The organism is Brevundimonas sp. AVps7, from assembly GCF_058681545.1.
The window spans coordinates 272,671-719,524 of record NZ_CM178742.1 but is presented as its reverse complement, the minus strand read 5'-3'; the positions used below and the strand labels follow the sequence as shown (position 1 = coordinate 719,524).

Sequence of the window (446,854 nt, the reverse complement as noted above, 5' to 3'; positions counted from 1 at the left end):
TCGTCCCCGCCGGTCTCCTCGATGCGGTAGGTCGAGAAGTTGCGGCTGGTCCACAGCTTGTTGTCGAACCAGACGCCCAGCCCGCCGGCGCCGCGACCACGGCCGACGTCGTAGTAGTCCAGCCCCTCACCCCGGTCGGTGTGATAGTTCGGGAAGCGCATCTGGCGATCCATGAACGGGTAGCGGACGCGCTTGGCCCAGACGTCGATACCCGATCCGGACGGCGGCTCGCGGGCCTCGAGGGCCGGGCCGTAGATGCGGTGGGCGACGCGGTCGTTCTCCCACAAAAGGTCGTCGAAACGCTCAGGAGCGAACCGGACGACGGCGCGCGGGACCCGTTCCGCCTCGGTCGGCGGGGCCAGGACCGCCGCCGCGTCAGACGGCGAGGTCTGGGCGCGGGCGGTCGGACCGATCGCGGTCGCCAGAAGGGTGGACGCGAGCAGGACTATGGCGAAGCAGGTCGGGCGGGGCATCGAGGGGGGTCCGGAACGGTTCCTGTGAACTCCACCCTACCCGGCGATCGCGAGCCGAAAAACACAATTGGTAAGGCCAATATGCCTCAGGACGGAACGCCCCCGACATAGCGCGCATGCAGGATCGGCTTTCCGAGCCAGTAGCAGAGCTCGGCCGGGCGGGTGATGTCCCAGACGGCGAGGTCGGCGGCCTTGCCGATTTCCAGCGTGCCGATCTTGTCGCCGAGACCGAGCGCCTGAGCGGCGTGGCGGGTTGCGCCGGCCAGGGCCTCCTCGGGCGTCAGGCGGAACTGGACGCAGGCCAGGGTCAGGGCGGCCGTCATCGAGGCGACCGGCGAGGTGCCGGGGTTGCAGTCGGTCGCCACGGCCATCGCCACGCCGTGACGACGCAGGGCCTCCATCGGCGGCGGGGTCGTCTCGCGCAGCATCAGATAGGCGCCCGGCAGGAGCACGGCGACGACCCCGGCCTCGCCCATCGCCTGGATCCCCGCCTCGCTGGAGTGTTCGATGTGGTCGGCGGACAGGGCGCCGTAGCGGGCCGCGAGCGCCGCGCCGCCGCCATCGGACAGCTGGTCGGCGTGCAGCTTGACCGGCAGGCCGAGCGCCTTCGCCTTCTCGAACAGGCGCGACACCTCGGCGTCGGAGAAGGCGATGGGTTCGCAATAGGCGTCGACCGCATCGACCAGACCCTCGGCATGGGCTGCGGGCAGGATGTCGTCGATGGCGAGATCGACATAGGCCGAACGGTTAGTCCGATGCTCGGGCGGCACGGCGTGCAGGCCCAGATACGATGTTCGGACACGGACCCCGGCCTCGCGCCCGATGCGGCGGCCGACGCGCAGCATCTTCAGTTCGGCGTCGCGGTCGAGGCCGTAGCCGGACTTGATCTCGACGGTGGTGACGCCGGTCGCCTTCAGCCCTGCCAGCCGGGTCATGGCGGACGCATAGAGGCCCTCCTCCGACGCCGCCCGGGTCGCGGTCATGGACGAGACGATTCCGCCGCCGGCGCGGGCGATCTCTTCGTAGGTGGCGCCGTTCAGCCGCTGTTCGAACTCGCCCGAACGATCGCCGCCGAAGACCAGATGGGTGTGGCAGTCGATCAGGCCCGGGGTAATCCAGCGACCGTCGAGCCGGCGGGTTTCGGCGGCGTGATGGGCGGGCAACTCGGCGCGCGGCCCCACCCAGGCGATGCAGCCATCCTTGATCAGGATCGCAGCGTCACGGATGGCGCCGTAAGGCTCTCCACCCGGCGCCATGGTGGCGACATGGCAATCGGTGATGAGGGTCGTCATCGCGTCTCGAACCCGGCCAGCAGTTCGCAGAACCATCGACCCGCGGTCAGGGAGCCGAGGTCGCCGATCTCCAGCGACGGATCGTATTCGGTCAGGTCCACGGCGCGGACCTTGGGGTGGGCGCCGATGATCCGCGCGGCGTCGAAGAAGTCGTGCACCGACACCCCGCCGGGGCGGGCGCCGGGACTGGCCGGCCACTGGCTTCGGTCGATCACATCGATGTCGAAATCGACGTAGAGGACGTCGCAGAGGGCGGACAGCCGATCCAGTTCCTCGGCCACCACGACGGCCAGACCCCGGTCTCGGCACTCACGCGCCATGCGGACACTGATGCCCGCCGCCCTGGCCTTCTCATGGGCGCGGTGAGTGTTGGCGAAGGGGGCGAGGCCGATCTGGCTGATCCGCGTTCCGGCCAGACCGTCGTCGAGCAGGGCCTGGATCGGATTGCCGTTGGTGAGGCCCTGATCCGTGTCGCGCAGGTCGAAATGGGCGTCGAGCGTCAGGACGCCTACGCGATCCAGACCCAGGGCGTGGACGCCCGGCCGGGTGATTGCGTTGTTGCCGCCGACGAGGACGGTCAGGCCCCGGTGCGTCTGGGCCTTCACCGCGTCGCGGACGGGCTCAAAGGCTTCGGCGGGCGACATCGCCTTCAACGGCACGTCGCCCGCGTCGTGCACCCGCAGGTCCAGCTCCCTGCCGATCTCGACGTCATAGGTCGACAGGCGCGGCAGGACGGCGCGGAAGGTCTTGGGGCCGAGGTCGCAGCGCCCGGGCGTCAGGGACCGTTCGTTCAGCGGCGCCCCGATCAGGGCCACGGGCGCGTCGGGATGGTCGCCGACCAGGTCGGCGACGGAGCGCCAGCCGAGAGCTTCTGACGTATGGCTCATGATCATCCCTTGGTCGGAGAAAAGCGCGCCACCAGATCATAGGCGGCGCCGGGGAAGGTTTGGAAAGCCCAGGTCACGCCGAGACCGTCGCGCCAGGTGCGACGCTCAAGCCTCAGACAGGGGGCGCCGTCGGCGAGGCCCAGCCGCGCGGCCGCGTCGCCCTCGGCCCCCACGGCGGCGATGCGGTGCTCGGCCTCGGTCCAGGGCATATGGGCCAGGAGCCATCCGCCGGGCGGCTCGGTCGAGAAGTCCGCCGTCTCGGCCTCGGGCGCCGTCTCCAGCGCGATCAATCGCCGCTCGAAGGCGAACGGCAGGCGGTCGGCCAGATGCAGGGTCTCCAGCTCAATCACCCGGGCGCCGAGCCCCGTCTCGTCGGGCCGCGCCGGACGCACGACGCGGGTGAGCAGACGGTGCTCGTAAGCCATGCCACGGCCCTCGACCTCGGACCGGATGTCGGGAATGGCCAGCAGGGCCGAGGAATGGACGGGCGGCGGGGCGACGACGGTGCCGGCCCGCTTGCGGCGCATCAACAGACCGCGCGCAGCCAGGTCCGAAAGCGCGCGCGACACCGTCATCCGGGCGCAGCCGTACTCGGCCATCAGGGCCGTCTCGGTCGGGACGCGGAAGCCTGGCCGCCATTCGCCCGAGGCCACGCGACGTTCGATGTCGCCGGCGATCCGGCGGTGAAGCGGTTCAGGCGTTTGCGGTTCAGGGTTCTGCGGCGCGTGATCCATGCGCCGAACGTGCCGCTTGCCTCGATTAATGTCTAGACATAACACTGGGGGCCGCGACAGAAGGCCTGCTGCAGGCCGCATGGAGGATTCGATGAGCACCACGCCCAACACCCGTATCATCCGCGCGCCTCGCGGGACCGAGATGACGGCCCGGACCTGGGCCGCCGAGGCCGCCCTGCGCATGCTGATGAATAACCTCGATCCCGAGGTCGCCGAGCGGCCGGAGGACCTCGTGGTCTATGGCGGCATCGGCAAGGCGGCGCGCGACTGGGCCAGTTTCGACCGGATCGTCGAGAGCCTGCGCGCCCTCGCGCCCGACGAGACCCTGCTGGTCCAGTCGGGCAAGCCGGTCGGTGTCTTCCGCACCCATGAGGACGCGCCGCGCGTGCTGATCGCCAACTCCAACCTGGTGCCGAAGTGGGCGACGTGGGAGCATTTCAACGAACTCGATCGCAAGGGCCTGATGATGTACGGCCAGATGACGGCCGGGTCGTGGATCTACATCGGCACCCAGGGCATCGTTCAGGGCACCTACGAGACCTTCATGGAGGCCGGCCGCCAGCACTGGGGCGGCGAGACTGCCGGCAAGTGGATCCTGACTGCTGGGCTGGGCGGCATGGGCGGAGCCCAGACCCTCGCGGCGACCATGGCGGGCGCGTCCTGCCTCGCCATCGAATGCCAGCGCAGCCGGATCGAGATGCGGCTGCGCACCCGCTACCTCGACGTCATGGCCGAAACGCTCGATGAGGCCCTGGCCCTGATCGCGGAGGCCGGACGCACCGGCAAGCCCATCTCCGTCGGCCTGCTCGGCAACGCGGCCGAAATCCTGCCCGAGATGGTCCGGCGCGGCGTGCGGCCGGACCTCGTCACCGACCAGACCAGCGCTCACGACCTGATCAACGGCTACCTGCCGATGGGCTGGACCGTCGCGGAATGGGAGGACAAACGCGTCTCCGACCCCGCCGCCGTCGAGGCTGCGGCGAAGGCGTCCTGCGCCGTGCACGTCCAGGCGATGCTCGACTTCCAGGCGGCCGGCATCCCGGTCACCGACTACGGCAACAACATCCGTCAGGTCGCCTTCGACCAGGGCGTGGCGAACGCCTTCGACTTCCCCGGTTTCGTGCCGGCCTACATCCGTCCGCTGTTCTGTCGCGGGATCGGTCCGTTCCGCTGGGCCGCCCTGACCGGCGATCCGGAGGATATCCGCAAGACCGATGCGGCGATGAAAAAGCTGTTCCCCGACAACGCCGGCCTGCACCGCTGGCTCGACATGGCGGGCGAGCGGATCGCCTTCCAGGGTCTGCCGGCGCGCATCTGCTGGATCGGTCTGGGCGACCGGCATCGGGCCGGGTTGATGTTCAACGAGATGGTGGCGGACGGGGAACTGAGCGGGCCCATCGTGATCGGCCGAGACCACCTCGACAGTGGCTCGGTCGCCAGTCCGAACCGCGAGACCGAGGCCATGATGGACGGGTCGGACGCCGTGTCCGACTGGCCGTTGCTCAACGCCCTGCTGAACACGGCCTCGGGCGCGAGCTGGGTGTCGTTGCATCACGGCGGCGGTGTGGGGATGGGCTATTCCCAGCACTCCGGCGTGGTCATCGTCGCCGACGGCACGCCGGAGGCGGCGAAGCGTCTGGAGCGGGTCCTGTGGAACGACCCGGCGACCGGCGTCATGCGCCATGCCGACGCCGGCTACGAAATCGCCCGCGAGGCTTCTCGCGAGCATGGCCTGAACCTGCCCAGCCTGAAGGCCTGACCATGACGAAGATCATCCTCGGCGCCGAACCGCTGACCCTCAACCAATTGCGCGCTGTGATCGACGGACCGGTCACCGTGGAGGTTGCTCCCTCAGCCTGGGCCGATGTCGAGAAGAGCGCCGCAACCGTCGCGGCCATCATCGCCGAGGGTCGGACGGTCTACGGCATCAACACGGGCTTCGGCCTGCTGGCCAACACCTCGATCGCGCCCGGCGATCTGGAGACGCTGCAGAAGAACCTGGTGCTGAGCCATGCCTGCGGGGTCGGGCCATTGCTGGATGACGCCGTCGTGCGGCTGATCCTCGTCCTGAAGATCGCGAGCCTGGCGAAGGGGGCCTCGGGCATCCGCCGCGAGACGCTGGAGGCGTTGGTCGGGCTGGTGAACGCCGACGTCCTGCCCTGTATTCCTTCCAAGGGATCGGTCGGCGCCTCGGGGGATCTGGCGCCGCTGGCCCACATGTCGTGCGTCCTGATCGGCGTCGGCGAGGCGCGGCACAACGGCGAGACGCTGGACGCGGAGACCGCTCTGGCACGCGCCGGTCTGTCGGTGCTTACGCTGGGGCCGAAGGAAGGCCTCGCCCTGCTCAACGGCACCCAGTGCTCGACCGCGCTGGCGCTGGCGGGCCTGTTCGCGACCGAGGCCGCCTTCGCCGCCGGAATCGCGGCCGGAGCCCTGTCGGTCGATGCGCTGAAGGGATCCGACGCGCCGTTCGATCCGCGCATCCACGCCCTGCGCAACCAGCCCGGCCAGATCGATGTCGCCGCCGCCCTGCGCACCCTGATGGCCGACAGCGCCATTCGCGACAGCCATCGCGAGGGCGATGCCAAGGTTCAGGACCCCTACTCCCTGCGCTGCCAGCCCCAGGTCATGGGGGCAGTGCTCGACATCATCCGCAACGCCGCCGCGACGCTGGAGCGCGAGGCCAATGCGGTGACCGACAATCCGCTGGTCTTCATCGAGGACGGCGACGTCATCTCGGGCGGAAACTTCCATGCCGAGCCGGTGGCCTTCGCCGCTGACCAGCTGGCCATGGTCCTGTGCGAGATCGGAAATATCTCGGAGCGCCGCACGTCCATTCTGGTCGACCCCAAGATGAGCGAACTGCCCGCCTTCCTCGTGCGCGAGAGCGGGCTGAACTCCGGCTTCATGATCGCCCAGGTGACCGCCGCAGCCCTCGTCGCGGAGAACCGGATGCTGAGCCACCCATGCAGCGTCGACACCGTCCCGACCTCGGCCAATCAGGAGGATCATGTCTCCATGGCCACCCACGGCGCGCGGCGGCTGCTGGAGATGGCCGAGAACACGGCGACCGTCGTCGGGATCGAGCTGCTGGCGGCCGCGCAGGGGATCGAATTCCACCGGCCGCTGAAGAGCTCTCCGGCGCTGGAGCAGGTCTGGTCGATCGTGCGGGAGGCGGTCGCCGCCTATGACAGCGACCACTATTTCGCCCCCGACATCGCCCGTGCGACCGATGGGGTGCGGGCCGGTCGGTACCGTCAGTTCGCGACGGACCTGCTGCCGTCGGCCTAGCGGTTCTGGGTGATCGAGCGCAGGCCGGCCAGCAGGGCGTCGCTGGTGCGGCCCGTTCGACATCCACCGGCGAGGATCAGCCGCAGCGCCTGGGCGTGAACCTGAACCGACGGCCAGTGCCAGGCCTCGGCCTGGATCATCCGGTCCGAGATCTCGCACAGGCTGTAGGCTGCCTCGAACAGCGGCCCGGTGTCGAAATAGCCGGCCAGATCGACCATCGAGGAGGCCAGGGCGTAGACCTGCGGACCCGCTCCGTCAGGAGCCTCGGCGCACAGGGCTTCCAGCGTCGTCAGCGTCTCGCCCACGGTGGCCATGGCGTCGTCGCGATGGGTTTCCAGCTGCGCGACCGCCTGCCGTTCGAGGTCGCGGACCTGGCGGCCGCCGGGATCCTGCATCTGGCGGGCCAGCGTGCTCTTGACCTTGAACGTCCGGGCTTTGCTCACAACGAGACCTTCATCGGCTTCATCAACATATCGATATCGGACTGATCCATGTTCGCCTCGGTGGCGGCGCCGACGTGTTCTGACAGATCGCCGCTGCGGCGCCCCTTCATCCCCATCGGTGCGCCGAAGTTTCGGACCCGGCGGTCGGGTCCGACATAGGTGTCGCACTCCACGAAGCTGCGCTCGTCGGCGCCCAGCCACAGGATGCGTTGCAGCAGGACGGTCGGGGTCAGGGGCTTGGTGACGAGGAAGCTGGCGCCGCAGTCGCGGCCCTTGTGCACCTTCGACTGGGCGGCGTGTCCGGTCAGCAGGATCACCGGGGTGTAGCGCACCGGCGCCGGCGCCTCGCGCCGCAGCCAGCTGGTGAAGTCATAGCCGTCCATCTCCGGCATCGAACAGTCGATCAGGACCAGGTCGACGTCGCGCTTCTCCATGATCGCTACCGCCTCGACCGTGGAGCCGCACTTGATCTGCTGCTTGACCCCGAAGCCCTGAAAGATCGAGCTCAGCATGTCGAGCGACTTCTGATTGTGGTCGACCAGCAGCACCGTGGAGCGCGCGAGGTTGACCCGATCCGGGGTGGGAGGACGCGCCATGGCTCAGTCGAACAGGGTCAATTCGCCGGAGGCGGAGGGGGCGGACATCGAGGGGTGGCTGCCGACTTCACCCGAGAGGCGATCGTAGAGGTCCGACAGGGTCAGGGCATGCAGGGCCGTGTCCATGGGCGCACCGGCGCCCAGGGCGGCGGCCAGACCGCCAAGCCCGTCGAGACGCTGGATCAGAAGGTCGAAATCCTGAACGCTGCACATCGCCTCGGCGTGGCGCTCCGCCGGACAGTCCGCCATCAGCCCGGACGTCAGGTCGGCGAGATCCTCGAGACGTTCGCGGATCTCGGCCAGCTCGTTCGAGACAGCGACCAGCAGGGCGCGGGATTGCGACTTCGACATCAGAACAACTCCACGGCGCCCGAGGCGACCGGCTGGATACGGGGCGGCGCCTGGACCGGCACATGGCCGTCAGTCACCGCACGCTGGAGGGCTCGCCCGGTGGCGGGCCAGTAGTGAAGGCGTCGACCGCCCGGACCGCGCAGGCTGCCGCCGACGAGGGCGATACCTTCGTCACGCAGGAAGCGTTCGGCGAAGTCGGCGTTGGCCGTCCCCACGTCGCGCAGGCTGTCGAACATCCGGCCGCCGCCGAACAGCTTGGCCTCAAGCCGGTCGCGACGCGCGCCGGCCTTCATCACGTCGTTGATCAGAAGCTCCATCGCATAGGCGCCGTAGCGGCGGCCCGCGTCGGTTCCGGCCCCCGCGCCTTCCGGCAGCAGGAAATGGTTCATGCCGCCGACACCCGTGTCCGGGTCGCGCAGGCACATGGCGACGCAGCTGCCCAGGATGGTGGTCAGCATCACATTGCGATCGGACGTCACGTGGTGCTCGCCCTGGCCCACGTGGATCCGCCGTTCCGTCGCCAGGGCGTCAGCCGACATCATGTCAGGGGCCCGAAGACGCTTTCCAGCTTGTCCTTCAGCTGGGCGACGGTGAACGGCTTGACCAGGTAGTTGTTGACCCCGAACTGGACCGCACGCTGGACCAGCTCCTTGTCGGCCCGGCCGGTCAGCATGATGAAGGCCGCCCCCTGGGTCGGCGGGTGCGAGCGCACGGCGCGGAGCAGGCCGAGGCCGTCGAGCTTGGGCATGTTGAAATCGGAAATGACCAGGTGCGCGGGCTTGGTGATCATCTCGCGCAGGCCCGCCTCGCCGTCGGCGGCCTCGCGAAACTCGCGGAAGCCGATCTGCTGCAGGCTGGTGCGAATGAGGCTGCGCATCGACATCTGGTCATCGACGATCAGCACGTGAATGGAGGAAGCGGCGGGCATCTGGAATCCTCAGGCGGCTGTCTGGGCGCCGGGGAAGGCGCACAGATCGAGAATGGCGGACGAGAGACGGTTGAGCGGCAGCTGGCGTTCGACGGCCCCGATATCGTGGGCGACGCGCGGCATGCCGTAGACGACGCAGCTGGCCTCATCCTGGCCCAGGGTGTGGCCGCCGGCGTTGCGCATCTCGAGCAAACCCTGCGCCCCGTCGCGGCCCATGCCGGTCAGGATCACGCCGGTCATCGGACGACGCAGGCGCGAGACCGAGCGGAACAGGACATCGACCGACGGCCGGTGACCGCTGACGGTGTCGCCCTGGCTCAGGCGGCAACGCGGGGTCGCGCCCGAGACCTCGAGATGGGTCAGTCCGCCGGGGGCCAGATAAACGTGGCCTGGCATCAGGAGCGCGCCATCGACGGCCTCGCTGACCGTGGCGGCAGACATCTTGTCCAGACGCGCCGCGAAACTGGCCGTGAAGGTCGCCGGCATGTGCTGGGTGATCACGGTCGCCGGGCAGTTGGCCGGGAAGGCCGACAGGATGGTAATCAGGGCTTCCACGCCGCCGGTCGAGGCGCCGATGGCCAGGATGTGGTCGGCGCCGGGGCGATAGTCGGTGCGCGGGCGCGGCGCCTCGACGGTCTCGCGGCGACGGACTCGCGACCGGGCGGCGGTCTTCACCTTCAGGGTCAGTTCGCCGAAGGCCTCTGCGGCGGTGACGCCCGCGCCGGGTTTCCCGACCGCGTCGACTGCGCCCATCTCCAGCGCCTGAAGGGTCACCTCGGCGCCGGCCTGGGTCAGGGTCGAGACCATCACCACGGGCATGGGCCGCAGCCGCATGATCTTCTCGAGGAACTCCAGCCCGTTCATGTTGGGCATCTCGACGTCGAGGGTGATGACGTCGGGGTTCAGTTCCTTGATCAGGGTGCGCGCTTCCAGCGGGTCGGCGGCCGAGCCGACGACGTCGATCTCCGGATCGCGGCGCAGGGCGGCCGTGATCAGCCCGCGCATCGTCGGCGAGTCGTCCACCACCAGAACACGGATGGGCGCACTCATGCGGCCAGCCTGTAGGTGGTCAGGCCGCTGGTGTTCAGCTGTTTCACGGCCGGGCCGCTGACCCGCTCGGAGTGGCCGATGTAGAGGGTCGCTCCGGGGGTCATCAGCGGGGTGAACCGCTTCCACACCCGCTCCTGGGTCGCGTCGTCGAAATAGATCACGACGTTGCGGCAGAAGATGACGTCGAACTTCCCGCGCATCGGCCAGTCGCCGATCAGGTTCAGCTCGCGGAACGACACGAGGTCGCGCAGCGTCGAATTGGCCGACAGCATGTCGCGACCCTGCGAGGGCGCCTTCTCGAAGAAGCGGTTGCGCAGCATCGGCGGCGCCGCGTCCAGATGTTCGGTCGAATAGACGCCGGCGATACCCTCGGCGACCATGTTCGGATCGATGTCCGTGGCCAGAATGCGGAAGTCGAGCTCGGCCGCCTCGGGCAGGACCGACAGAACGGTCATCGCCATCGAATAGGGCTCCTGACCGTTCGAGCAGGCGGCCGACCACAGACGGACCCGCTCGCCGCGACGGGCGCGCTCGGCCAGACCCGGCATGACCTGGTCGCGCAGGTGTTCGAAGTGGTGCGGCTCACGGAAGAAGCGGGTGACGTTGGTCGTCAGGGCGGCCGTCATCATCTGACGCTCGTCGACGCCATCCACGCCCTGGACCAGGGCGCAGTAGTCGCGGAAACTGCGCAGACCCAGGGTCCGCAGCCGCTTGGCCAGCCGCGAGTAGACCAGCGCGGCCTTGCCCTCGTTGAGGGCGATACCGGCGTGGCTGTGCAGGATTTCGGCGATGTGGCGGAAGTCCTCGGCGGTGAAGGCGAACTCGCCCTCGACCAGGGACTCGCGCCCGGCGGCCCTTCTTGACCCGGAATCCGAACTCATGCGGCTTCGGCTTCCGTGGCATCCGGAATGATCCGGTCCAGCTCGATCAGGCTGATCAGGCGGCCGTCCAGGGCGAACAGACCCTTGACGAAGGACTTCACCTGTTCGCTGGCCACGTCGGGGGTCGGCTGCATGGCTTCGTCGGTCAACTGGATGATGTCGGACACGGCGTCGACCAGAAGGCCCACCATCCGGCCGCCGACATGGGCGACCATGATGACGTGGCGCGCCGTGGGATCCGAGGTGCGCAGGCCGAAGCGGGCGCCCAGATCGATGATCGGCAGGACGGCCCCGCGAAGGTTGATGACCCCCTTCATGAAGCCCGGAGCGCGCGGAAGCGGCGTGGCGGGGGTCCAGCCGCGGATTTCCCGCACGGCCATGATGTCCACGCAGAACTCCTGCTCCCCGATACGGAAGGCGATCAGTTCACGGGCGGCGACGTTGTTGGCTTCGGTCATGGTCAGCTCGCGATTTTCAGTTCGGAACGCACCGCTTCGTGCCGCACGAACCGGCGGCGCGAACTGGCTACGATGGTGTCGACGTCCAGGATGAGGGCGACGCGGCCGTCGCCGAGGATGGTCGCGGCGGCGACGCCGTCGACCTGCTGGTAGTTGGTCTCCAGGCTCTTGATGACGACCTGACGCTGGCCCTGGATGGCGTCGAACAGCAGGGCGGCGCGGGTGCCGGCCTCGGTCTCGACGACCACGGCGACGCCGGTCTCGGCGGCCATGGGTTGATCCCGGAAGCCCATGCCAAGGGCGACGTCGATCAGGGGCACAAACTGGTCGCGGAAGCGGATGACCGGGTCGTGGCCGCCGACGTAGTGAATGTCTTCCAGACGCGGCGTAAGGCTTTCGACGATGGCGGTCAGGGGGGCGACCAGGGTCTGTTCGGCGCCGGTGACGACCATGCCGTCCAGCACCGCGAGCGTCAGCGGCAGGCTGAGGGTGAAGGTCGAGCCCTTGCCCGGGGTGGACGAGATCGAGATGCGACCGCCCAGGGCCTGGATCGAGCGACGGACCACGTCCATGCCGACACCACGCCCCGAGACATCGGTGATCGTCTCGGCGGTGGAGAAGCCCGGCAGGAAGATCAGGTTGTCGATCTCGTCGTCGGTCAGGGCGGCGTCCTCGGCGATCAGGCCGCGCGAGACGGCGATGCCCTTGACCCGTTCACGGTTGATGCCGCGCCCGTCGTCGGAGATCTCGATGACGATCCGGCCCGAGCGGTGCAGGGCGGCGAGGCGCACGGTGCCCTCGGCGGGCTTGCCTGCAGCAAGGCGATCCTCGGGTCCTTCCAGACCGTGGTCGATGGCGTTGCGCAGCATGTGGGTGATCGGCTCGGCCAGGCGTTCGACCACGGTCTTGTCGACCTCGGTGTCCTCGCCGGCGGTGACCAGACGGACGCGCTTGCCGGTCATCTCGCCGACTTCGCGGACGAGGCGCGGCATGCGCTGGAACACCGACTTCACCGGCTGGGCGCGGATGGCCATGACGCTGTCCTGGATCTCGCGGGTCAACAGCTCGAGATCTTCCAGACCCACAGAGATGCCGGACGAGCGGGCCAGACCGCTTTCGATCACGCGCTGGGCCAGCATGGCCTGCTGGATGACCAGTTCGCCGACGACGTTGATCAGGCGATCGACGCGGTCGAGATCGACGCGGATGGTGACGGCGGCCTGGGCGGCGGGCGCCGCTGCCGGGGCATTGGCGGCGGCCGGGGCAGGTTCCGGCGTCGGCGCGGACGCGGGGGTCACGGCGACGACGGGCGGGGCGACCGATGCGATCGGCGCGGGCGCGGGGACGGGTTCAGCGACTGGCGCGGGCGCGGGTTCGGCGGCCACGGCGACCTCGGCCTGGGCGCGAGCCAGCAGGGCGGAGATGTCGAAGTCGGCGGCCGGTGCGGGGGCTTCATCGACGACTTCCGGCGCGGCCGAGGCCGGACGGATCGACAGGTCGCAATCGCTTTCAACGAAGTCGAAGACGTCGCGGATCGCGGCCTCGCCGGCTTCGGTGGTCAGGTTGATCGTCCAGGACAGATAGGATTCCTCGGCGTCCAGCGCGTCCAGATCCGGCACGGCCGAGACGTCGAGATCGACCGTCATCTCGCCGAGGTGGGACAGTTCGCGCAGCAGCAGACCGGTCTCGTTGGCGTTGACGTACATCCGGCCGTGCGGACGGAAGACGATGCGCCAGGCGTCTGCGGCGGGCGCAGCCGGCTCGGCCGGGGCGCCCAGATCGGCGAGGTTGAAGGCGACCGGGCGGAAGCCGAAATCGTCTTCGTCGGCTTCGCTCGGCGCAGCGGCAACCGGGGCGAAGGCAGGTTCGGATTCAGCGGCGGCCGGGATGGACTCCCCATGCGTCAGGGCTTCCAGTTCTGCGACCAGACCGGCGGAGCGGGCCTCGTCGACCGGGGCGCCCTGGCCGCGAGCGGCGGCGATGTGGTCGGCCAGGACGTCCGAGGCGCGCAGCAGGGTCTTGACCGTGACGTCGTCGCACGGCTTCCGCTCCGAACGGATCTCGTCCAGCAGGGTCTCGAAGACGTGGGCGAACCGGACCAGGGCGTCGAGGCCGAAGGCCCCTGCCCCGCCCTTGACCGAATGGACGGCGCGGAAGACGGCGTTGACCGTCTCCATGTCCGCACTGCCCTGCTCGATGGCGAGCAGACCCGTCTCCAGGTCGCCCAGGAGTTCATCGCACTCCTGGAAGAATACGACCTTGATCGCTTCGAAGGGATCGACCGCGTCGCTCATGGGTCAGGCCGCCACGCGACGGACGGCGTCGACCAGCTTGGCCGGGTCGAACGGTTTGACGATCCAGCCGGTGGCGCCGGCGTCGCGGGCGCGCTGCTTCTTGGCGGCGTCGCTCTCGGTGGTCAGGACCAGCACGGGGGTCGCCCGGTGGTTCGGATCCGCGCGGACCCCTTCGATCACGCCGAAGCCGTCCATGCGGGGCATGTTGATGTCGGTGATGATGACATCGGCGCCCTCGGCGGCGAGCGTCTCCAGCCCGTCCACGCCGTCCACGGCCTGGATCACGCGGTAGCCCGCGTCGACCAGGGCCATCATCAGCATGTCGCGCATGGTGCGGCTGTCGTCGATGGTCAGAACTGTCTTGGTCACGAGAGGGCTCCCTGCGGGCGATCGGCCGAGGCCGCCCCGAATGCGTTCCATTGATCGGCAAATTCACGCGACACATCGTCGATCTTCAGCACATGACCATCGCTGATCCAGGTCTGCTGGGCCGAGATCAGGACCTGCAGGCACAGGCCGCCGAGGCGCTCGACGCGCGAGGCGTCGATGACGACGGACTGGCCGCGCATCGGCAGCAGGGCCGCCTTCAGCGCTTCAGCCTGGGCCAGGTCGAGGACGGCCGGGAGGGACAGGGAGGCGCTCATCAGAATTCCTCCCAGCCATCTTCCGACGCGACCGGCTGCGGCTTGCGGGCGGCGCCGCCGGAACCGAGGGTGCGCATCTGGGCGACCGGGCGGTTGGCCGGACGGGGCTGGGGTCGGGGTGCGCTACGAGCCGCCGGGGCCTGGGCCACCGCCCCGATCTGGAAGCGCGACACCGAACCGGCCAGGGTCTCGGCCTCTTGCGACAGCGAGTGGCTGGCGGCGGTCGATTCCTCGACCATCGCGGCGTTCTGCTGGGTCACCTGGTCCATCTGGTTGACGGCGGTGTTGACCTGCTGAAGGCCGGTGGCCTGTTCCTGGGCCGAGGCGGCGATCTCGGAGACGAGGCCATCGATCTCGGCGACGCGGCTGACGATGCGTTGCAGGGCCTCGCCGGTCTGGCCGACGAGAGTGACCCCGGCGTTGACCTGGGAGGTCGAGGCCGAGATCAGGACCTTGATCTCCTTGGCCGCTTCCGCCGAGCGCTGGGCCAGGGCCCGGACCTCGGAGGCGACGACCGCGAAGCCCCGTCCGGCGTCGCCGGCGCGGGCGGCCTCGACCCCGGCGTTCAGGGCCAGCAGGTTGGTCTGGAAGGCGATCTCGTCGATCACGCCGATGATCTGGCTGATCTCCTGGGCCGACTTCTCGATCGCCCCCATGGCGCTGACGGCGTCCCGGACGACGATGCCCGAGGTCTCGGCGTCGCCCTTGGCGGCCTGGACAGTCTCGGAAGCCTGACGGGCGCCCGAGGCCGTGCGGTTCACCGTGGCTGTAATCTCGTCGAGTGCGGCGGCGGTCTCTTCCAGCGAAGCGGCCTGTTGCTCCGTGCGACGCGAGAGGTCGTCAGAGGCCTGGGCGATCTCGCCGGCGCCGGAGCGGATGGCCGAAACGTTGCCGGCCACAACCGACATGGCGTCCTTCAGCTGCATGATCGCGGCGTTGAAGTCCTCCTTCAGCTTCACATAGTCCTCGGGGAAGGACTGGGTCAGGGTGAAGGTCAGATCACCGCGCGTCAGGTGATCCAGGCCCTCGCCCAGGGCGGCGACGACGGCGGCCTGCTCACGAGCGGCGGCGTCGGCCGCGCGCTGATTGCGGGCGCGTTCCTCATCCGACTGGCCGCGCAGGGCGGCGCCCTCGGCTTCCAGACGGGTCTTCTCGATCGCGGCGTCGCGGAAGGCCAGAACGGCGCGGCCCATCTCGCCGAACTCATCCTTGCGGGTGCTTTCTGCGACGTCGAAGCCGGTCTCGCCGCCGATCAGACGACGCATGTGGCCCACCAGGATGTTCGTCGGACCGACGATCCCGCGCGTCAACGTCCAGGCGGCGAGGATGGAGATCAGCAGAGCTGCGGCCAGACCGATCAGCAGGGCGATCTGGGCCGTACTGGCGGCAGCGGCCTGGGCGTCTCGCGTGACCTCCAGGGCGGCGATATTGCGGGTGTTCAGAGCCTCAATGCCCTCTTCGACGACATTGGTGTAGTTGTCCGCCGCGCCGTCGCGGCCGACCATGGCGACCGCTTGCGGCTTGGTCACGGGATTGGCGGCCAGGGCCACACCGGCTGTCACGACGTTTTCGAACCAGGCGTCGGCGCCCTCCTCCATCGAGTCGGCGAGACGCGCGGTCTCCGCGTCGCCTTGCTGACGAAGCTCCTCAAGACCTTCCTTGAAGGACGCGCGGTGGGCGTCGAGCCGTTCGAGATAGTAGCGGTCCCCCGAGACCAGGAAGCCGCGATAGGAGTTCTCCTGACGCGCCATCTTGAACTCGACCTTCGCCGTCGTGCGCACCACGGCGTTGGCGATGCTGCGCGCCTCGCCGGCCCTGGACATGGCCTGGAGGTTGACGAAGATCGTCGCGCCCATGGCCCCGATGGCCAGGAGCACCACGGCGAATGCGATCGCCAGCTTTTTGCCGATGGGGATATTGGAGAGGGACACTGGCGAGATTCCTTGAGGTACTAACTGGGGAGGAAGGCTTGAAATCAGAGCGCCAGGCTGATCGACGCGACCAGGCGGCCTTCGTAGGCCTCGCCCAGGCTGTGGCCGTCGGTGTCGTACCAGCGGAGATCAAGCGAGACGCTGTCGGTCAGCTTGCGCTTCACGCCGGCGTTCCATGCGACGTACTCGGCGCCGCCGTCGGCGGAGCGGTCGGCGATGGCGATGCTGGCCTTGGTCTTAGAGTCCAGTGCGGTCGAACCCTGCAGCTCGATCCACCAGGCTTCGCGCGTCGCGGCGAAACCGTCAGGCGTATAGTTGACGCGCAGGCGGGTGGAGATGCGACCGAAGGCGCGGGAGGCGTCCGCCTGGTACTCGAAATAGTTCCCGTCGACGCCGGCGCGGGTGCCGGGCAGGTCGCGGTTCAGGACGGCGAGATCGAACTTGACGTCGCCGACGGTCGGCCGCCAGCCGATGGTGGAAATGATCTCGGCGTCGCCGCCCGAGGAGATCTCCGCCGTCGAGGCGAAGACGCTCGCGTAAACCTGGCCGGTGCTGACCTCGACCGAGCCATACGGCGCGATCTCACCGTTGCTCTTGCCGGCGCCCTTGCCCATGTACTCGCTCGCGACGCCGACGGTCCAGTTGATGTCCTGGGCCTGAACGGCGGCGGGAACAGCCATGGCGAACAGGCCGCCAACGGTCACAGCGGCCGTGGCGAAATCGGTCCGACGCAGGCGGCTCCGAACGAAAGAGAACATGAAAAAGGCTCCTTGGATGAGAACCCAAGGATGGCCAGCGCCACCGTATTATTGGTGAATCCTGGCCTAGGTAGGAATACTTACCCGCCGGAAACGAACCGATCCGGGGCCGGAAACTCCGGCGGGGACGCAGGCCAGTTATTCATTCTGGGATGAAATTTAACTTCCTATGTTTACGCCGATAACTGCGGATCACCACCTCGAATCGACACAAAAGAATCTGATCGGGCTTTACTTCGCCCGAAGCTGATTTGAGGCGGCGTCATGTCGCAAAAGGACGCGGTTGCGTTCATCCGGACAAAGGCGGCGCAGCTGTCTCAAGCGCCGTGGGTCGGCTATCCCCTGGCGATCGTCGCCGTGCTGGCCGCCCTTGGCATCCGCGCGGCGCTGGAGGGGTTCGGCAGCTTCTACTACCTGCCTATGCTGCCCGCCGTCATGGCCGTGTCCCTTCTGGCCGGGCGCCGCGAAACGGCCTTCGCGATCATCCTGGCCATCGCGGCGAATGTCGCCCTGGTCAACCGGGACAGCCCTATCGACACGATCGCCAACGCCCTGTTGTTTGCGGCAGTGGCCTGGTTGATCTCCGAGGGATTCAGGCGGCTGCGCGCCTCCCTCCTGCATGCCAGCGAACTGTCACGGCGGCTGGCCCGGCGTGACCACATGCTCCAGACCATCCTCGTCTCCGTCCCGGTCGTAATGCTGGACCGGCAGGGCGTCGTCCGCTCGCTGACCCCGTCCGCCTCCACCCTTCTCGCCGCGCCGGAAGCGCTCGCGGTCGGCGAGCCGTTCAGCCTGTTTGTGGAGGATTTCGATCTGGAGACTTTCGCGCCCCGCGGCACGGGCCCGGCGGCGTCAGGGTCATGGGTCGCGCGCCGAGGCGACGGCAAGAAGCTTCACGTCAATATCCAGCTCGGTATCAACGAGGATGAGGGCGACCCCGACCATGCCATCCTGACCCTGACCGACCTGACGGCGTCCCACACCGCAGACACCCAGGCCCGGGAACTCCACACCCAGTTGAACCGCGTCTGGCGCCTGAATTCTTTGGGGGAGATGGCGGCGTCGCTGTCGCACGAACTGAACCAGCCGCTCAGCGCCGCCGTCACCTATCTGCACGCCGCCCAGACCGACATGAAGCGCGCAGGACCGGTGGCGGACAGCGCGGGCCGGACCGTCGACATGGCCAAGGCCCAGTTGCTGCGCGCCGGCGAGATCATCCGGCGGATGCGCGAGCTTCTGGCGCACGAGACCCGGGGGCTGAATTTTGAGCGCGCCAGCTCGATGATCGAAGACCTTCAGAGCGTGTTCGGAATGATCGGGCGGACCGGCGGCGCCACGATCGAGTTCCTGATCGATGACGAGAACGACGGCGTCTGGGCCGAGCGCATCCAGTTTCAGCAGGCCATGGTCAACCTGGTGCGCAACGCCGTCGAGGCCCTCGCGGGCCGGCCTGACCCGCGCGTCGTCGTTTCCGGCCGGGCGATCTCGCCGGAAGCCTATGAGGTCCGCGTCGAGGACAATGGCGCAGGCATTGCGACCGCCGATATGGAAACTATCTTCCGCCCCCTGATGAGCACAAAATCGGGCGGCATGGGTCTGGGGCTTTCGGTGACCCGGACCATCATCGAAAGTCATGGTGGCGTACTGACGGTCGAGGCCAGTCCGCTGGGCGGGGCCGCCTTCTCATTCTGTCTGATGCGCGAACGGGAACTTGTCGACGCATGAATACGATCACGGTCCTGATCGCCGAGGATGACGACGCCGTTCGCGACGCGTTGCTCGTCCTTCTTCGCAGCGAGGGGATCCGCGCCCGGGCCTTCGCCAGCGGCGCCGAACTGATCGCCAACCTGCCGGAGGTGGATTCGGCCTGCGTGATCACCGATGTGCGCATGCCCGACATGGATGGCGCCGAGGTGGTTCGCCGCCTCAGGGCACTGAAGGGCGACGCCTGGCCGATCATCGTCATCACCGGCCATGCCGACGTGCCGATGGCCGTGCAGATGATGAAGTCCGGCGTCGTCGACTTCATCGAGAAGCCGTTCGATCCCTATCGCCTGCTCGAAGCGGTGCGCGGCTGTCTGGGGCACCTGTCGAAACAGGAGGGGGAGCGCCAGAGCCGGCAGGAAGCCGCCGAGCGCATCGCCCAGCTGAGCCATCGGGAGAACCAGGTGTTCCGGGCCCTGGTCGAGGGACGCTCCAACAAGGAGATCGCCGCAGACCTGGCCATCAGCCCGCGCACCGTCGAGATTTTCCGCGCCAAGGTGATGAGCAAGATGCAGGCGAACAGCCTGTCGGCCCTCGTCCGGATGGGACTGGCGTCTCCCGCCGAATAGGCTTCAGGGCGCGAAGCCGATACGCCACGACAGGCTGGCGCGGTCCTCGATCTCTGCACGACAGCGGATCAGGGTCCGGAAGGCGCCGACCGGGCTGGCGTAGGTCGCCGCATCGAAATCCTCGGTCGGGGCGCAGGTCATGCCGGTCGCCTCAAAGGACGCGACCTCGCCCTGGGCGAAGCGGATGACGGCGCCGTTCGTCGTGGCGCCGCGTGAGAAGACGGGGAACTCCAGATCGAGCACGGCGTCGCCGTCGACGACGATCTCGTCGCTGCGGGTGATCGCGCCGGGTTCGAGGACGTAGCGGGTCCGGATCCGGGCGCGCGTGTCCGGGCGTGGAGCCTCCTCCCCCATCCGGTCCAGTTCGTCCTGGTGATAGCTGACAGTGGTGCGGGCGCCGTCCTCGGCGACCGAGACGTCCTTGAAGTACGACAGCGGCATCAGCATCGACCCGTCCGCCAGGGTCAGCCTGGGAACCAGCTGGGGGAAGGTCTCGTCCGCCGCGCCGGCGAGCACGCCGGGCGAGAAGGGGATCGGGAAGTAGGGGGTGTTCATATGCTGGGTCGGACCGCCGTTGATCAGCGGCAGGCCGATGACCCGGTCGCCGTCGCGATACGTCACCAGCACCCGGTCATGGTCGCCGCGCGCGAACCAGGTCGTCATCGAGGTTGGACGGCGGTCCAGCCACGCCACGAACCCGGCGTCAGGAACCCCGTCGGTCAGGCCCAGCCGGTTCCAGATCGCATTGGTGTAGATCAGCTGGTGCGCGAGGCTGAGGTTCTCGCCGAGAATGCGGTGCTTGCCACGGTAGGCGTCGGTCTTGCGCCCGTGATCCCACAGGTTGACCGAGCCGGTCCCGCTGTCCTGCCAGAAGTCGACGTAGCGGGCCGCGACCCGCGACGAGAAGGCATAGGCCATGGCCTGTTCCTGGTCGGTGAGGACGTCGAGCGCGGCGGCGGCGGTCAGGACTTCGAGGAAGGCCGTCTCGCCATAGACGCCGATGCTGCGCCCGTATTCGAACCCTTCGCCGCGCAGGTTCAGGCGCGGCAGCATCAGGTCGACCGACTTGCGCAGCCAGGTCCGGACCTCCGGCGGCGGCTCCACGCCCGTCTCGATGAAGCGCTGGGCGATCTCGCCGATCAGCAGGACGGAATAGCGGTCGAACCGACCCTCGCCCGAGGTCTCGTCGGCGAAGCCGTATTCGCCGGAATAGTCGCGGAAATGCTGGAGCGTCTTCGCCAGCAGGGCTTCGGAGGCGGAGGCGTCCTCCCACCCCAGCAGGAAGCGCAGCCGGGCGATGCTGAAGGCCACGCCGTAGTAGTTGTTGGGCAGGTTGAGCAGGGTCAGGTCGGGCTCGCGAACAAAGGCGCGCCAGTCCAGCCGCTCACGCAGACGGGTCAGGGCTTCGGGGCTGACCGCCTCGTCCAGCAGTCCTGCGCCCTCAAGCTCGTGCAATGCCGAGATGTAGTAGTAGATGCCCCAGCTGTCGTTCGTGTCCTCCAGCGTCAGTTCGGACAGGCGACGGAAGCCGGCCAGCCGCTCGGCGAAGGCCGGATCGTCGCGCGATGTGGCGACCAGAACGTGCGACATGCCGCTGGCGATCTTGCCGGGCAGGAACTTGTCCTGGGCCTCGAACACCTCGACGCCGTCGAGCGTGTAATCGCGTCCCTCGGCGGCCAGGGCTTCCAGCAGGGCCTCGACCTGTGGCCGGACCCGGCCCTGAACCGACTGGTTCATCGGCGGCGGGGTCAGATAGATCGCGCCCCGCTCCTGGGCCTGGGGGGTTCCGGGAAGCGCCGCGACGCCGAGGATGAGCGCGGCCAGGACGGGGACAGGACGCATGCGGAACTCTTGAAAGAAAAAGGGGGACGGCCATCGGGCCGCCCCCCGAGAGGCGTCTGCCTTAGGAGAGCAGACGATGACGATATGTTGGCCTGACCGGAAGGTCAACTGGCCTTACCAATCTTGGCGAAGCGAGACTTCGGACGCGGCCATCAGCAGGGCCCCGACGCCGTACAACTGGGTATCCGTCGCCGCGACCTGATCCGGGGCATAGCCGACCTGCTGCACCCAGCCGAGGTGGCCGTCTGGCTGCACGGCGCGGTCGAGGGCGGCCCAGCCGGTGCGGATCGCAGGGCCGTATGTCGCCTTGTCGAGCACGCCGTGGTTCACGCCCCAGGCCATGCCATAGACGAAGAAGGCCGTGCCGCTGGTCTCCGGCGGACCGCCCGGATCGAGCAACGAGACCGGCCAGTAGCCTTCGCCCCCCTGCAGGCCGCGGATGCGTTCGGACATCTGGCGGAACAGTTCGACATAGCGGGCGCGCGACGGGTCGTCGACCGGCAGGACCTCGAGCGTCTTGGCGAGGCCGGCGTAGGACCAGCCGTTGCCCCGGCTCCAGAACACCTTGCGGCCCGCCGGTCCTTCGCGGCCGATGAAGCGGCTGTCGCGATAGAACAGGTGTTCCTCGGGGTCGTAGAGGGCGGCGATCGTCGCCTGAAGCTCGCGGTCGGCGTGGCGCCAGTAGGCGGGCTCTCCAGTGGCCGCCGACAGGGCCGCCCAGACCGGAGGGGCCATGAAGATGGCGTCGCTCCAGCACCAGCGGACCTGACATGGCCGTTCGCCCCGGCCTTCGTCGAAGATCATGGAGACGTCGCTGGGCGTCGCCAGCACGGCGTCGAACCGGGCGCGAACCGGAGCCAGTCGACGCGCGCGCTCTTCACCCCCGGCCTTCGTCGCGGCCCAGATCCAGGCGTGGCCGATGGCGTCGGCGTCGGCATGGCGCGGCCGGCTTCCGAAGCCCCAGTTGGCGGCCTGCCCCTGAGCCACCACGGCATCGGCGTAGCGGGCGTCGCCCGTGACATCGGCCAGATCGGTCAGCCCGACCCACAGGGTCGCCTGAATCCAGTCGATCGGATCGGCGGTCGGCTCGCGGAAGGTGGTGACATACTCAAACTGTTCCATGTGGGCGAGCTGCCAGTCCGCGACCCGGCGAGCCTGCTGGATCACGGCCGGATCGGGCGCCTGGGCGATCGCCGGCGCGCAGGCCAGAAGCATCGTCGCCTGAATGGCCGCCAGCGCCTGTTTCAGTCCGAACATTTTCATCTCCCTTTCGGCCCCATCCCGGTTGATCCCGGAAATTTTGGCCAGACCAATATTGCCACCGGTGTCATTTCTGGTCTAGCCTGTTTGCAAGGTCACCCGACCAACGGGTGCGCGACGAAACGTCCTAGAGGGGAAACCACCATGACCACAGTATCGCTCCGCGTGGGCCGCGTCCTGCTTATGGCGTCCGTCGCAGCGATGGCGATGTCGACGGCCGCCTTCGCTCAGAGCACGTCAGGGGCCGCATCGGAAGCGCCCGCGCCGCAAGACCCGGAGTCCTCGGTCGACGAGATCGTCGTCACCGGCATCCGCGCGACGCAGCGCAACTCCATCGCCGTGAAGCGCGAGACGGCCACGATCGTCGACGCCATCGTCAACGACGAGATCGGCTCCCTGCCCGACAACTCCGTCGGCGACACGCTGGAGCGGATCACGGGCGTGACCGCCGACCGGTTCAAGGGCAACGCCAACGAACTGTCGGTCCGGGGTCTGGGCCCCACCCTCTCCTTCTCGACCTTCAACGGCCGCGAGGTCTCGACCGCCGGGCCCGACCGTTCGGTGGCCTTCCAGCAGTTCCCGTCAGAGCTCGTGAACGGCGTCCTGGTCTACAAGTCGCAGCAGGCGAACTTCCTCGACGGCGGCATCGCCGGCGTCATCGACCTGCGCTCCATCCGTCCGCTCGAAGCTACGCCCCGCCTCCAGGCCGAATACCGCGCCGTCTATCAGCCCAAGGACGCCGCCATCCTCGGCCGCAACGGCATGGGCTATCGCGCCAACATCTCGTGGACCGACCGCTGGCTGGACACCGCGATCGGCGACCTGGGCCTGAGCATCGGCTACCAGCATCAGGACCAGGCGGTTCCCGAGGACTACTACACCACCAACTCCGCCTTCATTCCCTGCAACACGGTGGCCAACAACCCCAACTTTATCGGGGGAACGGCGGCCCAGCAGACGGCCGCGGGAACCAGCTTCAACTGCGCCCTGCGCCCGACGCTGAGCGCCGCCAACCAGGCCGGCACGACGGCCGGACCGCTCTATTTCGGGACCACCTCGCGGACCTTCCGCCAGATCAACACCTCGGAGACCCGCGACGGTCTGCTGGGCGCCCTCCAGTGGCGTCCCACGGATCGTCTGGATTTCACCCTGGACGCCCAGTACTCGAACCGGTCCAGCCTGGAAAACCGTAACCAGCTGGCGATCACCGAGGCCGCGCGCGGCATCCAGCCGACCCTGATCGGCACGGGCGACAACGGCTACAGCGAAGGCGCCCTGATCAGCTACACCGGCAACTCCAACCTGGAGGTCCAGTTCGAGGATCGCCTGCGCGAAGAGGAATATATCGGCGGCGGCCTGTTCACCCGCTGGCAGGGCGACCGTCTCCAGGTCACCGGCGATCTGTCCTATTCGCAATCCCACCGCACCGAGCTGCAGAAGGCCACCAACATGCGGTCGAGCCGCCGTGTGGTGTACTCGCTCGACGGCACACAAGACGTCGTTCCGAACGTCGACTTCGTCGGCTTCGACGTGAATGACCCGGCGAACTTCCTGATCGCCGTCCCGGCCGCCAACACCAACTACGCCCGCTATCGTCTGGTCACCGACCGGGAAGACGCGATCGCTGCGGCCCGGGTCGATGCGACCTATGATCTGGGCGACGAGGGCTTCTTCCGTTCAATCGGCTTCGGCGCCCGGGTGTCGGAACACACCCGCGAGACGGACCTCAACAACAACGCGGACGTGGCCACGCCTATCGCCCGCGACGGCCTGACGGTCGCCCAGATCACGGCCCAGGCGAACGCCCAGTGCCGCGTGCCCTTCGCCACGACGGATTTCATGAGCGAGTCCTCGACCAACATCCGGTCCTGGGCCCAGTTCAGCAACGACTGCCTGTTCCGCGCCTACACCGGCCGGGACACAAACCCCCTGCTCGCCGACTCGCGCGGACCGGAGGACATCGACGTCATCGAGACGATCAGCGCCCTCTATGCGATGACCAGCTTCGGGACCGACTGGAACAACATCCCGGTCAGCGGCAACGTCGGCCTCCGCTATGTCTCGACCCAGGTCGAGGCGCGCGGCTTCCGCTCGGCCGTCACGGTCACGCCGTCGGTCGCCGGTTCGGCCGCGACCCTCGTCGTCGTGCCGGGCACGCTCAGCCAGATCACGGGCGAGGGCGACTACGACTACTGGCTGCCCAGCGCCAACCTGAACTTCGACCTGAACGACCAGACCCGGCTGCGCTTCGGCGTGTCGCGCTCGATCGCCCGCGTCGGCATCGAGGAATTCAATGTCGGCATCAGCCCGATCGTCGACGCGACGGCCACCACCGTCGCCGGCGTCCTGGCCAACTCCCAGACCGGCAACCCGAACCTGAAGCCGCTGGAAGCCTGGAATTTCGACACTTCGCTGGAGTTCTATCTGAGCGCCGACACCAGCTTCTCGATCGCGCCCTACTACAAGCTGATCAAGGGCGCGGCCTTCGATGCGGTCCAGCCGTTCACCACCTCGATCATCGCCAACGGGGCGGAGGTCACCTTCAACGCCGTGGCCCCGGCCAATGACACCGAAGAGCGCCATCTGTACGGCGTCGAGTTCAGCGGCAGCCACGTCTTTACCAATCTACCGGGTCTGTGGAGCGGGCTGGGCGTGTCGGGCGGGTACAACTATGCCGAGGCCGATTTCGAGTTCCCCGATCCCTCGACCGTCGCCCCCTATGTCGATCCGGCCAACCTGCGCGGCCTGTCGCGTCACAGCGCCAACGCCTCGCTCTTCTGGGAAGGCATGGGCCTGCAACTGCGCGCCGCCTGGCGCTACCGGTCGGAGTACTCCAAGCCGAACAGCTCGACGAACCGTGGCGTCCAGGGCGCCGGCTATCTGAACCTGTCGGCCAACTACCGGATCAACGAGCATATCCAGCTCAAGGCCCAGGCCCTGAACGTGCTGAACGAGCGGGACATCCTGTACAAGGCCGGCGAGGACTCGATCACCGAGGTCAGCGAGAGCACGCCGCAGTTCTATGCAGGCGTCGTGTTCCGCTACTGATGCTCTCCCCGAAGCCCGTGGCGGCCGACGGTCGCCACGGGCCTGCTTCCTTCCGGAATGCCCGATGATCCGTTCCCCCATCCTGTCCGTGGTCATGGCCGTCATGGCGACCGCAACGCCTGCCTTGGCCCAGACGACCGCGCCTGCCTGCGAAGGATCGATGGGTTACGCCTCGGCCTTCGACGGTCGGCGCACCTTCCTGTGGCGGCCCGACTGGCTGGAGACGGTCAAGGCGAGGCTCGCGACCGATGCGACGCTGCAGCCCGCGCGCGCCGCGATGATGCAACGCGCCGACGCCGCCCTGACGCGCGGCCCCTACACCGTCGTCGACAAGACCCAGACGCCCGCCAGCGGCGACAGGCACGACTATATGAGCATGGGGCCCTACTGGTGGCCGGACCCGGCCCGGCCGGACGGCCTGCCCTATGTCCGGCGCGACGGTCAGTTCAATCCGGAGCGCGCCACCAACGCCTTCGACCTGACCGATCTGGAGGACATGAGCCAGGACGTCCAGGCCCTGTCTCTGGCGTACTATTTCACCGGCGACGAACGCTATGCGACCCGGGCGGCGGCCTTCATCAAGACCTGGTTCCTGGCCCCCGAAACCCGGATGAACCCCAACTTCAACCACGGCCAGGCCGTGCCGGGCCGGGTGTCCGGCCGCGCCGAGGGCGTGATCGACGCCACCCGCCTGGTCCGCGTGGTCGAGTCCCTCGGCCTGCTGGATACGTCGTCCGCCCTGACCGACGAGGAGCGCGCCGCGTTGCGCGACTGGTTCGCCGCCCTTGTCGAATGGATGGCGACCAGCGAGATCGGGCGCGAAGAGAAGGCCGCGACCAACAACCACGGCGTCTACTACGACATGCTGATCTCGGAGTTCGCCCTCTACGCCGGCATGGACGAGGTCGCCCGGACGGTCGCCGAACGCTTCAAGCAGGCGCGGATCGTTCCCCAGTTCGCCCCGGACGGCAGCCTGCCGCAGGAGCTGACCCGGACCCGGTCGCTGCACTATTCGACCTGGACCCTGACAGCGGCGTTCGACCTGGCCCAGATCGGCCAATGCGTCGGCGTCGACCTCTGGAACTGGCAGGGCGCCGACGGCCGGTCGTTGCGGAGCGCGACGAACTTCATGGCGGGCTGGGCCGGGCGTGAGGCCGAATGGCCCTGGCCTGAACTCGACAAGACCGAGACGACGGGCCTCTACGAGGTCTTCCAGCGCGGTTCCTGGGCCTGGAACGACGCGGAACTGGCGGCCGATGCGGCCCTCTATCGCGAGCGCAACGCCGGGCTCGACCTGAACCTGCGTCTGCCGCCCTATGCGCCCTGATCGATCAGATCGCCGAGCGGCGGGCCATCTCCTGGCGTCGCGCCTCGACGTCCGAGCGGGTGCGCGCGAGGGCGTCCATCTCGGTCGCCGTCAGCAGGCCCTCGATCACGCGGCCCAGATGGCTGTGCATCGCCGCACGCGCCGCCTTCGGGTCGCGCCGGGTCAGGGCGTCCAGGATCTCGCGGTGATCCTCAATCAGGGGGCGCACCCCGACCTGACGCGCCTTGGCCAGCATGGCGGCGCACAGGGGCGAGCGGTAGCGCAGGTCCCACAGGTTCTCGACCACCATGACGATGGCGGAGTTGCGGGTCGCCTGGGCGATCAGGGTGTGGAACCGCCGGTCGGCCTGCTCCCCGATGGGCGTGGCCAGGGTGTTCTCGCCGACCATCTGGGCCAGGGTGATTTCGAGTTCGGCCAGTTCCTCGTCGGTGATGGCGCTGGCGGCGAGCGCGCAGGCCTCGCCCTCGAACAGGCGTCGAGCCTCGGTCAGCTCGAAGGCGCCGATGTCCAGCTCCGGCGCCGGCCCCGTGGCCTGCACCTCCGTCACATAGATGCCCGAGCCGGGACGCGCCTCGACCAGACCGCGGATCTCCAGCGCGATCATGGCCTCGCGCACCGTCGGGCGGCTGACGCCGAACTCCTCGGCCAGGTCCCGTTCGGACGGCAATCGCGCGCCCACGGTGTAGCGCCCGGAAGCGATCCCGGCCGCGACCGAGCTCGCGACCTGTTGATAGAGTTTGCGGGTGTCTGCGGTCGATGTGGTCATGCCGCTTTCGTTGTAATGTCGTTGTCCGGGTCAGACCAGTGCGTCCGGACTGATCCCTGCCTGTTGGGTCCCAGATGATCGACCGTTCCCTCGCCGCTGTTCCCTCCATTCCGTCGCGCCCCGCCCGCGCGACGGCGACGATCACCGAGGCGCGGGTGATCGTGACCTGTCCGGGGCGCAACTTCGTCACCCTGAAGATCACCACCGCCGACGGGACATACGGGCTCGGCGACGCGACCCTGAACGGCCGCGAGATGGCCGTCGTGGCCTATCTGGAAGAACACATCGTCCCCCTGCTGATCGGCAAGGACGCCCACCGGATCGAGGACATGTGGCAGTTTCTCTATCGCGGGGCCTACTGGCGTGGCGGGCCGGTCGGGATGACGGCGATCGCCGCCGTCGACGTCGCCCTGTGGGACATCAAGGCGAAGATCGCCGGCCTGCCCCTTTATCAACTGCTGGGCGGCGCCTGTCGCGACGGGGTCACTGTCTACGGTCACGCCAACGGCTCGAACATCGAGGAGACGGTGGCCGAGGCCCTGCGCTATCGCGATCTCGGCTATCGCGCGATCCGGCTGCAGTCGGGCGTGCCCGGTCTGAAGAGCACCTACGGCGTGTCGCGCGACAAGATGTTCTACGAACCCGCCGACGCCGACCTGCCGACCGAGACCGTCTGGTCGACCGAACGCTATATGAAGTCGGTGCCCGCTCTGTTCGCCGCCGCGCGCGAGGCCCTGGGCTGGGACGTGCATCTGCTGCACGACGTCCATCACCGGCTGACGCCGATCGAGGCGGGTCGTCTGGGCAAGGATCTGGAGCCCTTCCGGCCTTTCTGGCTGGAGGACGCCGTCCCGGCCGAGAACCAGGCCGCCTTCCGCACCATCCGCCAGCACACGACGACGCCCCTGGCCGTCGGCGAGATCTTCTCCTCCATCTGGGACTGCAAGACCCTGATCGAGGAGGGGCTGATCGACTTCGTGCGGGCGACCGTCGTCCATGCGGGAGGCATCACCCATCTGAGGCGGATCGCGGCCTTCGCCGACCTGCACCACGTGCGGACCGGGTGTCACGGCGCCACCGACCTGTCGCCGGTGACGATGGCGGCGGCCCTGCATTTCGGCCTGTCGGTTCCGAACTTCGGCCTGCAGGAATACATGCGGCACACGCCGGAGACCGACGCCGTCTTCCCGCACGCCTACGGCTTCCAGGACGGCATGCTGCACCCGGGCGACGCGCCGGGCTTGGGCGTCGATCTCGACGAAGCTCTGGCCGCCAGCCACCCCTATCGCCGCGCCTATCTGCCGGTGAACCGCCTCGAAGACGGGACGATGTTCAATTGGTAGGCCGGGCCGCACTCGCGTCTGGGGTCGCCGCCCTCGCCCTGCTCGCCGCGCCGTCCTGGGCTCAGGATGCGACGGCCCATCCTGAGCTTTGGCCGACGTCGCATAGCCCCGCCGCCCTGACCGGCCCGGCGACCGAGGCCAGCGTCCGCGACCTGCTCGCCGTCATGACCATCGAGGAGAAGGTCGGTCAGCTGATCCAGGCGGACATCGGCGCGATCAAGCCGGAGGACCTCGCCACCTGGCCTATCGGCTCGATACTGGCCGGCGGCAGTTCCTCGCCCAACGGCGACGAGCGGTCGGGACCCCAGGCCTGGCTCGACCTGTCGCGCGCCTTCCGCGCGGCCGCCGCCGAACGCCCCGGCGCACGCGTGCCCCTGCTGTTCGGCGTCGACGCTGTGCACGGCCACGCCAACATCGTCGGGGCGACCATCTTTCCGCACAACATCGGCCTCGGCGCCGCGCGCGACCCGGCCCTGGTCGAGGCCATCGCCCGCGCCACGGCCAAGGAAGTCGCAGCGACCGGCGTCGACTGGACCTTCGCCCCGACCCTGGCCGTGCCCCGCGACGACCGCTGGGGCCGGACCTATGAAGGGTTCTCCGAAGAGCCGGGTGTCGCCCGAGCCTATTCCGCCGCCCTCGTGCGCGGATTGCAGGGCGAACTGCGCGACGGCGTCGGTCTGGCGTCCGGCTATGTCATGGGATCGGCCAAGCATTTCCTCGCCGACGGCGGAACCACCGACGGTCGCGACCGGGGCGATGCAGCGATGTCCGAACAGGAACTGATCGACGTCCACCTGTCCGGCTACCGCGAGGCCATCGACGCCGGCGTCCTGTCGGTCATGGTGTCCTTCTCGAGCTGGAATGGAGCCAAGCACACCGGCAACCGGTCGCTGCTGACCGACGTCCTGCGGGGACCGCTGGGCTTCGAGGGCCTGCTGATCGGCGACTGGGACGCCCACGCCGCCCTGCCCGGCTGCCGTTCGGACTCCTGCCCCGACGCGATCAACGCCGGGCTCGACATGTTCATGGCCCCGAACGCCTGGAAGGCCCTTTACGATAACACCCTGGCCCAGGCCCGGTCGGGCGAGATCTCCGCCGCGCGGCTGGACGAGGCCGTCGCCCGTATCCTCCGCACCAAGATCGCGGCGGGCGTCTTTGACTCCGCCGACCCGATCGAGGGCCGGTTCGAGATCATCGGTTCGGCCGAGCATCGCGCCCTGGCGCGTCAGGCCGTCCGCCAGTCGCTGGTCCTGCTGAAGAACGAAAGCTCCGCCCTGCCCATCCGTCCCGGCGCGCGGGTGCTCGTCGTGGGCGAGGCCGCCGACGACATCGGCATGGCGGCCGGCGGCTGGACCATCGGGTGGCAGGGTGTCGGCAATACGAATGCAGACTTCCCCGGCGGGACCTCGATCTGGGCGGGCCTGCGCGACGCTGTGGCCGAGACCGGCGGGAGCGCGACCCTGTCACCCGACGGCGTCTATGAGACCAAACCCGACGTCGCCATCGTCGTCTTCGGCGAGACGCCCTATGCCGAGTTCTACGGCGATCAGGACACGCTCGACTTCGCCCCGACCGGGCCGCTGGAGACCTTGCGGCGGCTGAAAGCCGCTGGCATCCCAACCGTCGCCGTCTTCTTGTCGGGCCGCCCGCTCTGGACCAACCCCGAGATCAACGCCGCCGACGCCTTCGTCGCCGCCTGGCTGCCGGGGGCGGAGGGCGCGGGCGTCGCTGATGTGCTGGTCGCCGGCCCCACTGGCCAGCCCCGCCACGACTTCACGGGGACCCTGAGCTTCTCCTGGCCTCGCAGCGCCGCCCAGCCCCCACAGAACATCGGCGCGCCCGGCTACGACCCGGAGTTCGCCTTCGGCTACGGCCTGACCTATGCGCGGCCCGGCTCGACGCCGACGCTGAGCGAGGACGACGGCCTGCCCGACGACGCCACGGCCCTGCCCCGGTTCTTCGCCTCGGGCCGTTTCGTCGCGCCCTGGTCGGTCACCCTGCGAGACGCCTCCGGCAACCACCGCGTCGAAAGCCCGGGCGCGGCCGCCAGCCCCTCGGGAGGCGTCGCCATGGCGCCCATCGACGGCGCCGCCCAAGAGTCCGCCCGCCGCTTCCGCTTCATGGCCGACGGCGCCCTCGTCGTCATCGGCGGTCCGCCGACCCCGAGCGATCCGGCGCTGGCCGTGTCGATCCGATACCAGGCCGACGCCCCGGTCCGGGTCGCCATCGGTCAAGGCGCCGTCGCCCTGCCCGCCGCCCCGGACTGGACCACGACCGCCGTTCCCCTGCGCTGCTTCGAAGGCGCCGAACCGGCTCGCCTGGCCCAATTCCAGATCACCGCCCCGACCGGTTCGGAAGTGTCGATAGAGGACCTGCGACTGGTCGCCCCGACTACCGAAGCCTGCCCGACGCCGTAACGCCAACATAAGAATTTATTCTTTTTGGCGACTTGCCTCTCGCGCAAGGCGACGCCATCTGCCGTCCGGGTCTTTGACAAGTCCGCTGTCATCAGACGCCACGAGCCCGTGGGACTCAGTGGACTATGTAGACTCGAATTTTGGAGTCCCACGAAGCGTCCCGGGACTTGGCGTCCCGCCCGCATGTGTCATGGTCGCTGGATGGCCAACACGATCACCCTGCCCTGCCGACCCGAGCCGCTGGAGATCGACCCGACGAAGACCGCCGTCATCGTCATCGACATGCAGAACGCCTACGCCTCGCCCGGCGGCTATCTGGATTTGGCCGGGTTCGACATCTCCGGCGCCGCAAGAGTCATCGAGAACACCAGGGGGGTGCTCGACGTCGCGCGGCGCGCGGGCGTCCAGGTCATCTATTTCCAGAACGGCTGGGATCCCGACTATGTCGAGGCGGGCGGTCCGGGCAGCCCCAACTTCCACAAGTCCAACGCGCTCAAGACCATGCGCGCCCGGCCCGAGCTGGCGGGGACGCTGCTGGCCCGCGGAACCTGGGACTACGAACTGGTCGATGAACTGAAGCCCCAGCCGGGCGACATCTGCCTGCACAAGTCGCGCTACTCCGCCTTCTTCAACTCCCAGCTCGACAGCGTCCTGCGCTCGCGCGGCATCCGCAATCTGGTCTTCGTCGGCATCGCCACAAACGTCTGCGTCGAGTCCACGCTGCGGGACGGCTTCTTCCTCGAATATTTCGGCATCGTGCTGGAAGACGCCACCCATCAGGCGGGGCCCGAGTTCGTCCAGAAGGCGGCCATCTACAACATCGAGACATTCTTCGGCTGGGTCTCCAGCGTCGCCGACTTCAAGGGCGTCGTCGGTCAGATCGCGCCCAACACTGAGGAGACCTGAATGCCCAAGACCGTCATCACCCCGCCCGGAACCCAGACCCCGATCGCCCCCTTCTCGCCCGGCACGCTGGCCGACGGCGTGGTCTATGTCTCGGGCACCCTGGCCTTCGACAAGGACAACAACGTCGCCTGCGTCGGCGACGCCGAGGGCCAGACCCGCATCGTTCTGGAGACCATCAAGTCGGTGATCGAGACCGCCGGCGGGACCATGGACGACGTGACCATGAACCACATCTTCCTCAAGGACTGGGCCGACTACGCCGCCCTGAACAAGGTCTATGCGGAGTTCTTCCCGGGCGACAAGCCGGCCCGGTTCTGCATCCAGTGCGGCCTGGTCCGCCCCGACTTCCTCGTCGAGATCGCCACCATCGCCCACATCGGCAAACGGTGACGACAGGCGTCGCCGATGGCCTCTGGTACGAGGTTCACGAGGGTCCCGTGGGCGCCGACAGCGTCCTGATGTCCGCCGGCCTCGGCGGTTCGGCCGCCTTCTGGTCGCCGCAGATGGAGGCTCTGACGGAGCGCTTCCGCGTCATCCTCTATGATCATCGCGGCACCGGCCGCAGCGACCGCAGCCTGAAGCCGGACCACTCCGTCGCCTCCATGGCCGAGGACATGATCGCGGTCCTCGACGCCACCGGCACGGCCAGGGCCCACATCGTCGGCCACGCGGCGGGCGGCAACGCCGGGCTGCAACTCGCCCTCGACCATCCGGATCGGCTGGACCGACTGGTCGTCGTCAACGGCTGGTCGCGGCCGGACCCGCACGTCGCCCGTTGTTTCGCCGCCCGCACCCGCCTGCTCGAAGCCTTTGGTCCCACCGCCTATGTCGAGGCCCAGGCGCTGTTCCTGTTTCCGCCAGACTGGATCAGCGAGAACGACGCCCTGCTGAAGACGCAGGAGCACCATCACATCCAGGCCTTCCCTCGCACCGACGTCATGCTGGCCCGGATCGGCGCGCTGCTGGCCTTCGATATCGACGACAGGCTCGGCGAGATTCCACACCCGGTCCTCGTCGCCGCCTCCGCCGACGACATGCTGGTGCCGCCGCTCCTGTCACGGCGTCTGGCCGACGGCCTGCCGAACGCGACCCTCGATGTCGTCCCCTGGGGCGGACACGCCTTTACGGCGACGGCTTCCGGTGCGTTCAATGCGCGTCTGGTCGCCTTTCTTTCCGGCGACGACTGAGGGCGATCATCATGGAAGTCGGCGTCTTCGTACCGATCAACAACAACGGCTGGCTGATTTCCGAGACCGCGCCGCAGTACATGCCCTCGTTCGACCTGAACAAGCGCATCGCCCAGCGGGCCGAGCACTATGGCCTCGATTTCCTGCTCTCGATGATCAAGCTGCGCGGGTTCGGCGGCAAGACCGAGTTCTGGGAATACGGACTGGAGAGCTTCACCCTGATGGCCGGGCTCGCGGCGGTCACCGAGAAGATCAAGATCTATGCGACCTGCCCGACCCTGGTCATCCCGCCCGCCTTCGCCGCGCGGATGTGCAACACGATCGACTCGATCAGCCACGGCCGGTTCGGCCTGAACCTGATCACCGGCTGGCAGAAGCCGGAATACTCCCAGATGGGCCTGTGGCCGGGCGAGGAGCATTTCCGCAACCGCTACCAGATGCTCGACGAATACGCCCGCATCCTGCGCGAGCTGTGGGAGACGGGTCGCTCGGACTTCAAGGGCGACTATTATACGATGGACGACTGTCTGGTCCGGCCGACGCCGTCCACCGACATGAAGATCATCTGCGCCGGATCGTCCGACGAAGGCCTCGCCTTCTCGGCCCAGTGGGCGGACTACGCCTTCTGCCTCGGCAAGGGAGTCAACACGCCCAAGGCCTTCGCCTTCAACAACGAGCGCCTCGCCGTGGCAACCGAGAAGACCGGCCGCGACGTGAAGATGTTCGTCCTCGTCATGGTCATCGCCGCCGACACCGACGAAGAGGCGATGGCGAAGTGGAAACTCTACAACGACGGCGTCGATGTGGACGCGATCAGCTGGCTCAAGGATCAGGGCGCAGCCGACAAGGTCAACGCCACGACCAACGTCCGCCAGCTCGCCGCGCCCGAAGGGGCGGTGAACATCAACATGGGCACCCTTGTGGGCTCCTACGCGAGCGTCGCGCGGATGCTGGATGAAATGTCCGAAGTGCCCGGCACCGGCGGGGTCCTGCTGACCTTCGACGACTTCGAGAAGGGCATCGAGGACTTCGGACAGAAGATCCAGCCGCTGATGACATGCCGCGCCAATGTGAAAGCCGCCTGACCCTTGCCCAGTTTCGAGATCACCCGCGAGGGCCCGGTCGCCCATCTGCGTCTGACCCGGCCCGAGGCGTCCAACGCGCTCGACATGGACTTCTGGCGCCGCTTCGGTCCGGAGCTGAAGGCGCTGGATGCGACTGGGGAAGTCCGCGTCCTCGTCCTGTCCGGTGAAGGAAAGAACTTCTGCGCCGGCATGGACATCTCCGTATTCTCCGGCGGGGCGATCCTGAGCGCCGACACTGCGGCTGACCGCCAGGCCTTTCACCAGACCGCGCGTGAACTGCAGGAGACCCTGACGACGCTGGAGAAGGTGCGGTTCCCGGTCATCGCCGCGATCCAGGGCGCCTGCGTCGGCGGCGGCCTCGACCTGATCGCCGCCTGCGACATCCGGCTGGCCAGCGCCGACGCCTATTTCCGCATCGAGGAAATCAACATCGGGATGATGGCCGACATCGGCAGCCTGCAGCGCCTGCCCAAGCTGATGCCCGAGGGCGTAGTGCGGGAGCTGGCCTATACGGGCTCAACCCTGACCTCCGAACGCGCCGAGCGGCTGGGCGTGGTCAACGCCGTCCTGCCCGACGCCGGGGCCGTCCTCGCCGCTGCGTTCGATATGGCGAAGAGGATCGCGACCAAGGCGCCGCTGGCCGTCTCCGGCTCCAAGGCCGCCCTCAACCACGCCCGCGATCACACGGTCGCCGAGGGACTGGAATGGATCGCGGTAATGCAGGGCTCGCTGTGGAGCCCGGCCGATGTCATGGCCGCGATTCAGGCGCGCATGACTCGCACCGAAGGCGAATTCGCCCCTCTGGCGCCATTGAGGCCCTTCGACCCGGCCGTCTGAAAAGCCCGCCAACGCTGGGGCCGGCGTTAAGAGTTCGTAATGATCGGCCAGAAGCGCTCCGATCGTTTGACCTCTGTCATCCGCCTGTCAAAGATGCCGCCCGCGTGACGAGGGGGCTCTGTGCGATGCCCGCTCAACACCGCCTGTTCGCCCCCGCGGCAGGCCATTCGGGTGGAGAGAAGCCTTGGATAGACGTTCATTCCTCGCCGCTTGCGGCATCGGCGCGGGGGGGCTTCTGCTGCCCGGGTTCGCCGGCCGCGCCATTGCGGAATCCCAGCTGGGCGAGACCATCGAGATCGCGGTGAAGAAGCGCCTGGCCGATGCCGGCCTCAGCGCCGCCTCCGCCGCCGGAGCCAGCTACTGCGACGTGCGCGTCGGGCGCTACCTGCGCCAGTTCGTCATCACCCGCGAAGCCAACGTCCAGAACATCGTCAACACCGAGTCGATCGGCACGGGCGTGCGCGTCATCGCTGACGGCGCCTGGGGCTTCGCCGCCACCAACGACATGACGCCCGAGGCCGTGGCCGAAGCCGCCCGTCTGGCCACCGCCATCGCCAAGGCCAATGCGAAGAACCAGACCCAGCCGGTCCAGCTCGCGCCCACGCCCGGCGTCGGCGAGGTGACCTGGAAGACCCCGATCCGCCGCAACGCGATGGAAGTGCCGATCGCCGAGAAGGTCGAACTGCTGCTGGGCGTCAACGCCGCGGCGATGGAAGCCGGCGCAAACTTCGTGAACTCGCAGCTGTTCCTGGTGAACGAACAGAAGTATTTCGCCAGCTCGGACGGGTCCTACATCGATCAGGACGTGCACCGCATCTGGGCCCCGATGTCGGTCACGGTCATCGACCAGACGACCGGCAAGTTCCGCTCGCGTCAGGGCCTCTCGGCCCCGATGGGCCTCGGCTATGAGTACATGGACGGCCGCGCCGAGGACAAGCTGGAGTCGGCCAACGGCGCCGTCATCAGCTACGGCATGTCCTACGACATGCGCGAGGACGCGGTCGCAGCCGCCCGTCAGGCGCGCGAGAAACTGACCGCCAAGTCGGTCGAGCCGGGCCAGTACGATCTGGTTCTGGACCCCGATCACCTGGGCCTGACCATCCACGAGTCCGTCGGTCACCCGCTCGAGCTCGACCGCGTGCTGGGCTACGAGGCCAACTACGCCGGCACCAGCTTCGCCACGCTCGACAAGCGCGAGAGCCGCTTCCAGTACGGCTCCGAGATCGTCAACCTGTTCGCCGACAAGACCCAGCCGGGCAGCCTCGGCGCGGTCGAATATGACGACGAGGGCGTCAAGACCAAGTCGTGGGATCTGGTCAAGGACGGCAAGCTGGTCGACTACCAGGCGACCCGCGACCAGGTGCACATTCTGGGCAAGACTGCCTCGGACGGCTGCTCCTACGCCGACAGCTGGTCCACGGTTCAGTTCCAGCGCATGGCCAATGTCTCGCTCAAGCCGGGCACGACGCCGATGACCCGCAACGACATGATCTCCAATGTCGAAAACGGCATCTACATCCTGGGCCGGGGATCGTTCTCGATCGACCAGCAGCGTTACAACGCCCAGTTCGGCGGCACCCTGTTCTACGAGATCAAGAACGGCGAGATCACCCAGCCGCTCGAGGACGTCGCCTATCAGATGCGCACGCCCGAGTTCTGGAACGCCTGCTCGGCCATCTGCGACCAGAGCGACTACCGCATGTTCGGTTCGTTCTTCGACGGCAAGGGCCAGCCCAGCCAGGTGTCGGCGGTGAGCCACGGCTCTTCCTCGACCCGCTTCGACAAGATCAACGTCATCAACACCGCGCGTTCGCTCGGTTGATCGGACCCAAGGGAAAAATCACATGAGCATCATGACGGAAGCCGAGGCCAGGACGATCCTCGACAAGGTGATCGCGCTGTCGACCGCCGACGAATGCACCGCCCAGCTGGCCGGGACGATCGATGGAAACATTCGCTTCGCCCTGAACAATGTCTCCACCAGCGGGGTCATCACCAACACCGATCTGGCCGTGCAGGTCGCGTTCGGAAAACGGGTCGGGACCGCCTCGATCAACGAGTTCTCCGACGCCGCCCTCGCCCGCGTCGTCAAGCGCGCCGAGGACCTCGCCAAACTGGCGCCGGAGAACCCCGAGTTCATGCCGGCCGTGCAGCGGCAGACCTATCGCGCGTCCAACACCTTCAGCGCGGCGACGGCGGCCATCACGCCGGAGAACCGCGCCGAGATCGCTCGCGCCTCCATCGACCCCTGCAAGAGCCAGAACCTGATCGCCGCCGGCTTCCTGAACGACAATCAGAGCTTCACGGCCTTCGCCAACTCCAATGGCAACTTCGGCTATCAGCGCTCCACCGGCATGGATTACACCTGCACGGTGCGGACCGAGGACGGAACGGGTTCGGGCTGGGTCGCCCGCAATCTTCAGGACGCCAGCACCTTCAACGTGGACACCGACATCCAGATCGCGATGCGCAAGGCCAGCGCCTCGCGCGACGCCCAGGCGCTGGAGCCCGGCAAGTATACGGTGATCCTGGAGCCGGCGGCGGCGGCCGGCCTGATCTCCTTCATGTTCAACTTCTTCGACGCCCGTTCGGCGGACGAGGGCCGCAGCTTCCTGTCCAAGGCCGGCGGCGGCAACAAGATCGGCGAGCAGGTCTTCGACCCGCGCGTCAACGTCTACTCCGATCCCTGGCATGCCGAAGCGCCCGCCCTGCCCTGGGACGGCGACGGCCTGCCTCGCGAAAGGGTCAACATCATCGAGAACGGCATCGTCCGTAACCTCGGCTATTCGCGCTTCTGGGCAGACAAACAGGGCAAGCCCGCCCAGGCCCAGCCCGGCAACATCATCATGGAGGGCGGCACCAAATCGACGTCCGACCTGGTGCGCGAGACCGAGCGCGGCATCCTGGTGACCCGCACCTGGTACATCCGCATGGTGGATCCGCAGACGGTGCTGCTGACCGGCCTGACGCGGGACGGGACCTTCTACATCGAGAACGGCGAGCTGAAGTACCCGCTGAAGAACTTCCGCTTCAACGAGTCGCCCGTGATCATGCTGAACAACATCGACGAACTGGGCCGTTCGGTCCGGGTCGGCGATGACGGTCCGACCATGATGATCCCGCCGATGCGTCTGCGCGACTTCACCTTCACCTCCCTGTCCGACGCCGTCTGACCGGAGGGGGTGCGTGTCGGGTTCGAGTATGACACGCGCCGATGCCTTGCGACTGCTGACCGGCGGCGCGCTGGGGGCCCTGCTTGCAGGCTTCCCGCGCGCCGCCGACGCGCAGGCCACCTACGATTTCTGGTTCACCCGGCTGCGCTACGATTCCGGCGACTGGGATGTGGACCAGAGGATGCCGGCCAACATTCTGACGTCCTTGGTCGACTACACCAACCTGCGGGTCGATCCGGACGAGCGGGTCGTGGCCCTGGCCGATCCGGCCATGTTGACCGCCCCCTTCTGCTACCTCGCCGGCCACAAACTTGTGGAGTTCAACGCGGCCGAGGCGCGCAATTTCGAACGCTATGTCCGTAACGGCGGCTTCGTCTTCGTCGACGACTGCAACCATGACATCGACGGCCTGTTCGCCACGACGTTCGAGCGCCAGATGGCCTCGATCTTCGGCGCCGAGGCCCTGAAGAAACTGCCCAACGACCATGCGATCTACCGCAGCTTCTTCGAGTTCGAGGACGGTCCGCCGGCGACCAGTTTCGAACTGAACGGATGGGGCGACGACCTCATCCACGACTACCTGAAGGGCATCGAGATCGATGGCCGGCTGGGCGTGCTTTATTCCAACAAGGACTATGGCTGCGAGTGGGACTACGACTGGCGCAACAAGCGCTTCCTCGCCGAGGACAATACGAAGTTCGCGGTCAACATCATCCTCTACGCCCTGACGGCCTGATTTCGGCCGCCTGACCTTTTCGCCTCCCTCCTCCCCGGAGTTTCGATGACCACGCCCACCCAATCCGAGATCGACGCCAGGCTTGCCCAGCTGGGTAAGCTGAAGGCCGCGATCGGCCAGGCCATCGTCGGCCAGAACGAGGTCGTCGAACAGCTGCTGATCGGCCTGCTGGCCGGCGGCCACTGCCTGATCGAGGGCGTGCCGGGCCTGGGCAAGACCCTGCTGGTCCGCACCCTCGGCCAAGCCCTCCATCTGGAGTTCCGCCGGGTCCAGTTCACCCCGGACCTGATGCCCTCCGACATCCTCGGCACCGAGGTTCTGGAGGAGGATCACGGCACCGGCCATCGCAGCTTCCGCTTCCAGCCCGGCCCGGTCTTTACCAACCTGTTCCTCGCCGACGAGTTGAACCGCACCCCGCCCAAGACCCAGGCCGCCCTGCTGGAGGCCATGCAGGAGCACACGGTCAGCTACGCCGGCGTAACCCACAAGCTGAACGAGCCCTTCTTCGTCCTGGCGACCCAGAACCCGCTCGAACAGGCCGGCACCTACCCCCTGCCCGAGGCCCAGCTCGACCGCTTCCTGCTCAACATCCGCGTCGGCTATCCGACGGCCGAAGAAGAACGCGCCATCCTCGTCGCGACCACGGGCGCAGGCGTCGGCGCCGTGCCCCAGGTCATGGTCGGCGAGGACATCGTCGCCCTGCAGAAATGGGTGCGCGACGTCTATGTCGGCGAGGCCCTGCTGACCTGGATCACGTCCCTCGTCCGCGCGACCCGCCCGTCGCCGGAGGCGCCGAAAGCCATTCAGGACTACGTCCGCTGGGGCGCCGGTCCGCGCGCCGGTCAGGCCCTCGTGCTCGCCGCCAAGGCCCGCGCCCTGCTGCATGGTCGCCTCGCCGCGACGCGCGAGGACGTCATCGCCCTCGCCGCGCCGGTATTGCGCCACCGCATCCTGCTGTCCTTCGCCGCCGAAGCCGAACGCAAGACCGCCGACGATGTCGTCGCCGCCCTGGTCGCCGCCCTGCCCGCGCCGGCGCCCGACTGATCAAGAGCATGTCTCCGCTCGACCTGCCCCCGGAGTTGCGCAGTCGCCTTCGTCGCCTGTCCATCGTCCCGCGTCGCGCGGCGGTGCTGGCGAGCGCAGGCATGCACGACAGCCGCAACAAGGGCGGCGGGCTCGAGTTCGCCCAGTACCGGGCCTATGAGCGCGGCGACGACCTTCGCGCCATCGACTGGAAGCTCTACGCCCGGTCGGACAAGTTCTTCGTCCGCGACGCCGAACGCGAGAGCCCCGTCGCCATCTGGATCATCCTCGACGCCAGCGCCTCCATGGCCCAGGCCGATCTCGCCCGCCCCGACTGGTCCCGTTTCGACGCCGCGCGACGCGTCGCCGCCAGCCTGATCGAGATCGCCCTGTATCAGGGCGACCGGTTCGGCGTCGTGGTGGAGCGCGCCGAAGGCCCCATGGTCCTGACGCCGCATGCCGGCGGCCGCCACCGCGACCGTGTCCTGCTGACCCTCGCGCCGCTGAAGGCCTCGGGCGCCGCCGACTGGACCCGCGACGTCGGCGTCTTCGGCGAACAGATCGGCGCGCGCGACATCATCGTCATCCTGACCGACGGCTTCGACGAGGGCTGTATCGCCACCGCCGAACGGCTCGCCGCCTCGGGCCGCGACATCTGTATCGTCCAGATCCTGACCGGCGATGAACGCGACTTCCCGTTCGACCAGGGCTACCGCTTCCATGATGCGGAGACAGGCGCCGACCTGATCGGCGACGGCCGGTCGCTGCGCGAAACCTTCCTCGCCCGCTTCGCCGCTGCGCGCGCGGCGCTCGCCGCCCGGCTTGAAACGCGCGGCATCCGCCACGTCGAACACTTCATCGACGAGAGCGCGGACATCCCGATCCGCAGCCTGTTCCGCGCAGCGGACCGGCGATGAACCCGGCCCTGCTCCTCCCCGTCGGCCTCGCCGCCCTGCTGGCCCTGGCGATCCCGGTCGTCATCCATATCGCGCGCCGGACCGAGAGCCGCACGATCGACTTCGCCGCCCTGCGCTGGCTCGATCCCCAGCCCAAGCCACGCCGCAGCCTGACAATCGACGAACGCCTCCTGCTCGCCGCCCGCCTCCTGCTGCTGGCCCTGATCGTCCTGTGGCTGGCTGCGCCGGTGCTGTGGGACGCCGCCGACGATCGCTCCGTCGTCGCCGTCGCTCCGGGCGTCGACGCCGCGACCGTCGCCGCCGCCACGGAGAAGGGAGACCGGGTCGTCTGGCTCGCTCCCGGCTTCCCGGAGCACGGAGCCCTGGCCCCGACTGTCCCCGACGATGTCGTCAGCCTGATCCGCCAGCTCGACGCCGAACTGCCGCCCGGCACCCCGGTCGAACTGGTGGTCCCCGCCACGCTCGACGGCGTCGATGCCGAACGCCCTCGCCTGTCCCGTCGCGTCGAATGGACCGTCGGCGCCGAGGCGCCCGCACACCGCATCGCCACTCCCGCGCCGCCCTCCCTGACCGTCCGTTATGCCCCCGAGGCCGAGAGCGCCGTCGTCTATTTCCGCGCCGCCGCCACGGCATGGACCCCGGCTGACGCCGAGCCGAGCTTCGACGCCGCCGCCATCGATCGCGGCGTCCCGAGCAGCGCCCGCCACCTGGTCTGGCTCGCCTCCGGCCCTGTCCCCGCGCCCGTCGAAACCTGGGTCCGCAACGGCGGCGTCATCCTGACCGCGCTCGAGGCCCGCATCCCCGTCGAGGGCGAGACCGTCGCCGTCTGGCGCGGCACGGCGGGCGAGCCGCTCGCCGTTGCCGGGCGTCTCGGTCGTGGGCGCGTCATCCGAATGACCCGCCCGCTCGAGCCCGGCGCCATCCCGCAACTGGTCGAGCCCGGCTTCCCCGACGCCCTCCTGACCATGCTCGATCCGCGCCCGGCGCCCGCCCGCGTCGCCGCCGTCGACCATGCGCCCCTGACCGGCGCCGCCCCCTACGACCAGCCGCCGCTAGACCTGCGGCCCTGGCTGGCCCTGCTGATCGCCCTGATCTTCGCCGGAGAGCGCTGGCTGGCCACCCGCCGCGCAAGAGCGGTCGCGCCATGACCGCCGTGCCCGTCCTTCTGAACCACCAGAGCGCCGCCCGCACCCGCTCCGGTCTCGACACGGTCGCCGTCGGCCTGCCTGCCGTTCTCATTGTCGCTGCCCTCGGCTGGAGACTGTTCGGAGTGACCGGCGCCGTCATCGCCGCCGTCCTGGGCCTCGCCGTTCTCGCCGCCGTCGCCGTCTGGCGCTCGCGTCGGTTCGATCTGAGCTGGCTGATCGGCGAACTGGACGCCCGCATGCCGCGCTTCGAGGACAGCACCACCCTGTTGTTCCGCGACCGCTCGGCCCTCGCCGGCCTCGCCGCCCTCCAGCGCGACCGTCTCGAAAGCCGCGTCCACGAGGCCGCCGCCGTCGACCTCCGCCCCGGCTGGTCGCAGCGACCCATCCTGATCGCCTGGGGCGCCGCCGTCGTCCTGATCGCCGCCGTCCTGTTCTGGCCCGCCCCCAACGACGCCGAGACCAAAGCCGCCGCCCCCGCCCGTGCGGCGTCCGGGGCGACGGCGCCTGTCCTGACCGCCGCCCGCCTGCGCATAACCCCGCCCGCCTACACCGGCCTGCCCGTCCGCGAGCAGACCACCCTCGACGCCCGCGTGCCCGAGGGCTCGCGCGTCGAATGGCTGATCGACTTCGCGCCCCAGCCGTCCACCGCCGGTCTGGAGTTCCCGGAAAGCACCCCGGTCTCCCTGATCCGGGACGGCCAGCGCTGGACTGGCGCCCGTATCATCGACCGCCCTCTCCTCTATCGCATCGAGGCCGCGGGACTGGCCCAGCAGCGGCTCAATCGCCTTGACGCCGTCGCCGACGCCGAGCCCGTCGTCCGACTGGTCGAACCCGAGAGCCAACTGGTCCAGCTGACCCCCGGCCAGACGACCTGGACGCCGGTGTTCGAGGCCAGCGACGACTACGGCGTCATAGAGACCGCAACCCTGCGCATCACCGTCACCAAGGGCGACGGCGAGAACATCACCTTCGAACAACGCACCATGCCCCTGCGCGGGCAGGGCGCGGCGAAACAGCTGCGCTTCTCGACCACCCTGGACCTGGCCCGCGAAGGCATGGCGGCGGGCAGCGACCTGATCGTCCAGCTGGTCGTCACCGACAATCGCAGTCCCGAGCGGCACGAGGTCGAGGGCCCCAGCGTCATCCTGCGCTGGCCCGCCAACCTGGCGATGGCCGACGGGCTGGACGGCATGGCCATGCGCGTCATGCCCGCCTATTTCGCCAGCCAGCGCCAGATCATCATCAATGCCGAGGCCCTGATCGCCGAGCGTCGCCGACTGGAGCCCCGCGCCGTCATGGACCGGTCCAACGTCATCGGCGAGGAACAGGCCGCCCTGCGTCTGCGCTACGGCCAGTTCATGGGCGAGGAGGCCGAGGGCGGCGGAGGCAGCGGCATCATCCTGCCCACCAGCGACGCCGTGCCCGCCCGCCCGCCGCTGCCGACGAGCGACACGCCGGCGCCGGTCCCCGCACCCGCTCACGCCGATCATGACGAACACGACGACCATGGCGATGAGGCCGCTGGCGGCGCCATGGGGTCCGAGGTCGACGTGCTGCACGAGTTCGGCCATGCCCATGACTCCGGCGAGGCCGCGACCCTGTTCGCGCCCCGGACCCGCTCGGCCCTCGCACGGGCCCTGGACGCCATGTGGAGTTCGGAGCGCGAACTGCGTCAGGGGCGGCCGGAACAGGCCCTGCCCTTCGCCAACGAGGCGCTGGAACTTCTGAAAGAGGCCCAGCGCGCGACGCGAGTCTTCCTCCCCAGACTCGGGAATGACCTGCCGCCCGTCGACTTCGCCCGCCGCCTGACCGGCAAGCGCGAGGACATCGTCGCCGAGAACCCCGAGCGCCCGGAACGCAGCCCCGCCGACGCCGTCGCCGCCGACGCCTGGCGCGCACTGGAAGAACGGCCCGGTTCGACCTCGGCGCCGCTGGCTCTGGGCGCGCTCGACCGCTGGGCGCGCGAGAACGGCGGACGGCTGGCCGATCCGCTGGCGTTGCGCGCCGCCATTGACACGGTCAGGAACGAGCCCGCCTGCCTCGACTGCCGCCGCCGCCTGCGCGCCCTGTTGTGGACCGCCCTGCAGCGGCCGGCACCGGCACCGGGCCGTCGCGAGGCCCCCGGCCAGCGCGGGCAACGCTATCTGGACGCCCTGCGATGAGTGTCTCCAGTCCGACATTCTGGACCGCAATTGTCATCATCGCGGCCGTCGTCCTCGGCGTCGTCCGCCTGGTCCTCTGGCACAGGAAGGCCGAGACGCAGGGACCCCGCTGGCGCGTCGCGACCTTGATGGGTCTGCAGGTCGTGGCGGGCCTCTTGCTGTGGCTGACCCTGAATCCACCCGCGTCAGTGATCCGCACGGGGACGCTGATCGTCGCGACGGCAGGCTCCCCGGCTGCCGTCCAGCTTGCCCCCGGCGACATCCTCGTCGCCCTGCCCGAGGCCGGCCCGGTCACCGAGGCGACCCGCGTCCCCGACCTCGCCACGGCCCTGCGTCGCTATCCGACGCCCGCCCGTGTCCGCGTGCTCGGGCAGGGCCTGACCCCACGCGACCAGTCGCCCCTGCCCGTCCCCGTCGAGTTTGCGGCCCCGCCCCTGCCGCGCGGCCTGACCGATCTCGCCCTGCCCGAGCCTACGGCGCCCGGCGCGACCTTCGTCGTCGGCGGACAGGTCGGGACCATGGCCGCCGGGACCGTCGAACTGGTCGATCCGGCCGATGAGGTCGTCGACACGGCCCGCATCGCGCCCGGCGAGCGGTTCGCCCTGATGGCCTCCGCCCGCGCGCCCGGCCTCGCCCTGTTCGACCTCAGGCTCCGCGACCCCGCCGGCGAGGTGGTCGAGCGGATCGCCATCCCGGTCGAGACCCTCGCCACGACGCCGCCGCGCGTTCTGGTGCTCGCCGGAGCGCCCACGGCCGAGACCAAATACCTGAAGCGCTGGGCCGAGGATTCCGGCGTCGCACTGACCCTCGACATCGACATCGGCGCGGGCGTCCGGCTCGGCGATCCGCCCGTTGCGCTCAATGCCGCGACGCTGAACGAACTGGACCTCGTGGTCCTCGACGACCGGCGCTGGGACAGTCTGAGCGGCGGCCAGCGTGGGGCGCTGACGGCGGCGATGAACAACGGCCTCGGTGTTCTGCTTCGCCCTGCCGGCCCTCTGTCGGCCGCCACCCGCCGCGACTGGGCCGGACTGGGTCTGAGCCTCAGCGGCGGCGACGAGGCCGTGCCCCTGCGCCTCGACCCGCCCGCCGAGGACGCAGCGGCCGAAGCCGAAGCCCCCACTGAACAGGCCGAGGACGTCGAGGCCCTGCCCGAACTGGCCCGCCGCGACCTGATCGTCGAGGGGTCCGGCGCCGTCACCCTGTTGCGCGATGCGGATGGCGTCGCCCTGGCCAGCTGGCGCGGCAGGGGGCGAGGCCGCGTCGGCGTCTGGACGGTGACCGACAGCTATGCCCTGGTCCTGACCGGCCGTCCGGATCGCTACGGCGAGATGTGGAGTACGCTCTTCTCGCAGATCGGGCGCGCCGGCGACGACAGCCGCGCCGAGATCGACGGGATCGCCCGGGTCGGCGCCCGCATCGCCCCGTGCCGCATTGTCGGGCAGACCACGGTCCTTGGTCAGGACGGCCGCGCACATGCCCTGCGCGTTGATCCCGCCGCCGGAGACCGCGCCTGCGCCGCCTTCTGGCCTGAACAGCCGGGCTGGCATGTCATCCGCGACGGCGAGAACCGCCAGACGGCCTTCTATGTTCAGCCGGCCGACGCCGCTCCTTCGCTGGTCATCGCCGCCAACCGGTCCGCGACGCTGGCCCTCGCGGGCACGGCACCGACCCGCGCTGCGCCGGCCTCAACGTCACACGCGCCCGGCTCGCCCTGGCCCTGGTTTGTCGGGCTGCTGGTCGTGCTGTCCGCCCTGTGGTGGTTCGAGCGGAACCGGGAGGTCGGCGGGCTCGTCGCGTCGCTGCGAGCCCGCCTCCGCCGCTAGTTTGCGCCCGCCGCCGGAGCGGGCGGGGTCTTGATCGTCTGGTCCAGCCAGCGGGTCATCTCCCACAGGGTATGACCCACCGATTCCCGCGCCCGATAGCCGTGCGCCTCGAGCGGCAGGACCACATAGCGAACCGTCGCCCCGTTGCCCTTGAGCGCCGCATAGAAGCGCTCCGACTGGATCGGGAAGGTGCCCTGGTTGTCGTCGGCCTCGCCGTGGATCAGCAGGATCGGCTCATTGACCTTGTCGGCATAGGCGAAGGGCGACATCTCGTTATAGGTCTCCGGCGCCTGCCAGTAGGTCCGCTGCTCGGCCTGGAATCCGAACGGCGTCAGGGTCCGGTTGTAGGCGCCCGATCGCGCGATGCCGGTGGCGAACAGGTCGGTGTGGGCCAGCAGGTTCGCGGTCATGAATGCGCCGTAGCTGTGGCCGCCGACGGCGATCCGCCCACGCTCGGCCACACCCATTCCGACGACCGCATCGACGGCCGCCTTCGCCGAGGCGCTCAGCTGTTCGATATAGGTGTCATTCGGCTCGACCCCGTCCTGTCCCACGATCGGCATCGAGGGATTGTCCAGGATGGCGTAGCCCTGGGTCAGCAGGAACAGATGGCTGGACCCGCCCGGCCGCACGAAGCGGTTGGCCGTATCCACGACCTGACCGGCCACGGCCGCGTCGGTGAATTCCGCGGGATAGGCCCACATCAACAGCGGCAGCGGACCGTCGCGATCCTTGTCGTAGCCGGCCGGCAGATAGAGCGTCCCCGACAGCTGCACTCCGTCGTCGCGGGTGTAGGTGATCAGCTGCTGCGTCACCCCCGCCAGCTGCGGCGCAGGATCAGGGAAGTTCGTCAACGGCGTCACGCCGCCGTCCAGATCGCGGATGCGCAGGTTGGAGGGTTCGGTGCGGCTCTCGCGCACGGTCACCAGACGACGGCCGTCTTCGTCCAGCAGGCCGATGACGCTCTCGTACTCGCCGCTCGCCGACTGCCAGATGCGTTCGGTCTGGCCGGTCGCGAGGTCGAGCGTGCCGAGGAAGGGATACTCCCCCTCCCGCGTCGCGCCGTCACCCTCGACAAAGACGCGCGATCCGTCCGGGGTGAACTGGATCACCTGACGACCGGCGGCGTTGGCCTCCGTCGCGATCGAGCCCGGATCGTTGTAGCGGTCCTGGTAGTTGCGATCGACGATGACGCGACCGGCGCCCGGGTTCGACGGATCGACGACCGAACGCGTCTCGTGGCGGGTGTTGAACCACTGGGTGTTGACCACGGCCACGTCCGACCGGCCCCAGGTGACCCCGGCATAGCGTTCCGGCAGATCGATCAGGGTCGTCGCCTGACCGTTGAAGGGTGCATCCAGCATGAAGACGCGATCGCGCACCGTGGCAGGCGTGCGCGGATCGCCGCCATCCTGGGCCTCGACCCAGACCAGGGTCGACGGCGTATCGGCCCGCCACTGGGCCTGGCGCGGCCCCGTCTCCACCGCGTCGAACGGCGGCGGGATGTTGTCGCGCAGAGGCAGGTCGGCGACGCTGTGAACGACGCGCCCCTCCCAGTCCGTCACCTCGACCGTCCCCGGGAACAGACCCGCAGGCACGACGTAGGAATAGGGCCGCTTCACGCGCGTCTGCAGCAGGTAGCGACCGTCCGGCGACACCGAGGCGCTCAGCACGACGCCTGCCCCGCCGCCGACCGCGCGAGCCTCTCCAGCCAGCGGAACCACCATCAGCTGGGAGGTGAAATAGTGGGCGAACAGGGCCTCGTCGCCCGGTCCTTTCAGCAGGTCCTGATAGGTTCGAACCGCCGCGGCGCGTCCGCCGCTTTCGGCCACCGTAGGCCCGGACGGTGCGGCCGTAACGTCCGGCGCCGCGCCGCGCCCGTCCGGCACTGCCCGGACCAGAAGCCCCGAACTGTCCGGCAGCCAGGACAGGCCGGCGCCCGTCGCGGCATTGACCCGCGCGCCGAAGATCTCGCGCGCCGTGGCCGTCTGAACGTCCGCAACCCACAGGGCCATACCTTCGGGCCGGTCCATCAGGAAGGCGACCGACTTGCCGTCCGGCGACCAGCTGGCGCCGGTGAAGCGGGATCCTTCCGGCAGGGCGACCGGGCGTTCGGCGCCGCCCTCGACCGACTGGAAGCTCAAGCCAGTGACCCAGGCGATGCGGCTGTTGGCCGGTCCGTTGTTGCGCGGGTTGATCCGGTAGCCGGCCAGGCGGAGCATCGGCTCGGCCAGTTCGGCGATCGTCGGCAGGTTGGACCGCTGGAACAGGACCAGGGTCTTCTGATCGGGGCTGACGCTGGTGCCTGGTGTCGGGCGGGCGTCCAGGATGTCGGCGATCGGCGCGGGCGGCTGCTGATAGGTCAGGGCTCCCGGCGTCTGGGCCAGAGCCGGCGTGGCGAACAGCATCAGCACAGCCGGCGCCACATGGCGCATCAGTCGCATCTTCATCGGAAACTCCAGCCAGACAGGACAAGGCGGGCCCCTTCGGCGCGCGCCGGTCCGGACAGTAAACGCGCATTTCGCCCCGGTCACCAAGGCAAAGCTCCCTTTCCGTTCGGCGAAAGGGATTCTAAAAGCGGCCTCGTCCCAGATGGAGCACCTCCCCGTGCCGATCGCGTCCGATGTCCTGTCCCTGATCGGCTCCACGCCGATGATCCGCCTGCGCGCCGCGTCGGAGGCGACCGGCTGCGAGATCCTCGGCAAGGCAGAGTTTCTCAATCCGGGCGCGTCGGTAAAGGACCGTACCGCGCGCGGCCTCATCCTCGACGCGAAGGCCTCCGGCGCCCTGCGACCCGGGGGCACGATCGTGGAGGGGACGGCAGGCAACACCGGCATCGGACTGGCTCTGGTCGGCGCGGCGCTCGGCCATCCTGTCGTCATCGTCATGCCGCGCAGCCAGACCGAGGAGAAGAAGAAGGCGGTCCGTCTGCACGGCGCCCGCCTCGTTGAAGTCGATCCGGCGCCCTTCTCCAGCCCCAACCATTTCGTCCATTTCTCGCGCCGCCTCGCCGCCGAGCTGAATGAGAGCGAACCGAACGGGGCCTTCTATACCGACCAGTTCGACAACACCGCCAACCGCCGCGCCCATTTTGAGACCACGGGCCCGGAGATCTGGGACCAGACAGACGGCCGCATCGAGGGCTTCGTCTGCGCCGCCGGCACGGGTGGGACGCTCGCCGGAGTGTCCCACTTCCTGAAGTCGAAAAGCCCGGCGATCCGCATCGCCCTCGCCGATCCGCCCGGCGCCGCCCTGCACGCCTGGTTCACCGACGGGGAGCTGAAGGCCGAGGGCTCGTCCGTGACCGAGGGCATCGGCGTCAATCGCATCACCGGCAACCTGGAAGGCGTCACGGTCGACCACTCCTTCCGCATCGAGGACGCCGAGGCGCTGTCGATCATCTTCGATCTGGCAAAGCACGAGGGCCTGACGCTTGGCCCGTCCAGCGGCGTCAATGTCGCCGGCGCCATCCGCCTGGCCCGCGAACTCGGCCCCGGCCACACCATCGCGACCATCCTGTGCGACCCCGGCCAGCGCTACGCCGGAAAGATCTACAACCCCGCCTTCCTCCGTTCGAAGGGCTTCGACGTCCCCGCCTGGCTGGAGGGCGCATGAGCGCGGCCGACGACAACGGGCGCAGGCTCCCGCCCCTCAACTCCCTGAAGGCGTTCGAGGCGGCCGGGCGGCGGCTCAGCATCTCGCTCGCCGCCCGCGAGCTGGGCGTCACGCCGGGCGCCGTCAGCCAGCAGATCAAGGTGCTCGAGGATCACGCCGGCGGCCCCCTGTTCCGTCGTGACGGCGGGGCGGTGGCTCTGACCGAGCTCGGCGCCCGCCTCCAGCCCGTGCTGCGCGACGCCTTCGAGCAGCTGAAACGCGCCGCCGACATCGTCTACGGCCCGGTCGGTCGCCGCTCGCTCGCCGTCAGCGTGCCGCCGTCCTTCGCCGCCCGCTGGCTGGCGCCCCGGATGGTCCGATTCTCGGCCGAGCATCCGGAGATCGAGGTCTGGGTCTCCGCCGACATGCAGCTGGCCGATGTCGCCGGCGGCCGGGTTGATGTCGCCGTCCGCTACGGCGTCGGCGGCTATCCCGGGGTGCGCTCGGAAATCCTGCTTGAGGCCGGGGTCGTGCCGGTCTGCAGCCCCGCCCTCCTGACCGGCCGTTGGCCACTGCAGAAGCCCGCCGACCTCGCCCGCCACACCCTGATCCACGTCGTCAACGGCCAGGTCGAGGAGCCGCGTCCTGACTGGGCCGCATGGCTGAAGGCGCGCGGCGTCACTGGCGTCGACGCCTCTGCCGGCTCCCGCTACGATCAGACCGCCTTCGCCATCGAGGACGCCGCCAACGGTCGCGGCGTGGCCCTCGCCCCCCGCGCCTTCGTCGCCGCCGACCTGGCCTCGGGCCGGCTGGTGACGCCCTTCGCCGACGGCTACCTGCCGACTGACATGGGCTATCATGTGCTGACCCGGCGAAACGGCGGCCGCGAAGAGGCCCGCACCTTCGTCGCCTGGCTGCGGCGCGAAGCCGATGCCGACGACGGCACGGTCGATGAGCTGTAAGAGACCCGCATGACTGTTCCGGATCGAGGCGTCGTCATCGTCGGCGCGGGCCACGCAGGGGGCACGGCCGCCGCCCTGTTGCGCCAGTATGGCTATGACAAACCCATCGTCCTGATCGGCGAGGAACCGCTGATCCCCTATCAGCGCCCGCCCCTGTCCAAGGCCTGGCTGAAGGGCGAGGCGGACGGCGAAAGTCTGGCCCTGCGCCCGCTGGAGTTCTACGCTGAGCACGGCATCGACCTCCGCCTCGGCGTCGAGGCGACGGCCATCGACCGCACCGACCAGATCGTGAGCCTGTCGGACGGATCGACGGTCGCTTACAACCATCTGATACTGGCCACCGGCGCGCGCGCGCGGATGCTCGATGTGCTCGGCGCGAACTTCGTCGGCGTCCACGTCCTGCGCACGGCCGCCGACGCCGAGGCGATCAAGGCCCAGCTCGGCGAGGGCCGCACCCTGGCCGTCGTCGGCGGCGGCTATGTCGGGCTGGAGGTCGCCGCCTCCGCCCGCGCCCTGGGGGCTGAGGTCGTGGTTCTGGAGCGCGAGCCGCGCCTGCTCGCCCGCGTTGCCTGCGATGTCCTGTCGACATTCTTCCAGTCGTATCATGAGGATCGCGGCGTCCGCTTCGACCTGGCCGCCGACGTGACCGGCTTCGTCGGCGACGGAACGCGCGTCACCGGCGTGACCCTGGCCGACGGCCGCATCATCGCCTGCGACAGCAGCGTCGTCGGCGTCGGCGCCCTCCCCAACGATGAACTGGCGGTCGCGGCGGGACTGAAGGTCGAGGGCGGCATCCTGGTCGATCTGGAGGCCCGCACCTCCGACCCCGCCATCTTCGCCATCGGCGACGTCACCCGCCGCCCCATGCCGATCTACGACCGGCTGTTCCGCATGGAGAGCGTCCCCAACGCCCTCGAACAGGCCAAACAGGCTGCCAGCGCCATCACCGGCCGCCCCGCCCCCGCCGGCGAGACTCCCTGGCAGTGGTCGGACCAGTACGACCTCAAGCTCCAGATCGCCGGCTACCCCTTCGACAGCGACCGCATCGTCGTCCGCGGCGATCCCTCCACCGCCAGCTTCGCGGTCTTCCACCTGAAGGGCGACAAAGTGCAGGCCGTCGAGGCCATCAACGCCCCGCCCGAGTTCATGATGGGCAGGAAGTTGATCGGGGAGCGGCGGGCTGTGGATGTTGAAAAATTGGCCGACAAGGGCGTGTCGATGAAGGAGGTGGGGGTCTAAGCGCTTTTTGCGACACAACCGATCCGTGTTATGCGGACAGCATGCCCACCATCTCATGGTTTTACGGGATCGCGATCCGGATGTACGTCAGCGATCATCCGCCGCCGCACTTCCATGCCTATTACGAATCAAGCGTTGCCCTCGTCTTGATCGAGACGGGCGAGATCACCGTGGGCCGATTGCCGCCCCGGATCGCGCGATTGGTCGAAGAATGGAGACTGAAGTATATTGCCGAACTGAGGAGCGTCTGGGCGATCGCCGAACGCGGCGAAACCAACGCCTTGGGTCGAATTCCGGGTCTGGGTGAAAAGAAATGAGAGAAGTCGTTCACGTCCGCCGATACCGCATCATCGGTCCCTATCGGCTGTGGCTCCAGTTCACCGACGGCCTTGCGGGCGAGTGGGACTTCTCGCATCTGGCCGCCAGCGAAAAGCCCGTTACCCTGCCTTTCCGCGACCCTGCCTTCTTCAACGAGGTCTTCCTCGACTTCGGTGCCCTGACCTGGCCCAATGGCTACGACTGGAGCCCCGAGGCGTTGCATGCCGACATGCAGGCGGCCGGAGTTCTAAAATTTGAGAGCGCGGCGGCTTGATTGGCGATGATGCCACAGCACTCGCGGCTTGGGCAGCGGTAGCATCCGCAGCAGCCGGGCTCTTCGCAGCCTATGCCGCATGGTGTGCTAGCGAAACGAGCAAACGACAGGTCGAAACATCGCTCACCGAGCAACGAGCTCGCCTTGCCTCAGAGCTTTACGAGATCATCGGTGTGATCGTTGACGGAACAGAAGCGGTGCCGAAAGGGACTATGGATCGGCTAAACGCAGTCGCGTTCGAATGCCGCCTCTATTTTCCGGCCAAGCCAACCAGTTACATCGAGTCACTGGTCAGCGCCGCATATGCCTACGCCGCCCATGAAAGCCGCTCGACCGTGAGCGACGAGTACAAGGCGCTCGATTATCGAGCCGCGATGATCAAAGAAAATCTGGTTCCGTGGATCAACCCCTACGGCCGTAGACCTTCAGCGATAGACACGCTGGCGCTTCAACTACGGCGGTGGCGATGGGCGCTGGCAGCGCGTCACCAAAAGTCTGGCTTCGAACCCTAGAGCCCCTTCACGATCCCCTCGACCATCTTCTTGGCGTCGGCGAACAGCATCATCGTGTTGTCGCGGAAGAACAGCTCGTTCTCGACCCCGGCGTAGCCCGCCGCCATGCCGCGCTTGATGAACAGCACGGTGCCCGCCTTCTCCACGTCCAGGATCGGCATGCCGTAGATGGCGGAAGTCGGGTCGGTCTTGGCGGCCGGGTTGGTCACGTCGTTGGCGCCGATGACGAAGGCGACGTCGGCGGTGGCGAACTCGGCGTTGATGTCCTCCAGCTCGAACACCTCGTCATAGGGGACGTTAGCCTCGGCCAGCAGGACGTTCATATGGCCCGGCATCCGGCCGGCGACGGGGTGGATGGCGTATTTCACCTCGACGCCCTCTTCCTTCAGCTTGTCGGCCATCTCGCGCAGCGCGTGCTGGGCCTGGGCCACGGCCATGCCGTAGCCGGGGACGATGATGACCTTGGAGGCGTTCTTGAGGATGAAGGCGGCGTCGTCGGCCGAACCCTGTTTGACCGGCCGCGTCTCGACCCGGGCCTCGCCAGCCGGTCCGGCATCGCCGCCGAACCCGCCCAGGATGACGGAGATGAAGCTGCGGTTCATGCCCTTGCACATGATGTAGCTGAGGATGGCGCCCGACGACCCGACCAGGGCGCCGGTGATGATCAGGGCGATGTTCTCCAGCGTGAAGCCCAGGGCCGCCGCGGCCCAGCCGGAATAGGAGTTCAGCATCGACACCACGACGGGCATGTCGGCCCCGCCGATGGGGATGATCAGGGTCGCGCCGAGGATCAGGGCGATGGCGAACACGCCCCAGAAGGCCCAGACCGCCGTGCCGCCGGTCCCGATCAGGATACCGATGAGGAAGACCAGTCCCAGGGCCAGACCGATGTTGATCAGGTGCCGCGCCGGCAGGATGATCGGCGCGCCCGACATGTTGCCGTTGAGCTTGGCGAAGGCGATGACCGAGCCGGTAAAGGTGATCGCCCCGATGGCGACGCCGAGGCTCAGTTCGATAATCGAGATTGTCTTGATGCCCACGCCGTCCGCATTGAGGATGCCGAAGGCCTCGGGCGCATAGATGGCGCCGATGGCGACCAGACAGGCGGCCATGCCGACGAGGCTGTGGAAGGCCGCGACCAGTTGCGGCATGTCGGTCATGGCGACGCGTTTGGCGATCAATGCCCCGCCGCCGCCGCCCACGATCACGCCGCCGGCCAGCAGGGCCAGGGTCACCGGATCGAGCGCGCCGGAGGTCCCCAGCGTCAGCAGGGTGATCCCGACGGCCAGCGCCATGCCGATCATGCCGAAGGTATTGCCCTGACGGCTGGTCTCCGGGCTCGACAGGCCGCGCAGCGACAGGATGAACAGGACGCCCGACGCCAGATAGGCCAGCGCCGCGATGGATGCGTTCATGTCGTTTCCCCCGAAGAAGTCTTGGTCGCTCGTGTCATCACAGGAAGCCCACCGCCGCAGGATGGGCCGTATCGTTGGTGGCGTCGGACAGGACCTCGCCGTCCTTGACCATGGCGATCGCGACCGGTCCCGACCCACCGGTCTTGGTCACGGTGCAGCGTCCGTCCTGATCGGGCAGACGCCCTCGGGCGGCGCCCGTTCCGGTTGTGGCGATCTTGTTGGTCCAGTGACGCGTGTCCCACTGGCTGGCCTCATAGGTCACCGGCGCGAACCGGCAGACGAGCGACCAGCTGGCCCCCTGCGGCGCCGCGACCGACCAGGGCAGGCCGCCCTCGACGTTGCGGCCGACATGGACCTGGGCCGAGGCGACGGGCGCGACCGCCGTGACGGCGAGCACGAGAAGACCCGCGAACCCGCGCATCACTGAGGCTCCGTCCCGGCGCCCGCCGCCGTCCGCGCCAGCCGCCACAGGGCGGCGGCGATGAACAGGGGGCCGAGGAAGACCATGGCCCAGTCCACGGCCATCATCGGCCGGTCCTGCACCACGATCCGCGCCAGTATTCCCGAGAACAGCAGCACCACGCCGCAGTCGCGCAGGCGCAGCTTCTGGATCGGGTTCTTTTCGCCGAACCAGCTCCACACCCACATGCCCAGACCGATGCCCGTGGCGATCCACGAGCCGGTCCAGGCGAGGCTGTCGGGTGCGAGGTTCAGCGCGTCCATCAGGTCCGCGTCCCGTCAGCATGGACTTGTTTGCGCACCATGACCACGCCCTGCCAAACCATCAGGCAAACCATAGCAACGCTCAACGCGACACTGATCCAGTCCTCCGCTTCCAGAATCAGTTGGACGGTGCGCCAGGCGAAATAGAGCGCCATTCCCGGGTAGAAGACGCCGATCATCCCCCACTCGAGCCGACGCCTGAGCTGAGGACGTATGGGCCCGGCAAGCAGCACGAACGCTATGACGCCCATGATCCCGATAGGGATCGCCAGCATGAAGATGACGTTCTCCGTCGTCATCATAATCAGGCCTTGGCCGCCTCAGCGGACTTCGCGGGCCGTTCCTTCTTCTTGTACATGGCCAGCATCCGTCGGGTGACCATGAAGCCGCCGAAGATGTTGACGGATGCGAGCGTCACAGCCGCGACGCCGGCGCCCTTGGCGATCCAGGCGTTGGGGCCCGTCGCCTCGCCCGACACGGCCGCCGCTGCGATCAGGCCGCCGACGACGATGACGCTGGAGATGGCGTTGGTCACGGCCATCAGCGGCGTGTGCAGGGCCGGCGTCACCGACCAGACGACATAGTAGCCGACGAAGATCGCCAGCACGAAGATGGCCAGGCGAAAGACGGTGGGATCAACATGTTCCATCAGTGGTTCTCCGGTCCGGTCTTTGTTGTGACGCCAAACAACCAGCGCAGGGCCAGGCCGGTGAGGACCAGCCCACCGGCGCTCTGCCACATCCTGATCGAGGGCTCGACGTCAGCGACGCCGGCGGCAGTCAGACCCCATGCGACGAGGCAGGCCGCCAGCAGCGCGACGCCAAGCGCGGCAGTCGCCATGGCGAACCCGGTGAAAAAGCGATCCTTGCCCATCAGCGAACCCCTTCCAGTCGTTCCAGCCGGTCATCGATGCTGAGGAGCAGCCGCAGCACGCCCCCGATCAACAGGCTCCAGAACAGCAGATAGAGCGCCATGCCGACGCCGATCCCCGCCTGCGCCAACACACCGAATTTGCCGAATGAGCCGATCGCGGCGGCCAGGACCATCAGCAGTGCGAGCACGGGGCCTGCGATCAGAGCCAGGTTTGAAACCAGCTTGAGAAAACCCTTCAGGAAGCCGTTCACCCCCGCACCCCCTCATGAACCACGGCGCCGCCGTTGGTGACCACCGACGCCTTGAGGATTTCGTCCTCGAGATCGACCGCCAGCGCCCCGTCCTTGATCAGCAGTCCCGCGAAGGCGACGAGGTTCTTGGCGTACAGGCTCGACGCATCCGACGGGATGCGTCCCGGCAGGTTGGTGTAGCCGACGATCGAGACGCCGTTCGCCGTCGTCACGACCTCACCCGGCTTCGAGCCCGCGACATTGCCTCCCGCCTCGACGGCCAGGTCGATCAGCACGCTGCCCGGCTTCATCGAGGCCACCTGTTCGGCGCTGACCAGAACCGGCGCCGCGCGGCCGGGGATCAGGGCGGTGGTGATGACGATGTCCTGCTTCTTGATGTGCTCGCCGGTCAGGGCCGCCTGTTTGGCCTGATACTCGGGCGACATCGGCTTGGCGTAGCCGCCGGCGGTCTGGGCGTTTTTGAACTCCTCGTCCTCGACGGCGAGGAACTTGGCGCCGAGCGATTCGACCTGTTCCTTGGTCGCCGGGCGCACATCGGTGGCCGTGACCACGGCGCCCAGGCGCCGGGCCGTCGCGATGGCCTGCAGGCCGGCGACGCCGACGCCCATGATGAAGACCTTGGCTGGCGCGACCGTGCCGGCCGCCGTCATCATCATCGGGAAGCCCTTGCCATAGGCATAGGCGCCCTCGATCACGGCGCGATAGCCGGCCAGGTTCGCCTGGGACGACAGGGCGTCCATGACCTGGGCCCGGGTGATCCGGGGCACGAACTCCATGGCGAAGCTGGTGACATTGGCCCCGGCCATGGCCGCGACCGTATCCTTCTCGCGATACGCATCCAGCAGGGCGACGACGACCGCGCCCGGCTTCATGGCGCTGATCTCCTGCGCCGTCGGACCGCGCACCTTGAGCACCAGATCGGCGCCGTCGAGCGTGGCGCGAGTGTCGGATTTCACCGAGGCGCCCGCATCGACGTATTCGCTGTCGGGAATGGACGAGCCGAGTCCGGTGCCCGCCTCGACCGTCACGGTCGCGCCGAGAGCGACGAATTTCTTCACGGTCTCGGGGGTGACGGCGCAGCGGGTCTCGCCCTCACGGCGTTCCCGGGTCACGGCGATGGCGACGGCCAAGCGAATCTCCCCATCCAGCTCTGGATCGGAGAACGTTAGGCGCTGGGAGACTGTGGCGTCAAAGGTGCAGACACCCGTTTCGCCATCAATTACGGCGACATCCGCGCAATATCTCGCCTTTCATAGCCCGCTGGGCGCAAGCAGCGACCACAGAGAGGCGAGCGAGAGCAGCCTGCTTAGTGGTTTTTGCCGCTCTTCAGGAAGACGAACCCGGCAACGGCCAGAACGCCGCCGCCGATCGCCCCGGCGATGAAGCTCCCGCCCGGCTGGAACCAAAGCGTCAGGAACAGCAGCAGGGCGGCGATGACCAGCGAGCCCCACTTGGCCAGGTTCATGAACAGGCTGTAGGTCGCCGACTGTTCCTCGACCGTCATCGTGCCGTGGACGTAGGCGTCCGCGTCGTGATCGGCGTGTTCGGTCGGGGAGTGATGGTCGGCCATGGGTCTGCGTCCGTCGGAGAGGCGTTTGGGCGGTCTTATAGCGATGCGGGGGTTTGGCTCAAGCGGGATCAAGCCGACTTGGCGTGCGACAGCATATACTCGCGCAGCACACGGTTGACGGCGGTCTGGTATTTCGGCTCCGCGCCCTTGAACCAGGCGACCACATCCGCATCCAGGCGGATGGTCACCGTCTGCTTTTCAGGGCGATAGAATTTGCCCCTTACAGCTCCCGTCCAGTCCGTGATTTCAGGTGCGTCGCTGAAATCGATATCCTCGTCGGACATCGCCTCCAGCACTGCGATCTCAGCGGAAAAATCCTTCGTCGCCTCGCTCATACGCGTTTCTCTCTTGCCTTGACGCTCTGCGGGCCATGATCAGCCGAACAAAAATCTCGCCTTCATCATCCAGATAGGTGTGCGCCACGAACAGAATGGTGACGCCGCCAGCGGCCCGGGCGACCGTGCGCCATCTCTCCTCTCCATCGACCACTCGATCATGAATGCTGACGGCATTCGCGTCTTCGAAAGCCGTGCTCGCGAACTCGAAGCTGACGTTGTGCTTCGCAAGATTGCTCCGCGCTTTCTCCGGATCCCAATCGAACCTCATCCCGCCCCATTGTATTTACATTTTTGTATTTACAATTTCAACCCAGCGCCTCGAACTGATCGATCAGTCTCTCCAGCCGTTTCGTGCCGATGGTCCAGAAGGCCGGGTCGCGCGGATTGAGCCCGAACGGCTCCAGAGCCTCGACGTAGGTCTTCGTCCCGCCGGCCGCGAGCAGCTCCCGATACAGGGGCGCGAACCCGTCCGGATCGGCCCGCCGCGTCTCCATCAAGGCCGCCACCAGAAGGTCGCCGAAGGAATAGGCGTACACATAGAAGGGCGAATGGACGAAGTGGCTGACATAGCTCCACCACGCCTCGTAGCCGGGATTCAGCGTCACCGCCGGACCCAGCGACGCCCCCATCTCCTCAAGGAACAGTTCGCCCAGCCGGTCGGCGGACACCTCGCCGGTCGCCCGTTCGTCGTGGAACCGCGTCTCGAAACGGTGGAAGGCGATCTGGCGCACCACGGTGTTCAGACCGTCCTCGATCCGCCCGGCCAGCAGGCCGCGCTGCTCGGCCTTCGGCGCCGTCGCCAGCAGCCGGTCGAACGTCAGCCCCTCGGCGAAGATCGACGCCGTCTCGGCCAGCGTCAGCGGCGTATCGGCCAGCAGCGTCCCCTTCTCGGCCGCCAGGGTCTGGTGCACCCCGTGCCCCAGTTCGTGCGCCAGCGTGAGCACGTCGCGCCGCTCGCCCATCCAGTTCAGGAAGACGTAGGGGTGGCGATCCGCCGTCACCGGGTGGGCGTAGGCGCCCGACTGTTTCCCGGCCCGCGCGCGCCCGTCGATCCACGGCCTGTCGAAGAACCGCCCGGCCCGCTCGGCGAACTCCCCGCCCAGATCGCCGAAGCTCTCCAGCACCAGCTCCCGCCCCTGATTCCAGTCGAACCCGCGCGGCGCCGTCGTCTCCAGCGGCGCGTTGCGATCCCACTGGTCCAGCCTGGCCTTGCCGAGCGCCCTGGCCTTCAGCGCATAGTAGCGGTGCGACAGTTTCGGATAGGCGGCGGCGACGGCGTCGGCCATCGCGTCCACGGACTCGCCGTCGACCTCATTGGCCAGGTGACGACTGTCGGCGGGGCGTTTGAACCCGCGCCAGCGATCCTCCATCGCCTTCTCGGCCGCGACGGTGTTCAGCGTCAGCGCCAGGGTCGAGACCCGCGCCGCCAGCGCAGTGTTCAGCCCCTCGGCCGCCGAACGACGCCTGGCCTCCTTGGGGTCGGACAGCTGGTTCAGCGCCTCGGCGAGCGTCAGGCTTTCCTTGCCGCTCTCGACCCGCAGCGCCGCGAGTGTCTCGTCGAACAGCCGGGGCCACTGGGCCGCGATGGGCATCCGCTCGGCGATGAAGGTCTCCAGCTCGCCCGACAATTCGTGCGGCTTCATCGCCCGCACCCGCCGCAGCCACGGCTTCCAGACCGCCGCCCCCGCATCGGCGGTCAGCGCCGCCTCGATCTCGGCCTCCTCCAACTGGTTGATCTCCAGCGTCAGCCAGACGGTCGGGGTGGCGATGGCCGTAATCTTCTCGCGCAGATCGGCCTCGAACCCCTGAGCCCCCGCATCGGCCCGGTTGGTCGAGGCCGCGAGGAAGGCGTAGGCGCCCAGAGCGCCGAGCTTCTCCGACGCCTGTTCATAGAGCGTGATGGCCCGACCCAGCGTTGCGCCCAGCACCCTGGCGTCGGCGCGTTCGGCGACGAACCGGCCCTGCAGCCCGTTCAGTTCGGCGACGGCCGTCCGAGCCGTCTCCAGATCGGCGGCGATCCGCGCGTCTTCACGCGACGCATAGAGATCGGACAGGTCCCAAAGAGGGGGCTCGATGGCGGGGGTCTTGAAGGGCGCGTTCATGCCCTTCGTTGTGGGGTCGCGGAGGCCGGGGCGCAACGGCCGAAACCCGCCAGACGCGCCGCGCGGTTCGTCGCATCTCTCCTGGCGAACAAGGAGAGACACCCATGACCTACCGCATCGAAGCCCTGCCGATCGAACCCTTCACCGCCTATTTCGCCATGTCCGACGCCGAACTGGTCGAGGTCGGCGCCCGCCGCTGGGTCGCCGACGCGCCCGGCCGCGCGCCCTGCCGCGTCAGCCTGCAGGACGCCGACGCGGGCGAGGCCCTGGTCCTCGTCAACCACGCCCACCTGACCGACGAGACCTCCCCCTACCGCGCCGCCGGCCCGATCTTCGTGCGCGAGGCCGCCGTCCGCTCGGACCCCCTCGCCGAGGCCCCCGAGATGCTGCGAAAACGCCCCCTGTCCCTGCGAATCTACGACCGCCGCAACATGATGATCGAGGGACAGGTCATCGACGGCGCCGAGCTCGACGCGCGTCTGGCCCAATGGTTCGAGAACCCGGCGGTGGAACAGTGCCACATCCATTTCGCGCCGCGCGGCTGCTACCTGGCCCGCGCCGTTCGTCAGGAAACATAACTTCCCCGAAGCCGCGGCCCGGTTCATGGTCACGCCGGGGGAGAACCGCGCCATGACCACGACCACCGATTCCGCCGGCCGCAGCGACCTGGGCCAGAACGACCGCCTGGTCGGTCTGGTCAGGCTGGTGATCGGTCTGGCGCAGGGGATCGCCCTCTATCTGCTGGTCCGCGCCTCCGAGGGCGAGGGCGCCACCTGGTCCTCGCGCTTCCCCGAGACCTTCGGCCCGCTCGTCCTGGTCGCCCTCTTCCTGCCGCCGCCCCTTCTGGCCGGAGTCGGGCGGTTGCGCTGGCCGACCCTGGCGATCTGGGGCGCCGTCGCGGCGGCGGCCCTGGCCTTCCTCGCCTGGCATGATGTTGCGCGTCAGGCGGGCGACGCCGGCCGCCAGATGACCTTCCCCCTATTCGCCTTCTCGGCGGCGGCCCTGTTCATCGCCCACCATCTGATCGTCCCGGCCGATCGCGAGCGGAAGCCGATCGCTACCTTCCCCGCCTATTTCGACGCCGCCTGGATGGCGGGAGTGCAGCTGGTGCTGTCCATCGCCTTCGCGGGCGCCTTCTGGCTCCTGCTGTTCCTCGGCGCCGCCCTGTTCAACATCATCGGCCTCAGCTTCCTCGGCGACCTGATCGAGGAAGGCTGGTTCTCCCTGCCCCTGACCGGCCTCGCCTTCGCCACCGCCGTGCATCTGACCGACGTTCGCGACGGCCTGATCCGGGGCGTGCGCACCGTCGCCCTGATGCTGCTGTCCTGGCTGCTGCTGGTCCTGACGGTCCTGGTCGGAGGCTTCCTCGCCGCCCTGCCCTTCACGGGCCTCGACGGCCTGTGGGAGACCGGCAGCGCCACCGCCCTGGTCCTGTCGGCGGCGGGCGGCCTTATCATCCTCATCAACGCGGCGTATCAGGACGGCCGCGCCGACAACCTGCCGCCCGCCGTTCTGCGCATTGCCGTCCGCGTCGCCTCGGTTCTGCTGACGCCGCTGGTGCTGATCGCCTTCTGGGGTCTGTCGCTGCGTATCGGCCAGCACGGCCTGACGCCCGACCGGATCATCGCCGTCGCCTGCGCCCTGATCGGCGCCGCCTATGCGATCGGCTACGGCCTCGGCGCCCTGGTCCCCTTCGTCCGCAAGGGCTCGCCCTGGATGAAGGCGCTGGAGATGACCAATATCGTCACCGCCGTCCTCGAGGTCGCCGTCATCCTCGCCCTGTTCACCCCGCTGGCCGACCCCGCCCGACTGTCTGTCGGCGATCAGGTCGCCCGCCTGAACAGCGGCAAGGTCGCGCCGGACAAGTTCGACTACGCCTTCCTCCAGAACGGCAGCGGCAAGGCCGGACGCGCCGCCCTCGACCGTCTCGCCGACTCGGATGACGCCGACGTCGCCGCCCGCGCAAAGGAGGCCCAGGCCAACATCTTCACCGCCGACACCCCGGCCGACGAGGAATTCAAGCCGACGATCGCCACCCTCCCCGGCGCCCCCGCCCTGCCCGAGGTCTTCTTCCAGCCTGTTACGGACGACGACGCCCGTCGTGAATGCCGAGCGGAAGGCGACTGCCTGGCCACCGTCGGCGAAGCGATCGGCTTCGAACCGAACACCGTCCTTCTGGTCCAGTCCTACCGCGTCACCATCTATGGCGAGGACGCCGAGTTCGGGACCTACATCCCGCTCGGGACCTACGTCCCGGTCCGGTGCGGAGACGAGACGGCGGCTACGGACGCTCGCGACCTGCTGCGTCAGGGCAAGCTCAAGGCCGGCTACAACGACAACCTGCCCGACCTCGACACCGGCGGACAACGTCAGTCGCCCCTGTCGCCTGCCGCGCCGTTCGCCTGCCCGCCCGCCCGTTAACCCTGCGGACACCACGCCCTCTCACCCGATCTTCACCGCATCGGGGCTAAAACCGTCCCGAAACGAGCCAGTCCCGCTGTCACGAGGACCGGCCGATCGGTGATGAACAAGGGTGTCCGCAACCATGGCCAAGACCGTTCTGGTGGTCGATGACGATCCGACCCAGCGCCGCCTCGTCCAGGCGGTTCTGGATCGCGAAGGCTATATCGTCGCCCACGCCGAGAGCGGCGGCGAGGCCATCGACCGCCTGACCAAGGGCGGCGGCGCCGACGTCGTTCTGCTGGACCTCGTCATGCCGGGCATGAGCGGCATGGAGGCCCTGGCCGAGATCCGCACCGCCGGCGTCACCACCCCCGTCATCGTGCTGACCGCCAACGGCGGCATCGAGACCGTGGTCAAGGCCATGCAGGCCGGGGCCCAGGACTTCTTCATCAAGCCCGCCAGCCCGGAGCGTATCCTGGTCGGCATCCGCAATGCGCTCCAGCTGACCCAGCTGACCGCCGAGGTCGGCCGGCTGAAGAAGCACGTCGCCGGTCGAGTCACCTTCGCCGATCTGGTCGGCGACAGCCGCCCGATGCAGATGGTCAAACAGCTCGGCGCCCGCGCCGCCAAATCCTCCATCCCGGTCCTGATCACCGGCGAGAGCGGGGTGGGTAAAGAAGTCATCGCCCGCGCCCTGCACGGCGCCAGCGACCGCGCCGGCAAGCCGTTCGTGGCCGTCAACTGCGGCGCCCTGCCCGCCAACCTGGTCGAGTCGATCCTGTTCGGCCATGAGAAGGGCAGCTTCACCGGCGCTTCGGACAAGCATCTCGGCAAGTTCATGGAGGCCAACGGCGGCACCCTGTTCCTGGACGAGATCGGCGAACTGCCGCTGGACATGCAGGTCAAGCTGCTGCGCGCCCTGCAGGAGGGCGAGATCGACCCGGTGGGCTCGAAGCGCGCCGTCAAGGTCGACGTCCGCATCGTCTCGGCCACCAACCGCGACCTGTCGAGCGCCGTCGCCGAAGGCCGGTTCCGCGAGGACCTGTTCTATCGCCTGAACGTCTTCCCGATCGAGGCCCCGGCCCTGCGCGAACGCCGCGAGGACGTCCCGGCCCTGATCGACCACTTCATCGGCCGCTTCAACGTCGAGGAGGGCAAGCGGATCGCCGGCGCCTCGCCCGAGACCCTGGCCCTGCTCACCGCCTTCGACTGGCCCGGCAATGTACGCCAGCTGGAGAACACCATCTATCGCGCCATCGTCCTGGCCGACGCGCCCTTCCTTCAGCCGCACGACTTCCCGGCCATCTCGGGCGTCGCCATGCCGCTGGAGGCCGAGCCTTCGCAGCCCTCGGCGGCTGTGATGAACTACGCCGACCTGCCGCCCCTGCCCGATCAGCCGATCAGGATCCTCGACGAGCGCGGCCATCTGCGCACGCTCGAGGACATCGAGCGCGACCTGATCCAGCACGCGATCGAGGTCTACGCCGGCCATATGTCCGAGATCGCACGCCGCCTCGGCATCGGCCGCTCGACCCTGTACCGCAAGGTCCGCGAACAGGGTCTGGAAGGCATTCTCAAAGAGGCAGGGTGACCTTACGGCCACACCTTTCCATCTCGACGTAAGGTTGCAACAAAGCGCCACAATGGCGCCGCGACGGATCGTGATGACTTCGCCGTATAAGAAGGCCGTCGGATCGTTCGCGTCATTGCGCGTTTGAGTACCGGCGGGCGTCTCTCCCCACGCCTCGTTCGGATTGTTGCATGACCATCGCCGCCGCCCTGCTCTACGCCCTCGCCTCGGGCGCCATCCAGACTGCGCCGGTGGTCCAGACGGGAGGGCAACCGGCCGCGCAAGCGACGCTCCCCAACACTTCCCAGCCGACTCAGGACGACGATCAGGACCTCCCGACCGGCGCTCCCTCCGGTGACGAGGACATCGTCGAGGATGTCGTGGTCGATGGAACCCGCCTGCGCGGCGCTGTCGAGGGCGACATTCCGCCCGACCTGAGCCTGGACGCCGACCAGCTGCGCGCCTACGGCGCCTCCAACATCGCGGAATTGCTGACCGCACTGGAGCCCCTGACCCGCAGCTCGCGCAGCTCCTCGGGTCCTGTCGTCCTGCTGAACGGCCGGCGGACCTCGGGCTTCCAGGAGATCCGCAACATCCCGTTCGAGGCCATCGAACGCACCGACATCCTGCCCGAACAGGTCGCCCTGACCTATGGCTACACCGCCGATCAGCGGGTCGTGAACATCGTCCTGAAGGCCCAGTTCCGCCAGGCGACGGCCGAGGTCTCCAACCGCGCCCCCACCCAGGGCGGCCGCAACTCCACCGAGGTCGAGACCGGCTATTTCAGCATCGTCGACGGCACCCGCGTCAACGTCAGCCTGGAACACCTGCACGACACCGCCCTGTTCGAGTCAGAGCGCGACATCACCCGCGATCCGGGCTCCCAGCCGTTCGACCTGATCGGCAATGTCGCCGGCATTCCCTACGGGACACAGATCGATCCGGCCCTGGCGGCCGTGGTCGCGGCCAACCCCGGCGTCGCCAATCCGACGCTCGCCCAGTTCGCCGCCGGAGCCAACGCCCCGCGCACCGGAAACCTCAGCGACTACCGCACCCTTCTGCCGCGCGGCGACACGACGACGCTGAACGCCTCTATCGCGCGCGACCTGAACTCGACGACCAAGGGCACGGTCAGCCTGAACCTCGTCGACGCCTCCAGCTTCTCGATGGGCGGCCTGCCCGGCGTGACCCTGATCGCACCGGCCGGCCGCAATGGTTCGCCCTTCAGCCGCGACGTCGCCGTCTACCGCTATCTCGACGACGCCGGCGCCCTGACCCGCGATACCGACACCTCGACCGCCAATCTAGGCGTGCTTCTGGACGGCTTCATCGGCGACAACTGGCGCTGGACCCTGTCGGGAGCCTACGACCGGGTCGAGACCGACACCACGACCGGCCGCGGCCTCAGCGCGACGGCGGCCCAGGCGGCCGTCACCGCCGGGACCCTGAACCCTTTCGGCGCCCTGTCGCCCTCCAGCTTTACTCGCCTGGCCGACACGGCCAACTCGGTCGCCAGCGGCGGCAATGTCGAAGCGGTCTTCATGGGCGACCTGTTCGATGCGCCTGCCGGCGGTCTGAACTCGACCTTCAAGGTCGGCTTCGACACCCGCGACCTGACTTCTCAGAGCACCCTCTCGGGCATCTTCTCGGAGCGCGCCATCGGTCGTGACCGCGCCTATGGCACGGTCAACTTCTCCCTGCCGATCGCCAGCCGCCGCCAGGACGTACTGAGCCGTTTCGGCGATCTCTCGGTCACCGCCAACGCCGGTTATGACGAAGCCTCCGATATCGGCGGTCTGGTCACCCTCGGCGCCGCGGCCAACTGGTCGCCGATCGAGCCCCTGTCCTTCAGTGTCAGCTACAAGGACGAAGAGGGCGCCCCGACGATCCAGCAGCTGAACGACCCGACGATCTCGACGCCCAACAGTTCCGTATTCGACTTCCGCACCGGCCGGACGGTCCAGATCACCCGCGTCAGCGGCGGCAATCCGAACCTGAACCCCGAGGACCGTCAGGTCCTGGCTCTCGGCTTCAACCTCCGCCCGTGGTCGGAACGCGATTTCTCCGTCAGCTCCAACTACACCCGCACCATCGTCAACGACGCGATCATCGCCTTCCCGACGATCACCGCCGACCTCGAGGCCGCCCTGCCTGAACGGTTCACGCGCGACGCGGCCGGCAACCTGCTGGGCCTCGACGCCCGGCCGCTGAACTTCGCCCGCACCGAGCGGGCGGAGCTGCGCACCGGCTTCAACTTCTCGCGCGCCTTTGGCACGCCCACCCCGGCCGCGGCGATGGGCGCCGGCGGTCGCGGCGGCATGCCGGGCGGCGGCATGATGATGATGGGCGGCGGCCGTCCCGGTGGCGGCGCCGGGGGTCCGCCCCCGGGCGGCGGCCAGCAGTTCCGCATGGGCGGCGGCCCCGGCGGCGGCGGACGGGGCGGCGGCATGCAGCCGGGCCAGGGCCGTTTCAACCTCTCGATCTATCATACGGTCCGGTTCACCGACACGGTCAGCATCCGCGACAGCCTGCCGGAGCTGGACCTGCTGGATGGCGACGCCACCGGCGCGCGTGGCGGCACGTCCCGCAACGAGATCCAGGTCCAGGCCGGGGTCTTCCGCAACGGCTTCGGCTCGTTCCTGAACGCCAACTGGCGTCAATCGACCCGCGTCGACGGCGGCGCGGGCGGCTCGGACCTGGCCTTCAGCGACCAGACCACCGTCAACCTGAACGTCTTCGCCGACCTGTCCCAGCGCACCGCCTGGGTCGAGAAGTTCCCGATCCTGAAGGGCACGCGCCTCAACTTCGGCATCCAGAACCTGTTCGACACCCGCACCGAGGTGACATCCTCGACCGGCACGGTCCCGCTGAACTACCAGCCCGACTTCCTCGACCCCCAGGGCCGCGTCTTCTCGATCAGCCTTCGCAAGATCCTGTTCTAGGACGATCACCGCGCACCCCGGCGAAGGCCGGAGTGCGCGGTTTAGACCGGTCCGGTCGCATGTGGCGACTCCGGCCGGCCAACGACGCTCATCAGTTCAGCAAGAACCACGCGCGACGCCGAGCCGGGAGATTGACGCGGGGCATTACTACAATCTATTGCGCAATATATTGTAGTAATGAGGATCGAAAATGACGTTGCGCGTTTTTCTCTCGCTGATTGCGGTCGCTCTCCTGGCCCCCGGAACGGTCGCCGCGCAGACCCTTGATCGGGAGGCGCAGCGGGAAGTCGTCACCCACCTCACGACGGCGCTGCGGGAGAACTATGTCTTCCCCGACCGCATCCCGACGATAGCCGCCGAGCTGGACCGGCGGGTTCAGGCCGAGCCGATCGGCGGCGAACAATTCGCGGCCAGTCTCGCCCAGGGCCTGGTCAGGGCGAGCGACGATCTGCATTTCTCGGTGGCGTTCGATCCGGCCGAGGTGGTCGCCGATCGCCAGGCGAAAGCCGACGGCGAGGCAACCACCCAGGCCCAGCGCGACAGCGAGCGGGCCGCCAATTTCGGCTTTCGCGACGCTCGACGGCTCGACGGAGGCCTTGCCTACATCCGGTTCGACTTCTTCGCCGACCCGCAGGACGCCCAGGAAACGGCGGCTGGAGCCATGCGGTTCGCGGAAGGCGCCAAGGGGCTCATTTTCGACCTCCGCTACAACAACGGCGGCGTCCTGGAGATGGCGCAGTTCCTGATGAGCTACCTCTACCCCGCTGGCAAAGATCAGAAATTCTTCGATTATTTCTACGGCGAGAATGGGGTCCGCGTGGAGCGGAGCCAGTGGAGTCTGCCCGCCGTGCCCGGGCAAAGGTCGGCGGATATCCCGGTGGTGGTGCTGACTGGATCGACCTCCTTCTCCGCCGCCGAATGGATGGCGTTTTCCCTGCAGAAGCTCGGCCGTGCGACCGTGATCGGGGAGCAGACCTCCGGGGGCGCGCATCCGGTGACCCGCGTCCCGATCGACGACCGGTTCATGCTGCAGGTGCCGTTCGGTCAGATCCGGGATCCGGTCGACGGCCAGGATTTCGAGGGCGTCGGCGTGACCCCCGATCTCGTCGTCCCGGCCTCGGACGCCCTGTTTGCGGCGCAGAAATTCCTGCTGCAGAGCCGGGCGGACGCGGGCGACCCGGATGCGAAGTGGGCCTTGGTTCCTGTCGATTTCGCCGTCTCGGGTCAGACCGCGACAGGGACGGATCTGGATGACGCGGCTGGGGTTTACGAAGGGCGAAGCCTTGTTCGGACGCCGGCCGGTCTGGCCTACCATTGGCGCGATCGGTTCGTTCTGGCGCTTGAGCCGATCGGCAAGGATCTGTTTGCGGTCCAGGGAACGGATGACTACCGGTTCCGTCTGGTTCGGGAAGATGGTCGCGTGACCGGCCTGGAGCGCGTGTGGAAGTCTGGCGAGACCGCCACCTATCGTCGTCTGGATTGAGGGGCCCTTGGACATATGATCGAGTTGAACCGCACCTTTCTGGGGCGCCTCAGCGAGCAGTTGAGCGAACTGATCGAGCAACAGTCTGCCGAGGTGTTCCAGCGCGCCGGCATTGTCATTCCGGTCAAGTCCTCGTCCTTGCTGGGCGCCATCGCGACGCTCGGTCCTGTCTCTGTCGCCGGGCTCGTGCGGGCGCTGGACCGTTCACACCAGCTCATTCAACAGAAGATGCCGAAGTTGGTGACGCTGGGGCTGGTCAGCCGCCGGCCCGATCCCGACGACCAGCGCGTCATCCTGATCGAGCTGACGGACAGGGGGCGCGAACAACTGGCGTTGCTCGATAGTCTGGATGGGGAATTCGAACGCGCCTACGCCGAAATGGAAGAGCACGCCGGTCCCGTATTCGACGGAATCAGTCGTGCGATCACCGCCCTCAAAGCCCGCCCACTGATCGACCGCATGGTCGTCTGAGCGTCCGTGGCGAGTCGCAAACAGTCATCACCGAGCGGCGGGCCGGGATCCAGAAAGAGAATTTATTCTTATCTCCTCCTTGCGGCGGGTTGATCGCTTCCCCACCTGTCCGTCGGGTCTTTGACAATCAGTACCCCCGCGAGAGGGCGAAACGCCCGGCTCCCTGTCGAACGGACGAACAGGCGTAGCGTCAGCTTATTAAATCGAAACGACTTTTTCTTCGTTTCGTCCGTTTCGTCCGTTTCGTCCGCCAGTTTTCGTCCGGACGATCCGGACGTTCGGGTCATGATCCATCGGCCGGCGGCATCTTGCGTCCCCAGCGCCGCTTCGGCACCTCGCCGTTGGCCTTGGCCGTGATCTCCTTGAGCTTGCGCCCCTGCATCGACGACAGGGCCTGGCCCGGCGCGCCCTTTTCCGGATCGCCGAAGGCGCGGCCATAGGTCTTGATCCGCTCGGCGACGCCCTCGATGAACTCACCCTCCCATTCGGAAAGGGCGATGCCCGCCTTGTCGGCGGCGCGCTTGGCGCGTTTGAGGGCGTTCAGCGCCTTGCGACGCGCGGCCTCGCGCTCGGCCTCGAACGGGCTGGGCGGAGGCTTGTCCCTGGCCTGGAAACCTGACCCGGGCTTGAACCCGGTCGAGCGCTTGAGCGACCCCCCGGAACGGTCTTGAGAGGGGCCTTTCGGACCGCCCGAAAGGGGCGTCCGCTTCAGGATCAGATCTCGCCGAGCGCCGACAGATACAGGTCCAGGATCGCGTCCTCTTCCTGGCGCTTGGCCTTGTCCTGCTTCCTGATGCGGATGACCTTGCGGAGGATCTTGACGTCGTAGCCCTCGCCCTTGGCTTCGAGGAAGACCTCCTTCTGGTCGGCCATGATCGCGGCCTTGTCCTCTTCGAGGCGCTCGATCCGCTCGATGATGGTCCGCAGACGGCCCTGGGCCGTGGCGTTCAGGACGTCCGGCGAGGCGTCGAAAGTGGCGTCGTCGGCCATGGGAAGTCTCCGTGAATCAGACTGGCCGCCCTCAACGAGCCCAAGGGGCGGCAGGGCGACAAAGAAGAGCGGGACGCTAACCATGCGGGGGCGAAACGCTCAACCGCACGCACGAAAAAGGTCGCGGACAAAGTCCGCGACCTGTGGGTAGTTCTGGGCTCAGGCAGTTCGCGACGGCGTCGCGAGCGAGCGTCAGAAATCCTTTAGCCCTGCTTCGCCTTGAAGCGCGGGTCCGTCTTGTTGATCACGAAGACGACGCCCTTGCGGCGCACGACCTTGCAGTCGCGGTGGCGGGTCTTGAGCGACTTGAGCGAGCTGCGGACCTTCATGGTCTGAAATCCTTGGTGGCGCTGACGCTTGCCGCTCGGCGGCTCGCTGCTCAGCGCAGGCTAGGGGCAAATAGAAATAGAAAAGCCGCGCGGAAGCCCGGCGGCGGAGGCGTGCGTATAGCCAGACACCCCCCGGACGTCAACCCGAGTCGGCACTCCGGGTCAGTCCCCGATGAAGTCCTGGGCGAACTCGGGCTGATCGCCCTCATCGATCGGGTCTTCCTCCTCGGGTCCCGACCGCGACGGGTCCGGAACCTCGAAGCCGACCGGCAGCGACAGGTCCAGCAGGCCGGCGGCCTTCATCTCCGCCGCGCCCGGCAGATCATAAAGGCTGGCCAGTCCGAAATGCTCGAGGAACCGGTCCGCCGTCGCATAGGTCACCGGCCGTCCGGGCGTCCGTCGACGACCCCTCAGCCGCACGAACCCCATCTCCAGCAACAGGTCCAGGGTGCCCCGGGAGATCGAAACCCCCCGCACGCTCTCGATCTCGGCCCGGGTCACGGGCTGGTGGTAGGCGATGATGGCCAGGGTCTCCAGCGCCGCCTTGGACAGCCGGCGGGGCTCCTCCCGCTCCTCGGTCATCAGGAAGCCGAGGTCGCCCGCCGTGCGGAAGCTCCAGCGGTCGGCGACGCAGACCAGTTCCACCCCCCGCCCCTCATAACGCGCCCGCAGCCCCGCAATAGCCCGCCCCACCTCGGCGCCTTCGGGCAGCCTGCGGGCGATGTCGGAGGCCGACAGCGGCCCCGCCGCCGCGAACAACAGGGCCTCGACCCGCCGCTCGATCTCGCCCTCGTCGGGTGCGAACTGGATCCCGCTCATGGCGTCAGCTCCAGAGCCTGACCCTGCCCGCGCCGCTTCAGCCAGACCTCGTCAAAGGCCTTCTCCTGACGCACGTCCATCGCCCCTTCCTTGACCAGCTCCAGGCTGGCCGAAAGGGTCGAGGCGGTCAGGCTGGCCTGGCTCGGGCCCTCCCCGTCCCGCTGAGGCGCGACCCGCTCCAGCGGCGTCCAGTCGGACATGCGCGGCAGGATTTCCCTCAGCCAGTCCCGCGCCGCCTCCAGCGCATAGGCCTCGACCCGCTGGCCCGGATTATAGTGCCGCGCCTGCTCCCGCCGACGCTGCCCGACATAGGCCGCCATCAGTTCGTACAGGCTGGCGTCGATCCGGTCGGAGGGCACGATCACGGTCGCCTGCGGATCGCCCCGGGTGAACACGTCCCGCTTCAGTTGCGGCCGGGCCAGCAGGGCGTCCGAGGCCTTCCGCATCGCTTCCAGCTTCTGCAGGCGGAAGGCCAGGGCCGCGGCCATCTCCTCCGCCGGCGGTTCGTCGCCCTTGCCCTTCTCGGTCCGCGGCAGCAGCAGCCGCGACTTCAGATAGGCCAGCCACGACGCCATCACGAGGTAGTCGGCCGCCAGCGAGAAGTTCCGCCGCCGGGCCTCATGGACGAAGGCCAGATACTGTTCCGCCAGCTTCGTGATCGACAGCTTCAGCAGATCGACCTTCTGCGTCCGCGCCAAGGCCAGCAGAACATGCAGCGGCCCCTCATAACCGTCCAGATCGACCACGAGCACGTCGCGAGCATCGACCTCCTGCGCCGCCGTGAAATCCAGGTTTGGCTGGAAGGCGTCCGACATGATCTAGGCCTGCGCCTCGCCCACGTCCGGCCCCTTCGACGCGTCGAGCCTTCCCGCCAGCAGGGCGTCGAACCGGTCGCGCGCCTCCCGGACGTCCAGCGGTTCGGGCGTATGGACGATCCGGTCGAGCGCCGCCTGCGCCCGCCTTGCCGCCCCGCCCTTGAGCCGGTGCACGCCCTCGGCCACCTGACGCATCTCGGCCATGTCGCCGGTCCAGTGGATGACAAGGTCGCAGCCGGCCCTGAGGGATCTCTCAGCCCGCTCGGTCAGGCTCCCCGACAAGGCGTTCATGCAGAGGTCGTCGGACAGCAGCAGACCACCGAAGCCCAGATGCTCGCGGATCAGCTTGATCGCCTTCTTCGACTGGGTCGCCGGCCGCTTCCGGTCGATGGCCGTGAAGACAATGTGGGCCGTCATCCCGATGGGCATGTCGGACAGAGCTTTGAACGGGGCGAAATCCCAGGCGTCCAGGGCGTCGATGTCGGCATGAACGGTCGGAAGCTCCTTGTGGCTGTCGGCGAAGGCGCGGCCGTGGCCGGGCATATGCTTGATCACGGGAAGGACCCCTCCGGCCAGCAGGCCCTCCGCAACCGCCCTGCCCAGTTGGGCGACGGTCGCTGGATCCTTGGCATAGGCCCGGTCGCCGATGATGTCGTGGGCGCCCGGCGTCGGGACATCCAGCACCGGTGCGCAGTCGATGTTGATGCCGACGGCCTTCAGGTCATGCGCCATCAGCCGCCCGGCCAGTCGGGCCAGTTCGCGCGCCGCGAGCGGATCGTTCGTCGCTTTCAGATAGGCGTCGCCCGGCGGATATTTGCACCAGTGCGGCGGGCCAAGGCGCTGGACCCGGCCGCCCTCCTGATCGACCAGCACCGGCGCGTCCCAACCGACGCTGTCGCGCAGGTCGGAGGTCAGACGCAGGACCTGCTCCGGACTCTCCACGTTCCGGCGGAACAGGATGAAACCCCACGGCCGGACTTCGGCGAAGAAGGCGCGCTCCTCCGCGGTCAGGACGGGCCCCGAGCAGCCGTAGATGGCGGCGCTGTTCAACCCCCTATCGCACCAGGCAGTCGCCGCCGCCCGATTCGATGGCGGAGCAGAAAGCGCGGGCGTCTTCGCGGCTGAGGCCCGTGAAGGTGGTGCGATAGACGGTAGAGCCGTTCGACGCGGTGACTTCCTGCACCCGCTTGGTGGCGTTCCGGGCGAACTGGGGGAAGCGGGCGGCCACGGCGGCGTATTCCCGGTCGGCGATGGCCGTGGACGAGAAGGCGCCGATCTGGACCGCAGCGGCTCCGCCGGCGCCGTTGGCGACAGGCGCGGGAGTCGTGGCGGCGGGGGTTGTCGGACGAGCGGGCGCGGGCGTCGCGGGACGCACCGAAGGCGTGGCCTCGGCGGTCTCGATCGGACGCGGCGCGGGCCGGGGCAGCGGGGTCTCCGGTGGCGCAGTGAACTCGGGCGCGGCCGCCGTGTCCTCCGCCTGGTCGTAGAGACCGACCCCGGCTTCCGGATCGACGGGCTGAGCCTCGACCGGGGCCTCGACCTTCATTTGGGCGATGGGCGTGCCAACGGCGGGCGGCGCGTCGGTCGAGGAGCGCAAACCTGAGCGGTAGAACAGGACGACGGCGATGATCAGGACCAGCAGCACGCCGGCGCTCACGATCAGGGTGACGGGCGGTGCCTTGGCCGGCGGGCCACGTCGCGCATCGAAGCCGCCGCGGTTGAACGGCAGGTCGTCGTCCGTCGGCGGCGTATAGGCGCCGCGGTCGCGGGGGCGGTTGTCGTCGTCATAGGACATGGTCGTCGCCTTCTCGGGGACCGGTGCGCGAATCGACGCCCCGGGCTGACAGTCTAACCCCCGCAGCGCCTCTTTCGAATCACAGATCGAGAGCGAGGTCGAGGTTGAACAGCTTCCTGTGTTCCTCGATCGCATAGCGGTCGGTCATGCCGGCGATATAGTCGCACACGGCACGGGCTCGCTTGTGTTGATCCGAAGTCGCGGCGAGCACGCCCCATTCGGTCGGCATGACCTCCGGCTCGGCCATGAACAGCTGGAACATGTCGGCCAGGATACGCCGCGCCTGGCTGCGGGTGCGGTTGACCCGGTAGTGGCGGTACATCCGCTCGAACAGGAACTTGCGCAGGAGCCCCAGGTCGGCCTGCATAGCGTCGGAGAACTGGATCAGGGTCCGGCGAGCGGTGCGGACGTCTTCGACCGAGCCGATGCCGTCGTCGGCCAGCCGGCGCCCGGTCTCGGCCAGCACGTCTTCGACCATGACGCCGATCATGCGCCGCACGGCTTCCAGCCGGGTCATCCGCTCGTTCAGGTCGGGCCAGTCGCGACGCGTCTGATGCAGGACCGGGCCGATCAGGGGCACGTCGGCGAGGTCGGCGAGGGTGAAGAGGCCAGCCTGCACCCCGTCATCGACGTCGTGGTTGTTGTAGGCGATGTCGTCGGCGATGGCGGCGGACTGGGCCTCCAGCGAGGCGAAGCTGTCGAGCCGCAGATCCCAGCCCGGCGCGAAGTCGGCGATGGCGCGCCATGCGGGCTGATCCAGCATGTGCGCGACCGGGCCGTTGTGCTTGACCACCCCCTCAATGGTTTCCCAGGTCAGGTTCAGGCCGTCGAAGGCCGGATAGCGAGTCTCAAGCCGGGTCACGACACGGAAGGTCTGAACGTTGTGGTCGAAGCCGCCCCAAGGCTCCATCCGGCTCTGCAGTTCGTCCTCGCCGGCATGGCCGAAGGGCGGGTGGCCCAGGTCGTGGGCCAGGGCGACCGTCTCGGCCAGTTCGCCGTCCAGCCGCAGGGCGTGGGCCAGGGATCGGGCGATCTGGCTGACCTCCAGCGAATGGGTCAGGCGGGTGCGATAGTGGTCGCCCTCATGGGCCACGAAGACCTGGGTCTTGCCCTTCAGGCGGCGGAAGGCGGTGGTGTGGATGATCCGGTCGCGGTCGCGGGCGAAGGCGTTGCGGGTACGGCTCGGCGCCTCGGGAACCAGGCGTCCACGCGAGTTGGCGGCCAGTTCGGCATAGGGGGCGCGGGCGTCGGTCTGGCTCAAACGCGAGGACTTCTCATGGGCGGCCTTTGCGAACGGGCCCTTGCAGCCTCATATAGACAGGCATGACCACCGTCCAACCGGCCCCGCTTGAACTGAAGATCGCCCGGCGCTCGCCCGAGGGCATCGTGCTGGCCGAGAGCGCGGCCCGGCGACTGGCCCGGCTGGCGGAGGCCGAGGGCCACCCCGTCCTGTTGCGGGTAGCGGTCGACGGCGGCGGCTGTTCCGGCTTCCAGTACCGGATGGATCTGGTCGAGACGGGCGAGGCAGACGACCTGCGCATCGAGACCGACGGCCAGGCGGCGCTGGTGGACCCCATTTCCGTGCCGTTCCTGAAGGGCTCGGAGATCGTCTGGATCGATGAACTGGCGGGCGCCCAGTTCGTGATTCGCAACCCGAACGCGGCGACCAGCTGCGGCTGCGGCGTCAGCTTCTCGATCCTCTAGATCTGCAGCGTCTCCTGGAAGCGGACCGGGCGGCCGTGGGCCGCGCCGATCAGTTCGCCGTCGGACATGACGACCCGGCCGCGGACGATGGTCGCCATGGGCCAGCCCCTTGCCTCGAACCCGTCGAAAGGGGTCCAGCCGCAGCGGCTGGCCTGATCCTCGTGACGGATGGTTCGCGTCGCCTTCAGGTCGATCAGGGTCAGGTCGGCGTCCCAGCCTTCGGCCATCCGGCCCTTGTTCGCGATATTGAAGATACGCTGGGCGCCGGCCGAGGTCAGGTCGATGAACCGCTCCAGCGAAAGGCGGCCCTCGGCGACATGGGTCAGCATGACGGCCGCCAGGGTCTGGACGCCCGGCATGCCCGAGGGCGAGGCCGGATAGGGTTTGGCCTTCTCCTCCTTCGTATGGGGTGCGTGGTCTGAGCCGAGGACATCGACGACCCCCTGCTGGATGCCGCGCCACAGGCCCTCGATGTGGGGACGGTTGCGGATCGGCGGGTTCATCTGGGCGTAGCCCTTGAGCCGCGCATAGGCCTCGTCGCCGTCCAGGGTCAGGTGCTGGGGCGTGGTCTCGACCGAGGCGATGTCGCGGTGGTCGGCGAGGAATTCGATCTCCTCGGCCGTTGAGACGTGCAGGACGTGGATCCGCTTGCCGACCTCGCGCGCCAGCCGGACCAGCCGGCGGGTGGACATGATGGCGCTCTCGGCGTCGCGGACGTCGGTGTGGCTGGTCCAGTCGCCGGTGCGGGCCAGTTCGCGACGCTCGGCCAGACGGTACTCGTCCTCGGAGTGGAAGGTGGCGCGGCGGGAGACGTTGGAAAGGACCTCGCGCACCCCGTCGTCATCGGCGATCAGCAGGTCGCCGGTCGAGGCGCCCATGAAGACCTTGACCCCGCAGCAGCCGGGCAGGCGCTCCAGCTCGCCGAGGTGGGCCGCATTGCCGTGGGTGCCGCCGATGTAGAAGGCGTGATCGGTCCACATCCGGTCGCGGGCGCGGTTGAGCTTGTCCTCCAGCGTCGCCGGGTCGGTGGTGTTCGGATTGGTGTTCGGCATCTCGAACACGGCGACGACGCCGCCAAGGGCTGCGGCGCGGGAGCCGGTTTCCAGATCTTCCTTCCACTCCAGGCCCGGCTCGCGGAAGTGGACCTGTGTGTCGATGATGCCGGGAATGACCGTCAGGCCGGAGGCATCCACCACTTCGCCGGCCGAGGCCTGACCCAGGTCGCCGATGAAGGCGATCCTGCCGTCACGGACGCCGACATCGGCCATGCCGCGGCCGGAGTGGTTCGCGACCTCGCCGCCACGGACGATCAGGTCAAAGGTCTGGGTCATCGAGGCCGTCCGAAATTGGAGTCTGGATAGTCCACTGAGTCCCGTTCACCCGCCTTTCCGGACCCCGGAAAAACGGAGTCCAGATAGTCCACAGAGTCCGGTCCGGAGCGAACGCGTTCTCTATTATAGGTCAGGAATTTGGGGCGCCTCATTCGCAGGCGTCACTTTTTTCGCCAGCAGGCCGCGTGCGGCGCGCAGGACCCGGTCGGCGGGCAGGCCGAGCATGTGGTGGATGGCCTGGTTCAGACGCGGATCGACAGCCTTGAACTCCTCCAGCGAGCGCTCGCCGCGGATGGAGACTCCCTGCCAGGGGCCGACCAGACTGTCATCTGAAGGGCCGAAGACGCCGACTGTCGGGACACCTGCCGCCACCGCCAGTTGGGTCCAGAGCGAGTCGTTGCCGACATACAGAGAGGCGCGCGAAATCGCGGCGGCGGTCTGGATCCGGGTCAGCTTGCCCTGGAGTTCAATGACGCGGTTGCGCGGCACGGCAAGGCGGATGGTGTGGGCGGCGTCGCGGTCGGCGTCCTCGCCGAGGATCATCAGTCGGCCGCCCGCAAGCGGACCGCCTTCGGCCAGAAGCGGGCCCGCTACCTTGGCGAACCGTTCGGCGGGCCAGCGCTTGCCGATCCAGTCGGCGCCGGGACCGACCGCCAGCAGCGGGCCTGTGTCCGCGCCAATCAGGGCGTCGGCGGCGGCCAGTGTCTCCTCGCTGAAGAACAGGCGGGGCGCAGGGACGACGTCGAGTTGCAGGATGCGTGCCGCCTGTTCGACGGCATGCAGGCCGGGCAGGTCCGTACCGCGCACGGCCCGCCTCTGGCGACGCAGACGCTCGGAGAATTTTGTGCCGCGCATATCAACGACAAGACCCCATTTGGTCTCGCGCACCTGGTTCCACAGGGCGATCCAGTCCCAGCGGCCGGTCTTGTCCAGAACGATCAGGCGACGCAGACGCGGGGTGTCGGCGAACAGGGGGGCGGAGGCGGCGGAGCCGACGATGGTGAAGTCGGCGTGAGGCACGGCCTCGACGAGGTGCGCGAGCGCGCCGGAGGACAGAACTGCGGCTTCGGCGTCAGCCTCGGCGATGTAGAGAATGGGAAAGCGGGCAGTCATTGGCGCACCGTATACGGATTCTCTCGTGGCGGGTGTGAGGCGTTCCCCTCCCCTTTCTGGCCTTCGCGCCCTATCTGATGCGTATGACCGAACGCACCACCCGCCTCGACAGTCGCTCCTTGGTGAAGGTGAGCGGACCGGACGCGAAACCGTTCCTGCACAACCTGCTGACCCAGGACGTGGAGACGCTGGCGTCGGGCGCGCTGCGGTTCGGCGCCCTGCTGTCGCCGCCGGGGCGGTTGTTGTTCGACCTGTTCCTGTGGGGCGAGGAAGACGGCGTGGTGCTGGACGTCGCGGCGGAGAAGCGCGACGGCCTGATCCAGCGGCTGTCGATGTACAAACTCCGGGCCAGGGTCGAAGTCGCTGCGGACGACCGGCCTGTATCCGTCAGCTGGCCCGGCGTCGCCGAGGGCTTCATCGCCGACCCGCGCACGGAAGAGCTCGGCGGAAGGTCGATCGGCGAGCAGAAAGCGACCGCGACAGAGGACGACTGGAACGCGCACCGACTGGCGGTCGGAGTTCCCGATCCGACGCGAGATGTCGATGACGGCACCTATCCGATCGAGGCCAACTTCGACCTGCTCAACGGCATCGACTTCGCCAAGGGCTGTTTTGTTGGTCAGGAGACGACATCGCGCATGAAGCGGCGGGGCGAGATCAAGAAGCGGATGCTGCCGCTGACCTTCGACGGTCCGGCGCCGACGGTCGGGACGGAGGTGCTGAACGGCGAATTGCGTGCGGGAGAGATCCTGACCGGTCGCGACGGCGCGGCGATGGCCTTGGTGCGGCTGGATCGGCTGGACGGAAATCTGACGGTCGACGGCCGGCCGGCCACGATCAACCGTCCAGCTTACTGTCCAGCGTGACGTTCGTATTCAGCCTCGGCTGAAACAGTTAGCAGGCGCTAAATAGCGGAAAATTCTGGGCAAAAGTCCGGCGTCTCGCGCAACCGTGCAGGTGGTTCGGGAGTATCTCCCTGCGGAACGGGCTCATCGACGCAGGATTTTCGGATGTCAAAAACAGACCTCATTATCGACGCCCTCGACCAGCGGGTGGAGCGGCGCAACGAGCGGCGCAACTTCTTCAAATGGGGCGGCGGCTTCGCTGTCGGCGCCGTGGGCGGCGCGGTCCTGGGCGCCTGCTCCAGCTCCAGCGACACTGCTGTGGCTCAGAACCCGCCCGCCGGCGCGCCCAATCTGGATGTCGAGATCCTGAATTTCGCGCTCCAGCTCGAGTATCTTGAGGCCCAATTCTACTCCTTCGCCGCCTTCGGGACCGGCCTGCCGCAGAGCTCTCTGAGCGGCACGGGGACGCAAGGCGCGGTCATCGGCGGACGTCAGGTCGCCTTCTCCGACCCCCTCGTTCGCCGTTACGCCAACGAGATCGCGGCCGATGAAGTGGCGCACGTTAACTTCCTGCGCACCGCGCTCGGCAATGCGGCCGTGGCCCAGCCAGCAATCGACGTCGGCGGAACCGATCCCAACGGCGCCTTCTCCAGCGCCGCGCGCGCCGCAGGCCTGGTCGGGCCGGGTCAGGCCTTCGACCCGTACCTGAACGACAACAACTTCCTGCTTGGCGCCTTCATTTTCGAGGACGTCGGCGTGACCCTGTACAAGGGCGCTTCGCCGCTGGTCACCTCGAAGGTGTTCCTGGAGGCCGCAGCCGGCCTGCTGGCCGCCGAGGCCTACCATGCCGGGCTGGTTCGCACGGTGCTGACCGCCAAGGGGCTTGAGACGCCGGTTCTGGCGATCTCCAACGCTCGCGACAGCCTCGACGGCGCGACCGACCTGGATCAGGGCATCACCGCGACAGGAGCAGGCAATGCGCAGGCGTCGAACATCTTCCCGGGCGATGCCAACGCCCTGGCCTTCAGCCGCACCGTGCAACAGGGCCTGAACATCGTTTATCTCAAGCCGGGCTCAGGCCAGACCAGCGGCGGCTTCTTCCCCGCCGGCCTGAACGGTCCGGCCGGTTTCCGCACCACCTGATTACTGGCACGATCAAGGGAGCCCCGCCTGCGGAAACGCAGGCGGGGTTTCGCTTGTCCGGGGCGCAGAGTTAGGCTGAAGCGAATCGCGGACGGAGCGGAAATGACACGATTGATGCTGCTGTTTCTGGCGTGCGTCTTGGTCACGGCATGCGGGCGAGATCAGACCGACACCTCCGCTTCCGACATGCACAGGGCGGCGGTCGATAAGGCGCGCATGGAGGCGGCCGAGGCGCAGGCGGCATTTGCGACCGCCGAGCGCACCGGAACCCGCCGTGACTTCGAGACGGCGAAGACGGAGGCGGATCAGGCGGACGGAGCGATCGCGGTGGTCGAGGCCGTCGCGGCCGAGCATCAATGAACGACCCGGTCGGACGTTGCGCCTGGTGCGGGACCGACCCGCTCTATGTCGAGTATCACGACACCGAATGGGGCGTGCCTGAGTATGACGCCCGCGCCCTGTGGGAGAAGCTGGTGCTGGACGGGTTCCAGGCCGGGCTGGCGTGGATCACCATCCTGAGAAAGCGCGACAGCCTGAGGGCCGCCTTCGCCGGGTTCGATCCCGATATGGTGGCGAAGTTCGACGACGCGGACCGGGCGAGGCTGATGGCCGATCCCGGCATCATCCGCTCGCGGGCCAAGATCGAGGCGGCGATCCGGGGCGCGCAGATCTTCGTCGAGATGCGCGACAACGGCGAGGATTTCTCCGCCTGGCTGTGGTCGTTCGTGGACGGAAAGCCGGTGCAGGGCGAGCGGGTCGGCGGCGACATTCCGACCCAGACCGAGGCCTCCGTCGCCATGGCCAAAGCGCTGAAGAAGCGGGGCTTCAACTTCTGCGGCCCGGTGATCGTCTATGCCTTCATGCAGGCGACCGGAATGGTCAACGACCATGTCGCCGGATGCTTCCGCTGCGAGGACGTCCGGGCTATGGGCGCGTCGTGACACTTCCCGATCCGCATAGGCTTACCTCCCACCGTGCACCCCGGCGAAGGCCGGGGTCCAGATCACGGTCACCGTCAGCAGGGATCGAGCGATGGTCCGTGCTGCTCGGAGGTCTGCATTCGCCATCTGGACCCCGGCCTTCGCCGGGGTGCACGGTGAAAAAGTGAAGACAGCCAGGAAAAACCCGAAAGCCTTCCCGACACTGGCGCTCGAGACCCTGCTGGCCCAGCGGGTCGGCGGGCTGGTGTGCGGTGTGGACGAGGCGGGGCGCGGGCCATGGGCGGGGCCGGTGTCGGCGGGCGCGGTTATCCTGAGCGCCGACAACATTCCCGAAGGCATCGACGACTCCAAGGCCCTGACGGCCGCCCGGCGCGACGCCCTGGCGATAGAGATCAAACGCTGCGCCGTGGCATGGGGCGTCGGGTTCGCTTCGCCTGAGGAGATCGAGGACCTGAACATCCTGCAGGCGACGGGTCTTGCCATGTGCCGGGCGATCGAGGCGATGAGCGTGCAGCCGAAGGCGGCGCTGGTGGATGGCAACTACCGGTTCAAACTGCCCTGTGATGTGGAGACGGCGGTGGGGGGCGACGCCCTGTCGCTGTCGATCGCGGCGGCATCGATCCTGGCCAAGACGGCGCGGGACAGGATCATGATCGAGATGGACGCCGAATACCCCGGCTACGGCTTCGCCTCGCACAAGGGCTACAATGCCCCGATCCATCAGGCGGCGCTGAAGGCGATGGGACCCTGCGCCATCCACCGGCGCAGCTGGTCGCCGATCAAGGCGCTGCTGGAAGCCTAGACGCTCATCATCCCGCCCAGCAGGGCGCCGAGCAGGGCCGCGACGACGCAGCCGATAGCGATGACGATCCAGCGCGGCAACTCTTCCGTTTCGCCCGGTCGGACGTCGTAGGTGCGGGGCGCGATGGCGTCAGCGCGGGACAGGAAGTCGTTGGCCGGACGGCTGTCGAACCGGGTGGCGGAGGGCGCGCGCCAGGCGGCGGTCTGCCAAGCGGTCACGGCGTCGCGAACGGCGCCCGGACGCGTGCGATAGCCTTGGCCTTGGGTCACGATCATCTCTTCCATGCCGCCTTAACGACGCAGTGAGACCCTCGTTCCCCGAATGGTCAAGCTGCGAGCGCGAAGGGCCGTTCGGTGACCACGAACAGATATTCGACGTTGCGCAGACGCCCCACCGCCCCGACCTTTTCGCCCTTGGGATTATGGATGCCGATCCGGGCGCCGACGTAGCGGGGGCGCGGGATTTCAACCACCTGCACATGGCCGCGCGCGGACAGCATTTCGACCAGCTGATCGCGGCTCAGATAGCCCTCGTCGTTGAACGAGACGATCAGGTTGGGGGCGCGGATCGCCTCGATCACCGCCTGCAGCGCCGGGCCGATGCCGGGGCGGGAGTTGAAGGCGCTCTTGCGGGTCTTCACATCGATCCGCTTGTTGGCGATCCCGTAGGTCTCGGGCCGGTCCCACAGGATCAGGCTTTCCCAGACATGGTAGTTCCCGAGGTAGGAGTGCTGGTTGTAGGGCGGGTCGAGATAGACGAGGTCGCCGTCGAAGGCTGCGGCCGTCTCCAGCGCATCGGCCCGGGTGGCGCGGCAGGGGCCGGAGGCGACAGCGGGATGCAACGACGGCATCCGCAGTTCGAGCGGCTTCAGCGCCCGCGCGGCCCAGGACTTCATATAGGCCATCTGTAGCCCTGCCGTGGAATCGACCCGGTCGGCGGCCTCCATCAGGCTGACGAGGGCGATAGCCTTGAGTTCGGGCTCAAGCCCCATGACCTCGATCCGGTCGCGCATGGCGTCGATGCGGGCGCCGTTCTCCGGCGTGAAATAGCGGGCGTCCTCGCAGAAGGCCCGCGTGAACCAGCCGGGTGATGCGGGCGTAGCGGAGAGGTCGGCGAGGACGGCGGCGGCCTTGTCAGCCCAGACGTCGCGGTCGGCCTGGACATAGGCGGTCGCGAGGGCGTGGGCGTAGGCGTTGTGGTCGTTGGACCAGACGCGAAACCCCTCCCCCTTCAGCGCATGACCGACGCGGGCGGTGCCGGAGAACAGGTCGCAGACATAGCCGCCCTCCGGCAGCAGGCTGCGGACGGCGGCGGCGATCGGATCCAGCAGGGCCCGTTTCGAGCCGAGGTATTTGATCATGGACGCTCGAGCCGCCTCTGCGACATCCTGACGGCGATAACGTCGCTTTCCGACTCGCTGCCTCGTCAAATTTGATGATGATTTGCGGGAGCTGTCGAGTGGAACATGACGGGTCGAAGAAGAGGGTCATGAACCAGTTGCGCCTCCGAACAACCACCTTCCTCCTTGGAGTGCTCAGTGCTCTGTTCGCCACGGCCGGGCCGGTCACGGCGCAGGCCGTGGACTCGGCATCCGATCCCGCTGCGATCGCTGAAACGCAGCGCGTCGAACGCGAGTGCCGTAACGGCCGCGGCGAGCCGGAGGCATGCGGTGTTTACGGCTACCGCCTGCTCAACGGTTTCGGCGTCGACAAGAATGACGTCGAGTCGCTGAGGATATCTCGCAATGCCTGCGATCGGGGGGCCTTTTTCGCCTGCAACAATGTGGCGGTGATCCTTCGGTTCTCGGAGGCCGTTCCGCACGATGTGCCGATGGCGGTTCAATATCTGGAGCGGGGTTGCGATGGCGACCATGCCGTCTCCTGCCTGACGCTGGGATACATGCGGCGCGACGGGCTCGGGATTGCTGTCGATGTCGAACGGGCGCGTGGCCATTTCAACTTCGCCTGCATCCACGGGGCCGGGGAAGGCTGCCGGATGGAAGGGCGGATCTGGGCCGACGGCGTGGGCGGCACCCAACAGAATGAGGGCAACGCCGTCACCAGCTTCCGCATAGGTTGCGGGCGGGGAGACATGGAATCGTGCGCTCTTGAAGGATACATGGCCCTTATGGGCCGAGGGATCCCGCAAGACGGCGGTCTGGCCGTCCGTCAGTATCTGACCGCCTGCGAGGGTGGGGTCGCATTCGCTTGTGAGAACATCGAAAGCATCCGCAATGCGGGGACCGGCTTCCTCGGCTATGCCGAGCTGATGGCGAGAGAGGCGCAGAGCATAGCCTTTCCGCCCAGCCTTCCCGCCGAGCAACGCTACATTCTGGCGTCCGCCGCACTGGCGAACGGGCAAACCTCCCTGGCGGTCGGTGCGTTCGAGACCCTCGCCGAAGAAGGCCTGGCAGACGCCAACTTCATCCTCGCCCAGATGTTCTACACCGGCCAGGGCGTGGCCATGGATCGACCGAGAGCCCTGCGTTACTTCCAGCGGGCCGCGAACAGGCAGCATCCTCACGCCATGTATGTGCTGGGTCAGTTCAACTGGTACGCCATAGACATGGACTGGAACCCGGACTGGGGCATCGCGATGATGCGGGGCGCCGAGGAGGCGGGATTGGCAGAGGCCGGACCCATCTGGCGGCAGTGGCAGGCAGAGCGGAACGCCTATTTCGATGGCCGTGACGCCGCCAATCGTCAGATGGCGATCGAGAGCGAACGCTCACAGGCCGCCGCCGACGCGGCCAACATGGCGCGGATCTGGGGTCTCTATTCCAGTAGCCAGAACCAGCAGGGGAACGGTCAGGTCTGCGGCACCATCTACCGCAACAACCAGGCGAACCATGAGTGCATGGCTCGCGAGACGTTCGATAACTACTACAACCCCAACCGCTAGGGTTTAGCGCTTCTTGCCCTTGGCCGGAGCGTGGGCGAGGCGGAGAAGGTTGGCGGCGCCGGGCGCCCCGAACGGGGTTCCGGCGAGGATCAGGATGCGCTGGCCCGGTTCGGCGAGGCCGTATTCCATGGCGGAGTTGACCGCGTCGTCGGTGACGTCTTCCAGACTGGTCGGCTCCTTGCCGAGGCGCGGCTCGAGGCCCCAGACGAGGGCGAGCCTGCGGGCGGTCTCAGGCTTGGGCGTCAGGGCAAGCACGGGCTGGAGCGGCCGTTCGCGCGACATGCGGCGAGCGGTGCCGCCCAGCGTCGTGAAGACGACGATGCAGGCGGTCGACTGGGCCTCGCCGGCCTTGCGGGCGGCGGCGACCAGGGCGTCGGCGTCGAAATCGTCCATGCCCGCGTGTTCGGCGTCCATCAGGCTGGGCCACAGGGGGTCGGCTTCAACACGTTCCATGATCCGGTTCATGATGCCGACGGACTCCAGCGGATAGTCGCCGGACGCCGTCTCGGCCGACAGCATCAGGGCGTCGGCGCCCTCATAGACCGCATTGGCGACGTCGGAGGCCTCGGCGCGTGTGGGCGCGGGTGAGGAGGTCATCGATTCCAGCATCTGGGTCGCCACGATGACCGGGATGCCGCGCTGGCGGGCGGCGCGGACGATGCGCTTCTGGGCGACAGGGACTTCTTCGGCCGGCATTTCCACGCCGAGATCGCCGCGCGCGACCATCACGCCGTCGCAGTAGTCGAGAATGCTTTCGAGGGCGTCGAGGGCCTGGGGCTTTTCGATCTTGGCCAGACAGGCGGCGCGGCCCTTCACGATCTGCTTCAGCTCGGCCATGTCCTCCGCTTTCTGAACGAAAGACAGGGCGACCCAGTCGACGCCGATCCGCAGGGCGAAGTTCAGGTCCTCGCGGTCCTTGGGGGTCAGGGCCGAGACCGGGATGATGGCCTCGGGCACGGCGACGCCCTTGCGGTCCGACAGTTTGGAGCCGCTCTCGACCGTCACGTCGCACCATTCGTCGGTGCGCTTGCCGACGCGCAGACGGACCCGGCCGTCGTCGAGCAGCAGCAGCATGCCTTCGCGCAGGGCCTTGAAGATTTCCGGATGCGGCATCTGAACCCGCGTCGCGTCGCCGGGCGTCGGGTCCAGGTCGAAGCGCATCCTGTGCCCCGGCTTCACCGAGATCTCGACATCGGCGAAGCGGCCAAGGCGCAGCTTGGGTCCCTGCAGGTCGGCGAGGACGCCCAGTGGACGCTTCAGCGCCAGTTCGGCGCCGCGCACGGCCTTCAGGTTGGCGGCATGGTCTTCATGCGAGCCGTGGGAGAAGTTCAGGCGGAAGACATCCACCCCGGCCTGGGCCAGAGCCTTGACCATGCCGGGAGCCCGGCTTGCGGGTCCCAGCGTCGCGACGATGCGCGCGCGGCGTGCTCTGTTCATGGTTGTCCCGTTGGCCGGTCGCGTTTCCCTGACGCTGTTGTGCCACGAAACGCGCCGGGGGGAAGGATGCCGCTGTCCGGGGAAACCAGAAGTGAGTCTCTGTTACGGGACGCCTTGGCTCAGAAGCCGAGCCGGCGTGCGAGGCGGGAGAAGAAGTTCGGGCGCGGCGGGGTCGTCGCGGCGACCTCGGCGGCCGGCGCCGGGGCGGGCGCGGACGCCGGCTCGGCCGGACAGTCGCCTGCGCCATAGACACGCAGGTCGAGGCAGCGACCGTCGATCGTGTCGGCGGGCTTGAGGCCCATCAGGTTGGCCAGGGACGGGGCGATGTCGACCGTGCGGATCTGCCAGAACCGCTCCTGACCAGGCCCATTCGGACGCCAGAACAGGATCGGCACGCGGCGGTCGTAGTCCCAGACGGAGCCGTGGCTGGCGATCGCGCCGCCCGGTCGGGTGTGGCCGGTCAGATAGGGGCCGTAGGCGAGCATGATGTCGGCGCCGGAGTCGGCCACGACGCTGAGTCGCAGGCGATCCCGGACGGTCAGGACCTCGGGTTCGGCATCGCGGGCCGGCAGGGGATCGGCCAGAAGCTCGTCGGTGGCGACGGCGAGGCTGACCGTCGGTTCCTGATTCAGGAGAGCCACCGCGCGGGCGATGATGGGGTCCCGCCGGGACCGGGGCAGCAGCACATGGCTCGCGTCGGCGACGATCAGGCCGGTAAGGCCGTTCTGCAGGGGCGCGTACATCAGGCCGAACTCGGCCTGCAGACGCTCGTTGATACGCGGCAACAGGGTGCGGTCGTTGCGACCCGCCGGTGCGCCGCGTTCGGCCATCCGCTCCGGAGAATCCGACCCGCCGTGGTCGGCGGTCAGCACGACGACGGCGCCGCCCGGGACGGCCGCGACCTTGTCGAGGAAAACGCCGAGCGCCGCGTCCATGCGCAGCATCTGCTCGCACATCTCGGGGCCTTGTGTGCCGTAGGCGTGGCCGATCTTGTCGGTGCCCGAAAGGCTGACGCCCAGCATGTCGGTCACGCCGCGACGGCCCAGTTGCTGGCGTTCCAGCAGGTCGGTCGCCGCCGCCAACGTGGTCTCGTCCAGGGCGGGCGAGTCTTCGAGATTGTAGTGTTCGGGCGGCAGGTCGACGCGCAGAACCGTGTCGTAGAGTGTGCTTTGACCAGCCAGTGGACGGCAGACGTCGTGCTGGTAGGTCCAGCTTCCGACCGGGTCAGCGGCGTAGCGGGCGCGGTAGGCGGCGTTGAACTCGGCCACCGGCGCGAGGCGGGCCTCCGCCGTCTGACCCGGTTCGACATAGGTCGTCAGGCCGAATCCTTCCTGGACCCAGTAGGCGCCGTCGGGATGGTGGCCGGCCAGGGTGATGGCGCCGCGGTCCTTGCCGGACACGGCATAGACCCGGCTCTGCGGGCTGACTGCCTTGAGCCAGTCGGGCAGCAGGGTGACGCGGATGTTGTCCGGGCCCACGCGACCATTCTCGCCCTCCCCGCCGTCGGCCAGGGTGTTCTGCGGCGCGGCCAGACAATAGACTTCCAGCCCCGTCGTGGGATCGATCCATTCGTTGGACGGGATGCCGACCGTCGTCGGGAAGGCGCCGCTGAGCACCGTGGCGTGGCCCGGGCAGGTCTTGGTGATGCCCTGGGCCTGAAAACCGTTGGCGTACACCAGACCGTCGTCGATCAGGGTGCGCAGGCCGCCGGTGAAACGGCCGCGATACTGGTTGAACAGGTTGGCGCTGAACTGGTCGATGACGATGGTCACGACGAGGGCCGGGGGCTGGACCGCGTCCCGCGCGGCGGATGCCGGGGCCTGAGCCTGCGCCGCCAGCGGCGACAGCAGGGACGCGGCAAGGGACAGGGCGAGCGGAGCGGACAGTCGGGACATCGGGACACCGTAGAGGTTGCGATCGCCCCGCTTAGACCGCCTTGGTTACGTCTCCAAGACGGGCGTCGCGTCGCGTTGACAGGGGCGCTGGCCAAAGCCTAGGTCGCGAACGAAACGAGGGCCTCCATGACCATGCTGAAAGTCCTGATCCCGCTGGGCGCGAGCCTGCTGGCGGCCTGTTCCGGGGAGCCCCCGAGGCCGGACAAGGCCGAGGCGCCCGTGGTCCAGGTCGCCGACGTGACCCAGTTGACGGGCGATGCCGAGGCGGGACGGATGGGCTTCGGCCAGTGCCGCAGTTGCCATACTGTCGAGGCCGGGGTGAACCGGGTTGGGCCGAGCCTGCACGCCATCGTCGGCCGACCGGTCGGGACGGTGGCGGACTATCGCTACAGCACCGCCATGGCGGCGGCGGGCGGCGTCTGGGACGAACAGCGGCTGTATGACTTCCTGGAAAAACCGCGCGAGCACATCGTCGGCACCAAGATGACCTTCCCGGGCATCAAGGATGGCCAGCGCCGGGCCGACATCATCGCGTACCTGAAGACGCAGGCCGACTGAAACCTACATCGTCGCGCCGAGGCGCCAGGGCTGGATCTCGTCTTCGCCGAAGCCGAGCGCTTCGGAGGCTGTGACCTTGCCGGAGGCGGTGGCGAGGACGGTCTCGAAGATCTCGGCGCCGAGGGCGTCCAGTGACATCCCCTCGTCCAGCACCCGGCCGCAGTCGATGTCGATGTCGTCGGGCATGCGGCGGGCGAGCGCCGAGTTGGTCGCCAGCTTCAGACTGGGGGCCGGCTTGGCCCCGAAGACGGAGCCGCGACCCGTGGTGAAGCAGATCATCGTCGCCCCGCCCGCGATCTGGCCGGTGGCCGAAACGGGGTCGTAGCCGGGCGTGTCCATGAAGACGAGGCCGTGGGCCGTCACCGGCTCGGCGTATTCGTAGACGGCAGACAGGGGCGCGGAGCCGGCCTTGGCCACGGCGCCGAGCGACTTCTCCAGAATGGTCGTCAGGCCGCCGGCCTTGTTGCCGGCCGAAGGGTTGTTGTCGAGCGAGCCGCCGGTGGTCTCGACGTGACGCTCCCACCAGGCGATGCGGCTCATGAGCTTGGCCGAAACCTCGGGCGAGGCGCGGCCGGTCAGCAAGTGTTCGGCGCCGTAGATCTCGGGCGTCTCCGACAGGATAGCCGTGCCGCCCTGGGCGACGATCAGGTCGACGGCTCGGCCGAGCGCCGGGTTGGCCGTCATACCGGAATAGCCGTCCGATCCACCGCACTGGAGACCCACGACCAGTTTCGACACCGGCTGGGGCGTGCGGGTCAGGGATCCGGCGCGATCGGCCATCTCCATCAGGCGGTCGACGCCGCGCTGGATGGTGGAGACGGCGCCGCCCTCGTCCTGGATCGCCATGACGCCGAGATCGGCCGAGCCGGTCATCCCTTCGGCCTCCATCAGGCCGGAGATCTGGTTGGTCTCGCAGCCGAGGCCCAGCATCAGGACGCCCGCGACATTGGGATGGCGCGCATAGCCCGACAGGGTCCGGCGCAGCATGTCCATCGCCTCGCCCTCCGACGCCATGCCGCAGCCCGAGCCATGGGTGATGGCGACGACGCCGTCGATATGCGGATGGCTTTCGCCGAGCCGCGCCTCGACCTCGCGGGCTATGCGGCGCGCGACCATGGCCGAACAGTTCACCGAGGTGACCACCGCGAGATAGTTGCGCGTCCCCACCCGGCCGTCGGCGCGGAGGTAGCCGTCGAAGGTGCGGGGCTCTGCCGGCGCGGCAGACACGCCCGCGACGACACCGGTGTCAGCGCGGGCCGAAATATCGCCGATGCCGAGGTTGTGGACGTGGACCCAGTCGCCGGGCGCGATGGCGGCAGTCGCCGCGCCGATGACCTGGCCGTACTTGCGGACCTGCCCGCCGACGGCGACGGGCTTGAGCGCGATCTTGTGGCCGGCGGGGACGTCAGTCGTGGCGGTGACGCCATCGACGGTCTCTCCAGCGGTCAGGAGACGGACGGCGACGGCGACATCGTCGTCAGGATGAAGGCGAAGAATGGACGGGGAGGACATGGTCCTCCCCGCCTAGCATGCCCCCAACCAAACGTCAGGAGGGGGACACGTCAGGGGTTGGAAACGTCAGGCCGCAGGTGCGGCTGCGGCTTCCGCCGCCAGTTTCTTCTTCGAACGGCCGCGGCCGAACCGGTAGACGGCGAAGGCGATGGCGCCGCCGATGGCCAGGATGATGATCGTGGTGATCGGGCGGAAGGCCAGCCAGGCCAGGGCGATGGTCACCGTGCCGACGATCAGACCCAGGACGAAGCCGATCAGGCCCGTGCCCATCCGGACGATCGTTCCGGCCAGCGGCAGGACATCGGCCAGCACCCCGAACGGCGCGAGGATCAGACCAAAGCCGACCATCAGAAGGATCATGCCGACGACGCGGATGATCCAGGCGATCATGTTGTTGGCGTCCTGGGCCGACTGGAACATGTCGCCGGCGGGCACGTCGCCGTCCGCGACCAGGAGAAACTCCGAGCCATTGCGGGCCCGGTAGTCGAGGAAGTTGTCGCCGTTCTGTCGGGCGACGACGCTGATCTCCGACGCCGGGGTGACCTCGTAGGAGACGCGGGTGTCGCCGATGACGGGCGTCTGTGCGTTCTCACCGAAGAAGATCGTACCTTGCGACACCGTATGGCTGGACGCCTCGCCGGCGGCTGCGTCGATGGCGTCGGTCTGTTCCGTCAAATTCAGGGCCTGGGCGCCGCCCACCTGGCTGAGGACATTCTCTTCCAGCCGGTAGTCGCCCAGCGTCGCGTCGGTCGCATAGATATCCGCGCTCTCGATCGGCATTTCCGGGTTTTCGTGACCGGCCGGGGTGTTGAAGGCGCTGGAATCGATCGCGGCCGAGGACCAGACCTTGCTGTAGGTATAGGTGGTGACGGTCTCTTCGCCGCCGCCCAGCTTGGTGCGGCTCTCCGATTTCGACTCCTCCTGCCACTGGTACATTTCGGCTGTGCGCGACAGCCTCACGCCGGTCGCGGAGACGCCGAACTCATTGTCCTCCAGCGGCGCGGTCACCGCGACCTGGCCCGAGACGTGGACCAGCGCCTGGTCGTTGGCGGGATCGATCGGCGAGACGGGCGCCTCGATCACCGCGCCGGCGCCCTCGGTCAGGCCGCGCGCGACCTTGACGGCGTTGCCCTCGTTCCAGGCCAGGCCCCAGATGCAGGCGAAGATCAGGACGATGCCGACCAGAACGCCGGCGAAGGCTCCGCCGATACGGCTGAACCAGCCCTTGTTGGTGGTGACTGTGACTTGATCCGGCATGTGCGCCCCCCACGAGCAATGCGGTCGAATCCCGACCGTAAGGCGCGCAGATATAGCACCGCTTCGTCAGCGCGATAGCGAGGGTCGGCATACGGAAGCTGACGGCCTCCGCCTGTTCGAAAACTCAGACCCCGCGCCAGTCCCGCCACCAGGCGACGAACCGGCCCAGCCCCTCGGCGAGGGCGACCCTGGGCGCATAGCCGGTCAGGGCGTTCAGCTTGGAGACGTCGGCATAGGTCGCCGTGACGTCGCCGGCCTGCATCGGCCGCATGATCCTGACCGCCTCGCGACCCAGCGCCGCCTCAAGCGTGGAGATCATGTCCATCAGGCCGACCGGGCTGGAATCGCCGATGTTGTAGACCTCGTGCCCGCCCCGGACCGGCGGGTTGTCGAGCACGCCCACCACCCCGTCGACGATGTCGTCGACGAAGGTGAAGTCGCGCGCCATCTTTCCCTCGCCATAGACCTCGATCGGGTCGCCCCGCATGATCTTCTCGGTGAAGCTGAAATAGGCCATGTCCGGTCGCCCCATCGGTCCATAGACGGTGAAGAACCGCAGGCCCGACTGGGGGAAGCCATAGAGAGAGGCGTAGCTCTGGCTCAGCAGTTCGCAGGAGCGTTTGGTGGCCGCGTAGAGCGAGACGGGGCTGACCGTCGGATCGTCCTCGCGGAACCCCCCGGAACCTTCGGCGCCCGACAGAGGCCGGTCGCCGTAGACCGAGCTGGATGAGGCGTAGACCAGATGCTCGACGCCGTTGTGGCGGCAGGCTTCGAGGATCGACAGGTGTCCCTGCAGGTTGGAGCGTTGGTAGGCGAAGGGGTTCTCGATCGAATAGCGGACCCCGGCCTGGGCGGCGAGGTGGACGACGCGCCTCGCGCCCGAGGACCGGACCAGTTCGGCCATCGCCTCGGCCTCGGCGATGTCGGCGCGGACCATGCGGAAGGCGGGATACGCGGCCAGCCGTTCTGCCCGCAGGTCCTTCAGGGCCACGTCGTAGTAGGCGTTGAAGTCGTCGACGCCGATCACCGTCTCTCCGCGCTGGAGCAGGCGTTCCGCGACATGCATGCCGACGAAGCCGGCGGCGCCGGTGACGATGACCGTCACGGCGTTCAGCCCCGGCCGATGCTGGTGTAGGCGAAGCCGCGGGCGCGCATCTCGGCGGGGCGATAGACGTTCCTCAGATCGACGATGACCGGCGCGCGGGCCAGGAGCTTGATGCGGTCCAGATCGAGTGCGCGGAACTGGTCCCACTCGGTCAGGATGAGGATGGCGTCGGCGTCCTCGATCGCGCTGTAGGCGTTCTCGCGATAATCGACGTCGGGCAGAAGCTTCTTCGCCTCGTGCATGCTCTCGGGATCGTAGGCCTGAACCTTCACGCCGGCGGCGATCAGGGCCGGGACGATGTCGAGGCTCGGCGCATCGCGCATGTCGTCGGTGTTCGGCTTGAAGGCCAGGCCGAGGATACCGACGGTCTTGCCCGCGCCGGAACCACCCAGGGCCGCGATGACCCGGTCGGCCATGGCCTTCTTGCGGGCGTCGTTGACCTCGACGGTCGTCTCTACCAGCCGGACCGGCGTGCCGTACTGCTGGGCCGTCCGGACGAGAGCGACCGTGTCCTTGGGGAAGCAGGAGCCGCCGTAGCCCGGACCGGCGTTCAGGAATTTCGAACCGATCCGGCCGTCCAGACCGATGCCTTTGGCCACCTGCTGCACGTCGGCGCCGACCTGTTCGCACAGGTCCGCGATCTCGTTGATGAAGGTGATCTTCAAAGCGAGGAAGGCGTTGCCGGCGTATTTGATCAGTTCCGAGGTCCGGCGCGACGTGTAGATGACGGGGAAGTCGTTGAGGCTGAGCGGGCGATAGACCTCGGCCATCACGGCCTTGGCGCGGTCATCTTCCGTACCGACCACGACGCGGTCCGGGCGTTTGAAGTCCTCGATCGCGGCGCCTTCGCGCAGGAACTCCGGGTTGGAGACGACGGCGAAGTCGGCGTCTGGATTCACGCGGCGGATGATGGCCTCGACCTCGTCGCCGGTGCCGACAGGAACCGTCGACTTGTTGACGATGACGGTGAAGCCCTCGACCAGTCCGGCGATCTCTTCGGCGGCCGAATAGACGTAGGACAGGTCGGCGTGGCCGTCGCCACGACGTGTCGGGGTGCCGACGGCGATGAAGATCACGTCCGCCGAACGGATGGCCTCCGCGCCGTCGAGGGTGAACGACAGCCGCCCCGCCTTGACGTTGTCGGCTACCAGCTGATCCAGCCCGGGCTCGAAGATCGGGATCTCGCCCCGGTGCAGCCGCTCGATCTTGGACGGGTCCTTGTCGACGCAGACGACCGTATGGCCGAAATCGGCGAAACAGGCCCCGGACACCAGGCCGACATAACCGGTGCCAATCATCGTGACGCGCATCAAAATATTCCCAGCGAGAGCGCGGGCAGCCTTAGCCCAGTCGCCCCGGCGGCGCAAAAGGCGGGCGCTACCTCCTGTTAAGCGTGTCCACTTACGCGATCTTGAGCCGGAAAGATCAGTGTAGGCGCATGACCGACGCCTCTCGCATCTCCCTGCCCGAAGCCGTTGCGACCGACCGCCGCCAGCAGGCGCGCACGCCCTTCCGCAAGGCGCGGCGCGAGCGCGAACGCGTTCGCCTGCTCGGCCAGACCGTGGATCTGGTGCGCCCCGAAGAAGTGCTGCACCACGTCGAGACCTGGGTCGACGCGCGCCGCAAGGTCCTCATCGCCAACCACAATCTGAACAGCCTCGCCCTGTTGCAGAAGGAGCCGAGGCTTCAACGCTTCTACGACAGGGCCGATCTGGTCGAGGTCGATTCCACCCCCCTGATCCATTTCGCCAGGCTGCTGGGCCTGCACGGCAAGGCCTTCCATCGCTGCACCTATCTGGACTGGCGCGACCATTTCTGGAGCCTCGTCAACCGCAAGGGCTGGCGGGTCATGTACGTCGGCGGCGCACGGCATGTGGTCGAGCGGGCGCGCGGACGACTGGCCGCCGAATATCCAGACGCCGACATTCGAGCGCGCGACGGCTATTTCATCGCCACCCCGGGCTCACGGGACAACACGGTCGTCGTCAACGAGATCAAGGCGTTCGACCCGCACATCCTGTTCGTCGGCATGGGCATGCCGCGCCAGGAGCTGTGGATCCTCGACAATCTGGACGCCCTGCCCAACTGCGCCGTCTTCTCGGTCGGGGCCGCCTTCGACTACGAGGCCGGAGAGCAGAAGGCCGCGCCGCGCTGGATGGGGCGGATGGGGCTCGAATGGCTGTTCCGCCTGGTCCACGATCCGAAGCGGCTGGCGCGCCGCTATCTGATCGAGCCGTGGAGCCTGAGTCACCTGATCCTGGCGGATATCTGGACGGCGTTTCGCGCGAAGCGGCCTGGCCGCGTGGTCTAACTCGCCAGGGCCGAAGTCGTGATCGTCACGCGACCGGCGCGACCCGTCGCCTGAAGCAGGGTCCGCGTCTCGCCCTCGAGCCGGACCGCCGACAGCACATTGGTCAGGTAGGCGCCGGTGTCCACGCCGATGCGGCGGGCGTCGGAGTAGACCGCCTCGACAGGGGTGTGGCCGTGGACGACGACCTGCTCGAACAGGCCGGCGTGATCCAGGAAGGGCTGGCGAATCCACATCAGATCCTCGGGCGACTGGACCGCCAGGGCGATGCCCGGCCGGGCGCCCGCGTGGGCGAAGAAATAGTCGCCGATGGAGACCGAGTTCTCCAGATCGGCCAGCAGATCACGATGCGAAGCCGGCAAGGCCTCGGCAAGGGCGCGCGAGGCGTCGGCCCAGGCCCGGGCGTCGCCCCGCATCGGCGGGGGGCTGACGCCGTAGGAGGCCAGGGTGTCGCGACCGCCAAAGTCGCACCACGACGGGCCAGACTCCGGTTCGTGGAGGAAGGCCACCATCCGCTCCTCGTGATTGCCGCGGATGAGATGGACTTCCAGCGCCGGATCGGCGGCCAGATTGACCAGCTGGTTCAGCACGCCTTTGGAATCCAGTCCGCGATCAACGTAGTCACCGAGGAAGACGACGACCTTTCGCTTCGCCGCCGCCGCATACAGGTCGGCGCGGATGGCCTGGATCAGGCGGTCGGCCAGATCGGAGCGTCCGTGGATGTCGCCCACCGCCCAGATGACGCAGTCGGACGGCGTGCGAGACGCCGCCCGGGCGGGCCGATTGGGGAACAGGCGGGACAGCATGCCGATCACATGCCCCCTCGCCTGACCGCGTTCAAGCCGAACCCGGGGGACGACAACCTTAACGCCGGAGGTTCAGTCGCGGATGAAGTGGGGGACGAAGCGCGAGACGTTGCGCGTGATGCGGCCCTCATCCTCGCGCACCGACATGCCGGCCGGTTCCTCACCCACGACCCATGAGCCGATGATGGCATGGCGGCCGTCGAAGACGGGCGGCGCATGCACGGCCTGGAGGATGGCGCGACCGTCGTAGCCGCCGTCCTTGCCCGCTTCGGTCCCGCTCGGCTCCACGATCGAGATATTGTCGCCCTCGCGAGAGAAAAGCGGCTTGCGGACGTGGGCGGACGACAGGGCCGAGGCCCCGGGGTCGTCCTCGAACCAGCTCTCAAGCAGATTGGGGTGGCCGGCATGGCGCTCCCACAGCAGCGGCAGGATGCCCTTGTTGGAGAGGATCGATTTCCACGCCGGCTCCAGCACCGTGACCTCGGCCGTCGGCAGGGGTTCGGCGTAGTCGTCGCGCAGCATCTGTTCCCACGGATAGAGTTTGAACATGGCCTGGATCAGCCAGTGCTCCTCGTCCACGAAGCGACCGTCGGCGTTCAGGCCAATGTCGCCGATGGCCACGAATTTGGGATCGAGCCCGGCCTGTTTGGCCAGATCCTCGAGGAAGCGGACGGTCTGGCGATCCTCGACGAAGTCGGGGTCCGACGAGAAATGTACGAAGCCGCCGTTCGGGAAGATGGCGTGGAAACGGGCGACAAGCTTCTCGTGCAGGCTGTTGAATTGGTCGGCGCCGGCCGGAATCGAACCGTCGGCGATCCGGTCCTCCAGCCACAGCCACTGGAACACTGCGCTCTCGTAGATCGAGGTCGGGGTGTCGGCATTGTACTCATAGAGTTTCGCCGGGCCCTTGCCGTCGTAGGCGAAGTCGAACCGGCCATAGAGGGACGGGTCGCCCCGCTTCCAGCTGTCGGCGACGTAGTCCCGGAGCTTCTCCGGGATGTCGAGCTGAGCCATCAGCCGCTCGGACTTCACCGCCTCGTCGACGAGGTCGAGGCACATCTGGTGCAGTTCGGCGGTCGGCGCCTCGATCCCCTCCTCCACCTCCTGAAGGGTCAGGGCGTAGGCGACATTATCCGACCAGTAGGGATCGCCCGACGTGTGGTGCCAGGTGAAGCCGAGGCTGTCGGCCTTCGCCTGCCAGTCGGGACGTTCGGGGAGGATGAGGCGTTGCATGGTGCTTCCTGTCTCCTCCCCGTTCGCCGCTTGGCGAATGGGGAGGTGGCGCGACGCGGCTTCGCGTCGTGACGGAGGGGGCGAGGGAACGGCTGAAGTAAGGCTGGTCGTGCTCACTCGCTGAGTCGGTGTCGCCCCCTCCGTCTCCTTCGCTTCGCTACGGATCCACCTCCCCATCGCTGCGCGACAGGGAGGAGATTCAGTGTCAGCCCGGGTCCTTGTCAGCAGCCGGCGTCGCCTGACCGATGCGTGGCGTGACCACCGTCACGTCCTGTTGCGTCAGTCGCGCCAGGACATCGTCGGCCGACGAATGGCCCGGCAGGATGCCGGCTTCCTTCAGCTTGGCGTCGAGGTCGGCGCCCGTGCGCTTGTCCTCGAACTCCTGACCCACGCGCAGACGCTCTTCCTGGACCGCCTGACGCTGCTTGATGCGCTGAAGGCTGTCGGCGGCCGAGCCGATGCGCGAGTGGGCGCCGGCCGATTGCAGGGCGACGGAGGTCTGGGCGCGCTGGACACTCTCGTTGACCTTCACGATGTCGATCTCGCGACGCAGGGTCTCGATCTTCTGGTCGGTCGAGGCGATGGCGGTGCGCAGGCGGGCCTCGGCGGCCTTCATGTTCTCGATCAGCGGGCCGCGCGTGCCGATCTCGGATTCCAGCTCGGCGATCCGGCCGGCGACTTCGCGGGCGAGATCGGTCTTGCCCTGGCCGAGGGCGGCGCGGGTCGAGCTCTCGTACTTGGCGATCTGGTCGCGGAACGAGGTCATCTCGTTTTCGGCCATGCGGCGGCGGGCGACGAGGCCGGCGAGGTCGTCGCGGGCCTTCCCTTGCGCCGTATCGGCGTCGCGGATTTCCTGATCGAGGATCTTCAGGGCGTTCTGGTCGACGACGCCTTGCGCCGCATCATGGGCGGTGCCGCGGAACAGGGCGGAGAGTTTGGCGAGCATGGACATGTCTGTGATCTCCGAAGGGTCAGGCGGCGCCGAAGGTGTCGCGAAGGCTGGTCGCGTCGATGGCGTTCTCGGCCAGGGTCCGCAGTTCGATGAGGATAGTCTGAAGCGTCGTCTTCGAAGACAGCTCGCCCATCAGTTCATAGACGTCCTGATCCCCGACCGTGGTGATGGCGAAGTTCGACAGTGGCACGACGCGCTGGGCCTTGAGCAGGAACTCGTTGAAGCGGGCGGTGTCCGCCTGTTCCGACACGGGCCACAGCAGGACCGAGACCACGATCTGGGCGCCGCCGACCGACAGATAGATCGGCAGGTCGCCGTACTCATGCATGGTCGCCAGCAGCACGGGGTCGGCCCCCTCCAGCACGCGCAGGGTCATTTCCCCCTCGCGAACCAGCGACGAGTCTTCCAGCGCCGCCTTGACGGCGGGAACGGTCCAGGCGGTTTCGATGACGGCGTCCATGTGAGGATCGGCTCCGGTTGATGGTAGTGAGGTGGGGCGTGGGCGGCGGGGCGCAAGCGCGGGACCCCGGGTCGAGTCGGTGACGATGGCGTGGACAGCGGCCCGGACATCGTCGCGGCAGTCACGGGGGACCCAGAACTCCAGCTTGACCTGACCGGCGTCGCGACGCGCCTTCCGCCAGGCGCGGATGCGATCCGTGCCGGGCGATGCAGTGATGTTCGTCGCGTCCGCCATGTTGCATGTAACGCGTAACATGAACGCTTGACGTTCGACAAGCGGGATGCGAATTTCATTCGTGGCCGCGACCGATGCGGCGTAAAGACCGGACCATGTTCAAGCGTCTCTTCGGCGGACAACCTGCTGCGGAACCCGTCAATCGACTGGCGGTCGTGCGCAATATCACCCTGGGCCGGACCGTGTCTCTGGACCCGCTGGCGTGGCGACGGCTGCAGCCCGAGACGGTCTTCAACCTGGATCGCGACGCGCTGGAGATCACAGCCCAGGGCACGATCGCCCTGGACAGCGGCCAGCATGTGCACCGCTTCTATACCGACGACCATGTGATGCTTCAGGCCATGAGCGACGACGCTTCAGGCGCCGAGGCCTATGACTTCTCCCTGTTCATCCCCTGGACCAGCGCCTATCCGCCCGGGCCGCGCGAGCGCCGCCTCTGGACCGATCGGCTCAGCGAGCCGGTGTTCGACGGGGCGGCCGAGGAACTGCCGTCCTATCCCCGATACTGGTTCGCCGAGAGCGATGCGCGCCAGCCGCCGGTGACCCTGTGGGAATCGATCTGGGACGACCGCACGGCGACTGTCCCCTATGGCCGGATCTTCCAGACCTGCATGCTGTATGCGCGCGACCTGTCGGGCGGGCGCGAACTGATGCTGGCGCTGGAGATGGAGCCCGAGAAGGCGCCCGGAAAATCGGCCGACATCAGCCACGAGATCATGGTCGGCATCCCCCTGGAAGTCGGCGAGTTCACGGCGTGAGCCGCTCTGCAACGAAGGAATAGAGACACGATGGACTGGTTCGCATTCCAGACGGGGGCCACCGCCTTCGTCATCGCCTTCGCCGCGGCGGGCGTCTTCACCGTGGCGTTCAAGCTGATCTACCAGTGGGTCACGCCCTATCATGAGCGGACCCTGATCCGGGATGGCAACCCGGCGGCGGCGATCGCCCTGGGCGGCGCCCTGATCGGCTATGTCCTGCCGCTGGCCTCGGCCCTGTCGCACACCGTCAGCCTGATGGAGTTCGCGGCCTGGGCGACGCTCGCGGGCGTGATCCAGATCGGGGTCTTCGTGGTCATCAGCCGCCTGGCGTTCCGCAATCTGGCGACGCGGATCGAGGCGGGCGAGATCGCGGCCTCCATCTATCTGGCGTCCATTTCCATCTGCGTCGGCTTGCTGAACGCCGCCTGCATGACGACCTGAGGGCAAGATGAGCGACACCCCCTCCCCCGCCGAGACCACGACCATGCGCCGCATGAAGCGGTCCCGGACGCTGCAGGTCACCAGCCTGATGGCCACGGCCTCCTTCTCGCTCGCCGCCTGCGGCGCGCCGCAGGTCGCTGTGCCGGAGCCCGTACCGGCTTTGGCCTACACCTCGCTCGACGAGTGCAAGGCCGCCAACGACATATCGGACACCGAGTGCGACGCGGCTGAGGCCAACGCCCGCACCCAGGCCGAGACCACCGCACCCCGCTACGCGACCCAGTCGGAATGCGAAGGCCAGTGGGGACCGGACCAGTGCCGTCCGAACAGCTCCGGCGGGTCGTTCTTCACGCCCCTGCTGACCGGGTTTGTGATCGGCCAGATGCTGAACGGCGGCGGCTATCGCGGCGGCGGGGGCCTGTATCGCGACCGCGACGGCAACTACCAGAACGGCTACGGCGGCGGCTATCTGAGCCGCGACTACCGCACGGGTCGTCAGGTCGCCAACGGCCGCGACTACGGGACCGACGTCGCGCGTCAGGCCCCGAGCCGGGTGCAGAGCCGCACCACCGTCGTCTCGCGCGGCGGCTTCGGCGGCGGCGGACGGGGCTACGGGGGCTAAAACCCTCTCCCTTCGGGAGAGGGTCTTTTTGTCAGTGCCCGCCGGTGCTCGGCGCGGCGCCGATGGCGTGGACCTTGGCGCGCGAGGCGGCGACCGCGAAGATCACCAACAGCACATAACCGGCCAGCGGCACGAAGAAGGCTGGATTGATGACCCCGGCGGCGTCCGCCACACGACCGGCGACCAGCGGCAGGATCGCTCCGCCGATGATGCCGAACACCAGCAGCCCCGAGGTGGCCGAGGCCGGGGCGGTGCTGCGCTCCAGCGTCAGGGTGAAGATGGCCGGGAACATGATGGAGTTGAACAGCCCCACCGCCAGCGCCGCGAAGGCGGCGGTCGCGCCGCCCGTCTGGGTCACGACGGCGCACAGGATCGCCGCCAGGGTGGTGAACACGATCAGCAGGGTCGCCGCCGGGATCCGGGTCAGCAGCGCACTGCCCGCGAACCGGCCCATCAGGGCGCCGGCCCAGTAGAGGGCGACCAGACGGCCCGCGTCGCTGACCGACAGGCTGAGGATGTTGGGCGCCTCCAGGAAGTTGGTCATCAGGCTGCCGATGGCGACCTCCGACCCGACGTAGATGAAGATGCCGATCGCGCCGAACACCGCCCAGCGCGACTTCAGCGCCTCGAACGGCGACGCGCCCCGCTCGGTCGAGACCGTGGCGGCCGCAAGCTTGGCCCGGATCATCCAGATGAAGCCGGCCAGCAGGGCGAAGAAGACGGCCAGACCGATGAAGACGGCGTCGATATTGGCGAGGGTCTGGGCGCGGAGCGCGGGGTCCAGGACGGTGGGCGCCGCTTCGACCGGAGCCGCGGGCGCGACCGAGGGCGCGAGGCCGCCGATGTAGTTGTGCAGGAAGACCAGCCAGCCGACGGCCAGGCCGATGGCGGCGCCCAGCGGGATCCAGCCCTTGAGGTCGCGGCGAAGACCGCCCAGCAGGGCGCCGGCCACGAGGCCGAAGACCACGCCAAGGCCGAGCAGGATCAGGGCGCTGAACGAGCCGAGGGCCGTCACGCCGCCGGCGACGAAGATGCCGCCCGACAGCATGACCGTCGCACCCAGCAATGGCCCGACCACGGTGCCGAGGGAGTTGAACGCCTGGGACAGGACGAGGCGGAAGTGCGATCCGCGCTCCGACCCGAGGGCGGCGGCCAGAGGGTTGGCGGCGACCTGCAACAGGGTAACCCCGCCGCCGATCACGAACAGGGCGGCCAGAACGCCGGGGTAGAAGTCCAGGAGGGTCGACAGCGGCACGATCAGGGCGCCCAGCACCATGACGCCGAGCGCGCCCACGATCGAGCGCGCATAGCCCAGACGCGCCAGAACAAAGGCCGCCGGAAGGGCGAAGACGCCATAGGCCGTGAACCAGGCGAACTGGGTCAGCAGGGCCTCGGTGAAGTTCAGCGAGAAGACCCCGCGCACCGCTGCGACCAGGGGGTCGATCAGCGAGGTCGCGAACCCCCAGGCGAAGAACAGGGTCGTGACATAGGCGAAGGCGAGGCCCGTGCCTTTTGCCGGCGTGGTGGTCGTCTCGGTCATCCTGGCCTCGTTTCCTGTCGGGCGTGGGTCGCCCGTAACCGCTTACGCCCCATGCCTCACGCGGATCGGCCGCGCCGTCCAGCCCGATCTTGATGCGCGTAACGAAAAGTGGCCACACCGCTTCCGGCGGTGGACGGCGGGCCAAGGGGGTGATCTGGTCCGTTCATGAACCTTTCCGCCGCGGCTTCCGACCCTCAGAACCCTGCCCCGTCCAGCCGTGAATGGTGGCGCGGCGCCGTCATCTATCAGGTCTATCCGCGCTCCTTTGCCGACACGAACGGCGACGGAGTCGGCGACCTGCCCGGGATCACGGCGCATCTGGACCACATCGCCTCGCTGGGGGTGGATGCGATCTGGCTTTCGCCCTTCTTCACCTCGCCGATGAGGGACTTCGGCTACGACGTCGCGGACTATGTCGGGGTCGATCCGATCTTCGGCACGATCGAGGACTTCGACCGGCTGATCGCCCGAGCGCACGCGCTGGGCCTGAAGATCATCATCGACCAGGTCTATGCCCACACCTCCGACGAACACGCCTGGTTCCAGGAAAGCCGGCGGGACCGGACCAATCCCAGGGCCGACTGGTATGTCTGGGCCGAAGCGAAGCCGGAGGGCTCGCCGCCCTCGAACTGGCAGTCGGTGTTCGGCGGCCCGGCCTGGACCTGGGATGCGCGCCGGGGCCAGTACTACATGCACAACTTCCTCAGCTCGCAGCCGCAGCTGAATACGCGCAGGCCTGAAGTTCAGGATGCGCTTCTGGACGCCGCGCGCTTCTGGCTGGATCGCGGCGTGGACGGCTTCCGCTGCGACGCCCTGAACTTCTCGATGCACGACCCGGCCCTGACCGACAACCCGCCGGTCGAAACGCCCGGCAAGCGGACGCGGTCGTTCGATTTCCAACAGCACATTCACAACCAGTCCCAGCCCGAGATCCTCGATTTCCTGACGCGGCTGCGGGCCCTGACCGACAGCTATGACGGCGACCGGTTCATGGTGGCCGAGGTCGTGGGCGACCGGTCCGATGAGGAGATGAAGCTCTATACGGAGGGCTCGACGCGGCTGCAGTCGGCCTATGGCTTCCTCTATCTGTACGCCGACCGGCTGACGCCCGATCTGGTCCGGCAGGGTCCGGCGCAGTGGCCGGGCGCGCCGGGCGAGGGCTGGCCGTCGTGGGCCTTCTCGAACCACGACGCGCCGCGCGCCATGTCCCGCTGGGCCGAGGGGCGGGACCCCGGGGCCTTCGCCGAGATGGCCCTGCTGCTGCTGATCTGCCTGCGCGGCAACGTGTTCATCTACCAGGGTGAGGAACTGGGACTGCCCCAAGCCGAGGTGCCGTTCGAGCGGCTGGTCGATCCCGAGGCCATCGCCAACTGGCCCGAGACCCTGGGTCGCGACGGCGCCCGCACGCCGATGCCGTGGAGAAAGGACGCGCCCTTCGCGGGCTTCTCGACCGTCGAGCCATGGCTGCCGGTCGATCCGCGGCACGCGGCATTGGCGGTCGAAATCCAGGACGCAGACCCGGCTTCGACCCTGCATCTGGCGCGGCGCCTGATCGCCCTCCGTCGCGCCCACCCGGCGTTGAGGCTCGGGTCGATGACCGTGCTGGAGGCGAAAGACGACCTTCTCCTGTTCAGGCGCGAAACCGACAACAATGTCCTCCTGTGCGCCTTCAACCTCGGGCACGCGCCTGTCGCCTGGTCGATCCCCGCCGGCTGGCGGGTGCTGGACGGGGTCAATCCGGGCGACCTTCAGGCGCAGCTGCCGCCGATGGCGGGCGTGATCCTGGCGCGCGGCTGATCCCCATCGCGAAACGAAAAAGGCGCGCCCGGGGGCGCGCCTTCTCCTACGTGTGGCCGACCGCGTGGCTCCTAGAACAGCACTTTCAACGTGCCGACAATGCGATCATCTGACAGGGGGCCGTCGACGTCCGTGTCGTGGTAGCGCACATCCGCGACCAGGTTTTCAGTGAAGGCCCAGGCCACGCCCGCGTTCCACGTCGTGTAGTCCGCGTTGATGTCCAGTACCTGCTTGCCGACGGCGCCTGACACCGTCCAGCCCGGGGCCGGCGAGAAGGCGGCATTCGCCTCGGTGTAGAAGGCTTCTCCATCCGCGCCGAAGAAGTCGGGCGAATAGTAGAAGGCGACACCCGCGGTGACCGGACCGATCGCGCGCGACGCGGCCGCTTTCAGTTCGACATAGTTGTAGTCGGCCGCCGAGGGCTCGTTCACATAGCCGTAGCCGACCACGCCGAAGTCCAGGGCGAAGCCGCCGGCCTCGGTGCGGATGCCGCCGTACAAATCGATCTCGGCGTCGGTGTCGTCGCCGAAGTCGACGTTCGAGGCCCAGGCGCCCGCGTACCAGCTGCCGAAGGTCAGATCGACGCCGGCCTGCAGGGCGGGATCCTCGTCCGTCTGGCTGTAGCCGCGGAAGACATAGTCGCTGGTAACGGCCGCGTTGAAGGCGATGTCCACGTCCTGAGCGGAAGCGGAGCCGGCGGCGAAGGTGGCGAGCGCGGCGGCGAGCGCGGCGCAGGAAACTTGCAGTCTCATTACTCTTATCCCCGTATGATTTTGATTGATCGTCCAGTTGCCGCCGGACGCGAGGAGAGTCGCGCCCGGCGTCGTCTTGGTCAGTGTTCCAGGGCTTCGCCGTGGAGGGTGGTGTCGAGGCCTTCGGCTTCCTGGGCATCGGTGACGCGAAGTCCGGTCGTGAACTTGCAGATGATCAGGATGATGAAGGTGCCGACAGCCGAGTAGGCGATGGTCCAGGCCAGGCCAAGGGCCTGGGTCGGGATATTGGCGCCTTCGCCGAGGCTGTTGATCGCGGTCGTGGCGAACACGCCGGTCAGAAGCGCGCCGATCAGACCACCGGCGCCGTGGATGCCGAAGGCGTCCAGCGAGTCGTCGTAGCGGAGCAGTTTCTTGATCCACACCGACGAGATGTAGCAGACCGGTCCGGCGATCAGGCCGATGAGGACCGCGCCCTTGGGATCGACAAAGCCGGCGGCCGGGGTGATGGCGACCAGACCGGCGACAACGCCGGACAGCATGCCGATCAGCGACACCTTCTTCTTCTCGATGACCTCGACGATCTTCCAGGTCAGGGCGGCGGCGGCGGCGGCCAGGATGGTGTTCAGCAGAGCTACACCCATCAGGTCGTTGGCGGCGCCCGCCGAACCGGCGTTGAAGCCGATCCAGCCGACCAGCAGCAGCGAGGCGCCGATCATGGTCAGGACGGGGTTGTGCGGGTTGATCACTTCAGTGCCGTAGCCTTTGCGACGACCCAGGAAAATGGCGCAGACCAGACCGGCCACACCCGAGTTGACGTGAACGACCGCGCCGCCGGCAAAGTCCAGCACGCCGGCCGAACCGAGGAAGCCGCCGCCCCAGACCCAGTGGCAGATCGGTGCGTAGATCAGCAGCGACCAGAGGGCGGTGAACAGCAGCAGAGCCGAGTACTTGAAACGCTCGGCGAAGGCGCCGGTGATCAGGGCCGGCGTGATGATGGCGAAGGTCATCTGGAAGGAGATGAACAGGAACTCAGGGATTCCGGGCAGCAGGGCGTTGGCCGTCTGCAGGGAAATGCCGTTCAGGAACAGGGCGTCAAAGCCCCCGATATAGGGCTGGAGCGCCGGGTCGGAGTTGGCGCTGAAGGCGATCGAATAGCCGGCGATGAACCACACCAGGGTCACCACGGCGAACACGCCGACCGACTGGGTGATGGTCGCCACCACGTTCTTGCGACGGACCATGCCGCCATAGAACAGGGCCAGACCGGGGAGGGTCATGAGCAGGACCAGGGCGGTCGAGGTGCCCAGCCAGCTGGTGCCGGCGGCGTCGAGTTCGAGGGCGGCCTGGTGGGCCAGAAGGGTGGGAGCGGCCGCTTCCTCATCAGGAACAACGGCCTCCGCCACCTCGGCAGCGGCGGTTTCGACGGCGGCGGCAGCGTCCGCGACGGGCGTTGACGGAGCGGCGGCCTCGGTGGTCGGAGCCGGCGCGGCGGCTTCCTGGGCGAAGGCGCCGCCCGCGTAGAAGAGTCCGATTGTCAGAAGACAAAGGGCAAGGATGCCCGGTAGCCGATTGAAGAACTGCGACATGAATGCATCCCCTGTGTGATCTCGCAGTTGCGAACTGTTTACCGCAAAGGCGAGAGACGCAAGGGGTTCGGCCGTATTCGGCGCAATTTTAGTGTGCGTGTCGCAGGTTACACACCCACAATGGGCAAGATATAACCTTCACCGTAGCTGCAGCGCACAAATTTTTCGCGCGCCGCAGGTGTGACGAAAAGGTTAACCCCAGTGCATCTGGACGCGGTGTGCGGCGGCCCAGTGGATCGCCCGGATCGCGTCGATGATCGCCTCAGCCGCCGCCCGTGTGCCCAGTTCGCCACCCAGGTCCGCCGTCGTGGCGCCGGCCGCCAGGACGGCCGCGACCGCCGCCTCGATCGACGAAGCCTCGTCGTCGAGGTTCAGGCTGTGACGCAGCATCATCGCCGCCGACAGAATCGTCCCGACCGGGTTGGCCAGGTCCTGACCCGCGATGTCCGGCGCCGAGCCGTGGATCGGCTCGAACAGGCCCGGTCCCGACTCGCCCAGCGACGCCGACGGCAACAGGCCGATCGATCCGCCCAGCACCGAGATCTCGTCCGACAGGATGTCGCCGAACATATTCTCGGTCAGGATGACGTCGTACTCACGGGGTTTGCGGATCAGGTGCATGGCCATGGAGTCGACCAGGGCGTGCTCCAGCTGGACCTGCGGGAACTCCTCGGCGTGGATGCGGGTGACGACTTCACGCCACAGCCTCGAGGTCTCCATGACATTGGCCTTGTCGACCGAGGTCACCTTGCCGCGTCTTTGCAGGGCGGTCTTGAAGGCAGCCCGCGCGACGCGTTCGATCTCCGGCACCGTATAGATGCACAGGTCGGACGCCATGGTGTCGGTGCGGGTCTTTTCGCCGAAATAGACGCCGCCGGTCAGTTCGCGGAAGACGATCAGATCGACGCCCTCGACGATCTCCTTCTTCAGCGGCGAACGGTGCGCCAGCACAGGCGAGACCTGCAGCGGACGCAGGTTGGCGAACAGGCCCATAGCCTTGCGGATGCCCAGCAGACCTTCTTCCGGACGACGCTTGCCGCCGTCCCACTTCGGCCCGCCGACCGCGCCCAGCAGAACGCCGTCGGCGGCCAGACAGGCGGCGGTCGTCTCGGGCGGCAGGGGGTCGCCGGTCGCATCAATGCCGGCGCCGCCGATCAGATGCTCGGCGAAGTCGAACCTGTGGCCGTAGAAGTCGGCGATGACGCGCAGCACATCCTTGGCCGCCGAGATAACCTCCGGCCCCACGCCGTCACCGGGCAACAGGACGATGTTGTAGGTCTGGGTATTCGGCATCACGCGGGCTCCGGGTAGTGGGTACGTTCGTAGGCTTCGATGTCAGGCATGTGCTTCTGGAGCCAGCCCAGGGTGTCGACGCCGTCCAGCAGACACTGGCGCGCAAACGGCTCGACCGCAAAGGCGACCGGCGCATGGTTGCCCCGGCGGACCTCTCCGGCCTCCAGATCGACGGTCACGACCTGTTCCGGGTTGGCGACCAGATCCTCCCAGGTCGCCTGATCGACGACGACCGGCAGGAAGCCGTTCTTGAGGGCGTTGGAGGTGAAGATGTCGGCGATGGACGTCGAGATCACCGCGCGGAAGCCGTAGTCGTACAGAGCCCAGGGCGCATGCTCGCGCGACGAGCCGCAGCCGAAATTGTCGCCGGCCACCAGGATGCGATGCTCGGCCGGATCGATCCGGTTCAGCACCGCCTCCGGCCGGGCCGAGCCGTCGGCCTCATAGCGCCAGTCGTAGAAGGCCTTCTCGCCCAGACCCGTCGTCTCGGTCGTGGTCAGGAAGCGCGCAGGGATGATCTGGTCGGTGTCGATATTGGCCTGGGTCAGGACCAGGGTGCGTGACGTCAGGACTTTCAACGGTTCAGGCATCGACCGCCTCCGACAGATAGACACGAGGATCGGTCAGGACCCCTGCGATGGCCGAGGCCGCCGCCGTCGCCGGACTGGCCAGGATGGTGCGCGCCCCCTTGCCCTGACGGCCTTCGAAATTGCGGTTGGAGGTCGAGACGGCCAGTTGGCCCGGTGCGACGAAGTCCCCGTTCATGGCGATGCACATGGAGCAGCCCGGGATGCGCCATTCGGCGCCGGCCTCGATGAAGACGTGATGCAGGCCCTCGGCCTCAGCGTCGCGTCGCACCGCCTCGGAGCCCGGCACGACCAGCATGCGCAGGCCGGCCTTGACCTTGCGACCGCGCAGTACATCGGCGGCAGCCCGCAGGTCGGGCAAGCGACCATTGGTGCACGACCCGATGAAGACCACGTCCACGGCCTGGGTCGTCGTCGTCTCCCCGGCCTCGAAACCCATATAGGCCAGGGCCTTGCGATCGCTGTCCGACTTCGGCTCCGGAACCTTGGATCCAATGGGCGAACCCGCATCCGGCGTGGTGCCCCAGGTCGCCATGGGACGGATCGCGGCGCCGTCGATCACGACCTCGGCGTCGAACACCGCGCCCGGATCCGTCGCCAGCGTCAGCCACCCGGCCGCCCTCGCCTCATAGGCGTCGCCCTGCGGCACGTGCTTGCGGCCGCGCAGCCAGTCGATGGCTGTCGCGTCCGGCGCGATCATGCCCGCGCGCGCGCCGGCCTCGATAGACATGTTGCAGAGGGTCATCCGCCCTTCCATGTCGAGCGACCGCACGGCCTCGCCTGCATATTCGATGACGAAGCCCGTGCCGCCGCCGAAGCCCAGTTCGGCGATGACGGCCAGGGCCACGTCCTTGCCCGACACCCCCGGCGTCAGGGCGCCGGTGACCGTCACCCGCATCGCCTTCGATTTGCGCTGCAACAGGCACTGGGTCGCCAGAACATGGCCGACTTCCGAGGTGCCGATGCCGAAGGCCAGGGCCCCGAAGGCGCCGTGCGTCGCCGTATGGCTATCGCCGCAGACGACGGTCATGCCCGGCTGGGTCAGGCCCAGCTCCGGTCCCATGACATGGACCACGCCGCGATCCGCAGAGTCCCATCCGGCCAGATCAATCCCGTGCCGCTCGCAGTTGGCCTCCAGCCGATGCACCTGGGCCTCGGCTTCGGCGGTGACATAGGGCTTCAGGCCGTTCAGTCCGGCCGGCAGGGTCGGGGTCGAATGATCCAGGGTCGCGAAGGTGCGATCGGGGCGGCGGACCTTCAGCCCCCTCGCCTCGATCTCGGTGAAGGCCTGGGGGCTGGTGACCTCGTGGACCAGATGCAGGTCGATATAGAGGACGCCCGGCGTGTCGGCCGTCTCCGGCGTGACGACGTGGGCGTCCCAGACCTTGTCGAACAAAGTCCTAGGCGGCGACATGTGCGTCCCTTTGCGTCGCCGTGCAGATGGCGATCAGTTCGGCGTCGTCGATCTCACCGATCTCGTCGGCCCGCGTCTTGAAGGCGGCGAAGGCGTCGGTCAGGTGATCGCCAATCAGCGGATAGCCCAGAACCTCGGCCCGCTTCTGCACCGCCGTCCGGCCCGAATGCTTGCCCAGGACGAAGAAGCTGCCCGAGAAGCCTACGTCCTCGGGACGCATGATCTCATAGGTGCGGGCATCGGCGTACATGCCGTGCTGGTGAATTCCGGCCTCGTGGGCGAAGGCATTGATACCGACGATCGCCTTGTTGCGGACGATCGGCGAGTGGGTGACCTCGCTCAGCATGCGGCTGGTCTCCAGCAGCTTGGTCGTGTCGATGCCGGTGGTCACGCCATAGCGTTCGGCCCGGACCCGCAGGGCCATGACGACCTCTTCCAGAGCGGCGTTGCCGGCGCGTTCGCCGATGCCGTTGATGGTCGATTCGACCTGGCGCACGCCTGCCTCGATCGCCGACAGGCTGTTGGCGACGGCCAGGCCGAGGTCGTTGTGGCAGTGTGTCGAGAAGATCACGTTCGGGAAGTTCGGGCGGATCCTGGCGATCAGGAACCGGTACAGGCTCGCGATCTCGGCCGGGGTCGCATAGCCGACGGTGTCCGGCACATTCAGGGTCGAGGCCCCTGCTCCCGCCGCTGCCTCCAGCACCTCGGCCAGGAACTGGGGCTCGGTGCGGATCGCGTCCTCAGCGGAGAATTCGACGTCGTGGAAATGGGTGCGGGCGTATTCGATCGAGCGCACGGCCTGGGCCAGCACCTGATCCGGCGTCATCTTCAGCTTGGCGGCGCGGTGGATGGGGCTGGTGCCGATGAAGACGTGGCAACGCCGACGTTTCGTCCCGCGCAGGGCGCGCCAGGACGCGTCGATGTCGCTCTCGTTCGAGCGCGACAGGGAACAGAAGACCGGGCCGGAGTCGTCCTCGGCCATCTCGCCGACGACGGCGCGGATGCAGTCCTCGTCGCCCGGCGACGCAGCGGCGAAGCCGGCCTCCATGACGTCGACGCCCAGAGCCTTCAGGGTGCGACCCATGCGAACCTTGTCGTCGGGCGACATGGAGAAGCCCGGCGCCTGTTCACCGTCGCGCATGGTCGTATCGAAGACGATGACCCGGTTCGGGTCGGTGGCTACTCGGTCGATGATTGAGGCGGTCATGCTGCGGCTACGCTCTGATAGCCGTAGGCGGAGGCGGCGAAGCCGACGCGGGTGGCGCCGATCAGCTTGTCGATCTGGCGGCCCAGATTCTCGGTGCAGCGGCCCTCGTCGCGGCCGCGGACCTGCAGCTGAACGCGGCGCATGGCGCCCTCGTCCGACAGGCTCATGGCGTCGATGTGGAAGCCGCGACGCTCCACGAGACCGATGAGGCGCTGAAGCGAGCCGTCGGCCCGGTCGATCTGGATCTGGATGGTGTCCGTCATCACATGTCTCCTTCAAAGCGCGTGTCGTGAAGCATTTCAGCGTTGTTCTTGCCCGGCGGAACCAGAGGCCAGACGTTCTCTTTGGGGTCGATCAGGACGTGCATCAGGCACGGACCGGGCGCGGCCAGCAGACGGGCGATGCCGTCCGTGACCTGACCCCGCTGGTCGATCATGAAGGCCTCGACGCCGAAGGCCTGGGCCACGGCGACGAAGTCGGGATTGTCCGACAGGTCGACCTCTGAATAGTTCTCGGCGAAGAACAGCTCCTGCCACTGGCGCACCAGGCCCAGCGAGGCGTTGTCCAGCAGGACGATCTTCAGGGCGACGCCGTAGCGGCGCAGGGTCGCCAGTTCCTGGATGTTCATCATGAAGCTGCCGTCACCCGAGATGGTCACGACGTGGGCGTCCGGCTTGGCCAGCTTGGCGCCCAGACCGGCGGGCAGGCCGTAGCCCATCGCGCCCAGGCCGCCCGAGGTCAGGTGGGATTCGGGACGCGAAAACTCGCAGTGCTGGGCGACCCACATCTGGTGCTGGCCGACGTCGCAGGCGGCGATGAAGCTGTCGCCCGCGGTCCTGGACAGTTCGTTCAGCAGGGCGGGCGCATAGACCCCCTCGCCCGGCGCGTCGTAGCGGAAGGCGTTCCGCCTGGCGTTCGAGGTCGAGCGGATGATCCACGGATCGATGGCCAGCGAGGCGGAGGCCACGCGCGCGGTCAGTTCCTCGATGCCCGCCTTCAGGTCGCCGATGACAGGGACGTGGGCGGCGCGCAGCTTGCCGATCTCCGCCGGGTCGATGTCGAAATGGACGACCTTCGCATGGGGGGCGAACTCGTTCAGCTTGCCGGTCGCGCGGTCGTCGAACCGGGCGCCGAAGACGATCAGCAGATCGCTTTCCTGCACCGCCTCGTTGGCGGCCCGCGTGCCGTGCATCCCCAGCATCCCCAGGAAACCCGGCGCATCCGTGCGGATCGAACCCAGGGCGTTCAGCGTCGACACTGAGGGGATGCCCGTCCGCTCGGCGAAGTCGCGCAGGGCCTCGACGGCGCCGGCGATCTTCACCCCGCCGCCGATGTAGATCAGCGGACGTTCGGCGGCGCGGATCAGGGTCTCGGCCTCGGCGATCGCGGCGCGATCCAGCGGCGTGACGTCGTTCGGATAGTGGAAGCCGAAGTCGTCCGAGGTCATGCCGACCTGCACGTCCTTGGGCAGATCGACCAGCACCGGACCGGGGCGACCCGAGCGGGCGACGTGGAAGGCCTCCTCGATCACGGCGGGGACGTCCGCCGGATCGCGGACGACCCACGAGTGTTTCACCAGCGGCAGGGTGACGCCCAGAATGTCGATCTCCTGGAAGGCGTCGGTGCCCATCAGATGGGTTGCGACATTGCCGGTAATGCAGACCATCGGCACCGAATCCATCATCGCATTGGCGATGCCGGTGATCAGGTTGGTCGCCCCCGGGCCCGAGGTCGCCATACAGACCCCGACCTTCCCGGTCGCCCGGGCATAGGCGTCGGCCGCGAAGGCTGCGCCCTGCTCGTGACGCACCAGGATGTGCTTCACACCTGCGCCGGTCAGGGCGTCATAGACCGGCATGATCGCGCCGCCCGGATAGCCGAACACCACCTCGACGCCCAACCGATCCAGGGTGGAGACGAGCAGCTGCGCACCGCTCCGGGGAGCGGCTGCGGCTTTGGCGCTGATGGCGGTGGCGACGGCGGTCATTGCGGTTCTGACGCTGATTTATTTGCAGTTGGACTATGCGGCTTCGGCGGTCTTGGGCGCGTGCAGCCAGGCCATCCGCTCGCGCAGACCCTTGCCGACCGACTCGATCAGGTGCTCGCCGTCGGCCTTGACCAAGGCGTCATAGGCACCCTTTCCGGCCTCGTTCTCGGCGATCCATTCACGAGCGAAGGTGCCGTCCTGGATCTCGGTCAGTATCTCCTTCATGCGCGCACGGGTCTCGGCATTGATCACGCGCGGGCCCGAGACGACCGAACCCCATTTGGCCGTCTCCGAGATGAACTCGTTCATCTTGGTGATGCCGCCTTCGTAGAACAGGTCCACGATCAGCTTCAGCTCGTGCATGCATTCGAAATAGGCGATCTCGGGCTGGTAGCCGGCCTCGACCAGGGTGGTGAAACCACCCATGACCAGTTCCTTGGCGCCGCCGCACAGGACGGCCTGTTCGCCGAACAGATCGGTCTCGGTTTCTTCCTTGAAGGAAGTTTCCAGCAGGCCGCCGGTCGCGCCGCCGATGCCCTTCGCATAGCCCATGGCCCGGTCGCGAGCCTTGCCGGTCGCGTCCTGCTCGACCGCGAACAGGGCGGGGACGCCGCGTCCGCGCGCGTACTCCCGACGGACCAGATCGCCAGGCCCCTTGGGCGCGACCAGGATCACGTCCATGTCCTTACGTGGGGTGACGCGGCCGTACAGGATCGAGAAGCCGTGGGCGAACAGGATGGCCGCGCCCTTCTTCGCATTGGGCTCGATGACCGTCTTGTAGATCTCGGCCTGGGCCATGTCGGGGGTCAGGATGGCGATGATGTCCGCCCCCTTCACCGCTTCGCCCGGCTCCGCGGTCGGAACGCCGTCGGCCTGGGCGTTTTTCCAGCCCTTGCCGCCGTGACGGACGCCGACGACCACGTCGTGGCCCGAGTCCTTCAGGTTCTGCGCGTGGGCGCGGCCCTGCGAGCCATAGCCGATGACGGCGATGCGCTGGCCGGCGATGACGCCGGGACGGATGTCGTCGTTGGTGTAGATTTCCATGGCCTAGGCTTCCTGCGTCTGACGGGTTTCCGCGCGGACCTGGGAGTGTCTGGTCTGAGCGGGGGGCGGGTTGGGAATGGTGACGGCGCCCTGGGCGGCCGAGGCCACCGAAGCGCGGTATTTGGCGAAGACGCCGGTCGCGGCGTTCAGCGGCGGAGCGACGTGGCTGGTCCGACGCGCGGCCAGGTCGGCGGCGACATCGATGCGGCGCGCGGTGACGTCGATGGTGATGCGGTCGCCGTCGCGGATCAGGGCGATGGGGCCGCCCGCCGCCGCTTCCGGCGACACGTGGCCGGCGACGAAGCCGTAGCTGGCGCCCGAGAACCGGCCGTCGGTGATCAGGGCCACGTTGTGGATGCCGCGGCCCTTCAGGGCGGCGGTGACCTGCAGCATCTCGCGCATGCCCGGGCCGCCTTGCGGACCTTCGTAGCGGATGACGATGACGTCGCCCTCGCCGACCGAACCGTCCTGGACGGCGTGGAAGGCGTCTTCCTCCGAATCGAACACACAGGCCGGGCCTTCGAACCGGTCGACCTTGTGGCCGGTCAGCTTGATGACCGCGCCGTCCGGAGCGATGTCGCCGTAGATCACGGCATAGGAGCCGCGCGGGCTGAAGGGCTCGGCGACGGTCGACACGACCTGCTGGCCCGGGGTCTCCTCCGCCTCGGCGGCCTCGGCGAACAGGCTGCGGCCCGAGACGGTCGGCGCGTTGACGATCTTGCCGGCCTCGGCCAGCCGCTGGGTCACCAGCCGGGTGCCGCCCGAGGCGTACAGGTGCGAGGCCAGGAACCGGCCGCCCGGCTTCAGGTCGCAGATGACCGGCGTCTCCTCGCAGGCGGTGTTGCATTCCTCGACGCCGAACTCGATCCCCGCCTCGATGGCGATGGCGGTCAGGTGCAGCACCGCATTGGTCGATCCGCCGGAAGCCGAGACGGCGGCCGCCGCGTTCTTCAGCGACGCGCGGGTGATGTATTTGCGGGCCGTGTCGCCGGCGAAGACCCGCTCGACGATCAGCTCGCCGCAGCGGTGGCCTTGCGCGCCCTTCATCGGATCGACGGCGGGCACGTCGTTCGCGCCCATCGGCGACAGGCCCATGACCGACAGGGCCATGGCCATGGTGTTGGCCGTGAACTGACCGCCGCAGGCGCCGGCGCCGGGGCAGGCCGCGCTCTCGACCATCTTCAGCTGGTCGTCGTCGATCGTCCCGGCGCCGCGCGCGCCGATGGCCTCGAACACCTCCTGGATGGAGATCTCCTTGCCGCCGATGACGCCCGGCATGATCGTCCCGCCGTAGTAGACCAGACCCGGGATATCCATCCGGGCCAGGGCCATGGCCGCCGCCGGGATCGTCTTGTCGCAACCGACGATGCAGACGACGCCGTCCAGCTGATGCCCCTGAACCGCCAGCTCGATCGAGTCTGCGACAACCTCGCGGGAGATCAGCGAGGCCTTCATGCCGGGCGTGCCCATCGAGATGCCGTCGGTGACGACGATGGTGTTGAAGTCGATCGGGAAGCCGCCGGCCGCGGTGATCCCGGCGCGGACGTCCCTGGCCAGCCGGTCCAGATGCATGTTGCACGGCGTCACCGACGACCAGGTGTTGACCACCGCGATCATCGGCTTCTCGAAGTCAGCGTCCTGCATGCCGGCGGCGCGCAGATAGCTGCGCGCCGCCGCACGGTTGGCTCCAGCAGTCACGACGGCGCTTCTTCGCTGAGGCGAAGGAGCCGTGTCGTCCGGGGTGAAATCTTGCGTCATGGTCTTGAGGCGTTCCGAGAGAGGTCCCGGACCGGCGCAACAAAAAACCCGCTTCCTTTCGGGAGCGGGTGGCTGCGGTCGATCCTGATTTTGCTTGGGTTCAGGTCAGTTGCATCCACGCCGCTCCGGAGAGCAGGCCAAGGAGTACGGTGAGAATAAGGGTGGTCAGGGCGGCAGGCGACGTCGTCGGACGCGCGACAGCGACGGCGCGAGCCGTGCGGCGGGTCGGGGTGTGACGGGTCTCGTGGCTCACGGCCAACTCCTGTTTACCAGGACATAAGGCCAGAGATCGCTGCGCTGCACAACCTGTTTTTGGAAGAAACTTCCAATATCTGCCCCTTTGGATACCCAGGAGGCAATTCTAACCAGCGGCCAGCGCGGGTCAGGTGATATCCGCCGCATGCGCGGCGGTTGCGGGTCTAACTCCGCGCGCCCTGCTCCTCGGGCGGTCGGCCGGCACGGGCCGGACGGACCACCGCGTTAGCCGTCGACGAGTTCCTGCAGCATGGGGGCGAGGCGCGCTTTCATCCGTTCGCACTCCTCGGCGGACAGTTTCATACCCCCGGACAGATCGCGCCCCACGGCCACGCCCATGAGGATCCCGGCCAGGATCCGCGCGCGAATCGGCGCGTCGTCGCCGCCCAGCCACTCGGTAAACGGCTGATAGAAGCACTCGGTCGACAACTGCTGAACGATCTCCGCCGCCTTGGGCGAACCGGCTGACTTCAGCATGATCAGCAGCCAGGCCAGATCGTCATCCTTGGCCGGACCATAGACCAGGTCGTCGGCCATCCGCTCGCCAAAGGTCGCCCGGTCGCCTTCCATGAGGTCCTTGCCGTCGCAGTCGTCGAGCACGGCCCGGAACAGTTCTTCCTTGGAGCCGAAATAGCGGGAGATCAGTGCGGGATCGACGCCGACATCCCTTGCGATGTCTCGCATCCCCACCTGGTCATAGCTCTCGGCCGCGAACCGTTTGCTGGCCGCGTCGAGAATCGCACTGCGGGTGGCCGCGGCATTCCGGGGTCGATGGCAAACGGCGAAACTCAATGTGATCTCCAGTAACCGTAGGAAAGGTATGGCCATGTCATCGGCTGTTGACAAGGGCGGCCGATGGACACAAGTAAGTCATCAGGCGATGACCGGGACCTCCTCCCCCGTGATGCTGGTCGCGCCCGACAGGGAATTTGCCCCACCAGGGAGATTGCGCGCATGCGCAGGCTGAAGATCATCGCCGTGTCCGTCCTCGTGACGGGCGCGCTTTATGGCTGTTCGCAACGTTCGGAGGCCCAGGGCCCGCCGCCCGCCGCGCCGGTCACCGTGGCCGTGCCGCTGGCCGAACGCGTCGTCGACTGGGACGATTTCACCGGTCGATTCGAGGCCACCTCTTCCGTCGAGGTCCGGGCCCGCGTCGGCGGCTTCATCCAGTCCGTCCACTTCCGCGACGGCGACTATGTGCAACGCGGCCAGCTGCTGTTCACGCTCGATCAGCGTCCGGCCCAGGCCCAGCTGGCCTCTGCCCGCGCGGCACTCAACCAGGCCCAGGCCCAGCTGACGCTCGCCCGCACCAACCTGACCCGCTCGGAAGGCCTGCTGGCCAGCCAGGCCGTCAGCCAGGCCGAGGTCGACACCAACAAGGGCGCGGTCCAGACCGCCGAGGCCAGCGTCGCCTCCGCCCACGCCGCCGTCCGCGCCCGTCAGCTGGAACTCGAGTTCACCCGTGTCACCGCCCCGGCCTCCGGCCGCGTGTCGGACCGTCGCGTCGATCCGGGCAATGTCGTCGCCGGCGGGTCTTCCGCCGCCGACGTGCTGACGACGATCGTCTCGTCCTCGCCGATCTATTTCGTGTTCGAGGGCTCGGAAGCCCTGCTGCTCAAGTATCAGCGCGACGCCCGCGCCGGCCGCTCGGCGCCGGTCCGCATCCGCCTGCAGGACGAGAGCGACTTTGTCCGCTCAGGTACGCTCGACTTCACCGACAACGCGGTCGACGCCAGCTCCGGCACAATCCGCCTGCGCGCGGTCATCCCGAACGGCGACGGCTTCCTGAAGCCGGGCATGTTCGCCCAGGCCCGCGTCGCCGGCGCCGGCGCCTATGACGCCCTGCTGGTGCCGGATTCGGCCATCGGCACGGATCAGGCCCGCCGCGTCGTCTCGGTCGTCAACGCCGATGGCACCGTCACCCCGACGCCGGTCCAGCTCGGACCGCTCGTCGACGGGCTGCGCGTCGTCCGCTCGGGCCTCCGCCCGACCGACCGGATCATCATCGACGGCCTGCAACGCGCCATGCCGGGCATGAAGGTCGCCCCCACCAACGGCCGCATCGCGCGCCAGCCACGCCCGGAATCCGTCCCGACCACCTACGCCCCGCCAGCCGCGACCGGCACCTCCGCCGGCGCCCTGACGCAATCCGTCACCGTCGGCGACTGAGGCTAGGCGCATGAACATCTCACGCTTCTTCATCGACAGGCCGATCTTCGCGGCCGTCCTGTCGGTGTTCATCACCCTGGTCGGCATCTTCGCCTATCCGCTGCTGCCGCTCGCGCAGTATCCGGAGATCGCGCCCCCCACGATCACCATCAACACCGCCTACGCCGGCGCCTCGGCCGAGACCCTGGCCGAGACCGTCGCCGCCCCGATCGAGCAGGAGGTGAACGGCGTCGAGGGGATGCTCTACCTCTCCTCGTCCTCCACCTCGGACGGCGCGGTGGCGATCACCGTCACCTTCCAGCCGGGCACGGATCTGGATAGCGCCCAGGTGCTGGTCCAGAACCGGGTCGCCCTGGCCGAACCCCGCCTGCCCGAAGCCGTCCGTCAGGTCGGCGTGATCGTGAACAAGCAGGAATCCGGCTTCCTGATGATCCTGGGCCTGACATCGCCCGGGAATGTCCTGAACAACGACTATGTCGGCAACTACGCCAACTCGACCCTGCGCGACCGGCTCCTGCGCATCGAGGGTGTCGGCAACGTCACCGTCTTCGGCGGCGGCAACTATTCGATGCGCGTCTGGATCGACCCGGCCAAGGCGGCCGCGCGCGGCCTGAACGCCACCGATATCGTCGGAGCCCTGCGCGGTCAGAACATCCAGGCCGCCGCCGGCTCGATCGGCCAGCCTCCGTTCGCCACCAACGCTTCCGCCTTCCAGCAGCCGATCCAGGTCCAGGGCCGCCTGTCCAATCCGGACGAGTTCGCCGAGATCGTCATCAAGACCGACGCCGAGGGCCGGGTCACCCGCGTCCGCGACGTCGCCCGTGTCGAACTGGGCGCCCAGGACTACGGCATCCAGGGCTATTTCGACGGCCAGCGCGGCGTCGGCATCGCCATTGTTCAGCAGCCGGGCGCCAACGCCCTGGGCACTGCTGAACGCGTGATGGCCGAGATCGAAGCCATCAAGGCGGACGCGCCCCAGGGTCTCGAAATCGGCATCCCCTACAACCCGACGGAATTCGTCGCCGCCTCGGTCGAGTCGGTGCAGCACACCCTGATCGAGGCGATCATTCTGGTCGTGCTCGTGGTGCTGATCTTCCTGCAGTCGTGGCGTGCGGCCATCATCCCGATCGTCGCCATCCCGATCGCCCTGGTCGCCACCTTCGCTGTGCAACTGGCGCTCGGCTATTCGATCAACTCCCTGTCCTTGCTAGCCCTGGTGCTCGCGGTCGGGATCGTGGTCGATGACGCCATCGTCGTGGTCGAGAACGTGGAACGCTACATCCGCGAAGGCCTTTCGCCCAAGGATGCCGCCTACAAGTCCATGCAGGAGGTCTCGGGCGCCCTGATCGCCATCGGTCTGGTGCTGGTCGCGGTGTTCATTCCGACCATGTTCGTGCCGGGCATCCCGGGCATTTTCTATCGGCAGTTCGCCGTGACGATCGCGGCCGCCTCGGTGGTTTCGCTGTTCGTCTCCCTGACCCTGTCGCCGGCCATGGCCGCCCTTCTGCTGAAGCCGCACGACGAGCATGACGAGCACGCCGCACGTCCGACGACCATCCTGGGCAAGGCCCGCTACTACGGCGGCTGGGCGGGTCGGAAGTTCAACGAGGGCTTCGACTGGCTGTCGCAAAAGTATGGCCGCCTGACCGCCCGCCTGGTGCGCACGGTCGCCGTGGTTCTGGTCGTCTACGCCGGCCTGCTCGGCCTCACGGCCTGGCGCCTGATCGACACGCCGTCGGGCTTCATCCCGGACCAGGATCAGGGCTTCCTGATCGGCGTGATCCAGCTGCCGGCCGGCGCCTCGCTGGAACGCACCAATGCGGTGATGACCAGCGCGCGCGAGATCATCGAGAACACCGAGGGCGTCGACGGCACCGTGGCTTTCTCGGGCCTCGACGGGACCAGCTTCTCGTTCGGCTCGAACGCCGCGACCATCTTCGTGCGCCTGAACGACTTCCACGACCGGACCACGCGCGAGACGACGGCTGCGGCTCTGGCCGGCGCCATCACCGGCGCAGCCCAGGGCATCCAGAACGCCAACATCTTTGTCATCGCCCCGCCGTCCATCCAGGGTCTGGGCACCGGCAACGGTTTTGCGATGATGATCCAGGACAGGACCGGCGCCGGCTACGGCGCGCTGGAAGGCGCGACCTTCGCCATGATGGGCGCCGCGGCCCAGGCGCCGACCGAGGTGCAGCAGGTCTTCTCGACCTACAACACCGCCTCGCCGCGTGTCGAAGCCGACGTCGACCGTGATCGCGCCCTTATGATGGGGGTCCAGCCCTCGGACGTGTTCAACACGATGGGGATCTATCTGGGCTCATCCTACGTCAACGACTTCAACATGCTGGGGCGCACCTTCCGGGTGACGGCCCAGGCGGAGCCGGCCTATCGCGACGACATGGCCGACATCGCCAATCTAAAGGTCCGTTCGGCCTCGGGCGCCATGGTGCCCCTGGGATCGGTCGCCACCTTCCGCGAGAGCGCGGGTCCGTCCCGGATCGTGCGCTACAACCTGTTCCCCGCGGCCGAGCTGCAGGGTCAGGGCGCGCCGGGCGTCTCGTCGGGGACGGCGATCGGCATCATGGAGACTATGGCGGCGACCAGCCTGCCGCCGGGCTTCTCCTACGAATGGACCGGCCTGGCCTTCCAGGAGAAACAGGCCTCCGGCGGCGCGACGATCATCTTCGTGGTCGCGGTGCTTCTGGTCTTCCTGGTGCTCGCCGCCCAGTACGAAGCCTTCACGCTTCCGCTGGCGGTCATCCTGATCGTGCCGATGTGTCTGCTGGCGGCCATGCTGGGGGTGAACGCCCTGGGGCTGGACAACAACATCCTGGTCCAGGTCGGACTGGTGGTGCTGATCGCGCTGGCGGCCAAGAACGCCATTCTGATCGTGGAGTTCGCCAAGCAGAACGAGGACGAGCACGGTCTGGACCGCTGGGAAGCCGCCGTCGCGGCTGCCCGGACGCGTCTTCGCCCGATCCTGATGACCTCCTTCGCCTTCATCCTTGGGGTTCTGCCCCTGGTGCTGGCCGAGGGCGCGGGCGCCGAGATGCGTCGCTCCCTCGGGGCGGCGGTGTTCTTCGGCATGATCGGGGTGACCGTCTTCGGTCTGCTGTTCACGCCGGTCTTCTATGTGATCTGCCGGGGCCTGGCCTCGCGCATCCCGCAGCGTCCCTCGGCTCCGAGCGTCACTCCGACGACCGGCGCGCCTTCGGACGACGCCATCCACTCCACGCCGGCGCTCGCAGCGCCGCGCTCGGGAGACTCCGTATGACTTCTCGCCTCACCCCCCTCCTGACCGCATGTGCCGCCTCCGCCCTGTTGGCGGCCTGCGCGGTCGGGCCGAAGGCGCCCGACGCCCCTCTCCCCCCCCTCGCGTCGGGCGCCTTCGTAAGTTCGCCACTGGGGTCAGCCAACGGCGCGACCTCGACGGCGGAGGCGCGCAGCGACTGGTGGCGGCTCTATGCCGACCCGACGCTGGACGGCCTGATCGACCAGGCCTTCGCGCAGAACAACGAGCTGGAAGCCGCCGTCGCCAACCTGCGCGCCGTCCGGGCCAGCCTGTCGGAAGCGCGCTCGGGCCTGTTCCCGACGACCGGCGCCTCGGCCTCCGCGACGCGCAGCCGCGCCTCGGCCGCGACCACGCCGGGCCTCCCCGCCGGCCAGAACGCGCCGGAGGTCGATGTCTATTCGGTCGGCCTCGACGCCTCCTATGAGGTCGATCTGTTCGGCAGGGTCGCCTCGACCATCCGCGCCGCGAACGCAGACGCGGACGCCCAGGCCGCCGCCCTCGACGTGATCCGCGTCACGGTCGCCGCCGAGACCGCCCGCGCCTATGCCGATGCCTGTTCCGCCAACGCCCAGATCGCGGTCGCCGAACGGACCATCGGTCTGCAGCAGAACACCGCCGACCTGACCCAACGCCTGCTGGAAGGGGGCGCCGGCACGGGCCTCGATACCGCCCGCGCCCGGTCGCTGCTGGCCTCGACCCGCGCCCAGTTGCCGAGCCTGCGGGCCCAGCGCGACGGCGCGCTCTATCGTCTCGCCACCCTGACCGGCGTCACCCCGGCCGAGGCCTCCCAGGCCGCCCGGTCGTGCCAGCGCCCGCCGCAACTCCGCCAGCCGATCCCGGTCGGCGACGGCGCGGCCCTGCTGGCCCGGCGTCCCGACATCCGTCAGGCTGAGCGCGCCCTGGCCGGCGCCGCCGCACGGGTCAACGTCGCCACCGCGTCGCTCTTCCCGACCATCTCTCTGGGCGGTTCGATCGGGTCGACGGCGCTGGAGGCCGGCGATCTCAGCGACGACACGTCCTACCGGTTCTCATTCGGCCCGCTGATCAGCTGGAGCTTCCCGAACATCCTGGCCGCCCGCGCCTGGATCGAGGCCGCCGACGCCCGCACCGACGCGGCTCTGGCGACCTTCGACCAGACGGTGCTGCTGGCCCTTCAGGAAACCGAGACGGCCCTGACCAACTACGCCAACGAACTGGACCGCCGCGCGGCCCTGACCGAGGCGCGCGATCAGGCCGCCAACGCCGCCCGTCTGGCCCGCCTGCGTTTCGACGCCGGCGCCGACAGCTTCCTGACCGTACTGGACGCCGAACGCACCCTCGCGGGCGCCGACGCGACCCTGGCCCAATCGGATGCGCTGGTGACCACCTACCAGATCGCCCTGTTCAAGGCGCTGGCCGGCGGCTGGGATCAGGGCTGAGGCGAACAAAACCGCGAGCGGCGCCCCCATCGGGGTCATTTCATGCGCATGACACATGATTTGGTCCCGGATCGGGGAAATCATTTGCGCTGACGGCCGGGCGGCGCTTTATATGTTGCTATGCAACAGAAAGGCCCATCCGGACCCCAGGGGTTCGTCGTTCAACCGCGCCGCCTGCCCAAGGCGGAGGCGTCCGTGCGCGTGCAGGATTTCGGCGAGATCATCGTCAAACCGACCACGGAGACCGTCGAGGTCCAGGCCGGACGCTGCACGGACTGCGGCGTGCCCTTCTGCCAGACCGCCTGTCCGCTCCAGAACAACATCCCCGACTGGCTGGGCCTGTCGGCGGAGGACGAGATGCGCGAGGCGTGGAAGATCGCCTCGGCCACCTCGACCATGCCCGAGATCTGCGGCCGCATCTGTCCGCAGGATCGTCTGTGCGAAGGTTCCTGCACCCTCAACCAGTCCGGCTGGGAAGCCGTGACCATCGGCTCGGTCGAGGCCTTCATCGGCGACACCGCCTTCGACAACGGCTGGGTCGAGCCGATTCGTCCTCTGCATGAGCGCGGCCAGTCCGTCGGCGTCGTCGGCGCCGGTCCCGCTGGCATGGCCGCCGCCGACCGCCTGCGCGAACAGGGCTATCAGGTCACCGTCTACGACCGCCACGACCGTCCCGGCGGCCTGCTGACCTACGGCATCCCCGGCTTCAAGCTGGAGAAGCGCGTCGTCCAGCGCCGCATCGACCGCCTGATCGACGGCGGCGTGGAGTTCGTCATCAACTGCGACGTCGGAACCGATGTGACCCTCGCCGAACTGCGCGAGAAGCATGACGCGGTCCTGCTCGCCATGGGCGTCTATCAGGCCCGCGCGCTCCAGGCGCCGGGCGTCGGCCCCGGCTCGACCATCCCCGCGCTGGAGTTCCTGATCCACCAGAACCGCCGCGATCTCGGCGAGACCGACAACGACACCTGGCACCACGCGAAAGGTCGCAACGTCGTCGTCATCGGCGGCGGCGATACGGCCATGGACTGCGTCCGAACGGCAATCCGTCAGGGCGCGACCAGCGTCACCTGCCTCTACCGCCGCGACCGCGAGAACATGCCGGGCTCGGCCCGCGAGGTCTCCAACGCCGAGGAGGAAGGCGTCGTCTTCGAATGGCTGGGATCGCCCAAGGCTCTGATGAGCCGCGATGGTTCGACCTCCGCCGTCCGCGCCGCCCGCATGACCCTGTCTGAGCCGGAGTTCGGCAAGCGCCGCGACATCGTCGCCATCCCCGGCGCCGACTTCGACCTGCCCGCCGACATGGTCATCGAGGCCCTCGGTTTCGAACCCGAGGAGTTCGCCGGCCACCACGGTGAACTGTCGCTGACCCAATGGAATACCGTGGCCACGGCTCGCTCGGGCTTCGCCACCTCACTGCCCGGCGTCTATGCCGCCGGAGACGCCGTGCGCGGCGCCTCCCTCGTCGTCTGGGCCGTCCGCGACGGCCAGGACGCCGCCGCCGAGATCGACCGCTACCTGCGTACCCAGACCGAAGAAGCCGCCGCATGACCTGGCTCGCCCAATACGAACGTGATCGACAGCGCCTGATCGACGCCCACGCCTACGAACCCTCGTCGGAGAAGGATGCCTGCGGCGTCGGCCTCGTCGCCGCCATCGACGGCAAGCCGCGCCGGGAAGTGGTCGAGCTGGCCATCAAGTCGCTGAAGAACGTCGCCCACCGCGGCGCGGTCGATCCCGACGGCCTGTCTGGCGACGGCGCCGGCTTGATGGTCGAGGCGCCCCAGGCCTTCTTCGCCGAACAGGTCCGGGTCATCGGCCAGACGCTGAAGCCCGGCCCTATCGCCATTGGCCAGATCTTCCTGCCGCGCACCGATCTGGGCGCCCAGGACCGCGCCCGCGCCATTGTCGAAACGGAAGTCCTGCGCGCCGGTTTCACGATCTACGGCTGGCGTCAGACCCCGATCGATCTCGCCGTCGTCGGCTCCAAGGCCGATGCGACCCGGCCCGAGATCGAGCAGATCATGCTGGCCGTCCCCGCCGATCTTGCCGACGACGGCGAGGCGCTGGAGCGCGAACTTTATCTGGTCCGTCGCCGCATCGAGAGCGCCGTCGCGGCCGAGAGCGTGCCCGGCTTCTACATCTGCTCCCTGTCGGCGCGGTCGCTGATCTACAAGGGCATGGTTCGCGCCGAGATGCTGGACCAGCTCTATCCCGACCTGCTGGATCCGACCTTCCAGGCCGCCTACGCCATCTTCCACCAGCGCTATTCGACCAACACCTTCCCCGAATGGCGGCTGGCCCAGCCGTTCCGGATGCTGGCCCACAACGGCGAGATCAACACGCTGAAGGGCAACCTGAACTGGATGCGGTCGCACGAGATCCGCATGACGGCCCAGGCCTTCGGCGATCACGACGGCGACGTGAAGCCGGTTGTCCAGCCGGGCGGCTCGGACTCGGCCGCGCTCGACAACGTCTTCGAGGTCCTGGTCCGCGCCGGTCGCCCCGCGCCCATGGCCAAGGCCCTGCTGATCCCCGAGGCCTGGGCCCGCGACGAGGGCCTGATGAAGGCCGAGCACCGCGCCCTCTACGCCTATTGCAACGCCGTGATGGAGCCGTGGGACGGCCCCGCCGCCATCTGCGCCACGGACGGCCGCTGGATCGTCTGCGGCAAGGACCGCAACGGCCTGCGTCCGCTGCGCGCCATGGAGACCCACGACGGCCTGCTGCTGGCGGGTTCGGAGGCCGGTCTCGCCGGTCTGCCGGAAAGCCGCATCAAGCGCCGCCTGCCGATCGGTCCCGGCCGCATGATCGTCGCCGATCTCCAGAACGGCGTCCTGCTCGACGAGATCGAGACCATCGACGCCCTTGCCGCCGACCACCCCTACACGGAGTGGCTGGAGAACATGGTCGATCTGGAGCCGATCATCGGCCCCGGACCCGAGCCGCGCGCCGCCACGGGCGAAGCCCTGACCCGTCGGCAGATCGCCGCCGGCTACAGCCGTGAAGACCTCGACATGCTGCTCGATCCGATGATCAAGGACGGCAAGGAGGCGGTCGGCTCCATGGGCGACGACACGCCCCCGGCTGTGCTGTCCGACCTGCCGCGTCCTCTGGCCCACTACTTCCGCCAGAACTTTTCCCAGGTCACCAACCCGCCGATCGACCCCCTGCGTGAAGCGGGCGCCATGAGCCTGAAGACCCGGTTCAAGAACCTCGGCAACATCCTGGCCGAGGAGGAAGCCCAGACCAACGTCTTCGTCCTCGACAGCCCCGTCCTGACCACCGGCATGTACGAGCGGATGCTCGACGTCGTCGGCGCAGGCTCGACCGTGACCATCGACTGTTCCTACCCGCTCCCCGAGCCGAACGCCCGGCAGGGCGCAGGCCTGCGCATCGCGCTGGATCGCATCCGCGACGAGGTCGAGGCGGCGGTTCGAGGCGGCTCCAGCCTCGTCGTCCTGACCGACGAACGCGCGTCTGAATCGCGCCTGTCCGTGCCGATGATCCTGGCCACGGCCGGGGCGCACGGCCGTCTGACCGACAAGGGCCTGCGCAGCTTTGTCTCCATCGTGGTGCGCTCGTCCGAGGTGCTGGACCCTCACGGGTTCGCCGTCCTCGTCGGCGTCGGCGCCACGGCCATCAACCCGTGGCTGGCGCAGGAAATATTTCAGGAGCGTCTGGATCGCGGCGCCTATGCGGGCCTCAGCCTTCGCGACGCCTGCCTGAACTACAAGGCCGCGCTCGAGGCCGGGCTGATGAAGACGCTTGCCCGCAAAGGCATCAGCATCATCTCCGCCTATCGCGGCGGCTGTGAGTTCGAGGTCCTGGGCCTCAGCCGCGCCGTCACGGCCGAGTTCTTCCCGGGCGCCCCGTCGCGCATCTCCGGCATCGGTCTGGCCGGTCTGGAGCGGGCGGCCCTGCAACGCCATGCCCAGGCCTGGACCGAGGCGACGCCCTCCCCGGCCGTCGGCGGCTTCTTCCGTATCCGCGCAGGACAGGAGAGCCACGCCCACGACGCGAAGACGATCCACCTGCTTCAGGATGCCTGCAATCGCGGCGACTACAAGCGCTTCAAGCAGTATTCAGAAGCCGTCGCGGCCCAGCCGGACAATGCGCCGCGCGACCTGCTCGACTGGCGCGAAGGCCTGAAGCCGGTCCCGGTGTCCGAGGTCGAATCCGTCTCGGATATCCGCAAACGCTTCCTGACCCCCGGGATGTCGCTCGGCGCCCTGTCGCCCGAGGCGCACGGCGTCCTCAACGTCGCTATGAACCGCATCGGCGCCCGCTCGGTCTCGGGCGAGGGCGGCGAGGATCCGGACCGCTACGCCACCCGTCCGGACGGCGACAACATGAACTCGGCGGTCAAGCAGATCGCATCGGGCCGGTTCGGCGTCACTGCCGAATATCTGAACCAGTGCCGCGAGATCGAGATCAAGATCGCCCAGGGCGCCAAGCCGGGCGAGGGCGGCCAGCTGCCCGGCTTCAAGGTCACCGAGTTCATCGCCCGGATGCGTCACTCCACGCCCGGCACGACCCTGATCTCGCCGCCGCCGCACCACGACATCTATTCGATCGAGGACCTGGCCCAGCTCATCTACGACCTGAAGTCGATCAACCCCGACTGCCGCGTCACGGTTAAACTGGTCAGCGCCTCGGGCATCGGCGCCATCGCCTCGGGGGTCGCAAAAGCAAAAGCCGACGCCATCCTGATCGCCGGCCACAACGGCGGCACGGGGGCCTCGCCCCAGTCGTCGATCAAGCACGCCGGCCTCCCGTGGGAAATCGGCCTGGCCGAGACCCATCAGGTGCTCAGCCTCAACAACCTGCGCAGCCACGTCGTCGTCCGCGCGGACGGCGGCATGCGCACCGGACGCGACATCGTCATCGCCGCCATCCTGGGCGCCGAGGAATTCAACATCGGCACGGCGTCCCTGATCGCGATGGGCTGTCTGATGGTGCGCCAGTGCCATTCCAACACCTGCCCCGTCGGCGTCTGCTCACAGGATCCGCGCCTGCGCGAAAAGTTCACCGGCACGGCCGACAAGGTCGTCAACCTGTTCAGCTTCATCGCCGAGGAAGTCCGCGAATACCTCGCCATGCTGGGCGCCCGGACGCTCGACGAGGTCGTCGGCCGCACCGACCTGCTGCGTCAGGTGCGACGCGGCGGCTCGCACCTCGACGACCTCGACCTCAACCCCCTGCTGGTCCGCGTTGAGGCGGCCGAGAAGAAGCTGTGGGCCGAGAAGGGTCGCGCCGAGGTTCCGCCGACGCTCGACGCCCGCGTGCTCAACGACGCCTGGGCCTTCCTGGATCGGGGCCAGACCTCGGAGCTGACCTATCCGATCTCCAACGTCATGCGCACCATCGGCGCCGGCGTGTCGTCGGCCATCGTCCGCCGCTGGGGCCCGACCGGACCGACCGGCGTCCTGACGCTGAAGCTGCAGGGCTCGGCCGGCCAGTCCTTCGGCGCCTTCGCGGCCAGGGGGCTGAAGCTGGAACTCACCGGCGAGGGCAACGACTATGTCGGCAAGGGCCTGTCCGGCGCCGACATTGTGGTCAAGCCGATCGAGTGGCGCGAGAACCAGCCCGCCATCGGCAACACGACGCTGTACGGGGCCACCTCCGGCCGCCTGTTCGTCGCCGGTTCAGCGGGCGAGCGGTTCGCGGTCCGCAACTCCGGCGCCGAGGCCGTGGTCGAGGGGGCCGGCGCCCACGCCTGCGAATACATGACCGGCGGTCGGGTCGCGATCCTGGGCCCGGTCGGCTGGAACCTGGCCGCGGGTATGAGTGGCGGCGAACTCTTCGTGCTGGACGAGGCGGGCCGCACGGGTCTGGCGCTGAACGGCGACCTCGCCGCCTTCGCCCCGGTCACCGAGGCGGCCGGCGCGCGATTGAAGACCCTGATTGAGGCGCATTCGGCCGCAACCGGATCCCCTCTGGCGCGGCGCCTGCTCTCGGCCTGGTCGGACAGCCTCAAGCGGTTTGTGCGCATCGTTCCGATCCCGGTCGCCGAGGCCGAGCGCAAGCTTGACCATGGCGAAGCGGTCCCAGCATGATCCGTCTTCCCTGACGCTCCGGAGGCCTCCCCGCCGATGACCCTCGCCGCAGCGCCCGCCCTCCTCGCCCATCAGGCGCCGCTCGTCATCGACGGCGCGGCGACGGCGTGGATTCTGGTTTCGACGGCCTTTGTGCTGATGATGACCCTGCCCGGGCTGGCGCTCTTCTACGGCGGCATGGTGCGCAAGAAGAACATCATCGCCACCATCGCCGCCTCGACGGCGTCCCTGATGGTGGTGACGATCCTGTGGTTCATCGCCGGCTACAGCCTGTCGTTCGGCACGTCAGGTCCGGCGACCAACGGCTTCATCGGCGGCTTGCAGGCGGTCTTCCTCGACGGGGTGCGGATCAACACGGCCCACAGCCTCGCGCCCGCCCTGCCCGAGTATCTCTGGATCGCCTATCAGCTGACCTTCGCCATCATCACCCCCGCCCTGATCGCCGGGGCCTTCGCCGAGCGGATGAAGTTCTCGGCGTCCCTGCTCTTCTTCGGCCTGTGGCACCTGATCGTCTATGCGCCGATCTGCCATCAGGTCTGGGGCGGCGGCTATCTCGGCTCCTGGGGCGTGCTCGACTTCGCGGGCGGCGCCGTGGTGCACGTCAACGCGGGCGTCGCCGGCCTCGTCTGCGCCCTCGTTCTCGGCCCCCGCTATGGATTCGGACGAGACAATATGGCGCCGGCCAATCTCGCCTACACTGCCATCGGCACGGGCCTGCTGTTTGTCGGCTGGCTGGGCTTCAACGCCGGCTCCGCCTGGGCGGCCGACGGCATCGCCGCCGTGGCCGCCCTCAACACGCTCATCGCCCCGGCCGCCGCGGCGCTCGGCTGGATGGTCATCGAATGGATCGACAAGAAGCGCCCCACGCTTCTGGGCCTTCTGTCGGGCATCGTCGGCGGCCTCGTCGCCATCACCCCGGCGGCGGGCTTCGTCGATCCCAAAGGCGCCTTCCTGATCGGCCTGATCGGCGGCCCGGCCTGCTACGCCGGCGCGGTCTGGCTGAAGCACGCCCTGAAGTACGACGACAGCCTCGACGCCTTCGGCATCCACGGCGTCGGCGGCATCGTCGGCGCCATCCTGACGGGCGTCTTCGCCACCACGGCCATCAATGGCGTGGCCGAGGGCGCCGACGTGGTGAAACAGATCGTGGGCCTCGCCGCCGTCATCGCCTGGAGCGCGGTCGGGACGTTCGTCGTGCTGATGGTCTGCAAGTTCACCACCGGCCTGCGCGCCACCAGGGACGGTGAGGTCGAGGGCCTCGACTACTCCGAACACGGCGAGAGCATTCACTAGAGGCTCGCCCCTCTCCCCTTGCGGGAGAGGGAGCCCGCGCACGGCGGCGCAGCCGTCGTCCTGGCGCGGTCGGGTGAGGGGTGAAACGCGGCTTTGCCGATGAGCACCTCTAGGACTCACCGGATCCGCTGACGCTTACCCCTCATCCGTCAGCCTTCGGCTGCCACCTTCTCCCGCAAGGGGAGAAGGAAAACAGTCAGTCCACCTTCCGCACGTTGTCGTCGGAGTTCCGGTCGATCCACTTGTTGTACGGATCCGCTCCCGCGAAGGTCGGCTTCGTCGCCGTCGTGAAGCGGAACGTCTGCACGCCCGATCGCAGCGGCCGGCGCTCGAACAGCAGGACGTTGCTCGCGTCGAACGCGCCCTTGCCCGGCTCGGCCGAGAACAGGCCGATGTCGAAGGTCTCGTTCAGCGGCGATTCCGTCTCCACGCCCTTGCCATCGGCGTAGAGCTTGCGCGCCTCAACCGTGAGGGTGACGTCCCAGCGGCCGTCGCTGCGTTGGGTCGCCGTCGCCGCCGTGGTCTTCACGTCGTACAGGGTGATCTTCTCGAACAGGTCTGTGATCAGGGCCTGTTTGTCGGCCGGAGCGTTGGCCCGGAACAGGTTGATCAGGTCAACCGAGCGCGGATAGGGCGCCGACTTGAAGGCATGCGCCTGAAGGAACTGGGCCAGCGCCCGGTTCACGTTCGCCTCGCCGATCTGGTCGGCCAGCAGGTACAGGACCACCGCGCCCTTGCGGTAGTGGATGTACTGCTGGTTCTCCATCCGGTTCAGCGGCAGTTCCTCGATCAGTTCGGTCCCCCGCGAACGCAGATAGTTGTCGAGCTCGAACTTCAGGAACCGCCGGATCTTGTCCGGCCCATACATCTCCCGCATCACCATCAGGGCCGAATACTGGGCCAGGGTTTCGGACATCAGGGTCGCGCCCTGCATGTTCGCGCCCACGACCTGGTGCGCCCACCATTGGTGCGCGAACTCGTGCGCCCCGATGTAGGTGACATAGTCGATCTTGGTCTCGTCCCTCAGATCGGCGATGAAACCCAGGTTCTCGGACCAGGCGAAGGTGTTCGGCATCGACTGGGCATAGGAGCCGTAGGGGAACTCGCTGATCCGCGCCTGGCGGAACTGATACGGCGAGAAGTTGGCCTGGAAATAATCCAGCGAGTTTTCCAGCGCCGTCATCATCCGGGGCACGTTCCGGCCGTGCTGCGCGTCATGGAAGACGACCATCTCCACGCCGTTGTGCATCTGGCGCGCGATCTCGTAGCGAGCCGATTGCACCGACAGGAAATAGAGCACGGGCGACTCAGTGACGAACCGCATGGTGCGGCGGCCGTTGGCGGTCGTGTCGCTGCGAACCTGCCCCGGCGCCAGGGGCGTCTGGTCGGCATCCGTGGTGACGGTCACGTCGGCCGTGACCCAGTCGGCGCCGATATAGTTCCGGCCCGTCGCCGTCATGTCCTCCAGCTTGGCCGGACGCAACTCGGCCGGCAGGCCGTGCTTGCGGCGCTTGGAGCGGTCCTGAAGCACCCCGGAGCGGTCCATGCCGATGCGGGGCGCGAACTCCCCGTTGGAGACGAAGGTGCCGTTGTCGACGATCCGGGTGGTGTTGCCGCTGTTCTTGAAGCCGCGCTGTTCCAGCACGGTGTCGAAGCTGACCGTGCGTCGCTCGCCCGGAGCCATCGGCGTGTCGAAGCGATAGATGCGATAGTCGAACTCCGGCCACTCGCGCACCATCCGCGCGCCCTGGACCGTCAGGGTCTTCATCTCCAGTTCGTCGTTCCAGCGCATGTGCATTTCCGACAGCGGCGCCCCGGTGCGGTTCTCGATCACATAGGTCCCTGTCGTCTCGAGACGCGGCGTGCGGGGATACAGGTCGAGGTTCAGCTTCACATCAACCAGGGTCGGCTGGGGCGTGGTCTCGAAGCGCAGCAGGGTCTTCTCGTACTCGGCCTGCCGCTTCTCCTGATCGCCCTGGCTGACGTACTCGTTCCAGACGTTGGTGTTGACGTAGATAAAGGCGCCCAGGCCGATGAAGGCGACCAGGGCCAGCCCGCCGACGACGCCTGCCGGGCCCATCAGCCGGTGCGGCAGACGCCTCAGACGCGGCATAAACCGGGTCTCTGTTCCCCGTCGCCACAGGGCATATCCGAGGGTCAGCAGGATGATCGCCGCCATCGTCCAGTAGGCGTCGGTCCAGGCCGAGAAGCCGACAAAATCACCCCGCCCGTTGATGTCCGACAGAGGCCCGCCGATGCCGCCGCCGTAGCGGTACAGGACGTGGTCGAAGCCGATGTTCCGGGCCACGATCGTGGAGATCATATAGACCACCATGATCGCCCAGCCGACGAACTTGTTGGGCGACAGCGACTGAACGAAGATCGCCAGCACGGCCAGGATGGCGAAGTTGATCGTCTGCGGTACGACGTACCACATCAGGTATTTGTCGAACTCGAAGTCGGTGTAGCCCTTGAAGGTCTGAACCGCGACGCCGGCCACGACGCCCGCGATCGAGATCGAGGCCAGCACCAGGATCAGGGCCAGGGTCTTGGGCAGCAGGAAGGTCCAGTCGGGCGTCGACGAGGCGTCGATGATCTCGTGGACCTTGCGCTCGCGATCCCGCCAGACCAGCTCGCCGGAATAGTAGATGGCCACGATCATCGCGATCAGGCCGAACGGCAGGCCGTCGATGACCACGCGCGTCACCAGCAGTACGGGCGCGCCGTAGATCTCGCCGATGAACAACAGGGTCGTGACCGCAAAGGCGAAGCCGAGCAGGATCAGAACGACATAAGCGGGGCTCTTGAAGACCAGCGACATCTCGAACGCGGTCCGCGAGGCCAGCCGCGTCCATCCCGCGGCGAAGCCTTCGGTCGGGGCGGGCAGCGGACGGTTCGGCGTCACGACGGGCGCGGCGGCCTCGGCCATCTTGCGCAGCTTGTCGGTCTTGCCTTCCTTGGCTCCACGAATGGCCGGACGATAAAGGGCGTAGGCGGCCGCGAGAATGGCGACGCTGATGCCCAGCCACAGCAACCGGTTCCACAGGAAGACGCCTTCGAGCGGCGCGTTCAACGTGTTCCGCTCCGCCGCCGTCCAGTATTTGGTCACGAGACCATAGGCGGCGGCGCCGAAGGGCTCGCCCCAGGCCATGGCGGTCTCGAACTCGGGCTTGGAGCCCAGCACGCCAGACGCCGCCAGATAGGCGATGAAGACCGCGACGACGCCGACATAGGTGGCCATCATCGACCGGGTCACGGTGGCGAGGGCGAAGAACAGGGACGAAGTCAGGAAGACCCCGGGCAGGCCCAGCACCAGGTAGGCGTAGAGATAGTCCCACGGCCGGAAGGCCCCGATCGTCTCCTTGTCCACCCAGGGCGCGACTGTGCCTGCGATGACGCCCAGCGAGATGACGAGGAAACACAGGGCCGTCGCCAGGAAGGCGCCGGCGAAGCGGCCGTACAGGTAGTCGAACTTCGTCATGCGGGTGGACTGGACCATCGGCCCGAAGCCCGTCTGGACGTCACGCACGACGACGTTGGCGACGATCGCCGTGGTCGCCAGCATGAAGAACATCGACATGATCGCGTTGATGCTGGCCAGGGCATAGGGCGCGTTCTTGTGGACGTTGCCGCCCGCGCCGATGGAGATGTTGTCCGACGCGGCGACCAGGCCGAAGCCCATCAGGCCGAAGATGATGGCAATGACCCAGAAGGCCGGCTGGCGCAGCTGGTAGCGGAATTCGAAGGCGGCGATTTTCCCGAACATGGTCTTACGCCGCGACTTTGCGCGAAGCCGACAGGGTCGAGAAATAGACGTCCTCCAGCCCGCCCGCCACCGGCTCGAAGCCTTCGCCCGGACGACGGTCGCTGAGGACGTGGATCACGGTCTTGCCCGCGAACAGACGCGTCGAGATGACCTCGTACTTGGCGCGGTGATCCTCCAGCGCCTCCTTGTCGATGGTCTTCTTCCACACCCGGCCGTTCAACTGGTCCATCAGGTGGGCGGGGGCGCCTTCCAGCTGGATCTTGCCGCCGGCCAGCACCGCCATGCGCGGGCACAGGTCGGCCACGTCTTCGACGATGTGGGTCGACAGGATGATGACGACATTGTCGGCGATCTCGGCCAGCAGGTTCAGGAAGCGGTTGCGCTCTTCCGGGTCCAGACCCGCCGTGGGCTCATCGACGATAATCAGTTTCGGATTGCCGATCAGGGCCTGGGCGATGCCGAACCGCTGGCGCATCCCGCCCGAGAAGCCGGCGATGGCCTTGTTCCGCACCGACCACAGGTTGGTCTGCTGCAGCAGTGTTTCGACCGTCTGTTTGCGGTCCTTGCCGGACGCGATGCCCTTCAGCACCGCCATGTGATCCAGCATGTCCCAGGCCGAGACGCGCGGATAGACGCCGAAGTCCTGGGGCAGATAGCCGAGGGTGCGGCGCAGCTTCTCCGGATCCTTGATCACGTCGATGCCGTCGAAGTCGATCGAGCCGGATGTCGGGGTCTGCAACGTAGCGATCGAGCGCATCAGCGTCGACTTGCCCGCCCCGTTGGGGCCCAGCAGGCCGAACATGCCGTTCGGCACACTCAGAGAGACATCGTCCAGCGCCCGCGTCCCGTTGCCGTAAACGTGGACGAGATTCTTGATCGTAAGCATGAGCGGCCCCTCTGACAGTCAAGCGACCTTGTCACGCCGCTTGCGGGGCCGCAAGTTACGATCGTGTCAGGAAAGCGGCGCGCGGCTCAGGGTGAAGCCGCCGGAGGTCGCCTCGAACGCATCCTCGCCGGTGCGACGGAAGGCCATCAGGACGGCCCCGTCAGCCGCCAGCATCTCGAAGCCGTTTGCTGTCGCGCGCCAGCTCTTCGCCTTCGTGGCATCGGGGATGCCGCAGTTCTCGGCCAGAACCGGACGGACGCCATCAATCACCAGGTTTGCCAGCGACACGTTGCACCGCGCCCCGTCCGGCCCGCGCAGAGCCCAGTAGCCGGCGACCTGATCGACGGCCAGCACCCTCCCCTGAGGCTCGGACGACGCCGGTGGCGCGGCGCACCCGGTCAAGAGGATCGCTCCGGCGACGGCGGCGCAGATATGGGCTGGGTCACGGTGCATGCGGTCCTCTTGTGACGGTCAGCTTCCGCCGGGATCAGGGCGGAGGCAAGGCCGCTTCCTCCGTCGCACGGCCTTGTCATCCCGGACGAAGCGCAGCTCTAGGTCGCCTTTACCCTCAGCCGGTACGCATGCAGCAGAGGCTCGGTATAGCCGTTCGGCTGCTCCACCCCCTCGAACACCAGTGCCCGCGCCGCCTGATACGCCAGCGACCCTTCCGGATCGCCCGCCATCGGCTTGTAGAGCGGATCACCCGCGTTCTGCGCATCCACCTTGGCCGCCATGCGCAGGAAGGCCGCATCGACCTGGGCCGCCGTGCACACGCCGTGGAGCAGCCAGTTGGCGATATGCTGGGACGAAATCCGCAGTGTCGCGCGGTCCTCCATCAGCCCGACGTCATGGATGTCCGGCACCTTGGAACAGCCCACCCCCTGGTCGATCCAGCGCACGACATAGCCGAGGATGCCCTGGGCGTTGTTGTCCAGCTCGTCCCGGACCTCCTGCTCCGACCAGTTGGCGCCGTTCGCCAGCGGCGGCGTCAGCAGATCCTCGAGACCCGGCGTCGGCCGCCCGGCCACATCCTTCTGGACCGCGAAGACATCGACCGCATGATAGTGGAGCGCATGCAGGGTCGCCGCCGTCGGCGAGGGCGTCCAGGCGGTGTTCGCCCCGGTCCTCGGATGGCCGATCTTCTGCTCGAGCATGTCGGCCATCCGGTCGGGCGCCGCCCACATGCCCTTGCCGATCTGGGCCCGGCCCGAGAGGCCGCAAGACAGGCCAATGGCGACGTTGCGCGCCTCATAGGCGGCGATCCATTTCGAGCTCTTGATGTCGGCCTTGCGCACCACCGGCCCGGCCTGCATGGCCGTGTGGATCTCGTCGCCTGTGCGGTCCAGGAAGCCGGTGTTGATGAAGACGATCCGGTCCTTCACCGCGTGGATACAGGCCGCCAGATTAGCCGAGGTCCGCCGCTCCTCGTCCATCACCCCGACCTTGATCGTGTGGCGCGCGAGGCCCAGCAGGTCCTCGACGGCGTCGAACAGAGTGTTGGTGAAGGCCGCCTCGTTCGGCCCGTGCATCTTCGGCTTGACGATATAGACCGACCCCGCGCCGGAGTTGGTGAAGGCGCCGATGCCCTTCAGGTCATACATCGCGATCAGCGAGGTGACGATGGCGTCGAGGATGCCCTCCGGCGCCTCGGTCCCGTCCGCCAGCCGGATCGCCGGATTGGTCATCAGGTGGCCGACGTTGCGGACGAACAGCAGCGACCGTCCCTTCAACGTCACAGCTCCGCCGCCGGGCGCCGTGAACGTCCGGTCCGGCTCCAGCGTCCGGTTCAGCGTCTGGCCGCCCTTCTGGAAGCTGGCGGAGAGATCGCCCTTCATCAGCCCGAGCCAGTTGCGGTAGGCCGCGACCTTGTCCTCGGCATCCACGGCCGCGACCGAATCCTCCAGGTCGCAGATGGTCGACAGCGCGCTCTCCAGCACCACGTCCGACAGGCCGGCAGGGTCGCTGGAGCCGATCGCGCTCGACCGGTCGATAACCAGTTCGATGTGCAAGCCGTTGTTGACCAGCAGGACCGAGGTCGGCGCGGACGGCTCCCCCTTATAGCCGACGAACTGCGCCGGATCCTTCAGGCCCGGCGTCAGCTTGCCGGCCTCCACCGACCAGCCCGTCACCTGCGAGTACGACCCGGTTTCCAGCGGCGCCGCCTCGTCGAGGAAGGCCCTGGCCCGCGACACCACCCGAGCACCGCGTGCGGTGTCATAAGGCCCCTTCGGCGGCAGATCGCCCAAGGCGTCGGTGCCATAGAGCGCGTCATACAGGCTGCCCCATCGCGCGTTGGCCGCGTTCAGCAGGAAGCGCGCATTCAGGATCGGCACCACCAGCTGCGGCCCCGCCAGCCGCGCCAGTTCGGCGTCAACCTTCTCCGTCGTGACCGAGAACGGCGCCGGTTCGTCGACCAGATAGCCGATGTCGCGCAGGAAGCTCTCGGTCCCCGCCGGATCGTGCGGCTGGCCCTTTCGCTCGCGATACCAGCCGTCGATCCGCGCCTGCAGATCGTCGCGCCGCTTCAGCAGTTTGCGGTTCTCCGGCGTGAACCGCGCGAATACCCCGGCTACGCCGGTCCAGAACCCGTCCGCTCCGATGGCGAGGCCGGGCAAAACCTCGTCCTCGATGAAGCTCGCCAGTTCGGCGGCCACGGACAGGCCGGCGCGGTCATGGTGGGTCATGCGTATCTCCAGCGCAGACCGGCTGGGGAGGCGGCCTGTAACAATGCGTGATCGCACTAGAGCCGACCGCCATCGGGGCCGCAAGAGCGGATCAGAATGACACCGGTGACAGTCACCCCTTCCGCGCCCTACCCTCCCCTCCGTGCACCCCGGCGAAGGCCGGGGTCCAGATGGAAGACACCGTCATATGATCAGCAAGACCGACGCCCGATCCGAACCTTCGACATCCGTGATCTGGACCCCGGCCTTCGCCGGGGTGCACGGTGAAGGGATGAACCGTCGTTCCCTTCTGGCCGCCGGTCTGATCCTGCCGACGCTCGCCCTCCCGGTCCGGGCCGAGACCCATCCCGTCGTCGCCACCACGAACGGCCCGGTGCGCGGCCAGACGGACGGCGGCGTCGCTGTGTTCAAGGGCCTGCGCTACGGCGCCGACACCGGCCCGCGCCGCTTCCAGCCGCCCGTCCGCCCCGCCGCCTGGACCGCTCCCGCAGAGGCCTTCGCCTACGGCCCCGCCAGCCCGCAGGGAGGGAATGAAGCCAGTCAGTCCGAGGACTGCCTGTTCCTCAACGTCTGGTCGCCCGGCCTCGATCGCGAGCGACGGCCGGTGATGGTCTATATCCACGGCGGGGCCTATTCGAACGGTTCCGGCTCCAGTCCGCTCTATGACGGGACCCGTCTGGCGAAGCGCAACGATGTGGTCGTGGTCACCCTGAACCACCGGCTGAACCTGTTCGGCTATGCCTTCCTTCAACGCATCGCCGGCGCCCCCTTCCTCGACAGTGGAAACGCCGGACAGCTGGACCTGCACCTCGCCCTGGAATGGGTGCGCGACAACATCGCCAGCTTCGGCGGCGATCCCGGCCGCGTCATGGTCTTCGGCCAGTCGGGCGGCGGGGCCAAGATCGCGACCATGATGGCGACGCCGGCCGCCGCCGGCCTGTTCCACCGCGCCGCAACCATGAGCGGCCAGCAGGTCACCGCTTCCGGCCCCTGGAACGCGACCCGCAGGGCAGAGGCCTGGCTCGATGCCCTGGGCCTGCCGAAAGAGCGCGCCGCCGAGGCCGCGACCCTGCCGGTCGAGGACTTGCTGAAGGCCTCCGAAGCGACCGACCCTGTCCTCGGTTTCGGCGGCCTCTACTGGGGTCCGGTGCTCGACAACCGCAGCCTGATGCGCCACCCCTTCTATCCGGACGCGCCCTCCCAATCGGCGCACATCCCGATGATCATCGGCAACACCCACGACGAGACCCGCGCCTTCCTCGGCAACGACCCGGCCAACTTCGCCCTGACCTGGGACGACCTGCCCGGCAAGTTGACGGGCCGCGAGTTCCGTATCGACGTCGCACCCGAGCCCGTCATCGCCGCCTATCGTCAGATGTATCCCGACTACTCTCCCTCCGACGTCTTCTTCGCGGCTACGACGGCCGCCCGCTCATGGCGCGGCGCGGTGATCGAGGCCGAGGCCCGCGCCGCAGCGGGAACCCCGGCCTGGGTCTATCAACTGGACTGGACCTCTCCGATTGATGGCGGCCGACGCGGCGCCATGCACACCGACGACATCCCGCTGGCCCTCGACAACGTCATGGCGACCGGCAGCCGCGCACAGGGACCCGAATCCCAGCCCATGGCCGACCGACTGTCGAAGGCCTTCGTCGCCCTGGCCCGCGACGGCGACCCCAACCACTCCGGCCTGCCGACCTGGACGCCCTATGATCTGACCCGCCGCCAGACGATGATCATGGACGCGCCGGCCCGGATGGAGGACGATCCGCGCGGCGCCGAACGCCGCCTGTTCGCCGCCATCCCCTACGTCCAGCCCGGAACCTGATGGCCACACCGCCCGCACCGCCCGCAGCCCGCCCGCCGTTCCGGGTTCTGAGGCTGCATGGCGTGCTGCTGGCCGGTATGGCGGGGGCGACCATGATCGCCTTGGCCGCCCCGACCGAGTGGCGCTGGAGCGTGCGGCTGGCGGCGGGATGGGATGCGGGCGTGGCCCTGTTCCTGATGCTGACCTTCATCAAGCTGGCCCGCACGCAATCCGTCGACGCCATCCGCGCCCGCGCCGCCGATCTGGACGAGGCGGGGGTCGCCGTCCTGCCGCTCAGCCTGCTGGCCGCCGCCGCCAGTATCGCGGTCGTGATTTCAGAAGCCGCCTCGGGGTCCGCAGGCATCGGCAAGGGCGTCGAGGCCCTGCTGACCCTCGGCACGGTCGCCGCCTCCTGGCTGTTCGTGCACGTCATCTTCGGCCTGCACTACGCACACCGCTTCTACGCGCCCGCGGGAAAGGGCGACCGTGGCGGCCTGCTGTTTCCCGGCGAGACCGATCCCGACTACTGGGACTTTCTGCACTTCTCCCTGATCATCGGCGTCGCCTCCCAGACCGCCGACGTGCAGATCGCCGACCGCGGAATCAGGCGTCTCTCGACGGTCCACAGTGTCACGGCCTTCGTGTTCAACACCGTGCTGGTGGCGCTGGCGGTGAACCTGGCGGTCAGTCTGATCTGAGCGCGTCCCCTATCTCGCGGGATCGCCTACTGCGCCGCCGGCCGTCCGCCCTCGGCCCACTCCGGCGTGAAGTCGCCGTCAGCCATCGCCTTCAACGGTTCGACCAGGGACTGGATCGCATTGGTCATGAAGGGGATGTCGAGGTTCTCGATCGTATCCTCGGCCGTATGATAGGTCGGGATGGTGGCCCAGCCGGAGATGGTGTGGGCGACGATGCCCTGAAGCGCGAGGGCGTAGTTGTCCGAACGCTGGAAGAAATTCTGTTCCGGATAGGGGTCCGGACCGATCAGGGCCCCGCGTTCCTTCAGAGCCGCGCCGAAGTTCGAACGCTCGAAGCCGGTCATCATCATCACCCCGGCCGGAAGCTGCGGATCCTGGTCGCCGATCATCTCGATCTCGAGGTTGGCGGCGATGTCGGTCAGGGGGATCGGCGGGTGCTGAACGAAGTAGCGCGAACCCAGCAGGCCGGCCTCTTCCGATCCATAGGCGACGAACATGATGCTGCGCTCATGCGGGCCGTTGACGGCCAGGGCGTTGGCCAGTTCGATCACCGCCACCGTGCCCGAGCCGTCGTCGTTGGCGCCGTACATGACGACCCCGTCCGAGCGCACGCCGATGTGGTCGAGGTGGGCCGAGATCATCAGGACGCCGGCCGAGGGTTCGGTCCCCTGCAGCCAGCCGATCGCGTTGGAGGTGAAGCCCTGTTCGACGGTGGACTGGCCGGGATCGTAGGCGGCCGTTCCGCCGGCGGCCGCGAGACGGTCATAAGCCTCCGGCGCCAGCACCAGAACGACAGGTCCGACGCGCGGCGTGGCGTCGGCCAGGCGGATGACCGGCTCGCGCGAACCACCGTTGCCGGTGGCGGCGGCCAGGGCCTCAGTCCGGCGCAGCAGGATCAGTTTCGCGCCGCTGCGCATGGCCGCGCCGAACAGGGCGCGCACGCCGGGCCCCTCGGCCGGGGCGATCATCAGGGTCTCGCTGCCGGACGGGAGGGCGGCCGGATCGGTCGCCACCGTCACGGCGCCGGAGGCCGCGTTCAGCCCGCCCGTCAGAATGCCGAAATCGGGGCCCTGGGTCAGGGTGGTTCCGCCGAGGGTCACGGTCGCGGCGCCCGACGGCGTGGTCTTCACGACCGGAGCGCGCTGGACGTAGCCGGTCATGCCCGGAGCCGGGGTCAGGCCCGCGAGACGGAACTGGGCGGTGACATAGGCGGCGGCGATGGCTTCGTCGCGCGTGGCGCTGCCCCGGCCCTGCAGTTCCTCCCCGGCCAGGAAGCCGATATGGGCGGCGACCGAGTTCTGGTCGATCACCGGCGCCTGCTGCGCGAGTGCGGGCGCGGCAAGGAGCGCGAACAGGGAGACGGCGGCGAGGGACATTCCCTTGAAAGGCAGGCGCTTCATGATCGGCTCCGACAGGACAGGAAAGTAGGGGTAGGGGCCAACGGGAGGGATCGTCAATGATGTGGAGTGGATCGAAGCTCTGCCTTATGATCGTATCCATGAAAGATCATCCCGCGACCCCGCTGGCCGGCTATGGGCCTATCGACGACGAAGAGAGCCTGTCGGGCGTGACGGCCTTTCTGGCCCGGATGGCCGGGCGGCGCACAGTCCGGGAGTTCTCCGACCGGCCGGTGGCGAGGGCCGTCGTCGAGCAGGCGCTGCTGGCCGCCGGCTCGGCGCCGTCCGGAGCCAATCACCAGCCCTGGTTCTTCTCGGTGATCGAGAGCCCCGGGGTCCGGACCCGGATCAGAGCCGCCGCCGAGGCGGAGGAGTTGGAGTTCTATACGAACAAGGCCCCACAGGAATGGCTGGACGCCCTGGCTCCGCTGGGAACCGATCCCGACAAGTCTTTCCTGGAGGTCGCGCCGGTCCTGATCGCCGTCTTCGGCCAGAAGCGCGGCGGCCCCCGGCAAGGCGACCAGAAGAAGAACTACTACGTCCCCGAGAGTGTCGGCATCGCCACCGGCCTGCTGATCGCGGCCCTGCATCACGCGGGTCTGGCGACCCTGACCCACACCCCGGCGCCGATGAGCTTCCTCAGCGAAATCTGCGGCCGGCCGGGTGAGGAGAAGCCCTTCCTTCTGCTCGTGGCCGGCCATCCGGCGGAAGACGCGACCGTGCCGCTCGCGGCGCTGGAGAAGAAGCCGCTGGACGCCATCGCGGCGTGGATCTAACGGCGGACGGTCCACACGGGCCTGAAAGCAGAGACGTCATGAAGCGCATCGCCCTCGTCGCCGTCGCGGCCCTGATCGTCGGAACGGGGGGCGCGATCACAGCCACCCGGGTCGACGCTTGGGGCGCAACCGGCCACCGCACCATCGGCGTCGCCGCCATGCGCGGCCTGTCCGACGAACTGCCGGCCTTCCTGCGCAACCCGGGCGCCGTCGCCGAGGTCGGCGAACTCTCGCGCGAGCCCGACCGCACCAAGGGCGCCGGCCAGCCGCACGACCGCGAGCGCGACACGGCTCACTTCGTCGACCTGGACGACAACGGCCACGTCATGAATGAGCGCGGCCCGACCCTGTCGGAACTGCCCCAGTTGAAGAGCGAATACGACGCCCAGCTTCTGACGGCTGGAATCGAGGTCAACGACGCGGGCTACCTGCCCTACGCCATCATGGACGGCTACCAGCAGCTGGCCCGTGACTTCGCCACCTGGCGCGTCCTGAACGCGGCCGAGGCCCGCGAGCTCGATCCCGGCAAGCGCGCCTGGTACCGCGAGGACCGGCAGCGTCGCGAGGCCCTGATCCTGCGCGATATCGGCTATCTGTCCCATTACGTCGGCGACGGCTCCCAGCCGCACCATATGTCGATCCACTACAACGGCTGGGGCGACTATCCGAACCCGGAGGGCTTCACCAACGCGCGCAGCACCCACGGCGCGTTCGAGGGCGGCTTCATCCGTCGCAACACGCGGCTGGACGCGGTCGAGGCGGTCATGCCGGCGCCGAACCTCGACGGCTTCGACCTGCGCACCCGTATGGCGACCTATCTGAACGCGACCCTGGCCGAGGTCATTCCCTTCTACCGGCTTGAGAAGACCGGCGCCTTCGCGGCCGACGCCGAAGCGCCCGTGCTGACGCCCGGCGCAGAGTTCGCCACGGCGCGGCTGGCGGCGGGCGCGGCCGAGCTGCGCGACCTGATCACCCTGGCCTGGCGCGATGCAGGGACCCAGTCGATCGGCTGGCCGGCGGTCAAGGTGGCCGAGGTCGAGGCCGGAACAGCCGACCCGTGGCTGGCCATGATCGGCGAGGACTAGGCATCCAGAACCCTTCTCCCCTTGCGGGAGAAGGGATACTCAGGCGCGATGAGCGTCTTCACTCCCCCCGTTGTCATCCTGGATCGGTCGCAGATGGCCGAGAACATCGGCGCCGTGGCGCGGGTGATGGCGAACTTCGGACTGGACCGGTTGCGGCTGGTCAGCCCCCGCGACGGCTGGCCCCAGGAGCGAGCCTGGGCGATGGCCTCGGGCGCCGACTGGGTGCTGGACGGGGTCGAGGTGTTCGACAGCGTCGCCGCCGCCATCGCCGACCTGAACACCGTCTTCGCCACCACGGCCCGCCCGCGCGAGACCCGCCAGCCGGTGCGCACCCCGCGCGAGTCCGCCCGCGTCCTTTATGACGACACCGCCTCGGGCCTGAAGACCGGCCTGTTGTTCGGCGCCGAACGGGCCGGTCTGGAGACGACCGACATCGCCCTGTGCCAGGGAATCACGACAATCCCCATCGACCCCCGCCACCAGAGCCTGAACCTGGCCCAGGCTGTGGCGATCAACGCCTATGAGTGGCGCACCCTCGTCCTCGACGCCCCGCCGCCCAACTTCCGCGAGGCCGAGCCGCCCGCGTCCGGCGAACTCCAGCTCGGCATGTACGAGCATCTGGAGCGCGAGCTGGACGCCGCCGGCTTCTTCCATCCGCCGGAGAAGTTCCGCTCCATGAGCCAGAACCTGCGCGTCATGCTGGGCCGCAGTGGCTTCACCGAGCAGGAAGTCGCCACCTTCCGCGGCGTGATCACCGCCCTGTCGAAGGGCCGCGGCCGGGTGCTCGAACGGCTGGCGCGAGAGCAATCCTCCCCCACCGGGGGAGGGGGACCGCGAAGCGGTGGAGGGGGCTAACCCCGGACGCCGAGTTCGCGGCTGACCCCCTCCGTCACGTCGCGAAGGCGCGCCGCGCCACCTCCCCCGATGGGGGAGGACTTATTGAAGCGCGTTGAAGAACCCCGGCACGGTCTCCGTCGCGGGTCCGTATACGCCTTCGTCGAACAGGCCCGCCCCAAGGCTGGGCTCAAGGTTGATCTCCACCGTCCGCGCCCCGGCCCTGCGCGCCAGATCCACGAACCCCGCCGCCGGGTAGACCGCGCCCGAGGTGCCGATGGAGACGAACAGGTCGCAGGCCGACAGCGCCCTTTCGATCCGGTCCATGTGCAAGGGCATCTCGCCGAACCAGACGATGTGCGGCCGCATCCGTCCTTCGGGGTGATCGGGCGAGGGCTCGTCCACGGCCATGTCGCCGGGCCAGTCCGAGACGACGCCGGACCGGGTGCAGCGTCCCTTCAGCAGTTCGCCATGCATATGGATCAGCTCGAACCCCAACCCCGGCATTAACTCCGCCAGCGCCCGGTCGTGCAGGTCATCGACGTTCTGGGTCACCAGCAGGAAGTCGCCCTCCCACCGCGCGGCGAGCTCGGCCAGAGCGCGATGCGCCCCGTTCGGCTGGACCGTCGAAAGGGCCGCTCGACGCAGGTTGTAGAACCGCTGGACCAGTTCGGGGTCGCGCGCGAAGGCCCCGGGCGTCGCCACGTCCTCGAACCGATGGCCTTCCCACAGGCCGTCTGCGCCGCGAAACGTCGGCACGCCGCTCTCGGCCGAGACGCCGGCGCCGGTCAGAACGACGAGGTTGCGATGGGTCATGCGGTCGTCATCGCCGCAAATGGTGACGGTTTCCAGCGCAGGCTGTCTTCTTTCCTTCTCCCCCTGCGGGAGAAGGCGGCCAAGCGGAGAGAGGGCGGACGAGGGGTCGCGCAGACCTTTGAGTTCGGGTCTTGAATCCGTTCGTCGCCGGTGTAACCCCTCATCCGTCAGGCTTCGCCTGCCACCTTCTCCCACAAGGGGAGAAGGAAGACGCGAGACAAGGACCTCCCCCATGAAAACCCGCGCCGCCGTCGCCTTCGAGGCCAAACGTCCGCTGGAGATCGTCGAGGTCGATCTGGAGGGTCCGCGCGCCGGAGAGGTGCTGATCGAGATCAAGGCGACCGGCATCTGCCACACCGACGCCTACACGCTGGACGGTCTGGACTCCGAGGGCATCTTCCCGAGCATCCTCGGCCACGAGGGCGCGGGCGTTGTGGTCGAGGTCGGGCCCGGTGTGACCTCGGTCGCCGTCGGCGACCACGTCATCCCGCTCTACACGCCCGAATGCCGCCAGTGTAAGTCGTGCCTGTCGCGCAAGACCAACCTGTGCACGGCCATCCGCTCGACCCAGGGCAAGGGCGTCATGCCCGACGGCACCTCGCGCTTCAGCTACAAGGGCCAGGCCATCGCCCACTATATGGGCTGTTCGACCTTCTCGAACTACACGGTCCTGCCCGAGATCGCGGTGGCGAAGATCCGCAAGGACGCCCCCTTCGACAAGGCCTGCTACGTCGGCTGCGGCGTGACGACGGGCGTCGGTGCCGTCGTGAACACAGCCAAGGTCGAGCCGGGCGCCAACGCCGTGGTCTTCGGCCTGGGCGGCATCGGGCTGAACGTCATCCAGGGCCTGAAGATGGTCGGCGCCGACATGATCATCGGCGTGGACATCAACGACACCAAGGAAGAATGGGGCCGCCGCTTCGGCATGACCCATTTCGTGAACCCGAAAAACGTCTCCGACGTCGTCGCCCATCTGGTCGAGCTGACCGGCGGCGGGGCCGACTATACGTTCGACTGCACCGGCAACACCGTGGTCATGCGACAGGCGCTCGAGGCCTGCCATCGCGGCTGGGGCGAGAGCATCGTCATCGGCGTGGCCGAGGCCGGCAAGGAGATCTCCACCCGCCCGTTCCAGCTTGTCACCGGCCGCGTCTGGCGCGGCTCGGCCTTCGGCGGCGCGCGGGGCCGGACCGACACGCCCCAGATCGTCGAATGGTACATGGACGGCAAGATCGAGATCGACCCGATGATCACGCATACGCTGCCGCTGGAGCGGATCAACGAGGCCTTTGACCTGATGCATGCGGGCGAGAGCATCCGTTCGGTGGTGGTGTTCTAGAGCTTGCGTCATCGAGATAGTTGTTAAAAAAACTATCCCTAACTGAGGGAGGGAATCAATGTTCACCCACATGACCGTCGGCGCGAACGACATCGAGGCGTCGCGGAAATTCTATGATGCGGCGCTCGGCGCGCTCGGCATTCCGGCATCCAGCGGCCCGGATCCGAAGGGTCGCTACTGGTGGCGCACGGATCGGGGCGCCTTCGCCATCGGCAAGCCGATCGACGGCGAGCCCGCCTGTCATGCCAACGGCGGCACCATCGGCTTCGCCGCCCGGGACGCGGACGCGGTGAAGGCCTTCCACGACGCCGGGGTCGCCGCGGGCGGCACGTCGATCGAAGACCCGCCCGGTGAGCGCGTCGGCGCGTTCGGCACCCTGAACCTGGCCTATCTGCGCGATCCGTCAGGCAACAAGATCTGCGCCCTGCACCGCGTGGGGTGATCGGCTTGAAGCGAATGCTAGCTTTGTGCTAGCATTCGCCATGGCTCAGGTTCTCGTCCGCGATCTTGATGATCATGTTGTGCAGCGTCTGAAGGCTATGGCGCGCCGCGAAAACATCTCGCTGGAGCAGAAATTCCGCGATTTGGCCGCGCGTGAGGTTCGACTGGCCGAGGAACGTTTCGAAGCTGCGGTTGCGCGGATCGGTGAACAGACCCGCGGCGCCGGACTGGATATCAACGCGATGATCCGCGAAGACCGCGATCGGTGACCCTTGCCGTCGTCGATGCCAGCATTGTAGTGCGCTGGTACGTCACTGACGACCCGCTTCACGCCAAGGCGCTCGAGGTCAAACGCCTGTACGAAGCCATCGCGCCGACCCTGCTTCTGGCCGAGGTCGCGAACGCGATGTGGAAGTACGTCAGGATCGGCCGGATGCAGATCGAAGACGCTTGCGAGAGCGTGGCGGTGCTTCCCGACCTTCTGACGCTGACCGATGACCGACTGCTCGTCGGCGCGGCTCAGCGTCTCAGCGCCGAGATCAATCATCCGGTCTATGACTGCCTGTATATGGCACTGGCGCGCCGAGAGGCCTCGATGCTGGTCACCGCCGACAAGCGTTTGGCGGACAAGGCCCGCGCGCTGGGCTTGCCGGTTCAGAGTATTGAGAACAGCGCATGACCTTCACCACCACCAAGACCCACGCCGTCCACGGCGGGACGCTGAGCTACCTCCGGCACGACAGCAGTTCGACCGGCACCCCGATGACCCTGTCGGTGTTCGTTCCGCCGGGCGAGGGACCGTTCCCTGTGCTGATCTGGCTTTCGGGCCTGACCTGCACCGAGGACAATTTCACCACCAAGGCCGGCGCCTACGCCGCAGCGGCGGAGCATGGCGTCATCATCGTCGCCCCCGACACTTCGCCGCGCGGCGACGGCGTGGCCGACGATCCCGCCTATGATCTCGGTCAGGGCGCGGGCTTCTATGTCGATGCGACTGAGGCGCCCTGGGCGCCCCATTTCCGCATGGAGACCTATGTCGCCGCCGAGCTGATCGCCCTGATCGACGCGGAGTTTCCGACGACGAAGACCCGCTCGGTCAGCGGCCATTCGATGGGCGGCCACGGCGCCTTGACCCTGGCGCTGCGTCACCCGGCGCTGTTCCGCTCGGTCTCGGCCTTTGCGCCGATCGCCTCGCCGACGCGCTGCCCCTGGGGCGAGAAGGCCTTCGCCGCCTATCTGGGCGACGACCGCGCCGGGTGGGCGAAACACGATGCGGCCCTGCTGATCGAGGCCGGCGCCGCCCGCGGCCATTTCGATGACATCCTGATCGATCAGGGTGATGCGGATTCGTTCCTCGCCGAGCAACTGAAGCCCGAACTGCTGGTCGCTGCGGGCGAGGCGACGGGACAGACGATCACCCTGCGGATGCAGCCCGGCTACGACCACTCCTATTTCTTCATGGCCAGCTTCATCGCCGACCATGTCGCCTTCCATGCGGAAAGACTGAAGGAACTGACGTGACCCGAAACGCCGAGGCGGCCGAAGCACCTGACCTAGTCGATGTGCCCGTGGTCGTCGCCGATCCCCTGCGCTTCAAACGGCAACTGAGAATGGGGGAAGACACCTATAAACTGATGCGCGCGCGAAAGCGCCTTCAGGAGATGTGGGATGTCGGCGGGATGGTGAGCACGGGCGCCGGGATCGCTGCCTCCAAGGTCGTCGCCACCACATTCTTTGCTTCGACGGGCGGCGCTCTGTCGTTCCTTGGTATCGGTGCCGCTGCGGCCACGCCAATCGGTTGGGTAGTAGCGGCGGGGGCAGCTTCCGGCGGGCTCTACTACGGCCTGACCCGCTGGGTGGCGCAGAAGTCGCGAGTTGATGTGATCCCGCATTTCATCAATACGCCACTGGATCTTCTGGCTATGGGTCTGCTTGACCTGATCGGAGCCTTGGCTCTGGCCGTGGCGAAGATCGATGGTCGCGTGACCCAGAAAGAGCGCTGGCTCATTTCGCAGCATCTGGTCGATGACTGGGGGTATCATCCAACCTATGTGGGTCATGCCCTTACTGCCTTGGAGCCGCTGGCCGGTCAGTCGGCGATCAAGGAGATTGCGCGGTCTCTGGCTCAGTTTCAGGCGACGAATCCCGACTGCAACGCGGAACTGATGCAGCGGGAGATCCTGGTGTTCCTCGAAGCGGTCATTGCTGTGGACGGCAAGCTCGACGAACGGGAGCGGCTAGCGGTCGATGCCATTGCTGCGACGTTCAATGATGAACGGCGGTTGACCTTGGAGAAGCTGGGAAAGTCCGTGAGTGAGGCGGCAGGCGGTGCCCAGAAGGCCATGCGGGACGCGGTCGGGGCCGCCATTGCGCGTGTACGCCCTGCCAAGAATGCTAATGAAGATGCGAACGGCGCCTGACATGCTGTTTCGACAAGCCCCCGGGAACGAAATGAACGCCAACACCTACGATGACCTGTTCGCCGCCCTGTGCAACGAACTCGGGCATTGCCTGCACGACAAGGGGCAGAAGAAGGTCATCGCCGCCCTCCCCTCGGGCCTTGATGCGGCGGTGAAGGTGGTGCTGGAGGCCGACGGCGTCGACTTCCTGAATGCGCCGGGAAGTCTGAAGCGGGCGGTGCGGGACTGTCTGAAGGCGAACCTGCCCGCCGACACGGTCTAGGCGCTCGCCAACGGGCCAACGGTCATGGTGAATTGGCGGTTCGGGTAGAGGCGAAGGGCCAGCCGTTCCGCAGGCTGCGTCGGACGGTCTGCGTCTGTTGCGGACTGAATTTCAGTATCTGCTGCCGGATCGCGGGGCTTCTTGTCGAAAACTGCAAGAACGGCCGCAGCGCGGGTGATGAATTTGACGCCTCTGGTGGACATCGGGGCGAGTTTTCGTTCCTCGTTCTCTTTCGAGATAGAATGAAAGATGGGATTTCCTTCCCGGTATATTTCCCGTTCAGAAGTACAACGGACCGGAAATACCGATGTTCCATCTTTTGTTTCCGGCTGCGTACATTGCCGCGCGGATTTCGATCCCTGAAGCCATTGGCTGCGGACACAGGGCGCCTACATGCGCGTTACCGATTCATCGACCACAAGGAGCCTCCCCATGGCCTTCACCCTTCCGCCCCTGCCCTACGCCTATGACGCGCTGGAGCCCGCCATCGACTCCGAGACGATGACCTTCCACCACGACAAGCATCACCAGGCCTATGTCGACAATCTGAACAAGGCCGTCGACGCCGATGCGAGCCTGCAGGGCAAGTCGCTGGAAGATCTGTTCGCCTCGATCTCGATCGCGCCCAAGGCCGTGCGCAACAACGGCGGCGGTCACTGGAACCACGCCCTGTTCTGGGAACTTCTGGCCCCCGTCGGTCAGGGCGGCGAACCCTCGGCCGAGCTGGCCGCCGCAATCGATCGCGACCTCGGCGGGCTCGACAAGTTCAAGGAAGACTTCAACGCCGCCGGCGCCGGCCAGTTCGGCTCGGGCTGGGCCTGGCTGATCGTCCAGGATGGTAAACTCAAGGTCACGTCCACGCCGAACCAGGACAACCCCCTGATGGACGTCGCCGAACAGAAGGGCGCCGTCGTCCTGGGCGCCGACGTCTGGGAACACGCCTACTATCTGAAGTACCAGAACCGCCGTCCCGAATACCTCAAGGCCTTCTGGACAGTGGTGAACTGGAACAAGGCGAACGAACTCTTCGCGGCCGCCACGGCCTGATCGAGGCCGATCTGCAACAGGCGGCGGATCGTGAACGAGCTTCACGGTTCGCCGTCTGGCGTCCTGTCCTCTTCGACCTATCTGAACAGGGCCGTTCGTTCTCCCCAAGGGATGCCATGACCACCCAGTTCAAGCTCGCCGCCGCCCTGATCCTGTCCGGCCTGATCGTGGCCGGATGCCAGAAGCCAGCCGAAAAGACCGATGCGCCCGCCGCTCCGGCCGCCCGGCCGGTGGCCAGCACGGACGTCTATCCCTTCACGATCGGCGAACTTCAGGCGGTCGCGCTGAAGGACGGCGATCTGGCCCTGGACAACGCGACCGGCTCCAGCCCCTGGGCGGACACAGCCGGGGTCGCCGAAGCATTGCGACCCTCGGGCGATGCGAAAATCCATCTGTCCATCCAGCCCCTGCTGGTCCGGGGCGACGACAAGGTGGTGCTGATCGACACCGGAGCGGGCGGCCAGATGGGCACCGCCAACCGCCTGCCCGCTTCGCTGGCCGCCGCCGGAGTCCAGCCGGCGCAGGTGACCGACATCCTGATCTCACACGGCCACGGCGATCACGTCGGCGGCCTGGTTTCGAACGGGGTCCTGACCTTCCCCAATGCCACGATCCGAATGAGCGCCGCTGAATGGACCGCGTTGCAAGCCGACGCCGAACTGGCCGCCCTGATCCCCATCATCACGCCCAGGGTCGAGGCCTTCGAACCCGGCGCCCAGGTGACGCCGTCGATCACGGCCGTCGCCCTGCAGGGCCATACGCCGGGCCATACAGGCTATGAGATCGTCTCCGGTCAGGACCGGCTGCTCTATCTCGGCGACGCCCTCCACAGTTCGATCATCTCGGTCGAGCGTCCGGAGTATGTGAACCAGTGGGACTTCGATTCCGACGCGGCCATCGCGACGCGGCTGGCCGTTCTGGGGCGCGGGGCCACTCAATCCTTGCGGACCTATGGCGTCCACTTCCCCTTCCCGGGCCTGGGCACCTTCCGTCGTCAGGCGGATGGCTTCGTCTGGGTCCCGGAAACGCCCGCCCAGCCCTAGTTCGTCCCGTATTCCCATTCGTAAGGCACGCCAGTTTCGCCCAGCACGACACGGACCAGCGCGGCGAAGCCCGGTTCTGACCGGACGTCATTGGACAGGATCACCACGCAACGCTGGCCGCGCTCGATGCAGACCATGGTGTTGCCGGTCGAGTCGTTGTGGCCGCCTTTGAAGAAGCCCGGTCCCTGAGGGCCAGAGAAGGTCACGACGCTCAACCCCGCCTGAAGGTCGGGACGGCGCGCCTCGGACGGCAGGTCGGGAAGGAGGGTCGGGAACTGCTGCCGGGTGGTGATCGGTAACTGGGGACGCAGCATCTCGGCGCGTGCGGCAGGACTGAGGCCGTCGCCGCGCATCAGGGCGGCGGCGAACAGGGCCATGTCGCGAATGGTGGTGTCCATCGAGCCGGCGGCGCGCACCGTGCCTCGCTCGTCGTGCGGCTCGACGGAGCCGTCGATCATCCAGCCATCGGCCAGGTTGGCGGCGAAGTCGGGCCGCCACATCATGCTGGTGTTCGTCATGCCCAGGGGCGTGAAGACGCCGTCCTGTATGTCCCGGCCGAGATCCCGACCGAGGCCCTGTTCCAACAGGAACTGCAGCAAGATCAGGCCGTCGCCGGAGTAGGCGTAGCGAGAGCCGGGGTCGAAGTGGATGCGGAGCTTCTGGTCGGGTTCCAACCAGCCGAAGTTCGCGAAGCCGGTTGAATGGGTCAGGGCGATCCGGGGCGTGATGATCCGCCAGCGCGCGTCTTCGGCGAGGCCGCGCCAGTCCGAGTACCGATCCGCCAGATCCTCGTCATACATCGACGGCAGGTCGGGCAGGGTCGCGGCCAGCGGTCGGTCCAGATCGACGACGCCCTCATCCACCCTCTGCATCACCGACCAGGCGAACACCGTCTTGGTCAGGGAGGCCCCGTACATGATGGTGTCTGTGGTGAGAGGGTCGCCGGCCTCGTTCCTCTGGCCATAGGCCTTCACATACGCGACCTGTCCGCTGTCGATTACCGCCAGCGCCAGGCCGCGCGAGCCGGTCCGGGACATCAGCTGGGCGACGGCGGCGTCGATCTCGGGTCCGGCGGTCGTCTGGGCGACAGCGGGGGCGGCACACAGGCCGAGGGCGGCAGCGAGGACGGCGAACAGTCTGGACGTCATTTGTCGGGCTCCCGTTGGAAGACCGGCGTAACACGAGGCCTCGCGGACGTTGACTTAAGCTTTGTCCATGGGCATAAGCCGCCCCTTCACGCGCCTGACCCCGGTCCGGCGCGCGAATTGACTACGGACGATGCGTGGACCGCCGTTGAGATCGTCCCTCCATTCGCGGAGGGGCCGGGCCGCATCATTTAAAAGAGAACAGAATGTCGAAGCGCCATAGCGCCAAGTATAAAATCGATCGGGCCATGGGTGAGAACCTGTGGGGCCGCGCCAAGTCGCCGGTCAACAAGCGTTCCTACGGTCCCGGCCAGCACGGCCAGCGCCGCAAGTCCAAGGTTTCCGACTTCGGCCTGCAACTGAAGGCCAAGCAGAAGCTCAAGGGCTACTACGCCAACCTGACCGAGAAGCAGTTCCGCAAGACCTATGACGAGGCTGCGCGCCGTAAGGGCAACACCTCGGAAATCCTGATCGGCCTGCTGGAAGCCCGTCTGGACGCCACGGTCTATCGCGCCAAGTTCGTGCCGACCCCCTGGGCCGCCCGTCAGTTCGTCAACCACGGCCACGTCACCGTCAACGGCAAGAAGGTGAACATCGCTTCGTATCGCCTGCGCGTCGGCGACGTCGTCGAGGTCAAGGAAAAGTCCCGCAACATGGCTCTGGTGCTCGAAGCCCAGCAGTCCGGCGAGCGCGACATCCCCGACTACCTGGAACTGGGCGACCGTGGTTTCTCGGTCCGCTTCGTCCGCTTCCCCGAACTGGCCGACGTGCCGTTCGCGGTGAAGATGGAGCCGAACCTGGTCGTCGAATACTACTCGTCCTGATCGTTTTCCGATCCGGACTGGAAAGGCCCCGGAGCAATCCGGGGCCTTTTCTGTTTCATGATCGCGCCGTCCGCGAAATCACGTGCGAAAAAGCCCGAATTGAGCGATCATGACTCTGTTGAACAGGATTACAGGGACATGGGGTCCATCCGCACGCTCGTTCTGATCGCGGCCGCCGCGCTGGCGACGTCCGGCTGCGCCCTGTTTCAGCGGGGCGAGACCACGCGCACAGCCGCCATGCCGGGCCAGCTGGAGCCCATCCACGCCGCCGCCATCACCCGTGACCTGGCCGTGTTCTGGGTCAGCTCAAACGGCTGCACCGACAAGTCGGACCTGCGGCCGATCGTGGACCACATGGGCGCCGACTCCACCATCACCCTGCGCCGGATCGAACAGGACGAGTGCGAGACCCCGATCGCCGACGGCGTCGAGCTCATATGGTCGTTCGAGGAACTGGGCCTGACGCCCGGCTCGCGGGTGTCGATCAACAACCCCTACCAGCTGCCGTCGACCATCCCGACGACCTAATTCGCGCTGCCGCTCGCGCTGAGGGAGGGGTTTTCGACGGCCGCGAGCTGGCTGTGGATCACCGAGATGACGACGCCGTGACCCGGGCTTTCCACCTGGATGCGGGCTTGAAGCTGCTTGGCCAGGGCCTCGACAATGCTGGTGCCCAGGCCCGGCGTCGCGCTCGCCGCATCCTTGGGCATGCCCACGCCATCGTCCCGAACCGTCAGGGTCCAGTTGAGACCATGGCTTGCGTACCCCACCACGATCTTGCCGGAGCGGCCGCCGGGGAAGGCGTGCTTCAGGGCGTTGATCACCAGTTCGGTGACGATCAGACCCAGGCTGACCGAAACATCTGCACTGGTTGAGCTGTCATCGACCTCGACCTCAGCGACAGGCGCGTGGGATCTTGGATCATCGACGCGCCGATGCTCTTGCACAGCTGGGTGAAATAGGGGGCCAGTTCGACTTCGCCGAGGCGGGATGTGGCCAGCTGTTGCTGCAGGGCGGCGACCGACATGACGCGGCTGTGCGCGTCTTTCAGATGGACGCGGGTCTCGTCGGAGTTCGTCTTCTTGGCGCTCTGAAGGATGACGCTGGCGATGATCTGCAGACTGTTGGCGACCCGGTGCTGCAGTTCCTGCAGCAGGATGGCCTTCTCGCGCAGCAGGTCATCCTTCTGCTTTTCGCCTTCACGCGCGGCCGTCACATCTTCGACGGTCAGAAGAAGTCGGACGGGCTCTTCGGACGACAGGACCAGCCGTTGGGCGTTGATGACCAGCTTGCGCACGCCCTGGCGCGGGCCCTTCATGTCCATTTCATAGGCGTCGATGGCGGCGTCGCCGGCGGCGGTGGCTTCCAGCAGAACGCGCAGTTGGGGCTTGTTCCACTCGCCGGTTCCGATCTCGCCGAGGAACCGACCCACGACCCGGTCCTGATCGACATCGAACACGCGACAGAATGAAGTGCTGGCCGCGATGACCTTCAGCGTCTGATCCAGAAGAAGAAGCGGCGCCGTGGAGGATCCCACCACGGCAAGCGCGAGGCTGAGCGGACCGTCGGGATGCAGAGGCGGGTGGGCAGCCATGGCTGACCTTCAGGTGATCCGGAGGCTCGCGATGCGAAAGCCATACCCGGCCGAGTTTTCCGGAGAGCGCGAGGGGCCGATTTTCTGAAGCCGTCTCAACGTATTACGGAACTTCTACACGGAAGACCCGTTTCGCGCGACCCAAAAGCCGGGTTCCCGGAACTTGCCCCTCATCCCGAGCAAACTTCGGGCGGTACTGCACGGCGTCAGCGTCGCTCGAAGGTCGGCAGCATGTCCGCCGGGATCCGCGTCGGCCGCATCGTGACCGCATCGACGAGGCACCATTCCGAAACGCCCTGGGCGCACAGCCGGCCCTGGCCGTCCTCGATGCGGACATAGCGGGCGAAGCGCGGGCCCTGCGGATCCCCGACCCAGGTGCGGGCCACGGCCGTGTCGTCGGGCATCAGGGCGCGCAGGTAGTCGATCTCGTGACGCAGGGCGACCCAGGACCATTTCGCGCGCGTCGCCTCGTCGAAGCGGGCGTTCCAGTGGGACGTGCCGGCGTCCTGCAGCCAGCCGACATAGACGACGTTGTTGACGTGGCCGTTGGCGTCGATGTGCTCGGGGCGGATCTCCAGCGGCACCTCGAAGACCTCGCGGTCCTCGCGCGGCGTCAGGGCCTGGCGGGCCAAGACCTATGCCTCGCCGAGGGGCACGCCTTTTTCGACCATCAGGGCGGTCAGTTCGCCGGCCTGGAACATTTCGCGCACGATGTCCGAGCCGCCGACGAACTCGCCCTTCACATAGAGCTGCGGGATGGTCGGCCAGTCGGTGAAGCTCTTGATGCCGTCGCGCAGGCCGTCGTCCTGCAATACGTCGACGCCGACGAAGGGCGCGCCGACGTGGTCGAGGATCTGGACGGCCAGCGAGGAGAAGCCGCAGCGCGGGCTGTCGGGCGTGCCCTTCATGAACAGGACCACGTCATGCTGCCCCACCGTCTGGGCGATGAAGGCGTGGACCGGATCGGCGGCGGTATCGAGAGCTTGGTCGGACACGGGGAGACGCCTTTCGTTGCAGGCGTCAGCTAGGGACGGCGGGGGCGCCGGTCAAGGGACGCGACCCTCAAGCCTGCGTGTCCGGGCAGAGACTTAAGCCGCGACCCGGGCCATTTCGATCTGGGCGGCGAGGCCCGGCGGCATGTCGCGCTCGGGCACGCTGGAGAGGGCATTGAGCCGCTCGGCGTCGCGCGCCGTGATCAGGACGCTCGAAATCGCCGGATCGGTCATGGCGTGGGCGAGACAGATTTCCTCGGCCGTCCAGTAGGGCGTGCGGTGCAGGAAGGCGAAGGTGCCCGCGTGAGCCAGCGGGGCATTCTTCGGTTTCGAACCGCCGAAGCCGAACAGACCCTTCTTCGGCTGATGGACGGTCGCGGCCTTCTTCTCGGTGTCGAGTTCGGACGGGAAATAGTCATAGGCCAGGATGGCCATGTCCTGGTCGCGCGCGGCGCGGACCCGCGAGCGGATCTTCCAGTCGACGTTGACGTGGAACGGTGTGCCGAGAACGTCGAACGCGCCGGTCGAGACATAGGCGTCCATCACGTCGCCGGTGCCGGAAACGCCGAGATAGCGGACGCGCTCGGTTGCGCGCAGGGCCTTGAGGGCGTTCAGCGAGCTCTGGGGCAGTTCATCCTCGCCGGGTTCCTCCAGCAGGGCGACGTCGATCCAGCCGAGGCCGGAGACATGCAGGCAGCGGTCGATGGCGCCCGTCATCCCCTCGGCGGAGAAGTCGCGCTGCGAACCCCGACGGCCGTCGCCTGCGCCCAGTTCGAGGCTGACGTTCAGCAGCTTGCGGTCAACACTGGCCAGGGCCTGACCGACCACCTCGGCGAGAACCGGATCCGCGGTCTCCAGCCGGTAGGAGTTGATGCCCGCCTCCAGGGCCGAGAAGATCAGGTCGTTGGCGGCGTTGATGCCGCGCGACAGGCTGTCGACGCCGAGATTGAGCGTCAGGGTCGAGATGGCGGCGCCGGAGACGCCGAAGGGGCGATAGCGCATGGCGGATCAGCCTGTCGTGGAGGGAGCGGAGGTTTCGAGTGCGAGGGCGTGCAGTGCGCCGCCCATGTGGCCCTTGAGCGCGGCATAGACGAGCTGGTGCTGTTTCACGCGCGGCAGACCGGCGAAGGCGGTCGAGACGATGCGCGCCTTGTAGTGGTCGCCGTCGCCCGCGAGGTCATCGATCGCGATCTCGGCGCCGGGAAACGCCTCGGTCAGATAGGCATGCAGGGTTTCGACGGGCATCGGCATGGGGCGCAGAATGGCCCGTAAACCTTAATGCTGCGCTACGGGCCGAAAGACAGTCATGCCGGGGCCACGGCGGGACGTTCGAACAGGATCACCGGGACCGTCTTGTAGGTCGTGCGCGCATACTCCCGGAAGCCCGTCCGCGCCGCCAGCATGAGGGAGGGCGTATTGCTCGGGTCGATCATGCAAACCGTGCGCTGCGCCCTCAGCACGGTGTCGCACCAGCCCAGTGCGGCCTTCAGCGCCTCGAACGCCAGTCCCTCTCCGTGAAAACGCGGCGCGATGCCCCAGCCCATTTCGGGCGCATCGAATGCAGGCTCCAGCACCCGTTTGAAATCGAGCGCACCCACGCTGCCGACATAGTCGCCGGTCTCGGCGAGCCTGACCGTCCAGTTGCCGTAGCCGCGGACCGACCACTGGCCCACGTCGCGCAACAGCCTCATCCAGACCTCTTCGAAGTTCCGGCCGCCCGGCGCGATGAACCGGGTGAAGGCCTCATCACTCCACAGGGCGACGAGGTCGTCGTAGTCGTCCGGCGAAGTGGGCGTCAGGGTCAGGCGGGCAGTGGTCAGACTGGTCATCACGGCATCCTAGCCTCAAACGCAGTCGTCGCGCCAAGCCGGGTCCTCCTGACTACATCAGCCCCAGTTGCTTGAAGCTGGTCACGCCCTCGCGGCCGACGATCAGGTGGTCGTGGACCTCGAGGCTGAGGGACTGGGCGGCCCGGATGATCTGTTGGGTCATGTCGATGTCGGCGCGGCTCGGCGTCGGGTCGCCCGACGGGTGGTTGTGGACCAGGATCATGGCGGCGGCGCTGACCTCCAGACCCCGACGCACGACCTCGCGCGGATAGACCGGGGCATGGTCGACGGTGCCGCGATTCTGGATTTCGTCGAGGATGAGCTGGTTCTTCTTGTCGAGATAGAGGACGCGGAACTGTTCGCGCGGCTCGTGCTGCAGGGCCACCCGGACATAGGCCAGCAGGGCCGTCCAGGAGGAGATGACGGGGCGTTTGACCGCCGGCTCCCGGGCCACCCGCCGGGCGACCTCGTGCAGGGCGGCGAGGTCGAGCGCGGTCTCCATGCCGACACCCTTTACGCGGCCCCGGGTGTCTTCGGTCCGGACGGTCATCAGGTCCTCGACCGACGCGGCCAGAACGGCGGCGAACGAACCGAACCGCGACAGCAGGGCCTTGGCGATCGGCTTCACGTCGCCCTGCGGCTGGCTGCGGAACAGGAACAGCTCGAGCAGTTCGTAGTCGGGCAGATGATGCAGGCCGGCGGTGCGCGCACGGTCTCGCAGCCGTTCGCGGTGGCCCGCGTGATGGGGGACGACCCTGGCGGCGGCCGTCGTCGGTTGATCGTCCTGATCGGCCACGCCGCCCCCTGCAGACATGGGGTCAGGCTAGCGGGTGTCGGGCAGGGTTTCTAGTTCGGGTTGAACAGGCCGGCCGGGCTGGCGGTGAAGATCTCGACGCCGTCCTCCGTGACACCAACTGTGTGCTCGCACTGGGCGGAGAGGGACTTGTCACGGGTCACGGCGGTCCAGCCGTCGCTGAGCACCTTCACGTGCGGCTTGCCCAAGTTCACCATCGGCTCGATCGTGAAGAACATGCCGGGCTTCAGGACCGCGCCCTCGCCCTTGCGGCCATAGTGCAGGACATTGGGGCTGTCGTGGAACAGACGGCCGATTCCGTGGCCGCAGAAGTCGCGCACGACGCTCATCCGGTTCGCCTCGACGTGACGCTGGATGACGAAGCCGATGTCGCCGAACGTATTGCCGGGCTTCACCTGCTCCAGCCCGAGGGCCAGGGATTCATAGGTGACGTCGACCAGCTTCTTCACACGGGCGTTGACGGTGCCGACCGAATACATGCGGCTGGAATCACCGTGCCACCCGTCGACGATGACGGTGTGGTCGATGTTGACGATGTCGCCGTCCTTCAGCACCCGGTCGCCGGGGATGCCGTGGCACACCACGTGATTGATCGAGGTGCAGACCGTCTTCATGTAGCCCTTGTAGCCGAGGCAGGCCGGCAGGCCGCCGCGGTCCAGGGTGAACTGGCGAATGCGGTCGTCGATCTCCTGCGTCGTCACGCCGGGCACGACGAAGGGGGTGATCATGTCGAGCGCCTCGGCGACCAGACGGCCGGCGACCCGCATGCCCTCGAAATCCTCGGGCTCGTAAAGGCGGATGGCGCTGGTCCGTGTCCAGGTCTCGGCGTCCAGCTCAGGCGTTTCGTACATTCGGCGGTCTCAAGGTCGCGCTGTGCAGCGCCTTCGGGGCTCAGATGGGCAGTGTAGCACGGTTCCTCAAGGCTTTTCAGCGGCAGCGACAGCCAGGCCCTTGTGGCCCGGCCACGGCGGCGTAGGTGTGGCGCATGACCCACGCATCTCCGACCGCCGCCGTACTCATCATCGGCGATGAAATCCTGTCCGGGCGGACGGCCGACACCAATCTGAACACCATCGCTCGCTTCCTCGCCGCGCTGGGCGTCGACCTGATGGAAGCGCGGACGGTCGGCGATCGACCGGGCCAGATCGTCGAGGCGCTGAACGCGTTGAGGGCCGGGCACGACTATGTGTTCACCACCGGCGGGATCGGCCCGACGCATGACGACATCACGGCCGACTGCGTAGCGGAGGCGTTCGGCGTCGGGATCGCCGAGCGGGCGGAGGCTCTGGTGATCCTTGAGCGGCGCTACGGCGATGAGTTGAATGAGGCGCGACGGCGGATGGCGCGGATTCCCGACGGCGGCCTCCTGATCTCCAATCCCGTGACGGACGCGCCGGGGTTTCAGATGGGCAATGTCTTCGTCATGGCGGGGGTGCCCAGGATCATGACCGCGATGCTCGAAGACGTGGCGCCGAGGTTGCGCACCGGGGCGGTGGTGCATGCGCGGACACTGAGGGTCATCGGGGTCGGCGAAGGCGCGATCGCGGCGCCCCTGGCCGAGGCTGCGAAGGCGGAGCGCGATCTGTCGTTCGGCAGCTACCCGTTCGGCGCCGGGTCGGACGGCGAGATCGGCACGAACCTGGTGGTGCGTGGCCGGGATGCGGCCAGGGTCGAGGCGGCGGTCGCGGCCCTCGCCGAGGTGCTGGCCGCTGCGGGCGTCGTGACCGCGCTCCAGACATGAAAACGGCGGGCCCCTCGCGGGGCCCGCCGTCGTCTGTTCATTTCAGAGCCTCAGCCCTTGGCCGCGTAGCCCTTGCCGCCGTTCGACGGGCGACGGCCGCGCGGTCGACGACGGATCTCGCCGTCGGGCTTGGCCTCGGCCTGCGGGCGGTTGGCGATCGCGGCCGAACGGGCGCGGTCGGCCGCCAGCGGGTCGAACGGCTGGGTCGAGGCCAGCGGCCGATCTCCCCGATCGGCGTGGTTGGTCCGGTCGCCCTGGCCGCCACGGGGAGCGCCCTTGCCGCGAACGCGGTGCGGCTGGCCGCCGTGCTCCTTCTTCACGCCGTCGCGACGCGGGTTGCGCGGGCCGTTGCGCTCGCCGCGCGGACGGTCCTCGCGGTCGGGCATCGTCGCCTTGGTGCCGACGCCGGCGGCCATGATCGACTGGTCCAGCAGACCCAGCGACTTGTCGTTGCGACGGTCGGTGGCAGGGATCTTCTGGCGGGTGACCTTCTCGATGTCCTTGAGCAGCTTCATCTCGTCGCCGGCGACGAAGCTGATGGCCGAGCCGTCGGCGCCCGCGCGGGCCGTCCGGCCGATGCGGTGCACATAGGCTTCCGGCACGAAGGGCAGTTCAAAGTTCACGACGTGCGAGACGCCGTCGACGTCGATGCCGCGCGCGGCGATGTCGGTGGCGACCAGGACGCGCAGCTTGCCGGCCTTGAAGGCGGCCAGGGTGCGCTCACGCTGGGGCTGGGACTTGTTGCCGTGGATCGCGCCGGCCTGGACGCCGCCGGCTTCCAGATAGGCCGCGACCTTGTCGGCGCCATGCTTGGTCTTGGTGAAGACCAGGCAGCGGGTGAAGTTGTCGTCGGCGAACATCTCGGTCAGCAGGGCGCGTTTGCGGCCTTGCTCGACGTGGATGACCGACTGGTTGATGCGCTCGACGGTGGTCGACTGCGGCGTGACCTGGACCTTGACGGGCTCTTTCAGAAGCTCGCCGGCCAGTTTCCCGATTTCGGTCGGCATGGTGGCCGAGAAGAACAGGTTCTGGCGCTTGGCCGGGATGCGCGAGACGATCTGGCGGATCGGCTTGACGAAACCGAGGTCCAGCATCTGGTCGGCCTCGTCGAGGACGAAGATCTCGGTCGAGGACAGGTCCAGGGTCTTCTGCTGCATGTGATCGAGCAGACGGCCGGGGGTGGCGACCAGGACGTCGAGGCCGGCCTGGATGGCGCGTTCCTGCGGGCCGTATTTCACGCCGCCGAAGACGACCGCGACCTTGAAGCCGAGGTGACGGCCATAGGCCTTGAAGCTGTCGGCGATCTGGCTGGCCAGTTCGCGCGTCGGCGACAGGATCAGGCAGCGCGTGGTGCGCGGCAGGGGGGCGACGCGGTTCTCGGCCAGGCGATGCAGGATCGGCAGGGCGAAGGCCGCGGTCTTGCCGGTGCCGGTCTGGGCGATGCCCAGCAGGTCCTTGCCGAGCATGACCGAGGGAATGGCCTGGGCCTGGATCGGCGTGGGGATGGTGTAGCCCTCGGTGGTGAGGGCCTGCAGCAGGGCCTTGTTGAGGCCGAAGGATTCAAAGGTAATGTTGCTCATGGAGCTGAGTTCTTTCGCGTATGCGGCGACGCGCATCAGCCATGGCTCAACGCCGATAAGGCCGCGCACCGCCAGTCCCGACGGAGCACCAGAGTGGCGCTCGCGGGGTGGATCGGGCGCCGCCCCGCGTGTCCGGGCAGCGAATGAATCTTGAGGGTCCGGCGGCTGCTACAGTCAGGTCTTCGCTTGGGAGGAAGACCCACACGCGCTGGAGACGCCGGGGATCGCAATTGTGCGACGCAGCGCAAATGGGCGCACAGTGCGGCGAAGTCAAGGCGGAGGCCCTGGAAGCGTCCTTCTCCCCTTGCGGGAGAAGGATCATTTGATGCCGAACGCCGTTTCAGTTCGCCAAATCCAGCCCTGCACGTTCGGATAGGTTCCCAGATCAAACCCGCCTTCATCCGCGACGCGCGTGTAGGCGACCAGGGCCAGGTCGGCGAGGGTCGCCCCCTGCCCGCCGGCCAGCCAGTCTGCATCAGCCAGCCCCGCCTCCATCCGCGCCAGCGCCGCATGCCCCCGCTCGATCAGGCGCGGCTCGACCTCGTCCGCCGACTTGCCGGCATAGACGCGCTGGAACCGGGCCACGGCGACATAGGGTTCGTGGCTGTATTGCTCCCAGAACAACCACTCCATCATCTTCGCCCGCTCCCAGGCGTCGGCGGGGATCCAGTCCGTCCCCTCGCCCAGATGCAGGATGATCGCATTCGACTGGGCCAGGGCCCGGCCGTCCTCCAGCACCAGGGTCGGGACCTGACCGAACGGATTCAACAGGAGAAATTCCGGCGTCCGGCTTTGGCCCGACATGATATCAACCTCGACCCATTGATAATCACGCCCGAGCATGTCGAGCATCCACTTGACCTTCAAGCAGTTGCCCGAGCGAATATCTCCATGAACAGTAAGCATCGCGCCCCAGCAAAGGATTTCTGATCCGTCTATACTGCTATCGCGATTTGAAGCGTTGCCCAACCCCGGTTCCGCTTATCTCAGGCAACGGTTGACTGATCCATCCACACATGGGGACGAACGGTCGCAGCAGGACCGTTGGACACATTCTCGCCACAGGCCGCAACGACACAGCCCCCGCCGGTACAGCTCTCGGGACCGGCGTCACTATGAGTACGATCTGTGTTCGACACCCTCGCGGCGTTCGCCATGCTTTGGGCTGCAGCCTTCTCGGCTGGAGATCCGGTACCCTACGAGACGGTCGTCGCGGCCGATCCCGTGGTAGCGGTAAGCCCTGAAGTCGCGGACGGTTCCAGCGAGGATGCAACCGATCTGACCCCCGAACAGGCCGCCCTGATGGCCGAAGAACCCGACTGGAACGCGCGCGCCAGCCTCTATCATGCAGGCGGCGGCGGAGCGACGGGCAACGATTCCCTGGGCTGCCGTCCGATCCCGATGCGCACCCTGGCCACCGACCCGCGCGTCATCCCCCGCCGTACCAGGCTCTTCATCCGCGAGACGGTCGGGATGCGCCTGGCCGACGGCACGATCCACGACGGCTACTGGTATGCCTCGGACACCGGCGGCGCGATCCGCGGCCAGCGCGTCGACCTCTACACCGGCAACGGCCGCGGCTCGATGCAGCCGGTCATGCGGTTCAACCAGCAGCGCCTGACCATCACCAACGCCGGCCGATTCGACGGCTGCCCGCCCGCCTGGAATACCGCCTCGAACTAACGGTCGACGCAGACTAGTCTGGCCTCGTGGACGGGGTTGAACTGTATATCGGCTGGCGCGTCGCGCTTCTGGGTCTGGCCAGCGTCCAGCTTCTGACGCTCGCCGTCGCCGTAGGCCGACAGGACGCGAACCGGACGGCGAACCGCGTGCTCGCCGCCGTCCTCGTCGTCCTGACCGGCGTCATCACACCCTATTCGATCGGTTTCGCGGGCGCCTATGACGCCTGGCGCTGGCTGACCTTCGCGCCGTTCGCCCTGACCCTCGCCCTGCCGCCGCTCCTGTTCGGATACACCCACGCCCTGGTGCGAGGCCGCCTGCCTGACCGGTTCGGGCTGCACCTCGTCCCCGTCGCGCTGCAACTCGCCTACTTCCTGGTGTGTTTCGCCCTGCCCCTCGACGCCAAATGGGACTGGTACACCGGCGGCCACGCGCGCTTCGTCAATCCGCTGTTCGAGGTCGCGCTGCTGGCTTCGTTGAGCGTCTACGCCGCCCTGTCCCTGCGCCGTCTGAGCGACTACCGCCGCGATCTGGCAGAGGCCCGAAGCGACGACGACCGGTTCGCCGCCGCCTGGCTCAGCCGGGTGATCGTCGCGCTCGTCGGTGTCCTGGCCATCTACGCCGCCTTCACCGTCTGGGACTGGATCAGCGGCGGTATCGACTATTTCCAGGAGACCGGCCTCTATCTCTCCCTGGCCGGGATCGGCCTCTATCTGGGCGTCGAGGGCTGGCGACACGCCACCCTGCGCTTCCCCGTCCCTGCCCCGGCGCCCGCCGCCGACGCCACGGCGGGACCCGACTGGCCCGCCGTCGCCGCCGACTTCGACGCCCGGGTGCGAGAAGCCGGCTGGGCGCGCGAGCCCGACCTCAGCCTGGCCGTGCTCGCCCGTCGCCTGGCCACCAATACCGGCCGTCTGTCGCGCACGATCAACCAGGGTCTGGGCGTGAACTTCTCCGCCTGGATCAACGGCCTGCGCGCCGAGGCCGTAGCGGCCGCCCTCGATTCGGGGTCCGGCGAAGATCTTCTCACACTCGCCTTCGACGCCGGGTTCAGCTCCAAGGCCAGCTTCAACCGCGCCTTCCATGCCCGCTACGGCGTCGCCCCTTCCCGCTATCGCCGCCGCGTCTCAGATCATGATTTTCCTGCATCCGGCGTGGAACTGAGGCGCGCCCGGGGCTGAGGAGGGGCAGGGTGGCGTCGAAACCCGGAGCCGCCCGCCCATGACCCTTCTCTCCCGTCGTCGCCTGCTGCAGATCACCGGCGGCCTCGCCCTGTCCGCCGCCGCGCCCGCCCGCGCCTGCGAGGCGATCGGCGATGACTGGTCCTCAGACGTAGGCATCCTGCTTCAGGCTTGGGAGACGATGCATCCCGGCCTCTATCGCTATTCCACCCCCGCCGGGATCACGGAACGGCTGGACCGGCTCGCGACAGAGTGGGCGGCGCCGGGATCGTTCAGGTATCGCTTCAAGGCCCTGACGCGGGTCACGGCCTCGATCCGCTGCGGTCACACCTATCCCAACCCCTACAATGCCGGCGATGCAGTGGTGGCCGGGCTGTATCCAGACCGGTCGCTGGTGCCCTTCCGCTTCGTCTGGATCGATGGACGGATGGTCGTCACCCGCGACGACACCGCCGGGTCGCTGCTGCCGCGCGGCAGCCGGATCACGGCCATCGACGGGGTGGCCACCTCGGAGATTCTCGCCCGGCTTCTGCCCCTGGCCCGCGCCGACGGATCGAGCGACGCCAAGCGCGTCAGCCTCATGGCGGTAGAGGGCGACGATCGCTACGAGACCTTCGACATCCACCTGCCGCTGGTCCTGCCAATCCGCGACGTCGCCGCCTTCACCCTGTCGGACGGCGAGGTCATTCGCGCCGGTCTGCTGACCCTGGCCGAGCGCAGGGCCGGCGCCGCGGGAGCGCTCCAGCCAGACCGTGACGCCAATCCCTGGACGTTGGCAAAGGGCGCTGACGGCGTCGTCCGCCTGACCATGCCCGGATGGGCGCTCTACAACTCCGCCTTCGCCTGGGAGACCTGGCTGGGCGGGGTCATGGACGACCTGACCGGCGACGGCGTGCGCGGCCTGATTGTCGATCTGCGCGGCAACGAGGGCGGCGAGGACTGCGGCAACGTCATCCTCAGCCGCCTGATCGACCGCGACCTGCCCCTTTCGCGGAGTCGGCGGTTCGTCCGTTATCGCCACGCGCCCGAAGATCTCCGTCCCCATCTCGACACCTGGGACCGGTCCTTCCTCGACTGGGGCGATCAGGCGATCGGGCCCGACGAGCGCGGCCTCTATCGCCTGACCCGCTACGACGACGGCTCCGAGACGACGATGATCCAGCCAAAAGGCCGCCGGTTCGCGGGCCCGGTCGTGGTGCTGTGCGACGCGTCGAACTCGTCCGCGACCTTCCAGTTCGCCCAGGCGGTCAAGGACAACGGGCTGGCCACGCTGCTGGGTTCGACCACCGGCGGCAATCGTCGCGGCATAAACGGCGGCGCCTTCGTCTTCCTGCGCCTGCCGACCTCGGGGATGGAGGTCGACCTGCCGCTGATCGCCAGCTTCCCGGAAACGGCCCAGCCCGACGCCGCGATCGATCCGGACGTGTTCGTACCGACCACCGCCGAAGACATCGTCGCGGGCCGCGACTCCCAGATGGCGGCCGCGACCGCCCTCATCCTCAACGCCTGATCCGGAGACCACCATGATCCGTCGACTGTTGCTGACCGCATTCGCCCTGACCCTCCTCCTGCCTGTCGTGGCCGAGGCGCAGGACGCCCCCTCCGCGACCGGTTTGCGCCTCGGCCTGACGGGTCAATGGAGCGGCGCCCTCGGCTATCGCGACTACCAGACCGACCAGCTGTTCGAGATTCCCGTCGTGACCGCGATCAGGACCCCCGGCGACGGCGCCACCCTGATCCGGCAAAGCCTGTTCGATGACGGTCCCGACAAGCCGGTCTGGATCACGACGGTCAGCCTCGACGATCCTGCCGCCGGGACCTCGACCTCGGCCAGTTTCCGGGCCGGCAGGCCCGCCGAGCTTTCGACGGAGACAGTCGAGGTTTCGGCCTTCACGGACGCTACCCACTGGACCCTGACCTATCGCCAGACGGGCGAGGACGACGACGCGCCGGCGGACATCCGGATCACCGGGACGCGCGACGGCGACTCTCTCCTGGAGGTCAAGGAGGTTCGCCCGGTCGGCGCGGGCGATGAAGCCTGGCGCTTCCGCAACCAGACCCGCCTGACCCGCGTGGGCGACTAGGCGACGGTCGCCGGCTCCGGGCCGAGCAGCCGGCGCAGGATCGGCCAGATGTTCGAGAGGGCCGAGATGAAGCCCACGATGCTGGCCACACCCTGGAACAGGGCCCAGACGCTGCCGAAGACCGCGCCCGACCGCACCAGTTCCTCAAGCGGGAACAGCAGTTCGCTGACCCCGATCTGGAAGGCGGCGTAGACCTGCGAATACTCGATCGACCGGTCGGCGAAGAAGGCGATGACCACCGCCGCCGCCATCGGCGCCCACATCAGCGGCAGAACGAGCAGCAGAGCGAGTGCGGCGACAGCCAGCTTGGTCCCCAGGGTCTCTTTCGAGATCAGGCTGGCGATCAGGCCGACGCCCAGCGCCAGAACCGTCGCCGCCAGCATGACGGGCAGGACGATGTCGGCGACCAGGATCAGGTCGTCGAACAGCCATCCGATCAGGATCGCCGCCCCCGTCGCCAGGAAGGCCGAGACCCAGGCCGCGCCATAGTGCCCCAGTCGTCTCTTGATATGTCCGATCATCGCGATCCGTCCCGACGCCCCCGCCGGAACCATGCGCTCGCTCGCCGCGCGAGTCGATTGACGGAACAGTGATCGTTCGTCGTCAGAATTTCCGCTTGCCGCTGACGGTCTCGAAGAACATCCGCCAGTCGCCCATCAGGCTCCACAGCGGGTATTTGAACGTGGCGGGCCGGTTCTTCTCGAAGAAGAAATGCCCGACCCAGGCGAAGCCGTAGCCGATCAGCGGCATGGCCGCGAACCACCACGCGTTCACGAACAATCCCAGCAGCGCGGCCACGATGACCAGCCCCGATCCGACGATGTGGATGCGCCGGCAGACCTGATTGGAATGCTCGTGGATGTAGTACGGATAGAAGGCTTCGAAGGAGGCGAAGCGTTCGCCGTCAGCGGGCTGGGTGCTCATGGCCTCAGCTTGCGCCCGACGAACGCGGGCTGACAAGCCTCAGCCCCGGGATCAGGCGATGACGCCCGAATACAGCAGGCCCAGTCCGATCACGCCCACCACGATCCGCCACCAGGCGAAGGGGGTGAAGCCGTGCTTCGCCACGAAATCCAGCATGGTCCGGACCACGAACAGGCCGCTGATGAAGGACACCACGAAGCCGATGGCGATCAGGGTGACCGTGTCCCCGACGAGGAAGTCCCGGCTCTCCCAGAAGTCCAGAGCGAAGGCCCCGACCATGGTCGGGATGGCGAGAAAGAAGGAGAACTCCGCCGCCGCCCGCTTGTCGACGCCGAGCAGCAGCCCGCCCACGATGGTGGCGCCCGAGCGGGACACGCCCGGGATGATCGACAGGCACTGGAACAGGCCGACGCCGAACGCCGTCTTCAGCGAGAAGCTCATGGCGTCATGCTCCTTCGGCTGCGGCGCCCAGCGCTCGAGCGCGATCAGGGCGAAGCCGCCGACGATCAGGCTGACGCAGACGATGGTCGGATTGAACAGCACGGCCTTGATGAAGTCGTGGGCCAGCAGGCCGATCAGCGCGGACGGGAAGAAGGCCAGCAGGACCGAATACGCGAACCGGCGCGCCGCCGGATCCTTGCCCGGCAGGCCGATCAGCACCTTCCATAGCCGGGCGAAATACAGGGCGACGACCGCCAGGATGGCGCCCAGCTGGATCATGACGATGAAGGTGTCCCACGGCTCGTTGGGCAGGCCCAGCAGGCTCTTGGTCAGCAACAGATGGCCCGTGGACGAGACCGGAATGAACTCCGTCAGCCCCTCGACCAGCCCCAGGATGATCGCCGCGATCCAGTCCGCCATGGTGTCCCCGTTCAGAATGCCGGGTCAGTCACTCGCCGGTCTCGGACCCACATAGCGCAGCCGCGCCCGGATAGGCGAGCCGTCGATGATCTGATCCAGCGCATGGGCCATCAATCCGGTCAGCCGGCCGATCAGCAGCACGTCCGACGCGCCGTCGCGCGGCAGGTCCAGACGGCGCGCCATAACCGCCAGAGCCCCGGCGAACCCGGTCCTCTGGCCGCTCGCGGCCTCCGCTTCGCGGATCACCGCCGTCAGGTCGTTGGGCAGGTCCGCCAGCGCCAGCAGGGCCTCGACGCGCGGATCGCCGTGCGGGAAGCTTTCGCTGCCGAAGCCCGGAATGGCCCCCTCGTCCGCCATCCGCCGCTGGGCCGCGCCCGCCGGATCACGTCGCGCCTCGGCGACATAGGCGATGGCCCGCGTCAGGGTCCGCCCCCTCGGCGACCCGGCCGCCGTGGCCAGCCCCGCGAAGGCCGCTCCCGCCGGGGACGCCCCGCCAGAAGCCGCCGCCCGCGTCGCCAGCACCGCGGGGTCAAGATCGAGGTCGGCCGCCAGCACCAGGGCGCGTCTCAGGTGCACGCTGTCGCGTTCCAGCATCTTCCAGCCGCGTGCGAGCCGCTGGTGGAAGAACAGCCGGGGTCCGGGCCCCGCCACCGCATCGATGACCTCGTTCATCGCCACGGCCGCGTCGACCATCAGCGCCTCGGGTGACCGGCCGATCGAGGACGGCTCCTCCTCGGCCCGTCGGGCGAGGGCCGCAAACAGGCGCGCGCGGTGCGACGCGCCCCCGGCGCTGTCGACACGCACGCCCAGACCGGCGAACGGGTTCGTCTCCCCGGCGCCCCACAGTAGCCGGGCGGTCTCTTCCAGCGTCGCATTCTGGGCCCACTGCGCCACGTCCCGCCCGCGATAGTAGAGCCGCCCGTCCGAGATCAGGCTGACCTTCGACTGGATCAGGGCCTCGCCCTTCACCGCCGGCGGCTCGAACGGCACGACCACGCCGGACGCCTCGCCCGAACTCGCGCCCTTCAGCCGCGCCACGTCGGCGGCGGCGTACAGGCTGCGGCGGGGATCTGTGGGGTCTGGCCGGGCGGTGATCCGTCCCCGGCTGACATAGGCGTACAGGGTCTGGGTCTTGACCCCGAGCAGCGACAGGACCTCGGCGCGGGGGATCCATCGATCCGCCGTCTCCCCGTCCCGCTCGCTAACGCCTGGCGTCATTGCTGCAAGTCCCCGTCCCGTCAGGGTTAATCCGCGCGCACCATGGGGCGCTTTCATGACCGCAAGCCTAACAACGGTTCCTGATGCGTCCTCCATTGGCAACTCACGGGCGATCAGCGAAAAGGGCGTCGATGACCTCCCCCGTCACGCCTTCGTCTGCGCCTGATCCAAAATCCGGCCCCGCTCCCGGTCCGTGGGGCGCCGTCGCTCCCCTTTCGACGCGTCAGATCACCGGCCTGTCCGTCGCCGTCGCAGTCCTGTTGATCGCGATGAAGGCCTTTGCCCTCGGCGCCTCCGGGTCGGTTTCGATCCTTGCGTCGCTGGCCGATTCCTCGCTCGACCTGATCGCCTCCCTGACCACCTTCTTCGCCGTGCGCTGGGCGGCCGCCCCCGCCGACGCCGACCACCGCTTCGGCCACGGCAAGGGCGAGGCCGTGGCCGCCCTGGTCCAGGCCGGTCTCGTCTTCGCCTCGGCCGTCTTCATCGGCTGGGAGGCGTTGCATCGCATGTTCGATCCCCGGCCGGTCGTCGGCGGCTCGTGGGCCGTCGGCGTCGTGCTCGTCTCCATCCTGCTGACCGGCCTGCTGGTCTGGCTCCAGACCCGGTCGCTGAAGGCCACCGGCTCGATGGCCGTGTCCGCCGACCGGGCTCACTACGCCGCCGACCTGGCGTCGGGCGTCGTGGTCCTGATCGGCGTCGCCTCCGGCGCCTGGCTGGCCGCGCCCGGCCTCGACGCCGCCGCCGGTCTGGTGGTCGCCGTCTGGCTGTTCTGGGGCGCGTTCGGCGTGCTCAAGGGCGCGGGCGACCAACTTCTCGACAGGGAGGCGTCGGACGCCGACCGCATCGCCCTGACGAACGCCGTCCTTTCCGATGGCAGTATCGGCGGCGTGCACCAGCTGCGCACCCGGATGTCGGGCGACCGGCTGATGGTCCAGATGCACATCGACCTCGACCGCACCCTGTCTTTCGAGGCCGCCCACGACATCGTCGTCGCCGCCGAGGACCGTGTGACGGCCGCCTTCCCCGGCGCCGACGTCCTGATCCATGCCGATCCGCGCGGTCCGGCTGCGCCTGCCGTCCCCGTTTCGCCTCAGGCGTGATCCGGAAAAGTGTTCAGCGGTTTTCCGGTCGGATCACGCCCGAGAGAGGCTGCGACCTTGATTCACGGCATCAGTGGGATCGCAGCGCGATCCCTCCTCAGCCGATCAAGGTCGTAACGTAAACGAGCCTTTAACGGCCGACGGTGCAGGACAGGCCGATGTCGGCGAACGTCCTGTTCCATTTCCCCTTCGATCCAGGCAGCCGCGCCGCGCGTCTGGCCCTGGGCGAAGCGCGCATCGAATGGACCGAGGTGCTGGTGCGCCCGTGGGAGGCCGACTGCCCCGTCGGCGACCTGAACCCGTCGGGCATGCCCCCGGTCCTTCAGGTCGAAGGCCTGACCCTGTGCGAGGCCCCTGCCATCCTCGGCTGGATCGAGGACACCCGGACGACGCCGCTCCTGATGCCCGCCGACGCCGCCGAACGCGCCGAGACGCGTCGCCTGACCGCCTGGTTCGACCGCCGCTTCACCGACGAGGTCAACGCCGTCCTGCTGCACGAGCGGATGGAAAAGCCTCTCCTCCGCCTCGGCCCGCCCGAGGCCCGGATGCTGCGCGAGGGCCGCGAGGCGCTGAAACACCACCTCGCCATCTTCGACGCCCTTCTGGCCCGCCGCGACTGGTTCGCCGGCCGCCGCCTGTCCCAGGCCGACATCGTCGCCGCCGCCCACCTGTCGACGCTGGACTATTTCGGCGAGGTCGCCTGGGCCAACTGGCCGGCGCTCAAGACCTGGTACATGAAGATCAAGTCCCGCCCCTGCTTCCGCCCCCTGCTGGCGGACCGGTTCCAGGGCCTGGCCCCTGCGGCGCACTACGCGGATCTGGATTTCTAACAATCCTTCCCTTCTCCCCTTGTGGGAGAAGGTGGCCGAGCGGAGCGAGGTCGGATGAGGGGTCATGCTGACGTCGAAAGTCAGCGCTCGCGATCCCCACTTCATTCGGCGGTGTGACCCCTCATCCGTCAGCCTTCGGCTGCCACCTTCTCCCGCAAGGGGAGAAGGGATGCCATAAGCAGCCCATGTCCGACCTCCGCGACACCCTCCGCACAAAGGCCGCCGAGCTCGGGTTCGACGTCTGCCGGTTCGCGTCGGCGTCGGAGCCCTGGTCCGCCGGCGAACGTCTCCAGCATTTCGTCGAGGCCGGGCGCCACGGCGAGATGGGCTGGATGGAGACCACCCTCGAACGCCGCGCCCACCCCACCGCCATGTGGGACGGTGCGAAGACCGCCATCGTCCTCGGCATGAACTACGGCCCCGAGCACGACCCCCTGCCGGAGATGGCCGACCGTTCGGCGGGCTACATCTCCGTCTACGCCCGCGGCGACGACTATCACGAGGTCATCAAGGGCCGGCTCAAGACCCTCGCCGGCCAGCTCGCCTCGCGCCTGAATGCCGAGGTGAAGGTCTTCGTCGACACCGCCCCCCTGATGGAGAAGCCCCTCGCCCAGCGCGCCGGCCTCGGTTGGCAGGGGAAACACACCAACCTTCTCAGCCGCGAGCACGGAAACTGGCTGTTCCTCGGCGTCATTCTGACCGCCGCCGAGCTGGAGCCGGACGCGGCCGAGACCGAACACTGCGGCTCCTGCACCGCCTGTCTCGACGCCTGCCCGACCAAGGCCTTCCCGGCGCCGTTCCAGCTCGATGCGCGCCGCTGTCTGTCCTACCTGACCATCGAGCACGCCGGACCCTGGCCGGTCGAGTTCCGCGCCCTGACCGGGTCGCGCATCTACGGCTGCGACGACTGCCTCGCCGTCTGTCCGTGGAACAAGTTCGCACAGGCGTCGCGCGAAACTCGGCTGGCCGCGCGCGAGATATCGGTCAGCCCCCGCCTCGCCGACCTCGCCGCGCTCGACGACCCGACCTTCCGCATCCTGTTTTCGAAGAGCCCGATCAAACGCATCGGCCGCGACCGCTTCGTGCGCAACGTCCTCTATGCGATCGGCAACAGCGGTGAGTCAGGCCTGGTCGAGAGCGCGGAACGTCTGCTGGACGACGCCTCCCCGCAGGTGAGGGGCGCGGCCGTGTGGGCGCTGTCGCGGCTGGTGGACGTCGAGGCGTTCGTCGCCGCACGCGGCGTCCGCATGCCCGACGAAGAAGATGAGAGCGTTCAAGCCGAGTGGGCCCTTCTCCCCTTGCGGGAGAAGGTGGCCGAGCGAAGCGAGGTCGGATGAGGGGTCACGCTGACGTCGAACGTCGGCGATGGTTCAGCCCTCACTCGAGCAGCCGGTGCGGCTCCTCATCCGTCAGCCTCCGGCTGCCACCTTCTCCCGCAAGGGGTGAAGGAAACTTCAGCCCGTCGCCAGCCCGACACCCCGTCCGCCGCCCGGCACCGGGGCCACGTCCAGCAGCTTGATGCGGAACACCAGCACCGAGTTCGGCGGGATGTCCGCCCCCTGGCCGCTCTCGCCATAGCCGAGCGCCGGCGGCACATAGAGCATCCACTCGTCGCCGACCTTCATCCGCTGCAGGGCCTCGGTCCAGCCGGGCACGACCTGTTCGGCCGTGGTCACATAGGGCTGGCCCCGCGAGAACGAGCTGTCGAAGACCGACCCGTCGGTCAGGGCGCCTTCATAGTCGACGCGCACCAGATCGTTCCGGTCCGGCGTCGCCGCCCCCGACGGTCCCGACTGCACGACCTTGTATTGCAGGCCGCTGGGCAGGGTCTCGATCCCGTCCGCCTTGCCGTTGGATTCCATGAAGAAGGCCGCCGCCCGGGCGTTGGCTTCCAGATCGGCGTCGCCCGCCGCATCGCGGTTGCAGGCGGCCAGGCCAAAGACCGAAATCACGGCGGCGGCCGTCGCCGCACTAGCCCATCCGAAGCGCATATCCCTGGTCCTTCAAAGCCTGTCCGATCGCGTCGGAATGGGCGCTATCGCGCGTTTCGACCATGATGTCGAACTCCGCCCCCTTGGCCGGGACGTCGAGCGCCAGACGGTTGTGGACGACGTCGATGATGTTGCCGCCGAGGCCCCCGATCACCGCCGCCATGGCCGACAACATGCCCGGCCGGTCGTCGCCGAGGATCCGGTAGACGATCAGTCTCCGTTCACGGACCATCTCGCGGTTCAGCACAACGGCCAGCATGCGCGCGTCGATGTTTCCGCCGCACAGGACCAGGCCGACCTTCATTCCCCTGAACTTGTCGGGGTAGCGCAAAAGGGCCGCCAGCCCGCCCGCGCCGGCGCCCTCGGCCACCGTCTTCTCCAGCGTGGCGAACAGGGCGACGGCCTTTTCGAAATCCTCCTCGTCGACGACCAGGACGTCCTCGACCAGAGGATCCGCGAGCGCGAACGGAATGTCGCCGACCGCCTTGATCGCGATGCCCTCGGCGATCGTCGCCCCGCCGCATTTCGGCGTCTCGCCCTTCCTCCGTGCGCTGAACGACGGGTACATCGCCGCCTCGACGCCGAAGATGCGGATGTCCGGCTTCATCGCCCTGGCCGCGATCGAACAGCCGGCGATCAGCCCGCCGCCTCCGATGGGAATGATCAGGGCTTCGAGATCCGGCGCGTCCTCCAGAAACTCGATGGCGCAGACGCCCTGACCGGTGACGATACCCTCGTCGTCGAAGGCGGAGATGAAGACGAACCCCTCCTCGTCCCTCAGACGATGGGCCTCTTCGGTCGAACCCGTGAAGTCCGCGCCCTTGATGACGACATTCGCGCCGTGGCCGCGCGTGCCGTCGATCTTGGTGAAGGGCGTCCCCTCGGGCATGACGATGGTCACCGGCACGCCGAGCCTTCCGCCGTGATAGGCCAGGGCCTGGGCGTGGTTGCCGGCCGAGGCCGCCACAACGCCGCGTTTCCGCTCTTCCGGCGTCAGCGACAGCAGCCGGTTCAGCGCCCCGCGCTCCTTGAAGCTGCCGGTGAAATGCAGGTTGTCGTACTTGATCCAGACCTCGGCGCCCGTCAGCTGTGACAGGCGGCGGGAATAGCGGACGGGGGTGCGGTCCACCTGTCCGGCGATGCGGCCCTGCGCCGCCTGGATGTCTGCGAATACGACTGTCATGGGGTCCCCGTAGACTAGGTTCGGCGACAGGTCCGAACCGGCCGGCCGCTCTGTTATCCGGGTCTTGTGGCGCCCGCCGTCAGGTCCCGCAACCTTGACCTTACGCCTGCGTTAGGCGTCATGTGGCCTCGCCCCTCAGGCGATCCTACGTGCCTCTTCGAGAGAACTCCGATGTCGATGCGCCTCGCTTCCGCCCTCGTCGCCACCGCCGCCATCACGGCCGTACTGGCCGCCTGCGCGCCCGTCCCCGGGCCGGGCGCCTATGTGCCTGCTCCCCCCGCCGCCTTCAGCGCCGCCGACTTCGGCTGGTCGGTCCGCACCGGCACGGCGGGCATTGAAGGCCGCGTCGCCTTCGGCCGCGACGGCCAGAGTTTCGCCTGCACCGGCTCGGTCGCCCTGACGCCGGACACCCCCTACACCCGCGCCCGGGTCCAGACCCTGTACGGGTCGACTGATCAGGCTGCGGTCCCCGAGGCTGTGGTGCGCGCCCGCACGGTCGCCGATCCCAATGCCGACTACCGGTCCTATGTCCGCTCGGCGACCTGTCAGGACGGGCGCTTCCGCTTCGACGGCCTGCCTGACGGCGGCTGGTTCCTGATCACTCCAGTCAGCGCCGGCGGCGACCGCATCGTCCTGATGCGCCACGTCGTCACCCGCGCCGGCACGACGGCCAACGTCACCCTGTAAAAGGCTTACCCCCCGATCCACCGGCGGGCCGGTCCCGCACCAGCCGAGGCGTTTTCCATGAAGGCTCCCGCGTTCGCCGCCGTCACCCTGCTGGCCCTGTCTGCCGCCATGCCGGCCGCAGCCCAGAGTTGGGGCTATCCGGATCAGGCCCGGTCGTATTCGAGCTATGGCCGCTACGGCAACGACTACAACGGTCAGCAGGATCGGCCCGGCGACTATCGTTGCGACGCCTATTGGGACCGGGCGCGCGACGACTGTGACGCCCGCTGGCGCGACCAGCGTCCGGTCCGCTCATACAGCTCGTATGGCTCCAACCATCGCCACAGAAGCTATGGCCGGGAGCCCGACGGCGGCGGCTACACCTACCAGCCCTACAATCAGGGGACCCAGTACTACGGCGCCTACGGCCGCCCGGATCAGGTCTATCCCGGCTCCGGCTACGGCGGTCAGGTCGGTGCATACTATGGCGGCGGCTATGCCAACGGCCGCGACCCGGGCCGGTCGTCATACTGCGCCTCGCGCTACCGCTCCTACGATCCGAACAGCGGCTACTACCGGGCCTGGTCCGGACGGCTCATTTTCTGCGGATAACCGCGGTCATCCGATCACAGGTTCGCGCCTGAACGCCGTTCGCCATCTTTCAGACGCACCAGACCCGCCTTCGTCGGACCCAATCAGTTCGGGGAGCGTCTCCATGTCCCAGCATAATATCGTCGGTTCGGAAGCCTTCGACCGGTCGCCATTCGTCATCATCCGCTCGGTCCGCACCGGCGGCATGCGCCGCCGCCAGACCCGCACGGCCTTCGCCTTCGTGGCCGGCGCCTGCGCCGCCGTCATCGGCGGGGTCGTGGCGGCTGTCGTCGCCTTCGGGCCCAGCCTGGCGGGCTAATCCTCCCCCATCGGGGGAGGGGGACCGCGAAGCGGGGGAGGGGGCCAACCCCGGATACTGCGCCCGGGGCGGGCCCCTCCGTCACGTCGCAAAGACGCGCCGTGCCACCTCCCCCATCGGGGGAGGATCTGGATCACGCCAGCCAGACCATCATCCGCGTGTCGATGTCCGCCTTCCGCGCCCGGCTGAAGGCCCGGCGCGTCTCGCCGGTGTAGAGGAACCCCGCCTTCTCCAGCACCCGCCCCGACGCCGGGTTGTCAGCGAAATGCCCCGCCACGAGGGCCCGCCGCTTCCAGCGCTTCGACGCCCAGACCAGGGCGCCTTCCAGCGCCTCGGTCGCCAGACCCCGGCCCCAGAACTCGCGTCCGATCCAGTAGCCGGTCTCCGGCACACGATCCTCGTCCTCGAACAGGCCGAGGACGCCGACAGGCCCCAGATCCTCGTGCTCGATCAGGAAGGTCATGGCCTTGGCCGGATTCTGGGCCGCGACGGCGATGACGAAGTCCTCCGCATCGCCCTGTCCGAAAGGATGCGGCATCCGCTTGGTCATGCGGGCGATGTCGTGATCGTTGGCCATGCGGGCGATCGCGGGGACGTCCTGCGGCGCGGGCGCGCGCAGCACAAGACGCCGGGTCTCAACGACCGGAGAGGTTTCGATGACGCACATGTTTCCAGCCTCGGTATGCGGTCCGCCTCCTTGGAGGGCTCGGGCGGACTTCAAGGCGGGGAACGCAAACGGGGAGCCTGGTGATCCAGACTCCCCGCGGAATATTTCCCTTGGTCCGGATCGGCTGCTTTTTGAGGAGCAACGCGATCCGAAATCCGGTGTCGCGTTACTCGGCGGCGAGGGCCATCTGGTCGTCATTCGCCGGAATGATCGACACGTAACAACGGCCGTTGGCTTTCTTGGTGAATTTCACGGCGCCGTGCTCGGTTGCGAACAGGGTGTGGTCGCGGCCCAGGCCGACGTTGTCGCCCGGGTGGAAGGTGGTGCCGCGTTGGCGCACGAGGATGTTGCCGGCCAGAACGTTCTCGCCGCCGAACTTCTTCACGCCGAGGCGCTTGGAGTGAGAGTCGCGACCGTTACGCGACGAACCACCGGATTTCTTGTGAGCCATCTGAAGTCTCTCTTCGTTGCGCTAACGGCCGTCTGGCCTGGTTGAGCGCGGCATCATCGGGTCGCGCCTCGCGGCGCGGTTAAATCTTACGCTTCGTCGGTCTTGGCGGCGGCCTTCTTGGCCGGAGCCTTCTTGGCGGGAGCCGAAGCTTCCACCACGCCGGCTTCGACCTTGGCCGAGGACTTGGAGCCCTTGGCGACGACCGTCTCGGTCGAACCCAGGTCCGACGTCGCGTCGCGCTTGGCCAGGCCGCGGGCGCGCAGGTTGATCTCGGCCTTGGTCATCAGGTCGATCTTGCCGTCCCACTTGGCGGTCTCGCCGGCGCCGTCGATGCCGGTGATGCGCAGGACCGATTCCATCTGGCGGTGGCCGTTGGTGCGGCGATAGCCCTGACGGCGGGTTTTCTTGAAGATCTTGACCTTCTCGCCCTTGCGGGTCTCGATCAGGGTCGCGCCGACGAAGGCGCCGTCGATCAGCGGGGCGCCCAGGGTCACGCCCTTGTCGCCGCCCAGCATCAGGACGCTGTCGAACTTCAGTTCCTGGCCGGCATCGCCATCGAGCTTCTCGACGACGATCGTGTCGCCCGGTTGAACCCGGTACTGCTTGCCGCCGGTCTTGATCACCGCGTACATGTTGGAGCCTCAGCGTAACGCAAAAAAGGATGCGCCCGCCGGGTAGACCCCGCGGGCGAAGAGCGGCGACATATACGGACCGGCCCCTCGGAGTCAACGCGAAAGGCGGCGAAAACGCCCGGCGTCGCTCATTTCGACGGCTGATCTAGCCCCGTTCTCACCCGCCGTGCAAAGACGAAGCCGCGTTACGAGGGACCCACGCCATGACCCAGACGATCGACCGCCGGGTCACCGCCGCCCGCCGCATTGCATTACATATAGCCGAACACCTGCAGGCCGACCTGTCGCTCCAGCTGTGGACGGGCGAGGTCATTCCCCTGGGCCAGAACGCCCGCGACGACATCCGCATCGTCCTGTCCGACCCGTCCGCCGTGCGCCGCCTGATCCTCAAGCCCGGCCTGATGACCCTGTTCGAGCTCTACGCCACCGGCGACGTGCGCATCGAGGGCGGCTCGCCGCTGGAGGCCGCCGACCGCTGGGACCACGGCCGCGCCGTCCACCTGCCGAAGCGCGTGAACAAGGGACTGATCGCACGCGAGCTGATTCCCTTCCTGCTGGCGGGCTCGACCCGCACCGTCGGCGACGCCGCCTATGACCCGACAGGCGAGGCTGGCCAACGTCAGGACAAGTCCGCCCGCAAGGACAAGGACTTCATCTCCTTCCACTATGATGTCGGCAACGACTTCTACGGCCTCTTCCTGGATCCGGAGATGGTCTATTCCAGCGCGTACTATGCGGACGCGGCCCAGTCGCTGGAGGAGGCCCAGACCCGCAAGCTGGACTTCATCTGCCGCAAGCTCCGCCTCAAGCCGGGCCAGAAACTGCTCGACGTCGGCTGTGGCTGGGGCGGCCTCAGTTGCTGGGCCGCGCAACACTATGGAGTCACCGTCCACGGCGTGACCCTGTCGGAGGAACAGCTCGCCTTCGCCAACGCCAAGATCGCCCGCCTCGGCCTGCAGGACAGGATCACCCTGGAGCTCAAGGACTACCGCGACCTCGAAATGACCGAACAGTTCGACGCCATCTCCCAGGTCGAGATGTTCGAACACGTCGGCTTCGCCAACCACGACCGCCACTTCCTGGAGATGCATCGCCTCCTGAAGCCCGGCGGCCTCTATTTCCACCAGGCCTCGACCCGGCGCGGCGGCCGCGACGCCGGCAACATCACGCCCCAGACCAACGCCACCCGCACCATCGGCCGCTTCATCTTCCCCGGCGGAGAGCTGGACACCATCGGCATGACGGTGACCAACCTCGGCCGTCTGGGCTTCGAGGTTCTGGACGTCGAGGACCTGCGCGAACATTTCCAGGCCACCACCGCCGAATGGTCCCGCCGCCTGATGGCCCATCGCGACGAGGCCGTCGCCATGGTCGGCGAGGAACGCACCCGCCTGTGGCTCATCTTCTTCGCCATGTGCGCCAAGGGCTTCGAGCGCGGATCCATCCTCGTCTACCAGACGGTCGCCCAGCGCCGCCGCGCCGGCCCGAGCGGCGTGCCGCTGGATCGGGGATCGCTTTATCGGTGATATCTTTCGTCATCCTCCGGCAAGCCGCCTCTTGGCGGCGCAGACCGGGGGACCCAGCGGCGCGCGAGAGCGCGAAACTGCCGCACACGCCGACGCTCCAACATCCTGCCTGAACAGATCGCCTTCGGCGCCTCCCCCCGGTCCGATCTTCGATCGGCCGGAAGATGACGAGCGTCCCCCGGTCTCGCTGCGCTCGCCGGAGGATGACGAAAGGAAAATCTCGCACGGACACTCGACCGTTATAAAGTAACACGCTATATCGGGATCAATGTCGCCGCCCGATCTCGAACAGCCGGTCCTGTGGTCCCTTCTGGGGGGCGGGTTCGCGGCGGCCTTCCTGCATGCGGCCCTGCCCACCCACTGGCTGCCGTTCGTGCTGGTCGGCCGCGCCCAGCGCTGGAGCCTGCCGCGCAGCCTGATGGCCGTTTCCGCCGCCGGTCTGGCCCACATCGCAACCACGGCCCTGGTCGGCTCGCTGATCGTCGCCGCCGGTCTGGCGCTGGACGGGATCGTCGCCGGCCTCCTGCCCCACCTCTCCGCCGTCCTGCTGTTCGGCTTCGGCGCCTTCTATCTGGTCAGGTCGGTCATTCGCCGCCCCGTGATGGCGGGCGGCCCGGCCCTCGATCTGGCCGAGCCCACGGTCGGCCATGCGACCGCCTTCTGGGGCCTCGTCGCCGTCATGGCCCTGTCCCCCGGCGAGGTGCTGCTGCCCATCTATATGTCCTCGGCCCAGGAGGGCGTCGGCGCCCTGGCTCTGCTGACCCTGACCTTCGCCGTCGGGACCATTCTCGGCATGGCCACCTTCACCACCCTCGCCCGCGCCGGAGCCTCCGTGCTGAAGCTCGAGCGCTGGGCGCGCTACGAGGGCGCCATCCTCGGCCTCGCCCTGATCGCGATCGGGCTTCTTATCGTGACGCACCAGCACTAGACCTTGATCGGCTGAGGAGAGATCGCTTCGCGATCTCGCTGATGCCGTGAATCAAGGTCCAGCATAATTCTGGGACCTGATCCGATCGGAAAACCGCTTCACACTTTTCCGGATCAGGTCCTAGGCTGGGCCATGGCCCACGACCACGCCCATCACGACCATGATCACAGTGTCCATTACCACCACGGTCACGACCATTCGCATGGACATGCCCACGGCCATCACGGTCACGCCCACGGCCCGGTCGACACCGGCGACTGGCGCTACCTCGTCGGCCTGATCGTCAACCTCGCCTTCGTCGTCTGCGAGTTCGGGGCCGGCCTCTATTCAGGCTCCACCGCTCTTCTCGCCGACGCGGGTCACAACCTGTCCGACGTTCTCGGCCTGGCCATGGCGGGCGGCGCGGCCGTCCTCGCCCGTCGCGCGGCGGGATCGCAGCTAACTTACGGCTTCGGCAAGGCGACCATCCTCGCCGCCCTCGCCAACGCATTGCTGCTGATCTTCGCCTGCGGCGCCATCGCCTTCGAGGCGGTTCAGCGCCTGGCCGAGCCCGCCCCGGTCCAGTCCGGCGTCATCATGATCGTCGCCGGCATCGGCTTCGTCATCAACCTGGGCACCGCCCTGATGTTCATGCGCGACCACCATTCGGACCTGAACGCCCGCGGCGCCTATCTGCACATGATGGCCGATGCGGGCGTCTCCATCGGCGTCGTCATCTCCGGCGCGATCATCATGTTCAGCGGCTGGTCGATCCTCGATCCGATCGTCTCCATCGTCATCGTCGCCGTGATCCTGTGGGGCACCTGGGGCCTGCTGAAGGATTCCGTCGGCCTCGCCATGGACGCCGCCCCCGGCTCGGTCGATGTCGCGGCAGTGCGCGAGGCCCTGACCGCCCTGCCCGGTGTCCGCGCCGTCCACGACCTGCACGTCTGGAACCTGTCGACGACGACGACCGCCCTGACCGCCCACCTCGTCCACGACCGCAGCGACCCCCGCGCCCTGCTGATCGAGGCCCAGGCCCTGGCGAAGTCTAAGTTCGCCATCGCCCACACGACGCTCCAGCTCGAGACGGACGTGATGCCGGACTGTCCGACCTGCTGATGGCCGGGTCACGCTGGTCAGCCATGAAATGGGTGTGGTTCGCCGCCACCCTCGTCGTCGTAGCCGCTGGCCTCGTCTGTGTCTGTGGTTGGGCTTTCGACCTCACGTCGCTGCCCAAATTCGTCTGGATCGGTGGAGTCTTCGTGGCGCTCGCAATCAGCAAGTACACGGCTGATCGCTGGCGAAGTCTCTAGCCTCTAGTTTCGTCATCCTCCGGCGCAGCGAAGCGGAGACCGGGGGACGCAGCGGCGCGCGAGAGCGCGAACCTGTCGCGCACACCGCTCGCTGATACATCGTGCCTGAACAGATCGCCTTCGGCGCCGCTGCGTCCCCCGGTCTGCGGCGCGAAGAGCGCCTTGCCGGAGGATGACGAAAGGGAGGGTGAGCGCCTTTCCGACAGCCCCTCGTCTCCCTAGATGGACCCCATGACCGACACCGCCTCCACCAAGATCCCCGTCACCGTCCTCACCGGCTATCTCGGAGCGGGCAAGACCACCCTGCTCAACCGCATCCTGACCGAGGACCACGGCAAGCGTTACGCCGTCATCGTCAATGAGTTCGGCGAGATCGGCATCGACAACGACCTGGTCGTCGGCGCCGACGAGGACGTGTTCGAGATGAACAACGGCTGCGTCTGCTGCACCGTGCGCGGCGACCTGATCCGCGTCGTCGCCGGCCTGATGAAGCGCCAGAAACCCGGCGCCCCCGCCTTTGACGCCATCATCGTCGAGACCACCGGCCTCGCCGACCCCGGCCCGGTGGCCCAGACTTTCTTCGTCGACGAGGACGTCAAGGCCAAGACCACCCTCGACAGCGTCACCGCCCTGGTCGACGCCAAACACGTCATGGCGCGCCTGGACGACTCGAAAGAGGCGCGCGAACAGGTCGCCTTCGCCGACCGCATCATCCTCAACAAGACCGACCTGGCCTCCGAGGCCGAGCTGGTCGCCGTCGAACAGCGGCTGCGCAAGCTGAACCCGCTGGCCCCCATCACCCGCGCCGAACGCGCCAACGTGCCGCTCGATCAGGTGCTCGGCCTGCACGGCTTCGACCTTGAGCGTATCCTCGACATCAATCCGGAGTTCGCCAACCCCGCCCACGGCGAGGCCGGCCACGTCCACGACGAACACTGCGGCCACGACCATCACGACCACCATCACCACGCGCACGATCACGATCACGATCACGACCATGGCCCGCGCGGCCACGACCACGGCGACGACATCAAGGGCATCTCCCTGTCGCTCGACCGCCCGATGAATGGCGTGAAGTTCACCGCCTGGCTCGACAAGCTTCTGGGCGAAAAGGGTCAGGACATCCTGCGCGCCAAGGGCATCATCAATGTCGAGGGCGAGGACAAACGCCTCGTCTTCCAGGCCGTCCACATGATCCTGGAGGGCGATCTCCAGCGTGAGTGGGGTGCCACGGAACGCCGCTGGTCCCGCGCCGTCTTCATCGGCCGCGACCTCGACGAGGCCGCCATCAGGGCCGGCTTCGAAGGTTGCGCGGCTTGAGGCAAGCAATGCTGGGAGGTAGACTGGCCGGATGACGATGGTCGTTGTCGACGCGAATGGCGAAGTCACGCTCCGGAAGGCGCTTCTTGAGAGTGCGGGCGCGCGAGCCGGCGACACCCTCGAAGTCGAGGTGCGGGTGGTCTCGCCGTCGCACAGCGATCGAAAGCCCATCGACTGGGACGCGATCAGCGGTCGCCTGAAAGTTCCGCCGGGAACGCCACCTCTCTCCATCGACGATATGAACGAGATCATCGCCAAGGGATGGGCAGGCGAGCTTGACGATCGCGATTGACACCAATGTTCTGGTTTGCCTTTTCATAGACGATACGCCACAGCAGACTGCGCAGGCCCGCCAGGAAGTCGAGCAGGCCGACGAGGTCATCCTCAGCCTTCCGGCGCTTTGCGAACTGGTTTGGGTGCTCCGGACCCATTACCGGGTCGATCGAGAGAGCATCGCCTATTTCATCGAGGGTCTTCTGGACCAGGCTCCCTTCTCGATGGACCGGGCTTGTGTGCGAACAGGCCTGTCGCTTTTAAGAGCCGGAGCGGACTTCGCTGATGGCGTGATCGCTGAACAGGGTCGCCAGCTCGGCGCCGAAATCTTCGTATCGTTCGACCGCCGCGCCATAACTCGATTGAAAAAGCTCGGTCTGAACGCCCGCGCGCCAGCAGACTGAATTTCCATGACCACCTTCACCTTCGACGCCCAGGTCACCTCGGCCCATTTCGAATCTTCCGGCGCAGTCTTCGCCCTCGGCGACGGCTCCGTGCGGTTCGAGGACCGGACCTTCGACGCCGTCCATGACGGCGCGATCCTGTGCGCCGTGGTCCATCCGTCCGGCGACGGCCTGGTCACCGGCGGTGACGATGGCCGGGTCATCTGGAGCCGCAAGGGCGAGGCCGGCGTCCTCGCCACCGCAAAGGGGCAATGGATCGACTCCATTGACGCCTCGTCAGAGACGAACCTGATCGCCTTCTCCGCCGGCAAGACCCTGTCGGTCATCGACGCCACCGACGCCGGATTCCGCCGCGACTTCACCCACGAACGCACCGTCTCCGGCGTCGCCTTCGATCCCAAGGGCCGACGCATCGCCGCCTCGACCTATGGCGGGGCCTGGCTCTGGTACGCGCGGATCGCCGAACAGAAGCCGACCAAACTGGCCTGGGCCGGGTCGCACACGGGCGTCGCCTTCTCGCCCGACGGCGGCTTCTTGGTCACCATGATGCAGGACGCCCAGCTTCACGGCTGGCGGCTGAAGGACGCGAAGAACATGCGGATGGGCGGCTACCCATCCAAGATCCGCTCGGTCGCCTTCATGGCGAAGGGCCGGCTGCTGGCCACCTCGGGGGCCCAGGGCGCCGTGCTGTGGCCCTTCGACAGCTCCAACGGCCCGATGGGGCGCGAGGCGTCCGAGATCGGCTTCGATGACACCACCCTGGTCAGCCTCGTCGCCGCCTCCAATCCGCACGGCCGGCTGGCCGCGGGGCTGGCCGACGGCCGCGTCTGGGTCGCCGATCCGGCCGGACAGGGCCTGAACTTCATCAAGGCGGACAAGGGCGCCCCGATCGTCGCCCTGGCCATGAGCCCCGACGCGACCCGCGTCGCCTGGGCGGACGAGGACGGCAACGCCGGCGTCTCCGGCCTCTAGGCCTCGACAGGCCCCAACTCGACACGCCCAACTCGACAGGCTTGGCCGACACACCCTAGCCTTGTCGCGAACGGGGGTTGCTGATGCACGGTCGACCGGGAGGCGAGACGCCGCGAATGGCCTTCGGCTGCATGGCCGTCGGCATTCTGGCCCTGGTCGTCATCGGCGCCTTCGCTGTCGTCTTTCTGTGGGACGTGAACGCGAGATAGCTTCGCCCTTGCACCGCCACGCTTCCCGGCCAAAACTCCCCGCCGGGAGGGATCATGACTGACGCACCGCCGCGGCTGAAGAAGAACCGCCGCCCGATCCTGACCGCCCTCGTGGTCCTCGCCGCCCTGCCGATCGGCGGCGTCCTGATCCACGCCATCGCCCCGCCGCCCATCACCCTGTTGATGGCGCGCGAGTTCATCGCCGGGAACGGACTGGACTACCGCTGGCGTTCGCTGGACCAGATCTCGCCCAACCTCGTCGCCTCGGCCATCGCCGCCGAGGACGCCCGCTTCTGCAGCCACGGCGGCTTCGACATGAAGGCGATCGAGACGGCTCTTCGCGACAACGAGCGCGGCCGAAAGGTGCGTGGCGGCTCCACCATCTCGCAGCAGACCGCCAAGAACGTCTTCCTCTGGCCCGGACGCGACTGGATCCGCAAAGGGCTCGAGGCCGGCTACACCCTGATGATCGAGACCGTCTGGTCCAAGCGCCGGATCATGGAGGTCTATCTGAACGTCGCCGAGATGGGACCCGGCGTCTATGGCGCGGAGGCCGCCGCCCGACACTGGTTCGGCAAGTCCGCCGCCGACCTGACCCCGCGCGAGGCCGCCCGCATCGCCGCCATCCTGCCCTCGCCGCGTCGCTACAACGCCGGTTCGCCCGGTCCCTACGTCCGCCGCCGGGCCTCCCGCGTCCAGGCCAGCGCCCGCGTCGTCCGCAACGAGGGTCTGGCGTCCTGCGTCCTCGACTGACGGACGGACGTTAACCGCCCTTCTTCGACTAAGCCTTAACCGTCACGCGCTAGACGAGGTCGATTGCGGTCCTCCGTCCGGGGCCGCCGCGAGCACGGGTGGGCCATGACGATCGTGAACCGGGAGAGCCGTCGACTGCAGGACGTCGCGCGCCGTTTCGCCTCCGACACGCGCGGCAACATCGCCATGATCTCGGCCTTCGTGATCCCGGTCCTGCTGCTGATCACCTTCGGCGGCATCGACATCCACCGCGCCTCGACCGTCAAGGCAAACCTTCAGGACGCCCTGGACGCCGCCACCCTGGCCGCCGCCCGCTCTCCCTATACGGCTGACGCCGACATCACCCGCGTGGGTCTGGCCTCGCTCCGCGCCAACCTCGCGCCTTACAATGACATCAGCCTGCTGACGGCCCAGACCACCTTCGTCCTGGACAGCACCGGCGCCGTGGTGGGCGACGCCAAGGTCAATGTCACGGCCCTGGTCGCCAACATCATCCTGCCCATGGTGGGGCGCGGCACAGGCGACCAGATCCCTGTCGGCGCCCACTCCGAGGTCCTGCGCTCGAACAACCGCGTCGAGGTCGCCCTCGTCCTCGACAACACCGGGTCCATGTCCGGGGCCAAGCTGACCAACACCAAGGCCGCCGCCATCGACCTGATCGACCGCCTGGAGGCGGCCGACAGCCGTTCGATCGAGCCGGACGCCATCAAGATCTCCCTGGTGCCCTTCTCCCAGACGGTGCGCATCTCGCAGGGCGGGTCGAACACCGTGCCCAGCTATATGTCGAACGCCAACAATCACACGGGATCGGAACTGTTCACCAGCAACCGGGGCCGCTTCACCCTGTTCGGCAGTCTGGGCACAACCTGGGGCGGCTGTGTTGAGGCGCGCGCGGCGCCCTACGACATCCGCGACACGGCGCCCTTGGCAGGTACGGAAGCCCGGATGTTCGTGCCCTATTTCTCGCCGGATACGCCGGATCGCGCCGCCTATCCGAACGACTCGACCTGGCAAAATTGGGACTACGAGAACGACTACGTCCTTGACGGGATCAGTAACAACAGAGCCAACGTCGGCAACAGCACGGCCCGGAACACGCAGTGGAACAACCGGCAAAGGCGCTGGCAAAAATATACCAACAGCCCGTTCTTCAGCCTCAACAGCTCGCGGGGACCGAACAAGGGCTGCAGTCTGGTGCCGCTGATCCGGCTCACCGACAACTACCAGGCGCTGCGCGACGCGGTCGACGACATGGTCGCCACGGGCAACACCAACGTGCCGCTGGGCACGATGTGGGGCTGGCACACCCTGTCTCCCAACGCTCCCTTCGGCGATGGCCGGGCCTATGGCACGACCCGGCTGACCAAGATCATCATCATCATGACCGACGGCGAAAACGTCATGGGTGGCGCGAACAATCCCAACGACAGCAGCTACAGTGGGCTGGGTTACATCTGGCAGAACCGTCTGGGCATTACCTCCGGCTCGGACTCCCAGCGCCGCACCGCCATGGACAACCGCTTCGACCACCCGACCGCCGGCGTCGAGGACATGTGCGGCAACATGAAGGACCAGGACATCGAGGTGTACACGGTCGCCGTCCAGGTCGACGGCACGGCCCAGACCCTGCTGCGCCGCTGCGCCACCGACGACGAACACTATTTCCCGGTCGACAGCGCGTCCGGCATCGGCGCCGCCTTCGACCGCATCGCCGGCGCCATCGAGAACCTCAGGATCTCGCGATGATCGCCTCCTCCATCGCCGCCGGGGGCCTCGCCTCCGCCATGGCCCGGTTCGAACAGAGCGCCGTGCGCACGGCCCAGGCCCCGCTCGACAACCTCGAGGCCGAGATGGTCGAACGCATCGAGGCGAAAGCCTCCGTCTCGGCCAATATCGCCGTGCTCAGGACCGCCGACGACATGGCCGGCGCCCTGCTGGACATGCTCGCCTAGGCTTTCTCAGGCAGGCCGAAGAAGGTCTGGAACCGCTCGGCCAGCGCCCGGTCGCCCGTGACCGTCAGCCGCCCCTCGGCCTCCATCCCTGCCAGAGGCCGCTTGCCGTAGACATATTCGATGATCGCCGACGGCTCGCCCTCGAACACCACGTCGCAGTCCTCGATCTCGGTGCGCTCGCTGGTCAGGTCGTCGTTGGCGATCGTCGCCACGAAGCTCCGGTCCCCGAACACGAAGCCGATCCGCGCCTTGAACCCGTTCGCCGCCTCGGCGTCGAACATGGTCCGCAGCGACATCATCGTCGACACCGCGCTGATCGGCAGGGTCGGATCATGCCGGGGCGACCGCGCCGCCCACCGACCCAGCACCTCGAACACCGGCTGGGCTTCGTAGCCCCAGTCGGTCAGTTCGTAGACCTGCACCGAGGCCGGCGGCGGCAGTTTCCGCTTCCGCACGATGCCCGCCTCCTCCAGCCCCTCCAGCCGCTGCGTCAGCACATTGGCCGACAGTCCGCACAGATCGGCCTTAAGGTCTCCGAACCGTCGCGGACCGAACATAAGCTCGCGCATGACCAGCAGGGCCCAGCGCTCGCCCACCAGATCCAGCCCATGCGCCGCTCCGCAGGCGTCATGATACCGGCGTCCCGACGCCTTGGTGAATTCATCAGTTATTTTTTCTAACTTCATCGTTGACTAAGATAATCTGATTGACCTAGGTTCGCAACGTGGACAGAGGAGCCGACGAACGGCTTCCGGCGTTTCCATCGAACACAGGAGGATTGACCGTGCCCGACAAGATCACCCCGTGCATCTGGTACGACCTCGGCCAGGCCCGCGCCGCCGCCGAGTTCTATGTCGCCCTCGGCCTGCCCGACAGCCACATCGACGCACGCCACGACAGCCCCACCGACAACCCGTCCTCGAAGGCGGGCGAGGAGCTGATGGTCGAGTTCACACTGGCCGGCCGCACCTTCCTCGGCCTCAACGGTGGCCCGCAGTTCCCGCAGTCCGAGGCCGTCTCCTTCATGATCTACACCGACGACCAGGCCGAGACCGACCGTCTCTGGAACGCCATCGTCGGCAATGGCGGCCAGGAGAGCCAGTGCGGCTGGTGCAAGGACCGCTGGGGCGTCAGCTGGCAGATCACCCCCAGACGGCTGATGGCGTTCCACACCGACCCCGACCCCGCCCGCGCCAAGGCCGCCTTCGCCGCCATGATGACGATGAAGAAGATCGACATCGCCGCCCTGGAAGCCGCCGCCGACGCAGCATCCTGACGCCTGACGCCTGACGCCTTCGTACAAGACGCCTGACTGTCTCATCATCCACCAACCGGGGCTCAAGCAGCGAGCGACCGCGTCGCGACGCGGTAGCCCCCTCCGAAGGAGAACCAGAATGTCCTACGTTTCCGGCTTCCTCAGCCCCGTAAAGGCTGAAAACAAGGATCGCTACATCCAGTCGGCCGAGAAGAGCTGGCCCATCTTCAAGAAGTACGGATGCCTCGAACAGGTCGAGACCTGGGGCGTCGACGTTCCGCCCGGCAAGCTCACCGGCTTCGATCTGGCGGTAAAGCTCGAAGAGGGCGAGGTCGTCGTCTTCTCCTGGCTCAAATGGCCCGACAAAGCGACCGCCGACGCCTGTTTCGCCACCATGGAGACCGATCCCGCCTGGCAGGACATGGACATGCCCTTCGACGGCAAGCGCATGATGTGGGGCGGCTTCGAGGAAATCTTCCGGGGCTGATCCGCCCTCCCCTCTCTTCCCGACCCGCGCCGCCGCGATCCTCAAGGGTCGCGGCGGTTCGCGTCCCGGCTCACCCCGCGCGCAGAATCTTCTCCATCTTCCGGCCCTTCGCCAGTTCATCGATGAGCTTGTCCAGATAGCGGATCTCCCGCATCAGCGGCTCCTCGATGGTCTCGACCCGGATGCCGCAGATCGTCCCCGTGATCGTCTCTCGCGCCGGATTCAGCCGTGGCGCCCGGTCGAAGAAGGTCCGGAAGTCCGTGCCCGCCGCGATCTCGGCCTCCAGCCCCGCCGGGTCGAACCCGGTCAGCCAGAGGATCACCTCATCCACCTCCGCCCTCGTCCGCCCCTTCCGCTCCGCCTTGGCGATGTAGAGCGGATACACTCTGGCGAAGCTCATGGCGTAGATGCGGTGTTCGGTCATGGGGGCTGGTCCGTGCGGCCTGCGTTCGGTGCATGCTATCCGCAAGACGCCCCCTCTGTGTCTAGGTCCTTCCCGGAACGCTGGACAGCCGAACCCAACCAGGTCTCGGCGCCCATGTTTCCGCCGTCGACTGGACCTGGCCAGACAGGGTCACGCGCGACATGTCGCGAGACGATCTTCGAAGGTGAGGTCGGACCCCGGTCGTCAGCAGGGTCCGCTGCCGGTGCGGCATCGTTCCTGCTGGCGCCGAATCTCGCTTTCCGACTGAACCTGGACCGGTGCGCTCGTCGCCGGCGACGACACGCCGGTTGCCATGCCCTGGCTCGCAGCCACATCGCGGCTGTACTGGCCGGACTGGTAATAGCCGCTGTTCACCGGTTCTGATGCCGCCCGCGCCAGCCGATCTTCCTCGGCCATCCGGGCGTTGCGGGCGTCCAAGGCTTCCATCGCCTGATTGTAGGAACCGTGAAACTGGCCGTTGGCCCGCCTGCAAACCGGGCTTTCCCAGTCGCGGTTGCAGATCCGCGCCACGATCGTGTCGTCATAGTTGTTCAGGTTGAAGCGGCTGAAATAGACGCGGGCGTCTGCGTGGTTGTCGAGAGCCAAAGACCGGAACCGTGTCACGTCGGCGTCGGTGAAGCTTTCCATCGCGCCAAAACGCATGGCCTCGGCGCTGGGAGCGGGCGGTTGCGTCCCTCGCAGCAGATCGGCGAAGGCTGCCGTGAAGGGCGGCATGTAAGCCCGCTCATCCAGCTTGGCCAGACAGTGTCCTGGCCCCGCCTCACCCACGACCGTTGTCGGAAATAGGCCCTCGTCCGCGATAGCCAGAACCCGCTCGCCCAGGATGCATTCGGTCACCGGAACGCCCGTCCGGTCGTTCGCCACCCAGAACGACTGCATCGCCATCAGCAGCCCAGCGAGCACGAGCATCCCAGCCTCCATTCGAAGAGCACTGCAATATGCTGGCGCTCGACACCCGGATGCAAGCACCTGCGACGCATCGTACCGCCACGGCGCTCAAGCACCTGCACGACCAGATCAACCGGGCGACGATGCAGGCCTGCGGCTGGGACGACCTGATCCCGCTTCTTTCTCTTTCGTCATCCTCCGGCGAAGCGCAGCGGAGACCGGGGGACGTAGCGGCGCGCGAGAGCGCGAACCTGTCGCACACGCCGGATTCTGACACCTCACGTGAACAGATCGCCTTCGGCGCCGCTGCGTCCCCCGGTCCGGGCTTCGCCCGGCCGGAGGATGACGAAAGCAAAAAGTTGGACGAAATCATCCTTGAACGCCTCGTCGCCCTGAACGCCGAGCGCGCGGCGGAGGAGGCCGCCGGCCACGTCCGCTGGCTGCGTCCGGACGATCAGATCCCCCGCTTCGCCAAGGCCGCCGCTGCCGCCAGGTCCGCTACGCCGAGATCACCCCCCTGCCAAACGGGACCTTCACCGCGAAGCGGGCGGCCTGATCCCCCTCTCCCGCCCGGAGAGGGGGCTCGTGTGTGTGGCGGAGGCAAGGACTGACGCCGCCTAGAGCCGCCGCACGCGGGGTCCGCGCTCGACCTCGGGCGGCTCGACGGGCTGTCGCGTCTCTTCCTCTTGCCCGTCGCTCGCCCAGGCCGGCGGCCATTCGATCCCGCCCATGTCGATCTCGCCGCCGAAGCCGCCGCGCGTCAGACCGACATGCTGGCGCATCATCCGGTCCGGGGGCGCCGGCGGCGGTTCCGCCGGTCTCAACCGGCCGTGCTCGTCCCAGTAGCGGCTGGCCCAGCCGCCGGAGACGCCCCGGGCGAAGTCGGCGAGGGCCTGCTCGGGGCCCAGGGTCCCGGCGCGCCAGCGCAGGGCCGAAGCCGCCCAGCCGTCGGCGATGTCATAGCCCCGGTCGCTGAGCATGGCGTGGGCCATCGTCAGGGCGCGCCGACCCCACGCCTCCTCCAGTCGCGCGGTCTCGGCCTCTCTCCAGGCCGCCTTCTCTTCGGCCCAGGCGGCGCGAAGGGCCTCCTGTTCGGCCTCCCACTCCTCGACCGTCGGCAGGTGTTCGGGCGGGCTCGCCTCACGCAGCCGCACAAGCGTCTCGGCGGCCTTCAGCAGGCCGGCGGCCTCCGCCCCCCGTCCGGCGGCGATGGCGACGCCCGCGCGCGCCAGCGCCGCCTCGAAGGCGTCGGCGGGATCGATCTCGACGGGCGGTTCGGCCGGCGCCGCAGACATCGGGTCGGCGCGACCCGCGACGCGGATCTCCTCCGCCTGCGTCTCTGCATCCGCCTCGGCCATCATCGCCTTGCGGGTCCAGCCCTCGGCATTGGCCCGGAATCTGAGATTGCCGAGGCCGACGTCGAACCGCCGCGCGACCGAGGCCGCCGTCTCGCCGGCCAGATAGGCCTGCCTGACCCTGGCCCACACCGCCGGGGACCGCTGTTTGATTTCGCGCCGCTCTGTCATCCGCGCATCATGGACCGCCGGTACGCCAGAATCGGTCGGAGCCGCTGACAAGGTTGGTCAGGTTGGCGTTCGGGACTGGTGGGTTTGGTCAGCGACGGGGGCGGAGCGCTGTACTTGCGCTCTACTTCCTTTCGTCTTCTTCCTTCTCCCCTTGTGGGTGGAGAAGACGCGCATCGCGCGGCGACGACGGGTGGCTCGCGAAGCGAGACGGATGAGGGGTATGGCGGACCAGACACGACGTCTGCGGGCAGGAATGACCGTCGCGGAAACGGCGATGTGGAGGCTGCTGCGCGATCGGCGGTTCGAAGGCGTGAAATTTCGCCGACAGACCCGGATCGGGCCGTGGATCGCGGACTTCTGCTGTTACGAGCTCAAGCTGGTGATCGAACTGGATGGCGGCATTCACCGGCTGCGCGAGGAGCGTGACCGGCTGCGGGACGCCATCTGAACCGCCGGGGCTTCGTGGTTCTGAGGTTCGGAAACGAGGCTGTCCTGACCAACCCCAACATCGTGTTCGACGCCATCCGCCGGCATGCGGACCGACCACCCCCTCATCCGTCAGGCTCCGCCTGACACCTTCTCCCACGAGGGGAGAAGGACGATGCAAAAAGGGCCGCCCCCTTCCGGACGCGGCCCTGATCCCTCGACCTCAGCTGTCCAGGAAGCTCCGCAGCTTCCGCGACCGGCTCGGGTGCTTCAGCTTCCTCAGCGCCTTGGCCTCGATCTGACGGATCCGCTCGCGGGTGACCGAGAACTGCTGGCCGACCTCTTCAAGCGTGTGGTCGGTGTTCATGCCGATGCCGAAGCGCATGCGCAGGACGCGCTCCTCGCGCGGCGTCAGCGACGCCAGCACGCGGGTGGTGGTCTCGCGAAGGTTGCTCTGGATCGCAGCGTCGATGGGCAGGATCGCGTTCTTGTCCTCGATGAAGTCGCCCAGGTGCGAGTCTTCCTCGTCGCCGATCGGCGTTTCGAGCGAGATGGGCTCCTTGGCGATCTTCAGGACCTTGCGGACCTTCTCCAGCGGCATGGCCAGCTTTTCGGCCAGTTCTTCCGGGGTCGGCTCGCGGCCGATCTCGTGCAGCATCTGGCGGCTGGTGCGGACGATCTTGTTGATCGTCTCGATCATATGGACCGGGATGCGGATGGTCCGCGCCTGGTCGGCGATCGAGCGGGTGATCGCCTGACGGATCCACCAGGTGGCGTAGGTCGAGAACTTGTAGCCGCGGCGGTACTCGAACTTGTCGACCGCCTTCATCAGGCCGATGTTGCCCTCCTGGATCAGGTCCAGGAACTGCAGGCCGCGGTTGGTGTATTTCTTGGCGATGGAGATCACGAGGCGCAGGTTGGCCTCGACCATTTCCTTCTTGGCCTGACGGGCCTCGCGCTCGCCCTTCTGGACGGTCTGGACGATGCGGCGATAGTCGTCGATCGGCAGGCCGGCCTCGGTCGCCACGGCGGCGACGTCGCCCCGGATGGTGGCGATCTGGGTCGACTGGTCGTCACTGAACTTGGTCCAGCGGACGCCCATTTCCTTGACCGTTTCCGACCAGTTGGGGTCGAGTTCGCGGGTGAAATAGGCCTTCAGGAACTCGGGGCGCGAGATGCCGTAGCTGTCGGCGAGACGCAGCAGACGACCTTCCAGGCCGATCAGCCGCTTGTTGATCGCGTACAGCTGCTCGACCAGGGCCTCGATGCGGTTGTTGTTCAGCTTCAGCGTCTTCAGCCGGCCCGAGATCGCCGCCGACAGGGTGTCATAGGCCTTGCGGTCCTTGGCGCTCAGGTCCTCGCCCTTCAGGCGCGTATCGACCAGCTTCTCCTGCAGCTTTCTGAAGGCGTCGAAGTCCGAGGCGATGGCGTCCAGGGTCTCCATGACCCCGTCGCGCAGCTCGGCTTCCAGCGCCGAGATCGACATCCCGCCGCCGTCGTCGAAGTCTTCGTCTTCCTCGTCCTGTTCCGGCTTGTCGGCCTCGGCCTCGGCGCCTTCTTCCGGCTCCGGCTTGGGCGGAATCGGCTGGCCGGGAATCGGCGGCTGGGGCTGGTTGTGCGGCAGGGACGAGGGGTTCAGCACGCCGTAGGTGGCGTCCAGGTCGATGACCTCGCGCAGCAGGATGCGGTTGTTGGCCAGTTCGTCGCGCCACACCATGATGGCCTCGAACGTCAGGGCGCTCTCGCACAGACCCGAGATCATGGCGTCGCGACCGGCCTCGATCCGCTTGGCGATGGCGATCTCGCCCTCGCGCGACAGCAGCTCGACACTCCCCATCTCGCGCAAATACATGCGCACAGGATCGTCAGTCCGGTCATAGGTCGGCTTGGCATCGCCCTCGGTGACCGAAGTCTCCGCGCGCTCGGCGACTTCGCCGCCCGTCGTCTCCGCCGCGTCTTCCTCGGCCTCGACAACATTGACGCCCATCTCGCTGAGCATCGCCAGCGTGTCTTCGATGGCGTCAGGCGTGACTTCTTCCGAAGGCAGAACCTTGTTCAGCTCCTCCATCGTCACATAGCCACGCGCCTTGGCCTGCTTGATGAACTTCTTGACGCCCGCATCCGTCAGATCAAGCAAAGGCCCATCCGTGGACGTGGACTCGGGCGGTTCCTGCGTATCGGTCATTCAGTCAAATTCTCCGTGCCGTCAGGACCCCGCCGGCCCCTCGGCAAAAATGCAACATTCGTTCGGAAATAGAACGTATACGGGCCGCGTTCGTTACGAACCCGCCTCATCGTCCCAAATCGTCCCGGTCTTGATGGCTCGCCGCAATGCGTCGCGCTCCGCCTTCAGACGACTGAAGGCGGATGCGTCGAAGGCGTGATCCGCCCCCGACTTCGCTGACGCCAGCGCCGCGTCCAGTCCCGCAACGCGGGTCAGGGCGTCGAAGCCTTGCGACCACCGGACCCTTGCTTCGGCGAGGGGCGCACTTGCGGCCAGGAAAGGCGCGCCGGACTTTGCCGCCGCCTTCTCGACCTCGCGCACTAAAGCATCGTGTCCGGAGGTCGCGAGATGGCGACGCAAGGCCGCGCTGTCAAGCGTTTGGCCCCCGAAACGCAGCCGAACCAGCTCCTGCGCCAGCCCGTCCAGCGACGGATCGCCGAAGCCGTGCGAGGCGATGGCCTCCAGATGATCGTCCATCCGCTCGGGGTCTTCGATGGCTCCATGGGCCAGCGCCGCCGCGATCGGTTCAATCGACCGGCTCAGCGCCTGCATGGCCGATGCGCCCTCTGCGGTCTGGCCCAGCTTCGGCGGCAGCCCGGGCTTCCAGCGTCCGCCGGTCTGCGGAGCCCGCTGCTGTGGCGCCGACCGGCTGGGAAACAGGGCATCGAAGCGGTCGAACAACTCGCGCCGGTACTGCTCGGCCAGGTCCTTGTCCTGGATCGCCGCCGCCGCTGAGCGCAGACGCCCCTTCAGCCCGGCGCGACGCTCCGGCGTATCCAGCGGTTCGGCCTCTGCCTCGCGGCGGAACAGGACCTCGGCGAAGGTCCGCGTCTCGGTCATCGCCTGACGCAAAGCCGGCGCGCCCTTGTCGCGAAGGATGTCGTCGGGGTCCTGCCCGCCTTCCAGCAAGGCGAAGCGGAACGACCGGCCGGGCTTCAGCAGTGGCAATGCGCGTTCGATGGCGCGATAGGCCGCGCGCTGCCCGGCTCCATCGCCGTCGAAACACAGCACCGGCTCTGATGACACCCGCCACAACAGGGCCATCTGATCCTCTGTCAGGGCCGTGCCCATCGGCGCCACGGCCGGCAGGCCCGCGCGCTGGCAGGCGATGACGTCCATGTATCCCTCGACCACGATCACGGCCTGGGTCGATTTGGACTCGGCCCCGAGGATGCGTCGCGCCTCAGGCAGGCCGTAGAGGGTCGCACCCTTGTGGAAGAGCGGGCTCTCCGGCCCGTTCAGGTATTTGGCCCGGTCGTCGGGGTTCATGGCCCGGCCGCCGAAGCTGACCAGCCGCCCGCGCGCGTCCAGGATCGGGAACATCAGCCGGTCGCGGAAGCGGTCGTAGGGCGCGCCGCCTCCTTCCGGCGAGATCAGCATCCCCATCTCGACCAGGTCGCCCGGCTTGGCGCCGCGCTGGACCAGGGCCTGCTTCAGCCCCTCGCGGTCGTTTGGCGCATAACCGAGACCGAACCGCTCCCACTGATCCTCTGGCAAGCCGCGCCGTTCCAGATATTCGCGCGCCGATTTCCCGGTCGACCGGCGCAGGTTCGCCGCGAACCATTTCTGGGCGAGATCCATCCAGTCCGACAGGCCCTGCTTCTTCGCCTCGCGTTCGGCCGCCTGCGGATCCTCGGCCGGCATCTGCATCCCGGCCTCGGCGGCCAGACGTTCGACTGCCTCAGGGAAGCTCAGTCGCTCGGTCTCCTGCAGAAAGGAGATGACGTCGCCATGCTTGCCGGAAGAGAAATCGTGGAAGAAACCCTTGTCGTCATTGACGAAGAACGACGGCGACTTCTCCTTCGAGAACGGGCTCAGCCCGACCCACTCGCGCCCCTGACGCTTGAGTTTCACCGACCGGCCGATCACGTCGGACGGGCGAAGGCGGGCCTTCAGTTCTTCCAGGAAGCGGTCATCGAAACGCACCCGCTCTCTATAGCGTGCGACGGGCGGGCATGGCGGTTAACCTCTCATTAACTAAAAAGGCGAAACCGCGACCATAAGATCATGTTTTATCAGGACATTTTTTGGACCGATTGGGGAACTATCCACAGGAGACAGGGTTAATCCACTGTTCACTCCGGCACAGAAGAGCCGATCACCCCATTCGAGCCAGAGCCGTTTCCATGTTCATCGCCATCGCCCAACCGGCGGTCGAGCCCATCGGACCCGACCCCGTCGCCGTTCCCTACGCCCCCACGATCCACGACCTGAACCCGCGCGCACTTCACGCCCGCCTGTTGGCCAACGCCGCCCAGCGCCGGCTGCGCGGTCTGGAGCGAAAGCGCGCCGACCGGCCTGAAGACGCCGCCTACTGGTTGCATGCCGCCCCGGTCGCGGTGCGCAAGGCCTGTGCGCTGCGCGAGGAACGCAGCTTCGCGCCGCTGCCCTGACCTCGTCGTCCGCGCTCAAGCAGCGAGGCGCCAAACGAGAGGGCTCTTCGCTCAAAGATACCCCAGCCACCAGTCGCGGCGGCGCGCCTTGACGCCCGCGAACCAGCGAACCAGCGGATAGAGCACGGCGAGGATGATCAGCCAGACGCCATAGACGGCCGGCAGGCTCAGGCCCCAGCCCTCTGGCGGACCCGAGAACAGGGAGTTGATGAAGGCGGAGGCCGGATACCCCATGGCCATGCCGATCCCCATGGCCGCAAGATGCGCCATGTAGATGTGCAGTACATAGGCGAACAACGGCGCCCTGCCGAAGGCCAGCAGGAACGACGCCGCCAGACCCTTCAGTCGCTCCAGCCAGGGCAGCAACATCAGCGCTGGCCCGATCGTCATCAGCACAAACAGGGGCGAGGGCGGGTTCTTGCGCACGTCGAGAAAGTCGCCGACCGTCTTCCACAGCTCGGAATGGACCTGCCATGGGTGCGGGTCGGAGGCGATCGGCAGTCCTCTCACGACGAGAAAGGCGGCTGTCATCGACAGGCCGAGCACGGTCAGCGCCCGTCGCCGGGCCGCCGTCTCCAGAGTGAATAGCCCTCCCAGCCCGTAGCCCAGGCAGGCGATGCCGAACCAGGGCAGCACCGGATAGACGACCAGCACCGGCACGCCGCCGACGGGGGCCATCCCGTTTCCCATCAGGGCAGTCCAGACAGGTCCCCCGGCCCCCGGCGTCTCCGCCGACACCGGCTCCAGCAGAAGGCGGCCGATCAGGATGAAAGCGCCCAGCACCAGGACCGCGCGCGGCGGCGCCTAGGTCAACAGCGACAGCAGCACCATCGACCAGCCGATAGCCCAGATCACTTGCAGGAAGACGACCACAGGGGTGTGGAACTGCCAGCCGAAGCCGACCACGGTCAGTTCCAGCACCACCAGCCACAGCCCGCGCGTCAGGAGAAAGCGCGACAGCTGTCCCGGACTCTTGCCGTTGAAACGCTGCAGATAGGCCCCGACGCCCGCCAGCAGAACAAAGGTCGGGGCGCAGAAATGGGTGATCCAGCGCGTCGCGAACAGCGCCGGGTTGGTCAGGTCCGGATTCAGGGCGTCGAATGCAACGCTGGGATGGACGAAGTCCCTGACGTGATCCAGCACCATCAGACAGATCACCAGGCCCCGCAGCATGTCGATACCGTCGATGCGCGCCGCACCGGTTCGCGTCACGCCACCGGCGGTCGGACTGGCCAGTGGCGCATCATGGGCTCGTGCGGCAGCGGTCATGACGATCTCCCCTTGTGGAGCAAGGTTCCATCAAGGTCGCCCCGCCGCAAGTCTCGCAGGACGGAGCCCTAGCGCCAGGCGTCGCCCGAGATCGCGCCCTGGCGACCGACTTCATAGACAGCGCTCATCGACTCCACGCTGAAGTCCAGGGCCGAGGCCTCGGAATCGTTGGGCAGTGCGGCGTAACGGAAGAACAGATCGTTGCGGTCGGCGAACGCCTTGTTGCCCGCCAGCGTCGTCAGCAGGGAGGCGCGCAGCAGGATATCGATGCTGCGCCCCAGTACGCCCTGCGGCGTATCCTTGGTGATCTCGAAGGTCGGATTGGTCCGGCCGTTGACGACGACATAGAAGCGGGCGCCGCGCAGGGTGTCGGACGGCTCCTTGAACGACCACAGGGTCTCCGGCACCGCGAGGAAGGGCGTCGTCACCCCGCCGTCGACATGCATCTCCTCGAAATACAGGCCTGCGTTGTCGGACTGGATCAACACGGGCGGAAAGGCGCCGGGAATGCTGGCCGAGGCGACCAGTACGCTGCGGAACAGCTCCAGCGCCTCGGGCGTGCCCTGCGTCGCTATGGCGCCCAGATCCCAGCTGACGCCGCGCTGGGAATCCAGATCCGTGGTGGCGACCAGCAGCACCCGCCCCTTGGCGTACTCGGTCGCAACCTCGCGCAACAGGTCCTGATCCACGAACTGTTCGACGAGGGCCCGCAACGGCTCTGACCTGTAGATGCCCGACCCGATCAGGGCGCCCAGTCCCCGGGATTGCAGCAGGCCGGCCGCCGCGCCGCCGGTGTAGGCCTCGGCGAGTTCGTCGTCGTAGTCGGCTCCCAGGAAGACGAACGGCGCGGCCAGGGCCCCCGTCGACACTCCCGTCACGACCTCGAAGTCCGGCCGCTCGCCCGTCTCGCTCCACCCCTTCATCAGACCGGCGGTAAAGGCGCCGTTCGAGCCGCCGCCGGACAGGGCGATGAAGTCCAGCCGCCCGTCGGGACCCAGCGGAACACCCTCGCGGAACGCCTGCTGGAAGATCGCCGCCCGGTCTTCGGCGTCCAGATAGACACGGATCGGATGGTTGGGCGCGGAGATCAGGCCCATCGGCCTTGCGCCTTGCCGGTCCTGAATGTCGAACGAAGACCGCGCCCCGCTGGCGCAGGCGCCGAGCATCAGGACTAGGGCGAGAAGGATCAGACGAACCGGCATGACCTCAGCCTATCACGTCAGCGCAGTTCAGGCAGGCGACGCATGAGGGACTCTCGCAGACGTCGGCCGCGTTGGGCAGCGCTCTTGGGACGAACGCGTTCACGCACCTCCAGCCCCCTGCCCCAAAGGCCGCGCACCGCTTCGGCAAGGTGGGGATGGCGATCGTATTGATGGACGATCGCGCTGACGGAACCGTCGGGGTTGACCACCTCGCTGCTCGCGAACGTCAGGGTCACGCCGGGCGTCAGGCCGATGGTGGCGACCCGGCCGTAGTTCTCGCGCACCTGGGCCTCCACCAGCCCAAGATGCACCGCGATATTGCAGGCCGCCTGGTCCGCGCCGAAGGCCCCGCCGATCTCCGAACGCGGAATAGCCGCCAGCATCAGCACCATTCGGCAGAACCGGGCGACCTCACGGGCCGGCCCCATGACGGTGCCGACGCAGATGGCCGGGGCCGAAGCGAGCTCTGTCGCCATCCCCTCTCCGGCCAGGGCGCGAAGGTATTTCATGTTGAAGGCATGGTCGCCGAGAGCGTCGCCCTCGACGAAGACCTCGAGCCCCGTCGGGGCAGGCGCGAACGGCGACCGCTGGAACAGGACGTCGCGCACGTCGGTCAGCAGGACGTTCCGCGCCTCGGGGTGACCCGCGAGATATCGATTGTAGGCTGCGAACCGGGCCATTACGGCGTGGGGCTCCCAGCCGTCGACGGTCCCGGCCGGCAGGAACCGGACGTCATGCTCTTCCAGCAAGGCGCGGACGTCAGGCCGATCGTCGACGACGAGGGCGATCCGGCCATCGAAGACGGCGCGCAGCGACCGCAGGAAGGGCGCGATGTCATGGGGATCGTAGCCGGTCGCATACCCCAGCACGAGGTCGTGCGGCGCCGCCGAGAAGGTTCGGGACACCCCCCTGTCCTTCGCCAGCGCGACGGCGAGCCAGCCCAGAAAGGCCGAGGTCGCCGTGGGAGTGCTCATGCTACGCCTTCATCAACGCACTGAACCGATCGAACAGATACAGGCTGTCAGTCGGCCCCGGAGAGGCCTCCGGGTGGTGCTGGACGCTGAACACCGGACGGTCCTTCAGCTGGATGCCGCAGTTCGTACCGTCGAACAGCGACACATGAGTTTCCACCACCGCGTCGGGCAGGCTGTCGCGATCGACGGTGAAGCCGTGGTTCATGGAGACGATCTCGACCTTGCCGGTCGTCAGATCCTTCACCGGGTGGTTCGCGCCGTGGTGACCCTGGTCCATCTTCACCGTCTTCGCGCCGAGCGCGAGAGCCAGCATCTGATGGCCCAGGCAGATGCCGAAGACCGGCTTGCCGCTGTCGACCAGCTTCCTGATTTCCGGCACCGCGTACTCGCCCGTCGCCGCCGGATCGCCCGGACCGTTCGACAGGACGACGCCGTCCGGCGAGCGAGCCAGGATTTCCTCGGCCGTCGTCGTCGCCGGCACCACGGTGATCTTCGCGCCCGTCGAGGCCAGGGCGCGCAGGATGTTCCGCTTCACGCCGTAGTCGACGACGACCACAGTCTTGCGGCCTTCAGTCCTGGGGTGACCTTCCGGCCATTCCCACAGACCTTCATCCCACTCGAACGCCTGGAGGGTCGAAGCGGGCTTGGCGAGGTCGAGTCCGACCAGACCCGTCCACTCCCGCGCCTGGGCGACCAGGGCGTCGAGGTCGAAGTTCCCCTCCGGGTCGTGGGCGATCACCGCGTGCGGCGCGCCATGATCGCGGATCCGCTGGGTCAGGGCGCGGGTGTCGATACCGGCGAGGCCCACGACGCCGCGACGCTTCATCCAGACATCGAAGCTGGAGTCCGAACGCCAGTTGGCCGGGTCGGTCGGCAGGTCGCGGAAGATCGCGCCCCGCGCCGAGGTGTCCGACCCGCCGCCCATCTGTTCGACATCTTCCACGTTCGTGCCGGTGTTGCCGACATGCGGGAAGGTGAAGGCCAGGATCTGGCTCATGTAGGACGGGTCGGTCAGGATCTCCTGATACCCGGTCATGGCGGTGTTGAAGACCACCTCGCCGAGCGCCGAGCCGGTCGCGCCGACCCCCACGCCCTGGAAGATCGTGCCGTCGGCGAGAGCGAGAACGCCGGTCGCGCCGGGAAGAAGCTGTGCGGTCATGGCCGTCCCCTTACACCGAATCCCGGCGAACAAACGGCGGCGTTGCTAAAGGGGTGGCGCTGTCGGGTCAACGCCGCGGATTGAGGCGTCAAGGCTCCCCGCCCGACGCCTGTTGCTTTCGCAGCGGGAGCCCACGCTCGCTCACGCAGCCACGCGTCGGGACATCCGTACAGCCGGGCCGGAAGGATGACCTGCATGTCCTGACAAGGCCTCGTCGGTCCGGCGTCGTCAAGCGGCTCGGTCCGAGACGCCTAGGCGGGGATCCGGGCCCCGTCCCAGGCAAAGACGCCGCCGCTGTCCGCCGCAGTCAGGCCATCGAGAACGCCGAGCAGATACTCCGCAGAGACCGCCGGTGAAAACAGCTTCTCTGCCGCGACGCCTCGCTGAAATGGTTCGCTCAATCCAGTGTTCACCGTCCCCGGATGCAGGCCCGCCACGATCGTCCTGGGATGAGATCGCCCCATCTCGATCGCCAGGTTGCGCACGATCATGTTCAACGCCGCCTTGGACGCCCGGTAGCTGTGCCAGCCACCCAGTCGGTTGTCGCCGATCGACCCGACCCGCGCCGACAGGGTGGCGAACACAGCACGCCGGTCGCGGGGCAGCAACGGAAGGAAATGCTTGGCGACCAGCGCCGGCCCCACTGTGTTGATCCTGTAGTCGCGTAGCAGGTGCTCCGCCGTCATCGCCCTGAACGAGCGTTCCGGGGCCTCGCCGTGGTGCAGCACACCGGTGGCGACGAAGATCAGAACCGGGACCGGCCCCTCCGCGATTCGCCCGGCGGCGGCGGCGATGCTGACCTCGTCTTCCAGATCCAGTCCCGTGACCGAGCGGGACAGGCGGTGAATAGTCGTGAAGCGGCCCGACGCCGCCAGCGCATCGGCAACAGCCGCCCCGATGCCGCCAGAGGCCCCGATAACCACGGCGGAAACGACGTCTGGATCGGGAGCCTGCATGCGCCCGCATCAACGCCCTCCGTCAGAGAAGAACAAGCCGGCATCGCGTCGCGGTCTTGCGCGCTCTCATACTTTGTGTTTCAAAGTTCTTTAGCAATGGAGATCTGAACGATGCCGCCCTCTGCCTTAATCGCCTTTCTCGCTGCGCTCCTGCTCGCTTGCGGCAGCGCAGACACGGCCGAGGCCCAAACCCCGATCCCTGCTGCGGTCGCCAACCCTTCGCCGACGGACCAGGTCCGGACCGCAAATCTAGTCGCTGACTATTTCGCCGCCGATCCGGCCACGGCTTCGCGCGGCGCCGTCATCGTGCTCGGCGGCTCGGAAGGCGGGTTGGGCGGTTCGCGCAATCTGGCTCGGCGGCTGGCGGCCGATGGGTTCAACGCCATCGCCGTCTCCTATTTCGGCGAGGCGGGACAATCGCCAAGCCTGAACGAAATCCCGATCGAGCCCGTCGGCGCCGCCCTGATCTGGCTTCAGGCGCGGCCTGAGGCCGCCGGCCCCGTAGCCGTCATCGGCGTGTCCAAGGGCGCCGAACTGGCCTTGGTGGCCGCCAGCCGCGACCCGCGCATCAAGGCCGTCGCCGTCGGCGTGCCATCGCATCTGGTCTGGCAGGGCATCGACCAGACCGGTGGGGTCACGGGTTCGTCCTGGACGGTCGGAGGCCAGCCGCTGCCCCATACGCCCTACGACTTCAGCCGGGGCTTCATCAGCATCTTCGCCCTGTACGCCGGCGCCGTGGACGCGGCCCCGGCCGAGGCGGAAATTCCGGTCGAGCGTATCGCCGGACCCGTCCTGATGATCTCGGGCCAGGCCGACACCCTGTGGCCGTCCGCCGACATGGCCGCGCGCATCGAGCGTCGCCTCAAGGCCCATGACTTCGCCTTTCCGGTTGTCAACCTCGCCTATCCGGAAGCCGGCCATGCCGTCTTCGGACCGCCGATCCGTGATCCCAACGCCCCGGCGCTGCAGAGCGTGCTCAGCGTCGGCGGCACTATCCCGGCCCTGGTCGCCGCGCGTGCCGACGGCTGGCCCCGAGTGCTGGCCTTTCTGCGCGAGGCGCTGTCGCACTGAAATCCGGAGAGGTCTTGCGTCCTCCCCTGCCTTGGGCGAGACGCGGGCATGACCATCACCACCGTCGGGCTCGATGCCGATGACACTCTCTGGCACAACGAGACCATCTTCCGGCTGACCCATGCGCGGTTCGTGGACCTGCTCGCCGATCACGGCGACGAGGCCACTATCGAGGCCCGGATGGCGGACACGGAGCGGCGCAATCTCCGGCTCTACGGCTACGGCGTGAAGGGCTTCACCCTGTCGATGATCGAGACGGCGATGGAGCTTTGCGATGGCGGGGCGCCGCCCGAGGTCGTGCGCGAAATTCTCGCCGCGGGGCGCGAGATGCTGGGTCATCCCGTCGAGACCCTGCCCGGAGTGGACGAAGCTCTGGCTTCCCTCTCGGAACGCTATCGGCTGGTCCTGATCACCAAGGGAGACCTGATGGACCAGGAACGCAAGGTCGCCGCCTCGGGCCTCGGCGATCTGTTCGCCGCCGTCGAGATCGTCTCCGAGAAGGATCGCGGAACCTACGACCGCATCTTCGCCCGCCATGGCACGGGGGCGAACGAGGCGGTCATGGCCGGCAATTCCGTCAAGTCGGATGTCATCCCGGCCATCGAGGCCGGCGCCTTCGCCGTGCACATTCCCTATCACGTCACCTGGGCCCACGAGATCGCCGAGCCGCCCGTAGATCATCCGCGTTTCGGCCTGTTGACGACGATCGCCGACCTGCCCGCCTGGATAGAGAAAACGCAGATCAACGTAGATTGATTAGTTAGGTTCCCGATATCGGATTGTCCAAGTTAAAGATCTCCGATATTTTGAACTGTGTTAGTATAACAACGAAATAACGTCCTATTTTCTCCTGCAACGCTTGACCTCGATACTGCCTGACGGTTTCTGACTCGCTTAGAAGCGCACGCCCTTGGGGGCGAGCAAGCGTTTGTTCAGTGAGATCTTTAATGTCCGTCTTGCGTTCCCGCCTCCTCGCGACCTCCATCATCTCAGGCGCACTCGCTTTGGCGAGCCCTGTTTTCGCCCAGTCTACGCCCCCTTCGACCGCGCCGACCGCTGTTGGGCCGCAGGACACCCTGGCGCCCGTCGACGTCACGGCCCAACAGGAAGAAGAGTCCGCCCAACTTGACGAGATCGTCGTCACGGGCTCGCGCATTCGGCGCGATCCGGTCAACGCGCCGACGCCGTTGATCCAGGTCTCGCGCGAACAACTGTTGACGACCGGCCAGGCGACGGTGATCGACTATCTGGCCACCATTCCTGCCCTGTCGAACTCGCAGGTGCCGTCCGATACGACGGGCGTGCTGGGTATCGGCGGCCTGTCGTTCGCCAACCTTCGCTCACTCGGCACCGGCCGCACCCTGACCCTGGTCGATGGTCGCCGTCACGTCGGCTCGGCCGGCGGCACCCTGTCGGTCGATGTCGACACCATCCCGCGTCTGCTGATCCAGAACGTCGAAATCATCACTGGCGGCGCCTCTTCAGTCTATGGCGCCGACGCGGTCTCGGGCGTGCTGAACTTCGTGCTGCGCAAGGATTTCGAAGGTCTGGAGATCGACGCCAACTATGGCCAGATCAACCAGGACGGCGAGGCGTCGCAGCGCATCTCGGCCCTGCTGGGTCACAACTTCTTCGACGATCGCCTGAACGTCTACGCCTTCGCCGAATACGAGCAGCTGGACGCCGTCAACTCGCTGGACATCGACTGGCTGCGCGACTCGACCACCCTGCTCGGCGTCGATGCCGACCCGGCCGCATCCCGCTTCGACGGCCAGCGCGATAACGAGCTGTTCCGCGGCTACGTCACGCTTCAGCGCCCGCGCTGGGGCCAGACGACCCTGGCCAACAATCAGCAAGCCTCGGCGCTGAACGATCCTGACGTGCCGTTCGCCGATTGCGCCGCCGTCACCAGCACCACCTGCTATTCGGTTCAGCCCGGCCTGACCTATGTGTTCGACGGACCGGCGGCGCGCCTCGCCAACTTCGGCACACGCATCGGCAACACCGGCGCCAACCGGCCGAACAACATCGGCGGCGACGGCGACAACCCGGCGAGCTTCAGCACGATCACCCGCGTTCCGCAGTCCGAATCCCAGCGCTACCAGGTCGGCGCGACCTTCGACCTGAGCAGCAGCATCACGGCGACCGCCGAAGCGAAATACGTCACCGAGGACACCGAGTTCTCGTCTCAGCCAGACTTTTACGATTTCATCCTGGGCGACGGCCTGCCGAACACCTTCTACGGCGGCCCTACGACCGCGAACCAGATCGGCTCGAACTACAACTTCTTCAACCTGCAAGGTCTGCGGATAGCGGACAACGCCTACATCCCCGACAACCTGCGTCAGGCGATCTACGCCAATCGCATCACCACCTACGCTGCGCCGACCGCCGACTCCGCCAGCGTCGCGACAGGTACGGCGGCCGCGCCCTACGCGCGCCACACCCTGTTCGGCGAAGACCGTGACCAGATCTCGACGCGGGAATTGCAACGCTACGTCGTCGGGCTCGAGGGCAATTACGATCAGGTCAGCTTCGTCAAGAACCTCAACTGGACCCTGTCCTACACCTACGGTCAGGTCGAGGTCGAAGAGACCGAGACGGGCACCGACGCCTTGCGCGTCAACCTCGCGGCTGATGCGGTTCGCGACACAGCGGGCGTTCTCGGTACGCCCGGCGCCATCGTCTGCCGCTCGCGTCTGCTGAACGCCCGCGGCCTGCCGCTTGACGACTACTTCCTGCCCTTCAACGACCTGCGTGACAGCCAGGTCGGTCGCGATGCCGTCGCTCAATGTCAGCCGCTGAACATCTTCGGTGTCGGCAACCAGAGCCAGGCCGCCCGCGACTACATCAACGCCTCGGTCAACTACACCGAGCGCAACGAACAGGAAGACTTCATCGGCTCGGTCTCAGGCCAGCTGTGGGACTTCTGGGGCGCCGGCGCGATTGGCATTGCCCTGGGTTACGAGCATCGCCGCGAATACACCGAAGCCGTGGGCCGCGACGCCTCGGCGGCCGGCCGCGCCCTGTTCCTGAACGGCGGACCGGACTTCCCAGGGTCAGAATACCAGAGCGACGAGTATTTCGGCGAACTGTCGGTGCCGCTGTTCCGCGACTCGTTCCTGGGTGAATACGCCGAGCTGAGCGGGTCCTACCGGACCTTCGACTACACCACCGCCGGAACGGGCGACGTCTACGGCGTCAATCTGGTCTATCGGCCGATCGCCGACATCACCTTCAAGACCAGCTTCAACACCTCGTTCCGGGCGCCGGACCTGGGCGAGAATTTCTCGCCGCTAGGCGAGACCTTCGCAAACGGCTTCATCGATCCCTGCGCCACCGCCAGCATCATCGTGCAGAACGCCGACATCCGGGCCAACCGCGTCGCCAACTGCACCGCCCTGGCCCAGCAGCAGGGTCGGACCTTCGACTTCAACGGTGTCACGGCGACCAACACCGACGACTTCAATCCGATCTACTCGGGCGGAGTTTCGGGCGTGACCGGCGGCAACCCGCTGCTGACGCCTGAAGAGTCCGAATCCTTCACTTTCTCGGTCGCTCTCCAGCCCCGGTTCATCCCGAACTTCAGCCTGGTGCTCGACTACTATGAGATCGAGCTGAACCAGGTGATCGCCTTCGTTTCGGCCCAGACCGCGGCGGACAACTGCGTCAGCGGCCCGGGCCTGAACAGCACTGCCTGCGCCAACATCTTCCGCAACAATCCGGACGTCCCGTTCGGTCTGGGCGCGCCGGTCAACGATCCGATCGGCGGCTTCATCGAAGGGGCCGGCAACTACGCCGCCCTGACCACCCGCGGTCTCGATTTCACGGCCCGGTACGGCTACGACTTCGACGAGATGATGGGCCGTGCCTGGGGCCGTCTGGACTATTCGATCGCTGGCTCGTGGCTGCTGGAGCAGGAGAACTTCCTGGACCCGGCGGTGCCCACGAACTTCACGTCGGACCGTGGCAACCTGTTCTACCCGAACGTCCGCTTCACCTCGTCGCTGACCTACACCCCCAACGACATCTGGAGCGTGAACTGGACGGCGGACTGGCAGTCGGCCAACAACATCCAGCGCAATCGCGACTTCGTGCTGAACGCCGACAACCGCGACACGCAGTACAACGACACGGGCAACTTCGCGCGGAACGACTTCACCGTCCGCTACAATGTCCGCGAGGACACGACGGTTCGGTTCGGCGTGGTCAATGCCTTCGACGAGGAGCAAAGCCCGGCCCTGGGCCAGACGCTCTATTCCAACTTCGACCCCTACGGCCGCCGCTTCTTCGTCGGTGTGAACTTCCGCCCGTTCTAGACCCGTGAGCAGGCCAGACTGACAGGGCGGCCCCGCGAGGGGCCGCCCTTTTTTCGTTGCCCCCCCGGCTCGCCGTCTTTAGACGGGCCGCTTAGCCGACAACCTGAACCGAACCTGCCGTGCAGCCTCCTGCCGACGGGCGTTCGCGCGCGAAAGAAAACGACCCTGCACGACGACGTCATCAGTCACGAAGACCGGGATGCGATGATCCGCGCGTCCTTGCTGACGCATGGCGACAGCGGGATCACGCCGCGCCACACGTTGTTCTACTTCTACGGCGAAGGCGACCATGACGACCTCAACGAGGTCGCACGTCGGGCCGGGTTCCTGACCAAGGGTCAGGACGACAGCACCATTCTTGAAACGACCATGGCGGTCGACGAGGCGTCCTTCGCCCCAGTCAGCGCCATGATGCAATCCTGGGCCGCGGCCTTCCAGCTCGACTACGACGGCTGGGAGTGCGCGGTCGTGACGAACTAAGACCAGAGCGCCATGCCCAAACGTACAGACTTGAAATCCATATTGATTATTGGGGCGGGACCCATTGTCATCGGGCAGGCGTGCGAGTTCGACTACTCCGGAGTTCAGGCGTGCAAGGCGCTGAAGGCCGAGGGATATAGGGTCATCCTGGTCAACTCCAACCCGGCGACGATCATGACCGATCCGGACATGGCCGATGCGACCTATATCGAGCCGATCACGCCGGAGATGGTCGAGAAGATCATCGAGAAGGAGCGGCCGGACGCCCTCCTGCCGACCATGGGCGGACAGACGGCGCTGAACACGGCGCTGGCGCTGGACGCCAACGGCGTGCTGGCGAAGTACGGCGTCGAGATGATCGGGGCGAAGGCCGAGGTCATCGACAAGGCCGAGGACCGTCAGAAATTCCGCGACGCCATGGACAAGCTGGGCCTCGAGTCGCCCAGGTCCAAGGCGGCCCATTCGATGGAAGAAGCCCTCGAAGGCCTCGAGTTCGTGGGTCTGCCGGCCGTGGTTCGCCCGTCCTTCACCCTGGCCGGGACCGGCGGCGGCATCGCCTTCAACCGCGAGGAGTTCGAGGAGATCGTCCTGCGCGGCCTCGACCTGTCCCCCACCACCGAAGTCCTGATCGAGGAGTCGGTGCTGGGCTGGAAGGAGTATGAGATGGAGGTCGTCCGCGACAAGGCGGACAACTGCATCATCATCTGCTCGATCGAGAACATCGACCCGATGGGCGTCCATACGGGCGACTCGATCACGGTCGCCCCGGCCCTGACCCTGACCGACAAAGAGTACCAGCGCATGCGCACGGGCTCGATCAATGTGCTGCGCGAGATCGGCGTCGAGACCGGCGGATCGAACGTGCAGTGGGCCATCAATCCCGCCGACGGCCGCATGGTCGTGATCGAGATGAACCCGCGCGTGTCGCGGTCCTCGGCGCTGGCGTCGAAGGCCACCGGCTTCCCCATCGCCAAGGTCGCGGCGCGTCTGGCCGTCGGCTACACGCTGGACGAACTGACCAACGACATCACCATGGTGACGCCGGCCTCGTTCGAGCCGAGCATCGACTATGTCGTGACCAAGATCCCGCGTTTCGCCTTCGAGAAATACCCGGGGTCGGAGCCGCTTCTGGGCACCTCGATGAAGTCGGTCGGCGAGGTCATGGCCATCGGCCGGACCTTCCAGGAATCGATGCAGAAGGCCCTGCGTGGCCTCGAGACCGGCCTGTCCGGCTTCGACGAGATCGAGATCGAGGGCACGGTTGACGTCGAGGACGACGCCTCCGCGCGCGCCGCCGTCATCCGGGCGCTGGGCCAGCCGACGCCGGACCGCATCCGCGTCATCGCCCAGGCCTTCCGCCACGGCCTGTCGGTCGAGGAGGTCAACGCCGCCTGCTATTACGAGCCCTGGTTCCTGCGCCAGATCGCCGACATCGTGCGGACCGAGGGCCACGTCCGGGTCCAGGGCCTGCCGACCGACGCGACAGAGTTCCGCAAGCTGAAGTCCAAGGGCTTCTCCGACGCCCGTCTGGCCCAGCTGACCGGCGCGACCGAGAAGGCCGTCCGTCATGCCCGCCGCGGCCTGAACGTGCGTCCCGTGTTCAAGCGGATCGACACCTGCGCCGCCGAATTCGCCTCGGCCACCGCCTATATGTACTCGACCTACGAGACCGGCGCCTTGGGCCAGATTCCGCTCTGCGAATCCGAGCCAACCGACAGAAAGAAAGCAATAATTCTGGGCGGCGGGCCGAACCGGATCGGGCAAGGGATCGAGTTCGATTACTGCTGCTGCCACGCGGCGTTCGCCTTCGCGGACATCGGCGTCGAAAGCATCATGGTCAACTGCAACCCGGAGACGGTGTCGACCGACTACGACACCTCGGACCGGCTGTATTTTGAGCCCCTGACGGCCGAGGACGTGCTGGAGCTGATCGAGGTCGAGCGCTCGAAGGGCGACCTGATCGGGGTGGTCGTCCAGTTCGGCGGCCAGACGCCGCTGAAGCTGGCCCATGCCCTGCATGAGGACGGCATTCCGATCCTGGGCACGTCGCTGGACTCCATCGACCTGGCCGAGGACCGCGAGCGGTTCCAGGTCATGCTCAACGACATCGGCCTGATGCAGCCGCCGAACGGCCTGGCCCGCTCGGCCCAGGAAGCCGCCGACAAGGCGGAGGAGGTCGGGTATCCGGTCGTCCTGCGCCCCTCCTATGTGCTGGGTGGCCGCGGCATGATGATCGTCCACGACCGCGAGCAGCTGGACCGCTATGTCGGCGAGGCCATGCGGGTCTCGGGCTCCGATCCCGTCCTGATCGACCACTATCTGAACCGCGCCACCGAGGTGGACGTCGACGCCCTGTGCGACGACGAGACGGTCTTCGTGGCCGGCGTGCTGGAGCATATCGAGGAAGCCGGCGTCCACTCGGGCGACAGCGCCTGTTCGATGCCGCCCTGGTCGCTGAAGCCGGAAACGGTCGCCGAACTGAAGCGCCAGACCGAGGCCATGGCGCGCGCGCTCAAGGTCCGCGGCCTGATGAATGTGCAGTTCGCCATCGAGGAGCCGCACAGCGAAAACCCGCGCATCTTCGTGCTGGAAGTGAACCCGCGCGCGTCGCGCACGGCGCCCTTCGTGGCCAAGACCATCGGCCTGCCCGTCGCCGCCATCGCCGCCAAGGTCATGGCCGGGGCGCCGCTGAAATCCTTCGGTCTGAAGGACGTCCCGTATGACCATATCGCGGTCAAGGAGGCGGTCTTCCCGTTCGCCCGCTTCGCCGGGGTCGACACCATCCTGGGCCCCGAGATGCGCTCGACCGGCGAGGTCATGGGCCTGGACTTCAAACGTCCCGGCGAGGCCGACATGGCCCCCGCCTTCGCCCGCGCTTTCGCCAAGTCCCAGATCGGCGGCGGCACCATCCTGCCCACCGCCGGGACTGCCTTCGTCTCGGTCAAGGACGACGACAAGCCTTTCATCGTCGAGGCCGTCGCCCTGTTGCTGAAGCAGGGCTTCGAGGTCATCGCCACGGGCGGGACCCACGCCTATCTAGAACAGGCGGGCCTGAAGGTCGGCTATGTGAAGAAGGTGCTGGAGGGTCGTCCGAACATCGTCGACGCGATCAAGAACGGCGACGTCCAGCTGGTCATCAATACGACCGAGGGCAAGCAGTCGCTGCAGGACAGCTTCAGCCTGCGCCGGTCGGCCCTGATGACCAAGGTCCCCTATTATACGACCTCGGCGGGGGCGCTGGCCGCCGCCCAGGCGATCGGGGCGATCCAGGCGGACACGCTGGAGGTTCGCCCGATCCAGGACTACGCGCACTGATGTCGTTGAGCCGGATCGACCTGTTTCTGGTCCTTCTGGCGCTCGGCAATCTCCACGCCTTCGTGCGGTTCTGGCTGGACAAGCGGGCGGCCGGGACAGGGACCTGGCGGACGCCCGAGCACGTGCTGCTGGCGTCCGCGCTGTTTGGCGGTTTCGGCGCATGGCTCGGACAGCACGGGCTGCGTCACAAGACGCGCAAGGAGCCGTTCAGAACCCGGCTCGGCCTGACGATCTGCCTGCACGTGGCGGGGGTTGCCGGGGTGGTCTGGTGGCTGCTGGGCACCGGGGCGACCTGAAGCGGGTTGAAGCCTGCGCGGCAGGTTGCAGGTGGTCATCGACCGGTCGGCGGGATAGGCTCACGCCATGCGTGTGTTTTTGTTCCTGATCGGGCTTCTGACAACGGCGGCGCCCGCGGCCGCCCAGCAGTGGCGCGATCCCGACCTGGGCCAGCGGATTATGGAGGGCGTCGCGTCGTCGGAGATCCTCTGGCTTCGCGGCGACACCGGCGCCGTCGTGCGGTTCGACCGCGCGAGCGGCGAACGGTCCGTAGTCGCGACCGGCGTTCGCGACATGCTGGCAGACGGGCCGAGCCTGTGGATTCTGTCGAACGATGGCGACGGGACCTCGACGGTCAAGGACATCCGAGGCCCCGGACAGAGGTCGCCTCGCATCAGTCTCGACCCGAGCTTCGTCGCCTTGGCCCCGCGCCCGTCACGTACACCGGCAGTGCTGCGGCTGTCCGAACTGATGACCCCGTCCGATGCGGCCGGCGGCTGGACCCGGACCCCGTTGGCCGCGACCCTGGATGCCGCATCCCATGTCGTGGCCCTGCCGTCCGGCGATCTCTACGTTGGCTACAACAAGGGCGAATGGGGCGGAGGCGTGCGGCGCATCCAGACCGATGGGACGATCTCCCTCGTCGGAACCCCGAACATGCGGTCGTGCCAAGGCGACCTGAACCCGGCCTGCGAGCCAGTGGTGGGGCTGTTTCCGGACCCCGACGCGCCGGGCTGCGTGATCGCCGGGACGGGCCTGTCCCATTTGGGCATGTCGGCCGGGCGTCTCTATCGAATCTGTGAAGGCGAGGTGGCCCCGGTCTGGCAGACACCCGTCCCCACCGAGCCGGACCAATGGATGATGGGTGCCCAGCCCTGGCCGCTGGCTGAGTTGATCGAAACCCCGGAAGGTTGGATCGGCGTCAGCCGCGACCGCTATTTCAGAAGTCGGGACGGCCGGATCGAGGAACACGCCCTGCCGGCGTTCAGAGAGTGGTCCGGCATCCGCATCAGCGAGGACCAGGACGGCGTTCTCTTCATCGTCTCCGCCTGTTGCTGGGGCGTCGTCACCAATCCGACACTGTTCTCGACCTTGGCGGTCTCTGCAGTCGACTGACGTTTCCGATCAGTTCGCAACGATTTTGGTTAGTCATCAACTGCAGAAACCGGTGACCCCGGTCACATCGGTTACGGCAATCACTGCAGATTCCGCACATACCGCATTCGCGATTCCCAACCATTCGACGCGATATCAGGAGGATGCGGATGACACCCAGAAAAAAGCATGACGGTCGGATATCACTGACCCCGATGATCGGGCTGACGGTGGCCGGCATCGTGCTGATGCCCCTCTGGCTCTGGTTTGTGATGCTGCTTGGCATGGGCGGGGGCAGCGGGATCACGCCGGCCTATCAGGTCGTCGGATGGGTCATGCAGGTCTGGCTGGCCAGCGCGGTCATAGGGCCTGTCGGCGCGTGGATCTGCTGGTACCGCCGCCAGAGGCGCTGGACCTGGTGGTGGATCACCCTGCAACTCCAGCTGTTCGGCCTGATGGTCGTGCTGCTCATCATCGACGGTGTCTTCTTCCGCTGACCCTGCGACCGTTTCCGACGCAGGCGCGTGTCAGGCTGTCCGGATGGAACACCATCGTCTGCGCAAATATCGCGGGCCGGAGACCTGGGCGCGGGTCCGGCAGGCCTATATCGCCGGGGAGTCGGCGCCGTCGCTCGTGCGGCGGTTCGACGTCGGCTACGCGAACCTTCGACGCCGCGCGATAGCCGAGGGATGGACGCGCAAGGTCATCGCCGAGAAGCTCGACCTGAAGCCGATCCGGGGCGGGGCGGATGATCCGGAAACGGGGCTGACGGCGCTGGTGGAGGCCGGAGAGACGCCGCCCATCGATGCGCATGCTGCCCTGGCCGAGGCGGTGCGACGCGCGGCCTGGCTGCTGAGCCGGGGCAAGACAGCGGACGCGACCGCCCTGCTGCGCGCCGCGACCGTGCTGGATAAGCTGAAGTTTCGAGCGGACTACAGGAATGGCCGGTGAAACGATTCACTAGCGGCGCACGGCATCTTCCATCCAGGGGACCGATGCCCCGGACAGTAAAACGGCTCCGCCTGGGGGACAGGCGGAGCCGGCACTAAAGTCCTGACCCAGGAAAAATCAGAACTCCTCCCAACCATCTTCCGACGCGACCGGCTGCGGCTTGCGGGCAGCGCCGCCGGAACCGACGGTGCGCATCTGGGCGACCGGGCGGCTGGCCGGGCGGGGCTGGGGTCGGGGTGCGCTACGAGCCGCCGGGGCCTGGGCCACCGCGCCGATCTGGAAGCGCGACACCGAGCCGGCCAGGGTCTCGGCCTCTTGCGACAGCGAGTGGCTGGCGGCGGTCGATTCCTCGACCATCGCGGCGTTCTGCTGGGTCACCTGGTCCATCTGGTTGACGGCGGTGTTCACCTGCTGAAGGCCGGTGGCCTGTTCCTGGGCCGAGGCGGCGATCTCCGACACGAGACCGTCGATCTCGGCGACGCGGCTGACGATGCGCTGAAGCGCCTCGCCCGTCTGGCCGACCAGGGTGACCCCCGCATTGACCTGAGAGGTCGAGGCCGAGATCAGGACCTTGATCTCCTTGGCCGCTTCCGCCGAGCGCTGGGCCAGGGCCCGGACCTCGGAGGCGACGACCGCGAAGCCCCGTCCGGCGTCGCCGGCGCGGGCGGCCTCGACCCCGGCGTTCAGGGCCAGCAGGTTGGTCTGGAAGGCGATCTCGTCGATCACGCCGATGATCTGGCTGATCTCCTGGGCCGACTTCTCGATCGCCCCCATGGCGCTGACGGCGTCGCGGACGACCACGCCCGAGGTCTCGGCGTCGCCCTTGGCGGCCTGGACCGTCTCGGCGGCCTGACGCGAGGCCGAGGCTGTGCGATTCACCGTGGCCGTGATCTCGTCGAGGGCCGCCGCGGTCTCTTCAAGCGAAGCAGCCTGCTGTTCGGTGCGGCGAGACAGATCGTCGGCGGCGTGGCTGATCTCGCCCGAGCCCGAACGGATGGCCGAGACATTGGTCAGGACCACCGACATCGTGTCCTTCAGCGCGTTCATGGCGGCGTTGAAATCGGACTGCAGCTTCACATACTCCTCCGGCAGGCCGTCGGCGACGCGGTAGGTCAGGTCGCCCTGGGCCAGCCGCTCCAGGGCGACGCCGAAGGATTCGACCACCAGGGCCTGCTGTTCGGCGATCGCCTTCTCGCTGGCGAGACGCTGGTCGCGGTCGGCCCGGGCCTTGGCCTCAACCAGATCGGCGTCGGCGGCGATCTTGGCGATGGCGGCGTCGCGGAAGACCACGACGGCGTCGGCCATCTCGCCCAGTTCGTCGCGCTGCCCCACGGCCGGGACGGTGATGCCGTTGTCGCCGTCGGCGAGACGTCGCATGGCGGCGGTCATGGCCTGCAGAGGGGCGGAGACGCGGTGCAGGACCACACGGGTGGCGAAGGCCAGCAGGCCGGCCGCGAACAGGGCGATGACGCCCATCACGATCAGCGAGATCTGGAAGGCGCGGGCGGCGGCGGCGCCGTCCTCGCGGGCGACCTGGACCTGGAGATCGACGAGGTGGCCGACATGAGCGCTGATCGGGTCGATGGCCGCGTAGAGTTGGGTGTCGATGAACGCGGACAGGCCCGCCGTATCGCCGGAGCGCAGCAGGGCCTCAAGCCGGGCGACCGCGGCGTCGGCGGCCGGCAGGGCGGCGGTCGCCTGGTCGACCAGTTCCTGCTCTGCCGGCGTCATCTCGGTGGACCGGTAGGCGTCCCAGTTCTCGGCGATCGTCGATTTGGCGGCGGTGATGGAAGCGAGGGCCTGGGTCGGGGTCACGGAGCCGGCCCGCGCCTTGTGGGCGGTATCGACGATGTTGACGGCGTACATGTCGACGGCCGCCTTGAGCTGCTGCATCGGCACGACGCGATCGGAGATGATCGACTGCATCCGGCGATCCATGATCGACGCGGAGACCCAGCCGCTGAGGCCGATCGCCACCATTCCCACGGCAAGGGCTCCGAGGCAGATCAGCAGGCGGGCCTTGATGGTCATTTTCACAGGACGTTCTCGCTCCACAGCCCACGGTTCAAAGACACGTGCACCTTGGCGCGAAGTCCGACCGGGTTTCGGTAACCTTGGCCGTTATTGCTTAATCAAAGATCAATGATCGCCATGGACCATGAACTGGTCGGTCTGATCAGTAGTCTTTCGTATACACTCAGTACGCGAACATACGTAGTATTACGTATACATGAGCGTTGTTATGCAGCGCGCAAGATACCTGCGCCGGGTTCAGGGTCGGCGGCGGCGTCACGACCCTCGACGATCCGCGCAGCAGCCAGGTCGGCGGTGACATTGCCGACGGTCCGGAAGATGTCGGGCACGACCTCAACCGCCAGCAGCAGGGGCAACACCTCCAGCGGCACGCCCATGGCCAGGCAGATCGGGGCGATGGAGGCGAAGAAGCTGACCTGTCCAGGAAGGCCCACGGTGCCGACGCTCACAGCCAGGGCGGCGAGGCCTCCGGCCAGCATGGCGGCCGTGGTGATCTCGGTTCCCGTCAGCTTCGCGACATAGATGACGACCGCCAGGTTCGCGACCGGCGAGGTGATGCGGAACACCGCGACGGCGAGGGGCAGGACGAGACCGGCGGTGGCGGCCGAGACGCCGAGGCGGTCGATGGCGCGCTCCACCATGATGGGCAGGCAGGCGAGCGAGGACTGTGTCGAGAAGGCGACGACCTGGGCCGGGGCGATGCCTTGCGCAAACCGGCCGAGACCGATGCGGCCAGCGAGGGTCGCCACGACGTAGGTCAGCAGGATCAGGCCGATCAGGCTGAGGCAGACCAGGGCGATGTAGTGGCCCAGAACCCCTGCAGCGTCGAGACCGGCCCGCAAGCCAACGCCGAAGGCCAGGGTGAAAACGCCCAGCGGCGCGACCGCCAGCACCCACTGGACGATGACGATCATGGTGTTGGCGACCGCCTCGAAGAACAGGGCGACGGGCTGGCGCAGGCGTGCGTCGAGCCGGGTGGTGGCGAAGCCGAAGGCGATGGCGAAGACCACGATGGCCAGGATGGCGTCGTCGGCCGCGGCGCGGATCGGGTTCGCGGGGGCAAGGCTGGTCAGGAAGGCGCCGAAGCCGCCGCCGCCGACATTGGCGGCCACCTCGCGCGCGGCCTCGGGCGGGGCGCCGGCCAGCAGGGCGGCGGAGCCCTCGGCGCCGATAGGCCACAGGGCGTGCAGGCCCAGCGACGAGGCGAAGGCGTAGACCGTGGCCGCCAGCAGCAGGAGGGCGAAGACGATGATCGCCTTGAGAGCCAGACGACCGGTCGCCGCCGCATCGGCAATCGAGGCGATGCCGGTCACCAGCAGGCTGAAGACCAGGGGGATGATCGTCATCCGCAGGGCGTTGAGCCACAATTGGCCCAGGGCGTCGATCACCGCCACGGTCCCGGTCCCGCCGGGGATGCCCCAGGCCTGGGCCGCCGCGCCCGCCGCGAGGCCGAAGACAAGGGCGACCATCACCCAGAGACTGAGCGAGGTGAAGATGGCAGCGGTACGGGAACGAGTCATGGCCCTGACGCTAGCACCGGCGTCGCGGGACGCCAGCGTGAACCTTCACAGGGGCGTGCTAGGGTTCCCCATGCCTCCTCGAGTCGTCATCGCCGCCGCCGGTTCGCTCGGCGACCTGCATCCGTTCATCGCGCTCGGGCTGGCGCTACGCGAGCGGGGGATCGAGGCCGAGATCGCCTCCTCGGCCGAGTATCGGCCGAAGATCGAAGCCGCCGGACTGGTCTTCCACGCGGTGGGACCCAGCATCGCGGAGATGGAGGAAAAACTGGGAATGACCGTGGGGCAGATCACAGAGGCCATCATCAAGTCCGACGTCTTCCTGTTCCAGCGGATACTGCTGCCTTATCTGGAGACCAGCGTCCGGCAGATGGTCGCGGTGAGCGAGGGGGCCCGGGCCATCGTCGGGGCGACCCTTACGGTCGGGGCGGGGGTAACGGCCGAGCGGCTCGGCCTGCCGTTCGTGTCCGTCCTGCTCCAACCGACGTTGGCCTTCTCGGCCTATGATCCACCGTATCTGCCCAAGGCACCGTGGCTGGCTCCGGCCGACGGGGGGTTCGGTCTGTGGCGCAACCGGACCACGATCGCACTGGCGCGGCTGATCGCCGCCGGTATGACGCGGCCTCTGAATCGGGTTCGCGCGCGTCTGGGGCTGGCCGCGACCAAGGCCAACATGGTTTTCGACGCGGGGGCCGGGGCGGACCTGGCGCTTGGTCTGTATTCGCCGCTGCTCGGCACCGTGCAACCGGACTCGCCGCCGGGCTTTTTCGTCACCGGCTATGCGCCTTACGACAGCGAGACGGGCGGGCCGGTCGTCATGCCTCGCGAGCTGGAGCAGTTCCTCGCGGCCGGATCGGCGCCGGTCGTCTTCACCCTCGGCAGCGCGGCGGTTCACATCCCGGGCGACTTCTATGTCGAGAGCCTCAAGGCGGCCCGCCGGACGGGGCGGCGCGCTGTGTTGCTGGTCGGGCCGGAGGGAGATCGGGGCGTCGCCGACGGGCCGGACGCGATCGCCCTGCCCTATGCGCCGTTCTCGAAACTGTTCCCTCGCGCGGCGGCCATCGTGCATCAGGGCGGTGTCGGGACGACCCAGCAGGCCCTGCGCGCGGGGCGACCTCAGCTGGTCGTTCCGTTCCTCGGGGACCAGTTCGACAATGCGGCACGGGTGGTGCGGCTGGGGTGCGGGGCGACGCTGGGGCGAACACGATACAAGGCGGATCGGGTGGCGACGGTGCTGGACCGGCTGTTCTCGGACCCGGGGGTGGCGAAGACGGCGGCGCGGCTGGGGGTCGTGGCGGGCAGGGAGGATGGGGCGGCGGTGGCGGCGGAGCGGATTGTGCAGATGCTTTCCCTCTCCTAGAGCGACAGGATTTCGGCGATGGCGTCCGCCGCCCGATCCAGCTCCGTCTCCGAGACGTCGCTCATCTCCACCCGCCCGATCACCGGCCGGTCGCGGCGTGCAGACATGCGGCGGTAGGCGGGATCATAGTGGTCGGCGATCAGGGCGGCGGCGAGGTCGACCGTGCGGCCGTCGCGGGCCATCGCTTTCCAACCGGCGACGGTCTCTCTGGAATGATGCGGCGGGAGGCGGCCGAGCGCGGCGTCCAGCGCCGCGACGTCGGCGGCGATATCGGCGTAGACGCGGGCGGAGAAGGCGGCGCGGGCCTCGACCGGAGCGGACAGTTCGACGACCGAGGCACGGCCCATGGCGGACCACAGTACGGGCGGGATCGTGCGGGCGCCGATGCGACTGGACTCGGCCTCGACGACCACGGGGCGGGTCGGGTCGAGGCGTTCCAGCGCCTCGAACAGCCGGCTCTCGAACATCTTCTGCGACGGCTGGGCGCGGCCGGTCGAGCCGAACAGGGAGCCGCGATGATCGGCTAACCCCTCCAGATCGAGCATCTGCACGCCGCGTTCGGCGAGGCGCTGCAAGAGCGCCGTCTTGCCCGACCCGGTGCCTCCATCAAGCAGGACGACCGACAGGGTGTGTTCGCCATAAAGAGCGGTTTGCACCTGTCGGCGCCAGGTCATGTAGCCGCCGTCCAGCACCGTCACCGGCCAGCCGATCTGGTCCATCACCGCGACCATGGCCCCCGACCTCTGGCCGCCGCGCCAGCAGTGGACCAGCGGGCGGAAACTGCCGTCGCAATCCTTCAGCGCGCCGTCGAGATGGGCGGCGATGTTGCGAGCCACTTTCGCCGCGCCAATGCGGCGGGCGAGGAATTTCGATTGCTGGACATAGATGGTCCCGATCTCGGCCCGTTCCGCGTCGTCCAGGACTGGCAGGTTGATGGCGCCGGGGATGTGATCCTCGGCGAACTCGGCGGGGCTGCGCACGTCGATGATGGCGTCGAAAGCGGCGCGGGCCTTGGGCGACAGGTCGGTCGTGCGCCGGATCAACTGACCCGCACCCCGGGACGCTCCACCACCCGACCGATGACAGCGGCCCGGTCGAAGCCGGCCGCCCGGATCGTCGCCAGCACGGCGTCGCCCGCCTCGGCCGCGACGGCGACGAGCAGGCCGCCCGAGGTCTGGGGGTCCGTCAGCAAATCGCGGCGCCAGTCGTCGAACCCGGTCGGCAGGGAGATCGCCTCGCCATAGCTGGCCCAATTGCGGCCGGAGGCGCCGGTGCGGACACCGTCCCGCGCCATCGCCTCGACCCCGTCCAGCAGAGGCGTCGCGCCGGCATCGAGCTCCACACCCAGCCCGGATCCGCGCGCCATCTCCAGCGCATGGCCGAGCAGGCCGAAGCCGGTGACGTCGGTCATGGCGTGGACATCGTTCCTGTCGGCGAGATCGGCGCCGACGGTGTTCAGCCGCGTCGTCGAGGCGATCAGGGCCGCATAGCCGGCCGCGTCGAGCCGTTCCTGTTTCAAGGCCGCGCTGAGAACGCCGACGCCGAGCCCCTTGGTCAGGATCAGGACATCGCCCGCCCGCGCGCCGCGATTGGTCAGGACCCGGTCGGGGTGGACGAGGCCCAATGCCACCAGTCCGTAGATCGGCTCCACGCTGTCGATCGAATGGCCCCCGGCGACGGGAATGCCGGCCTCGGCGCAGACGCTGGCGCCGCCCGCGAGGATCCGACCGATGGTCCCGGTCGAGAGGACGTTCACAGGCATCCCGACCAGGGCCAGGGCGAAGATGGGTCGGCCGCCCATCGCATAGACGTCGGACAGGGCGTTGGTCGCCGCGATCCGGCCGAAGTCGAACGGGTCGTCGACCACGGGCATGAAGAAGTCGGTGGTCGCCACGAGGGCCTGCTGGTCGTTCAGCCGCCAGACGGCCGCATCGTCGCTTGTCTCGGTCCCGACCATCAGATTGGCGAAGGCCGCCGCCTGGGGCGTCTTCGACAGGATGTCGCTCAGAACGCCCGGCGACAGCTTGCAGCCGCAGCCTCCGCCGTGGGCCAGGGACGTGAGGCGAGGTTCGGGCGTGGTCATGGGCCCGGTGTGGGCGAAAGCGCGCACGGTTTCAATCTCGGTGAACCTGAGCCGGGCCGGACCGTTATTGCTCCCGAACTTGAGGAGATAACCATGGCCCTGTCCCGTATCGCCACCGTCATCGGCGGCCTTCTGCTGTCAAAGGGCGGACGCGGGTTCGCCGGCCGGCACGCCGGAAAACTGGCCCTGGCCACCCTGGCCTATGAGCTGTGGCAGAGCCGCCGGACGGGAGCGACGCCGAACCTGAACCGCGCGGGGCGCGCGTCTCAGGCCCAGGGGCATCCGCGTCAGCGCTGGAGCGGCCGCACCCGCTGACGGGCCTTGCCCTCCCCGGCGTCAACCCGCCAGGGTGATCGAAACCCGGAAAGAGCCGCGCCATGATCGTCGTCCACCACCTGAACAACTCCCGTTCCCAGCGCGTGCTGTGGCTGCTGGAGGAGATGGGGCTCGACTATGAGGTCAAACGGTACGAGCGGAACGCCGACACCATGCTGGCGCCGCCCGAGCTGCGCGCAATCCATCCGCTGGGCAAGTCGCCGGTCATCCAGGACGGCGACGTTATCGTCGCCGAGACGGGGGCGATCGCCGAATATCTTCTCGACGCATACCCGGGGCATGGGCTGAGGCCGACGGCCGGGACGGCGGCCGGGCGGCGTTACACCTACTGGCTGCACTATGCCGAGGGGTCGGCGATGACGCCCCTGCTGCTGAAACTGGTGTTTGGCGCCCTGCCGACGCGGTCTCCCGGTCTGGTGCGGCCTCTGGTCAAGGCGATCTCGAACAAGGCGCAGGCGAGTTTCATCGATCCGCAGATCGCGGCCCACACCGCCTACTGGGAAGGCGAGCTGTCGAAGTCGCCGTGGTTCGCCGGCGACGCCTTCTCGGCCGCCGACATCATGATGAGCTTCCCGCTGGAGGCCGGGGCCAGCCGCGCGCCCTATGGGCCGGACAAGCCGAAGCTGAAAGCCTTCCTGCAGACGATCCACGCCAGGCCGGCCTACCAGCGGGCGCTGGAGCGGGGCGGTCCCTACGCCTACGCCTGACGGATCGCGGGCGTCGCAACCCGCGGCGAACGAGCGCGTTTAACTGCCATGCAGTTGAAAACACTCCAGATCGCGGCCGGCCTTGGCGCGGCCATCGCCTTCCTCCTCGCCTTCATGGCGGCGGGAGCGATGCTGGCGTCCCTCCTGTTCGCTGTGATCGGCGCCGGATTGATCGCCTGGATCGTCTATGGCGTGGCCAGGACGATGCTGGATCGGCGGCTGTCGCACGGTCGTCACCCCGCCGTGCGACCTCCTGCGGGCTGATCCGCGGGGCCCCTCCCCGACCGGACCTTGAGTTTCCGCGCCGGGCGCCCTAGCTTCTTCGGCCGGTCGCGCGCGCCCAGCGACCAGCGTATTCGCCAGAGTTTCTCTTAAGTCCCCTCTCCGGTTTACCGGGCGACAAGTCAGAAAATCACGACCACATGGAAAAAGTGCCGATGACGGCCGAGGGTTACCGCTCCCTCGACGATCAGCTTAAGCAATTGAAGTCGGTGGAACGTCCCAGCGTTATCGCGGCGATCTCGGAGGCCCGCGAACACGGCGATCTCTCGGAAAACGCCGAGTATCACGCGGCCAAGGAACGCCAGGGCTGGATCGAAGGCTCGATCGCCGAGATCGAGGACAAGATCAGCCGCGCCCAGGTCATCGACGTGACCAAGCTGTCGGGCGACCAGGTCAAGTTCGGCGCCACGGTCACCGTGGTCGACGAGGACACCGAGGAAGAAGGCCGCTACCAGATCGTCGGCGAGCACGAGGCCGACGTGAAGCAGGGCAAGATTTCCATCTCCTCGCCCATCGCCCGCGCCATGATCTCCAAGGCCGTCGGCGACACCGTCGAGGTGAACACCCCTGGCGGCGTGAAGGCCTACGAAATCCTCAAGGTCGAGTGGAAGTAGGGCCAAAGCCCCTTCGTATCGCGGTCGTCTCGGACGGCCGCGCCGGCATGGAAAATCAGGCGCTCGGCCTCGCCGAGGCGGTCGCGCGTCTGACTCCTGCGACCATCGACATCAAGCGCGTGCGCTGGCGGCCGGTGTTCGACTGGCTGCCGGTCGCGATGAAGGCCCGCTGGATGCTGGCTTCGGCGTCCCCCCTGCCCGCCGATGGCGAGGTCTGGCCCGATCTGTGGATCGCGACGGGGCGGGCGACACTGCCGCTGTCCCTGGGCGCAAGGGGTCTGAGCGGCGGCCGGACCTTCGTCGTCCAGACCCAGGACCCGCGCCTCGATCCCGCGCTGTTCGACCTGGTCGTGGCCCCTGCCCATGACGAACTGAGCGGCGCCAATGTCGTCTCCATCACCGGGTCGCCTCATCGCATCACGCTGCAAGCCCTTGCCGACGCCGCGCCCGCCTTCGCGGACCGGCTGGACGCCCTGTCCGGTCCACGCGTCGCGGTGCTGATCGGGGGGGCCTCGAAGGCCTTCGACCTGACGCCGGAGCATGCGGCGTGGCTGGCGGACCGGATCGCGGAGGCGCTGCAAGCCTCCGACGGATCCCTGATGCTGACCTTCTCGCGCCGCACGCCCGAGGCGGCGAAGGTGGTGATGATCGAAAGGCTGAAGGGCCTGCCCGGCTGGATCTGGGATGGCGAGGGGGCGAACCCGCTGTTCGCCTTCCTCGACGCCGCCGACCACATCCTCGTCACCGAGGACAGCGCCAATATGGCCGCCGAGGCCGCCTCGACCGGCAAGCCCGTGCATGTCCTGCCGATGGTGGCGCTAAGACCGCCGGGGAAGTTTGCGCGGCTGCATGCGGACCTCATGGCGAAGGGCGCGACGCGGCCGTTCGGCGGGGCGCTGGAAAGCTGGAGCTATGCGCCCTTGACCGAGACGGACCGGGCGGCGCGCGAAATCCTGAAGGCGATGGGTCGCCAGGCGTCAGTCGCCTCCGCCTCCGCCTCCGCCGTCTCCACCACCGTCTGAGCCGCCATCCGCGCCGTCGTCAGCCTTCGACCGGCCGCCGCCGTCCGCCGCGAAGGGCGCGACGCCGCCGTCGCCATCGCTCTTCCGCCGGGCCTTGTCCCGCACGTCCGCCGCGGCCCCGAGCGCGATTCCCAGCGCCACCCCGACGCCGATCCCGAGGGCCAGGTTGCCCAGGGCGACGCCCAGGCCCGCGCCGATCGCCACCCCCAGGGCGAGCCCGATGCCGATGAAACTGCGTTGCGGTTGGGTGGCCATGTCGCGTCCTTCCACGATTTCCGTCGCACCTGACATCGCACAGGGCGGAATCAGCGACTAGATAGCACTCATGAGCACTCCGAGAACGATCCGCGTCGCCATCATCGGTTCCGGCCCCGCCGGCTGGACCGCCGCCATCTATGCGGCCCGCGCCAACCTGAACCCCGCGGTGATCGCCGGCATCCAGCCCGGCGGCCAGCTGACCATCACCACCGACGTGGAGAACTATCCAGGCTTCGCCGAGGCCATCCAGGGACCCTGGCTGATGGAGCAGATGAAGGCCCAGGCCCTGCATGTCGGGACCGAAGTGATCGAGGATATCGTTGTCTCCTGCGACCTGTCGCAGCGTCCGTTCCGGCTGAAGCTGGATTCGGGGACCGAGTTGCTGGCCGAGACGGTCATCATCTCGACCGGCGCCCAGGCGAAATGGCTGGGGCTGGAGTCGGAGCAGAAATACCAGGGCTTCGGCGTCTCGGCCTGCGCGACCTGCGACGGCTTCTTCTATCGCGGCAAGAACGTCGTCGTCGTCGGCGGCGGCAACACGGCGGTCGAAGAGGCGCTGTTCCTGACCAATTTCGCCGCCAAGGTCACCGTCGTGCACCGCAAGGACGAGTTCCGCGCCGAGAAGATTCTGCAGGATCGCCTGTTCGCCAATCCCAAGGTCGAGGTCATCTGGAACCACGCGGTCGACGAGATCCTCGGACAATCGGACGGCATCGCGTCGAACGTCACGGGCGTCCGCCTCAAGCACGCCCAGACCGGGGCGACCCAGGAAATCCAGACGGACGGCATCTTCATCGCCATCGGCCACGCCCCGTCGTCGGAACTGTTCCAGGGCCAGCTGGAGACCAAACAGGGCGGCTATCTGGTGGTGAAACCCGGCACGACGGCGACCAATGTGGAAGGCTGCTATGCCGCCGGAGACGTCACCGACGACGTCTATCGCCAGGCGGTCACCGCCGCCGGCATGGGCTGTATGGCGGCGCTCGAAGCCGTGCGATTCCTCGCCGAGGAGGACCACGCGAGGGCACACCATCCGATCAGCCACCGCGAGGCGGAGAAGATCGGGGTCTGGTGATACGCTTGCTCCTCCCCTTGCGGGCAGGGGGATCGGATCAGGCCTCGGACCCCTTGGACATTTCGGGAGTGGCTCGAACCCGGCCGATCACGTCGCCCGGGGATCGCCGGCCCTCGAGCATGGCGTCCTGCTCGGCGATCGCACGCGACAATATCTCGGCATAGGCCTCGAGGCCCGCGCCGGTATCCTCGAGAAGCAGCGCCAGCAGAGACACCTCGCGCGGGGCCAGGCGCGGACTGACCATGTCCCAGTCGCCGAACGACCGCCGCGTGGTCAGCCGTCTTTCGATTATGGACAAGCCCGTATGCCGGGGATCTCTCAGCAGCTTCGCCATCAGACCATCCAAGGCGGCGTCCGGGCCCTCGATGATCTGGACAAATCGACCCTCTACCGCAGTGAGGACGCCGGTGACGCCGTCGCGGGCGTTGCCCAGCCTCGCTTCGTTGAGGATGTCGGACATCTCCAGTCCGCTCGCGGCTCCGTCACGGCTCACGCTGCAATAGAGGATCTGCGTGACCGGCGTGGTCGCGCCTTGCAGTTCCGGGGATGGTCCAGGGGCGAGGGTCAACCGAAGAGCTGGAGTTCCGGCGGAGCGTATTCGACCGGCCGGCCCGCGCGGCGGCGCAGGGCGTAGTCGACGGCGGTCTGGACCGCGCGTTCATCCGTCGGCTTGGACAGGACTCCGATCGTGCCGGCCACGCCCTCGCGGACCATCCCCGGGTTGGCGGTCATGAACAGGACGGTGACGCCCATGTCCTGTCCCAGCTCGCGGCCCAGGTCGATGCCGGTGGGGCCGTCGGACAGGTGGATGTCGACGAGTGCGAGATCGATATCGTTCTCGGCCGCCACGCTCCGTGCGGATTTCGCGTCCGCGGCAGTCGCGATGACCTCGTGGCCAAGGTCTTCCAGCACGAAGCGGAGTTCCATGGCGACGAGAGCCTCGTCTTCGATAATCAGGATACGCGCAGTCATGGCCTTGTTGTGTCGGTTACCGAACTCCTGGAACGCGTGGGCGCCCGTCCGGTTCATTTCTTTTTCAGTGCGGCACGACGCCGGGAAAGCGCCGTAGCGGGGAGGTCCGCCTCCAGAACCAAACCCGCTGGCTCCCACCTTCGTTCCAGCTTTCCGCCCAATTGGCCCTCGACGGACAGGGTCGACAGCGCAGTGCCGAACCCTTGCCGGGCGGGCGTTCCAGCGATGGGCGGGCCTCCCTGCTCGGTCCAGGTCAGGATGAATCGGTCTCCTTCGTTGCGCGTGCGCAACAGCACCCGACCGTCCGGAAGAGACAGGGCGCCGTATTTCGCGGCATTGGTCGCCAGCTCGTGGAACAGCAATGCGACCGAGGTCGCGGCCTGGTCGTCGAAGGTCGCATCGTCGCCTGCAAGGACGACCCGCGAGTGGCCGCTGGCGTCGACATAGGGTTTGAACAGGGCGCTCAGGAAGGTGTGCAGGGTCGTGTCGCCGATCAGGGGCTGGGACACTTCGGAGTGGGGCCGGACGAACTCGTGAGCGCGTGCCAGGGCGTTGATCCGGTCGCGCACCGAGCTGGCGAAGACCTTGGCCTCCGGGTGCTCGCGCGCCGACAGGGCGATAAGGGACGAGACCACGGCGAAGATGTTCTTGATCCGGTGACTCAACTCCTGGCTGAGCAGGTCCTTGCCCTTCTCCGACTGCTTCAGCTCCTCGATGTCCGTGCAGGTGCCGAACCAGCGGATGATCTCGCCTGACTCGTTCCGGATCGGCGTCGCCCGGCCCAGCGTCCAGCGATAGACGCCGTCGGCGCGCCGCAGCCGGTATTCAATCTCATAGAGGTCGCCGGTCGCCAGCGAATGCCGCCAAGTTTCCCACGCCCTCGCCTGGTCTTCGGGGTGGAACATGTCGTTCCAGCCCTCTCCGTCGGTCGAGCCCGCCGGCACGCCGGTGAACTCATACCAGCGGGCGTTATAGTAGTCATGGAAGCCGTCGGGCAGGGTCGACCAGACCATCTGGGGCATGGAATCGGCGATGGCGCGGAATTTGGCCTCGCTGTCGGCCAGAGCCTGCGCACCCTCTTCCCGCTCACGGATGGCTCGGCGAAGCTCCAGCTGGGCCATGACCTGACCGGCCAGAACCTCCAGCGTCTCCGACTGAAGAGGCGTCAGCCCTTCGGGACGCGCCCGGGTGTCGAGGACGCACAAGGTGCCGAGCGCGTGTCCGTCGGGGCTCTTCAGCAGCCGCCCGGCGTAGAAGCGCAAGCCTGCCTCGCCGGTCACCAGAGGATTGCATTGAAAGCGGCTGTCGTGGGTCGCGTCGGGAATGACCATGCCGTCGTCCTGCAGCAGGGCGTGGGCGCAGAAGGAGGTGTCGAGCGGCGTCTCGCGCACGCCGAGACCTGTCTCGGCCTTGAACCACTGACGTCCCTTGTCGATCAGATTGACCACGGCGATCGGGGCGTCGCAGATGCGGGCGGCCAGATGCACGATGTCCTCGAAGGCCTGCTCCGGCTCCGTATCAAGAATCCCGTAGGCCCGCAGCGCCTCCAGCCTTTCGGCTTCATTCCAGGGCGTTGCGGCAGCGGTCAAACAGAGCACTCCAAGCGGGGCAATAAGCCAGATGGAACTCTAAATGCCTGATCCGGCCGGACGTTGCACGCTCTGTAGAACCCCCGACCTTAGTTGGCCGGACGACCGACCTGTTCGACGTCCATCGTCACAACACCGGCAGGCGCAGGCGTCGCGGCTGGGGCCGGCGTCGCAAGCGGCGGCGCCTCGAAGGCCTGAAGGCGGGCGTTGATGGCCGCGATATCGGCAGCGGTCGCCTGACGACGTCCGCCCAGGCTGGCCACGCCCACGACCCGGGTCTGGCCGTTGATCTCGACCGTGCGCAGGTTCATCCCGCCTTCGGCCAGGACGGTGGCGTCATCGGGTCCGGCCTCGGTTGCGTCTGCTGAGGCGGTGATCAGGCGAGGGCGTGAGAAGCGCGCCTCGTCGATGGTCGGCTCACGTCCGGCATAGGTCTGTTTGAAGGCGGCGGTCTCTCCGGCGAGGCCTTTCCAGCGATAGAAGATGTGCGCGCCGATCTGGGTGATCTTGCCGAGCGTCGGCGCCCACCAGGGATGGACGTAGTCGGCGTGATAGTGGGTCGCGGTGCCCACCTTGGTCGCGACGTACCCGGACAGGGCGCGCTCGGCGACTGTGCGGGCGCGGTTCCATGCCCAGCCAACGGGAGCCTGCGACAGGGCGCCGTCGCAGGTGAAGCTGAACTGGCATCCCGTGGTGCGCTCGGCGCCCTCGAAGACGACGCCGCAGACGGTGTTGGGATAGTTGGGATCCCGGACGCGATTGAGAATGACTTGGGCCACGGCCTCCTGGCCCTCTGTGCTTTCCAGCGCAGCCTCATAGTAGACGCCCTGGGTCAGGCAACGCAGGGCGCGGGCCCGGTCCGCCAGGGTGGCGGATGCCAGAACGAAGGGCAGAGCGGACCGCAGGGCGCCGGCGGCGGCCGGCATGGCGGCGTTGCGCTTCTGGGCGTCCAGACCGTTGATCCCCAGTTCCAGAGTGGGCCGGCCTGCGAGCGTCAGGCTTTCCCAGCCGGGCGTCAGGCCCAGCAGGGTGGCGCGTTGCTCATTGGGGTCGAAGCGGATCGCCAGGGCCAGCTGGGCCGGGTCCATCCGCGCGCTGAGGGCCGCAAGGCCCCGCGCCGAGAGATCGCCCTGGGTGATGCGGGCCACGGCCTCGGCCGTGCGGTCGCTCGCCGGGCGCACCGTCGAGCTCGCCGCCATCGCTACGCCGAGCGCCGCCACCGCCGCAGGCGCTGCCGCGGCATAGCGACGGGCCAGGGTCTTCACCCTGTGCCAATCGACGGACTTGATGGATGCGAGCGACATTCGTTTCCGGGATTCCGACGCCGGAGCGCCGTGTAGCAGGGTCTTTGGTCCCGCAACACGGCGCTTTTCAGGCCACGGATTACGGTTCGTTGAGACGGATCTAGCGGCCGCCGAGGGTCGAACGCAGCATCCAGGCGAACTTCTCGTGCGCCGCCAGACGCTGGGTCAGGAGGTCGACGGAGACGTCGTCGCCTTCGTCGTCCGCCGCCTTCAGGGCCGCGCGGCAGGTGGCGATCAGGGTCTCATGGTCCTTCATCAGCTCGGTCAGCATGGCCGAAGCATCCTTGTCCGGATCGCCGTCCTTGATCGACGTCAGGTTGGCGAAGGCGGAATGCGCCTGGGGCGCGAACTCGCCCAGCGCGCGGATACGCTCCGCGATCTCGTCCAGCGCCGCCCAGATCTCGCGATACTGCTGCTCCAGCAGATTGTGCAGGGTGAAGAACTCGGGGCCCCGGACGTTCCAGTGATAGCCGTGCGTCTTCAGATAGACGGCGAAGCTGTCGGCCAGCACCTTGGACAGTTCCTGCGCCACTTCGCTGCGCTCAGCCTTCGTCAGGCCTGTGTGGATCGTTGCGGTCATGCTTGCTCCTTTGGCGACAGTCTCTAATCGTTTGGGCAGGTAGGCATTCCACCCGCCTTCGCCAAGGCTTGAAGCCGGGGCGGGACGGGACTTGCCGGCCGTGGAACGCAGAGCAACGGAAAGCGTTGCCGTTTTTCGCGCAAGGGCGCGAGCCGGGGGTTATTGGTTGAGGTTCAAGACGTTGGTCGGTCGGATGCTGGAGCCGGACGTCGTCCTGGCCCGGCTGGCGCGTGCGCCCAGGCAGCCGTGGTGGCGAAACGCCCTGACCGGTCTGGCCTTCGCCGCCGCCGGACTGTTCGTGCGCTGGGCGGGCCAGGCCTTTTACGGCGAGGTCACCGGTTTCATCATCCTGTTGCCGGCGGTGATCCTCGCGGCCCTCACCGGCGGGCGGATCGCGGGACTGGTCGCCACGGCCGCCTGCCTTCTGGGCGGTTGGGTCATAGCCGGACCGACGGCATTGGGGTTCGGCATCGCGACACCCGCAGGCCGGGTCGCCACGGTCAATTTCATCATCGTCGGAGGGTTCGTCACCATCGTGGCCGCTTCCCTGCGCAAGAGCCTGGCCCGGCTCGGAGAGACGGTCGCCGAGCTCGAGATCTCACGGGACGCGCTAAGGCGGAAAGAGGCCGAATTGACCGCGATGGTCGATCAGGCCGCAGCCGGGATCGCCAAGGTCGGCCTTGATGGCGCGGTGATCAGCGCCAACGCCCGGTTCGCCGAATTGCTGGGCCACACCCAGGATTCGGTCGTCGGCCTGACGACGCGCGACGCCAGCCACCCCGACGACGTCCAGCCCACGATCGATCTGTTGTCCAATGTCCTCGCCGGCGGCGAAGGCGGTCAGCTGGAGAAGCGTTACATCCGCCCCGACGGCACGGTGGTCTGGGCCCTGACCAGCCTGCGAGCCCTGCGCGACGAGGATGGAAACCAGTCCGGCTACATCGCGGTCGCGGTCGACATCACCGACGCCAAGGCCGCCGAGGCGGCGCTGCGCGAGAGCGAGAGCCGCTTCCGCCTCATGGCCGACACCGCGCCCTCTCCAGTCTGGCTGACCAATGCCGAGGGCGAGGTGGAGTTCGTCAACGCAGCCCTGGTCGAGTTCTACGGAAAGCCCGGCGAGACCTTCATGGGCCACGCCTGGAAGGCCTCTATCCACCCCGACGACCTCGCCGACGTCAACGCCACCCAAGCCGAAGCGCGACCCCGCCTCCTGCCCTATACCTTCGAATGCCGGTTCCTGCGCCACGACGAGGTCTGGCGCTGGATGCGGGTGTCGGTGAACCCCCGGTTCGACGGCGACGGGGCGTTCCAGGGCTATGTCGGCCTGTCATTCGACGTCACCACGACCCGCGAGGCCCTCCACGCCCTGGCCCAGCAGGAACGCCGCCAGCGGTTCCTGCTGGAGCTGTCCGACGGCGTCCGCGATCTGAACGACCCCGACGACATCATGGACCACGTTCACAGCGTTTTGGGGCGGATGCTGTCCGCTTCGCGCGTGGGCTATGGCGAACTCAGAACCTCACGCGGCCGGTTCGAGATGAACCGGGACTGGACCGAGGGCGTGCCCAGCCTGGCCGGCTGGCACGACATCGCCGAGTTCGGGGGCGAGGTGAACCGCCAGTTGGCCGAAGGGCTGACGATCGTGGTCCACGACGTCGCCGAAGACACCCGCACCGCCCATGCCGTCGAGGCCTTCTCGAACCGTCAGGTCGGCGCCTTCATTACGGCTCCCGTTGTCCGGTCCGGCGTGCTGCGCGCCTTCCTGCATGTGAACACGACCGGGCCCCGACTGTGGACGGCGGCGGAGGTCAATCTGATTGAGGACGTCGCCGATCGCGCCTGGTCCGAGGTCGAACGCACTCGCGCCCAGGCGGAGGTGCTGGAAAGCGAGGCCCGCTTCCGCGATATCGCCGACACGGCGCCTGTCCTGATCTGGGTGACTCAGCAGGACCGCAGCCGCGCCTTCGTCAACCAGGCCTATGTCGAATACATGGGGGGCGACTACGAGAGCGTCCGCACCGCCGACTGGCGCAGCTACATCCATCCGGAGGACCAGGAGATGCTGGTCCGGGAGTCCATCGCGGGCGAGGCCACGGAACAGCCCTTCTCATTGGAAGCCCGATACCTTCACAACAGCGGCGAGTACCGGTGGCTGAAGTCGTTCTCGCGGCCGCGCTTCGGTCTCGGAGGCGAGGTGATCGGCTTCGTCGGCGTGGCCTTCGACGTCACCGACGCTCGCCGGGTCGAGCACGATCTGAAGCGGATCAATGAGCTGCTCGAAGACCGCGTCGGCGACGCCCTGGCGGAAAAGGCCAAGGCCGAGGCGGACCTGATGCACGCCCAGCGGATGGAGGCGGTCGGGCGCCTGACCGGCGGCGTGGCGCATGACTTCAACAACCTGCTGACCGTGGTCATCGGCGCGCTGGATCTGATTTTGAAGTCGCCGGAAGACGCCGCGCGTCGCCATAAGCTGGGCGAAGCCGCCCTGTCGGCCGCGCGGCGCGGCGAGCGACTGACGCACCAGCTCCTCGCTTTCTCAAGGCGTCAGGCCCTGCGCCCCGAGGCGATCGACATCAACGCCCTGATCCGCGAGAGCGACCCCCTGCTGCGTCGTGCCGTCGGAGAGGCGGTCACCTACAGGCTCAAGCTCCGTCGAGGCGGCGCTCGCGTCATCGTCGATCCAGCCCAGTTCGAAGCGGCCCTGCTGAACCTTATCGTCAACGCCCGCGACGCGGTGGCCGAGCGGGGCCAGACGGAGAGCGCCCGGATCACCGTCCAGACCCAGGCCTGCGAGGTGGAAGCCGGCGACGTCATTGACCTGGCTCCCGGCGACTATGTCTGCGTCACCGTCTCGGACACCGGCTCCGGCATGAACGAAGAGACCATGCGGCGGGTCTTCGAACCCTTCTTCACGACCAAGGCCGTCGGCAAGGGCACGGGCCTGGGTCTGAGCCAGGTTTATGGCTTCGCTCGCCAGAGCGGCGGCGGGGTGAAGATCACCTCCACGGTCGGCGAGGGCACGGAGATCCGCGTCTACCTCCCGCCGGCCCCCGCCGAGGAGACTGCGGCGGAGGCGCCACGCCGGGTGCTCGGGGCTGTGACGGCGGGCCAGACCCTGTTGCTGGTCGAGGACGACACGGGCGTGGCGGCTATCGCCATGGACCTGCTGAAGGGGATGGGACTTGAGGTCGAGACGGCGGAGACGGGCATCGAAGCCCTGGCTTTGCTGGAGAAAAGGCCGTTCGACGTCATGCTGAGCGACATCGTCATGCCGGGCGGCATGACCGGTGTCGAGCTGGCCCGGATCTGCGCCGGGCGTTGGCCGCAGATGTCGATCATGCTCACGTCAGGCTATGCGGGCGACGATGTCGACCTGGCCCTGACCGACGCGCCGTGGCCGTTCCTGCGCAAGCCCTACTCGGGCGAACAACTGCGTGAGGCGTTGGGCGACCTGCTGGTGACGACCGCCCCATAACGACTTCGGCCCGCCGCAGGATCGCGACGGGCCGAACAGTCTCTTCGAACGCGCGGGCGCCTGAAGTCTATTTGCGCGCCTTGCGGGCGGCGTAGCGGGCATCGCGCGCCGCCTTCTGCTCTTCCTTGGTGAGTTGCTTGCGCTCCTTGCGGGCTGCGCGCTTCTCGGCCTCGATGGCCTCCTCGGATTCACGTTCGGCGGCGGCGCGCTCGGCGTCGCGTTCGGCCTTGATGCGGCGCTCTTCGGCCTTCACGGCCTCGTGCTGGAGGCGCAGGGCCTCTTTTTCAGCCGCGCGCTTCTCGGCCAGCTTGTCGAATTCGGGGTCAGGCGCGGCGGCCTTGGGCTTGAACTTGGCCAGCAGGGCCTTCTTGGCCTCCTGCTGGGTGCTGATGCGGTCGCTGAAGCCCGTCTGTTTCAGATCTCTCATGCGGTCGGTCGGTCGTCCTTCGAGGGGTGGGCCCGTCGCCGGAGGGGCGAGGGCGGGGATCGCCACGGCGTCCGGGCGTCGGCAAAGCCGAAACGGAGCCGTAAATCAAGCGCGGAGGTCTCTTATTCGACGAACGGGGCCGTTCTTCGGCCAACCGTCGTCGCCGGGACGCACCTGCGAGGCGATCCCATACAGGCGTCGAAACTTCGCCGCCAGATATCGAGGATCAATCAGGGCGCGCGGCGCCCGCTGCGCCGCCCACGGCCGCGCCCACCGGGCCAGCCACCACAGCGCCGGCGATGGCGCCGGTCGCGGCCCGCTGTTCGGTGGTATGGCCACAGGCCGAAAGAGCGGTTGCGCCGAGGGCGATGGCGGCCAGTGCACAGGTGGTAGCGATGGAGCGGCGCATGGGATGAGTCCTGTTCGAGTAAGGTCACGCTTCAACGCCCGCCCCGCGACGCCGTTCCATGAACAACCAGAGCGACAGATCAGCGTCGATTTCCCGGCCTCCCGAATACAATAGAAATGCTGTGCTGAAGCAGGCTTCGCCACAGCGCGCCCATCGGCAAGTCTGAGTCGTGCAAACCGATACGGCATTCGGAACGAAAGCCGCTAGACTTTGCCGGTATTGGCGCGCACCGATCTTGGCGAAACCTGCGCCTTCGCCGTAATTGCTGCGCTGCAGCGACATCTTGCGAATCAACCACATTGAGGACATAAACGGGTGGCTTAAGGCCCATCCTTCGGCGGTCAGGCGTTCACCGACCTCCGATTCGCAAACCGGTCCGCGACTGCATATGTCGCCCGGTTCTGCAGACGACCCGGGGGCGACTTTTCCGCCCTGCTGAATAGGACGACGCCTTTGTTCCAATCCTCGCAACAGCGTGCGATTTCGCATGCCGACCGTGCGGCCAGAATCAGGCCCGTACAGGCGGCGGCGGCGTTTGGCGCGCTCGTGGGGTTGGGAATCGGTTGCGCCTATCTCGGAGGGACCGTCGCTCAGGCGACGACCGTCCGTGCCCAGGCCGAACGTCTGGAAGGCGCCACCGCCGCCGGCTTCACCGAGGAAGCGCTCGCCGCCGCTGCCGGCGGTCTGGACGCCAGCGCCCTGGCCATCGCCCGTCGCCACGACCCCTATACCGTCGCCGGCGCCGCCCAGCGCGATCGCCAGGCTGAACTGCTGACTGCGCGTCTGGAGCAACTTCGTCCTGACAACGCGCGAGCCGACCTGCGCCGCGTCAACCTGACCGACGTGTCTGCCGCCCGTCCGTTCCACATCTCGAATGCGCTGGACGCCTCGCGCGATCTCGAATGCCTGACCCAGGCCGCCTATTACGAGGCGCGGGGCGAGGGTTCGGACGGCATGCGCGCCGTGGTCCAGGTCGTCCTGAACCGCGCCCGGCACCCTTCCTTCCCGCGCAGCGTCTGCGGCGTGGTCTTCCAGGGATCGGGCCGCCGGGTCGGCTGCCAGTTCAGCTTCACCTGCGACGGTTCGATGCGTGCTCCGGTCAACCGCGCCGCCTGGAACCGGGCCCGCACGGTCGCCTCCGCCGCCCTGTCCGGCGCGGTCTATGCGGGCGTCGGCAACGCCACCTTCTTCCACACGACGGGCGTCTCGCCGTCATGGCGCAACAGCCTGCTGCGCGTCAGCCAGGTCGGCAGCCACATCTTCTATCGTTTCGGCGGTCGCGCCGGTTCGTCGAACGCCTTCAGCTACGCCGCGCGCGGCTCGACCGGGGCGGACATCCAGCGCACCGTCTACGCAGGGATCGACCCGACCGAGACCGTTCGTCAGGCCGGTCAGGCGATCGCCTATACCGCCCTGCTGGCCCAGGAATCCGGTTCCGGCTCTCCGGCGAGCTCGGCCGAGACTGCCGCTCCCGCAGCGACCGTCACATCCGCGCCTGCGACGCCCGCCTCGGCTTCGACCCAGCCGGCCGCTGCGGACTCCGCCGCGGTGAGCACGCCCCAGGCCTGATCGGCCTTTACGGCCCGGTCAGCGGTCCTGAACCTGCCAGTGATTGGTCAGGTTCTGCCTTAGACTTCCGTAGTGACCGTGGTCATCAGTGCCGACCCCGGAGTCGTCCGGTCGAACCGTGTGGATGCCGGGCCGGTCATGGCCATCCCACCGCAAGGCGCCATCCGCATCATAGTCGGCGAAGCTGCGTGATTCCCTGGGGGTCTTCGAGGTCATTGCGACGTCCTGCTGGTCCGGACAGACAACCCGCCGGCTGACGCCCCGTTCCTCAGAAAGCGTCGAGACCGATGTCCAGCACCGGCGCCGAATGGGTCAGGGTGCCCACGGAAATCACGTCCACCCCGGTCTCGGCGATGCCTCGAATGGTCGTCAGATTGACCCCGCCGGACGCTTCGAGAACCACGCGGCAGCCGCCGTCGCGCCGGCGCTTCACCGCCTCGGCCAGTTCCGCGTTGTCGAAGTTGTCGAGCATGATGACGTCCGGTCCCTGCCCTTCCGCGACGAGCGCGAGGGCCTGGTCGAACTGGGCCAGACCATCGACCTCAAGCTCGATCTTCATGAGGTGACCGGCCTGGGCGCGGGCAGCCTTCACGGCCTCGACGACCCCGCCGCAGACGACGACGTGGTTGTCCTTGATGAGGATGGCGTCATCCAGACCGAAGCGGTGATTGAGCCCGCCGCCGCAGCGCACGGCATGTTTTTCCAGCGCGCGGAGGCCCGGCGTGGTCTTCCTCGTATCGGCGATCCGCGCGACTGTTCCGGCGACAGCCTCGACATAGGCCCTCGTCAGGGTCGCCACGCCGCACATTCGGCCGAGCAGGTTGAGCGCCGTCCGTTCAGCCGACAGGAAGGCGCGGGCATCCGCCTCGACCTCGGCCAGGACCGCGCCCGCCCCGAAGGCGTCGCCGTCTTTCATTCGCAGGTCGATGGTGGCTTTCGGATCCATCTCCAGCACCGTCAGGCGAACACAGTCGATACCCGCCAGCACCCCTGACTTGCGCGCCGCGAACCGCGCCCGCATGCGCGCGCCCTCGGGGATGCAGGCCTGTGCCGTCACATCACCGGCGCGGCCCAGATCCTCGGCCAAGGCCATGCGGATGACGGGCAGGATCAATGTGTCGGGAAGTCCGCTCATGCCGCCGCCGTCTGCAGGATGTCGCGCCGCACGCGCGTGTGCACCGGCGTCGCCGCCGTATCGGGATAGTCCGAACGATAGTGTCCGCCCCGGCTTTCGTGCCGCGCCAGGGCCGCTTCAGCGATCAGCCGCGCCGCGACCAGGGCCGGCGGGGCGCCATGGGCCGACTCCAGCCGGTCGATCAGGTCGATCAGTCGCGTCAGGCCCGTCGCATCCCGCACCACGCCCGCGTCGGCGCTCATCGCCGCGCGCAGTTCGGCGTGGGCCGCTGCGGGCAGGTCATCGACCACCGCGCCGACGACCACCGGTCCTCTGACCGGGACCTGCTTCGCCGCCTCGCGCCCTGTCCGCCGCCCGAAGGCCGCGGCCTCCAGCAGGGAGTTGGACGCCAGACGGTTGGCGCCGTGCACGCCCGTCGCCGCGCATTCACCGACGGCGTAGAGACCTTCGAGCGACGTCCGCCCGTCCGGATCAGCCGCGATCCCGCCCATGTGATAATGGGCCGCCGCCGCCACAGGGATCGGGGTCAGGCGTGGGTCCAGGCCGGCCCGCATGCAGGCCGCGAACACGGCAGGAAATTCATGCGGGAAATGCTCGCCGATGGCTGAGCGCGCATCGAGGAAGGCGCCGCGTCCGGCCGCCCGCGCGGCATGGACCGCCCGCGCCACCACATCCCTCGCCTTCAGGTCCGCGTCGTCGGCATCGCCCAGCAGGAAGACGCCCTCCCTGTCGATCAGCCGCGCGCCCTCGCCCCGCAGCGCCTCGGTCGCCAGGGGCATGGGGTCGAGGCCGACGTCGATGGCCGTGGGGTGGAACTGCACGAACTCCGGATCGAGGATTTCGGCCCCCGCCGCCCAGGCCAGGGCCATGCCCTCGCCCTTCAGCGCCACCGGGGTGGTCGTCGCGCCAAACAGGCCGCCTGCGCCACCGGTCGCCAGTACGACGGCGGGCGCCAGAACCTCGACGATCCGGCCGCTGGGATGTTCGATCACCGCTCCACGCACGCGCCCGGTCTCGTCCTGGATCAACGACCGCAGTCGTGCGTCCTCCCAGACGGTGATGTGCGGCGCGGCCCGCACGGACGCGACCAGCGCCGACAGGATCGCCCGGCCCGCGCCGTCGCCCCCGACCCGCGCGACCCGCGCCATCGAATGAGCCGCCTCAAGACTGACGGAAAACTCGCCGGCGGCGTCCCGGTCGAACGGCGCGCCGAGCGAGGCCAGCCATTCGACGGTGGCCTTGCCTTCGTCGGTCAGGACCTCCGCCGCGTGATGGTCGACCAGACCCGCGCCCGCCGCCTCGGTATCCTTCAGATGCAGGGCCGGATTGTCGGTCTTCGACAGGGCGGCCGCCACTCCGCCCTGGGCCCAGGCGCTGGACGCGGCCTCGAGCAGGGGGGCGGGGCTGATGACGATCACGGGCGCCGGCGCGGCCGACAGGGCGGCCGACAGTCCGGCAAGACCGCCGCCGACGATCAGCGGGCCGTCGTGGTAGATGCGGCTCACCGGTCGAAGCCGATGAAGCGGGCGGCGATGTCGACGGCGCCCTGCGGTGAACCTTCCGACAACGGCAGAAGGACGCCGATGGTCGCGGCTCCGCAAACGGCGGCGGTCAGAAGGAACAGGACCAGCGACTTGCCAGCCTCGGGCCAGGTCAGCTTCTTCTCCCCCGGTCGCCAGGCGCCGCGCCTCAGTGAACCGAGAACCGCGATGGCGAGGAAGACCGCGAGGATATAGCGGCCGGTCGACACGCCCCACCACACGGCCAGGGCTCCCATGGCGATCAGGGCGGCCTTCTCGACCATCGGATCGATGCGGGCCAGCACCGGGCCAAGCGCCTTGGAGCCGTCCAGCGGCGGGGCGGGCGCGAGGTTCACGAAGTTGATCATGGCGATGAAGAAGGCGCCCAGCATCCAGGCGTCGTCGCCCGTCACGATCCAGAGGCCGACGACGGGGATCAGGGCCAGAAGGCCGAATGCCGGACCCGCCAGCGACACCAGCACGCCGTGCCACTCGCTGTCGGGATTACGCTGTCCCCGCGCGAGACCGCCGAGGAAGGGGATGATGTAGATTTTCGCCGGCCCCATGCCGAGCCGGTTCATTGCCAGCACATGACCGTACTCGTGCACGAACAGGCCGAAGATGGCGGCGACGGCGACGACCCAGCTGCCGCTCATGAGCCACAGGAAGCCGCCGAGCAGCACCGTCGAACCGATGGCCCACGGCAGGCTCTGGCCCTTGTCGATGACGGGGGCGCCGGGGCTGGAGGGCGGGACGGCCGTCGTCGTTTGGACGGGCGGCGTCGGCGCGGAACCGTCGCGTGATCCCCAGGGACCGTCGGTCACCTTGCCGCCTTCGGGCCGGCGAGCAGACTGGCCAGCCATCCGGTCGTGCGCGGCTCGTGAACCGGTTCGGGTTTCGGTTTGATCGGCAGCACGACGAATCCGCCGAACCCGCGCGAATGAGGCGCCTGGTAGTGCATCAGATCAGTTCCACCGCGACGTGGTGCTTCGCCTTGACCAGGTCGTAGCGCGCCGGGACCGCGGGCGGCGGCAGGTCGATCATCCGCTGCACGGCAAGGGCCGCTTTCGCGATCATCTCCTCCGGCACGGTGACCTCGAACTTCATGTCGCGCAGACAGTCGCGGATGTTCTCCAGCGTAATCCTCTTCATGTAGGGGCACATGTTGCACGGGCCGATGAAGTTCACCTCTGGCACGTCGCCCTTGATGTTGGCGGCCATCGAGCATTCGGTGATCAGCACCACCTGTTTCGGCTTTTTCGACATCACATAGTCGGTCATCGCCGCCGTTGATCCGGCGAAGTCGGCGGCGGCCAGCACGTCCTCGGGGCATTCGGGGTGGGCCAGTATCTGGGCGCCCGGATAGGCCTCGCGCATCTCGGCGATGTCGGCGGCATTGAACCGCTCATGCACGATGCAGCGGCCCTTCCAGGCGATGATGCCGATGTTGGTCTGTGCCGCCACATTGCGGGCCAGGAACTCGTCCGGGATCAGGATGACGCGGTCGACGCCCCATTCCTTCGCTGCCCATTCCACCACCTGAACGGCATTGGCGGAGGTGCAGCAGATGTCGGTCTCGGCCTTCACATCGGCCGTGGTGTTCACATAGGTAACGACCGGCAAGCCCGGATATTTCTGCTTGATGAGCCGCACGTCGGCGCCCGTGATCGCCTCGGCCAGCGAGCATCCCGCCTTCAGGTCGGGGATCAGCACGGTCTTGTCGGGGCTGAGGATTTTCGAGGTTTCGGCCATGAAGTGAACGCCCGCCTGGACGATCACACTGGCCTTTGACTTCGCGGCCTCTTTCGCGAGCCCCAGACTGTCGCCGACATAGTCGCCCACACCGTGGAAGATGTCGGGCGTCATATAGTTGTGGGCGAGGATGACGGCGTCCCGCTCCTTCTTGAGCAGGTTGATCTCATGGATCAGCTGCGCCTGGACCGGCCATTCCATCGGGGTGACGAACTCCTTGACCTTCTCCCAGACGGGAGCGGTCTCGGCGGCCAGTTCCGGCGACATGGCCAGCGGCTGGGCGGCGTGCGCCATCGACGTCATCTCCTCGGCGATCCCGGTCGCCTCACCCTTATGCTCAACATTAGCATAAGTGCGGGTAAGATAGGCCTGTGACGGGGGGATGCAAGAGGCGGGACGGTCAAATGTCGAGCCTTCGAGGCTCCCGGGGCGACCTCGGCGAGGCGGGGCGAGAAGACGATTTCGGAGGACTTTCTGTCTCAAATCTCTATTGCAGAGGTAACTTCCTCCCAACTTCGCTCGCCTGACGCCTCCCCATGCAAGAAACTCTCCGCCGCATCCTCACCGCTCGCGTCTATGACGTGGCGATCGAGACGCCGCTCGACCCGCTCCCACGCCTGGCCGTGCGCCTGGGCCGACCAGTGCTGCAGAAGCGCGAGGACCTGCAGCCGATCTTCTCCTTCAAGATCCGGGGCGCCTACAACAAGATCGCGACCCTCACGCCGGAGCAGCTGGCGCGCGGCGTGATCTGCGCCTCGGCCGGCAACCATGCCCAGGGCGTCGCCTTCTCGGCAAGGAAACGCGGCGCGGTCGCGACCATCGTCATGCCGGTCACCACCCCGCCCATCAAGGTGGCGGCGGTGCGCGCACTCGGCGGGAACGTGGTCCTGCACGGCGACGCCTTCGACGAGGCCTTCGCAGAGGCCCGGCGCCGCGCGGACGAGACCGGCGCCGTCTTCATCCACCCCTTCGACGATCCCGACGTCATCGCCGGTCAGGGCACGGTGGGGCTCGAGATCACACGCCAGCATTCCGAGCCCATCGCCGCCATCTTCGTACCCATCGGCGGCGGCGGTCTGGCGGCCGGGGTGGCGGCCATCGTGAAGTTCCTGCGCCCCGGCACGAAGGTCATCGGAGTGGAACCGATCGACGCAGCCTCGATGAAGGCCGCGATCGAGGCCGGAAAGGTGGTGACGCTGGATCAGGTCGGCCTGTTCTGCGACGGCGTCGCCGTGCGGCGTGCGGGCGAGGAGACCTTCCGCCTGTGCAAGGACCTGCTGGACGAGATCGTCACCGTCGACAACGACGCCATCTGCGCCGCCATCAAGGACATCTTCGACGACAGCCGCGCCGTCGCCGAACCCTCCGGAGCCCTGGCGCTAGCGGGCCTCAAGGCCTGGGCCGCCGCCCATCCCGAGACGACCGGGGACGGCGCCCTGATCGCCGTCAACTCCGGTTCCAACGTCAATTTCGACCGGTTGCGTCACATCGCCGAACGGGCCGAAATCGGCGAAGGGACCGAGGCCCTGCTGGCCGTCGCCATGGCCGACGATCGTGCGGTCTACAGCCGCTTCCTCAGCGCGCTCGACGGCCGTTCGGTGACCGAATTCAACTATCGATGGTCGGGCGAGGGTCGGGCCCACATCTTCGTGGGGGTCGCCATCAAACAGGGGCCGCACGAGAAGGACGACCTGATCGCGACGCTCCGTTCCGACGGCTATTCGGTCGAGGACATGAGCGACAACGAAACGGCCAAGCTGCATGTCCGGCACATGGTCGGCGGTCGCGCTACCGGCCTGCCTCACGAACGGATCCTGCGCTTCGAGTTCCCCGAACGGCCGGGCGCCTTCCTGCGGTTCCTCAACAGTCTGAAGCCTGCCTGGGCGCTGACGTTGTTCCACTATCGCAACCACGGCGACGACGTCGGACGGGTGCTGGCGGGGATTTCCGTGCCGCCCGCGGAACAGGACGCACTGGCGGCGGCGCTCGCCGGTCTGGGCTATCCCTATGTCGACGAGACGGACAATCCGGCCAGTCGACTGTTCCTCGACGGTACGTAGAAGCCCACTGCCTGGCGCTAAAGCTTGGGAAACACCTTTGCGCCACATTGAGGCGTGTCCTCCAGTCGCGTTCCCGCATTTCTGAAAGCGTTGTTGCTCGGCCTGGCCGTGTTGATGGCAGCGCCATCATTGGTCGCAGCCAAGGATCCGACGCATCGCGACCCGATGACACTGGCCGCCGCCGTGGAGCGCCGGGCCGGCGCCACGACTTTCGCCCAGCTCGAAGCCTTTGGTCAGGCGGCCCTGCGCACGCCCGGCCGCGAGGGGCTGAACCGGCTCTATCACGTGGTCTGGACTACGCTGAACCAGGGCGATTTCGAGAGCGCGACACGGTGGAACCTGCAACTCGCCGCAGCCGCCGGGCGGCAGGCTGATGCGCGCTATGCGAAGATCGCCCATCTGAACGCCCTGACCATCCGCTACGACACGGGCGAAGACGCCGCCGCGGTCGAAATGGAAGCAATCGCCCGGACGGAATCAGACTGGTTCGTCCGGGCCCACGCCACCCGCATCCACGCCCTGGCCCTGATGGACCGGGACCGCCTGGGCGAAGGGCTGAACCTGCTCAGCGAAGCCATGAGCCTGGTTCCCGAGAACGACGCCTTCGCCGACACGGCGCGAGCGGGCCTGTGGGAGATGACCGGCATCGGTCTGATGAAGCTGAACGACATCCGCGGCGCCACAAACGCCTTCGGTCGTTTTGAGCTCGACTACAGTAATCCGGCCTATCCTCGACCCGACTTCGACGCTGTCTACAACCTGGCCCGTATGGCGGTTCAGGTCGGCGACCAGCCCCTGGCCGAGCGACTGTTCGCCGTCCACCACCGGCTGGCGACGCGCGCGCGGGTGGAGAGCCTGGCCGTCTATGACGCCAACCTGTGCGCCATGGTGGCGCAGGGCGCCGACGATCCGTCCCGACTGCTGCGCTGCGTCGAATCCTATGGCGAGAGCCTTGGCGCAGCCGAGTTCCTGGCGCCCCACATCCTTCCGCTCCGCGCCATGGCCCGGGCCCGCACCGGCGACGTCGCCGGCGCCCGCCGCGACGTCGCCGAGATTCGTCGCCGCCAGGCCGCCGGCGAGTTCCGCGAGGAAGGCGTCTCCCAGGTCCTTCATGCCGAGGCCGAACTTCTTCAGGCCCAGGGCCGCTCGCGCGAAGCCTTCGAGCTGCTTCGCCGACACTCCGAGGAGGAGACCCTTCAGGCGTCGCGCAGGTTCAGCGAAGGCATCGGCCAGGTCACTTCGGAGATGCAGTCCCAGTTGCATGAACGTCGTCAGCAACTGGAGACCGCCCGCGCCAACACCGAACTCCAGGCCGAGATGATCCAGGGCCAGCGCTGGGTCGTGGGCATAGGCGTCGTCGTTCTCCTGCTCGTCGCCGTCCTGCTGTTCCATCAATGGCGGATGACCGGCCACCTGCGTCTGGCCCGCAGTCGTGCCGAGGGCGCCAACCGTGCGAAGTCAGAGTTCCTCGCCAATATGAGCCACGAGATCCGCACGCCGCTGAACGGAGTCGTGGCCATGGCCGACGCCCTGTCGCGCCGACAACTCGATGATGCGGAACACGAGATGGTCGAGATCATCCGCTCCTCCGGCGTGACGCTGGAACGCCTGCTCTCCGACATCCTAGACAGCGCCAAGATCGAGGCCGGGCAGGTCACGATCGAGGCCGCGCCATTCGCTCTCGGTCACGCCGTGAAGGACATAGCCGCCCTGTGGAGCTCCAGGGTCGAGGGCGGCCCCGTCGCCCTGGTCGTCGAGCTCGACCCGCTGCTGGATCGGATGGTCGTCGGCGACGTGGTGCGCGTGCGCCAGATCCTCGCCAACCTCGTATCCAACGCCCTGAAATTCACCAGCGCCGGCGCCGTGACCCTGAGCGTCGAACCGGTCGCAGACGACCGCGTGCGCTTCACCGTCACCGACACCGGAGTCGGCTTCGACGCGGAACAGAAGGCGCGCATCTTCACCCGCTTCCAGCAGGCAGACGGCTCGATTACCCGGCGGTTCGGCGGCACGGGCCTGGGCCTCGCCATCTCCCGCGACCTGGCCGAACTGATGGGCGGGGAACTGGATTGCGAGTCGACGCCGGGAGCGGGCTCGCGCTTCTGGTTCGAACTGCCCCTGCCGGCCGCCATGATCGAGGAGACGGTCGCCGGCGCGACCGACGACACCTCGCCGGAGGGCTTGCGCATCCTGCTGGCCGACGACCACCCGGCCAACCGCAAGGTCATCGAGGTGCTTCTGGCTCCGACCGAAGCCACCCTGATCGCAGTGGAGAACGGCCAGGAGGCGCTCGACGCCTTTGCCGGAGGCGGCTTCGACCTGATCCTGATGGACATGCAGATGCCGGTCATGGACGGCCTGACAGCCACCGCCGCCATCCGCGCCCTGGAGGCCGAGCGCGGCCTCGCCCGCACGCCGCTGCTCATGCTGACCGCCAACGCCATGGCCGAGCATGTCGAGGCGGGTCGCACCGCCGGCGCGGACGGCCACCTGGCCAAACCTGTCACGACCCAGACCCTGTTCGCCGCTATCGGCGCCGCGCTGGACGCGGGCGACGCCGGGGAAGTCCGGGCCGCCTAGATCCCCGCGCCTTCGTGGGCCAGCAGCCAGCGTTTGCGCTCCAGCCCCCCGGCATAGCCCGTCAGGGTCCCGTTCGCCCCGATCACCCGGTGGCAGGGCACGATGACTGCGATCGGGTTCTGACCGTTCGCCAGCCCCGCCGCCCGCACCGCCCTGGGCGATCCGATCGCCGCCGCGAGCTGGCCATAGCTGCGCGTCTCGCCCGCCGGAATGGCCCTGAGCGCGGCCCAGACCGAGCGCTGGAACTCCGTGCCCCCGGTCTTCACCTTGAGTCCGTCCAGCGCCCGCGGGGCTCCGGCGAAATAGGCCTCGACCGCTTTGCGCACCGGCTCCGGCGCCCGGCCGGGAATCAGGTCCGCATGTGGCGCATGGCGGCCCAGCAACCGCATCATGCGCGGCTCATAGTCCGAAAAGTCGAGCGCCCGAACGGCGCCGTCCGCGTCGGTCACCAGCAGCACCTCGCCGACCGGAGTCGCGATACGGTCCAGGGTCAGGGTCTCAGGCTGCGCGTTTTTCACTGTCGTTCTCCATCAGATCGGCCGCCGTCAGCCCCGCCATCCGCAGGTGCAGCGCGCCATAGGCCCGCCAGGGCCGCCACCGCTCCGCCCTGTCCGCAAGCGTCGCATCGTTCAGTCGATCACTGGGCGCATCCTCGCCCGCATCAATCCAGTCGCCCGGCAGCCGCAGGCCCGGCCGCGCCTCGACCAGAGGCTCGAGCACCAGGTCAGCGGACAGGTCACGGCCGATCGCCTCCGGGTCTGCAGACAGGTCGAACACCCGCCGCACCCGCGCCAGCAAGCCCGGCAGAGCCCTCAGGTCGCTGGCCTCGACGCAGATTTCCAGTCGGCCGGGCTTTCCCGGCGTCGCCGTGATGAAGCCGTCAGCGCCGTCGACACCCCTGACCAGATCGCGCGACCAGGTCCGGCCCTCGACCCGATCTCCGCGCGCCGTCAGCGCCGCGAGCATCGCCTCCCAGTCATAGGGCGGCCGGTAGGACAGGCTGAGTTTCACGCCTTCGCTCGGCGGTCGTTCGGCCCGGCGTCTCAGCTCCGAGGGCGGGCGGCGGTACAGGGCCTGAAAGGTCTCGTTGAACCGCCGCACCGAGCCGAAGCCCGAGGCATGGGCCACCTGGGCCATCGACAGGTCGGTCTCGTGGATCAGGGCCTTGGCCAGCAGGACGCGACGCGTCTGGGCCACGCTGACGGGGGCTGCGCCGAGGTGCTGGCGGAACAGCCGCCGCAGTTGCCGCTCTCCGACTCCCAGCCGTCCGGCCAGGGCGTCGACATCGGCTTCGTCCAGCGCGCCAGCCTCGATCAGGGCCAGAGCCCGGCTGACGGTATTCGATGTGCCGCGCCACGCCCCCATGTCGGGCGCCGTCTCCGGCCGGCAGCGTAGACAGGCGCGGAAGCCCGCCTCCTCGGCCGCGGCCGCCGTAAGGACGAAGATCATGTTCTCGCGCCGGGGCGTCCGCGCCGGACAGACCGGACGGCAGTAGATACCCGTCGTCTTCACGCAGCCGAAGAACCGCCCGTCGAACCGGGCGTCTCGCGTCAGGACGGCCCGGTAGCAGGCTTCCTGTTCGAGGGTTTCGGCGGTCGTTTCCATGCCGCGAAGATGGGCCTTCCCCGTGGGGAAGTCTCGCGGTTTTCGGACATCGCCGTCAGGAGCGGCCGGTTATTGAGGGGTGGGGGTCAGGGCGGCTTCTGGTGGCGGAGCGATACCGGTCTGGGCCCGATCCATAAAATCCTGCGCCTGGTTTCGGGCGGTCTGCGCCTGGCTGCGGGTCCGGCAGCGGCGGTGGTTGAAGAGGCTCCCGGTCACGGGACGCCTCTGGCAGATCACCTCACGGGGAGGATCGCTGGCGCGTGTGTTTGCGCCGCTCCCTTCGATCCCGCTGTCGGCCAGGGCCTGGGTGGTCTGGGGCGCGGGGGTGATCGGCGCGGCGGCCTGAGGCGTCGTTCCCGCGATCAGAGCCGCCGTTATCAGTGCAGTCCACATCGCAAAACCCTCCCGCCCGTCCTTGGGCCGGAACAGCCTCTCATCAACCGGCGCTGGACGCAACGTCCGGTCGCACGGCCCGCCAGGCATTGGTCGCGATCTTGAAGACCAGGCTGACCGCGATGATGGCCAGGACCCAGGTCATGATCAGCGACAGGGTCGACGTCACCCCGACCAGATCCCGTTGCCTGTCGCGCAGATCATGCAGCCGGTCGAAGTCCAGCAGCACCCAGTCACCCGCGATCCGCGCCTGTTCGACGCCGACGCTCAGGGTGAACCAGTGACCGGCCTGAAAGATCGTGTACGTCAGCCACAGGCCGACAGCGGCGACCACGATCGCCAGCACAGCCCGCATCCGCGCCGCCTGCGGCCGGATCAGGGTGAACAGGTCGACCCCCATCTGGCCCAGGCCGTAGAGCAGGACCGGCACGAAGAGCGCGGCCCAGATCGGCGCCGCCGAGATCGTGACCAGGTCGCCCTCGATCCGCATCGCCTTCAGGCCGGGGAAGTGCACCAGCCCCACCCACCACAGGACGAACAGTCCGACGGCCAAGAAGGAGAAGGCCGCCTCGGACCCGAAATCGCGGCGGCCCCGCATCGACGGCGTTCGCCACATCGGCCGCAGGCCCGCTTCCGCCCCCGCTCCGACCTTGCCGCCCGCACTCTTCACGCTGGCGCCCCACCACGACGGATCGGACAGGCCGAAGGCCGACAGATCCTTGACCCGCCAGTCGGTCAGCCATTTCGGGCGGATGGCATGGTGCTCCATGATCGCCCCGGCCAGGGTCAGCGCCCCGATCAGGGTCAGGCCGGATCCGAAAAAGCCGTGAAACGACTGGGCGATGTCCTTGCCTGCGTCCGCCGTGCCGCTGATCAGCCGGATAAAAAGGCCGATGCCGGAAACGACCAACAGGATCAAAAGCCCCGCCTTCACCCCGTACAGCCAGTAGGGGAACAGCTCGGGTCCGATCAGTGAATCCGGCCCCTTCCGGTAGCGGGCGGCGACCACCAGCGGGTGACCGATTTCCTTCAGTATGGCCTCGCGCTCCTCGTCGGTCAGCGGCCGGCCCAGCGCCTCTTCCTTCGCCTCAGCGCGGCTCAGGATCAGGTCGCGCAATTCGGCGACGATGTCGTCGCGTTCCTCCACCGACAGCTGCGCCGCGACGGCCTCCAGATAGCGTTCCACCATGTCCATGGTCTTGCCCCTCAATCTTGAAATGTCAGAGAATCTTGTCGAGCGAGGCGTTGATGCCCCGCCATTCGCCGGCGAGCCGCTCCAGCATCGCCGTCCCCATCGGCGACAGGACATAGAAGCGCTTCCTGCGCTTCTCCTCCTCGCGCCATTCGCTCAGCAGCAGCCCCTGCGACTCCAGCCGGCGGAGCAGCGGATAGAGGGTCGATTCCTCCATCTCCAGCCCGTCGGCGGCCAGGGCCTGACGCAGGGTGTAGCCGTAGCGTTCGGTCCGCAGGCAGGCGAGCACCGCCAGCACCAGCGACCCGCGCCGCAGCTCCAGCCGCATGCTTTCGAAGAGTTCGGCGTCGATGGTCACGCAGTCCGTCCTTCACGTCACATAGTGTGTGATACACAGTGTATGAGACATACTGTGTGAGGGAGTCAATCCCGACGCGCCGCCTGCTGTCCCGGACGCAATAAGGGCCCGCCTGCGGCGGACCCTCTGAAGAGCGTATTCGGTGTTCGTCCCGCTAGTCCGTCAGGAAGAACAATCCCTCGACGGTCGTCCCCAAGGCGCGCGCCAGCTCCAGCGCGAGCAGGGTCGAGGGCACGAAGACCCCGTTCTCGACCGTGTTGATCGTCTTGCGCGACACCCCGGCCCGCTCGGCCAGCTCCGCCTGGGTCAGGCCGGCGGCCGTGCGGACTTCCTTGAGGCGAGACCCCAGCCGGGCGTCACCCATCCTTGCCGAACTCCCGGTCCAGCCACGCGAAGCGAATGCCGGCCGTCGCGCCGGCCGCCGACAGAACGAATGGCATGGCCGCGATCCCCAGCTCCGGTCGCCAAAGCCCCAGTCCGAACGCGAGGGTCGCGCCGAGCATCAGGACCAGGAAGGCCGCTCCGATCGCACGCGCCCTGAGCACAGCGGTGAGCTCGTCTTCCAGAAATCGCTTGTTCGCGCGCGTCTGGTGGTCCCAGCCCATTGTGATCGCGGCGACGAGCCAGGCGTAGATGACCGGCAGGGAGGCGCTTGCGAAATCGCCGAACGAGCCCTCTCCTTCGAGGATATCCTGCACCGCCAGCGTCGACTGGACGAGGAAGAGCAGGGTCACGATCGGGAAGATCCACAATTGACGCACCCGCTGCGCCTGCAGCCGGTCGCGCTTCAGGGGCTCGGTCTCGATGCGCCAGCCGTTGGCGCCCGGCCGCAGGATCCAGGCGAGGATGGCGCCGCCGAGGGCGAGGCCGAAGCCGACCCCGGCCAACACGCCCCAGCCCGTCGCCTCGTCGCCCGTCCGCGCCCCGCCAATGGCGAAACCGAAGCCCGACATCATTGCGCCCAGCACGATGGTCACCAAGGCGCTGGCGAACTTGGTGCGCCGCGCCCGCGCTTCCTTGCGCATTTCCCTGTCGTCCATGGCCGTCATCTCCGCCTCCGCTTCATGTCACCTTGGGGTTACATATCACCTATAGGTTACACGACGTCAAGCGGTCAGATCAGCAGCGCGCCCTCGTGCCGCAGCAGCCAGGTCTTGCGCTCCAGCCCGCCGCCGAACCCGACCATCGCGCCGTCCGCGCCCACGACCCGATGACAGGCCAGCACCAACGGGATGGGATTTCGATTCAGAGCCACGCCCGCCGCCTGGGCCGCGCCCGGCTCTCCGACCCGCCGCGCCATCTCGCCATAGGACATTGTCTGGCCGACCGGCGCCTCCCACAAGGCGCGCCAGACCCGGGCCTGAAACCCTTCGCCCGCGACCGCCCCGTCGAGCGACCAGTCGATGCGCATCAGGGCGTTCAGGTCCCCGGCAAAATAGTCAGCCAAGGCGGCGACCACCGCGTCGGGCGTCTCGCCCGCCTCCATCGCGACGCCGGGGTACTCGCGCGCCATCGCCCGCTTCAGCCCCTCGCCGAAGGACACGCCCCTCAACCGCCCGGCCTCGTCGACCGCGAGCGCAAGCACCCCGATCGGCGAGGCCAACTCGGACGTGATCAGTCTCACGGCTTCATCAGGGCGTTCAGCGCCCCGTAGTCGAACGCCTCGGCCGCCTGCGGCCTGGAATCCCCGCCCGCCAGGAAGCCGCGCGTCAGCCGGTCCGCCGTTCCATAGGCCGCCGCCGAGATGTTCGACCCGGCGCTCAGCCGCCGCACGCCCAGCGCCTCCAGCCCCTTCGCGTCCGGCAGGGTCGGCCGCGCCAGAAGGTTCAGAGGCAGGCCGAGACCGACCAGCACCTTGATCGTCTCCGCGTCGGTCACGCCGGGCATGAACAGGCCATCGGCCCCGGCTGCCTCGTAGAGGGCCGCCCGCCGCACCGCCTCCTCCAGCCGCCCCTCGACCGCTCCGATCCCGCGCAGCCACAGATCGCAACGCGCATTGATGAACAGACCCGGACCGACCGCCGCGCGCACGGCCGCGATCTTGTCGGCCAACAGTTCGGCCGTATCGGCGCCGTCCTCGATATTGATGCCGACGGCGCCCGTCTCCCAGGTCCGGCGCACGAAGCCCGCGGCCTCCTTCGGATCGTCGGAGAAGCCGCCCTCGATGTCCGCGCTGACCGGCGTGTCGCCCGCGACCCGAACCATCCGCGCCAGGGCGCCCATGAGCTCGGCCTCGGGCGGCTGGGTCGCGTCCGGCCAACCCAGCGACCAGGCCACGCCTGCGCTGGTCGTCGCCACCGCCCTGGCTCCCGCAGCGATCGACAGGGCTGTCGAGGCCGCGTCCCAGGCGTTGGGCAGGATCAGCAGGCCGGAGCCGTGCAGAGCGCGGAAAGTCTCGGAAGCCGACATCGATGATCTCCTTTTGTTCCTGCAAACATGGCTCGCTTTGCCGGTGGAGTCTCGCGGGAATCGGACAGCGTCACCGCCGGCGGAGCGCCCCTATTTGTGCGTCCAGGGCCGGTTGGCGCCGGGCGTCACCCCGGCCGCCTGTTCGCGCTGGAACCGCCCGCCCCGCGGCGGCTTGGGACGGGCGTCCAGCTTCGCCTTCTTGAGCCGAAGGGCCTTCTGCGCCGGCGTCTCTCCAGCGGGTTCGTCGGTCGCGGGCGCTTCTGTCTCGTCAGGCTGATCGGTCATGCCCGGATCCTAGCACGCGTGCGGCCACGGCGCCCGTCGCATCGCGGCGTCAACGAGGCTAGCGTTGCTCCATGACCGCGCGCCGCATCCGCCTTGCCCCCGAATACGGCTGCTGGCCGACCTGGGACGAGACCGGCGACTGCCTCGATCCCGCCGACCTGCCGATCCCGAAGGACCTCGTCGACCGCATCGCCCGCTGGGACGATGCCTTCCAGGCCACCCTCGACCAGACTTATCCGCCGGACAGCCGATTCCCCGACGCCCCAGCGGAAGCCGCCTGGCGCGCCGAGGGCGACGCCATCTTCGCCGCACTGTGTGAAGCCATCGGTCCCGGCCGCGTCACGCGCCGCGATCCCGTCTGATCGCAACCTTAACCGCCGCACGCCGTTCTGCTGACCGTAGACAGGCGAAACCGCCGGAGAGCACCCCATGAATTCGATCAAGACCTTCACGGCCCTCGCGGCCGGCGCCGTCGTTCTCTCGATGGCCCCTCTGGCCCAGGCTCAGACGCCCTATGGCCAGTCGAACTCGCAGCAGACGACAGGCCAGGAAGTCTTCGGCCAGATCCTGCAGAACCTGTTCGGCGCGCAGACCACGGGTTCTATTGACACCGAATTGAGCCGAGGCCGCCGCGCCCTCGGCGCCCAGCAGGCGACCTTCAACACCCGCCTCGACGCCCAGGTCCGCTCCGGCGCCCTGTCGTCCTGGTCTGCCGACCGCATCCGCACGGACTATGACGCCCTGGTCCAACTCGAGGCCCGCTACGGCCAGGACGGACGCTTCACGACCCAGGAGCGCCAGGACCTGACCACCCGCTACAACGCCCTGACCTCGGCACTGGAAGACGGCGGCTACGGCGATGACATCGGCGGCTATCAGTCGGCTGCCGACGGCCGCGCGGACTTCGACGCCCGTGTCACCGCTGCGGTCAACGCCCGCACCCTGACCCGCACGGAGGCCACCCGCCTGCGCAGCGACTACGCCGCCATCGTCTCTGTCGAGGCCGGCTTCCAGCGTGACGGCCTTAGCGCCCGCGAGCGTCAGAATATCGAGGCCCGCCTCGACGCCATCGACGCCCGCGTTCCGGGCGGCAACGCCGGCAACGGCGGCGGCTGGCAGCAGACGCCGCGCGACCGCCTGACCGCCATCGAACGGGCCCTCTACACTCTGCCGCGCGGCCAGCAGGACGCTATCCGCGTCCAGTTCGAGGACCTCACCCGGCTGGAGGCCGCCTACTCGCGCACCCGTCCGTCCAGCGACGACACCACCTATCTGGAACGCCGGATCGGCGAACTGGAAGTTCAGGCGCGCATCCGCCGCTAGGCTGACAATCGTCTGGAGGGACTACTCGATCGAACAGGTCCAGGTGTCCCTCCAGCCGCTCGGACTGCCATAGCTGATCTCGATGAAGGGCTCCCCGTCGGAGCCCATGAGGTAGCGGCTTTCCACGACGGTGTACCCGTCAGGCACGCCGACAAACCCGGCGGGAAAGTTCAGCGTCTCCTGGGTCCGGCTGTAAGGCGAGAAGCGACCGCCCGAAAACCCGGAGTACCGGTTCCCCCGGATCGTCACGGCCCCCAGGGTCATCAGCATTCCGCCCGAGTTGTAGCTGCACAGATACTCCCCGTCGGGCAGACCCCCTGCCCCGGAGCCTGATTCAGACGCTGCCTGGTTCGCCCCCGGGCCGTCATCGCCGCCGCCACACCCGGCGAGCGCCAGCGCTGCGACCATGGCCGTCGTTGCGATTCTCATCGTGATCTTCTCCCTGATGAAACGGGATCAGATCACGACGTTACGCCGTCGTCGACCGACCTAGCGACACAGCCGCCCGCTCTCCGCCTCAAGGTGGAGGTGGTCGTTGTGCAGGGCGTTGTAGTCGGGGCTCAGCGTCGTCCCGAACACCTTGCAGGCGTCATCCCGGATCCGCCTCAGAAAGGCCGCTTCCGGTCCGCCGTCGTTCCAGTCGCCGGCCACGGTGATCCTGCGGCCATCCCTCAACCGCACCCCCGAGAAATCCAGCGCGGCCGCCCGCGAATGGGCGCTCGGCCGGTTCCCCGCCTGATTGTTCACCGGCCGGCAGGCGTAGACCCCCATGTGATCGATCTGGACCACGTCCGAGCCCAGCAGCTCCCGCGCCGCCGGCTCCACCGACTGCCGCCGCCATACGCTGACCGCCGCCGCCAGCGCGCAGGTCATGGTCACGTCCGACGGCGCCATCCGCGCCACGGTTCCCATGTCCGCCCCCAGAACCCCCGCCGCCGTCAGGCCGCAGGTCGCGGAGTTCACCCGGTCCGGCGTCGGGCTGAAGGTCACCCGCGCCGCCGCCAGTTCCGCCGCGCACTGCGCCAGTGTGCGCGTCGCCCCTTGAATGCGCCCCAGCGTCCCGCCGTCAATCGGCTGATCGATCACCCCCGCGCCGGGCGCGACATAGACTGACGGCCCCGGCCGGGGCGGCTGCGGGTTTGGCGTCGGATAGTAGGGGGTGTAGCCGGCGGGCGGGATGGTGTTGGGGATCAGACGGCCGCAGGCGGACAGGACGACGAGCACAAGGGCGACCGCGAGGCGTGACTTTCCGGGCATGGGCCGAACCTGACAGGATTCGCCGCCCGATCCTGCTGACACCCTGCTGTCAGCATCCGCATCGGCCGCCCGCGCGTTGACTGGCGAGATCCTCCCTCGCGCACTAAGTTCCGTTCATGAACCGTTCCTCCACGCCGAAGGGCTCGGCGCCCGTCATCAAGAAGCCCGTCCACATCCCGAACCCGGGCGTGGCGGAGGCGCCCTCGGCCTTCCTGCGCGACGGCGACGCCCCGTCATCCTCCGGCTCGACCGGGGGACGGGCGATGGCGAACATGCCGATGTTCGCGCCGGTGACTGGTCCGCGCCTGACGCCGGAGGAGGCCCCCGGCAAGCCGGACGACTGGGTCCCGCACCGCCCCTCGCACGACGGCAAGAAGAAGGGCGGCCGGTTCCGGCTGGAGACCAGCTACACCCCCGCCGGCGACCAGCCGACCGCCATCGCCGAACTCGTCGCCCAGGCCGAGGCCGGCGACCGGGACCAGGTCCTGCTCGGCGTCACCGGCTCGGGCAAGACCTTCACCATGGCCAAGGTCATCGAGCAGACCCAGCGGCCCGCACTTATACTTGCGCCCAACAAGACGTTGGCGGCGCAGCTTTATTCGGAATTCAAGTCTTTTTTCCCGGATAACGCTGTCGAGTATTTCGTAAGTTACTACGACTACTACCAACCGGAAGCTTATGTTCCAAGAACCGACACCTACATCGAGAAAGACTCGTCCATAAACGAGCAGATCGATCGAATGAGGCACTCCGCAACTCGGTCTATACTAGAGCGAGATGATGTCATTGTTGTGGCGTCGGTCAGCTGCATCTACGGCATCGGGTCGGTGGAGACCTATACCGCCATGACCTTCGACCTGAAGGTCGGGGGCCAGATCGATGAGTCGAAGCTCCGGGCCGACCTGATCGCCCTGCAGTACAAGCGCAACGACCTGAACTTCGAGCGGGGCATGTTCCGAAAGCGCGGCGACACGGTCGAGATATTCCCTGTCCACCAGGAGGACCGGGCCTGGCGCGTCTCCCTGTTCGGGGATGAGATCGAAAGCATCCAGGAGTTCGATCCCCTGACCGGCAAGAAGACCGCCGACCTGCAGGAGATCACCGTCTACGCCGCCTCCCACTACGTCACCCCGCGCCCGACGCTGAACCAGGCGCTCGGCGGCATTCGCGCCGAGCTCAAGGAAACGCTCGACTGGATGGTCGAGAACGGCAAGCTGCTGGAGGCCCAGCGCCTCGAACAGCGGGTCCGCTTCGACCTGGAGATGATGGAGGCCACCGGCTCCTGCGCCGGGATCGAGAACTATTCCCGCTGGCTGACCGGCCGCGCGCCGGGCGAGCCGCCGCCGACCTTCTTCGAATACATCCCCGACAACGCCCTGCTGTTCGTGGACGAGAGCCACGTCACCATCGGCCAGATCAACGGCATGTTCCGGGGCGACTACCGCCGCAAATCGACCCTGGCCGAATACGGCTTCCGCCTGCCCTCCTGCATCGACAACCGCCCGCTCAAGTTCGACGAATGGGAGGCGATGCGGCCCCAGACCATCCACGTCTCGGCCACGCCCCAGACCTGGGAGATGGAACAGACCGGCGGGGTCTTCGTCGAACAGGTCATCCGCCCGACCGGCCTGATCGACCCCCCGGTGGAGATCCGCCCGGTCTCCGGCCAGACCCGCAACCAGGTCGACGACGTCATCGACGAGGTCAAACAGGTCGCCCGCGACGGCTACCGCTCCCTGGTCACCGTCCTGACCAAGAAGATGGCCGAGGACCTGACGGAATACATGCACGAACAGGGCGTCCGCGTCCGCTACATGCACTCCGACGTCGACACGATGGAGCGGATCGAGATCATCCGCGACCTGCGCCTGGGCTCCTTCGACGTCCTGATCGGCATCAACCTTCTGCGCGAGGGGCTCGACATCCCCGAGTGCGGCCTCGTCGCCATCCTCGACGCGGACAAGGAGGGCTTCCTGCGCTCCGAGACCTCCCTGATCCAGACCATCGGCCGCGCGGCCCGCAACGTCGACGGCCGCGTCATCCTCTATGCCGACCGGATGACCGGCTCGATGGAGCGCGCCATCGCCGAGACGAACCGCCGCCGCGAACGCCAGGAGGCCTACAACGCCGAACACGGCATCACCCCGGCCAGCGTCAAGCGCGACATCAAGGAGATCCTCGACAGCCCCTACGAGAAGGACCGCGTCCTGGTCCCCGTCGCGGGCGTCAAGGAGGACAGCCGCCCCTTCATCGGCAACAACTTCCAGGCCACATTGCGCGATATGGAAGGCCGGATGCGCGAGGCCGCCAGCAACCTCGAGTTCGAGGAGGCCGGCCGCCTCCGCGACGAGATCAAGAAGCTGAAACTGCTCGACCTCGAGTTCGCCAACGAGATCCTGACCGGCGACGGCCAGGACGTGGATGCGTCAGCGCCGAAGCGGTGGCGGAAGGAGGCGCAGGCGGAGGCGCAGGAGCGGTTCAGGAAGGGAAGGCTGTAGTATTGGAAGATCGGCAGCCATTAACCGAGACCAAGACCAAGACATTTAGTGCTTAGAAATCTTAACTAGCCGCCCCACGTAAGCGTTAAATCCAATCCGGTCTGTGAAGTGTTTACGTAACCTCGCTCGATGATTATTGAGTGCGGCCTCGTTTTGAACCGATGGCGGCTTCAACTCCAACGTAACGTCAACCAACTTGTCGATCGCGCGCTTTTCATCGGCTCTTTCGAGCGGGACCAAAGTCATGGCGTCAACATAAAGCCTAACTAAAACTTCCTTTAGAAGCAAACTCTCTACTTCAGATGATATATCCGGTATAAACGACAGCGCTTCGGACAAGTCTGCCTCAATATTTTGGGCAAACAACGCCGACTTTACAAGCTCATCAGCTTCCATTCTACGTAGCTTAAGCGCGGCATTAAAGAAACTAGGGCTTCCGGACCACGTAGCAAAGCTCTTATACAAGCTATAAACCATGCTTCGGAGTATAAGGTAAAATCGGTCCTCCGGCACGGCAAGTTCGCCAACGTAGTCCGCCTTCAGAGAATTGCCTCTAAAGGAAATCTCTCCACCATCCGCCAGATGCTGGGCGATCATAGGCAGGCTATGAAGACTGGTAAGGAGAACTCCCTTCAGCCGGTCAAATATCTCGACACGTTCCGACTGGTCGAGCGTCCGCGTCACACCCAAGATCGACGCGCCCAGCTGCAGGAAAACGGCACCCCGTTCCTCAGCGGCGAAACGCACTCGCTTAGTCCGACCAACAGGCTTTGGCTCTTCGAAGCGAACCGAAGTCGGCTCATCTGCATCTTCAATTTCCCCAAGTCGATCGATGATCCCATCCTCAAGTTTCAGCGACCCCCCAGGGCGCGCACCACGGATTGCGGCGACGGAACTGTCTCTGATCTCCGCGACCACGGAAGACACGTCTTCTTGAAACCCGTCAATCAGGGCGAGGATTTCATCTATCCTCGGACGATCACTCGGGTTTTGCGCAACGTAGAACTCAGCGACCGACGGGTACGTCAGAAGCCCCTCAGTCGACATGATGTAAGATCTAAAGCCGGGGTCTTTCCCCATGTGCTTAGCAAGAAAATAGTCCTCGACGCTTAGCATCATGAATCCGAAACCCACCTCGTAATCGCGGATAACGAATCCAAGAGTGAGTATTTGCAGAATCTTGTCTGCATCAAAACGCTTCTTTTGAATGCCTTTGCGTTCGACAAAATCATCAACGAGTTTGTAGAACTGCGCCTTCGTAATGTACGACTCTGATCGATTCATCAGCTCATACGCGATTAATCCAATGAACGTCTCGATCATCTCCATGTCTACAGGTCGATTTGGTAGGACGTCCTTGTGGGCGGCGCGAATTCTATCAGAGAGGAGGTTTTCGATTAACAGATAACGATTCAGCGGCTCGACTGACCCGTCCGACAGAAAAACGTCGATCATACTGTTGACGTAGAATATTGTACGGGGAGCGCGCAGATTATTTATCGACCGGAATACCTGCTCGACGATCGCGCGTGGCTTCTCATGATCACAACCACTTTCATGCTTTTCGATCATCCGGAGCACGGTAGGCAGGGTTGTCTCGACCAATTGATAATAGGTCACGCCGTCTTTGCTGAATGCGGCAGGTGCCCGGGACGGCATGTACCGTTGGCTGCCGCGAGCAGCCACGGTCCATCGCAGATGGGAGTTTTTCTCAAAGAACGACTGAAAACGTTGCAGAGCGGAAGAGCTATTGGGATCAAAATTGTCGAAGAATATCTCAATCTTTCCAACAGAAACAATATAGTCAGACTGGCTATGCGACAAACCGAGAGCCATAAGCCTCTTTATAACATAATCGCCTAAATCTTGATTGGATTCAATAATCCTATAGTCCAAAACTAATGCAATATTTGGACTGTATCCGATTCTTGGCGTGTTGCAGCGCACGGCCAAGCACTGAAGAAGCGAGCTTTTTCCACTTAGCTCGTCTCCACTGATAACCCGGTTGGATTTGTCTGCCTCAAAGCCAGGCAAGTTCGTCCTCTGACCGCTGAATTGGTCGGCGGGAAAACGCGTAATGTCTGGTGGAACATAGCTCTCCTCGCTCCTGCCAGATGCCAAAAGGAGCTCGCTCTCACTTATTGCTCGAGCGATTTCGGAAGCTTCATAAATGATCGCGGGATCGAAGAATGATTCCGTTCTCTCAAGAAACTGTCGAGCTTTCTCGGGGGCCACTTTTGTCTCTGATGCGGGCGTGATTGGGTACCCGCCAGCCCGTGTGTCAAGAGCGTAGTGACGAACCGCAATACTGTCGGACGCTGGCAACCAGGCGACTGCAACTTGATTTGCTGATCCGACTTCGGCAGACGCACCAGCCTGAACAGTGACGAAGCCACCTTTGCTAGTCTCAGTCCAGTCGATACCTCGATCATGGATGTGCCCGGTGAACACTCGACACTGCCGCGCTGAAAAGAACTCCTTCAAATCGTTCGCGCAGGTGTCAGCATACCATGAGAGCGGATGGTGGGTCAGAACGATCGCGTTTTTCCCAATCGTGGTGAAATCCCCAGCGAGTTCGGAAGGGAGAACGAAGAGCTCTCCCTTATCTCCATATCCCGAGCGGCTGTACGATCCCGCTAGACCGTTCAGACAAACGATCTGTTGGCCGTCGCACTCAAAAGTCGCGATCCTCGCGTTCTCGACCGTAACCGAACAATACCCGTTTTGCTTTACGAAGTTGAAAAAGCTAGCCAACTTGGCGCTTAGATCTTGAGCTATATCGGCTTCACAGACCTTCTGCGTGGGGTAGTGCCCCTGAACCAAGCGTGCATCCTCGGACACTGCATCACGGTCTAGCTCGTGATTCCCCGGGACCAGAAAAACCCGCTCGGGCCCGACCCCAAGAAGAGCAAGCAGAGGGGCAAGAAGATTGTCTTGAACGGCATCAAAATCAGGCTGGTCTCCGATCATGGGAGATCCGCCGCTTTGAACGATGTCTCCGGTGAGAACGATGCAAACCTTGTTGCTAAGAGTACCGTCAGCCTTCAGCGCAGCGGCGAGCTCTAAAATCGATCGTACAGATGCCGTGGCAGCGTCGCGGAGTTGTCCAGTCTTCCGCCCGGTGAAGTGGAGATCACTGATATGGAAGACGTTTAGCATCGGTGGAGCTTTCGACGATGGGGCCGCGAATCCATGACGCGGAGGGGAAAGCCATCATTTACAGGCAATCATCAAATAACAACTGGGCGTTTTAATTCTCAGCGCAGCGCATCGTGGCTCAACTCCAAGATTCTGGATTGGGCATTAGGCGCAATGAAGGCGCGGACGCTGACGCCTCTCCCGGTGGGAGAGGGCTTGAGGCTCGGAGAGCGAAGCGAGCCGCCAGCCGAAAGGGTGAGGGTCGGGTTTCTCAGTCGGCGTGAGCCGTCGCACGGGCGGCTGTGCTTCATCTTCAAGCGGCCGACCCTCACCCTTTCGCGCCAGGACGACGGCTGCGCCGCCGTGCGCTCAAGCCCTCTCCCACCGGGAGAGGGTTCTTCTACTTTCGTCATCCTCCGGCAAGCCGCGCCTTTGCGGCGCAGACCGGGGGACACAGCGGCACCGTAGCGAAGCGAAGGCGAAAGGGTTCAGTCCAGTCGATGCGCGACAGGTTCGCGCTCTCGCGCGCCGCTGCGTCCCCCGGTCTCCGCTGCGCTGCGCCGGAGGATAACGAAAGAAAAGGCCCATACCCATCAACACATCCCCTGATTTCCCCAATCCAAACAAGGCCCGGCTCTATTTAGGGCCCCTATACCCATCCCCCCCTGAAACGGCCTCACACTGTTCCCTTTCATCGGGAGACGGACATGAGCGAAGAACCCCAGGGTCGGAAGTCGCCGCCGGACGAGGTCTGGGCGCGGGTGCGGGAGGAGTATCTGGCCGGGTGGTCGGCGCCGGAGTGCTGTCGCCGGCACGGGGTCGGGCTGACTTCGCTGCGCGAGCGGGCGGCGCGCGAGGGCTGGCGGCGGGCGGATCAGCCCTGGACCCCGCCCAACCGGCTGGACCCGTGGGACGAGGGCGTCGAGCTGGATCTGAGGGTCAACGGCGACCTCGACAAGGTCGAGCTCGAGGAGCTCGGCTATGTCGCCCACCGCCGGATGATGCGGGCGGTGATGCGCGGCGACGCGGTCGAGGCCCTGCGCTGGCGTCGCGTGCAACTGACCATGGCGGAGGTCGAGGCCGAGCTGGAACGCGACATGGAGCACCTCGACGCGATTCGCTGGCGTCTGCAGGATGAGGCGGAGGAGGACGCGCCCGATCCGGACGCTTCGGACGCTCCGGACGCTTCGGACGGTGTTTTGGCGTTCGGGCCTGCGGTCTCCTCCCCGTCCGAAGGATGGGGAGGTGGCAGCGAGCCCTTCGCGAGCTGACGGAGGGGGCGACCGGGTCTCGCCGGGTGAGCACCGGCCGGCCCTCGCCTCACGCACCGTGTCGCCCCCTCCGTCACGACGCGAAGCCGCGTCGCGCCACCTCCCCATTCGCCAGGCGGCGAACGGGGAGGAGACGGGACCTAGGCCGCCGCCTGTTCCGCCGCGATCTTGCGCAAAGCCTCTTCGAACACCGCCGCGGGCTGGCCGCCGGAGATCAGGTACTTGCCCTCGACGACCACGGCGGGGACCGAGTTGATGCCGCGCTGGCGCCAGAGGGACTGTTCGGCGCGGACCTCGGCGGCGTAGCGGCCGGAGGCGAGCACCTCGGCGGCCCCGGCGCGGTCGAGGCCGGCGGCCTCGGCGGCCCGGGTCAGGACGCCGGCGTCGGTCAGGTTGTTCCCGTCGGTGAAATGGGTGCGGAACAGGGCTTCCTTGAGCGCCTTCTGACGCTCCGGCCCCGCCTCCCCGGCCCAGGCCAGCAGGCGGTGGGCGTCGAAGGTGTTCCAGATGCGGCTGTCGGCCGTCATCTTCATCTCGAACCCGGGCCAGGCCTCGGCCGCGCGTTCGGTGATCATGGCGCGGTTGGCGGCCGACTGTTCGGGGGTGGAGCCGTATTTGGCGGCGATATGTTCGCCGATGTTCTCGCCCTCGGGCGCCATGCCGGGGTTGAGCTCAAACGGCTGGAAGGCGATCTCGGCGGTGATGCCCTCGGGTGCGAGGGTCTCCAGCGCGGTCTCCAGCCCGCCGAGGCCGACGACGCACCAGGGACAGACGACGTCGGAGACGAAGTCGATGTGCAGGGGTCTGGTCATGGCTTCAGTCATGGGAGGAGCTCCGCAACGGTTCATGTTGCATATGGGGCTTTGAGCAGTCTGCGCTAGGGTGGGGTCATGGCTCACTACGCACGCATCCTGGCGACCCTCGTCCTGCTGGCCGCCGCCGCCGGCGGGGTAGTGTGGCGGCTTTGGAAACCCAAGGCGGAGCCGCTCTATGAGGAACGGATCCTGCTGGGGGCGGAGGTCCGGGCGCGGCTGCAGGCCCTGCGCGACGAGGACAAGTTCCACTCCGACGACACCTATCCGGGGCCGAAGGGGCCGAAGAACCGGGCGACGCTGTCGGGCTGGGTGAACGGGGTGATCGACGACATCCTGGCCGAGGCGGACGGGCCGCTGGAGGCCTCGGACGTGGCCGGGCGGCTGGGGATCGCCATCGGGGCGGCGTCGAAACGGCCGGCGGCGGATCAGGACCGGCTGCACGGCTATCTGATCGAGATCTGGTACATCCTCGGCTATCGCTCGGCGACGGGGTATTTTCCGGCGTCGGAGGAGGCGCCCGAGGGGTGGGCCGAGCCCCTGCCCCCCGGCTGGGCCGCGCCGGACCGGCCCCGCTTGCTGACGTCGCGTTAACCGGTCGGGCGCAGGCTCCACCCAGGGAGACGCCCAAGGAGGACCCGAGTGTCCAGCATCATGACGTCCAGCAGCCGCAGCCGCCGGGACCATTTCGAGCCCAGCGACAGCGATCCGCAGGAGCAGCGCAAGCTTCGCGGCCATCTGGAACAGATCGACTATACCGCCTTCGTCTCAAACCGGGAGGTGATCCCGCAGGTCCTGGGACTGGGCGCGAACCACACCGAGCCGGCCGCCTTCCAGAGGCTGGCGGTGGCCGCGGCGACGGCGCGGGCGCGCTGGATCGCCGAGGCGCTGAGGCTGTCGGAGGCGGGCTACGCCATCGGCCCGGGCGAGGCGCAGAAGCTGTCGGGCATGCGCGCCGCCTATGAGGAACTGTCGGAAGCCTATGAAGGCCTGCGCCGGATGGTCGAGCGGGGTTACCTGCCCTACCGCGCGCCGGAGCGCTGACGGATCAGTTCAGGGGTTGGGGCGCGGTCGAGACGGGCGCGTCCGGGTTGGTCGGAGCGGGCGCGGCCGGGGTCGGCGGCTCCACGACCAGGGGCGCGGTCTCGATATAGGGCCGGGGCGCGGGCGCGACCGGCGCCGGGACGACGACGGGTGCGGCCTGGGCCGGGGCCGGACGACTCGGCTGGACCGTAACGGGCGCCGCGGGCGCGGGGCTGACGGGCGCGGGGCGTTCGACAGCGGGCGGAGTCTCCTCCACCACGGGGGTCTCGTCGAGGAGCGGTGCATCGGCGACGAGCGGGGTCGGGGCCGGGGCGACCGGCTGCGGCGCCGGCAGGGTGGCCAGCCAGATGAAGCCGCCGATAACCACGAGGGCGGCGACGCCCGCGACGATCGGCCAGCGGTCGCCCCTGGTCACCTTCTGCATGGCCGCGCCCATGGTGGCGTAGATCGCCGGCGTCACGACCACCGACGGCAGTTCGCGCGGTTTGGCGGCCGGCTTCGCCTCGGTCGAGAGCGGCGGGGGCACGGTGACGGCGGGCTCGGCCGCCTCGGGCTCGATGACGATTTCCTGCGGCGCGGGGGTCGGCTCCGGGGCCGCCTGGACCGGTTCGGCCACGGGTTCGAACGCGGCGGCGACCGGCTCTGGCTCGGGGGCGACAGGCTCGACGACAGGCTCGGGCGCGACGGGTTCGGGAGCGGGGGTGAAAGCCTCGACGACGGGCTCGACCGGCGCTTCAGGCAAGGGTTCGACGGCGGGAGCCTCGGCCCGGGCCGGCGGGATCATGGAGCCGGTCAGAATGCCGGCGCCCGCCCGGCGGGCGGGACGGGCGGCCGGGGTCGGGGCGACGGTCGGCAGGGCACCGACGCGGAACACGGGCTGGGGCGGGCGCGACCAGACGATCCGGCCGCGCGAGAACGGCTCGGGCGGACGGTCTTCCGCAGGGGGGACTGAAGGGGTGTCGGAGGACATGGGGGGCGTCTTAGCGGCGAACGGCGGGAGCGTCCAATGACGGAACGGTCAGGTCTTCAGCCGATAGCCCGTCCTGAACATCCAGCCGACGACCGCGAGGCAGACGACGAGGAAGCCGACGGTGGCCAGAAGGCTCCAGACGATGGGCACGTCGCCGGTCCCATAGAAGCTCCAGCGGAAACCGCTGATCAGATAGACCACCGGGTTGAAGTGGGTGATCGTCCGCCACGGCTCCGGCAGCATGTGGATCGAATAGAAGGAGCCGCCGAGGAAGGTCAGGGGCGTCACCACCAGCATGGGGATGAAGTTCAGCTGCTCGAAGCTCTGGGCCCAGATGCCGATGATGAAGCCGAACAGGCTGAAGGTCGTGGCGATCAGGATCAGGATGGCCAGCATCCACACCGGGTGCAGGATCTGCAGCGGCACGAACAGGGCCGCCGTCCCGAGAATGATCAGGCCCAGAACCGCCGACTTGGTGGCGGCGGCGCCGACATAGGCCAGGACGATCTCGAACGGCGAGACGGGCGCCGACAGCAGCTCGTAGATCGTGCCGGTGAATTTCGGGAAGTAGATGCCGAAGGAGGCGTTGAAGATCGACTGGGTGAACAGGCTCAGCATGATCAGGCCGGGCACGATGAAGGCGCCGTAGGGGACGCCGTCGATCTCGGTCATGCGGCTGCCGATGGCTGAGCCGAAGACGACGAAATACAGGGCCGTGGTGATCACCGGGGTGACGATCGACTGCCAAAGGGTCCGCAGGGCCCGCGCCATCTCAAACTTGTAGATGGCCCAGACGCCATAGCCGTTGAAGGTCATGCGGAGGCTCCTTCGACGCGGATATCCTGCGGCGGTTCGCGGTGGACGAGGCTGACGAAGATGTCCTCCAGCGAGCTCTGGCGGGTGTTCAGATCCTTGAAGGCGATGCCGAGGTCTGACAGGCGGCGCAGCAGGGACGGCACGCCGGTCTTCTCCGCGTTGGAATCGAACACGAACTCCAGCTCATTGCCCTCCGCGCGCAGGGTCAGGTCCCACTCCGCCAGTTCGGGCGGCAGGGTCTCCAGCGGGTCCTGAAGGTTCAGGGTCAGGGTCTTCCTGCCCAGCTTCTTCATCAGCTCGGTCTTGTCCTGCACCAGGATCAGCTCGCCCTTGAGGATGACGCCGACCCGGTCGGCCATCTCCTCGGCCTCCTCGATATAGTGGGTGGTCAGGATGATGGTGACGCCGCTCTCGCGCAGACGACGCACCAGATTCCACATGTCGCGACGCAGCTCGACGTCCACACCGGCGGTCGGTTCGTCGAGGAACAGGATGTCGGGCTCGTGGCTCAGGGCCTTGGCGATCATGACCCGGCGCTTCATGCCGCCGGACAGGGTCATGATCTTTGCGTCCTTCTTGTCCCACAGACTGAGGTCCTTCAGGACCTGTTCGATGTAGGCCGGGTTCGGCGCCTTGCCGAACAGACCCCGGCTCAGGGTCACGGTGGCCAGGACGGTCTCGAAGGCGTCGGTGGTCAGTTCCTGGGGGACCAGTCCGATCTTCATCCGCGCCTGGCGGTAGTCCTTCTTGATGTCGTGGCCGTCGGCCGTGACCGTGCCGGTGGAGGGGGTGACGATGCCGCAGATGATGGAGATCATCGTCGTCTTGCCCGCCCCGTTCGGACCGAGCAGGGCGAAGATCTCGCCCTTGCCGATCTGGAGGTCGATGGGCTTCAGCGCCTGCAGCCCGGAGGCGTAGGTCTTGCTCAGGCCCTTGATGTCGATGACCGGCGGCATTCGGCGCGTCTCCTGAAAGCGGCCGAGGCGCCGTGGCCGCAATATGGCGACGTTCGGTCGCGGCTCAAGGCGCCCCGGGCGCCGAAGTCGCCAACTGCTGACATTTCGAAGCCCGGAGCGGACACGGGCGATGTCCGCTTCGGGTGGGAAGCGGACAGTGATTTCAGGGCCTCTGACGGCAGGCTCAGCGCCGAAAAACAGGCTGTGGGATTTCACTCGTCTCCTGAACGTTTCTGCATTCGCGGTGCCGCCGTCCAAGAAGCCTTTCTGGTGCGCCAAGCAACATGCATCTGCCGAATGGCGCAAAATCTTGAATGACGAAATCACTCGAGCCTAGGTTTTGTTACAGCTTGTAGACTCGCGAGATAACCCGGCAGAGACCCAGCAGCCGGCCTCCTTGATGCAGATCCTTGGCGAGCCGCAAGAGGACGTCAGGGAAGCCCAACACTGGGATTGCCGCCTCCAGTGCCGCCATCTCTTGGCGAGTAACGCCGTGGCGCACCACACCCATGCTCGCTTCAATCCAGTCAGCCTTCCGCGCCGCGTTAACTACAGCGGCGTCAGGACCATTGAATGGCAGCACTTTGTGATGCCAGTGAATGATATCGGAGACCAGTGTGGGGTCGAGATACGACGCGTGTTGCGCCCGGACGCGTTCGGCCAGTGCCTCCGACGGCTCCAGATAGGCCAGTTCGTGGTCGGTCCACATGCCCACGTCATGGAACACCAACGCGAAGCGAATGTGTTCGAGTCCCCGCGGATCATCGCCGAGAAAATGCGACGCGTAGCTCAGTACTCGGTAGATGTGGTTTCGGTACGCGGCGAAATCGGGGCCTACCGCCTCTGCAATCATCGGCAGATACCGTTCGACTGTCGCGTCGGAGACGATGGGTTGGATCATCGAAAAGTCCTGCGTGCAGGCCCAGGCAGGCACGGTTCACGCGACTGCCCGGACGGGTCATTGAGATCGGCGCGAACGCGCAAACAAGCCAGACGAAAGCGTGCTCCCCGCCGTCGTGGCGGCTAGTCCCATCAATAATTCGCGTCGCTCGCGCATCTGTTCGCTCCGTGGTGACGACAGATATGCAAGTTCGGTCATGAGAAAATCAAAGAGGAATGGTGGTTGCCCATAAGGATGTTTATGGGAATCGAGATGTCCTTGATCCAGCTTCGCACCTTCGTGGAGGTCCACCGCCGCCGATCCGTGAGCGAGGCAGCGCGTGCGATGGGCATCACTCAGCCAGCAGCTTCCCAGCACATCGCCTCGCTTGAAGCGCAGCTTGGCCACCCACTGTTCGACCGCCACCCTCGTGGCGTGCGGCCCACCGCAATCGCTGACGATCTGGCAGCGTCGATCGGCGGCAGCCTCGACGTGGCAGAAACAGCGCTGGCTACAGCCAGGGCACGCTCGTCTCGCGTGTCCGGGACGGTGCATATTGCTGCACCGTCAGATCTTCTGGGTGAGATGATTACGCCGCGGCTCGGTCCATTATTGGATGCAGGACTTGATCTGCGGCTTCACATAGGAGGCCGTGAAGCACTCTACAGCATGTTGCTGGACGACAAGGTTCACCTAGGGATCACTGCGTCACAGCCCGACGACCCGCGGCTTGCCTTTGAAGTTTTGGGTGAAGAACGTTTGCTCGCGGTCGCCTCGGCAGCGGTCGCTGAACGTATCGCCGGATTTTCGCTTGCCGACGGCCTCGACCAGGTTTCGCATCTTGCATACGACCTCGACCGGCCGATCGTCCGCACATGGCTTGATGCGAACGGCATTGAGCTTGCGCGGCTGCCCAGGATCACTGCGCCGGATCTGCGGGTGCTGCGCTCAGCACTTTGCGCGGGCCTCGGCTGGTCAGTCTTGCCCGGCTACCTCACGCGCGCTGAACGTGAAGCGGGCATTCTTGTCGAGATACCGGCTCCAGTTTCGGTGCCGCGCAATCCATTCCACCTTGTCTGGGCCCTGTCATCGCTGCGCCATCCACGTGTGGCGCTGGCGCGCGGCCTCTTGGTGGAAGCTTTCAAATTGAAAGTTCATCAAACACGGCAAGATGGTCAAAAGGCGCAATGGCTAAGCTGAAGGCGGGCGAACCCAATGTCCGCAACGGGTCGATAGCGGACATTAAAGTCTCGCCAAAAGGCGACGCTGATCTTGCCTCATGCGCTCGGCGTCGCGAGCGGCTACAAGGCCGCCGATGTTGCGCCTGTCCGAACTCAAACTGCCTCTCGACCACGCGCCGGAGGCCCTGCCCGCCGCGATCGCCGCGCGTCTGGGCGTGCCGGCGCATGACCTGAAATCCTGGTCGGTCTGGAAGCGGGCGCATGACGCGCGCAAGAAGTCGGCGATCCTGAAGGTCTATATCCTCGACGTCGAACTGAGGGACGAGGCGGCGGTGCTGGCCCGGTTCGTGGACGACCCGCATGTGAAGCCCACGCCGGATGTCGCCTATCGACATGTCGCCGTCGCGCCGAAGGAGCAGCGCTTGAGGCCCGTCGTGATCGGGGCCGGGCCGTGCGGTCTGTTCGTCGGACTGATCCTGGCCGAGATGGGGTTCAGGCCGATAATTCTCGACCGGGGCAAGGTGGTGCGGGAGCGGACGAAGGACACGTGGGAGCTGTGGCGCAAGGGCAAGCTGCATCCCGAGTCCAACGTCCAGTACGGCGAGGGCGGCGCGGGCACCTTCTCCGACGGCAAGCTCTACAGCCAGATCAAGGATCCGCGTTTCCTGGCCCGCAAGGTGCTGACCGAGTTCGTCGCGGCCGGGGCGCCGGAGGAGATCCTGACCGAGGCCCACCCGCACATCGGCACCTTCCGACTGGTGACCATGGTCGAGTCCATGCGCGAGAAGATCGAGGCCCTGGGCGGCGAATACCGGTTCGAACACCGGGTCACCGATATCGAGCTGGAAAAGGGCGCCATCCGGGGCGTGCGTCTACATACGGGCGAGACGCTGGAGGCGGACCACGTGGTCTTCGCCATTGGCCACTCGTCGCGCGACACGTTCGAGACGCTCTACGACCGGGGCGTCCATATCGAGGCCAAGCCGTTCTCGATCGGTTTCCGCATCGAGCATCCGCAATCGTGGATCGACCGGGCGATGTTCGGCCCCTGCGCCGGACACCCCGATCTGGGCGCGGCGGCCTATACGCTGTCGCACCACTGCAGCAACGGGCGCACCGTCTACAGCTTCTGCATGTGCCCGGGCGGGACGGTGGTGGCGGCGACCAGCGAGCCGGGCCGGGTCGTCACCAACGGCATGAGCCAGTATTCGCGCAACGAGCGGAACGCCAACTCCGGCTTCGTGGTGGGCATCTCGCCAGAGGATTACGGGAGCGACCATCCGCTGGCCGGCATCGAGCTGCAACGCGATCTGGAGACCCGCGCCTATGCGGCGGGCGGCGGCGACTATTTCGCGCCGGGCCAGCTGGTCGGCGACTTCCTGGCGGGCCGCGCCTCGACCACGCTGGGGGAGGTAGAGCCCAGCTACAAGCCGGGCGTGCGCGCGACGGATCTGGCGCCGCTGATGCCCGACTATGTGATCGCCGCCATGCGCGAGGCCCTGCCCGTCTTCGGCCGCAAGATCGCCCGGTACGACGACGCCCAGGCGGTTCTGACGGGTGTGGAGACCCGAAGTTCGTCCCCGATCCGCATGACCCGCGGCGCCGATTTCCAGAGCCTGACCGTGCGCGGCCTGTTCCCGGCCGGCGAAGGCGCCGGCTATGCGGGCGGCATCCTCTCGGCCGCCGTCGACGGGATCAAGGTGGCCGAGGCGGTGGCGCGGTCGATAGTGGGAGAAGCGGCAGCGGCCTAAGCGGACACGGTCGATGTCGGCCAAGGGTGGTTAGCGGACCTTGCCCGGTCTATCTCAGACAGGACAATCGTGGGGGACGCCATGGCCGAAACGCTCCAATCCGTCTTCGAAGTGCTGCGAGAACGAATGGTTCGAGTCCGCGGCCGAATGACCGTCGCGAAAGACGAGGAGGGAAACCTTGTTCTGAAAACGCCATGGGTGGAGCCGGGCAAGAACGAACCAGCGTGGTTCGGGGCGGTCCAGCTGAAAAAGAACTACGTCTCCTGCCATCTTATGCCGCTCTACTATCTACCGTCTCTGAGGGAGAAGATCCCATCCGACCTCCTCAAGCGGATGCAGGGGAAGACCTGTTTCAACTTCAAGACGGACGATCCAGACCTGTTCGATGTCCTTGAAGATTTAATCGCGGATTGCGCCGCCGCATATTCGGAGCCGATCGTCCCGAATCCGCATTAGGCGGCGCCCGAACCTGGACAGCGTCCGCAACGGGCCTGCAAACGGACTTTGAGCGTCCGCCGGGAAGACGACGGCGGACCGGCCCTGTCCCGGCATTCGCCTTTCCACCCTGGAGCCATCCCGAACCTCCGGCGTTGAACGGCTCCGCTTGCTCGAGACGTCATGGCCGCTTCCCTCCCCGACCTCGGCATCGGCCGCCTCCGCAAGGAGGCCGGTCGTCTGATCGACCGCGTCCGCAAGCGCCGCACATGGCGCGACCGCTTCCCGCGCCTGCATGACGCGCTGGAGGCGTCGTCCCGGTTCGGCTTCGCGGCCAACGGTTTCGTCTATGTCTCGGTCGGCATCCTCATGCTGGCCACGGCCATCGGCATGCGTGGACAGGCGGTCGATCCGCAAGGCGTCCTCTATGTCCTGGCCCAGCAGCCGTTCGGGCGGCTGTGGCTGATCCTGATCGGCGCGGGTCTGTGGGCCTTCGTCGGCTGGCGGGTGTTGCAGGCGGTCTTCGACGTCGATCACGAGGGCTCGGATCTTCAGGGCTGGGCCGTGCGGGCGGCCCAGGGCGCCAGCGGCCTTGCCTATGCGGTGCTGGCGTCGGGCATGTTCGAACTGCTGGACGAGGTCGGGCCGAACATGGGCGCCGAGCAACTGGCGGAGAACCAGGAGAAGGCTTCACTCGTGCTGGGTCTGCCGTTCGGGGGCGCGGCGTTGATGATGGTCGGCCTGATCATCGCGGGCGTCGGGATCGGCAATGTGGTCATGGGGATCGTCAACGATTTCGGCGCGACCCTGATCTGTTCGAAGACCGTGCGCCGCTGGGTCCTGCCTCTGGCGCGGGTCGGCTATGTGGCGCGGGGACTGGCCTATCTGCCGCTGGCGCTGTTCGTGACCCTGGCCGGGTGGCGGGCGCAGTCGTCGCAGGTCGAGACGTTCGGCACCGCGCTCGACGCGCTGGAGCGTCAGCCGGGCGGGGCCTTGATGCTGGGGCTGACGGCGGGCGGGCTGATCGCGTTCGGGGCCTATGCCTTCGTCGAGGCGCGGTTCAGGCGGATCCGTGTGCCGAAAGAGTTGTCGCCGGGGTAGTCAGCGCGTCCAAGACGGGAACCGCCGCCGTATCTGTGGTTTTCCGTAACGCGCGAGAGATTCCTCATGTCGATCCGAACCCTGTTCATGGCGGCCGTCGCGGTCGTCGGCCTCAGCGCCTGCGCCACCTCCATCCCCGCAGATCAGGTGCGCGCGCCCCAGCCGGCGCGGGCGGTCGATCTGGAGCGGTTCTACAGCGGCCGCTGGCTCGAGATCGCCCGCCTGCCCATGAGCCTGACCGACGGCTGCGTGGCGGGGGCCACCAACTATGTCATCCAGTCACCGACACGGATCGGCGTGCGCGACACCTGTCAGCGCGACACCCCGCAAGGCTCGGAGAAGGCCATTGGCGCATCGGGCACGATTCTCGATCCCGGCTTCAACGCCAAGCTCCGCGCCCGCTATCTCGGTGGTCTGATCACCTGGGAGTACTGGGTGCTGGATCACGCCGAGGACTACAGCTGGTTCATCTCGTCGGATCCGAAGTTCGAAAAACTGTGGATTTACACGCGCGAGGTCCCCGACGCCGCCGAGCGCGCTGAACTGGTCGAGCGGGCCCGCGCTCTCGGTTACGATGTCAGTCGCCTCGAATTCCCCGCCTTCTAAGGACGCCGCCATGCACCGCCCCCTCCTGCTCGCCGTATGCGCCTCCGCCCTTACGCTCGCGGCCTGCGGAAGCGGACCGGTGGCGCCCGAGGGCTCGACCTATGGCGCGCAGCCGACCCTGGTCGAGCCGCACAGGAACCTGCTGGCGCCGACGGTGAACATCGCCCCGGCCGTGGGATGGCCGCAGGGCGTGATGCCGACCGCGCCGCAGGGGTTCCGGGTCCAGGCCTTCGCCAGCGGCCTGGATCACCCGCGCTGGCTCTACGCCCTGCCCAACGGAGACATCCTCGTCGCCGAAACCAATGCGCCGCCGAAGCCCGAAGGACAGTCGGGCGGCATTCGCGGCTGGGTGATGGGTCTGGTGATGAAACGCGCGGGCGCGGCGCCGCCAAGCCCCAATCGCATCATCCTGCTGCGTGATGCGGACGGCGACGGGGTCGCGGAGACGAGATCGACCTTCCTGCAGAACCTGACCTCGCCCTTCGGCATGGCTCTGGTGGGAGACCGGCTGTTCGTGGCCAATGCCGACGCGGTCGTCGCATTCCCCTATCAGGCGGGCCAGACCACGGTCACGGCGCCCGCGACGAAGATCGCGGACCTGCCCGCGGGCCGGAACCACCACTGGACCAAGAGCCTGGTCGCCTCGGCGGACGGGACGAAGCTCTATGTCGGGGTCGGGTCGAACTCGAACATCGGCGAGAACGGCATGGACGAGGAGGAAGGCCGCGCGGCGATCCACGAAATCGACATCGCCACAGGGGCCCAGCGAGTGTTCGCCTCGGGCCTGCGTAATCCGGTCGGGATGGCCTGGCAGCCGGACAGCCGCGCCCTGTGGGTCGCAGTCAACGAGCGGGACGAGCTCGGGAACGATCTGGTGCCCGACTACATGACCTCGGTGCGGGACGGCGGCTTCTATGGCTGGCCGTACAGCTACTACGGTCAGACCGTGGATGCGCGGGTCCAGCCGCAGGACCCCGCGAAAGTCGCCTCGGCCATCGCGCCCGACTATGCGCTGGGCGCGCACACGGCTTCGCTGGGCCTGACCTTCTATGAGGGGACCGCCTTCCCGGCCGCCTACAGCCACGGCGCCTTCGTGGGCCAACACGGGTCCTGGAACCGGGAGCCCAAGGCCGGCTACAAGGTGGTCTTCGTGCCCTTCGCCAACGGCAGTCCGTCGGGCGCGCCGCAGGACTTCCTGACGGGCTTCCTCAATGACGAGGGCGAGGCCATGGGACGGCCGGTCGGGGTGCAGGTCGACCGGTTGGGCGGCCTGCTGGTCGCCGACGACGTGGGCAACGTCATCTGGCGGGTCGCGCCCGCGCGCTGATCGCAGACAGCAAAAAGCCCCCGGCGCGAACCGGGGGCTTCTCTGTCCTGCTCGCCGATCTAGTTCAGCGGGGCGGTCTGGATGGCCGGGGCCCGGGGCGCCGACGTGGGGGCGGGCGTCAGCGGCGACTGGACCGTCACCTCCGAAGGCGAGGCGCTGTAGGCCTGCGGACCCGTCGGTTCAGGCGCGGTCTCGACGCGCGGCGCGACCGTAGCCGGAGCCACGCGACGTTCTGCCGGAGTGGCGCGACGCTGGACGGCCGGGGGCGGAGCCGGCGGGGCTTCGCGAACCACCGGAGCCGGAACGGCGGCCGGGGTCGTCAGGGCCGAGGGAGAGACCGAGCTTTCCAACGGCGCGGCCACGAGCGGCTGGACTGCGGGTGCGACGGGCTCCGGCTCGACGAGAGGCTGGCTCTCGGTTCCGCCCATGAGCATGGCCGCGCCGCCGCCGATCAGGGCCAGAGCGCCGATGGGGGCGAGAATCATCCAGGTCCGCACACCCTTCCTGGCGCGCTTGGCGCGGGCATAGCGCGGAACGAAGGTTTCGGCCTCGACCGAAGTGTTGCGAATGGCGTCTTCCGTATAGGTCACAGTCATCTGTGTTCCTCCAAGGTTAGGCCGATAAAACAACCGTCAGCTATCAGGGTTCCGAAAGAACGACCGCGCCTTCAAGAAACACCGTCATCGACACAAACCGGCCGCGATCAGCGATGAACACGACCAAACCTTGACCGTATTTGCGGTCAGCGACCTATAATCTTGACGAGCGGTCCGGCGCGCGATGTCTTCCGATCCGGCCCTGACGCAGGTTTCCCCTACGGCGCCGACGCAAAGGCGCCACGCCCGGACGGAAACGGCGCCGACCACCGTTACGGATTCGCCTGCCGGTTGACCCCGTCCCGCCGGTTGTTCATCACCAATCCGACTTACGCCTGCATACGGAGCGACTGCGACCATGGGTTTGGCGGCCAACATCCGACGCGATCTCAAGTTCGCGGCCGGTCTGCGTCGGCTGTTGAAGCGCATCAAGCCGATCGCTCTGGATAGCGACGTGCTGGTCTGCGACGACTTCGAGGAAGCCGTCGACAAGTTCTCCGACAACATCGCGCTCGAGGACGAGCACCGGTCGCTGACCTATCGCGACCTGGACGGCATGGCGAACCGCTATGCCCACTGGGCGCGCAGCCGGAACCTGAGGCGGACCGACGTTATCGGCCTGGTGATGACCAACCGGGCGGAATACATCGCCGCCTGGATGGGGTTCTCCAAGGCCGGCATCGCCACGGCCCTGATCAACACCAACCTGACCGGTCAGGCGCTCGCCCACTGTCTCAACATCGCCGGCGTCGCCGTGGTCGTGGCCGACGAGGAAACATGGCGGAAGTGCGAGGAGGCCCGGCCCTTCGTCTCCCGCACCATGATGCTGTGGGTGCTGGGCCTGAAGGACGCCGACGAGGTGTCCGAGCGGCGCGGCCTCGACAACGCCGTGCGCAGCGGATCATCGGTGCGCCCGACGCGCGCCATCCGTGACGGCATCACCAACCGCGACACGGCGCTTTATATCTACACCTCCGGCACGACCGGCATGCCCAAGGCGGCGCGCATCCATCACGCCCGGGCGCGGACCTATATGCGAGCCTTCGCCGGCTGCACCGAATCGACGCCGACGGACCGGATCTTCAACGTCCTGCCGCTGTATCACTCGACCGGCGGTCTGGTCGGCGTCGGCCCCGCCCTGCTGAACGGCGGCCGACTGATCCTGCGCCGGAAATTCTCGGCCTCCAGCTTCTGGCAGGACGTGAACACGTCCGGCGCGACGATGTTCGTCTATATCGGCGAACTGTGCCGCTACCTGGTCAACTGCCCGCCTCAGGACGGGGAGCGCGGTCACAAGATCCGGCTGGCCTACGGCAACGGCCTGCGTCCCGACGTCTGGCCGGACTTCCAGTCCCGGTTCGCCATTCCGCAGATTCTGGAGTTCTACGGCTCGACCGAGGGCAATGTCTCGTTGTTCAACTTCGACGGCAAACAGGGCTCGATCGGCCGGGTGCCCAAGTTCCTCAAGAAGCAGATCAACATCCGGCTGGTCGCCTTCGACGTCGACACCGAAGAGCCGATCCGCAGCGCGAACGGTTTCGTCAGCGAGGCGTCGGTCGGCGAGATCGGCGAGGCGATCGGCAAGATCGGCGACGACATCCGCCACGACTTCTCCGGCTATGCCGACAAGGCCGCCTCCGAAAAGAAGATCCTGACGGACGTCTTCGTGCGCGGGGATCGGTGGTTCCGCACAGGCGACCTGATGCGTCAGGATTCCGAGGGCTATTTCTATTTCGTCGACCGGATCGGCGACACCTTCCGCTGGAAGGGCGAGAACGTCTCGACCGCCGAGGTCGAACAGCGACTGACCGATGCGCCGGGCGTGAAGGAAGTCATCGCCTATGGCGTCCCGGTGCCGGGAGCCGACGGAAAGGCTGGGATGGTCACCCTAGTGGTCGAGGGCCGGTTCTCGGCCAGGGACTTTGCCGCCTGGGCCGACGAACAGTTGCCCCACTACGCCCGGCCGGTGTTTATCCGTCTGGCCAGGACGCTGGAAACGACGGGCACCTTCAAATACCGCAAGGTCGATCTGGTCGCCGAGGGCTTCAACCCGGAGAAGATCGACGGGCAGGTCTACGTGCGGGGCGGCAAGTCCGGCTACACCAAGCTGACCGGCGAGGGGTTCGCCGCGATCCAGAGCGGCCACAACCGGCTGTAATCTCAAGCGGCCGTTAATCATTAACGGCGAAGGTCGGCGTCTCTGCTCCCGGGGACGTCGGACCGCAAAATGTTTCAGATCATCGGCATCGTCATGCTGTTCGGCATGGTGTTCGGCAGCTACGCCCTGGCCGGGGGCAAGTTCGACGTCATCATCCACGCTGCACCCCACGAGTTGATGGCCATCGGCGGTTCGGCCATCGCCGCCTTCCTGATCTCCAACTCGATCGGCGTGGTGAAGTCGGCCATGGGCGGGTTGGGAAAGGCCTTCGCCGGGCCGAAATGGAAGAAGCAGGACTACAAGGACCTGCTCAGCCTGCTGTTCGCCCTGACCAAGACGATGAAGTCCAAGGGCGTCATCGCCCTTGAAAGCCATATCGAGAAGCCGGGCGAGTCCACGATCTTCCAGAAGTATCCGAAGGTCATGAAGGACCATTTCGCCATCGACTTCATCTGCGACACCCTGCGGATGATGACGATGAACCTCGAGGATCCTCACCAGATCGAGGATGCGATGGAAAAGCAGCTCGAGAAGCATCACCACGAGGCGGCCAACGCGCCGCACGCGCTTCAGAACATGGCCGACGCCCTGCCCGCACTGGGCATCGTCGCGGCCGTTCTGGGGGTCATCAAGACCATGGGATCGATCACCGAGCCGCCGGAAATCCTCGGCGGCATGATCGGCGGGGCCCTGGTCGGCACCTTCATGGGCGTGTTCCTGGCCTATGGCCTGGTCGGGCCGCTGGCGGCGCGTCTGCAGGCGATCGTCGACGAGGAAGCAGCCTTCTACAAGATCATCCAGTCGGTGCTGGTCGCCCACCTGCACGGCAACGCGGCCCAGATTTCGGTCGAGATCGGCAGGGGTGACATCCCCTCCTCCGCCCAGCCTTCGTTCGCGGAAATGGAAGAGCATCTCGCGGCGAATCCGGCCGAGGCCTGACCCGTTTCCACTGCCGTCCCGCTCGCCCAAACGGCGCAAAAGCCCGGGCACACGGACGATCACGAACGCGTGAGATTTCGCTTGCGAATCCGCTCACGATCCCGTTATCTCTCAGATGGAGAGGTCTAATGGCCCCTCTCAAAAAAACCCCTAGGAGGATAACCCCATGCGCATCGTTGCCCTGATTGCCGCTTCGGCCGCCGCTCTGGCCCTGACCGCCTGCCAACCCGCCGCCGAAGACAAGGCCGCTGACGCTTCGGCTGACGCCGCTGCCGCCGCCGACACCGCCACGGACGCTGCTGCGACCGCCGACGCTGCCGCCACGGACGCTGCTGCCGCCGCTGGTGAAGCCGCTGCCGCTGCTGCCCCGGCCGCTGACGCCGCCATGGCGCCGGCCCCGGCTGCCGCCGCCCCGGCCGCTGAGAAGCCGGCCGCCCACTAAGTCCTTACGGACCTGGTATCGGACGGAGTTCACTCCGTCTGACGGAAAGGGATCGCCTCCGGGCGGTCCCTTTTTTCGTGCCCGCGACTGGCCGGGCCGCCTATAGACCCCGCGATGACCGATACGGATGACCGCGACCCGCAGTTGATCTGGACCGAGGCCGGAGAGCCGCGGTCCGGTCGATACGGGGACGTCTATTTCTCGGCCGAAGACGGGTTGGCTGAAACACGCGCCGTTTTCCTGGACGGTTGCGATCTGCCGAACGCCTGGGCGGGTCGACGCGACTTCACGGTCGCCGAACTCGGCTTCGGCAGCGGTCTGAACATCGCCGCCCTGCTCGACCTGTGGAGAGAGTATCGCCCCGAAGGCGGGCGGCTGCACATCTTCTCTATCGAAGGCTATCCGCTGGACGCCGGACAGGCGCGCCGCGCCCTGTCGGCCTGGCCCGAAATCCATGAGGCGACGGCGGCGCTCGTAGATCGTTGGCCCGCCGCGACGCCGGGCTTCCACCGCATCGACCTGCCGGAGTTCCACGCCGTTCTGGATCTCGCCGTGGGTGAGGTGGAGTGGGCATTGGCCCAGTGGACGGGCAGAGCCGACGCCTGGTTCCTCGACGGGTTCGCACCGTCAGTGAACCCGGGCATGTGGTCTGACGCCGTCTTCGACCTGATCGCCGCGAAGTCGGCGCCGGACGCCCGCGTGGCGACCTTCACTGTTGCTGGCGTCGTCCGGCGAGGGCTGGGAGAGCGCGGCTTCGCGGTCGAGAAACGACCCGGCCATGGGCGCAAGCGCGAACGGCTCGAGGCGCGCCGGACCGGTGATCCTGTCACTGCCGCCCCTCCCCGTCAGGTGATCGTCATCGGCGCAGGGATCGCCGGAGCCGCCACGGCGCGCGCCCTGAAGGCGGCAGGCATGGCTCCTGTGGTTCTCGAGGCGACGGGTCCGGGCGCGGGCGCGTCAGGCTTCCCTGCCGCCCTCGTAACGCCGCGCTTCGACCTCGGCGACGAGCCGGTGGCGGCCCTGTTCGTCCAGGCGGTGGAGCGGGCCGACGCCCTGTACAGTGCTGTGCCCGGCGCTGTCGTGGCGCGCGGCGTTCTGCAACTCGCGGGCGCCGAGCGGGACGCGCGGCGCTTCGAGCGTATCGCCGGCCAGCCCAGCTGGGTCGACGGCGCGATGACCCTGACGGACGAGGCCGAAGCCTCAGGCATCGCCGATGAGCCGGTCGAAGGTCCGGGCCTGCGCATGGCCTCCGCCTTCGTCGTCGCGCCCCATGCCATCCTGTCGGCCTGGCTCGACCCCGAAGCGGCGCGAACCGGCGAGGCGGCGCGGATCGCACCTCATGCGGGGGGATGGCGGGTTCTCGATCCGACCGGCGCCGTGCTGGCCGAGGCGGAGGCGGTCGTGTTCTGCGCCGGAGCGGGAAACGGAGCCCTGGCGCCCGATCTGTCGTTGTCGCCGGTGCGCGGACAGGCTGAATGGGTTGACGGGGGCGAGGCGCCGAACGCGATGGCCTGGGGCGGCTATGTCGCGCCGACCGGGACGGGCTTCCTGTTCGGGGCCACCCACGACCGGGGTGATACCGGCACGGAGGTCCGTCCGGCCGATACGGAGCGGAACCTCGCCGCTCTCGCCGCCCGGCTGCCCCGTCTCGCCGCGCGGGTGGAACCACACGCTGTCCGCTCGCGCGCCGCGACCCGCGCGACCACCCGCGACCGCCTGCCGGTCGCGGGCCCCCTGCCCGGCCAGCCCGGCCTGTTCGTCCTCGGCGGGCTGGGATCGCGCGGCTTCTGCCTCGCGCCCTTGCTGGGCGAGCATGTCGCCGCCCTGATCGCGGGACTGCCCTCGCCCCTGCCGTCCGACGTCGCCGAAAGGATCACGCCCTCGCGAGCGGCCCTTGCACCCGGTGCAAGGCAGGAGGACGGTCGCGGCGTCTAGTTCGAAAGAGGAGACGCTCCATGCGCCGATCGATCGCGGTTCTGATTGTCCTGTCCGGGCTCGCGGCCTGCGCCCCCACTGAAGGCTCGCCCCCCGGCTCTGGTATCGGTTTGCCCGGCGGCGGCGCGCGCCAGTGCTTCCAGCCGGACCGGATCATCAATTTCACGCGCGGCGAGACCGAGCAGGTTTACGTGAAGGTCCTCGGCGGCGGGGTCTTTGCACTCCGATCGGGCGGGTGCCCCGACGTGGCGACGGCCAACAGCCTGTCGATCACCCCGGCGATCGGCATAGGCAGTCAGCTGTGCGTCGGCGACAGCGCGCGGATCGTCGTGCCGAACGCCAGCTTCGGCCCCGATCAATGCCTGGCCCGCGTCGAACGCTCGCTGACCCAGGCCGAAGTCGAAGCCCTGCCAGCGCGCCAGCGACCCTAGAGCCTGATCGGCTCCCGATTTAAGCGAGAGCCTGATTCACGCTTCATGTCGGCCCTGCAAAGCGGCTCCACCAGAAACGATCATGCTCTAGGCCTTCTGGGCGTAGCCGAGCCGCTGGTTGAGCTTCTCGATCAGGTCGATGGCCGTATCGGCGATGACCGAGCCGGGCGGATAGACGGCCGCCGCCCCCATGTCGATCAGGGTCTGGACGTCGCCGGGCGGGATGACGCCGCCGACAGTGATCATGATGTCCGGACGGCCCAGCTTCTCCAGCTCGGCCTTGAGCGCGGGGACCAGCGTCAGGTGTCCGGCCGCCAGCGAGGACGCGCCGACGACGTGGACGTTGTTGGCGACGGCGTCGCGCGCGGCCTCTTCCGGCGTCTGGAACAGGGGACCGGCGACGGCGTCGAGGCCGAGGTCGCCATAGGCGGTGGCGACGACTTTCTGGCCCCGGTCGTGCCCGTCCTGACCCAGTTTCGCGATCAGGATGCGCGGCGGGCCGCCGTCATTCTCGACGAAGGCGGCGACCATGTCGCGGGCGCGTGAGATCTTCGGATTGGCGCCGGCCTCCCTGCCGTAGACCCCCGAGACGGTCTTCACCGTGGCGACATGACGCCCGAAGGCGGCCTCCAGGGCGTCGGACATCTCGCCGACCGTCGCATGGGCGCGGCCCGCGCGGACGCAGAGTTCGAGCAGGTTCTCAGAGCCCCTGGCGCCCTCGGTCAGGGCGGTGAGCGCAGCCTGGCATTTCGTCTCGTCGCGCTCGGCGCGGAGGCGTTTCAACTTCTCGATCTGGGCGGCGAGGACGGCCGCGTTGTCGACCTTGAGCACCGGAATGTCGTCGGGCGTGTCATTCAGATAGCGGTTCACGCCGACGACGGTCTGCTGGCCCGTGTCGATGCGGGCCTGGGTCCTGGCGGCGGCTTCCTCGATGCGCAGCTTGGGCAGGCCGGCCTCGATGGCCTTCGCCATGCCGCCCAGTTCGCGGACCTCGGCCATGTGGGCGCGGGCCCGCTCGGCCAGTTCGTGGGTCAGGCGCTCGACGAAGAAGCTGCCGCCCCACGGGTCGATGACCTTCGTCAGGCCGGTCTCGAGCTGCAGCAGCAGCTGGGTGTTGCGCGCGATCCGGGCCGAGAAGTCGGTCGGCAGGGCCAAGGCTTCGTCGAGTGAATTGGTGTGCAGCGACTGGGTCTGGCCGCCCGCGGCCGCCATGGCCTCGACCATGGTGCGGGGCACATTGTTGAACACGTCCTGGGCCGCGAGCGACCAGCCCGAGGTCTGGCAGTGGGCACGCAGCGACAGGCTGCGCGGATCCTTCGGCGCGAACTCCGCCTGGACCGCCTCGGCCCACAGCAGACGACCGGCGCGCAGCTTGGCCACCTCCATGAAATAGTCCATGCCGATGGCCCAGAAGAAGCTCAGGCGCGGCGCGAACCGGTCCACGTCCATGCCCGCGGCGACCCCGGCCCGGATGTATTCCAGCCCGTCGGACAGGGTGTAGGCCAGCTCCAGATCGGCCGAGGCTCCGGCCTCCTGCATGTGGTAACCGCTGATGGAGATGGAGTTGAACTTCGGCGTCTCCTGCGCCGTCCAGGCGAAGATGTCGGCGATGATCCGCATCGAGGGGCCGGGCGGATAGATGTAGGTGTTCCGGACCATGAACTCCTTGAGGATGTCGTTCTGGATGGTCCCGGTCAGGGCCTTGTGCTCGACGCCCTGCTCTTCCGCCGCCACGACATAGAGGGCCAGGATCGGCAGCACCGCGCCGTTCATGGTCATCGACACCGACATCTGGTCCAGCGGGATTCCGTCGAACAGGGTCCTCATGTCGAGGATGGAATCGATCGCCACCCCGGCCATGCCGACGTCGCCGGCCACGCGCGGATGGTCGGAATCGTAGCCCCGGTGGGTGGCCAGGTCGAAGGCGATCGACAGCCCCTTCTGACCGGCCGCGAGGTTGCGGCGATAGAAGGCGTTGGAGGCCTCGGCGGTGGAGAAGCCGGCGTACTGGCGGACGGTCCAGGGGTTGGACGCGTACATGGTCGGATAGGGGCCGCGCACGAAGGGCGCGAAGCCGGGCAGGCCGTCCGTGAAGCCGAGATCCGCGATGGCGTCGGGGCCATACACGGGGCCGATGTCGATGCCTTCAGGCGTGCGGACGGGGGCGCGGTCGAGGGCGCCGTCGAGAGGCGACAGGTCGAGTGCGGCCCTGGTGAAATCGGGGTTGGTCATGCCGCTGCTCCCTCGAAGGCTTCGGCCCAGCGGAGGGGCGGCAAAGGCGGACAGCGGTCGCCGCCGGACCCGGATGGCTCGGCGACAGAGGTCTCGACCGAGACGGGGCGGACGTCCGCATCGACGAATTTGGTGACCCCGACCATCTGGCCGCCGCCTTCGGACAGGGCGGCCTTGCCGGCCGTGCGGGAGGCGGCGATCCTTTGCTGCAGGGCGCCGCCGCGCAGGGAGGCGACGATGCCGCCCTCGCGTTCGATGCGCTGGAACTCGGCCCAGCCGGCCTCGGCGAGGTCGCGGGTGCGGTGGTCGAGGAACCAGGAGCCGGCGGCCGGATCGGCGACACGGCCGATGTGCGCCTCCTCCATCAGGATCAACTGGGTGTTGCGGGCCTGACGCCGGGCGAAGGCGTCGGGACGGCCCACGGCGCGGCTGAAGCCGTCCAGCACCACGGCGTCGGCGCCGCCGACCGCGCCGGCGAACCCGGCGGCGGTGAGGCGCAGCAGGTTGGGCCAGGGGTCCTTGGCGGCGAGCATGCGGCGGGATGAGCGGGCCTCGATCCGGGCGGGCGTCTCGTGTCCGAACGGCTTGCAGATCGAGCGCCAGATGAGGCGCAGCGCGCGGACCTTCGCGAGGCTGTCGAAGTATTCGGCGTCGACGCTGACGCCGAGGACCGTACCGGAGAGCGCCCGGTCGATGGGGAGGCCGGCCTCGACGGCGGCCTTGAGATAGGCTGCTGCTGCGGCGGCGGCGAAACCGAGTTCCTGACCTGCGGAGCCACCAGCCTCGTGCGCGGCGCGGCCGGTGGCGAGGAAGAAGCTGGCTTCCGGATAGGCGCCGGCGTGGCGGGCGGCGGTGTTGGCGGCGAGGCTGATGTGCTCCTCGATGGTGCGAGGCGATCCGCCCGTGGCCGCGAAGGCGGTCAGCGGGTCCATGTGGAACATCAGCTTCGCGCGGGGGGAGCCCTTGGCGACGACGGCGAGGGCGTTAGCGGCGTCCGGCCCGGCGAGGCCGGCGTCGAGGCCGACCGGGGCCAGTTCCAGCGCAACGTCGCTGAGGGCGCGGCCGAGCGGCTCTGAATCGGCCAGGACCGTTCCCGACAGGATGACAGACGCGGCGCCGCCTTCGAGGTCGGCGAGGACGGCGGCGTTGGCGGCCTCCGGCTCATCGCCCTCGACCTGGGTGCGCAGGTCCCAGGGGCGGCCGTCGGCGTCGGAGGTGCGGGGGGCGAAGACCGCCTCTATCGCATTGGCCCGACCATACAGGGGACGGGTGGTCAGGTGGTCGGAGTCGAGATGGACGAGGCCCTCAACCGGCCTGCCCTTCAGAGCCTTCTCGGCCTCGGCGCGCCAGTCGGCGGGCGACGGGATCGGGAAGGCGTTGGACATGCGGACTCCGAAAAAAGGCGAGAGCCGCTCTATTGCGACTCCCGCCCCGATCCGTCCAGTCCGCCTGGCTTCAGACCTTGGCCGCCTCGTAGCGCGGCGACAGGAGGTGGATGACCAGCAAGGCGATCAGATAGGCCGAGGCCGCCACCACGAAGATCGGGGTGTAGCTGCCGATCTTGTCCAGTACGTACCCGGCGTATTTGGCCATGGCCATGCCGCCGAACCCGCCGATCATGCCGCCGATGCCGACCACCGAGCCCACGGCGGAACGCGGGAAGACGTCGCCCGGCATGGCGTAGAGGTTGGCCGAAAAGCCCTGGTGCGCCGCCGTGGCGATGCCGATGACCAGAACGGCCAGCCACATGTTGTCGATATTGCCCGCGAACGCGACCGGCGTGACCGCCAGGGCGCAGATCAGCATGGTCAGCTTGCGTGCTGCTCCCAGGCTCATGCCGCGCTTCAGGAACTGTCCCGACAGCCAGCCCCCGCCGATCGAACCGACGTCCGAGAGCAGATAGATGGCGATCAGCGGCGGGCCGAAGGTCAGGAGATTGAGGTCGTACTGTTTGCCGAGGAAGCCGGGCAGCCAGAACAGGAAGAACCACCAGATCGGGTCGATCAGGAACTTGCCCAGGGCGTAGGCCCAGGTTTCCTTGACTGTCAGCAACTTCAGCCAGCCGATCTTGTGGGCCGGATCGGGCGCGTCCTGGGAGATCCAGTTCAGCTCGGCCGGGGTGACCTTCTTGTGCTCGCCCGGGCGCTTGTAGATCATGAACCAGACGGGGACCCACAGGAACCCGAGCGCGCCCACGATGATCAGGGCCATCCGCCAATTCGGCTCTTCGGCCGTGCCCAGCCAGACCGAGGCGATCAACGGTATGATCAGCGGGGTGATGATGGCGCCGATGTTGGTGCCGGCGTTGAACAGGCCGACAGCGAAGGCGCGTTCCTTCTTGGGGAACCACTCCGTCACGGCCTTGATGCCCGCCGGGAAGCCGCCGCCCTCACCGATGCCCAGCGCCACACGGGCGAAGATGGCGGTGTTCAGGCTGCGGATGCCGGCGTGGGCGAGGAAGGCGATCTGCCAGATGATGAAGGCGATGCCAAAGCCCCAGCGGGCCCCGATCTTGTCCACCAGCCGTCCCCACAGCAGGTAGGAGACGGCATAGGCCGCCTGGAACCAGAAGACGATGTCGGCATAGTTGGTTTCGGTCCAGCCGAACTCGTCCATCAGCGTCGGCTTGAGGACGCCCAGCGCCTGACGGTCGACGTAGTTGATGACCATGGCTGCAAACAGCAGCCAGACCACCACCCAACGGTATTTGCCTGACGGCGGCTGGATCTGGATTGGTTCGACCTTGGCCGAAGTGGCGTCTGTCATGGACCCGTCCTTGCTGTTTCCGTGCCCTGACCCTTCTTGTCACCGCGAGCGGCGCGCCGGGTTCCGGGATGGTTGAATTACGCCTCGGCCGCGACGACCGTGCACTGAATTTCGCCGACGCCCGAGAAGGCGCAGACGGACCGGGCGCCGATCTCGACGCTGTGAACACCGGTGACGGCGCCCGTGGATATCAGCGTTCCTTCGCTCACCGGCCGTCCGCGACGGGCCAGATGTTCGATCAGGAAACGAACCGATTCCAGGATGCCCATGGGGATCGCGGCCGCCGTGGCCGTGCCGATGACCTGTCCATCGATGATCGTCTGGACCTCGATCCCGTCCAGGCGTGCGGCCCAGTCCTCGATCTCGGCGCCCAGCACCAGACCTCCGTTGTTGCCGAAGTCGGAGGCGACCACGGCCGAGCCCAGGTCATTGATGGTCGGCAGGGCGCTGGCGGCCAGTTCGACGCCGATATGCATGGCGACAATGGCGGCGGTCGCTTCTTCCAGCGTCCAGTCCAGCTTGGCCGGATCGACCTTGCCGATGCGGGCGACGAACTCGGCCTCAACCGCGGCGAAACCGCCGGGAATGGCCGGCAGCGGCGTCGGCTCTGACGCAGCGGTCCAGACGTTGCGGCGGAAGATCGGGCCGGACAGGCGGTGAATCTTGAGAGTGGGCTGCTGGGCCGGAGGCACCATGCCGACCTTCCAGCCAACGATCTCGTCCGGGAACAGGCCGATGGCGGCTTCCTGCGTCGCATAGGCCGTGGCCATGTCGAGCGGGCGCTGGCCCGGATAGTCCGGCAGGGCCGTCCTGGTCAGGCGCGCGTCCACGAAGCGTGCAGCGATGTCCGACACGCTGTCGCTCAGGCCCTGGGCGCTCGCCGCGCTCACGCCGCCACCGCCGAATGATGATGAATGCCCGTCACGCGCCGTCCCGATGTCATTTGCCGGATGCCGATCTTCTCGTCGGTAGGGGATGATTGAAGGGGAAGGTAACCGGTGTCAACGGGGTTGCTGACATCGGCGTCGGCGGAAAGCGTGGGCATGGCGTCCCGGTCGGAGCGGTTGTAAGGCTGGACGGCTCACAGCATGAGGTCGAGCTTGACCGACGACGACAAGACATCCGGACGCGCGGGGATGAAGCCGGGTAAACGGCCTACGATCAACGACGTGGCGCGCATCGCTGCGGTCTCGAAGAAGACGGTTTCGCGCGTCATCAACCAGTCGCCCTTCGTGCGCGAGGAGACCCGCGTCCGGGTCAATGCCGTGATCGACGAACTGGGTTTCACCCCGGATCTGCAGGCCCGCGGCCTGGCCTTCCGGCGATCTTTCCTGGTCGGGCTGATCTACGACAACCCGAGCCCCAACTACGTGGTGAACATGCAGCAGGGCGTGCTGGACGCCCTGCGCGGCTCCGGTCTGGAACTGGTCGTGCACCCCTGTGTCCGCACATCCGAGACCGTGGTGAACGACATCCGCACCTTCGTGGAGCGTCAGAAGCTGTTCGGCGTGATCCTGCCGCCGTCTATGTCGGAAGACGAGCGCGTCATCCAGGTGCTGCGCGACCTCGACTGCCCCTATGTCCGCATCGCCTCGGTGTCTCTGGACGAGCCGGGCTCCATGCTGGTCACGAATGACCATCTCGGCGCGGCGGAGGCGGGGCGACATCTGGCCGACCTGGGCCACAGCCGAATCGGCTTCATCTCGGGGCCGGAACTGTTCCGCTCCAGCGCCGTGCGCGGCGGCGGCTTCCGCGAGGCCCTGGCCGAAAAGGGGCTGACGCTGGACGACCGCTATGTCGCCGTCGGCGCCTATACCTTCGAATCGGGGGTGGAGGCCGCCAGAACGCTATTGACCCTCGACCCGCCGCCGACCGCCATCTTCACCGGCAACGACGAGATGGCCCTGGGCGTCTTCAAGGTCGCCCGCGACATGGGTCTGGAGATTCCGAGGGACCTGTCGGTGGTGGGTTACGACGACCTTCCGATGGCGTCGCGGGTCTGGCCCAACCTGACGTCAGTTCGCCTGCCGATCCGCGACATGGGGCGGATGGCGGCCGAGAAGTTGCTGGCGCCGATGCGCGGGCTGGATCCGGCGAAGCTGAACCAGCCGGAGGTCAGGCCGTCGCTGGTGATCAGGGATTCGGCGCGGGCGCTATAGCGAAAAGAGATGGCGGCGGCGCGCGGGGCGCGCCGCCTTCCGAACTCAGGCCGTCTCGAGCACCTTCGCGCCGACGAGGCCCTTGAGGTAGTCGCGGATGCCTTCGTCGGTGGCGTTGGCGAAGAAGTACTCCTGGAACTTCTCGCCGGCGACAGCGGCCTTCAGCAGGTCCTGGTCGACGGTCTTCAGCACCGTCAGCATGTCGTGGCAGGTCACGGCCTTCAGCGACTTCAGGATGCCGCGGTTCTTCGCCATGATCTCGGCGCGCTCCTTGGGATAGCCCAGGCCGCGCTCGCCTTCGAACAGCTTGCGATAGACGTCCTGCAGATTCAGCTCGGCGGCCCAGCCGAAGCCCTTGGCGTAGGGCATGGAAATGGCGTTGCCGTCGTTGATCTGGCCGAACAGGAAGGCGTCGGTGGGATCGATCACCAGACCGCAGAAGACGCCCGGCATGGCGTTGCAGGCCAGCATCGAGCCCATACCCGTGCCGCAGCCGGTGACGACGAAGTCGGCGGCGCCGGAGTTGAGCAGGATGCCGGTCAGGAGGCCGTTCATGACGTAGGTGAGCGAGGCCTTATCCTCGGCCGTGTACATGCCGTAGTTGAAGACCTCGTGGCCCATGGGCACGGCCACAGCGGTCAGGGCGTCGTGGATGATGGCGTTCTTGGCGGCCTGGCTGTTCTCGGTGATCAGGGCGATTTTCATGGGGTGTCCTCTCGGCAAGACTGTGGGTTGGCGAGGCCTTTACGCCTTCGCTCGATCATTTGCATCTGGTTTTGACACCGGTTACCAAGCACCGCAAACGCCGGTGGGAGGATCGCCGCATGTATCGCAAGACTTACCACGCCACCCATCCGGATTCGATGGCCGGCGCCTCGAATGACGATCTGCGCGACCGCTACCTGATCACCGACCTGTTCGCCCCCGACGAGGTTCGGCTGAACTACACCCACTATGAGCGGATGGTGATCGGCGGGGTGGAGCCGGGCACGGGCCCCGTCAGCCTGCCCAGACAGGCCGAGCCGGCGTCGGCGGCGGGCCAGCCCTATCTGGAACGGCGCGAGATGGGCGTCATCAATGTCGGGCAGTCCGACGGCGTGATCACCGTCGACGGCCAGAGCTTCACTTTGCGACCCAGGGACGGCCTCTACATTCCGATGGGTTCGGCAGAGGTCAGCTTCGCAGGCGCGACGCGCTTCTATCTGGTCTCCACCCCGGCCCATGCGGCCTACCCGCTGACGCTGATCCCTCAGGATCAGGCCGTGTCGATGGAGCGCGGCGCGCTGGAGACGTCGAATGAGCGGACCATCTACCAGTACATCGTGGCCGGGACCGTGAAGTCCTGCCAGCTGGCTCTGGGCCTGACGGTGCTGAAGCCCGGCAGCGTCTGGAATACCATGCCGCCGCACACCCACGACCGCCGCTCCGAAGCCTATTTCTATTTCGACCTCGGCGAGGCCAACCGGCTGTTCCATTTCATGGGAGAGCCGGACAAGGTGCGCCAGATCATCATGGCTGACAGCGAAGCCGTGGTCAGCCCGCCATGGTCGATCCACATGGGCGCCGGCACGTCGAACTACGCCTTCATCTGGGCGATGGGCGGCGAGAACATCGACTACACCGACATGGACGTCCTCGACGTCAGCCAATTGAAGTAGGGATCTCATGGCCAATCCATTCAGCCTGCAGGGCAAGGTCGCCGTCGTCACCGGCGGCAACACCGGCATCGGCCAGGGCATAGCCTTGGCGCTCGCGGACGCGGGCGCGTCGATCGCCTCGGTCGCGCGCCGGGCCTCGGACGACACGGTCGGCCAGTGCCTGGCCAGGGGGGTGAAGGCCCTCTCGATCCAGGCCGACCTCGGCTCGATGGAGCCGATCGAGCGCATCGTGAAGGAAGCGACGGACGGTCTCGGCCCCATCGACATTCTGGTCAACAACGCCGGCATCATCCGCCGCGCCGACGCCGTCGACTTCACCGAGGAAGACTGGGACGCGGTCCTGAACGTCAATCTGAAGTCGGTCTTCTTCCTGTCACAGGCCGTGGTGCGCGACATGATCGCGGGGGGGCGCAAGGGCAAGATCATCAACACCGCCTCGATGCTGTCCTACCAGGGCGGGATCCGGGTGCCGTCCTATACGGCATCCAAGTCCGGCGTCGCCGGCCTGACCAAGCTGATGGCCAACGAGTGGGCGAAACACGGCATCAACGCCAATGCCATCGCCCCCGGATACTTCGCCACCGACAACACCCAGGCGCTGCAGGACGATCCGGTGCGCTCCAAGGAAATTCTCGGCCGCATTCCTTCGGGACGCTGGGGTCAGCCCTCGGACATCGGCGGGGCGGCGGTCTTCCTGTCGTCGTCGGCGTCGGACTACGTCCAGGGCATCACGCTCCCGGTCGACGGCGGCTGGCTCGCTCGATAAGTCCCGGCTAGGCTCGCTGACATGACCATCCTGTGCTTCGGCGAGATGCTGCTGCGTCTCACGCCCAACGATGGCGAACTGTTGATGCAGTCGCCGGGCCTGACCGTGCGTCCCGGCGGCGCGGAGGCCAATGTCGCCGTGTCCCTGGCCCGCTACGGCGCGCCCGCTGCGATGGCGACCGTTCTTCCCGACAATGCGCTGGGTCAAGCGGCCCGCGACGAGGTGCGCAAGCACGGCGTCGACACGCGCGGCATCGTCTTCAAACCGGGCCGGATGGGTCTGTATTTCCTGACGCCGGGCGCCGTGCGTCGTCCGTCGGAAGTCCTCTACGACCGCGCCGCCTCGGCCTTCGTCCAGCATGTCGACGGGGCACTGGATTGGGCGACGCTGCTGGACGGGGTGGAGTGGCTGCACCTGTCGGGCGTCACGCCGGCGACCGGTCCGACCGGCTCCGCCGCCGCCCTCGCCGCTGTCGCCGCCGCGAACAGGGCGGGGGTCAAGGTCAGCTTCGACGGCAATTTCCGCGGCAAGCTGTGGGCCGAATGGGCCGGCGATCCGCCGCGCGTCCTCGGCCAGATGCTGGCCGGGTCCAGCCTGGCCTTCGCCGACGACCGTGACTTCGCCCTGGTGCTGGGTCGCAGCTTCGACAACGCCGATCCGGCCGAGCGTCGTCGCGCCGCCGCCAGGGCCGCCTTCGAGACCTGGCCCGCGCTGGAGCGTATCTGCTGCACCCTGCGCATCAACGACAGCGTTCAGGACCAGACCCTGTCAGCCGTGATGATCACCCGAGACGGCGAGCACCACGCGGCGCCGATGTCCCTGACGGGGGTCGTGGACCGGGTCGGCGGCGGCGACGCCTTCGCCTCCGGCGTGCTCTTCGGCATCTACAGGGGCTGGTCGAACGACGAGGCGCTGGCCTTCGGCCTCGCGGCCGCGGGTCTGAAGCACTCGGTTCCGGGAGACTTCAACCTGTTTGACGAGGCCCAGGTCCGGGCCGCCATGGCCGCCGAAGGCTTCGACATCCGGCGCTGATCCAGCGCTAGGAAACCGGTGTCAATCATGGTTATGATCCCGGCGACCGGGCGCAAGACCCGGCGCGTCTGTCCTTAGGAAACGACCCGGAGTTCCCCATGTCGCCGACCCTGTCGCGCCGCGCCGTCCTCGCCTCGGGCGCCGCCCTGATGGCAGTCGGCGGGAGTGCGCCCGCCTTCGCCCAGGCCGCGCCCGACCGCGCCGCCATCCTGGCCACGATGAAGCGGGCCGCGGCCTTCATGGCCAATGAGGTCGCCGTCGGCGGCGGCTATGTCTGGAACGTCCTGCCCGATTTCTCGCGCCGCTGGGGCGAGCTGGAAGCTTCGCCGACCATGATCTGGGTCCAGCCTCCGGGCACGGCGACCGTGGGCCATGCCTATCTCGACGCCTATCACGCGACCGGCGACGAACAGTTCTACAACGCCGCCAAGGCCGCCGCCGACGCCCTGATCGCCGGCCAGCATCCGCGCGGCGGCTGGAACTACGTCATCGACACGGCCGGCGAGGACAGCCTCAAACACTGGTACGAGACCATCGGCGGCAACGCCTGGCGGCTGGAGGAATTCCAGCACTACTACGGCAACGCCACCTTCGACGACGCCGGCACGGCCGAGGCGTCGCAGTTGCTGCTGCGGGTCTATCTGGAGAAGCGCGAACGCAAATACCGGGCGCCGCTCGACAGGGCGATCCAGTTCGTCCTCGACGCCCAGTATCCGAACGGCGGCTGGCCTCAACGCTTCCCGTTCGTCGAAGGCGCGGGCGGTCTGCACGGCAACCCGGACTACACCCCCTACATCACCTTCAACGACGACGTGGCCGGCGAGAACATCGAGTTCCTGCTCTACTGCCACCAGGCGCTCGGTTCGAACGACCGGCGGCTGGTCGACGCGATCCAGCGCGGCATGGACATCTTCATCGCCACCCAGCAGCCCCTGCCCCAGCCGGCCTGGGGTCTGCAGCACTATCCCGACACCCTGAAGCCGGCGCCGGCCCGCACCATCGAGCCGCGCGCCTTCGCCACCCACACGACGGCGACCAACATCCGGTCGATGATCGGATTCTACAGGCTGACGGGCGACCGGAAATACCTGGAGCGCCTGCCCGAGGCGCTGGACTGGCTGGATCAGGTGAAGACGCCGCAGAACCTGATCGCGCCGGGCCGGACGCATCCGACCTTCATCCTCGAGGGCTCGAACACCCCGGTCTATATCCACCGCCGCGGGTCGAACATCAGGAACGGCCGCTATTACGCCGACGAGAACCCGAACAATCTGGTCATCCACTACGGCTCGTTCCGCAACCTGGATACGGCCGCCCTGCGCGCCGAGCTGGAAGCGGCCGCCGCGATGGACCCGGCGGCCCTGATCGCCGCCTCGCCGCTGAAGGCGCGAGCGGGGACGCTGAAGCTGCCGAAGTATTTCACCCTGCGCGATGTCAGCGTCTGGGACATGTCGACCGACGGGCGGCGTCCGCGTCCGGTGGCGGCGGGGCGCGCGGCGGAACTGGCGGCGAGTCTCAATACGCGCGGCTACTGGCCGACGCCGATGACCACCACGTCGAACCCCTACAGGGGTCCGTCTCCCCAGGCCGTCACCGGCGGCGAGTATCAGACCACCCGCGTCGGCGACCTGTGGGACACCTCGCCCTACAACACCGACTTCCCGGTGGAGTGTATCTCGACCGAGACCTTCATCCGCAACATCGGCGACCTGATCGAGGCGCTGGCCGCACCGGCCGCCTGATGCGTCTGGATCGCCGCGCCCTGCTGACCGGTCTGGCGGCGAGCCCGCTGGCCGGCTGCGGTTCCCTGCCCCGGATATCGATGCCGTCGATCCCCTTCATGGATCGGCCGCCGGTGGACCAGAAGGACTGGGGAACGCTGCCCGACGGCCAGACGGTGACCCTCTTCACCCTGACCAACGAGCGGGGCTCGCAGGCGCGGGTCATGACCTGGGGCGGCATCCTGCAGTCGCTGACCGTGCCCGATCGCGACGGACGGATGGCGGAGGTGGTGTTGGGGCTCGACACCCTGGCCGACTACGTCGAGCGGTCGCGCAACTTCGGTTCGACCGTGGGCCGCTACGCCGGTCGGATCGCCAACGGCCGGTTCGAACTGGACGGGCGCGAGGTCCAGCTCGACGTCGGCACGGGTCCGCACTCCAGCCACGGCGGCCCGGTCGGCTTCGCCAAACGCAACTGGATGGGCCGTCCCGACCTGAGCGACGAGGGGCCGGGCGTGGTCCTGACCCTGGTCAGCACCGACGGCGATCAGGGCTTCCCCGGGCGGCTGACGATCTCCGTCACCTACAGGCTGACGCACGAAGACCGGCTGATCCTCTCCTACCTGGCCCTGACCGACCGGGCGACGGTGCTGAACCCGACCAATCACTCCTACTTCAACCTGTCGGGCGATCCGGAGCGGCTGATCTTGGATCACGACCTGCAGATCGAGGCCGATGCCTTCGCCGCCTATGGGCCGGACAAGATCGTCACCGGAGACCTGGCCCCGGTGGCGGGCACGCCGTTCGATTTCCGGACCGCCAAACCGATCGGCCGGGATCTGTTCGAGGTCAACGAACAGCTGCGCATCGGCGGCGGCTACGACCACAGTTTTTCTGTCCGCGGCGAAGGCCTGCGCCGCGTCGGGCGGCTGTCGGACGCCTTCAGCGGGCGGGCGCTGGAGGTCTGGACCACCGAGCCGGCCCTGCATGTCTATACGGCCAATACGGTCGAGCTGGTCGGGCGCGGCGGGGCCGCCTATCGCCCGCACTGCGGCGTGGCGCTGGAGACCCAACACTATCAGAACAGCCCTAACCGGCCGGGGTTTCCGTCGACCGTGCTGCGGCCCGGCGAGACCTTCCGGTCGCGGACCGAGTTCCGGTTCAGCGCCGGTTGATCCCTCTCCCCTTGCGGGAGAGGGAGATCGCGCACGACGGCGCAGCCGTCGTCCTGGCGCGGCCGGGTGAGGGGCTTCACCGGCCGGTCAGCGTGAGCAACAACGGAGAGGTGACCGGAGAGGTCAGCGTGACCCCTCATCCGCCCCTCCGGGGCACCTTCTCCCACAAGGGGAGAAGGGCAAAGAAAAAGGCCCCGGCGTTTCCGCCGGGGCCCTCTTCAAAATCGCATTGCGTGAAAGGCTTACGCCTCGTCGCCCTTGTCGGCCGAGCCGGTGACCGGGACCACGGCGCCCTTGGCGGGGCGGACGGTCTGGCGTTCGGCGATACGGGCCGACTTACCGCGACGGTCGCGCAGGTAATACAGCTTGGCGCGCCGGACGACGCCGCGACGCTTCACTTCGATCGACTCGATGTTGGGCGACAGGATCGGGAAGACGCGCTCGACGCCCTCGCCGAAGGAGATTTTCCGGACGGTGAAGTTCTCGTTCACGCCGCCGCCGGCGCGGGCGATGCAGACGCCTTCGAAGGCCTGAACGCGCTCGCGCTCGCCTTCCTTGATCTTGACGTTGACGCGAAGCGTGTCGCCGGGCTGGAAGTTCGGGATCGCGCGCACGGCGATCAAGCGAGCTTTTTCTTCCGCTTCGAGCGTCTGAAGGATGTTGGCCATGTGTCTATTCTCCTCGGGCTTTTGCGCCCTTTAGCTTTGATTTGGCGGAGGGTTCCGCGGGTCTATTCGCAAGATGCGCGTCCCAGAGATCCGGTCTGCGTTCCTGCGTGGTCTTTTCCCGTTGTTCCTGACGCCAGGCCGCCATCTTGCGATGGTCGCCGGACAACAGGATCTCCGGGATGTCGATCCCCTCGAACGTCCGCGGTCGCGTGTACTGCGGATGCTCCAGAAGACCGTCCTCGAAGCTTTCGGAGGACAGGCTTTCGGCCTGGCCCAGAACGCCGGGGATTAGTCGCACGCACGCCTCGATCACCACCATCGCCGCCGCCTCGCCACCGGCCAGGACTGCGTCTCCGACGGAGACCTCCTCGAACCCGCGTGCATCGAGCACCCGCTGGTCCACCCCCTCGAACCGGCCGCAGAGAACGACAATGCCGTCCGCCTTTGCCCAGTCCTTCACTCGCGCCTGCGTCAGGGGTCGACCGCGTGCGCTCATGTACAAAAGCGGCCGGGGCGACCCTGTCAGGCTGTCGAGAGCCCGGGCCACCACGTCCGCTTTGAGTACCTGTCCGGGTCCGCCACCCGCGGGGGTGTCGTCCAGGAAGCCGCGCTTATCTTCGGAAAAGTCGCGAATGTCCAGCGTTTGCAGGTCCCACAGCCCCTTCTCGCGCCAGGCCGTGCCGATCAGCGACACGCCGAGCGGCCCGGGAAAGGCCTCGGGGAACATGGTCAGGACGGTCGCGGTAAAGGGCATGGGGCGCGATCTAGCGCCCCTGCCCTCTCACGTCACGCCTTGGCGGCGATGCCCGTCTCGGCGAGCCATTCCAGGATCTTGCCCTTGGGCATGGCGCCGACCTTGAGCGAGGCCATCTGGCCGTCCTTGAACAGCATCAGGGTCGGGATGCCCTTCACGCCCAGTTTGGACGGGGTCATGGGGCTGTCGTCGATGTTGATCTTGGCGATGGTGACCTGTCCGCCCAGTTCGTCCGAAATCTGCTCCAGGGCCGGGCCGATCTGCTTGCAGGGGCCGCACCACTCCGCCCAGAAGTCCACCAGCACGGGGGTGGACGATTTCAGGACGTCGGCGTCGAAGCTTTCGTCGGTGACCTTGACCGTGGCCATGGGGGTATCTCCTCAAGGGCGGCGTCGGCGCGCCCGGTGTTCTGTTGGTTCGAGATGTGGGGCGATTCTGGGGGAAATCAACGGCTCGCCGCCGGACGGCTTCGATCAACCGGAGATCCGGTCCGATTGGTAATCAAGCTCCGGAATCGATGAGCATGTTGTCGTAAATGGGCATCCAGTCTCCGAGGCCAAAGCGCGCCCTCGTGGCAGCCTGTACCAGGAGGGGCGATTGGCTGTGTCTGTTCTTCAAGGCCTCGTCCCCTTGCGCGGCTTTCGCGCGCCACCTCTTTCCATCGAATGATTCCACCAACTGCCGACCCTCACTCAAGACCGTGTATTCCGGTTCCACAAAGATGCCGGGAGCCACGGGGCAGTGGCTCAGCAGCCGCCAGTTCCCGCGATACACCTCAGCGTCATTGGTCCATGATCCGAGTATCGGGTGCCCGGTGAGGTCTTGAGGCCGCAAAAGCCCTTCGCTCGTCCGATGGAAGACCAACAAGAAGAAGCTGATGCCGGGCCGATAGACCTGCGACAGCGCCCACCGGCCGTCGCCCAAAGGTATTTCGAGCACCGCGCCTTCGCCGATTTCGGGCGAAATTTTCCTAGCCATGTCGAATACCGGCCCAAAAGCGTGAGCGCAGGCTAGCGATGCCGACGTCGGGTTGCCAGCCTCGCCTAGGCCGCTGCCAGCGCCTCATCGCAGCCCCGCCAACGCCTCGTCCATCAGCCCCTGCGGCACCGGCATCAGCTTCGGCCCATCGGTCCAGACCAGCGCCGCCTCGACTGGTCGGTCCGGATACAGCCGCGCCAGCACCGCGACATAGGTGGCCATCTGGGCGACGTAGGCGGGGTCGGCGTCCTCAATGCGGTCGGGGGCGGGGCGGTTGGTCTTGTAGTCGACGACGAGGACGCGATCGGGCGTGACCACCAGCCGGTCGATGCGGCCGTTGATGACAACGCCGGGACGCAGCGTTTCGGCGCCGCCCGTCAGGGCGATTTCGGCGCGGGAGCCGGGGCCGAAGACGGCGGCGAAGCGGGCGTCGTCGAGCACGCAGAAGGCGGCGGCGATCATCTCCGACGCTTGCGCCTCCGACAGGTCGCGCTCCTTCGCCAGCAGGCGGGCGGCGGCGTCGGGTCGGTCGGCGGCGGCGATCTCCGGCAGGCGTTCGAGCAACAGGTGGATCAGGTCGCCGCGCCGGAAGCGGCCCAATGCGGCCCCCGCCCCGGTCGATGAGACGGCGAGCGGCGACGGGGCGGCGATCCGCTTGGCGCCCTCCATCTGCGATGGAGAGACGTAGCGGGCGGACGGATCGACGGGCGGCATCGTCCGGGCCCAGGCGGGAACCTCGGCGGCGGATCGGGCCGAGGCCTCGCCGGCGCCGAGCACAACCGGATCGACGCCGTAGCGGCGGCGGCCGTCGCCGATGTCGCGGACATGGCCGCCGAGGCGTTCGAAGCTCTCGGTCAGGACGGCCCACCAGCTGCCGTCCTCATAGCCCTGTTTCGACCGGCCCGAGCCGCGCCCAAGGATCACGATGCGATCCCGCGCGCGGGTCAGGGCGACGTAGAGGAGGCGCAGGGTCTCGTCGTCGACCCTTTGCTGGCGGACGGCCCGGGCGGCGGCCGAGGCCTCGCAGTCCTCCTTCTCCGACCCGGGACACATCAGCCAGGCCTCTGCGCCATCGGCCAGTTCGACCGGCATCAGGGTGGGCCCCTGGGCCTTCGCCCGGGCCGTGGTGTCAGGCAGGATCACCACCGGCGCCTCCAGCCCCTTGGCGCCGTGGACGGTCATGACGCGGACCTCGCCGCGCGCGCCCTCCAGCTCGCGCTTCACCTCGACGTCGGCGGCCTCCAGCATCGACAGGGCGGTCTCCAGATCGAGGCCGCCGCGCTGTTCGGCAGCCAGCACCTGGTTCAGGGTCTCGTCGATGGCTTCCTCGGCCTCACGGCCGAGGCGGGACAGGATTCGGGCGCGGCCCGAACGGCCGGTCTCGTCGACGCGGTTCAGCAGGGCGGCGAAGAAGGCGAAGGGGTCGCGGCCGCGCTGGTCGATCGCGAAGGCCAGCAGGTCGCGGGCGCGGGACCACTCCGGCCGTTCGCCGGCGCGGCGTTGCAGGACAGGCCACAGCCGGCCCTTGCGATGCTCGGCGCCGGCGAGGTCGAACAGACTGTCCTCGTCCAGGTCGCAGAAGGGGCTGCGTAAGATCCCGGCGAGGCTGAGGTCGTCGTCGGGGTAGAGGGCGAAACGGGCCACGGCGATCAGGTCGTCGAAGGCGATGTGGCTCGACAGCTTCAGCCGGTCGGCGCCGGCCACGGGGACACCCGCCGCCTTCAGGGCGCGGATGATCTCCTCGAAGGTCGCGTCACGGCGGCGCACGAGGATCAGGAAGTCGCCGTAGCCGGAGGGGCGCAGCACGCGATCCTTGCGGTCCTGCACCGCCACGCCGGTCTCGACCTGGCGTTTGATCTCGCGGGCGAGGTCGGCCGCCATTCGCTTGCGAGCGCCCTGGACCGGCTCCTGATCGACGGGGTCGTCCCAGGCGTCGCGCTCGGGCGGCTTCTCGTCCTCATAGAGGGGCCAGATGTCGATACAGCCCTGATCGTCGGCGCGCATGGCCCTGTGGGCGGGGATGGCGCCGACCTGTTCGCCGACGAGGGCGCGGGTGCGGTCGGGGCCCTCGAACACCGCGTCGACGAACTTGAGCACCTCCGGCGTGGAGCGGAAGGATGTGGCCAGTTCGACGCCGGTGTAGGCGAAGCCGGCGCCGCGAACGAGCGTCTCATAGGACTGGGCCTCGCGGTTCAGCCGCTCGGGCCGGGCGCCCTGGAAGGAGTAGATCGACTGTTTCTCGTCGCCCACGGCGAAGACGGTCCGCTCGACCTTGCCGGCCCCGAAGCGGCGCGATCCGGCGCCCGAGAAGAAGCCCTCGGTCAGGGCGCGGATGATGTCCCACTGTTCCGGGGCCGTGTCCTGGGCCTCGTCGATCAGGACATGCTCGACCCCGCCGTCGAGCTTGTAGAGGACCCAGGCGGCATTGGCGCGGACGGTCAGCAGTTCGACGGTGCGGGCGACGAGGTCGCCGAAATCGAGGGCGCCGCGCTGTTCCTTGGCGCGGTCGTAGAGGGCGCCGTGGGCCTGGGCGAGGGTCAGGACGTGGACGGTGTCTTCGGCGACGCGGGCCTTGCGGACCTGGCCCAGGGTCGCGACCACCTTGTCCTGCATCGCGGTCAGCCAGTCGCGGGCGTGGGGCGGCGCCGATTTGGTCGCCATCGACTTGCGCGGCGCGCCGCTGGTCAGGAAGACCGAAGCCACCTCGGGGAAGGTCCAGTCGGCGGCGTACATGCGCTCGGCGCAGCCCTGGTCCGTAACCGAGCCGGTCGACATCGCCTCGGCGATCTCGAGCCATTCGCCCCGGTCGAGGAAGCGCATGAAGTCGGACTGGATCGTCGCCACGTCGCTGTCGGGGTCAGCGCCGACGAGGGCGTGGGGGCCGGGCGCCGAGCCGTTGGCGACGCGGCCGATGTAGGCGATCAGCTTTGCCCGGTCCTGCTCGATCCGGGCCAGCAGGCTCTCGAACGAGGCCCAGTCCAGCTCGACGGCGAAATGGGCGTAGGCGCGGCCGATGCGGCCGTCCGCGTCGGCCAGGGCTGCGCGGGCCAGGTCCTCCCGCGCGGCATGGGACAGGGCCAGGGCCGCCTGATCCTCCAGCACGGTGAAGCCCGGGGTGACCCCGGCCTCCAGCGGGAAGCGACGCAGCAGCTTTTCGCAGAAGGCGTGCAGGGTCTGGATCTTCAGCCCGCCCGGCGTGTCGAGCGCCTTGGCGAAGAGGTTGCGTGCCTTGGAAAGTTCGTCGGATGACAGCGTGGCCCGAACCTGACCGCCGAGGTCGGCCAAGGAGTCTTCCAACTCTTCGTCCCCCATGACGGCCCAGTCACCCAAGCGCTGGAACAGTCGCGCCTGCATCTCGGCGGCGGCGGCCTTGGTGTAGGTGACGCACAGGATCTCGCCGGGCTGGACCTCCTCCAGCAGCAGCCGGGCCACGCGGTCGACGAGGGTCGAGGTCTTGCCCGAGCCGGCGTTGGCGGTGACGAAGACCGACTGGCGCGGGTCCGCCGCCGCGATCTGGGCGGCATCGGGCAGGATGCGTACAGAGGTGTCAGGGGCGCTCATTCGGCGTCTCCGTCCGCGCCGGCGACCGCCCATTCCCAGACGCGGGCGAGGTGGTCGTAATTGCCGCCGAAATTGCCCATGAACTGGGGCGCGACCCAGCTGAGGTAGGGGGTGGTCTGGTCGTCGAACCGGGCGACGCGGGCCTTCAGGCCGGCCAGGGCCGCCATGGACAGGTCCGACGCCTCGGCGCCCTGCGCACGCACGGCTGCCTCGCCGGGCACCTTGCGACCGACCACGCGGACATAGGTCAGCTCCTCCGGCTCGACGGGGCCGGAGGTCTTGAGGCCTGCCTCGGCCAGGATGGCGCCGGTCAGGGTCAGCTGGGGGGCGAAGCCGGACTTGACCTGTTTGGCCGAGGGCGCCGCGCCGGTCTTGAAGTCGAGGATGGCCGCGCCGGTCGAGGACAGTTCGATCCGGTCGGCCTTGGCCGTCAGGGTGAAGGGGCCGGCGGGGGCGTCGAAGGTCATCTGCACCTCCTCCTCGACACGGATCTCGATGCCCCGCGCGCGCCGGCGCATCTCGAAACCGGCCAGCCAGCGGGCGCAGTTACGCGCCAGAGGACCCTCGCGCGCCATGGCTGCGTCCTCGAAGCCGTGATGGGTCAGCTCCTCGTGCAACAGGGTCGCGATCTCGGCCTCGCAGTCGTCGGGCAGGACGTCGGGCCAGCTCAGCGTCAGCCGCTCGACGGCGCGGTGGACGGCCTGTCCGCGCGCCAGGGCCTCGGCCGACTGACCCGGCCGGTCGAGCTGGCGCAGGTTCAGGACGTAGCGGGCATAGACCGCATAGGGATCGCGCACCCAGCGCTCGACCCCGGTGACGGGCAGCTGGCGCGGGCGGCGATCGACAGGGGGCCTGGGCGCCGGGCGTTTCGCGAGCCCGCCCTGACCGGCGACGGGCGCATCAAGGGCGCGGGCGGCGGCGAGGGTGTGGGAGGGGCGGTCGATATCCACGCCCGCGCCCCGTGTCAGCATGTCCAGCCGCCACAGCCAGCGCGACCGCACGGCGGGCTGGCCGCCTCGTCGCTCGGAGTGGACGAGGATGGCCTCGGGCGCGCAGGCCGCCTGGACGAAGTCCTGGGCCGTCTGGCCGACGCGGCGCTCGGGCGGAGGCAGGCCGAGGGTCTTCCTCATCGGACGCGACAGGAAGGGGTCGATCGGCGCGCCCTGGGGCCAGACCCCCTCCTCCAGCCCGGCCAGGATCATCCGGTCGGCCCGCACCAGCCGCGCCTCGATGGCGCCGAGGATGCGCAGGGAGGGATGGGTCGCGCCGCCGGTGCGGACGGTCGTGTCGTGCAGCAGGGCGGCGACCAGTTCGGCGAACTCGGCGGCTGTCACGTTGCCCAGGGACGCCCCGCCCTCGATCAGTTGGGATAGCAGAGACGCCGCCGCCTCCCCGTCCGGTCCGGCCCAGACATCGATCCCCGCGAGGGCCTCGACGAGGGCGGTCAGGTTGCGGGCGGCCTGGTCGAGCGGCGCGGCGCGGCCGAGGGCGGCGGTCTCCGCGAGGGACTGCAGACGGCCGGCGAGCGCGGTGGCCTCGGCGAGGCGGGCGAGGGTCGTCCCGGACGGCGGCTGGCCGTCGCGGCGGGGTTCAGCGGCCTTCGTCAGGCGGATCTCGATCCGGGTCCAGTCTCGCGTGCGGGGGCCCCGGAAGGCGATCTTCTCCAGTTCGGCGACGGCGTGGGGCGTGGCCTCCGGCAGGATCGTCAGGGCGTGTTTGATCAGGGCCAGAACCGTCTGGGGCTTCAGCGGATCGGCGATGAAACGGGCGGCCAGATCGACGAGGACGCCGACCGGCATCTGATCCAGCGTCGCGCCCGACGAACTGTCGGCGACCACGCCCCAGCGCTCCAGCCGGGCGGCGACGCGGCGGCCGAGGGCGAGGTCGGGCGTGACGAGGGCGCAGGTCCGGCCGGGGGTTTCGAGCGTCTCGCGCATCATCAGGGCGATGGTCGCGGCGGCGTCTTCCTCGGTTCGCGTCGCGACGACGGACAGGCCTTCGAGGCCGAGGGCGATGGGGTCGGCGGCCTGGCCGGCGTCGGCGGCTTCGGCGCGCAGGCGGGCGATCTCGGCGCGCCAGTCGGCGGTGGCCTCGGCGGGGCGCAGGGCCTCATTGACCAGCCGCTGGCGGGCGAGACCCCGCGCCTCGACGGCGGGCGTGGCCGGGCGACGGAACCACGGACGGACGGCGGCGCGGTCGGTCCCGGCGCGCTCGAGCAGGCGTTTGAGGGCGCTCTGCGGATGCTGTTCCTCGATGGCGTCCCAGGCGTCGGCGCTCAGGTCGAGGTCGAGGCCGGGAAGGACGACGCAACCTTGGGGCGCCCGGGTCACGGCCTTCAGGACATCGGCGGCGGCCTTGACCGTGCCGGTCGAACCGGCGGCGATGACGGGGACCTGCGGCGGGTGGCTGTCCCAGCGCTCGGCCAGCAGACGGAGCAGTTTCGTCCGTCTCCACGAGGCGTCAACGAGCCCGAGCTCGGCAAGACGCGCAGGCCATGTCTCGACGGCGAGACCGAGGAATTTCGCCGACTTCCGCCAGTGCTCGGCGAAGTCCTCCTCAACGAGATTGGCGATGCGTTCGGGGGCCTCGACCTCTTCGATATTGCAGGAATCGAGGAAGGCCCCGAGGCTGTCGGCCAGCTCCAGCGCGCGCATCGGCGACAGGTCGCTGTCGTGTTTTTCCACGATCAGCCGCGCCATCTCGAACCGGCGCGTCAGGGGGGCGATGGCGGGCGGCAGGTCGAGACCGAGTTCGCCCGGCGTGAACGGCGGCTCGTCCTCCTCCAGATCGCCCAGCGGACGGACCTGGGGCAGAAGAACGGGGCGGTCGCCGCTCAGGCTCGACAGGGCGGAGGTGAAGGCCCGCGCCGCCCGACGGTTGGGCAGGAGGATGGTGGCGTCCGACAGGGTCTCCGGCGCCTGGTCGCCGAGCCAGTCGAGGACACCCGCGGCGAGGTCCTCGAGGAACGGCCGGTGCGCAGGGATGGCGAACCAGCGCGGATCGTCCTTGCCGCCAGCTCCCGGGAAGGGGTTGAACGCCGTGCTCACTCGCCCGCCCTCAAGCAGCGAGCCCCCGCGCGGTGAGCGGTAGGGCGCTTCATGTACTCAGCCTGGCCTCGGCCTCGTCGCGCGCCTGGGGATCGCCGACGTGCATCCAGTCGCCGTTGAGGACGCAGCCGTAAAGTCGTCCTGCCGCCGCCGAGGCGCGCCACAGGGGGCTTAACGAGAAGGGCCCGTCGGGCCCTCCGTCGGCATAGTCGGGCCGGGTGATGTGGACGCCCATATAGGCGTAGGGCGCCGACGGAGCCTCGCCCCGGAAGGTCAGGCGGCCGTCCTCGGCCAGGAAGAAGTCGCCGTCGCCCTCGAATCCGATCGCGCCTTCGCGGGTGGCGAGGAGGAGGCAGGCGTCCATCTTCACCGGGTCCCACAGACGGATCAGTTCATCGGCCCAGGGGGCGTCGCCGCGATCCATCCAGACGCTGTCGATATTGGCCACAAAGACGGGCTCCTCACCGAGCAGCGGATGGGCCTTCTTCAGGCCTCCGCCGGTTTCCAGCAGTTCTTCGCGCTCGTCAGAGATCAGGATGCGCGGCAGGGGACGGTCGGCCTGGCGGTCCATCAGATGGTTGACCAGCCGTCCGGCGAACCAGTGGACATTGACCACCGCCGTCGTCACGCCCGCCGCGGCCAGCCGGTCCAGCACGTGGTCGATCAGGGCCCGCCCGCCGACCTCGACGAGGGCCTTGGGCCGGTCGTCGGTCAGGGGGCGCATCCGGGTGCCGAGACCGGCGGCGAGGACCATGGCCGTCCTGGGGGCCGTCATGCGCGCAACTCCTCAGGGACGTGCCGGTCGAACCAGCGGGCGACGCCTTCGAGGCCGGGCCGGGTCAGGTTGGCGTTCAGGTGGGCCCACATGCGCGGCATGAAGGCGGCGTAGCGGGGCTTGCCGTCGCGGACGATCAGCCGCGCGAAGATGCCCAGGATGCGCGCCTCATTCAGCGCCGCGAGACCGGCGTAGGCGCGCAGGAAGGCGGGGCGGTCATCGACGCGAGCGACCTCGAAATAGCGCTCCAGCCCCTCGGCCTCAAGCGCGGGCGGGACGTCGCGGCGGGCGTCCTGAAGCAGGGAGTGCAGGTCCCACGACGGGTGGGCGCGCACCGCGTCCTGGAAGTCGATCATGCCGACGCGTGCCGGGCCTTCCCGCTCGGGCAGCCAGATCAGATTCTCGGCGTGATAGTCGCGGTGGGCGACGACCGAGGCGCCGGCCTCGCCCGCCGCGACGATGGGCGCCCAGGCGGCATGCCAGTCGGAGATGGCGGCGGCGTCGAAACGAAGCTCAGGCTTCAGCTTCGGCATCCATTCGACGAACAGATCCGCCCCGCCCTGGAGCGCGGTCCGATCATAGACCTGCAACGGCCATTGGCCCGCCGCGCCGGTCAGGACCGGCGGCGTCGGGGCCGCGTGCAGTTCGGCAAGAGCGTCGATGGCGGCGAGGTAGAGGGGCGTCTCGTCCTGTCCGGCCTCGATCACGCGGGCGAACAGGTCGTCGCCGAAATCCTCGAGCACCGCGAGGCCTGCGCCCGCATCCAGGGCGATGATATCGGGCGCCGACAGACCGACCGAACGCAGGTGCGACGCGACCGCGGCGAAGGCCTCGATCCGGCCGGCGGACAGGCGGGCGACGGCGTTCCAGCCCTCGGCCTTGCGGCGTTCGGGCGACCAGGAGGGATCGGCCGGCGGGCTCTCGGCGGCGGCGACCTGGTCCATCAGCATCAGGCCCGGACCGTCCGCAGGCGTCAGCCGTTCGTACCGGCGCGTGGAGGCGTCGCCGGGCAGGGGCGCGCGGCGGGCGTTGGCGAGGCCGACCTCGCTCAGGAAGGCGACCCGCTGGGCTTCTCTATCGGTCAGGTTAGACATTCAGGCTTTCGACGACGACGTTTATCTTCTCTGCCCACGCCCCTGCGCCGGAAACGGTCGCATGCCGTCCCTCGCCGCGTTCTTCCAGCGTGATGGTCAGTCGGTCAGGGCCCAGGGCGCGGGCGGGATCGTCGCCCAGCCGCTCGGGCCATTCGATCAGGGCGGCGCCGACATCCAGCGCCTCGTCCAGACCGATCTCGAACGCCTCTTCCGGCCGTGTCAGGCGATAGAGGTCGAAATGGGCGACGGGCGGATCAGTCTCGTAGAACTGGACCAGGGTGAAGGTCGGCGACGGCACGTCCTCGTCCTCGCCCGCCAGCGCCCGGATCAGGCCGCGCGCGAGGGTTGACTTGCCCATCCCGAGCGGGCCGTAGAGCAGGACCGCTTCGCCGGGTTCGAGGCGCGGAGCCACCGCCCGGCCGAGCGCCGTGGTCGCCTCAGCATCCTTGAGGTCGATGCCAATGCTCATGCGAAGTCCGCGTCCGGCTGGGACGGCAGGACCCGCTCGGTAAAGGCCTTCAGAGCGTAGGTCGCTCGGGTGGCGTCGATGTCGAAGCGGGTCGGCGGGATCGGCTTGCCCACGCTGAGGCGGAACGGCTTCTTTCGCTTGTTCAGAAGCTCGTGGAACAGGGTGATGTCCCGCAGTTCCGGCGACACCCGGTTGAACAGGTGGAACAGGGTCGACCAAGGGCCGCTGACATGGATCGGAATGGTCGGTGCGTCGTACTTCCGTGCCAGCGATGTCGCGGTCGAGGCCCACTCCGGGTCGGTCAGGGCGCCGTCCTTGCCCACACGGGAAATTCGGCCCGCCGGGAACATGACGACGCAACGTTCCGCCTCGAACGCGGCCCTGGCGGCGTCCAGGGTGACGCGGGTCTTCGCGCGCGTGCGTTTGGCGACCACCCACTCGACCGGGATGATGACCTCGTCCAGCCGGGGTGAGACGCGGACGGCGTCGGCATTGGCGAAATAGATGGCGTCGGCGCGGCGCTTCCTGATGGCGTCATAGACGGCGATCCCGTCGGCGATCCCCGTCGGATGATTGCAGACGACGATGCAGCGGCCCGTCGCCGGCAGCCTGTCGAGGTTCAGGCTCGACACCTTCAGGTCCAGCAGGTTCGACACGTGGTCCAGCGCCGCCTGTCCCGCCAACGGGGTGATGGCGTCGGCCATCTCCCGCGCCTGGCCGTAGCCCAGCATCGAATAGAACAGCGGGCGAACCAGCGGCCAGACGATCGAGCCGGTCAGGCGCGGCGCCCGCTCGGCGATCAGGACGTCGACGACGTGATCCGGCCGCCCGGCGGGGACGGCGGCAGGCTCGGTCGGGGCGGGCGGCGAAGCGGTCATCCGCGCCCCTTGTCGCCTCTGCATCAAAGACAGGCAACACCACAAAGCCGTGCACCCCGGCGAAGGCCAGGGTGCAGATCACAGACTCAGCCGGCCGGGATGGAGCGCCAGTCTGCCTGACCGAGCGCCACCTTTTCCATCTGGACCCCGGCCTTCGCCGGGGTGCACGGTGGAGAGGTAAGACGGGGGCCTCCATGAAGTTCAGAATCTCTATCGCCGCGATGGCGTTCGCGCTTGCCACAACGCCGATGACCGCGTCGGCGCAGCAGGCCTCCCCCTCCGGCGCCGATGTGGCCGCCCTGCCCGGCGGTCTGTCGATGCGGGCCCTGGCGATGATGGACAGGGTGTCCGATCCGCGCCTTTCGCCGGACGGGCGCCGGGTGCTCTATTCGGTCCGCTCGACCGATTGGGACGGCAATCGCGGCGTCGGCGCCCTGTGGGTCGCAGATGTAAACGGCGAAGAGCCGCGCAAACTGGCCGTCTCGACAGGCGGCGCCTCGACCGGACGCTGGGCCGTCGACGGTCAGGCCATCTATTTTCTGTCGGCGCGCGGCGGGTCGAACCAGGTCTGGCGCGCGGACGCGCAGGGCAATGCGGCGGTGCAGGTCACGACCTATCCGGTCGATGTGGTCGCCTTCAAGGTCTCGCCGGACGGGCGCAACCTGATCCTCTCCCTGCCGGTCTTCATCGACTGCGACACCCTGCAGTGCACGAAGGACCGGATCGAGGCGGACACGCGCTCGCCCTCCACGGTCAGCGGCTACGACCGGATGCCGCTGCGCCAGTTCGACCACTGGAACGACGGCCGGCGCCAGCATCTGTTCGTGCAGGCCCTGAATGGATCGGGCCTCGTGGACGGTCCGCCGCGCGACCTGATGGCCGGGATCGACGCCGACACGCCGAGCCAGCCGCAGGGGACCGAGGACGAGTTCGCCATCTCTCCCGACGGCCGCACTGTGGTCTATTCGGCCCAGACGCAAGGGGCCGGCGAGGCCTTCACCAACAACTCCGACCTGTTCCGCGTCTCGATCGACGGCGCGACCCCGGCCAATATGACCGTGACGAATGTCGGCGCGGACGGATCGCCCGCCTTCTCCCCCGACGGTCGCCGTCTGGCATGGCTGGCGGGACGTCGGGAGAATGTCGGCGGCGACCAGGCCGTGGTCATGGTCGCCGATGCGGACGGTTCGAACGCGCGCCCCCTGACGCCGGATACGGATCGTGGGTTCGGATCGCTGTCCTGGGCCTCCGATGGCCGGAGCCTGCTCGCCACCGCAGCCGACGACGGCCAGAACCGGCTGGGTCGTATTGACGCCCGCACCGGCGTCGTCACGGCCCTGACTGACCGGGGCGCGGTGTCGGGCGTGGAAAGCCGGGCCGGCGTCCTCGTCTATGCCCGCGACGGCTTCGACGCCCCGGCCCGGATCATGATCGCGACGGGCGACGGCGCCCGCGCCCTGACCCGCCACAACGCCGACGCCATGGCGGCGCTCGACCTGCCCGAGGCCGAGACCTTCACCTTCGCGGGCTGGAACGGCGAGGACGTGCGCGGCTGGGTGTTCAAGCCCGTCGGCTATGTCGAGGGCCAGACCTATCCCGCCGTCTATCTGATCCACGGGGGCCCGAAGTCGCCCTGGACCGAGAGCTGGTCCTATCGCTGGAACCCGCAGATCTACACATCGGCCGGATACGCCGTGGTCATGGTCAACTTCCACGGCTCGCCCGGCTATGGCCAGGAATTCACCGACGCCATCAACGACCACTGGGGCGACCGGCCGCTTGAGGATCTGCAGAAGGGCTGGGCGGCCGCGCTCGCCGCGAACAGTTTCATCGACGGCGACCGGGCCTGCGCGCTTGGCGCCTCCTACGGCGGCTATATGGTCAATCTGATCGCCGGGAAGTGGAACGGACCGTGGCGCTGCCTGGTCAATCACGCCGGGGTCTTCGATGTCCCCCAGCTGATGAACGCCATGGATATCGGCAACTTCATCTGGGAGTTCGGCGGGCCATCGTGGGAGCGGATGGACCTGTACCGCCGGTTCAGCCCCGGCGACTTCGCCGGCGACTGGTCCAAGCCCATGCTGGTCCTGCACGGCGAGCGGGACTTCCGGGTGCCGATCGACCAGGGGCTGGCCACCTTTTCGGCCCTGCAACGCCAGAACATTCCCAGCCGCTTCGTCCGCATCCCGGACGAGAACCACTGGGTGCTCAAGCCCCGCAACTATGTCGACTGGCAGCGTGAAATTCTCGACTGGACCGCGCGCTGGACGACGCCCGCCCCCTGATCCAGCGACCGCTTCCTCCGGACTTCGCCCGGTGCTAGGCCAGCGCCAACGAAGTTCCGAGGAGCCGTCCGATGCGTCACCGTTCCCTGCTTTCCGCCTGCGCCGCCCTGGCCATGCTGACGGCCCTGCCCGCTCTCGCCGAGGCGCCTGCAGCGCCCGCCCAGGCCGCCGAGCGCGCCTTCACCTACACCGACATGCTGAACGCCAACCGGCTGTCGGATCCGCGCGTGTCGCCCGACGGACGATACGTCGTCTACAATGTGCGGGCCACGGACATGGAGGCCAATCGCGGCGTCTCCAGCCTGATGATCCAGAATCTCAACGGCGAGGGCGAACCGCGCCGCCTGGCCATCTCCGACGGCGGCGCCAACACCGCCCGCTGGGGCTCGGACGGCGCCCTGTATTTCCTCTCCGGCCGTTCGGGCACGAGCCAGGTCTGGAAGACCGACAGCAAAGGCGCCACGGCGACCCAGGTCACCGACCTGCCGCTGGACGTGAACGCCTATCGCCTGAGCCCCGACGCCTCGAAGGTCGCGGTGTCCCTCGCCGTCTATCCGAGCTGCGACGACCTCGCCTGTTCCGTCGCGCGCGGAACCGAAGCCGGGGAACGCAAGTCGACCGGCATGGTCTTCGACCGCATGTTCGTGCGTCACTGGGACACCTGGAACGACGGCACCCAGAACCACCTGTTCGTGGTCAACGCCGACGGCTCGGGCGATCCGGTCTGGGTCACGCACGGCTTCGACGGCGACACCCCCTCCAAGCCCTTCGGCGACGAGAGCGAGTTCACCTTCACGCCCCAGGGCGACGCCGTCGTCTTCTCGGCCCGCGTCGCCGGCCAGTCGGAGCCGTGGAGCACCAACTTCGACCTGTACAAGACCAACGGCCTGACGGGCGACGGCTTCACCAACCTGACCGACGCCAACGACGCCTGGGACACCGGCCCGGTCTTCTCGCCGGACGGCCGCACCCTGGCCTACCGCGCCATGGCCCGCCCGGGCTTCGAGGCCGACCGCTGGCAGATCGTGCTGATGGACGTGGCCACGGGCGCCAAACGTGAAGTGGCCGCCAACTGGGATCGCTCGGCCGACACCCTGCAATGGTCGGCCGATGGTCGGAACCTGTTCGTCATCGCCGGCGACGTGGGGCAGACGAAGCTGTTCCAGATCGACGCCGCCAGCGGGTCGGTGATCCCGATCACGGGCGAGGGCCATGTCTCGGCATTCGAACAGACTCCGTCAGGCTTCGTCCTGGCGATGGACAGACTGACCTCGCCGTCCGAGCTCTACGTCAAGACGTTCCGGGGCCGCGAGATGCCGATCCGGATCACCGACGTGAACCCCCAACTCGCCAGCCGCGAGTTCGGCGAGGCCGAGCAGTTCAACTTCCCGGGCTGGAACGGTGAAACGGTCCACGGCTACGTCATCAAACCAGCCGGCTATGTCGAGGGCCGCAAATATCCCGTCGCCTTCCTGATCCACGGCGGGCCGCAGGGTTCGTTCGGCAACAGCTGGTCCTACCGCTGGAACCCCGAGACCTACGCCGGCGCAGGCTATGCGGTGGTGATGATCGATTTCCACGGCTCCACCGGCTACGGCCAGGGCTTCACGGATGCGATCTCCGAGCACTGGGGCGACCGTCCGCTGGAAGACCTGCAGAAGGGCTGGGCCGTTGCGCAGGAACGCTATTCGTTCCTCGACGGCGACAATGCCTGTGCGCTCGGCGCCTCCTACGGCGGCTATATGATCAACTGGATCGCCGGTCGCTGGTCGGACGAGTTCAAATGCCTGGTCAACCACGACGGCGTCTTCGACATCCGCGGCATGGCCTATGGCACCGAGGAGCTGTGGTTCACCGAGTGGGAGTACGGCGGCACCCACTATGACAACCCCGAAGGCTATGAGCGCTTCAATCCGGTGCATCACGTCGCCGAATGGAAGACGCCGATGCTGGTGATCCAGGGCGACCTCGACTACCGCATCCCGACCTCGCAGGGTCTGTCGACCTTCACCGCCCTGCAGCGTCGCGGGATCGAGAGCCGGCTGATCGTCTTCCCGGACGAGAACCACTGGGTCCTCAAGCCTCAGAACAGCCTGCAATGGCACAACGAAGTGTTCCACTGGCTGGACGACCACCTGCAGCCGGAAGACTGAGCGCGTGACTGTTCCCTCCCCGGAAACGCCCGACGGCATGCTCGTCGGGCGGGTCATCGCCATGCCGGCCGACACCAACCCCGAAGGGGACATCTTCGGCGGCTGGCTGCTGGCCCAGATGGACCTGGCCGGCTCGACGCCTGCCTTCGACATCGCCCAGGGTCGCTGCGCCACCGTCGCCGTCGACGCCATGGTGTTTCATCAGCCGGTGTCGGTCGGTGACGAGGTGTCCCTGTATGCGACGATCCTGAAGACCGGCCGCACCTCGGTCCGCGTGCGGGTCGAGGCGTGGAAACGGCCGCGTTCGACCCATGAGGTGTCTCGGGTGACCGAGGGGGTGTTCACCTATGTCGCCATCGACGAGGACCGGAAGCCGAGGCCGTTGCCGGGACAGGTCTAGCTCTTTCTTTCGTCATCCTCCGGCGAGCGCAGCGAGACCGGGGGACGCAGCGGCGCCGAAGGCGATCTGTTCAGGCACGATGTCGGCCACCTCTATCCGCGACAGGTTCGCGCTCTCGCGCGCCGCTGCGTCCCCCGGTCTGCGCCGCCAAGCGGCGGCTTGCCGGAGGATGACGAAAGAGAGGCAAACTTGACCCTTGGGACCCCTGCGCCTACCTGACGGCCATGGCCATCCGACGCATCCTGACCATCGACAACGCCGCCGACCTGGCGATCCTCAAACAGGTGTCAAAGCCGGTGGAGGGCGTTGACGACGCCCTGCGCGCCCTGATGGATGACATGCTGGACACCATGTACGACGCCCCGGGCATCGGCCTGGCCGCTGTGCAGATCGGCGAACTGCACCGCGTCGTGGTCATGGACCTGGGCGACGGGCCGCTGCCCGAAGGCGCTGAACCGCCTGCGGAAGGTGAAGAAACCCGCGTCCCCAACCCGCGCTTCTTCATCAATCCGGAGGTCCTGTGGGCCTCGGACGAGACCTATTGCTACGAAGAGGGCTGCCTCTCGATCCCGGAGTATTTCGACGAGGTCGAACGCCCGGCCCGCGTCAGGGTCGCCCATCTGGATCGCGACGGAAATCGCATCGAGGAAGAGATCGAGGGCCTCTACGCCGTCTGCTACCAGCACGAGCTGGATCACCTGAACGGCGTCCTGTTCATCGACCACCTGTCGCGGCTGCGCCGCGACCGGGCCATGTCCAAGGTCAAGAAGACCATGCGCCTGAGAGAGGACGCCTGATGTCCCGCCGCAAGTCCTACGTCATCGATCCCAGCGGCCGTCGCCGCCTGACCCGGTCGGAAAAGATCGGCCTCGGCTCGGTCGCCACCCTGGTCGGCGTCGCCGCGCTCGGCATCATCGCCGGCGTCCTGCTGGACCGCCTGCTGGTCTTCGACGACGCGCTCGATGCGGGCGGCGAATGGGACGAGGGCGGCGGCGTCTCCACCCGCTGGCAGTAAGCCTCTTCAGCGTCTAAAGGCGGCCCCATGCGCCTCGCCTTCATGGGTACCCCCGAATTCGCCGTCCCTTCGCTCGCGGAGCTGATCGCTTCCGGCCACGAGATCGTGGCCGTCTATTCCCAGCCGCCCCGGCCCAGGGGGCGCGGTCAGAAGCTGACGCCCTCGCCGGTCCATGCTTTCGCCGAGGCCATGGGCCTGCTGGTCTTCACGCCAGAGTCGATGAAGGCCCAGGACGCCGTCGACACCTTCGCCAGCCTTGACCTCGATGGGGCCTGCGTCGTCGCCTACGGCCAGATCCTGAAGCCCGCCGTTCTTGAGGCTCCGCGTCTCGGCTGTTTCAACCTGCACGGCTCGCTGTTGCCCCGCTGGCGCGGCGCCGCTCCGATCCAACGCGCCATCATGGCCGGCGACCGGGAGACCGGCGTCCAGATCATGCGGATGTCCGAAGGCCTTGACGAAGGCGCGATCCTGCTCAGCGAGATCCTGCCGATCCAGCCCGACGACACGGCCGCCAGCCTGTCGGAGCGGATGTCGACGGTCGGCGCAACCCTGTGGACCCGGGCCCTCGCCGCGATCGAACGCGGCGGCGTCACTGAGACGCCCCAGGCCGGTGAACCCACCTACGCGAAGAAGATCACACCCGCGGAGGCGCGCATCGACTGGACCCGCCCGGCCGCCGAGATCGACTGCCACATTCGCGGCCTGTCCCCCTTCCCCGGCGCCTGGTTCGAGGCTCCCGGCCCCGACGGCCCCGTGCGCGTGAAGGCCCTGCTGTCCTGCCTGTCCAGCGAGGGCTCGGGCGTTCCCGGCGAACTGCTGGAAGGCGGGTTGTTGATCGCCTGCGGCGACGGCGCGGTGCGCCTGCTCCGCATCCAGCGCGAGGGCAAGGCCCAGCAGTCCCCTGCTGACTTCCTCAACGGCTTCAGCCTGCCGGTCGGGACGATCCTGGGCTGATGCCACGCTATCGGCTGGACATCGAATACGACGGCGGCCCCTACAACGGCTTTCAGGCCCAGGAGGGCCAGCCGACGGTCCAGGGCGCGATCGAGACGGCCATCCACGCCTTCTGCGGCCAGACCGTCCGCATCGCCGCCGCCGGCCGCACCGACTCGGGTGTCCACGCCACGGGTCAGGTCGCCCATGTCGATCTCGACAAGGACTGGCCCGCCGCCACGGTCATGAACGCCCTCAATGCCCACCTGATCAGGGAAGGCGTCGCCGTGCTCGACTGCCGGGCCGTGGCCGACGACTGGCACGCCCGCTTCTCGGCGACGGGACGCAAATACCTGTACCGCATACTCAACCGCCCCGGTCGCCCGGCGCTGGAGCGGGGCCGGGTCTGGCATGTTCGCAAGGACCTCGACGCCGAGGCCATGCAGTCCGGCGCGGACCACCTGATCGGCCACCACGACTTCACCACCTTCCGCGACCTGGCCTGTCAGTCGAAGTCGCCGGAGAAGACTCTCGACATCGCCCGCGTCACCCGTGTCGGCGAGGAGGTGCATCTGGTGTTCGAGGCCCGCTCCTTCCTGCACCGGCAGGTCCGGTCGATGGCCGGCACCCTGGTCGAGGCGGGCCTCGGCCGCTGGACGCCGGACGACGTGAAGGCCGCGCTGGAGGCGAAGGATCGCACGGCCTGCGGGCCGGTCGCGCCGTCAGACGGGCTGTATCTGACCGGCGTCGACTACGAGGTCCGTTCCCCGCTTTGACGGTCTCCGTCGCCGGTGCGACAACTGCCGAATGAGCGGAAAAACCTACATCGGCATCGGCGGCTGGACCTTCGAACCGTGGCGCGGCGCCTTCTATCCGGACAAGCTGAGCCAGAAGAAGGAGCTGGCCTATGCCTCTTCCAAACTGACCTCGATCGAGATCAACGGCACCTACTATTCCGGGTTCAAGATCGACACCTGGATGAAGTGGCGCGACGAGACGCCGGACGACTTCGTTTTCTCGGTCAAGGCCAGCCGCTTCTGCACCAATCGCAAGGTGCTCTCGGAGGGCAACGAGAGCCTGAACCGGTTCCTGGATCAGGGTCTGACCGCGTTGGGCGACAAGCTGGGGCCGATCAACTGGCAGTTCATGGCGACCAAGAAATTCGACCCGGTCGATTTCGAGGGCTTCCTGAAACTGCTGCCCGGGGAGAAGGACGGTGTCCGCCTGCGGCACGCGCTGGAGGTCCGCAGCCCGACCTTCGACACTCAGCAGTTCTATGATCTGGCGGCCAAATACGGCGCAGCCATCGTCTACGCCGTCGACGACGAGAGCCCGACCTGGCCCCAGATCGACGAGCCCACCGCCGACTTTACCTACGCACGGCTGATGTCGAGCCGCGAGGACGAGCCGACCGGCATGAACGCCGACGAGCTGAACGCCATCGCCGAACAGACCGGGGACTGGGCCAAACGCGGGGACGTCTTCGCCTATTTCATATCGGGCGCGAAGGTGCGGAACCCGGCGGCGGCGCAGGCGCTGATCGAAAAGCTGAAATAGCCTCTCCGCATCAATTGTAACCGCAGTTGATGCGAATTCCCTTGAACTCACATCACGCCCTACCCTTATATGAAACTGCTGCTGATGCAGTTGTAGATATTGAGGGGTTTCCCAATGGCTTTCGACTCTTTCCCCGCCCGCGACCTTCCTCTGGCCGACGCGGCTCTGGCCCAGGTCTTCACCGAAGCCCGCACGCGCAACGGCTGGACCGACCGGCCCGTGCCGACCGACCTGCTGCACAAGCTGTACGACCTGACCAAGTTCGGTCCGACGGCCGTGAACAACACACCGGCCCGCTTCGTCTTCGTCACCTCACCCGAAGCTAAGGCGCGTCTCGTGCCCCTGATGGCCGAGGGCAATCAGGCCAAGACGGCCCAGGCGCCGGTCACGGTGATCATCGGCTACGACATGAACTTCCACGACCACCTGCCGCACCTGTTCCCGCACGCACCGGGCGCCCGCGACTGGTTCGGCGATGAGACCGGCCGCCGTGAGAGCGCCTTCCGCAACTCCTCGCTGCAAGGCGGCTACTTCCTGCTGGCCGCCCGCGCCCTGGGTCTGGACGTCGGTCCGATGTCCGGTTTCGACCCGGCAGGCGTAAAGGCCGGGTTCTTCCCGGAAGGCGACATCGAGCCGAACTTCATCGTCAACCTGGGCTATGGGAACGACGACAACCTGTTCCCGCGCAGCCCCCGGCTGACGTTCGACGAGGCCGCCCGCATCGTCTGATCCCTCGACCGGCGGCCGGAGCACCCGCGCCGCCGGTTTCGAGCCCTTCCCGCGCAACTCCCCACCGGCTACACCGGTTAATGAACAGGCTTCGCATCAGACGCGGCCGTCAGGGAAACAGGAACGCACATGGCTCGAGTGGCTCTCGTCACGGGTGGAACCCGCGGTATCGGCAAGTCGATCGTCCAGCGGCTGAAGGAAGACGGCATGTCCGTCGCCGCCGGCTATTCGGGCAATATGGAAGCGGCCGAGGCCACAGCGCGCGAGCTCGGCGTCATGGTGGTGAAGGGCAATGTCGGATCCTACGACGACTGCGCCCGCGCCGTCGCCGAGGTCGAGGCGGCGCTCGGCCCCATCGATGTCCTGATCAACAACGCCGGCATCACCCGCGACGGCTTCTTCCACAAGATGTCCTCGGACCAGTGGGGCGACGTCATCCGGGTCAATATGGACAGCGTCTTCAACATGACGCGCCAGGTGATCAACGGCATGCGCGACCGGGGCTTCGGCCGCATCGTCAACATTTCCTCGATCAACGGCCAGAAGGGCCAGATCGGCCAGACCAACTATTCGGCCGCCAAGGCCGGCATGATCGGCTTCACCAAGGCCCTGGCCCTGGAGAACGCGCGCAAGGGCGTCACCGTCAACTGCATCGCGCCCGGCTATATCGACACGGAAATGGTCGGCGCCATGGACGAAAAGGTTCTGGCCGGCATCATCGCCCAGATCCCCGTCGGACGTCTGGGCAAGGGCGAGGAGATCGCCGACATGGTGTCCTGGCTGTCGGGCGAGCGTGCCGGATATGTCACAGGCTGCACCCTGTCGCTGAACGGTGGTCAATACTTGGTCGGCTGACTTTTCGTCGCCCAAAATCCGCCGCGGCTGCCGCGCAACGCTTTCCGTCATGAGTTCAAGGGTCAAGCACGAGACGGCGCGACCGCCGATCCCGGCGGCGACGGCGTTCGCCGTCGCCGTTCTGGCGATCACGCTCGCTTCGGCAGCCCAGGCCCAGGTGCGGAGCAACGCCCAGGCCGAGCAGAATGGCTCCTTCCGGAATGACAGCCAGCGCGGCCTCCCGGCCAACGGCCTGTACACGTCCGACGTCGGCGAGCGGTTCATCTTCGACGGACGGGGCACGCGTCCGCTGTTCCGGTTCGAGCGTCGCGAAGAGACCTGGGTGCTGCGCTCGACGCCCGCCCCCCGCGGCGACGTCATCTACCGCAACGATGCGGGCGCCCAGATCCTGCGCGTCACGCCAGACGGCGGCCTGACCCTCTATACGACCCGCACGCCGAACGGCTCCCCGGCCTCGCGCATCGGCGCGGCCCCGCCGCTGGAACTGCCGACGCTGGGCCCGATCCGCCTGTTCACCCTGATGAACCAGCGTGGCAGCCTGGTCAGCCAGGCGCTGGGCCGGCTGATCGTCATCAACCTGACCGGCGAACAGTCCGAAGCCCTGATGGTCGACGCCCTGATCGTGACCACCGAGGCCGTCATCCGCATGGCCCGCACCCCGACCTTCCGCGACCGCGTCAACGGCCTGCGCAGCATCACCCTGGTCGAGGGATCGCGCAGTTCGGTGACCTTCTCGCGCGGCGACCTGCGGGTCATCGTCGATCCTTCAGAAGGTCAGGCCGGACGACCGTCGTCCTCCAGCATCATCCGGGCCGTCGCACCGCGGGATTGATCGGGGCGACTATCCCGCAAAGCTGTCCTTGGCCGCGCGGCGCCGGGCGAACTCTTCCGCGCTTCCGGCGGTCAGGAACGGGTTGAAGGCCCGCTCGATCTTCATCGTCGTCGGCACCGTCGCCTCGTCCCGGTCGCGCTTGGCGAAGATGGTCTCCGCATGGGCCAGCACCTCTGGCCGGTCGTCGACGCTCAGGGTGAAGCGGGCGTTGGCCGCCGTATATTCATGCGCCCCGTAGAGCACCGTCTCGTCGGGCCAGGCCAGCAGACGGCTGAGACTGTCCCACATCTGCTCGGGCGTGCCTTCGAACAGCCGCCCGCAGCCGAGCGGGAACAGGGTGTCGCCGGTGAAGGCGATGGCGTCGGCCGCTGACCGGAACACGACATGGCCCAGAGTGTGACCCGGCGTCGCCGTCACATGCAGGGGCGTCTTGCCGATCATGACCAGATCGCCCTCCTCGACCACCCGGTCCAGCGGCGCGACCTTGCGCACCTCTTCCGGCCCCCAGATGTCGCAGCCGGTCTCGGCCTGGAGCCGGGCGTTGCCCTCGGTGTGATCGGGGTGCCAGTGGGTGTTGATGATGCTGTCAAGCCTGCCCCAGCCGAGGCTGGCGATGCCGTCGAGGATGACCTGGGCGTCCGGGGTGTCGATGGCCGCGACCGCGCCCGTCGCTTCGTCCCGCGCCAGGAAGGCGTAGTTGTCGGTCCGCGCCGGAAACAGATGAACGGACAGGGGCATGGCGTCGTCCTTGGTTCGGTAAGCCTCATGGCCATATAAGCCTCGTCATGCGTCGCGCCATCGAAGACCTGCGATCCTTCTACGGCGAGCCGACCGGGGCGCTCGTGCGTCGGCTGCTGGCGAAGCGGCTGGAGGATGCCTGGGGCGAGGCGCCCGGGTGCGACGTGCTCGGCATCGGCTACGCCACACCATGGCTGGACGCCTTCGTCGGCGCGCGTCGTGTCATCGCCGCCATGCCCTCTGGACAGGGGGTCGAGGTCTGGCCTGCCGTCGGACGCAACCGCACCCTTCTGGTCGACGACAAGCGCCTGCCCTTCCCGGCTGGATCCTTCGACCGCGTGCTTCTGGTCCATGCGCTGGAGGAGGCGGACGACCCGACCCAGCTGCTGACCGAGGCCGTCCGCGCCCTCGCCCCGGCCGGACGCATCATCCTGGCCGCCGCCGCGCGGGGCGGCATGTGGGCCCGTGCCGAGAGCACCCCCTTCGGCCACGGCCGCCCTTTTACCCGGGGCCAGCTGGAGCGGCTGGTCCGCGCCGCCGGACTTGAGCCCACGGCCTGGTCCCAAACCCTTTATGTCCCGCCGTGGACGCCGCTGCTGGGCCTCGCCGACGGCTTCGAACAGGTCGGCCGCCGCATCGCGCCGGGGGCGGCCGGGGTCATCCTGCTGGAGGCCACCCGTCAGGCCTATGCCCGCATCCGGCCAAGCGGTTCGGCCCGGCGCGTCCGCGCCGAGAACCCTGGCCTGCAGCCGCAACCCGTCACTCGTGGACTGGATAGAGACGCCGAACCCGGCTAAGCGCGGGCCATGCACCGCCTGATCCTGATGCGCCACGCCAAGACCGAGCGTCTGGCCGCCACCGGTCTCGACCGCGACCGCGCCCTGACGCCGCGCGGGCTGGACGACGCCGCCCTGATGGGCCGCATCCTGGCCGACAAGGGCCTGCGTCCCGACCTCGCCCTGGTGTCCTCGGCGACCCGCACCCGCCAGACCTGGGAGGCGATGCACGACGCCCTCGGCGACGTCGATGTCCGCGTCGAACCCCGCCTCTATGACGCCTCGACCGACACGATCCGCCGTCTGGTCGAGAGCCTGGAGGACGCGACCGGCTGCCTGCTGGTCATGGCCCACAATCCGGGCGTCCAGCTTCTGGCCATGGAATATCTGACCGAAAGCGCCGCCTCGCCTTCGGTGCTCGACCGGATGGCCGGCGGCTTCCCGACCGGAGCGGCCGCCATCTTCGAGGTCGATGTCGCCGGCCGCTGCGCCTACGACGGCTTCCTGACGCCCAAGGCCTTCGGCGGCGGAGCCGAGGACTGATGACCGATACCGTGGCCTACAAGATCATCGACGCCGCCGAATGGCGCGAGGCGGTGGCCGAGGGCGCCTATGCCGGGTCCGCCGTCGATCTGGCCGATGGCTACATCCACCTGTCGACCGCCGCCCAGCTGGATGAGACCGCACGCAAACACTACGCCGGGCGCGAGAACCTGATGCTGCTGACCGTCGATCTGACGGCGCTGGACGATACGATCGTGTGGGAGCCTTCGCGCGGCGGCGCCCTGTTCCCGCACATCTACGGCCCTCTGCCGGTGAAGGCCGTGACCGAGGCCGCGCCCTTCACGGTCCCCGCCTGATGCCGATCCCCGATTTCGGCGCCGCAGTCCTGCGCCGGCTCGATCCGGAGACCGCTCACGGCCTCGCCATCTCAGCGCTGAAATCCGTCCCCCTGCCGGCGCCCCGCGCTGATGATCCGATTCTGGCGACACAAATCGCGGGGCTGAGCCTGTCCAACCCGATCGGCCTCGCCGCCGGTCTCGACAAGAATGGCGAGGCCCTGCACGGTCTTTCCCGCTTGGGCTTCGGCTTCGTCGAATGCGGCTCGGTCACCCCCCTGCCCCAGGCCGGCAACCCCAAGCCCCGCCTGTTTCGCCTGTCTCAGGACCGGGCCATCATCAACCGGATGGGCTTCAACAACGCAGGCCTCGAGGCCTTCGCCGACAACCTGTCGCGCCGCCCGAACGCCGTCGTCGGCGCCAATCTGGGGGCCAACAAGGACACCGAGGATCGCGCCGCCGACTATGTCACCGGCCTGAAGCGCCTCGCCGGCCTCAGCGACTATTTCACCATCAACATTTCTTCGCCCAACACCCCGGGCCTGCGCGCGCTCCAAGGCCGAGAGGCGCTCGACGACCTCCTCGGCCGCATCGCGGAGGCCCGCACCGCGCCTGCGCCGGTCTTCCTCAAGATCGCTCCGGACCTGACCCCGGCCGAGATCGCGATGATCGTCGAGGCCGCCCTGGCCCACGGCATCGACGCCCTGATCGTCTCCAACACCACCCTCGACCGCCCGGACAGCCTGACATCGCCCGATCGCGGCGAGGCCGGCGGCCTCTCGGGCGCACCCCTGCGCGGCAAGGCCCTCGCCGCCCTGCGCGACGCCGCCGAGGCCGCAGAAGGTCGTCTGCCCCTCATCGGCGTCGGCGGCATCGGCTCCGGTCAGGACGTCTGGGAACGCCTCCGCGCCGGGGCATCGGCCATCCAGATCTACTCCGCCCTGATCTACGACGGCCCCGGTCTGGTGGGCCGGATCAAGCGCGATCTGGCCGCCCGCCTGCGCGCCGAAGGCTTCTCCAGCGTCGCCGAGGCGGTTTCCGCGGGCCCGTTGACGGAGCGTTAGGGGCGACGCGTCATAGTCTCCCGATGCGTGGCGACGACCGCGCGTTTTTTGGGGGCGTAATGTCGGAGGCTGATACGAACGCGGCGCCGACCTGGGCGACAGCGATACGCCGCCGCCGCAAGGCCCTGCTGCAACGCCTCGCCATGGGCGTGGCCACCGCCATGGTCTTCAGCCCCCTGTTCGGCTGGCCTTTCACGAGCCTCTGGATCGGCGCCTATTTCATGGTCCAGCTGCTGGACCTGATCGTCTTCGGCCCCATCAACAGCGGCAAGGTCGAGCGGATGGGACCCGTCCGGTCCGCCGCCGGCGTGGCCATGTTGTTCCTCAACGCCGCCGCCTTCGGCAGCCTGTCGATCCCGCTGTGGCTGACCGGTGGTCCCATGGGCGGGGTCTGCGCCGCCGTCCTGGCCGCCTCAGGCGCCATCTACGGCGTAATCAACTCGCCGCGTTCCAAGCAGGTGCTGGCGATTACCGTCACGCCGCACTTCCTCTACATGCTGGCCACACCCTTCTGGATGGCCTGGTACGGCGCGCCGACCCATTTCGTAACCGCCGCCGCCGTCTCCTTCGTCGTGTTCGGCGTTTATTGCATCTCGACCTGGGAGCGGATGAACAAGGCCGCCGACGCCGAAGTCGCGGCCCGGCTGGACGCCGATCACCGCCGCGTCGAGGCCGAGCGGATCATGGCCAGCCGGTCCGTCTTCCTGGCCACGGTCGGCCACGACCTGCGCACTCCCATCAGCGCCATCCTGACCGGCGCCGCCGAGCTGGAGCGTGGCGCGACCGACGGCGCGGCCCGCGCCCAGGCCGCCCTGATCACCGATGCCGGGATCATGATGAAGGCCCTGCTCGACGATCTGCTGGACCATGCCAAGCTCGACGCCGGCCGGATGACGGTCGACAGCGTCGACTTCAACCTGCGCGGCCTGATCGCCCAGACCCTGATGTTCTGGCAGGGCGAGGCTCGCGCCAAGGGCCTGACCCTCCGCGTCGAAGGCGCCGCCAGCATTCCGCACGCGGTCAAGGGCGATCCGATGCGCCTGCGCCAGGTGCTCAACAACCTCGTCTCCAATGCGATGAAGTTCACGACCGAGGGCTCCGTCACCCTGCGCCTGTCGGCCTGGTTCGAGGAGCCGTCGCACTACGCCATCCTGATCGAGGTGGCCGACACCGGCCCCGGCATGACGAACCAGCAGCTGACCCGGCTGTTCACCCCGTTCGACCAGACCGCCGAGGGCGTCAGCGCCCGTCACGGCGGCACGGGTCTGGGCCTCAGCATCAGCCGCGACCTCGCCGAGCTCATGGGGGGGCGTCTGACCGCCCGCAGCCGCCCGGGCGAGGGCGCCGCCTTCACCCTGTCGTTGCTGATGCCGGTCGGGGAGACCGTTATCGTTGCGCCCAGGGGCTTCAACGAAGAGAGCCGCGGCGACATCGTCCGCAGCCTGGCTCCTCGCGCGCCCCGCTCAGCGATGCCCATGCCCGCACAGGTCGTGGAAGCCCCGCCTCCAGTCATCGAGCCCGAGGGCGAGGTCGCCGCCGTCGAGGGCAGCAACGACGTCGAAGAGGACGCCGACCGCCCCCTGCGCGTCCTCGTCGTCGACGATCACGACATCAACCGCCGCGCGGTGGAGCTGATCCTGACTCCGCTGGGCTGCGACATCGCGACCGCCGCCGACGGTCTTCTGGCCCTGGCCCAGTGCGAGGCCTCGGCCTTCGACGTCATCTTCATGGACGTGCGGATGCCGGAGCTGGACGGCCGCGAAACGACCCGCAGGCTGCGCGCGGGCGGCGGACCGAACGCCACGATCCCCGTGATTGCCGTCACCGCCGATACTTCGCCAGACGACATCGCCGCCTGCATGGCCGCCGGCATGACCTATTTCGTGTCCAAGCCCCTGACCCCGGCGGCCCTGCTCGGCGCCCTCAGTCACGTGCTGGCCGGCGAGGCCTCCGAAGCCGAAGACGCCGAGACCGCGGCCGCCTGACCAGTCACCCCGGCGACCAGTTTCGCTGCTGCGTCGGCCGCCTTCAGATCGCACTCCCAGACCGTGATCACGCGCCAGCTTTCGTTGGTCAGTCTGGCGCCGACCTCGCGATCTCTGGCGACATTTCTCGCCAGTTTGGCGGTCCAGTAGTCGGCATTGGCCTTGGGTTTTCGCGACCCCCGCGCGCAGTCGTGCCCATGCCAGAAGCAGCCATGGACAAAGACGACCGTCCGCCGCCCCTGCATCACGATATCCGGCTTGCCGGGCAGGCCTTGCCCGCCCAGCCGATAGCCGATCCCGGCGGCGCGCAGCATCCTGCGCACCGCGATCTCGGGCGAGGTGTCGCGCCCCTTCACCCGACGCATGACGGCGCTGCGCTTCTCCGGGGAGAAGACATCCGTCACGCGCCGTCAGCCCTTAAAGCTGAGCGAGCAGGTGTTCCGCCGACGACACCTTGAACTCGCCGCCCTGTTCGATGTTCAGCTGGGTGACCACGCCGTCCGTGACCAGCATCGAATAACGCTGCGAGCGTTCGCCCAGGCCGAAACCCTTGCCGTCCAGGACGAGGCCGACGGTGCGGGTGAAGTCGCCGTTGCCGTCAGCCAGCATGACAACGTCATCCGGCGTAAGGCTCTGGCTCTCGGCCCAGGCGTTCATCACGAAGGCGTCGTTGACCGACAGACAGGCGATCACGTCCACGCCCCGGGCGGCCAGTTCGGCCTTGTTGTCGACATAGCCGGGCAGGTGGCGCGCCGAGCAGGTCGGGGTGAAGGCGCCGGGCACCGCGAACAGGGCGACGGTCTTGCCCTTGAAGAACTCGTCGGTCTGGACGGGTTTCGGGCCCTCCGGCGTGCCCTGCGACAGGGTGGCCGAGGGAATGCGGTCGCCGATCTGGATCGTCATGGAAGGCTCCGGGAGGTCTTTGAATGAGGCGCGTGCGCCGACTTCGGTCAGATAGGCGCACCGCTGGCCCTCGCCAAGCGCGAACGTGATCCGCGCCGCCTTGCGAAACGGCGCCGTCGCACCGATCATCCAGTCATGGACGAATTCCAATCCCTCGCGGGCCGGCTTCTGGTGGCCATGCCCGGCATCGGCGACCCCCGTTTCGAGCATGCCGTCATCCTGGTCTGCGCCCACGGGCCGGACCACGCGATGGGCGTGCGCGTCGACCGCCCGGCCCCCGGGATCGACCTCAAGGCCGTCCTGACCACGCTGTCGGTCAATGCCCCCGACGCCTCCGAAGGTCGCCCCGTGATGGTCGGCGGCCCCGTAGAGAAGGAGCGCGGCTTCGTGCTGCACACCGACGACTGGATGATCGACGACACCTCCACGCGGTTCGGCACGGGCCTGGCCCTGACCGGCACGCGCGAGGCTCTGGCGGCCATGACCGACCCCCTGACCGGCCCGCGCCGCTCGACCTTGCTGCTGGGCTATGCCGGCTGGGGCGACGGCCAACTGGAGGAGGAGCTGGGCGAGAACGTCTGGCTCACCGCCGACGCCGATCTTGATCTGCTGTTCGACACGGACTTCGACACCAAATGGGCCCGCGCGCTGGCGGGCCTCGGCGTCGACGCCGCCATGCTGTCGGGGCAGTCGGGAAGGGCTTAAGCCGACCGGGCCTTCAGCGGCGCTACGCCGTCGGACAGGCTCTCGTTCAGATAGACCTCGGCCTCCTGCGCCGGCAGGGCGGGCGCATAGCCGAAGCCCTGTCCGTAGTGGCAGCTGGCGTCGAGCAGCAGGGCCGCCAGTCCGGCGTTCTCCACCCCCTCGGCGACGACCTCCAGATTCAGATCGCGACCCAGGTTGACGACCGACTTGACGATCTTCGCCGAGCCCTCGTCCTTGTCCATGGTCAGCACGAAATAGCGGTCGATCTTCAGCGTATCGAAGGGCAGGCGCGCCAGGTACGACAACGACGAGAAGCCCGTGCCGAAATCGTCCAGCGCCAGCGACGCCCCGACGTCCTTGAGCTTCTGCAGGATCACGGCGGCGGACGCCGTGTCGCGCATGATGTCGCCCTCGGTGACCTCCAGCTTCAGCGCGCCCCTTGGCAGGCCGGTTTCCTGGATCACCCGCGCGACGTCCTCGATCAGGTTCGGCCGTTCGATCTCGCCGACCGACAGGTTGACGCTGCAGAACAACTTCCCTGCCGCGGGATGGCGACGCAGCCACTCCGCCAACTGACGCGCCGACTGGGTCATCATCATCAGGCCCAGATCGTTCATCAGGCCCATCTCGTCGGTCAGGCCCAGGAACTCGTCCGGCGGCACCAGTCCGCGCTTGGGGTGACGCCAGCGGGCCAGGGCCTCGAACCCGGCAACGGCGCCGGTGTTCAGGTTCACGATCGGCTGGAAGAAGGGTTCGATCTCGCCGCGCACGAAGGCGTTCCTCAGATCGGCCTCGAGCGCGAGACGGCTGAGCGAGTCGCTCTCCATCGCCCGGCCATAGGCGGCGGCCCCGCCGCGCCCGGCCTTCTTGGCTGCGCCGACGGCCAGTTCGACGCGGCGCAGAAGCTCGGCAGCATCGGGCGCGTCGGGCCCGCCCTCGAAGGTCACAGAGCCGATGGAAACAGTCGGGTAGATGTCGAAGCCTGCGACGCGCAGAGGCTGCTCCAGCGCGTCCCTGAGCCGATCGGCGGCATTGCCCACCCCGCGCGGCACCAGGACGGCGAACTCGTCCTCGCCGATGCGTGCGGGGTTGGCGTCGAATGAGAAGGCGGCGGCCATGCGCGAGCCGAGCGCCGAGATCACCATATCGGTGCGCTCGTGGCCCAGGGCCTCGTTGAGGCGGCGCAGACGGTCGATATCGGCGACGACCATGTCGTATTCGCCGGGTGCGGTCAGGGTCTCGGCGGCGCGGCCGAGGAAGCTCTTGCGGTCCAGAAGGCCGGTCAGCTGGTCCTTGTCGGACCCCGCGATCTTGGTCTCCAGCGCCACCATACCGGCGGCGCGCAGCCCGTCCTCGAGCCAGACGCCGCGCCACAGGCAGGTCTCGGCCCCGCGCATGCGCAGGCGCACGACGACTTCGGTCCCCTCGGCGGCGGGTTTCAGGATGCGTTCAGCCAGGGAACGGTCCTGCGGCAGGGCCAGGGCGATGAAAGCGGCGCTCGAACATTCCGGCGCCAGAGGCCCCAGACCCAGCGACCGGGTCGCCCCGGTGAATCGAATCTGATCCTCGGAAGGCGTCCATATCCACAGGGCGGAATCTGCGGCGGCCAGCGCCTCGATGGCCGTGGTCGCGTCCCAGGTCATGGTGCGGGGTCGCGGGGTCACGGGTGCAGGCGTTCCTTCAGGACACAGCGACGTCGTCCGCCACGAGGCCGAACAGAACATGATCTGCCCATGCGCCGTTAATTTTAAGATAAGCCCGCGCCTCGCCTTCCTTCACGAACCCGGCTTTTTCCAGCACTCGCCGTGATCCGAGGTTGGTCGGGAGGCACGACGCTTCCAGCCTGTGCAGGCGTGCGGAGCGGAAGGCGAACCCCGTCATGGCCTTTACGGCGGCGGTCGCGACGCCGCGTCCCGCGAACGGCTGACCGACCCAGTAGCCGAGCGTCCCGGTCTCCGCGACGCCGCGCCGCACGTTCGACAGGGTGATGGCGCCCATCAGGGACCGTCCCTGCGCGTCGAAAATGAAGAACGGCCAGGCGTGACCCAGCTCCATCTCACGCGCATAGACCCCCAGTCTGCGCCGATAGGCCGCCCGGGTCAGGTCGTCGTCGGGCCAGGACGGCTCCCACGGCTGCAGATAGTCCCGCGAATGGTCCCGGAGATCGGCCCAGGCCGAATAGTCGCCCGTGCGCGGCGGTCGCAGCAGCACGCCGGCCCCCTCGACCACGGGACCGGTCGCATCCGTCATCCAGTCCAGCAGGGCCATGGGAAGAGAGATAGCGCGAGCAGACGCTGGAAGGCGAGATCAAATCCTCCCGCGTCGGGGGAGGAGGACCGCGAAGCGGTGGAGGGGGCTTGCCGCACATGCCGGAGTCCGGGGCTGACCCCTCCGTCACTGCGCTGCGCTCCGTGCCACCTCCCCCAACGGGGGAGGATTACTGAGAGACTCTTTCCGCGAACGCCCTGCCCGCCGGCGCTGCCGCCTTCGGCCCCAGCACAGCCGTCGCCGCCTTTCGGGACGACAGGATCCGCTCGCCGACCGCCTTCAGGTCCGCCGCCGTGGCCGCCTCCATCCGTGCGACCGTATCATCCGACGGAATGGGCGCGCCGAACATCAGGGTCTGGGCGGCATTGCGACCCGCGCGGCTGGCCGGGCTCTCGTCCGACATCCACAGTCCGCCCTTCAACACCGCCTTGGCGCGCGAAAGTTCAGCCTCGGTCGGCCCCTTAAGTGTCAGATCACGGATCTCGTCGGCGCAGACCTGGGCCAGTTCGACCGCCCGGTCCGCGGCCGCGCCCGCATAGATCCCCAGCACCCCGCCGTCGTCATAGGGCTCCTGATAGGCGTCGATGGCGTAGGCCAGCCCCCGCTCCTCCCGCGCGCTCTGGAACAGTCGCGACGCCATGCCGCCGCCGAGGATTTCGGTGAACAACCGCAATGCCGGGATCGCCGGATCGCCCGCCGCCAGCGACGGCAGCTGCAACACCAGATTGGCCTGCTCGATCTTGCGCGTCAGGGCCGCAGTCCCGCCAACGAAACTCGCAGGCTCCGGCGCATCGGCCGGCTTCGCCACCGCATCGCCGAACCAGCGCTCGGCCAGGGCCAGCAGTTCGGCCTCGTCGACTGCGCCGGACACCGCCACCACCATCCGGTCGGGCGAATAGAGCCGCGCGCGCCAGTCGCCCACCATGACCCGGTCCGCCGGCTTGAGGCTGGCGATCGAGCCGAGGATCGGCCGCCCCAGCGGCTGACCGGCGAAGGCTTTTGTCTGGGCCATTTCGAAGACGTGGTCGTCGGGGGTGTCGAAGGCCTCGGCAATCTCCTGGGCCACCACGTCCTTCTCGCGCTCGATCTCGGCGGCGTCGAGCGTGGGGCGGAACACCAGGTCCGATACGATCTGCATCGCCAGCCCCAGCGACCCGTCCAGCGCCCGGATCTCGAAACTGGTCCGTTCGTAGCCGGTCGCGGCGTTGATCGAGCCGCCCTCGGCCTCGATCCGCTCGACGATATCGCGCGCGCCCATGTCGCCCGCGCCCTTGAAGACCAGATGTTCGAGAAGGTGGGACCACCCCGAGCGCGCTTCGGTTTCCCATCTCGCACCGCCCTTGACCGCCACGGTCAGGGCCAGGGTCCGGAGGCCCGGCATGGGGTCGCAGACGACGCGGACGCCGTTGGAGAGGGTGTGCAGGGAAGCGGTCAGGAGGGGGTCTTTCTACGACGCAGGAGCACGGCCACATAGAAACCCACGAGGGCCAGCGCCAGTCCGTACCAGGTCAGGGCGTAGCCGAGGTGGTTGTTCGAGAAGGCCGCCGGCGGGGCCGAGGCGACCAGCGCCCCGATCTCCGGATTGGGCGAGGTCAGGGCGAACAGGGTGAACTCCGACGGAGTCGTGGCGCCCAGTTGCGCGGCGATCGCGGCGTTATCCCGCCCGTAGAAGCGGCCGTTCTCCGGCGCGGGGGTCATGCCGCCGGGAGGCGGCGATCGTCGCAACTCGGCCGCCATGGCCAGTGGAAGCGTCGAATCCAGCACGCGGGGCCGCGCAGAAATGCTGTCGGCCAGGAAACCGCGATCAACGAGGAAGGTCTCGCCCATCCCCTCGGGTACGCAGGCGGAGATCAGCCGGCTGCCCGGCTGGCCGTCATGGATCGACTGGAGCTCGACGAACGGAGCCGTCGGCAGGCCGCGACATACGACCAGGGCCTTTCTGAACTCCGGATCGGCGGCCGTCAGCACCTCGGTCAGCGGCGCGGGCGGCAGTTGAGCGGCCACTTCGGCCTGGGCGATCAGGCCTTCCTTCCAGGCCATCCGCTGCATCTGCCAGGTCCCGAGGCCGCACAGGACCATCACGCAGGCCGCGACGAACAGGGTCAGGAGAATCGGGAAACGCATCTTCGGCTCAGTCATCGGTGCGGGCCTGTCCGGCACGGTTGCGCATCTGCAGGGCGATCATGAAGCCCTTGCCCGGCCGCATCAGTCCCAGCGACAGGCCGACGACCAGCGGCAGGGCGACGATCAGCATGGCCCAGATCGGCGGATTGCAGGCGACCTGCACGAACAGCGCCCCGAACACCACCAGTCCCCCGGCGATCTGCATGATGAAGATCGCCGCCCCGTCGCCGGTGTTCAGCCGGGTGAAATCGAAGCCGCAGACGTCGCAGCGCTCAACCACCTTGAGGAAACCCTCGAACAGCCTGCCCTTGCCGCAGTTCGGGCAGCGGCAAAGCAAACCGGCGCGGATCGAGTTGATCCGCGCCGGCGCAAGAGTGTCAGGTTGGGGAGGACCGCTGTCCAACGCCGTCCTTAGCCGAACGTCACATAGACGAAGGCGAACAGGAACAGCCAGACCACGTCCACGAAGTGCCAGTACCAGGCGGCGGCCTCGAAGCCGAAATGCTTCTGCGGGGTCATCTGGCCGGCCAGCAGGCGCAACAGGCAGACGGCCAGGAAGATGGTGCCCAGCAGGACGTGGAAGCCGTGGAAGCCCGTCGCCATGAAGAAGATCGAACCGTACAGGCCCGAGTTGGCGGCTTCCTCGTTGAAGAACAGGTTCTCGTGGAGAATGTGCTGGTATTCATAGACCTGAACCGCCGTGAACAGCACGCCCAGCGCCACGGTGATGATCAGGCCCATCTGGGCGCCCTTGCGGTCGCCGACCTGCAGCGCGTGGTGAGCCCAGGTCACGGTCGTGCCCGACAGCAGCAGGATGACGGTGTTCAGCAGCGGCAGCTGCCAGGGGTCCAGGACCTCGATGCCCTTCGGCGGCCAGGTCGACCAGGCGGCGGCGGTGTCAGCCCAGTTGGAGACTTCCGGAATATGGGCGCGGGCTTCGTTGAAGACTGCCATCTCGAAGAACATCCAGAAGAAGGCGGCGAAGAACATCACTTCCGAGGCGATGAACAGCACCATGCCGTAGCGCAGACCGATCGAGACGACAGGGGTGTGATCGCCGCGACGGCTTTCCTTGATGACGTCCGACCACCAGCCGAAGGCCGAATACAGCACGCCCGCGAGGCCAGCGAAGAACAGCCACGACGTGCCTTCTTCAAGCCCGAAGACACCCTTCATCCACGCAACGGCGCCGACCATCATCACGGTAGTGGCGATGGAGGCGACCAGCGGATAGGGGCTGGGATCGACCAGGTGATAGTCGTGATGCGGAGCGGCGTGGGCCATGCGTCGTGTCTCTGAATCGGCGAGAGAAGAGAAGATTGAACGGGCTATAGCGTCGGTGTTCAGCCCGCGCCAGTGCCCCCGCGGGCGGCATTCTGATTTGACGCCCCGTCGTCGTCCGCCACGGGGTAGAATGTGTAGCTCAGGGTGATCTCGTTGACCCCCTCGACCTCGCGGTCATCGACCATCTCGGGCGCGATGAAATACTGCATCGGGAACTGCCGGGTCTCGCCCGCCGCGATCGTCTGGTCGTCGAAGCAGAAGCATTCCAGTTTCTGGAAATAGGCGCCGGTCTGCTCGGGCACGACGTTGTAGCTGGCGCGCGCCAGGATCGGCTTGTCCGAGGTGTTGGTCACGTCGAAATAGGCGATGCCCGTCTCGCCGATCTTGACCCGCTGGGTGACCTGCTCGGCCTTGAACACCATCGGCAGGCCCCGAACATTGGTGTCGAAGCGGATGACCACTTCCCGGTCCAGGGTCTCGGTCGGGGCCTTGTCGGCCTTCATCGTCGTGCCGTTGAAGCCGGTGACCTGGCAGAACATCCGGTACAGCGGCACGGCCGCGAACGCCGCGCCGGTCATGGTGACCACGACGCCCGCGCACAGCAGGGCGATGAACTTCGCGGACCGGGGCGCGGCCATCAGTTGGAGGCTTCCGCCATTGGTGCAGGCTGGGCCGGAGCCGTCGCCATGGCGCGATCCTGGGCCGTGCGGGCCGTCAGGTTCGCCTGCATCCGCAGGAAGGTCGTGGTGAAGATCAGAACGATGAAGGCCACCAGTCCCAGGGCGATCCACAGGCTGCGCTTGTTGCGGGCGGCGAGTTGTTCAGGCGTCAGATAGACGGGCATGGGCTCAGGTTCCGGGAACGACGAAGCTCTCGACCAGAAGGGCCGCGAACAGCGCCATGAGATACAGGATCGAGAAGGCGAACAGGTTCCGCGCGGGTTTGGCCTCGGCGCGGACATCATACAATGCGGCCTCGCGTCCCACCGCCTCGGCCTTGTCGGGCTCATCCCCCGCCCGCGAACGCCAAAGCCGCGCGGCCAGGGCCAGGAAGCCCATCCCCCCGACGATCGAGACGACCTGGTAGATCATGCCGCCCATGCCGACGAAGCCCGGCGCGACGGCGACCGGCACGAAGATCAGGCTGTAGATCAGGATCTGCAGCCGGGTCGATTTCGCGCCCCTGGCCACCGGCATCATCGGGATGCCCGCCTTGGCGTAGTCGCCGGCCGAATACAGGGCCAGGGCCCAGCTGTGCGGCGGGGTCCACAGGAAGATGATCGCGAACAGCAGCCAGGCCTGCCACGGCGCGGAGCCGGTGGCCGCGGCCCAGCCGATGACGGGCGGGAAGGCGCCCGCCGCCCCGCCGATGACGATGTTCTGGGGCGTCCGGCGCTTCAGCATCATCGTGTAGAAGACGGCGTAATAGACGATGGTCATGGCCAGAAGCCCGGCCGCGAACCAGTTCGTGTTCATGCCCAGCAGCATGACCGAGAAGACCGACAGGACGATCCCGAACGTAATGGCGTCGTTCCGCTTCAGGCGACCCGCCGCGACCGGCCGGCCCCGCGTGCGCCGCATCAGGGCGTCGGTCTCGCCCTCGATGGCCATGTTCAGAGCGCCGGCAGCGCCCGCACCGATGGCGATGCACAGGATGGCGATCGCGGCGACCAGCGGATTGATCGACCCCGGCGCGACGACCAGTCCCGTCGCGGCGGTGAACACCACCAGCGACATGACGCGCGGCTTCAGCAGCTGGAAGAAGTCTTCCGGCTGGGTGGTCGACGGGACGTTGATCTCGGCTTGGGTCATCAAATGAGAGGGGCCGCCTCCCGGGGTCGGAAGGCGGCCCTCATCCTAACACGGACAGGAAAGGCTTAGTGGCTGTCGTCCTTGACCACCGGCAGTTCGTTGAACTGGTGGTGGGGCGGGGGCGAAGACAGGGTCCACTCCAGGGTCGTGGCGCCTTCACCCCAGGGGTTGGCGACGCCCGGACGACGACGGATGGCGGCTTCCAGCAGCATGACCAGGAAGACCAGCACGCCGACGACCGTGATCGCATAGCCGAACGAGGAGACCTGGTTCCACAGGGTATAGGCTTCCGGATAGTCGATGTAGCGGCGCGGCATGCCCTGCAGACCCAGGAAGTGCTGCGGGAAGAACACGATGTTCACGCCGACGAACATGATCCAGAAATGGGTCGCGCCGAGGAACTCGTTGTACTTCACGCCGAACATCTTCTCGAACCAGTAGTAGAAGCCGGCGAAGATCGCGAACACGGCGCCCAGCGACAGCACGTAGTGGAAGTGGGCCACCACATAATAGGTGTCGTGCAGGCTGTAATCGATGCCGGCGTTCGACAGGACCACGCCGGTCACGCCGCCGACGGTGAACAGGAAGATGAAGCCGATGGCCCACAGCATGGGGGTCTTGAAGCTGATCGAACCGCCCCACATCGTGGCGATCCACGAGAAGATCTTCACACCCGTCGGCACCGCGATGATCATGGTCGCGGCGATGAAATAGGCGCGCAGGTTCACGCTCATGCCGACCGTGTACATGTGGTGCGCCCACACGATGAAGCCGACGAAGCCGATGGCGACCATGGCGTAGGCCATGGCGAGGTAGCCGAAGACAGGCTTCTTCGAGAAGGTCGAGACGATGTGCGAGATGATGCCGAAGCCTGGCAGGATCAGGATGTACACCTCGGGGTGACCGAAGAACCAGAACAGGTGCTGGAACATGACCGGGTCGCCGCCGCCGGCGGGATCGAAGAAGGAGGTGCCGAAGTTGCGGTCCGTCAGCAGCATGGTGATGGCGCCGGCCAGGACGGGCAGCGACAGCAGCAGCAGGAAGGCGGTGATCAGCACCGACCAGGCGAACAGCGGCATCCGGTGCAGGGTCATGCCCGGCGCGCGCATGTTGAAGATGGTGGTGATGAAGTTGATCGCGCCCAGGATCGACGAGGCGCCCGCGACGTGCAGCGAGAAGATCGCCAGGTCCATGGCCGGGCCGGTGTGGCCGACAGTGGAGAGCGGCGGATAGATGGTCCAGCCGCCGCCGAAGCCCTTGCCCGGGCCGCCGTCGACGAACATCGACATGCACAGCAGCACCCAGGCCGCGACCAGCAGCCAGAAGGAGATGTTGTTCATGCGCGGGAAGGCCATGTCCGGCGCGCCGATCATGATCGGAACGAACCAGTTGCCGAAGCCGCCGATCATGGCGGGCATGACCATGAAGAAGATCATGATCAGGGCGTGGGCCGTGACGGTGACGTTGTAGCCGTGCTTCGAGGCTTCAACGATGCCCAGTTGCTGGATCAGGCCGCCTTCGACGAAATACTGGATGCCCGGAGCAGCCAGTTCCAGACGAATCAGGCCGGACAGGAAGCCGCCCACGATGCCCGCCATGATGGCGAACAGCAGGTACAGGGTGCCGATGTCCTTGTGGTTCGTGGACAGGAACCAGCGGGTGAAGAAGCCCGGCTTGTGGTCGTGCTCGGCGTGGGCGTCGTGGCCCGGCGTTGCGTGAGTGTCGGCGGTGATGTCGGTGGCCATGTCGGTCTCTGGCTCGCGGTTACTGGGCGGCCGGGGCCGCGGCGGCGGAAGCCGTCGCGGCGGGAGCGGTTCCGGCGGCGGGAGCCGTCGGCGTGGTTGCAGTCTGGGCGGTCGGGATCGCGGCCGGAGCCGCAGCATCGGTCGCCGTGGTCGCGCCGGTCGTGCCGGCCGCGACCTGGGCGGCGGTGCCGCCCGGAGCTTCGGCGGCCGTGGCCGGGGTCATGGAGCCGCCCTTGGAGGCGACCCATGCGGCGAACTCCGCCTCGGTCACGACATTGATCTGGATCGGCATGAAGGCGTGGTCGACGCCGCACAGTTCCGAGCACTGGCCGTAGAAGACGCCCGTGCGCTCGGCGCGGAACCAGGTCTCGTTGACCCGACCCGGGACGGCGTCGGTCTTCAGACCGAAGGCCGGCAGGGCGAAGGCGTGGATCACGTCGGCGGCCGTCACCAGAACGCGGACGGTCTTGCCGACCGGCACCACGATCGGCTCATCGGCGGCCAGGCGATACGGGACGTTCTGCGCGCGGGCCTCGTCTTCCGGCAGCATGGCCGAAATGTACTCGGCGATGCCCTGGTCCGGGTACTCATAGGCCCAGTTCCACTGGTTGCCGGTCGCCTTCACCGTCAGGTCCGGCGTCGGCATGTCGTGGTAGGCGAACAGCAGGCGGAACGAGAACAGCGAAATCCCGACCAGGATCATGACGGGCAGGACCGTCCAGATGATCTCGATCAGGGTGTTGTGGCTCCACTTGGCCGGCACCGGATTGGACTTGGCGTTGTAGCGGACCGCGATCCAGATGATCAGGCCCAGCACCAGCACGCAGATCGCGGTGATGATCGGCATCAGGATCGCATCGTGGAAGATGTGCGCCTCGTGCTTCAGCGGCGAGGCGGCCGGCTGCAGGCCGATTCCGCCCGGCGTCGGCTGGCCCATCAGGTCCTGCGCCCACGTCGGCGTGGCGAAGAAGACGGCGAGCGATGCGGAGGCCAGAACGCCACCGGCTTTGCTCAGGGCGGAGGTGCCCAGTCCCATGCGAGAAATCCTCATCAAAGTCATCTGCATCAAATATTTGCGAGTGGATCGCAAACACTTGGCCGGGCTCTCGGGAGACGCGGCGTTTCAGCGCCGGTCCATATCGCTCCGGTTCGCGGTTGCCAAGCGATTGGGCGTCGCAGGCGCGATTTCATGGCGCCGCAGTGTCGGAGCGGAGTCTTAAATCGCTGTCATGTTTGAACAGCTACCTTGCGCCGCAAGATACCTTGCGATAGCCTCCGGAAATCAAAGGAGGTGTTCGGACATGCCCGAAACCATAGAGATTCAGTTGAAGAAGGGGGTGTTGGGGCTGTGTGTCCTGGCGCTCCTGGCTCGCGCCGACAGCTACGCCTACGAGATCGCCAGCCGCCTGTCGGATGCGATCGACATGGGCGAAGGCACCATCTACCCGCTCATGCGCCGCATGCAGACCGACGGGCTGGTGGAGACCTATCTGGTCGAATCATCGTCGGGGCCGTCGCGCAAATACTATCGGCTCAGCCCGGCCGGCCGCGATGCGCTGGCCGCCCAGTCCGCCGAATGGACCCATTTCACCCGCGCCGTGGACGCCATCGTCGCAAACGATGCGCCCGTCGCCGCTGTCACCGAGCCTGGAGAGCCCGCATGACCCGCTCCGAATTCCTCAGTCGCCTGAGACAGGGCCTCGTCGGCCTGCCGATGTCCGTGGCCGCCGACATCGTCGCCGACTACGAGACCCACTTCGCCGACGGCGCCGCCGCCGGTCGGTCCGAAGCTGAAGTGGCGACCGCCCTCGGGGATCCGACCCGTCTGGCGCGTGAACTGCGGGCCGAGGCCGGCGCCCAGCGCTGGCATCAGGAGAAGAACCCCTCCGCCGCCGCCGCCGCCGTTTTCGCGGTGCTGGGCCTGGGCGCCATAGACATCCTGATCCTTCTGCCCATCCTGATGGGCGTGATCGGGGCCCTGTTCGGTGTCGGCATCGCCGTCATCGCCGTCTTCGTCACCGGCGGCGGCATCATGGTAGGCGGTCCGTTCATGGACATCCCGGGCGGCGCCGTCGCCGCGATCCTGGCGGGCCTCGGCCTGATGGCCGGCGCCACCTCCGCCGGCGCCCTCCTGGCCGTTGTCACCATCGGCCTGGTCAACGCCCTGGTCTGGTTCGCCCGCCTTCACTACCGCCTGCTCAAGCCCGCGCTTGATCCTCAATCCAACTCTGTCGTGGGAGATCCCGCATGATCCGGACCCTTCTCATCATCGCCGCCGCCGGGCTCGTCCTGGCCACGGCTTCCATCGGCGGCGCCTTTGCACTGGGGGGCCGCGACATGGCCCGCCACGGCTGGGAGTGGACCTTCCGCGATCGGGACGGCGACACCGTCTCCTTCGAGCGCGACGACGGCACACGCGGCCCGGATGTCACCCGGACCCTGGAATGGACCGGCGGCCAGACCCTGACCGTCGATCTGTCCGCCGACGTCGAATACGTCCAGGGCGATACGCCGGGCGTCACCGTCACCGGTCCGGCCCAACTGGTCGAGAGGGTGCGACTGGTCGACGGCCGCCTGACCTGGGCGGAAACAGACGGGACCAACCACGAGACGGTCGTCTTCGGCCGGAACGAGCACGGTCGGGGCATCTGGGTCCATTCTGAAGAGGTGAAGATCGTCGTCACTGCGCCGAACATCAGCACCTTCAACGTCGAGGGTTCGGCCGGCGTCCTGCTGCGCGACTATGACCAGGACACTCTCTCGGTAGACATCTCGGGCTCAGGCGAGGTTTCGGCGACGGGCCGCACCCGGGCTCTGGAAGTCGACATCTCCGGCTCCGGCGACGCCGACCTGGGCACGCTCACGACCACTGACGCCAACGTCGCCATCGCAGGCTCGGGAGACGCCGTCGTCGCCCCGACGGGCCGGGCTGACATCTCCATCGCCGGTTCCGGCGACGTGGTGCTGAATACGCGGCCGGCGACGGTCAACCAGCAGGTCTCGGGCTCCGGCGAGGTGGACTTCGCCACGGTCTCCACCACGATCACGACCACGCGTGAAATCGGGCGTGCGGAAGGCGTGTCGGTCAGCACCTCGAGGGAAGTGACAACACCCTGAGCGATGCTCACGCTGTAAATCCTTCCCCATTTGGGGGAGGTGGCGCGAAGCGAAGCTTTGCGACGGAGGGGGCTTACATCAGACCCGGTGTCTGAAGCTCGCCCCCTCCCCCACTTCGTGGCCCCCCTCCCCCGTTGGGGGAGGATTGGCGTCCGGGGCCCCAGCGCCTACCTATGTCCCATGACCGTCCACATCCCCCCGCCGCCCCTGCTCGAAACCTCGGGCGTCGATCCCGACGAAGCCCTGTCGATCCTCAAGGGCGGGCTGCACGGCGCCGACGACGGCGAACTGTTCCTCGAACGCTCCGAATCCGAATCGCTCGTCTTCGACGACGGTCGCCTGAAGTCCGCCGCCTATGACGCCACCGAGGGCTTCGGGCTTCGCGTCGTCGCCGGCGAGACCGCCGGCTACGCCCACGCCAACGAAATCAGCTCGGCCGCTCTGCGCCGCGCCGCCGATTCCGCTGCGCTGGCCAAGTCCGGCCATGCGGGCGTCACCGCCGAGGGCCCCCGCGCCACCAACCAGAAGCTCTATGATGCGGTCGACCCCCTCGCCTCGCCCGCCTTCTCCGACAAGATCGCCCTGCTGCAGGAGATCGACGCCTGGGCCCGCGCCCGCGATCCCCGGGTGGTCCAGGTCTCGGCCTCCATCGTCGGCGAACGCCGCGCCATCGAGATCCTGCGCGCCGACGCCCTGACCGTCCGCGATGTGCGCCCGCTGGTCCGGCTCAACGTCTCCATCACGGTGGAGAAGGACGGCCGTCGCGAGACCATGTCCTCGGGCGCGGGCGGCCGCGCCGGTTTCGAAGCCTGGATCGCCCCGGAGCGCTGGCAGGCCCAGGTGGACGAGGCCCTGCGCGGCGCCCTGGTCAACCTCGAGGCCGTCGACTGCCCGGCCGGAGAGATGGACGTGGTCCTCGCCGCCGGCTGGCCGGGCGTCCTGCTGCACGAGGCCATCGGGCATGGCTTCGAGGGCGACTTCCACAGGAAGGGCTCGTCGGTCTTCACCGGCATGATGGGCAAACGGGTCGCCGCCCCCGGCGTCACCATCGTCGACGACGGCTCCATCGCCGGCCGTCGCGGTTCGCTCAGCGTCGATGACGAAGGCACCCCGACCTCGCGCACAGTCCTGATCGAGGATGGCATCATGGTCGGTCTCATGAACGACCGTCTGTCAGCGCGTCAGCTGGGCCAGCGCGCCACCGGCAACGGCCGGCGCCAGTCCTTCGCCCACCAGCCCATGCCGCGCATGACCAACACCTTCATGGAGGGCGGCTCGGCCAAACAGGCCGAAATGATCGCCTCGACCAAACGCGGCCTCTACGCCGCGAACTTCGGCGGCGGCCAGGTCGACATCACCAATGGCAAGTTCGTCTTCCAGTGCACCGAGGCCTATCTGATCGAGGACGGCAGGATCACCGCCCCGGTCCGAGGCGCGACCCTGATCGGCGACGGCGCCACAGCCCTGACCAATGTCTCGATGATCGGCGACGACTTCGCCTTCGACCCCGGCGTCGGCGTCTGCGGCAAGGCGGGCCAGGGCGTCCCGGTCGGCATCGGCCAGCCCTCGCTCAAGATCGGCGGCCTGACAGTGGGCGGCACGGCGGTCTGACGACCGGAACTGACGCAGCCGCCTGCTAGCCATCACCTCCCGGTCTTTGACATCGTCGCCGTCACCCGCCTTCGCGGCTGGACTCCCTCGACGGCGAGTCCAGGGAGTCCAGCCTCCTGGGTCAGGCCAGGCCTGAAGATCTGGACTCGCTGGACTCCCTGGACTCAGTTTCCGGAGTCCAGCGCCGCCTTCCAGTCCGGCCCCCGCACGTCCAGCCCCTCGGCCTCCAACTGGTCCAGAACCCCGCCGGGTTCGGCCAGGATGCGCAGGCTGGCGACACCCATGGTCACGCCCGGCTGAGCCAGGGCCTCCTGCGTCGCCGCCCGCCATTGCTCGCGCACCATCGGCGCGATCTCTGGATCGCCGAAGGGCCAGCACTGGTCGTAGGCGAGGTCCAGCCCGGTCGCGAGCACCTCCGGCACCCTCAGCGACCGCCAGGCCTCCAGACGCGCCTGTGCGCCCGCAGGGCCTTCCTCGGCCGCCGTCACCGCCGCGGCGACACAGTTCACATACTGGCTCGGCGGATCGGAGATCAGCCCTTCGACCAGTTCGTCGCCGCGCACCGTGCCGATGGGCTCGCCCGGCACCCGGGCCTCTCGCGCCGCCTTCTTCACCGCGTCCACGGCGCCCGAAGTCCGACGCTCGCGCCCGGCCATCTCCATCAGGTCAAAGCTGAGGGCGACAAAGCTCTTGGTCCGCCAGGCGTCGCCCTCGCCCGCCATCAGGACCTCAAGCCGCGCCTGCAGGTCGGGCGCCAGATAGTCGGCGCTGGTCGTACCCTCGGGCAGGCGGGCGATCGTCCGGATGCGCCACATCAGGCGGAAGACATCGGTCAGGGAGGCCTCGCCCACGGTCGGATAGAGAATGCGCTGCGACCTCCGGGTCGCCTCCTCCAGCGCCTCGGGCCGCCAGACGAAGTCCCGCGGCACACCGCCGATGCCGCCGACCAGAATGACGGTCGAATCGCCCCGCTCCACCGTCCACATCGGCGCTCCGGCCCGCCGGGCGGTGACGACGATGTCCTCGACGCGATCTTCGTCCTGCACGGAGACGGCATCCTGAGCGAAGCCGGGTGTGGCTCCCGCAAGGGTCGCGACCAGCGCCAGTCCCGTCAGCCACGTTCTCATGCTCGAATCCCTCGCCCTGTGTCGGACTGGACCATCGGCAGCGGTTGTGGCTCAACCGTGGCCGTGACGACGGAACCACGCCGTCACCGCCGTGTTTCGCTGACGCCCCTATCTCTCCAGGTCCCACCCGTCATGGCCCACCCCCTGTCCCGCACCGATGTCCGTCTCGGCCTGGCCGTCGTGGCCATGGTCGGCGTCGTCGGAACGGGCGCCTTCATGCTGGGCGGGTCGGAGACCGGCCGGTCGTTCGGACGCGGCCTCGCCATCGCGGTCGTCCCTCCGGTCGAGCGGGAAGTCCTGCCCGGCGAGACGATGGAGGTCGGCGCCCTCAACGATGGCTTTGACCGCGCCGCTCTCGAACGTGAGGCCGAACCCGCGATCTACGACGGCTACCTGCCGCCCGACGCCTACATCGGCGAAGAACGCATGCCGCGCATGCCGATGCCGACCCCCGTCGCGCAGCAGACCCCGATGCAGGCCTATCAACAGGTCGTCGATCAGGCCCGGATCGAACGCCCGGCCGCCGACCCCCTGGCCGACGGGTCCAGCGCCTTCGGATTCGACCAGCCTCGCCCGGACTACGCCGCCGAACGCGCCCTGCGCTGGGGCCGGATGGAAACAGCGGTCCCGCAAAGTGCAGACGTTACGCCTGCAAATGAAGGCGGGGATTCGCCACAGTATTCGCCGGAATAAGACGTGAAGATTGCAACGCTGTAATGCTGTCCAAGATGTAATCCACCTGTCCAGCTTGTAACTGGAGATGAACGCGACCGGTCGTCACACCTTCCCCAGCAACGAGGGGAACCCCAGGCGATGACCAAGACCATTCTTCTGGCCACCACGGCCATCCTGTTCACAAGCGGCGGCGCCATGGCGCAGACCGCGCCGGCGCCCTCGGAGACGACCAGTCCGCCCCAGGCCGCCGCGGGTCAGCAGGGCGTCCTCGTCTTCACCCCCGACTTCTTCGCCGACCAGCGTCCGAACACGGCGCTCGACATGGTCAACCGCATCCCCGGCTTCTCGGTCCAGGACGGCGACGGTTCGCGCGGCTTCGAAGGCGCGGTCGGCAACATCCTGATCAACGGCGCCCGCCCGGCCTCCAAGAACGACGCCGGCTCCTCGGTCCTCAGCCGCACCCTTGTCCCCCAGGTCGAGCGCATCGAACTGGTCCGCGGCGGCGCGCCCGGGATCGACATGCAGGGCTATTCGGTCGTCGTGAACGTCATCACGAAGACCCAGTCGAGCCACGAATCGATCTTCACCGGCACCGCCTTCCTGTTCGAAGGCGGCCGCGACGCCGCCAACGGCACCTACCAGTTCACCGCCCGCGACGGTGACCGCGTCATGGGCTTCACCCTGTCCGACGGCGTGAGCATCAACGACTCCAACGGCGTGGGCCGCGTCATCCGGCGCGACCGCAACGGCGTCATCCTGCGCGACGAAGGCTATATCAACGACCAGCACGGCGGCGGCCAAGGCATTCGCGGCAACTACGCCAACGCCTTTATGGGCGGCAAGATCGACCTGACCGCTCGCATCGGCCAGAATGATTACAGCCAGTGGAGCCGCCAGGACGGCCCCTCGATCCTGCGCGAGAACTCCTACGACGAGACCGGGACCAGCGGCGAAGTCGGCGCGGTCTTCACCCGCCCGATCCGCGATGGCCTGACCTCGGAAACCCGCTTCATCCGGGAATGGAGCGATTTCGAGAACGCCTCGATCTCCAACAACCGCGTCGGCGCCGTGATCAGCCCCGAGCAACGGTTCGAGTCGACGGGCGATTCCTCCGAGACCATCCTGCGTTCCCTGCTGCGCTGGGAACGGTCGTCCTCGATGACCATCGAGGCCGGCGGCGAGGTCGCCTACAATATGCTGTCGGTCGATCAGGCCTTCCTGCAAGGCGGCGTCAACGTGCCCCTTCCGTCCGCCTCGGTCACCGTCGAGGAGACGCGCGGCGAGGCCTTCGGCAAGGTCACCTGGCGCGTCCGTCCCAACCTCACCGTCGAAGGCGGCCTGAGACTGGAAGCCTCCACTATCAGCCAGTCCGGCGACGCCGATCTGGAAAAGAGCTTCTTCTTCGCCAAGCCGCGCGTTCAGGTCACATGGACCCCCATGCCCCAGAACCAGGTCCGCTTCCGCTTCGAGCGTGAACTGGGCCAGCTCGACTTCGGCGACTTCGCCGCCTCGGCCGAACTCAGCGACGACCAGGTCTTCGGCGGCAACGTGGACCTTGAGCCGGAACAGCGCTGGATTTCCGAACTGACCTACGAGCGCCGCTTCCTCGGCGACGGCATCGTCTCGATCGGCTATCGCCACGATGAGATCATCGGCGTGATCGACCGCCTGCCCCTGCCCGGCAACCTGTCGGCGACCGGCAACATCGGCGACGGCACCCTGGATCAGTTGGCCGTGAACGTCGTGGTCCCGCTGGACTGGACCGGTTTCTCCGGCGGTCAGTTCGCCTTCCGCAACACCTGGAACGACACGACCGTCACGGATCCCACGACGGGCCGTGAGCGCCACATCTCAGGCGTTCGCGCCTCGCAGCCGGGCTTCACGATCTCCCAGGACATCACCAGCTGGAAGGTCAACTGGTCGGCCACCTACCTCGAGGGGCTGCGTCAGTTCTCCTACGACCCGGACCAGACCTCGGGCTTCACCGGCAGCGACTATTTCGAGGGCTTCGTCGAGTACAAGCCGACACCGACCCTGTCGATCATGGTCAAGGTCAACATCTGGAACGACTTCCAGGTGGAGCGCATCCAGTATGCCGACCGGACGCCCGCGCGGCCCATCGCCTTCACCGAACTGCGCCCGGTCGATCCCCGCACCTTCTGGCAAATCCGAGTCCGCAAGACCTTCTGAGGCGTTCCGCCACAGCATCGCCACGAATATTTCAGCGATGTAACCCACCTGTCCCGCTTGTAACTGGCGGTGAACGAAGCCGGCCGTAAGGGTCCTCCCAGGGAGAGGGATTCCATATGACCAAGGCGCTTTTGCTGGCGACGACGATACTCGTCGCGGCTCCGTTCACCGCCGTTGCGCAAAGCGCGGCGACAGCCGGCGCACAGGTCCCCGTCGTCGATTCGGCGCAACAGGGCGTCCTCATCTTCGAACCCGTCTTCTTCGCAGACGGCAGCCCGAACACGGCGCTCGACATGATCTCCCGTCTGCCGGGCTTTGGTTTCGACACCGGCGATACCGACACGCGCGGCTTCGCGGGTGCGGCGGGCAACGTCCTGATCGACGGAGACCGCCCCTCCTCCAAGTCCGACAGTCTGGACGGGATCCTGCGCCGGATCTCCGCCGCGAGCGTGGAGCGGATTGAACTGATCCGGGGCGGGGCTCCGGGCATCGACATGCAGGGCCGCTCGGTCGTGGCCAATGTGGTGCTGAAGCGCACAGTCCAGGTCCAGACCGTTCTGGAAGCCAATTCCTACGTCTATCCTGACGGCCATCTGGGGCCGCTGCTGCAGGCGTCCTGGTCGCGGCGCGAGGGCGAGAACCAGCTGGAAGCCTCGCTCAGCGCCACCACCGACCGGACCGACGACACCGGCGACGGCTATCGTCGTCGCTACAACGCCGCGGGCGCCCCAATCCAGACCGCCGATCTCGATCGCTGGGACCGCTTCCGCAACGTGCGGGGCACGGCCGCCTGGCAGGGACTGGCCGGCGGCGGCCGATTGAAGATCAACGGCGTGCTGGGCTGGAACCAGGCCGAGAACTCGATCGACACCCTGATCCGCAGCGGAGCCGGCCAGAACGAAAGGGTCGAGAACGAAGGCGACGAGGTCGAGTCGGAACTGGGTCTGAACTGGACCCGCTCCCTGGGCGAACGCACGGAGATCGAACTGACCGGCCTTCAGCGCTACGAGGTCGACAACGACGAATCGCGCTCCTTCTCCGGCCTGAACCGCGTCGCCTTCGGTGGTGAGGGAACCGCCGGAGAGACGATCGGCCGGGCCGTGCTCCGCTTCCGCCAGTCAGATCGCTGGGCGTTCGAAGGCGGAGGCGAGGCAGCCTACAACTTCCTCGACAGCGCCACGACCTATGCCGAGAACGGCGTGCCCATCCTCCTGCCCTCGGCTTCGGTGAAGGTCGAGGAGCTGCGCGGCGAAATGTTCGGTCAGACGACCTGGCGGCCCGGCCCGAAACTGACGGTCGAGGCCGCCCTGCGTGTCGAGGTGTCGGAGATCAGCCAGTCGGGCGACAGCGACCTGAGCGAGACCTTCGTCTATCCGAAGCCGCGTCTGCAGCTGACCTGGACCCCGGTCACCGACCACCAGTTCCGCTTCCGGGTCGAACGCGAGGTGGGACAACTCGACTTCGGCGACTTCGTCGCTTCGGCGGACGTCGACCTGAACCAGGTCGAGGGCGGCAACCCGGAGCTGGAACCGGCCAAGAACTGGACGCTGGAAGCAGTCTACGAACGTCGGTTCTGGGGCGAAGGCGCGCTGACCCTGACCGTCCAGCACCGGGAGTGGGAAGATCTGATCGATGTCATCCCGTTGACCGGCGGGTTCGAGGCCGTGGGCAACATCGGGTCCGGCACGTCCGACTTCCAGCAGATCCAGCTGACCTTGCCGCTCGACCGGCTGGGCCTGTCCAACGCCCGCCTGCTGGCCCGCGCCAGCTTCGGCCAGTCCAGCGTGACCGACCCGTTGACAGGCGAGGACCGGCGGTTCTCCAACCAGCTCGCCTTCGGCTGCGGCATAGACTTCAACCAGGACCTGAGGGGCGGGCGCTGGTCCTATGGCTTCCAGCACGGATGCAACATCGACGACCCGGTCCAGTACCGGATCCGCGAGGTTCGCAAAATCGAGGAAGAGCCCTTCGTCACCCTCTACGGCCAGTGGAAGCCCCGCCCCGACCTGACCGTTCGTCTCGATTTTGGCAACGCCACGGACCGCGAGCAACGCCGCGAGCGCTTCGTCTACTCCGGCCCCCGCAACAGCGCCCCCCTGTCGTTCCGTGAGGAGCGGGGCACGAAGATGAGCCCGTGGCTGTTCATCCAGATCCGCAAGACCCTGTAGGCTTGCCGACGGGGTCGACAGGCCTGCGGGCTGGCGATGTCAAAGACCGGATCGACAGATATCGGTTCGGCTTCGCCACGCAAGGATCGCAGACGAATTAATTCCTATTCGCCGGGGTGAAAAAGGGCGGCGTCCGCGAGGACGCCGCCCATTCTCTTGTCCGACAGGCGGATCAGCCCGTCGTGGTGGCGTTCGGGCGAGCGACGTTGCCGTCTTCGCGACCCGCGTCCGTCAGGGACGGTCCCGGGTGGTTGTCCGGATCGTTCACACCGTTCGACCACTTCGCGATGAAGAAGCTCGCCACGATGAAGCCGACGCCGATGCCGACGCCCCACAGGCCCAACAGGTTGAAGGACGCCAGCGAGGTGTTCAGCGCCGCCTCGGGATCCAGCACCTGGCCCCCGACAGTTTCGGTCCCGGCGGCGCCGGCGATGATGCCGCCGACGAAGTGGGCGATCGACGACGCCATGAACCAGACCGCCATCATGAAGCTGACGATGGCCGGCACCGACAGTTTGGTGATCTCGGACAAGCCCACCGGCGACAGGAACAGCTCACCCAGGGTGTGGAACATGTAGAGCAGCGCCAGCAGCACGATCGGGGTGCGGAAGGCGTCGTCCACGAGGCCCGACTGGGCGCCCCAGACCACGATCAGGAAGCCGAGGCCGACCTGGATGATGCCCAGGCCGAACTTGACCACCGGGTTGGGGTCCATCTTGCGCTTGGCCAGCCAGACCCACAGCGCCGCGAAGACGGGCGCGAAGATCAGGATGAAGCCCGCATTGAACGACTGGGTCTGGGAGGCCGACATCGAGGTGTCGATCCAGCTCCACCATTGCGACGTGTCGAAGCCCGCCGCCGCGACCTGCTCGGGCGAACCGAGCGGCATGCCGAGGAAGGTGTAGGCCTGACTGGTCAGGGACAGGTCGACGTTTCGGTCAGCAAACAGGTTCAGCGAGGTGCCGGCCTGTTCGAACAGGGTGAAGAAGATCACGGAGCCGAACACCAGGACCATGGCCAGCATCATCCGCTCACGCGCGACCTTGTCGCCCTTGAGCTTGAAGACGATGAACCAGGTGATGAAGAGCAGCGATGCGATCGTCGAGAGGATCAGGCCGGTTCCGACCACTTCGTGGTTCGGAACGATGAACCACAGGGCGGCGACACCGACGAAGCCGAGGATATAGATCAGCCATTCGCGGTTGATAGGACCCAGGACGGGCTTTTTGATCAGTTCGGGGAAGGGACTTTCGCCCTTGCCCTGCAAGAGCGGTTTGCCCAGCCAGAAGACGATCAGGCCGGCGAACATGCCGATGCCCGCCAGGCCGAAGCCCCAGCTCCAGCCGAAGCGCTGACCCAGCAGGCCGCAAAGTACGGCGGCCCAGAAAGCCCCCAGATTGATGCCGTAGTAGTAGAGGGTGAAACCCGAATCCCGACGGGGATCGCCTTGCGGATACAGCTGGCCGACCAGGGTCGAGATGTTCGGTTTCAGGAAGCCGACGCCCATGATGATCAGGGACAGCGACAGATAGAAGATGTTGACGCCCATCGGATCGCGCTGGGCGGTCAGCTCATAGCTGCCTTCGGCGAGCGTACCGGGGACGACCGATCCGGCCGGCAGGTCGGTGATGGTCAAGCCGCCGCCGTCGGCGGGGGTGAAGTGGTATGGCTGTCCGCCGACCACGACCTGGGACGTCTGGCTATCGCCGCGTCCCTCGATCTGGATCTCGTAGGTCGAGCCGCCATAGGTCAGGGTCTGGGTCGCGGGGTTGCCCTCGAAAGCCATCATGCCGTGACCCGCGACCAGCAGAATCGCGCCGAACATGATCGCCTTGCGCGTGCCGATGTAGCGATCCGCCACGATGCCGCCGATCAGCGGCAGCAGATAGACGAGCGAGGCGTAGGAGCCGTACTGGCCAGACGAGAAGCCGTCGTCGAACAGGAAATGCTGGGTCAGATAGAAGATCAGCAGACCGCGCATGCCGTAGAAGGAGAAGCGTTCCCACATCTCGGCGAAGAAACAGACCAGCAGCCCCTTGGGGTGTGTCTTCAGGATTTGCATCAGGACCGGGAGACCGGTCACCAGGGTGATGATCACCCCCAGGAGGATGACGATGTTCACGCCTGGCCTCCCTTGCTGCTCACAAGTCGTCGAAGCCCGAGGGCCCCCTTTTCGGTCTGGATCAACCGCCCACTCCCTAACGCCGCGCCGAACGGGCGCGCTCAAGCCGGCATAAGCAGCACGCCGGGCAAGACCGGACAAGCCTTATGGATAATCGAACCGTCACAAGACGGCGATGAACCGCAGTTGAACCGGGGTCGCGGGCGCGTTCTCTCTCCCGAGGGGGAGGGAAAATGTTGGGCGTGAGTCATCGCCTTCGCTGTCTCCAGCAAAGTTCGGGGAAGTGGACGGAGCCAGGGCGGTCGCCCGGAACCGATATGGCCCCCTGCTTTCGCGTTACGGGGACCGGATGAGAATTTTCGGCTCGCGCCGGGGCTCCGTCGCGACCGGTTCACGCGAGCGGCCGGTGACGGGCTTCGTGCAGCCTGTGAGGTTTTCGTCGTTTTCGACCCCCACGCTTTGCGCCGCTTAAACCCTGTCCGACCTAGGCCCGCGACGGGCGGAGGGTGTCAGGTCCCTCCGGGCTCCACGGTTTGTCACCCCATGGACAGTCCTGCATCAGCGCCGGTTCGTGCCTCCACAGATCCAGGTTCAACGCCAGATCAGGGTCCTCGGCCGCGCGCAGCGATACAGTTTCCCGCTCGATCGCGCCCCCTCACACGTCCGGGTCCTGGGCCCAGGACGCCTTCCCCATGCGACGGGACGGACACAGTGTACGCCGGGCGCGGGAGGGGGCGCACATAAAGGCTCTAAATAGACCCGGGCGTTGAAATCGTTGGGGTCCTGGGCGGATGTGTTGATGGGTATGGGACGGTTTCCTTCTCCCCCTGCGGGAGAAGGCGGCTGAGCGAAGCGAGGTCGGATGAGGGGTCACGCGGGCGGTTTGAGTGGGGGTCGGCCGGAGCCTTCCGCCCAAAGCCCGTGTCACCCGTCACCCGCTCGCGCCAGAACGACGGCTTCGCCGCCGTGCGCGATCTCCCTCTCCCGCAAGGGGGGAGGGAAGAACAAGCTCAGTGGAAATCCCTGGACCCCGGGAGGATGCGCACGTCCCTCGGATGTCGTCCGCGCGCCGGGGCGTGACCCGATCCCGGCGTCTGGTCCGTGGACAGATGACCCAGCATCGGGGTCCAGTCGACCATGTCCTCGACCACCAGATGGGTCACCCCCTCGGCCCGCTGGACCTTGCCGGTGACCAGAACCATGCGCGCGCCCATGGCGACGGGGCGCAGCCGTTCGAACACATCGGGCCAGACCACGAGGTTCGCGACCGCCGTCTCGTCCTCGATGGTCAGGAACACCACCCCCTTGGCCGACCCGGGTCGTTGACGCACCAGAACGACGCCGCCGACGCGGACCCGGCGGTTCTCCTTCGCCGTCCTGTAGGCCTCGGCCGTCATCGCCCCGGCCTCCGTCAGCCGCGCCCGAAGGAAGGACACCGGATGACCCTTCAGCGACAGGCGGAGGGTCTGGTAGTCGCCGACCACCTCCTCGGCCTCGGTCAGGCGCGGCAGGGCGGCCGGGGGCGCGCCGTCCGCCTCGTCCAGACCCATGGCCGCGAAAAGGGGCGCCGAGGACGCCGGCGCCGCCCCCCTGGCGACCCACATCCCCTGCCGCCGGCTGAGGTCGAGGGAGCCGTAGGCGTCGGCCTCCGCCAGCCGGTCGAGGGCGGAGGGCGGCAGGTTCGCCCGAATGCGCAGGTCCTCGAGATCGCGGAAGGGGGCGAGGGCGCGCTCCTCCACGATCGTCCCGGCCCACGCCTCCTTGAACCCGTCGATGGAGCGGAAGCCGAGGCGCATCGCACGGGGTTCGTCCTCGCCTCGAGCCTCGAGAGACGCGTCCCAGCCGCTCGCATTGACGTCGGGGTGGCGCACCTCGACCCCGTGTTCGCGAGCGTCCCGGACGAGTTGGGCCGGGGCGTAGAAACCCATGGGCTGGCTGTTCAGCAGACAGGCGGCGAAGACCTCCGGGTAGAAGCATTTCACCCAGGCCGAGATGTAGACGAGAAAGGCGAAGGAGCAGGCGTGGCTTTCGGGAAAGCCGTACTCGCCGAAGCCCTTGATCTGGTCGAAGCAGCGCCGGGCGAATTCGGGCTCATAGCCGCGCGCAATCATGCGGCCGACCATCATATCTTCGTAGTGACCGATCGTGCCCATGTGGCGGAAGGTGGCCATGGCGCGGCGCAGACCGTTGGCCTCCCCGCCGCTGAACTCGGCCGCGACCATGGCGATCTTCATCGCCTGCTCCTGAAACAGGGGTACGCCGAGGGTCTTGCGAAGGACGTTCCTCAGTTCGTCCGGATCGCCGCCCGCGGGACCGGGCATCTCGAAATCATAGACCTCGCCTTTCGCCTCGACCGCCCGGCGCTCGGTTCGCCGCTTGAGGTAGGGGTGGACCATGCCGCCCTGGATCGGCCCGGGCCGGACGATCGCGACCTGGACCACAAGGTCGTAGAAGACGCGCGGCTGAAGCCTCGGCAGCATCGCCATCTGCGCCCGGCTCTCGACCTGGAAGACGCCGATGGAATCCGCCTTGCAGAGCATCTCGTAGACCTCGGGATCCTCCCTCGGCACCGTGTCGAGGTCCAGGGATCGCCCATAGCTCTGCTCGATCATGCCGAAGGCGCGCTTGAGCGCCGTCAGCATGCCCAGGGCAAGGACATCGACCTTCATCAGCTTCAGATGATCGATGTCGTCCTTGTCCCACTCGATGAAGGTGCGGTCCTTCATCGCCGCATTGCCGATGGGCACGATCTCGCACAGCGGCCCCTGACTGAGGACATAGCCGCCGACATGCTGGCTGAGATGGCGGGGGAACTGGATCAGTTCGGCTGTCAGGTCGAGCGCCAGCTTCATACGCGCGTCGTCGCGGCTGACCCCGGCACGGTCGACGTGCTCGTCCTTCACCTCCGAGCCGTAAGAACCCCAGACGGTGTCGGCCAGACGGGCCGTGACGTCCTCGGTCAGGCCCAGGGCCTTGCCGACGTCGCGAATGGCCGAACGCGGCCGGTAGTGGATGATGGTCGCCACGATCCCGGCCCGATCGCGGCCGTAACGGCGATAGACATATTGCATCACCAGTTCGCGCCGCTCGTGCTCGAAATCGACGTCGATGTCGGGCGGCTCGGACCGTTCGGACGAGATGAACCGCTCGATCAGCATGTCCTGCCGGGTCGGGTCCACATTGGTGATCTTCAGGCAAAAACAGATCACCGAATTGGCCGCCGACCCGCGACCCTGACACAGGATGTTCCGGTCCGGATCGCGCGCCCAGGCGACGATGTCGTGCACGGTCAGGAAGTAGGCGGCGTATTTCCGCTCGCGGACGAGCCGCAGTTCCTTGCGTATGGTTTTGACGACCTGGGTCGGGACCGGCCCCTTTTCCCGAGGCCATTTGTCTCGTGCGCCGCGACACGTGAGGCGGATAAGCCAGCCCTGTGGCGTCCAGCCGCCCGGCACCGGTTCGTCCGGGTACTGATAGCTGAGCTCACGCAGCGAGAATGAGCACCCTCGCACGACCTCCATGGTCCGCCCCAGCGCCGCCTCGTGGCCCTTGAACAGGCGCGCCATTTCGGCGGCGGGCTTCAGGTGGCGCTCGCCATTGGCCTGGAGCCGGAGGCCCGCCTTGTCGATGGTCGTGCCCTCGCGGATGCAGGTGAGGACGTCCTGCAGCGGGCGGCGGTCGGGGTGGTGGTACATCGCCGCGTTGGTGGCGATCATCGGGGCGCCGGTACGGATGGCCATGGCCGCGAGACGGTTCAGACGGGACCGGTCGTCGCCGCGCCACAGGGGCTGGGCGGCCAGATAGAGGGTGTCCGGCCAGGCGCGGCGCCAGGACCCGAGACGTGTTTCAAAAGCCGCGTCGGGGATCTCGGGCGCGACGGCCAGGGCGATCATGCCTTCGCCGTGGGCCACGGCCTGTTCGAAGGTCAGGCGGGTCTCGCCCTTGGTGGTGCGGTCGGGCTCGGCCTCGTCATCCTCCGCGCGGGCGGGCGCGACCAGACGGAGGTGCGGATGGGGAGAAGGCTCAGGATCAGACGGCGGCGGCGCCTCGTCGAGGATCTCGCTCTTGCCGAGCGTCAGCAGGCGGCACAGACGGCCGTAGGCGGCGCGGTCGCGGGGGAAGACGATCAGCTCGGTCCCGTCGAGGAAGCCCAGCCGAACCCCGACGACCAGACGGATGTCGAACTCCTCCGCCCCCATCAGGGCCCGGACCATGCCGGCCAGGGTGTTGCGGTCGGCGACGCCCACGGCGGCGAGCCCCAGGGCCCTGGCCTGCATCATCATCTCGCCGGGATGGGACGCGCCCTCCAGAAAGCTGAAGTTGGTCAGGGCGCCGAGCTCGGCGTATTCACCGTTCCATGCCGGAGCCGGAGCGGTCACGGGAACATCCCGTGCATCCACCAGGACGGGGCGCGCTCGTCCTTCGCGCCTGTGTAGTCGGCACCGTAGAGGCCTTCGCGGAACAGCCAGTAGCGCAGGCCCTGGTCATCCTCGATCCGGTAGTAGTCGCGGGTCCGGGCCAGACGTCCGTCGGGGCGAGGCCGCCACCACTCCGGCGACAGGCGTTCTGGTCCCTCGGCGCGGGACACTTTTCTCAGCACGCGACGCCAGATGAACTGGGCCGGGGTTCCGTCGGGCAGGTCGGCGGTGGCCTCCACCGGCTCGGGCGGATCGAGCAGGAGCAGCGGTCGCGGCCTTCGCGGGTCAGACGGGCCTTCGACCGGAGGGGGCGCCTTGGCCAATGCCGGACGCCAGCGTTCGGCGCGCTCGGGGATCCAGCTGCCGCCCGGCCCGGCGACCCGGACCGAGGCCTCGCCCAGACGGGCCGACAGGCGATCGATGAGGGCGGCCAGACCTTCGGCGTGGCGGGCCTGTTGCTCCTCGCCCATGGCGACCTGAAGCGCGACCATGGGCTCGGCGAGGTCGGCGGTCAGCATCAGGGCGTCGATGCCGAAGCCGGGGTCGATGCGCTCGATCCCGGTCTCGCGGAACAGCCGCATCCAGATGGAAACGTCGCGGAGGGGGCGGCCCATGCGGACGGACACCGCGCTGGTCCGGCCGTCGACGCGGAAGGCGGTCAGGGTCAGGGCCCGGGCGCCCTGGCCGTCGCCCTCCATCGTGCGGGCAAGGCTTTCGGCCAGGCCCGGCAGGCGCGCCTCGATCCCCGCCGTGTCGGTCAGGGGATCGGCATAGGCCTCCCAGCCGCGATAGCGGGGCGGGGCGCGGGTGGGGATCAGGGCCTCCGCCGTCAGGCCCAGGGCCTGATCCAGTCGGCGAACCAGACCGACCCCGGCCCCGTCGCGGAAGCGGCGGGCGAGACCGGCGCGCGGCATGGGGTAGAGGTCGCCGATCCGTTTCAGCCCGAAGCGTCGGGTCTGTTTCAGGGCGGCGTCATCGATGCGCAGGGACTCGACCGGCAGCGGGGCCAGGGCCTCGCGCACATCGGCGTCGGTGGCGATACGCGCCGAGCTTGCCCAGCGCGCCAGGGCCCAGGCGGCGCCGGGGCCGGGGGCCATGGCGGCGCGGGCGCGGATCCCGGCCTCGGCCAGGCGCTGCTCGATGCGGGCGATGGCCTTGTCCTCTCCGCCGAACAGGTGGGTCGCCCCGGTCAGGTCGAGGAACAGCCCCTCCAGCCCGCCCTCGGACGGATCGACGGTGACGGCCGGCGACCAGCGCTCGCCCCAGACGGCCAGGGCCTCCAGCGCGCGCAGGTCGGCGGCGGGATCGGCGGGATGACAGGCCAGATGCGGGATCATGGCCAGGGCGTCGGCCTGGGTCTGGCCGCGCGACAGGTTCAGGGCCCGGGCGGCGGGGTTCAGGGCATGGATGATCGCGCCCCGCGCGGTGCGCAGGATCAGGGCCTTGGGGCCAGCATCGGCCGCGAACGGATCAGGCGTATCGGGGCCGGCTGATCGGGCCCAGACCGTCACCGGCCAGTCGATCAGCCAGACGGAGACGATGCGTCTCATCATCCTGCTCCAGCATCCAGACGCCCGGCCGTTCCGTCCGGCTGCGGGTCATTTCGGCACGGATCGTCATCCGGCCCGTCGCGCGGTCGTCGAAGGCGTCGCCATCGCTCGCAAAAGTTGTGATGCGCCAGCGCCGACGCGCGGCGCTGAGGTCGCCGGATCGGGCGCGGAGCAAAAGGCCGGAACAGCCGCCGTCGCGCGCGGCGAATTCCAGCCGCCGGGTCTGGGCCAATTCGGCCCCGTCGACGGTCCCGATCACCAGGGCGGCGCCGCCGGACCGCAACGCCTGCTCCATGGCCCAGAGCGCCAGGGCCTCGGTCCGGGTCTCGACCATGACGAAGCCTTCGCGCGCCTGAAAGGCCTGCAGGCCGGGACCGTAGGGGCGGCCATTCTCGTGAAGCCAGGCCTGGGTCACGCTCATCACGACGCCCCGCCCCGCGTCCAGCGACGCTCGACCGAGGCTGAAGGCGAAGGCCGCCGCCATGTCGCGGATGCCGCCCGCGCAGACTTCCTCCAGCCCTTCCGACAGAAAAGAAAGGGGCGGCGGGACAGCTTCAGGCTCGGACAGCGGATGGACGGACATGGCGGGAAAGACTCCATGTTCATTATTTGTTCCGGCGTCCCGGGAGTCAAACCGGAATCGTTCCAAAGCGGGGAAACTCCAATCATTCCATCTGTGCGTGTATCCCTCTGGCCTGTCTCGTGCATGGGCGCGCACCGAGGGGCGACCCTGTATCGCTTTGGAACCTGACGAATGACCTTTTCGGTTCGACCCATCGACGCCAATGACCACGGCGCCGCGAACGCCCTGCACCGCTTCGTGGGCTGGCCCACCCGCTCGGAGGCGGGCTGGGACTGGCTGGCGAGCAATCCGGCGCGGCTGGAAACGACCGCGCCCGCCGGCTGGCTGCTGGAAGCGGAGGATGGCGAGCCTTGCGGATTCACCGGCAATTTCGTCCAGCGCTTCCACCACGGCGACAGGACGATCCATGGCGCGACGGGTTTCTCGATCATCGTCACGCCCCGGGCGAGGGGGCGTAGCAGAAAGCTTCTGACGACCTTCACCGGCCAGTCCGGAATGTTCGCCCTTTACACCTTCAACGCCAATCCAACGTCCAGCCCGCTCTACAAGCGACACGGCATGGTCGCCTGGCCGCCCGAAACCCATGACGTGAAACTGTCCTGGCGGGTCGATGCCGTGGCCTGCGCCGGGGGCCGGCTCTGGCGCGAGATCGATCGCCATGTTCCACGCCTGACCGAAGCGCGAAATGAGCGGCTGCTGAATCCGCGCCTGCAGGATCCCGAGGCTCTCGACCTGCCGACGGGGGTGGCGGTCCTGACCGATCTGGCCGACCGGTCGCGATATGCGGACTTCTGGGAGGCGCTGAAGAGCGAGGGCCGGATGATCTCGGACCGTAGTCCGGCTATACTGCGCTGGCGGCTGGCCGACCCCGACCTGACGCTCCGTCCCCTGCTACTGACCTTCAATCGCGGCGAGACCATCGGCGGCTATGCGATGGCGATGATGTCCAAGGGCAATCCGATCGAACCGCCGATGCTGGAGATCGTCGATCTGGTGGCGCTGGAAGACGAACCGCGCGCGATCCCCGCCTTGATTCAGGCCCTGCTGGCCAACGCCCATCGGCTGGGCGCAGCGAAGCTCCGTATACAGACGGTCAGCCCGGAACTGCTCCGCCGAATGGGTCCGCTGGCGGATACGGCCCGACGCGAAGGCGGCTGGGGCCATTGTCACGTGAAGTTCGATCCCGAGACGCCCGGCATCGAGAGCTGGGCTCCGACACCGTTCGACGGCGACTACGGGATCTCTCTGAGGCCAGTGCCGGTGAGCATGCCCGAGCGCCGCGCGGCCTGAGAACGCTAGGGCCGCGCCTTCAGCTCGTCGCGGATTTCGGCCAGAAGGGCCTCGGTCGGCGTCGGGGCGGGCGGAACTTCGGGCGCCGGGGCGGCAGCCTGGTCGCGGCGCAGGCGGTTGATGCCCTTGACCATCAGGAAGACCACGAAGGCCACGATCACGAACTGGATCAGGGTGTTGATGAAGGCGCCGTACTGGACGGCAACCTCCTCGATCGCCTCCGTCGTCGGATCCTCAGGCGACAGCACCCACTTGAGCTCGGAGAAATCGACCCGGCCGAGCAGCAGGCCGATCGGCGGCATCACCACCTGTTCGACCAGGCTGGTGACGATCTTGCCGAACGAGGCGCCGATGATGACGCCCACCGCCAGATCGACGACGTTGCCGCGGGCGGCGAATTCCTTGAACTCGGTCAGCAGGCTCACAGCTTCCCCCTTCAGTTTTCTGGCGTCAGGCATCGGAACCTGACGGGTTCAGGCGTCGCCGGAGGCATTCAGCCGCTCGCGCAGCTCCTTGCCGCTCTTGAAGAACGGCACCGACTTGGCAGGCACGTCCACGGTCTCGCCGGTGCGCGGATTGCGGCCGGCCCTCGCCGGTCGCGCGCGCACGGAAAACGCGCCGAAGCCGCGCAGCTCGACGCGGCCGCCCTCGGCCATGGCCTCGGTCATACGACCGAGGACGACATTGACCACACGCTCGACCTCCGCATGGGTCAGGTGCGTGTTCTCCGTCGCAAGTTTCTCGATGAGCTCAGACTTTATCATGTCAGGCCCGCTCTTTCCTGCCCACCCCACCTGGGGCAATTATGGGTGCAACTTCAATCCGGTTGCGAGCACACACTAGCCTTCGCCCGGCGAGCGAAAAAGGCCTGATCGTCAGTTTCCGTCAGGGAAGTGCGTTAAATGTCGGTAACCGTACACGGACGACCCCGTCACGGCTGGCTGTAACCGCTTGCAGATCGGCGTTTCAATTCGCAGACCAGGCATGAAAAAGGCGGCCGGATCACTCCGGCCGCCTTCTCAATTTGTGGAGCCTGGCGCTCGGCCAGGCCCGTGGACCGGAAGGATTACTCCTTGCCGGCCTTCTCACGCAGGGCCGCGCCGAGGATGTCGCCCAGCGAGGCGCCCGAGTCCGAGGACCCGAACTGATCGATGGCTTCCTTCTCGTCGGCCATTTCCAGAGCCTTGATCGAGACCGAGACGCGACGGGTGGCCTTGTCGATGCCCGTGATCTGGGCGTCGACGCGGTCGCCGACGGCGTAACGCTCAGGGCGCTGCTCGTTGCGGTCGCGGCTGATGTCCGACTTGCGCACGAAGGAGGTGACCGGCGCGTCGTCTTCGCCGAACTTCACTTCGATGCCGCCCGACTCGATGGACGTGACGGTCAGGGTGACGGTCTGGCCCTTCTTGTAGGTGTCGCCGTCGCCGACAGGATCGCCGCCCAGTTGCTTGATGCCGAGCGAGACGCGTTCCTTCTCGACGTCGACGTCCAGGACCTTGGCCTTGACCATCTCGCCCTTGCGGTAGCGCTGGATGGCTTCTTCACCCGAGACCGACCAGTCGAGGTCGGACAGGTGCACCATGCCGTCGATGTCGTTGTCCAGGCCGATGAACAGGCCGAACTCGGTGGCGTTCTTGACTTCGCCCTCGACGGTCGAGCCGATCGGGTTGGCGGCGACGAACGCATCCCAGGGATTGTCCTGGGCCTGCTTCAGGCCCAGCGAGATGCGGCGCTTGGAGGCGTCGACATCCAGAACCACGACGTCGACTTCCTGCGAGGTCGAGACGATCTTGCCGGGGTGGACGTTCTTCTTGGTCCAGGACATTTCCGAGACGTGGACCAGGCCCTCAACGCCGGCTTCCAGCTCAACAAACGCGCCGTAGTCGGTGATGTTGGTGATGCGGCCCGTGTATTTGGCGCCCGGCGGGTATTTGGCTTCGACGCCGTCCCAAGGATCGGACTGCAGCTGCTTCATGCCCAGCGAGATGCGCTGGGTGTCCGGGTTGATCTTGACGATCTGCACCTGGACGGTGTCGCCGACGGCGAGCACCTGCGACGGGTGGGAGACGCGCTTCCAGCTCATGTCGGTGACGTGCAGCAGGCCGTCGATGCCGCCCAGGTCCACGAACGCGCCGTAGTCGGTGATGTTCTTGACGACGCCGTCGCGGACTTCACCCTCTTGCAGCTGGCCGACCAGCTCCGTGCGCTGTTCGGCGCGGGCTTCTTCCAGGATCGCACGACGCGAGACGACGATGTTGCCGCGCGGGCGGTCCATCTTGAGGATCTGGAACGGTTGTTCCTTGCCCATCAGCGGGCCGACGTCGCGCACGGGGCGGATGTCGACCTGCGAGCCCGGCAGGAAGGCCGAGGCGCCGCCCAGGTCGACGGTGAAGCCGCCCTTGACGCGACCGACGATGGCGCCGTTGACCGGGTGACCTTCGGCGAAGACGACTTCCAGACGGGTCCAGGCTTCTTCGCGGCGAGCCTTGTCGCGGCTGATGACGGCCTCGCCCAGGGCGTTCTCGACGCGCTCCAGGTAGACTTCGACGTCATCGCCGACCTTCGGGATGACGGCGCCTTCGCCCTGACCGAACTCGCGGGCGGGGATGCGGCCTTCGGTCTTCAGACCGACGTCGATGATGATGATGTCTTTTTCGATGCCGACGACGCGGCCGTGAACGACCTGGCCTTCGCCGAGGTCGCGGCCTTGCAACTGCTCGTCGAGCAGGGCGGAGAAGTCGTCGCGGGTGGGGTTGAGAGTATCAGACATGAAGCTCTGGTGTTTCCGATAGGGCTGTGGCGCGTGGCCGGACGGCCCCGCGCGAGGTGGAAGTCGGGATTGGGATAGTCGGTCGTGGGACGCGAGGCTCAGCTGAACCAGAGCGCCCGCGGAAGCCGAGGACGGAGCGCTGGATTTGCGGAACCGACCTAAAGGCCGTGTTTCGCTCGCGCCGCCTCGACGATACGGCGGGCCGCATCGAAGGCGGCCTCTATATCCATATCGGTCGTATCCAGCAAGACGGCGTCGTCGGCCTGGACCATGGGGGCCGAGCCGCGACCGGCGTCGCGCTCGTCGCGGCGCTGGATATCGGCCAGCATGGCCTCGTAGGTGATTGGATCGCCGCGACCGGTCAGCTGCAGCCAGCGGCGGCGCGCGCGGGTCTCGGGCGTGGCGGTGACGAACAGCTTGGCCGGGGCGTCCGGGGCGATAACGGTGCCGATATCGCGCCCGTCCAGCACAGCCCCGCCCGCCTGACGCGCGAAGGCCTGTTGCAGGTCCAGCAGGGCCGCACGGACGCCGGGGAAGCCCGCGACGCGGCTGGCCGCCTCGCCGGCGTCGCCGCTGGTCAGGGCTGCGTCATCGGAAAGCCTGTCCGTATCGAGGGCGCGGGCCGCCGCTTCCGCCGCCTCGGCGTCGCCGAGGTCTCCGCCACCGGTCAGGACATCGAGGCCGACGGCGCGGTACAGCAGCCCCGTATCGAGGAACGGCAGGCCGTACTCGCGGGCCAGGCGCGAGGCGATCGTGCCCTTGCCCGAGGCGGCGGGCCCATCGACGGCGATGACGAACGGCGTGTTCACCCCAGACCGCTATCACGTCGGGCGGCTGCGACAAGGTCCCATGCGGCGGAAAGCAAGGCAGCCAGCGACACAAGGAACAACAGGCCGATGAAGGCCAGGGCGGCATTGAACTGGTCCGGATCGGTCAGGCGATCAGCGACAAATGTGCTCTTCGAGCCCCGGGGCCCGGCTCGAACGGAGATCGTGCCCGCCGCGTGCACGGCCCAAAACCACCAACCCAAAATGGGCGTCAGGATCAGACCCATGACGAGCCGTGCAGGATCGCCCTCTTCTCCGCGCTCGATCGGGATCCTCACCCGACGCTACCGCCCAGCCCCTGCATCATCTCGACAAAGCCGGGGAAGGAGGTGGCGATCATGTCGGGCTCGTCGACGGTGACGGCGGTCGCCGCGGCAAGGCCGAGCACCAGGTGGCTCATGGCGATGCGGTGATCGTGGGCGGTGTGGACGGTCGCGCCGCCGGGGACCGGGCCTCCGGTGACGATGAAGCCCTCTGGTTCCTCCTCCACCGCGACGCCGCAGGCGCGCAGGCCGTCGACCATCAGTCGGATGCGGTCGCTCTCCTTGACCCGCATCTCGCCGACGCCGCGCATCACGGTCTGGCCCTCAGCGAAGGCGGCCGTGGCGGCGAGGATCGGGTATTCGTCGATCATCGAGGCGGCGCGGCCCTCGGGCACGATGACGCCCTTCAGTGCGGAGTGACGCGCGGTGATGTCCCCGACCTCCTCCCCGCCGGAGACGCGGCGGTTCGTGATGGTCAGGTCGGCGCCCATCTCGATCCAGGTGTCGAACAGGCCGGTGCGCAGCGGATTGAGCATCACGCCTTCGACGATGACCTCTGAGCCCGGCACGATCAGGCCCGCCGCCAGCGGGAAGGCGGCCGAGGACGGGTCGCCGGGCACGGAGACGGCGGTTCCGGTCAGGGGTTGGCCGCCCTGCAAGCGGATGACCCAGCCCTCGCCCTGTTCCTCGACATCCACGGTCGCGCCGAAGGCCCGCAGCATCCGCTCGGTGTGGTCGCGGCTCTTCTCCGGCTCGGAGACAGAAGTGACGCCCCCGGCGTTCAGCCCGGCCAGCAGGATGGCGGACTTGACCTGGGCGGAGGCGACGGTCTGGACGTGGTCGATGGCGTTGAGCGTCCCGCCGGTCAGGGTCGCGGGCAACAGGCCCGGCTTGCCGCTCCAGTCGAAGGTCGCGCCCATGCGGGTCAGGTGATCGGTGACCCGCCCCATCGGACGGCTGCGCAACGAGGCGTCACCGTCGAAGGTCGCGGAGATCGAGTATCCGGCGGCGGCGCCCATCAGCAGCCGCACGCCCGTGCCGGCATTGCCGCAGTCGATCACGCCGGCCGGGGCCTGGAACCCGCCGCGCCCGGTGATGCGCCATTTGCCGCCGCCCTGCCGTTCGACCGTCGCGCCGAAGGCCTCGGCCGCGCGGGCGGTGGCCAGGACGTCGTCGCCTTCGAGCAGCCCCTCGACCTCGGTCACGCCGGTGGCCATGGCGCCGAGGATCATCGAGCGGTGGGAGATGGACTTGTCGCTCGGCGCCCGCACGGTTCCGCGCAGGGGGCGGCCGGGGCGCGCGGTCAGATGGGAGGCGGTGGAGGCCACGGGGGCTCTATGGAATGCAGTTGGGGAGGGTGCGGGCGAAGGCCACGCCAAACACGGCTTTTGACAGCGCCCCCCCATAGTGGCAAGGGACGCGGCCGAAATCCCCTCCTCCATCCAAAGGTCTCCATCACCCGTGGCCGATCCCAAACTTGGCGCCAAGCAGGTCTGCCCGAACTGCCAGGCCAAATTCTACGACCTGGGCCGTCGCCCGGCTCACTGCCCGAAATGCGAGCACGAGTTCGATCCTGAAGAAGCCATCAAGCTGCGCAGCCGTCGCGGCCGTCCGGGCGGGTACGCCTCTGACGAGGCCGAAGATCAGGTCGTCGAGAAGAAGGCGACCGACGACGAGGACGAAGAAGAAGAAGTCGTAACGCCCGAAATCGACCAGGAAGGCCACGAGCCCATCCTGACCCCTGACGACGAGGACGACGCGGTCGCCGATCCGTCCGAAGAAGCCGGCATGGGCACGACGGACGGCGACGACGACGACGTCCTGGCCGACGACGACGATGACGACTCCGTCCCCTTCATCGAGGACGAAGACGACGACGGCTTCGACGGCGACATCGCCAAGGGCTCCAAGGACGACGACTGATCGCTTCTAGTCGACTGATTTCCTGACAGGTTTCGGCCTGTCGGGGGTCGGTTGAAAGAATGCGAAAATAAATGGCGGAACCGGGTTGATCTGAAAATCGACCCGACATAGGTTCCGCCGCCTCGCCGGGGTCCACACCAGACCCGGCGGACCAGACCAAAGGACGGCAAGTCCAGAGGTTCGGGGCTTTAGCTCAGCTGGTAGAGCGCTTGCATGGCATGCAAGAGGTCAGCGGTTCGACTCCGCTAAGCTCCACCAAATTCGAGGGGTTAGCAGGCAACTGCTAACCCCTTTTTGGTTTCCGGGCCTCGGACCTATCCCGCCAGCGTTATGTAGAGTTCGCGGTCGAGGAGGCATTGATCCGGATCTGACGCATATCGGCGATCATGTGCGGGCCCAGACGCGTGGCGTCACGCGCGGCGATCCGCCGATTGGGGAGTTTGCGTTTGCGCGGATCGCGGCGACGGTCAGCGCAACATTCAGGAAAGATCCAGGTCCGACAAGCCCATCAACCCCTCGACACGACCGGTTTTCGCCAGCTGATCGAAGCCGGCGGCGATGTGGTAGAACGAGCTGGCGGGCGCCGGCTCGTCGAGGAAGCCGCCCTGAGGCAGGTGTTTGTCCCGCCACAGGCCGTCGGGCGTCAGATAGAGCCAGAGCGCGCGTAGCGCCGCGGCCGCGTCGTCCAGCAGCCTCTGCCGTTCGCCGTCGTTCGCGCTTTCGATCAGGATCAGCGACGCCTTCAGCCATTCGGTCTGAGGCCACAGCCTGGCCCGGCCACTCCGCACTGTGCCGTCATCGTTCATCGCATCGATTACAATGGCCGGGCGCTCGGCCACGCCCTTCCGGCCGTGGGCGTAAAGACGTCGAGACGCCGCAAGCAGATCGGGGCGGTCCCGTGAGCGCTCGACCCTGGCCAGCAGCCATGCCCATTCGAACTGGTGGCCCGGTTCGACCAGCCCTCCGTCATCACCCGGCGCCGGCGCCCAGTCGGGGCCGAAGAACTCACGCAGGAATCCGCCTTCGGGATCGATAAAACGCGTCATCGCCAGATCGACGATCCGGTCGGCCAGCGCCGTCCAGCCCGCGTCCCCGCCGACCGCTTCCCAGCTCAGACAGGCCTCCAGAAGATGCATGTGGGCGTTGGCCTGCCAAGGCTGGTCGCCCGCCTCGATCAGCCCGCCAGTCGCGGGGCCAGCCGCCAGGACAGCGTCGCGAAGCTTCATCGCCCGCGCCTCGAGAGTTGGATCGTCGATCCCCGCCCGTTTCGCCGTCGCCAGGGCGAACAGCACGAAGGCCTGGTCATAGAGGTAGGCGGTCTCGTCCAGCGGCCGACCATCGGGGGTCAGAACTGCCCGGCACAGGCCGTCTGGGCGCAGATAGTCAGCGTACAACCGCTCCAGTCCCCGCTCAACGACGCCGCGCCAAGGCCCCTTCCAGCCGTTCATGCCGGCGCTGGCGTAAACAAAGATCTGGCGCGCCTGAACCCGCGCCCGGCGCGGCAACTTCGGCGCCCGGCCGTCAAGCGACAGAGATTCGGCGAACGCGCCGTCGTCCGACAGTCCCAAGGTCGCCCAGGTCGGCAGGGCGCTCAGCCGCATCCAGTCGGAGAAGCGGGCGGCGCCGGCGACCAGATCCTCGGGCGCCGGCTTGGCGAAGTCGAGATGGCGCGGCGACGTCGCGCGGATGCGATCGACGACCTTTCTGACCCCCTGCGACTGGGCCAGATCGCAAACCAGGACCGCGTCGTCTTCGACGACGATGGCCAGGTTCCTGACGCCCAGAGCCGCCACCAGCACCCCGTCCGGCGCCCGGACAAGACAGCCGTGGGCATCCTCGAGGATATGCTGGCCGGTGTCGCCCTCGCCCGAGGCAGCGAGGGCGTCCCAAGCCCCCAGATCCGACCAGGCGAAATGAACCTGGAGAACTGAAGCACGCGCCGTCTTCTCCATCACGGCGTAGTCGATCGAAATCTTCGGCGAGGCGCTGAATCCTGAGCCCAGAACCTGTGTAGCCTCGGCGTCCTGCTCCGGAAAAGCTCCACGAACGGCGTCCAGGACGGCAGGCGCGTGGAACGAAATCTCGTCGATCAGCGTCCTGGCCGAAGCGATGAAATTGCCACTGTTCCAGAGATAGCCAGCGTCAATATAGGTTTGCGCCTGGCTGGAGGGCTTCTCCACGAAGGCCTCGACCGCCGACAGTCCAGACCCCGAGGGCTTGATATAGCCATAGGCGTGAGACGGCCCCGAGGGGGTCACGCCGAGGGTCACGATGCGACCATCCGCCGTCGCGCCCGCGACCGCCTCGGTCACGGCCGCTCTGAACGCCTCGTGATCCGGGATGTGGTGATCGGAGGCGATAAAGACGAGCACCGCGTCTGGATCATGCCGCACCGCCCAGAGCGCGGCGGCGGCCATTGCGGCTGCAGAGTCTCTCGCTTCCGGCTCGAGCAACACCTGCGCCTCGACCTCCAGTTCACCCAGTTGATCCATGATCCACGCCCGGTGGACCACGCCACCGACCACGATCAGCCGACCGCCCTGCTCGACCAATGGCGCTGCGCGCGCCACGGCGGACTGGAACAGCGACCGGTTTCCGGCAAGCGGAACGAACTGCTTTGGGCGCGAAGGGCGAGAAGCCGGCCACAACCGGGTTCCGGCGCCGCCGCACATGATGACGGGATAGAGAGCGATCGCGCCACCGCCTGTAATGCACTTTGAAAACGACGAAACCAGAGACCTTGGCAAGGCGTCCTCGGAAGGGCTCACACTATCGGTAAGCCTGACCCGTCGCAACCGGACGGCGTGCGCAAGACGGCCTGCACCGGCGCGCCGCCTTTCCGGACGATGACCCCGAACGAGGTGGTGACAAACCCCATCAGGGCGATCTTCAGACACGGATCCTGAAGGAAGGGCGGGACATCGACGTAAAGATCGGCCGGCCCCGAGCCCGGATCAAAGTCGAGGGGGGCCAGATAATGTCCCTTGGCGCCGAGGCGTTCAGCCAATGACTCAAAGTCGCGCCGACGCAACAGAACAGTTCCCATATGGTCGACCGTCTCGTCGTTGGAACTGAGGTTAAGCTCCGTCGTATGGACGGCCCAGCCGCCGGGCTTCAGGCATTCGATCGAGCGCTCGATGAAGGCGAGTGCGTGCTCGATCGAACCCAGATGTTCGAGGGCGCATGACGACCAACAGAAATCGAAGCCCGCGAGATCGGCCGGGACATCGTTCATGTCGCAGGTCCGGAATGAGACATTCCTGTCGAAGATCGGGTCGGGACACAGGGTAGGCTTGCGCAGCGCCTCCTTGCCGAGCGCGTGCTGCTGACCCTCGATCCAGCCCGTGGCTTCGGCGCTGTCGGGCGCCATGTCAGTGCCCACGATCTCGCAACCTTCCGACGCGAACAGCGCCGCCATCGGTTCGGTCCCGACGCCGAATCCGAGGCCCCGCGAGTCCGGTCGCAACGCCCCGCGTTCCCACAGCGCCTGGGTGATGAAGACATACTCCCAGAGTTTGCGATGCTGCCTCAGCTGAACGTGGAACCTAGCAGTCCAGTAGGAAAACCATGGCTGCCGGAAGCTGTCCGACCGGCAGGCGATACAGTTCGGAAGCACCGCGACGCCCGGCCCGCCGGGGATCAAGGGCGGATTGGCGAGGTCGGCCGGCTGGCGATGCGCCAGGGCGGTGTACATGATGCGGGTTTCGCGACGATGCTCCCTGAACTCCGCCGTCAGTTCGGCGAGGCGCACGGGCGTGGTCGTCAAGGCCCGCCAGGCATCCCTGAAACGCCTGATCCGCTTTCTCAGGCGGCGGAGGGTCGGGAGCATGCGGCTGAAATGACCGTTTCAGTTGGAGGATCGGACGCGCTTGTGCTGGCGGCAGGAGTGTGAGTCAAATCACGTCGCGGAGGGAACGCCGCATCGCCTTTGTCGTCGGTGCGTTAGGCCCTATAGCTCGCCCCGGCATGGCGCGGTTGGGGCGGCAAGCCATCGGAGCTCGATCGATCCCGTGTTGGACGCCTTTCTCGGCAAAAGCCCCGGTTCGGAGCCGCTGTTCGCGGCGCTGAGGCAATGCCGTGTCCACCTGATCGGGGCGGCGGCGTTCAGCGCCCTAGTCAACCTGCTCTACCTGACCCCGACCCTCTACATGATGCAGGTCTATGACCGAGTCGTTCCGACCGCCGGCCTGACGACCTTGGTGCTGGTCAGCGCGGTGACCGTCCTGGCGCTCGGATCGCTGGCGGCGCTGGACTGGTTGCGGACACGCATCCTGATCCGGGCAGGGATCCAGCTGGACCGGGATCTGGCCGGGACCATCCTGACGCGCGTGACCGAAGCGGGCGGCCGCACCCAGGGGGTTCAGGCCCTGCGCGACTTCGACGCCCTGCGCGGCGCGGTGTCGGGTCAGGGGGCCCTGGCCCTGTTCGATGCGCCCTGGACGCCGATCTATCTGGCTTGCTGCTTCCTGCTGCACCCCGCCATCGGCGTGCTGACCCTGGTCGGCGGGATCGTTCTGGCCGTTCTGGCCTGGCTGAACGAGCGCGACACCCGTCCGCGGCTGGGCCGGGCGAGTCGTGCCGGAAACGCCGCCTATGCCGCCCAGGAGGCCCTGTCGGGGCAGTCCGAAGTCGTCCAGGCCCTGGGCATGCGCCGGGCCATCATCGCCCGCCAGCTGGAAGGCCGTCGCACCGCCACCGACTCGCAGGCCGAAGCCCAGCTGACCGGCGGCCGCTACTCCGGGGCCATCAAGTTCGTGCGGCTGGCGCTGCAGTCGGCGGCGCTCGGCCTCGCCGCCTTCCTGGTGGTGAAGGGGCAGATGTCCCCCGGTGCGATCATCGCCTCCTCGGTCCTTCTCAGCCGGGCCGTCATGCCGATCGAACAGCTGGTTGGCGCCTGGCCGACGCTGGTGCAGGCCCGGACCAGCTGGAAGAGCCTGGTCGAGCTGTTCGCCAAAACCGCCGGCCAAGGCCAGCCGAAGACCGCCCTGCCCGCCCCGACCGGCCGCGTCTGGGTCGAAGGGATCGGCGTCCGCCTGCCCGGCGCGGAGACGCCCCAGCTGCGCGCCGTCTCGGTCAAGATCGAGCCGGGCCAGGTGCTGGGCGTCATCGGGGCCAGCGGATCAGGCAAGACCACGCTGGCGCGCGTGCTGGCCGGCGCCCTGGCGCCCGACACGGGCTCGGTCCGTCTGGACGGCGCGGACTACGGCGCGCGGGACTCGGACGTTCTGGCCCGCCACATCGGCTATCTGCCGCAGAACCCCACCCTGTTCGCCGGCACGATCAAGGAGAACATCTCGCGTTTCGCCGATCCGTCGGCGGAGGCCGACGCGGCCGCCGTGCAGGCGGCCATAGCGGCGGGGGTGCACGACCTGATCCAGCGCCTGCCCAACGGCTATGACACCGTACTCGGGCCGCAAGGCTCCGGCCTGTCGGCGGGACAGTCCCAGCGCATCGGCCTGGCCCGCGCCATCTATGGCGACCCGGTTCTGCTGGTGCTGGACGAGCCCAATGCCAGCGTCGATCAGGACGGCGAGACGGCCCTGATCGCCGCCGTCGAGGCCGCCGCCGCGCGAGGGGCCGCCGTGGTCATTGTCGCCCATCGTGCGGGCGTCCTAGCCAAGGCCGACCGGCTGATGGCCCTGCGCGACGGCGTCGTCCAGGCGGAAGGTCCTCGGGAAGAGGTTCTCGCCCGGTTGCGAGGTCCGCGACCCGGCGGCCTGCACGAGGTCAAGGCCGGATGAGCGTCCAGTCTCCCGCATCGGCGGCCGCCGGGCACGTCGAGCCCCAGACGGCTTCGCCGCGTCGCGAACTGATCCTCGGCGGCGTCATCATCGCCCTGTTCTTCGTCCTGTTCCTGGGCTGGGCGGCGCTCGCTCCGCTGGATTCGGGCGCCTATGCCCCCGGCCAGGTCGCGGTGACCGGCAACCGCCAGGCGGTTCAGCATCGGGAAGGCGGCACGGTCACCGCCCTGCACGTCGCCGAGGGCGACAAGGTCCGGCAGGGTCAGGTTCTGATGGAACTGTCGACGGGAGAGCTGACCGCCGCCGAGCGGGGTCTGGCCGGACAGGTCTATGCCCTGATCGCCCAGCGCGCCCGTCTGATCGCGGAGCGCGACAAGCTGGCCGCCATCCCCGTTCCGGCGGAGTTCGCAAACCTCTCGCCCGAGGATCGCGTCCTGGCTGACGAGGCCATTCGCCTGCAACGGCTGCAGTACGGCGCCCGCAGCGCCGGCCGGTCCACCGAGGTCGGCGTCCTGCGCCAGCGCATCGGCCAGCTGGAGGAGCGTATTCAGGGCTATACGCGGCAGATCGAATCCAACATCGAACAGCGCCGTCTGATCGGCGAGGAGCTGGAGGGCCTGCGGACTCTGGCGGCCCAGGGCTATGCGCCCCAGACCCGCGTCCGGGCGCTGGAACGCGACGCCGCCGGCCTCGACGGTCAGCTGGGCTCCCTGCGGGCCGAGGTCGCCGGAACCGAGCAGCAGATCGGCGAGACGCGGCTGCAGATGCTGACCATCAACACCGGTATGAACGAGGATGTGTCCGAACAGCTTCGCGCAATTGAGGTTCAGCTGAACGAGACCCAGCCACGCCTCGCTTCGCTGCGAGACCAGATCGAGCGAAGCCTGATCCGCAGCCCGGCGACGGGTCAGGTGGTGGGTCTGGCCGTCTTCACCCAGGGCGGGGTTATCCAGCCGGGCCAAGTGTTGATGGAGGTGGTCCCCGACGCCGCGGCCCAGGTCATCGTGGCCGAGATCAATCCGGCTGACATCGACAACGTCCGCGTCGGGCTGGAAACGGAAGTGAAATTCCCCGGTCTGCGCGAGCGCGATCCGCCGATCATTCATGGCCGGGTGACCCGGCTGTCGCCCGACACCTTCACCAACGAACAGACAGGCGTCCGCCACTATCGCGCGGAAATTTCGGTGCCGCCGGCCGAGATGGAGCGTCTCGGTCAGGCCGCACGCGAAATCCGTCCGGGCTTCCCGGTTGAGGTGGTGGTACTGCTGAGGAAGCGGACAGCCCTGTCCTATCTGATCGAGCCACTGACCCGGAACCTCTGGCGGTCGGGCACCGAGCAGTAGTCGCCTGAACGGCGGGCTTGTTCCACGACCTCAACCTGCCCATATCGGATCACGGCCGACGCCTCGCCGATCCCGGGGGGCTTCAAGCCGCAGTCGCTTGTCGAGGACTGAACCATGACGACCCGAACCGTGCTGTTCGACAGCCCCTTCCTTCTGGGCTTCGACCAGACCCGCGCCCTGATCGACCGCGCCGCCAAGGCCGCGGCCGAGAGCTATCCGCCGTATAATGTGGAGCAGCTGGGCGAGAGCGCCGTGCGCATCTCACTGGCCGTGGCCGGCTTTGCGCCCGACGACCTGGCCATCACGATCGAGGGCCGCCAGCTGACCATCGCCGGCAAGCGCGAAGGCGTCTCGCCGGACCAGGCCTTCCTGCATCGCGGCATTGCGGCGCGCGGCTTCGTTCGCAGCTTCGTTCTCGCCGACGGTCTGGAAGTCGAGGGCGCCAGGCTGGAGCACGGCCTGCTGCATGTCGATCTGCTGCGGCCCGAGAATGTCGAGCCGGTCCGGCGCATCCCGATCAGCCTCGGCTGATCTCACCTGAATACCTTCGCCATGACGCCGCTGCGAACCCGCGGCGCATCCGGGCGTTGTCACTCTTCAACAAGGAGGCGGTCTTTATGACGCCGATCATGACGAACAAGGATTTCGCCGGTTTCGGCGCCCCCGACCTGGTCTATGTGCGGGAAATCACCGCCGCCGATGTGATGGCCGACGCGGTCTCCGGCAGGCCTCTGGAAGACGCCAAGGGGTTGGTGATCGACCCCGATCAAACCCTCTACGCCGTGCACAGCGCCGACGGTGAGCGGCTGGCCGTCATGATGGATCGCGAGACGGCCTTCGCCGCGGCGGTCGCGCACGAACTGGCGCCGGTGTCTGTGCACTAGCAGACCGAAAGGCCCCGCGAAAACGAACCGCGCTCAAGCAGCAAGCACCGCGTCGCGCGCGGTAGCACCCGACAAAAACTCGGCGGCGTTTACGCCGCCGTCGCCGGAACCTTGTCGTCGCGGACGAACAGGGCGTGGATGGCGTCCTCGGTCCGGGCCTGACGCAGTTGTTCGCGCAGTTCCGGCGAGCGCAGGGCGCGCGACACGGCGGCCAGGGCCCGAAGGTGTTCCGCGCCAGCCTTCGGCGGGGCGAACAGGGCGAACATCAGGTCGACCGGGCGGTCGTCGACGGAGTCATAGGCAACCGGCGTGTCGAGGCGCACGAACACCGCCTTGACGCTGTCCAGACCCGGCACACGCGCATGCGGAACCGCCACGCCTGAACCGAGACCGGTCGAGCCCAGCGCCTCGCGCTCCATCAAGGCGTCAAAGATGCGAATCTCGTCCTGGCCCATGGCCTGGGCCGCTGCGGTGGCCAGCACATGCAAGGCCTGCCGCTTGGATGACGCGCCGCTTTTCAGGACGATTCCGTCCCGAACCAGCAGTTCACCAATGTCCATGATCGTCCCGACTCATACTCGAGGTTTTGGGCAGGCCCCAGTGGGGGGCGCGCGCCGTCTAGACGGTTCACGCGCCCCTGGGAAGTCCTATGCGCCAGAACCGTTTACAGAACCGTGTCCATTAAGCGACGCGGTGCGTTCAGGATCTATCCACCCGACATTGCCGTCCGGGCGGCGATAGACGACCGAAATGCCGCCGTGCGCCGCGTTCCTGAACAGCACGACCGGATAGCCGGTCATGTCGAGTTCCAGCACCGCTCGTCCGACCGTGATGGTGCGGATCTCCGAGATGCTCTCGGCGATGACCATGCCGACCGGCGGAGGGCCGTCGGTTTCGCCGGCGGTATCGAACAGGGAATCCTCGACCTCATCGTCGGGATTGCGCAGCACCATGCTGCGAGCCACAGAAGCGGCGGCCATCTCGGTCTTCTCGGGCGACAGACCCTTGGGACCGATATGGTGATCCTTGAGCCGGCGCTTGTAGCGTCGAACCCTCTTCTCCAGCTTCTCGAGGCTGTCAGTGAAGGCCGCATGGGCGTCACCGCCGAGGCCTGTGGTCACGAGCGATTGCCCGGACGCGAGGCGGACCCAACAGTCCACCTTGAAGCCGTGGCCGTCCTTGGACACGACGACCTCGGCGTCCTGGCCGCCGCGTTCGAAGTATTTTCCGACTCCGTCTTCGAGTTCCTGGGAGATGCGCGAGCCTAACGCTTCGCCGACATCCACGTGCTTGCCGCTGACTTGGACTTGCATAGGGATAGAACGCGACCGACCGCGAAAGGTGTCAATCGGGAACAGCGATTTCACAGTCACGCTTTGTTGTTCGGTTAGCCCGTTTTCAACATCCGCCGACGCTCGACCGAGGACGGAATCCTTAGCGCTTCCCGGTACTTGGCAACGGTTCGGCGGGCGATGTCGATGCCGGCTTCCTTAAGGATCTCCACGATCCGGTCGTCGGACAAAACGTCGCCATCGCGCCCCTCGTGGTCGATCATGGACTTGATCCGATGGCGGACGGCCTCGGCGGAGTGGCTCGCGCCGCCGTCGGTCGCCTGGATGGCGGCAGTGAAGAAGAATTTCAGCTCGAAGACACCACGCGGGGTCGAGACGTATTTGTTCGAGGTCACCCGCGAAACGGTCGACTCGTGCATGCCGATCGCGTCGGCCACGGTCTTCAGATTCAGAGGCCGCAGGAACTCGACGCCGAAAGCCAGGAAGGCGTCCTGCTGTCGCACGATCTCGGACCCGACCTTGAGTATGGTCCTGGCCCTCTGATCCAGCGACTTGACCAGCCAGTTGGCCTGGGCGGCGCAGTCGGCGACGAAGGCCTTCTCGGTTTCCGTCCGCGCGCCGGCCGAGACAGAGGCGTGATAGCGTTTGTCGACCAGCAGACGCGGCAGGGTGTCGGAGTTCAGCTCCACGCGCCAGCCGCCCGCGGGATCGGGGCGGACATGGACGTCGGGGATGACGGTCTGGGCGATCTCGCCGGCAAAGCCCGCGCCGGGCCGGGGCGTCAGGGCCTTCAGCTCGGAGATCATCTCCGACAGATCCTCGGCATCGACGCCGCAGACCGAGCGCAGGGCCGACAGATCACGCTTGGCCAGCAGGTCCAGATTGTCGAGCAGGGCGCCCATGGCCGGATCGAACCGGTTCCGCTCGACGAGTTGCAGCTTCAGGCACTCCGGCACCGACCGCGCCATGACGCCCGTCGGTTCGAACCCGTGACAGACCGCCAGCACCGCCTCGACCCGTTCCAGGCCGCAGCCCAGCCGGTCAGCGATCTCGGCCAGTTCTCCGCGGAGGTAGCCGCCTTCGTCCACCCCGTCGATCAACGACAAGGCGATGGCGTGGTCCGTCGCCGAGAAGCCGGCCGAGGACGCCTGTTCCTGCAGATGCTCCCACAGGGTGGGATCGTGGCGTTCGGGGCGCTCGCCGCCGTCGCCGTCATTGAAGGACCCGCCCTTGCCGGCTGCGGACCAGTCCGACAGGCCCGGCTGTTCGGCGGCTTCGTCGGACAGGCGGTCGGAGGTCCGTTCGCCGGGCGTCGCGTCGCCATAGACGTCGTCCTCGCGCGCATCGACGGTGGACGACCGGTCAGACGCCTCGGCCTCGGAGAAGCTCAGTTCGGTCGAATCGGCGGGCGCCTCGCGTTCGACCTCGGCGCCGGCCTCCGGCTCCTCGCGCTGGAGAAGCGGGTTCTTTTCGAGCTCGGCCTCGACGTATTCGTCGAGCTCCTGGTTCGACAGTTGCAGCAGCTTGATCGCCTGCTGCAGCTGGGGCGTGATGACCAGCCCCTGCCCCTGCCGAACCTCGAGCCTCTGACCGATCAACCTGAATGCTCCCCGCGAGCCGTCGTGGCCCGGAACTTGCTGTCAGGATGAACGCGACGGGTTAACGCGGGCTTTCGCGCCTCGACGCCTGTGCGGGATACGGCCCACGTCCGGATTCAAGATCCGGAGCGTCCTCCCCGGCCTAGTAGATCCGGAAGGTGAAGGTCTGGCCCGGCTGGACCTGCATCCGCCCCCGGGCGTCGCCGACGCCGATGGTCCCACCGGCCACATCCCAGCAACCCGCCGAGACCGTGAAGTCATAGGCGCCGCCGTTGGGGATCGCCATGCCGCTGGGCAGACGGTTCAGCCCATAGGTCGAGGCGCTGCAGGCCGAGATCAGGATGGCGTTCAGCTGACCGCCCGTGGCGTTGAAGATCCGGATGGCGCCGAGCGGCTCGCCCGGACGGATCAGGGGCCCGCCAGTGACGAGGTCGCTGCTGCAGCCCGACAGGGCGAGAGCGCCGGCGAGGGCGAGCGCAGCTTTCAGAGCAGTGTTCATGGTCGATCTCTCCAATTCGAATTCGAGAGTCGCTTCGACGCGACGGACTGTCGTCATCCAGATTGATGATGAGGAACAACGTTCTTCTCGTCCCGGTGTCGCAGGTCAGTTCGGCCCGATGGCCAGCCCCGCCAGCAAGGCAGTGACCTCGGCCTGACGCGAACAGCCGGTCTTTTCGAGCACGCGTCGGATCTGGGAGCGCACCGTGGTCAGGGCGACGTCGCCCTCCGCAGCGATCTCCTCGGCGGTATTGCCGACTGCCAGGCCCCGCGCGACCCGCGCCTCGGACCGGGTCAGGTCGAACAGGGAGCGCATCAGGTCGGCGGACGGCGACTTGTCCGTGCCGATGGGCGTCAGCACCAGCAGAGCGAACCCGCGGCCGAAGATGTCGTGCGCCGCCCGGCGAACCGGCAGGATGTGCAGCACGCCGATCGCGTCGCCCGAGGCGTCCCGGAGCGGCAGGCTGCAGGACTGATCGCCGCTGTGCGTGCCAAGCGCCGCAAGCCGGTCGGCCAGTTGTTCGTTGGCGACCCGGTCGGGCAGCACCAACCGATCGCCCGCGCCGAAGCCGAACCGGTCGGCCATGGTCTGGATCATCTCGTTCGCCTCGACGACCCGGCCGGCGTCGTCCAGCACCAGGGCGGGCAGCCGCAGGGCCGTCAGGGCGTCCGTCGCCCCCTCCGCCCGTTGCAGACCCAGCCGAGCGCTGATCAGGGCGCTGCGGGCCAGATGGGGCCGCAGGTTGTCCAGCCGCTCCAGATGGTCCCGCTCGATTGGCCCGCGCGTCAGGGCGCGCTCCATGCTGAAGACGATATTGTCGCCGCTCGGCACCCGCAGGGCCGTGCCCGCCGACCAGCCCAGACCCCGCGGGCGGAAAAAGTCGCGATAGATGGGATCGGCGCCCATCTGGTCCTCTGTCCAGAAGTCCTGCTCGGTGAAAAAGCCGGGCTCCTGAGCGTTCATGATGCAGACCCGCCGGCTGCAACGGGTGAACCAGCCGTCGGCGACATATTCGGCGAAGACCTCGCGCACCGTTTCCGACGCTGTCCAGTGCAGGGTCTTGCGCGCCGAGAACAGCAGTCCGCCCTGGGCTTCAACGAGGCCGGCGATGTCGGTCAACATCCGGGGCCAGAGTTCCGGAACGACTGAACATTCGTAAATGCGATCAATGAGGTCGGTGTCTGTGTGCACGGCGTACTCCCGCGCCCATATGACGACGTTATGCGTCAGCCGTAAAGATCGCCCAGATAGACGCGACGCACCTCAGGGTCGTGGATGACCTCGTCGGCGGTGCCCTCGAACAGGACCGAACCGTTCGAGATGATCGAGGCGCGGTCGATGATGTCGAGCGTCTCGCGGACATTGTGGTCGGTGATCAGGACGCCGATCCCCTCGCCCGCCAGATAGCGGATCACCTGGCGGATGTCGGCGATGGCCAAGGGGTCGATGCCGGCGAAGGGCTCGTCCAGCAGCATGAAGCTGGGCTTGCCAGCCAGCGATCGTGCAATCTCGACCCGACGCCGCTCGCCGCCGGACAGACCCGTCGCCGGGGCGTGACGCAGATGGTCGATATGCAGTTCTTCGAGTAGTCGTGTGGTCTCGGTCTCGATCGCCTTGCCGGTTTCATTCAGTTCGACCACGGCCATGATGTTCTGCTCGACCGTCATGCCGCGGAAGATCGAGGCTTCCTGGGCCAGATAGCCCAGCCCCATGCGGGCGCGCTGGTACATCGGCTGGGCCGTGATGTCCTCGCCGTCCAGCCAGATCGAGCCTGAGTCCGCCGGAATCAGGCCGGTGATCATGTAGAAGCAGGTTGTCTTGCCGGCGCCGTTGGGGCCCAGCAGGCCCGCGACCTCGCCGCGCTGCACGGTCAGTGAGACGTCCGACACCACCTGACGCGCGCCGAAGGCCCGGGCAATGTTGCGGACCCTGAGACCCTTTTCAGGCGCAGGCTCGGGCGCGACAGCCGTGGCGGCCTCGCGGTCTTCCAGATTGAGGGCGGAGAGTTCCTTGCGGGCCATTGAGGGCTAGTTGGCGCCCTGCGGATAGAAGACGCCTCGCACCCGGCCGCCGTTGGCCGAGGTTCCGCCCTGGATCCGCGCCTGGCCTGTGTCGACATTGTAGCTCAGACTGCCGCCCGTCAGGACGTTCTGGCCCTGGGTCAGGATGACATCGCCGGTCACCACGACCGTGGCGTTGGAGACGGTGTAGATCGCCCGGTCGCCCCGGATCGTCTCATTGGGGGTGACATAATACACCTCGCCGGTCGCCTCGATCCGGGTCAGTCCGCCCGAGGCGTCACGCACGCCCTCGATGGCGTTGGCCCGCAGACGGGTGTCGCCCTGGGTGATCTCGGCCCGGCCGCGCAGGGAGACAGCCGTGTTAGTCAACTCGCCCGTGTCGGCGCCGTAGCCGATCGGCTGGTTGCTGACGCTGGAGCGGGTCTGGGCAACGGCCATGCCGCCCAGGCCGAGGGCCAGGACGCTCGCGCCGGTCAGGATAAGGTGGCTGGTCTTCATGTCATTCACCGGAAGCGGGGTTGATGGTCCCCTGCACCTTGTTGTCGCCAGAGCCCCTGAACACGACCCGTTGGCCCTGTTCATGGATGGCATAGGACGTTGCCGAGATGGTTCCAAGAGGGCCGCGTCCCTCGACGCCCTTGTCGCCCGTCACGACGCCCGTCGCCGTATCGACCACAGCCTCCGGCGTCGTCAGGGTGAAACCCGATCCGCCGTCGGAAATCCGCACGTTCGGCCCGATCGTCACGCTGCGGTCAGCCTCGTTGTAAATGCCGGCGTCGGCGGTCATCTCGGTCACCTTGGTGCCGCCGAGATTGAGCCTGAGCACGGGGCCGTTGAGGCGGAAGCGCCCCGTCGCCGGATCGCGGACCGCGCCCTGGGCGCCGATGATGAACGATCGACCCGCGGCGTCCTGGCCGTGGAACATGGGGTTGTCGAGGCGGATCTCCTTCGACTGGCTGGCCTCGCGTTCGACCCCCGACATCACGGTGCGGAACACGGTCCAGGTCAGGGCGCCGCCCGCCAGCACCACGATCAGGATGGGCAGCAGGCGGCGGTACAGCTGGACCCGGCGCGACCGCGAGCGCCAGCGACCGGCCTGCTGGGCCAGCCGCGCTTCGTCGGCGCGCTTCCTGTCGTCGGCCGGATCGAAGGTCATGTGTGCGCGAAGATATCCATCTCGTCCCAGCCGCGCAGATCCAGACGAGCCCGGACCGGCAGGAAGTCGAAACAGGCCTGGGCCAGCTCCATCCGACCCTCGCGCACCAGCATCTCGTTCAGCCGGCGCATGATGACATGCAAATGGAGCACGTCGGACGCCGCGTATTCCAGCTGGGCCTGCGACAGTTCCGGCGCGCCCCAGTCCGACGACTGCTGGGCCTTCGACAGGTCGATGCCCGCCATCTCGCGCGCCACGTCCTTCAGTCCGTGCCGGTCGGTGTAGGTCCGCGCCAGCTTTGAGGCGATCTTGGTGCAATAGACCGGCCGTGTCTCGACCCCGAGATGCAGTTCCACCATGCCGATATCGAACCGGCCAAAATGGAAGATCTTCAGCACGTCGGGATCGGCCATCAGCCGCTTCAAATTCGGACAGTCGTAGCCGGGCCGGTTCAGGCGGACGACATGGGCGTCGCCGTCGCCGGCCGACAGCTGGACCACGCACAGGGGATCGCGGCGGAAGCGCAGTCCCATGGTCTCGGAATCAACGGCGACCTCAGGGCCCAGGTCCAGGCCGTCCGGGAGGTCGCCTTCATGCAGGTAAACGGTCATGGGGCTTCCTAGACCAGCAGAGCGCGCGAGGCGAGTGCAGCCACCTCAACCGTCGCTCAAGCAGCGAGACGCCGCGCGTCGAGCGAGAACGACACCAGAAAGCACAAAGGCGCCGCACCTTTCGGTGCGACGCCTTTGGAAACTGGTGCCCAGGAGAGGACTCGAACCTCCACGACATTTCTATCACTGGCACCTGAAGCCAGCGCGTCTACCAATTCCGCCACCTGGGCCCCGGAGAACCGCGCCGAAACGCGTTCCTGACCGGAAGGCGCGGACCCTTAAGGCAGTGCACGGAGCGGGTCAACACGGTTTTCGGCGGTTTCTCGCCGCTTGCGCGCCGCCCCTGCGTTGCGAGGGCGCCGGGCATCGTCTATCCCCCGCCTGTCAGGCCCGCGCGGCCTTTCGAGACGCCGCTTCGAGGAACGCCCGATGTCCGAATCCACTCCCGGCCTGGTCACCGTCTTCGGCGGCTCCGGCTTCGTCGGAACCCAGGCTGTCCGCGCCCTGGCCCGTCAAGGCTGGCGCGTCCGCGTCGCGGTCCGCACACCCGCCCTGGCCCAGGACCTGCGCATCCTCGGCGATGTGGGCCAGATCCAGCCCGTTCGCTGCGACATCACCAGTCCCGCCGACGTGGCCGCCGCCCTGAAGGGCGCGGACGCCGCCGTGAACCTGGTCGGCATCCTGTTCGAAACCCCGGGCCGCGGCTTCGAGAAGGCCCACGTGGAGGGAAGCCGCAACATCGCCGAAGCCTGCGTGGCCGCCGGCGTCAGCCGCCTCGTCCAGATGTCGGCTATCGGGGCCGATACACATTCCGAAGGCGAATACGGTCGCTCGAAAGGCAAGGCCGAGGCCGCCGTCCGCGCGGTCAAGCCCGACGCCGTGATCCTGCGGCCCTCGATCGTGTTCGGGAACGGCGACGGCTTCCTGAACCGCTTTGCGTCCATGGCCACGATGTCGCCCGCCCTGCCCCTGATCGGCGGCGGCGAGACGAAGTTCCAGCCGGTCTGGGTCGGCGACGTGGCCGAGGCCATCGCCCGCTCGGTCGCGCGCACCGACGCCGCCGGCCGCACCTTCGAACTGGGCGGTCCCGAGGTCTGGTCGTTCAAACAGATCCTCGAATACATCCTGCGTGAGACCGGCCGCCGCCGCCTGCTGGCGCCCCTGCCCTTCTTCGCCGCCTCGATGATCGGCTCACTGGCCCAGATCACCGCCGTGGTCGGCATCCCCCCGGTCCTGACGCAGGATCAGGTGCTGATGCTGAAGACGGACAATGTCGTCGCCCCGGGCGCAGAGGGTCTCTCGGCGCTCGGTATCGAGGCGACGGGCCTGGAGGCCATCGCCCCGTCCTACCTGTGGCGCTACCGCCGCGGCGGCCAGTTCGCCGTCAGCCCGGGGGCGGTGCAGGCGGAAGCCGCTTAGTCCCTCTCCCTCCGAGAGAGGGACCCCGTTACAGCAGCCGAATCTCCTTCAGCCGCTCGGTCAGGAAGTCTTCGGCCATGATCGACTTGCCGGCATAGCGATCCGGGTTCTCCGGCGTGATCGTCGACGGCAGGGTCTCGATCACGAAGTCCGGGTTGAAATGCAGGAAGAAGGGCGTCGAATACCGCGCGAAGCTGGCCCGGTCCGGGGCCGGATTGACCACCCGGTGGCTGGTTGACGGCAGGACGTGGTTGGTCAGGCGCTGCAGCATGTCGCCAATATTGACCACCAGGGCTCCCGGCGGCGGCGCGACCTCCAGCCACTGACCGTCGGCGTCCTTCAGCTGCAAGCCCGCTTCTTCCGCGCCCAACAGCAGGGTGATGACGTTGATGTCCTCGTGCGCGCCCGCCCGCACGCCCGGCGCCCCGGCCGGCACCGGCGGATAGTGCAGCATCCGCAGGATGGAGTTTCCCAGCTCGACCTTGTCCTCGAAGAAGTCGTCGCCGAGCTTCATGTAGCGGGCGATCGCCTTCAGCACCTTGCGGCCCAGCTGATCCAGCGCCTCGAACATCCCGTAAAAATGAGGCTTGAAGCCCGGGACCTCGGTCGGCCACAGGTTGTCGCGCATGTACTGGCGATAGGGGTGGCCCTCCGGCAGTTCGCGCCCGGTGTGCCAGAACTCCTTCAGATCCACGGCCGCCGCCCCCTTGGCCGCCTCGACCCCGAAGGGCGTCAGGCCGCGCGCGCCACCGGTGCCCGGCTGGTGATACTGGCGCTTCACCTCTTCCGGCAGGGCGAAGAAGGCCCTGGCGTCGTCGATGGCCGCCTTGATGACGTCCTCGTCCAGCCCGTGGTCCGCGATCACCGCGAAGCCATAGCGTTTGAAGGAGGCGCCCAGATCGTCGCTGAAGCCCTGGAAGTCCTTGTCGTAGCGCGACATGGAGACCGGCTTGATGCCTTTGGCGGCGACCGGGGGAGCGTCGGAGATGGAGGTCACGGGCGGGCCTTTCAGTTCGTGCGCGGCGATCCAGAGGACGCCGGGGGAGACGTTCATACGCCTTCACGCCGGAAATTGGCAGATTGAGGTCGCAACGTCGCGTCCGTCAGGTTTGTTCATCCCGGGGTCAGGCTGGAACCTTCACCGTAAGCCTACGTTTGCCGTCGATACGGACGCGTACATTTAAAGGACCAACTCATGCGTATGAACCTGATCGTCACGGGCCTCGGCGTCGCCGCCATGCTTGGCGCGACCGCCTGCACCACGACCGACCCCTATTCCTCCGGCCCCCGCCGCAACAACACTGGCACGGGAATCCTGGCCGGAGCCCTCGGCGGCGCCGTGCTCGGCTATCTGACCAACACCTCGGACGGTGAGCAGGGCCGTCGCAACGCCCTGATCGGCGCCGGTGTCGGCGCCCTGGGCGGCGCGGCCGTCGGCAACTACATGGATCGTCAGCAGCGCGCGCTTGAAGCCGAACTTTCGGGCACCGGCGTCGGCGTGGCGCGTCAGGGCGACAACCTGGTGCTGCGCATGCCGTCGGACGTCACCTTCGCAGTGAACCAGTCGAACATCGAGCCGCGTTTCGACGCCGTACTGTCCGACGTGGCGGCGGTGTTGCAGGAGTACGACCGCTCGCTGGTGGACATCGTCGGCCATACCGATTCCTCTGGCGGCGACGCGATCAACCAGCCCCTGTCCGAGCGCCGCGCCATCGCGGTCGCCGACGCCCTGATCGGTCGCGGCGTGTTGCGTGAACGCCTGTTCGTCGCCGGCCAGTCGTCGCGCGTTCCGGTCGCCTCCAATGCCACGGTGGAGGGCCGCAGCCAGAACCGCCGCGTCGAGATCCTGATCCGTCCTTTCACAGGCTAGGCGGACTCACCCTCCTTTTCGCCGACGCCTGCGGGCGTCGGCGAAAATATGTTTAACGCACACGGTTCAGTGACTTGCGTCGTGAACCTGTCTGTGGTCCCTGAGCCTGCTGACGACTCGGGGGGCGGCATGGATCAGGACATCTGGAACCGCGGTGACGGTCATCTGGCGCAGGGCGCGAAGATGATCGCAGCAGCCGTGGCATCCGCCGTCCTCACCGCCACCCTCGTCATCGCTGTCGGCCAGTCGATGGTCGATCGCCAGGCCTCTGCCCGTCCGTCTTCCGACGCCGTCCTGATCCGCACCAGCGGCTGAGCGGCTTCTTGCAGAAATCGGCGACGCAGCGTCACCTGCGCCTGTGACCGCGCCCGCCCGCATCCCCCTGTCCGCGCCCGATATCGGCCCTGCCGAGCGCGCCCGCCTGCTCGAGACCTTCGACGCCGGCTGGGTCTCGTCCGCCGGCCCGGTGGTTGAGGCGTTCGAACGCGCCTTCGCAGAGGCGACCGGTTTCGCCCATGCGACGGCCGTGTCCTCCGGCACCGCCGCCCTGCACCTCGCCCTGACCATGCTGGACCTGAAGCCTGGCGACGCGGTCATCTGCCCGACCCTGACCTTCATCGGCGGCGTCAGCCCCATCGTCCATGCGGGCGCCCGGCCGATCTTCGTGGATTGCAGCGCCGCGGACTGGAACCTCGATCCCCGACTGCTGGAACAGGCCTTCGATCGCGCCCGCACCGAGGGCCTGACGGTCCGCGCTGTGGTCCCCGCCGACCTCTATGGCCAGTGTTGCGACATCGATGCGATCCGGGCGATCGCCGACGCCCATGGCGTCCCGGTGATCCTCGATTCGGCCGAGGCCGTCGGTGCGACCCTGAACGGCCGTCACGCCGGTCACGGAGCCTCGGCGGCCGCCTTCTCATTCAACGGCAACAAGATCATCACCACGGGCGGGGGCGGCCTGCTAGCCTCCGACGACGCCGGCCTGATCGCCAGCGCCCGCAACCTGGCCGCCGCTGCGCGCTTGCCGGCCGTGCACTACGAACACGCCGAGATCGGCTTCAACTACCGGATGCTCAGTCTTGCCGCCGCCCTGGGCCTGGCCCAGTTGGAGACGCTGGAGGCCAAGGTCGCCCAACGCCGCGCCATCTTCGATCGTTACGAGGCCCGGCTGGGCGGTCGCTACGGGGTCGCCTTCGCCCCCGAGGTCCCGGGCCGGCGCCACACCCGCTGGCTGACCGTCATGCTGATGGACCCGGAGTTCGTCGCCAGCCCGGACCGCCTCCGCCTCGCCCTGGACGCCGCCAACATCGAGGCTCGACCGGTCTGGAAGCCGATGCACCTGCAGCCGGTGTTCCGGGACGCCCTGATGGTCAACGACGGGGTGGCCGAGGTGCTGTTCGCCAACGGCCTGTGCCTGCCCTCCGGCAGCACCCTGACGGACGCCGACATCGACCGCGTCTGCGACGTCATCGAGACGACATTCGACGCCTGACGGGCCGTCAAGGGCTCAACCTGACCGCAGAACAGCAAAAAGCCGTCGCCTCAGGAAGAGGCGACGGCCTGATGCAGTCATCGGCAGACCCTGATGGGGTCCCGATCCTTGTGGGATCGGGACCCTTTTCAGGCGTCCTAGAAGTTGATGCCGATGGTGGCGCGACGGTTCAGAGGCTCGCGAACGCCGTCGGCGGTCGGACGGGCCAGGTTGGTTTCACCCTTGCCGTCGAGAGCGATGACGCCGCCGGCGACGCCTTGAGCGACCAGGGCGTCAGCCACGGTGCGCGAGCGACGGTTCGACAGACCCACGTTGTAGGCGGCCGAGCCGGAGGTGTCGGCGTAGCCGACGACCAGCACGCGCGTCGGACGACCCGACTTGGCGTAGTTGGCGGCCTGCGTCACCACCGAGCGGGCTTCGGCCGTCAGGTCCGAACGATCCCAGTCGAAGTACACCACGAACTCGCGCGCGACCGGAGCCGGCGGAGGCGGCGGCGGGGGAGGCGGCGGAGGCGGCGGCGGGGGCGGGGGAGGCGGCGGGGGCGGCGGCGGGGGAGGCGGCGGCGGCGGGGCTTCGTCAGCGCCGAAGGCGTAACGCAGACCCAGGGTCACCGTGTGGCTCTCGTCGTAGTCGCCTTCGAACGTGCCGTAGTTGTTCACCGCGGCGGTCGAGTTCGTGAAGGTACGGAACTCCATGTCGCCCGTCAGATAACGGTACGTCAGGTCGATGTTGGCGCGGTCGCCGATGGCGTAGCTCAGGCCAGCCAGGGCTTGAGCCGCGAACTTGGTCGAGCTGTCGTCAGCCGCGATCGAGACCGTGCGCTGGCCGCGGATCGTGCCCACGAACTCGGTGTTGACGCGGTTGACGCCGACGCCCAGGCCGACGAACGGACGAACGCCCCAGTACTCGCCGCCGATGTCATAGATGACATTGGCCATGAGCGTGGTGGATTCGATGTCGCCTTCCGGCGAGAAGCACGGGCCCGTGGCCGGCGTGAAGTTACACACGCCCGACGGAACCGAGCCCGTCGAGTGACGGATGCGGCCGATGTCGCCCGAGCGGTAACCGCCTTCGAGCTCGACGCGCCAGTTCGGGTTGAACCGGTAGCCCAGGCGAGCGAACGCGGCCCAGCCGTCGTTCACTTCAGCTTGCCAGTTCACGCCGTTGCCGGACGCTTCCACGTTGATGTCGTCGATCTTGTGGTAACCGGCGTCGATCGCGCCGTACCAGCCGTCCGGCTCAGCCGAAGCAGCACCAGCGGACAGGGCGAGAGCCGCCGCCGCGCTGGAAGCCAGGAACAAGGTCTTGAAACGCATGGGTGTGAGCCCTCCGCAGCCATAATTGATCATTGCGGCGGTCTCACCGCCTTTCGGGGTCATAACAGCGTTGCTGCAGGAGGTCGATAGGTTCCGGTGTTGTCCGGCCGCTCAAACTGCAAGCGTGACGTTGAAGCTACAGGAGAAATCGGCAGCCCGGGTTTCATGAACAAAGTTCGGCGTCCGATCTGCCGGCGCGCTCGTCCCGCTATCTCGACGTGCCGAAGCCCGCTATGCCCGCGTGGCATGACGGGAAACATCAACGGATGATCCGGCCGACGACGGGCATAGGCGTTTTCACGGCCACACGGGCGGAGTACGGCCTGCTGCGCCCGGTGCTCGCCGCGATGGAAGCCTCGGCGACAATTCGCCCGCTTCTGATCGTTGCAGGCGCGCATCTGTCGATCCGGCACGGCGCAACCCTCTCCGAGATCGAGGCTGACGGACGCCGGCCGGCCGCTCGCGTTCCCTCGCCCATGGACGGCGATGACGGCCTGTCCACGGCGCGGGACATGGCCGCGACCCTGTCCGGCTGCGCCGAGGCCTATGCGGCGCTGGATCTGGACGCCGTGTTGATCCTTGGCGACCGCACGGAGGCCCTGGCGGCGGCGGCGGCGGCGGTTCCGCTCGGCCTGCCGATCCTGCACCTGGAGGGCGGCCATCGCACGGCCGGCGCGGTGGACGACGCGATCCGCCATGCGATCACCAAGCTGGCGGCCCTGCATTTCACCGCCGCCGAGCCTTATCGTCGTCGCCTGCTGCAGATGGGTGAAGCGCCCGGACGCGTCTTCACCGTGGGATCGACCGGCGTCGACAACCTGATGGCCTTCGGGCGCAGTACGCCGGCGGAGGCCTCCGCCGTGACCGGCCTGGACCTGCCGCCCGGCTTCCTGCTCGTGACCTTTCATCCCGAGACCCTGAGCAAGGTGTCGCCGGACGACCAGATCGAGGCCTTCCTTACTGGTCTGGCGAGTGTCCAGGACCGCGCCGTCCTCATCACCCTGCCGAATGCAGACGCGGGCGCCGGGGCGATCCGGGAAGCCCTCTCAGCCTTCGCCGCCGCCAGGCCTGATCGCGTGCGGATCGCGGAATCGCTGGGCGCGCGCGGCTATATCGCAGCCCTGACCGCCTGCGCCGCCGTCATCGGCAATTCGTCGAGCGGAATGATGGAGGCGCCGGCTGCGGGCGTGCCGGTCGTCAATGTCGGAGAACGGCAGGCCGGACGGTTGCGGACACCGGGCGTCATCGACTGTCCGCTCGAGGCCGAAGCGGTGGCCGAGGCGATCGCCCGCGCCCTGTCGCCCGGTTTCCAGGCCATGGCGCAACGCCAGCCAGCCCTTTTCGGCGACGGCCATGCCGGCGAGCGGATCGTCTCCATCATCGAAGCGACCGATCTGAAGGGGCTGGCGCGGAAGCCCTTCATCGATCTCGACGGCCGCTAACGCCGCACGCTGTCCAGCGGTCCGGCCGCTTCGCCCCGGACATGGGGCCACAGCGCCTCGCAGACGGCGAAATCGAAAGCCGTGTCGACGTCCCAGCCCCGTTCGGGCGGCATGACATGGGCGAGGGTATCCGGCCCGACGAAGGTCCGCCGCTCAAGAAGGATGTCGGGCCGGCCAACATAGACGGCGCCGTTCACGACCACCGGCTCGTCGGGACGAGGCTGATCCGGGCGAAACAGACCGTCGTCGCCCACTCGCCCGTAGAAGGTCTGGGGCTTCAGCACCGGCGAGACCCCGATCACCGCCGAGGCGCCGCTGACGTGGCACAGCTGGACCGCCGCATCGATGTCGGCGCCGAGCCGCAGTGGCGACGTCGGCTGCAGCAGGACGACATAGTCCCAGGTCCCGCCGATCGTCTCCAGCGCATGGGCGACGGCGTCGATGACCGAGGCCTGCGGTCCCGACAGGCTGTCCGGGCGGCGGAACGGCGGCGGGAATCCCATTTCGGCCGCGACGGCGGCTACGGCGTCGTCGTCGGTGGAGACCACCACCTGGTCCAGCACCCGGGACTCGCGACAGGCCTCCAGCGTCCAGGCGACCATGGGTCGGCCTGCCAGCGAACGAACGTTCTTGCCCGGCAGTCCCTGGGATCCGGCGCGGGCGGGGACCAGGCCCAGAACCCGCCCGGCGGATACGCCTTCGCCGATCATGTCCGTCTCCGTGACGCGCCCGTAGTGCTCCTTTAGACTCTGATTCGGACGGTCCGGGCGCAATCACGCCGCCGGACCGCGTCCTTGCGGACGGCGGGTCTTTCGTGGACGTCGAGGCGATCAATCAAACGCTCAAGGGCCGGCGGGTGCTGGTCACCGGCGCCGGCGGCTTCATCGGCAGCCGGCTGTGCGAACGGCTGGTCGAGATCGGGGCCGAGGTCCGCACCCTGGTTCGCTACACTTCCGACGGGGAGGCCGGCTGGCTGGACCGCTCGCCGATCCGGGGCCAGATCGACGTCCGGCGCGGCGACCTGGCCGACCGCGACAGCGTCTATGATGCGGTGAAGGACCGGGAGATCGTCTTCCACCTCGGCGCACTGATCGCCATTCCCTATTCCTATCTGGCGCCGGAGAGCTACGTCCGGACCAATATCCTGGGTACGCTCAATGTACTGCAGGCCGTGCGCGAGATGGGCGTCCGGCGTCTGGTCCACACCTCGACCAGCGAGGTCTACGGCTCGGCCCAGGTCGTGCCGATGACCGAAGCGCATCCGCTGGTGGGCCAGTCCCCCTACTCCGCGTCCAAGATCGCTGCGGACAAGCTGGCCGAAAGCTATCATCGCTCGTTCGAGACCCCGGTCGTGACCCTGCGGCCGTTCAACACCTTCGGCCCGCGCCAGAGCGCCCGCGCCGTCATTCCCGCCATCACGGTCCAGTTGCTGGCCGGTCGGCCGATCAAACTGGGCGACACGCGGCCGACCCGTGACTTCGTCTTCGTCGACGACACCGTCGAGGCCTTCCTGAGGGCCGCGACAATCCCCGGGATCGAAGGCCTGACCATCCACACCGGCGGCGGACGCGAGATCGCCATCGGCGACCTGCCCGCCATGATCGGAGCCGCAGCCGGCCTGCCGGTCGAGGTCGAGGCCGATCCCCAGCGCATGCGTCCGGCCGCCAGTGAGGTCGAGCGATTGCACGCCGATGCGTCGCTGGCGAAGGAGCGGCTGGGCTGGACGCCCTCGATCAGCGTCGAGGAGGGGCTGGCGCGGACCGTGGCCTTCATCCGCGACAACCCGACCCTCTACCGTCCGGCGGAGTATGCGGTGTGACCCCGGCGGGAGACATCGCCGAAAACCTGATGGGGCCGGAAGCGCCCCTGCTGGACGCCATCGCCAGGCTGGATGCGGTCCGTCGCAAGCTGATCGTGGTCGTCGACGAGGACCGCAAACTGGTTGGCAGCGTCACCGACGGCGACATCCGCCGCGGCCTGCTGCGTCGCCTGTCGATGGACGCGCCGATCCGCGAGGTGATGAACACGGCGCCGGTCGCGCTTCAGGTCGAGGGCTCGGACGTCGTCGCCCTGCAACGTCTGGAGGAACGCGGCGTCACCCTGGCGCCTTTGCTCGACCGGTCCGGCCGGGTCGTGGGTCTCTATCCCGATACGGTCGGCAGCCCGCGTGCGAGGGACAATCTGGTGGTCATCATGGCCGGCGGGCGGGGGGTCCGGCTGGCGCCCCTGACCCAGACCTGTCCGAAGCCGATGCTGAAGGTCGCCGGCCGCCCCCTGCTCGAGACCATCATAGAGCGGCTGAGGGCCCAGGGCTTCGGCCGGTTCCGGCTGGCCGTGAACTATCTGGCCGAGATGATCGAGGATCATTTCGGCGACGGCGCCTCGATGGGCATCGAGATCGAGTATCTGCGCGAAGACCACCCGCGCGGGACGGCCGGCGCCCTGTCTCTGGTCCGCGATCCGATCACCAGCCCGATGCTGGTGATGAACGGCGACGTCCTGACACGGATGGCCTTCGGCGGCCTGATCGACTTCCACGAGGAACACGGCGCCCTGGCCACCCTGTGCCTGCGCGAACACCAGTTCCAGGCGCCCCACGGGGTGGCCGAGGTGGACGGCGTGCGGATGACGGCCCTGCGCGAGAAGCCCACCTTCCGCTGGCTGGCCAACGCCGGCGTCTATTGCCTCGACGGATCGGTCCTGTCGCGCATCCCGTCGCAGGGGCCCTACGACATGCCCGAACTGCTGGCCAGCCTCGCGTCCGACGGAGAGATGGTCGGCGCCTATCCGATCCACGAATACTGGCTGGACATCGGCCGCCCGCCCGACTTCGAAAGCGCCCAGACCGATTTCGGCGCGGTGTTCGATCACAGCTGAATCTGGCCGCTTGCGATCACCACGCGTCCGCGTATGTTCCGGCCGGGCGCGTCGTCTCCTGCAGGTCAGCCGAAACGTGAGCCGGAACCGGCCCGTAGCTGTGGCCAGGCAGGTTGCAAAGCCTGCATGACACGCGTTCCACAGAGATGAGTTTTTCCCTTGAGCCGGCACTTCAGGATCATCGGCGCCCTTCTGATGCGCGAGATGACCACGCGTTTCGGCCGCGAGGGCCTCGGGTTCCTGTGGGTCGTCGGCGAGCCGCTTTTGTTCTGCGGCGGCGTGCTGGTTATGTGGAGCGTGCTCAAGCCGGAATATGAACACGGCGTGCGGCTCGGCCCATTCGTCATGACTGGGTATATGTCGCTGCTGATCTTTCGCCACATGATCGGCTTCAGCATGGGGGCGCTGAGCGCCAACATCGGCCTGATGTACCACCGGCAAGTCGGCATCATGCACATCTTCATCGCCAGAAATGTGATGGAATTCGCAGGCGGCACGGCCGCATTCGTTGTCCTCTACGGCGTCTTGCTGGCCCTGGGACAGGTGAGCTTGCCGGCGGACTACCTGTTACTCTACTCAGGCTGGCTTCTGGTCGGTTGGACAGGGTTCGGGCTGGCGATGGTGTTCGCGGGCCTGGCCCTGCGCTTCGAAATCATGGAGCGCCTCGTGCCATTCCTCGGCTATGCCATGATCCCACTCTCCGGGGCCTTCCTCATGGTCGGATGGATGCCAGCCCAATACCGCGAAGCTTTTCTTTGGGTGCCGTTCCCGAACGCTATCGAGATGGTTCGGGCAGGGGTGTTCGGAGAGTTCGTGGACACCTATTACCACGCCGATTATGCGCTCTTCTCAGGAGCGGTCATGCTGCTTTTCGCCATGATCCTTCTGGGCGGCGCCAAGAACCGGATTGTCATTGAATGACCGACAACAAGCTTAACTATATCGGGCCGATCCCGAAGCTGCTCACGTTCGAGCGCGATCGACCGGCCTGGTGGCGGCGCATTCCGGTGGCGGCCATCTTCGTCGTTGTTTTGCCGACGCTTCTCGCGGCCATCTATTTCCTGATGATCGCCTCGCCCCGCTACGTTTCGGAGGCGCGATTTATCGTGCGGTCCGCCGGATCGAGCACGCCCTCTTCCATCGGTGTGGCGCTACAGGGCGTCGGCCTTGCGCCCACGCAGACAGACGCCTTCGCGGTGCACGAATACATCAGCTCCAGAGACAGCCTGACGGAGCTGTCCCGACGCTATGACATCGCCGCCATCCTGGCTCCGCAAGGCGCGGACGCCTTCTCCCGCTACCCCCGACCTTGGGAGGACCGGTCCGCCGAAGGGCTGTACAAGGGCTTCCAGCGTTTCGTCACCGTCGGCTACGACTCGACCACCGGCATTTCCACGCTTCGCGTCGAGGCCTTCCGCGCCCGCGACGCCCAGGCCATGACCGAAGCCCTGCTGGCGGGTGGCGAGCAACTGATCAACCGGATGAACGAGCGGTCGTCGGCGGACGCCGTTGCACAGGCCCAGCAGGCTCGGGAAGAGGCCCGCGCTCGGCTGACCGGCGCCCAGCAACAGCTGACAGCCTTCCGTAACCGCGAGCAGTTCATCGATCCGGAAATCTCAACCCGCGAAAGCTCCCAGCTGACCGGAGTATTGCAGGCTCAGGTCGCCGGTCTTCGCGCCGAGCGGGCTCAAGTCGCATCGGAAGCGCCAAACAGCCCCCAGTTGCCGACCTACGACGCTCGCATTCGCGCCTATCAGGCCCAGATTGACGCCGAACGCACGAGGATCGCCGGCGCTTCCGGCTCTCTCGCCACCAAGATCAGCGTCTACGAGGACCTGGCCTTGGCGCGCGAACTTGCGGATCGCGAGTTGACGCAGGCTACGGCTGCGGTGATCTCCGCTGAACAGGAAGCCCGACGCCAGAAGCTCTATCTGGACCGGGTCGTGACACCCAGCCTCCCTGATGAACCGGCCCAGCCCAAGCGCTGGATGGCCTTGCTGACCGTCTTTGCATCGTCGCTGCTCGCCTATGGTGTCGGTTGGCTACTCTGGGCGGGGGTGCGCGAGCACCGTCAGGACTAGGAGCGCCCTCCATGGAGGAGACCGCCGAGCCCCTGGGCCTTATCGTCCAAGACCTGGGCATGACTTACCACGGCGCGCGCAAGCCGCTGTTCACGGGCTTGAGCTTCGAGCTCGTACGTGGCGGCCGCCTGGCGATCCTGGGACGAAACGGTCAGGGCAAGTCCACCCTGATCAAGATGCTGGGCGGGATCCTGTCGGAGACGGAGGGACGCATCCGCTGGCGGATGTCCTCGTCCTGGCCAATCGGGTTCGGCGGCGGTTTCCAGGGCAGTCTGTCTGGCCTCGACAACATCCGCTTTCTGGCTCGCATCTATGGGCGAGACTACCGAGAGACGTTGCAGCGCGTCGACGACTTCGCCGAACTCGGCGCCGCGCTGAAACAGCCCGTCAAACATTACTCCTCCGGCATGCGTGCACGCCTCGCATTCGGGCTTTCGCTGGCGATCGAGTTTGACTGCTATCTGATCGACGAGCTGGTGGCCGTGGGCGACGCCCGCTTTCAGCAGAAGTGCCAGGAAGAATTGTTCGAACGTCGGGCGCATCGATCGTTCATGATGGCGTCCCACGATACCCACCTGATCGCCCAGCATTGTGATCGCGCGCTGATCATCGAAAGCGGCAAGGCGAAAATGTTCGATGACGTCGCCGAGGCGCTCGAGGTCTACACTTGGCTCAGGGCGGCTTGATGGACGAGCCTCTCGAGCCCGTCGTGACCGATGCCTTCTGGCTGATCCTGACGCCGTCGGTGGATCATCAGGGCTGGCTGGAGGCGGCACGAACGGCGGCGAACCTGGCCGGATGGCTTCTGATTTCAGAACATGAGGACGGCGCCGTCGACGACGGACGTCTGCGACTGATCGTCACCGATGACGCGCAGCATGCGCTCGCGGCAGGCGCTGGCAGGATTGCTGCGATCGTCGCTGAGCCCGAGAGCGCTCCCTCCGCAGTAGCGGAGCTTCACGGCCTCGTAGCGCCGGAAAGCAACTGGCACGCCTCTGTGTTGCTGGCCCGCGCACTGTCGCTGGCCCCGGATCATCGCGTCGTGACCGCCGCCGAACTCGCCGCCAGGCCGCGCGAGATCGTTCTGTTCGACGCCTTGAAGCTGACGCCGCCGGTGTCGCGGGCGGAGTTCTCGAAGGACCCGATGCTCGCCGCCGCCTTCAAGCTCTATCGTGACGTGGCCGCTGATCAACACGACGTCATCCAGTGGGCCGAGCCACTGTTCAGCTATTGTCCGAAAGGATCCAGGGACGCGGCTAGTCAAGGCATGCTGGATATCACTGGCCGGCCTCGAATGCTGGTGCACGGTCCGTATCTGTCCATGCCGACGGGTCTCTGGCGCGCCTGTATCCGGTTCGGCGTCGATCAGGAGGCCGCCAAGCACCAGTATCGTCTTGACTGGGGAACTCGCACGGCGACGATCAGCGAGTACGTAACGCCCGGCAAGGCAGGGCTCTACGAGCTCTCGCTGGACTTCGACTGGACGGACGTTGATGTCGCCGAGATCCGACTGATCCTGTTGGAAGGGTCCTTCACAGGCGCGCTCCTGTTTCAGGGAATAACCGTCAGCCGGACTGTTGCATCAGAAGAACCGGTACGGACGGCAGCCTAGATCACGACGGGTCTGGGCTTGCTCAGGCGGTAGAGCCCGCTCCATTCGCAGGCTGTCGCCGCGAGATGACCACATCGCAGGTGTCGAGCGCAGCGGCTTCATCGATTGGAATCTCGCCAAGCCTGGAATCGGCGGCGATCCGCCAGAACCGGAACCCCTGGTCGCCCAGCCACGACACGAAGGCCGGCAGATCGGTTCTCCCGCCCATCTGGATGGGATCCCATTCCATGCAGATAATGATTTCGGGATTTGCTGCGAGCAACGCCGCGGCCCCGCGAAGAATGAAGGCTTCGCTGCCCTCTGCATCCAGACGGATCAGATCGACGCGGGCAAGCGCCAGCGAATCCAGCGTCGTGGCTTCGACCTCCAGGACCTCGGAGTCATCGAAAGCCTTTTGCGTCCATTGGGTCACATGACCCCAACCCGAGCGTTTGCGCGAGCGTTCGAACCGGATCGAACCGGGAGCGTCGAGAACTGCCTTGGCATGGACCGTCACCCAATCCTTCAGACCATTGATGTAGGCTGAACGTTCAACCATCCCCGCGAGGCGCGGATTGGCCTCGAAACTGTGCACCCTTCCGCCGGAGCCCACCATCACGCCCATGGCGACGGTGTAGTAGCCGACATTGGCGCCGACCTCGATCACCACGTCATTCGGCGAGATCAGGGCTGAGATGACTGCATAGACGTTCGGCTCCCAATAACCGTAGCCGATCAGATGGGCGCTCATCGTCTCATCCTGGGGATCGACGTAGAGCAGTAACCCGTTCGCCTGACGCGTCAGGGCGAGGTCAGGGGTGAGGTAGAAATACCGGGTTCCGGCGGATGGGTCGACGCGCTGCTCCTGACGGTCCGCCCCACTTCCGTTCTCCTCGCGGAAAAAAGCGCGGCGGGCGCGGGCGAGTCGCTTGAGCAAGGTCATGAAGGCGTCCGGATGGCAGGGCGGCGGACCCTAGCCTCCGCGTCCGGGGCTAGACAAGTCACCGACCGATCCGTGTCTCGCGTGGGGTTGAATCTCGACCAAGGGTCAGGGCAAAGAGACGGAATGAGCGAGCTTTTTCGCAGCGCCAATGTCCTCGTTCGCAGCGTCCCGACAGAAGACATTTCTCGCTGGGTCGTTACATTCGACAACTATGGTCTGGGCCCGGGTTTCGACCGCCACGGCTTCGGAGAAGTGTTCCTGAGATCCTATGGTCTCTCGGCCATTCACGTCCTGGGAATCGGCGACGACTGGTACCAGTATCCGGAAATGTCGGAGGCCCTGGCGCTCGTGAAGGACGCCGTGTCCGGCGCCGATCGCGTCATGACCTATGGGTCCAGCATGGGCGGGTATGCCGCCGTTCGCTTCGCCGACGCCGTCGGAGCGACGGCCGCCCTCGCCTTCTCACCACAATACTCTCTTGATCCCGCAAAGGCGTCGCACGAGACTCGCTGGCAGGAGGACGCCCGCCGCATCGAGTGGCGCGAAGACATCGACGGCCCCATCCGCTCATCCGTCAAACCCGTGGTCATCTATGACTCGACAGGCCTGGATGGCTGGCATGGCGACCGCATCGGTCAGGACATCGAGACCATTGCGATCCGGTTGCCACGGACGGCTCACCCCGTCGCCGTCTATCTGGACGAGATCGGCATGCTGCGCTCCCTCGGCTTCGAGGTGCTGGACGGAACGATCGACGGCCCGGCGACCGAGCGGGAAGCCAGAAGCCGGCGACGGACGAGCGCGAATTACTTCGGGGAGTTAGCCCGTCGGCAGCCGGCGACGAGGCCGCGGATGGCCCTGGCGCTTGCTCGCAGGGCGGTAGACCTGGGCCCGGCAAACGGGCATGCCCTGTCCAGCCTGGCCGCGCTGCTCTCACAGCAGGGCTTTCATGACGAAGCGCTTGAACATCACAGGCATCTGCTCTCCGTGACCGGCCCCAAGCCCGACTATCTCATCCCGTATGGAGACGCCCTGGTCGCCGCGGGGCAGATCGAAGATGCTTGCGACATCGCAAGGCAGGTGGCGGCGTTGGCGCCGCACATGTCCAGATTCCAGGTCTGGGCCGCTGACATCCTTTGGCGAGGCGAGGCTGAGAATGAAGCCATGGCCGTAGTCGAAGCGGCGATTGCGCAGGACCCGACAAGCGCAGACCTCTCGGCGCGGCTCACGCGCTGGCGCGCTCCGGCTCCGGAACGACCGACGCCCTCAGCATGGCGGCGTATGCAAGCCTGGCTGTCACGACGATTGCGGTCGGCGCAGACCATGAGGGGGGCGTGATCGCGAAACTGGCGACGGCTCTCACGAGACCCCCGATGGGGCACGCCGCTTGAGCGTCAGCCGCCGGGCTGCTGCGTGGCCCGGGCATAGGCCTCGTCCAGCGCGGTGTTGCGAGTGAAGACGAGCCCGCCGGTCTGGCGAGGTTCCTCCACAGCCGCCGCACCGGGCTGCGGCGCGCCTGTCAGGGACTCGCCGTAGAAAATGTGCGCCCCGATCTGCCGAACCTGTTCCAGGCGAGACGCCCAGGACGGACGGACATAGTTAGCGTGGTAGTTGACGGAGCTGCGCGGAAGCAGGCTCTCGCGCCGGCCCTCGTAGACCTCCCGCGCGATCGTTTCCGCTCTCGCCCAGACCTCGGCATTCACGGGGCTGCGGCCGATCGAGCCGTCGCAGGTGAAGGTGAACTGGCAGGTTCGGCTGTTGCGTTGATAGACGACCTCGCAGACGCGCGGGGGATAGCCCGCGGCGCGCGAGCGGTTCATGACCACCTCGGCGACAGCGGCCTGCCCCTCCTCACTCTCGTTCCTGGCCTCGTAGTAGATGGCCTGGGTCAGGCATTCGACGTCGCTGGCGGGAATGAGGGGCGGTGTCGAAAGATCCAGGCGCGGCGCCCGGTAGCCGCGGCGCACCGATCGCCGGATGGGGTTCGCCCGTGATCGGTCGTCCGAAATCGACGCGCGCGCTGGCGTCGCGGATGGAGCTTCCGGCAGCCGGTTCCGCCCATCCTGAACCATCTGCGCCAGCCGCTCGTTCAGTCGCTGTCTCTGGGCGTCGTTCGATCCGGACGCCTGATAGGCTGCGGCCGATCCGGCCGTGATCATCGCCACGCACAGGACCAGCGCCAATCCCCAGATAATGCAAACGAATAGGCGCAATCTGCGCTCCCCCGGTTTCGCTTCTGACCTAGCAGACCCGCCGATCATGTCCAAGCTGCGCCGAAACACACCTTGCTGCGCAAAAGCCTTGGGACGGCGGCGGGGCAGAGGTTATCCTGCGCGGATGGAGCATACTCCCCGGGCCGGGTTCTCGATCGTGGAAGCCTTGGTCGTGCTCGCGATCAGCGGCATGGCCCTCGCCATCATATTCTCGATCGGCGTGAAAGCCGGAGATACAGGCTTCGGCCTCGGGCGTCGCGCCATGTCCGCTGCGGATCTGGACCTCGCGGTCAGCGACCTGCGCACACTGCTCCGCAGCTATGAGATCAGGCCCGTCGACATGTTCGTCGAGGGTGTGGACGAACCGCTGATCGGCGCCGCCGGCCGTCTGGAAGGCTCTGCCGTCGTGGAACGCGCCACCCAGTGCGCGCCGCAAGGTTGGGCAGGTCGCCTTATTCTGTCCATCGAGGGGCAGGGCCCGCGCCGTGTGCTGACCTGCCGGGCGGGGAACCATACAGCAGTGCTTTTCGAACTCGGAGCGACGCCCGCGACGTTCACCTATTCACGCGATGCCGCCACCTGGACGCCGACCTACGAAAACCGTCGCGCGCCCGTTCGCTCGGAAGAAGGAGCGAAGTCCCAGTCCGTCTACATCCGTTTCGAGGCGGCTCCGGTAACCGATGTGATTGAAATGGCGTCGTCGGGTCAGCCTGGCAAATGGGTGCGCGATGACCTCAACTTCTGATCGACGGGCCGGTTTCGCCCTGCCGGCCGTGCTGACGGTCACCGGCGTCGTTACCCTTGTGTTTATGGTCGCCATAACGGCTCTCGCAAGCCTCACCGCCGAAGCCGCGTCGGCGCGGGCCCGTGTAGGCTTCCTGCAGAGAGCGCTGACCCTCGAAGCCACAGTGGCCTATCTCGCGGTCACCGAGCCTTTCACCCCGCGGGCCATCGCGGTCGGTTCTCCACGAAACTATGATGACCAATTCGGCTCCGCTCCCGCCAGCGGCTTCAAATCTGCAGCAAGCCCGGCTGAAGTACTCCTGGATGGAGAAATCTACACTACCGATCTGCAGGGACCGATGACAATCTCGCTGCGCGACCAGGCAGGCATGCTGAACCTGCCCCAGTTGAACCCGGATCAACTGGACAAGCTGGGCGAAAGATTGGGCATGGGCAGATCAGAGCTTCAGGGGCTGAGGCCGCGGCTCATGGACTACACCGACACCGATGACCTGGAAAACCAGAATGGCGGCGAGCGGGCGAGCTATGGCGCATCCGGTCCGGCGAACCGTCCACTTCGTCACCCAGCGGAATGGCTTTCAGTGCTGGGTGTCAGGACTTCCGTATCAGCACCTAGATGGCGGGCGTTGCGCCGAGAGATCGCTGCCGATCAAACCCAGGGCACCTACAACATCAATACTGCCTCGGCGGCGACACTGGAGGTCTGGTTTGGTCTCACTCGCCAGCAGGCCGATAGAGCGATTGAAAGACGTCGCGATGTGCCGTTCACGAGCCTTTCGAGCTTCGGGGCCGCAGCAGGCGCTGCGCTGGTCGCTGACGGCGAAACATTCTACACGTTTCCTTCCGGCAGAATCCTGTTCACCTTGAGCGACGGACGTTCGCCCTGGGTCTACAGAGGCCGGCTCACCATCACGCCCACCAACGCCGAACAGCCGATCTGGCTCGATCAGACGGACATTATGGAATCGGCTCGAAGAACCGTTGCGGACACCACGAATGCGACTCCCTTTCCTTACGCCGTCCGCTGAACGCGTCACTTCCGACGGCAAGATCGAGCTCGTTCACGAGGGCGGGAGCCTCGGGCGCCTGCGCCCGAGGGTGATGCTGCTGGCCAGAGACCTGTGCACGTTTCAGCTGTTCGAGACCCAGAACCTGCCTCGCGGCCGCAGGCGGCCAGCGGCGATGCTTTTCGCCAGAACGGCGTCGCCCTATGTGGCTGCAGGGATGATCATCGTGCCGGCAGGGTCCGACTTCGGGGTCTGGTGGTGGGATCTGGAGCGCGTCGCCGCCCTGATCCCCAAGGACTCGGGCTCTCCGTCAGTGGTTCGTCCCGAAACCCTGGCCCAGCCCGCCGCCGAGGGCTGGCGGATTGTTCGGCAGGCGAAGGGGTTCGAGGGGCAGCTCTGGCGGGGCGGCCGGCTGTTGGCGTCCAGCTGGCGATCCCAACCGTTTGATCCGGCCAGTTGGATGGCGTTCGCCCGGCTACAGCGCGACGGCTCGGACGCTCCGACAACGCCGCCGACACCTGTCATCCTGCCCATCGCCGACGACGGCGAAGCTTTCGCGTTTTCTGGCGTTGAGATGTCGCCCAGACAGGCCGCAATCGCGGCCGGACTCGCGGTGGCGTTCGGCATGGCGCTGGCCAGCCTTTTCCTGCTGGGGCAAGGTCTGCGGCTTGCCGACGACCGACGCGAGCTTGATCGCGAGATCCAGACACTCCAGGCCAGCATGCCAGCGGCCGCCAATGCCCAGACCCAGGAGGCGGATCGCCGTCTTCTGGCCGCCTATGCCGAGATCGAGCGCCAGACAAATCCCTTGACCGCAGCGGGCGCGGCGCTCGGCATCGTGGCGCTGTACGATATCGAACCGATGGGGCTTGAAACCGATGCCGAAACCCTGACGATCAAGATTCCCTACTCGGCGATCGAGACGATCGAGGAGCTTGTCGGAGAGTTCGAAACCTCGGGGTATTTTTACGACGTTGAACCCCGAACCGAGGCGGCCACCCAGACCCTGATCATCGCGATGAAGGTCCGGGCGTCCGCCGCGCCGGTGGGAGCAACCGGATAAACCGGCAGCCGGAGCCCGAAGATCTCAAGGTCATGATCACTGTGTCGTCGCGGATCAGGTTTGCCGAGGTCGGCGAACAGGCGCCGCCTTCGGCAATGTCCAGGGCCGGGGCCATTGTATAACGCCACGGCTCGCGAAGGGTCAGGATCCGGTCCGGGGTCTCGGAGCCGGCCACGACCTGCTGGGGCTCCGTGACGCGGATCGCGACTCCGGTTCGGCTGGCCTCGCGGCGCAGATCAGACACCTGGCGCTGGAACTCGAAGAAGACAGCATGCGACATCGCCTGATCAAGCATCCGGGCGGTGCTCGGCATGATGATGGCGGTGGCGATCCCGAAAATCGCCAGCACCACCAGAATTTCCAGCAGCGAGAAGCCTGATCGGCCGGGATTATGCCGCAGGGTCAGACGAGACATCGGCGTTGACGCCCTCCCCACCCTCCTGGCCGTCTCCGCCATAGCTAAGGACGCGCGCCCGGGCATCCGGAGCCCCCGGAGCGCCCGTCGCATCCGCCGAAGGCGCTACATAGATGTATGGCCGGGCCCAAGGGTCCGACGGCAGGGCCTTGTCGAGATAGGGACCCGACCAGCCGGGAACCTGGGCAGGATCGGCCTGAACAAGCAGTTGCAGGCCTTCCTCATCCGTAGGCAGGCGACCGATATCCAGCCGCATGGTTTCGAGAGCCGCTTCAAGCGAACGAATCTGAAGCCGTGACGTCGTCGCCTTGGAGCGATCCAGCTGTGCGAACAGTCGTGGTCCCACGACCGCAGCGATCAGCGCAATAATGGCGAGGACGACCAGGATTTCCAGGAGACTGTAGCCGTCACGACCCCGTTCACGCCCCTTTGGGGACATGCGGCGTGTTTCGGCGGAATGTGAAGCGATCATGGGTGGTTGCGGCTTTTGCGTCGGCTGGGAGGTTGCTATATCCCAACCCGTCAGGGTGGTCGATGATCGGCTGCCTAATTTCGCCCGCCACGAAAGTCGAGACGCGCCCCTGACACCCTATCGCGTCCTTTTCAAATCCGTCGGTCCCTCGGTCAGCCAGTTACAGGTCCGACTGGCGCGGACGACGCCTCGCGAGCGGATTCTGCTCGCGGGCCTGATGGTCGGCGGCCTGCTGTTCGGTGCGGTTTCGGCGCTCGATTTCCAGGCCCGGCAACAGGAGCTCTACGCCGATGCGTTGGCCGCCAGGGCATCGGCACGGTTCGCCCGCTCGAATGCGACCCGGATTTCTCAGGGGGCCCCGGATCAGGCCGCCATTGAGGACATGCGTCAATGGGGGCTGGAGACCTCCAACGCCTCAGTCGCTCAGGTTCGGGTGGAAAGCCTGCTTCTGGATGCGGCGACCCGTGCCCGGCTGGTGAACCCGCGCATCACAACCGACAAAGAACTTGAAGAGATCGGCCCGACGCAATGGATGACTGCGGAGGTGGAAACCGATCTGAACTGGACCTCGACGTTCGCCTTCCTGGACGAGCTCAGCCAGCTTCAAACGGGCTTCCGGGTCCGCACCTTCAGTTTCGACGTGGAGCAGTCGCTCCAGGTGCTTGCGGACAATGAGTTCAGACCCCCTCGCGGACGCATTCGCCTTGGCCTCGCCTTCCCCGTGAGTGTTCCCGAAGGGGCTCCGCAATGATCCGTGGATTGATCATCGCCGCCCTGGTGTTGCTTGCCGTCGCTCTGCCGTTTGGCTGGACCTTTCCTCCGCAGCTGGAAGAGCCGCCGGCGGTCGTCAGGGGGGCCGGTGCCCAATCCCGTCTGACCCTGCGACCCGGCGACAGCACGGTGGAGGCCGTCCGCTTTCTTAGAACCTTGAGAGCTGATCCGACCCCGCCCCCTCCGCCACCGCCGCCTCCGCCACCTCCGCCGCCGCCCCCACCCGTTCCTCCGGACGTCGCGGTCGTGTTCGCCGGCCTCCTTCGTGGAGTCCAACGCAACCCGGACACCGGCGAGTTTCAGGTGCTTCTCAGCGACCCTGCCGCGCCGCCGCCGCAAATCACGGCCATGAGTGTCGGATCGCTCGTCTTGGGGGACTGGCGGATAACCGCAATTTCATCTCGATCGGTAACACTGACACGGCGACAAGAAGTCCGGGTCATTTCGATCTACGGCTGAACGATCAGAGGAAACGATGTCCAAAGCGACACCCGCCGTCTGCGCACCTCGCGCTTCGGCCGTCCACACCCTGTTGCGGTTGGCGGTTTGCGCGGCTCCCTTGGTGCTCGCCGCCGGCTGTGCGGCCTTTCCCAGCCTGACCACGGAAGGCTCCCGGCCGCCCCTGTCGGCCCAGGCGGAAGCGGCGACGGATATGGCTTCGAATCCTTCAGGAGCGGCGGCGCAGGACTCGGCGCGACTGACCACGTTTGGCATTCCCGGCCGGTCTTCCACCGGTGACGACCGGCCCGTCCCTGCGACCGAAGAGCAGATCGCGGCATTGGTGGGCGACGAAGTGGTTGACGCCGCCCTGGCCCCTCAATCGATTCCCCAGTTTGTGAGCACCGTTTTCGGCGGCGTTCTGGGCGTTCCCTTCATCATGTCGCCCGACGTCGCCTCGCGCTCCGAGATCATCTCCGGGGGCACCGGCGGTTCCATTTCCAGCCGCGATCTCTTCCGCCTCACACAGCTGGCGCTGAAGCAGTACGGCGTTGAAATCTATATCAATGGCGGGCTGGTCACGGTCGGCGCCCCCGGCGCTGCCGGCCCTGACGCGACAGTCGTTCGCGATCGATCGGAGCCCGAGAGCGGGGGCCGCGTCGTTCAGTTCTTCCCCGTCCAGACCATCGAAGTCAACGTCCTGCAGAGCCTGCTTCAGGACTTGTTCCCGAGCCTTGGAAACGCCCGCATCACGCCGGATCCGCTCACCAACAGCTTGCTGATCTCAGGGCCCGGCAGAGAAGTCGCGCAGGTCGTTCGCACCCTCCGTGAGATCGACCAGCCCCGGTTTGCGGGGGCCGAAGTTCTGCGTGTCGAGCCTGTGTTCTGGTCGACCGATAACCTTGCGGTAGCGCTTGAACAGACCCTGACGACGGAAGGGTATGTCATCTCGCGCCAGGCGCTGGCTGGCCGCGCGCTTGTCATCCTGTCCTTTCCCGCAGCCAATCAGCTCCTGATCTTCTCCAAGGATCCGGCCCTGCTCGAAAGAGCACGGTACTGGGTGGAAACGCTGGATCGGCCGGCGGCCCTGGGCGACAAGCCTTCGACCTTCGTCTACCAGGTCCAGAACACCGACGCCCAGTCTCTGGGCCAACTCGCGATCGGGCAGGCCCCGACCGGCGGTCCGGTTCAGCCGCCGGTGGGCGTGCCCGGCACCGCTCCGCAGATCGCCGGAAACGCAGGCGTGCAAAGCGCAACCCCGGGCGCCAGCGGCTCCTTCCTGTCCGGACGCATCCTGACCGACCCGGTCGGCAACCGCATCATCTTCACGGGAACGGCGACCGACTTCGCTCAACTCCGCGATCTCATGATGACCCTCGATGTGCCTTCGCCCCAGGTCGTGATCGAGGTCATGCTGGCGGAGGTCACCCTGACCGACAACACCCGTCTCGGGCTCAATTTTTCGGGCGTCGAGACCTCGGGCGACGGTAGCTTCACCTTCGGAACCGAAGGTATCGCTCTGGGCACGGGCGGACTTTTGGGAACCTTCGTTGGGCCGGATTTCCGGGCGCGTCTGAATGCAGTGGCGTCCAACAACAGGGTAAACATCCTGCAACGGCCTCGCCTGGTGGTGCGCAGCGGCGGTTCCGCGAGGTTCCAGGTGGGCACGGATGTCCCGATCATTACGTCACAGCGAGCGACCGACACCTCCCAGAACGGCAACGGGACCGACGTCCTGCAGAGCGTCCAGTATCGGCAAACGGGCGTCATCCTCGACCTGACACCGGTCGTCTACGGCGATCGCGTGGACATCCAGATCAGCCAGGAAAATTCGTCCGCCGGGGAACCCGCAGCGGGCATCTCCAGCCCGATCATCCTGAATCGCAGCCTCACGACCCAGATCGCGATCCGCGACGGCTGGACCGGCGTCCTTGGCGGGTTAATCAGCAATAACTACAGCAAGAACAACACCGGCGTGCCGTTCCTCAAGGACATCCCCCTTATTGGGTCAGCGTTCCAGAACAACACGGTCAGCGGCGAACGGACCGAACTGCTGATCCTGATCACTCCCCATATCATCCGCGGCGACGAGGACATGGCCGACTTCGTCGACATGTATAGCCGGGACATGAACGCCGCTTTCCGGACGGGTCGCGGCTGGTCCTACACCCTCACGCCATTCTCCCTCGGCTCGCGTTTCCGGGGTGTGGGGATCGACCTGCCGAGTCCCAACGGCGTTGTCCCGCCACGTGCAACCGCGCATTCAGGCCCGGAAGCCGACTCGAACCTGCAGGCGGAACCCGAAAGCTGACGTCCGAACAGTCCTCCTGACCCGACCGCGCGTCCCCGGATCGCACAGGGCGGCTCTAGGTGTTCGGCATGTCCTGCCGCCGCCATCCCAGTCGGTCAAACACCATCGGAGCCGGGGATCGTCCAGTCCGACGCTGAACCTCTACGGTCAGCGTGAACAGCTGAACCGAGAACTGGCCATCACCCACGGGGAATCCGGCGTTGATCACCGGCTCGCCCTTAGGCGTACTCGTCCACCGAACCGTGTCGCCTTCCGGCAGGGCGATTTCTCCGGTCGGGGTCGCCATCGGGTTCAGGCCCTGGGTGAGCGCAAGGGCATTCTCCTGGGCCGCCACCTGCTCGATCGCGTCGATGGCGCGCTGCTGGCCGCGGGCCATCTGGATCTGCAGCTCGAAGATCGCGCCCAGCACCAGGGCCGCGATCGTGAGCGCGACCAGGGCTTCGATCAGGCTGAAGCCGGACCGTCGCCGAGACATCAGACCACGCCCTCGTAGACGCTCGAAAGGGCGAGAACGAGCGACAGGGCGATGAAGCCGACGAGCAGGGAGATGAAGGCGATCGCCGCCGGTTCCAGCAGAGCGGTCATCCGCTTCATGCGGTCACGCAGTCGCGCTTCGTAATTCTCGGCGATGAAGCCGAACATGGCGCCGACGGCGCCCGACTTCTGGCCCGCGCGGAGCATGCTCAGGTCCATAGCCTCCAGCCCTGTGTGGGCCCCGAGGGAGGCATCAAGTGTCAGACCGGCGCGCAGATCGCTTTCCAGCATGTTGAGGCCCGCGCGGAACGGTCCGATCGGCACGGCGGCCCTGGCGAGGGCGGTCGCGGACAGAATGGGCACGCCGTTGTTGAGCGCGAAGGCCGTCAGCCGCGCCCAGGACGCGATTTCGCGCGACTGGATCACGGGACCGATGACGGGCAGGCCGTGGGCCAGGGTGTAGGCACGTGCGCGGATCGTCGGATTGGCTACGATGACCACGATCAGGGCGATCACAGCCGCCAGGCCGATGCCGACCGCGCCCAGATTGGCGTTGGCGAACTCGCCCGCCGACAGGACCCAGCGAGACACGGCCGGCACGTTTGAGCGGTCCTCGCCGATCATCGTCCCGAACCGGGGCACGACCTGGGTGAAGATGAAGGTGACGGCCGCGATCCCGGCGAAGGCCAGGAAGGCCGGATAGGTCATGGCGTTGGAGAAGTCCTTCCGCAGCCGGTCCTCGTAGGCCATCTGTTCGGCGGCCTCCTTGAGCACGTCGGCGATCCTGCCGGACGCCTCGCCGACCCGGGCCATGGCGTAGACGTAGTCGGGAAACCCGGGGACGTGCTCGGCCATCGCATTGCCGAAAGCGTCGCCCCGGCGCAGGGCGGCGATGGCGGCCTGGAATTGACGCCTGCCCTTGCGCGCCTGAATGCCCTGAACGACGGTCTCGAGGGCTTCCAGCAAGGAAACGCCGGCCTCCAGCATCAGGGCCAGCTGGCGCAGCACGAGGACGCGTTCCGTCGGCTGCAGGCCGCGCTCCTTGCCCTCAGGCTTGGCGGTGACGGCGGGGCTGATGCGGACGGCGGTCAGGCCGTCGCTGGCCAGGCGACGCACGACGCTGGCTTCATCGGCTGCGGTGATCAGGCCTCGACTGACCTGGCCGTCGCGGCCCACGGCCTCATACTGGAAGGCAAGGTGTCCGGCCTCGCTCACTCGCCGCCCCCGGCGATCCGATAGACTTCGGACAGGGTCGTCTCGCCCCGGCGGGCCTTCAGCACGCCGTCGTCGGCGAAGCTGAGGAAGCCTTCGTCACGCGCGATGGCGGTCAGGGCGTCCTCGTCGGCGCCGGTTCGCAACCCGGCGATGATCTGGGGCGAGGCGGGCGCGATTTCGTAGAGGCCGACGCGGCCGCGGAAGCCGCTGTTTCCGCATTTGGCGCAACCGACGGGCTCGCGCCAGGCGGCCGGCTCAGCGGCGGCGAGCGTGCGGAGGTGCGCGGGGACAGCCTGCTCGTGGAGCTCGGCCTCGGCGGGGATCGACGGGCGGGCGCAGTCGGGGCAGAGGCGACGGATCAGTCGCTGACCGGCGACGCCGCGCAGGACGTCGGCCAGCAGATAGTCCTCGACCCCCAGGTCCAGCAGTCTGGGGACCGCGGCCAATGCGGAGTTTGTGTGGACCGTCGAGATGACGAGGTGGCCGGTGAGGGCGGCCTGGACCGCGATGCGGGCCGTCTCCGGATCGCGGATTTCACCGATCATGATGACGTCGGGGTCTTGCCGCAGGATGGAACGGAGCCCCGCGGCGAAGGTCAGGCCGATGTCGGCGCGGACCCGGACCTGGATCACGCCCGGCAGGTCGAGCTCCACCGGATCCTCGACGGTGATGATCTTGCGTTCGCCATCGTTGAGGTGAGTCAGCAGACGATAGATGGTGGTGGTCTTGCCCGAACCGGTGGGGCCGGTGATCAGGAAGACCCCGTTGGGGTGTTCGGCCAGTTCGAGGAAGGTCCGCTCCTGGGCCGGCGAGACGCCCAGTTCCGAGAGCAGCGGCAGGCGGCTGGTCTTGCCCAGCAGGCGCAGGACGATCGATTCGCCCCACGAGCACGGCAGGGTGGAGACCCGCAGATCGACCTCCTGGCCCGAGACGCGGATCGACTGACGGCCGTCCTGGGGCAGGCGGCGTTCGCCGATATCCATGCCGCTGAGAAGCTTGATACGCGAACAGACTGCGTCGAAATTCGCGCGTGGGGCCGATCTGGCGGTCGTCAGGACGCCATCGATCCGCATACGGACGAGCATCCGGTCTTCATAGGGTTCGACATGGACGTCGGACGCGCGCCGGGTCAGGGCCTCGGCGAAGACTGCGTTGACGAAGTCGATGGTCGGCGCTTCCTGCGCCAGTTCGCGCAGGCGGGCGGCGTCGGCTCCCCCCATGCCCACGCCCGACATGTCGAGGCCGGAGGCGTGGTCGGCGCTGATGTCCTGGGTCAGGGCCTCGATCTGGGATCGCTGCGCCAGAAGGAAGGTGACGGGTTCGCCCGTCGCCTGGCCGATGCGTTCGGCCAGCAGGGGATCCAGCGGCTGGACGGCGGCGCAGAAGACACCGGGCGACGGCGCCGGCTCCGCGCCCTCGGGCGCGGGTTCCGGCTCGGGTCGCCAGGCGACGGCCTCCCGCCCGGCCCACCAGCTGAGGGGCGAGCCGATCTCGGCCATGAAGTCGGCGACGCGGCCGGGGCTGGGTCCGGCCTCGGGGGCCAGAATGCCAAATCCGAGCTGGTCGGACAGCACTTCCAGCAATTGGGTCTCGGACAGGGCCCCCAGACGCACAAGGTTCAGGCCCAGCGGACTGCCGTTCTGGGCCTGAAGGGTCAGGGCGTTGGCGACATCGCCGGCGCGCACAAGACCGCGCGCGACGAGAACCTCGCCCAGCCGACGCTGCTCGGCGGCGGGAGGCGCGGACGAAAGGCGGGGAATGATCAGGGTAGCGGTCAGTTCGGCACTCCGGGATGCGGCGTCATCCTAGACCGTGACGGCAAGAGCGTCACGGCGTTTGAACTGGGTCAGCGGCGGGCAAAGAAAAAGGGAGGGCCGAAGCCCTCCCTCCAAAATCCCGAAGGACTTTTTCTTTTTTAGTTGTTGCCGTTGTTGTTCAGATTTCCGAGCGAGCTTTCGAAGATCTGGCCGGTCGACTGGGTCGCACGGACCTTGGCGGACAGGCCGGTTCCGATCGCTTCGATGTTGATCTGCACATCGCCGTTGAGGGCGTTGCCGCCAAACGCCGTGGCGAGAGCGCCCGTCGTCCGGATCGTGATAACGTCACCGGCGTCCACACCGCCCTGAGCGTTCAGGGTGCCGGACTGCAGCATGGCCTGAGTGACCTGCACGCTCGTGGTCGTCGGGTTCGTCGAGCCGTTGTCGGACATCAGAACCGCACGGATCGGACCCGTGTTGGTCGTGCTGTTGTTGCCGATACGGATACCCGAGGTGGACGTCGTCGAACCCAGCGCAACCCACGGAGCCATGAAGGAGGCGCCGTTGCGGGAGACGATGTTGAACGCCGAGGTCGCCGTGGTGATGTCGACGAAGGTGCCGGTCGAGGTTGCGAAGCCGTTGTTGGCATCGAGGTCGACCAGCGCCGTCAGGGTGATGCCGGCCGCAGGCATGGCGGCATCAGCCGTCAGAACCGTCGTCGCGGTACCCGTCGCCGTCAGGTCAGTCACTGCGACCGTAATGGAGGTCGTGGTGCCCGTGGCCGAACCCAGCGACAGAGTGCGCTGCGTCGTGGCATTCGAAGCCGTCAGAACGGTCGTGAAGGCCACCGTTCCCGGCGAAGTGGCGTTATGCGTACCAACAAGGTTGAAGCCCGTGAAGCTGCCGGTCGTCGCGTCGGCCGTCAGGCGGATGCCCGTGATGTCAGCAGGCTCGATGGCGTCGCCACCCAACGTGATGCTCTCGTTGCCCGCGCCGACGGTGATCGTGACGGTCGCAGCCGTCGGAACCGAGCCGGTGAAGGACTTGTACTGAGCGGAGACGTCAGCGACGGCGGTCGACGACGTGGTCGTGATCACCGTCGTGAAGCCGGCCGTCGACGTGATGAAGGTGGCGGCGGACCGGCCACCGTCGACCGGGAACAGAGCCCCGCCGAAGCTGTTTTCCAGCAGAGCGCCGGCGACGACAGCGTTAGCGCCCGTCACCTGGATCGGCAGGTTGATGGTCAGGCCGGTCGAGGTCGTCGTGCACGAGTTGAAGTTCACGAAGTAGACAGCGGTGGTTGCACCAGCCACCGGCGGGGTGGACGGCGAAACCGACACGGCGCAGCTCGCGCCGGTCGACGTGACGATCGTGGCCGTTCCAGGAGCAGTCATCACTGCGCCGGTCACGTCGAGCGTCAGCTTCAGCGACTCACCGTTGGGGAAACCGTTCACCGCGGCGGGCAGGAAGTTGTAGGTCAGCGAGGTCTGGGTGTTGGCGAAAGCCGACGCGGTGGTTGCGGTCGCCGAGAAACGCAGTTCACGCGCCAGAGGATAGGCGCCCGTAGTGGTCGTCGAGTTGACGGCCGAGAAGGTCCCGGTGCCCGAAATCGAGCCGGCGACGGCGCTGGTGCCGGCCGACAGGACGGCTGCGGCCGATACCGCGAGAAGCAGAGTGTTCTTAGTCATGTGAAGAGGTCCCCCAAAGGTTCCAAAAGAGGTTGAGCGTTGCAGGCGCCGCAAAGTTGGTCACAGAGAGAGACCCCAATGGCCGCTCTGCCCCTCCCGGCATGGGGTATTAGCCACCAGAAGTCGCCGCCGTCAACCAGAAAAGCCGGGCCGCGATGTTGCCTAAAGGGCGCAATTCGCTTGAGGATTGAGTGTGGTGATCGCGGTCATCATGAGGCGCTGCGCTCGACGTTCGTGGCCGCAGCCATGAGGTAATCCGAATAGCTTCCCTCGAACTTCATGGACCCGAAGTGGGCCACCGGGACGTCAAAGAGGGCGTGAATTTTGCCGCCGATTGATTTCCAGCGGCGACAGAAGCTGATGTCTTCGCTGAACTTCGTATTACCAGTCTGGATATTGTCGAAGCACCGTATGACCCGTTTGATGCCGAGCTTCTCCTCGATATCGTGGATATGCTGGGTCTGACGGATATCCGGCATCTTCTGCCACATTTTTTTAAGCGCGGTGCCCCGGATCATCATGCACCCGCCCGGAAGGTCATTCATCTCCAGAAAACTCTCCTTCACATCGATCTGGCCGTTTTCATGCACAAAGGCTCCGGCCGAAATGAAGTTGAGAGCGCCGGTCTTGCACGCGTCCAGGCTCGCACCCGCCGACGCCATCTGATAAAACCGTTCGAGGTCAATCTCCCGTTTCGGATAGGTCAGTCCGCAGACCTCGTAAGGAGACAGCAGCAGCCGCGCGAACGTCTCGGCCGGAACGCCCATGTCAGCGTCCAGCATGATCAAGGCGTCAAAGTCCTGCTCAAGCGCCATCGACGCGAACACATTCCGGACGCGGGAAATTTCTGCCATGTCTATGGAGAACAGACGGACTTCGCTGCCAGGCATGGCCTGGCTCATGTGCATCACGCCACTGGCGACGGACAGCATGGTCTCCGTTCGCACGCTGCTGCCGTAGGCCGGTATGCAGAAAAGTACCCGCATTGAAAATCCTCGTCGTTGCAAAAGGCGGCTCTGGCGCCAGTCCTTAGCGAGCGCCGCTCTCCTCGCCAATGGGAGATCGGTTCCAATCCGGCTTGACTGACTATGCTCACAATGGGAACGGCGTTGTAGCTGTTGCTGGGAAGAGCCTCATGGCAAGTGAACTGCAGAAACCATACAATTCATGCCCACTGTGCGACGGCGCGTTCGTTTCTCACGGGATCGCCGATTGCTCCAAGCATGCCCTCTGGCACCCTCCGCTGCCCGCCACCATGCACTGGGTGCGATGCCAGGCCTGCGATCACAGCTTCACCGACAGATACTGGACCCCCGCCGGACTGTCGGAAGTCTTTTCCAACACGCACGGCGGTCAGATCGCCGGCGGGGACCCCGACGCCAAGCGCCAGCAATGGACTCCTGTCGTCGAGGCGGCGGTCGAGTTGCTCGGCGGATACCAAACGCTCGGCGAGGGAGACAAGAAGGTCTGGCTGGACGTCGGCTTCGGCGACGGCGCATTGCTGATGCTTGCCAATGAGATCGGGTTCGAAGAACTCGGCCTCGACGCCCGCGCCGACACCGTCACCGCGTTCCAGAGTCTGGGCTACAACGCCATGGCGGGCGAGTTCGAAACCTGCAAAATACCAACCCAGCCTTCGATCGTTTCGATGATGGATGTGCTCGAACACATTCCATACCCGGTGAAGGCGCTAGAGAAGGTCAGAAGCGTCATCTCGCCGGAGGGACTGCTCATCATCTCGCTGCCAGGACTGACCTCATCCAGCTGGCGGATGATGGATAAGGCGGGAGGCAATCCCTACTGGGGCGAAATCGAGCACTATCACAACTTCTCCCTTGAACGGCTGAAGACGCTGCTGGAGCAAACGGGCTTCTCTATCGTGAAGGTCAAATTCCCCTATCGGTACCGGGCCCAGATCGAGGTCTACTGTCGGGTCAAAAGCGCCTCGTGAGCTCAGCTGAGACTGTCTCCGTGAATGCGGACAGCGTGCTGCTCGTGTCGCTCGATTCCTGTCGTTTCGACTCCTTCGTAGCGGCCCATGCGCCACTGCTGAAGGCGATCGCACCTCTGCGAAAGGCCCAGGCGCCCTCGCATTTCACCTTCGGCTCCCACGCCGCGATGTTCGTCGGCTTTACACCGGGCGTCGCCGAGGAGGCCGCGCCGTTCGTCAATCCCAAGTTCGCCCGGCTTTTCCGGCTCAGCTACGCGGGCCATGAAGGCATCGCGCCGCCGGGGTTCACCGTCTCGGGCGACAACATCGTCGATGGTTTCCGGCGCGCCGGCTACGCCACGATCGGGACGGCTGCGATGGGCTGGTTCGACCCGAAGACGAGCGTGTCCGAAAGCCTGAGGCACGGGTTCGAGGCCTTCGACTTCGCCGGGAACGCCGGCGTCCGGGCCCAGATCGACTGGCTGGACGGGGAGATCGGCAAGGCCGGCGACCGTCCGGTGTTCGCCTTCATCAATGTCGGCGAGACCCATGTGCCCTATTATTTCGAAGGCGCGCCGTGGAGCCGGGACGACAATCCCTGCGTGCCCTTCCAGACGGTCGATCGGTCAGCGGAGTGCCGGGCCCGTCAGATCGCCTGCGTTGAATACGTCGACCAGCAGCTGGCCTCGCTGATCAAGCGATTCCAGGATGCGACGATCGTCATTTGCGCCGACCACGGGGACTGCTGGGGCGAAGATGGCCTTTGGGAGCACGGCGTGTCACACGAGATGACGCTGACCGTGCCGCTGATCATCCGCTATCGCGGCCAGCCGGTCTGAGGGCGTCCTACCTCCGCTCGAGCACCGTCGTCCGGAGATACCGCCCGTAGTCGCTCTTGCCGAGGGCCTTCACGATCGACTCCAGCTGGGCCGTATCGATGAAGCCCTGGTCGAAGGCGATCTCTTCGGGACAGGCGATCTTGAAGCCCTGACGCTTCTCCAGCGTCCGGACGAACTCGGCGGCCTCGATCAGGCTGTCGGGCGTGCCGGTGTCCAGCCAGGCGAAGCCGCGGCCCATGATCTCGACCGAGAGCTGGCCGCGGTTCAGGTATTCGCGGTTGACGTCGGTGATCTCCAGCTCGCCGCGCGGCGACGGCTTCAGGTTGGCGGCGATGTCGACCACCTGCTCATCGTAGAAATACAGGCCCGTGACCGCCCAGGGCGACCGGGGCTCAGGCGGCTTCTCCTCGATCGACAGGGCGCGCATGTCGGCGTCGAACTCGACCACCCCGTACCGTTCCGGATCGTTGACGTGATAGGCAAAGACCGTCGCGCCGTCGGGCCGCGCCATGGCGCTCCTGAACAGGTCGTTGATGCCGTGGCCGTAGAAGATGTTGTCGCCCAGGATCAGCGACGACGGCCCGCCGGCGACGAAGTCCGCGCCGATGATATAGGCTTGGGCCAGGCCGTCGGGGCTGGGCTGGACCGCATACTGGATGTCCATGCCCCATTTCGATCCGTCGCCCAGCAGGGCCTGGAACGAGGGGGTGTCGCGCGGCGTCGAGATGATCAGCACCTCGCGGATGCCGGCCAGCATCAGGGTCGACAGCGGATAGTAGATCATCGGCTTGTCGTAGATCGGCATGAGCTGCTTGGACGTGACAAGCGTCATGGGATGCAGGCGCGTGCCCGATCCGCCGGCGAGGATGATGCCCTTCACGCTTTAGTCTCCTGATGCAGTTCGGCGACGATTTCGGCCACGGCGTCCTGCCAGGGTCGGGGCGTCACCCCATAGTCGCGGGTGATCTTGAACGTCGACAGCCGCGAATTCGAGGGCCGGCGCGCGGGCGTCGGGTACTCGGCGGTGGTGATGCCCTCGACCTCGGCCGAGGGACCGCCGCGGGCGGCGCTCCGGGCGAAGATCTCGCGCGCCAGCCCGGCCCAGTTGGTCGAGCCGGCGTTGACAAAATGGTAGACGCCGGTCGGCGCCTCCGGATCGGCGATCATTTTTAGCGTGATGGCGGCCAGAGCCTCGGCGATGTCCTTCGCCGAGGTCGGGCAGCCCGTCTGGTCGGCGACGACGCGCAGGGCGGGCCGATCCGCCGCGAGCCGCAGCATGGTCTTGAGGAAGTTGGCGCGGAAGGGGCTCAGCACCCAGGCCGTGCGCAGGATCACAGAGCGCGGATTGCCGGTCAGGACCGCAACCTCGCCCGCCAGCTTGGAGGCGCCGTAGACGCCCAGCGGCCCGACGGGATCGCCCTCGACATAGTCCTGCTCGCCTGAACCGTCGAAGACATAGTCGGTCGAGACCTGCACCAGCGGGATCCCCGCCGCCCGGGTGACCTCGGCCAGGATGGCGGGCCCCATGGCGTTGGCGGCAAAGGCGGCCGCGACCTCGGTCTCGGCCTTGTCCACGGCTGTATAGGCGCCGGAGTTGATGACCGCCTTGAACGGCGTCGCCGCGAACAGGGCGCGCACCGCGTCCGTGTCGCCGAGGTCCAGCTCATCCCGCGTCGGCATATGGAGACGAACGTGGCCCGGCCAGCCGGCGCGGGCCAGCTCCAGCCCCACCTGCCCCGCCCCGCCGGTCACCAGGATGTCCCAGGTCTCGTGGGGGGCGTCCTCAGCCATTGGCGACGCCGAGGCGTTCCGTCTTGTAACGGCCGTCCAGGATCGCCTGCCACCAGGACCGGTTGTCCAGATACCAACGCACGGTCTGCTCAATGCCTTCCTCGAAGGTCACCGAGGGGGTCCAGCCCAGCTCGTCGCGGATCTTGGTCGCGTCGATGGCGTAGCGGGCGTCGTGGCCGGGACGATCGGTGACGAAGGTGATCTGGTCGGCATAGGGCTTGCCGTCGGCCCGCGGGTGAAGCGTGTCCAGGGTGGCGCAGATCGCCTTGACCACATCGATGTTCCGCCGCTCGGCATTGCCGCCGACATTGTAGGTCTGGCCCGGACGGCCACGTTCGAACACGGCCTGCAGCGCACGGGCGTGATCGTCCACGAACAGCCAGTCCCGCACGTTCGACCCGTCGCCGTAGACCGGCAGGGGCTCTCCGTTGAGTGCGCGGATGATGATCAGCGGGATCAGCTTCTCCGGGAAGTGATAGGGGCCGTAGTTGTTCGAGCAGTTGGTCATCACGACCGGCAGGCCATAGGTATGGCCCCAGGCGCTGACCAGGTGATCCGACGCCGCCTTGGACGCCGAATAGGGGGAGCGCGGATCGTAGGGGGTCGTCTCCGAGAACAGGCCGGTCTCGCCCAGCGAGCCGAACACCTCGTCGGTCGAGATATGATGGAAGCGGAAGGCGGCCTTTTCAGCGTCGTTCAGTCCGCGCCAGTAGCCCAGCGCCTGCTGCAGCATGTTGAAGGTGCCGACGACATTGGTCTGGACGAACTCGCCCGGCCCGTCGATCGAGCGATCGACGTGGCTCTCGGCCGCCAGGTGGGCGATGACGTCGGGCTTGAAGTCCGCGAGGGCGGCAGCGACCGCGGCCGGATCGCAGATGTCCGCCTGGACGAAACCGTAGCGATTGCTCGCCGAGGCCGGCTCAAGCGAGCTCAGCAGACCGGCATAGGTCAGCTTGTCGAACACCAGGACCTCGTGGTCCGTGTCACGGATCAGGCGACGGACCAGGGCCGAGCCGATGAAGCCGGCGCCGCCGGTGACCAGAATGCGCATGAAAAACAGTCTCCTGATGCGTGAACTAGCCCAGATCGCCCGTGGCCGCCATCGGAACGCCGTCATAAACGAAGGGGCTGTCGAAATCGGCAAGGCGCGGCAATACCTTGTCCTTGTCCGAGAGCACAGGACCGGTCGCCGGCAGGGGCCAGTCGATGCCGATCTCCGGGCAATCCCATGCGACGCCACCGTCGCAGTCGCCCGCGTAGACATCGGACACCTTGTAGGCGACCTCGGTGTCGGGTTCGAGCGTCACGAAGGCGTGGCCGAAGCCGACCGGGACGAACAACTGGCGGCCATTTTCGGCGGAAAGCTCGGCGTAGGCGACCTGACCATAGGTGGGCGAGCCTGTGCGAAGGTCGACGGCGTAGTCGATGATCCGCCCACGGACACAGCGGACGAGTTTGGCCTGGGCGTGGGGCGGTCTTTGGAAATGGATGCCGCGGATCGTGCCGGCATGCGCGGAGTAGGACTGGTTGTCCTGGACGAAATCCAGATCGACGCCCCGGGCGCCGAACTTCGCCCGCGACCAGGTCTCCGAGAACCAGCCCCGGTCATCACCGAACCGCGGCGTTTCGATCAGTAGGACGTTGCTGCTCACGGAGCCTCCATCATTGGCGCCGGATCCAGGGCGCCCACCGGCGACCCAAACCAGGGGCGGTCACCCGGCGCATCTCCCTATCTCCAACGCACCAGAACGAGAAGCGCTATCACTATGGTATCAGGCCTCGAGCGGTCCCGGGTCAGCTCCGTAGGCGGTCGCCAGTTCCGTGCGCATCCGACGCAGAAGTTCCAGCTCATCCTTCTCGACCGCCTCGCCCGCTTCCGAGAGGGTGACGAAGAACTCTCCACCGACGGAGTCGAAGAACTCGATCCCGTGCAGACCGACGAAGCCGAGCTTGTTGAGAGACTGCAGGATCATCCGGAAACTGGACGGTGTGAATGTCCAGGCGTGGACGTCATAGCTCTGCCCTTCCCTCAGCGCCTTCGAGAAGGCGAAGCGGGCGAACTCGTCGCTGTTCATGAACTGGAGTCCCTCAAAGGACTCGTCCGACCACAGATAGCCTCCGTTGCGCAGCACCGCCTTGGAGAAATAGTCGTAGACCTTCCCGGGACTGTTGCTTGTCCGCTCCAGCAAGTGGGCGTCGATGACTCCCCCGATGTCGCTAACCGACCTCAGGCAATCGAAGCAAAACCTCATGTCCGGCACAGCAAGCGAAAGCACGCCGCCCGGCTTGAGGATGCTGCGACAGTCCTCAAGGAAACTGATCAGGTTCGGAACATGTTCGATGACGTGCGATGCGATAATGTAGTCGTAGCGATTATCGCCGACCAGTTCCTTGTAGGACTGACCCGACCAGATGAAATCGACCTCCTCGATCTTGTAGATTGGAACGCCGGGCCCGTACTTGAGCTTGAGCCCGTCGGCGCTCATGTGGTCGAGGACGTGGCAGTTCCAGCCCTTCGACTTTGGAGTCACCGGCGCATAGGCCGGCCCGATCTCGAGGCCCAAGCCGTTGAAGGCGACATGCTTGAGCAGCTTCTCGTGTCGTTCCATCGGGAATCAGTCTCCGGCGCCGAGCGCCACTAAGCACAAAACGGATCAATGAGGCTGCCGTCGCCTGCGGCTGCCCGGTCGTCCCGGGTCATAGCCTCGCCTGACCTTTTCCGATCCCAAACCCAGGGTGGAGCGGGTTGATCCAGACCTTCCTTGCGATACAGGTCTTTGTACAGGTCCCACAGCGCCAGAAGATCCGAATCCGACTTCGCGAAATACTCCAGCTCGGAATCGGCCCAGGCGAAACCGTGCCCGAACCCGGAGAAGTGGTAGAACCTCATGGGCTCGCCGTTGACGTACCACTTGCCGTCCTTATCGCGCGTGATACGGCGGCACGCTTGGTTCCAGGTGGCGACGTTGTAGGTCCGATTGGTCAGGACCTTTATTCCATCGAAGATATAGGGCGCCAGGTTAGCCCACTTCTGGTCCGTGAAGGTGCCCTTGACGAAATCGATGTGGCTGTAGTCCACCAGCCGCTCCGCCCACCAGCGAAGGAATTTGCGACCGCGCGGCCGGTTCATGACGGCGAAGAAGCCGAGATTGAACGTCCCGTGCTTCAAGGCTGCGATCTCGTGGGACCAGATGCCGTAGTCCGAGGTTTCGGCATCCGTGATGTGAGGCGTCAGGATTGCATCGGCTTCCCCGGATTCGAACGCCTCGAAGATCTCTTCCATCGGCGTGCACAGCATGGTGTCGGGGTCGAGATAGATGACGGCGTCATAGCCGAGAACGTCCATGATGTATTCGGCGGCCACGCCCTTGGTGGCGGTGCAGTGCTCAATGACCGAATAGCCGCCCGCCCACCGCTTCCACGGCCTCTCGATCGGCATCCACTCAGAGAAGATCACATTGTCGAAGGGTTCGGCGGACCAGTCGATGAAGTCGGGGGTTCTGTCGTTGAACAGAAGTATGAAGTCGTATTCCGGATAGACTTCCTTGAAACTCTTCGCGATAATTCTGCCGTTGGGCAGATAGGCTGATGTCAGCGATGTAAACGCAGCGACTCGCATCTTTATGCCCCAGCCGTTTTGTTGAAGTACGCACGGTAGGTCCGGGGCGCCTGTTGCGGCGTCAACGCCTCGCGGAGGGGCACGCCCACCCGGTTGGCTTCGTGCTTCAGCTTGTCCAACAAAGCCTTCTTGTACGTATTCCACCGCGGACGATCGGACTTCCCGTCGAAGCGTTCGAGCAGCATTTCGATGACCCGGATCTGGTCAGCGATGATCTCCGGCGATCGCTTGGTCGACTGGGTCATGCCGTCTTCGGACTTGCGATAGAGATAGGTCACTGACCGCAGAATCGTTGCGGCCTTCGACTCCATCATCACGCAACCGATGAAGTAGTTGTCTTCGAAATTGACACCCTCCGGATAGCGGATGTTCAGTTCGTCCAGGAACTCGCGTCGATACAGCTTGGTGCACGAGCCGAAGTCGCTCGCCATTGCGGCCCAGATCGACTCGTCGCCCGCCATGGCCGTGAGATCGAGCGTTTCGATCCGGCCGTCGTCATCGTAAGGCATTGATGCGCTGAGCCAGTCCGCGCTGAACATCCTCAACGATGAGGTGGCGAAATCGGCCTGGTGATCTGGCGACGCCAGGATCGCGTCGTAGAGATCGCCGATCGCGTCCTCCAGCAGGATGTCGTCCGCGTCGAGGAAGGTGACGTATTTCCCCCTCGCCTCGGCCAGACCCTTGTTTCGCGCGGCGCCGGCGCCCTTGGTCGTCTCCGAGAAAACCCTCAGGTTGGGCACGACCGCCGACAGGCGGCTCAGCACGTCAGCCGTCGCGTCCGTGCTGGCGTTGTCGACCACGATGATTTCGGTTTTGACGTGGAAACAGGTCTGGCGCGCGACGCTCAGGACCGCCTGCTCGATGAACTGGGCTGCGTTGAAGGCCGGAATGATGATTGAGACGGCGACGGGATGCCCCGCCGGATGCTCCGATTCATACGGCAGAGGCGCGACCTCGACGTATCGGTGGCGCCGGGCCGCGACGATCATCGGCAGCACGCGCTCCAGGGCGTGCGCCACCGTACCGTCATCCGGGATGGGCTCAGCAGGGAACGACCGGGTCGTGAGGCCGAGGCGATGCATCTCGCCGAAAGCCGACGGTCTGAACCAGAAGAACGATCCAGCCGGAAAGTCCAGAATGGATCCCGGCGGAGGAAGCGCGATCGACGAACCCAGCTTGCGGACGAGGTTCGACGCCGCTTCGTGGTTGGCGCCCCAACCCATGAACCGCCGGATCGGCCCATAGGGCTTCGGCCCGATCATTCCGATAGAGGGATCCGTTTCGAATAGCCTGATCGTGTTCTGGATAAACGGCGACGAGGAGAACAGCTTCAGACCCAGGTCCGACAACCATCGCGTGCCGAAATCTTGCTTCTCAACACTCTTCTTGGTGTGGAGATGCAGGCAGACGTCGTATTTCTGGATCGCCTCGAAGAAGTCGACGAATAACGGCGCCAGATCTCGCCCGCGATTTTCGACGACGCGGATGTCGAGTTCGCCCAGCGTCAGTCCGGCCAACAGTTTCCGGACCCTGTCGGCCGCACCGGCCGAGGTGACAGAAACGAACAGCGCGAACCCGGCAGGCAGCTTGCGCAGGATATCGAGGACCGACGTCGCGAAGACATCTTCGAAATAGCAGTGCACATGCACCGCCAGTGAGGTTTTGGACGCGCCCGTCTCGCCGCTCACCCTCGTGCGCGAAAGCAGGAACAGCGGCGTCCGGTCTTCGAGCGCGCGGGTGGACCGGGCCTTGTGATACTCGCGGAAGTTTGGGTACCGGCCCTCGGCGACGCCGTCGCGGATGAAGTGTCCGAATGGCTCGATGCCGGCCTCGGCCACGTCAGGGTACTGACGAAGATAGAAGGCGACGGAAAACTCGGGGTGGGGGTTGCGCGGCTCCCTCCAGCCGCTGTCGAAATAGTGCCACCGCGGGTCGAGACCGGCGGCCCGCACGTCTTCGTTCTGGCTCAAGTAGAAAGCGGGATCGAATTCGAAAGTCGCAAAGTCTGAAGAAGACCCGGCCACAGCGCCGTCGGCAACGCCGTTCTTGGGCGCCCCATCAATACGATCTATCCGAGCGCCACCCCTGTCATCATCGACGTTCAGCGCGCCGACAACAGTCTCACCGTGTGTCGACGAAGTCGTATGACCACCCACTGCGGACTGCGCCCGTTTGTGGGAAGTCCTCCGGTGGCCGAAGATACGGAAGTGTTCGAGCGCGCTCATGCCGAGTACCTCGGCATCCGGATAAAGCGCCAGATACTCCGCCTCGCTTATACCGAGTTCCGGCAGTATATCGTTCATTGTCGGCCTTTGTGTCGATGCTAGCGCTTCGGCCTGCGGCCTTCGAGGTAGCCTTTAGCGATGAAGTGTTCCACCGGATCCAGCCCTGATTCCTGAATATCAGGATAGGCGGACCTGTACCAATCCGGATCAACAACTCCGGCCTCCCTGATCAGGTGTGCCTTCTTCCGCATGGAGGTTCGGCGGCTCTGGAACAGGGGTGTAGGCTCCAGGGTAATCCCCCGAACAAGATTTTCGACGGTGATCTGGGATTCCACAAACAGTTCATTCAGCCGTTTCTGGCCTGCTTGAATTGTTGTTCTGAACTGTTCGGCTTCAGACTTGATCCGGGCTACCTCGCCGTCGCGCTCCGAGAGGTCGGACATCAACAACGAGATATTGGCCTTCAGGCCTTCGGCAGCCCGTTCAAGGCGCGCCTTGTCGTTCGTCTCGGTGTGGAGAAGGTCCCGCACGCGCTCCAGCTCCCCATAGGCGTCGTCCGCCTCCGCGCTTCTCTGGCGGAGGGCGCTTGTCGATTGGGCAAGGTCCGCCTCCATGCTGGCGAGCCGCTCGGTCAGGACCGACAACTCTTCCTCTGCGGCGACCAGTTGGTTGCGGATCTGGTCACGCTCTTCGACGTCTTCCAGCAACAGATCGATGTTGGACTTGAGGGCCCTCACCATCTGTTCGCTCTGGTCCTTCTCAATCTCCAGCTCACCACGCCGCTCGTCGCTCACGTCGAGCGCGATCTGCATGGAAGCGATCGCCTTCGTTCGTTCGCCGAGTTCAACCTCGGCATCGCGAAGCTTCGAAACCAGGACAGCGATCTGGTCATGCAGGTCGCCCGACGTGGTTCGATCGCTTTCCATATCCTTAATCGCCGACGCGAGGGTGTCTCGTCCCAGCGACAACTCAGCGGCGAGCTGGGCCAGCTCGGCCTCCCTGAGCTTCAGCGTCTCCTCGGCCCGGCTCAACGCCTGGGCGGAAAGTTCGTTTGCACTGGCCAGGGCATCGGCGTCACGAGCGGCCTCGCTGCGGGCCTCAGCGGCGTCCGCCTCGGCCGCATTGGCGCGCGTGTTGGCCTCGTCCAGAGCTGCAATGAGAGCATCAGCCTCGGACCGCGCCGCGCTGACCCTTACAGTGGCGGCCTCCAGTTCGGCCAACAGTACGTCGACCTCGGCTCGCGCCGCGGCGCCGCGAGTGTTGGCCTCGTTCAGCGCTTCGGTCAGGGACTCCATCTCGGAGCGCGCTGCATCGCCGCCCGCACTGGCGTCCTGCAAGGCCGAGCTCAGGGTCTCGACCTCGACACGCGCCGCATCGGCCCGTGCGTTGGCCTCGTCCAGAGCGGCGATCAGGGCGTCAGCCTCAACCCGAGCGGCATCGGAACGCGTGCCCGCATTCTTCAGCGCCGTCTCCATCGCATCGGCTTCGGACCGCGCCTCATCGGCCCGGCCCCTTGCCTCCTGCAGTTCAAGAGCCAGGGCGTCAGCCTCGGACCGTACGGCATCGGCCTCGGACCGCGCCGCCTCGGCCTGAGCCCTTGCCTCCTGCAATCCGAGAGCCAGGGCGTCAGCCTCGGACCGTACGGCATCTGCCTCGGACCGCGCCGCCTCGGCCCGTGCATTCGCTTCGGCGAGCGCGTTCGCGACATGGTCGGCCAGAGACTGGGACGTCGCGTTTTGACCCTGCAGGCCCTCAACCTCCTGCCGGCTTTCGCCCAGGACGATCGTGAGGGCCTCGAAGCGAGACGAGAGTTCGTCTCTCTCCAGTCTGATATGGGCGAGCTCGGCCTCTATCTCGCGGACCCGGGTCATGGCGGCCTTGCCACGCAGGGCAAGAATGCCGAACGACGCGCCGGCTTCGTCCATCGCCGACGAGATCCGATCCAGTTGCGCCTTGCCTTCCGCGTCTTCGCCTTCCGACGCCCACCTGGCCGCGACCGCATAGGTCGTTCTCAGCCATTCAGGTTCGGTTCGGTCGTCATCGAGAAGGCGAGGATTGAGACTGTGATGGCGGAGCTGGGGCTTCAGAAACGCGTCGATTTCCTCGACGGCCTGAGCCGACATCCTCGGCCACTTCACGCCAAGGGCGTCGCCCATCCGGCTGACGACGGCAGACCAGCTTTCCAGCAGGTCGTCATAGGAACAGAAGAAGCGGCGGCGGTCCCTCGTGTACCGTTCCGCGTCGGCGACATGACGCAACCACAGCAGCCTGTTATAGTGGGCATCGCTAAGGTCCCGGATCGCCAGCGATCTCGCCACCTCCAAAGGATGGCGAACCGGAATGGCGACCACCGGTTCGATCCCCAGATCGTCCAGCACACTGAGCCAGAAGGGCAGGAGCCGACAGACTCGCGGATCCTTGAAGACCGTCAGTGGAGCGGAGCCGTATTCGGCCTTGAACAGCTCGGCAGCCTCTTCCTTGCGGGCGTTGGCTTCGAGGGAATCGAACCAATCCTGGGGAACGGGGGTCCAGTCGTCCCAGGCGCAGCCCGCGGAGGCGAGCAGACGGTCATTGAACTCCTGGATGCGCTGCGGCTCCCAGTGTCCGGTCTCGTTGGTGAAGTTGGCGGCCAGCAGGGTCGACGGGAGCGCGCAGCCGAGCAGACTCAGCACGCGGGTCAACGCGCTCGTTCCCGATCGGTGCATACCGGCAACAATTACGCAGACTGGCTTGCGCTTCGACGCCATCCCCATCCTTCAAATCAACACGATGCGCGGCAGTTTCGCACAACGCCCCTGCCATAGGCGAATAGGCCTATGACTCCAAGGGGGTTGAGCCGGTCGATCAGGGGTAGCGAAGAGGCGTCGATATCCTTCTCGCGAGGCCGCGTTCCAGAGGCAGCAACTCCCCCTTCACCGGTCGTATCCTGGCGGGATGAGAGACATCGACGATATGGCCGACCTCATGCTCGGCGGCCAAAGACATCAGTGGATTGTAGAATGGATCCCCCGTCGCAAGCAGTTGATGCCAACGTCGGATGAAGATCGCCGTCTCGGCGCTGCGGCGCACCCGGACGCCTTTCTTCCGTGTCGCGGACTCGTGGTGATACAGGACCGCGTGGGCGTCATTCAGAATGCGATAGCCGAGGCGTCCGACACGCAGACAGAGGTCGATATCGTTGAAGTCTACGGGGAGGTCCTCGTCGAACCCTCCAACGCCGAAGAACACCTCTGATCTCATCATTGTGCAGGCGCCAGTGACGGCGACGTAATCCCGCGTGGAAATCAGGCTGGCGTTCGGGCCCGGCGTCCGAACGCCGTCCGTCTCGAATGCGGTGAACTTGTGGGCGTGGTTCACAGGTCCGCCCACGCCGAGCACCACGCCTGCGTGCTGAATTCGACCGTCGTCATAGAGCAGCGTCGACCCCACGACACCGACGTCAGGTCGCGCCGCCAGCGATCTCATATGCTCGAGCCAGCCGCCGGAGATCGCCTCGATATCATTGTTCATGAACACGACATATTTGCAGCTTGCGCCGACCGTGCGTGCCGCCTCATTGTTCATTTTCGCGTAGTTGAACGTTCCGCTGAATGGCACGACCTTCACGCGTTTCCGGATCTTTCTCAGATATTGTTTCGACTTCGGCTCGCTCGACTCGTGGTCGATCACGACGATCTCGACATCTTTCGCGTCCGTCGTGCGCCAGATGGCCTCGAGGCAGGCGTCCAGCAGATCGATCCGATCGCGGGTCGGGATGATGATCAGCGTTCGCCCCCGGTCGTCGGGATAGTCGATCGCATAGTTGTCCTGCCGGAATCCCGGCCTGGCGATGGCGTCGCTCCCCGACCGCTTCAGATGGCGGTTCAGCGCACCCAGTATGGCTGCGCTCTTGCGCGCGGAAGTCCTTCGGGCAGACCCGGACGCGTCTCGCGACCGGTACAGAATGGCAGGCACGTGCGCGACCTGCTCCGCGCGCTCCAGAATCCCCAGTGTAAGATCGACCTCGACCGACGCACCGCCCGCCCCGACTTGTCCCGCCGACGCCCTGGCCAGATCGGCGCGGTAGCAGACGAATCCGCCGAGATCGGGATTGGCCAGATAGAGATCGTACGAGAACGCCGGGCGCATCACGAAGTCGCGCAGATCCTCGATACCCTCACGCGTCACGATCTCGTCGGCGTAAATCACACCGGCGCCGCTCAAGCCCGCATCCAGGAACCGGAACACCGCCTCGGGCTCCAGAAAGGCCCAGCTGTCCATGACCGCGACATAGTCTCCCGCGCTCGCAGTGATACCCCCGCTGATCGCGCCTGACCGCCCTCCGCCTTCCAGACCGCCGACGACCCGGATGCGGGAGTCTTTCGCTGCGCTCTCGACGAGGACATCGCGGATGGCCGCGTCAGCCGAACCGTCGTCGATGCACAGAAGCTCCCAGTTCGGGCACCACTGGCCGAGCACGCTGTCGATGGCCTGCCGTATCCACTCTACCGGACCGTCGGCGACCGTCATGATGATCGACAGCCTCATGCCCGCGGTCTCGCGGGTGTAGTTGGCCCTGGTCGCCAAGACCTCGTTCGGCGTCAGATCCTGATGTCGCGCCAGCCAGCGACGCGCCGCTAGACTCGGCTCCAGGGTCAGGGGAGAATTGGCCAGCGGCTCCCGGGTGCGCTTCAGCCTGACATTGACGACATCGCCGACCCTGGCCTTGTCGCCCAGCGGGATCGAAAAGCCGGTGAGGCGATCCTCCAGACCGGGCACGCGGAGATCGTCGCGCACGCAAGAGCCCCGTCCCCGCGCGATGATCCTGCCACCGCGCAGGACCTCAACCTCCGCAGGCGTGTGCGGATCATCCGGATCCGTGACCCAGCCGACGAGTGCAGAGCCGCTATAGATGTCGATGGATCCGACCACGCGCGCTGTCGCCTGCGCGGCGAACCTGCCTTCGGGCGTGTCCGGGTCGAGCTGGAGCTCTGTCGCCGAAACGCCCAAGGCGAGCAGTTCGGACAAGGCATTGGCGTTGGCGTCGATCGCATAGCTTCGCGTGTAGAACTCGCGCGCCTTCAGGTTCTGGCTCCGCAACTTGGCCAGATGCCCCCGGCTCAGCCACAGGTCGGCGCTCTGGTCGTTGAGCGCGCCCGCGCCGCCGTAGGCCGCCTCGGCCTCCTCCAGCAGCCCCTGCTCCTTGAGTACATGGCCCAGCTGAATCCAGATGCCGAAGTCATCGGGGTCGCTGTCGAGATGCGCTGAATAGTGTCGGCCGGCGCCGGCCCAGTCTCGACGCCCCCGCGCCGCATCACCCAGCGCGCGATGGTCGATGACCGGCGGAGCGGCGACCTTGGGCGCGCGGCTCGCGGGCCTTAGCAGCCGTTTCAACCAGCGTTTCATCTCATCCGTCTTTCGGTCGCACCGACAGCATCGGGGGTCGTGTCTCCACGGGATCGACCATCCAGGCTCTCGTCCCGCGCAACCGCGAGGAGTTCATCGTCAGTGCTGGCCGACGAGATCCTTCATGGCCGCCACGTCCAGCATCGATGTCGCCAGCAGCTTCTTCAGGCGGTCGTTCTCGTCTTCCAGGGCCTTCAACGCATCGGTCGAACCGGCGGTGCGGACATGGGCTTTCGCCTCCGGCGCGCCCGGATCGGCCGCCCAGATGTCGACGACGGCGCCGTTGTAAATCTCCAGGGCCCCAAGAACGCAACTCGCGCCCTCGCCGAAGGCGGATGTCGGGGACCGACCCGGATTCCAGCCCTCCAATGCGTTCAATTCCCTGGCGACCTCGGGATTGGCTTCGAGGGCGTAGCTCAGCGTGAACCAATGGCGCGCCGCCGCAAAATCCTGGCGGATCTTTCCCAGATGGGCGCGGTGGAGCCACAGTTCGGCATTCTTGTCGTCGAGACGGCTTGCCTGGCCATAGGCCAGATCGGCCTGGTCGCGAAGGCCGGCCTCCTTGAGCGCGTGGCCGAGTTGCACCCAGATGCCAAAGTCCTGGGGATCCTCCTCAAGATGGAGCGCGTAATACCGGCCCGCAGTGTCCCAGTCGCCGCGACCGCGTGCGGCGTCAGCCAGGTTGCGGAAGTGGCCCTTGGAACGGACGACCTTCGTCTGGCCCGTCAAGGACCTGATCAACCGTTTGAACCAGCGTTTCATTTCACATACCCCGCGATCCAGCCGCCGAAGCCTGACTTAGCGGCTCCCTTGTGTTTGGCAACCCTCGACCCATCGGTCCGCGTCCCGGCCACAAAGGGCAGATGGCAGGCGCGTTTCCGAACCGCCAGAGGAGGCGGGTCTGGACCCTGCCTTCTCCGGCAACAGCCTAGCCCTGGAACAACCAGTGGTCCCCGTGGCGCTCCAGCGGCTGAAGCTGTCCCTCATCCCAAAGCAGGATGTAGGGGTCGTGCTCGCTGCCATTGACGTGCGAACGGACGGCATCCCCCCAGAGTGACGCCAGGCCGGGTTCCTCCGGAAGGACCCACGGCAGACCGCCTTCCTCCACGGCGTGCTCGCGGAAGTCGGAGATGAAATCGCTGTCCAGAAGCACCAGATCCTGATCGTGGAACAGGTGGTCCTCCGCGCCGACATCCGTCAGGCCCGGCAAGACATGAGGACCGTCGTCGACCAGCGTCTTCGGCAGTTCTGCGGGTGAGGCCAGCGTCTGGGAGAAGGACAGCTGGTAGGCGCCGGCTGCGCTGCCGACGCCGGTGACCACGAGGTAGTAGGACCCTGCCGTCGCAGCGACGAATGTGACGCTCGCGGCGGCGCCGGGGCTGGCGCCGGGATCGACGACCACGAGCCGGCCAAGGCTGTCGTAGATGGCCAGCGTCCCGTCCGCGAGCGCGCCGACCCCCGCAGAAGACAGGTTGATGGTGACACGCCGCCCCGCATCCGCCGCGAAGGAGAACCAGTCCCGGTCGCCGGCCGCGTCGATCACGCTGGCGCTGGCGCCTGCCGGGAGGGCGTGGGTGCTCTGTTCGCGCCCGAAGGGGGCATCGCCTGAGCGACCTTCGTCCGCCCCGTAGAGAAGCCAATGGTCCAGCGCGGCCGACGCCGTGCGGCCGCCCAGATCGGAGTTGGACAAGAGATAGGCGACAGAATCGAAACCGCTGGTCGCACGACCTTCCCGCGCACCGGAGTTCAGATAGTGCGCGCGGGCCGCTGCCTGATCAGTGCCGAGAATCTGCGCCAGGTCGAGGTTGGTAGCGGCATAAAGTCTGGCGTCAAAGGTGTTGACGGCCCGACCTTCGCGCGCGCCTGAGCTGAGGTAGTGGTTCAATCCGGCAGCCGCGTTTGTGCCGTAAGCCACGGCCAGGTCGCCGTTTGACGCCAGATACTGAAGCCCGTCGAAGCCGGTCGTGGCCCGACCCTCCCTCGCCCCGGAGTTCAGGTAATGGGACAGCGCCAGCGACGCATTAGCCCCGTAAGCGGCGGCCAGATCCGCATTCGAAGCCGCATAGAGGAGCGCGTTGAACGAGGACGTGGCCCTGCCTTCCGCGAAACCCGCGTTCACATAGTGCTGCGTCGCCGCGGCGGCGTTCGTCCCGAACGCGACCGCGAGATCGGCGTTTGAGGCAGCATAGAGCAGGCCATTGAAGGCATTGATCGCCCGTCCCTCGGAGATCCCGGCCTGAATGTAGTGTCGCGCCGCGCCCGCGAGATCCGCCCGGAATACCGGAATGAGGTCGGTGTTGCTGGCCAGGTAGTTGACGGCGTTGAACGGACTCGCCGAGCGACCTTCGAACTGGCCGGTCGCGACATAGTGGCGGTAGGCGCCCGGTAGCGAGAACAGGCCACGCAGGTCGGCGTATCCCGCCAGATAGTTGTATGGGTCGAACCCGGCCGCCGCGGCCGAGGCGATGCTCACTGCCGCTCCCGACCCGAAGACGACCTGCTCGACGTTGCTGATGACGTCGAAGTCCGCGGTGCCGTCATAGATGAGCCAGCCCGTCGAGGTCTGTTCGAAGAAGTAGCTGCTCGCCGGGTTCGACAGGACGATGGTGTCCACACCGTCGCCACCGTCGATGGTGTCGATGCCTCGCCCTCCGGTCAGGGTGTCATTCCCGCCGAAGCCACGGATGGTGTCGTTGCCGTCACCGCCCGACAGGCTGTCAGCGAACGAGGTGCCTTCCAGCGTATCCGGCCCCGTCGTTCCCACCAGATTGACGCCAGTGGTCGGAGCCCCGACCTCGACGACCTGGTCTGTGAACTGAAGGCGCTCGACATTGGTGATCGTCGCGACCCGGGCGGATCCCAGTGTGACCGTCGTCACGCCGCCGCTCGTCGACATCGTATAGGCGCTGCGGGCGTTGGCGAAGATGACCGTGTCCGTGCCCGCGCCGCCGTCGAAGGTGTCGTCTCCTCCGCCGCCGGTCATGGAATCGTCGCCGTCGCCGCCGTTCAGCGTGGACCCTACCGACGTCAGCGGCGTCACCGTATGGTTCGGAACCGAGACGTGAAGAGTGTAGGTCTGGCCGGCCGGCGGCGCCGAGCTGGTGAAGGTGCCGCCCGCGTTCGCGGTCCATTGGGCGACCTGAACGTAATAGGTTCCCGCCGTCGCGAACGTAAGGGTCAGCCCGGAATCGGTGGCGTTGAAGCCGTCGGTCGCACTGTCATCGTTACTGCCCAGTTCCGTTCCTGCGCTGTCGAAGATCCTCAGCGTGCTGTCGAACGAGGCGCCGTCGATGTCGAAGATCACGCTGGTTCCGGCTGCGACCGTTACCGCATAGTACTCCACGCCGCCGTGCGTGGTCGCCACGACCGTCGCATGCGGGATGGTCGTGGCGCTGGCGATATTGAGCGAGGGCAGGAGGTCGAAGCCGTTGTCGAGGGAAAGGGCGGTGGCGATCGTGGCGTTCGCCGTGCCCTGGGCCTTGACGATGTCGGGCGCGCCGCCCGACAGGCCTGGCGCGCCTGCGAACAACTGGTCGTTGCCGCCGCCGCCGTTGAGGACGTCGATCCCGCCCTCGCCGCGGATGACATTGGCGCCAGCGTCGCCCGTCAGGGTGTCGTTAAAGGCCGAACCCCGGATGTTCTCGATGAGCGTCAGGGTATCGGCCCCGCCCCCGCCGCTGGCCACGCCCGTCGCCAGGTTGACGGTGACTGCAGCGCCGGCCGACACATAGCTGGCCGTGTCCGAGCCGGCGCCGCCGTTCAGCGCATCGACGCCTAGCCCGCCGATCAGGGTGTCGTCGCCATCGCCTCCCGACAGGCTGTCGTCGCCCGACCCGCCGTCAAGGATGTCGGCGCCGCCCAGGCCGGACAGGGTGTCGTTGCCGCCCAGCCCGTTGAGGGTGTCTGCGGACGCCGTACCGGTCATGGTGTTGTTGGTGATGTCGCCGCTGACGTTCAGACCCCCGGTGAAGGCCGCCGCGATCGTCTGGTCGGCGAAGCGCAGGAACTCGACGTTCGAGATGGTGTCGGTTCCGTCCGGCCCGGAAACCGTAGCCGTCGCACCGTTGTAGGTGATCGTATAGGCCGAACGATTGCCGCTGTAGGTGACGGTGTCAGACCCCAGGCCGCCGTCGATCCGGTCGTTGCCGCCGCCGCCCGTCAGGACGTTGTCGCCCGCGTTGCCGAAGATCGTGTCGGCGCCCCCGCCGCCGATGGCGTTCTCGATCACCGCGCCGAGAGCGATGGAGACGTTACCAATCAGGTTTCCGACGTTCGAGAAACTACCCTGGCGAAGGTCGATCACCTGGGTGGTGCTGTAACCCGAGAAGTCGAAGGTGTCGGTGCCGCCGGCGTCCCACACCGCGAAGATCAGGTTCGTCGTGTTAGAGGTCGCGCTGAACCAGGCCTGGCCCGCGTTGGAGTTGAAGCCGTAGGTGTTGTTGCCCGTGCGAGTCGTCATGTTGGCGCCGTACAGGCGCTGGGCCGCGGCGATATCGTCCATCAGCGGCGCGGAGGAGTACCGACCGGAGCCGAAGCTGCCCCCGGTGTTGGTCTCGCTGAAGTAGCTCATGACCGAGTACTGGCGGCTGTCCTCGAAATAGCCCGCGTTGGCGGCGTAGTTCAGGCTCTGCCCGGGACCTGCGTTGTAGGCCGCCGGGTGTGACAGGCCGATCGCATGACCGATCTCGTGCACCAGCACTTGCTGACCATAGTTGAGCAAGGTCGGCGTGGCGTTGTTGCCGGAGGTATAGTTGATCCACACGTCTCCGGGGTTGGCCGTGTTCGAGCGGTCGCCCGGCAGATAGGCGAAGGCAGCCGCGCCCTCGGAGCCTGCGCCATAGTTGCCGAACAGCATGGTGGCGCCGTTCGAGAAACCGTCGCCATCGTTGACGCGGGTGAAGGTGATGTTGGCTACGTCGGACCAGGAGGCCAATGCCAGCAGGGTGGCGGCGATCTGGGTTTCGGTGAACCGGGTGAAGTCGGTCGTATCGGACGGCATCGTGCCTGGCGCAGTCGAGCGGAAGGCGAAGGTGACAGTCGTGGCCTGGCCGAGACCCGTAGCCCAGGAGAGGTTCGACCGTGTGAGCGTCTGCGCCGCCACGCCCGTTGTGAACGACACCCTGCCGTTGGGCCCGAATCCGCCCCGGTCGTCACTGTTCAGCAGGGCCAGTGGACCGACATCCTCTTCGAACACCGCATGGAAGCCGCCGCAGCAGCCGCACGGGGCATAGCCGCCGACGTCGCCAAAACTGCTGAAGCCCTCCGAGCCAAAAGTGCGGGCCATGCCCGAGAAGCTGTTCAGGCCTTGAAACGCCAGGGCAGGGGTCATGATTGTCGCGCTCTGCTTACGGAGACCGCCACCCTAGCGGATGGTTCGCCGGTCACAAGCGGTGCAGCGGGTTTATGGAACAACTCGCAGTGATGCGCGTTCGAGGCCGTCCGGCCTCGAAGTGTCCGACATGCCGCACAGGCCCCTACCGTCATCCCGCGTGACACGGCGAAGCCTCGCCGGTATCAGCCCCGGCATGGACGAGAACGAGCGGCAATCCGAGGAACGCGGCTGGGCCACGGCGAAGACGCTGGCCGAGGCCCTGCCCTATATCCAGGTCTATGACCGCGAGACCGTGGTCATCAAATACGGCGGCCACGCCATGGGCGAGGTCGCCGTGGCCAAACAGTTCGCGGCCGACGTCGTGCTGCTGAAGCTCATGGGCGTAAACCCGGTCGTGGTGCACGGCGGCGGGCCGCAGATCAGCGCCATGCTGGACAAGGCGGGCGTGAAGTCGAGCTTCGTCGATGGCCTGCGCGTGACCGACAGGGACACGATGGCGGTGGCCGAGATGGTCCTGTCCGGCGCCGTCAACAAGGAAATCGCCCACTGGATCTCCGTCGCCGGCAAGGAGGCGGACGTGCGCGGCGTCGGCCTGTCCGGCAAGGACGCCGGCCTGCTGACCGTCGAGAAGACGACCCGCACGAAGCGCGACCCCGACAGCTTGATCGAGCACGAGGTCGACCTCGGCTACGTCGGTGAGCCGACGAAGGTCGATCCCAAACTGATCGCCGGCCTGATCGCCTCGGAGACCGACGACTGGGTCCCCGTCATCGCCCCCATCGGCGTCGCCGAGGACGGCCAGACCTACAATGTCAACGCCGACACAGTGGCCGGCGCCGTGGCGGGGTCTCTGAACGCCAAGCGCATGCTGCTGCTGACCGACGTAAAGGGAGTGCTCGACAAGAACGGCGACATCATCCGCCAGATGACGCTGGAACAGGCCCAGGCTCTGATCGACGACGGCACGGCCTCCGGCGGCATGATCCCCAAGCTTGAGACGGCCATGGCCGCCGTCCGCGCAGGCGTCGAGGCCGTGGTCATCCTCGACGGCCGCCGCCCCCACGCCATGCTCGTCGAGCTGTTCACCGAATACGGCGCAGGCACTCTGGTGAAGGCGTGACCCGGACCCTCGCTCATCTGGATCTCTCGCACATCGACGCCTGGATCTTCGACCTGGACGACACCCTCTACCCGCCCGAACAGGGCGTGATGGCCCTGGTCCAGGCGCGCATCAACGCCTTCATGATCGACGCAGTCGGCCTCCCCGCCGATGAGGCGAAAGTGCTGCAGCGCCAGTTTCTCAACGAGCACGGCACGACCCTCGCGGGCCTCATGGCCAACTACGCCATCGACCCGGAGACATTCCTGCATGAGGTGCATGACGTGCCGCTGGACTCTCTTGAGCCCAACCCGCGCCTCGCCGACGTCATCGCCCGCCTGCCGGGCCGAAAATTCGTCCTGACCAACGGCGCGAGGTTCCATGCGGCTCGCGTCATCGAGCGCATCGGACTGACCGGTCTGTTCGACGGCGTCCACGCCATCGAGGACATGGACCTGACGCCCAAGCCCGCGCCGTCGACGTATCGCCGCTTCCTCGAAAAGTTCGCCATCGATCCGACGGGTGCGATCTTCTTCGACGATACGCCGAAGAACCTGACTCCGGCCCGGTCCCTGGGCATGACCACCGTCCTGACCGACACGCCGGAACATCTGGCCGAGCGCGGTCTGGTCGCGGGCGAGGGCTTCGACGCGACCGCGCCCGACCTCCTCGACTTCCTCACACCCTACGCCCTGAAGGATGCCGCATGACCGACCTCGCCAGGCTCGAAGCCGTCATCGAATCCGCCTGGGAGGCGCGCGCCGACCTCTCGCCCTCGACCCACGGCGACACCCGCAAGGCCGTCGAGACCGCCATCGACCTGCTGGATTCCGGCCAGGCGCGCGTCGCGTCGCGCGGCGCCGACGGCGTCTGGACCACGCATCAGTGGCTGAAGAAGGCGGTGCTGCTGTCCTTCCGCCTGAACGACAACGAGATCATGCGCGCCGGCGAGCGCGGCCTGTCGGCCCCCTCCTCCAGCGGCGGCGCCCCCGCCGTCGGCCCCTGGTACGACAAGGTGCCCAACAAGTTCGCCGACTGGACCGCCAACGAGTTCAAGGAAGCCGGCTTCCGCGCCGTTCCGGGCTCGATCGTCCGCAAGGGCGCCTTCGTCGATCGGAACGTCATCCTGATGCCGTCCTTCGTGAACATCGGCGCTTACGTGGGCGAGGGTTCGATGGTCGACGGCTGGGCCACGGTCGGCTCCTGCGCCCAGATCGGCAAGAACGTCCACCTCTCGGGCGGCGTGGGCATCGGCGGCGTGCTGGAGCCCCTGCAAGCCAACCCGACCATCATCGAGGACGGGTGTTTCATCGGCGCCCGCGCCGAGGTCGCCGAGGGCGTCATCGTTCGCGAAGGCGCCGTCCTGTCGATGGGCGTCTATCTGTCGGGCTCGACCAAGATCGTCGACCGCGCCACCGGCGAGATCACGCGCGGCGAGGTCCCCGCATACTCGGTCGTCGTCCCGGGGACCCTGCCTGACCCCGCCGGGGGCCCGTCCCTCTACTGCGTCGTCATCGTCAAACGCGTCGACGCCCAGACGCGCGCGAAGACAGGGGTGAACGAGCTGTTGCGGGATTAGGCGCGCCACAGGCCTATTGCTTGCGGTTCTACTATCGGGCTTGGCTGCGTCAGAGTACGAGCAGGCGCTAAAGTGCGCGAGCGACCATCCCGAAGGAACTGGAGACGAAATGCCATACCTCGCGCCAGCCATTCTGATCGCTGCTCATATAGCGTCGGGGGGCCAGCAAGAGCCCGCTCTTGCTGCTGCAGCCGCGGTCCAAGCCGAGGTTCCGTCGAGTCCGCATAGATTCGCCTACACCGACATTAGGGCGGCCGAGGTGGTTTTTCTGGACCTTAATTCGATCGTGCGTAACGTCGATGTGGTCGAAGGTTGGGGACTCAACGTCCTGGCATCGCCTCTTGCCGCATTTGGATCTTCGCCTGCGGATCTCTACTGGACGAAAATCCGGATCGACTGCGTCAGACGAGTTGGTCGCTTTACCCACGCTATCGCGATCATTGACGGCGCACCGGCCTTCAACGGTCAGGTCCAAATGCCCGACGCTCCCACTGACGAAAACTGGGTGATGGATGAGGCCTATGGATGCAACGGGGCGCAACCCACACAACCTGTGTTCGAACAGATTGACGATGCTGTTCACGCCGCCCGTTCCAGCATGGCTGAAGCGGCTGCGAAACCTGCGACCTGATATCTGACTCACGGCTCCACGAGCGTGATCGGAGCCATCGAGCGGCGTGATGGTGGACCGACCCGTTCCGGAGAAGAGTCGGAAGAAGTTCGATCGACCGCGCCCAGTCGTCGGGACTGGCCTGACGGGCGTCAGTTTCTTGGCTCGAGAGCGACCATCCCTGAGTATCCGGCGTTCTGGGTTGTTCTGCAGGCGTGGGTCGATCTTCGCTGGTTTCCAACCGTGACACCCCGAAACGTATGGGGCACAAGCCGCCGATGCTCGCCGATTCACCGACATCCTCGCCCGGCCTCGACGCCGCGCGCGCGACGCTCGAACGCGTCTGGGGTCACGCCGACTTTCGAGGGTTGCAGGCCAGGGTCGTCACCGAGATCATGGCCGGACGCGACGTCCTCGCCGTCCTCCCCACCGGCGGCGGCAAATCCGTCTGCTACCAGATTCCCGCCATCCTCCGCCCGGGTCTCGGCCTCGTCATCTCGCCCTTGATCGCCCTGATGACCGACCAGGTCGAGGCGCTGAAGCAGCAGGGCGTCGCCGCCGCCCGCCTCGATTCCGGCCTCTCGCTGGACGAGCGCACCAATGTCCTGCGCGCCGCCCGCGCGGGCGAGCTCGACCTGCTCTACGTCTCGCCGGAAGGCTTGGCCTCCGGCGCCCTGACCGACCGCCTACGCGACCTGCCGCTGTCGCTGATCGCCATCGACGAGGCCCACTGCGTGTCCCAGTGGGGCCACGACTTCCGTCCGGACTACCGGACGCTGGGCCGGCTCGGCGAGCTCTTCCCGGGCGTGCCACGCATCGCCGTCACCGCTACCGCCGACGCCCGCACCCGCGACGACATCCTGGCCTCGCTGCATCTCGAACACGCCGCCGTCTTCGTCGACAGCTTCGCCCGCCCGAACCTGCAACTTTCGGCCATCCGCAAGGAAAGCGCGTCGCGCGCCAGAACCGACGCCCATGTCATCGAACTGGTCCGCGCCCGGAAGGGCCAGTCGGGCGTCGTCTATTGCGGGTCGCGCGACGGCTGCGAGCGTGTCGCCGACGCCCTGAAGTCCGCCGGCACGAACGGCATTGCCTATCACGCCGGCATGTCTGGTCCGGAGCGCGACAAGCGGCTCGAACGCTTCCTGGCTGAGGACGGCGCCGTCATGGTCGCGACCATCGCCTTCGGCATGGGGGTCGACAAGGCCGACGTCCGCTTCGTCATCCACGCCGATCCGCCGGGCTCGCTGGAGGCCTACTGGCAGGAGATCGGCCGCGCCGGACGCGACGGTGAACCGGCCGAGGGCATTACCCTGTACGGCCCCTCCGACATCGCCTGGACCCTCAAGCGTCTCGACAGCCGCCCGATGGCCGAGGAGGTCAAACAGGTTCAAACGCGCAAGGCCCGCCAGCTGTTCGCCATGCTGGACGGCGCCGTCTGTCGCCCCCAGGCCGTGCGTCGCTATTTCGGAGAGACCGACGCCGGACCCTGCGGCGTCTGCGACATCTGTTCCGACCCGCCGGCCCTCTACGACGCCACCGTCCCGGCCCAGAAGGCGCTCGCGGCGGTCCAGCGGCTCGGCGGCCGCTTCGGCAAGGGCCGGATCGTCGACCACCTGCTGGGCAAGACCAGGGACGTCCAGCCCTGGGAGTCCGACCTCTCCACCTGGGGGATCGGCAAGGACATCGCCCCGACCGGCTGGCGCGACATCGTCGACCACCTGATGTTCGAGGGCCTGCTGCTGGAGGACCCGAACGACGGCAAGCCCCTGGTCGGCCTCGGCGACGCCGAGCGCGTTCGCGCCGTCTATCGTGGCGAGATCGCCGTAGAGGTCCGCCGCACCCCGCCCGGCTTCGACGCCGGAACCCGCTCGGGAAACCCGCGCAACCGCACCCGCAACGACCGCAACGCCGCCGTCGAGGCGCTCGACGTCGACGTCCGCGCCCGTTTCGAGACCCTGCGGGCCTGGCGCCGTGACCGCGCCTCGGAACAGCACGTCCCGCCCTACGTGATCTTCCAGGACAAGACCCTGCTGGAGATCGCCCAGCGCGAACCGGGCTCGCTCGACGCGCTCGCCGCCATTTCGGGCGTCGGCCAGTCGAAGATCGATCGCTATGGCAAGGGCGTGCTGGCGGCCCTGGCGGGGGACTAATCCAGCGCGCAGATATCCGGCAGGCCGCGCATCGCGCCGGCATGATCCAGGCCGTATCCGACGAGGAATCGGTTCGGAGCCTCCCAGCCGACGAAGTCCGGCTCAGGCGCGCGCGGCAGGGGCCAGGGTTTGCGGGCGAAGACGCAGGTCACCACCGCGGCGGCGCCGGCTTCCTTCGCATGACGCACGGCCTCGGCCAGCGACAGGCCGGTGTCGAACACGTCGTCGAGGATCAGCACCTTGCGATCCTTCAGCGACCGCTGGAACGGCGCATGGACGTCGATCCGGCCCCGGCTCGACTGCTCATCGCCATAGGACGCCAGCCACAGGGCGTCGAACCGGACATGGCGTCCGATCCGCGACAGGGCCCGGGTCAGGTCGGCCGCGAACCAGAGCCCGCCGGTCAGCAGCACCGCCGCGACCGTCTCGTCGTCGATGACCGGTGCGATCCGTTCGGCCAGATCGGCGACGATCCTGCCGATTTCGGCTTCGGGGAGAAGGACGGTGGGCGTCGGGGGAGCTTCAGCCATGCGAGGCGGATACCGCCTCGGCGCCATGGCTGTCGATAGGCGCATGGCTTTCCGCCGCATCATGGGCCGGTTCGGCATGCATGGGCGCCGCATCGACCGGCTCCTCGTGGGTCGGCGGCGACTCCTCGATCAAGGCGGGGCGCATTCCGTGCTCGTCCGGAGTCGGGAGCGGGCGGGCGTGGGCCGGGGTCGCTTCGTGACCCGCGCCATGGGCCGCCGGCGCGGGGCCGTCCTTGGCGAAATCGACACCGACATCCACGCCGTGGGCGCCGGGATCGCGAATCAGGGCTGCGAAGCCCTGGACCCCGCCCGGTAGAACCGGAGCGCCGTGGAGCTCTATCAGGGCGAACCCGACCTCCGCCCCGTGGGCGTCCAGAAGGGCGACGCGCACCGGCGGGGCGACGATCTCACGATCACGGACATTCCTCAGGGCGCCCGACACCATCACCATATCCGGGCGATCGGCCACAGCCTTGGCGGTCACGGCCTCGAACTCCAGCCCGACCGCGTTCACCGGCGTCCCGACCATGGCGTAGGCGGCGGCGGCGCGGGGATAGAGCTCGACAACCTCGACCCGGAACAGCCAGCCGGCGCCGATCAGGCCGACGAACAGGCTGGCCAGACCGGCCCAGACCGCGCCGTGGGTCGCCGCGCGACGCAGACGACGCTGTTGCTCGGCGCGGGCGCGGAAGGCCTTGGGCAGTTCCGGCGCCGGCGTCTCTGGCGAAACCGGCGGCGCTTCCTCGAACGACCTGGGTTCGGGTGCGAGGATCGGCTCGCTGGCCGCCGTCAATTCCAGCGGCTCGTCGGTCGGCAGACCGTGCCAGACGTGGGCGCAGGACTGGCAACGCACCTTGCGGCCGCCGGGCGGAATGGCGCCGTCGGGGGCGAAATAGCTGGTGGCGCAGGACGGACAGGTCAGTATCATGGTCGCTGACTGCGAGGCCGCTCGCCGGCCCCCTCCTGTCGGAACGCGATGCGCTCCGGTCCATACGAAAAAATCAGATGCCTCAGTCGCCCCGCCGCGCCGCCGAATCCGCGCCATCGCCCGAAACCGTCCGCCTGTCGGCGGTCAGCTTCGGCTATGCCGAATCGCCCGGCGTGCTGCGGGACGTTAACCTCATCCTGCCGCGCGGCTCTTTCCACTTCCTTACCGGCGCGTCCGGAGCGGGAAAGTCTTCGCTTCTGCGTCTTCTGACCCTCGCCGAGCGGCCGACAGAGGGCCGCATCGCCCTGTTTGGCCAGGACGTCACCGAGGTCTCGTCGCATGACCGCCCTGTCTGGCGCCGCCGCCTCGGCGTCGTGTTCCAGGACTTTCGCCTGCTGGACCACCTCAGCGTCTTCGACAACGCCGCCCTGTCGCTGCGGGTGCGCGGCGGCAGGCGCAGCGACTACGCCGCCGACGTCGAGGAGATGCTGGCCTGGGTCGGGTTGGCGGACCGGGCCAACGCCCTGCCGACCGCCCTGTCAGGTGGAGAGAAGCAGCGGCTCGCCATCGCCCGCGCGGTCATGGCCAAGCCGGACCTGATCCTGGCCGATGAGCCGACCGGCAGCGTCGACCCGGCCATGGCCGATCGGCTGCTGAAACTGTTCCAGGCGCTCAACAGGCTCGGCGCCACGGTGCTGATCGCCAGCCACGACGAGGATCTGGCCCGGCGCTCCGGCGCACGTCGTCTGGTCCTTCGTGACGGCCGCATCTCGGGGGCTACGGCATGATCCGCTGGTCCAACCTGTTCGGCCCCGGCCCTCGCGTCCGTCCGACCCGGCCAGAGAGCGGCCTGTTGCCTCGCGACGCGGCGGGTGAACGCTGGCTGGGCGCGGTCATCGCCGTCCTCTGCTTCCTCGCCTGTCTCGCAGCGGTTGGGGCCGTCGCGGCGGACCGCGCCGCGCACGGCTGGGCGCGGGAGCTTCGGGCCGAGGCCACCATCCAGGTCCGCCCCCGCGTCGGCGAGAGCGGCGACACCGCGGCCGCCCGCGCCGCCGAGACCCTGGCCGGGGTCAACGGCGTGGCCGAAGCCGCCGCCATGGACCGCGAGACCGCCGAGGCCCTGCTGCGCCCGTGGATGGGCGAAGCGGTGCTGGCCGACCTGCCCCTGCCCTATCTCGTCACGGTCCGCCTCGACCGGGACGCTCCCGCCAGCGCCCTGACGCTCGGCCGCGCCCTGGCCGAGGCGGGGCTGGACGCCACCGTCGACGACCACAGCCTGTGGCGCGGCGAAGTCGAGCGGTCGGCGACCCTGATCACCATCCTCGCCTTGGCCGCCTTCCTGACAACGGCCTTCGCGGCGGGCGCGGCCATCATCTACGCCGTCCGTGCGGGCATTCAGGCACGCCGCTCGGTGATCGAGACCCTCAGTCTGTCGGGCGCCACCGACGCCTCCATCGCCTGGCTGTTCCAGCGCCGGTTCGCCCTTCTCGCACTCGTCGCCGGCGCCGCCGGATCGGCGGGCGCGATCGCGCTGCTGGGCCTTCTGCGCGTCCTCGGCGGTGCAGAAGGGCTGACCCCCGCCCTGCCAGTTGCCTGGGCGGACATTCTCATGCTCTCGCCATGCCCGCTGGTCGCAGCTACGGTAGCGCTTGTTGCGGCGCAACTAAGCGCCGGAAGAGAGATGGCGAGGCTTGGCGCGTCCCAGGTCGGCGGCTAGGATTAAGCATGAAGTTTCTGGCGCTTGTCGGGATCGTGGCCCTGATCTGGCTGGTAGGGCTGTTCGCCTTCGCCGACCGGGTGCGCGGCTTCACGCCTGCGCCGGAGCCGGAGCGCGCCGACGGCATCGTCGCCCTGACCGGTCCTTCGGCCGAGCGCGTCAATGTGGCCATCCGCCTCCTGGAACAGGACAAGGGCGAGCGGGTGCTGATCTCGGGCGTCAACCGCGAGGTTCGCCGCCAGGAACTGCGCGAACTGACCCCCGGCTCCAACCGTCTGTTCAACTGCTGCGTCGACCTCGGTTTCGAGGCCGAGACGACCAACGGCAACGCCCAGGAGATCGCGGCCTGGGCTCGCGCCAAGGGCTACGACAGCCTGATCGTCGTCACCTCCGACTACCACATGCCCCGTTCGCTTCTGGAGCTGCGCAGCGCGGCGCCCGATGTCGAGCTGACGCCCTATGCTGTCTCGACGCCCTCGCTCGACAACTCGCGCTGGTGGCGGGCGGCGGTCACGGCGCGCCGGATGACGCTGGAGTACGTCAAATATCTCGCTGTCCTCGGCCGCGAGACGCTGCACAGGGTCACTGGACATAACGAACGCCCCGCCGTCGAGACCTCGACCGACGAAGCAGCGCCAGCATGAAGACCGTCCGCACATTCCTGTTCGTCGTCTGGTTCTATCTGTCGATGGCCGTCGTCGCTGTAGGCCTCTCGCCCGCTCTCCTGATGGGTCACCGCCAGGCCATGGGCGTGGTCCACATCTGGGCGAGGACAGCCCTGTTCGGATACCGCTGGATCGCGGGCGTGAAGGTCCAGACCCTGGGTCGCGACCATGTCCCGACCGGCGGCGCGCTCGTCGCCTCCAAGCACCAGGGGCTGCTGGACTTCGTGGCCCTGATCGCCGTCCTTCCAGACCCCTGTTTCGTGTTGAAGAAGGAGCTGACGCACATGCCCTTCCTCGGCTGGTTCGGCGTGAAGACCAAGATGATCGCCGTCGATCGCGACGGTCACGCCAAGGCGCTGAAGGACATGGTGCGCCAGGCCCGCGACCGTCTCGCCGAGGGTCGTCAGATCATCATCTTCCCGGAAGGCACCCGCGCCGAGGTGGGCGCCGAACCCGAGTACAAGCCCGGAATCGCCGCCCTGTACCGCGAGCTGGAAACGCCCTGCTGCCCGGTTGCGACCGATTCCGGCGTCTGGTGGCCCGCGAAGGGGACCATCCCGCAGGGCGTGGCCACCTTTGAATTCCTCGAGCCGATCCCGGCCGGACTGAAGCGCGCGCCCTTCATGGTCGAGCTGGAACAGCGGATCGAGACGGCGTCCGCCGCCCTTCTCGCCTCAAGCGAGGTCGCGCCTCAAACCCCGAGCGCGATCAACTCGCCGCGAACTCGCTGAGAGCGTCGATCACCGCGCGGTTCTGGTCCTCGGTGCCGACGGTGATGCGCAGGCCGTCGTGGATGCCGTAGCCGCCGACCGGGCGGACGATAATCCCCTTTGAGTTCAGATAGTCGCTGGCAGCCGCCGCATTGCGCTTCTCGTCCTTGAACAGAACCAGCACGAAGTTGCCGGCCGAGGGCAGGACCTCGAAGCCGAAACCGCGGATGGCCTGGGTCAGGCGCGGACGCCAGGTCTGGACCATCTCGCGCGAGGCCTTCTGGTGCGCCTCGTCGCCGAGGGCGGCCGTGGCGGCGTCCAGTCCGGGGACCGAGACGTTGAACGGCAGCCGGATGCGGTCGACCGCCTCGGCGACCGCGACCGGCGCATAGCCGAAGCCGATACGCAGGCCGCCGAGGCCGTGGATCTTGGAGAAGGTGCGGGTCACGACGATGTTCGAGGCGTCGCGCGCCAGCGGGAAGCTCGTCTCCCAGTCCGGCTCGGCCACGAACTCGGCATAGGCCTCATCGACGACAAGCAGGATGTGGGGCGGCAGGGCTTCGTGCAGGCGGCGGATTTCCTCGCCCGAATTGTAGCTGCCGGTCGGGTTCGAGGGGTTCGAGACGTAGACGATCTTCGTCCGCTCATCGACCTGTTCGAGCAAGGCATCGACCTCGGCCTTGTAGCCGGGCTCGGGCGCCAGCTTGACCTGGGCCTCGCAGGCCATGGCCGATATGCGATAGGCGAGGAAGCCGTACTGGCCGGTGACGATGTTGTCGCCCGGCGTCAGATAGGTCTGGTTCAGCAGGGCGAAGACCTCGTCCGAACCATTGCCGAAGATCAGCCGTTCCGGCTCCAGCCCGTGGTGCTCGGAGACAGCGGTACGCAGCTTCGTGGCGCGGCCATCCGGATAGATGTGGATGTTTTTGATCGCGGCCTCATAGGCCTCCCGGGCCTTCGAACCGGCGCCCAGGGCGTTCTCGTTCGAGGACAGCTTCATCGGCTCGGCGATGCCGACGATCGACGATTTGCCGCCGACATAGGGAGCGATGTCGAGGATGCCGGGCTTGGGCGCGGGCGCGTTGATCTCGGTCATGGAGAGCCTTGAGGTCAGAACAGGGGAGCGGCGCCGATCACGCCCTTCAGGGCGCCGGGGGCCGCCGAGAGCCGCCCGTCTTCGACCTGCACATAGCCTGCGAGCATGAACAGCTTCAAGCCGCCTGCGGAAGCGAGAGGACGGGCGACGAACCCGCAGACCGACAGGGCCTCGACGATCCGGCCGTCGGACAGGCCGGAATCGGTCACCCAGAAGGTGCGATCCCCGCCCGTCGGGCCGGTCGGAGAAGCGGCCACCATCAGGGCGGAGGGCACGCCGTTACGGTCATCGGGCAGGGCCGCGATGACCTGAAGCTCGGGGCGGGCCAGAAGCTTGCCCCACCAGGGACGGCCGGCGGCAAGGTCGATCAGGGCGCGGGCGCCGGAAGCGGCCTGGGCCAGGGCCGCGTCGGGGTCGGCGGCAACCTGGGCTGACAATCCGAAGCGGTCGGCGGCCAGAAGCCCGGCAGCGGGTCCGGCGACAACCAGCGGGGCTCCTGTGCGGGCCTCGATCCGACCCCACAGGGCGCGGAGCATGGCGTACTGGTGCGGGTCATAGCTCTCGGCCAGCAGGGCGCGCAGGGCCAGGGTCGAGGCGTCAGGCGCGGTGTCGGCCCCTGCCGCCAGCCTGTCGGTCAGGGCCTCGATCAGGGCCTGATCGAGGACCAGCCGGTCGGTGTCGACCCTGGGTTCCTCCAGCAATGCGCCGTGCTTCCTCGCCATCAGAACAGCTTGGGCGCCGGGACGATGGCGAAGGGGCCGAGGAAGGTGCGGCCGTCGCGGAACGTCAGTTCCAGCGTCATGTCATCATCGCCGCGCACGGCCGTCGCGGCGGCAGCCCCGGCCGCGCCGACGCGATTGACCGAACCTGCGCCCGACCCGGCCAGACCGGCAATGGCGGCCATCGGCTTGACGGCCTGAAGCGAAACCACGCCTTGCAGACGCCCGTCGGCGGAGGCGGACAGGACGTCGCTGGACAGGGTGGCGCGGCTTTCACCGGCCGACAGCTCGCCACGAATGGCGGTGAATCGGCCGCCCGCGCGGGTCCAGGCGGCGAAGACGCCGGCGGCGTCCGCGCCCTGAAGCCGGTCGGCGTCCTCGACGACGGTCTCGATCTGGGCGGTCAGCTTGCCATTGCGGGCCATGCCCTCGACCGGGCCGCCGGGGCGGCCCTCGGCGTCGATCAGGCGGAACAGAACATCGACGCTGGTGTCGACGCCGGGCGTTCCGGCGGGCGCCAGATGCGGTCGCAGGTAGAGCTCGACCTTGCCGGCGCGCGAGATCGGGAAGACCTCGGAGCCTTCGTGCGAGGTGAACTCCGGATCGGCCATCTCGACCGCGACATTGGGCCAGCGCTGGGTCAGACCGTGGACGCTGGCGCGGATGAACCGGCCGCGCACGGCGACCTTGCCCTTGCCCGGCCGGGTCAGGACCAGGCCGTCGCCGACGATCAGGACCCATTTATCCGGGTTCCAGGCATTGGCCTCGGCCGCCAGATCGGGGGCGGCGACCGCAAGCCCCGAGGGTGCGGTAATCGAGACGTTCTCCGCCCCCAGCCGAACGCGGAACGGCCAGCCCGAGGTCCCAAGGCCCGTGTAGGTCACGTCCCAGCCGCCGGCGCGCATGGCCTCGACCCGCTGATCCAGCTGGCTGCGGACCTGACCGGCCAGAACGAACCACCAGATCGACCAGGCGATCAGGGCGACGATGAACAGGCCGATCGGCGCGAACAGGCCGGAGCGCTTGTGGCGGGGCGGCGGGGCGTCGGTCATGCGGTCCTTTGGGCGAGAGGGCGATAACGGAGTCGGGATAGTCCCTAGAGTCGTGTCGAGCCGACTCCCGAATTGGAGTCTAGATAGTCCGTTGAGTCCCGATCGTCAGCCGGAGCGATGCACGCCAAGACGGGCGGATATGGGGCTGGAAGACTGCGGCGGCAAGCTGTCCCGCTGCCGCCAAAAAAGGGATCAGCAGCGTGCTACGGCCGTTCTGACGTCATCACAGGAGGGAGAAGGCCATGGAGACGCAGTCGCTGCATCGAGGTCGTCTGATCGACCATATCCAGCTGGTCGTGCGCGATCTGGACGCCAGCCGGAAATTCTATGACGCCGTGTTCGCGGCGCTGGGATTGCGTGTCGAGGGCGAGGGGCCGGGATTCTTCTGGATAGACGAACTGTTCGTCTCCTCAGCCGGGTCCGAGGCGGATCAGGGCGTGCCGACCGGTCGCGTCCACCTGGCCTTTCAGGCGAAGGACCGTACGATGGTCCAGGCGGTTCATCGCGCCGGGCTTGCGGCGGGTGGCGCGGACAACGGCGCGCCGGGCGAGCGGCCCTATCACCCGGGGTACTACGCGGCCTTCATGATCGACCCGGATGGCAACAACATCGAGGCGGTGTATCACGGGCCGCACGCGCGGTCGGCGGAGAGTGTGGAGATCACGTTCGAAGGGTGATCGCCGCCCCTCTCCCCTTGCGGGAGAGGGAGGCCGCGCACGGCGGCGCAGCCGTCGTCCTTGCGCGGTCGGGTGAGGGGTTTCACGGGCAGCTGAAATGAGGCTTGCAAGACGGATTTTCGACGTCAGCGTGACCCCTCATCCGACCTCCGCTGCGCTCCGGCCACCTTCTCCCGCAAGGGGAGAAGGAACTAGGCCAGAAACTCCCGCGTCACCTCGATCGCCCCCACCAGGCTCATCCGCTGCACCTCGGTTCCCGGCGGGAGGGCGGCGAACAGCCGGGTCGGCGTCGCGGCGTCCAGCATCACGAACACCCCCTTGTCATCCGCACGGCGGATCAACCGCCCGAAGGCCTGGGCGATGCGGGCGCGGGCGAGGGCGTCGTCATAGCCCTTGGCCCCGAACTTCTCGCGCCGCGCCTTGTGCAGCAGGTCCGGCCGCGGCCAGGGCACGCGGTCGAAGGCCAGCAGGCGCAACGACCGGCCCGGCACATCGACCCCGTCCCGCACCGCATCAGTGCCCAGCAGGCAGGAGTCCTGTTCGGCGCGGAAGATATCGACCAGGGCGCCGACCTCCAGCGGATCGACATGCTGGGCGTAGAGGGGGATCTGGGCCTTGGCCAGATCGGGGCCCAGCCGCTCATAGACGGCCTTCAGCCGCCGGATGGCGGTGAACAGGCCCAGGCCGCCGCCGCCGGCCGCCAGAAACAGTTCGCGCATGGCGGCCGCCGTCTGGCGCGGATCGTCCTTGGCCACGTCGCCGACGACGATGACCCGGCTGTTGGAGGCATAGTCGAACGGGCTCTCGACCTTCAGAGTCCGCGCCGGTTCGATCAGCCGCGCCGCGCCCGTGCGCATCCGGGCCATGCCGAACAGGTCGCCGCCGCTGGCTTCGGCGATCGGGTCGGACAGGGTGGCGCTGGTCACCAGCACGCCGTGGGCGGGAAGGATGACGGCGGCCTCCAGCGGCACGGTCGGGTCGATCCAGTGGCGGCGCAGGGCCACGTCGTGGATACGGCCGAACGCCGTCTCGACCGACAGCCAGTCGACAAAATCGGGGTCGGCCTCATCGCCCCCCTCCTCCAGCGCCGCCAGCATCGAGCGCCATCCGGGAAGGGTCATGCGTGCGCGACGGTCAAGGCCCCGCAGGGCGCCTTCGATGCGGGCGCGCGAGGCGCCGTCGAGCTCGGACGCCTCGTCGTCGAGGATGTCTTCCAGATGCCGGGCGAGGGCCAGCAGGGGGGCCTCCACCGCCGCGATGGCCTGGGCTGCGCGCCGGGCCGTTTCCAGCAGGGGTTCGGTCGCGGGACGGACCGAACATTCCGTGCCGAACTCCGACGATCCTGACGAGGCGGCCTCCGACGTCCGCGCCCGAATCTGCTCCAGCGCCGCCATCAGGAACTGTTCGATCGGCCCCACGGGATTGACCTCTCCCGACGGCGGGGCGATGCGGCCGGAGATGCCCTCGCCCGGCAGGGCGGCGGCGGCGCGGATGGCGTCCTGAAGCGCCTTCGCCGCCGCCTCGTTGTCGGCGCACAGGTCGCCCAGCCGCTGTTCCAGACCGCGTCCGCGACGGCCGCGGCCCTCCGGCCCCCGGATCCAGCGCCGCAGCTCGGCCGCCTCCTGGCCCGAGAGACAGGCGGAGAAGGCGCTGTCGGCGGCGTCGAACAGGTGGTGGCCCTCGTCGAAGACGATCCGCTTCAGCGCCGCCGTCTCTCCGTCCTGCTTCAGGCCGCGCGCCGAGCGGGCGCCGTCGAAGGCGGCCTGGGTCATTACCAGCGCATGGTTGGCGACGACGAGGTCGGCCCGGCGGCTGGCGCGGATCGTCTTCTCGACGAAACAGGTGCGGTAGTGGGGGCAGGCCGCGTGGACGCATTCGCCACGCCGGTCGACGAGGTTGCCGGCCGACGCCTGATGGCTCGCGGGGGTTGCGAACAGGCCGGGCAGCCAGCCGGGGAAGTCGCCGCCGGTCATGTCGCCGTCGCGGGTGTGCATCGCCCAGCGGCTGGTCAGGGCCAGACCGATCAGGTCGCCGTTGCCCAGCTGGGCCGCCTGGACCATGTCCTGAAGGTTCAAGAGGCAGAGGTAGTTCTCGCGGCCCTTGCGGACGACGGTCTTCTTCTTGCGCTCGACCGGGTCGGGCCACAGGGCGGCGCTTTCGCGGTCGATCTGGCGCTGGAGGGCTCGGGTATAGGTCGAGACCCAGGCGGCGCCCTGATTGCGTTCGGCCCACAGGGAGGCGGGGGCCAGATAGCCGAGGGTCTTGCCGGTGCCGGTGCCGGCCTCGGCCAGCAGCATGCGCGGTTTGCCCTCTTCGTTGCGGGGCGAGAAGGCGTAGGCGGCCTCGGCGGCGTAGTCGGACTGGGTCGGGCGGGTCTCGTCGAGGCCCGAGGCCTGAAGCAGTTTCTCCAGCCGGATGCGGGCGGATTCGGAATCGACCGGGGCCGACCCCGCCTCCCCACGCGGCGCTTCATCCTCCCACTCCGCCAGCCGCGACCAGGCGTCGAGCCCGGAGCCGCGATACTGGCGTTGGCGCAGGGGGCCGGCCTGAAGCGCGCCCGAGACCCGCCAGGCCCAGGACCAGCCGGCGCGGCCCAAAGTCTCGGCCAGGGTGAAGGCATCCTCGCGATGGGGGTAGGCCGGGTCGGCCAGCTCCTTCAGCAGAACGGCGGCAGCGTCGCGGAGGGCCGCAGCCTGGGCCTCCGCCCCCCTGGGTTCGGCCATGCCGAGCGCCAGCGCCAGACCACTCGGCGACGGGGCGCAGAAGGTCGCCGGCCGCACGAAGGCCCACAGCTCCAGCACGTCCAGCAGGTCGGGCGACCGGGGCGGAGCGGACAGGCCCAGCCTGCGAGCCGTCAGCGAGGCGTGGGCCACCACCACCGACCCGCCGGTGAACACCCCCTCGGCCGCACCCCGCCCGATCTTCCGCGCCCCCTCGTCGTCGCAGATCGCCCCCGCGCCCGGCGGCACGGCCAGCGCGGGCGGCAGGACCAGCCACGGCTCGGCGCCGGTCAGGGCTCGACTGGAGATGACGGATTCGTCGGACACCTCAGACAGATAGCGACGAACGGGATGAAACGGAACGGGAACATGCTATATCCCGCAAGTGATCCCGCCCGCCGCCAGTCTGCCGCCGTTGTTCGCCGACTGGTTCGCCTCGCGGGGCTGGGCGCCGCGTCGGCATCAGCTCGAGATGATCGCGGCCGCCGAGGCCGGGTCGCACGCCCTGCTGGTCGCGCCGACCGGGGGCGGCAAGACGCTGGCGGGGTTCCTGCCCAGCCTGATCGACCTGGCGGAGCGGGGGCCGAGGCCGCCGCATGGACCGGGCAGCGGCATTCATACGATCTATGTCTCACCGCTGAAGGCGCTGACGACCGACGTCGAGCGCAATCTGATGACGCCGATCCGCGAGATCGGGCTGAACATCCATGTCGAGAGCCGCACCGGCGACACCAAACAATCGAAGAAGCAGAGGCAGCGCGAGAACCCGCCGGACATCCTGCTGACCACGCCTGAACAGCTGGCCCTGTTCTGCGCCTGGGGCGGGGCGCGGGCGTATTTCTCCGATCTGAAATGCATCGTGCTGGACGAGGTCCACGCCATCTGGTCGGGCAAGCGGGGCGATCTGCTGAACCTCGGCCTCGCGCGGCTGCAGAGCTTTTCGCCGGGGCTGCGGCGGGTGGCCCTGTCGGCGACGATCGACGATCCGCAGCTGATCGCGGAGTGGCTTCAGCCTCACTTCCCTTCTCCCCTTGCGGGAGAAGGTGGCGGGCGAAGCCCGACGGATGAGGGGTCGCACCAGCCGCTGGAGTCCGCTCATCCAGCGCACGATCTTGAAGGTCAGCGTGACCCCTCATCCGTCTCGCTTCGCGAGCCACCTTCTCCCGCAAGGGGAGAACAGATCGTGATTGTAAAAGGCGATCCCGGCGCCGTTCCGATCATCGACGTGCTGGTGTCCGAAGGCCGCGTCCCCTGGGCCGGCCATACCGGCCAGCATGCGATCCCGGAGGTCTATGAGGCGATCAAGCGGTCGGGCCTGTCGCTGATCTTCGTCAACACTCGCTGGCAATGCGAGTTCGTGTTCCAGCAGCTCTGGGCCATCAACGACGATGATCTGCCGATCGGCCTGCACCACGGGTCGCTGGCGGCCGAACAGCGGCGCAAGATCGAGGCGGCGATGGCCCGGGGGGATCTAAGGGCCGTGGTCTGCACCTCGACGCTGGACCTCGGCATCGACTGGGGCGACGTCGACCTGGTCATCCAGATGGCCGCGCCCAAGGGGTCGAGCCGTCTGGTGCAGCGTATCGGCCGGGCGAACCACCGGCTGGACGAACCCTCGCGCGCCCTGATGGTCCCGGCCAGCCGGTTCGAACTGCTGGAGTGTCAGGCCGCCAAGGAGGCCGTTGCCGACAACGCCTTCGACTGGGAGCCGCATCATATCGGCACCCTCGACACCCTGGCCCAGCACGTCATGGGCGCAGCCTGTTCGGAGCCCTTCGACCTGGACGCCCTGCACGCCGAGGTGACGTCGTGCGCCCCCTATCGCGGCCTGAGCTACGAGGCCTTCGAGGAGGTGGTCGATTTCGTCGCCACCGGCGGATATGCACTCCGCACCTACGACCGGTTCGCGCGGATCGTGCGCACGCCCGAGGGCCAGTGGACGGTGCGCAACCAACTGATCGCCCAGCGCCACCGGATGAACGTCGGGGCCATCGTGGCGGCGGGGACGCTGAACGTGAAGGTCGCCTCGCGGCGTGGAGGGGCGTCGAAACAGCTGATCGGCGGGCGCAAGGTCGGCGAGGCCGAGGAGTGGTATTTCGAACAGCTGACGCCCGGCGACACCTTCCTGTTCGCCGGTCAGGTCTGGGCGTTTCAGGGCATAAACGGCATGGACGCCCTGGTCACCCACGCCAATGACAAGGACCCCAAGATCCCGTCCTGGGGCGGGTCGCAGTTCCCGCTCGGCACTTCGCTGGCGGCCCGTGTCCGCGACATGATCCAGGACCGCGACCACTGGCGCGTCCTGCCGCCCGACGTGCAGGAGTGGCTGGAGCTGCAGGAGCAACGCAGCCTGATCCCCGACGCCGACAGCCTTCTGATCGAGACCTTCCCGCGCGGCAGCCGGCATTTTCTCGTCGCCTATCCGTTCGAGGGGCGGCTGGCCCATTCGACCCTGTGCATGCTGTTGACGCGACGGCTGGACCGGCTCGGCGTCGGGCCGCTGGGGTTCGTCGTGACCGACTATTCCTTCGCCATCTGGTCGATCAAGCCGATGGACGGGCTGGACTGGGATGCCCTGTTCCAGCCGGACATGCTGGGCGACGACCTCGAGGCCTGGCTGGAGGAGAGCTTCATGATGAAGCGCACCTTCCGCAATTGCGCCCTCGTTTCCGGCTTGATCGAGCGTCGACAGCCGGGCGCCGAGAAGACGGGGCGACAGGTGACCTTCTCCACGGACCTGATCTACGATGTGCTCCGCCGCCATCAGCCCGACCATCTGTTGCTGAGAACCGCACGGTCCGACGCCGCCTCCGGCCTGCTCGATGTCGCACGCTTGGGCCAGCTGCTGAGCCGCATTGCAGGCCATATCCGCCATGCGCCGCTGGAACGGGCCTCGCCCTTCTGCGTGCCGGTGCTGGTGATGATCGGGCGCGAGCGGGTCGGCGGTGATGCGGCCGAGATGATCCTGGATGCTTCCGCCGCCGACCTGATCGCCGAGGTCATGGAAGACGCCCCACCTGAACTGCAGGGGGCGGCGTGAACGCGGCCCTGCAAAAGACGCTGGCGCCGGCGCGACGGCCCTGCGGGTCCCTGTCCGTGCGGGTCATGGGAGAGCTCTGCGTGCTGCGCTGTTCCGGGGCGTTGTGGCTGCCGGATCATCGGACACTGGTCGCCGGCGACCTGCACCTCGAAAAGGGTTCCGCCTTCGCTGCGCGGGGCCAGATGCTGCCGCCCTACGACAGCCGCGCGACGCTGGACAGGCTGGAGGCGGAGATTGCCGAGCTGAAGCCCGACCGCGTCGTCCTGCTCGGCGACAGCTTCCACGATACGAAATCCATCGGCCGGATGGCGGCGGAGGATCGCGAGCGTCTGGACCGGCTGGCCTTCGGTCGAGACTGGGTCTGGCTGGAGGGCAACCACGACCGCGAGGCCCTGACGGCGGCCGATGCAGACGCCGTCTCGCGCCTGCCAGGCCGGATCGTCGGCGACCTGCGGCTGGGCGCCCTGTTCCTGACCCACGAGCCGACGCCGGAGGCCGGGGACGGCGAGGTGGCGGGGCATCTGCACCCCTGCGCCCGGGTGGTGGCCCACGCGCGGATGGTGCGCCGTCCGTGTTTCGTCACCGACGGGCGCAGGCTGATCCTGCCAGCCTTCGGCGCCTTCACCGGGGGGCTGAACGTGCTCGACCCGGCCGTCGCCGGCCTGTTCGCCACGCCGCCGATGGCCGCGGCGCTCGGCAAGGACCGGGTCCATGCCCTCGCCTGGAGCGCCCTCGCCTAGAGCAGCTGCAGGACCACGCCGAGGCTCAGCACCGCGCCCGTCGTCGCGCTGATCCGCAGATTCCGGTACCAGACAGGAGAGGGGCCGAAGTCCCAGTACAGCATGGCGATCAAGCCGAAGATCAGGACCAGCAGCCGAAACTCGACAGGCACGCCCGCTATGAAGGTCAGCCAGGCCGCGACCGGCGGCAGATTGCTCAGGATCAGGGTGGCGGGACGGGGATCGCGCTCGGCGAAGGCCTTGCCCCATCGCGCCCCCGCCAGGAAAGACAGGATGATCGCGCCGTAGACAGTCAGCGGTTCGACCCAGCGCTCGCCCTCACCCGGAGCCAGCACGATCAGGGCTGCGAGGCCGACGAAGGGGACGAGGCCGGCGAGCGTCAGCATCCAGGCGGTCAAACGCGTCCGATCCATCAGCTTCTCCTGAAGACCCTGCTCGCCAGATACCCCATGCCCGCTGCGAGCAGGACGCACAGGATGCCGTAGGTCCATGGCCGCCGATGCGCGAACTCGTAGATGTCGCGTTCGAAGCCGACCTTTTCGACCGTCAGGGTCAGGTTCGACACGCCCGCCGGTTCGCCGTCACGGAACAGCCAGACCTCGGCGTGGTATTCGCCGGTCGGGGCGACGGTGGGCAGTTCGACCTGGGCGCGGAACAGGCCGCGATCGACGAAGGTCACCCCGTCCGGGTCGGTGTCGTAGAGGGCCGCCGCCTCCTTCAGCCGGATCACGGCGCGGCGCCAGTCGAGGTAGTCCTCGCCAAGGCGCGAGATGACGACGTCGCGCACGCCGTAGCGGGTGACGGTGCGGCTCTCCTCCGGCGCGTCGATGCGCAGGTGGTCGACGCCGACGCCGAGGCGGCGCAGCTGGCCGAAGCCGGCGATGTCCGGCAGGGGGCGGGTCGAGGCGGTCATGTAGAAGCCGGGCGCGCCCTCGAACAGGACCGGCCGGCTGTTGAGCCAGACGCCGAGGTTGCGGGTCTTCTTGACCAGACGGATGGGGGCGTCGGGGCCGCGCACCACGACGACCACATCGGTCGGGTCGTCGGTCGGGTTGAAGACCGCGCCATAGAGGACGATCGACGCGCCGCGGAAGCTGGAATCGACCTGGACCCGCGCGTCGGTCAGGGCGGCGGCGACGCGCAACTCGCCCTGGGTGCCGACAGACATCTCTGGGGCAAGCGCCTCGATCGCAGGCGGCGGAGGGGGCAGGGTCTGGATCATCCCGCCGACACCCCGGGCGCCAGGAGGAAGATGTCCGAGGGTCGGACGAACAGCTCCAGCCCCATCTGGATGCCGACGAACAGGATCAGCAGGCCGAGCGCCGCGCGCAGGATATCGGCGCGGAACTTGCCTGCATAGCGGGCGCCGAACTGGGCCCCGACCACACCGCCGACAAGCAGAAGTGTCGACAGGACGATGTCGACCGTCTGGTTGCGGCCCGCCTGCAGGATGGTGGTGATGGCCGTGGTAATGATGATCTGGAACAGGCTGGTGCCCACGACCACCCCTGCCCGCATGCGCAGAGCATAGAGCATGGCCGGGACCAGGATGAAGCCGCCGCCGACCCCCATGATGGCGGACAGAACGCCCGCGAAAACGCCCAGGCCGAAGGGCGGGATGGCCGAGATGTAGAGGCCCGACTTCGGAAACCGCACCTTCCACGGCAGGCCGTAGAGCCACAACGGACGACGCCGCTCCTGGTGCGGAGCGATCTCGCCGCGATGACGACGCAGGATTTCGGTCAAGCTTTCGCGCAACATCAGCAGACCTATAGCGCCGAGAAACACGAGATAGGACAGGGCCACGACCAGGTCCGCCTGGCCCAGAAGGCGCAGGTAACGGAACACCTCGACTCCGCCGAGGGCGCCGACTGCGCCGCCGACGGCCATGATGCCCCCCATCTTGAAGTCGACCGCGCCCTGGCCGGTGTAGCGGATCACGCCGGAGGTGGAGGAGGCGACGACGTGGCTGGCCTGGCTGGCGACGGCCACCGTGGGGGGGATGCCAAGGAAGACCAGCACCGGCGCCATCAGGAAGCCGCCGCCGATGCCGAACAGTCCGGACACGAATCCGACCAGCGCGCCCAGCAGAACCAGGAACGGCCAGTTCACCGAAACCTCGGCGATCGGCAGATAGATCTCCAAAGGGCGGGCCTTCGGCTGGAACAAAAAGCTTAAGCGCCGGAAGGCGAGCGCGGGTGTCTTAACCGGGCGGGGGCGTCGGGGCCACCCACCAAGCGTGTCAGGCGAGCGGTTCCAGAGCGAAGGCCTCGGCCTGGGCGCGGGCGGTCTGGCGGGCGGCGGCCGGAAGGGTCGGGGCCAGCCGGTCGACGGCGGCCTGGGCCTGGGGGTCGCCGGCGCGGGCCGC

General features: G+C 67.5%; 427 protein-coding genes, 2 tRNA genes and 1 pseudogene (2 of these 430 running past the window's edge). 200 read left to right on the top strand and 230 right to left on the bottom strand.

Going from position 1 to position 446,854, the window contains the following annotated elements:
- The 4 genes from ACW17Y_RS03595 to hutC all read right to left on the bottom strand — a co-directional run.
- On the bottom strand, positions 1–473 hold the 5' portion of the coding sequence (locus ACW17Y_RS03595; RefSeq protein ID WP_492037419.1) for a DUF4861 family protein. It extends 457 nt beyond the left edge of the window; the window shows 473 of its 930 coding nt (coding positions 1–473); the start codon lies at positions 471–473; its stop codon lies off the left edge, out of view.
- 86 nt (positions 474–559) lie between these two features.
- Positions 560–1,765 carry an imidazolonepropionase gene (gene hutI / locus ACW17Y_RS03590; RefSeq protein ID WP_492037418.1) on the bottom strand — a complete coding sequence of 402 codons (1,206 nt, stop codon included), beginning with the start codon at positions 1,763–1,765 and terminating at the stop codon, positions 560–562.
- A complete protein-coding gene (locus tag ACW17Y_RS03585; protein WP_492037417.1) occupies positions 1,762–2,652 on the bottom strand; it encodes an agmatinase family protein in 891 nt (296 codons plus the stop codon). The genes hutI and ACW17Y_RS03585 overlap by 4 nt, the downstream gene beginning before the upstream one ends.
- Positions 2,653–2,654: 2 nt before the next feature.
- Entirely contained in the window at positions 2,655–3,386 is a 732-nt protein-coding gene (hutC, locus tag ACW17Y_RS03580; protein WP_492037416.1) for a histidine utilization transcriptional repressor HutC, read from the bottom strand.
- Positions 3,387–3,477: 91 nt separating this feature from the next.
- Between hutC and hutU the strand changes: the two genes are divergently transcribed.
- A complete protein-coding gene (gene hutU, locus ACW17Y_RS03575) occupies positions 3,478–5,145 on the top strand; it encodes a urocanate hydratase (RefSeq protein WP_492037415.1) in 1,668 nt (555 codons plus the stop codon).
- A gap of 2 nt (positions 5,146–5,147) precedes the next feature.
- The gene (gene hutH / locus ACW17Y_RS03570) at positions 5,148–6,677 is read left to right on the top strand and encodes a histidine ammonia-lyase (RefSeq protein WP_492037414.1); all 1,530 of its coding nucleotides are present in this window, start codon (positions 5,148–5,150) and stop codon (positions 6,675–6,677) included.
- On the opposite strand, the gene ACW17Y_RS03565 is transcribed toward hutH, so the two are convergent.
- From ACW17Y_RS03565 to ACW17Y_RS03505, 13 genes are read right to left on the bottom strand one after another with little or no spacing between them, the layout of a single operon-like run.
- On the bottom strand, positions 6,674–7,120 hold the full coding sequence (locus ACW17Y_RS03565; protein WP_492037413.1) for a chemotaxis protein CheE: 447 nt from the start codon (positions 7,118–7,120) through the stop codon (positions 6,674–6,676). The genes hutH and ACW17Y_RS03565 overlap by 4 nt on opposite strands.
- Positions 7,117–7,716, bottom strand: coding sequence for a response regulator (locus ACW17Y_RS03560; protein ID WP_492037412.1), 600 nt, complete (start codon positions 7,714–7,716; stop codon positions 7,117–7,119). Before ACW17Y_RS03560 ends, ACW17Y_RS03565 begins: the two co-directional genes overlap by 4 nt.
- A 3-nt stretch (positions 7,717–7,719) precedes the next feature.
- Positions 7,720–8,067, bottom strand: coding sequence for a DUF8776 family protein (locus tag ACW17Y_RS03555; protein ID WP_492037411.1), 348 nt, complete (start codon positions 8,065–8,067; stop codon positions 7,720–7,722).
- On the bottom strand, positions 8,067–8,609 hold the full coding sequence (locus ACW17Y_RS03550; RefSeq protein WP_492037410.1) for a chemotaxis protein CheD: 543 nt from the start codon (positions 8,607–8,609) through the stop codon (positions 8,067–8,069). The genes ACW17Y_RS03555 and ACW17Y_RS03550 overlap by 1 nt, the downstream gene beginning before the upstream one ends.
- Positions 8,606–8,995: a response regulator gene (locus ACW17Y_RS03545; protein WP_492037409.1), complete on the bottom strand. Its 390-nt coding sequence runs from the start codon at positions 8,993–8,995 to the stop codon at positions 8,606–8,608. The genes ACW17Y_RS03550 and ACW17Y_RS03545 overlap by 4 nt, the downstream gene beginning before the upstream one ends.
- A 9-nt stretch (positions 8,996–9,004) precedes the next feature.
- Positions 9,005–10,045, bottom strand: a complete 1,041-nt coding sequence (locus ACW17Y_RS03540) for a protein-glutamate methylesterase/protein-glutamine glutaminase (protein WP_492037408.1) — start codon at positions 10,043–10,045, stop codon at positions 9,005–9,007.
- Positions 10,042–10,926, bottom strand: a complete 885-nt coding sequence (locus tag ACW17Y_RS03535; protein WP_492037407.1) for a CheR family methyltransferase — start codon at positions 10,924–10,926, stop codon at positions 10,042–10,044. Before ACW17Y_RS03535 ends, ACW17Y_RS03540 begins: the two co-directional genes overlap by 4 nt.
- Entirely contained in the window at positions 10,923–11,384 is a 462-nt protein-coding gene (locus tag ACW17Y_RS03530) for a chemotaxis protein CheW (protein ID WP_492037406.1), read from the bottom strand. The genes ACW17Y_RS03535 and ACW17Y_RS03530 overlap by 4 nt, the downstream gene beginning before the upstream one ends.
- Before the next feature lie 2 nt (positions 11,385–11,386).
- Complete coding sequence (locus ACW17Y_RS03525) at positions 11,387–13,678, bottom strand: chemotaxis protein CheA (RefSeq protein WP_492037405.1); 2,292 nt, start codon at positions 13,676–13,678, stop codon at positions 11,387–11,389.
- Positions 13,679–13,681: 3 nt separating this feature from the next.
- Positions 13,682–14,047: a response regulator gene (locus ACW17Y_RS03520; RefSeq protein ID WP_374037072.1), complete on the bottom strand. Its 366-nt coding sequence runs from the start codon at positions 14,045–14,047 to the stop codon at positions 13,682–13,684.
- Positions 14,044–14,322 carry an STAS domain-containing protein gene (locus ACW17Y_RS03515; protein WP_492037404.1) on the bottom strand — a complete coding sequence of 93 codons (279 nt, stop codon included), beginning with the start codon at positions 14,320–14,322 and terminating at the stop codon, positions 14,044–14,046. Before ACW17Y_RS03515 ends, ACW17Y_RS03520 begins: the two co-directional genes overlap by 4 nt.
- Positions 14,322–16,253 (bottom strand): methyl-accepting chemotaxis protein, encoded by a 1,932-nt coding sequence (locus ACW17Y_RS03510; protein ID WP_492037403.1) that lies wholly within the window; start codon positions 16,251–16,253, stop codon positions 14,322–14,324. Before ACW17Y_RS03510 ends, ACW17Y_RS03515 begins: the two co-directional genes overlap by 1 nt.
- A 44-nt stretch (positions 16,254–16,297) precedes the next feature.
- Positions 16,298–17,011 carry a TorF family putative porin gene (locus ACW17Y_RS03505; RefSeq protein WP_492037402.1) on the bottom strand — a complete coding sequence of 238 codons (714 nt, stop codon included), beginning with the start codon at positions 17,009–17,011 and terminating at the stop codon, positions 16,298–16,300.
- 264 nt (positions 17,012–17,275) lie between these two features.
- On the opposite strand from ACW17Y_RS03505, the gene ACW17Y_RS03500 reads away from it, so the two are divergent.
- Positions 17,276–18,736 (top strand): sensor histidine kinase, encoded by a 1,461-nt coding sequence (locus ACW17Y_RS03500; protein WP_492037401.1) that lies wholly within the window; start codon positions 17,276–17,278, stop codon positions 18,734–18,736.
- Entirely contained in the window at positions 18,733–19,344 is a 612-nt protein-coding gene (locus ACW17Y_RS03495) for a response regulator transcription factor (RefSeq protein WP_492037400.1), read from the top strand. The genes ACW17Y_RS03500 and ACW17Y_RS03495 overlap by 4 nt, the downstream gene beginning before the upstream one ends.
- A gap of 3 nt (positions 19,345–19,347) precedes the next feature.
- On the opposite strand, the gene ACW17Y_RS03490 is transcribed toward ACW17Y_RS03495, so the two are convergent.
- Together ACW17Y_RS03490 and ACW17Y_RS03485 are read right to left on the bottom strand one after the other, a co-directional pair.
- Complete coding sequence (locus ACW17Y_RS03490; RefSeq protein WP_492037399.1) at positions 19,348–21,186, bottom strand: hypothetical protein; 1,839 nt, start codon at positions 21,184–21,186, stop codon at positions 19,348–19,350.
- A 114-nt stretch (positions 21,187–21,300) separates the two neighbouring features.
- A complete protein-coding gene (locus ACW17Y_RS03485; RefSeq protein WP_492037398.1) occupies positions 21,301–22,443 on the bottom strand; it encodes a glycoside hydrolase family 88/105 protein in 1,143 nt (380 codons plus the stop codon).
- Between the two features lie 147 nt (positions 22,444–22,590).
- Here ACW17Y_RS03485 and ACW17Y_RS03480 point away from each other — a divergent pair, with 147 nt between their 5' ends.
- Positions 22,591–25,494 carry a TonB-dependent receptor gene (locus ACW17Y_RS03480; protein WP_492037397.1) on the top strand — a complete coding sequence of 968 codons (2,904 nt, stop codon included), beginning with the start codon at positions 22,591–22,593 and terminating at the stop codon, positions 25,492–25,494.
- A gap of 64 nt (positions 25,495–25,558) precedes the next feature.
- Positions 25,559–26,821, top strand: coding sequence for an alginate lyase family protein (locus tag ACW17Y_RS03475; RefSeq protein WP_492037396.1), 1,263 nt, complete (start codon positions 25,559–25,561; stop codon positions 26,819–26,821).
- Between the two features lie 4 nt (positions 26,822–26,825).
- Here the strand turns inward: ACW17Y_RS03475 and ACW17Y_RS03470 are convergent, their stop codons facing one another.
- Positions 26,826–27,587: a FadR/GntR family transcriptional regulator gene (locus tag ACW17Y_RS03470; RefSeq protein ID WP_492037395.1), complete on the bottom strand. Its 762-nt coding sequence runs from the start codon at positions 27,585–27,587 to the stop codon at positions 26,826–26,828.
- 74 nt (positions 27,588–27,661) lie between these two features.
- On the opposite strand from ACW17Y_RS03470, the gene manD reads away from it, so the two are divergent.
- From manD to ACW17Y_RS03395, 15 genes are all read left to right on the top strand, one after another.
- A complete protein-coding gene (gene manD / locus ACW17Y_RS03465) occupies positions 27,662–28,930 on the top strand; it encodes a D-mannonate dehydratase ManD (protein ID WP_492037394.1) in 1,269 nt (422 codons plus the stop codon).
- The gene (locus tag ACW17Y_RS03460; RefSeq protein ID WP_492037393.1) at positions 28,924–31,347 is read left to right on the top strand and encodes a glycoside hydrolase family 3 protein; all 2,424 of its coding nucleotides are present in this window, start codon (positions 28,924–28,926) and stop codon (positions 31,345–31,347) included. The genes manD and ACW17Y_RS03460 overlap by 7 nt, the downstream gene beginning before the upstream one ends.
- A 201-nt stretch (positions 31,348–31,548) precedes the next feature.
- Complete coding sequence (rutB, locus tag ACW17Y_RS03455; RefSeq protein ID WP_492037392.1) at positions 31,549–32,253, top strand: pyrimidine utilization protein B; 705 nt, start codon at positions 31,549–31,551, stop codon at positions 32,251–32,253.
- Complete coding sequence (gene rutC / locus ACW17Y_RS03450; RefSeq protein ID WP_492037391.1) at positions 32,254–32,643, top strand: pyrimidine utilization protein C; 390 nt, start codon at positions 32,254–32,256, stop codon at positions 32,641–32,643.
- Positions 32,640–33,440 carry a pyrimidine utilization protein D gene (rutD, locus tag ACW17Y_RS03445; RefSeq protein ID WP_492037390.1) on the top strand — a complete coding sequence of 267 codons (801 nt, stop codon included), beginning with the start codon at positions 32,640–32,642 and terminating at the stop codon, positions 33,438–33,440. Before rutC ends, rutD begins: the two co-directional genes overlap by 4 nt.
- Positions 33,441–33,451: 11 nt before the next feature.
- Positions 33,452–34,525, top strand: a complete 1,074-nt coding sequence (gene rutA / locus ACW17Y_RS03440) for a pyrimidine utilization protein A (protein WP_492037389.1) — start codon at positions 33,452–33,454, stop codon at positions 34,523–34,525.
- 3 nt (positions 34,526–34,528) lie between these two features.
- Positions 34,529–35,362, top strand: coding sequence for an enoyl-CoA hydratase-related protein (locus ACW17Y_RS03435; RefSeq protein ID WP_492037388.1), 834 nt, complete (start codon positions 34,529–34,531; stop codon positions 35,360–35,362).
- A gap of 184 nt (positions 35,363–35,546) precedes the next feature.
- Positions 35,547–37,184, top strand: a complete 1,638-nt coding sequence (locus tag ACW17Y_RS03430) for a TldD/PmbA family protein (protein WP_492037387.1) — start codon at positions 35,547–35,549, stop codon at positions 37,182–37,184.
- Positions 37,185–37,206: 22 nt separating this feature from the next.
- On the top strand, positions 37,207–38,535 hold the full coding sequence (locus tag ACW17Y_RS03425) for a TldD/PmbA family protein (RefSeq protein WP_492037386.1): 1,329 nt from the start codon (positions 37,207–37,209) through the stop codon (positions 38,533–38,535).
- Between the two features lie 28 nt (positions 38,536–38,563).
- Complete coding sequence (locus tag ACW17Y_RS03420) at positions 38,564–39,271, top strand: DUF4159 domain-containing protein (RefSeq protein ID WP_492037385.1); 708 nt, start codon at positions 38,564–38,566, stop codon at positions 39,269–39,271.
- Between the two features lie 45 nt (positions 39,272–39,316).
- Positions 39,317–40,315, top strand: a complete 999-nt coding sequence (locus ACW17Y_RS03415; protein ID WP_492037384.1) for an AAA family ATPase — start codon at positions 39,317–39,319, stop codon at positions 40,313–40,315.
- Positions 40,316–40,323: 8 nt separating this feature from the next.
- Positions 40,324–41,211: a DUF58 domain-containing protein gene (locus ACW17Y_RS03410; protein ID WP_492037383.1), complete on the top strand. Its 888-nt coding sequence runs from the start codon at positions 40,324–40,326 to the stop codon at positions 41,209–41,211.
- On the top strand, positions 41,208–42,359 hold the full coding sequence (locus ACW17Y_RS03405) for a BatA domain-containing protein (protein ID WP_492037382.1): 1,152 nt from the start codon (positions 41,208–41,210) through the stop codon (positions 42,357–42,359). The genes ACW17Y_RS03410 and ACW17Y_RS03405 overlap by 4 nt, the downstream gene beginning before the upstream one ends.
- Positions 42,356–44,521 (top strand): DUF4175 family protein, encoded by a 2,166-nt coding sequence (locus ACW17Y_RS03400; RefSeq protein WP_492037381.1) that lies wholly within the window; start codon positions 42,356–42,358, stop codon positions 44,519–44,521. The genes ACW17Y_RS03405 and ACW17Y_RS03400 overlap by 4 nt, the downstream gene beginning before the upstream one ends.
- On the top strand, positions 44,518–46,347 hold the full coding sequence (locus ACW17Y_RS03395) for a hypothetical protein (protein WP_492037380.1): 1,830 nt from the start codon (positions 44,518–44,520) through the stop codon (positions 46,345–46,347). The genes ACW17Y_RS03400 and ACW17Y_RS03395 overlap by 4 nt, the downstream gene beginning before the upstream one ends.
- On the opposite strand, the gene ACW17Y_RS03390 is transcribed toward ACW17Y_RS03395, so the two are convergent.
- Positions 46,344–48,797 carry a S9 family peptidase gene (locus ACW17Y_RS03390; RefSeq protein ID WP_492037379.1) on the bottom strand — a complete coding sequence of 818 codons (2,454 nt, stop codon included), beginning with the start codon at positions 48,795–48,797 and terminating at the stop codon, positions 46,344–46,346. The genes ACW17Y_RS03395 and ACW17Y_RS03390 overlap by 4 nt on opposite strands.
- A gap of 157 nt (positions 48,798–48,954) precedes the next feature.
- Between ACW17Y_RS03390 and ACW17Y_RS03385 the strand changes: the two genes are divergently transcribed.
- From ACW17Y_RS03385 to ACW17Y_RS03360, 6 genes are read left to right on the top strand one after another with little or no spacing between them, the layout of a single operon-like run.
- Positions 48,955–49,962 carry a cysteine synthase A gene (locus ACW17Y_RS03385; RefSeq protein WP_492037378.1) on the top strand — a complete coding sequence of 336 codons (1,008 nt, stop codon included), beginning with the start codon at positions 48,955–48,957 and terminating at the stop codon, positions 49,960–49,962.
- Positions 49,959–50,903, top strand: coding sequence for a transcriptional regulator GcvA (gene gcvA, locus ACW17Y_RS03380; protein WP_492037377.1), 945 nt, complete (start codon positions 49,959–49,961; stop codon positions 50,901–50,903). The genes ACW17Y_RS03385 and gcvA overlap by 4 nt, the downstream gene beginning before the upstream one ends.
- A 9-nt stretch (positions 50,904–50,912) precedes the next feature.
- Complete coding sequence (locus tag ACW17Y_RS03375; RefSeq protein WP_492037376.1) at positions 50,913–52,142, top strand: NAD(P)/FAD-dependent oxidoreductase; 1,230 nt, start codon at positions 50,913–50,915, stop codon at positions 52,140–52,142.
- A gap of 41 nt (positions 52,143–52,183) precedes the next feature.
- Positions 52,184–52,459, top strand: a complete 276-nt coding sequence (locus tag ACW17Y_RS03370) for a DUF4160 domain-containing protein (RefSeq protein ID WP_492037375.1) — start codon at positions 52,184–52,186, stop codon at positions 52,457–52,459.
- A complete protein-coding gene (locus ACW17Y_RS03365) occupies positions 52,456–52,734 on the top strand; it encodes a DUF2442 domain-containing protein (protein ID WP_492037374.1) in 279 nt (92 codons plus the stop codon). The genes ACW17Y_RS03370 and ACW17Y_RS03365 overlap by 4 nt, the downstream gene beginning before the upstream one ends.
- Positions 52,731–53,246: a hypothetical protein gene (locus ACW17Y_RS03360; protein WP_492037373.1), complete on the top strand. Its 516-nt coding sequence runs from the start codon at positions 52,731–52,733 to the stop codon at positions 53,244–53,246. The genes ACW17Y_RS03365 and ACW17Y_RS03360 overlap by 4 nt, the downstream gene beginning before the upstream one ends.
- On the opposite strand, the gene ACW17Y_RS03355 is transcribed toward ACW17Y_RS03360, so the two are convergent.
- The 12 genes from ACW17Y_RS03355 to ACW17Y_RS03300 form a co-directional block, all read right to left on the bottom strand.
- Positions 53,243–54,661, bottom strand: coding sequence for an NAD(P)(+) transhydrogenase (Re/Si-specific) subunit beta (locus tag ACW17Y_RS03355; RefSeq protein WP_492037372.1), 1,419 nt, complete (start codon positions 54,659–54,661; stop codon positions 53,243–53,245). The genes ACW17Y_RS03360 and ACW17Y_RS03355 overlap by 4 nt on opposite strands.
- Before the next feature lie 37 nt (positions 54,662–54,698).
- Complete coding sequence (locus ACW17Y_RS03350) at positions 54,699–55,082, bottom strand: hypothetical protein (protein WP_492037371.1); 384 nt, start codon at positions 55,080–55,082, stop codon at positions 54,699–54,701.
- Entirely contained in the window at positions 55,082–55,384 is a 303-nt protein-coding gene (locus tag ACW17Y_RS03345) for a hypothetical protein (RefSeq protein WP_492037370.1), read from the bottom strand. The genes ACW17Y_RS03350 and ACW17Y_RS03345 overlap by 1 nt, the downstream gene beginning before the upstream one ends.
- A complete protein-coding gene (locus tag ACW17Y_RS03340) occupies positions 55,384–55,686 on the bottom strand; it encodes a hypothetical protein (protein WP_492037369.1) in 303 nt (100 codons plus the stop codon). Before ACW17Y_RS03340 ends, ACW17Y_RS03345 begins: the two co-directional genes overlap by 1 nt.
- Before the next feature lie 2 nt (positions 55,687–55,688).
- Positions 55,689–56,033, bottom strand: coding sequence for an NAD(P) transhydrogenase subunit alpha part 2 (locus tag ACW17Y_RS03335; RefSeq protein WP_492037368.1), 345 nt, complete (start codon positions 56,031–56,033; stop codon positions 55,689–55,691).
- The gene (locus tag ACW17Y_RS03330; protein ID WP_492037367.1) at positions 56,033–56,257 is read right to left on the bottom strand and encodes a hypothetical protein; all 225 of its coding nucleotides are present in this window, start codon (positions 56,255–56,257) and stop codon (positions 56,033–56,035) included. The genes ACW17Y_RS03335 and ACW17Y_RS03330 overlap by 1 nt, the downstream gene beginning before the upstream one ends.
- Positions 56,257–56,508, bottom strand: a complete 252-nt coding sequence (locus ACW17Y_RS03325; protein WP_492037366.1) for a hypothetical protein — start codon at positions 56,506–56,508, stop codon at positions 56,257–56,259. Before ACW17Y_RS03325 ends, ACW17Y_RS03330 begins: the two co-directional genes overlap by 1 nt.
- Positions 56,505–57,638, bottom strand: coding sequence for a Re/Si-specific NAD(P)(+) transhydrogenase subunit alpha (locus ACW17Y_RS03320; protein WP_492037365.1), 1,134 nt, complete (start codon positions 57,636–57,638; stop codon positions 56,505–56,507). Before ACW17Y_RS03320 ends, ACW17Y_RS03325 begins: the two co-directional genes overlap by 4 nt.
- Positions 57,639–57,814: 176 nt before the next feature.
- A complete protein-coding gene (locus ACW17Y_RS03315) occupies positions 57,815–58,078 on the bottom strand; it encodes an aa3-type cytochrome c oxidase subunit IV (protein ID WP_492037364.1) in 264 nt (87 codons plus the stop codon).
- Between the two features lie 68 nt (positions 58,079–58,146).
- Positions 58,147–58,413 (bottom strand): BrnA antitoxin family protein, encoded by a 267-nt coding sequence (locus ACW17Y_RS03310; RefSeq protein WP_492037363.1) that lies wholly within the window; start codon positions 58,411–58,413, stop codon positions 58,147–58,149.
- Entirely contained in the window at positions 58,382–58,684 is a 303-nt protein-coding gene (locus ACW17Y_RS03305; protein ID WP_492037362.1) for a BrnT family toxin, read from the bottom strand. Before ACW17Y_RS03305 ends, ACW17Y_RS03310 begins: the two co-directional genes overlap by 32 nt.
- A 37-nt stretch (positions 58,685–58,721) precedes the next feature.
- Entirely contained in the window at positions 58,722–60,518 is a 1,797-nt protein-coding gene (locus ACW17Y_RS03300) for a M3 family oligoendopeptidase (protein WP_492037361.1), read from the bottom strand.
- Positions 60,519–60,622: 104 nt separating this feature from the next.
- Between ACW17Y_RS03300 and ACW17Y_RS03295 the strand changes: the two genes are divergently transcribed.
- The 6 genes from ACW17Y_RS03295 (at position 60,623) to ACW17Y_RS03270 (ending at position 69,387) form a co-directional block, all read left to right on the top strand.
- A complete protein-coding gene (locus tag ACW17Y_RS03295; RefSeq protein ID WP_492037360.1) occupies positions 60,623–61,096 on the top strand; it encodes a DUF1203 domain-containing protein in 474 nt (157 codons plus the stop codon).
- A gap of 52 nt (positions 61,097–61,148) precedes the next feature.
- Complete coding sequence (locus ACW17Y_RS03290) at positions 61,149–62,939, top strand: DUF4153 domain-containing protein (protein ID WP_492037359.1); 1,791 nt, start codon at positions 61,149–61,151, stop codon at positions 62,937–62,939.
- A 124-nt stretch (positions 62,940–63,063) separates the two neighbouring features.
- The gene (locus ACW17Y_RS03285; protein WP_492037358.1) at positions 63,064–64,512 is read left to right on the top strand and encodes a sigma-54-dependent transcriptional regulator; all 1,449 of its coding nucleotides are present in this window, start codon (positions 63,064–63,066) and stop codon (positions 64,510–64,512) included.
- Positions 64,513–64,682: 170 nt separating this feature from the next.
- Positions 64,683–67,433 (top strand): TonB-dependent receptor, encoded by a 2,751-nt coding sequence (locus ACW17Y_RS03280; RefSeq protein ID WP_492037357.1) that lies wholly within the window; start codon positions 64,683–64,685, stop codon positions 67,431–67,433.
- A gap of 190 nt (positions 67,434–67,623) precedes the next feature.
- Complete coding sequence (locus ACW17Y_RS03275; protein ID WP_492037356.1) at positions 67,624–68,916, top strand: S41 family peptidase; 1,293 nt, start codon at positions 67,624–67,626, stop codon at positions 68,914–68,916.
- 15 nt (positions 68,917–68,931) lie between these two features.
- Complete coding sequence (locus tag ACW17Y_RS03270) at positions 68,932–69,387, top strand: MarR family winged helix-turn-helix transcriptional regulator (protein WP_492037355.1); 456 nt, start codon at positions 68,932–68,934, stop codon at positions 69,385–69,387.
- Between the two features lie 283 nt (positions 69,388–69,670).
- On the opposite strand, the gene ACW17Y_RS03265 is transcribed toward ACW17Y_RS03270, so the two are convergent.
- The 8 genes from ACW17Y_RS03265 to ACW17Y_RS03230 all read right to left on the bottom strand — a co-directional run bounded on the left by ACW17Y_RS03265 (position 69,671) and on the right by ACW17Y_RS03230 (position 75,396).
- Complete coding sequence (locus ACW17Y_RS03265; RefSeq protein ID WP_492038233.1) at positions 69,671–69,931, bottom strand: hypothetical protein; 261 nt, start codon at positions 69,929–69,931, stop codon at positions 69,671–69,673.
- Positions 69,932–70,101: 170 nt separating this feature from the next.
- A complete protein-coding gene (gapR, locus tag ACW17Y_RS03260) occupies positions 70,102–70,377 on the bottom strand; it encodes a nucleoid-associated protein GapR (RefSeq protein WP_492037354.1) in 276 nt (91 codons plus the stop codon).
- A gap of 203 nt (positions 70,378–70,580) precedes the next feature.
- Entirely contained in the window at positions 70,581–70,706 is a 126-nt protein-coding gene (ykgO, locus tag ACW17Y_RS03255) for a type B 50S ribosomal protein L36 (protein WP_008263184.1), read from the bottom strand.
- 162 nt (positions 70,707–70,868) lie between these two features.
- Complete coding sequence (gene scpB / locus ACW17Y_RS03250; protein WP_492037353.1) at positions 70,869–71,525, bottom strand: SMC-Scp complex subunit ScpB; 657 nt, start codon at positions 71,523–71,525, stop codon at positions 70,869–70,871.
- Positions 71,522–72,340 (bottom strand): segregation and condensation protein A, encoded by an 819-nt coding sequence (locus ACW17Y_RS03245; protein ID WP_492037352.1) that lies wholly within the window; start codon positions 72,338–72,340, stop codon positions 71,522–71,524. Before ACW17Y_RS03245 ends, scpB begins: the two co-directional genes overlap by 4 nt.
- Before the next feature lie 3 nt (positions 72,341–72,343).
- Complete coding sequence (gene nagZ / locus ACW17Y_RS03240) at positions 72,344–73,390, bottom strand: beta-N-acetylhexosaminidase (RefSeq protein WP_492037351.1); 1,047 nt, start codon at positions 73,388–73,390, stop codon at positions 72,344–72,346.
- Between the two features lie 4 nt (positions 73,391–73,394).
- Positions 73,395–74,135, bottom strand: coding sequence for an SPOR domain-containing protein (locus tag ACW17Y_RS03235; protein WP_492037350.1), 741 nt, complete (start codon positions 74,133–74,135; stop codon positions 73,395–73,397).
- Positions 74,136–74,214: 79 nt separating this feature from the next.
- Complete coding sequence (locus ACW17Y_RS03230; RefSeq protein WP_492037349.1) at positions 74,215–75,396, bottom strand: deoxyguanosinetriphosphate triphosphohydrolase; 1,182 nt, start codon at positions 75,394–75,396, stop codon at positions 74,215–74,217.
- A 62-nt stretch (positions 75,397–75,458) separates the two neighbouring features.
- On the opposite strand from ACW17Y_RS03230, the gene ACW17Y_RS03225 reads away from it, so the two are divergent.
- On the top strand, positions 75,459–75,839 hold the full coding sequence (locus tag ACW17Y_RS03225) for a HesB/IscA family protein (protein ID WP_492037348.1): 381 nt from the start codon (positions 75,459–75,461) through the stop codon (positions 75,837–75,839).
- Here ACW17Y_RS03225 and ACW17Y_RS03220 read toward each other — a convergent pair.
- Both ACW17Y_RS03220 and ACW17Y_RS03215 read right to left on the bottom strand, forming a co-directional pair.
- Positions 75,836–77,170 carry a dihydroorotase gene (locus ACW17Y_RS03220; RefSeq protein ID WP_492037347.1) on the bottom strand — a complete coding sequence of 445 codons (1,335 nt, stop codon included), beginning with the start codon at positions 77,168–77,170 and terminating at the stop codon, positions 75,836–75,838. The genes ACW17Y_RS03225 and ACW17Y_RS03220 overlap by 4 nt on opposite strands.
- Before the next feature lie 123 nt (positions 77,171–77,293).
- Positions 77,294–78,283: a glycosyltransferase family 9 protein gene (locus ACW17Y_RS03215; protein WP_492037346.1), complete on the bottom strand. Its 990-nt coding sequence runs from the start codon at positions 78,281–78,283 to the stop codon at positions 77,294–77,296.
- 83 nt (positions 78,284–78,366) lie between these two features.
- Between ACW17Y_RS03215 and ygfZ the strand changes: the two genes are divergently transcribed.
- The 5 genes from ygfZ (at position 78,367) to rnhB (ending at position 82,014) form a co-directional block, all read left to right on the top strand.
- Entirely contained in the window at positions 78,367–79,149 is a 783-nt protein-coding gene (gene ygfZ, locus ACW17Y_RS03210; protein WP_492037345.1) for a CAF17-like 4Fe-4S cluster assembly/insertion protein YgfZ, read from the top strand.
- 144 nt (positions 79,150–79,293) lie between these two features.
- Positions 79,294–80,271: a ferritin-like domain-containing protein gene (locus tag ACW17Y_RS03205; protein ID WP_492037344.1), complete on the top strand. Its 978-nt coding sequence runs from the start codon at positions 79,294–79,296 to the stop codon at positions 80,269–80,271.
- A gap of 114 nt (positions 80,272–80,385) precedes the next feature.
- On the top strand, positions 80,386–80,631 hold the full coding sequence (locus ACW17Y_RS03200) for a hypothetical protein (protein ID WP_492037343.1): 246 nt from the start codon (positions 80,386–80,388) through the stop codon (positions 80,629–80,631).
- On the top strand, positions 80,628–81,212 hold the full coding sequence (locus ACW17Y_RS03195; protein WP_492037342.1) for a DNA-3-methyladenine glycosylase I: 585 nt from the start codon (positions 80,628–80,630) through the stop codon (positions 81,210–81,212). The genes ACW17Y_RS03200 and ACW17Y_RS03195 overlap by 4 nt, the downstream gene beginning before the upstream one ends.
- Positions 81,213–81,303: 91 nt before the next feature.
- Positions 81,304–82,014: a ribonuclease HII gene (gene rnhB, locus ACW17Y_RS03190; protein ID WP_492037341.1), complete on the top strand. Its 711-nt coding sequence runs from the start codon at positions 81,304–81,306 to the stop codon at positions 82,012–82,014.
- On the opposite strand, the gene ACW17Y_RS03185 is transcribed toward rnhB, so the two are convergent.
- Positions 82,011–82,283 (bottom strand): hypothetical protein, encoded by a 273-nt coding sequence (locus tag ACW17Y_RS03185; protein WP_492037340.1) that lies wholly within the window; start codon positions 82,281–82,283, stop codon positions 82,011–82,013. The two genes, rnhB and ACW17Y_RS03185, sit on opposite strands and share 4 nt — an antisense overlap.
- Before the next feature lie 56 nt (positions 82,284–82,339).
- Complete coding sequence (locus ACW17Y_RS03180) at positions 82,340–83,374, bottom strand: DNA adenine methylase (protein ID WP_492037339.1); 1,035 nt, start codon at positions 83,372–83,374, stop codon at positions 82,340–82,342.
- A 128-nt stretch (positions 83,375–83,502) separates the two neighbouring features.
- Between ACW17Y_RS03180 and ACW17Y_RS03175 the strand changes: the two genes are divergently transcribed.
- Complete coding sequence (locus ACW17Y_RS03175; RefSeq protein WP_492037338.1) at positions 83,503–84,915, top strand: tetratricopeptide repeat protein; 1,413 nt, start codon at positions 83,503–83,505, stop codon at positions 84,913–84,915.
- A 3-nt stretch (positions 84,916–84,918) separates the two neighbouring features.
- Here ACW17Y_RS03175 and pyk read toward each other — a convergent pair whose 3' ends face one another.
- The gene (pyk, locus tag ACW17Y_RS03170) at positions 84,919–86,352 is read right to left on the bottom strand and encodes a pyruvate kinase (protein ID WP_492037337.1); all 1,434 of its coding nucleotides are present in this window, start codon (positions 86,350–86,352) and stop codon (positions 84,919–84,921) included.
- A gap of 119 nt (positions 86,353–86,471) precedes the next feature.
- Entirely contained in the window at positions 86,472–88,247 is a 1,776-nt protein-coding gene (locus ACW17Y_RS03165; RefSeq protein ID WP_492037336.1) for an alkaline phosphatase family protein, read from the bottom strand.
- 126 nt (positions 88,248–88,373) lie between these two features.
- Here ACW17Y_RS03165 and ACW17Y_RS03160 point away from each other — a divergent pair, with 126 nt between their 5' ends.
- The gene (locus ACW17Y_RS03160) at positions 88,374–88,805 is read left to right on the top strand and encodes a c-type cytochrome (RefSeq protein ID WP_492037335.1); all 432 of its coding nucleotides are present in this window, start codon (positions 88,374–88,376) and stop codon (positions 88,803–88,805) included.
- Between the two features lie 3 nt (positions 88,806–88,808).
- Here the strand turns inward: ACW17Y_RS03160 and ACW17Y_RS03155 are convergent, their stop codons facing one another.
- The 4 genes from ACW17Y_RS03155 to ACW17Y_RS03140 form a co-directional block, all read right to left on the bottom strand.
- Entirely contained in the window at positions 88,809–90,317 is a 1,509-nt protein-coding gene (locus ACW17Y_RS03155; RefSeq protein WP_492037334.1) for a UxaA family hydrolase, read from the bottom strand.
- A gap of 66 nt (positions 90,318–90,383) precedes the next feature.
- On the bottom strand, positions 90,384–91,574 hold the full coding sequence (locus ACW17Y_RS03150; protein ID WP_492037333.1) for a TMEM43 family protein: 1,191 nt from the start codon (positions 91,572–91,574) through the stop codon (positions 90,384–90,386).
- A gap of 124 nt (positions 91,575–91,698) precedes the next feature.
- The gene (locus ACW17Y_RS03145) at positions 91,699–92,640 is read right to left on the bottom strand and encodes an NAD-dependent epimerase/dehydratase family protein (RefSeq protein WP_492038232.1); all 942 of its coding nucleotides are present in this window, start codon (positions 92,638–92,640) and stop codon (positions 91,699–91,701) included.
- A 44-nt stretch (positions 92,641–92,684) separates the two neighbouring features.
- Positions 92,685–93,989 carry a UDP-glucose dehydrogenase family protein gene (locus ACW17Y_RS03140; RefSeq protein WP_492037332.1) on the bottom strand — a complete coding sequence of 435 codons (1,305 nt, stop codon included), beginning with the start codon at positions 93,987–93,989 and terminating at the stop codon, positions 92,685–92,687.
- A gap of 128 nt (positions 93,990–94,117) precedes the next feature.
- Here ACW17Y_RS03140 and ACW17Y_RS03135 point away from each other — a divergent pair, with 128 nt between their 5' ends.
- Entirely contained in the window at positions 94,118–94,990 is an 873-nt protein-coding gene (locus ACW17Y_RS03135; RefSeq protein WP_492037331.1) for a WecB/TagA/CpsF family glycosyltransferase, read from the top strand.
- Here the strand turns inward: ACW17Y_RS03135 and ACW17Y_RS03130 are convergent.
- From ACW17Y_RS03130 to ACW17Y_RS03115, 4 genes are all read right to left on the bottom strand, one after another.
- Positions 94,987–95,793: a metallophosphoesterase family protein gene (locus ACW17Y_RS03130; protein WP_492037330.1), complete on the bottom strand. Its 807-nt coding sequence runs from the start codon at positions 95,791–95,793 to the stop codon at positions 94,987–94,989. The two genes, ACW17Y_RS03135 and ACW17Y_RS03130, sit on opposite strands and share 4 nt — an antisense overlap.
- A 72-nt stretch (positions 95,794–95,865) precedes the next feature.
- Positions 95,866–97,026 carry a glutathionylspermidine synthase family protein gene (locus ACW17Y_RS03125; protein WP_492037329.1) on the bottom strand — a complete coding sequence of 387 codons (1,161 nt, stop codon included), beginning with the start codon at positions 97,024–97,026 and terminating at the stop codon, positions 95,866–95,868.
- A 205-nt stretch (positions 97,027–97,231) separates the two neighbouring features.
- Entirely contained in the window at positions 97,232–97,978 is a 747-nt protein-coding gene (locus ACW17Y_RS03120) for a PspA/IM30 family protein (RefSeq protein WP_492037328.1), read from the bottom strand.
- Between the two features lie 19 nt (positions 97,979–97,997).
- The gene (locus tag ACW17Y_RS03115) at positions 97,998–98,672 is read right to left on the bottom strand and encodes a YjfI family protein (RefSeq protein WP_492037327.1); all 675 of its coding nucleotides are present in this window, start codon (positions 98,670–98,672) and stop codon (positions 97,998–98,000) included.
- Positions 98,673–98,767: 95 nt separating this feature from the next.
- On the opposite strand from ACW17Y_RS03115, the gene ACW17Y_RS03110 reads away from it, so the two are divergent.
- The 3 genes from ACW17Y_RS03110 to ACW17Y_RS03100 are packed head-to-tail and all read left to right on the top strand — an operon-like array spanning position 98,768 to position 100,493.
- Entirely contained in the window at positions 98,768–99,430 is a 663-nt protein-coding gene (locus tag ACW17Y_RS03110; protein WP_492037326.1) for a YjfK family protein, read from the top strand.
- Between the two features lie 30 nt (positions 99,431–99,460).
- Positions 99,461–99,871 carry a DUF350 domain-containing protein gene (locus ACW17Y_RS03105; RefSeq protein WP_492037325.1) on the top strand — a complete coding sequence of 137 codons (411 nt, stop codon included), beginning with the start codon at positions 99,461–99,463 and terminating at the stop codon, positions 99,869–99,871.
- Between the two features lie 7 nt (positions 99,872–99,878).
- The gene (locus ACW17Y_RS03100) at positions 99,879–100,493 is read left to right on the top strand and encodes a DUF1190 domain-containing protein (protein WP_492037324.1); all 615 of its coding nucleotides are present in this window, start codon (positions 99,879–99,881) and stop codon (positions 100,491–100,493) included.
- Between the two features lie 31 nt (positions 100,494–100,524).
- Here the strand turns inward: ACW17Y_RS03100 and ACW17Y_RS03095 are convergent, their stop codons facing one another.
- Entirely contained in the window at positions 100,525–102,033 is a 1,509-nt protein-coding gene (locus ACW17Y_RS03095) for an MFS transporter (RefSeq protein WP_492037323.1), read from the bottom strand.
- A 165-nt stretch (positions 102,034–102,198) separates the two neighbouring features.
- Between ACW17Y_RS03095 and ACW17Y_RS03090 the strand changes: the two genes are divergently transcribed.
- The gene (locus tag ACW17Y_RS03090) at positions 102,199–103,830 is read left to right on the top strand and encodes an alpha-amylase family glycosyl hydrolase (protein WP_492037322.1); all 1,632 of its coding nucleotides are present in this window, start codon (positions 102,199–102,201) and stop codon (positions 103,828–103,830) included.
- A 71-nt stretch (positions 103,831–103,901) separates the two neighbouring features.
- Here the strand turns inward: ACW17Y_RS03090 and ACW17Y_RS03085 are convergent, their stop codons facing one another.
- The 12 genes from ACW17Y_RS03085 to ACW17Y_RS03030 all read right to left on the bottom strand — a co-directional run bounded on the left by ACW17Y_RS03085 (position 103,902) and on the right by ACW17Y_RS03030 (position 116,466).
- Complete coding sequence (locus tag ACW17Y_RS03085) at positions 103,902–104,582, bottom strand: TorF family putative porin (protein WP_492037321.1); 681 nt, start codon at positions 104,580–104,582, stop codon at positions 103,902–103,904.
- A gap of 80 nt (positions 104,583–104,662) precedes the next feature.
- Positions 104,663–106,129 (bottom strand): ammonium transporter, encoded by a 1,467-nt coding sequence (locus tag ACW17Y_RS03080; protein ID WP_492037320.1) that lies wholly within the window; start codon positions 106,127–106,129, stop codon positions 104,663–104,665.
- 192 nt (positions 106,130–106,321) lie between these two features.
- Positions 106,322–107,422, bottom strand: a complete 1,101-nt coding sequence (gene leuB / locus ACW17Y_RS03075) for a 3-isopropylmalate dehydrogenase (protein WP_492037319.1) — start codon at positions 107,420–107,422, stop codon at positions 106,322–106,324.
- Positions 107,422–108,012, bottom strand: coding sequence for a 3-isopropylmalate dehydratase small subunit (gene leuD / locus ACW17Y_RS03070; protein ID WP_492037318.1), 591 nt, complete (start codon positions 108,010–108,012; stop codon positions 107,422–107,424). Before leuD ends, leuB begins: the two co-directional genes overlap by 1 nt.
- Positions 108,005–109,423, bottom strand: a complete 1,419-nt coding sequence (gene leuC / locus ACW17Y_RS03065) for a 3-isopropylmalate dehydratase large subunit (protein ID WP_492037317.1) — start codon at positions 109,421–109,423, stop codon at positions 108,005–108,007. The genes leuD and leuC overlap by 8 nt, the downstream gene beginning before the upstream one ends.
- Complete coding sequence (locus ACW17Y_RS03060; RefSeq protein WP_492037316.1) at positions 109,410–110,630, bottom strand: 2-isopropylmalate synthase; 1,221 nt, start codon at positions 110,628–110,630, stop codon at positions 109,410–109,412. The genes leuC and ACW17Y_RS03060 overlap by 14 nt, the downstream gene beginning before the upstream one ends.
- Positions 110,627–110,893: an ACT domain-containing protein gene (locus ACW17Y_RS03055; protein WP_492037315.1), complete on the bottom strand. Its 267-nt coding sequence runs from the start codon at positions 110,891–110,893 to the stop codon at positions 110,627–110,629. Before ACW17Y_RS03055 ends, ACW17Y_RS03060 begins: the two co-directional genes overlap by 4 nt.
- On the bottom strand, positions 110,893–112,617 hold the full coding sequence (gene ilvG / locus ACW17Y_RS03050) for an acetolactate synthase 2 catalytic subunit (RefSeq protein WP_492037314.1): 1,725 nt from the start codon (positions 112,615–112,617) through the stop codon (positions 110,893–110,895). Before ilvG ends, ACW17Y_RS03055 begins: the two co-directional genes overlap by 1 nt.
- Before the next feature lie 33 nt (positions 112,618–112,650).
- Complete coding sequence (ilvC, locus tag ACW17Y_RS03045) at positions 112,651–113,661, bottom strand: ketol-acid reductoisomerase (RefSeq protein ID WP_492037313.1); 1,011 nt, start codon at positions 113,659–113,661, stop codon at positions 112,651–112,653.
- Positions 113,662–113,664: 3 nt separating this feature from the next.
- A complete protein-coding gene (gene ilvD / locus ACW17Y_RS03040; RefSeq protein WP_492037312.1) occupies positions 113,665–115,359 on the bottom strand; it encodes a dihydroxy-acid dehydratase in 1,695 nt (564 codons plus the stop codon).
- A gap of 160 nt (positions 115,360–115,519) precedes the next feature.
- Positions 115,520–115,672, bottom strand: a complete 153-nt coding sequence (locus tag ACW17Y_RS03035; RefSeq protein ID WP_492037311.1) for a hypothetical protein — start codon at positions 115,670–115,672, stop codon at positions 115,520–115,522.
- A 227-nt stretch (positions 115,673–115,899) separates the two neighbouring features.
- On the bottom strand, positions 115,900–116,466 hold the full coding sequence (locus ACW17Y_RS03030) for a TetR/AcrR family transcriptional regulator (protein ID WP_492037310.1): 567 nt from the start codon (positions 116,464–116,466) through the stop codon (positions 115,900–115,902).
- A 162-nt stretch (positions 116,467–116,628) separates the two neighbouring features.
- On the opposite strand from ACW17Y_RS03030, the gene ACW17Y_RS03025 reads away from it, so the two are divergent.
- The 6 genes from ACW17Y_RS03025 (at position 116,629) to ACW17Y_RS03000 (ending at position 129,908) form a co-directional block, all read left to right on the top strand.
- Positions 116,629–117,843: an efflux RND transporter periplasmic adaptor subunit gene (locus ACW17Y_RS03025; protein WP_492037309.1), complete on the top strand. Its 1,215-nt coding sequence runs from the start codon at positions 116,629–116,631 to the stop codon at positions 117,841–117,843.
- Between the two features lie 10 nt (positions 117,844–117,853).
- A complete protein-coding gene (locus ACW17Y_RS03020) occupies positions 117,854–121,120 on the top strand; it encodes an efflux RND transporter permease subunit (protein ID WP_492037308.1) in 3,267 nt (1,088 codons plus the stop codon).
- On the top strand, positions 121,117–122,556 hold the full coding sequence (locus tag ACW17Y_RS03015) for an efflux transporter outer membrane subunit (RefSeq protein ID WP_492037307.1): 1,440 nt from the start codon (positions 121,117–121,119) through the stop codon (positions 122,554–122,556). The genes ACW17Y_RS03020 and ACW17Y_RS03015 overlap by 4 nt, the downstream gene beginning before the upstream one ends.
- Before the next feature lie 120 nt (positions 122,557–122,676).
- The gene (locus tag ACW17Y_RS03010) at positions 122,677–124,107 is read left to right on the top strand and encodes an NAD(P)-dependent oxidoreductase (RefSeq protein WP_492037306.1); all 1,431 of its coding nucleotides are present in this window, start codon (positions 122,677–122,679) and stop codon (positions 124,105–124,107) included.
- The gene (gene gltB, locus ACW17Y_RS03005; RefSeq protein ID WP_492037305.1) at positions 124,104–128,615 is read left to right on the top strand and encodes a glutamate synthase large subunit; all 4,512 of its coding nucleotides are present in this window, start codon (positions 124,104–124,106) and stop codon (positions 128,613–128,615) included. The genes ACW17Y_RS03010 and gltB overlap by 4 nt, the downstream gene beginning before the upstream one ends.
- Before the next feature lie 36 nt (positions 128,616–128,651).
- Positions 128,652–129,908 carry an ammonium transporter gene (locus ACW17Y_RS03000; protein WP_492037304.1) on the top strand — a complete coding sequence of 419 codons (1,257 nt, stop codon included), beginning with the start codon at positions 128,652–128,654 and terminating at the stop codon, positions 129,906–129,908.
- A gap of 196 nt (positions 129,909–130,104) precedes the next feature.
- Here the strand turns inward: ACW17Y_RS03000 and ACW17Y_RS02995 are convergent, their stop codons facing one another.
- The 4 genes from ACW17Y_RS02995 to ACW17Y_RS02980 all read right to left on the bottom strand — a co-directional run bounded on the left by ACW17Y_RS02995 (position 130,105) and on the right by ACW17Y_RS02980 (position 137,244).
- Entirely contained in the window at positions 130,105–133,674 is a 3,570-nt protein-coding gene (locus ACW17Y_RS02995; RefSeq protein WP_492037303.1) for an ABC transporter permease/M1 family aminopeptidase, read from the bottom strand.
- Between the two features lie 4 nt (positions 133,675–133,678).
- Positions 133,679–134,560, bottom strand: coding sequence for an ABC transporter ATP-binding protein (locus ACW17Y_RS02990; RefSeq protein ID WP_492037302.1), 882 nt, complete (start codon positions 134,558–134,560; stop codon positions 133,679–133,681).
- Positions 134,561–134,626: 66 nt separating this feature from the next.
- A complete protein-coding gene (locus ACW17Y_RS02985) occupies positions 134,627–135,013 on the bottom strand; it encodes an AprI/Inh family metalloprotease inhibitor (RefSeq protein ID WP_492037301.1) in 387 nt (128 codons plus the stop codon).
- A gap of 98 nt (positions 135,014–135,111) precedes the next feature.
- Positions 135,112–137,244, bottom strand: a complete 2,133-nt coding sequence (locus ACW17Y_RS02980; protein WP_492037300.1) for a malate synthase G — start codon at positions 137,242–137,244, stop codon at positions 135,112–135,114.
- A gap of 271 nt (positions 137,245–137,515) precedes the next feature.
- Between ACW17Y_RS02980 and ACW17Y_RS02975 the strand changes: the two genes are divergently transcribed.
- Together ACW17Y_RS02975 and ACW17Y_RS02970 are read left to right on the top strand one after the other, a co-directional pair.
- Positions 137,516–139,072 carry a carboxylesterase/lipase family protein gene (locus tag ACW17Y_RS02975; RefSeq protein ID WP_492038231.1) on the top strand — a complete coding sequence of 519 codons (1,557 nt, stop codon included), beginning with the start codon at positions 137,516–137,518 and terminating at the stop codon, positions 139,070–139,072.
- Positions 139,072–139,749, top strand: a complete 678-nt coding sequence (locus ACW17Y_RS02970; RefSeq protein WP_492037299.1) for a DUF1345 domain-containing protein — start codon at positions 139,072–139,074, stop codon at positions 139,747–139,749. Before ACW17Y_RS02975 ends, ACW17Y_RS02970 begins: the two co-directional genes overlap by 1 nt.
- 26 nt (positions 139,750–139,775) lie before the next feature.
- Here ACW17Y_RS02970 and ACW17Y_RS02965 read toward each other — a convergent pair whose 3' ends face one another.
- Positions 139,776–141,149, bottom strand: a complete 1,374-nt coding sequence (locus tag ACW17Y_RS02965) for a M28 family metallopeptidase (protein WP_492037298.1) — start codon at positions 141,147–141,149, stop codon at positions 139,776–139,778.
- Between the two features lie 98 nt (positions 141,150–141,247).
- On the opposite strand from ACW17Y_RS02965, the gene ACW17Y_RS02960 reads away from it, so the two are divergent.
- The 3 genes from ACW17Y_RS02960 to ACW17Y_RS02950 are packed head-to-tail and all read left to right on the top strand — an operon-like array spanning position 141,248 to position 143,862.
- Positions 141,248–141,922, top strand: coding sequence for a nitroreductase family protein (locus ACW17Y_RS02960; protein ID WP_492037297.1), 675 nt, complete (start codon positions 141,248–141,250; stop codon positions 141,920–141,922).
- Positions 141,923–141,960: 38 nt separating this feature from the next.
- The gene (locus tag ACW17Y_RS02955) at positions 141,961–143,007 is read left to right on the top strand and encodes a phospholipase C/P1 nuclease family protein (protein WP_492037296.1); all 1,047 of its coding nucleotides are present in this window, start codon (positions 141,961–141,963) and stop codon (positions 143,005–143,007) included.
- A gap of 48 nt (positions 143,008–143,055) precedes the next feature.
- A complete protein-coding gene (locus ACW17Y_RS02950) occupies positions 143,056–143,862 on the top strand; it encodes an RNA methyltransferase (RefSeq protein ID WP_492037295.1) in 807 nt (268 codons plus the stop codon).
- A gap of 81 nt (positions 143,863–143,943) precedes the next feature.
- Here ACW17Y_RS02950 and ACW17Y_RS02945 read toward each other — a convergent pair whose 3' ends face one another.
- Complete coding sequence (locus tag ACW17Y_RS02945) at positions 143,944–144,657, bottom strand: NAD-dependent deacylase (RefSeq protein WP_492037294.1); 714 nt, start codon at positions 144,655–144,657, stop codon at positions 143,944–143,946.
- Positions 144,658–144,889: 232 nt separating this feature from the next.
- Here ACW17Y_RS02945 and ACW17Y_RS02940 point away from each other — a divergent pair, with 232 nt between their 5' ends.
- From ACW17Y_RS02940 to ACW17Y_RS02900, 9 genes are all read left to right on the top strand, one after another.
- Positions 144,890–145,996 (top strand): S-(hydroxymethyl)glutathione dehydrogenase/class III alcohol dehydrogenase, encoded by a 1,107-nt coding sequence (locus ACW17Y_RS02940; protein ID WP_492037293.1) that lies wholly within the window; start codon positions 144,890–144,892, stop codon positions 145,994–145,996.
- Positions 145,997–146,054: 58 nt separating this feature from the next.
- The gene (locus tag ACW17Y_RS02935) at positions 146,055–146,438 is read left to right on the top strand and encodes a VOC family protein (protein WP_492037292.1); all 384 of its coding nucleotides are present in this window, start codon (positions 146,055–146,057) and stop codon (positions 146,436–146,438) included.
- A gap of 40 nt (positions 146,439–146,478) precedes the next feature.
- Positions 146,479–146,706 (top strand): FitA-like ribbon-helix-helix domain-containing protein, encoded by a 228-nt coding sequence (locus ACW17Y_RS02930; RefSeq protein WP_492037291.1) that lies wholly within the window; start codon positions 146,479–146,481, stop codon positions 146,704–146,706.
- Positions 146,703–147,116, top strand: coding sequence for a type II toxin-antitoxin system VapC family toxin (locus ACW17Y_RS02925; protein ID WP_492037290.1), 414 nt, complete (start codon positions 146,703–146,705; stop codon positions 147,114–147,116). The genes ACW17Y_RS02930 and ACW17Y_RS02925 overlap by 4 nt, the downstream gene beginning before the upstream one ends.
- Complete coding sequence (gene fghA / locus ACW17Y_RS02920; protein WP_492037289.1) at positions 147,113–147,958, top strand: S-formylglutathione hydrolase; 846 nt, start codon at positions 147,113–147,115, stop codon at positions 147,956–147,958. Before ACW17Y_RS02925 ends, fghA begins: the two co-directional genes overlap by 4 nt.
- Entirely contained in the window at positions 147,955–148,857 is a 903-nt protein-coding gene (locus tag ACW17Y_RS02915) for a tellurite resistance TerB family protein (RefSeq protein ID WP_492037288.1), read from the top strand. The genes fghA and ACW17Y_RS02915 overlap by 4 nt, the downstream gene beginning before the upstream one ends.
- Before the next feature lies 1 nt (position 148,858).
- Positions 148,859–149,119, top strand: a complete 261-nt coding sequence (locus ACW17Y_RS02910) for a hypothetical protein (RefSeq protein WP_492037287.1) — start codon at positions 148,859–148,861, stop codon at positions 149,117–149,119.
- 432 nt (positions 149,120–149,551) lie between these two features.
- Complete coding sequence (locus ACW17Y_RS02905; RefSeq protein WP_492037286.1) at positions 149,552–150,166, top strand: superoxide dismutase; 615 nt, start codon at positions 149,552–149,554, stop codon at positions 150,164–150,166.
- A 116-nt stretch (positions 150,167–150,282) separates the two neighbouring features.
- Positions 150,283–151,209 carry an MBL fold metallo-hydrolase gene (locus ACW17Y_RS02900; RefSeq protein WP_492037285.1) on the top strand — a complete coding sequence of 309 codons (927 nt, stop codon included), beginning with the start codon at positions 150,283–150,285 and terminating at the stop codon, positions 151,207–151,209.
- On the opposite strand, the gene ACW17Y_RS02895 is transcribed toward ACW17Y_RS02900, so the two are convergent.
- On the bottom strand, positions 151,206–152,357 hold the full coding sequence (locus ACW17Y_RS02895; protein WP_492037284.1) for a serine hydrolase domain-containing protein: 1,152 nt from the start codon (positions 152,355–152,357) through the stop codon (positions 151,206–151,208). The genes ACW17Y_RS02900 and ACW17Y_RS02895 overlap by 4 nt on opposite strands.
- Positions 152,358–152,560: 203 nt before the next feature.
- On the opposite strand from ACW17Y_RS02895, the gene rpsD reads away from it, so the two are divergent.
- Together rpsD and ACW17Y_RS02885 are read left to right on the top strand one after the other, a co-directional pair.
- A complete protein-coding gene (gene rpsD, locus ACW17Y_RS02890) occupies positions 152,561–153,178 on the top strand; it encodes a 30S ribosomal protein S4 (RefSeq protein WP_292152148.1) in 618 nt (205 codons plus the stop codon).
- Positions 153,179–153,316: 138 nt separating this feature from the next.
- A complete protein-coding gene (locus tag ACW17Y_RS02885; RefSeq protein ID WP_492037283.1) occupies positions 153,317–153,706 on the top strand; it encodes a hypothetical protein in 390 nt (129 codons plus the stop codon).
- On the opposite strand, the gene ACW17Y_RS02880 is transcribed toward ACW17Y_RS02885, so the two are convergent.
- The 9 genes from ACW17Y_RS02880 to map all read right to left on the bottom strand — a co-directional run bounded on the left by ACW17Y_RS02880 (position 153,703) and on the right by map (position 159,258).
- Complete coding sequence (locus tag ACW17Y_RS02880) at positions 153,703–154,002, bottom strand: ATP-binding protein (RefSeq protein WP_492037282.1); 300 nt, start codon at positions 154,000–154,002, stop codon at positions 153,703–153,705. The genes ACW17Y_RS02885 and ACW17Y_RS02880 overlap by 4 nt on opposite strands.
- A 14-nt stretch (positions 154,003–154,016) precedes the next feature.
- Entirely contained in the window at positions 154,017–154,772 is a 756-nt protein-coding gene (locus tag ACW17Y_RS02875) for a histidine kinase dimerization/phosphoacceptor domain -containing protein (protein WP_492037281.1), read from the bottom strand.
- A 206-nt stretch (positions 154,773–154,978) separates the two neighbouring features.
- Entirely contained in the window at positions 154,979–155,404 is a 426-nt protein-coding gene (locus tag ACW17Y_RS02870) for an acyl-CoA thioesterase (protein WP_492037280.1), read from the bottom strand.
- A gap of 3 nt (positions 155,405–155,407) precedes the next feature.
- Positions 155,408–155,767, bottom strand: a complete 360-nt coding sequence (gene grxD, locus ACW17Y_RS02865) for a Grx4 family monothiol glutaredoxin (RefSeq protein WP_492037279.1) — start codon at positions 155,765–155,767, stop codon at positions 155,408–155,410.
- 93 nt (positions 155,768–155,860) lie between these two features.
- Entirely contained in the window at positions 155,861–156,766 is a 906-nt protein-coding gene (locus ACW17Y_RS02860; RefSeq protein WP_492037278.1) for an aldo-keto reductase family protein, read from the bottom strand.
- Positions 156,767–156,772: 6 nt separating this feature from the next.
- Positions 156,773–157,015, bottom strand: coding sequence for a BolA family protein (locus ACW17Y_RS02855; protein ID WP_492037277.1), 243 nt, complete (start codon positions 157,013–157,015; stop codon positions 156,773–156,775).
- A 53-nt stretch (positions 157,016–157,068) separates the two neighbouring features.
- Positions 157,069–157,593 carry a GNAT family N-acetyltransferase gene (locus tag ACW17Y_RS02850; RefSeq protein ID WP_492037276.1) on the bottom strand — a complete coding sequence of 175 codons (525 nt, stop codon included), beginning with the start codon at positions 157,591–157,593 and terminating at the stop codon, positions 157,069–157,071.
- Between the two features lie 52 nt (positions 157,594–157,645).
- Positions 157,646–158,407, bottom strand: coding sequence for a RadC family protein (gene radC, locus ACW17Y_RS02845; protein ID WP_492037275.1), 762 nt, complete (start codon positions 158,405–158,407; stop codon positions 157,646–157,648).
- A 32-nt stretch (positions 158,408–158,439) separates the two neighbouring features.
- Entirely contained in the window at positions 158,440–159,258 is an 819-nt protein-coding gene (gene map / locus ACW17Y_RS02840) for a type I methionyl aminopeptidase (protein WP_492037274.1), read from the bottom strand.
- A gap of 134 nt (positions 159,259–159,392) precedes the next feature.
- Here map and ACW17Y_RS02835 point away from each other — a divergent pair, with 134 nt between their 5' ends.
- Positions 159,393–160,148, top strand: coding sequence for a competence/damage-inducible protein A (locus ACW17Y_RS02835; RefSeq protein ID WP_492037273.1), 756 nt, complete (start codon positions 159,393–159,395; stop codon positions 160,146–160,148).
- Between the two features lie 50 nt (positions 160,149–160,198).
- On the opposite strand, the gene ACW17Y_RS02830 is transcribed toward ACW17Y_RS02835, so the two are convergent.
- The gene (locus ACW17Y_RS02830) at positions 160,199–161,728 is read right to left on the bottom strand and encodes a DEAD/DEAH box helicase (protein ID WP_492037272.1); all 1,530 of its coding nucleotides are present in this window, start codon (positions 161,726–161,728) and stop codon (positions 160,199–160,201) included.
- A 318-nt stretch (positions 161,729–162,046) separates the two neighbouring features.
- Positions 162,047–162,571 (bottom strand): glutathione S-transferase family protein, encoded by a 525-nt coding sequence (locus ACW17Y_RS02825; RefSeq protein ID WP_492037271.1) that lies wholly within the window; start codon positions 162,569–162,571, stop codon positions 162,047–162,049.
- 285 nt (positions 162,572–162,856) lie between these two features.
- On the opposite strand from ACW17Y_RS02825, the gene ACW17Y_RS02820 reads away from it, so the two are divergent.
- From ACW17Y_RS02820 to ACW17Y_RS02805, 4 genes are read left to right on the top strand one after another with little or no spacing between them, the layout of a single operon-like run.
- Positions 162,857–163,411 (top strand): 3D domain-containing protein, encoded by a 555-nt coding sequence (locus ACW17Y_RS02820; protein ID WP_492037270.1) that lies wholly within the window; start codon positions 162,857–162,859, stop codon positions 163,409–163,411.
- A gap of 26 nt (positions 163,412–163,437) precedes the next feature.
- The gene (locus tag ACW17Y_RS02815; RefSeq protein WP_492037269.1) at positions 163,438–164,589 is read left to right on the top strand and encodes an AraC family transcriptional regulator; all 1,152 of its coding nucleotides are present in this window, start codon (positions 163,438–163,440) and stop codon (positions 164,587–164,589) included.
- Between the two features lie 40 nt (positions 164,590–164,629).
- Positions 164,630–166,099: a S41 family peptidase gene (locus ACW17Y_RS02810; RefSeq protein WP_492037268.1), complete on the top strand. Its 1,470-nt coding sequence runs from the start codon at positions 164,630–164,632 to the stop codon at positions 166,097–166,099.
- A gap of 13 nt (positions 166,100–166,112) precedes the next feature.
- Positions 166,113–166,673: a hypothetical protein gene (locus ACW17Y_RS02805; protein WP_492037267.1), complete on the top strand. Its 561-nt coding sequence runs from the start codon at positions 166,113–166,115 to the stop codon at positions 166,671–166,673.
- On the opposite strand, the gene ACW17Y_RS02800 is transcribed toward ACW17Y_RS02805, so the two are convergent.
- The 4 genes from ACW17Y_RS02800 to ACW17Y_RS02785 all read right to left on the bottom strand — a co-directional run bounded on the left by ACW17Y_RS02800 (position 166,670) and on the right by ACW17Y_RS02785 (position 169,676).
- On the bottom strand, positions 166,670–167,194 hold the full coding sequence (locus ACW17Y_RS02800) for a hypothetical protein (protein WP_492037266.1): 525 nt from the start codon (positions 167,192–167,194) through the stop codon (positions 166,670–166,672). The two genes, ACW17Y_RS02805 and ACW17Y_RS02800, sit on opposite strands and share 4 nt — an antisense overlap.
- Positions 167,195–167,276: 82 nt before the next feature.
- Positions 167,277–167,597 carry an Mpo1-like protein gene (locus ACW17Y_RS02795; protein ID WP_492037265.1) on the bottom strand — a complete coding sequence of 107 codons (321 nt, stop codon included), beginning with the start codon at positions 167,595–167,597 and terminating at the stop codon, positions 167,277–167,279.
- Positions 167,598–167,648: 51 nt separating this feature from the next.
- On the bottom strand, positions 167,649–168,458 hold the full coding sequence (locus ACW17Y_RS02790; RefSeq protein ID WP_492037264.1) for an undecaprenyl-diphosphate phosphatase: 810 nt from the start codon (positions 168,456–168,458) through the stop codon (positions 167,649–167,651).
- A gap of 24 nt (positions 168,459–168,482) precedes the next feature.
- Positions 168,483–169,676, bottom strand: a complete 1,194-nt coding sequence (locus tag ACW17Y_RS02785; protein WP_492037263.1) for a citrate/2-methylcitrate synthase — start codon at positions 169,674–169,676, stop codon at positions 168,483–168,485.
- A gap of 131 nt (positions 169,677–169,807) precedes the next feature.
- On the opposite strand from ACW17Y_RS02785, the gene ACW17Y_RS02780 reads away from it, so the two are divergent.
- The 3 genes from ACW17Y_RS02780 (at position 169,808) to queG (ending at position 172,943) form a co-directional block, all read left to right on the top strand.
- Positions 169,808–170,776, top strand: coding sequence for a cation diffusion facilitator family transporter (locus ACW17Y_RS02780; protein WP_492037262.1), 969 nt, complete (start codon positions 169,808–169,810; stop codon positions 170,774–170,776).
- 158 nt (positions 170,777–170,934) lie between these two features.
- On the top strand, positions 170,935–171,606 hold the full coding sequence (fzlA, locus tag ACW17Y_RS02775) for an FtsZ-binding protein FzlA (protein ID WP_492037261.1): 672 nt from the start codon (positions 170,935–170,937) through the stop codon (positions 171,604–171,606).
- A 185-nt stretch (positions 171,607–171,791) separates the two neighbouring features.
- Entirely contained in the window at positions 171,792–172,943 is a 1,152-nt protein-coding gene (gene queG, locus ACW17Y_RS02770; RefSeq protein WP_492037260.1) for a tRNA epoxyqueuosine(34) reductase QueG, read from the top strand.
- A 117-nt stretch (positions 172,944–173,060) separates the two neighbouring features.
- Here the strand turns inward: queG and bamJ are convergent, their stop codons facing one another.
- Positions 173,061–173,597: a BamJ family beta-barrel-assembly machinery protein gene (gene bamJ, locus ACW17Y_RS02765; protein WP_492037259.1), complete on the bottom strand. Its 537-nt coding sequence runs from the start codon at positions 173,595–173,597 to the stop codon at positions 173,061–173,063.
- A complete protein-coding gene (locus tag ACW17Y_RS02760; protein WP_492037258.1) occupies positions 173,578–174,780 on the bottom strand; it encodes a threonine ammonia-lyase in 1,203 nt (400 codons plus the stop codon). The genes bamJ and ACW17Y_RS02760 overlap by 20 nt, the downstream gene beginning before the upstream one ends.
- Before the next feature lie 171 nt (positions 174,781–174,951).
- Between ACW17Y_RS02760 and ACW17Y_RS02755 the strand changes: the two genes are divergently transcribed.
- The 3 genes from ACW17Y_RS02755 (at position 174,952) to ACW17Y_RS02745 (ending at position 176,356) form a co-directional block, all read left to right on the top strand.
- Positions 174,952–175,467 carry a hypothetical protein gene (locus tag ACW17Y_RS02755; protein ID WP_492037257.1) on the top strand — a complete coding sequence of 172 codons (516 nt, stop codon included), beginning with the start codon at positions 174,952–174,954 and terminating at the stop codon, positions 175,465–175,467.
- Between the two features lie 57 nt (positions 175,468–175,524).
- Complete coding sequence (locus ACW17Y_RS02750; protein ID WP_492037256.1) at positions 175,525–176,058, top strand: BA14K family protein; 534 nt, start codon at positions 175,525–175,527, stop codon at positions 176,056–176,058.
- 103 nt (positions 176,059–176,161) lie between these two features.
- On the top strand, positions 176,162–176,356 hold the full coding sequence (locus ACW17Y_RS02745; RefSeq protein WP_492037255.1) for a hypothetical protein: 195 nt from the start codon (positions 176,162–176,164) through the stop codon (positions 176,354–176,356).
- 133 nt (positions 176,357–176,489) lie between these two features.
- Here the strand turns inward: ACW17Y_RS02745 and ACW17Y_RS02740 are convergent, their stop codons facing one another.
- The 3 genes from ACW17Y_RS02740 to rplU form a co-directional block, all read right to left on the bottom strand.
- Positions 176,490–177,023, bottom strand: coding sequence for a GNAT family N-acetyltransferase (locus tag ACW17Y_RS02740; RefSeq protein ID WP_492037254.1), 534 nt, complete (start codon positions 177,021–177,023; stop codon positions 176,490–176,492).
- A gap of 166 nt (positions 177,024–177,189) precedes the next feature.
- Positions 177,190–177,474: a 50S ribosomal protein L27 gene (rpmA, locus tag ACW17Y_RS02735; protein ID WP_298160619.1), complete on the bottom strand. Its 285-nt coding sequence runs from the start codon at positions 177,472–177,474 to the stop codon at positions 177,190–177,192.
- Between the two features lie 86 nt (positions 177,475–177,560).
- Complete coding sequence (gene rplU / locus ACW17Y_RS02730) at positions 177,561–178,106, bottom strand: 50S ribosomal protein L21 (protein ID WP_492037253.1); 546 nt, start codon at positions 178,104–178,106, stop codon at positions 177,561–177,563.
- A gap of 203 nt (positions 178,107–178,309) precedes the next feature.
- On the opposite strand from rplU, the gene ACW17Y_RS02725 reads away from it, so the two are divergent.
- The 11 genes from ACW17Y_RS02725 (at position 178,310) to ACW17Y_RS02675 (ending at position 187,738) form a co-directional block, all read left to right on the top strand.
- Positions 178,310–179,632: a class I SAM-dependent methyltransferase gene (locus ACW17Y_RS02725; protein ID WP_492037252.1), complete on the top strand. Its 1,323-nt coding sequence runs from the start codon at positions 178,310–178,312 to the stop codon at positions 179,630–179,632.
- Positions 179,633–179,900: 268 nt separating this feature from the next.
- Entirely contained in the window at positions 179,901–180,560 is a 660-nt protein-coding gene (locus tag ACW17Y_RS02720) for a hypothetical protein (protein WP_492037251.1), read from the top strand.
- Between the two features lie 132 nt (positions 180,561–180,692).
- A complete protein-coding gene (locus ACW17Y_RS02715; RefSeq protein WP_492037250.1) occupies positions 180,693–181,661 on the top strand; it encodes a cation diffusion facilitator family transporter in 969 nt (322 codons plus the stop codon).
- A 425-nt stretch (positions 181,662–182,086) separates the two neighbouring features.
- Positions 182,087–183,175 (top strand): CobW family GTP-binding protein, encoded by a 1,089-nt coding sequence (locus ACW17Y_RS02710; protein WP_492037249.1) that lies wholly within the window; start codon positions 182,087–182,089, stop codon positions 183,173–183,175.
- A gap of 31 nt (positions 183,176–183,206) precedes the next feature.
- Positions 183,207–183,467: a hypothetical protein gene (locus ACW17Y_RS02705; protein ID WP_492037248.1), complete on the top strand. Its 261-nt coding sequence runs from the start codon at positions 183,207–183,209 to the stop codon at positions 183,465–183,467.
- A complete protein-coding gene (locus tag ACW17Y_RS02700) occupies positions 183,451–183,852 on the top strand; it encodes a type II toxin-antitoxin system VapC family toxin (RefSeq protein WP_492037247.1) in 402 nt (133 codons plus the stop codon). Before ACW17Y_RS02705 ends, ACW17Y_RS02700 begins: the two co-directional genes overlap by 17 nt.
- Positions 183,853–183,858: 6 nt before the next feature.
- Positions 183,859–184,824 (top strand): WD40 repeat domain-containing protein, encoded by a 966-nt coding sequence (locus ACW17Y_RS02695; protein ID WP_492037246.1) that lies wholly within the window; start codon positions 183,859–183,861, stop codon positions 184,822–184,824.
- Between the two features lie 83 nt (positions 184,825–184,907).
- Entirely contained in the window at positions 184,908–185,033 is a 126-nt protein-coding gene (locus tag ACW17Y_RS02690) for a hypothetical protein (RefSeq protein WP_492037245.1), read from the top strand.
- A 54-nt stretch (positions 185,034–185,087) separates the two neighbouring features.
- A complete protein-coding gene (gene mtgA, locus ACW17Y_RS02685; RefSeq protein WP_492037244.1) occupies positions 185,088–185,786 on the top strand; it encodes a monofunctional biosynthetic peptidoglycan transglycosylase in 699 nt (232 codons plus the stop codon).
- A gap of 105 nt (positions 185,787–185,891) precedes the next feature.
- Positions 185,892–187,532 (top strand): pilus assembly protein TadG-related protein, encoded by a 1,641-nt coding sequence (locus ACW17Y_RS02680; RefSeq protein ID WP_492037243.1) that lies wholly within the window; start codon positions 185,892–185,894, stop codon positions 187,530–187,532.
- Positions 187,529–187,738, top strand: coding sequence for a flagellar hook protein FlgE (locus tag ACW17Y_RS02675; protein WP_492037242.1), 210 nt, complete (start codon positions 187,529–187,531; stop codon positions 187,736–187,738). Before ACW17Y_RS02680 ends, ACW17Y_RS02675 begins: the two co-directional genes overlap by 4 nt.
- On the opposite strand, the gene ACW17Y_RS02670 is transcribed toward ACW17Y_RS02675, so the two are convergent.
- Positions 187,735–188,424: a winged helix-turn-helix transcriptional regulator gene (locus ACW17Y_RS02670; protein ID WP_492037241.1), complete on the bottom strand. Its 690-nt coding sequence runs from the start codon at positions 188,422–188,424 to the stop codon at positions 187,735–187,737. The two genes, ACW17Y_RS02675 and ACW17Y_RS02670, sit on opposite strands and share 4 nt — an antisense overlap.
- 98 nt (positions 188,425–188,522) lie before the next feature.
- Between ACW17Y_RS02670 and ACW17Y_RS02665 the strand changes: the two genes are divergently transcribed.
- Positions 188,523–189,014, top strand: a complete 492-nt coding sequence (locus tag ACW17Y_RS02665) for a VOC family protein (protein WP_492037240.1) — start codon at positions 188,523–188,525, stop codon at positions 189,012–189,014.
- Positions 189,015–189,132: 118 nt separating this feature from the next.
- Complete coding sequence (locus tag ACW17Y_RS02660) at positions 189,133–189,480, top strand: DUF1428 domain-containing protein (protein ID WP_492037239.1); 348 nt, start codon at positions 189,133–189,135, stop codon at positions 189,478–189,480.
- Positions 189,481–189,550: 70 nt separating this feature from the next.
- On the opposite strand, the gene ACW17Y_RS02655 is transcribed toward ACW17Y_RS02660, so the two are convergent.
- Together ACW17Y_RS02655 and ACW17Y_RS02650 are read right to left on the bottom strand one after the other, a co-directional pair.
- Positions 189,551–189,904 (bottom strand): DUF2200 domain-containing protein, encoded by a 354-nt coding sequence (locus ACW17Y_RS02655; RefSeq protein ID WP_492037238.1) that lies wholly within the window; start codon positions 189,902–189,904, stop codon positions 189,551–189,553.
- Positions 189,905–190,108: 204 nt separating this feature from the next.
- On the bottom strand, positions 190,109–190,834 hold the full coding sequence (locus ACW17Y_RS02650; RefSeq protein ID WP_492037237.1) for a hypothetical protein: 726 nt from the start codon (positions 190,832–190,834) through the stop codon (positions 190,109–190,111).
- Positions 190,835–190,863: 29 nt separating this feature from the next.
- Between ACW17Y_RS02650 and ACW17Y_RS02645 the strand changes: the two genes are divergently transcribed.
- A complete protein-coding gene (locus ACW17Y_RS02645; RefSeq protein ID WP_492037236.1) occupies positions 190,864–191,424 on the top strand; it encodes a hypothetical protein in 561 nt (186 codons plus the stop codon).
- Between the two features lie 6 nt (positions 191,425–191,430).
- Here ACW17Y_RS02645 and ACW17Y_RS02640 read toward each other — a convergent pair whose 3' ends face one another.
- Complete coding sequence (locus ACW17Y_RS02640; protein ID WP_492037235.1) at positions 191,431–192,339, bottom strand: hypothetical protein; 909 nt, start codon at positions 192,337–192,339, stop codon at positions 191,431–191,433.
- 211 nt (positions 192,340–192,550) lie between these two features.
- On the opposite strand from ACW17Y_RS02640, the pseudogene ACW17Y_RS02635 reads away from it, so the two are divergent.
- Positions 192,551–192,912, top strand: a pseudogene (locus tag ACW17Y_RS02635) (endonuclease domain-containing protein).
- 76 nt (positions 192,913–192,988) lie between these two features.
- Here ACW17Y_RS02635 and rpoD read toward each other — a convergent pair.
- Both rpoD and dnaG read right to left on the bottom strand, forming a co-directional pair.
- A complete protein-coding gene (gene rpoD / locus ACW17Y_RS02630; protein WP_492037234.1) occupies positions 192,989–194,950 on the bottom strand; it encodes an RNA polymerase sigma factor RpoD in 1,962 nt (653 codons plus the stop codon).
- A 93-nt stretch (positions 194,951–195,043) separates the two neighbouring features.
- Complete coding sequence (gene dnaG / locus ACW17Y_RS02625) at positions 195,044–196,915, bottom strand: DNA primase (RefSeq protein WP_492037233.1); 1,872 nt, start codon at positions 196,913–196,915, stop codon at positions 195,044–195,046.
- Positions 196,916–197,115: 200 nt separating this feature from the next.
- Between dnaG and ACW17Y_RS02620 the strand changes: the two genes are divergently transcribed.
- Positions 197,116–197,382 (top strand): hypothetical protein, encoded by a 267-nt coding sequence (locus ACW17Y_RS02620; RefSeq protein WP_492037232.1) that lies wholly within the window; start codon positions 197,116–197,118, stop codon positions 197,380–197,382.
- Between the two features lie 51 nt (positions 197,383–197,433).
- Here ACW17Y_RS02620 and ACW17Y_RS02615 read toward each other — a convergent pair whose 3' ends face one another.
- The 6 genes from ACW17Y_RS02615 to ACW17Y_RS02590 form a co-directional block, all read right to left on the bottom strand.
- A complete protein-coding gene (locus ACW17Y_RS02615) occupies positions 197,434–198,165 on the bottom strand; it encodes a hypothetical protein (protein ID WP_492037231.1) in 732 nt (243 codons plus the stop codon).
- 21 nt (positions 198,166–198,186) lie between these two features.
- Entirely contained in the window at positions 198,187–198,651 is a 465-nt protein-coding gene (locus tag ACW17Y_RS02610; protein ID WP_492037230.1) for an acetyltransferase domain-containing protein, read from the bottom strand.
- Between the two features lie 68 nt (positions 198,652–198,719).
- Positions 198,720–199,853 carry a patatin-like phospholipase family protein gene (locus ACW17Y_RS02605; RefSeq protein WP_492037229.1) on the bottom strand — a complete coding sequence of 378 codons (1,134 nt, stop codon included), beginning with the start codon at positions 199,851–199,853 and terminating at the stop codon, positions 198,720–198,722.
- Between the two features lie 17 nt (positions 199,854–199,870).
- Positions 199,871–200,827, bottom strand: coding sequence for a hypothetical protein (locus tag ACW17Y_RS02600; RefSeq protein ID WP_492037228.1), 957 nt, complete (start codon positions 200,825–200,827; stop codon positions 199,871–199,873).
- A 1-nt stretch (position 200,828) separates the two neighbouring features.
- A complete protein-coding gene (carA, locus tag ACW17Y_RS02595; RefSeq protein WP_492037227.1) occupies positions 200,829–201,986 on the bottom strand; it encodes a glutamine-hydrolyzing carbamoyl-phosphate synthase small subunit in 1,158 nt (385 codons plus the stop codon).
- A gap of 251 nt (positions 201,987–202,237) precedes the next feature.
- Positions 202,238–202,942, bottom strand: a complete 705-nt coding sequence (locus ACW17Y_RS02590) for an SDR family NAD(P)-dependent oxidoreductase (RefSeq protein ID WP_492037226.1) — start codon at positions 202,940–202,942, stop codon at positions 202,238–202,240.
- A gap of 111 nt (positions 202,943–203,053) precedes the next feature.
- Between ACW17Y_RS02590 and ACW17Y_RS02585 the strand changes: the two genes are divergently transcribed.
- From ACW17Y_RS02585 to ACW17Y_RS02545, 9 genes are all read left to right on the top strand, one after another.
- Positions 203,054–204,013, top strand: coding sequence for an acyl-CoA thioester hydrolase/BAAT C-terminal domain-containing protein (locus tag ACW17Y_RS02585; protein WP_492037225.1), 960 nt, complete (start codon positions 203,054–203,056; stop codon positions 204,011–204,013).
- A gap of 48 nt (positions 204,014–204,061) precedes the next feature.
- Positions 204,062–204,769 (top strand): HAD family hydrolase, encoded by a 708-nt coding sequence (locus tag ACW17Y_RS02580; protein WP_492037224.1) that lies wholly within the window; start codon positions 204,062–204,064, stop codon positions 204,767–204,769.
- A gap of 191 nt (positions 204,770–204,960) precedes the next feature.
- Complete coding sequence (locus tag ACW17Y_RS02575) at positions 204,961–208,332, top strand: TonB-dependent receptor domain-containing protein (protein WP_492037223.1); 3,372 nt, start codon at positions 204,961–204,963, stop codon at positions 208,330–208,332.
- Between the two features lie 204 nt (positions 208,333–208,536).
- Complete coding sequence (locus ACW17Y_RS02570; protein WP_298163682.1) at positions 208,537–208,812, top strand: hypothetical protein; 276 nt, start codon at positions 208,537–208,539, stop codon at positions 208,810–208,812.
- 12 nt (positions 208,813–208,824) lie between these two features.
- Complete coding sequence (carB, locus tag ACW17Y_RS02565) at positions 208,825–212,127, top strand: carbamoyl-phosphate synthase large subunit (protein ID WP_492037222.1); 3,303 nt, start codon at positions 208,825–208,827, stop codon at positions 212,125–212,127.
- A complete protein-coding gene (locus ACW17Y_RS02560) occupies positions 212,127–212,423 on the top strand; it encodes a DUF1294 domain-containing protein (RefSeq protein WP_492037221.1) in 297 nt (98 codons plus the stop codon). Before carB ends, ACW17Y_RS02560 begins: the two co-directional genes overlap by 1 nt.
- 67 nt (positions 212,424–212,490) lie before the next feature.
- The gene (locus ACW17Y_RS02555; protein ID WP_492037220.1) at positions 212,491–213,519 is read left to right on the top strand and encodes a hypothetical protein; all 1,029 of its coding nucleotides are present in this window, start codon (positions 212,491–212,493) and stop codon (positions 213,517–213,519) included.
- A 149-nt stretch (positions 213,520–213,668) separates the two neighbouring features.
- Positions 213,669–213,995, top strand: a complete 327-nt coding sequence (locus ACW17Y_RS02550; RefSeq protein ID WP_492037219.1) for a hypothetical protein — start codon at positions 213,669–213,671, stop codon at positions 213,993–213,995.
- A 43-nt stretch (positions 213,996–214,038) separates the two neighbouring features.
- Positions 214,039–214,449 (top strand): hypothetical protein, encoded by a 411-nt coding sequence (locus ACW17Y_RS02545; RefSeq protein ID WP_492037218.1) that lies wholly within the window; start codon positions 214,039–214,041, stop codon positions 214,447–214,449.
- A gap of 117 nt (positions 214,450–214,566) precedes the next feature.
- Here the strand turns inward: ACW17Y_RS02545 and ACW17Y_RS02540 are convergent, their stop codons facing one another.
- Together ACW17Y_RS02540 and ACW17Y_RS02535 are read right to left on the bottom strand one after the other, a co-directional pair.
- Positions 214,567–216,480, bottom strand: a complete 1,914-nt coding sequence (locus ACW17Y_RS02540; RefSeq protein WP_492037217.1) for a methyl-accepting chemotaxis protein — start codon at positions 216,478–216,480, stop codon at positions 214,567–214,569.
- Positions 216,481–216,689: 209 nt separating this feature from the next.
- The gene (locus ACW17Y_RS02535) at positions 216,690–218,003 is read right to left on the bottom strand and encodes a dicarboxylate/amino acid:cation symporter (protein WP_492037216.1); all 1,314 of its coding nucleotides are present in this window, start codon (positions 218,001–218,003) and stop codon (positions 216,690–216,692) included.
- Between the two features lie 70 nt (positions 218,004–218,073).
- Between ACW17Y_RS02535 and ACW17Y_RS02530 the strand changes: the two genes are divergently transcribed.
- Entirely contained in the window at positions 218,074–219,360 is a 1,287-nt protein-coding gene (locus tag ACW17Y_RS02530; RefSeq protein WP_492037215.1) for a glycosyltransferase, read from the top strand.
- On the opposite strand, the gene mnmH is transcribed toward ACW17Y_RS02530, so the two are convergent.
- Both mnmH and selD read right to left on the bottom strand, forming a co-directional pair.
- Complete coding sequence (mnmH, locus tag ACW17Y_RS02525; protein ID WP_492037214.1) at positions 219,357–220,403, bottom strand: tRNA 2-selenouridine(34) synthase MnmH; 1,047 nt, start codon at positions 220,401–220,403, stop codon at positions 219,357–219,359. The two genes, ACW17Y_RS02530 and mnmH, sit on opposite strands and share 4 nt — an antisense overlap.
- Complete coding sequence (selD, locus tag ACW17Y_RS02520) at positions 220,400–221,470, bottom strand: selenide, water dikinase SelD (protein WP_492037213.1); 1,071 nt, start codon at positions 221,468–221,470, stop codon at positions 220,400–220,402. The genes mnmH and selD overlap by 4 nt, the downstream gene beginning before the upstream one ends.
- Positions 221,471–221,536: 66 nt before the next feature.
- Between selD and ACW17Y_RS02515 the strand changes: the two genes are divergently transcribed.
- The 5 genes from ACW17Y_RS02515 (at position 221,537) to ACW17Y_RS02495 (ending at position 224,404) form a co-directional block, all read left to right on the top strand.
- Positions 221,537–221,758 (top strand): cysteine protease, encoded by a 222-nt coding sequence (locus tag ACW17Y_RS02515; RefSeq protein WP_492037212.1) that lies wholly within the window; start codon positions 221,537–221,539, stop codon positions 221,756–221,758.
- Positions 221,759–221,820: 62 nt separating this feature from the next.
- Positions 221,821–222,486, top strand: coding sequence for a glutathione S-transferase family protein (locus ACW17Y_RS02510; protein ID WP_492037211.1), 666 nt, complete (start codon positions 221,821–221,823; stop codon positions 222,484–222,486).
- A gap of 48 nt (positions 222,487–222,534) precedes the next feature.
- Positions 222,535–222,750, top strand: coding sequence for a hypothetical protein (locus ACW17Y_RS02505; protein ID WP_492037210.1), 216 nt, complete (start codon positions 222,535–222,537; stop codon positions 222,748–222,750).
- Between the two features lie 158 nt (positions 222,751–222,908).
- A complete protein-coding gene (greA, locus tag ACW17Y_RS02500) occupies positions 222,909–223,382 on the top strand; it encodes a transcription elongation factor GreA (protein WP_298163671.1) in 474 nt (157 codons plus the stop codon).
- A 47-nt stretch (positions 223,383–223,429) separates the two neighbouring features.
- On the top strand, positions 223,430–224,404 hold the full coding sequence (locus ACW17Y_RS02495; RefSeq protein ID WP_492037209.1) for a mitochondrial fission ELM1 family protein: 975 nt from the start codon (positions 223,430–223,432) through the stop codon (positions 224,402–224,404).
- On the opposite strand, the gene ACW17Y_RS02490 is transcribed toward ACW17Y_RS02495, so the two are convergent.
- Positions 224,360–224,659 carry a glycine zipper domain-containing protein gene (locus ACW17Y_RS02490; RefSeq protein WP_492037208.1) on the bottom strand — a complete coding sequence of 100 codons (300 nt, stop codon included), beginning with the start codon at positions 224,657–224,659 and terminating at the stop codon, positions 224,360–224,362. The genes ACW17Y_RS02495 and ACW17Y_RS02490 overlap by 45 nt on opposite strands.
- Before the next feature lie 70 nt (positions 224,660–224,729).
- Between ACW17Y_RS02490 and trxB the strand changes: the two genes are divergently transcribed.
- The gene (gene trxB / locus ACW17Y_RS02485) at positions 224,730–225,737 is read left to right on the top strand and encodes a thioredoxin-disulfide reductase (protein WP_492037207.1); all 1,008 of its coding nucleotides are present in this window, start codon (positions 224,730–224,732) and stop codon (positions 225,735–225,737) included.
- Positions 225,738–225,774: 37 nt separating this feature from the next.
- On the opposite strand, the gene ACW17Y_RS02480 is transcribed toward trxB, so the two are convergent.
- The 5 genes from ACW17Y_RS02480 to ACW17Y_RS02460 form a co-directional block, all read right to left on the bottom strand.
- The gene (locus ACW17Y_RS02480) at positions 225,775–226,197 is read right to left on the bottom strand and encodes a BLUF domain-containing protein (protein ID WP_492037206.1); all 423 of its coding nucleotides are present in this window, start codon (positions 226,195–226,197) and stop codon (positions 225,775–225,777) included.
- Positions 226,198–226,301: 104 nt separating this feature from the next.
- Positions 226,302–226,709 carry a response regulator gene (locus ACW17Y_RS02475; protein WP_492037205.1) on the bottom strand — a complete coding sequence of 136 codons (408 nt, stop codon included), beginning with the start codon at positions 226,707–226,709 and terminating at the stop codon, positions 226,302–226,304.
- A gap of 53 nt (positions 226,710–226,762) precedes the next feature.
- A complete protein-coding gene (locus ACW17Y_RS02470; protein ID WP_492037204.1) occupies positions 226,763–228,298 on the bottom strand; it encodes a sensor histidine kinase in 1,536 nt (511 codons plus the stop codon).
- An 89-nt stretch (positions 228,299–228,387) separates the two neighbouring features.
- The gene (locus tag ACW17Y_RS02465; protein WP_492037203.1) at positions 228,388–229,602 is read right to left on the bottom strand and encodes a cell wall hydrolase; all 1,215 of its coding nucleotides are present in this window, start codon (positions 229,600–229,602) and stop codon (positions 228,388–228,390) included.
- A 100-nt stretch (positions 229,603–229,702) separates the two neighbouring features.
- Entirely contained in the window at positions 229,703–230,182 is a 480-nt protein-coding gene (locus tag ACW17Y_RS02460; protein ID WP_492037202.1) for a Dps family protein, read from the bottom strand.
- A gap of 166 nt (positions 230,183–230,348) precedes the next feature.
- On the opposite strand from ACW17Y_RS02460, the gene ACW17Y_RS02455 reads away from it, so the two are divergent.
- Complete coding sequence (locus ACW17Y_RS02455) at positions 230,349–233,657, top strand: PAS domain S-box protein (protein ID WP_492037201.1); 3,309 nt, start codon at positions 230,349–230,351, stop codon at positions 233,655–233,657.
- A gap of 67 nt (positions 233,658–233,724) precedes the next feature.
- Here the strand turns inward: ACW17Y_RS02455 and ACW17Y_RS02450 are convergent, their stop codons facing one another.
- Positions 233,725–234,084: a DUF6481 family protein gene (locus tag ACW17Y_RS02450; RefSeq protein WP_492037200.1), complete on the bottom strand. Its 360-nt coding sequence runs from the start codon at positions 234,082–234,084 to the stop codon at positions 233,725–233,727.
- A 226-nt stretch (positions 234,085–234,310) separates the two neighbouring features.
- Positions 234,311–234,493: a hypothetical protein gene (locus ACW17Y_RS02445; RefSeq protein WP_492037199.1), complete on the bottom strand. Its 183-nt coding sequence runs from the start codon at positions 234,491–234,493 to the stop codon at positions 234,311–234,313.
- A 546-nt stretch (positions 234,494–235,039) separates the two neighbouring features.
- Here ACW17Y_RS02445 and ACW17Y_RS02440 point away from each other — a divergent pair.
- The gene (locus ACW17Y_RS02440) at positions 235,040–236,062 is read left to right on the top strand and encodes a cell wall hydrolase (RefSeq protein WP_492037198.1); all 1,023 of its coding nucleotides are present in this window, start codon (positions 235,040–235,042) and stop codon (positions 236,060–236,062) included.
- 18 nt (positions 236,063–236,080) lie between these two features.
- On the opposite strand, the gene ACW17Y_RS02435 is transcribed toward ACW17Y_RS02440, so the two are convergent.
- The 6 genes from ACW17Y_RS02435 to nadA are packed head-to-tail and all read right to left on the bottom strand — an operon-like array spanning position 236,081 to position 240,772.
- Entirely contained in the window at positions 236,081–236,278 is a 198-nt protein-coding gene (locus tag ACW17Y_RS02435) for a hypothetical protein (protein ID WP_492037197.1), read from the bottom strand.
- Positions 236,279–236,330: 52 nt separating this feature from the next.
- The gene (gene nadC, locus ACW17Y_RS02430; protein WP_492037196.1) at positions 236,331–237,197 is read right to left on the bottom strand and encodes a carboxylating nicotinate-nucleotide diphosphorylase; all 867 of its coding nucleotides are present in this window, start codon (positions 237,195–237,197) and stop codon (positions 236,331–236,333) included.
- Positions 237,194–238,702, bottom strand: coding sequence for an L-aspartate oxidase (locus ACW17Y_RS02425; RefSeq protein ID WP_492037195.1), 1,509 nt, complete (start codon positions 238,700–238,702; stop codon positions 237,194–237,196). The genes nadC and ACW17Y_RS02425 overlap by 4 nt, the downstream gene beginning before the upstream one ends.
- Positions 238,699–239,541 carry a metalloprotease gene (locus tag ACW17Y_RS02420; protein ID WP_492037194.1) on the bottom strand — a complete coding sequence of 281 codons (843 nt, stop codon included), beginning with the start codon at positions 239,539–239,541 and terminating at the stop codon, positions 238,699–238,701. The genes ACW17Y_RS02425 and ACW17Y_RS02420 overlap by 4 nt, the downstream gene beginning before the upstream one ends.
- Positions 239,538–239,678 (bottom strand): hypothetical protein, encoded by a 141-nt coding sequence (locus tag ACW17Y_RS02415; RefSeq protein ID WP_492037193.1) that lies wholly within the window; start codon positions 239,676–239,678, stop codon positions 239,538–239,540. Before ACW17Y_RS02415 ends, ACW17Y_RS02420 begins: the two co-directional genes overlap by 4 nt.
- The gene (gene nadA / locus ACW17Y_RS02410; RefSeq protein WP_492037192.1) at positions 239,678–240,772 is read right to left on the bottom strand and encodes a quinolinate synthase NadA; all 1,095 of its coding nucleotides are present in this window, start codon (positions 240,770–240,772) and stop codon (positions 239,678–239,680) included. The genes ACW17Y_RS02415 and nadA overlap by 1 nt, the downstream gene beginning before the upstream one ends.
- Positions 240,773–241,005: 233 nt before the next feature.
- Here nadA and ilvA point away from each other — a divergent pair, with 233 nt between their 5' ends.
- Both ilvA and ACW17Y_RS02400 read left to right on the top strand, forming a co-directional pair.
- Positions 241,006–242,529: a threonine ammonia-lyase, biosynthetic gene (ilvA, locus tag ACW17Y_RS02405; protein WP_492037191.1), complete on the top strand. Its 1,524-nt coding sequence runs from the start codon at positions 241,006–241,008 to the stop codon at positions 242,527–242,529.
- 129 nt (positions 242,530–242,658) lie between these two features.
- Positions 242,659–245,109: a hybrid sensor histidine kinase/response regulator gene (locus tag ACW17Y_RS02400; RefSeq protein WP_492037190.1), complete on the top strand. Its 2,451-nt coding sequence runs from the start codon at positions 242,659–242,661 to the stop codon at positions 245,107–245,109.
- Here the strand turns inward: ACW17Y_RS02400 and ACW17Y_RS02395 are convergent.
- From ACW17Y_RS02395 to ACW17Y_RS02350, 10 genes are all read right to left on the bottom strand, one after another.
- The gene (locus ACW17Y_RS02395; RefSeq protein ID WP_492037189.1) at positions 245,106–245,627 is read right to left on the bottom strand and encodes a methylated-DNA--[protein]-cysteine S-methyltransferase; all 522 of its coding nucleotides are present in this window, start codon (positions 245,625–245,627) and stop codon (positions 245,106–245,108) included. The two genes, ACW17Y_RS02400 and ACW17Y_RS02395, sit on opposite strands and share 4 nt — an antisense overlap.
- Positions 245,608–246,714, bottom strand: coding sequence for a bifunctional transcriptional activator/DNA repair enzyme AdaA (locus ACW17Y_RS02390; RefSeq protein WP_492037188.1), 1,107 nt, complete (start codon positions 246,712–246,714; stop codon positions 245,608–245,610). The genes ACW17Y_RS02395 and ACW17Y_RS02390 overlap by 20 nt, the downstream gene beginning before the upstream one ends.
- A gap of 69 nt (positions 246,715–246,783) precedes the next feature.
- Positions 246,784–247,107: a hypothetical protein gene (locus ACW17Y_RS02385; RefSeq protein ID WP_492037187.1), complete on the bottom strand. Its 324-nt coding sequence runs from the start codon at positions 247,105–247,107 to the stop codon at positions 246,784–246,786.
- Positions 247,108–247,150: 43 nt separating this feature from the next.
- Positions 247,151–248,302 carry a hypothetical protein gene (locus tag ACW17Y_RS02380; RefSeq protein WP_492037186.1) on the bottom strand — a complete coding sequence of 384 codons (1,152 nt, stop codon included), beginning with the start codon at positions 248,300–248,302 and terminating at the stop codon, positions 247,151–247,153.
- Between the two features lie 25 nt (positions 248,303–248,327).
- Positions 248,328–248,627 carry a PadR family transcriptional regulator gene (locus ACW17Y_RS02375; RefSeq protein ID WP_492038230.1) on the bottom strand — a complete coding sequence of 100 codons (300 nt, stop codon included), beginning with the start codon at positions 248,625–248,627 and terminating at the stop codon, positions 248,328–248,330.
- Positions 248,628–248,811: 184 nt separating this feature from the next.
- Positions 248,812–249,021: a helix-turn-helix transcriptional regulator gene (locus ACW17Y_RS02370; protein WP_492037185.1), complete on the bottom strand. Its 210-nt coding sequence runs from the start codon at positions 249,019–249,021 to the stop codon at positions 248,812–248,814.
- On the bottom strand, positions 249,014–249,697 hold the full coding sequence (locus ACW17Y_RS02365) for a hypothetical protein (protein ID WP_492037184.1): 684 nt from the start codon (positions 249,695–249,697) through the stop codon (positions 249,014–249,016). Before ACW17Y_RS02365 ends, ACW17Y_RS02370 begins: the two co-directional genes overlap by 8 nt.
- 74 nt (positions 249,698–249,771) lie before the next feature.
- Complete coding sequence (locus ACW17Y_RS02360) at positions 249,772–250,281, bottom strand: methylated-DNA--[protein]-cysteine S-methyltransferase (RefSeq protein WP_492037183.1); 510 nt, start codon at positions 250,279–250,281, stop codon at positions 249,772–249,774.
- Positions 250,278–251,066 (bottom strand): isocitrate lyase/PEP mutase family protein, encoded by a 789-nt coding sequence (locus ACW17Y_RS02355; RefSeq protein ID WP_492037182.1) that lies wholly within the window; start codon positions 251,064–251,066, stop codon positions 250,278–250,280. Before ACW17Y_RS02355 ends, ACW17Y_RS02360 begins: the two co-directional genes overlap by 4 nt.
- A gap of 90 nt (positions 251,067–251,156) precedes the next feature.
- Positions 251,157–251,351, bottom strand: coding sequence for a hypothetical protein (locus ACW17Y_RS02350; RefSeq protein ID WP_492037181.1), 195 nt, complete (start codon positions 251,349–251,351; stop codon positions 251,157–251,159).
- A gap of 71 nt (positions 251,352–251,422) precedes the next feature.
- On the opposite strand from ACW17Y_RS02350, the gene ACW17Y_RS02345 reads away from it, so the two are divergent.
- Positions 251,423–251,713 carry an immunity protein CdiI family protein gene (locus ACW17Y_RS02345; protein ID WP_492037180.1) on the top strand — a complete coding sequence of 97 codons (291 nt, stop codon included), beginning with the start codon at positions 251,423–251,425 and terminating at the stop codon, positions 251,711–251,713.
- 67 nt (positions 251,714–251,780) lie between these two features.
- A complete protein-coding gene (locus ACW17Y_RS02340) occupies positions 251,781–252,674 on the top strand; it encodes a hypothetical protein (RefSeq protein WP_492037179.1) in 894 nt (297 codons plus the stop codon).
- A 21-nt stretch (positions 252,675–252,695) separates the two neighbouring features.
- Here the strand turns inward: ACW17Y_RS02340 and ACW17Y_RS02335 are convergent, their stop codons facing one another.
- Together ACW17Y_RS02335 and ACW17Y_RS02330 are read right to left on the bottom strand one after the other, a co-directional pair.
- Positions 252,696–253,103, bottom strand: coding sequence for a hypothetical protein (locus ACW17Y_RS02335; RefSeq protein WP_492037178.1), 408 nt, complete (start codon positions 253,101–253,103; stop codon positions 252,696–252,698).
- A gap of 60 nt (positions 253,104–253,163) precedes the next feature.
- Complete coding sequence (locus ACW17Y_RS02330; RefSeq protein ID WP_492037177.1) at positions 253,164–253,931, bottom strand: extensin family protein; 768 nt, start codon at positions 253,929–253,931, stop codon at positions 253,164–253,166.
- A gap of 116 nt (positions 253,932–254,047) precedes the next feature.
- On the opposite strand from ACW17Y_RS02330, the gene uvrB reads away from it, so the two are divergent.
- Entirely contained in the window at positions 254,048–256,429 is a 2,382-nt protein-coding gene (gene uvrB, locus ACW17Y_RS02325) for an excinuclease ABC subunit UvrB (RefSeq protein ID WP_492037176.1), read from the top strand.
- A 45-nt stretch (positions 256,430–256,474) separates the two neighbouring features.
- Here uvrB and ACW17Y_RS02320 read toward each other — a convergent pair whose 3' ends face one another.
- Complete coding sequence (locus ACW17Y_RS02320; RefSeq protein ID WP_492037175.1) at positions 256,475–259,588, bottom strand: metallophosphoesterase; 3,114 nt, start codon at positions 259,586–259,588, stop codon at positions 256,475–256,477.
- Positions 259,589–260,274: 686 nt separating this feature from the next.
- Here ACW17Y_RS02320 and ACW17Y_RS02315 point away from each other — a divergent pair.
- A complete protein-coding gene (locus tag ACW17Y_RS02315) occupies positions 260,275–260,838 on the top strand; it encodes a hypothetical protein (RefSeq protein WP_492037174.1) in 564 nt (187 codons plus the stop codon).
- A 140-nt stretch (positions 260,839–260,978) separates the two neighbouring features.
- On the opposite strand, the gene ACW17Y_RS02310 is transcribed toward ACW17Y_RS02315, so the two are convergent.
- Positions 260,979–261,650: a DsbA family oxidoreductase gene (locus ACW17Y_RS02310; protein ID WP_492037173.1), complete on the bottom strand. Its 672-nt coding sequence runs from the start codon at positions 261,648–261,650 to the stop codon at positions 260,979–260,981.
- Positions 261,651–261,728: 78 nt separating this feature from the next.
- Between ACW17Y_RS02310 and ACW17Y_RS02305 the strand changes: the two genes are divergently transcribed.
- Together ACW17Y_RS02305 and ACW17Y_RS02300 are read left to right on the top strand one after the other, a co-directional pair.
- Positions 261,729–262,244, top strand: a complete 516-nt coding sequence (locus ACW17Y_RS02305) for a DUF4844 domain-containing protein (RefSeq protein ID WP_492037172.1) — start codon at positions 261,729–261,731, stop codon at positions 262,242–262,244.
- Positions 262,245–262,292: 48 nt separating this feature from the next.
- Entirely contained in the window at positions 262,293–262,694 is a 402-nt protein-coding gene (locus ACW17Y_RS02300; protein ID WP_492037171.1) for a hypothetical protein, read from the top strand.
- 4 nt (positions 262,695–262,698) lie between these two features.
- Here ACW17Y_RS02300 and ACW17Y_RS02295 read toward each other — a convergent pair whose 3' ends face one another.
- From ACW17Y_RS02295 to ACW17Y_RS02280, 4 genes are all read right to left on the bottom strand, one after another.
- Positions 262,699–263,664, bottom strand: a complete 966-nt coding sequence (locus ACW17Y_RS02295) for a hypothetical protein (RefSeq protein ID WP_492037170.1) — start codon at positions 263,662–263,664, stop codon at positions 262,699–262,701.
- Between the two features lie 48 nt (positions 263,665–263,712).
- Positions 263,713–264,480, bottom strand: a complete 768-nt coding sequence (locus tag ACW17Y_RS02290; RefSeq protein WP_492037169.1) for an ABC transporter permease — start codon at positions 264,478–264,480, stop codon at positions 263,713–263,715.
- Positions 264,477–265,436 carry an ABC transporter ATP-binding protein gene (locus ACW17Y_RS02285; protein ID WP_492037168.1) on the bottom strand — a complete coding sequence of 320 codons (960 nt, stop codon included), beginning with the start codon at positions 265,434–265,436 and terminating at the stop codon, positions 264,477–264,479. The genes ACW17Y_RS02290 and ACW17Y_RS02285 overlap by 4 nt, the downstream gene beginning before the upstream one ends.
- A gap of 343 nt (positions 265,437–265,779) precedes the next feature.
- Entirely contained in the window at positions 265,780–266,337 is a 558-nt protein-coding gene (locus ACW17Y_RS02280) for a hypothetical protein (protein ID WP_492037167.1), read from the bottom strand.
- Positions 266,338–266,571: 234 nt separating this feature from the next.
- Between ACW17Y_RS02280 and ACW17Y_RS02275 the strand changes: the two genes are divergently transcribed.
- From ACW17Y_RS02275 to ACW17Y_RS02250, 6 genes are all read left to right on the top strand, one after another.
- On the top strand, positions 266,572–267,516 hold the full coding sequence (locus ACW17Y_RS02275) for a LysR family transcriptional regulator (protein WP_492037166.1): 945 nt from the start codon (positions 266,572–266,574) through the stop codon (positions 267,514–267,516).
- Positions 267,517–267,631: 115 nt separating this feature from the next.
- Positions 267,632–269,248, top strand: coding sequence for an NAD(P)/FAD-dependent oxidoreductase (locus tag ACW17Y_RS02270; protein WP_492037165.1), 1,617 nt, complete (start codon positions 267,632–267,634; stop codon positions 269,246–269,248).
- Positions 269,249–269,329: 81 nt separating this feature from the next.
- Positions 269,330–269,704 carry a hypothetical protein gene (locus tag ACW17Y_RS02265; RefSeq protein WP_492037164.1) on the top strand — a complete coding sequence of 125 codons (375 nt, stop codon included), beginning with the start codon at positions 269,330–269,332 and terminating at the stop codon, positions 269,702–269,704.
- 162 nt (positions 269,705–269,866) lie between these two features.
- Positions 269,867–270,784, top strand: coding sequence for a DUF1206 domain-containing protein (locus ACW17Y_RS02260; RefSeq protein WP_492037163.1), 918 nt, complete (start codon positions 269,867–269,869; stop codon positions 270,782–270,784).
- Positions 270,785–270,850: 66 nt separating this feature from the next.
- Positions 270,851–271,390, top strand: coding sequence for a lipocalin family protein (locus ACW17Y_RS02255; protein ID WP_492037162.1), 540 nt, complete (start codon positions 270,851–270,853; stop codon positions 271,388–271,390).
- A 10-nt stretch (positions 271,391–271,400) separates the two neighbouring features.
- Positions 271,401–272,717 (top strand): PQQ-dependent sugar dehydrogenase, encoded by a 1,317-nt coding sequence (locus tag ACW17Y_RS02250; protein ID WP_492037161.1) that lies wholly within the window; start codon positions 271,401–271,403, stop codon positions 272,715–272,717.
- A gap of 59 nt (positions 272,718–272,776) precedes the next feature.
- Here the strand turns inward: ACW17Y_RS02250 and ACW17Y_RS02245 are convergent, their stop codons facing one another.
- Complete coding sequence (locus ACW17Y_RS02245; RefSeq protein WP_492037160.1) at positions 272,777–273,313, bottom strand: hypothetical protein; 537 nt, start codon at positions 273,311–273,313, stop codon at positions 272,777–272,779.
- A 358-nt stretch (positions 273,314–273,671) separates the two neighbouring features.
- Here ACW17Y_RS02245 and ACW17Y_RS02240 point away from each other — a divergent pair, with 358 nt between their 5' ends.
- The 5 genes from ACW17Y_RS02240 (at position 273,672) to ACW17Y_RS02220 (ending at position 279,218) form a co-directional block, all read left to right on the top strand.
- Positions 273,672–275,471 (top strand): long-chain-acyl-CoA synthetase, encoded by a 1,800-nt coding sequence (locus ACW17Y_RS02240; protein ID WP_492037159.1) that lies wholly within the window; start codon positions 273,672–273,674, stop codon positions 275,469–275,471.
- Positions 275,472–275,540: 69 nt separating this feature from the next.
- Positions 275,541–276,410 carry a flagellar motor stator protein MotA gene (gene motA / locus ACW17Y_RS02235; protein WP_492037158.1) on the top strand — a complete coding sequence of 290 codons (870 nt, stop codon included), beginning with the start codon at positions 275,541–275,543 and terminating at the stop codon, positions 276,408–276,410.
- A 166-nt stretch (positions 276,411–276,576) separates the two neighbouring features.
- Positions 276,577–276,852: a hypothetical protein gene (locus tag ACW17Y_RS02230; protein ID WP_492037157.1), complete on the top strand. Its 276-nt coding sequence runs from the start codon at positions 276,577–276,579 to the stop codon at positions 276,850–276,852.
- Positions 276,853–276,966: 114 nt separating this feature from the next.
- Positions 276,967–278,787, top strand: a complete 1,821-nt coding sequence (gene mnmC1 / locus ACW17Y_RS02225; RefSeq protein WP_492037156.1) for an FAD-dependent 5-carboxymethylaminomethyl-2-thiouridine(34) oxidoreductase MnmC1 — start codon at positions 276,967–276,969, stop codon at positions 278,785–278,787.
- A 20-nt stretch (positions 278,788–278,807) separates the two neighbouring features.
- Positions 278,808–279,218 carry a hypothetical protein gene (locus ACW17Y_RS02220; protein ID WP_492037155.1) on the top strand — a complete coding sequence of 137 codons (411 nt, stop codon included), beginning with the start codon at positions 278,808–278,810 and terminating at the stop codon, positions 279,216–279,218.
- A gap of 87 nt (positions 279,219–279,305) precedes the next feature.
- Here ACW17Y_RS02220 and scpA read toward each other — a convergent pair whose 3' ends face one another.
- The 5 genes from scpA to ACW17Y_RS02195 form a co-directional block, all read right to left on the bottom strand.
- Positions 279,306–281,450 (bottom strand): methylmalonyl-CoA mutase, encoded by a 2,145-nt coding sequence (scpA, locus tag ACW17Y_RS02215; protein ID WP_492037154.1) that lies wholly within the window; start codon positions 281,448–281,450, stop codon positions 279,306–279,308.
- On the bottom strand, positions 281,447–282,835 hold the full coding sequence (locus ACW17Y_RS02210) for a methylmalonyl-CoA mutase family protein (protein WP_492037153.1): 1,389 nt from the start codon (positions 282,833–282,835) through the stop codon (positions 281,447–281,449). The genes scpA and ACW17Y_RS02210 overlap by 4 nt, the downstream gene beginning before the upstream one ends.
- A gap of 70 nt (positions 282,836–282,905) precedes the next feature.
- On the bottom strand, positions 282,906–284,216 hold the full coding sequence (locus ACW17Y_RS02205; RefSeq protein ID WP_492037152.1) for an MFS transporter: 1,311 nt from the start codon (positions 284,214–284,216) through the stop codon (positions 282,906–282,908).
- A gap of 77 nt (positions 284,217–284,293) precedes the next feature.
- On the bottom strand, positions 284,294–285,106 hold the full coding sequence (locus ACW17Y_RS02200) for a 2-keto-4-pentenoate hydratase (RefSeq protein ID WP_492037151.1): 813 nt from the start codon (positions 285,104–285,106) through the stop codon (positions 284,294–284,296).
- The gene (locus tag ACW17Y_RS02195) at positions 285,103–285,261 is read right to left on the bottom strand and encodes a hypothetical protein (RefSeq protein ID WP_492037150.1); all 159 of its coding nucleotides are present in this window, start codon (positions 285,259–285,261) and stop codon (positions 285,103–285,105) included. Before ACW17Y_RS02195 ends, ACW17Y_RS02200 begins: the two co-directional genes overlap by 4 nt.
- Before the next feature lie 43 nt (positions 285,262–285,304).
- On the opposite strand from ACW17Y_RS02195, the gene ACW17Y_RS02190 reads away from it, so the two are divergent.
- On the top strand, positions 285,305–286,375 hold the full coding sequence (locus ACW17Y_RS02190; protein WP_492037149.1) for a LacI family DNA-binding transcriptional regulator: 1,071 nt from the start codon (positions 285,305–285,307) through the stop codon (positions 286,373–286,375).
- 45 nt (positions 286,376–286,420) lie between these two features.
- Here the strand turns inward: ACW17Y_RS02190 and ACW17Y_RS02185 are convergent, their stop codons facing one another.
- Positions 286,421–287,080: an RpiB/LacA/LacB family sugar-phosphate isomerase gene (locus ACW17Y_RS02185; RefSeq protein ID WP_492037148.1), complete on the bottom strand. Its 660-nt coding sequence runs from the start codon at positions 287,078–287,080 to the stop codon at positions 286,421–286,423.
- A 119-nt stretch (positions 287,081–287,199) separates the two neighbouring features.
- On the opposite strand from ACW17Y_RS02185, the gene kduI reads away from it, so the two are divergent.
- From kduI to ACW17Y_RS02160, 5 genes are all read left to right on the top strand, one after another.
- Positions 287,200–288,033 carry a 5-dehydro-4-deoxy-D-glucuronate isomerase gene (gene kduI, locus ACW17Y_RS02180; RefSeq protein WP_492037147.1) on the top strand — a complete coding sequence of 278 codons (834 nt, stop codon included), beginning with the start codon at positions 287,200–287,202 and terminating at the stop codon, positions 288,031–288,033.
- Positions 288,034–288,040: 7 nt separating this feature from the next.
- Complete coding sequence (gene kduD / locus ACW17Y_RS02175) at positions 288,041–288,799, top strand: 2-dehydro-3-deoxy-D-gluconate 5-dehydrogenase KduD (RefSeq protein WP_492037146.1); 759 nt, start codon at positions 288,041–288,043, stop codon at positions 288,797–288,799.
- 21 nt (positions 288,800–288,820) lie between these two features.
- Positions 288,821–289,831, top strand: a complete 1,011-nt coding sequence (locus ACW17Y_RS02170) for a sugar kinase (RefSeq protein ID WP_492037145.1) — start codon at positions 288,821–288,823, stop codon at positions 289,829–289,831.
- Between the two features lie 98 nt (positions 289,832–289,929).
- On the top strand, positions 289,930–291,573 hold the full coding sequence (locus ACW17Y_RS02165; protein WP_492037144.1) for a pectate lyase: 1,644 nt from the start codon (positions 289,930–289,932) through the stop codon (positions 291,571–291,573).
- Positions 291,573–292,727: an aldose epimerase family protein gene (locus tag ACW17Y_RS02160; RefSeq protein ID WP_492037143.1), complete on the top strand. Its 1,155-nt coding sequence runs from the start codon at positions 291,573–291,575 to the stop codon at positions 292,725–292,727. The genes ACW17Y_RS02165 and ACW17Y_RS02160 overlap by 1 nt, the downstream gene beginning before the upstream one ends.
- Positions 292,728–292,969: 242 nt before the next feature.
- Here ACW17Y_RS02160 and rplS read toward each other — a convergent pair whose 3' ends face one another.
- The 10 genes from rplS to ACW17Y_RS02110 form a co-directional block, all read right to left on the bottom strand.
- Complete coding sequence (gene rplS, locus ACW17Y_RS02155) at positions 292,970–293,395, bottom strand: 50S ribosomal protein L19 (protein WP_492037142.1); 426 nt, start codon at positions 293,393–293,395, stop codon at positions 292,970–292,972.
- 4 nt (positions 293,396–293,399) lie between these two features.
- A complete protein-coding gene (trmD, locus tag ACW17Y_RS02150; RefSeq protein ID WP_492037141.1) occupies positions 293,400–294,149 on the bottom strand; it encodes a tRNA (guanosine(37)-N1)-methyltransferase TrmD in 750 nt (249 codons plus the stop codon).
- Between the two features lie 32 nt (positions 294,150–294,181).
- Positions 294,182–294,517: a thioredoxin gene (trxA, locus tag ACW17Y_RS02145; protein WP_298163590.1), complete on the bottom strand. Its 336-nt coding sequence runs from the start codon at positions 294,515–294,517 to the stop codon at positions 294,182–294,184.
- 133 nt (positions 294,518–294,650) lie between these two features.
- Complete coding sequence (locus ACW17Y_RS02140) at positions 294,651–295,127, bottom strand: hypothetical protein (RefSeq protein ID WP_492037140.1); 477 nt, start codon at positions 295,125–295,127, stop codon at positions 294,651–294,653.
- 84 nt (positions 295,128–295,211) lie between these two features.
- On the bottom strand, positions 295,212–298,688 hold the full coding sequence (gene addA / locus ACW17Y_RS02135) for a double-strand break repair helicase AddA (RefSeq protein WP_492037139.1): 3,477 nt from the start codon (positions 298,686–298,688) through the stop codon (positions 295,212–295,214).
- Positions 298,685–301,735 carry a double-strand break repair protein AddB gene (gene addB, locus ACW17Y_RS02130; protein WP_492037138.1) on the bottom strand — a complete coding sequence of 1,017 codons (3,051 nt, stop codon included), beginning with the start codon at positions 301,733–301,735 and terminating at the stop codon, positions 298,685–298,687. The genes addA and addB overlap by 4 nt, the downstream gene beginning before the upstream one ends.
- Before the next feature lie 49 nt (positions 301,736–301,784).
- Positions 301,785–302,510, bottom strand: a complete 726-nt coding sequence (murU, locus tag ACW17Y_RS02125) for an N-acetylmuramate alpha-1-phosphate uridylyltransferase MurU (RefSeq protein ID WP_492037137.1) — start codon at positions 302,508–302,510, stop codon at positions 301,785–301,787.
- Positions 302,507–303,604: an N-acetylmuramate/N-acetylglucosamine kinase AmgK gene (amgK, locus tag ACW17Y_RS02120; RefSeq protein WP_492037136.1), complete on the bottom strand. Its 1,098-nt coding sequence runs from the start codon at positions 303,602–303,604 to the stop codon at positions 302,507–302,509. Before amgK ends, murU begins: the two co-directional genes overlap by 4 nt.
- Positions 303,597–304,073, bottom strand: a complete 477-nt coding sequence (gene tsaE / locus ACW17Y_RS02115; RefSeq protein ID WP_492037135.1) for a tRNA (adenosine(37)-N6)-threonylcarbamoyltransferase complex ATPase subunit type 1 TsaE — start codon at positions 304,071–304,073, stop codon at positions 303,597–303,599. Before tsaE ends, amgK begins: the two co-directional genes overlap by 8 nt.
- Positions 304,070–304,951: a GNAT family N-acetyltransferase gene (locus ACW17Y_RS02110; protein ID WP_492037134.1), complete on the bottom strand. Its 882-nt coding sequence runs from the start codon at positions 304,949–304,951 to the stop codon at positions 304,070–304,072. Before ACW17Y_RS02110 ends, tsaE begins: the two co-directional genes overlap by 4 nt.
- A 194-nt stretch (positions 304,952–305,145) precedes the next feature.
- Here ACW17Y_RS02110 and ACW17Y_RS02105 point away from each other — a divergent pair, with 194 nt between their 5' ends.
- The 11 genes from ACW17Y_RS02105 (at position 305,146) to ACW17Y_RS02055 (ending at position 315,710) form a co-directional block, all read left to right on the top strand.
- Positions 305,146–307,236, top strand: a complete 2,091-nt coding sequence (locus ACW17Y_RS02105) for a S9 family peptidase (protein WP_492037133.1) — start codon at positions 305,146–305,148, stop codon at positions 307,234–307,236.
- 71 nt (positions 307,237–307,307) lie between these two features.
- The gene (locus tag ACW17Y_RS02100; protein WP_492037132.1) at positions 307,308–309,389 is read left to right on the top strand and encodes a S9 family peptidase; all 2,082 of its coding nucleotides are present in this window, start codon (positions 307,308–307,310) and stop codon (positions 309,387–309,389) included.
- A gap of 37 nt (positions 309,390–309,426) precedes the next feature.
- The gene (locus ACW17Y_RS02095; protein WP_492038229.1) at positions 309,427–309,789 is read left to right on the top strand and encodes an acyl-CoA thioesterase; all 363 of its coding nucleotides are present in this window, start codon (positions 309,427–309,429) and stop codon (positions 309,787–309,789) included.
- 224 nt (positions 309,790–310,013) lie between these two features.
- Positions 310,014–310,586 (top strand): peptide deformylase, encoded by a 573-nt coding sequence (def, locus tag ACW17Y_RS02090; RefSeq protein ID WP_492037131.1) that lies wholly within the window; start codon positions 310,014–310,016, stop codon positions 310,584–310,586.
- Complete coding sequence (locus ACW17Y_RS02085) at positions 310,586–310,804, top strand: hypothetical protein (protein WP_492037130.1); 219 nt, start codon at positions 310,586–310,588, stop codon at positions 310,802–310,804. Before def ends, ACW17Y_RS02085 begins: the two co-directional genes overlap by 1 nt.
- A gap of 27 nt (positions 310,805–310,831) precedes the next feature.
- Entirely contained in the window at positions 310,832–311,758 is a 927-nt protein-coding gene (gene fmt, locus ACW17Y_RS02080) for a methionyl-tRNA formyltransferase (RefSeq protein ID WP_492037129.1), read from the top strand.
- The gene (gene truA / locus ACW17Y_RS02075) at positions 311,758–312,513 is read left to right on the top strand and encodes a tRNA pseudouridine(38-40) synthase TruA (protein WP_492037128.1); all 756 of its coding nucleotides are present in this window, start codon (positions 311,758–311,760) and stop codon (positions 312,511–312,513) included. Before fmt ends, truA begins: the two co-directional genes overlap by 1 nt.
- Positions 312,514–312,544: 31 nt before the next feature.
- Entirely contained in the window at positions 312,545–313,294 is a 750-nt protein-coding gene (locus ACW17Y_RS02070; RefSeq protein ID WP_492037127.1) for a DUF72 domain-containing protein, read from the top strand.
- Between the two features lie 114 nt (positions 313,295–313,408).
- The gene (locus ACW17Y_RS02065) at positions 313,409–314,023 is read left to right on the top strand and encodes a malonic semialdehyde reductase (RefSeq protein ID WP_492037126.1); all 615 of its coding nucleotides are present in this window, start codon (positions 313,409–313,411) and stop codon (positions 314,021–314,023) included.
- A 129-nt stretch (positions 314,024–314,152) separates the two neighbouring features.
- Complete coding sequence (gene phbB, locus ACW17Y_RS02060; protein WP_492037125.1) at positions 314,153–314,878, top strand: acetoacetyl-CoA reductase; 726 nt, start codon at positions 314,153–314,155, stop codon at positions 314,876–314,878.
- Between the two features lie 49 nt (positions 314,879–314,927).
- Positions 314,928–315,710, top strand: coding sequence for a DUF4908 domain-containing protein (locus ACW17Y_RS02055; protein WP_492037124.1), 783 nt, complete (start codon positions 314,928–314,930; stop codon positions 315,708–315,710).
- A gap of 9 nt (positions 315,711–315,719) precedes the next feature.
- Here the strand turns inward: ACW17Y_RS02055 and gloB are convergent, their stop codons facing one another.
- The gene (gloB, locus tag ACW17Y_RS02050) at positions 315,720–316,448 is read right to left on the bottom strand and encodes a hydroxyacylglutathione hydrolase (protein ID WP_492037123.1); all 729 of its coding nucleotides are present in this window, start codon (positions 316,446–316,448) and stop codon (positions 315,720–315,722) included.
- 47 nt (positions 316,449–316,495) lie between these two features.
- Between gloB and ACW17Y_RS02045 the strand changes: the two genes are divergently transcribed.
- Genes ACW17Y_RS02045 through ACW17Y_RS02025 form a run of 5 tightly spaced genes read left to right on the top strand, consistent with a single transcriptional unit; the run spans position 316,496 to position 321,112 of the window.
- Complete coding sequence (locus ACW17Y_RS02045) at positions 316,496–317,245, top strand: class I SAM-dependent methyltransferase (RefSeq protein WP_492037122.1); 750 nt, start codon at positions 316,496–316,498, stop codon at positions 317,243–317,245.
- A 9-nt stretch (positions 317,246–317,254) separates the two neighbouring features.
- Positions 317,255–317,767 (top strand): SixA phosphatase family protein, encoded by a 513-nt coding sequence (locus ACW17Y_RS02040; RefSeq protein WP_492037121.1) that lies wholly within the window; start codon positions 317,255–317,257, stop codon positions 317,765–317,767.
- Positions 317,767–318,084: a DUF952 domain-containing protein gene (locus tag ACW17Y_RS02035; RefSeq protein WP_492037120.1), complete on the top strand. Its 318-nt coding sequence runs from the start codon at positions 317,767–317,769 to the stop codon at positions 318,082–318,084. The genes ACW17Y_RS02040 and ACW17Y_RS02035 overlap by 1 nt, the downstream gene beginning before the upstream one ends.
- Positions 318,084–319,127, top strand: a complete 1,044-nt coding sequence (locus tag ACW17Y_RS02030; protein WP_492037119.1) for a quinone-dependent dihydroorotate dehydrogenase — start codon at positions 318,084–318,086, stop codon at positions 319,125–319,127. The genes ACW17Y_RS02035 and ACW17Y_RS02030 overlap by 1 nt, the downstream gene beginning before the upstream one ends.
- A 59-nt stretch (positions 319,128–319,186) precedes the next feature.
- Positions 319,187–321,112, top strand: a complete 1,926-nt coding sequence (locus ACW17Y_RS02025; protein WP_492037118.1) for an ATP-binding protein — start codon at positions 319,187–319,189, stop codon at positions 321,110–321,112.
- Here the strand turns inward: ACW17Y_RS02025 and ACW17Y_RS02020 are convergent.
- Together ACW17Y_RS02020 and ACW17Y_RS02015 are read right to left on the bottom strand one after the other, a co-directional pair.
- Positions 321,055–321,516 carry a very short patch repair endonuclease gene (locus tag ACW17Y_RS02020; RefSeq protein ID WP_492037117.1) on the bottom strand — a complete coding sequence of 154 codons (462 nt, stop codon included), beginning with the start codon at positions 321,514–321,516 and terminating at the stop codon, positions 321,055–321,057. The two genes, ACW17Y_RS02025 and ACW17Y_RS02020, sit on opposite strands and share 58 nt — an antisense overlap.
- Before the next feature lie 13 nt (positions 321,517–321,529).
- On the bottom strand, positions 321,530–322,015 hold the full coding sequence (locus ACW17Y_RS02015) for a peroxiredoxin (RefSeq protein ID WP_492037116.1): 486 nt from the start codon (positions 322,013–322,015) through the stop codon (positions 321,530–321,532).
- 135 nt (positions 322,016–322,150) lie between these two features.
- Here ACW17Y_RS02015 and ACW17Y_RS02010 point away from each other — a divergent pair, with 135 nt between their 5' ends.
- A complete protein-coding gene (locus tag ACW17Y_RS02010) occupies positions 322,151–322,720 on the top strand; it encodes a YqgE/AlgH family protein (protein ID WP_492037115.1) in 570 nt (189 codons plus the stop codon).
- Here the strand turns inward: ACW17Y_RS02010 and ACW17Y_RS02005 are convergent.
- From ACW17Y_RS02005 to coxB, 11 genes are all read right to left on the bottom strand, one after another.
- Positions 322,717–324,363 (bottom strand): putative bifunctional diguanylate cyclase/phosphodiesterase, encoded by a 1,647-nt coding sequence (locus ACW17Y_RS02005; RefSeq protein ID WP_492038228.1) that lies wholly within the window; start codon positions 324,361–324,363, stop codon positions 322,717–322,719. The two genes, ACW17Y_RS02010 and ACW17Y_RS02005, sit on opposite strands and share 4 nt — an antisense overlap.
- A gap of 37 nt (positions 324,364–324,400) precedes the next feature.
- Positions 324,401–324,988, bottom strand: a complete 588-nt coding sequence (locus tag ACW17Y_RS02000) for a GNAT family N-acetyltransferase (protein ID WP_492037114.1) — start codon at positions 324,986–324,988, stop codon at positions 324,401–324,403.
- A gap of 169 nt (positions 324,989–325,157) precedes the next feature.
- On the bottom strand, positions 325,158–326,369 hold the full coding sequence (locus ACW17Y_RS01995; RefSeq protein WP_492037113.1) for a M16 family metallopeptidase: 1,212 nt from the start codon (positions 326,367–326,369) through the stop codon (positions 325,158–325,160).
- A 50-nt stretch (positions 326,370–326,419) separates the two neighbouring features.
- Positions 326,420–327,112, bottom strand: a complete 693-nt coding sequence (locus tag ACW17Y_RS01990; protein WP_492037112.1) for an SURF1 family protein — start codon at positions 327,110–327,112, stop codon at positions 326,420–326,422.
- A 7-nt stretch (positions 327,113–327,119) separates the two neighbouring features.
- Entirely contained in the window at positions 327,120–327,515 is a 396-nt protein-coding gene (locus tag ACW17Y_RS01985) for a DUF983 domain-containing protein (RefSeq protein ID WP_492037111.1), read from the bottom strand.
- 8 nt (positions 327,516–327,523) lie between these two features.
- Entirely contained in the window at positions 327,524–328,396 is an 873-nt protein-coding gene (locus ACW17Y_RS01980) for a cytochrome c oxidase subunit 3 (protein ID WP_492037110.1), read from the bottom strand.
- A 59-nt stretch (positions 328,397–328,455) separates the two neighbouring features.
- Positions 328,456–329,034 (bottom strand): cytochrome c oxidase assembly protein, encoded by a 579-nt coding sequence (locus ACW17Y_RS01975; protein ID WP_492037109.1) that lies wholly within the window; start codon positions 329,032–329,034, stop codon positions 328,456–328,458.
- Complete coding sequence (locus ACW17Y_RS01970; protein WP_492037108.1) at positions 329,034–329,240, bottom strand: hypothetical protein; 207 nt, start codon at positions 329,238–329,240, stop codon at positions 329,034–329,036. The genes ACW17Y_RS01975 and ACW17Y_RS01970 overlap by 1 nt, the downstream gene beginning before the upstream one ends.
- Before the next feature lie 4 nt (positions 329,241–329,244).
- A complete protein-coding gene (gene cyoE, locus ACW17Y_RS01965) occupies positions 329,245–330,207 on the bottom strand; it encodes a heme o synthase (RefSeq protein ID WP_492037107.1) in 963 nt (320 codons plus the stop codon).
- Positions 330,208–330,272: 65 nt separating this feature from the next.
- Positions 330,273–331,952 (bottom strand): cytochrome c oxidase subunit I, encoded by a 1,680-nt coding sequence (gene ctaD / locus ACW17Y_RS01960; protein ID WP_492037106.1) that lies wholly within the window; start codon positions 331,950–331,952, stop codon positions 330,273–330,275.
- Positions 331,953–331,971: 19 nt separating this feature from the next.
- Complete coding sequence (gene coxB, locus ACW17Y_RS01955) at positions 331,972–332,988, bottom strand: cytochrome c oxidase subunit II (protein WP_492037105.1); 1,017 nt, start codon at positions 332,986–332,988, stop codon at positions 331,972–331,974.
- 265 nt (positions 332,989–333,253) lie between these two features.
- Between coxB and ACW17Y_RS01950 the strand changes: the two genes are divergently transcribed.
- From ACW17Y_RS01950 to tldD, 4 genes are all read left to right on the top strand, one after another.
- Positions 333,254–333,616 (top strand): PadR family transcriptional regulator, encoded by a 363-nt coding sequence (locus ACW17Y_RS01950; protein ID WP_492037104.1) that lies wholly within the window; start codon positions 333,254–333,256, stop codon positions 333,614–333,616.
- Positions 333,613–334,203, top strand: coding sequence for a DUF1700 domain-containing protein (locus ACW17Y_RS01945; protein WP_492037103.1), 591 nt, complete (start codon positions 333,613–333,615; stop codon positions 334,201–334,203). The genes ACW17Y_RS01950 and ACW17Y_RS01945 overlap by 4 nt, the downstream gene beginning before the upstream one ends.
- Positions 334,200–335,069: a GIN domain-containing protein gene (locus tag ACW17Y_RS01940; protein WP_492037102.1), complete on the top strand. Its 870-nt coding sequence runs from the start codon at positions 334,200–334,202 to the stop codon at positions 335,067–335,069. The genes ACW17Y_RS01945 and ACW17Y_RS01940 overlap by 4 nt, the downstream gene beginning before the upstream one ends.
- A gap of 180 nt (positions 335,070–335,249) precedes the next feature.
- A complete protein-coding gene (gene tldD, locus ACW17Y_RS01935; RefSeq protein ID WP_492037101.1) occupies positions 335,250–336,680 on the top strand; it encodes a metalloprotease TldD in 1,431 nt (476 codons plus the stop codon).
- Positions 336,681–336,844: 164 nt separating this feature from the next.
- Here tldD and ACW17Y_RS01930 read toward each other — a convergent pair whose 3' ends face one another.
- A complete protein-coding gene (locus ACW17Y_RS01930; RefSeq protein ID WP_492037100.1) occupies positions 336,845–337,807 on the bottom strand; it encodes a TraB/GumN family protein in 963 nt (320 codons plus the stop codon).
- Between the two features lie 132 nt (positions 337,808–337,939).
- On the opposite strand from ACW17Y_RS01930, the gene ACW17Y_RS01925 reads away from it, so the two are divergent.
- The 3 genes from ACW17Y_RS01925 to ACW17Y_RS01915 all read left to right on the top strand — a co-directional run bounded on the left by ACW17Y_RS01925 (position 337,940) and on the right by ACW17Y_RS01915 (position 342,840).
- Positions 337,940–338,500, top strand: a complete 561-nt coding sequence (locus tag ACW17Y_RS01925) for a hypothetical protein (RefSeq protein ID WP_492037099.1) — start codon at positions 337,940–337,942, stop codon at positions 338,498–338,500.
- A gap of 120 nt (positions 338,501–338,620) precedes the next feature.
- Positions 338,621–340,672: a TonB-dependent receptor plug domain-containing protein gene (locus ACW17Y_RS01920; RefSeq protein WP_492037098.1), complete on the top strand. Its 2,052-nt coding sequence runs from the start codon at positions 338,621–338,623 to the stop codon at positions 340,670–340,672.
- Between the two features lie 116 nt (positions 340,673–340,788).
- A complete protein-coding gene (locus tag ACW17Y_RS01915; protein WP_492037097.1) occupies positions 340,789–342,840 on the top strand; it encodes a TonB-dependent receptor plug domain-containing protein in 2,052 nt (683 codons plus the stop codon).
- A gap of 172 nt (positions 342,841–343,012) precedes the next feature.
- Here the strand turns inward: ACW17Y_RS01915 and ACW17Y_RS01910 are convergent, their stop codons facing one another.
- From ACW17Y_RS01910 to ACW17Y_RS01895, 4 genes are all read right to left on the bottom strand, one after another.
- Positions 343,013–344,962: a peptide MFS transporter gene (locus ACW17Y_RS01910; protein WP_492037096.1), complete on the bottom strand. Its 1,950-nt coding sequence runs from the start codon at positions 344,960–344,962 to the stop codon at positions 343,013–343,015.
- A gap of 1,010 nt (positions 344,963–345,972) precedes the next feature.
- On the bottom strand, positions 345,973–349,341 hold the full coding sequence (locus ACW17Y_RS01905; RefSeq protein ID WP_492037095.1) for an error-prone DNA polymerase: 3,369 nt from the start codon (positions 349,339–349,341) through the stop codon (positions 345,973–345,975).
- A complete protein-coding gene (locus ACW17Y_RS01900; RefSeq protein ID WP_492037094.1) occupies positions 349,338–350,930 on the bottom strand; it encodes a Y-family DNA polymerase in 1,593 nt (530 codons plus the stop codon). The genes ACW17Y_RS01905 and ACW17Y_RS01900 overlap by 4 nt, the downstream gene beginning before the upstream one ends.
- A complete protein-coding gene (locus ACW17Y_RS01895) occupies positions 350,851–351,513 on the bottom strand; it encodes an ImuA family protein (protein WP_492037093.1) in 663 nt (220 codons plus the stop codon). The genes ACW17Y_RS01900 and ACW17Y_RS01895 overlap by 80 nt, the downstream gene beginning before the upstream one ends.
- A gap of 171 nt (positions 351,514–351,684) precedes the next feature.
- On the opposite strand from ACW17Y_RS01895, the gene ACW17Y_RS01890 reads away from it, so the two are divergent.
- Complete coding sequence (locus ACW17Y_RS01890) at positions 351,685–352,803, top strand: N-acetyltransferase (protein WP_492037092.1); 1,119 nt, start codon at positions 351,685–351,687, stop codon at positions 352,801–352,803.
- Between the two features lie 5 nt (positions 352,804–352,808).
- Here ACW17Y_RS01890 and mscL read toward each other — a convergent pair whose 3' ends face one another.
- The 6 genes from mscL to aroA all read right to left on the bottom strand — a co-directional run bounded on the left by mscL (position 352,809) and on the right by aroA (position 357,991).
- Positions 352,809–353,228 (bottom strand): large-conductance mechanosensitive channel protein MscL, encoded by a 420-nt coding sequence (mscL, locus tag ACW17Y_RS01885; RefSeq protein WP_492037091.1) that lies wholly within the window; start codon positions 353,226–353,228, stop codon positions 352,809–352,811.
- A 48-nt stretch (positions 353,229–353,276) separates the two neighbouring features.
- Entirely contained in the window at positions 353,277–353,567 is a 291-nt protein-coding gene (locus ACW17Y_RS01880; protein WP_492037090.1) for an integration host factor subunit beta, read from the bottom strand.
- A 302-nt stretch (positions 353,568–353,869) separates the two neighbouring features.
- Positions 353,870–355,573, bottom strand: a complete 1,704-nt coding sequence (rpsA, locus tag ACW17Y_RS01875) for a 30S ribosomal protein S1 (RefSeq protein WP_492037089.1) — start codon at positions 355,571–355,573, stop codon at positions 353,870–353,872.
- Positions 355,574–355,731: 158 nt separating this feature from the next.
- On the bottom strand, positions 355,732–356,382 hold the full coding sequence (gene cmk, locus ACW17Y_RS01870) for a (d)CMP kinase (protein WP_492037088.1): 651 nt from the start codon (positions 356,380–356,382) through the stop codon (positions 355,732–355,734).
- Positions 356,379–356,627, bottom strand: a complete 249-nt coding sequence (locus ACW17Y_RS01865; RefSeq protein ID WP_492037087.1) for a hypothetical protein — start codon at positions 356,625–356,627, stop codon at positions 356,379–356,381. The genes cmk and ACW17Y_RS01865 overlap by 4 nt, the downstream gene beginning before the upstream one ends.
- A 47-nt stretch (positions 356,628–356,674) precedes the next feature.
- Positions 356,675–357,991 (bottom strand): 3-phosphoshikimate 1-carboxyvinyltransferase, encoded by a 1,317-nt coding sequence (gene aroA / locus ACW17Y_RS01860; protein ID WP_492037086.1) that lies wholly within the window; start codon positions 357,989–357,991, stop codon positions 356,675–356,677.
- A gap of 133 nt (positions 357,992–358,124) precedes the next feature.
- On the opposite strand from aroA, the gene ACW17Y_RS01855 reads away from it, so the two are divergent.
- Both ACW17Y_RS01855 and ACW17Y_RS01850 read left to right on the top strand, forming a co-directional pair.
- Entirely contained in the window at positions 358,125–358,586 is a 462-nt protein-coding gene (locus tag ACW17Y_RS01855; RefSeq protein ID WP_492037085.1) for a TIGR02300 family protein, read from the top strand.
- Positions 358,587–358,768: 182 nt separating this feature from the next.
- A tRNA-Ala gene (locus tag ACW17Y_RS01850) sits at positions 358,769–358,844 on the top strand.
- 221 nt (positions 358,845–359,065) lie between these two features.
- On the opposite strand, the gene ACW17Y_RS01845 is transcribed toward ACW17Y_RS01850, so the two are convergent.
- Together ACW17Y_RS01845 and ACW17Y_RS01840 are read right to left on the bottom strand one after the other, a co-directional pair.
- Positions 359,066–361,258 carry an AGE family epimerase/isomerase gene (locus tag ACW17Y_RS01845; RefSeq protein ID WP_492037084.1) on the bottom strand — a complete coding sequence of 731 codons (2,193 nt, stop codon included), beginning with the start codon at positions 361,256–361,258 and terminating at the stop codon, positions 359,066–359,068.
- Between the two features lie 92 nt (positions 361,259–361,350).
- Entirely contained in the window at positions 361,351–362,352 is a 1,002-nt protein-coding gene (locus ACW17Y_RS01840; protein WP_492037083.1) for an SAM-dependent methyltransferase, read from the bottom strand.
- Positions 362,353–362,596: 244 nt separating this feature from the next.
- On the opposite strand from ACW17Y_RS01840, the gene ACW17Y_RS01835 reads away from it, so the two are divergent.
- The 4 genes from ACW17Y_RS01835 (at position 362,597) to ACW17Y_RS01820 (ending at position 366,554) form a co-directional block, all read left to right on the top strand.
- Positions 362,597–364,327, top strand: coding sequence for a type I secretion system permease/ATPase (locus tag ACW17Y_RS01835; RefSeq protein ID WP_492037082.1), 1,731 nt, complete (start codon positions 362,597–362,599; stop codon positions 364,325–364,327).
- Positions 364,324–365,670, top strand: coding sequence for an HlyD family type I secretion periplasmic adaptor subunit (locus tag ACW17Y_RS01830; RefSeq protein WP_492037081.1), 1,347 nt, complete (start codon positions 364,324–364,326; stop codon positions 365,668–365,670). Before ACW17Y_RS01835 ends, ACW17Y_RS01830 begins: the two co-directional genes overlap by 4 nt.
- 114 nt (positions 365,671–365,784) lie before the next feature.
- Positions 365,785–366,201: an Hsp20 family protein gene (locus tag ACW17Y_RS01825; protein WP_492037080.1), complete on the top strand. Its 417-nt coding sequence runs from the start codon at positions 365,785–365,787 to the stop codon at positions 366,199–366,201.
- Positions 366,202–366,287: 86 nt separating this feature from the next.
- The gene (locus ACW17Y_RS01820; protein ID WP_492037079.1) at positions 366,288–366,554 is read left to right on the top strand and encodes a DUF1150 family protein; all 267 of its coding nucleotides are present in this window, start codon (positions 366,288–366,290) and stop codon (positions 366,552–366,554) included.
- Between the two features lie 89 nt (positions 366,555–366,643).
- On the opposite strand, the gene ptsN is transcribed toward ACW17Y_RS01820, so the two are convergent.
- The 10 genes from ptsN to ACW17Y_RS01770 all read right to left on the bottom strand — a co-directional run bounded on the left by ptsN (position 366,644) and on the right by ACW17Y_RS01770 (position 373,961).
- Entirely contained in the window at positions 366,644–367,114 is a 471-nt protein-coding gene (gene ptsN, locus ACW17Y_RS01815) for a PTS IIA-like nitrogen regulatory protein PtsN (protein ID WP_492037078.1), read from the bottom strand.
- Positions 367,115–367,201: 87 nt separating this feature from the next.
- Entirely contained in the window at positions 367,202–367,867 is a 666-nt protein-coding gene (hpf, locus tag ACW17Y_RS01810; RefSeq protein ID WP_492038227.1) for a ribosome hibernation-promoting factor, HPF/YfiA family, read from the bottom strand.
- A gap of 74 nt (positions 367,868–367,941) precedes the next feature.
- Complete coding sequence (gene rpoN / locus ACW17Y_RS01805) at positions 367,942–369,444, bottom strand: RNA polymerase factor sigma-54 (protein ID WP_492037077.1); 1,503 nt, start codon at positions 369,442–369,444, stop codon at positions 367,942–367,944.
- A gap of 142 nt (positions 369,445–369,586) precedes the next feature.
- The gene (locus ACW17Y_RS01800; protein WP_492037076.1) at positions 369,587–369,943 is read right to left on the bottom strand and encodes a hypothetical protein; all 357 of its coding nucleotides are present in this window, start codon (positions 369,941–369,943) and stop codon (positions 369,587–369,589) included.
- A gap of 105 nt (positions 369,944–370,048) precedes the next feature.
- Positions 370,049–371,065 carry a helix-turn-helix transcriptional regulator gene (locus tag ACW17Y_RS01795; protein ID WP_492037075.1) on the bottom strand — a complete coding sequence of 339 codons (1,017 nt, stop codon included), beginning with the start codon at positions 371,063–371,065 and terminating at the stop codon, positions 370,049–370,051.
- Positions 371,066–371,169: 104 nt separating this feature from the next.
- Positions 371,170–371,964, bottom strand: coding sequence for an LPS export ABC transporter ATP-binding protein (lptB, locus tag ACW17Y_RS01790; protein ID WP_492037074.1), 795 nt, complete (start codon positions 371,962–371,964; stop codon positions 371,170–371,172).
- Positions 371,965–371,970: 6 nt separating this feature from the next.
- Positions 371,971–372,462, bottom strand: coding sequence for an LptA/OstA family protein (locus ACW17Y_RS01785; RefSeq protein WP_492037073.1), 492 nt, complete (start codon positions 372,460–372,462; stop codon positions 371,971–371,973).
- Between the two features lies 1 nt (position 372,463).
- Positions 372,464–373,120: an LPS export ABC transporter periplasmic protein LptC gene (gene lptC, locus ACW17Y_RS01780; RefSeq protein ID WP_492037072.1), complete on the bottom strand. Its 657-nt coding sequence runs from the start codon at positions 373,118–373,120 to the stop codon at positions 372,464–372,466.
- A complete protein-coding gene (locus tag ACW17Y_RS01775) occupies positions 373,117–373,731 on the bottom strand; it encodes a ribonuclease D (RefSeq protein ID WP_492037071.1) in 615 nt (204 codons plus the stop codon). Before ACW17Y_RS01775 ends, lptC begins: the two co-directional genes overlap by 4 nt.
- Positions 373,732–373,874: 143 nt before the next feature.
- Positions 373,875–373,961: transfer RNA gene (locus ACW17Y_RS01770), tRNA-Leu, on the bottom strand.
- Positions 373,962–374,160: 199 nt separating this feature from the next.
- Between ACW17Y_RS01770 and ACW17Y_RS01765 the strand changes: the two genes are divergently transcribed.
- Positions 374,161–375,150, top strand: coding sequence for a complex I NDUFA9 subunit family protein (locus ACW17Y_RS01765; protein ID WP_492037070.1), 990 nt, complete (start codon positions 374,161–374,163; stop codon positions 375,148–375,150).
- Between the two features lie 28 nt (positions 375,151–375,178).
- On the opposite strand, the gene ACW17Y_RS01760 is transcribed toward ACW17Y_RS01765, so the two are convergent.
- Complete coding sequence (locus ACW17Y_RS01760; protein ID WP_492038226.1) at positions 375,179–376,090, bottom strand: isopenicillin N synthase family dioxygenase; 912 nt, start codon at positions 376,088–376,090, stop codon at positions 375,179–375,181.
- 255 nt (positions 376,091–376,345) lie between these two features.
- Here ACW17Y_RS01760 and ACW17Y_RS01755 point away from each other — a divergent pair, with 255 nt between their 5' ends.
- The 3 genes from ACW17Y_RS01755 to ACW17Y_RS01745 all read left to right on the top strand — a co-directional run bounded on the left by ACW17Y_RS01755 (position 376,346) and on the right by ACW17Y_RS01745 (position 378,512).
- Positions 376,346–377,020 (top strand): YiaD family glycine zipper/OmpA-like lipoprotein, encoded by a 675-nt coding sequence (locus ACW17Y_RS01755; protein ID WP_492037069.1) that lies wholly within the window; start codon positions 376,346–376,348, stop codon positions 377,018–377,020.
- Between the two features lie 129 nt (positions 377,021–377,149).
- Entirely contained in the window at positions 377,150–377,335 is a 186-nt protein-coding gene (locus ACW17Y_RS01750) for a hypothetical protein (RefSeq protein WP_492037068.1), read from the top strand.
- 43 nt (positions 377,336–377,378) lie between these two features.
- The gene (locus ACW17Y_RS01745) at positions 377,379–378,512 is read left to right on the top strand and encodes a DegT/DnrJ/EryC1/StrS family aminotransferase (protein ID WP_492037067.1); all 1,134 of its coding nucleotides are present in this window, start codon (positions 377,379–377,381) and stop codon (positions 378,510–378,512) included.
- Positions 378,513–378,649: 137 nt separating this feature from the next.
- Here the strand turns inward: ACW17Y_RS01745 and ACW17Y_RS01740 are convergent, their stop codons facing one another.
- Positions 378,650–379,828, bottom strand: a complete 1,179-nt coding sequence (locus tag ACW17Y_RS01740) for an OmpA family protein (protein WP_492037066.1) — start codon at positions 379,826–379,828, stop codon at positions 378,650–378,652.
- A 266-nt stretch (positions 379,829–380,094) separates the two neighbouring features.
- On the opposite strand from ACW17Y_RS01740, the gene neuC reads away from it, so the two are divergent.
- Positions 380,095–381,270 (top strand): UDP-N-acetylglucosamine 2-epimerase, encoded by a 1,176-nt coding sequence (neuC, locus tag ACW17Y_RS01735; protein ID WP_492037065.1) that lies wholly within the window; start codon positions 380,095–380,097, stop codon positions 381,268–381,270.
- Here neuC and ACW17Y_RS01730 read toward each other — a convergent pair.
- Positions 381,267–381,980 (bottom strand): acylneuraminate cytidylyltransferase family protein, encoded by a 714-nt coding sequence (locus ACW17Y_RS01730; protein ID WP_492037064.1) that lies wholly within the window; start codon positions 381,978–381,980, stop codon positions 381,267–381,269. The genes neuC and ACW17Y_RS01730 overlap by 4 nt on opposite strands.
- A gap of 104 nt (positions 381,981–382,084) precedes the next feature.
- Here ACW17Y_RS01730 and ACW17Y_RS01725 point away from each other — a divergent pair, with 104 nt between their 5' ends.
- From ACW17Y_RS01725 to ACW17Y_RS01700, 6 genes are all read left to right on the top strand, one after another.
- Complete coding sequence (locus ACW17Y_RS01725) at positions 382,085–383,089, top strand: GDP-mannose 4,6-dehydratase (protein ID WP_492037063.1); 1,005 nt, start codon at positions 382,085–382,087, stop codon at positions 383,087–383,089.
- Complete coding sequence (locus tag ACW17Y_RS01720; RefSeq protein WP_492037062.1) at positions 383,086–384,147, top strand: nucleotidyltransferase family protein; 1,062 nt, start codon at positions 383,086–383,088, stop codon at positions 384,145–384,147. Before ACW17Y_RS01725 ends, ACW17Y_RS01720 begins: the two co-directional genes overlap by 4 nt.
- Before the next feature lie 159 nt (positions 384,148–384,306).
- On the top strand, positions 384,307–385,068 hold the full coding sequence (locus ACW17Y_RS01715) for an ABC transporter permease (RefSeq protein ID WP_492037061.1): 762 nt from the start codon (positions 384,307–384,309) through the stop codon (positions 385,066–385,068).
- Positions 385,065–386,228, top strand: coding sequence for a KpsE/RkpR family capsule polysaccharide export protein (locus ACW17Y_RS01710; RefSeq protein WP_492037060.1), 1,164 nt, complete (start codon positions 385,065–385,067; stop codon positions 386,226–386,228). Before ACW17Y_RS01715 ends, ACW17Y_RS01710 begins: the two co-directional genes overlap by 4 nt.
- A gap of 11 nt (positions 386,229–386,239) precedes the next feature.
- The gene (locus ACW17Y_RS01705) at positions 386,240–386,914 is read left to right on the top strand and encodes an ABC transporter ATP-binding protein (protein WP_492037059.1); all 675 of its coding nucleotides are present in this window, start codon (positions 386,240–386,242) and stop codon (positions 386,912–386,914) included.
- Between the two features lie 23 nt (positions 386,915–386,937).
- On the top strand, positions 386,938–387,840 hold the full coding sequence (locus tag ACW17Y_RS01700) for a hypothetical protein (protein ID WP_492037058.1): 903 nt from the start codon (positions 386,938–386,940) through the stop codon (positions 387,838–387,840).
- A gap of 22 nt (positions 387,841–387,862) precedes the next feature.
- Here the strand turns inward: ACW17Y_RS01700 and ACW17Y_RS01695 are convergent, their stop codons facing one another.
- Positions 387,863–388,762 (bottom strand): FkbM family methyltransferase, encoded by a 900-nt coding sequence (locus tag ACW17Y_RS01695; protein ID WP_492037057.1) that lies wholly within the window; start codon positions 388,760–388,762, stop codon positions 387,863–387,865.
- An 81-nt stretch (positions 388,763–388,843) separates the two neighbouring features.
- Between ACW17Y_RS01695 and ACW17Y_RS01690 the strand changes: the two genes are divergently transcribed.
- On the top strand, positions 388,844–390,100 hold the full coding sequence (locus ACW17Y_RS01690) for an alpha/beta fold hydrolase (protein ID WP_492037056.1): 1,257 nt from the start codon (positions 388,844–388,846) through the stop codon (positions 390,098–390,100).
- A 56-nt stretch (positions 390,101–390,156) separates the two neighbouring features.
- Here the strand turns inward: ACW17Y_RS01690 and ACW17Y_RS01685 are convergent, their stop codons facing one another.
- Positions 390,157–390,975, bottom strand: a complete 819-nt coding sequence (locus tag ACW17Y_RS01685) for a cell wall hydrolase (RefSeq protein WP_492037055.1) — start codon at positions 390,973–390,975, stop codon at positions 390,157–390,159.
- A 46-nt stretch (positions 390,976–391,021) separates the two neighbouring features.
- Between ACW17Y_RS01685 and ACW17Y_RS01680 the strand changes: the two genes are divergently transcribed.
- From ACW17Y_RS01680 to ACW17Y_RS01670, 3 genes are read left to right on the top strand one after another with little or no spacing between them, the layout of a single operon-like run.
- A complete protein-coding gene (locus ACW17Y_RS01680) occupies positions 391,022–391,720 on the top strand; it encodes a prepilin-type N-terminal cleavage/methylation domain-containing protein (protein WP_492037054.1) in 699 nt (232 codons plus the stop codon).
- Positions 391,704–392,747 carry a hypothetical protein gene (locus tag ACW17Y_RS01675; protein WP_492037053.1) on the top strand — a complete coding sequence of 348 codons (1,044 nt, stop codon included), beginning with the start codon at positions 391,704–391,706 and terminating at the stop codon, positions 392,745–392,747. The genes ACW17Y_RS01680 and ACW17Y_RS01675 overlap by 17 nt, the downstream gene beginning before the upstream one ends.
- On the top strand, positions 392,716–393,789 hold the full coding sequence (locus tag ACW17Y_RS01670) for a hypothetical protein (protein ID WP_492037052.1): 1,074 nt from the start codon (positions 392,716–392,718) through the stop codon (positions 393,787–393,789). Before ACW17Y_RS01675 ends, ACW17Y_RS01670 begins: the two co-directional genes overlap by 32 nt.
- Here ACW17Y_RS01670 and ACW17Y_RS01665 read toward each other — a convergent pair.
- Both ACW17Y_RS01665 and gspG read right to left on the bottom strand, forming a co-directional pair.
- On the bottom strand, positions 393,737–394,204 hold the full coding sequence (locus ACW17Y_RS01665; protein ID WP_492037051.1) for a type II secretion system protein: 468 nt from the start codon (positions 394,202–394,204) through the stop codon (positions 393,737–393,739). The two genes, ACW17Y_RS01670 and ACW17Y_RS01665, sit on opposite strands and share 53 nt — an antisense overlap.
- Complete coding sequence (gspG, locus tag ACW17Y_RS01660; protein WP_492037050.1) at positions 394,179–394,643, bottom strand: type II secretion system major pseudopilin GspG; 465 nt, start codon at positions 394,641–394,643, stop codon at positions 394,179–394,181. The genes ACW17Y_RS01665 and gspG overlap by 26 nt, the downstream gene beginning before the upstream one ends.
- On the opposite strand from gspG, the gene ACW17Y_RS01655 reads away from it, so the two are divergent.
- Positions 394,642–395,427 (top strand): hypothetical protein, encoded by a 786-nt coding sequence (locus ACW17Y_RS01655; RefSeq protein WP_492037049.1) that lies wholly within the window; start codon positions 394,642–394,644, stop codon positions 395,425–395,427. The genes gspG and ACW17Y_RS01655 overlap by 2 nt on opposite strands.
- Before the next feature lie 495 nt (positions 395,428–395,922).
- On the top strand, positions 395,923–398,196 hold the full coding sequence (locus ACW17Y_RS01650) for a secretin GspD/PilQ domain-containing protein (RefSeq protein WP_492037048.1): 2,274 nt from the start codon (positions 395,923–395,925) through the stop codon (positions 398,194–398,196).
- Positions 398,197–398,251: 55 nt separating this feature from the next.
- On the opposite strand, the gene ACW17Y_RS01645 is transcribed toward ACW17Y_RS01650, so the two are convergent.
- The 5 genes from ACW17Y_RS01645 to ACW17Y_RS01625 all read right to left on the bottom strand — a co-directional run bounded on the left by ACW17Y_RS01645 (position 398,252) and on the right by ACW17Y_RS01625 (position 404,262).
- Positions 398,252–398,671, bottom strand: a complete 420-nt coding sequence (locus ACW17Y_RS01645; RefSeq protein ID WP_492037047.1) for a type IV pilus modification PilV family protein — start codon at positions 398,669–398,671, stop codon at positions 398,252–398,254.
- Complete coding sequence (locus ACW17Y_RS01640; protein ID WP_492037046.1) at positions 398,671–399,885, bottom strand: type II secretion system F family protein; 1,215 nt, start codon at positions 399,883–399,885, stop codon at positions 398,671–398,673. Before ACW17Y_RS01640 ends, ACW17Y_RS01645 begins: the two co-directional genes overlap by 1 nt.
- The gene (locus ACW17Y_RS01635) at positions 399,882–401,570 is read right to left on the bottom strand and encodes a GspE/PulE family protein (protein WP_492037045.1); all 1,689 of its coding nucleotides are present in this window, start codon (positions 401,568–401,570) and stop codon (positions 399,882–399,884) included. The genes ACW17Y_RS01640 and ACW17Y_RS01635 overlap by 4 nt, the downstream gene beginning before the upstream one ends.
- Before the next feature lie 230 nt (positions 401,571–401,800).
- A complete protein-coding gene (locus tag ACW17Y_RS01630) occupies positions 401,801–403,330 on the bottom strand; it encodes a beta strand repeat-containing protein (protein ID WP_492037044.1) in 1,530 nt (509 codons plus the stop codon).
- 209 nt (positions 403,331–403,539) lie between these two features.
- Positions 403,540–404,262, bottom strand: a complete 723-nt coding sequence (locus ACW17Y_RS01625) for a hypothetical protein (RefSeq protein WP_492037043.1) — start codon at positions 404,260–404,262, stop codon at positions 403,540–403,542.
- 203 nt (positions 404,263–404,465) lie between these two features.
- Between ACW17Y_RS01625 and ACW17Y_RS01620 the strand changes: the two genes are divergently transcribed.
- Entirely contained in the window at positions 404,466–405,281 is an 816-nt protein-coding gene (locus tag ACW17Y_RS01620) for a class I SAM-dependent methyltransferase (protein WP_492037042.1), read from the top strand.
- On the top strand, positions 405,278–406,099 hold the full coding sequence (locus tag ACW17Y_RS01615; RefSeq protein WP_492037041.1) for a sulfatase-like hydrolase/transferase: 822 nt from the start codon (positions 405,278–405,280) through the stop codon (positions 406,097–406,099). The genes ACW17Y_RS01620 and ACW17Y_RS01615 overlap by 4 nt, the downstream gene beginning before the upstream one ends.
- Before the next feature lie 7 nt (positions 406,100–406,106).
- Here the strand turns inward: ACW17Y_RS01615 and rfbA are convergent, their stop codons facing one another.
- From rfbA to ACW17Y_RS01560, 11 genes are all read right to left on the bottom strand, one after another.
- On the bottom strand, positions 406,107–406,979 hold the full coding sequence (gene rfbA / locus ACW17Y_RS01610; RefSeq protein ID WP_492037040.1) for a glucose-1-phosphate thymidylyltransferase RfbA: 873 nt from the start codon (positions 406,977–406,979) through the stop codon (positions 406,107–406,109).
- Positions 406,976–407,890, bottom strand: coding sequence for a dTDP-4-dehydrorhamnose reductase (gene rfbD / locus ACW17Y_RS01605; RefSeq protein ID WP_492037039.1), 915 nt, complete (start codon positions 407,888–407,890; stop codon positions 406,976–406,978). Before rfbD ends, rfbA begins: the two co-directional genes overlap by 4 nt.
- On the bottom strand, positions 407,883–408,941 hold the full coding sequence (rfbB, locus tag ACW17Y_RS01600; protein ID WP_492037038.1) for a dTDP-glucose 4,6-dehydratase: 1,059 nt from the start codon (positions 408,939–408,941) through the stop codon (positions 407,883–407,885). Before rfbB ends, rfbD begins: the two co-directional genes overlap by 8 nt.
- A 25-nt stretch (positions 408,942–408,966) precedes the next feature.
- Entirely contained in the window at positions 408,967–409,542 is a 576-nt protein-coding gene (gene rfbC / locus ACW17Y_RS01595; RefSeq protein WP_492037037.1) for a dTDP-4-dehydrorhamnose 3,5-epimerase, read from the bottom strand.
- A gap of 120 nt (positions 409,543–409,662) precedes the next feature.
- Positions 409,663–410,499 carry a methyltransferase domain-containing protein gene (locus ACW17Y_RS01590; RefSeq protein WP_492037036.1) on the bottom strand — a complete coding sequence of 279 codons (837 nt, stop codon included), beginning with the start codon at positions 410,497–410,499 and terminating at the stop codon, positions 409,663–409,665.
- A 29-nt stretch (positions 410,500–410,528) separates the two neighbouring features.
- Positions 410,529–411,509, bottom strand: a complete 981-nt coding sequence (locus tag ACW17Y_RS01585; RefSeq protein WP_492037035.1) for a hypothetical protein — start codon at positions 411,507–411,509, stop codon at positions 410,529–410,531.
- Positions 411,510–411,511: 2 nt separating this feature from the next.
- Entirely contained in the window at positions 411,512–413,812 is a 2,301-nt protein-coding gene (locus ACW17Y_RS01580; RefSeq protein ID WP_492037034.1) for a rhamnan synthesis F family protein, read from the bottom strand.
- 20 nt (positions 413,813–413,832) lie between these two features.
- Entirely contained in the window at positions 413,833–416,415 is a 2,583-nt protein-coding gene (locus tag ACW17Y_RS01575) for a hypothetical protein (RefSeq protein WP_492037033.1), read from the bottom strand.
- A 163-nt stretch (positions 416,416–416,578) separates the two neighbouring features.
- Positions 416,579–419,119 carry a glycosyltransferase family 2 protein gene (locus tag ACW17Y_RS01570; protein ID WP_492037032.1) on the bottom strand — a complete coding sequence of 847 codons (2,541 nt, stop codon included), beginning with the start codon at positions 419,117–419,119 and terminating at the stop codon, positions 416,579–416,581.
- A 99-nt stretch (positions 419,120–419,218) separates the two neighbouring features.
- A complete protein-coding gene (locus ACW17Y_RS01565; protein WP_492038325.1) occupies positions 419,219–419,848 on the bottom strand; it encodes a hypothetical protein in 630 nt (209 codons plus the stop codon).
- Positions 419,849–420,047: 199 nt separating this feature from the next.
- Positions 420,048–424,448 (bottom strand): M10 family metallopeptidase C-terminal domain-containing protein, encoded by a 4,401-nt coding sequence (locus tag ACW17Y_RS01560; RefSeq protein ID WP_492037031.1) that lies wholly within the window; start codon positions 424,446–424,448, stop codon positions 420,048–420,050.
- A gap of 196 nt (positions 424,449–424,644) precedes the next feature.
- Between ACW17Y_RS01560 and argB the strand changes: the two genes are divergently transcribed.
- The 5 genes from argB (at position 424,645) to recQ (ending at position 429,892) form a co-directional block, all read left to right on the top strand.
- Positions 424,645–425,571, top strand: coding sequence for an acetylglutamate kinase (argB, locus tag ACW17Y_RS01555; protein ID WP_492037030.1), 927 nt, complete (start codon positions 424,645–424,647; stop codon positions 425,569–425,571).
- Positions 425,568–426,260 carry a pyrimidine 5'-nucleotidase gene (locus ACW17Y_RS01550; RefSeq protein WP_492037029.1) on the top strand — a complete coding sequence of 231 codons (693 nt, stop codon included), beginning with the start codon at positions 425,568–425,570 and terminating at the stop codon, positions 426,258–426,260. The genes argB and ACW17Y_RS01550 overlap by 4 nt, the downstream gene beginning before the upstream one ends.
- The gene (dapD, locus tag ACW17Y_RS01545; RefSeq protein WP_492037028.1) at positions 426,257–427,129 is read left to right on the top strand and encodes a 2,3,4,5-tetrahydropyridine-2,6-dicarboxylate N-succinyltransferase; all 873 of its coding nucleotides are present in this window, start codon (positions 426,257–426,259) and stop codon (positions 427,127–427,129) included. Before ACW17Y_RS01550 ends, dapD begins: the two co-directional genes overlap by 4 nt.
- 259 nt (positions 427,130–427,388) lie before the next feature.
- Positions 427,389–427,760, top strand: a complete 372-nt coding sequence (locus ACW17Y_RS01540) for a hypothetical protein (protein WP_492037027.1) — start codon at positions 427,389–427,391, stop codon at positions 427,758–427,760.
- Between the two features lie 257 nt (positions 427,761–428,017).
- Positions 428,018–429,892, top strand: coding sequence for a DNA helicase RecQ (gene recQ, locus ACW17Y_RS01535; protein WP_492037026.1), 1,875 nt, complete (start codon positions 428,018–428,020; stop codon positions 429,890–429,892).
- Here recQ and ACW17Y_RS01530 read toward each other — a convergent pair.
- Both ACW17Y_RS01530 and ACW17Y_RS01525 read right to left on the bottom strand, forming a co-directional pair.
- Positions 429,889–430,422, bottom strand: a complete 534-nt coding sequence (locus ACW17Y_RS01530; protein WP_492037025.1) for a phosphoribosyltransferase — start codon at positions 430,420–430,422, stop codon at positions 429,889–429,891. The two genes, recQ and ACW17Y_RS01530, sit on opposite strands and share 4 nt — an antisense overlap.
- A complete protein-coding gene (locus ACW17Y_RS01525; protein ID WP_492037024.1) occupies positions 430,415–431,350 on the bottom strand; it encodes a zinc-ribbon domain-containing protein in 936 nt (311 codons plus the stop codon). The genes ACW17Y_RS01530 and ACW17Y_RS01525 overlap by 8 nt, the downstream gene beginning before the upstream one ends.
- A gap of 77 nt (positions 431,351–431,427) precedes the next feature.
- Between ACW17Y_RS01525 and ACW17Y_RS01520 the strand changes: the two genes are divergently transcribed.
- The 4 genes from ACW17Y_RS01520 to ACW17Y_RS01505 are packed head-to-tail and all read left to right on the top strand — an operon-like array spanning position 431,428 to position 434,463.
- Entirely contained in the window at positions 431,428–432,138 is a 711-nt protein-coding gene (locus tag ACW17Y_RS01520; RefSeq protein ID WP_492037023.1) for a cell division ATP-binding protein FtsE, read from the top strand.
- Positions 432,135–433,067: a cell division protein FtsX gene (locus ACW17Y_RS01515; RefSeq protein ID WP_492037022.1), complete on the top strand. Its 933-nt coding sequence runs from the start codon at positions 432,135–432,137 to the stop codon at positions 433,065–433,067. The genes ACW17Y_RS01520 and ACW17Y_RS01515 overlap by 4 nt, the downstream gene beginning before the upstream one ends.
- Before the next feature lie 8 nt (positions 433,068–433,075).
- A complete protein-coding gene (locus ACW17Y_RS01510; protein ID WP_492037021.1) occupies positions 433,076–433,711 on the top strand; it encodes a YdcF family protein in 636 nt (211 codons plus the stop codon).
- Positions 433,708–434,463, top strand: a complete 756-nt coding sequence (locus ACW17Y_RS01505; RefSeq protein ID WP_492037020.1) for a lysophospholipid acyltransferase family protein — start codon at positions 433,708–433,710, stop codon at positions 434,461–434,463. The genes ACW17Y_RS01510 and ACW17Y_RS01505 overlap by 4 nt, the downstream gene beginning before the upstream one ends.
- On the opposite strand, the gene hisC is transcribed toward ACW17Y_RS01505, so the two are convergent.
- The 3 genes from hisC to ACW17Y_RS01490 are packed head-to-tail and all read right to left on the bottom strand — an operon-like array spanning position 434,441 to position 437,309.
- On the bottom strand, positions 434,441–435,538 hold the full coding sequence (gene hisC / locus ACW17Y_RS01500) for a histidinol-phosphate transaminase (protein ID WP_492037019.1): 1,098 nt from the start codon (positions 435,536–435,538) through the stop codon (positions 434,441–434,443). The genes ACW17Y_RS01505 and hisC overlap by 23 nt on opposite strands.
- Positions 435,539–435,552: 14 nt before the next feature.
- Positions 435,553–436,260 (bottom strand): hypothetical protein, encoded by a 708-nt coding sequence (locus ACW17Y_RS01495; protein WP_492037018.1) that lies wholly within the window; start codon positions 436,258–436,260, stop codon positions 435,553–435,555.
- Positions 436,260–437,309 carry a DUF2125 domain-containing protein gene (locus tag ACW17Y_RS01490; protein WP_492037017.1) on the bottom strand — a complete coding sequence of 350 codons (1,050 nt, stop codon included), beginning with the start codon at positions 437,307–437,309 and terminating at the stop codon, positions 436,260–436,262. The genes ACW17Y_RS01495 and ACW17Y_RS01490 overlap by 1 nt, the downstream gene beginning before the upstream one ends.
- A 242-nt stretch (positions 437,310–437,551) precedes the next feature.
- Between ACW17Y_RS01490 and ACW17Y_RS01485 the strand changes: the two genes are divergently transcribed.
- On the top strand, positions 437,552–437,986 hold the full coding sequence (locus ACW17Y_RS01485; protein WP_492037016.1) for a VOC family protein: 435 nt from the start codon (positions 437,552–437,554) through the stop codon (positions 437,984–437,986).
- A gap of 191 nt (positions 437,987–438,177) precedes the next feature.
- Here the strand turns inward: ACW17Y_RS01485 and ACW17Y_RS01480 are convergent, their stop codons facing one another.
- Positions 438,178–441,033, bottom strand: a complete 2,856-nt coding sequence (locus ACW17Y_RS01480) for an ATP-dependent DNA helicase (protein WP_492037015.1) — start codon at positions 441,031–441,033, stop codon at positions 438,178–438,180.
- 61 nt (positions 441,034–441,094) lie between these two features.
- Between ACW17Y_RS01480 and ACW17Y_RS01475 the strand changes: the two genes are divergently transcribed.
- Both ACW17Y_RS01475 and pdeM read left to right on the top strand, forming a co-directional pair.
- Positions 441,095–443,746, top strand: a complete 2,652-nt coding sequence (locus ACW17Y_RS01475) for a ligase-associated DNA damage response DEXH box helicase (protein WP_492038225.1) — start codon at positions 441,095–441,097, stop codon at positions 443,744–443,746.
- Entirely contained in the window at positions 443,743–444,486 is a 744-nt protein-coding gene (gene pdeM / locus ACW17Y_RS01470; RefSeq protein WP_492037014.1) for a ligase-associated DNA damage response endonuclease PdeM, read from the top strand. Before ACW17Y_RS01475 ends, pdeM begins: the two co-directional genes overlap by 4 nt.
- Here pdeM and ACW17Y_RS01465 read toward each other — a convergent pair.
- The 4 genes from ACW17Y_RS01465 to ACW17Y_RS01450 all read right to left on the bottom strand — a co-directional run.
- Positions 444,483–444,899: a DUF3429 domain-containing protein gene (locus tag ACW17Y_RS01465; RefSeq protein ID WP_492037013.1), complete on the bottom strand. Its 417-nt coding sequence runs from the start codon at positions 444,897–444,899 to the stop codon at positions 444,483–444,485. The genes pdeM and ACW17Y_RS01465 overlap by 4 nt on opposite strands.
- A complete protein-coding gene (locus ACW17Y_RS01460; protein WP_492037012.1) occupies positions 444,899–445,708 on the bottom strand; it encodes a TIGR02186 family protein in 810 nt (269 codons plus the stop codon). Before ACW17Y_RS01460 ends, ACW17Y_RS01465 begins: the two co-directional genes overlap by 1 nt.
- Positions 445,705–446,631, bottom strand: a complete 927-nt coding sequence (locus tag ACW17Y_RS01455) for a sulfite exporter TauE/SafE family protein (protein ID WP_492037011.1) — start codon at positions 446,629–446,631, stop codon at positions 445,705–445,707. The genes ACW17Y_RS01460 and ACW17Y_RS01455 overlap by 4 nt, the downstream gene beginning before the upstream one ends.
- 97 nt (positions 446,632–446,728) lie before the next feature.
- Positions 446,729–446,854: the end of an SEL1-like repeat protein gene (locus ACW17Y_RS01450; RefSeq protein WP_492037010.1), read on the bottom strand. It continues 2,859 nt past the right edge of the window; only the last 126 of its 2,985 coding nucleotides appear in the window; the start codon falls outside the window, past its right edge; it ends in the stop codon at positions 446,729–446,731.

What these genes read in the sequence shown, in the direction of transcription:
- ACW17Y_RS01620 (WP_492037042.1), top strand. Translation starts at nt 404,466, where the DNA reads ATGGCAAGTGAACTGCAGAAACCATACAATTCATGCCCACTGTGCGAC.
- addA (WP_492037139.1), bottom strand. Translation starts at nt 298,688, where the DNA reads ATGAGCGCCCCTGACACCTCTGTACGCATCCTGCCCGATGCCGCCCAG.
- ACW17Y_RS01460 (WP_492037012.1), bottom strand. Translation starts at nt 445,708, where the DNA reads ATGATCCAGACCCTGCCCCCTCCGCCGCCTGCGATCGAGGCGCTTGCC.
- ACW17Y_RS02940 (WP_492037293.1), top strand. Translation starts at nt 144,890, where the DNA reads ATGAAAACCCGCGCCGCCGTCGCCTTCGAGGCCAAACGTCCGCTGGAG.
- ACW17Y_RS03315 (WP_492037364.1), bottom strand. Translation starts at nt 58,078, where the DNA reads ATGGCCGACCATCACTCCCCGACCGAACACGCCGATCACGACGCGGAC.
- ACW17Y_RS02505 (WP_492037210.1), top strand. Translation starts at nt 222,535, where the DNA reads ATGCAGTTGAAAACACTCCAGATCGCGGCCGGCCTTGGCGCGGCCATC.
- ACW17Y_RS03305 (WP_492037362.1), bottom strand. Translation starts at nt 58,684, where the DNA reads ATGAGGTTCGATTGGGATCCGGAGAAAGCGCGGAGCAATCTTGCGAAG.
- ACW17Y_RS02095 (WP_492038229.1), top strand. Translation starts at nt 309,427, where the DNA reads ATGCTCGTCGGGCGGGTCATCGCCATGCCGGCCGACACCAACCCCGAA.
- ACW17Y_RS03475 (WP_492037396.1), top strand. Translation starts at nt 25,559, where the DNA reads ATGATCCGTTCCCCCATCCTGTCCGTGGTCATGGCCGTCATGGCGACC.
- ACW17Y_RS02930 (WP_492037291.1), top strand. Translation starts at nt 146,479, where the DNA reads ATGGCTCAGGTTCTCGTCCGCGATCTTGATGATCATGTTGTGCAGCGT.
- ACW17Y_RS02295 (WP_492037170.1), bottom strand. Translation starts at nt 263,664, where the DNA reads ATGTCCTCCGACACCCCTTCAGTCCCCCCTGCGGAAGACCGTCCGCCC.
- ACW17Y_RS02245 (WP_492037160.1), bottom strand. Translation starts at nt 273,313, where the DNA reads ATGACTGTGACCTATACGGAAGACGCCATTCGCAACACTTCGGTCGAG.
- ACW17Y_RS02640 (WP_492037235.1), bottom strand. Translation starts at nt 192,339, where the DNA reads ATGACAGAGCGGCGCGAAATCAAACAGCGGTCCCCGGCGGTGTGGGCC.
- ACW17Y_RS03125 (WP_492037329.1), bottom strand. Translation starts at nt 97,026, where the DNA reads ATGCAACGCCTCATCCTCCCCGAACGTCCCGACTGGCAGGCGAAGGCC.
- ACW17Y_RS03225 (WP_492037348.1), top strand. Translation starts at nt 75,459, where the DNA reads ATGACCACCGTCCAACCGGCCCCGCTTGAACTGAAGATCGCCCGGCGC.
- uvrB (WP_492037176.1), top strand. Translation starts at nt 254,048, where the DNA reads ATGAACCGTTCCTCCACGCCGAAGGGCTCGGCGCCCGTCATCAAGAAG.
- ACW17Y_RS03470 (WP_492037395.1), bottom strand. Translation starts at nt 27,587, where the DNA reads ATGACCACATCGACCGCAGACACCCGCAAACTCTATCAACAGGTCGCG.
- ACW17Y_RS03370 (WP_492037375.1), top strand. Translation starts at nt 52,184, where the DNA reads ATGCCCACCATCTCATGGTTTTACGGGATCGCGATCCGGATGTACGTC.
- ACW17Y_RS01765 (WP_492037070.1), top strand. Translation starts at nt 374,161, where the DNA reads ATGTCCGAATCCACTCCCGGCCTGGTCACCGTCTTCGGCGGCTCCGGC.
- ACW17Y_RS02220 (WP_492037155.1), top strand. Translation starts at nt 278,808, where the DNA reads ATGCGCCGATCGATCGCGGTTCTGATTGTCCTGTCCGGGCTCGCGGCC.
- fzlA (WP_492037261.1), top strand. Translation starts at nt 170,935, where the DNA reads ATGTCGGCGAACGTCCTGTTCCATTTCCCCTTCGATCCAGGCAGCCGC.
- ACW17Y_RS02305 (WP_492037172.1), top strand. Translation starts at nt 261,729, where the DNA reads ATGGCTCACTACGCACGCATCCTGGCGACCCTCGTCCTGCTGGCCGCC.
- ACW17Y_RS02370 (WP_492037185.1), bottom strand. Translation starts at nt 249,021, where the DNA reads ATGGGTGACGCCCGGCTGGGGTCTCGCCTCAAGGAAGTCCGCACGGCC.
- ACW17Y_RS02005 (WP_492038228.1), bottom strand. Translation starts at nt 324,363, where the DNA reads ATGACCTGGGACGCGACCACGGCCATCGAGGCGCTGGCCGCCGCAGAT.
- ACW17Y_RS01990 (WP_492037112.1), bottom strand. Translation starts at nt 327,112, where the DNA reads ATGCGTTTCCCGATTCTCCTGACCCTGTTCGTCGCGGCCTGCGTGATG.
- ACW17Y_RS01980 (WP_492037110.1), bottom strand. Translation starts at nt 328,396, where the DNA reads ATGGCCCACGCCGCTCCGCATCACGACTATCACCTGGTCGATCCCAGC.
- ACW17Y_RS02745 (WP_492037255.1), top strand. Translation starts at nt 176,162, where the DNA reads ATGTCCCAGCATAATATCGTCGGTTCGGAAGCCTTCGACCGGTCGCCA.
- rpsD (WP_292152148.1), top strand. Translation starts at nt 152,561, where the DNA reads ATGTCGAAGCGCCATAGCGCCAAGTATAAAATCGATCGGGCCATGGGT.
- ACW17Y_RS02605 (WP_492037229.1), bottom strand. Translation starts at nt 199,853, where the DNA reads ATGCCGGTTCGTCTGATCCTTCTCGCCCTAGTCCTGATGCTCGGCGCC.
- ACW17Y_RS02285 (WP_492037168.1), bottom strand. Translation starts at nt 265,436, where the DNA reads ATGCCGCCGGTCATCGACATCAAGGGCCTGAGCAAGACCTACGCCTCC.
- ACW17Y_RS03515 (WP_492037404.1), bottom strand. Translation starts at nt 14,322, where the DNA reads ATGAGCGCCTCCCTGTCCCTCCCGGCCGTCCTCGACCTGGCCCAGGCT.
- motA (WP_492037158.1), top strand. Translation starts at nt 275,541, where the DNA reads ATGTTTCAGATCATCGGCATCGTCATGCTGTTCGGCATGGTGTTCGGC.
- ACW17Y_RS03400 (WP_492037381.1), top strand. Translation starts at nt 42,356, where the DNA reads ATGACCGCCGTGCCCGTCCTTCTGAACCACCAGAGCGCCGCCCGCACC.
- ACW17Y_RS01820 (WP_492037079.1), top strand. Translation starts at nt 366,288, where the DNA reads ATGACGCCGATCATGACGAACAAGGATTTCGCCGGTTTCGGCGCCCCC.
- ACW17Y_RS02550 (WP_492037219.1), top strand. Translation starts at nt 213,669, where the DNA reads ATGACACCCAGAAAAAAGCATGACGGTCGGATATCACTGACCCCGATG.
- ACW17Y_RS02580 (WP_492037224.1), top strand. Translation starts at nt 204,062, where the DNA reads ATGACCATCACCACCGTCGGGCTCGATGCCGATGACACTCTCTGGCAC.
- ACW17Y_RS02945 (WP_492037294.1), bottom strand. Translation starts at nt 144,657, where the DNA reads ATGACCCATCGCAACCTCGTCGTTCTGACCGGCGCCGGCGTCTCGGCC.
- manD (WP_492037394.1), top strand. Translation starts at nt 27,662, where the DNA reads ATGATCGACCGTTCCCTCGCCGCTGTTCCCTCCATTCCGTCGCGCCCC.
- ACW17Y_RS03340 (WP_492037369.1), bottom strand. Translation starts at nt 55,686, where the DNA reads ATGATGACGACGGAGAACGTCATCTTCATGCTGGCGATCCCTATCGGG.
- ACW17Y_RS02755 (WP_492037257.1), top strand. Translation starts at nt 174,952, where the DNA reads ATGTCGATGCGCCTCGCTTCCGCCCTCGTCGCCACCGCCGCCATCACG.
- amgK (WP_492037136.1), bottom strand. Translation starts at nt 303,604, where the DNA reads ATGTCTAACCTGACCGATAGAGAAGCCCAGCGGGTCGCCTTCCTGAGC.
- ACW17Y_RS02975 (WP_492038231.1), top strand. Translation starts at nt 137,516, where the DNA reads ATGAACCGTCGTTCCCTTCTGGCCGCCGGTCTGATCCTGCCGACGCTC.
- ACW17Y_RS01655 (WP_492037049.1), top strand. Translation starts at nt 394,642, where the DNA reads ATGCGGCGTGTTTCGGCGGAATGTGAAGCGATCATGGGTGGTTGCGGC.
- ACW17Y_RS02575 (WP_492037223.1), top strand. Translation starts at nt 204,961, where the DNA reads ATGTCCGTCTTGCGTTCCCGCCTCCTCGCGACCTCCATCATCTCAGGC.
- ACW17Y_RS02230 (WP_492037157.1), top strand. Translation starts at nt 276,577, where the DNA reads ATGCGCATCGTTGCCCTGATTGCCGCTTCGGCCGCCGCTCTGGCCCTG.
- ACW17Y_RS02280 (WP_492037167.1), bottom strand. Translation starts at nt 266,337, where the DNA reads ATGATCCAACCCATCGTCTCCGACGCGACAGTCGAACGGTATCTGCCG.
- ACW17Y_RS02495 (WP_492037209.1), top strand. Translation starts at nt 223,430, where the DNA reads ATGGAAAATCAGGCGCTCGGCCTCGCCGAGGCGGTCGCGCGTCTGACT.
- ACW17Y_RS01995 (WP_492037113.1), bottom strand. Translation starts at nt 326,369, where the DNA reads ATGCCGGGCCTCCGGACCCTGGCCCTGACCGTGGCGGTCAAGGGCGGT.
- ACW17Y_RS02205 (WP_492037152.1), bottom strand. Translation starts at nt 284,216, where the DNA reads ATGACAGACGCCACTTCGGCCAAGGTCGAACCAATCCAGATCCAGCCG.
- ACW17Y_RS02105 (WP_492037133.1), top strand. Translation starts at nt 305,146, where the DNA reads ATGAAGTTCAGAATCTCTATCGCCGCGATGGCGTTCGCGCTTGCCACA.
- ACW17Y_RS02970 (WP_492037299.1), top strand. Translation starts at nt 139,072, where the DNA reads ATGGCCACACCGCCCGCACCGCCCGCAGCCCGCCCGCCGTTCCGGGTT.
- ACW17Y_RS01760 (WP_492038226.1), bottom strand. Translation starts at nt 376,090, where the DNA reads ATGTCGCGCTACGACAAGGACTTCCAGGGCTTCAGCGACGATCTGGGC.
- ACW17Y_RS03200 (WP_492037343.1), top strand. Translation starts at nt 80,386, where the DNA reads ATGCTGCTGTTTCTGGCGTGCGTCTTGGTCACGGCATGCGGGCGAGAT.
- ACW17Y_RS03545 (WP_492037409.1), bottom strand. Translation starts at nt 8,995, where the DNA reads ATGCCCGCCGCTTCCTCCATTCACGTGCTGATCGTCGATGACCAGATG.
- ACW17Y_RS03540 (WP_492037408.1), bottom strand. Translation starts at nt 10,045, where the DNA reads ATGAGTGCGCCCATCCGTGTTCTGGTGGTGGACGACTCGCCGACGATG.
- ACW17Y_RS02965 (WP_492037298.1), bottom strand. Translation starts at nt 141,149, where the DNA reads ATGAAGCGCCTGCCTTTCAAGGGAATGTCCCTCGCCGCCGTCTCCCTG.
- ACW17Y_RS03195 (WP_492037342.1), top strand. Translation starts at nt 80,628, where the DNA reads ATGAACGACCCGGTCGGACGTTGCGCCTGGTGCGGGACCGACCCGCTC.
- ACW17Y_RS03110 (WP_492037326.1), top strand. Translation starts at nt 98,768, where the DNA reads ATGTTCAAGCGTCTCTTCGGCGGACAACCTGCTGCGGAACCCGTCAAT.
- ACW17Y_RS02375 (WP_492038230.1), bottom strand. Translation starts at nt 248,627, where the DNA reads ATGCGGCTGGAGCTGCGGCGCGGGTCGCTGGTGCTGGCGGTGCTCGCC.
- hutC (WP_492037416.1), bottom strand. Translation starts at nt 3,386, where the DNA reads ATGGATCACGCGCCGCAGAACCCTGAACCGCAAACGCCTGAACCGCTT.
- ACW17Y_RS01585 (WP_492037035.1), bottom strand. Translation starts at nt 411,509, where the DNA reads ATGCGAGTCGCTGCGTTTACATCGCTGACATCAGCCTATCTGCCCAAC.
- ACW17Y_RS03530 (WP_492037406.1), bottom strand. Translation starts at nt 11,384, where the DNA reads ATGACCGAAGCCAACAACGTCGCCGCCCGTGAACTGATCGCCTTCCGT.
- ACW17Y_RS01880 (WP_492037090.1), bottom strand. Translation starts at nt 353,567, where the DNA reads ATGATAAAGTCTGAGCTCATCGAGAAACTTGCGACGGAGAACACGCAC.
- truA (WP_492037128.1), top strand. Translation starts at nt 311,758, where the DNA reads ATGCCACGCTATCGGCTGGACATCGAATACGACGGCGGCCCCTACAAC.
- ACW17Y_RS02270 (WP_492037165.1), top strand. Translation starts at nt 267,632, where the DNA reads ATGTTGCGCCTGTCCGAACTCAAACTGCCTCTCGACCACGCGCCGGAG.
- ACW17Y_RS03105 (WP_492037325.1), top strand. Translation starts at nt 99,461, where the DNA reads ATGGACTGGTTCGCATTCCAGACGGGGGCCACCGCCTTCGTCATCGCC.
- nadC (WP_492037196.1), bottom strand. Translation starts at nt 237,197, where the DNA reads ATGAGCGGACTTCCCGACACATTGATCCTGCCCGTCATCCGCATGGCC.
- ACW17Y_RS02535 (WP_492037216.1), bottom strand. Translation starts at nt 218,003, where the DNA reads ATGACTCGTTCCCGTACCGCTGCCATCTTCACCTCGCTCAGTCTCTGG.
- ACW17Y_RS02100 (WP_492037132.1), top strand. Translation starts at nt 307,308, where the DNA reads ATGCGTCACCGTTCCCTGCTTTCCGCCTGCGCCGCCCTGGCCATGCTG.
- ACW17Y_RS02255 (WP_492037162.1), top strand. Translation starts at nt 270,851, where the DNA reads ATGTCGATCCGAACCCTGTTCATGGCGGCCGTCGCGGTCGTCGGCCTC.
- ACW17Y_RS03145 (WP_492038232.1), bottom strand. Translation starts at nt 92,640, where the DNA reads ATGCATGTCGCGGAACGCCTGCTCCAGCGCGGAGAGACGGTGATCGGC.
- ACW17Y_RS01505 (WP_492037020.1), top strand. Translation starts at nt 433,708, where the DNA reads ATGAAGACCGTCCGCACATTCCTGTTCGTCGTCTGGTTCTATCTGTCG.
- ACW17Y_RS02850 (WP_492037276.1), bottom strand. Translation starts at nt 157,593, where the DNA reads ATGACCAGTCTGACCACTGCCCGCCTGACCCTGACGCCCACTTCGCCG.
- carA (WP_492037227.1), bottom strand. Translation starts at nt 201,986, where the DNA reads ATGACCGCACAGCTTCTTCCCGGCGCGACCGGCGTTCTCGCTCTCGCC.
- ACW17Y_RS01525 (WP_492037024.1), bottom strand. Translation starts at nt 431,350, where the DNA reads ATGATACTGACCTGTCCGTCCTGCGCCACCAGCTATTTCGCCCCCGAC.
- ACW17Y_RS02490 (WP_492037208.1), bottom strand. Translation starts at nt 224,659, where the DNA reads ATGGCCACCCAACCGCAACGCAGTTTCATCGGCATCGGGCTCGCCCTG.
- ACW17Y_RS03480 (WP_492037397.1), top strand. Translation starts at nt 22,591, where the DNA reads ATGACCACAGTATCGCTCCGCGTGGGCCGCGTCCTGCTTATGGCGTCC.
- ACW17Y_RS01895 (WP_492037093.1), bottom strand. Translation starts at nt 351,513, where the DNA reads ATGTCCGTCCATCCGCTGTCCGAGCCTGAAGCTGTCCCGCCGCCCCTT.
- ACW17Y_RS01915 (WP_492037097.1), top strand. Translation starts at nt 340,789, where the DNA reads ATGACCAAGGCGCTTTTGCTGGCGACGACGATACTCGTCGCGGCTCCG.
- ACW17Y_RS02210 (WP_492037153.1), bottom strand. Translation starts at nt 282,835, where the DNA reads ATGTCCAACGCCTTCCCGATCCCGTCGCCCGCCGACTGGCGCGCCGAG.
- trxB (WP_492037207.1), top strand. Translation starts at nt 224,730, where the DNA reads ATGAGCACTCCGAGAACGATCCGCGTCGCCATCATCGGTTCCGGCCCC.
- ACW17Y_RS03410 (WP_492037383.1), top strand. Translation starts at nt 40,324, where the DNA reads ATGTCTCCGCTCGACCTGCCCCCGGAGTTGCGCAGTCGCCTTCGTCGC.
- ACW17Y_RS01925 (WP_492037099.1), top strand. Translation starts at nt 337,940, where the DNA reads ATGGCCCACCCCCTGTCCCGCACCGATGTCCGTCTCGGCCTGGCCGTC.
- rpoD (WP_492037234.1), bottom strand. Translation starts at nt 194,950, where the DNA reads ATGACCGATACGCAGGAACCGCCCGAGTCCACGTCCACGGATGGGCCT.
- ACW17Y_RS03555 (WP_492037411.1), bottom strand. Translation starts at nt 8,067, where the DNA reads ATGTCGAAGTCGCAATCCCGCGCCCTGCTGGTCGCTGTCTCGAACGAG.
- ACW17Y_RS01755 (WP_492037069.1), top strand. Translation starts at nt 376,346, where the DNA reads ATGCGTATGAACCTGATCGTCACGGGCCTCGGCGTCGCCGCCATGCTT.
- ACW17Y_RS02585 (WP_492037225.1), top strand. Translation starts at nt 203,054, where the DNA reads ATGCCGCCCTCTGCCTTAATCGCCTTTCTCGCTGCGCTCCTGCTCGCT.
- ACW17Y_RS03165 (WP_492037336.1), bottom strand. Translation starts at nt 88,247, where the DNA reads ATGTCCCGACTGTCCGCTCCGCTCGCCCTGTCCCTTGCCGCGTCCCTG.
- ACW17Y_RS02265 (WP_492037164.1), top strand. Translation starts at nt 269,330, where the DNA reads ATGGCCGAAACGCTCCAATCCGTCTTCGAAGTGCTGCGAGAACGAATG.
- nadA (WP_492037192.1), bottom strand. Translation starts at nt 240,772, where the DNA reads ATGACGTCGATGGCGCACGCCGCCCAGCCGCTGGCCATGTCGCCGGAA.
- ACW17Y_RS03235 (WP_492037350.1), bottom strand. Translation starts at nt 74,135, where the DNA reads ATGTCCTATGACGACGACAACCGCCCCCGCGACCGCGGCGCCTATACG.
- ACW17Y_RS01515 (WP_492037022.1), top strand. Translation starts at nt 432,135, where the DNA reads ATGATCCGCTGGTCCAACCTGTTCGGCCCCGGCCCTCGCGTCCGTCCG.
- ACW17Y_RS02475 (WP_492037205.1), bottom strand. Translation starts at nt 226,709, where the DNA reads ATGACTGCGCGTATCCTGATTATCGAAGACGAGGCTCTCGTCGCCATG.
- ACW17Y_RS02545 (WP_492037218.1), top strand. Translation starts at nt 214,039, where the DNA reads ATGGAACACCATCGTCTGCGCAAATATCGCGGGCCGGAGACCTGGGCG.
- ACW17Y_RS03060 (WP_492037316.1), bottom strand. Translation starts at nt 110,630, where the DNA reads ATGACCGCCTCAATCATCGACCGAGTAGCCACCGACCCGAACCGGGTC.
- ilvC (WP_492037313.1), bottom strand. Translation starts at nt 113,661, where the DNA reads ATGGAAATCTACACCAACGACGACATCCGTCCCGGCGTCATCGCCGGC.
- ACW17Y_RS02010 (WP_492037115.1), top strand. Translation starts at nt 322,151, where the DNA reads ATGGACGAATTCCAATCCCTCGCGGGCCGGCTTCTGGTGGCCATGCCC.
- ACW17Y_RS02715 (WP_492037250.1), top strand. Translation starts at nt 180,693, where the DNA reads ATGGCCCACGACCACGCCCATCACGACCATGATCACAGTGTCCATTAC.
- ACW17Y_RS02365 (WP_492037184.1), bottom strand. Translation starts at nt 249,697, where the DNA reads ATGGACGACAGGGAAATGCGCAAGGAAGCGCGGGCGCGGCGCACCAAG.
- ACW17Y_RS03490 (WP_492037399.1), bottom strand. Translation starts at nt 21,186, where the DNA reads ATGCGTCCTGTCCCCGTCCTGGCCGCGCTCATCCTCGGCGTCGCGGCG.
- hutH (WP_492037414.1), top strand. Translation starts at nt 5,148, where the DNA reads ATGACGAAGATCATCCTCGGCGCCGAACCGCTGACCCTCAACCAATTG.
- bamJ (WP_492037259.1), bottom strand. Translation starts at nt 173,597, where the DNA reads ATGCGCTTCGGATGGGCTAGTGCGGCGACGGCCGCCGCCGTGATTTCG.
- scpA (WP_492037154.1), bottom strand. Translation starts at nt 281,450, where the DNA reads ATGACCAACCCCGATTTCACCAGGGCCGCACTCGACCTGTCGCCTCTC.
- ACW17Y_RS03100 (WP_492037324.1), top strand. Translation starts at nt 99,879, where the DNA reads ATGAGCGACACCCCCTCCCCCGCCGAGACCACGACCATGCGCCGCATG.
- ACW17Y_RS02350 (WP_492037181.1), bottom strand. Translation starts at nt 251,351, where the DNA reads ATGACCGATCAGCCTGACGAGACAGAAGCGCCCGCGACCGACGAACCC.
- ACW17Y_RS02740 (WP_492037254.1), bottom strand. Translation starts at nt 177,023, where the DNA reads ATGTGCGTCATCGAAACCTCTCCGGTCGTTGAGACCCGGCGTCTTGTG.
- ACW17Y_RS02035 (WP_492037120.1), top strand. Translation starts at nt 317,767, where the DNA reads ATGACCGATACCGTGGCCTACAAGATCATCGACGCCGCCGAATGGCGC.
- ACW17Y_RS03350 (WP_492037371.1), bottom strand. Translation starts at nt 55,082, where the DNA reads ATGCGCGGGTTCGCGGGTCTTCTCGTGCTCGCCGTCACGGCGGTCGCG.
- scpB (WP_492037353.1), bottom strand. Translation starts at nt 71,525, where the DNA reads ATGAGCGGGATCCAGTTCGCACCCGACGAGGGCGAGATCGAGCGGCGG.
- ACW17Y_RS02000 (WP_492037114.1), bottom strand. Translation starts at nt 324,988, where the DNA reads ATGGCCCTGCTGGACTGGATGACGGATGCGACCGGTCCCGTGGTCGAG.
- ctaD (WP_492037106.1), bottom strand. Translation starts at nt 331,952, where the DNA reads ATGGCCACCGACATCACCGCCGACACTCACGCAACGCCGGGCCACGAC.
- ACW17Y_RS01740 (WP_492037066.1), bottom strand. Translation starts at nt 379,828, where the DNA reads ATGCGTTTCAAGACCTTGTTCCTGGCTTCCAGCGCGGCGGCGGCTCTC.
- ACW17Y_RS02515 (WP_492037212.1), top strand. Translation starts at nt 221,537, where the DNA reads ATGGCCCTGTCCCGTATCGCCACCGTCATCGGCGGCCTTCTGCTGTCA.
- ACW17Y_RS02320 (WP_492037175.1), bottom strand. Translation starts at nt 259,588, where the DNA reads ATGCTAAACGTCTTCCATATCAGTGATCTCCACTTCACCGGGCGGAAG.
- mtgA (WP_492037244.1), top strand. Translation starts at nt 185,088, where the DNA reads ATGACTGACGCACCGCCGCGGCTGAAGAAGAACCGCCGCCCGATCCTG.
- ACW17Y_RS01710 (WP_492037060.1), top strand. Translation starts at nt 385,065, where the DNA reads ATGACCGACAACAAGCTTAACTATATCGGGCCGATCCCGAAGCTGCTC.
- rplS (WP_492037142.1), bottom strand. Translation starts at nt 293,395, where the DNA reads ATGGCCAACATCCTTCAGACGCTCGAAGCGGAAGAAAAAGCTCGCTTG.
- ACW17Y_RS02690 (WP_492037245.1), top strand. Translation starts at nt 184,908, where the DNA reads ATGCACGGTCGACCGGGAGGCGAGACGCCGCGAATGGCCTTCGGCTGC.
- ACW17Y_RS02445 (WP_492037199.1), bottom strand. Translation starts at nt 234,493, where the DNA reads ATGCGCCGCTCCATCGCTACCACCTGTGCACTGGCCGCCATCGCCCTC.
- ACW17Y_RS01490 (WP_492037017.1), bottom strand. Translation starts at nt 437,309, where the DNA reads ATGACCGACGCCCCGCCGCCCCGCCACAAGCGCTCCGGCCTGTTCGCG.
- ACW17Y_RS02345 (WP_492037180.1), top strand. Translation starts at nt 251,423, where the DNA reads ATGACCGCGCGCCGCATCCGCCTTGCCCCCGAATACGGCTGCTGGCCG.
- ACW17Y_RS02895 (WP_492037284.1), bottom strand. Translation starts at nt 152,357, where the DNA reads ATGACGTCCAGACTGTTCGCCGTCCTCGCTGCCGCCCTCGGCCTGTGT.
- ACW17Y_RS02750 (WP_492037256.1), top strand. Translation starts at nt 175,525, where the DNA reads ATGAAGGCTCCCGCGTTCGCCGCCGTCACCCTGCTGGCCCTGTCTGCC.
- ACW17Y_RS01775 (WP_492037071.1), bottom strand. Translation starts at nt 373,731, where the DNA reads ATGACCGTTTACCTGCATGAAGGCGACCTCCCGGACGGCCTGGACCTG.
- ACW17Y_RS02830 (WP_492037272.1), bottom strand. Translation starts at nt 161,728, where the DNA reads ATGAGCAACATTACCTTTGAATCCTTCGGCCTCAACAAGGCCCTGCTG.
- ACW17Y_RS02885 (WP_492037283.1), top strand. Translation starts at nt 153,317, where the DNA reads ATGGGGTCCATCCGCACGCTCGTTCTGATCGCGGCCGCCGCGCTGGCG.
- ACW17Y_RS01800 (WP_492037076.1), bottom strand. Translation starts at nt 369,943, where the DNA reads ATGAACACTGCTCTGAAAGCTGCGCTCGCCCTCGCCGGCGCTCTCGCC.
- ACW17Y_RS02260 (WP_492037163.1), top strand. Translation starts at nt 269,867, where the DNA reads ATGGCCGCTTCCCTCCCCGACCTCGGCATCGGCCGCCTCCGCAAGGAG.
- ACW17Y_RS03175 (WP_492037338.1), top strand. Translation starts at nt 83,503, where the DNA reads ATGAACCAGTTGCGCCTCCGAACAACCACCTTCCTCCTTGGAGTGCTC.
- rpmA (WP_298160619.1), bottom strand. Translation starts at nt 177,474, where the DNA reads ATGGCTCACAAGAAATCCGGTGGTTCGTCGCGTAACGGTCGCGACTCT.
- ACW17Y_RS03055 (WP_492037315.1), bottom strand. Translation starts at nt 110,893, where the DNA reads ATGACGGACACCATCCAGATCCAGATCGACCGGGCCGACGGCTCGCTT.
- ACW17Y_RS01590 (WP_492037036.1), bottom strand. Translation starts at nt 410,499, where the DNA reads ATGGAACGACACGAGAAGCTGCTCAAGCATGTCGCCTTCAACGGCTTG.
- ACW17Y_RS02620 (WP_492037232.1), top strand. Translation starts at nt 197,116, where the DNA reads ATGTTCATCGCCATCGCCCAACCGGCGGTCGAGCCCATCGGACCCGAC.
- ygfZ (WP_492037345.1), top strand. Translation starts at nt 78,367, where the DNA reads ATGACCGAACGCACCACCCGCCTCGACAGTCGCTCCTTGGTGAAGGTG.
- ACW17Y_RS02570 (WP_298163682.1), top strand. Translation starts at nt 208,537, where the DNA reads ATGATCCGCGCGTCCTTGCTGACGCATGGCGACAGCGGGATCACGCCG.
- kduD (WP_492037146.1), top strand. Translation starts at nt 288,041, where the DNA reads ATGGCCAATCCATTCAGCCTGCAGGGCAAGGTCGCCGTCGTCACCGGC.
- ACW17Y_RS02055 (WP_492037124.1), top strand. Translation starts at nt 314,928, where the DNA reads ATGAGTTCAAGGGTCAAGCACGAGACGGCGCGACCGCCGATCCCGGCG.
- ACW17Y_RS02810 (WP_492037268.1), top strand. Translation starts at nt 164,630, where the DNA reads ATGACCCTTCTCTCCCGTCGTCGCCTGCTGCAGATCACCGGCGGCCTC.
- ACW17Y_RS03585 (WP_492037417.1), bottom strand. Translation starts at nt 2,652, where the DNA reads ATGAGCCATACGTCAGAAGCTCTCGGCTGGCGCTCCGTCGCCGACCTG.
- queG (WP_492037260.1), top strand. Translation starts at nt 171,792, where the DNA reads ATGTCCGACCTCCGCGACACCCTCCGCACAAAGGCCGCCGAGCTCGGG.
- cyoE (WP_492037107.1), bottom strand. Translation starts at nt 330,207, where the DNA reads ATGACCCAAGCCGAGATCAACGTCCCGTCGACCACCCAGCCGGAAGAC.
- ptsN (WP_492037078.1), bottom strand. Translation starts at nt 367,114, where the DNA reads ATGGACATTGGTGAACTGCTGGTTCGGGACGGAATCGTCCTGAAAAGC.
- ACW17Y_RS01970 (WP_492037108.1), bottom strand. Translation starts at nt 329,240, where the DNA reads ATGCCCGTCTATCTGACGCCTGAACAACTCGCCGCCCGCAACAAGCGC.
- ACW17Y_RS03355 (WP_492037372.1), bottom strand. Translation starts at nt 54,661, where the DNA reads ATGAACGCATCCATCGCGGCGCTGGCCTATCTGGCGTCGGGCGTCCTG.
- recQ (WP_492037026.1), top strand. Translation starts at nt 428,018, where the DNA reads ATGCTCGCCGATTCACCGACATCCTCGCCCGGCCTCGACGCCGCGCGC.
- ACW17Y_RS02315 (WP_492037174.1), top strand. Translation starts at nt 260,275, where the DNA reads ATGAGCGAAGAACCCCAGGGTCGGAAGTCGCCGCCGGACGAGGTCTGG.
- ACW17Y_RS03485 (WP_492037398.1), bottom strand. Translation starts at nt 22,443, where the DNA reads ATGTTCGGACTGAAACAGGCGCTGGCGGCCATTCAGGCGACGATGCTT.
- ACW17Y_RS02085 (WP_492037130.1), top strand. Translation starts at nt 310,586, where the DNA reads ATGTCCCGCCGCAAGTCCTACGTCATCGATCCCAGCGGCCGTCGCCGC.
- hutU (WP_492037415.1), top strand. Translation starts at nt 3,478, where the DNA reads ATGAGCACCACGCCCAACACCCGTATCATCCGCGCGCCTCGCGGGACC.
- ACW17Y_RS02855 (WP_492037277.1), bottom strand. Translation starts at nt 157,015, where the DNA reads ATGCCGATGCCCGTCGAAACCCTGCATGCCTATCTGACCGAGGCGTTT.
- ACW17Y_RS02835 (WP_492037273.1), top strand. Translation starts at nt 159,393, where the DNA reads ATGACCCACGCATCTCCGACCGCCGCCGTACTCATCATCGGCGATGAA.
- ACW17Y_RS01675 (WP_492037053.1), top strand. Translation starts at nt 391,704, where the DNA reads ATGACCTCAACTTCTGATCGACGGGCCGGTTTCGCCCTGCCGGCCGTG.
- ACW17Y_RS03010 (WP_492037306.1), top strand. Translation starts at nt 122,677, where the DNA reads ATGCAACAGAAAGGCCCATCCGGACCCCAGGGGTTCGTCGTTCAACCG.
- ACW17Y_RS02805 (WP_492037267.1), top strand. Translation starts at nt 166,113, where the DNA reads ATGATCCGTCGACTGTTGCTGACCGCATTCGCCCTGACCCTCCTCCTG.
- ACW17Y_RS02795 (WP_492037265.1), bottom strand. Translation starts at nt 167,597, where the DNA reads ATGAGCACCCAGCCCGCTGACGGCGAACGCTTCGCCTCCTTCGAAGCC.
- ACW17Y_RS01890 (WP_492037092.1), top strand. Translation starts at nt 351,685, where the DNA reads ATGACCTTTTCGGTTCGACCCATCGACGCCAATGACCACGGCGCCGCG.
- rutC (WP_492037391.1), top strand. Translation starts at nt 32,254, where the DNA reads ATGCCCAAGACCGTCATCACCCCGCCCGGAACCCAGACCCCGATCGCC.
- ACW17Y_RS01485 (WP_492037016.1), top strand. Translation starts at nt 437,552, where the DNA reads ATGGAGACGCAGTCGCTGCATCGAGGTCGTCTGATCGACCATATCCAG.
- dapD (WP_492037028.1), top strand. Translation starts at nt 426,257, where the DNA reads ATGACCGACCTCGCCAGGCTCGAAGCCGTCATCGAATCCGCCTGGGAG.
- radC (WP_492037275.1), bottom strand. Translation starts at nt 158,407, where the DNA reads ATGTCTGCAGGGGGCGGCGTGGCCGATCAGGACGATCAACCGACGACG.
- ilvG (WP_492037314.1), bottom strand. Translation starts at nt 112,617, where the DNA reads ATGACCGCCGTCGCCACCGCCATCAGCGCCAAAGCCGCAGCCGCTCCC.
- ACW17Y_RS03015 (WP_492037307.1), top strand. Translation starts at nt 121,117, where the DNA reads ATGACTTCTCGCCTCACCCCCCTCCTGACCGCATGTGCCGCCTCCGCC.
- tsaE (WP_492037135.1), bottom strand. Translation starts at nt 304,073, where the DNA reads ATGAGCATTGGCATCGACCTCAAGGATGCTGAGGCGACCACGGCGCTC.
- hisC (WP_492037019.1), bottom strand. Translation starts at nt 435,538, where the DNA reads ATGACCGAGATCAACGCGCCCGCGCCCAAGCCCGGCATCCTCGACATC.
- greA (WP_298163671.1), top strand. Translation starts at nt 222,909, where the DNA reads ATGGAAAAAGTGCCGATGACGGCCGAGGGTTACCGCTCCCTCGACGAT.
- ACW17Y_RS03115 (WP_492037327.1), bottom strand. Translation starts at nt 98,672, where the DNA reads ATGGCGGACGCGACGAACATCACTGCATCGCCCGGCACGGATCGCATC.
- ACW17Y_RS02705 (WP_492037248.1), top strand. Translation starts at nt 183,207, where the DNA reads ATGACGATGGTCGTTGTCGACGCGAATGGCGAAGTCACGCTCCGGAAG.
- gapR (WP_492037354.1), bottom strand. Translation starts at nt 70,377, where the DNA reads ATGGCCGACGACGCCACTTTCGACGCCTCGCCGGACGTCCTGAACGCC.
- gltB (WP_492037305.1), top strand. Translation starts at nt 124,104, where the DNA reads ATGACCTGGCTCGCCCAATACGAACGTGATCGACAGCGCCTGATCGAC.
- ACW17Y_RS03080 (WP_492037320.1), bottom strand. Translation starts at nt 106,129, where the DNA reads ATGTCGCAGTTCTTCAATCGGCTACCGGGCATCCTTGCCCTTTGTCTT.
- ACW17Y_RS03150 (WP_492037333.1), bottom strand. Translation starts at nt 91,574, where the DNA reads ATGCCGGATCAAGTCACAGTCACCACCAACAAGGGCTGGTTCAGCCGT.
- ACW17Y_RS03135 (WP_492037331.1), top strand. Translation starts at nt 94,118, where the DNA reads ATGACCGACGCCTCTCGCATCTCCCTGCCCGAAGCCGTTGCGACCGAC.
- kduI (WP_492037147.1), top strand. Translation starts at nt 287,200, where the DNA reads ATGTATCGCAAGACTTACCACGCCACCCATCCGGATTCGATGGCCGGC.
- ACW17Y_RS02955 (WP_492037296.1), top strand. Translation starts at nt 141,961, where the DNA reads ATGAAGCGCATCGCCCTCGTCGCCGTCGCGGCCCTGATCGTCGGAACG.
- ACW17Y_RS02780 (WP_492037262.1), top strand. Translation starts at nt 169,808, where the DNA reads ATGACCTCCCCCGTCACGCCTTCGTCTGCGCCTGATCCAAAATCCGGC.
- ACW17Y_RS03180 (WP_492037339.1), bottom strand. Translation starts at nt 83,374, where the DNA reads ATGATCAAATACCTCGGCTCGAAACGGGCCCTGCTGGATCCGATCGCC.
- ACW17Y_RS02540 (WP_492037217.1), bottom strand. Translation starts at nt 216,480, where the DNA reads ATGACCATCAAGGCCCGCCTGCTGATCTGCCTCGGAGCCCTTGCCGTG.
- rfbB (WP_492037038.1), bottom strand. Translation starts at nt 408,941, where the DNA reads ATGCGCATTCTGGTCACCGGCGGCGCCGGCTTCATCGGCTCGGCCCTG.
- ACW17Y_RS02680 (WP_492037243.1), top strand. Translation starts at nt 185,892, where the DNA reads ATGACGATCGTGAACCGGGAGAGCCGTCGACTGCAGGACGTCGCGCGC.
- ACW17Y_RS02460 (WP_492037202.1), bottom strand. Translation starts at nt 230,182, where the DNA reads ATGACCGCAACGATCCACACAGGCCTGACGAAGGCTGAGCGCAGCGAA.
- hpf (WP_492038227.1), bottom strand. Translation starts at nt 367,867, where the DNA reads ATGCAAGTCCAAGTCAGCGGCAAGCACGTGGATGTCGGCGAAGCGTTA.
- ACW17Y_RS02435 (WP_492037197.1), bottom strand. Translation starts at nt 236,278, where the DNA reads ATGACCTCGAAGACCCCCAGGGAATCACGCAGCTTCGCCGACTATGAT.
- ACW17Y_RS02900 (WP_492037285.1), top strand. Translation starts at nt 150,283, where the DNA reads ATGACCACCCAGTTCAAGCTCGCCGCCGCCCTGATCCTGTCCGGCCTG.
- ACW17Y_RS02710 (WP_492037249.1), top strand. Translation starts at nt 182,087, where the DNA reads ATGACCGACACCGCCTCCACCAAGATCCCCGTCACCGTCCTCACCGGC.
- ACW17Y_RS01670 (WP_492037052.1), top strand. Translation starts at nt 392,716, where the DNA reads ATGCGACTCCCTTTCCTTACGCCGTCCGCTGAACGCGTCACTTCCGAC.
- ACW17Y_RS02340 (WP_492037179.1), top strand. Translation starts at nt 251,781, where the DNA reads ATGAATTCGATCAAGACCTTCACGGCCCTCGCGGCCGGCGCCGTCGTT.
- ACW17Y_RS03215 (WP_492037346.1), bottom strand. Translation starts at nt 78,283, where the DNA reads ATGACTGCCCGCTTTCCCATTCTCTACATCGCCGAGGCTGACGCCGAA.
- ACW17Y_RS03270 (WP_492037355.1), top strand. Translation starts at nt 68,932, where the DNA reads ATGATCGAGTTGAACCGCACCTTTCTGGGGCGCCTCAGCGAGCAGTTG.
- ACW17Y_RS03020 (WP_492037308.1), top strand. Translation starts at nt 117,854, where the DNA reads ATGAACATCTCACGCTTCTTCATCGACAGGCCGATCTTCGCGGCCGTC.
- ACW17Y_RS01510 (WP_492037021.1), top strand. Translation starts at nt 433,076, where the DNA reads ATGAAGTTTCTGGCGCTTGTCGGGATCGTGGCCCTGATCTGGCTGGTA.
- rutB (WP_492037392.1), top strand. Translation starts at nt 31,549, where the DNA reads ATGGCCAACACGATCACCCTGCCCTGCCGACCCGAGCCGCTGGAGATC.
- ACW17Y_RS03300 (WP_492037361.1), bottom strand. Translation starts at nt 60,518, where the DNA reads ATGAACGCGCCCTTCAAGACCCCCGCCATCGAGCCCCCTCTTTGGGAC.
- ACW17Y_RS03000 (WP_492037304.1), top strand. Translation starts at nt 128,652, where the DNA reads ATGACCCTCGCCGCAGCGCCCGCCCTCCTCGCCCATCAGGCGCCGCTC.
- ACW17Y_RS03375 (WP_492037376.1), top strand. Translation starts at nt 50,913, where the DNA reads ATGACTGTTCCGGATCGAGGCGTCGTCATCGTCGGCGCGGGCCACGCA.
- ACW17Y_RS03550 (WP_492037410.1), bottom strand. Translation starts at nt 8,609, where the DNA reads ATGATGTCGGCTGACGCCCTGGCGACGGAACGGCGGATCCACGTGGGC.
- lptC (WP_492037072.1), bottom strand. Translation starts at nt 373,120, where the DNA reads ATGACCTTCGATCCGGCCGACGACAGGAAGCGCGCCGACGAAGCGCGG.
- gspG (WP_492037050.1), bottom strand. Translation starts at nt 394,643, where the DNA reads ATGTCCCCAAAGGGGCGTGAACGGGGTCGTGACGGCTACAGTCTCCTG.
- ACW17Y_RS03500 (WP_492037401.1), top strand. Translation starts at nt 17,276, where the DNA reads ATGTCGCAAAAGGACGCGGTTGCGTTCATCCGGACAAAGGCGGCGCAG.
- ACW17Y_RS01730 (WP_492037064.1), bottom strand. Translation starts at nt 381,980, where the DNA reads ATGATCGGCGAAGGCGTATCCGCCGGGCGGGTTCTGGGCCTGGTCCCC.
- ACW17Y_RS03390 (WP_492037379.1), bottom strand. Translation starts at nt 48,797, where the DNA reads ATGAAGATGCGACTGATGCGCCATGTGGCGCCGGCTGTGCTGATGCTG.
- ACW17Y_RS02185 (WP_492037148.1), bottom strand. Translation starts at nt 287,080, where the DNA reads ATGAAAATCGCCCTGATCACCGAGAACAGCCAGGCCGCCAAGAACGCC.
- ACW17Y_RS02875 (WP_492037281.1), bottom strand. Translation starts at nt 154,772, where the DNA reads ATGGCTGCCCACCCGCCTCTGCATCCCGACGGTCCGCTCAGCCTCGCG.
- ACW17Y_RS02980 (WP_492037300.1), bottom strand. Translation starts at nt 137,244, where the DNA reads ATGACCCACCATGACCGCGCCGGCCTGTCCGTGGCCGCCGAACTGGCG.
- ACW17Y_RS03420 (WP_492037385.1), top strand. Translation starts at nt 38,564, where the DNA reads ATGACACGCGCCGATGCCTTGCGACTGCTGACCGGCGGCGCGCTGGGG.
- ACW17Y_RS01680 (WP_492037054.1), top strand. Translation starts at nt 391,022, where the DNA reads ATGTCCAAGCTGCGCCGAAACACACCTTGCTGCGCAAAAGCCTTGGGA.
- ACW17Y_RS03160 (WP_492037335.1), top strand. Translation starts at nt 88,374, where the DNA reads ATGACCATGCTGAAAGTCCTGATCCCGCTGGGCGCGAGCCTGCTGGCG.
- rpsA (WP_492037089.1), bottom strand. Translation starts at nt 355,573, where the DNA reads ATGTCTGATACTCTCAACCCCACCCGCGACGACTTCTCCGCCCTGCTC.
- ACW17Y_RS03295 (WP_492037360.1), top strand. Translation starts at nt 60,623, where the DNA reads ATGACCTACCGCATCGAAGCCCTGCCGATCGAACCCTTCACCGCCTAT.
- ACW17Y_RS02910 (WP_492037287.1), top strand. Translation starts at nt 148,859, where the DNA reads ATGCTGTTTCGACAAGCCCCCGGGAACGAAATGAACGCCAACACCTAC.
- ACW17Y_RS02040 (WP_492037121.1), top strand. Translation starts at nt 317,255, where the DNA reads ATGCACCGCCTGATCCTGATGCGCCACGCCAAGACCGAGCGTCTGGCC.
- ACW17Y_RS02935 (WP_492037292.1), top strand. Translation starts at nt 146,055, where the DNA reads ATGTTCACCCACATGACCGTCGGCGCGAACGACATCGAGGCGTCGCGG.
- fmt (WP_492037129.1), top strand. Translation starts at nt 310,832, where the DNA reads ATGCGCCTCGCCTTCATGGGTACCCCCGAATTCGCCGTCCCTTCGCTC.
- ACW17Y_RS02190 (WP_492037149.1), top strand. Translation starts at nt 285,305, where the DNA reads ATGAGGTCGAGCTTGACCGACGACGACAAGACATCCGGACGCGCGGGG.
- ACW17Y_RS01945 (WP_492037103.1), top strand. Translation starts at nt 333,613, where the DNA reads ATGACCCGCTCCGAATTCCTCAGTCGCCTGAGACAGGGCCTCGTCGGC.
- ACW17Y_RS02355 (WP_492037182.1), bottom strand. Translation starts at nt 251,066, where the DNA reads ATGTCGGCTTCCGAGACTTTCCGCGCTCTGCACGGCTCCGGCCTGCTG.
- ACW17Y_RS01865 (WP_492037087.1), bottom strand. Translation starts at nt 356,627, where the DNA reads ATGGGTCTGATCCTGACGCCCATTTTGGGTTGGTGGTTTTGGGCCGTG.
- ACW17Y_RS01930 (WP_492037100.1), bottom strand. Translation starts at nt 337,807, where the DNA reads ATGAGAACGTGGCTGACGGGACTGGCGCTGGTCGCGACCCTTGCGGGA.
- ACW17Y_RS02510 (WP_492037211.1), top strand. Translation starts at nt 221,821, where the DNA reads ATGATCGTCGTCCACCACCTGAACAACTCCCGTTCCCAGCGCGTGCTG.
- fghA (WP_492037289.1), top strand. Translation starts at nt 147,113, where the DNA reads ATGACCTTCACCACCACCAAGACCCACGCCGTCCACGGCGGGACGCTG.
- ACW17Y_RS03560 (WP_492037412.1), bottom strand. Translation starts at nt 7,716, where the DNA reads ATGGCGCGTCCTCCCACCCCGGATCGGGTCAACCTCGCGCGCTCCACG.
- ACW17Y_RS01825 (WP_492037080.1), top strand. Translation starts at nt 365,785, where the DNA reads ATGACGACCCGAACCGTGCTGTTCGACAGCCCCTTCCTTCTGGGCTTC.
- ACW17Y_RS02555 (WP_492037220.1), top strand. Translation starts at nt 212,491, where the DNA reads ATGCGTGTGTTTTTGTTCCTGATCGGGCTTCTGACAACGGCGGCGCCC.
- rplU (WP_492037253.1), bottom strand. Translation starts at nt 178,106, where the DNA reads ATGTACGCGGTGATCAAGACCGGCGGCAAGCAGTACCGGGTTCAACCG.
- ACW17Y_RS03245 (WP_492037352.1), bottom strand. Translation starts at nt 72,340, where the DNA reads ATGTCGGACGCCTTCCAGCCAAACCTGGATTTCACGGCGGCGCAGGAG.
- ACW17Y_RS02760 (WP_492037258.1), bottom strand. Translation starts at nt 174,780, where the DNA reads ATGACAGTCGTATTCGCAGACATCCAGGCGGCGCAGGGCCGCATCGCC.
- phbB (WP_492037125.1), top strand. Translation starts at nt 314,153, where the DNA reads ATGGCTCGAGTGGCTCTCGTCACGGGTGGAACCCGCGGTATCGGCAAG.
- rfbD (WP_492037039.1), bottom strand. Translation starts at nt 407,890, where the DNA reads ATGGCTGAGGACGCCCCCCACGAGACCTGGGACATCCTGGTGACCGGC.
- ACW17Y_RS02670 (WP_492037241.1), bottom strand. Translation starts at nt 188,424, where the DNA reads ATGAAGTTAGAAAAAATAACTGATGAATTCACCAAGGCGTCGGGACGC.
- ACW17Y_RS02450 (WP_492037200.1), bottom strand. Translation starts at nt 234,084, where the DNA reads ATGAGAGATCTGAAACAGACGGGCTTCAGCGACCGCATCAGCACCCAG.
- hutI (WP_492037418.1), bottom strand. Translation starts at nt 1,765, where the DNA reads ATGACGACCCTCATCACCGATTGCCATGTCGCCACCATGGCGCCGGGT.
- tldD (WP_492037101.1), top strand. Translation starts at nt 335,250, where the DNA reads ATGACCGTCCACATCCCCCCGCCGCCCCTGCTCGAAACCTCGGGCGTC.
- ACW17Y_RS03535 (WP_492037407.1), bottom strand. Translation starts at nt 10,926, where the DNA reads ATGAGTTCGGATTCCGGGTCAAGAAGGGCCGCCGGGCGCGAGTCCCTG.
- ACW17Y_RS03285 (WP_492037358.1), top strand. Translation starts at nt 63,064, where the DNA reads ATGGCCAAGACCGTTCTGGTGGTCGATGACGATCCGACCCAGCGCCGC.
- ACW17Y_RS01950 (WP_492037104.1), top strand. Translation starts at nt 333,254, where the DNA reads ATGCCCGAAACCATAGAGATTCAGTTGAAGAAGGGGGTGTTGGGGCTG.
- ACW17Y_RS02610 (WP_492037230.1), bottom strand. Translation starts at nt 198,651, where the DNA reads ATGACCGCTGCCGCACGAGCCCATGATGCGCCACTGGCCAGTCCGACC.
- ACW17Y_RS02995 (WP_492037303.1), bottom strand. Translation starts at nt 133,674, where the DNA reads ATGTTCGGGAAAATCGCCGCCTTCGAATTCCGCTACCAGCTGCGCCAG.
- rnhB (WP_492037341.1), top strand. Translation starts at nt 81,304, where the DNA reads ATGGTCCGTGCTGCTCGGAGGTCTGCATTCGCCATCTGGACCCCGGCC.
- ACW17Y_RS03505 (WP_492037402.1), bottom strand. Translation starts at nt 17,011, where the DNA reads ATGTTCTCTTTCGTTCGGAGCCGCCTGCGTCGGACCGATTTCGCCACG.
- ACW17Y_RS02380 (WP_492037186.1), bottom strand. Translation starts at nt 248,302, where the DNA reads ATGGACATGGTGGAACGCTATCTGGAGGCCGTCGCGGCGCAGCTGTCG.
- ACW17Y_RS02725 (WP_492037252.1), top strand. Translation starts at nt 178,310, where the DNA reads ATGACCCAGACGATCGACCGCCGGGTCACCGCCGCCCGCCGCATTGCA.
- ACW17Y_RS02530 (WP_492037215.1), top strand. Translation starts at nt 218,074, where the DNA reads ATGCCTCCTCGAGTCGTCATCGCCGCCGCCGGTTCGCTCGGCGACCTG.
- pyk (WP_492037337.1), bottom strand. Translation starts at nt 86,352, where the DNA reads ATGAACAGAGCACGCCGCGCGCGCATCGTCGCGACGCTGGGACCCGCA.
- ACW17Y_RS02290 (WP_492037169.1), bottom strand. Translation starts at nt 264,480, where the DNA reads ATGACCTTCAACGGCTATGGCGTCTGGGCCATCTACAAGTTTGAGATG.
- ACW17Y_RS01645 (WP_492037047.1), bottom strand. Translation starts at nt 398,671, where the DNA reads ATGTCTCGGCGACGGTCCGGCTTCAGCCTGATCGAAGCCCTGGTCGCG.
- mnmC1 (WP_492037156.1), top strand. Translation starts at nt 276,967, where the DNA reads ATGACCGATACGGATGACCGCGACCCGCAGTTGATCTGGACCGAGGCC.
- ACW17Y_RS03415 (WP_492037384.1), top strand. Translation starts at nt 39,317, where the DNA reads ATGACCACGCCCACCCAATCCGAGATCGACGCCAGGCTTGCCCAGCTG.
- ACW17Y_RS03275 (WP_492037356.1), top strand. Translation starts at nt 67,624, where the DNA reads ATGACGTTGCGCGTTTTTCTCTCGCTGATTGCGGTCGCTCTCCTGGCC.
- leuC (WP_492037317.1), bottom strand. Translation starts at nt 109,423, where the DNA reads ATGTCGCCGCCTAGGACTTTGTTCGACAAGGTCTGGGACGCCCACGTC.
- ACW17Y_RS01940 (WP_492037102.1), top strand. Translation starts at nt 334,200, where the DNA reads ATGATCCGGACCCTTCTCATCATCGCCGCCGCCGGGCTCGTCCTGGCC.
- ACW17Y_RS03525 (WP_492037405.1), bottom strand. Translation starts at nt 13,678, where the DNA reads ATGAGCGACGCGGTCGATCCCTTCGAAGCGATCAAGGTCGTATTCTTC.
- rutA (WP_492037389.1), top strand. Translation starts at nt 33,452, where the DNA reads ATGGAAGTCGGCGTCTTCGTACCGATCAACAACAACGGCTGGCTGATT.
- ACW17Y_RS02655 (WP_492037238.1), bottom strand. Translation starts at nt 189,904, where the DNA reads ATGACCGAACACCGCATCTACGCCATGAGCTTCGCCAGAGTGTATCCG.
- ACW17Y_RS03310 (WP_492037363.1), bottom strand. Translation starts at nt 58,413, where the DNA reads ATGAGCGAGGCGACGAAGGATTTTTCCGCTGAGATCGCAGTGCTGGAG.
- ACW17Y_RS02330 (WP_492037177.1), bottom strand. Translation starts at nt 253,931, where the DNA reads ATGCCCGGAAAGTCACGCCTCGCGGTCGCCCTTGTGCTCGTCGTCCTG.
- ACW17Y_RS02335 (WP_492037178.1), bottom strand. Translation starts at nt 253,103, where the DNA reads ATGAGAATCGCAACGACGGCCATGGTCGCAGCGCTGGCGCTCGCCGGG.
- ACW17Y_RS03330 (WP_492037367.1), bottom strand. Translation starts at nt 56,257, where the DNA reads ATGGGCAAGGATCGCTTTTTCACCGGGTTCGCCATGGCGACTGCCGCG.
- ACW17Y_RS01630 (WP_492037044.1), bottom strand. Translation starts at nt 403,330, where the DNA reads ATGACTAAGAACACTCTGCTTCTCGCGGTATCGGCCGCAGCCGTCCTG.
- ACW17Y_RS02110 (WP_492037134.1), bottom strand. Translation starts at nt 304,951, where the DNA reads ATGACCGCTTCGCCGCCCGCCCCGACCGAGCCTGCCGCCGTCCCCGCC.
- neuC (WP_492037065.1), top strand. Translation starts at nt 380,095, where the DNA reads ATGATCCGGCCGACGACGGGCATAGGCGTTTTCACGGCCACACGGGCG.
- ACW17Y_RS03220 (WP_492037347.1), bottom strand. Translation starts at nt 77,170, where the DNA reads ATGACCCAGACCTTTGACCTGATCGTCCGTGGCGGCGAGGTCGCGAAC.
- ACW17Y_RS01830 (WP_492037081.1), top strand. Translation starts at nt 364,324, where the DNA reads ATGAGCGTCCAGTCTCCCGCATCGGCGGCCGCCGGGCACGTCGAGCCC.
- ACW17Y_RS02015 (WP_492037116.1), bottom strand. Translation starts at nt 322,015, where the DNA reads ATGACGATCCAGATCGGCGACCGCATTCCCTCGGCCACCCTGTCGCAG.
- ACW17Y_RS01920 (WP_492037098.1), top strand. Translation starts at nt 338,621, where the DNA reads ATGACCAAGACCATTCTTCTGGCCACCACGGCCATCCTGTTCACAAGC.
- ACW17Y_RS01900 (WP_492037094.1), bottom strand. Translation starts at nt 350,930, where the DNA reads ATGAGACGCATCGTCTCCGTCTGGCTGATCGACTGGCCGGTGACGGTC.
- ACW17Y_RS02650 (WP_492037237.1), bottom strand. Translation starts at nt 190,834, where the DNA reads ATGCTCGTGCTCGCTGGGCTGCTGATGGCGATGCAGTCGTTCTGGGTG.
- ACW17Y_RS01580 (WP_492037034.1), bottom strand. Translation starts at nt 413,812, where the DNA reads ATGAACGATATACTGCCGGAACTCGGTATAAGCGAGGCGGAGTATCTG.
- ACW17Y_RS02600 (WP_492037228.1), bottom strand. Translation starts at nt 200,827, where the DNA reads ATGAGCACTCCCACGGCGACCTCGGCCTTTCTGGGCTGGCTCGCCGTC.
- ACW17Y_RS01465 (WP_492037013.1), bottom strand. Translation starts at nt 444,899, where the DNA reads ATGGATCGGACGCGTTTGACCGCCTGGATGCTGACGCTCGCCGGCCTC.
- ACW17Y_RS02065 (WP_492037126.1), top strand. Translation starts at nt 313,409, where the DNA reads ATGGCTTTCGACTCTTTCCCCGCCCGCGACCTTCCTCTGGCCGACGCG.
- ACW17Y_RS01520 (WP_492037023.1), top strand. Translation starts at nt 431,428, where the DNA reads ATGCCTCAGTCGCCCCGCCGCGCCGCCGAATCCGCGCCATCGCCCGAA.
- ACW17Y_RS02275 (WP_492037166.1), top strand. Translation starts at nt 266,572, where the DNA reads ATGTTTATGGGAATCGAGATGTCCTTGATCCAGCTTCGCACCTTCGTG.
- trxA (WP_298163590.1), bottom strand. Translation starts at nt 294,517, where the DNA reads ATGGCCACGGTCAAGGTCACCGACGAAAGCTTCGACGCCGACGTCCTG.
- ACW17Y_RS01785 (WP_492037073.1), bottom strand. Translation starts at nt 372,462, where the DNA reads ATGAAGACCAGCCACCTTATCCTGACCGGCGCGAGCGTCCTGGCCCTC.
- ACW17Y_RS01530 (WP_492037025.1), bottom strand. Translation starts at nt 430,422, where the DNA reads ATGGCTGAAGCTCCCCCGACGCCCACCGTCCTTCTCCCCGAAGCCGAA.
- ACW17Y_RS03290 (WP_492037359.1), top strand. Translation starts at nt 61,149, where the DNA reads ATGACCACGACCACCGATTCCGCCGGCCGCAGCGACCTGGGCCAGAAC.
- ACW17Y_RS02240 (WP_492037159.1), top strand. Translation starts at nt 273,672, where the DNA reads ATGGGTTTGGCGGCCAACATCCGACGCGATCTCAAGTTCGCGGCCGGT.
- leuB (WP_492037319.1), bottom strand. Translation starts at nt 107,422, where the DNA reads ATGCCGAATACCCAGACCTACAACATCGTCCTGTTGCCCGGTGACGGC.
- ACW17Y_RS02415 (WP_492037193.1), bottom strand. Translation starts at nt 239,678, where the DNA reads ATGCACTACCAGGCGCCTCATTCGCGCGGGTTCGGCGGATTCGTCGTG.
- ACW17Y_RS02250 (WP_492037161.1), top strand. Translation starts at nt 271,401, where the DNA reads ATGCACCGCCCCCTCCTGCTCGCCGTATGCGCCTCCGCCCTTACGCTC.
- ACW17Y_RS03365 (WP_492037374.1), top strand. Translation starts at nt 52,456, where the DNA reads ATGAGAGAAGTCGTTCACGTCCGCCGATACCGCATCATCGGTCCCTAT.
- ACW17Y_RS03095 (WP_492037323.1), bottom strand. Translation starts at nt 102,033, where the DNA reads ATGACCGAGACGACCACCACGCCGGCAAAAGGCACGGGCCTCGCCTTC.
- ACW17Y_RS03405 (WP_492037382.1), top strand. Translation starts at nt 41,208, where the DNA reads ATGAACCCGGCCCTGCTCCTCCCCGTCGGCCTCGCCGCCCTGCTGGCC.
- ACW17Y_RS03155 (WP_492037334.1), bottom strand. Translation starts at nt 90,317, where the DNA reads ATGTCCTCCCCGTCCATTCTTCGCCTTCATCCTGACGACGATGTCGCC.
- ACW17Y_RS02170 (WP_492037145.1), top strand. Translation starts at nt 288,821, where the DNA reads ATGACCATCCTGTGCTTCGGCGAGATGCTGCTGCGTCTCACGCCCAAC.
- ACW17Y_RS02310 (WP_492037173.1), bottom strand. Translation starts at nt 261,650, where the DNA reads ATGACCAGACCCCTGCACATCGACTTCGTCTCCGACGTCGTCTGTCCC.
- ACW17Y_RS02720 (WP_492037251.1), top strand. Translation starts at nt 179,901, where the DNA reads ATGTCGCCGCCCGATCTCGAACAGCCGGTCCTGTGGTCCCTTCTGGGG.
- ACW17Y_RS02385 (WP_492037187.1), bottom strand. Translation starts at nt 247,107, where the DNA reads ATGTGGACTGCACTGATAACGGCGGCTCTGATCGCGGGAACGACGCCT.
- lptB (WP_492037074.1), bottom strand. Translation starts at nt 371,964, where the DNA reads ATGGCCCGCAAGGAACTCTCCGCCCTCAATCTGGAAGACCGCGAGGCC.
- ACW17Y_RS03205 (WP_492037344.1), top strand. Translation starts at nt 79,294, where the DNA reads ATGTCAAAAACAGACCTCATTATCGACGCCCTCGACCAGCGGGTGGAG.
- ACW17Y_RS02465 (WP_492037203.1), bottom strand. Translation starts at nt 229,602, where the DNA reads ATGTCGCTCGCATCCATCAAGTCCGTCGATTGGCACAGGGTGAAGACC.
- ACW17Y_RS02030 (WP_492037119.1), top strand. Translation starts at nt 318,084, where the DNA reads ATGCCGATCCCCGATTTCGGCGCCGCAGTCCTGCGCCGGCTCGATCCG.
- ACW17Y_RS01495 (WP_492037018.1), bottom strand. Translation starts at nt 436,260, where the DNA reads ATGGCGAGGAAGCACGGCGCATTGCTGGAGGAACCCAGGGTCGACACC.
- carB (WP_492037222.1), top strand. Translation starts at nt 208,825, where the DNA reads ATGCCCAAACGTACAGACTTGAAATCCATATTGATTATTGGGGCGGGA.
- ACW17Y_RS02025 (WP_492037118.1), top strand. Translation starts at nt 319,187, where the DNA reads ATGTCGGAGGCTGATACGAACGCGGCGCCGACCTGGGCGACAGCGATA.
- ACW17Y_RS02390 (WP_492037188.1), bottom strand. Translation starts at nt 246,714, where the DNA reads ATGGAAACGACCGCCGAAACCCTCGAACAGGAAGCCTGCTACCGGGCC.
- ACW17Y_RS01570 (WP_492037032.1), bottom strand. Translation starts at nt 419,119, where the DNA reads ATGAAACGCTGGTTGAAACGGCTGCTAAGGCCCGCGAGCCGCGCGCCC.
- ACW17Y_RS02195 (WP_492037150.1), bottom strand. Translation starts at nt 285,261, where the DNA reads ATGCCCACGCTTTCCGCCGACGCCGATGTCAGCAACCCCGTTGACACC.
- ACW17Y_RS02990 (WP_492037302.1), bottom strand. Translation starts at nt 134,560, where the DNA reads ATGCTTACGATCAAGAATCTCGTCCACGTTTACGGCAACGGGACGCGG.
- ACW17Y_RS03090 (WP_492037322.1), top strand. Translation starts at nt 102,199, where the DNA reads ATGAACCTTTCCGCCGCGGCTTCCGACCCTCAGAACCCTGCCCCGTCC.
- argB (WP_492037030.1), top strand. Translation starts at nt 424,645, where the DNA reads ATGGACGAGAACGAGCGGCAATCCGAGGAACGCGGCTGGGCCACGGCG.
- ACW17Y_RS02560 (WP_492037221.1), top strand. Translation starts at nt 212,127, where the DNA reads ATGTCGTTGAGCCGGATCGACCTGTTTCTGGTCCTTCTGGCGCTCGGC.
- ACW17Y_RS02950 (WP_492037295.1), top strand. Translation starts at nt 143,056, where the DNA reads ATGAGCGTCTTCACTCCCCCCGTTGTCATCCTGGATCGGTCGCAGATG.
- ACW17Y_RS02695 (WP_492037246.1), top strand. Translation starts at nt 183,859, where the DNA reads ATGACCACCTTCACCTTCGACGCCCAGGTCACCTCGGCCCATTTCGAA.
- murU (WP_492037137.1), bottom strand. Translation starts at nt 302,510, where the DNA reads ATGACGGCCCCCAGGACGGCCATGGTCCTCGCCGCCGGTCTCGGCACC.
- ACW17Y_RS03140 (WP_492037332.1), bottom strand. Translation starts at nt 93,989, where the DNA reads ATGCGCGTCACGATGATTGGCACCGGTTATGTCGGCCTGGTGTCCGGG.
- ACW17Y_RS01750 (WP_492037068.1), top strand. Translation starts at nt 377,150, where the DNA reads ATGGATCAGGACATCTGGAACCGCGGTGACGGTCATCTGGCGCAGGGC.
- ACW17Y_RS02960 (WP_492037297.1), top strand. Translation starts at nt 141,248, where the DNA reads ATGAAAGATCATCCCGCGACCCCGCTGGCCGGCTATGGGCCTATCGAC.
- ACW17Y_RS03495 (WP_492037400.1), top strand. Translation starts at nt 18,733, where the DNA reads ATGAATACGATCACGGTCCTGATCGCCGAGGATGACGACGCCGTTCGC.
- ACW17Y_RS02140 (WP_492037140.1), bottom strand. Translation starts at nt 295,127, where the DNA reads ATGGCTAGGAAAATTTCGCCCGAAATCGGCGAAGGCGCGGTGCTCGAA.
- leuD (WP_492037318.1), bottom strand. Translation starts at nt 108,012, where the DNA reads ATGCCTGAACCGTTGAAAGTCCTGACGTCACGCACCCTGGTCCTGACC.
- ACW17Y_RS01560 (WP_492037031.1), bottom strand. Translation starts at nt 424,448, where the DNA reads ATGACCCCTGCCCTGGCGTTTCAAGGCCTGAACAGCTTCTCGGGCATG.
- ACW17Y_RS02660 (WP_492037239.1), top strand. Translation starts at nt 189,133, where the DNA reads ATGTCCTACGTTTCCGGCTTCCTCAGCCCCGTAAAGGCTGAAAACAAG.
- ACW17Y_RS02160 (WP_492037143.1), top strand. Translation starts at nt 291,573, where the DNA reads ATGCGTCTGGATCGCCGCGCCCTGCTGACCGGTCTGGCGGCGAGCCCG.
- gloB (WP_492037123.1), bottom strand. Translation starts at nt 316,448, where the DNA reads ATGCCCCTGTCCGTTCATCTGTTTCCGGCGCGGACCGACAACTACGCC.
- ACW17Y_RS02590 (WP_492037226.1), bottom strand. Translation starts at nt 202,942, where the DNA reads ATGCAGGCTCCCGATCCAGACGTCGTTTCCGCCGTGGTTATCGGGGCC.
- ACW17Y_RS02645 (WP_492037236.1), top strand. Translation starts at nt 190,864, where the DNA reads ATGCTGGCGCTCGACACCCGGATGCAAGCACCTGCGACGCATCGTACC.
- ACW17Y_RS01795 (WP_492037075.1), bottom strand. Translation starts at nt 371,065, where the DNA reads ATGTTGACCGACATCGCCGGCCTCGTTGAAGCCCAGGGCGGACTGCTG.
- ACW17Y_RS01845 (WP_492037084.1), bottom strand. Translation starts at nt 361,258, where the DNA reads ATGTGCGGCGGCGCCGGAACCCGGTTGTGGCCGGCTTCTCGCCCTTCG.
- ACW17Y_RS01650 (WP_492037048.1), top strand. Translation starts at nt 395,923, where the DNA reads ATGTCCAAAGCGACACCCGCCGTCTGCGCACCTCGCGCTTCGGCCGTC.
- ACW17Y_RS02860 (WP_492037278.1), bottom strand. Translation starts at nt 156,766, where the DNA reads ATGCGCTATCGCCCCTTCGGCGTCTCCGGCGCCGCCATCTCGACCCTG.
- coxB (WP_492037105.1), bottom strand. Translation starts at nt 332,988, where the DNA reads ATGGGACTGGGCACCTCCGCCCTGAGCAAAGCCGGTGGCGTTCTGGCC.
- ACW17Y_RS03280 (WP_492037357.1), top strand. Translation starts at nt 64,683, where the DNA reads ATGACCATCGCCGCCGCCCTGCTCTACGCCCTCGCCTCGGGCGCCATC.
- ACW17Y_RS01975 (WP_492037109.1), bottom strand. Translation starts at nt 329,034, where the DNA reads ATGGCCGCGCCCCGGTCCGCGAAGTTCATCGCCCTGCTGTGCGCGGGC.
- ACW17Y_RS02825 (WP_492037271.1), bottom strand. Translation starts at nt 162,571, where the DNA reads ATGCTCGGGCGTGATTATCAATGGGTCGAGGTTGATATCATGTCGGGC.
- ilvA (WP_492037191.1), top strand. Translation starts at nt 241,006, where the DNA reads ATGCAAGAAACTCTCCGCCGCATCCTCACCGCTCGCGTCTATGACGTG.
- ACW17Y_RS02165 (WP_492037144.1), top strand. Translation starts at nt 289,930, where the DNA reads ATGTCGCCGACCCTGTCGCGCCGCGCCGTCCTCGCCTCGGGCGCCGCC.
- ACW17Y_RS02790 (WP_492037264.1), bottom strand. Translation starts at nt 168,458, where the DNA reads ATGGCGGACTGGATCGCGGCGATCATCCTGGGGCTGGTCGAGGGGCTG.
- ACW17Y_RS02800 (WP_492037266.1), bottom strand. Translation starts at nt 167,194, where the DNA reads ATGATCGGACATATCAAGAGACGACTGGGGCACTATGGCGCGGCCTGG.
- ACW17Y_RS01665 (WP_492037051.1), bottom strand. Translation starts at nt 394,204, where the DNA reads ATGTCTCGTCTGACCCTGCGGCATAATCCCGGCCGATCAGGCTTCTCG.
- ACW17Y_RS02985 (WP_492037301.1), bottom strand. Translation starts at nt 135,013, where the DNA reads ATGCACCGTGACCCAGCCCATATCTGCGCCGCCGTCGCCGGAGCGATC.
- ACW17Y_RS02070 (WP_492037127.1), top strand. Translation starts at nt 312,545, where the DNA reads ATGAGCGGAAAAACCTACATCGGCATCGGCGGCTGGACCTTCGAACCG.
- trmD (WP_492037141.1), bottom strand. Translation starts at nt 294,149, where the DNA reads ATGCCCTTTACCGCGACCGTCCTGACCATGTTCCCCGAGGCCTTTCCC.
- map (WP_492037274.1), bottom strand. Translation starts at nt 159,258, where the DNA reads ATGTACGAAACGCCTGAGCTGGACGCCGAGACCTGGACACGGACCAGC.
- ACW17Y_RS01695 (WP_492037057.1), bottom strand. Translation starts at nt 388,762, where the DNA reads ATGACCTTGCTCAAGCGACTCGCCCGCGCCCGCCGCGCTTTTTTCCGC.
- ACW17Y_RS02675 (WP_492037242.1), top strand. Translation starts at nt 187,529, where the DNA reads ATGATCGCCTCCTCCATCGCCGCCGGGGGCCTCGCCTCCGCCATGGCC.
- ACW17Y_RS03130 (WP_492037330.1), bottom strand. Translation starts at nt 95,793, where the DNA reads ATGCTGTCCCGCCTGTTCCCCAATCGGCCCGCCCGGGCGGCGTCTCGC.
- ykgO (WP_008263184.1), bottom strand. Translation starts at nt 70,706, where the DNA reads ATGAAGGTCCGCAGCTCGCTCAAGTCGCTCAAGACCCGCCACCGCGAC.
- ACW17Y_RS03345 (WP_492037370.1), bottom strand. Translation starts at nt 55,384, where the DNA reads ATGGACGCGCTGAACCTCGCACCCGACAGCCTCGCCTGGACCGGCTCG.
- gcvA (WP_492037377.1), top strand. Translation starts at nt 49,959, where the DNA reads ATGAGCGCGGCCGACGACAACGGGCGCAGGCTCCCGCCCCTCAACTCC.
- ACW17Y_RS03425 (WP_492037386.1), top strand. Translation starts at nt 37,207, where the DNA reads ATGAGCATCATGACGGAAGCCGAGGCCAGGACGATCCTCGACAAGGTG.
- ACW17Y_RS02785 (WP_492037263.1), bottom strand. Translation starts at nt 169,676, where the DNA reads ATGACGCCAGGCGTTAGCGAGCGGGACGGGGAGACGGCGGATCGATGG.
- ACW17Y_RS03085 (WP_492037321.1), bottom strand. Translation starts at nt 104,582, where the DNA reads ATGAGACTGCAAGTTTCCTGCGCCGCGCTCGCCGCCGCGCTCGCCACC.
- ACW17Y_RS03120 (WP_492037328.1), bottom strand. Translation starts at nt 97,978, where the DNA reads ATGTCCATGCTCGCCAAACTCTCCGCCCTGTTCCGCGGCACCGCCCAT.
- ACW17Y_RS01705 (WP_492037059.1), top strand. Translation starts at nt 386,240, where the DNA reads ATGGAGGAGACCGCCGAGCCCCTGGGCCTTATCGTCCAAGACCTGGGC.
- ACW17Y_RS03025 (WP_492037309.1), top strand. Translation starts at nt 116,629, where the DNA reads ATGCGCAGGCTGAAGATCATCGCCGTGTCCGTCCTCGTGACGGGCGCG.
- ACW17Y_RS03395 (WP_492037380.1), top strand. Translation starts at nt 44,518, where the DNA reads ATGAGTGTCTCCAGTCCGACATTCTGGACCGCAATTGTCATCATCGCG.
- ACW17Y_RS01625 (WP_492037043.1), bottom strand. Translation starts at nt 404,262, where the DNA reads ATGCTGTCCGTCGCCAGTGGCGTGATGCACATGAGCCAGGCCATGCCT.
- ACW17Y_RS02480 (WP_492037206.1), bottom strand. Translation starts at nt 226,197, where the DNA reads ATGTCCGACATCCTCAACGAAGCGAGGCTGGGCAACGCCCGCGACGGC.
- ACW17Y_RS03335 (WP_492037368.1), bottom strand. Translation starts at nt 56,033, where the DNA reads ATGGAACATGTTGATCCCACCGTCTTTCGCCTGGCCATCTTCGTGCTG.
- ACW17Y_RS02905 (WP_492037286.1), top strand. Translation starts at nt 149,552, where the DNA reads ATGGCCTTCACCCTTCCGCCCCTGCCCTACGCCTATGACGCGCTGGAG.
- ACW17Y_RS02045 (WP_492037122.1), top strand. Translation starts at nt 316,496, where the DNA reads ATGCGTCGCGCCATCGAAGACCTGCGATCCTTCTACGGCGAGCCGACC.
- def (WP_492037131.1), top strand. Translation starts at nt 310,014, where the DNA reads ATGGCCATCCGACGCATCCTGACCATCGACAACGCCGCCGACCTGGCG.